The sequence below is a fragment of the Nannocystis pusilla genome (assembly GCF_026626665.1).
GTDB lineage: Bacteria > Myxococcota_A > Polyangia > Nannocystales > Nannocystaceae > Nannocystis > Nannocystis pusilla.
The window spans coordinates 2396159-2857531 of sequence record NZ_JAPNKE010000002.1 but is presented as its reverse complement, the minus strand read 5'-3'; the positions used below and the strand labels follow the sequence as shown (position 1 = coordinate 2857531).

The following is a 461373-nucleotide window of genomic DNA, read 5'->3' as shown; positions in this document are numbered from 1 at the left end:
GGGATGATCCGCGCCGACTCGTCGATCTGGGAGACGCACTGGCTCGGGCGCGAGCGCCGGTTCACGTACACCAGCATCACCGCGGCCCGCGGCCTGTGCGACGCGGCCGCGATCGCCGAGCGCCGCGGCGACGCTGTCCGTGCGGACATGTACCGAAAGACAGGTGAATCGATCCGCGCCGCCATCGCCGCGCGCGCGACCGACGGCGACGGGGCGCTGGCCGGCAGCGTCGAGGAACTGGCGACCGGCGAGGGCTACTTCGACGCGGCGGTGTGGGACGCGATCGCCATGGGCCTGTTCGACCCGCAGGGGCCGATCGCGCAGGCCACCTTCGCCGCGCTCGACGACCACCTGCGCGTCGACGCCGGGCCGGGCTGGTCGCGCAACGACGACCGCTGGGACCACGCGATGATGGAGGACGCGACACCCTGGGGCAGCGACTACGACAGCGCGGAGTGGGTGATCACCGACCTGCGCGGGTCGGTCGCCCTGCGGGCCGCCGGCGAGGCCGCGCGGGCCGACGCGCTGATCGACTGGGTGCGCGAGCAGGCGGCCACGAACTACTACATGACCGCCGAGACGTTCGACGAGAAGACGGGGGTGTACAAGTTCAACTCGCCGATGCTCGGCTTCGGCGCGGGTGCCTACGCGCTGGCGCTGGCCCACCGCGCGGGCGCGTTCGCCGATCCGGCCTGCGGCGCGTACTTCGTCGAGGACGAGGCGCCGAGCACCACCGGCACCGACACCGGCGACACGACCACGACCGGCGAGCCCGACACGACGACCGCGGTGCCGACCACCGGGGAGACGTCGACGGGCACGACGACCGACGCGCCGACCTCGACGACGGGCGTCACGAGCGCGGGCGGCGTCTCTGCGACCGCGGGGCTGACCGGCGGGTCGAGCGAGGAAGGCTGCGGATGCACGTCGGGCGGACCTGGAGCGCCGGCGGCGCTGCTGCTGCTGGCGCTGGCGCGAGGGCGTCGGCGACGGCGCGCTTGACCCAGCGGCGCGCGGCGCTCCACCATCGGCGAGGATGACCGCGCCGCCGCTGCTCGTCGCTTACTTCTCGATGGAGATCGCCCTGTCGAGCGAGCTCCCGACCTACGCCGGCGGGCTCGGGGTCCTCGCCGGTGACCACTTGCGGGCGGCGGCCGACACCGGCGTGGCGATGGTCGCGGTGACCTTGCTGTACCGCAAGGGTTACTTCCGCCAGGTCCTCGACGCGCAGGGCCACCAGCAGGAGCGCGACGTCCAGTGGCTCCCCGAGCACCACCTCGAGCGCGTGTCGACGCAGGTCGCGGTGACCATCGAGGGGCGAGAGGTGAAGGTCGGGACCTGGCGGACGTGGATCCACGGCGCCGGCGGCGGGCGCGTCCCGGTCTACATGCTCGACACCGACGTCGACGGCAACGGCGAGGAGGACCGCCGGATCACCGATCACCTGTACGGCGGCGAGGAGCGCTACCGGCTGCAGCAAGAGGCGGTGCTCGGGCTCGGCGGCCGGCGCCTGCTGGCCGCGCTCGAGCTGACGCCGACCCGTTACCACCTCAACGAGGGCCACTCGTCGCTGCTGGCGCTCGAGCTGCTGGCGCTCGAGCTGTCCGCGAGGACAGACGACCTCGAGGGCGCGGTCGCGGCGGTGCGCGAGCGCTGCGTGTTCACCACGCACACGCCGATCCCGGCCGGCCACGACCGCTTCCCCAAGGCGCTGGCGACCGCGGTGCTCGGGCCCGAGTTGGTCGAGCTGTACGCCCGGCTGCCGACGCCGCACAGCGCCGAGATCAACATGAGCGCGCTGGGCATCGAGCTCAGCGGCTTCGTCAACGCCGTGTCGAACCGCCACGCCGAGGTCTCGACCGGCATGTTCCCCGGGCGGACCATCCACGCCATCACCAACGGCGTCCACTCGCCGACCTGGACCGCCCCGGCCATGCGCGCGGTGTTCGACCGCTGGATCCCCGAGTGGCGGCGGCAGGCCCACGCCCTGCGGCAGGCGCAGAAGATCCCGACCGACGCCATCGTCGCCGCCCACCGCGAGGCCAAGCGCGCCCTCGTCGACGAGATCAACCGCCACGGCGATCACCACTTCGGCGAGGAGCGCTTCACGATCGGCTTCGCCCGCCGGGCCACCGCCTACAAGCGCATGTTGCTGGTCCTGCGCGACGTCCGGCGCCTGCGCGAGATCGCCAGCCGCTGGGGCGCGCTGCAGATCGTGTTCGCCGGCAAGGCCCACCCGCGCGACCTCGAGGGCAAGCGGATGATCGAGGCCGTGTTCCGCCAGCAGGAGGTGGTCCTGCCGTCGGTGCGGATCGCCTTCTTGCCGGGCTACGACATGCGGCTCGGCGGGCTCATCACCGCCGGCGTCGATCTGTGGCTCAACACGCCGATGGCGCCGCTCGAGGCCTCGGGCACCAGCGGCATGAAGGCGGCCCACAACGGCGTGCCCAACCTGAGCGTGCGCGACGGCTGGTGGTGCGAGGGCTACGTCGAGGGCCAGACCGGCTGGGTGCTCGCGCCCGGGCACCCGAGCGACGACGCCGACGCGGCCCAGCTGTACCGCGTGCTCGACGAGGAGATCCTGCCGCTGTACCTCGGCGCGCCCGAGCGCTGGGCCGAGCGCATGCGGGCCAGCATCGCCCTCGCGGCCAGCTACTTCAACGCGCACCGCATGCTCGGCGAGTACCTCGAGCGGGCCTACGCGCCGCGCTGGTAGGCTGTCCGGCAGGACATGCGCCCTGGAGCATGTCCTTGTGAGCATGCTCCGAGGGACATGGCCTCAGAGATAGCCGTTGGCGGCGAACCACTCGGCCGCGCGGCGCAGGGTCTCGTCGAGCGGGCGGACGGTGAAGCCGAGCTCCTCGCGGGCCTTGCGGTTGTCGAAGTGCAGCGCCTGGCTGGCGTAGGCGACCGAGCCGGCGGTGATGAGCGGCTCCTTGTGGGTGACGCGGTCGGCGAGCCGCTCGAGCGCCCAGCCGGCCGCTCTGGCGAGGGGGACGGGGGTGGTGAACATCGCGTGGCGCATGCCGAGCACGCGCCGCATCTCGGCGATGAGGTCGAAGATCGTGAGGTTGTGGCCGGTCAGCAGGTAGCACGCGCCCCGGCCCCCGCGCGCCTCGGCGAGCAGGTGGCCGCGCGCGACGTCCTCGACGTCGACGATGTTGAGCCCGCCGGCGAAGCACACGCGGATCCGGCCGCTGAGCGCGTCGACGAGGGTCTTGCCCGTGGGGGTGGGGCCGACGTCGCCGGGGCCGAGCGGCATGCCGGGGCCGACGACCGTGACGTCGACCAGCGGCGCGAACGCCAGCGCGACCTGCTGCCCGAGGTACTTCGAGCGCACGTAGTCGAAGCTGCCGGCCCACAGGTTGAACGGGGTGGCCTCGTCCGAGGGGACGCCGTCCTCGCGCACGCCGACGGCGGCGATCGAGCTGGTGTACACGACCTTGCGCACCCCGGCCTCGGCGGCGGCGGCGAGCACGTTGGCCGAGCCGGTCACGTTGACGTCGTAGATGACCTTCGGGTCAGGTACCCAGGTGCGGTAGACGGCGGCCAGGTGGTAGACGACGTCGCAGCCGCGGACCAGCGCGCGCATGCGGGCCGCGTCGAGGACGTCGCCCTCGACGCGCTCGAGCAGGGCAGGGTCGATGCCGGCGAGGTTGCGCGGATCCTCGCCCGGGCGCAGCACCGCCCGCACCGTGCGGCCCTGCTCGGTCAGCAGGCGGACGACGTGATGACCGATAAAGCCGGCTGCGCCGGTCACGAGCACGGGAGCTGCGGACATGCCGGCGATGAAACCGCAATCTCCGCGTGACGTGAAGCCCGGCGCGGCGTGGTAGGGTGGGCGGCATGTGGTCCCCCCGCCACGGCGGCGTCACGCGGACGCTCCTCCTCGCAGTCGCGCCGACCCTGCCGCTGGCCGCGGGCTGCTTCGTCGACGTGCCGCCGGCGCTGAGCGGGGGCGCGAGCACCGAGGGCGACGACCCCGGCGAGGGCACCGGCACGAGCACGACGACGGCCACCACCGGCGACGTCCACGACGACACCGACGAGAGCTCGAAGGGCTGCCCGACGACGGCCCCGCCGGGCAAGTGGTACCTCGACCAGGACGGCGACGACTGGGGCGTGGAGCCGGCCCAGATCGCGTGCGACAAGCCGCCGGGGACCTCGGCCGAGCGCGGCGACTGCGACGACCAAGACCCCGAGCGCTTCCCCGGCTCGCTCGAGGTGTGCGACGGCGAGGACGACGACTGCGACGAGATCGTCGACGAGTTCTCGCCGGTCAACCACGAGTGCCACGGCTGCGCCCTGGCCGAGCGCGACGGGGCGCCGCACTGGTTCTGCAAGGTCGACGCGATCGACTGGGTGGCCGCGCGGGCGGCCTGCTCCGCGCTCGGCTGGACCGTCGACCTGCTCAGCATCCACGGCGAGGCCGACGACCTGTGGGCGCGCGCGCAGGTCGAGGCGCTGTACGAGGGCGGCGATCCGCTGGGCACGTTCTGGATCGGCCTGCGCCGCGCCGACCCACACTGGACCGGCTGCGAGGCCGACCCGACGCAGTGGGAGTGGAGCGACGGCAGCCCGGTCGACTACTCCGCCTGGTCGATGGGACAGCCGGACTCGGCGAGCTGCGACCCGATGTGCGAGCCGGTCGACGCGCTCGACGAGGCCTGCCCGCGCGAGAACTGCGGCCAGATGTTCTACATGCTCGGCGGCTGGAACGACCGCGCCTGCTTCAGCCCGGGCGTCGGCTACGCCTGCCGCGCGGCCCCGCCGCCGTGAGCGCGGCGGGCGTTGCGGCGGCGATCCCGGTGTGGCATTCCTTGCCGACGATGACGACCCGGGCCGACCCGCGCCTCGACCTGTCCTGTGAGACATCCGGCCTGCAGCCGCGCCCGCCGGGCACCTTCGAGGTGCTGGCGCAGGCGCCGGGCTCGCCGGCGCGGGCCGGGCGGCTGTGGACGGCGCACGGCCCGATCGACACGCCGTGCTTCATGCCCGTGGGCACCTACGGCGCGGTCAAGGGCCTCGACGCCGACGACCTGCGCGAGGTCGGGGCGCAGATCATCCTCGGCAACTCGTACCACCTCGGCCACCGCCCCGGCGCCGCCCGCGTCGCCGCGCTCGGCGGCCTCCACCGCATGATGGCGTGGGACCGGCCGATCCTCACCGACAGCGGCGGCTTCCAGGTGTTCAGCCTGCGCGGCCTGCAGAAGATCGACGACGCCGGGGTCTCCTATCAGACCCACTTCGACGGCTCGCGCCACCGCATGACCCCCGAGAGCGTGCTCGCCACCCAGGCCGCGCTCGGCTCCGACATCTGCATGATCCTCGACCACTGCCCGCCGGCCGACGCGGAGCCCGCGCTGATCCGCGCGGCGGTCGACCGCAGCACCCGCTGGGCCGAGGAGGCGGCGCGCCGCCGCGGGGAGATCCTGCAGCCCGGCCAGCTGTGCTTCGGCATCGTCCAGGGCGGCACGAACGTGGCCCTGCGGCGCGAGCACCTCAAGGCGCTGGCCGACCTGCCGTTCGACGGCCTCGCGCTCGGCGGCCTCAGCGTCGGCGAGCCGATCCCCGAGATGCACGCCACGATGGCCGCAGTCGGCCCGGAGATGCCGCAGGACCGCCCGCGCTACGTGATGGGCATCGGCACCCCGCACGACCTGCTGGCCGCGGTGCGCTCCGGCATCGACATGTTCGACTGCGTCATGCCGACCCGCCACGCCCGCAACGGCCAGTTCTTCACGTTCTCGGGCCGGCTGAACATCCGCCAGTCGCGCTTCCGCGACGACGACGCCCCGGTCGACGCCGCCTGCCGCTGCCGCTGCTGCGCGCGCTACAGCCGGGCCTACCTGCGCCACCTCCACGAGCAGAACGAGCCGCTGTACGGCCGTCTGGCGACGATCCACAACCTGTACTTCTATCAACAATGGGTCGGCGCCCTCCGGCGCGCCTTGCGCTCGGGCCGCTTCGAGGCCCTTGAGAGCGAATTCTTGTCCATCATTTCGACCGTTTACGCCGAGGGCGCGGCGGGCGAGGGCAACGTCGACGAGGTCGCCGACGCCGCCGTCCCCGCGCCGGAACCGGCGTGACAGGCCCGGGGTTCTTTGGTACCCCCCTGCGACCGGTGACCGGCCTGCGTTTTTGCACGCGTCGGCCGCCCCTGGCGGCGTCAGAACGCAGGCGCCCCCGTGGATACTCCCGTCCGGACCATCGCCATGCTCGCCACCATCCTCGCCCAGGCCCCCGCCGCCGCCTCGAACCCGCTCAGCGGGTTCATCGTCCCGATTCTGATGTTCGCGGCGATCTACTTCATCTTGATCCGCCCGATGGGCAAGCAAGAGAAGGAGCGCAAGGCGAGGCTCGACAAGCTGGCCGCGGGCGACACCGTGCGGCTCACCGGCGGCATCATCGGCCGGATCAGCAGCATCGACGGACCGATCGCGATGGTCGAGGTCGCGGAGCGGGTCAAGCTCAAGGTCTTGCGCGCCGAGATCGGGGACCGCTTCGATCCCGAGGCGGCTGCGAGCAAGCCCGAGGCCGCCGCCGCGGCCCCCAAGTGAGGAATTCCCGGCAAGAAGCAAGGCGGACCGATGCGTAAGTTCCTCAAGACCAAGGCCCTGCTGCTGCTCCTCATGATCTCCACGGCGGTCATGATGGTGGTGCCGTCGATCGCCCAGATCCTCGGGACCGACAAAGAGCTGCCGGGCTGGCTCACCAGCACCTTCGACAATCGCTTCAAGCTCGGCCTCGACCTCCAGGGCGGCTTGCACCTCGAGTACTCGGTCGCCGTCGACGAGGCGCTCGAGAACAAGCTCGACCAGATCGCGGCCGAGCTCGAGGCCGGCTTCAAGGAGAAGAAGGGCGTCGCCGTCGACATCGAGCGGCAGGGCATCGACCGCCTCGACATCAAGTTCGCCGACCCGGCGCAGGTGGCCACCGCCGAGGACGACGTCATGGGCGTCGCGCTGACCGACATGGAGCGCGTCGACACCCAGGACGAGTCGTCCGGCGTCATCCACCTCAAGATGTCCGACGCGCGGCTCGGCGAGCACCGCTCGCACGCGGTCGCGCAGGCGCTCGAGACGGTGCGCCGCCGCATCGACGCGATGGGCATCGCCGAGCCCAACATCTACCCGAAGAACCGCCAGATCGTGATCGAGCTGCCGGGTCTGTCGGACACCACCACCGAGATCAAGGCCGCGCGGCGGGACACCGAGGACCGCCTGCGGCCGCTGCTGCTGCAGAGCGGCGCCAGCCAGGTCATCCTCGCCGACAGCGACGAGGATCCGGGCGCCTTCCGCGTCACGCTGACCGACAAGGTCGCGCGCGACCTGCTGGGCCAGGTGTTCGCCGGCAAGATGATCGAGCAGACGATCATCGACGAGCGGCTCGGCAGCGGCGTCGAGCTCGAGATCCTGCCCGACGATCCGGGCCGGCCCGCCGCGCCCGACACCGTCGAGGTCAAGCTGAGCGAGCGCTCGCGCGACAATATCCTCGAGGGCTCGTCCGACTTCCGCCGCCTGCTCAAGGTGGTCGAGCGCGCGGCCGTGCTCGAGATGCGCATGGTCGACGACGAGCTGCCGTTCGGCCCGGGCCAGCGCAACTACTTCCAGGCGCTGCTCGAGGGCGGCCAGGTCCGCCCGGGCATGGGCGTCAGCGTCAACAAGCTGTCCAACTACGGCAGCCCGAAGGGCCACAACGTCGAGAACGTGTGGGCCTTCTACGCCAAGGACCGCAAGACGCTCGAGGACTTCTTCAACCAGCTGCCGGCCAAGTGGCGCCTGCCGGCCTCGCACCTGGTCGCGTACGGGCCCGACTCGGTGGTCATCCGCGGCGAGCCGACCCGCGTGTGGCGCACGTACATCGTCAAGTCGCGCGCCGAGGTCACCGGCGAGAGCATCCTGGCGGCCAACGTCAGCCCCGACCCGCAGACCGGCCTCCCGGGCGTCGACCTCAAGCTCGACCGCCTCGGCGCCACCCGCTTCGAGCAGATGTCGGGCGACAACATCGGCCGCCGCATGGCGATCATGCTCGACGACGCGGTCATGTCCGACCCCGTCTTCAACGACCGGATCCCCGGCGGCAACGTGCGCATCACCGTCGGCGAGACGCCCGGGCAGAGCGTCCGCGACACCGCCAACGACCTGGTCAAGGTGTTGAAGTCGGGCAGCCTCCCGGCCCGCCTGGTCAAGGAGTTCGAGATCCGCGTCGGCGCCGACCTCGGCAAGGACGCGGTCGAGAGCGGCTTCTGGGCCTTCGTCGTCGGCCTCGGCGCCGTCGTCGTCTTCATGGCGGTCTACTACCGCGTGTCGGGCCTCATCGCCGTGTTCGGCCTGGTGCTCAACGTGCTGCTGATCCTGGCGGCGATGGCGTTCTTCCAGGCGACGCTGACCCTGCCGGGCATCGCCGGCGTCGTCCTCACGCTCGGCATGGCGGTCGACGCCAACGTCATCATCTACGAGCGCATCCGTGAGCTCATCCGCGAGGGTTACACCGCCCGCGCCGCCATCGAGGCCGGCTACGACCGCGCCTTCACCACGATCCTCGACTCGCAGCTCACCACGGCGATCGCCGGCGTCGTGCTGTGGCAGTACGGCTCGGGCCCGATCCGCGGCTTCGCCATCACCCTGCTGATCGGCATCGCCACCTCGATCTTCACCGCCGTGTTCTGCACGCGCCTCTTCTTCGACTTCCAGGCCAACCGCCGCGGCTTCGACCGCGTGTCCATCTGAGGCACACCACCATGGCGCAGAAGTTCTTCGAGCTCATTCCGCCAGGCACGCGGTTCCCCTTCGTCAAGTCGGCGAAGTACTTCATCGCGTTGTCGTTCGTGCTGCTCGTCGTCAGCATCGGGACGATGGTTTTCAACTACAGCTCGCGTGGGTCGGCGCTGAACTTCGGCATCGACTTCGCGGGCGGCTCCTCGGCCCGCCTGCAGCTCGCGCGGGAGGTCCCGATCCAGGACGTCCGCGAGGCCCTCGACGCCGCCGGCTTCGAGGGGGCCTCCGCAGTCACCGTCCCCGACGCGGACAACCAGATCATCGTCCACGTCAAGGACGTGGCCTCGATCGACATGGCCACCGCCAAGGGCTGCGAGGAGGCCGTCAACGCCTACCCCAAGGCCAAGCTCAAGCGCCCGATGTCGTATCAAGGGGGCGCGAGCAAGATGTTCTTCGTGTTCGAGTCGGCCCCGGTCTACAGCGAGCTCGAGGCGCTGCTCGCCAAGGCCGGCTGCGTCGGCAAGGTCGACAAGGGCACCGGCAAGCAGGACGAGTTCCCGGTCGAGCTCAGCCTGGTCGGCATGGGCGTCAAGATCCAGGACGAGCTGAACCAGGCGCTGGGGCAGGGCACGGTCACCGAGATCGTCTCCTCCGAGACCGTCGGCGCCAAGGTCGGCAGCCAGCTCAAGGCCGACGGCGTCAAGTCGCTGCTCTACGCGCTCGGCTTCATCTTCCTCTACGTGATGCTGCGCTTCGACCTGCGCTTCGCGCCGGGCGGCATCCTCGCCCTCGCGCACGACGCGTTCATCACGGTCGGCGCGTTCGCGCTGACGTGGAAGGAGTTCAACCTCCAGACCATCGCCGCGCTGCTGACGATCGTCGGCTACTCGATCAACGACACGATCGTCGTGTTCGACCGCATCCGCGAGCGCGTGGCGCTGAGCCGCGACACGCCGATCGAGGAGACCACCGACATCGCGCTGAACGAGACCCTGAGCCGCACGATCCTCACCTCCGGCACGACGCTGCTGGTGGTGCTGGCGACCTGGGCCCTCGGCACCGGCACGATCAAGGACTTCGCGTTCGCGCTGATGATCGGCATCGTCGTCGGCACGTACTCGTCGCTGTTCATCGCCTGCCCGGTGTTCTTGTGGGTCAACCGCCGCTTCTACGGCGGTGAGGGCCACCTGCTGACGCCAGACGACGCGGCGGCGACGGTCGAGCCGGGCACGGTGCTGGCGGCCGAGAACGCCGAGGTCGACGAGGCCACCGGTCGGGCGATCGGGGACCTGCGCGCCGAGGCGGCCGCCAAGGCGGCGTCGCAGGGCGAGGGCGAGGGCGACAAGGGGCAAGGCGTGGGTGCGGAGGACGGAGACGAACCGGCCAAGGCCAGCCGCCGCCGCCGCCGCCAGCGGCCGCAGAGCTGAGCTCCGCGAGCCTCACGCATGAGCTCGCGGCTCGCGCTGACGAAGCCCCGGCCGGCGCCCGTGGACGCGCCCCGGCCGACCCCGCCGCCGCTTGTCCTTCGGGGCATGTCCCTCGAGGCAGGTGAACTTCGGGACAGGGCAGGGGCGCTCGGGGTCGGGCCGCACGCGGTCGCGCTGATGCTGCGCCGCGGCGTCACCAGCCCCGAGGCGCAGACCCGGGTGCTGCGCCCGCGCCTGGCCGACTTGCGGGCGCCGACCGCCATGGCGGGGTTCGAGCCGGCGCTCGAGCTGCTGCAGACGGCGCAGCAGAAGCGCATGCGGATCGGGGTGTTCGGCGACTACGACGTCGACGGGGTGACGACGACGGCGATCCTCACCACCTACCTCGAGGCGCTCGGCATGGACGTGGTCGCGCGGGCGGCCTCGCGCGAGGGCGGCTACGGGTTCCAGCCGGCCGACGCGCGGGCGCTGCGCGAGGCCGGGGCCCAGGTCGTGCTGACCGGCGACTGCGGGACGTCCGATCACGAGGCGCTCGCCTGGCTCGAAGGACAGGGCGTCCCCACGGCGGTGATCGACCACCACCAGGTGCCCGAGCGCATGCCGCCGGCGCGCGCGCTGCTGAACCCGCACCAGCCCGGCTGCGGCTTCCCGTTCAAGGGCCTGTGCAGCGCCGGGGTGGCGTTCTACTTGTGCGCGTCGCTGCGCAGCGCGATGGCGAAGAAGACCGGGAGCGCGCTGCCCGACCCGCGCGCGTGGCTCGACCTCGTCGCGCTCGGCACGATCTGCGACATGGTCCCGCTGGTCGACGAGAACCGGATCCTCGTGCGCCACGGCCTCGGCGTGCTGGCGTCGCGGCGCCGGCCCGGGCTGCGGGCGCTGCTCGAGTCGGCCGGCGTCGGCGAGGACGACCCGATCGACGAGACCCACCTCGGCTTCCGCCTCGGCCCGCGGCTCAACGCGCCGGGGCGCCTCGGGCCGGCCGAGCCGTCGCTGCTGCTGTTGCGCGCGCGCAGCTCGGTCGAGGCGCGGGCGATGGCCGAGCGGGTCGAGCACTTCAACATCCACCGCCGCGAGCACCAGGACGCGATCGTCCGCGAGGCGCTGGCGATGCTGGCGGCCGATCCGCGGACGCCCGAGCGGCGCGGCATCGTGGTGGCCGGCGAGTCGTGGCTGCACGGCATCGTCGGCATCGCCGCGGCCGGGGTGGTGTCGCAGTACCGCCGGCCGGCGCTGGTGCTGGCCGTCGATCGCGCGCGGGGCGAGGCCCGCGGCTCGGCGCGCACCGCCGGCGACATCGACGTCCACGCGGCGCTGCGCGCCTGCGCCCCGTACCTGCGGCGTTACGGCGGTCACCGGGCGGCCGCGGGGGTGAGCGTCGATCCGGCCCAGATCCCCGCGCTCGTCGAGGCCTTCGACGCCGCGGTGGCCGAACAGATCCGCGAGCGCCAGCTGGGCGACCCGGCGGTCGAGCACGACGGCGTATTGCCGTTCGAGGCCATCGACGAGCCGCTCCTGGTCGATCTGGAGCAGCTCGCGCCCTACGGGGTCGGGTTCGCGCCGCCGCGCTTCCTGTGCGAGGACGCGGTCATCGAAAAGGTGCGGGTGCTGAAGGGCCGGCACCTGTCGATGGGCCTGCGGCAGGGCAAAGTCGGCTTCGAGGCCATCGCCTTCGGCCAGGCCGCCGCCCACCCGAACCTGGCGCCGGGCGAGCGCGTGGCCTTCCTGTTCGCCCCGCTGCGCTCCAGCTTTCGCGGCCGGGTGCGGCTCCAGCTGATGGTCGAATCGATGTGGCCTGCGCGCGGGTTTTGACGCCCCGATCCCCTCGGCGCTACACTCATGGGATGACGGTGTTTCGGTTGCGGTCCCGGCGCGTGACGGCCCCCGGCGTGACGGCTCTCGCGGTCAGCCTGATCCTCGCCTGCGGAGCTCGCAGCGGCCCCGTCGACGAGGACACCGACGGCGGCACCGGCGTGACGCCGATCGATCCGCGCGAGGGCGGCTGCGACAACCCGATCGTCCTGCCGCTCGCCAACATCGAGGTGCGCGGGCGAGTGCAGGGCCCGAGCCGCGTCGAGGGTTGGTGCGGCGACGGCATCAACGACGGCGGGGCCGAGGACACGTACCTCATCGCGCCCGCGGCCGACACCGACGTCCTGCTGCTCATGCAGCCGAGCACCGAGTTCACGCCGACGCTCCGGGTCACGCGCGACGGCTGCTACATGGACGACAACAACCTCCCGCGCGTGTGCGCGGCGCCCTACGGGGACGTCCCGTTCCGCCACTTCTTCGCCGAGGCCGGGCACGAGTACTTCGTCACGGTCGACTCGCCCGAGGGCACCGACGGCCACTACGCGATGCAGGTGGTGTACACGTCGCCGCCGATCGAGGGCTGCCCGGTCCACTCGACGCAGATCAACCAGGAGATCGGCGGCTTCTTCACGTGGAGTAACGAGCTCGGCGGGCGCGCCGGCACGGTCGACGGCCGCTGCGGCGGACCTGGCGCGGAGAACATGTTCCAGCTCAACGTGTTCACGCCGGGCGCGATCACCTTCACGGTCACCGCCGACGTCTCGTTCGCGCCGGTGCTCAGCATCCGCACCGGCTGCGGCGGCGCGACCGAGCTGACCTGCACCTCGATGGCGGAGCAGGGCACCTCGAACTTCTCGCTGACGTGGAACTTCGACCCCGGCACCTACTTCGTGGTCATCGACCAGAACGACGTGGTCGGCGGCTCCTACAAGCTCGACGTGGCCTCGTAGCGCGATCCGGGGTCCCTCGTGTTCATCCGCCTCCGCGCCGCCCGGCCCGAAGATTGGACCGGCAAGCTCAGCGACTTCCTCGTCGGCCTCGTGTTCCTGTCGGCCTCGGTCGCGGTGCTGCTGGCGCGCCTGCCCGACGCGTGGGTCGAGGCGGTCGACGGCCGGCGCTGGATCATCCGCGCCGGGCTGATCGTGCTGCTGCTGTGGCTGAACCAGTGGGTCGGCAACCTGATCCGCACCGTCCTGCCGCGCGCGCCGTACCTGTTCGGCCGCACCCTGACGGTCCGCGAGCGCGGCCGCCGGGTCCGCCTGCCGGTCCGCGAGATCGCCCGGATCTACGTCGAGCCGCGCCCGCCCGGCGAGCGCGACACCTTCGTCGTCGCGCTGAAGAACGGCGAGACCTACGACCTGTGCCCGATCGCCTGGCAGGGGGCGGCGCGCCTGTACGCTCGCCTGGCCCGCGCGCTGCCGCGGCCGCGTTGAGCCGACCCCGCGGGCAGGTCTCCAGCGACATGTCCGCCGGGGCATGTCCGGCGGGACAGGGCCGCGAGGGCAGGTCGAAGAGGGCAGGTGCGAACGGACAGGTCGCTCGGGACAGGCTCGGCGAGCGCCGCTCGTTCACGTCGGCATGCGCGAGACCTGCAGCGTGTACTCGCTGCACGACTGGTCGTTGGCGACGCGGATCACCCGGATGAACACCTTGGCCGGCCACGGCACGTTGTTGAGGTAGTTCGGGTTCGGGTTGGGGTTCGGGTTCGGCGGGGTGTGGGCGTCGAAGAACTCCCACTCGCGGGCGGGCGGCGTGCCGGGCCCGTAGGTCGCGTTCAGGCCCTCGAACGGCATCTTGTTGCAGGCCGTGTAGACCTCGAGGCGGTAGTCGGGGTTCATGGGGTCGCCCGGGTTGACCGCGAAGGTGGCGACGAGCTTGCCGGCGTTGGGCCGGTTGCCCATCGCCATCGCCTCGGGGAATTCGACCCAGAACCAGTCCTCTTGACCGTTGCCAGGGCCGTTGTCGATCCCGGTGATCGAGCCCTTGATCGGCGGCACGACCCCGCCCTCGGCGATCACGCCGAGGCTGCCCGCCATCGCCTCCGCGCAGGTGTCGGAGGCCTTTTCGGCGGGCGTGACCGCGCACTCGCAGTCCATCCCGTCGGAGGCGTCGGGGTTGGCGTCGTCGCAGTCGGGGCCGGGGTCGTCGGGGCCGTACTGGTCGCAGCCGACCCAGAAGCCGTCCATGTCCGCGTCCACGCAGGTGCCGCAGCTCTGCCAGGAGTTGTAGCTGGCGTCGTCGCAGTCGGGGCCGGCCTCGCAGCCCTCGCCGTGGAGATCGCCGTCGTCGTCGACGCAGTCCGGGTCGGGCAGGGTGGAGGTGCCGACGGTCGGGTCGCCGGTGGGATCGCCACCGGTCGGGTCGGACGTGGGTCCGGGGCCGGTCGGGGCGGTCGTCTCGGAGTCGGACATGCTGCCGCCGACCGTGGGGGTGGGGTCGGTGTCGCTCGAGGGCCCGGTCTCGGTCGCGGGCGTGCTGTTGCTGCCGTTGCCCTGACTGTCGAACGGGTTGCCCGACCCGGCCCCAGGATCTCCGCCGGCGCACGCGCCCAGGTGCGCAGCGGCGGCGAGCACGAGCGAGAACCTGACGAGGGTCGGGGTGGGCCTGGACGCTCCGAGCATCCTCCCCACAATACACAAGGAGCCGCCCGTCTTCGCACTTTGGCGCATGTGAGCTCGAGGGTGGGGCCGGCTCCGCGGGTCCCGCCGGCCGCTGCCGAGCGCCGGTTTCGCGGTCGCGATCCGGGAGACGCAATCTCGCCGACGACGCGCCGGAGGCGAGCGGCTTTGGTACGATGCCGCCCGACCTTGCCCGAGCTGTTCAAAGCGCTGGCGAGCTACATCCCGGCAATCGTCACGCGGCGGCTCTCGGTCGATCCGCGTCCGCTGCACCAACCGCAAGCCGAGATCGTAGCCGCCGCAGTCCTCTGCGCCGACGTCTCCGGCTTCACGGCCCTGACCGAGGCGCTCGCCAAGCAAGGGCCCGCCGGCGTCGAGAAGGTGGCGGCGGGCCTCAACACGTACTTCGGCCGGCTGATCGACATCACGGCGGCGCACGGCGGTGACGTCGTCAAGTTCGCCGGCGACGCGCTCACCGCCGTGTGGGTCGCCGAGGGCTCCTCGGCCCGCGCGGCGGAGGCCGCGGTCGCGTGCGGCCTGGCGATCCAGGCCGCTCTGCACGCGTGCCCGATCGACGACGGCATCGAGCTGTCGCTGCGGATCGGCGTGGCCGCCGGGCGGATCGCGCTGGTCCACGTCGGCGGCCTCGGCGGGCGCTGGGAGCTCGTGCTCGTCGGTCCCGCGATCGAGGCGGTGCGGCGCGCCCAGGCCTTGGCGCGGCCGGGCGAGGTGGTCGTCGATCGCCGCGTGTGGTCGATGCTGGGCGGCCGCGTCGACGGCGAGCCGCGCGGCGAGCACGGGGACGGCCGCGTCGCCGACCTGCGCGAGCCGGTGGTGCCGACGCCGCTGGTGCGCCCGCAGACGTCCGACGCCGCCGAGGCGGCCCTGCGCGGCTACGTGCCGCCGGCGGTGATCGCCCGCCTGTCGGCCGGGCAGAGCAGCTTCCTCGCCGAGCTGCGCCGGCTCAGCGTCCTGTTCATCAACTTCCCCGACCTCAAGCACCAGACGCCGCTGATGGAGGCGCAGGAGGTCATGATCGCGGTGCAGCAGATCGTCGAGGCGTGGGAGGGCACGATCGGCCACCTCAGCGTCGACGATCACGGGACCACGGTGCTGGTCGCGTTCGGCCTGCCGCCGCTGGCCCACGAGGACGATCCGGTGCGCGCCATCGAGGCCGCGCAGCAGGTCCGCGAGCTGCACAAGCGCCTCGGCTGGCGAGCCACCTGCGGCATCGCCTCGGGACGGGCCTTCTGCGGCACCGTCGGCAGCGCCGAACGTTGCGAGTACACGGTCCTCGGCGACGTGGTCAACCTGGCCGCGCGGCTCATGCAGGCCGGCGACGGCAAGGCCGTGCTGTGCGACCACTACACCTTCGTCGCCACCCGCGGGCAGTTCCTGTTCGAGAGCCTGCCGCCGATCTCGGTGAAGGGCAAGGAAGGCACGATCTCGATCTACACCCCGGCGAGCGCGCGGCTGCCGGGCCGCAGCCAGCAGCAGCGCGCCGTCTCGGGTCCGTTGCCGGTGGCGGGCGTCCCCAAGGCCACGCTGGTCGGCCGCATGCGCGAGCGCGGCGTGCTGATCAACGGCCTGCACGAGGTGCTGCGGGGCCGCAGCGCGACGATCGTGGTCGAGGGCGAGGCCGGGCTCGGCAAGACGCGCCTGGCCGACGACCTGCTCGATCAGGCCGAGGCCGCCGGGGCGATGCGCCTGCTCGGCGCGCGCGAGATCAGCGACGCGGCCGGCCCGTACCACGCGTGGCTGCCGATCTTCGCCAGCATCTTCGGCCTGAACCAAGGGACAGATCAGGGCTCCGACCCGTGGCAGCGGGTGATCTCGGGGCTGCGGCGGCTGGTGCCCGGGGCGGTGCCGCGGGCGCCGCTGCTCGGCGCGGTGCTGCCGATCGACGCGGTCGACAACGACCGCACCGCGTCGCTGCAGGGCCGCGCGCGCGCCGAGCAGACCCGCGTGCTGCTGGTCCAGATCCTGCTCGCGCACCTCAAGGGCAACCCGGCGGTGCTGCTGCTGGAGGACGCCCAGCGGTTCGACTCGGCCTCGTGGGCGCTGCTCGCCGACGTGCGCGAGGAGGTCCAGCCGCTGCTGTGCGTGATCGTCACCGGGCCGACCGACAACGACACCGCGGCGGCCGAGCTGCGCCAGATCCTCGCCGACCACGGCACCTATCACCTGCAGCTGCAGCCGCTGTCGCTGGTCGAGACGGAGAACCTGGTGTGCCGCCGCCTCGGCGTGTCGCGCCTGCCGCCCGAGGTCGCCAGCTTCATCTACGAGCGCGCCGAGGGCCACCCGTTCTTCTCCGAGGAGCTCGCCTCGGCGCTGCGCGACGCCGGCTTCATCACCATCTGGAACGGCGAGTGCCTGCTGTCCCATGAGGCAGGTGACCTGCGCACCGCCAAGTTCCCCGACAACCTCGAGGCGGTGATCACGAGCCGCATCGATCGCCTGCAGCAGCAGCATCAGCTGGTGCTCAAGGTCGGCGCGGTGCTCGGGCGCGTGTTCTCGCTGAGCCTCCTGCGCGCCATCTATCCGATCGAGGTCGACAAGGCCCAGCTGCCCGAGTACCTGCAGGCGCTCGAGCGCCGCGGCCTGCTCGTGCCCAAGCCGCACGCCGCCGAGGGCACCTTCCTGTTCAAGCACGCGCTGACGCAGGAGGTCGCCTACAACCTGCTGCCGTTCGCGCAGCGGCAGCAGCTGCACCAGGCGGTCGCCGAGCACTTCGAGCGCGCGCACGGCAGCAAGCTCGAGCTGTACTACCCGCTGCTCGCCCACCACTGGTACCGCGTGGTCGCCTCGTCGGCGCTGGTGCCGGGCGGCGGGCGGCCGAGCCCGGAGCTGATCGGCCGCGCGGTGCTCTACCTGCAGCGGGCCGGCGAGCAGGCGATCCGCAACGACGCCGGCCAGGAGGCCGTGCAGCACTACAGCCACGCGATCGAGCTGCTGCGCCACCTGCCCGAGAGCCCCGAGCGCGTCGAGCAGGAGATCGGGCTGCAGATCGGCCTCGGCAACGCCCAGGTCGCGACCCTGGGCTTCGGCTCGGACGAGGTCGAGCAGACGTTCGCGCGGGCCCGCGAGCTGTGCCGCGAGGTCGGCGACACGCGCCACCTGTTCCCGGTGCTGTTCGGCCTGTGGCAGCACTACGTCGTGCGCGCCCAGCTCGACGTGGCCCGCGAGCTCGCCGAGCAGATGCTGATGTTCGCCGAGCGCCGGCGCCAGCGCGTGCCGCTGCTGGTGTCGCACCGCGGGCTCGGCACGCAGCTGTTCCACCAGGGCGACTTCGAACGCTCGCGCGCCCACCTCGAGCGCTCGATCGTCCTGTACGCCCCCGACTTCGACCGCAACCTCGGCCACCTCTACATCCACGACCCGCGGATCGCCGCTCTGGCGATCCTGTCGCTGACGCTGTGGATGCTCGGCCGCACCGCCGAGGCGCTCGAGCGCAGCCGCGTGTCGATCGCCCTGGCCCGCGAGCTCGGTCACGGCTTCTCGACCACGTTCGCGCTGGTGGTCGCATCGATCCTGCGCCAGATCTTGCGCGACGTGGAGGGCGCGCGCACCCACGCCGACCAGGTCTATCAGCTCAAGGCCGAGGCCACGCTCGGCGCGTGGGTCAGCTTCGCCGACGCCATCCGCGCGTGGGCGATGGCCGAGCTCGGCCAGCACGACGAGGGCCTCGACCTGCTGCGCCAGGCGCTCATCGAGCTGCAGGCCGCCGGCATGGGCATGTTCATGCCGTGGACGTTCTCGGTGTTCGCCGACCTGTGCGTGCGAGCCGGTCGCGTCGACGAGGGCCTGAGCGTGATCGGCGAGGCGATGGAGTCGTCGCGGCTCAGCGGGGCCCGCTGGTGGGAGGCCGAGCTGATGCGCCAGCGCGCCGAGCTCGTGCATTCCATGGGCGAGACCGAGGAGGCGTCGTTGCTGCTGCACGAGGCCCTCGCGCTCGCGCGCGAGCAGGGGGCGCGCGCGCTCGAGCTGCGCGCCGGGCTCAGCATGGCGCGCCTGTTCCCCGAAGACCCCACCGCGCGAGCCCGCCTGAAGGCGCTGCACGACGACCTGGTCGACAAGGTCGACGACGTGCTGCTGGCGGCGCTGGCGGCCGCGGCTGCCGGCGGGTGAGGGCGGGGGCCGCGGCGGCGGCATCTGTTATGGTTGCCGCCGCATGTGGAAGAAGCTGGCGATCGTCCTGCTGGTCCTGCTGCTGCTCGCCGGCGGCGTGGTCACGTACTTGTGGCTGCAGGTGACCGCGCTGCCCGACTGGTACACGGAGCTGGCCCAGGAGGACGCGCCCGCGGCCGTCGAGGACGCCGGCGGCAAGCTGCAGTGGCAGCCGGCCGAGGGCAAGGCCGGGCGCCAGGAGCTGCGCAACTTCCACCGCAAGGCCGCTCGCTCGGCGCCGGAGGTCAAGGAGGTGATCAAGGCGTCGCGCGCGACCTTCGAGGACGGTCAGCTCGAGGCCGGGGTGGTCGCCGACCTGCGCAAGCTGCCGAAGGACAAGATGAGCGGCGACCAGCAGGGCCTGTTCGAGCGCGCCCGCGCGGCGTTCCCGTCGCTGACCGAGCGCGACGTGTACATCGGCGTCGAGGACCCGTCGCCGGTGCTGAAGAACGGCCGCGTGACGATGGGGCCCAGCGCGCGGGTCAAGATCGGCAAGTTCACGTACTCGCTCGACGGCGCGGCCCAGAAGCTCGGCATGACGCCCGACAAGCTGCGCGCCGAGCTCGAGAAGCACCTGCGCGAGCTCGGCGTCGAGGCGCCGAGCTGAGTCCGAGCGTCAGGAGCCCCGGCGATCGCCGCTCGACCGCGCGTCGGGGCGAGGCTCGGGCGACGTGAGCGTCAGGGCATGTCCGCATGGGCATGCCCGATACGGCATGTCCGCGAGACCATGCCCGATCGCGCATGTCCCCACAGACAGGCTGCGGGTCGCTCACAGGAGCGGGGAGAGCAGGCGGGCGAAGCCCTCGCCGAGCCGCCGCGGCAGCGACAGCTGCTTGCGCGCCTCGGGCCGCACCTCGAGCGCCTGGGCCAGCTCTTTGGTGAACACATCGGCGAGGTCGAGGGTGAGGCGGCGGTCGTAGAACAGCGCGGTGACCTCGTAGTTGAGGTAGAAGCTGCGCACGTCCATGTTGGCCGAGCCGATCGCGGCCACGCGGTCGTCGACGAGCAAGTACTTGGCGTGTAGCATGCCGGGCAGGTACTCGTAGATCCGGCAGCCGGCGGCCAGCAGCTCGTCGTAGTAGCTGGCGCCGGCGAGGCTGACGAGGGTCGAGTCGTTGTTGCGCGGCAGAGGCACGAGCAGCCGCAGGTCGCAGCCGCGCAGGGCCGCGGTCTTGAGCGCGAGCGACAGCGGCTCGTCGGGCACGAAGTAGGGCGTAGCGATCCAGCAGCGCTCCTGCGCCGAGGCGATCGCGGCGGTGAACTGGGCCGCGATCGCGTCGATGAACGGCAGGTCGGGGCCGCTCGGGACGACCTGCAGCATCGGCCCGCACGAGTGCCCCGGGGTCGCGCCAGCAAGTCGGCGAGCTGGCGCGCGAACTTCGGATCTTCGGCGTGATCGTCGGAGTGCGCGGCCAGCCAGTCCTCGAGGAAGATGGCCTGCAAGCCCACCACCGCGTCGCCGGTGATCCGCACCTGGAGGTCCGACCACGGCCGGGCCCCGAGCCCGCGCCCGAGGTACTCGTCGCCGACGTTGAGGCCGCCGGTGAAGCCGAGGTCGCCGTCGACGACGACGATCTTGCGGTGGTTGCGGAAGTTGATCATGAGCGGGCGGTAACGCAGCCGCACCGCGCCGAACGTCAGCACCTGCCCGCCGGCCGCGACCACGCGCTCGAACAGCTCGCGCGGGGTGCCGAGGCAGCCGAACTCGTCGTAGAGCAGCCGGACCTCGACGCCCGCGCGCGCGCGCTCGCACAGGAGATCGATCCAGCGCCGCCCGGTCTCGTCGTCGCGCCAGATGTACATGGCGATGTGGATCTGTCGCGCCGCGCCGGCGATCGCGGCCTCCATGGCGGCGAACGCCTGGGCCGGATCGGCCAGCAATTCGACCGCGCCGGCCCGCCGCAGCGGCGCGGCCGAGCTGTTGAGGGCCAGCGCGACGAGCCCGCGCAGCGGCTGCTCGAGCTCCTCCAGCGGCGTCTCGAGCGGCAACAGGCCGCGCGTGACGTCGGTCGGGTTGACGCTGCGCCGCGCTCGCAATCGCCGGCGCCGCCGCACGCCGGCGCGCCCGAGCAGGAAGTAGAGGCACAGCCCGAACAGGGGCAGGAAGATCAGCGCGAGCAGCCACGCGAGCGCGGCGCTCGGACGCCGCCGCTCCAGCAGCACCAGCGCCGTGATGCCGATCACGTAGAGGACGGTGACGAGCTGGATGAACCAGAGCTCGGTGAAGACTTCAGGCAACGGGCGACAAGTGTAGCGCGCCGGGCGGCAGCTATAGTTACGTCGATGTCCCCGGAGCGCCTCGTCCCGCACAATCCGGCCACCGGCCAGCCGCTCGAGCCGGTCGACTGCACCACGCCCGAGGGCGTCCGCGAGGCCGTGGCCCGCGCCCGCACGGCCCAACGCGCCTGGGCGAACACCGCCGCGGACGCGCGCGCGCGCCAGGTCCGTGCGCTCGCCCAGGCGATCGGCGACCACGCCGACGCGCTCGGCCGTTCGATCAGCGAGGAGATGGGCAAGCCGATCCGCGAGGCTCGGTCCGAGGCCCGCAGCATCGCCGCCCGCGTGGAGTCGTTCGTCCGCGCCGCCGATCAGGCGCTCGCCGACGACGATGGCGTCGAGAGCGGGATCCGCATGCGCGTGCGCTGGCGTCCGCTCGGCGTGGTGGGAGTGATCGCCCCCTGGAATTACCCGGTGGCCACGCCCAGTAACCTGCTGTTGTCGGCGCTGCTCACCGGCAACGCGGCGGTGTTCAAGCCGTCCGAGTACACGCCGCACACCGGCGCGCTGCTCCACCGCCTGTACGCCGAGACATTGCCCGAAGGACTGGTCGGCCTGGTCCAAGGGGCAGCCAAGGTCGGGGCCGCGCTGGTCGCCAGCGACGTCGACATGATCGCGTTCACCGGCTCGATCGCCACCGGCCAGGCGATCATGCGCGAGGCGGCGGCGACGATGAAGCGGCTGGTGCTCGAGCTCGGCGGCAAGGATCCGATGCTGGTGCTGCCCGGGGCCGACCTGCAGGCCGCGGCCCGCCACGCCGCCGACGAGGCGCTGCGCAACGCCGGGCAGGTGTGCGTCAGCGTCGAGCGCATCATCGTCCACGCCGACGTCGCCGCCGAGTTCACCCGCCGCGTCGCCGACCTCGTGCGCGCGGTGAAGCCCGGCGATCCGCGCGAGGAGTCGACGGCGTTCGGACCGATGGCGAGCGCCCGTCAGCGCGACCTGGTGCTCGAGCAGCTGGCCGACGCCCGCCGCCACGGCGCGACCTTCGTGGTCGAAGGGCAGGCGCAGGAGCCCGGCTACTACCTCACGCCCACCGTCGTCACCGACCTCAAGCCGGAGATGACTCTGGTGAAGGACGAGACCTTCGGCCCGGTGGTGGCGATCCAAGTCGCCCGCGACGTCGAGGAGGCGGTGCAACTCGCCAACGACACGCGCTACGGGCTCGGCGCGAGCGTGTGGGGCGCGCCGGGGCCCGAGCTCGACGCGGTCGCGGATCGCATCGAGGCCGGGATGGTGGGGGTCAACCGCGGCCTGTCCACCGCCGCGGGCGGACCATGGGTCGGCTGGAAGATGTCGGGTCTCGGCTACACGCGCAGCGTCGCCGGTATGCGTCACTTCCTGCAGCCGCAGTCACAGGCCCGTCGCGCCGAGTGACGGACGTGGTCGGGGACCACCGACGAGGCGGTCGCTGCGCAGCATGATCGAGGCCGCAGTGGCGGCCCGCGTCGGGCCGTCGATCTCGTGGCTCGCGGTCGCGGGCGATCGCCACGCTGCGGGCCGCGGCCTCGCGGGGAGGCTTCGTGGTTGTTGCGCGCGGCCTGTCGCACGCGCGAGCCTGCGGCCTCGCCGAGGCGGGCCACGCTGTCGGGCGCGTGAGGGGGATACGTCCCGGCTCGCCGGGCGGATCGACGGGCCCGACGTTTCGAGCCGCGTCGATGCCGATGCCCGCGGGTTGCCGGACCGCGGACTACCAGGTTGCCGCCGTCGCGCCGTGGCCGCCTGCGCGGGGCGCACCTGCGGTCGAGGCTCCTGGCGACGCGCGCATTTGTTATGGTTCAGACGTGGGTCTGCTCGCCAGCCTGCTCGCCGAGGCGGCCACCAGCCGTCCGGGCGAGGTCGTGATCGAGACCGACCAGCCGCTGCGCTTCGTGCATACGCAAGGTGGCGCGACGCTGGGGCGGGCGCTGTCGGGCGAGGTCGTGTTCGACGCGCTGGTCGAGGTGCTGTCGTGCGAGCAGCAGGCCGACCTCGCTCTGGGCGAGCCGGTGAAGTTCGATCTGGTGGTCGACCAGGTCATGTGGCACCTGGTCGGAGAGACAGCTCGAGAGATGACCTCGGTGCGCGCGCGCCCGGGCGCCGACGGGTTCGAGACCGGCGACAGCGTCAACATCGCGCTCGACGAGCCCGAGCCGTCGCGCGAGCCGCCGCGGCAGCTGCGGCGCCACCCGGGCGGCGACATCGACATCGACATCCAGATCGACGACGACGCGCTCGAGGAGCGCGCCGGAGTGCGCCTGGCTGCGCTGCGTCCGCTCGCGGTCGAGGCCGAGCCGCGCGTCGGATCGCCGGCTCCGGCTGGAACGGGCGCGCCGAATCGCCGCGCCGGCGCGGTCCTTCGCCCGCGATCCCGCGCGACGCGGGCCGCCGCGAGGACCTCGAGGCGATGGCGCTGGCGATCCCGGGCGGCACGCTGGCGTTCCTTCACCGCGCCGACGGCGGTGCCGAGGCGCTGGCGCGGGCGCTGGGCTGGCCGCTGCGGGCCATCGGCGAGCGCGACACGCCCGACCGCGTCTACGCCGAGTGCGCCGCGTTGCCCGACGGCGCGGCGCTGGTGGTCCGCCTCGAAGATCCGAGCGCGTGGCTGCCGTGGCTGCTCCGCCGGGTCGAGGAGGGCCGGCGCGTGCTGGTGGAGACGCACGCGACCTCGCCCGCAGGGGCGCGGCGGATCGCGCTCGGCGTCGCCGCCAGCGACCGCGCGGAGGCGTGGCTGTCGGCCATTCGAGTGGTCCACGCGGCGCTGCTCGGCGGCGAGTGGACCTTGCTGTCCTTCGAGACCTGACTCGAAGAGCAGGTCATTTCGATTGCATGGCGCCGAGTCACGGCTCGCTTCGTGCGAGTCTTCGAGCTCGGATCACGGCCTGGGACGCGCGGCAGTTGCCGAGGGGACGACGCGCGGGTGGCAGGCCGTCCCGACGGTCGCTGAAGACCGGCTGTCCTCGCGGACCTGTATCTAAGGGAAGCTCCGGCGCTCGCTCGTCGGCGCCGGCCGCGACTCACTCTTCGCCGTCTTGCGGCTCCTGGGCAGCGGCGAGGGTGCCCTTGACGCCCTCTTGCGCGATCTGCTGATAGAGCTCTTCGCGATAGACGGGGAGGCCTTGCGGGGCCGAGATACCGAGGCGGACCTGACGGCCGCGGATCTCTCGGACGACGATCTCGATGTTGTCCCCGATCCGGATCTTCTGCCCGACTTTTCTGGTTAGCGTCAACATGGAAACCCTCCGTGGCGGAGCGGGTGCACGCTCATGAGTATCACGACGAAGCGATCTTCGTATGGATAGCTATTGAGGAATCTCGGGTTTTCTGCAAGAGCTTCTTTCGCGCCTGGAAGGCTGATTCCGCTCGGTTGAGCCGACTTTCGCCGTGAAGCGCGGTTTTGAGCGGGCGTCGATCTGGCCCAAAGACCAGGTAGAAAACACGACCTCGAGCGGCTCGTGCCGCGGTGTCTTCGAGGTGCCTGCCGCGCGCGGCGATCATGCGTCGCCGTCACGCGCGGTCACTCGCGGCACAGACCTTGTTCGCGCTGCTGCTCGACGGGATCGGTGGCGACCTGCGCGAGGTCGCAGTGCAGCGCCGGGATGAACGGGTTCACGCGCAGCGCTCGCGCGAGCGCCAGGCGAGCGCCGGCGAGGTCGCCGACGAGTCGCAGCGCGCGCCCCTCGGCGGCGGCGAGGTTCGGCTGCTCGGGGTCGTCCTCGCCGGCGCGGCGCAGCAGGGGCACCGCGCGAGCGGCCTTGCCGAGCTGGAGATAGAGCTCGCCGAGGCGCCGCGCGAGCTTGGCATCGTCGCGCACGCGCGCGTCGGAGGTCCGCGCCTTCTCGTACTGCTTGGCGGCGGCGCCGAGGTGGCCGCGCAGCGTGAGCAGCACGCCGAGCCGCGCGTGCTGACGCGCCGCGCCGCCGCCGAGATGCGAGAACACGTCGCCGAGCAGCGAGAGATCTTCGCCCGCCTCGGCCGCGGCCTGCTGATCGGGCGCGAGGAACTGCAGCTTGCGCAGCGCGCCGCCGGGCTTGCCCGCGGTCCGCTTCTTCATCACGTCGCGCCAGTGGGCGTCGAAGCGCTCGAAGCTGTCGCCCCACGCGCTGGCCAGCGCGGCCTCGGCGTCCTCGCCGGCGGCGACCCGGCGCAGCAGCTCGTCGATGCCGGCGCCGCCGCGCTCCTCGTGGAGCACGCCGAGCATGGTCTGGACCTGCGCGTAGGCGAGGGCGGCCCGCTCCTGCGACGGCAGCATCGCCAGCGACGGGTACATCTCGGCGAAGGTGACGAGGTCGTCGGCCGCGAGCGCCTTGGCCAGCAGCTTGCGCGCGGGCGGCTCGAGCGGCAGCGGCTCGCGGCTGCGCCAGCGCGTCTCGAGCAGCTTGGCCAGGCCCTCCTGCAGCCACACCGGGGCGCGGTTGCGGGTCTTCAGGGTGACGAGGTAGTGGACGTACTCGTGGACCGCGGTGTCGATCCAGCCGTAGCCGTAGAGCATCACCCGCGGCGAGACCATGACGATCCGGCGGTACTTGGTGATGCCGACCGTGCCCGTCGTGTACACGTTCTCGCGGGTGAGCGGCGAGACGAGCGCGAGCTTGACCGCGTCGTCGAGGATCTCGAAGCGCACCGGGTGGTCGGGCTCGATGCCGAGGTCGGCGGCGAACGCCTGGCGGGCCTCGGCCATCGCCGCGAACAGGTAGGGCGCGATCAGCTCGTCCTTGGCGTTGGCGAACACGACCTCGACCTGTCCGTCGGGGCTGGTGAGCCGCGTGGCCGGGCCGAGCGCCCGCTGGGCCCCGCGCGCGAGGTCGAGGTAGTGCTGGGCCTCCTCGCGCAGCGCCCCGCCGGCGGCAGCTGCCCCGAGGCGACCGCGCCGGCCAGCAGCGACTCGGCCTCGGGGTAGGCCGCGCGGTGGAACGCCAGCACGCCCGCCTTGACGTCCCGGGCCGACCCGGGCGGCATGGCGGCGACGGCGTCGGCGGCGTCGCCGAGGTCCCAGGCGTTGATCGCCCCGTCGAAGCGCTCGGCGAGGTCCGACCAGGCGTCGACGTCGCTCGCGTCCGGGCCGGCGAGCGCGAGCGGGGCGCCTGTCGTTTGCGCCCTGGCGAGAAGGACAGGGTCTCGGGGACCTGTCGCATCGGCCATGTTGGAAAGAACGCGGTCTGTCGCTTCGGCCCTGGCGGAGAGGACATGGTCTCCAGGACCTGGCGATTCGGGCATGGCCGAAGCATCATGTCCCGGAGAACCGGGTGCATCGGACATGTCTGTGGAGACATGTCCTCGCGGACCCACGGAGTCGCAGCCGGCGAGGGCGAGGGCGAGGGCGACGCAGCGCCGCAGGGAGGGCCGGGACGTCATCGCAGGAGCTCCTCGTAGTAGCGCTCGACCGAGCCGCGGAAGCCCTCGGGAGCGCGCTCCTTCATGGCCTCCATCAGCTCGTCGCGGAGCGAGCGGTCGCGTTCGGTCTCGGTCGAGACCTCGTCGGGGTCGGGCGTGGTCTGCGGCGCGGACGAGCTGTCGCGCAGGCTGTCGAGCGCGCGCTGAAGGCCGCCGAGCGCGCCGCTCTGGCGCTCGACCGCAGGGCCGCCGCGGCGCTCGCCGAGGGCGCCGCTGCTGGAGTCCATCTCGGAGATCGCGCCGCGCATCGCCTGCTTGCCAGGGTCGGGCAAGTAGCGGGCGTTGGGACCGTCGAGCACCTGTCCGGCGCGGGCCCGCAGACCCTGCTGCTTCTGCGCCAGGGCGTCGAAGCGGGCCTGCGCGGCCTCGTCGAGGCCCTCGGTCGGGGCGGGGAGCGAGCCCTCGAGCAGCTTGCGCAGCGCATCGCCCCGCTCGCGCAGCGGCCCGAGCTGCCGCCGCTCCTGCGAGTCGTCGCCCGCGCCGGCGACCGCCCGCTCAAGCGCCTGCGCGGCGGACCGCGCGGCCTCGGCGGCGGCGAGGGCCTTGGGCTCGCTCGCCTGGGTCTCGGCGGCGACGCGCTGCAGCTGCTCGCGCGCGTCCTCGAGGGCGCGGCGACCGTCGCGGCCGAGACGCGCGTCGTTGATCCCGTCGAGCGCCTTGCCGATCGCGGCGGCCTGCTTGGCGGCCTGCTGCGCGGTCGCCGGATCGAGGGGGCGAGTCCCGGCCTGCTTGCGCCACTCCTCGTGGAGCGAGCGGCTCTCGCCGCGCAGGCCGGTCTCCTCGTCCTGGATCCGGCTGATCTCCCGCATCAACTCCATGCGGGCCCGCTCCTCGGGCGTCATCGCGGCACCTGGCCCCGAGGCCATGCGGTCCTGGACGCCGCTGCGCAGCTGCCGGAGCTCGTCGAGGACGCCGCGGGCCCGGTCGAGCGCGCCGTCGACGTCGCCCTGGCGCAGCTGCTCGCCGACGTCCTGCTGGCGCAGTTGCTCGGCCATCGCCTCGAAGGCGTCGGTGTTGAGGAATTCCTGGCCGAGCTCCTTGTCGAGCTTGGCCCGCGCCTCCGACAGCCGGCGCAGGTCCTCGCGGATCCGCTGCTGCAGCTGATCGACCTCGCCGCGCACGCTCTCGTCCCCGGCCTTGAGCCGCTCGAGCAGGTCGACCAGCTTCTGCTGCGAGGTCTGCAGGCGGGCCACGAGCTGCTCGACCTGCGCCAGCAGCTCGTTGTCGACCAGGTCATCGAGGCGGATGACCTCGTCTTCGAGCTGGGTCAGCTGCAGCCGATTGGTCGCCAGCAGCTTGCCGAGCGTGCGCCCGGCGGCGTCGGGGCGCTCGTCCTCGGCGCCGGGCGGGAGCTCCTCGTGCTCGGTCGACTCGCGGCGGTGCAGCTCCATCAAGCGCTTGTGGACGCCGACCAGGACCGCCACGTCGCGCGGCGGTGCGAGAGTGTCGACGGACAGCGCGTCGATGGCGGTGCTGATCGCGGAGAGCAGGCCGCCCGAGGCGGCGAGCAGCTCGCGCATGCCGCTCATGCGCCGCGCCGGATCGCCGTCCTCGGCGGGCGCTTGATCGTCGGCGCGGGACAGACCTGGCTCTTCGGTCAGCATGCGGCGGGCCAGCAGATCGACGGCGCTGTCGCGCAGCGCGGCGAGGTCGGCCAGGTTCTCGGCGTGCTCGGTCTCCTGGTCGCGGATCTGCAGGCTCAGCTTGGCCGAGCGCGCGACCTTGCCGGGCGGGTCGACCAGCGGCACGAGGCCGAGCCCCGGGTCGTTGTCGCGGACCTCGATCCAGTAGGTGAGCCGCCCGCGATCCTCGACGGGCAGGGTCGACAGGTCCCAGCTGTAGCGGTGCTGCCAGGTACGAGCGCGCGGCGGCGGGGCGCCGGCGTCGAGGCGCACGGGCTGGCCTTCGCCGCCCTCGAACACGAGCACCGCGCTGGCGATGCCGAAGTCGTCGCGGGCCTTGAAGCGCAGCTCCACGCTGTCGAGCTCGCTCGGGGCGCTCTGCGAGCGGGGCAGGGGCAAGAGCTCGATCTCGGGCGGCTCGTCGGCCTCGATCTCGAGCGGGGCAGGGGCCGAGCGGGCCGGCTCTTCGCCGCCCTCCGGGGTGACGACGACGTGCCAGCTGCCCGCGCCGCGCACGACGAAGCGGCCGCGCCACTTCCCGTCTGTCTCTTGGGACAGGTCGATGCGCTCGGGGGCCGGCGGCTCGGCCAGCGGGCCCTGGTCGTAGCTGAGGAGCACGTGCACGGCGCTGGCCGGCTTGCGCGTCTCGAGCTCGACCTCGGTCTCGGTGCCGGCGAGCGCTCGCACGGCCCCGCTGGGGTTGATGAGCTGCCGCGGCACGCGTCCGCTGTACTCGGGGTAGCGCAGGGTGAGGCTGAGCGCGGACCAGACCGGCTCGGGCGGGGCCGGCGGGCGCCCGTCCTCGGCCGCGAGCGTCAGCTCGAGCCCGCGCGCGAACTCGGGATAGCCGGCGAGCACGGCCCCGAGCAGGGCGAGGAGCGCGGTGGCGAGCGCGGGGACGCGGAGGTTGGCCGGCGGGGCCGCGAGCTCGGGCCGCGCTTCGGCGAGCGACCACTCGACCTGGCGCACGTAGGCGGCGGCGAGGTCCTGCGAGCCGAGGTGACCGCCCGGCCCGGCGAGCAGGAGCTCGGTGGCCCCGAGGATCTCGCGCCGCAGCGAGCCGTCCGAGCGGAGAAAAGGTGACGCCTCGCGGGGTCGGCGCGTGAGCGCCCCTCGGGATCGGGCTATGGTAAGCGCCGTCCGATGGGGAGTCCCAGTCAGTGCGAGGATCCGACGCCAGGCGCGTCCGAACAGGACCAGCAGCGTGACGACGGCGCCGGCGAGCCAGCCGGCGGCGGCGAGATCGCCGCGCAAGGTCCAGCCGGCGAGCCCGGCCGTGACCACGGCCAGGGCCGTCAGGAGGGCCGCGCTGTGGAGCGCCGCCGCCGCGAGCTCCCGCCGTCGCACGACCCGGCGAACGGCGGTCAGAAACTCGAGCAGAGACGGGGGACGGACGTTCATGAGGGCAGGCGGCAGCGTCGGTCGCTCTTCGGTATATCCCCCTTAAACCACTTCGTCACGGTCCGGATCCGCCAGGCGCTCCGGCAACTCCCCCGCGCGCCGGCCGCGCTCTGAATAGGGCGGCCGCGCGCTCGTAGAAGGACGCTCACGTGGTTCCTCCAGAAGCCGACGACCAAGCCCTGGTCGAAGCGTGTCGCCAGGGCGACCGGCAAGCTTTCCGCCTCCTGACGCAGCGCTACCAGCGCAAGGTCTACTCGATCGCGTACGGGTTCCTGCGCAACCCGGAAGACGCGCTCGACGTCGTGCAGGAGAGCTTCATCAAGGTTCACCGGTACCTCCACAATTTCGAGGGCAACTCGAGCTTCTACACGTGGCTGTACCGGATCGTCACCAACCTCTGCATCGACCACATCCGCAAGAACCGGCGCCACAAGGAGCTGGAGTTCGACGACGGGTTGCGTCACGACGACGACGGTGACACTGCGTACGTACCGCCGTCGCCGCTCGGCGATCCCGCCAGTCTGGTGCAGCGGCGGGAGATCCTGGAGGCCGTGCAGGACGGGCTCCAGCACCTCAGTGACAAGCACCGCGCCGTGATCGTGATGCGCGAGCTCCAGGGCATGTCCTACGAAGAGATGGCGCGCACGATGGGCTGCTCGAAGGGCACGATCATGAGCCGGCTCTTCCACGCCCGGCGCAACATGCAGCGCCTCCTCACCGAGCGGCTGGGCTACGTCCCGAGCGGGCCGCCCGGGACCGATGAAGATTCCGACGCTGAGCGCGTCCCAGCACCACAAGCCATGCTGCCATGACCGAGCCGCACTTCGACCCGCAGCAACTCAACGCCTTCCTCGACGACGAGCTTTCAGCGCCGGAGCGCGCCGAAGTCGAGCGGCTGCTCATGACCAACCCGGAGGCCAGCGCCTACCTCGCCGGGTTGAAGGCGCTTCAGGGCGCCGTGGTCGCCGGCTTCGAGGCCGAGGCGGCCAAGGTGCCGGAGGCGCGGTTCGAACAGATCTGGGACGAGATCGAGCGCACCCTCGACCGAGATCTCCGTTTGCAGAAGGCGCCTGAGCCGGCGCCGTCGCTGTGGGCGCGGCTGCGCGGGGCGTTGCGCCCCGTGTTCGTGCCGGTGGCGTCGGCGGCGGCGGTGGCCGGAGTGGTGGCAGTGCTGTGGAGCGGGCGCGGCGCCGTCGACGGTCCGGCGGACACGGCGCCGACTGTAGCGACGAAGGCGGCGCCCGAACAGCCTGTCCTTGCGGACAGCTCGAAGCCGGCGGCCGAGGAGCACGAGGTCGTGCTGCCCGAGCCGAACGGCGGGCCGGCGCACATTCAGCGGATCGATTGGGGCGTCAAGTCGGGACGCATCAGCGAGATCGAGGGCAAGCGCAACACGACCACGGTGATCTGGATCTCCGACGACGACCCTAGCAGCAGTGAGCGTTCCTTATGATGTACAAGTCGACCACGAAGCGGCTGTTGGCCACGTCCGTCGTTGCCGTCCTGCTCCCCGGCGTTGTCGGGAGCGCCTACCTCGTGCCGAACGTGGCGCACGCCGAGGTCAAGACCGTCGCGTGCAAGGTCACCGCGTTCCTGGTCCAGAAGGACGGCGACGGCATCATCCCCGCGGAGCTCAAGTTCCTCGAGGAGCAGCTGCACGACGACTCGTTCGCGGCGTTCAAGGGCTTCCGCCTGCTCGAGACCAAGGCGCTGCGCCTCGGCGTCGACAAGCCGGGGCTCGCGGCGCTCAAGTCGGGCTTCCAGCTCAAGCTCAGCCTGCTCGGCGAGGTCAACAGCAAGCTCAAGCTGCACGCCAACCTGCTCGCGCCCGGGCGCGACGCGCCGCTCGTCGACACCGATTACGCGATCGACGACAACGGCCTGCTCCTGGTCGGCGGCGTGCGCCACCTCGAGGGCAAGATCTTCTTCGCCATCCAGTGTGGCAAGCAGCCGAGCTGAAGCGACCGGCGCCGCGTGACCGCGCGAGTCCGCCTCCGAACAGGGGGCGTCACCGCGCTCCGCGGCGTCTGCTCGTTTGCTCGGAGCGCGGGCGGGCGGTACTCTGAGCCGCCTTTTCGCCGCCCCGGCGAGTCCGGCCATGACCCCCCTGAGCCCACGAAGAGCCCGAGGCCCCGCTGGCGCCGCGTCGCGCTCATCGGCGGCTCGCTCGGTGTGCTGGTCCTCGGCGGCCTCGCCGTCGCGGCGGCGACGTTCCCACGTTGGGGTGACGGCTGGGTGCACGAGCAGGCGCTCGAACGCCTGCAGAAGATCGCCGGGGTGCCCGTGACGATCTCGCGGCTCGACATGGTCGACTTCGACAGCGTCGTGGTCGAGGGCGTCACGCTGACGTTCGGGCCCGACGCGGCGCTCACCGTCGATCGCATCGACATCGGCATCGACGGCGATGCCCTGTGGTCGGGGCAGGTCGTCGTCGAACGCGTGCGGGCCGTGGGCGGGCGGCTCACGGGCGACGGGGGCACGCTCCGCGACTACGCCCGGGACCTGCGCGCGCGGCTGTCGACGCGCCGCGAAGGCGGCGAGGGCCGGGTCAAGCTGGTGCCGCCGAAGGCGACCCTCGAGCGGCTGCAGCTCGACCTCCGCGACGACCTCGGCGGCCGTGCGCTGACGCTGCGCGGCGTGGCCGCGGCCGAGGTGCAGCTGACCGATCGGGCAGCCGCGCTCAAGCTGGCGGACGTCGAGGTCTCGGTCGGCGAGCGGGCGCTGCGAGCGGCCGCGCTGGCGACGAACCTCGACCTGTCGCAAGGGACAGACAGCACGTTCCCCCTGACGATCGCGGTCGAGCGGGCCGCGACGGCGATCACTCCGCAGATCGCGGTCGCCGAGATCCGCGGCGACGTGACGCTCGCCGACGCCTCGGCGAGCCGGGTGCGGGTCGATCTGGCCGGCGGCTTCTCCGACGAGGTCACGGGTGACGAGGAGCACGATGCTTCGGCGCCGCTGTGGGCGCTCACGGGCGACGTGGCCCGCGACCTGTCGGACGGCACGGTGAACCTCAACATGGACGCGTTCAAGCTCGGGCGCGTCCCCGACGTGCTCGCGCGCCTGCCGGTCATCGAGTCGGAGTCGGCGACGATCGGCGGCGATCTCAAGGTCGCGTTCGCCGAGGGCAAGGCCAACGTCGTCGGCGATCTCGAGATCGCGGGGCTCAACGTCGACCACCCGCTGCTGGCGCGCCAGCCGGTCCGCGGCCTCGGGTTCTCGCTCGGGCTGGCGGCCGACGTGGATCCACGCGAGCGGGTGGTGAAGATCGAGCAGGCGACGTTGCAGCGCGGGCCGGTCAAGCTGACGCTGTCCGGCGAGTTCGTCCATGCCGACGATCCGGCCGCGCGTCACTACCGGGCCGACCTGACGATGCCGAAGGTCCGCTGTCAGGAGTTCCTGAACGCGATCCCGGCGGAGCTGGTGCCGAGCCTCCAGGGCTTCCAGCTCAAGGGCGACTTCGAGTTCGAGATCAGCGCCGACATCGACTTCCGCGACCTCGACGCGCTGGTGCTCACGGCCAAGCTCAAGCCGGAGACGTGCAGACCGGTCAAGGTGCCGAAGCTGGTGTCGGCGACGCGGCTCAACGGGCCGCTCCTGCACCGAGTCGTCATGCGCGACGGCACCGAGCGCTCGGTCGATGTCAGCGAGGGCTCGCCCGACTACACGCCGCTCGACCAGATCTCGCCGTACATGCTGGCGGCGGTGATGACGACCGAGGACGGCGGGTTCTGGAAGCACAAGGGCTTCATCACCTCGCAGTTCCGCGCCGCGCTGCGCAGCAACCTCGAGGCCGGCAGGGTCCGCCTGGGCGCGTCGACGATCACGATGCAGATGGTCAAGAACGTGCTGCTCAGCCACGAGCGCACGCTGTCGCGCAAGATGCAGGAGGTGTTCCTGACCTGGTACGTCGAGCAGTCGCTGACGAAGAACCGGATCCTGGAGCTCTACCTCAACGTGATCGAGTTCGGACCCGGGGTGTACGGCATCACCCGCGCGGCCTCGCACTACTTCGCCAAGGCGCCGGTCGACCTCACGCCGCCCGAGGCCGCCTACCTCGCGCTGATGCTTCCGAGCCCGGTGCGCCGCCACGTCCACTACTGCGAGGGCGCCCCTTCGCCGGCGTTTCAGGCCAAGCTGAAGCGGCTGCTGGCGATCATGCACGGCCGCGGGCGCCTCGACCCCGAGACGTTCGAACAGTGGAAGGACGAGGGGGTGGTGTTCGACGCGACCGAGCTGGCGAGCAAGAGGGAGTGCATGGCCGAGGTCGAGCGACTGCTGGCCGCGTCGGCCCAGCAGCGCTCGCTGACCGGTCTGCTCGACGACGGGCAGGACATCGTCGACCTGTCGATCGACGCCGAGCCGCTGGCCACCGCCACCGGCGGCAAGCCGAAGCCGCGCGGGCCGAAGGCCGGCTTCGAGGACGCCACGCTCGAGGTCATCGGCGGCCTGGACGAGGGCGACGAGGGCCGCCCGGCGAGGCGACAGCCATGATCCGTCGCGGCCTCAAACTAGCTGTCTTTGCAGGCATGTCCTTGTGGACAGCTCGTGCCTCGGCGCAGGAGGTGCTGATCGAGGCGGACGCGAGCCCGCGTCCGCCGGAGTACCAGGTGCGCAAGGTCCACGGCGACATCCGCTTCGGCGCCGGCTTCGGGTTCGTCGCCGAGGACCCGATCTTCAGCGCCGAGCCGTCGTTCGGCCTCGACCTCCGGGACATCGCGCCGGTGCAGCTGCGCCTCGGCGCGCCGGTCCACATCCGCATGTACGACCGCGATCCCGAGCAGGGGCCGGTGGTCCGCAACACCGAGTGGGACGAGGCGGGCGACTACCTGGCGATCCTGCAGCGGCTGCAGTACAGCGGCGACTACGTGTTCGGGCGCGAGGGTCGGGTGCTGATCGACCTGCGCGTCGGCGACCTCCAGCGCGTGCAGGTCGGGCACGGCAGCATGGTCCGCGGCTACGCCAACAGCCTCGACCTCGATCGTCGGCGCAGCGGCGTCGACCTCGACGCGCGCATCGAGGGCCTCTTGCTCGAGCACCCCGCGGGCGCCGAGATCGCGTTCGTCGCCGGCGACCTCGCGGGCCAGCAGATCTTCGGCACGCGCATCGCGGCCGACTGGGCCGGCGCGGCGCTCGGCTTCTCGGTGTTCGGCGATCCGTACGCGCCGCGCACTCTGGTGCCGTGGGACGGTCGCGCCGACGCGCTGACGGTCGACAGCAAGAACCGGCTGCAGACCTCGGGATCGCTCGGGGCAATGGCGATGGGCCTCGATCTCAGCTACCGCTGGACCGATCGCTGGCGCTTCCTCGTCACGCCGTACCTCGACCTCAACCTCATGCCTGGGCTCGGCAAGGGCATGCACCTCGGGCTCGACACCGAGTTCATCCTCGGCCGTCGCCGCCGCGCGCGCCTGGGCGTGGTCGCCGAGCTGACGGTGGGCGACCGCGGCTACGACCCGACCTACTTCGACGTCTTCTACACGATGCAGCGCATGCAGGCGCAGTTCGTCGCCTATCCGGGCGACCTGCCGCCCGACTTCGCGACCACCGCGCTGCCGAAGTACAGCTTCGTGTTGCAGAACGACCTCAGCGGCGTGGGCGGCTACGGCGCGATCCGCTTCGCGCACGACGACGGCGCCTTCTTCGAGACCGGCTACCGCTACCGGCCGGGCCCGCTCGGGCACACCTGGGAGACGCGGCTCGGCATCGACCTCGAGGTCGTGCAGCTGTCGCTGCTGCACGCGCACCGCGGCAAGCTCGGGTTCGACATCATCGATCCCGCGGGCAGCCTGGCCCGCTTCGACCTCAACGTCCCGGTGCTGCGCTGGCTCGACGTGTTCGCCCAGGCCGGGTTCCAGTACCAGGTCCGCCGCGCGCCCGGAGAGACGGCCGCGGCGCGTCAGCCCGCCGGCGGGTTCGTCGGGGGCGGGGGACTCATGCTCCTCGGAGTCGCGGGCAAGTTCGGCTGGTGATCATGACATGTCCCTTCGCTACTGACCCATCAGACAGGTACTCGCCTGCGCCCGGCCGGGGCGGGGCGCGCCGGGGCGCTGGCGGAGCCCACGCCGACGGGTGCGAATCGGCGTTGCGGAGGCGAACGCGCCGGGAGATTGACAGGGCGACGGGCGTCGTGTTTGGAACCTTGCCGAGTTCGATGTCCGGAATCAGGCGCCAGGGCGCAGGAGTACTAGGCGACAGGAGGAGTACGCCGTGAACGACGCGCCGCGGACAGGTCGCTCGCGCCTGCGAAAGATCGGGCTGTGGTGCCTCGGCCTGGCCGGGACCGGCATGGTCCTCGGGGCAGGCACGGTGGCCGGCGTGTTCTGGTACTACGGCCGCGGGATCGAGGGCATCGACGTCGCCGCGATCCGCGACTACCGGCCGCCGCAGGTCACCCGCATCGTCTCGCGCGACGGCGTGGTGATCGGCGAGATCTTCAGCGAGCGGCGCACGCTCGTCGGCTACGAGGACATCCCGGCCCACGTCGAGAACGCGTTCCTCGCCGCCGAGGACGCCGACTTCTACAACCACGAGGGCATGGACTACCTCGGCATGGTGCGGGCCATGCTGAGCAACATCGAGGCCGGCGAGATCCGCCAGGGCGCGTCGACGATCACGCAGCAGGTGGTGAAGAACTTCCTGCTGTCGCCCGAGCGGACCTTCGAGCGCAAGATCCAGGAGATCTTGCTGGCCCGTCGGCTCGAGCGCGCGCTCAGCAAGCGCGAGATCCTCGAGCTGTACCTCAACGAGATCTACTTCGGCCACGGCCGCTACGGCATCGAGGAGGCCAGCCGCTTCTACTTCGGCAAGAGCGTCCGCGACATCAACATCGGCCAGGCCGCGCTGCTGGCCTCGCTGCCGAAGGCGCCCGGCAAGTCGTCGCCGCTCAAGGACCCGCAGCGCTCGAAGGAGCGCCAGGTCTACGTGCTGAACCAGATGGTGCGGCACGGGTGGATTCAGCCGCTCGAGGCCGACAAGTTCATCCAGGGGCCGCTCGAGCTGAGCCCGCAGACGCAGGACGCGGTGGTGGTCGTCGGCGCGCAGGAGTTCGTCGACGCGGCGCGGGAGCGATTGATCGCCACGTACGGTCAGGAGCGGCTCGATCGCCTCGGCGCGACCGTGACGACCACGGTCGACCTCAAGCTGCAGGCCGAGGCCCACAAGGGGCTGATGGAGGGGCTCGTCGCGCTCGATCGCCGCCAGGGCTACGGCCACAAGATCAAGCCGACGCCGGAGAAGCAGCAGGCCAAGGTGCTCGAGAAGGGCAAGGTCCCGCTGCAGGTCGGCGCGGTGCTGCCCGGGCTGATCCAGCCGCGCGAGGCGAGCACTCCGGCCGACTCGTTCGTGGTGCTGGTCGGCGACAACCGCGTGCTGGTGCGGGTCCCGGAGGGCACGCGCTACGACGATCCGAAGCTGTCGATGGACGAGCAGTTCCCGCCCACCGGGGTGGCGATGGTGCGCATCGTGTCGCTGCCCACCGCCGACCAGCCGGCGCACGGCGAGATCGGCTCGGGCCCGCAAGCGGCCGTGCTGGTGGCCGCCGTCGACACCGGCGAGGTGCTGGCGATGGTCGGCGGCGAGAACTACCAGCGCGGCGACTTCAACCGCGCGACGGCGGCCAAGCGCCAGCCGGGCTCGTCGTTCAAGCCGTTCGTGTACGGCGCGGCGCTGGCGACCGAGAAGTACACGGCGGCGACGATCGTCAACGACTCGCCCGAGATCTACGAGAAGTGGCGGCCGACCAACTTCGAGGCCGACGAGTACCGCGGCGACATCCGCCTGCGCGTCGCGCTGACGCACTCGGTCAACACGATCGCGATCAAGCTGCTCGACGCGATCGGCTTCGAGGCCGCTCACACTTTCGCGCGAGCGGCGGGCATCCGCGGCGAGCTGGCGAGCAACCTCGCGCTCGCGCTCGGCGTCAGCGAGCTGACCCCGCTCGACGTGCTGTCCGGCTACCTCACGCTCGCGCGCGGCGGCTCGCAGCTCGAGCCGACGGTGATCCGCAAGATCGAGATCCCCGGAGAGCCGGCGTGGACGCCGGAGCGCGCGCCCCAGCAGGCGCTGCGCGACGACATCGTCTTCATCCTCACCTCGATGATGACGAGCGTGGTGGAGGAGGGCACCGCCAAGGCCGCGCGCGCGCTGGGTCGGCCCTCGGCCGGCAAGACGGGGACCTCGGCCGAGCACCGCGACGCGTGGTACGCGGGGTACACGCCGCGCCACGTCGCGGTCGCGTGGGTCGGCTTCGACGTGCCGAAGAAGATCGGCAAGGGCGAGACCGGCGGCAAGGCGGCGCTGCCGATCTGGATCGCGGCGATGAAGGCCGCCGAGGCCGACAAGCCGCCGCTGCCGTTCGTGCCGCCGGCGTCGGTGCAGGTGCGCACGATCGACCGTCGCACCGGCCTCCTCGCGCCCGCCGACGCCAAGCCCGAGGACGTGCTCGAGGAGTACTTCATCGCCGGGACCGAGCCGATCGAGACCGCGGAGCCCGCGGCCTTGCCGACCGGCGACGTGGTCCTCGATCTCTACGGGGACGGCGACGAGCACGCCGACGCCGCGCCTGCCGCCGAGGCGCCTGCGCCCGAAGAGCCCAAGAACGGGCTCCCGAGCGTCCATGACGACCCAGGTTGAAGTCTTGATGCTACTGTACGAAGCATGAGCGCGCAGAAGGTCGTCGACCTGGTCGTCGAGCACGGCCGGGTCCAGATCGTCCAGCCGGGGGTCGGGGTCGTGCCTCAGGTCGCGCCAGTGCCGCTCTCGACCGCCCTGGCGACGCGCAACGTGACCCAAGTGGCGACGCCGTGGAGCGTGCTGCTCGGTAGCGGCGCGGCGTGCATGGCTCTCGGCGCGATCACTCTCGGCCTGTTCCCGTTCTCGGTGCTCGGCCTCGTGCTGACCAACCTGTTGTTCTCGGCCGGGGCCGGGCTCGCCGTGCTGGCGTTCGCCAAGCGGACGAGCTCGCCGGGCTCGTCGGGGCCCGCGGCGCTGCCGGCCCGCGTCGATCCTTCGGTGATCGCCGAGCGCAGCCGGCGCGTGCGGGCGATCCTGCGCGGGACCGGCCCGACGACGTTCGAGCGCATCAAGAGTGAGCTCAAGTGGACTCAGGTGGCGCTGGTGTCGACGCTGGTACACATGAAAGAGCAGGGCGAGGTCGTCGAGGACCTCAGCCTCGACACCGGCGAGTGGGTGTACACCTTGGCAGACAATCCTGACGCAGTGCTGGCTCCCACGCTGGCGGAGCGACAAGCTCAAGTGGGCGAGGTGAAGGGGCAAGGATGAAGGACAAGAACATCGCGTCGATCCTGGCCTTCCCGCTGTTCGGCGGCTGGGGAGCGCACAAGTTCTACCTCGGTCAAGTAGGCGCGGGCATCGTCTACCTCGCGTTCGCGTGGACGCTGATCCCGGCGATCATCGCGTTCTTCGAGTTCATCATCCTCGCGCTGATGGACCGCGACGAGTTCAACCGGCGCTACAACGGCAACAACGCGCTGGGCGGCGCGCCCGTGGTCGTCAACATGCTGCCGCCGGCGCCGGCCTATTACCCGCCGAACTTCTCGCAGTACCCGCCCGGGTACCCGCACCCTGGCTATCCGCACCAGGGCCACGCGTACCCGGCGAACGTCTACCCGGGCGTCTACCCCCCGGGACCCAACCTCCCGGCCAGATGGCCCCGGGGACAGGTCCCTCGGGACAGGAGTCTCCGGCCCGCAGCGCCGCCGCGGTCGACGAGGTGATCGCCCGCATCGAGAAGCTGAACGAGCTGCGGATCGCCGGGCTGCTCACCGACGAGGAGTTCACGCAGCAGAAGGCGCGCGTGCTGCAGCACATGTGACGGGTCCGTGCTCGTCATCCTCGTCTACTGCGTGTTCGTGCTGATGATCGGCGTGTCGCTGCGGCGCCCGATCGGCTCGTTGATGGAGGCGCAGCGGCAGCGCGCCAACCTCTCGCGGGAGCTGCGAGCGCTGGAGAACGCGCCCGAGCTGCCGGCGTTGACGAGCGCTCATCTGTCGCCCGCGCTGGCCCGCCTGTTCGACGAGACCCGACTGCTGCGCACCGCGCTCGAGGAGCCGCTGCAGGCGGTGCGCGCGTGGCAGGCCGCCGATCGCAACCCGTGGCTGGCGCGCGTCGACGTCGGCGACGGCTCCGACCTCGATCGCCTCGAGGAGGTCGACGTGGCGCTCGTCAACGCCCGCCGCGGCGTGTGGGACTGGCTCGGGATGGTCGAGGGCCTGCCCGAGGCCGACCAGGAGACGCTGACGCGGCTCGGCCTGTCCGTCGGTGTCGTCCGCGGCGCGCTCGAGGAGCGAGACGCGTTCCGCCGCACCAGCGGGGAGGCCCGCAAGGAGTCGGCGCGCATCGAGCGGCTGGTGATGCACGTGCGCGCAGGCCTCGACCGCTTCGAGGGCGCGCTGTCTCGGGCCACCCGGGCCGGGCTGTACCGCTGAGGCGTCAGCGGACGGCGGAAACCGGCTCAGAGCGCCGATAGGCGGGCCCGCGCGCCGAGCCCTTCACGCGAGCTCGGTTCGAACCTGGTCCGAACGACCTGTCCGATCGCACCTGTCTTCAGGAGCATCCCCAAGGCGACCCTCGCGGTCTCGCAGGTCGACCCTGTCGTCGGCGGACCGGCGAGCTCAACCGCCCGAGTAGTGGAGGGCGAACTGTAGGAACTGGGACGGGGGAAGATCGCCGCGGAACGAGCCGACGAGGACCTGATAGCCGAGGCCGAGGCCGACCCCGTGGAACAGCTTGCGCGAGCGGTCCGGGCTGAGCAGGAGGCCGAGGTTGAGCTGGGCGCGCGGCCCGTGCGGCAGCATGGCGGGCAGGCGGGCGGCGCCGCCTTCGAGCAGGCGCTCGCGCGTGGGCGCGAAGAAGAAGTCGTAGCCGACGCGGAAGTCGAGGTAGCCGCGCTGCAGGAAGCCGAGGCGGCCCAGCGTCAGGGTGGGGCCGCCGCCGAGGAGCCCGGTCATCTGGCTGCGGCCGTTGGCGCCGAAGTCGATGGTGCCGCCCTCGCCGCGCAGCGTCAGCGCGTAGCCGATGAAGTTGAAGCTCTGCCCGATGTCGACCTGGGCGCCGCCTGTCCTTCCGGACAGAGAGCTGTTGCCGAAGCTGCTGCCGATGCTGTACTGCGCGCGGGCGACGATGTGAAATCGGCCGGGGTTGTGCTTGGGTCGGAACAGGTCGCGGTACACGGCGGCCACCGCCGCGTCCTCGGCCTCGGCGGCCTCGGCCTCGGTCTGCACCGGCTTGTTGGGCCGCTTCGTCGGGTGCTGGTTGACCGAGGGACCGAGCAATGACTCGGCGAGCCCTGGCGTTTGTGCACCCCCGTTTCGGCCGGCGTCGTGGGCTGCGCGACCGGCGCCGCGCCGGGATCGGCCGGTGACGGCTCCATCGAGGGCTGGGGCGGGTTCGCGCCGGCATCACTCGGCGGCGCTGGCACCCCTTCGCCCGAGGGCGCCGTGGCAGGGGCCGGTTCCACGGGAGCCGGGGCCGGGCTCGACGTTCCCGAAACCGTGTTCGTGGGCCGCTGGATGGGCGCAGCGGCCGGGGCAGCCGCGACTGTGGGCGGGAGGGCGGCGACGACGAGGGCGAGGCCGGTCGGGAGGGGCCTCCAGAGCGCGAGCATGCGACAAGGCTACTCGCGGCTCTCCGGTCGAGCGAGTCATTTCGTTGCACCGGCGATGACATGTGTTCAAAATGCCCCCGCGAAGACGCTCGGACGGCCTAAAAGCCCGTATTGGGCGGTTCTTTCGCTACCCATCGATCGGGAGACCCCTCATGATTTTCGCTCGCAACCCCCATCGCGGGAACTTCCGCCCAGCCACGTCAGGCCTGAAGTTCGCGCTCGTCGCCTCGTTCGCGCTCACGGCGACCGCTCCGCTCGCGGCCTGTGGCCCGACGATCTTCGAAGACGCGTCCGCCCTGTCCGTCGTCGGCGATCCGCCGCCGCCGCCGCCCAAGCCGAAAGTCGTGCAGGAGAAGCCGAAGCGGGTCGTGGTCGAAGAGAACCGGATCAAGATCAACGAGAAGATCGAGTTCGACTTCAACAAGGCGACCATCCGGCCCGAGTCCGACGGCCTGATGACCGAGATCATCTCGGTCATCAAGGAGAACCCCCACATCAAGAAGATCGCGATCGAGGGTCACACCTCGAGCGAGGGCAGCGACAAGTACAACCTCAAGCTGTCCGACAAGCGCGCCAAGGCCGTGATGGAGTACCTCGTCAAGAAGGGCGGGCTCCCGAAGGAGATGTTCACGGCCAAGGGCTTCGGCGAGAGCAAGCCGCTGTCGGACGAGTCGACGGAGGAGGGCAAGGAGAACAACCGCCGCGTCGAGTTCAACATCGTCGAGCAGGACGTGACCCGCAAGCGCGTGGCGATCGACCCCGAGTCGGGGGAGAAGACGGTCATCGAAGAGAAGACCAAGACGGAGGACGCCGGTGGCCCGCCGCCGCCGCCGCCGCCCGCGCCCGCCAAGTGAGTCACACCGCGAGATTGCGAAGATAAGGAGTTCGTGATGCCCAAGAGCACGATGTTGAGCCTTCTGTTCGTCGCTGCGTCCGCGGTCCTGCCGGGGTGCAGCTGCGTCGCCCGCGACGCCGAGACGTACAAGAACGACACCCGCAGCCTCCTCGAGACGCGCAACAAGGCCGTCAAGGACTGCTACGACGTGGCCCTCACCACCGACCCGAAGACCGACGGCGAGGTCGTGGTCAACTTCACGGTCGAGAAGAAGACCGGGAAGATCATCAACGTGGTCGCCGACAAGGAGCGCACCAAGGCGCCCGAGTCGCTGAGCAAGTGCATCGTCGACGCGATCGACGGTCTGATCCTCGACCCGGTCGACCAGCGCGACGGCCAGGCGACGTTCAGCTGGAAGTTCCGCGCCAACGAGCCCAAGCCGGCCGAGGAAGAGGCCGCCGCGCCGACCAGCGACGCCGGTCCGGAGCGAGGCCGTGGCGACCGCGAGCTTTGCGGTCCGCCCGGCGGCTCTCCATGCACTCACGAGCGTCCCCGTCGTGCAGGCCCAAAGGCTTGCCCGGTGGTGGACGCTCGTGGCGTTCGTGACGGTCGCCTGAACCCATGGGACGGCCGCCGTCGCGCGGGCAAGAGCTCGTAGCGAGGTCAAATCCTGAACCCACGGGACGGCCGCCGTCGCGCGGGCAGGAGCTCGTAGCGAGGTCATCGTGACCCCACGGGACGGCCGCCGTCGCGCGGGCAGGAGCTCGTAGCGAGGTCACCCCGGGGCCCTTCCGGAGGTCGTGCCGGAGCGGGGCGCGTGTCACAGGTCGCGGGCGCGGCGTTGTCGGTGGCGTCGTCGGCGGCCTACACTCGCGGCCGTGCGGCACACCATCGAGCACGTGTTCGACACCTCCCCCGAGCGCCTGTGGGAGGTGTTCTTCTTCGACGAGGACTACGCCCGCGGGCTCTACGAGCGCATGCGGCTGACGGTGGTGCGGCGCGACCTGCAGCGCGAAGGCGAGGGCCCGAGCCTGATCGTGCGGCGCAAGCTGCTGGCAGCCGACCGCGAGCTGCCGGGGGCGCTCAAGCGGCTGTTCCAGGGCACGTCGACCGTCACCGAGGTCGGCGAGTTCAACGCGGCGCTGCGCCGCTACAGCGTGACGATCCAGGTGCCCGTGATCGGCAACCTGGTCGACTACGGCGGCGAGTACACGTGGGAGACGCTGCCCAGCGGCCAGCTGCGCCGCGTGTGGCGCGGGCACTGCGATGCGCGGATCCCCCTGGTCGGCGGCAAGCTCGAGGCCTACCTGCTCGGCGAGATCGAGAAGAGCATGGCCGAGAACTTCGCGTACACCCGCGAGTGGCTGAAGGCGCACCCGGCGAGCTGAGGCGACGGGCGCGAATCGCCGCTGCGAACTCCGCGGAGGCTGGCTGTCGGGCGGCTGAGAGGCTGTCCTGAGAGACAGGCTGTCCTGAGATGCAGGATGTCCTGAGAGACAAGCTGTCCTGAGAGACAGGCTGTCCTGAGATGCAGGATGTTCTGAGAGACAGGCTGTCCTGAAAGACAAGCTGCCCTGAGAGATAGGCTGCCCTGAAAGAGAGGCTGTCCTGAGAGACAGGATGCCCTGAGAGACAGGCTGCCCCGAGAGGAAGACTGTACTGAGAGGCATGCTCCTTGGGAGACAGGTTGCTCTGAGAGACAGGTTGCCCTGAGAGACAGGTTGTCCTGTGAGATAGTTCGGCGGCGAGCAGGCGGGCGAGGAACACCTTCCTGGCCGCGCAATGCGAGCAAGTAGTCTGGCGAGCCCCGGAGGTAGGCACCGCCAGCCGCGCTGCTGCCGGGGACGCTCGTGATCTACGGGATGTCGGCCGCCGACAGCCGCCATGGGTTGCCGGGCGCTTGCGCGAAGTGGAGCGAGAGTTCGGGGGCTGCCCCCGAGAGACAGGCTGTCCTTCGAGACATGTCGGCATGCCGCCGTGCTCGCGCGAAGCGAAGGGGCGTGCGCTGTCTTGAAAGACAGGTGCGCCTATGCCGGGCGCGGCCGCGTTCAGAAAGTGAGACGGCCGGGGACGTCCTCCGCGAGGACCTTCCCCGGCCGGTGTGCGCTCGCGTCGCTCAGACGGCCGCGAGGGCGTGATCGAGGTCGGCGATCAGGTCGTCGACGTGCTCGATGCCGACGCTGATGCGGATGAACCCGTCGGCGATGCCGAGGCGGTCGCGGGTTTCCTTCGGGACAGACGCGTGGGTCATGATCGCCGGGTGCTCGATCAGGCTCTCGACGCCGCCGAGGCTCTCGGCCAGGGTGAACACGCGCACGGCCCTGAGGAAGCGGCGCGAGGCCTCGAGGTCGCCCTTGAGGTAGATCGAGATCATGCCGCCGAAGCCGCGCATCTGCTGGCGCGCGAGGCCGTGCTGGGGGTGGCTCTCGAGGCCGGGGTAGATCACGCGCTCGACCTTGGCGTGGCGCTCGAGGTGGGCGGCGACGGCGGCCGCGTTGGCGGCGTGCCGCTCCATGCGCAGCGCGAGGGTCTTGAGGCCGCGCAGGGTCAGGAAGCAGTCGTGCGGGCTGGGGACCGCGCCGACGGCGTTCTGCAGGAAGGCGAGGCGGTCGTAGAGGCCGGAGTCGCGGCAGACGACGGCGCCGCCGACGGTGTCGGAGTGGCCGCCGATGTACTTGGTGGTGCTGTGGACGACGATGTCGGCGCCGAGTTCGAGCGGGCGCTGGAAGGCCGGCGAGAGGAAGGTGTTGTCGACCGCCAGCAGCACGCCCTTGGCCCGGCAGATGGCCGCGATCGCGGCGACGTCGCCGAGCTTGAGCATGGGGTTGGTCGGCGTCTCGAGCCACGCCAGCTTCGTCTGCGGGGTGATCGCCGCGGCGAAGGTGTTGGGGTCGAGCGGGTCGGCGTAGCTGAAGCGCAGGCCCTGACGCTGCAGGACCTTGTCGAACAGGCGGAAGGTGCCGCCGTACATGTCGTCGCCGGCGACCACGTGATCGCCGGCGCTCAGCAGCTGCAGGACGGTGTTGGTGGCGGCCAGGCCCGAGGCGAAGGCGAGGCCGTAGGCGCCGCCCTCGAGCGAGGCGATCGCCCGCTCGAGCGCGTAGCGGGTCGGGTTGTGGGTGCGGCTGTACTCGAAGCCGCTGTGCTCGCCGGGGCCGCGCTGGGCGTAGGTCGAGGTCTGGAAGATGGGGGGCATCACCGCGCCGGTGACGGGCTCCGGGTGCTGGCCGCCGTGGATGGCCAGGGTCTCGAAGCGGGCGCCGGCGGGCACGTGATCGGAGGCGGGGTCGTAGACTGCCATGCGGACATGTCCCTTCGGGCTACTGCTGCGAGGCGAGGTAGTCGATGAGATCGATCTTGGTGAGGAGGCCGAGCAGGCGGTCGCCCTCGGTGACCAGCACGACCTTGGCGTCGTTGAAGATGCTGCGCAGCAGCTGGATCCGCGTGTGCGGGGTGACGGTGGCGTAGTCGCTGTTGACGAGGTCGGCCAGCGGCTCGTCGAGGCGGCCCTCGCTGCGCACGAGGAAGTTGAGCAGGTCGAGCTCGCTGACGATGCCGCAGTGGCGGCCGTGCTCGTCGAGGATCGGCAGCTGGCTGATGCTGTTCTCCTTGAGCGTCTGGATCGCCACGCGCACGGAGGTGTCGCGGGTGGCGGTGATCGTGCGGCCGGGCTTGCGCTTGAGGATGTGGGCGACGTAGCCGCTGGCCTCGTCCTCGTCGAGGAAGCCGTTCTGACGCATCCAGTCGTCGTTGAAGATCTTGCTGAGGTACTTGGTGCTGCTGTCGGGCAGCAGGACCAGCAGCCGCTTGGGCTGCTTGAGGGTGCGCGCGTACTTGATCGCGCCCAGCACCGCGGCGCCGCCCGAGCCGCCGACCGAGATGCCCTCGCGACGCACGAGCTCGCGCGTCATGATGAAGCACTCCTTGTCGTCGACCTGGACGATCTCGTCGAGGATGTTGAGGTTCATCGTCGACGGCAGGAAGTCCTCGCCGATGCCCTCGACGTAGTAGCTGAAGGGCTTGGTGAGCCGGCCGGTCTTGACGTACTCGTAGTAGAGCGAGCCGACCGGGTCGACGCCGACGATCTTGACCGCCGGGTTCTTCTCCTTGAAGTACCGGCCGCAGCCCGACAGCGTGCCGCCGGTGCCCATGCCCGAGACGAACACGTCGAACTCGCCGCCGGTCTGCTCCCACAGCTCGGGCGCGGTGCTGAGGTAGTGCGCCTCGGGGTTGGCGGGGTTGTGGTACTGGTTGGCGTAGAAGGCGCCCGGGGTCTCCTCGACGATCCGCCGCGAGACCGAGTAGTAGCTGCGCGGGTCGGAGGGGTCGACCGCCGTGGGGCACAGCACGACCTTGGCGCCGTACGACTTGAGGTTGTCGATCTTCTCGCGCGACATCTTGTCGGGCATGACGAAGATGCACTTGTAGCCGCGCGTGGAGGCGATCATCGCCAGGCCGGCGCCGGTGTTGCCGCTGGTCGCCTCGACGATGGTGCCGCCGGGCTGCAACATGCCGCGCGTCTCGGCGTCGCGGATGATGTTGAGCGCCACGCGGTCCTTCATCGAACCTGCCGGGTTCAACATCTCGAGCTTGACGTAGACCTCGGACGTGAGGCCCTCGGTGACGTGATTGAGACGGACGATCGGGGTGTTGCCGATCGCGGCGGTGACGTCGGCCCGGGCGCCCTTCATCAGCGCCCGCTCGGACCGGGACGAATTGTTGCTCATGAACCCTCCGCGGCGTCGTCGCGCGCGCGCGACGAAGATACGGGGGTTTGCGTCAGGTGGCGAGCGCAGGCGCGACGGTGCGCGTGGCCTTGCTCACGGTGATGCGGCCGCGCGCTCTCTCCTCCGCTTGCCGACCTCGAAATACCACCCGAGGCTGAAGGTGACGATCGGGTACCAGCGCTTGAGGTCGAGGTTGAGGTGGATGAGGTGCGTCTTCATGCCGCCGACGCGCAGGCCGAAGTTGAGCGCGCCGCGGTCGAGCCGGCTGGTCAGCGAGAGCTCGAGCTGCAGCGCGTGGTTGCCCCACAGCGCCGGCTGGGCCAGGCCCTGGTGGCCGTTGTCCTGGTTGGCCACGGTCGGGAACGGGAAGATGAAGCTCCAGCCGGCGGCGGCGCCGAACAGCTTGCCCTGATAGCCGGCGAACAGGCTCGGCTGCAGCACCGCGGGCATGGCGTTGCGCGAGTTGCCGACGTTGTAGCCGATGCCGATGCTCGGCCGGAACATGGCGTATTTGGCGAACTGCAGCTGATAGGCGAAGTCGAGGAGCAGCGGCGCGAAGTGGAAGCGCTCGCACCGCTTGGGGCTGTCGTCGCACGCCTGGCTGGCGCGCACCCAGTCGGCGACGATGGCGATCCGCAGGCGATGCCGCGCAGGCAGCTGGCGCTGGCGCGGATCGCTGAGACCCTCGTCGCCGATGCTGCGCGCGGGAGCGGCGGCCGCGGCGGTCGGCAGCGCGAGCGCGAGCGCGACCAGGACGAAAAGACAGCGCACGGCCGTCAGGATCAACCGAGCGCGGCGAGGTGTAAAGTCTCCGGCCGATCGCGGTCCGTGCCGGCAGCCGGGTCAGGCGCAGGACGCTGCGCACGAGCGGTCCGCGGGGCGCGCGGACGGATCGTGCAGGGGGCGGCCACTCGCCGCGGTGCAGGTGCTCGGGCGGCCGACGCTGGAGCCGCACGGCCGCCGGCTCGCCGGATCCGCGCCTTGTTTGTGGCGGGGTGATGGTGTCTCCGCCTGGCAGGAGGTCTGGCGGTGGGTCGCTCGGAACACGGCGCCTGGTGGGGGCATCACTCCTGCGGCGGCGCCTCGTTCGGGGTGTTGTTTGTCGGTTCGGTTGCGCCTCGTTCGTGGCGCGGCGAACTTGTGCATCAGGCCTGCGGCGCATCGCTCGGAGCGCGACGGGCTCGCGCATCACACTCGCGGGCGCGACCCGGCTCGCGAAAATCACTCCGGGTCGAGGCCGTCGCGTTCGCCGTGGATGACGATCGCTTCGCCGCTGAGCGCGCGCGCGGCCTGGAGCCCGGCCATGACCGCCCCCTCGGCGCAGGCGAGGTCGAGGCCGCCGCCGACCCAGTCGCCGGCGAGCCAGAGGTTGCGGAAGCCGCTGTCGCCGGCAGCGAGGCGGTGCCGCGGATCGCCGGGGAGGGTGACGATCTGGCGATCGCTGGCGTTCTGGGTGGCCCAGCAGTGCTGAGCGGCGAGGCGGTGCTCGGCGGCGCGGCCCTGCGGGTCGACCAGGAGCTCCCAGTTGAACTCGTCGGCGCCGGCGAGCGAGGCCTCGGGCCACAAGGCGCGCGGATGGCTCTTGAGCCAGGTCTCGGCGATGTCGCGCACCGGCTCGCGGCTGCCGTCGGCGGCGCGGTCGGGGCGCGGCCCGCTGAGCGAGGCGATCGCGCCCGGCCAGTGCTCGCGCGGCCAGCCCTCGTAGACGGCGGCGGTCGAGAGGTTGACCCACCGCGGCAATTCGGTGCGCACGATCCCGCCGGCGCCGGCCTGCGCCGGGGCGCCCATCAGCTGCGGCCAGGTCGGCGAGAGCCACAGCTGCGCGCCTATGGCGGCGATCGAGTGGGTGTGCTCGAGCATGCTCTGCCAGCGGGGGTCGCGGGCTGCGAGCTCGCGGGCGGCCCCGGCGAGCGCGGGCGGCGGGACGCCGAGGACGATTTCGTCGAAGTCGACGCCGGCGCGCAGGACGACCTCCTCGACCTCGGGCGACTCGTTGGCCTCGAAGTCGATGGCCTGGATCACCGGGTCGTCGCCGAGGACGATCTGCGAGTAGAGCGGGCGGCTCGGCCAGCACGGCAGACCCTTGACCTTGATCAGCGGCTCGTAGTCGTCGACGCCGGGCGCGAGCTCGATCTGGCGGCCGACGACCGCGGCCGACACCGCCGGTTGCTTCGGATCGGGGCAGAGGTGCTTGAGCTTGTGAAAGAAGCGGAAGCGGACGCCGCGGTCGCGCAGGAGGCGGTAGAGCGGGGCGAACAGGACCTCGCCGAGGCCGGCCGCGGGGGTGTAGTAGAGGGCGCCGGAGAAGGCGAGGTAGCGGCGCAGCGCGGCGCGCAGCAGGGCGCCGGCGGCGGCGGCGGGGCGCTCGACGTCGCCTGACTCATAGGACATGTGGTCGGCGTAGAGGGCGACGAGCACGGTGCTGGCGAGCGACTCCTCGGAGGCGCCGTGGCGGCGCAGCCAGGCGCGCAGGTCTTGATCGTCGATGGCGGAGAAGCCGGCGCGATCGAGGCCGTCGTGGAGGATCCCGCGCACGGTGGCGAGGGCGAGGTCGACCATGATCGTGAACTGCGGGTGGCTCTGGCGCGCGCCGAGGCCGACGAGGGCGCGCAGGCTGTGCTCGCCGCAGTGCGTGAGCGGCTGGGCCCAGGCGCGCCGCTGTCGCGAGGTCTTGGGGGCGTCCTCGCCGTGGACGGCCGCGGCGGCGCGGCGGAGCAGGCCGTCGTAGTCGGGGCTCTGCGGGTCGAAGCCGTCGTAGGCGCGCACGCCCTGGCCGCCGGCGCGGCGCATCAATGCCGGCCACAGCGAGCGCGAGGCGTCGGGCCAGCGGGGGACGATCGCGGACCATGTCGCGTACTGCGGGTGCAGGCGCGGGATGCAGTCGATGGCCCAGAGCAGCAAGGTCTGGGCGAAGTGCCACACGCTCGGCTGGGCGGCGCCGTCGCCGGGCAGGCTGTCGCTGCGCGGCAGGCTCATCTTCCACGGCGGGGTGCGATCCGAGCGGTCACCTGTCCCGAGGAGCAGGTGGTCGCACGGCTTGAACGCCTCCTTGAAGGTGGCGAGCGGGGCGCCGGGGGCCCGCCGCGTCTCGGCGTAGACGCGCCGCGCGAGGGCGAAGGCGTTGTCGTACCAGCCGAACCACACGTGGTGGCCGAGCGCCTCGCTGCGGGCGTGCGCGCGCAGGTTGCGGCCGCTGCGGGCCTTGCCGCCGAGGCGCCAGCCGATCTGGTAGACGGTGATGTCGTAGCGCTCGCGCCAGCCGGGCAGCTCGGTGAGCGCGAACACGGCGCTGAGCGAGCCGAGCCCGCCGCCGAACACGGCGAGCTTGCGGGGGCGAGTGGGAGGGCCGGCAGACATGGCGGCAGAGGTCGGCGATGGTAGCTCGGTCCCGCCCGGAGCGGTCCTCCTCGGATGTTCAGCCCCCTGGGTCCGATGCGTCATGTCGATGAAGTTGTGGATGAAGCCGCAGGTGGAGCAGGCGAGCGAATGGACCGGCGCCGAGTGGGTGAAGCCGCCGCTCGGAGAGGTGAACCGCAGGGTGCTCATGTGCAGCGGCAACGGAGCGCGCGTGTCGTGGCCGGCGAAGATGGCGACCGGCAGCAGCGTGACGCCGCCGCACATGACGCAGGTCTTGTGGGCGCCGGAGCGGCGGCGCTCGCGGGTGTCGTCGGCGACGCCGCGGGCGCGCGCGTCGGCGTCGGCCAGCTCGCGCCGCAGCCGCTCGTTGTCGTGCTCGAGCGCGGCGAGCTGCAAGAGCAGCGCCTCACGATCGTCGCGGTAGGCCACGTCGACGACACTCTAGCAGGTCGCCGGCAGACGCTGCTACCCTCGCGCCCGGTGACCCGCTTCATCGCCCGTCAATGCGAGCGCGCGAGCTGCCGCCTCCGCTTCCCGGTGGCCGAAGGCAGCCCGCTCGGCGAGTCGTGTCCGCACTGCGGCGGACCGACGGCCGTCGACCCCGAGCCGTACGAGACCCACGAGGCGCGCGCGCCGGCGCAGGCGAACGGCCCGAGGGTCCACGCGCTGCTCGACAACGTCCGCAGCCTGAAGAACGTCGGCTCGATGTTCCGCACCGCCGACGGGGCCGGGCTCGAGCACATGCACCTGGCCGGGTTCACGCCCACGCCCGATCACCCGGCGATGGCGAAGACCGCCCTCGGCGCGGAGAAGACGGTGCCGTGGACGCTGCACCGCGACGGCGCGGCGGCGGCCGCATGGTTGTGCGACGCGGGCCATCGCTTGTGGGCGCTCGAGGGCGGACCGCGGGCGACGCCGTGGTTCGCGGCGCTCGAGGAGCGCGCGGGGCCGCCGATCGTGCTGGTGGTCGGGCACGAGGTGTCGGGCGTCGACCCGCGGATCCTGGCCCGCTGCGAGCGCGTGCTGGCGCTGCCGATGCTCGGGCTCAAGGGGTCGCTCAACGTGAGCGTGGCGTTCGGCGTGGCGCTCTACAGCCTGCGCTTTGGGACAGGGACCGACTGATGCTCGCGCGGGCGCAAGACTGTGCGCCAGCGCAACCTGGTGCGCGCCAGGTGGGCGGCGAACGGTGATTGCAGGGGAGGCGGTGGCGCCGCCGCAGGCTGTGCGATCGAACAGGTGCGATGGGCCATGCGCCCCGATCGCCGCGCGCGTGGCCGCAAAGGCCGTGTCGCCGGATACGCGAGAATTCATGGTCGGCGGGCTTTTTATCGGGCGTGCGGATCCGCCACATCGAAGTTGCGACCCGTGCGTGACATATCGCGGACGAGGCGCCGGGGCTGGAGTTGTGTTACCGTGCCGGCCTCTCAGAGGAGAACCCGAAACGTGATGCTGCTTCGGAACTCTGGCTGTTCCTGTCCTGGTGCTCGGTCTGGCGGTGGCTGGCTGTGGCAAGAAGACCCCCGACGGCACGACTCCACCGGGCGAGACCGGCGCCGGCGGTGCATCCGCCGGAAGTGGTGATTCCGGCGGCGGTGAGGCGGGTGGTGAGTCCGGTGGTGAGGCCGGTGGTGATACGGGTGCCGCGGCCGGCGAGCCCGACGCGTCGCAGAAGGTCTGCGACGCCGAGGTGGGCGACACGCCGAAGGCCGTGTTCGCCGACAACGTCATCCTGCGCCTGCCGAAGGGCATGGACCTGGTCGAGGAGAACCCGTTCTTCGCCCGCATCGCCACCAAGGAGACCGTCTCCACGTGCGACGGCGTGATCAGCTTCGGCGCGCTCGGCTACTTCCAGGCCGACGCGGCCAAGACCGTCAAGCAGGTCCGCGACGAGACGATCCAGGCCGCGCGCGGCGTGCCGCCGAGCGAGGTCACCTGGGCCGACGAGACCGAGAAGGGCCGCGACTACTCCGGCTCGTACTCGATCCCGGAGGACTCGAAGGGCAACCCGCCGATCAAGGGCTGGTTCGTTCTCAAGGAGAAGGCCGGCTTCACGTTCTGGTACGCGCTCGAGACGCATCCGAACGCCTGGAACGCGCTCGCCAAGACCTTCCAGGAGTCGGGCAACCGCCTCCGCATCGGGCCGAACATCGCGCCGGCGCCGGCCCCGACGCCGCCGCCCGCAGGCAAGAAGAAGGGCAAGTGAGCTGAGCGCGTCGCAAGGCGCGTCCCCGCGGCTCCGCGCTCCGGCGCGGGGCCGCTGTCGTTTCTACGGGAGCGCATGCGAGAGCGTCGCTCGATGACGACGAGGTCGCAGCGAGCGATCGCAAGGGTCGAGGCCGCGGCGGCGAGGTCGACTGATTGTCGTGCTCGCCAGGAGTGGCCCGCCAGACATCGTTCTCGTCGCGGTCGTCGGGTTCGTCCGTGGATTGACTTCGCCGGCGGCACGCGGTCTGATCGCGCCACGTCGGGCCGCGGGCCCGTCACGCCAAGGAGATCTCGATGTCGCGCGTCGCCCTGTCTCTCGCTCTCGCGCTCGCGTGGGCCCCGCTCGCCGGCTGTGCCGTGAGCGCCAGCGCCAGCACTGGCTCGGGGGCCATGTCCTCCGGGACAGGTCCTCAGGGCAAGCCGGCGCGGCGGGTCGACGAGGCCGGCGGCGAATCCGGCGGCGGGGCCGGGGGCGCGCCGGCCGGTCCGCCGCCGTGCCAGCCCGCGCTGGCCGACAACCCGACGGCGCTGTTCGGCACGCGGATCCTGGTGCGGATGCCGAAGGGGGTCGAGCTGGCCGAGCAGAACCCGTTCTACGCCCAGGCGGTCGCGCCCGACCAGGCGACGAGCTGCGGGCAGCCGTTGGCCTACGCGGCGGTGGGCTTCTTCGAGTACCCGAGCGCGGCGGCCACGGCGGTGCGCGATCAGGTGCTCGAGCTGCGCGGGATCGCCAAGGGCACGGCGACGTGGGAGGACGAGGGGACGCGCGGCAAGGTGTACACCGGGGCCTACTCGGTGCCGGCCGACGCGGCCACGGGCGCGCCGGCGGTGCGCGGGTGGTTCGTGCTGCGCGACGCCAACGACAAGTACGGCTACTTCGCGCTGTACGAGACCGACCCGGCCCACTGGGACGCGCTGAAGAGCGTGCTGGTGGCGAGCGGCAAGTCGCTGCTGGTGAAGCCGCGATCGTCGGCGACGCCGGTAGAAGGGCAGGTGAGCGCCGCGCCGCCGCCGACGTCGGGCGGGACGTCGGGCGGGAGCGCGGCAGGCGGACTCACGGCCGAGCCGGCGGGCGCGAAGCCGGCGAAGCCCAAGAAGGACGTGAAGGCGAAATAAACGGCGGCGGGGCTAACGCACGCGGTTCTCGCGACGAGGCGCTTGCGGGTCGCATCACAGTCGAGTACAAGCCGCAGGTCCCAGCCGCGCGTGGCGCTCGTGACCCTGTCGTCCAGAGGCCTAGGACAGTGGCCTTTCACGCCACCAACACGGGTTCGAATCCCGTCAGGGTCGCTCTCTCGCGCGCGGCTGGGCCCCCTTGAGCTCGCCTCAGGGGCTCTGGGCCCGTAGCTCAGTTGGTAGAGCAACGGACTTTTAATCCGTGGGTCGTCGGTTCGATCCCGACCGGGCTCATTCGTTTCTCGGCCTTCCCGGGCCGGAGGGCCTCCGGGCCGAGGCCCCGCGGGGCGCTCGGAGCGGACGGCTCCTCGTGCGTCGCAAGGCCGGGAACTGGCCGCCCCGAGATCTTCTGTTATGGTGGCGCTGAGCTCGCCACCGGAGGTTTCGCCATGCGGATCGCACGAGGCCCGACTGTCGCCGTCAGCTTCCTCGTGGCCATGGGCGCGACGCTGGCCGCTGCGGCCCCCGCCGACTCCCTGTCGGCTTGTCTGGACCGGTGTGACCGGGCCCGGTTGTCGGAGACCAACCGGGCGACGTGTCGCCTCGACTGCGAACAGGATGCTGCGACGGATCCGAGGCGATCCGCTCCCAGATCGCGGCGCAGACGAAGACGGGGACGGGCGCGAAGTCCACGCCCTCGCCGCGACCGACGACGGCTTCGCCGACGCCGACGCCGACGCCGGCGGTGACCGGGCGGGCGGCGTGCAAGGCGGAGTGCGCGGCCGATCGCACGCTGTCGGCCGACGATCGCGCGACCTGTCAGCTCGAGTGTGACCAGCTCGAGGACTCGACCCGGACGGGGGGCGGGGCGGGCGTGACGACGACCGGGCCGGCGAGCCCGACCCCCGCGCCGAGCGGGCCGATCGCGGTGGCGACGGGTTCGCTGGCGCGGCCGAGCCTCGGCGTGGGACCGTCTAGCTTTTTGGCCATGTGCCTCGAGACATGTCGCAAGGGCCCGGTCAAGTTGAGCGCGACCGACCAGGCGACCTGCCGCTTGACCTGCGAGAACTCGGCGAGCGTGGTCGACGTGGCGCTCGACGCGGTGCCCAGCGGGTGGTTCGCGGTTGCACCTGCGCCGACGGTGATGACCGCGCCGCGGCCCGTCCCCGCGACGGTGACGGCGACGCCGACCCGCACGCCGCCGGCGCGGCCGAGCGCCGCGGGGACGCCTGGAGCGGCCGCCGGGGGCTCGTGCCAGGCGGCGCGAACGACCTGCGAGGGCGCGTGCGCGAAGGTGCAGGCGCTGTGCGAGCGCGGGTGCGGCAAACAGAAGGTCGAGACGGACCGCGAGACGTGCAAGCTCGACTGCGGCGAGAACCTCGGGCTCTGCACTGCCGATTGCACGGGCGCGCACGCGAGCTGCGTCAACCGCGGTAGCCGCTGAAGCGAATCGCCGTGGCGACGGCCACGCGGATCTGCGCCGGCGTTACGGCCAGTCGAGCTCGAGACCGCAGACCCGTGGACGTGGCGACGGCCGGGCCTGCATGGACGGTACGTGGTCGTGGCGACGAGGGCTCGGATCCAGGCCGACTGCAGGCTCGAGCTGCGTCGGCCGCGGGTCGGTGGCGCCATGACCCGCGTCGTCAACCGCGAGGGCTGGGCAGCGGATGGGCGGCGAGATCGAGGAAGGCGAGGCGCAGGGTCTCGCCGACGGCGCCGAGGCTGCGCGCGTCGAGCTTGTCGCGCGTGTCGGCGTGGGTGTGCCAGGCGGGGTAGTCGTAGTCGATGAGCAGGATCGAGGGCACCCCGGCCTCGTCGAGCGGGACGTGGTCGTCGAGCAACGGCACGGCCAGCGGCGCGGCGTCGAAGGCGGTGAAGCCGTGCGCCTGTCCGATCGACCAGATCCGTTCGATCAGCGCCGGGTGCTGGGCCAGGCTGGCGCGGTCGGGCTGGATCCGCAGGTCGCGGTCGCCGACCATGTCGAGGACGACGCCGAACTCGGCGCGGGCCACCAGCGGGAAGCGGCCGAGGAGGACCTCCGTGGCGAGCGCGCGCGAGCCGGCGAGGTAGGGGCCGACGTCGGGGCGGCCGAGCTCCTCGCCGTCGAACAGGATGACGGTGACGCCGATGTCCGGCGGGAGCTGGCGGACGAGCAGCGGCACGAGCTCGAGCACGACGGCGAGGCCGCTGGTGCCGTCGTTGGCGCCGGCGATCGGCTGGTCGCGCCGCGATGGGTCGGGGTCGGACTCGGCCCACGGGCGGGTGTCGAAGTGGGTGGCGAGGATGAACCGGCGCGGGGCCTCGGGGCGCACGTGGCCGACGAGGGTGGTCATGTCGAAGCTGACGCCGGTGAGCGGGTCGGCGCCGCGGTGCTCGAGGCGGTCGACCTGGGCGGCGCCGGCGGCCTGCAAGTCGGCCGCGAGGGCCTCGATCGCGCCAGTCCGCCGCGCGTCGCCGAGCGCTCGCGGGTAGCGCTCGAGCAGCTGGTCGACCCGCGCGAGCGCGGCCGCGCCGGAGAAGCGCTCGCCGGTGTCGCCGCTGGCCGCGAGGCCCGACGGGGGCGACCCCGCGGGACGACCGCAGGCCAGGACGAGACCGGCGCAGGCGAGGAGGCTGCGGAGGTGCATGGGTGGCCCTGGCATGCCCTGCCGCCCGGGCGCGCGCAAGGAGAAACGTCGACGTCGGCGCCGGACCGTGCGGGGTGGGCCGCGTGGCCTGGAGGGCTGGGACGCTCACTGAACTCGCCGTCCGTAGGCCATACGGGCCGCGCACGAGCTGGTCGGAGACCGACCGGGCGGGCGTCGGTGTGAAGGGCCGTCGCGGTGGCGAATGTATCTCAGGACATGTCCATTAGATAATGTCGATCAAGACATGGTTTAAAGAACATGTCTTTCGAAACTTCCGGACCGTCGGCGCGGTCAGGGCAGGCGTTCGAGGAGCTCGAGCGTGCGCTGGGCCTCGCGGGCGACCGAGGGGCGGGCGTCGGCGATGAAGGCGGCGACGGTCGGGATGTCGGGCCGACGGCCGAACTCCGAGAGGTTGGCGAGGGCGCCGACGAGGTCGGGGCGGCCGGCGTCCGGTTCGGCGAGGACCGCGAGGGCGCGGCCGCGGTAGTCGATGGCGCCGAACTTGCCGGCGAGGAGGATCCGCGCGTGGTGACGCACCAGGCCGTGCGGGTCGAAGGTGGCCCGCACGAGGGCGTCGCGGTCGTCGCGGGCAGCGAAGCCACGCACGCCGGCGACGCGGACGGCGGGGTTGCGATCGGCGGAGAGCTTCGGGGCGAGCTCCTGCAGGACGGACGACGGGGTGACGGCGGGGTCGAAGGCGAGCTGGGCGGCCCAGATCCGCAGCTGCTGATCGCGGCGACCCAGCGCGGCGGCGAGGACGTCGCGGATCTCCGGCTGGCCGCGATGGAGGCTGACGAGGATCCGCGCGGCGGCGCGCATGAGGGCGAGATCGCGGTCGCGGAGACTGTCCCAAAGGGCAGGTCGGGCGGCGGGGCTGCGCACCAGCTGCAGGGCGCGGCGCTGGTCGACGCCGGCGCGGACCCACTCGGACATGCGGTCGACGAGCGGGAGGCAGCCGACCACGAGCGCGGCGTGTCGCGCGGTCAGGCGCGGCTGCAGGCCGGCCCAGGCGAGGCCGCCGACCGGGCCGACATAGTCGTTGAGGCGGTTGATGAGGAAGGCGGTGGCGAGGCGATCGACGCGGGGGGCGAGGCGCACGACCGCGGCTTCGCGGGCGCGGCCGTCACGGACCAGGCTGGCGACGCCGAGAGCTCCGCTGGTGGCGGCGCCGAGGCGCTCGATCCGCTCGAGGTCGGGCGCGCGGAGGTCGAGGAAGGCGAGGCCGAGGTCGTGGTGGAGGCCGGCGTCGCGGAAGGCCCGGTCGAGCGCGGGCACGAAGGTGATCGACTGACCGGCGAGGATGTGGTCGAGGTCGGTGGCGGCCTCCTGCACCCGCGTGGAGCTGCGGTGCAGCAGGTCGGCGGCGCGCAGCAAGACCCGCGCGACCGGGGTGTGTCGTCGGAGCTCTCGCCGGTCCGCGGTCATGCGGACATGCTGCCTCGATCGCGGGCGCGAGCTCCAGCGCCGCCGGAGTGGCCGATGCCGCGCACGCGGTGTATGTCTCGGCCATGAGAGCAGACGCAGGACCGAAGGCGAATTCGTCGGGGTACACGCGGCGAGAGCTGCTGGGCGCGAGCGCGGGGGTGGTGAGCCTCGTGGTGATCGGCTGCGCCGGCAAGCTGCCGCCCGCGCACGAGGTGCAGGCCGACGGCGGCGAGGTGGTGATCGCGCTCGCGGACGCGCCCGAGCTGGCTCAGCCTGGCGGGGTGATGACGCTCGCGGTGGCGGGGGTCAAAAAGCCGGTGCTGGTGGTCCGCGACGGCGACGCCTACGAGGCGCTGCTGCTCAAGTGCACCCATATGGGCTGCACCCCCGGCTGGAACGCGACCGAGCGCAGCCTCGACTGCCCGTGCCACGGCTCGCGCTTCGACGCCCACGGCGCGGTGCTGAAGGGGCCGGCCAAGGCGCCGCTGGAGAAGTTCGCGGTGACGTCCGACGGGTCGACGCTGCGCTTCCGCGTGGCGTAGAGCAGGCGCGCGAGCCGGTCGCGCCGGCAGCGTCACGACGCGCGCCTGGCTGCGCCGCTGTCGCCGCATCGGCGGCTCGCTGTCCTTGGAGACCTGTCCTTCGAGGAATGCGCGAAAGGACATGCCCTGGAGGACATGTCCTTTCGTCAACTCACGGCGAGCGCCGCGCGGTCGGCCGCGGGCGGCTCACCAGACCTCGCAGGTGTCCTTGGCGCGCATGGCGGCGCCGGGCTGGCACTGGAACGTCTCGGCGAAGGCCGAGAAGTGGGCCAGGGGGACGTTGACGCGCTGCTTGGGCGGGCTGTGCGGGTCGACGGTGGCGCGCAGGCGCTGGCTCTCGGGGGTCTCGTGGGTGCACCAGCCCTGGGCGAAGCCGATGAAGAACAGCTGCTCGGAGGTGAGGCCCTGGATCAGCGGCTCTTCGGGCTTCTTGCTGGCGTGCAGCTTGTAGCCGGCGTAGGCGGCCTTGATCCCGCCGAAGTCGGCGATGTTCTCGCCGAGGGTGAGCTTGCCGTTGAGCTTGACCGCGGGCAGCACCTCGATGCCGCCGTAGGTGTTCTCGATGCACTTGGCGCGGGTCTCGAACTTGGAGGCGACGCTCGGGTCCCACCACTCGCGCAGGACGCCGTCCTTGTCGAACTTGCGGCCCTGGTCGTCGAAGCCGTGGCTGAGCTCGTGGCCCATGACCATGCCGATGCCGCCGAAGTTCATGGCCATCGGGAATTCGGCGCTGAAGTAGGGCGGCTGGAGGATGCCGGCCGGGAACACCATCTCATTGGCGCTCGGGTTGTAGTAGGCGTTGACCAGCGCGGGCGGCATGTGCCACTCGCCCTTGTCGACCGGCTTGCCGACCCGGTCGAAGTCCCGCTGCAGCAGGAACTTGCGGATCGCCTGGCCGTTGCCGGCGTGGCCGGTGCGCTGCAGCTTGAGCTTGCCGTAGTCGCGCCACTTGTCGGGGTAGCCGATCTTGTTGTGCAGCGCCTTGGCCTTCTCGAGCGCGCGCTGGCGGGTGGCGTCGTCCATCCACGCGAGCGCCGGGAGGCCGGCGGCGAACGCCTCCTCGATGGCGGCGATCATCTCGAGGGCGATGTCCTTGCTGGCGCCGGCGAACCGCTCCTTGATGAAGGCCTGACCGACGAGCTCGCCGAGGCCCATGTTGGCCCAGCCGACGCACCGCTCCCACCGCGGCGACAGCTCCTTGGCGCCGGTCAGCGCCGAGGTGAACTGGAAGTCGGCGTCGACGATGTCCTTGCTGAGGGCGGCCGCGCTGACGCGGAGGATGTGCCAGCGCAGGTAGGCCTGCAGGGTGTTCGGGTCGGTGCCGCGCAGCAACGCGCCGAGCTTCTCGAAGTAGCCGGGGACGGTGACGTTGAGGTCGGCGCCGAGCTTGGTGTAGCCGAACGACTTGAAGAAGCCGGCCCAGTTGAGCTCGGGGTCGAGCTTGCTCAGGCCCTCGACGCCGAGCAGGTTGTAGGTCTTGTCGGGGTCGCGCATCTGATCGCGCGGGGTCTGCAGCTCGGCCAGCGCGGTCTCGAAGGCGACGATCTTGGCGGCGAGGTCGGTCGCTACCTCGGGGGCGTCGCCGAGGAAGCCGAGCATGCGCGCGACGTGGGCCTGGTAGGCGGCCAGCAGCGCCTTGGTGCGCTCGTCGGTCTTGAGGTAGAAGTCGCGGTCGGGCAGGCCGGTGCCGCCCTGGTCGACGAAGGCGACGTAGACGTCGGGGCGCTTCGGATCGGGCTCGACGAACAGGTCGAACAGGGGGCCGTGGCCGCCGAACAGGTCGGCGTCCAGACCGCCGACGACGGTCATCAGGGTGTTGGCGTCCTTGACGCCCTTGACCTTGGCGAGCAGGGGCTTGATCGGGGCGATGCCGGCCTTGTCGATCGCGGGCTCGTCCATGCACGCGGCGTAGAAGGAGCCGAGCTTGCTCTCGATCGGGTCCTTCGACTTGGCGCCCGCCGAGCGCTCGAGGATGGCCTTGAGGACCTCGTTGTTGCGGTCGGTGACCTCGCCGAAGCCGCGGCCGTAGCGGGGCTTGTCGGCCGGCGGCGGGGTCTTCTTCAGCCAGCCGCCGCACGCGTACTGATAGAAGTCGGTGCAGGGATCCGTGTTGGTGTCGAGCGCCGCGAGCACGCCGGCGCCGACGGGCTCGCGCGCGACGAGGTTGGCCCGCTGCACCGGCGAGGGCTGCGGCGCGGCGACAGGCTCGGGGGCGGGCGCGGGCGGCTGCGTGTCGGCGGGTTTTTCGCAGGCGAGGGCGAGCAGGGCCAGGACGCAATGCGCGGGCGAGAGGCGTGACATCGGGCGGGACGATGCCACAGCGCGCTCACGCGCCGCGGGTTTCACGAAGTTAGACAACTCACCGCGGCGCGAACGCCCGCAGGGCCGGTGGGGCCGGGCGGCACCTGGCTGCAGCGCCTGGCGGGCCACGGCGCCGGTCGGCGCGCCGGCGAGCAGGGCTGGCTGAAGAGACAGGCGCGGAGCGAGGGGACTCGCGGCAGCGGGCTGGCGGAAGGGACAGCTCGCCGTGGGACCTGGCCGAAGGGGCAGGCGGCGCCGGTCGACGGCTTGCCGTTCATCGTGTCCTCGAGGATGCACGCGAACTTGTCGACGCCCTGCGTCCAATCGACGAACTCGCGCGAGACGGGACGGCCCGGGCGAGATCCCAGGGCCTGGCCGAAGGTCAGGCGGACTTTCCGGGGCGAGACGGATGTCGGAGCGCCCGTCGATCGGGCCGAAGCGACGACGCTGCAGCCTGTCCGGAGGGACAGGTCAGTCGGCCCAGCCCTCGGCGACGAGGCCGGCGATGATGGCCCGCGAGCGATGGCCCCAGATTGGGTGCGGCTCGGTGGCGAGGGCGTCGGCGAGGCGGTTGGCGGCGGCGGCGGAGGTGATGTTCTCGCGCTCGGCCAGCTCGAGGGCGCGGCGGGTGACGACGTAGACGGCGTTGTCCCAGTCGCGCCCGTAGTGGCGCTCGATGGCGGCGTCGTGCGGGACCTTGCCGTACTGCTCGTTCGCGCAGTAGACGATGCCCATGCGGTTGCACAGGAAGTCGGGCACGTAGGCGATGCCGCGCGCGCGCAGGGCTTCGCCGTCGCGCACGTCGTCGAGGAGCTGGTTGTTGGCGGCGCCGCAGACGATGCGGGCCTGGATGCCGGGGATCGTGTCGGGGTTGAGGACGCCGCCGAGAGCGTTGGGCGCGAGGATGTCGCACGGCTCGGCGAGGATCCGGTTGTCGCCCGGCTCGGCGGGGACGACGGTGAGCGGGGCGCCGGCGAACTCGCGCTCCAGCTGCTCGCGCCGCGCGGGCGACAGCTCGCTGGCGAGGATCGAGCCGACGCCGCGCTGCACGAGCTCGCCGATCATCGCCGCGCCGACGTTGCCGGTGCCCTGCATGACGATCTTCTTGCCGGCGAGGTCGCCGAGGCCGAGGTGGGCCAGGGCGCCCTCCATCGCGCACACGACCCCCTTGGCGGTCGCGGGCGAGGGTTGCCGGCGCCGCCGAGCGCGGGCGGGATGCAGGTGACGAAGCGAGTGCCGCGGTGCACGACGGCCATGTCCGCGGGGCCGGTACCGGCGTCCTCGGCGGTGATGTAGCAGCCGCGCAGGCTGGCGACGAAGCTGGCGTACTCGGTGTAGAGGCGCTCGCGGAAGCCGACGTCGTGGTAGGGGTGGTCGATGTGGCGGGCGATGAGGCCCTTGCCGCCGCCCCACCACAGGCCGGCGAGGGCGCTCTTGCGGGTCATGCCGTGCGACAGCCGCAGGCCGTCGCTGAGGAAGCCGGCGAGGTCGCCGTACGGCCAGTAACGCAGGCCGCCCTGGCCCTGGCCGCGGGTGGTGTTGTGGACGAAGGCGCCGAACAGCGCGCCGGTGGTGGCGCCGACCTCGAGGAAGACACCTTCGTGGCGGTGATAGTCGCGGGTGTCGCCGAGGAGGTGGGCCGCGATCTCGGCGAGCTCGGGGTGCGAGCTGCGGACGACGCCGTTGTCGTGCACGAAGGAGGCGCGGCGACGGCCGAGGAGGTGAGGTGCGCTGCGAATGCTTCGGGGCTGAGGTCGACGAGGCGCGTCATGACTGCGGCGACTTTAGCCGCCGCCTCGTGGACGGCGAGGATGGCGGGGCCGTGAGGGCTCGCACCGTCGCCGGACGCGCGCACGCGTCAGGTGAAGACGGGCACATCGACGTCGTGTGCCGCCGCGAAGAGCAGACGCGCGGCGCCGCGAGGCGAGGACGAGGCTGCAGGGAACGGGCCCCAGCGGGCCCGGCGCTAGCGATGCGCGAAGGTTTGCGCGCCCTCGGCGGGGCTGCGCGGGGCGAGGGCGATCAGGCTGAGGCCCTTGACGCCGGTGTCCTTGTTGAGGGTGCCGTCGATCTCGGCGTAGCGCAGCATGGGGTTGCGCGAGCGGTTCTTGCGGTCACCGAGGCGCGTCCGGTAGTCGGACAGCGGCTGGACCTGGTAGGCCCACAGCTGATCGGCGTGGACCCACTTCTTGCTGTAGATGGTGCGCAGGACCAGCGACTGCTCGTCGCCGGCGAGGGCCTCGACGTTGGCGACGAACTGCTTGTTGTAGTCGAAGTACTCCTCGGCGTTGCTGAAGTAGACGACGCGCACCGGCAGGCCCATCGCCTTGGCGGCGGCGCCGACCGACTGCAACGAGTTGGGGCCGGTGAGGTCGCCGGCCATCATGCGCACGCGATCGGCGAGGAACATGCCGCGGATGTACTGGTACATCTCGGGGTTCGACATCCACGCGGTCGGCTGATCGCCCTGACGCCGCCGATAGACGCGGTCGAGGTGGACGTAGACGGTCTCGCGCGCGGCCCGGTAGAGCCGGACGATGCGCTTGCGCTCGGCGTCGGGCAGGCCGGCGTAGGCGGTCTCGAGGATCTTGGCGCTGTCGCCTTCGGACTCGGCTTTCCAGCGGTCGAAGAGGGTCTTGGGATCGGGCGAGGCTTCGATCAGCGCCTCGTAACAGCGGTGGAGATCGACGACGCTCTGATCGATGTCGAGCAGGAAGATAAGCTCGCTGCCGGCCGCGGCCGCGAGGGTGTAGTTCTGATCGGAGCCGACGCCGACGTAGACGCCGCCCTTGCCGGCGACGTACGGGAAGAACACGTCGTGCCGGACCTCGTTGCTCTTCATGTAGTGGATCGGCGTCGCTATGAGGCTGTCCTCGGGGCCAGCCAACATCGTCGCTCGCTGCTCGGCGCTGAGCGGAGCGGTGCCGCCGGCGCCGGCAGGCGCGCTGGGCGGGGGATCCGCCGCCGGGGCGGCGGGCGCCGGCGCGGGGGCGGGCGCAGGCGCGGCAGGCGTCGGCTCCGGCGCGGGGCTCGTGCCCGCCGACAGCGATTGATGAGCGCTGGCCGACGACGCGGCTTCGATCGGGGGGCGGCCGCCGCACGCGAATGCGAGCGCGAGGCCGAGGACGCACGCGGGCGACGACCAGCGCTGAAATCCGCAGGGAGGCGAGGCAAATTCCGGGGCGCGGCGAGACCGGCATCGGCGAGAGCCTATGCCACAAGCCCGGCATGCTTGGGAAATTGGTGCTTGTCAGGTTGGGTCGGAAGGAATACACATGCTGGCGCGCGGGTAGGTCCCGCGCCGCCGCACGTGCCGCGGATCCGCGGATTGTCCCGGATCCACACGTGGAGCCACCGCGGAGCCCCGCGGAGCCCCGCTCCCTTGCAGACCGGCCGTCGCGTGCGACCCGAGCGGCCGCGCGCGGCCGCCCCCGCGAGCAGCACGCATGACCACGCCCGAATCGAATTCCAGTCGCAGCGTGACCATCCGCGCCGAGAACCTGTCGAAGATCTACGGCGACTTCGCGGCCCTGCACAGCGTCACCTTCGAGGTACGCAGGGCACCGTCGCCGCGTTCCTCGGCCCCAACGGCGCCGGCAAGTCGACGACGATGAAGATCCTGACCGGCTACCTCGCGCCGACGTCCGGCAGCGCCAGGGTCCTCGGCTTCGACCCGACGCACCCGGATCAGCGCATCGAGATGGCCCAGCGCCTCGGTTACCTGCCCGAGAACGGCCCGCTCTACGCCGACATGACGCCGCGCGAGACGCTCGAGTTCGTCGGCCGGGTCCGCGGGCTCGGCAACGGCCTCAAGTCGGCGATCGAGCGCGTGACCCGCCAGTGTGCCATCGCCGAAGTGTTCGACAAGCCGGTCGGCAAGCTGTCGAAGGGCTTCCGCCAGCGCGTCGGCATGGCCCAGGCGCTGCTGCACGACCCCGAGGTGCTGATCCTCGACGAGCCGACCAGCGGCCTCGATCCGCTGCAGATCCGCGACGTCCGCGAGCTCATCCGCGAGCTCGGGCGGACCAAGACGATCCTGCTGTCGACGCACATCCTGCAGGAGGTCGAGGCGGTGGCCAGCGAGGTCATCGTGGTCGGCGAGGGCCGGCTGGTGTTCTCCGGCACGCTCGACGAGCTGCGCGCCGGCAGCACGGTCGAGCAGCGCTTCTACGCGCTGATGGACAAGCGGCGCAAGGAGGCCGCGTAGTCATGGTCACCACGTCTTCGAAGGACGTGATCCTCGGCATCGCCGGCAAGGAGCTGCGCAGCTTCCTCGGCAACCCGACCGGTTACGTGTTCCTCACGTTGTTCATCGCGCTGTGCGCCGGGGCGGCGTTCTGGCCGCGCGAGTTCTTCGACCGCAACCTCGCGGACCTGGCGACGCTCAACCGGCAGATGCCGGTGATCCTGATGCTGTTCGTGCCGGCGATCACGATGACGCTGTGGGCCGACGAGCGGCGCGCGGGCACCGACGAGCTGCTGCTGACGCTGCCGGTGCGCGACACCGAGGTGGTGCTCGGCAAGTTCCTCGGCGCCGTCGGGGTGCTGTCGATCGGCCTGGCGTTCAGCCTGGCCAACGTGGGGGTGCTGGCCTACCTCGGCGAGCCCGACGTCGGCCTGATGTTCTCGACGTTCCTCGGCTACTGGCTGATGGGCACCCTGTTCGTGGCGGTCGGCATGATCGGCTCGCTGCTGACGACCAACGTCACGGTGGCGTTCGTGCTCGGGGTGCTCGGCTGCGCCGCGTTCGCGCTGGCACAGTCGGTGGCGATCGGCGGCGGCGTCATCGGCGTCGCGCTGCTCGCGGGCCTGGCCTCGCTCGGCTGGCTGGTCGCGTTCGGCTCGGGCATCCACGCCGGCTACGCGGCGCTGGTCGGCGCGTTCGTCGGCGTGGTGCTGTGGCTCGGCGACGTCGTGCCCGGCTTCACCGGCCTGTTCGGGGCCTTCGACGCGCCGTCGCACTTCGCCAGCTTCGGCGAGGGCGTGCTCCGCCTCGGCGACGTCGTGTTCTTCGCCGGCGGCACCGCCGTCGCGCTCTATCTCTGCGGTCTTCTGCTGTCCCGGAGGCACTGGTGATGCACCCGCGCGTCCATCGCTTCATCCGCTTCGCGTCGATCGCCGTCACGGCGGTCTCGCTGACCTACATGGCCCAGCGCGCCAACGTGCGCGCCGACGTCACCGCCGAGAAGCTCAACCAGGTCACCTCGGCGACCCGCGACCTCATCGACGCCGTCACGCCCGAGCGGCCGGTGGCGATCCACGCGTTCGTGTCGCGCGAGGTGCCGCGCGACTACGTGACCGTGCGCGCCCGCCTGCTGTCGGTGCTGCGCGAGATGGAGGCCCGCGGCAAGGAGGGCCTCACGGTGCGCATCGTCGAGCCGTCGTCGTTCTCCGACGAGGCGGTCGAGGCCGAGGAGAAGTACGGCATCCGCCCGCAGGTGGTCGCCAACCGCGACGGCGACCGCGTGCAGGAGATGCAGGTGTTCCTCGGCGTGGCCGTCACCAGCGGGCCGCACGAGCAGACGATCCCGTTCATCGACCGCGGCATGTCGCCCGAGTACAAGCTGGTCCGGGCGCTGCGCACCGTCACGCAGGAGAAGAAGAAGGTGGTCGGGGTGCTGCGCACCGACGCGACCATCATGGGCAACTTCGACCTGCAGGCGCGCAAGCAGCAGCCGGCCTGGCGCGTCATCGGCGAGCTCAAGAAGCAGTACGAGGTCCGCAGCCTCAACCCCGGCGCCGAGATCCCGAAGGACGTCGACGTGCTGCTGGTGCCGCAGATGAGCAGCATGACGACGGCGCAGCTCGAGCACCTGAAGAAGTACATCGACGAGGGCCGCCCGGCGCTGCTCACCGTCGACCCGATGCCGCTGTTCGACATGCGCCTGTCGCCGAGCGAGCCGATGCTGCCGCCCCCGGGCCAGAACCAGGGGATGATGTTCGGCATGCAGGACCAGGGCGGGGAGCCGAAGGGCGACTACCTCGGGTTCCTCGAGAAGATCGGCGTGAAGTGGGAGTCGGACAAGATCGTGTTCGACACCGACAACCCGCACCCGCGCTTCGCCGGCAGCCCGCCGCAGGTGGTGTTCGTGACCGAGCGGCCCGACGGCACCAAGCCGTTCAACGACCAGGATCCGGTGGTCGCGGGCATCAACGAGGTCGTGGTCCTGTTCGGCGGCGCGATCAAGCCGGCGGCCGGGTTCGAGGCGCAGTTCGTGCCGCTGCTGCAGACGGGCACGAGGGGCGGCTACAACAAGTTCGAGGAGATGACCGAGCGGCACATGCTGTTCGGGCTCCAGGGTCCGATCCTGCCGCGCCAGCGGACGATGTCGGGCGCGAGCGAGGTGATCGCCGCGCACATCACCGCCGGCGAGACGTCGGGCGAGGCCGCGAGCAAGGGCAAGAACGTGATCGTGGTCGCCGACCTCGACATCTTCGGCGACCAGTTCTTCGTCCTCAACGAGCGCGGCGGCGACCTCGACGGCGACGGCATCGACGACCTGCGGTTCGACAACGTCACGTTCCTTCTCAACGCCATCGACACGCTGACCGGCGACGCCGGCCTCGTCGCGCTGCGCGGGCGCAAGGCGCAGTACCGTCGCATGACGAAGATGGACGCGCTGACGAAGGAGGCCGACGACAAGCGCAACGCCGAGATCGAGGCCGCCAACGCCAAGGCCGAGGTCGAGCTCAAGGGCGCCCAGGAGGCGCTCGACGCCGCGGTCAAGAAGATCCAGGACGACGCGTCGCTCGACGAGACGACCAAGGCCGTCCTGCTGAAGAGCCGCGAGGAGGCCGAGAACCGGCGCCTGGCGGCCAAGCGCGAGACGATCGAGCGCGACAAGGCGCGCGCGCTCAAGGCCACCGAGAACGAGCGCGACAAGGCGGTCGAGTCGGTGCGCGCGAAGGTCCGCCTGCTGGCCAGCACGACGCCGCTGCTGCCGATCGTGCTGGGCTTCGGCGTGTGGCTGCGCAAGCGCGGCCGCGAGGCCGAGTCGATCCCGAGCTCCCGGAAGCGAGGTGCCGCATGAACCGCACGACCATCCTGACCGTCGTCGTCGCGCTCGCCAGCCTCGGCGGCGCCGTGGCGATGCGCCCCGGACCTGCCCCTCAGGTCAGCTACGAAGACACCGGCCAGCTGCTGTTCCCGAGCTTCACCGACCCGTCGCAGGCCGCGAGCCTCGAGGTGATCGGCTGGGACGAGACGGCCGCCCGCAACACGTCGTTCAAGGTCGAGCTCAAGGACGGCCGCTGGACCATCCCGAGCCACAACGACTACCCGGCCGACGGCACCGAGCGCATGGGCAAGGCGGCGGCGTCCTTCATCGACGTGAAGAAGGACATCTACCGCGGCGACCGCCCGGAGGACCAGTCGAGCTACGGCCTCGACGATCCGACCGACCCCAACGCGAAGGAGCGCGGGCAGCGGATCACGATCAAGGACGCGTCCGGCACGGTGCTGTCCGACGTCATCGTCGGCAAGAAGGTCGAGGACAAGGAGGGCTACCGCTACGTCCGCCTGCCCGACCAGAAGCGCGTGTACGCGGTCAAGATCGACGTCGACATCTCGACCAACTTCACCGACTGGATCGAGAAGGACCTGCTGCTGCTCGAGCAAGATCAGGTCGTGTCGTTCATGAGCGACACGTACAAGGTCGACGAGAGCCAGGGCAAGGTCACCGGCAGCGATCCGCTGTTGGTCAAGAAGGACGCGACCGACCCCGAGGGGACGTCGTGGCTGCTCGGCGAGGGCTCGACGCCGATCGCGGGCAAGGAGCTCGACCCGTTCAAGGTCAAGCAGGCGATCAGCGGGCTCGACCGCCTGCAGATCGTCGGCGTGCGCCCGCGCCCGGAGATGCTGACGCTGCAGGCGCTGCAGTCGAAGGGCTTCTTCGTCACCCGCGACGGCTCGCGCCTCTACGGCAACGAGGGCGAGGTCAAGGCCATCTGCGACGACGGCGTGGTCTACAACCTCTACTTCGGCGAGGTGACGTACGACTCCGGGCTGGCGCTCACGGCCGGCCAGGAGGGCGGCGAGGCGGCGCCCAAGCCCGAGGACGAGGCGGCGGCGAAGAAGGACGCCAACCGCTACATGTTCGTCGACGTGTTCTACGACCCGACGCTCGACACCAAGGCGACGGCCGGCGGCAACCCCGACGACGCCGCGGGCGCCAAGCGGGCCAAGCAGCTGTCGGCGCGCTTCGGCAAGTGGTTCTACGTGATCTCGGACGCGAGCTTCAAACAGATCCGCAAGGCCAAGGCGGAGTTCTTCAAGGACGCGCCCGCAGGCAGCGGCGCGACGCCGGCGAGCCCCGCGGCCCCGGCGAAGAAGGAGCCGGCGAAGAAGGAGCCGGCGAAGAAAGAACCGAAGCCGGCCGCGCCGTAGTCGAAATACTTCGGAGACGAGTCGCCGCCCGAGTCGGCGGAACTCGAGTTCGTGGCCCGGCGGGACGCCCGCAATCGGCCTCACACAGCCCGGCGGCGCCCGCTCCGGGCTGTGGGCATTTTCGCCCGCGGCGCCGGACCGGGCCTCGATCCGTGGCCTGGATCGGTTGTCATCGCCGGCCGGCGCGGGCATAAGTCGCATGGCGCCGCATGGGGAGCGAAGCAGACGAGGAGCCCTCCAGACCACGCCTCTCCTGGCGTGAGGGCTTCTATCTTGTCGGGCCGCAGCCGCTCAGCACGCCTTACTTCGTGTCGGGCTTCTTGCTGGCGGCGGGGGTCGGTTACGCGACGCCGGTCGTGCAGGTCGGCCTGTACGTGCTGCTGCTGCTGCTCGCGCCGCTGTACATCGAGGCGGTGCTGCTGACGCTGTCGAACGGCGGCACGTACATGATGACCCGCTACGCGCTCGGCCACCTCGGCAAGCTGGCGGTGGCGGTGTCGGCGTTCGTCGGCGTGATCATCTCGATCTCCTACGCGGTGTCGACGCTGGCGTGCCTGCTGGCCTACGGGGCTCACATCACGGCGCTCAGCCAGGTGGTCCTCGGGACAGGTACGATCGGCGTGGTGGCCCTGTCGGCGCTGCCGGCGATCGGCTTCGGGATCTGGGTGACCCCGCAGGAGTGGCGCTACGTGGCGCTGCGCCAGGGCCTCATCGCCTTCGTGGCGCTGCTGTTCTCGGCGGTGGTGCCGGACATGATCATCGCCACGTTCGCGCCCATCGGGCTGCTCCTGCGGCTCAACAACCTCGGGCTCAAGCCGAGCGTGCGGGTGTCGAAGGCGATCTTCCTCGTCAACCTGCTCATCATCGGCGCGACGATCGTGGCGGGGTACGTGTGCCTGGCGCTGCAGGGCGTCGACTGGACGTCGGTGTGGCAGGGCTACGGCCAGGCGGCCCCGGCGGTGCCGCTCGACGCGACGTTCGACATCGGCATCATCCCCGGTCTGGCGATGATCTCGGCGCCGATCCTGCTGGCCGGCGTCGGCAACGGGGTGCTCAGCGCGACCGGGGTCGAGACGGTGATGAACATCCCCGAGGAGCTCGAGAACCCGCAGCGCGACGTGCCGAAGATCTACTGGGCGATGCTGCTGACGCTGCTGGTGGTCGGCGGCTCGCTGGCGCTGCAGGTGTTCCTGCTGCTGCCGCCCGAGGTGCTGCTGTCGCGCAGCGGCGACCTCGTGGGCGCGCTGGGCTACCACGTCGGCACCTCGCTGACGGGGGTGTCGGGGGTCGGCGGGGCGTGGCAGGCGGCGCTGGTGGCGAGCGCGGCGCTGATGCTGATCGGGGCGGTCAACGCCGGGCTCGCCGGGTCGCGCGGGTTGTGGTTGGCGATGACGCGCGACAACCTGCTGCCGCGCGCGCTCATCACCCCGAACGAGCGCGGCGCGCTGGCGCGGCTGCACTGGCTGCTGCTGGCCGCGGCGCTGCTGCTCGGGACGCAGTCCGACTGGAACCCGCTGTCGCTCGACCGCTGGCACAAGGCGATGTTCGGGCTGGTGATGTTCTCGGGGATGGCGGCGTTCATCCTCCTGCGCAGGTTCAAGGGCGAGGAGCGGCGGGTCTACACGGCGCCGTGGAACATCTCGCTGCTCGGCACGCGCGTGCCGGTGGCGGCGTTCCTCGGGGTGTCGGCGCTGTCGTACGCGCTGCTCAGCCTGTGGGCGGCCAGCAGCTCGCACCTCGAGGAGCTGCGCACCCTGGTCTGGGTGGTGCTGGTGCTCGTCGGCACCGTGGTGCTGGTCTATAACCACCGGCCGCTGATCCGCGGCGGCTACCGCTACGTCCGCCGCGTGCTCGAGACGGTCGAGTCGACGGTGATCGACCCGCAGCAGCGCACGGTGGTGGTCGCCGTCGGCGGCGTCCGCGTCGGCCGCCTGGTGTCGAAGGCGATCGACCTGGCCCACCAGCAGAGCCGCACGACCGGGATCCCGTACCGCCAGGTGGTCGTGTTCCACATGACGAAGGGCGTGCGCAGCGAGTTCGTCTACCGCATCACGCAGGACTCGATCCGCCCCGAGGGCATCGAGGGCACGACGGTCCGGATCTTCACCGAGCTGACCGAGATCGCGCCCAAGGACCTCGACCTGTACCTGGCCCTGGTGCCGCACAAGCAGACGCCGCAGCACAAGAGCGTGCTGCACGCCGCGTTCGACGCGCTGGTCCGCTTCCACGAGGCCCACAGCTTCAAGGGCCACATGACGATGATCGGCACCTACGGGGTGAAGCCGGCCGACATCGAGGAGCTGCAGACCCGCCTGAAGGACACGACGCTGGTCCCGGTGCCGCTGTTCGACGACTGACCTTCGGGGCATGTCCGCACGGGCATGTCCGTACGGGCATGGTCCGAAGGGCATGCCCGATCGGGCAGGCGGGTCAGCGGGCGCTCGCGGGGTCGTAGCTCGGGTCGAGCTCGACCGGCGGGCCGGTGTCGGGGACGGCCATGTGGACCACCGCCTCGCCCTCGTAGCAGAGGACGCCGTGCGGGAGGGCGAGGACCCAGCCGTCGACGTCGGCCCGCACGTCGCCGCCGGCCGGCAGCGGGCGCCCGTGGATGTCGCTGAGGGTGGCGAGGCGGTCGCCGACGGACACGAGGTCGCCGGGCTCGACGTGGTAGTGGACGATGCCGGTCGCGCGCGCGCGGGACGAGGTCCCGCATGACCGGGAACTCGACCCGCGGGATCGGGATGCCGACCATCGGCTCGAGCTCGCCCGGCAACATGCCGGCGCCGCGCAGGACGTTGCGACAGGCGATGATGCCGGCCTGGCGCGCGGCCGGGTCGACCGCGCCGGTGAGGCCGAGCTCGACGGTGATGGCGGGGATCCGCGCCTGCAGCAGGGCGGTGCCGCTGACGGACCGGTGCAGCCGCGCCTGCAGGTAGCGGTCGCTCGGGATCTCGTTGACGACCGGGAGGCCGGTCCAGTTGCACAGGGCGTCGAGGCGATCGGCGAGCTCGCGCGCGGCCGGCAGATCCTCGGGACGGCGGTAGAGGACGCGGTCGCGGATGATGAAGCAGCAGGCCCGCAAGCCGTAGCAGTGCAGGTCGACGAGGTAGTCGGCGCGGCGCATCTCGGCGAACAGGCGCGCGTAGCCGGCCTCGAGCACCGCCGGATGATCGCTGCCCTGGCCGGGCTCGGGCGGGAAGTCGGGGAACAGGCGGTTGGGGTCGCGCCGGTCGAGGTAGGAGACGCGCTGGCGCGCGTGCAGGCCGGCCGGGTTGAGGCTGGGGATGGCGACGAGGGTGCCGCGCAACCGATCGGCGAGGTCCGCCTCGAGCAGGGCGTGGATGACCGAGAGGCCGGTGACCTCGTCGCCGTGGATGTTGGCGGTGACCCACACCGTCGGCCCGGGCTCGCGCCCGCGGACGAGGACGATCGGCAGTCGCTCGCGGTGGCCGGTGGGCAAGGTGGCGAGCTCGAACCAGCCGTGGACGAGCTCGCCAGGTGCGGCGACGACGTCGCCAAGCGCGAATGAGGTCGTCATGCCTCTAAAGTGTGCCTCAGCCGGGCTCGAGGACGAAGGGGTAGCGCACAGTGGCGACGTTGGGCGCGTCTCCGGGGAACCTCCAGCGGCGGGCGGCGGCGGCGATGCAGGCGGCGACGCTGTTCTCGGTGAGGGTGTCCTCGACCACACTGGCGCTGCTGACTTCGCCGCTCGTCTCGATGCGCAGGTCGAGCGTGACGCGGCCCTTGAGGTTGGGGTCACGCTGGAGGCCTTGCTCGTAGCAGGCGCGCACCTCTCCCACGTGGGCGCGCACGACCCGGCGGATGACCTCCTTGTCGAGCGAGCCCATGACCTCGGCCTTGGCCTGGCGCACGGTCGGCACCCGCGTGCCGCGGCCGCCGAAGCCCGCGCCGGCGCCGCGACCGTAGCCGCTGCCGGTGCCGCCACCGCCGCCTTTGCCGATGAGGCCGGTGGAGCCGAGCCCGATGCTGCCCTCGCCGGCGTTCATGTCGACGCCGAAAGGTGATTCGACGGGGATCTGCACGGTCCGCAGGGTGCCGTCGGGTTGCCGCTCGCGGCGCTCGTCGACGGCGACGAAGGCGGTGTAGGCGGTCAAGATCCGGTGGCGCAGGGCGAGGGCGACGACGGCTTCACGCGCGTCGCCGGTGAGCTCGCCGGGGCGCTGGTTGAACGGGTAGAGGCCGAGGTCGTCGATCCGCTTGCGCGCCCACATGCTGGCGAGACCGTCGTGCTCGCTGACCCGCGCCCCGGCGAGCTTGACCGGAGCTCGACGTCGGCGCCGCCGAGCTTGCCGCGGACCTTGACCTCGCCGGCGAGGGCGCCCTTGTAACGGCCGTGGACGACCAGCGGCTGGCCGGCGAACAGGTCGGGCAGGCGGACGGGGGCGATGTCCTCGACGTCGAGGCCGCCCCAGTCGATCGAGATGTCCGTGAGGACAGGTCGATCGATGCTCTCGTAGAACTCGTCGACGACGGCGGTCGGCTGCTCTCCGGGGCCGACGACGGTGGCGGCGCCGCGGCCGACCCGGGCGAGGCCCTCGACGAGGAAGCGGTTGACGCTGCTGCCGACGCCGAGCGCGAACACTCGGGCGTCGCGCCGCTTGGCCGCGAGCGACTCGAAGATCTGCTGCTCGTTGCCGATGTAGCCGTCGGTCATGAACAGCACCATGCGCAGGCGCTCGGGATCCTTGGGGGCGTCGAGCGCGGCGGCGACGCCGGTGAGCATCTCGGTGCCGCCGCCGGTGTTGCCCGCGCGGGTCAAGAAGTCGAGCGCGCGCTGGCGGTTGTCTGCGGTGTTGGTGACGCTGGCTGGCTCGAAGGACAGGGCGCTGCCGGCGAAGGTGATGAGGTTGAAGGTGTCGTCGCTGCGCATGCCGGCGAGGGCGCGCTCGATCGCCGCCCTGGCGGTGTCGAGCGGGACGCCCATCATCGAGCCGGACACGTCGACGACGAACACGAGCTCGCGGGGGCGCGAGCGGCCGGCGTCGAAGCCCTGCGGCGGCTGGACGGTGAGGGCGAAGTAGCCGCCGCCGTCGTCTGTCTTTTGGGCCATGATCTCGGCACGCGGCTGGGCGCCGGCGAGGCGCCAGCTCAGCTCGAAGTCGCGGTCGGCCCGCACGGGCCCGCGCGCGAGGGCGACCGCGACGCCCTGGGGATGCGGCGTGACGGTGACCGCGTGCAGCTTGGAGGTGACGTCGGCGACCGGCAGGGTGGTGTCGATGTCGACGGCGATCTCGACGGGGACGCAGGAGTCGACGCCGGTGGCGAGCACCGGCGGAGTGATGCGGTCCGCGTCGGCGACTGCGCCGGCCGGGGCGTAGCGCGGACCGACGACGGTCGGCAGCGCGAGCGAGTAACGGCCCGAGCGCTGACGCAGCGGCTGCACGAGGTGGATCTCGACCTCGACGGTCTGGCCGGGGCCGATGTTGGTGACGGCCTGGGTGAAGACGTTGGGCCGCTCCTGGGTGAGGAGCGCGGCGGTGCGACCGGCCTGGCGGGCCTCGTCGTAGGTGCGCTGGGCGTCCTCGCGGCGCTTGAGCAGGCCGTGGATCGAGCGCGAGCCGACGCGGATCCAGTAGTCGTCGACGGCAGCGTCGTCGGGCAGCGGGAAGCTGTAGATGGCCTCGAGACGCTCGCTGCGCGGGTTGACGAAGGTCTGGGTGACGGTGGTCTCGGCGAGGGTGCCGACGACGACGGTGTCGTAACGGATGGCCTGGAGCGGGAGGCCGAGCCAGTGACCGTTGGCGTCGGCGATCTTGAGCTGGGCCTGATCGGGCACGACCAGCGGATCGACGGGGACGAGCTCGGTGGGCCGTGGGCCGCTGCAGGTGGAGGACTCGGGGCCGGTTTGGAACACCGGGGTGGTCACATCGGCGCTGTCGTCCGGAGCGTCGAGCTCGGGGTCGTCACCGTCGGCGAGAGGGGTACAGGCGAGAGCGAGCAGCGACCACAAGGACGAGAGCGCGAGCGGACGGACCACGGTGAACCTCCACGAACAGCAGCGGGCCAGGAGACAGGGCCTCGCCGGGAAAGTTCCGCGGCCGCGGCGACGAGCCCCGCGCGCGCGGTCGGGATATACTGAAGATCGGTGACGACGACCGCCCCGATCGTTCGCAGCTCGCTCGCGCTCGCCTCGGCGCTGGTGATGTCCGGTTGCTTCCACGATCGGCCGCCGCAGCTCGGCTGCACGACGGAGGCGGCTTGCGCGACGACGTCGACGACCACCACCACCACGGGAGAGCCGACGACTTCGACGTCGACGACGGGCGCGTCGGCCGAGCCGCGGACCTTCCGCATCGACTCGCTGCGCCTCATCGATCCGCACCTGTTCTCCGACCTCTGCTTCGACGCGACCGGCCTCGTCAACATGTTCGGGCTGGCGCAGCAGATCGACGACGGGTCGCTGAACCTGGTGCTGCACTTCGCGGACTTCGATCCGGCGGCGCTGGCGGCCGTGCTCGGCGAGACGGAGTCGTGCGACCTGGCGGCGCAGACGTGCGTGCCGACCGACGGGGTGAGCCTGCAGCTGCCGGTCGAGGTCGTGACCGAGGCGCCGTGTCTGGGCGTCGATCCGACCGTGTTCGCGAGTAAGAACGCAGAGGCGCTCAACACCCCCGAGCCGACGTGCTTCCGCACCAGCGCGGTCGAGCTGGCGCTGCCGCTCGGGGCCGCCGATGCGCCGATCAACATGTTGCAGACGCAGATCGTGTTCAACTTCGACGACGCGGCCGATCCGCAGGCGATCCTGCACGGGGTGGTGTCGGGGTTTTGACCCGCGCGTCGGCCGAGACGGTCGACATCGAGGTGTCGGGGGCGAACTACAACCTGTGGGCGATGGTGGAGGGGCCCGAGGGCTGCGCAGAGAATCACTCCGAGCTGCTGCCGAGCGTGGATGAGCTCGCCGGTCCGGACGGGCCCATCGAGGGGGTCTGGCTGGCCTTCAACGCCACGGCCTCGCGCGTGGCGCTGGTGCCGCCGTGAGGGCGCGGGCGACCGGGAACTTCGCGGGCGGGGCGACGTCCAAGCGCCCGTGACCGAACGCGCCCGTCCGCTGGTGGTCGAGGTCGTCGCCCGACAGGGCGCGACGATCGTGGATGTGACAGTGGTGGGTGGTCGGGTCCGCGCGTACCGGGTGGGCGAGGGCCCGAAGGCGCAGGCGACCGTGGCAGTGGCCGGCGCGGACGCGGAGGGGTGCTGGACCCTGGTGGCGCTGCGCGGCGATTCGCCGCGGTTGTGCGTGCCGCCGGAGGCGACCGGCGAGCTGCGCACCGCCGAGGCGCGGCCGCTGGCCGCGGGCGAGACGCTGGAGCTGGCGCACGGGACATGTGCGATCGTTCATGTCGGGCCGCTGACGTTCGAGCTGCGGGCGGGGCCGGCCGAGCCGGCGGTGAAGTGGCGGCCGGTCGTCGAATGGCCGCTGTGGCTGGCGCAGGCGGCGTCGCTGGCGTTGTTCTTGACGCTGGCGCTGCTCGTCCGGCTCTACGGGCCGACGGCAGAGCCGCCGCGCTGGGACGATCCGGAGCTGCAGGAGCGGCTGATCCGCTACACGGCCGAACTGCCACCGACCCCGCCGAAAGTGTCCGAGCCGGGCGCGATCGCGGAGCGAGGGAGCGAGGGGCCGCGGCCGTCGATCGCCCGCGCGACCGCGCCGACGCCGGCGGAGGCGCCGACGCCCGCGACGCCGGACGCGCCGGCGGTGACCGGGTCGAGAGGACATGATTTCGAGGACAGGTCCCGAGAGGCAGGTTTCCTCGGCCTGGCGGAGTTCGACCGGATCTTGCGCGAGTACACGGCGTCGCTCGACGCGTCGATCCGCAACTATGCGCCGTCGCCCGAGAGCGACTCGGCGTGGGCGGCGGCGACCCGGACGGTGCCGCGGGCGATCGCGGGGCTGGGGCTCGGCGAGACGATCCGCGGCGGCGGCGGCGTGGCGGAGGCGGTGGTCGACCTCGACCTCGGCGAGCTGCTCGCGGGCCTCGCGGCCAAGCGCAAGCGCGGGCCTCCGGGCACGGGTCACAAGGAGGCGGCGTTCACGAAGAAGGCGGTGCCGGACGTCCGCGAGACACCGCGCCAGAGCGTGGAGTGGACGGCGGCGGTGGGGCAGGATCTGATCCGCGGCGTCATCCGCCGGCACACGCCCGAGGTGCGCAAGTGCTTCCGCGACGGCCCGGCCATCGGCAAGGTCGAGGTGGCGTTCACGATCGGCAGCGGCGGGAAGGTCCGCGCGGCGTCGATCGAGAACAGCACGGTCGACCACGCCGGGGTGCAGAGCTGCATCACCACGGCGGTGAAGTCGTGGACGTTCCCGACGATCGTGGCGGCGGCGGGCGACGTCGCGGTGCGCTATCCGTTCTCGGTCGGCTGAGAGCCGACGAGCTCACTTCTTGCCGAACAGGCCGCCGATGCTCGAGCCGATGTTGCCGAGATCGACGTTGCCGAGGGCGCCGCCGGCCGAGCCGAGCGCCGCGTCGACCTGCCCGGCGAGCGGGGCGGGGAGCTTGGTCTTGAGGAAGTTGGCGACCGTCTCGATCGCGCTGCGGGCGTTGCTCTCGGAGATGCCGGTCTTGGACACGATCTGCTGGATGAGCTCTTCCATGGATGGGCCTCGGTGACGGCAGTATGCGAGCCGCCGCGCGGCGGCGTCAACCGGGTCCGAGGACGATGGGGGCCTCGATGAGGCCGGGGCGCGTGTCGGGGTGCGGATCGTCGGGGACGCGCTTCGGCTGGCCCGGATCGGCGCCGATCATGGTTCGCCAGCGCCGCGGCACGCGCCGCAGGGCGATCGGATAGACGACGAGGGCGCCGTCGCGGCGGATGTGCAGGCGGAGGAAGTGCTTGAAGTCCTGGATCCGCAGCGACGAGAAGGCCTCGTTGCCGTGGCGGCGGAACAGGTTGACGGCGACGAGCAGGTAGACGCCGAAGATCGCGGCGCTGACCAGCCAGCCGAGGCCGAGCAGGAGGCCGAGGCTGAGGCCGAGCTCGCCAGGGCCGTTCCACTCGAGCGCGAGGGTGCGGCCGAGCTGTCCTCCGAGCCAGGCGAGGGCGAGCACCGCGAGCGCGTGGACGGCGGCGTGGCCGAGGCCGGCGAGCACGCGCAGGTGCAGGCGGCGGGCGTCGGCGAACCACACCAGCGCGCCGGCGATGGCGAGCAGCCACAGCGCCGCCCACGGCGAGCGCAGGGTGGCGCTCAACATGTCCGAAAGGGCAGGCAAGAACTCGGCCGGCGGCGGGCCGCCGAGCGCGGCGCGCATGTTCCAGCCGATCAGGAGGTAGAGGAGGCCGGTGACCGCGCCGAAGCTCGGGTTCTTCAGCGGGAAGGCGAGGTTGCGCCAGGCGAGGCGGCGCGAGGTCGCGTGATCGGGGAAGGCGCAGCGCAGGCCGTAACCGCCGACCAGCGGGTCGTCGTGGAGGACGTGGGTGGGATGGAGGAAGGCACCGCCGCCTCCGGCGGTGATCTTCTGGATCTGCCCGTCGGCGCTGGCGTGGCGGCGGTAGTGGTGGAGGTCGCCGGACAGGAACACGCGGATCCGCGGGCCGAACAGGCGCTCCAGGAAGGCGAGGTTGCCGTCGCGGACGCGGCGAGCCCGGGCCTGGCGGTCGCGTTGCTCGTGGGCGCGGACCCAGTGCGGCTCGGCGGTGCAGAGGATGATGCGGGCGCGCGGGCCCATGCGCTCGGCGAGGGCGCGGAAGTAGTCGACCTGGTTGGCGTCGATGTCGGAGCCGAGCTGGACGTCGACGCCGACCAGCCACCAGTCGTGCGGCAGGCGGGCGGCGAAGTAGCTGGCGCGTTGATGAACCTGCCAGCCGCAGAACCACTGCTTGTCGAGGAACAGCTTGGTGAAGGTGGCGAGGCTGTCGTACCAGTCGTGGTTGCCAGGCACCGCGAACAGCACGGGGTGCGGGGGGTCGCTGCGCTCGAAGGCGCACTCGTACGGGAGCACGAGGCGCTGCTCGTAGGCGGCGCGGCTCGGGGTCGGGTAGACCTGGTCGCCGCCGAACACGAGGACGCTGGCGCGCGGCAGCTCGTAGGCGCGGCCGTGCAGGCCCTGGACGCGAAGGATCGGCCGCGTGGCCCAGTAGGCGACCGCGTAGGTGGGGTTCCAGCCGTCGCCCGAGTCGGACACGAAGTCGAGCACGAGCTGATCGCGGTGCGAGAAGTCGGTGAGCTCGTGCGTCGGCGTGGGCCGCAAGATCCGGCGATCGAGCTGGTCGCCGAGGGCCGTCGACACGGCCACGCGTGAGGCCGTCTGCAACAGCTGAAGCGGCGCGTACCAGCGCACCATGTCCGCGGGGGCGTGGAGGTCGCGGGCGGTCGGGACGTCGGTCATGGCCGACATGGCAGTATTTGACCGGTCGCAGGGCGGTGCCAGGCGCGAGGCCGCGAGGTGTCCTTCAGGACAGGCGCGCGAGCCACCGGCGCAGCCGCGTCGGCTCGACGAACACGACGTAGAGGCTGATCATCTGCAAGCTGAAGTAGATGAGCTGATACATGGTGACGGCGACCACAACGTGGAGGCCGACGCCGAGCAAGAAGCCGAGGGGTCGCAGCCGGCGTGGGATCAGCACGAGCGGCGCGAACAGCTCGAAGCCGAGGGCGGCGTGTTGGAGGACCGTCCACGCGCCGGCGGGGAGGACGCGCAGCAGCCACGCGGCCGCCTCGGTGCAGTAGACGCCCTGGACCTGCACCCACAGCACGTCGTCGTAGGCCAGCCAGTCGCCCCGCAGCGCCTTGCACAGGCCGGAGGCGACGTAGTGGATCAGCAGCGAGACCTGCAGCACGCGGATCGGCCAGGCGGGGATGGTGGCGTCGGGGCCCTGTCCCGAAGGACCTGGCGCGAAGGCCAGGACGAGGAAGCCGAACACGTAGAGGCGGTTGATCGTGAACGCGCTGATCGGGTCGGCCAGGGAGACGTACAGCAGGCCGGCGAGCACGACCCAGGTGGCGGCGCGCCGGGCCCAGCCGAAGATGATGGCCAGCATGGCGCCGAAGTAGACGGCGAAGAACGGCCACGTCGTGGCGCCGGTGAGCAGCGGGACGTGCGGGGCGTAGTAGGCGTCGACGGCGGGCGAGGGGTGATAACCGACGGCGGTGAGCCACTCGCCGGCGTGCAAGGTCCAGGCGAAGGTGTAGAAGACCAGGGTGTAGGTGAAGGCCTGGCGGAAGGCGTCGAGGCGGACGACGTCGACCGGCTCGTACCAGAAGCGCTCCCAGCCGGCGCGCGCGCGCGAGGAGGCTCATGGCGCGCGCTCCGGGTAGTCGTGGACGGACAGGACGCGCCGCTCGTGCCGCGGCACCTGGGACAGCGGCGGCCGCTTCCAGGCGCCCTGGGCCATGTCGTCGGGCTTGGGGACGAAGCCGGTCCAGACGAACCGCAGGGCGACGATCGGCGGCAGCTCAGGGTGCCGCCCGCGATCGCTGGCGACGAGGTAGTCGGCGACCTCGCGCCGACCGGCGTCGCGGTTCACGCCCCAGGCGACGAGGAAGCGGTGCAGCCGCGTGCGGTGCCCGAACGGCTCCATGCCGAAGTCGAGGGTCTCGTCGAGCTGCTCCCAGTCGCGGCGCCCGGACCGCTGCACCTCGACGAAGTAGATGTTCCACACCTTGGGCCGGTTGGGGAACAGGCAGGCGACGTCGTGCCAGTCGTGCAGCAGCGCCGGCTCGCCCGGGAGCGGGGCCCGCCACAGGCCGTGGTAGGCGGTCGGCGCGATCCACAGAAGGATGAAGGCGGCGACACACAGCCGATCGCGGAGGCGGGGGCGGAGAGCGGTCATGCGCGCCGGAGCCTGGAGGACCCGCTTTTGCCACGCGGGTCCGGATCTTGTCGAGCCCTTCGCGGGCGCGGCATCATCGCCGCAGCACGGCGCCCGCGGAGGGCATCGTCGACGAGGTGCTCGCGGGCCTGGTGCGTCCGTTCGCCGGGCCGATCGCGTGCTCCCGCGAGCTGGTGAAGTGCGCGCTCGATGCCGACTCGAACGAGGTCGTCATCGCCGTCTTCGCCGACGGCATGCATCGCCGGGAGCCTCGATCCGGAGTCGACGCGGCGGTTCTCGTCGACGAAGGACGACGAGCGCCCGCAGGTCGCCTTCGGTGTTCGCGCTGGAGCCCGACGCGATCCGCGTCGACCTCCGGGGCGGTGCGGGTCCTGGTGATGCGGCTCCACGCTGCGCCGATCGAACCTCGACGTGGCACGGGCGATGCGGCGGATTCGGGCCGCAGTCGCTCGGGCCGCTGCGCGATCGCCTGCGACAGGCCGCCAGCGCCGAGCCCGAGCTGCCCGCGGCCGATCGCCCCCGACTTCCGACATGAACTCGCGGACATCTTCGCCGAGCTCGAAGCGCCGAGCCCCGCGCTCCTAAGGAGGCGATCCAGGTGCGCGACGGGGGTCCTACTGGAGGCAATTCGACCCGAGCTGCGAACCTTGCGAGCGCGACACGAACGATCGAACTTCGACCGCGAACACCTGAGGCTGGTGGCGGTCGGGCCGCCCGCCGATGCGGTGACGGTCGACGCGGAGGCTGTGGTATTGAACCGGAGTCATCCATGGATCGAGCGTGTCGCCGTCGAGTTCGACCGCGATCCGGATGGGTCCACGTCCTCGCGTCTCACGTGTGGCGCGAGGATCGTGGACGCCGACGAGCAAGCCTTCCCTCGCTCGCACCTGGAACGTGGGGTCCGCCGCGTCGTGACCGAGGGCTCCGCTCGAAGCTGTCCTTTCGGTCATATCGCAGGACGCATGTCCACGAGTCGTCGAATCCTGCGGCGCGCTCGACGTGTGGAAACGCGCTAGCAGTGGCGCGCGGGTCTCTGATAGAAGCGAGCTCGACCCACAAGGTCCCGACTTTTCTCGCGAAGGATCCGACGATGACGATGAACAGTGATTGGCGTGTGACGGGACTGAGCGTCCTGGTCCTGCTCGGCGCATGCGGTGACAGCGTGGATGGCGGCATCACCGCCAGCGCGGGCGAGACCGCGACTTCGACCGACACCGACGGGCCGGGGACGACCACCCAGGGTTCGAACTCCAACAGCGAAAGCGACACCCTGCCCACGTCGACGACCGCGGGCTCGAACTCCGACTCCGAGGGCGAGACCACCACCACGGGGCCGGGCACCACCACCGACGGGACCGAGGGCAACACCAGCACGTCGACCGAGCCCGGCACGTCGACCGAGCCCGGCACGACCACCGAGGCCACCTCGACCACGACCGAGGGCGTCGACACCACGACGACCACCACCGATACCAGCACCAGCACCACGAACGACACGAACGACACGAACGACACCAACGACACGTCGGACGAGGAGTGTCCGCTGGCGCAGATGCACCTGCCGTGTGACGCCGACTCGGACGACGCGCTGCACGCGATCGGCCTCAACTGCACGACGCTGGGCGGGCAGTGGACGAACAACCAGAACGCGGTGACGGTCGCCAACGCGACCTTCCAGGCCGCGCCGCCGATGCTGGGCATGAAGCCGTGGCAGGTCGCCAAGTCGTACGGCACCTTCATCGACCCGAACACCAACGCGCCGTTCTGGGGCTCGCGCGAGGGTGACAAGGTGCTGCTCATCAGCTCGGGCCTGCTGCCGGCGCCGAACCCCCAGGGCGCGGTGATCGTGCCCGACGGCGACGTGTTCAACGACGTCGCGTTCGGCGGCCAGTGGGACTCGGACACGATGCCCCCGCCGATGACCGCGGTGAACGGCAGCCCCGATCCGATGGGCTTCACCAACTGCGACGGCGTCAACGACTGCTCGAACACCATCGCGGATCAGTGGGCGCTCGGCGGCGGCGACGCCGAGGACAAGATGTGGTTCGGCTTCGAGGTGACCGCCCCGGCGATCTCCAACGGCCAGATCGCCGACGCCAACGGCTACACCTTCGACTTCGCCTACTTCTCGGCCGAGTTCCCGGAGTGGGTCAACACCGACTACAACGACATCTTCGTCGTGTGGCAGTCGTCGGAGGACTACACCGGCAACGTCACCTTCATCAACGGTCAGCCGCTCACCGTCACGGCGCTGTGGCCGATCGACTTCCAGGGCGAGTGCGAGTTCCTCGACCCGAACTGCCAGGGTAGCGACCCGCACCTGCAGGGCACCGGCTACATCTCCGACGGCGGCGCGACCGGCTGGTACAAGGCGACCGGCGGCGTGAAGCCCGGCGAGACCTTCTCGCTGACCTTCGCCATCTTCGACATGGGCGACTCGACCTACGACACCACCGCGATCCTCGACAACTGGTCGTGGGACTGCGAGGGGTGCATCCCCAACGAGGTCGACGACTGCGGGATCGCGCCGCAGTGAGTCACGACGGGTCGCGACGCGGCCCGAAATGAGATTCGAAGCACGGACCCCGGGGCATGTCTCCGGGGTCCGTCGCACCGCGCGCTCCCGTCCTCGCGCCGCGGAAGGGCTCTGCTACATACGGGGTGGGACCTCACGGTCGCATTACCCCTGACTTACCGAGGACGGACCATGCTTGGATTCAGCGGACGATGGACTCGGCTCGGCGCGCTCGCGCTGATCGGCGCCGCGTGCAACGGTTGGGGCGGGGTGGAGTCGGGCGGGGACGCGGACACCGGCGATACAGCCGGCAGCGACGCGACCGGCACGCACGGTGAGTCGGGCCACGGCGGTGCGACCGAGGGCGGCGAGCCGACCGGCGAGGTGACGGTCGCCACCACCGACGGCGAGACGGGCGGCGACACCGAGGGAGCCGTCTGTCCCTTGGCGCAGGTGCACCTGCCGTGCGACGCCGGCTCCGACGAGCCGCTGCACGCGCTCGGGCTCGACTATGGGTCGCGCGGCGAGCCGTGGTCGACGGGCAACGCGGTCCCGGCGGGCAACTTCGCCATGAACGCCGCGCCGGAGCTGCAGGGCAAGCGGGCCTGGCAGGTCGCGCGCTCGTACGGCAGCTTCGTCGACCCGGACACCGGCGGGCCGTTCTGGGGCGCGCGCGAGGGGGACAAGGTGCTGCTCATCAGCTCGGGCCTGTTGCCGCCGCCCGATCCGGACGGCGCGGTGATCGTCGAGGACGGCGACGTCTACAACGACGTCGCGTTCGGCGACCCGTGGGACAGCGACGCGATGCCGCCGCCGATGCAGCCGGCCAAGGGCAGCCCCGGGTCGGACGGCCACGTCGACTGCGACGGGGCGAACGACTGCTCGAACACGATCTTCGGCCAGTGGCAGAGCGGCGGGGGCGACGCCGAGGACAAGGTCTGGTTCGGCTTCGAGCTCACCGCGCCGGCCAAGGCCGCCGGGCAGATCGCCGACGCCCGCGGCTATCGCTTCGACTTCGCGTTCTTCTCGGCCGAGTTCCCCGAGTTCGTCGACACCGCGTACAACGACATCTTCGTCGTCTGGCAGGCCTCCGAGAGCTACACGGGCAACGTCGTGTTCGTCGCCGGCCAGCCGCTCACGGTGTCGTCGCTGTGGCCGGTCGACTTCGCCGGCGAGTGTGCCGCGGACGACCCCGCCTGCGACGGACAGGACGAGCACCTCGCGGGCACCGGCTACATCCGCGACGGCGGCGCGACCGGCTGGTACCGGGCCACCGGCGGCGTGAAGCCGGGCGAGACCTTCTCGCTGACCTTCGCGGTGTTCGACATGGGCGACTCGTTCTACGACACCACGGCGATCCTCGATAACTGGGCGTGGGACTGCGAGGGTTGCCGGCCGAACGAGGCCCTCGGCTGCGGGATCGCGCCGCAGTAGCGAGGCCCCGCGCCGGCTCGCGGTCGTCCGCGCGCGCGGATGCCGCTTTACGACCTGCGGGGTGTGACTGTACCGTGCGGGCGCATGCGTCGCGTCGCGGTCGTCTTTTTCCTGTCGTGCTCCACCTCGTCGCCTGCGCCCAGTTCGGGGCGCTGTTCGGGGCCAGCCGCAGCCGCAGGCCGAGACGCCGGAGCAGGCGGCGGCGCGCGAGCGGGCCTCCGCGGCCCAGCGGCAGAAGGACGAGCAGCAACAGCAGCAGGCGGCGGCCGAGGCCGAGCGGCGCGAGCAGGCGCTGCTGGCCGAGCTCGACGCCGCGCGCGGCGAGGTGTCCGCCGGGACAGGTGATCGCCAGGCCGCCGCGATCGCGTTCACCGACAAGGTCCGCGCGCTCGCGGGCTCGCAGGCGGCCGCGAGCGGCAAGGTCGACCTGGCGGTGCTGTCGCGCGAGGCGGCCGGCTACCTCGACGCGGCGATGCAGCAGGCGCCGAGCTTCGAGCTGCTGCGCGCGCTCGACTCACTCCAGGGGCCGGAGGCCGACGCCGCGTTCGTGGCCGCGTGTCCCAAGCTGCGGTCCAAGGTCCCGGGCGACGCCGCGATCGGCTTCACCGGCGACTGTCTCAAGCGCGCCGGCGGCGACGCCGCCCGCCTGAAGTGGCCCGGCGTGCAGAAAGATCTGGTCGCCTACCGCAAGCACGAGGAGGCGGAGCTCAAGCGCGCGCGCGAGGAGGAGGCCAGGCGCGCGCAGGAGGAGGCCGCGCGGGCCAAGGAAGAGGCGACCGTGGCCGCTCGCGGCGCCAGTTACGTCGCGGCCTCGGTGTTCGCGGCCGGGCGCTGCAACTTCGGCAGTCGTGCCAAGGACGGCTGGACCGTGAACACGCCCGACGGCGACGTGCGGGTCCGCTGCAACTTCGGCAATTGTCTCAAGGAAGGTTGGGTCGCCGACTTCCCCGGTGGCAAGAGCGCTCGCACGACCTGCAGCTTCGGCGACTGCTTCAAGGACGGCTGGCGCACCGAGCTGCCGGACGGCCAGAGCGCCAGCACGCGCTGCAGCTTCAACAATTGCCCCAAGGACGGCTGGAGCACCGACATCCCGGGCCTCGGGACGGCGACCACGCGTTGCAACTTTCAGGACTGTCTCAAAGACGGCTGGACCACCGACCTGCCGCAGGGCGGTCAGGTCCGCTGTCGCTGCAACTTCCAGGACTGTCTCAGCAATGGCGCCAGTTGTGATTAGTTCGGCCGGCCGGCTTTGCCCCGGGGACATGCGGCGCGGCCGCGCGGCGCGAATCTGGAGACGTCCGCCGATCGGAACTGTGACGCGACAGCGAGGGGCCGCGCGGATATAGTGAACCGTGAAGGCTGCGGCGGCGCTGCTGCGCCGGGCCCTTCGTGACAAGCGCTTTATGACGACCCGGCGACAGCCTCGCGCCACCCGTGAACCGGTCGATCCTCTCATCGGGGCGACCATCGCCGGCAAGTACCACATCACCCGATTGCTCGCGCGCGGCGGCATCGGCCTGGTGTACCTGGCGCGGCAGGTGGCGCTCGACGGCGGCGAGCGAGACGTCGTCGTCAAGGTGCTCGCGCCCAACTGGATCGACAACGCCGAGGCCATCGCCCGCTTCGAGCGCGAGGGCCAGCGGCTCGGCGAGCTGCAGCACGCCAACATCGTCGCGCTGCACGACTGCGGCCACGAGAACGGCGTCGCCTACCTGGTGATGGAGTACCTCGCGGGCGAGCTGCTCAGCGACTACCTCGCGCGCAAGGGTCGGCTGACGGTCGAGGAGTTCGTGCCGATCGCCGCCCAGATCTTGAAGGGCATCGGCTACGCCCACTCGCGCGGGCTGATGCACCGCGACCTCAAGCCCAGCAACATCATGCTGATGGTCCGCAAGGGCCGCGCCAACTACGTCAAGATCCTCGACTTCGGCATGGCCAAGCTGGTCGAGGGCGAGCGCGAGGTGACGGCCGAGCAGATCGTCGGCACCGCGAATTACATCGCGCCCGAGCAGATCCGCGGCGAGACGCTCGACGTGCGGGTCGACGTCTACGCGCTCGGCGTCCTGTTCTACTACATGCTCGCGGGGCGCCTGCCGTTCGAGGGCGAGGGCAACGCGGCGCTGTTGTACAAGCACGTCCACCAGGCCCCGCCGCTGCTCGGCGACGTCCTGCCGCCGAACCACGGCGTGCCCGAAGACCTCATCGCCCTGGTCCATCGCTGCCTGGCCAAGCAGGTCGACGAGCGCCCGGCCGACGCCAACGAGATGGTCGAGGCGATGATCGATTCGTGCCCGGCGTCGATGTTCCACCTGCCGGTGGCCGAGGGCGTGGCCGCGACGTCGCACTCGACCGGCAGCATCGTCGCCACGCCGACCTCCGACCTGCTGCGCACCGCGCCGTACCGGACCCGCGGCAGCGGGCGCACGCGGGCGCTGCCGATGCCGACGATCCCGCCGTCGCAGGCGAGCGGCGGCTTCGCCACCACCATCGTCGCGCCCGAGCCCGACTCGGGCGCGCGCAGCTGGGTGCTGATCGGCGGCGCGGTCGTGGCGGTGCTGCTCGGCGGCGTGGCCACGGCGGCGCTGTGGAACGGCGGGAGCACGACGACCCCGGTGGTCGGCACCGGCGTGACCGAAGAGAAGCGCATGGCCGCCCAGCTCGATCAGGTCGAGCGCGAGGTCCTCGGCGGCGAGTTCGACAAGGCTCGCCGCCACCTCGACGGCATGGCCCGCGACCTCGAGGCGTACCCGACGCTGAAGCGCCGCGCCGAGGCGAGCCTGACCCGGATCGCGGTCGCCAGCACGCTCGGGCTCGCCCAGCGGCTCGAGAAGGAGGGCAACGTCGAGGCGGCCCTCAGCGCCTACCGCGACATCCTCGCCATCGAGGCCGGCAACGCCGAGGCGAACAGCTCGATCGCCCGCCTGACCGCGGCGAGCGAGCCGCCGCCGCCGCCCGAGCCGGAGCCGAGCGGGCAGGGGCGGCCCGGCGCCGGCAAGACCCGCCCCGCCGGCGCCAGGCCGGGCAGCAAGGGTCCGGAGTCTGCCGGCACGCCCGCGCCCGCGCCGACGCCCGAGCCCGAGCCCGCGGGGGCGAAACAGCCCGCGCCGGCGCCGGCCAAGGACCCGTTCTTGCCGGTCGCGAAGAAGGACGACGGCGGTATCTTCCTACCTGTCGGAGGCAACAAGTGATGCGAGATCGCGCTCCAGTCCGTGGCGGTGCGCAACGTGGGGTCGCGGCGGCGCTGGCGGGCTCGCTGGTCGCCGGGGTCGTCCCGGAACGCAGGGACAGGTCCTCGCGGCCATGTCCTCTGCGACAGGTTCCAAGGAGCAGGCGGCGACCCAGCCGTCGGCGGCCGACCTGAGCGCGCAGGCGATCGAGCGCTTCAACGCCCGGGACTACGACGCGGCGGTGCGCCTGTTCGAGGAGGCGTACGCGATCGACAAGGTCCCGAACTACCTGTTCAACATCGGCCGCGTCTACGAGGAGAAGGGCGACATTCGCTCGGCGGTCGACTACTACCAGCGCTTCGTCAAGGAGCCGGGGGTCGAGATCGAGGCGCGCGACCTGGCGCTGCAGCGGCTGCGGGTGCTGAAGGGCATCCTGCAGGAGACCGACCCGGGCGAGAAGCCGGCCGAGGCCGCGCCGCCGCCCGCCCCGGTGGTCGAGGGGCCCAAGCCCGAGCCGGCGCCGGTGAAGCCCGCCGCGCCGGATCCGAAGTGGCGGAAGATGAAGCTGACCGGCGCCGGCCTGCTCGGGGTCGGCGGCGGGGCGCTGATCATCGGCGGCGTGCTCGGCGGCCTGACCCTGTCCAAGCAGAACCAGCTCGACGCCACCCACGACTACGCGGCGCGCCAGGACCTCGTGCAGGGCGGCCAGCGGCTGGCCGTCGCCACCGACGTGCTGATCATCGGCGGCGCCGTGCTCGCGCTCACCGGCGTGGCCCTGTTGGCCGTCGGCATCAGCAAGGGCAAGTCCTCGACCGTGGCCCAGCGCCGCGTCCTGCCGACCGGCGCCGGCCTGGTCGCCCGTTTCTGATCGCACCCACTCTTTCGCTTCGCCTACGCAGGAGGTCGCCCGTGTTCACCGCGCCTGTTTCGCTTCGCACGTTGCCGCTGGGGCTCGCCGGGCTCGCGTGCGGCCTGGCCCTCGGGGCATGTACCGCGATCACCGAGTTCGCCGACTGCAAGATCGACGACGACTGCGCCGGCGCGGGCAACGGCTACGTGTGCGGGCCGGGCAACAAGTGCGTGCCGGGCGGTGACGACACGACCAGCGGCGATCCGGGCACCAGCCCGACGACGTCGCTGCCGACCACCTCGACCACCGAGCCGTCCATCACCACGACCACCGGCGAGACTGAGACCGACGCGCTCACGGGCACGACCACGAGCACGACCACGACCAGCACGACGGCCGAGAGCGACACCGAGACGACGACGACCGGCGGGCAGGTGGCGTGCACGGTCCACAGCGAGTGCGTCGCGGCGCTCGGCGAGGAGCACGTGTGCGGCAAGGCCGGCGTGTGCGTGTCGGCGCTGACCGACGAGTGTCAGACCTTCCACTGGCCGAGCGACAAGCCGAGCGACAACGTCGTGTTCGTCGGCTCGATCATGGCGACCTCGCCGCCGTTCGACGCGCTGGTGGTGCCGCTGCAGAACGCGGTCCAGCTCGCGGTCGAGGACTTCAACGCCAACACCGACCTGCCCGGCGGGTTCAAGATCGCGTGGATCGGCTGCGACGACGCCGGCTCGGCGACCAAGGCGACCGCGTCGCTCACCCACCTCAGCGAGACGATCGGCGCGCCGGTGGTGGTCGGGCCGATCTTCAGCGAGCTGGTGCTGCACCTGGCCGACCAGGCCAAGGCCAGCGGGACGCTGCTCATCTCGCCGACGGCCTCGGCCAAGGAGATCACGGACCTCGCGGACGACGGCCTGGTGTGGCGCACGATCCCGAGCGACGTGTACCAGGCCAACGCGTTCGCCGACCGCATCCCGCAGCTCACGCCGGCGCCGCAGAAGGTCGCGCTGCTCTACAAGAGCGACGCCTACGGCACCTCGCTGCACGAGGACGCGACGCTCCGCCTCGAGATGAACGACCCGATGCTCGACATCTCGAACCACGAGTACCCGAACCCGGTCGGCCTGACGCAGACCGAGCTGCTGCAGATGTACGGGACCGTGATCGCCAACGCCTGGGGCGCGCCTGGCGAGCACCCGGACACGATCGGCATCATCGGCACGACCGAGGCGATCGACATCATCCTCGGCTTCATGAACGCGTGGTCGGCCGAGAACCCCGACCCGCCGCTGCCGCGCTTCGTCGTCTCGCACGGGGTCGTGGCGGCCTTGCCCGATCTCATCGCCAAGGCCCCGGGGCCGCTCAAGCCGGTGCTCACGCAGATCACCGAGGGCGTCGCGCCGATCATCTTCGATGAGGCCAACTTCAACAACTTCAACATCCGCTACAAGATCCGCTTCAACGACCAGGCCCCGATCACGGCCGCGTCGCTGAGCTACGACGGGGCGATGGTGCTGATGCTGGCGATGGCCGGCGTGCCCGAGGGCGAACCCATCACCGGCAAGAACGTGGCCGCGGCGATCGCCAAGCTGGCCGACAAAGACCAGGGCACGATGGTCAGCTTCGGCGAGGTGATGGGCCTGTCGCTCACCTTCATCAAGAAGGCCCGCGACATCCTCGTCGACGGCGGGACGGTGGACCTCAAGGGCGTCAGCGGTGCGCTCGACTTCGACCTGACGACGGGCGAGGTCCGCGTGAACCTGCTGGGTTGGGGGATCGACGAGGACATGGGCATGCCGGGCGTAGGGGTGCTGGACCCCAAACGCATGTACGTGTTGGATCCCGCGCCCAGCCATGAGGGCATGTGGGTGGATCTCCCGTAGAGCGCACCGCCGCTCCCCCTGTCGGGGTATAGTCGGAAGCTGAGGCTTCCGTGGTCGAACCCATTCGCTCGCGCACGACCCTCGATCCGGCTCCCGGGGCGCGGATCGGCGGCAAGTATGAGATCGATCGCCTGATCGCCCGCGGCGGTGTCGGCGTGGTCTATCTGGCCCACGACCTCGAGCAGCGCCGCGAGGTCGTGATCAAGTTCCTCGCCGGACATCTGGCCGGCGAGTCCGAGGCCAGCGCCCGCTTCGATCGCGAGGTCGAGCGCCTCAGTGCGATCCAGCATCCGAACATCGTCGAAGTCCTGGGGCACGGGCACGCGAACGGCGCGCCGTACCTCGTGATGGAGTACCTGTCGGGCGAGCCGCTGCTGAGCTTTTTGAACCGCAAGGGCTACCTGTCGCTGGCGGAGTTCGTGCCGATCGCGGCGCAGATCCTCAAGGCCCTCGGCTACGCGCACGGCCGCGGGCTGATGCACCGCGACATCAAGCCCGCGAACATCATGCTCATCACCCGCAAGGGCCGGGCCAACTTCGTCAAGCTGCTCGACTTCGGCATGGCCAAGCTGGTCGAGGGCGAACAACGCGACATCACCACCGAGCAGGTGCTCGGCACCGCCAACTACATGGCGCCGGAGCAGGTCCGCGGCGAGGCGCTCGACGAGCGCGTCGATGTGTACGCGTGCGGTCTGCTGTTCTATCGCATGCTGGCAGGCGCGCCGCCGTTCGTGGCCGACAACAATCAGGCGCTGCTTTACAAGCAAGTCCACGAGCAGCCGGCGCCGCTGGCGGTCAAGCTGCCGCCCGGCAACGAGGTGCCGCCCGAGCTGGCGCAGCTCATCGATCGCTGCATCGCCAAGGATCCCGAGGCGCGGCCGATCGACGCCAACGCGCTGACCGAGGCGCTGGTCGCCTGCGTGCCGTCGCACCTGTTCCGCCTGCCGCTCGCCGAGGGCGCCGACCCGAGCGCGACCGCGTCGACGCTGGCGATGGTCCCCGACGTGGCGCCGTCGTCGAGCCTGATCGGGCGCGAGCTGCCGTCGGGGTCGATGAAGCCGATGTCGCGCAAGCGCCGGCAGTCGGCGGTGGTGAGCCGCAGCGTCAGCGCGGCCGACCTGGCCCAGCAGGGCGGCGAGGCCGAGGGCCCGTCGATCACCGCGGCGATGCCGACCGAGCGGCGCGGCAGTTCGACGCGGTGGATCGTGATGGGAGCCGGCGCGCTGGCAGCGGTGGTGGCGGCGGTGTTGATGTTCGGCGGGGAGGCAAGGCCGCCAACGCCAGCGAGGAGGACGGCCTCGAGGCGGCGAGGGTGGCGGCGCGCCTCGATCAGGTCGACGCATTGATCCTCGACGGCGACTTCGGCAAGGCCCGCCAGGAGCTCGAGGCGGTCCGCTACCAGCTGCACACGGTGCCGAACGGCGAGAGCCGGGCGTCGGCGCAGGAGCGCAAGATCGCGGTGCTCATCGGCTTGCAGGTGGCGCGTCAGTTCGAGCAGGCGGGCGACAAGGGCGCGGCCGAGAAGGCCTACCGCGACGTGCTGGCGCTCGACGGCGGCAACGCGGAGGCGCGGGCGGCCCTCGCTCGCATCCAGGCCGGGCCGAAGGCGGGCGAGGCGGAGGTCGTCGAGGAGCCGCGCCCCAAGGCGAAGCCGCGGCCGAAGACCGGCGAGGGCAAGCCGGCCGCGAAGGCAGAGTCGAAGCCCGACGACAGGTTCAAGCTGCCCGCCAAGAACAGCGGGAGCTCGATCTTCCTGCCGACCAGCAAGAAGTGACAGCGCGCGTCAGCCGTGCAGGCTGAGCACGTAGACGTCGTAGAGGGCGTGCGTCCAGGCGGCCACGGCGAAGCCGCGCAATTGATAGACGAGGGCGAAGAACACGCCGGCGAGGGTGCGGTAGACGAACGCGGCGTAGGTGAAGGGCTCGCCGGCGGGGCCGACGTGGTGCGCGAGGCTGAAGATCAGCGACGACAGCACCAGCGCGCCGAGCCACGCGCGCCGCCGGCCGGTCAGACCCGACAGCAGGAAGCCGATGCCGCCCATGCCGAGGACGCGGAAGATGAGCTCCTCGTGGAGGCCCGCGCCGGCCGAGATGACGGCGATGTCGGCGACGCTGGTGCGGGCCGCGACCGCGAGGCCGGGCACGAGCTCGGCGAAGCGATGGATCACGAGCAGGATGAGGGTGCCCATGGTCGAGGCGTAAAAGCCGGACTCGACCAGCATCGGCACGAAGCGCTGCGGGCTGAAGCGGCCGTAGCTGCGCAGGATGACGAGGATCGCGGCGTAGCCGAGGAGGCCGGCCCCGAGCGCGGCCATGTAGTTGCCGAGGTCGCGGGCGCACAGCTCGATCAGCGCCTTGGTGACGAAGTCGACGCCGTTGAGGCCGAGGCCGCCGGAGCCGAGGATCCCGAGCTGATAGACGAGCAGCAGCGGGAACACGAGGACCGCGCTGGTGAACGGATCGATCCGCGCCGAGAAGTGCTCCCAGAAGGCGCTCCGCGCGCGAGGCGGCGGCGGCCGAGGCGGCTGTGCACGGGCCATGCGCTGCCAAGCCTGCGCGAGCCGGCGTCAGCCGCCAAGCAATCGGCCAAAACGACCCCATCGGAAGGGGAGGCCGGAGGGGGCCGCCGGGCGCGCCGCGAGGCCGTGAGGCGGCGAGGCGCGCCGGCGTGTGAGCCGCGGGGCGGGCGCAGGGGGCGTCGCTCGTGCGCGAGTCCGTGCCCGCTCGCCGAGATCCCCGTCGGGCGGGCGCCGCAGGTTTTGGGCGACGGTGAGGGGGAATCACGGCAGGACGAATCGGTCGATTCGAGACTGCGGTGATTCCCCGTTGTCGCGGGGCCAAATCGATCGCCGCGGTGAATCGAGGCTGCGCGATTGGGCGGCCGTCGATCCGATGAATCGGGCCTCATGCCACCAATCGCGGTCGCGCCGATGCAGCCCGAGAGTGGAGGCCGCAGCGACCAACGAAACGAGCCCCGGTGGTCGACCGGGGCTCGGAGTCGTGGGCGCGCAGCGGCTACTTGCGCTTGCCGGGCTTCTTCACCGGCTTTTTGGGCGCGGGCTTCTTGGCGGCCGGCTTCTTCGCCGCGGGCTTCTTGGCCAGGGGGCTTCTTTGCGGCCGGCTCTTGGCCAGGGGCTTCTTTGCGGCCGGCTTCTTCGCGGCCGGCTTCTTGGTGGCGGCCTTCTTGACGACCGGCTTCTTGGCGGCCGGCTTCTTGGCGGCGGGCTTCTTGGCGGCGGGCTTCTTGGCCAGGGGCTTCTTTGCCGCGGGCTTCTTGGCGACGGGCTTCTTCGCCGGGGCCTTCTGCTTCTTGGCCTTTTCGGCGTCCTTGGCCTTCTTCGCCTTCTCGGCGTCCTTGACCTTCTTCGCCTTCTCCTTGGCCTTTTCGGCGTCTTTGGCCTTCTTCGCCTTCTCGGCTTCCTTCGCCTTGCGGCCGGCTTCCTTCTCGAGGACCTTCTTGGCCTTCTCGGCCTCCTGGGCCTTCTTGCGCTCCTCGGCCTCGCGCTTGGCGGTCTCCTTGGCCGTGATCGCGTCTTGCTTCTTCTGCTCGGCGTCGAGGCGCTTCTGCTCGGCGGCCCGGGTGCGCTCCTCTTCCTTGCGGCGCTTCTCGTCTTCCTTGGCCTGCTTGGCGGCGTTGCGGGCCTGCTCCTTTTCGAGCTTCACGCGCTCGCGGTCCTCTTCCTTGCGGCGCTTCTCGTCTTCCTTCTCCTTGCGCTTGCGGTCGCGCTCGGACTCGCGGCGGAGGCGTTCTTCCTCGCGGCGCTGGGCCTCCAGGACCTTGCGTTGCTCGGCAGCGGCTCGCTTTTCGGCGTCTTCTTCGGCCTGGCGGCGCTCGCGCTGGGCGGCGATCTCCTCGGGCGAGGGGCCCATCTCGAGGCCGAGCAGTTGGCGGACTTCCTCCCCGGAGACCCGCTCGCCCCGGCGCTCGTCGGCGGACTCGCCGCGGCCGTGGACCAGGAGGCGCGTCAGATCGCTGCGGAACATCACCTCCGCCTTGTTATCGCCCATCAGCTCGCTGACGTAGCCGACGCCGAAGGTGGGGTGAACGACGATCTGATGGAGCTGGAGAAGCGCCTTGGGGCTGTACCGAACGGCGTTATTCACGTCGTACGTGTGGACCCCGTCGAGCCAGGACAATTTCTTCATACTCTTGCGCCGGGACACGCTCAGCGGCTCCGGGCTCTCGTCGTCCCGGCCCCGCGGAGGCTTGAAGGAGTGAATATCACCGCAGACGCCGCACTGAACGCGGCGGATTTCGTCGCCGTAGCTCTCGAGGATGACGTGCGTGGTATCGGCGCGACACTTGGGGCAGTAGGCCTCAGTTTCGCCGCCGTTCGAGCTCTGGTTGCCACCGAAATGGCTCTCGAAGATCTGGTCCATGGCTTATCTCCGGACCTGGGCCGCTGGGCCAGTGACGTAGCATGCCCGGATTTGGAAGTACAAGCCCAATTGGAGGATTTTGCCGGGCATGGCCCCGCCCGTGCGGGCCCGTCACGGCCGATGGTCGCAAGGCCGCCCGCTCGCAAGATGGGCTGAAAGGGCTGCGAGTGCCGTGAATTCTCCGGTTTGAACCGGGAGTCCTTTGGGCCCAGGCCCATGGGACAGGTCGTCCGGGTCACACGGAAAGCGGCGGATCGCCCTCGCTGGTGCCCGCAGCGCCGCTCCCCCGCGCTCGCCCGAACTCTTCGCCGTGGCCCTCGCCGGCCTCGAGGCCCATCGTCTGCATCAGCTTGCGAACGTCGGTGACGGTGCCCTTGGCCCGATCGGCGAGCGTCCCGAGCTCGCGGCAGACGACGCGGAACGCGCGGCCGTACTCGCCCGCCTGAGCGGCGATGATGTTGCCGTTGAGCGCCAGCAGTTGCAGCCTGCGCGCGACGTCGTCGAGGAAATGGATCACGCCTTCCATGCCGTCGGCGGCCTCCTCCTGGGCCGCCGTGCGCTGCTCGACGCCGATCCGCGCCGCCGCGACCAGCGACTCGTAGAAGGATTGCTCCGACTGGAAGGCCTCGATCATGCCGATCGGCGCCGTCTCGTCGGGCGAGGTGGTGGGGTAGAGCGGGCGGGCGGTGACGAGATAGACGAGGCCGTTGCGCTTCAGCGAGCCCTTGAAGATCTCGCGCTTGCGCAGCACGACGTCGACCAGCTTGGCGTCGGCGTAGCCGCCGATTTCGCCGGGCTTGCCGACGCCCAGGGCCGACGTCGAGGCGATCCGGCGGTTGCCGTGGTAGAGCGTGATGCCGAGGCTCGTGGCCCGGGCGAGCAGCGGCAGCAGCGTGTTGTCCTGGTCGAGGACGGTGTCGCCCGCGCGCAGGCGGCCCTCGACGCGGTGCAGGCGACCGAGCCGGCGAATCACGTTGTCGCACAGCTCGGTGGCCGAGACCCCCCGGTCGAGGATGCGGCGCCGAATCACCGACCACACCGCGTTGAAGATCTGGGTCTCCGTCGTCATTTCGCTCACGTGCCCGCAGTGTACTGGGCCCGGCGCCCCCGTGGTAGGAGCCGGTCATGACCGGACAAGACGGCGCGCGGCCGCCTGGGCGCCTGCCTCCGCGCGTGCGGATCGCCCCCAGTCCGACCGGCGACCCGCACGTCGGCACGGCCTACATCGCCCTGTTCAACTACGTGTTCGCCCGCAAGCACGGCGGGAAGTTCATCCTCCGGATCGAGGACACCGATCAGGAGCGCTACACCGCCGGCAGCGAAGCGGCCATCTTCGAGGCGCTGCGCTGGCTCGGCCTCGAGTGGGACGAGGGCCCCGACAAAGGCGGCCCGCACGGCCCCTACCGCCAGTCGGAGCGCCTGCCGCTGTACCGGCGGGAGATCCAGAAGCTGGTCGAGAAGGGCGAGGCGTACCCGTGCTTCTGCACGAAGGAGCGGCTCGACCAGCTGCGCCGCGACCAGATCGCGGCCAAGCAGTCGACGCTCGGCTACGACGGTCACTGCCGCTCGCTTTCGCCCGCGGAGGCCGCGGCGCGGATGGCGGCCGGCGAGGCGCACGTGGTCCGTTTGCGCGTGCCGGACGACGGCGAGACCGTGTTCGTCGACCACCTGCGCGGCGAGGTCCGGTTCGAGAACCGGCTGATCGACGACCAGGTGCTGTTCAAGTCGGACGGCTTCCCGACCTACCACCTGGCCAACGTGGTCGACGACCACGACATGGGCATCACCCACGTGATCCGCGGCGAGGAGTGGATCACGTCGACGCCCAAGCACGTGCTGCTCTACAAGGCCTTCGGCTGGGAGGCGCCCGAGTTCTTCCACCTCGGCCTCCTGCGCAACGAGGACAAGTCGAAGCTGTCGAAGCGCAAGAACCCGGTCTCGGTGTTCCACTACCGCGACCTCGGCTACCTGCCCGAGACCATGCTGAACTTCATGGCCAACCTCGGCTACAGCATGGGCGACGACCGCGAGCGCTTCACGGTCGACGAGATGATCGCGCACTTCGACTGGTCGCGCGTCAGCGCCGGCGGGCCGGTGTTCGACCAGAAGAAGCTCGAGGCGTTCGACGGCGCCGACATCCGCGCGATGGCGGTCGACACGCTCTACGACCGCCTGATGGAGCGCACGCTGTCGCGCGCGCGCCTGCTGCCGCTGCTCGCCCAGGCGCAGGAGCGGGTCAACCGGCTCGACGACTTCATCCCGTACCTGTCGTTCTTCTTCGGCGGCAGCCTCGACTACGGGCCGGTGCTCGACAAGCTCAAGGTCAAGGACCGCACGCCCGCCGAGGTCGCGACCACGCTCGAGGCGTTCGCCCAGGACATCGAGCGCGACCCCGAGGCCCGCGCCTTCACGGCGCCGGCCCTCGACGCGTTCGCCCGCGGCTTCTGCGAGCGCAACGGCTGGAAGAACAAGGACCTGTTCATGCTGCTGCGCGTGGCCGTCACCGGCCGCACCGCCTCCCCGTCGCTGTTCGACACGATGGCGCTGTGCGGCAAGGACCGCTGCCGCCTGCGGATCCGCGACGTCGTGGCGCTGCTGCGCACGCAGAAGGCCTGAGCGGGCCCGGCGGGCATGTCCCGAGGGGCATGTCCGCCGGAGCATGCGCGAAAGAGCATGGCTCTCGGGGCATGTGCCAAGGGGCATGCCCGTCGCGTTCGTCGAGCACGCCCATTCGCCCCTGCGCGCAGGAGCATGCCCGGGCCGCGTCGGCGGGACACGCTCGGCTCGGCGGCGCGCGGCTCAGGGCGTCAGCTCGACCGCGGGGACCTCGCCGAAGCCCTTGGCGTAGATCACGCGATGTTCGCATGATGACCCGAGGGACATGTTCTGAAGGAAGCCCGGCTGGGTCAGCAGGCGGCCCGGGGTGGCGGCGGCCTCGAGGCGGGCGGCGAGGTTGACCGTCTCGCCGATGACGGTGTGCTCGAGGCGGGCGGGCGAGCCCATGTTGCCGTGGACCAGCGGGCCGGCGGCGACGCCGATCCGCAGCTCGAGCGGGCGGCCGCCGTCGGCGACGATGGCGGCGTTGCAGGCCGGCAGCTCGGCGAGCATCGCCAGGCCGCAGCGCACGGCCGCGACCGCGAGCTCGCCGACCGGCCGGAGGCCGCGCGGGTCGATGAAGACGACCATGATGCCGTCGCCGAGCCGCTTGTCGATGATGCCGCCGTGGGCGAGGATGACGGCGTCCATGTGCTCGAAGTAGCGGTTGAGCTGGCGGACCACCTCGCCGGCCCCGAGCTCGCTGCAGCGGCGCGTGAAGTCCTTGACGTCGGCGAACAGCACCGCGCCCTCGGTGAGCCGCCCGCCGACCCGGACCTCCTCCTCGGGGTTGATGCGGATGGCCTCGATGACGTGGGCCGGCAAGTAGTTGGCGAGCTTGCGCTGGGTCAGCTCGGCGTCGCGGCGCTCGAGCGCGGAGGCGTCGAGGCGGCGCAGCAGGTCGGGCAGGGTGGCGCGCACGTAGGCGCGCAGGCGCTGCAGCTCGGCGGCAGGGTCGTCGACGACGCGCTCGTCGTAGTAGATGTCGTAGCAGCAGTGGCGCACCGCCGGGTCGAGGTGGATGCACTCGCGGTGCTCGACCTGCGCCGGCGGGAGGCTCCAGATGGTCGGGATGGCCGCGAAGAAGCCGCGGCGGCTCCAGCAGGCGCCGGGGCGGTCGGCGATCTCGTGGTCCATCACCGCGCGCACGCGGGCGGCCCCGTGGCGGCGGTCGACGAGCTGCATCCGGGTGATCCGGTTGCCGCGGGTGTACATGCGCTCGATGTCGCCGAAGAACTCGCCGGGGCCCTGCAGCGCCCACAGGAGCAGCCACATCGGGCCCATGTCCTGGCGCTGCATCATCGACGCCGAGGCGTCGCGCCAGTGCAGCCACAGCGGGTGGTCGTAGCCCGGCGACGTGTCGAGGCCGCACAGCAGGCGGGCGGCGGCATCGCAGAAGCGGCGGTCGAACTCGACCGAGGTCCACCGCTCGGGGTCCTGCAGATACTCGAGGCTGAGCCCGGCGCCCTCGACGATCCGGTCGGCGACGTCCTCGCCGAAGCGCTCGCAGAAGTAATGGACGAGGGTGAGCGCGAAGCGGTTGCTGAGGTGCGCCTTCGTCAACGCGGGGTCGTAGACGCGCTCCGGCACGCGTCCCAGACTACCGCGCCGGGGCGGGGCTGGCGAGGCTCAGTCCGCTGCGCGCGGCGCGGGTCACGAGATGTCCTCGGGGACATGTGCGTTCTTGCCCCGAATGTGGGCGTCAGGGGTTCTGCGCGGTCACCCAGGCGCCGATGAAGCCCTCGGGTGGGACGCCGCAATTGGTGCCGACGTAGTCGGGGCCGTTGAAGCCGACCTTGAACGTGACGCCCGACGGGTTCACCAGCTTGACGCGGTAGGAGCGGCCGGCGATGTAGGTCTTCTCCTTGGCGAAGGCGAGGGTGACGATGAAGCGCTTCGACTGGCCGGCGTTGACCTGCGAGAAGAAGCTGCCGGCGGCCGGGCCGAGCACGCCGTTGGCCGGGAACGAGAATGGGTTCGCGGTGAGGTGGACGAGCTGGTCGCCGCCGCTGTGCTCGGGGCTGCTGTCGTCCTGGTAGATCTTGGCCGACGAGACGTCGAACTGGCTGCCGCCCCCCATGAACTCGATCATGAGCGGGACCTTGTCGAGCCGCAGGGCGCTGGCGGTGTTGTTGTAGACGGTGAAGGCGAGGGTCGCGACCTCGCGGAAATTGACGTTGTCGGGCGGGAGGAACCGCTTGTCGACCGGCGGGTCGTCGGTCTGCTGGAACATCACGCCGGCGTTGCAGTTGCCGCCCTTGGTGGTGCCGCAGTTGCTGAGCGCGTTGAGCTCGCAGGTCTTGCTCGGGTTGCAGAACCATTGCTGGCAGCCCTGGAACACGCCGCACTCGCTGTTGCTGGCGCAGGGCATGAACAGCGGGCAGCGCTGGCCGGTGGCCGGATCGGCCGGGGCGGAGGCGCAGGCGGGCAGGGGGTCGACGCACTGGCCGTTCTCGCAGGCGCCGGTGTCGCAGTCGGCGTCGACCAGGCAGTCCTCGCCGGTCTGGCACTTGGGACAGGTGGGGCCGCCGCAGTCGACGTCGGTCTCCTGGCCGTTGTGGACGTTGTCGTTGCAGGTCGGCGGCTGGCAGACCTGGCCGGTGCAGACGCCGCTGTCGCAGTCGGTGCCGCTCTGGCAGCTGTCACCGTCCTGGCACTTGGGACAGGTGGGGCCGCCGCAGTCGACGTCGGTCTCCTGGCCGTTCTGTTCGGCGTCGTCGCAGGTCGGGGCCTGGCAGACCTGAAGGGTGCAGACCTGGCTCGCGCAGTCGAGGTCGTCGTCGCAGGCGTCGCCCGGGCCGCACGGCGGACAGTCGGCGCCGCCGCAGTCGACGTCGGACTCGCCGCCGTTCTCGACGCCGTCGTCGCAGGTCGCGGCCTGGCAGACGCCGCCGGTGCAGACGCCGCTCTGGCAGTCGCTGTCTTGCTCGCAGGCGCCCCCGGGGCTGCACGGGGCGCAGACGGGGCCGCCGCAGTCGACGTCGGTCTCCATGCCGTTCTCGGCTCCGTCGTCGCAGGTCGGCGGGACGCACTGCTGGGCGATGCAGAGCTGGCCCATGGGACAGTTTTCTTCGAGGACGCACTCGACGCAGGTGCCGTCGCCGTCGCACACGCCCGTCGCGCACGGCGCCCCGGGCAGCAGGGCGACCTCGTCGCAGACGCCCGCCTGGCAGGCAGGAGCGTGGCACTCGGACGCCTCGGCCGGGCAGTCCGCCACGTCCTCGCAGCCCGGCGTGCCGGTGGTCATGGTGGTGGTGTCGAGCGTGGTGTCGCCGGTGGTGGCGTCGGTGGTGGCGGTCGTGCTCGTGGCGTCGGTGGTGGCGGTGGCGTCGGTGGTGGTCTCGGTGGCGGTGGCCGGGCTGGTGGTGTCGCCGCCGGTGGTGGCGGTCGTGGTGTCGCCGCCGGTGGTGGGCGTGACGGTGTCGCCGGTGGTCGGGCCGGTGCCGCTCAGCGAGTCCGAGGCGCCGGTGCTCGGGTCGGCGGGGCTGCTGGTCGTGGGGACATGTCCGGAAGTGCTGGTCGAGGTGGTGCCCGAGCTGGTCGCGCTGCCGCCGTCGGTGGACGTGGAAGTGTTGTCGCCGCAGGCGGAGAGGAGGACGAGGACGAGGGCAGGAGCGAGCCGGGTCGACATCAGAGGCCGACGCTACTGCCTGGGCCGGCGAGCGCGGGAGACCAGGGCGCTTGCCCTGCGTCACGCGCCTGTCGGCCCCGCTCCGAGTCGCGCCTACCCGGGCCGGCCGGCCGGCCCTGCGAGCTCCGACGCGTCTCGCCGGAAGCCGCACGCTCGGCGGCGCTTGTTCGCGGGCGCGCTCCCGATCGGAGGGGTCTGTCCTCGGGGACATGTGAGGTGGCGCGCGGCGGTCGAGAGATCGGTCGTGCGAGTCGCGCTGACGGTGCGCGGGGCGCTCGTGAGGCAAGAGGGGGCCCGGCGAGCAACTGTTCCGGCACCCCGTCGACCTCGGCCCGCAGCTGCTCGAGGTCGAGGTGGAGCGCCCTGGGGATGCCCGCAGGAGTGTGAATCAGGCGGAAGCTGGCCGCGGAGCGCGAGCAGTGCGGCGAGCGTCGCGGGCACCAGCGAGAGGCGGGTCGGTCGTGGAACGAGAAATGGCCCTTGCAGGGCGTGAGCAGGCGCGAGCGTCGCAGGCCGCAGCGAGAGGCGGGTCTTGCAGGGCGTGAGCAGGCGCGAGCGTCGCGGGTAGCAGCGAGAGGCGGGTCGGTCGTGGAACTGAAATGGCCCTTGCAGGGCGTGAGCAGGCGCGAGCGTCGCAGGCCGAGCGAGAGGCGGGGCTGGGGGCAAAGGGATGACCTGGTGACGCGGGAGCAAGGCGCGAGGTTGCGGGCTGCAACGAGGGGGCGGGCATCGGACGACGCGGATGAAGCTAGTCAGGCGGCGCTCGCGTGTGTTCTTAAAGACATGTTCGAATGGACATGAATTGCCGCAGTCGTGAGGCCGTGACGGGCAGTGAAGTCTCGCCGCATGGGGCGTTGTGTGGTCTTTGAGACATGTCGTAAAAGACATCTCGAGGCTGATGGCGAGGGGGCGCCGCCGTGAGCGCGGACGGCAAAAATCATGGGCACAGGGCCACGCAGACGTCCGCGGCAGCTCCGAGGTGCGCCGCGGCCGCGAGGGCAGGGGCCGAACTTCGGGATGTCCTTCGGGACAGGTCTCATGCCGGACCGGCGAGGGACGCGAAACGCCGCGGCGGACGCGCAGCGCGGGACAGGCTGCGAGCGAGATCTGCAGGGGCGCCGTCGAGGGAGAGCGGAGCGCCCAGGACCGCGACGAGATCGCTACGACGGAAGCGGAGCCGCTGTCGCGTCGGCGCCGTGGGCTCGACGAGCTAGCGGAACGGGAGGCGCTGCGGGTCCTGCTCCGACCTGCGCCGACGCTGTCGGCGAGCCGCGCTGCGGGAGTCGGCGCCGCGAGCTCAGGGTGGCGGCGGGCATCGAAGCGGCTCGGCGCGTGCCAGGCGGGGAACTGCGAGTGCGGCTGCGACTTGTGACGACGGGTCGGCGGTCGATGCTGCGGGGGGTCGGCGCCGCGAACTCGCGGCAGCGAGCTGCGGGACCGACTCTGGCCTGGACGACGCTGCGGGCGCTGGGCACCAAGAGCTAGGCCAACGGCCCGGCTCCAGCCTGGGACGACGCCGCTGGCGCGGGGCGCCACGAGCTCAGGCAACGGGTCGCACACACCTATTCCGGCAAGCTGCGGGTCCGGCTCCGACCTGCGACGACCTGCGACGACTGGCGCGACCATCGACAGGATTCACGGCGCGGAGGCCAGCTGCGAGGAGCCGAGGTCGCGTGTACGAGGTCGCCGCGGTGAGCTCGAGCGGTCGGCGCTGGGGACGGCGAGCGCCGCCCCCGAGCGCGAGGGGTCCCGCAGGGCAGGCGCGACAGGCTCGCGCGAAGCGGGCTGGCCTGCTGGCCGGGAAATGGACAGGGCGGCGATGGCCTGCGGGTCTGGAAACGTGCAGGGCGGCGGTGGCTCGCGCCGCCTCGCGGGACGGCAGGAGGCGCTGCCGGCCTCAGACGCGTTCGGGCAGCGCCGGGCTGCCGCGCAGGGCCGAGACCGCCTGCAACAGCCACACGAGGGCGAAGCAGCTGACCAGGCCCAGGCCGACCGCGAAGGGGCCCAGGGGCAGGAGGACGGCCAGGATCGCGGCGGCGGCGATCCAGGCGTGGCGCAGCGCCCGCGCGGCGCGGGCGGTGCGGCCGAGGGCGCGGACCAGCGTCGCCAGCTGGGCCTCGTCTTCGGGCTGCAGCGGCCCCTGCATGCGCGCCGGCAGCAAGCGGTGGTTGTACCAGAGCAGACGGGTGGCGATCTGATGCAGGCGGGCCAGCTCGACCACCGGTTCGGCTTCGCTGGCGGCGATGACCGAGGGCGTGTGGCTGAAGACGCCGGGCACGAACACGCGGGCGCGGTTGAGCGCGTTGACGGCCTCGGCGAGGAAGCTGCGGGCCTGGGCCGCGGTGCGCTCCGGGTTTTCCTCGGCGTCCTGGCTCTCCAGGGTCAGCAGGGCGAGGTGGAGGGCGTCGCAGGCCTCCCCCAGCGGGCGCTGCGCGGCCGGAACCAGCGACTCCTCGTCGGGTTCGCAGCGGCGATACGCGCTCATCTGGGGGGAGCCATTACCTGCCAGCATAGCGGACGGCGAGGAGCGGGCCAGCGCGGGCGAGGGCGCGGCGGGCTCGGCTGTGATCGCGGCCGCGCGGACTCGGCTGTCCTTCGGGACATCCGGCCCGTCGGCTTCGCCGGCGCGCGCCCGCGCCTGGGACTCGTTCTACCGCCCGCTGGCCGCGACTACCGGCGACGACGCGCGGCGGGCCGATCGGTTCGCCGCGCTCCCGCGGTCGGCAGACTAGCTGTCCTTGGGGACATCTGACTTCGATCCGCCGGCGCGCGCCCGCGCCTTGGCCTCGTCCCACCAGCCGTCGAGTCGCTCGAGCCCCGCGGCCTCGGGCTCGATGCCGGCGGCGTGGCAGCGCTCCATCACGTAGGCGAAGCGCGCCTCGAACTTGGCGCAGGTGCCCCGCAGCGCGTCCTCGGCGGCGATGCCCATTTTTTGGCCGTAGCGCACCAGCACGAACAGCAGGTCGCCGAACTCCTCCTCGATCGCCTTGGGCTCGCCCTCGGCGCGCGCTCGCTCGAGCTCTTCCCACTCCTCGCGGATCTTGTCGACCGGGCCCTGGATCGTCGGCCAGTCGAAGCCGACGGCGGCCGCCTTGTCCTGCAGCCGCCACGCCCGCTGCAGCGCCGGCAACGAGCGCGGCACGCCGGCGAGCGGGCGGGCCGGGCCGCGCTCTGTCCCTTCAGACAGGTTCTCGGCGCGCTTGAGCTGGGACCACTGGCGAGCGACGTCGTCGGCGTCGCGCGGCGCGTCCTCCGCGGTCGGCGCGAACACGTGCGGGTGTCGGCGGATCATCTTGTCGCGGATGGCCGCGACCACGTCGCCGAGGTCGAAGGCGCCCTCGCGCTCGCGCAGGGCCGACTGGAAGACGATCTGGAACAGGAGATCGCCGAGCTCGCGGCGGTGCGCCTGCGGGTCGGAGAGCGCGTCGAGGACCTCGTAGGCCTCCTCGATGAGGTAGGGCCGCAGGGTGTCGAGCGTCTGCGCCTGGTCCCACGGGCAGCCGCCCGGGTCGGCGAGCAGGCGGTCCATGAGGTCGCGCAGGCCGTCGAGGCCGTCGCGCAGGCCGAGGGCGCGGTGGTCGGGTCCGGCGGGCTCGGCCGCGCCCGCCGGCGAGTCCGGCTTTGCCTCCGAAGGGTCGCGTGGTAGCTTCACGGGCAGCCCATTACCACGGGCGGCTCACGCCTGAACCCCCCAGTGACCATCCGACTCAGCTTCGAAGATCAGGTCCCCCTCCAGCTCGTCCTCGGCTCGGTCGGGGGGCAAGCGATGGAAGAACTGCAGCGGGCGGCGGGGGTGACGCTCCACGTCCGCGGCGGCGACGTCACGATCGAGGGCGACGACGGCGCGGCCGCCCTGGTCGAGCGCCTGCTCCGCCAGATGGTGGCGATGGCCCGCGCCGGCACGCCGATTCACCCCGGCGACCTGCCGCGCGCGCTCGAGGTGATGCGGAGCGAACCACGGGTCGACCTGCGCTCGCTGTTCGACGACACGATCATCCCGCGCAGCGGCAGCGGGCGCCCGATCGCGCCGCGCAGCCTGGCGCAGAAGCACTACGTCGATTGCCTGCGCCGCTTCGACCTGACCTTCGGCGTCGGGCCGGCCGGCACCGGCAAGACCTACCTCGCGGTGGCGATGGGCGTGCGCATGCTGCTCGACAAGCGAGTGCGGCGGATCATCCTCGCCCGCCCGGCGATCGAGGCCGGCGAGAGCCTGGGCTTCTTGCCAGGCACGATGGAGGAGAAGGTCAGCCCGTACATGCGCCCGCTCTACGACGCGCTGCACGACATGCTCGACGTGCAGAAGGTGATGCGGATGATGGAGCAGGGCATCATCGAGATCGCACCCCTGGCGTACATGCGCGGGCGGACGCTCAGCGAGACGTTCCTGATCCTCGACGAGGCGCAGAACACCACGCCCGAGCAGATGAAGATGTTCTTGACGCGCATCGGCGCCGGCACGCGCGCGGTCGTCACCGGCGACCCGACGCAGAACGACCTGCCGTACGGCAAGCGCAGCGGCCTCGGTCACGCGCTGCGAGTGCTCCGCGGGGTCGACGGCATCGCGTTCTGCAGCTTCACGCACACCGACGTGATGCGCCACCAGCTGGTCCAGCGCATCATCCTCGCCTACGACCGCGAGGATCAACGCCGCCGCACCACCTCCGGCAAGCCCGGGCGGCCGTCCGAAGGGCCCCGCGACGCCGAGGCCCCCCGCGACGCGGCCGAGGCCCCGGGCGACGACGAGGGCGCAGGCGAAGGCCGCTCCTGAGCGCCTGCGGATCCGCCGAGGCCTTCCGATTTCGCAGCGTCACGGTCGTCGTCTGCCGGCGCGCGTGTCGGCCTCGACACGCGGCGAGGGACGGCATGTCCCCTGATTCGCACCGTCGCGGGGGTTGTCTGCCGGCGCGCGTGTCGGCCTCGACACGCGGCGAGGGACGGCATGTCCCTGATTCGCACCGTCGCGGGTCATCGTCTGCCGGCGCGCGTGTCGGCCCTCGACACGCGGCGAGGGACGGCATGTCCCCTGATTCGCACCGTTGCGGGTGGTTGTCTGCCGGCGCGCGTGTCGGCCCCGACACGCGGCGAGGGGCGGCATGTGCCTGATTGCGCAGCGTCGCGGGTCGTCGTCTGCCGGCGCGCGTGTCGACCTCGACACGCAGCGCGAGGGACGGCATGTCCCCTGATTTCGCAGCGTCGCGGGTCGTCTGCCGGCGCGAGCGTCGAGCCTCGACACGTAGCGACGGCATGTCTCCTCATTTCGCAGCGTCGCGGGTCGTCGTCTGCCGGCGCGATTGTCGGGCTTCGACGCGCTGCGCGACGGACGGCATCTCGCGCTTCGCCTTCCTCGCTGCGCGGGTCGGGCTTCACTCGCCAGCGGCAGGACGTCGGAGCGCCGTCGTCCGGGGTTCGCGTGTCGGCCTCCGGCGTGGCGGCGAGCGTCGTCGTCCGCGGGTACGCGTGACGAGCTCCCCGCGAGCCCGGGGTGACCGCGACTCGAGGACGCCCTGCAACACGTGAGTGAAGTGGCATGCCTTGCTGCGGCGTCCGCATGACGTCCGCTTCATGCGAACCGTCGCGGGCTGCGGCGACGGGCTGCGTGGATGAAGGCGGGCGTGACAGGTGTCCTCGGGCTCCAGACCCCGGAGGGGGTCACGACCGCGTCGCGGTTTTGTGTGGATCGGCTCGCGGGCGTTCGAGTAGTGTGACGTGGTGAACTACGACTGTCGTCTCGCTGTCACATTGCCGCGGCCTGCGGGCCTCCTCGCCCTTCTTCTCGCCGTCGGCGCGCCGGCCTGCGGCGAGACCGAAGACGCCAGCGCGACCGCGCCGACCAGCGGGGACACCAGCAGCTCGACGGGCGAAGACACGCTCGGCACCAGCGGCCAGCTGCCGACCACCACCGACGGGCCGGTCACCGAGACGGGCGGCAGCGAGGGCGCGACCGACAGCGCGACCGACGGGACGACCACCGGCGACGCGACCACGAGCACGACCGGGACCACGAGCCCGGTGACCTCGACCGACGGCACGACCTCGACGACCTCGACGACCTCGACCTCGACGACCTCCGACACCACCGGCGACGAGACCACGGGCACCACCGGCGAGCCGTCCGACTCCGACTGTCTGCTCGAGGGCTTCGCCAACCCCGACACCGCGCTGAAGCTCGATTACGATCAGTTCGGCCCGATCATCGGCTCGCACTGCAAGGGCACCAACCACCAGGACATCACCGACATCGAGCGCGTGGTGTTCCTCGGCGACTCGGTCACCGTCGGCACCCCGCCGCAGCTCGGCGACGACTACTACCGCTCCAAGCTGGCCGACGTGCTGGTCGACCGCTTCGGCCTGACCCCGCCCAACGCGCTGTGGAAGCAGGCCAACCCGATCGACGGGGTCGCGCTGGTCAAGGAGTCGGGCGACTTCGTGTCGTGCTCGAAGTGGGGCGCGCGCACCGACGACTTCCTGCCGCCCGGCAACCAGGTCGACGACTGCTTCCCGCCGGACATGTTCGACAAGCGGACGCTCGTCATCACCACCATGGGCGGCAACGACATCGCCGCGATCGCCAAGGACGGGGCCAACGGCATGCCGCTCGACGAGGTCAAGGCCAACGCCGCCGAGGCGGCCGACCTGCTGCGCCAGACCGCCCACTGGTTCGTCGACGACCCGGCGAAGTTCCCGAACGGCGTGTTCCTGGTGTTCGCCAACGTCTACGAGTTCACCGACGGCACCGCAGACCTCATGGCCTGCCCGGCGGCGGGCCTCGGCGGGTTCGACAAGCCGTGGCAGAACCCGGCCGAGCTCATCGACGTGATGGTCGGCTTCAACGAGCAGTTCATGAGCGTCGCCGTCGAGACCGGCACCGACATGATCTTCATGCTCGAGAACTTCTGCGGCCACGGCTTCAAGGCCGGCGACCCGAGCGCGCCGTGCTACCGCGGCCCGGGCCAGCAGAACTGGTTCGACCTCACCTGCATCCACCCCACGGCGCAAGGCCACACCGTCATCGCCGACCTGTTCACCGCGGTCATCGACGAATAGCGCGTTCGCCGCGAAAGTGCGCGGCGGGCGACGCGCGAAGCCGCGCATTGCGCGTTTTCGCACCCGGCCCTTCGGACGCGTCCGGTCGGGCGTACCGGCGCGCATCGGTCGCCGCGGGCTGCCGGGAGGGTTTGCGGGGGGCCAGGCGGGGTTGCTTGCCTTGGGATCCGGGCACGGCTATGCGTGCAAGGCCCAGCCCCCCGGACACCCCAATGACCGCCGTATCGCGTCTTTCGCCGCCCTACAACCCAAATCAACCCCTCCCTGACCCCGAAGCCGTGCTCGAGGTGCTGCAGCGGGAGATCAAGCGGTCGATGGGGGCCTCGTGGTGCCCGGCTCGCCCCGGCCGTACTTCATGCAGTACTCGCTGCGTCGGGTCCACGCGCTGCGCCTGCGGGCGGCCCACGGGGCGCTGCTGCGCTCGCGCGAGTCGACGGTCGGCCAGCTCTGGGCCGATGTCCGGGTCGGCAGCCACAAGTTCGACAACGTCATCGACGGCGGCCTCGGCGACCGCTCGGAGGAGCGTGAGAGCAGCGACTGGGTCGACGCGCCCGACGACCTCAACCTCCAGGCGCTGCAGATCGGGCTGTGGAAGCTGACCCAGATCAAGTTCGACGAGGCGCTGGAGGACTACTACGAGCACCGCAAGGCGACCGTCAGCGAGTTCCTGCGCGACGAGATCAGCTCCTTTACGCGCGAGCGGCCGGTCGTCCACAAGGAAGAGCTGCACCACGACCCGTTCCCGCGGGCTCAGTGGGAGAAGACGCTGGTCGAGCTGTCGCGGCGGTTCCTCGACCACCCGGAGGTCTACGACCCGAGCATCAGCCTGTCGGCCGAGCGGGTCCACCGCTGGCTGGTCACCAGCGAGGGGACGAGCGTCATCACCGAGGACGTGTACATCCAGCTCGGCATCGAGGGCTGGGTGCTGACGGAGGACGGGGTGTACGTCGAGGGCTCGCGCCAGCTGTACCTGCGGGCGGTCGACGAGGTGCCCGAACGCGCGCACCTCGAGCGCCTGCTGGCCGACGTGCTCGAGGAGCTGGCGGCGCTGCGGGCGGCCGACAGCCCGGGGGCGTTCATCGGTCCGGCGCTGCTGTCCGGCCAGGCCGCGAGCACGCTGTTCCACGAGGCGCTCGGCCACCGCCTCGAGGGCGAGCGGCTGATCGCCCGCGGCGAGAGCAAGACGTTCGCCCGCATGCGTGGCGAGCGGATCCTGCCCCGCGGGATCCAGGTGTTCGACGACCCGACGCTGACGCACTGCGGCCGGGAGCCGCTGTGGGGCCACTACCGCGTCGACGACGAGGGCGTGGCGGCCCGGCGCACGCTGCTGGTCGACGACGGGGTGCTGAAGGGCTTCCTGCAGAGCCGCTGCCCGATCCCCGGCAGCGACCACTCGAACGGCCACGGCCGCCACGACGGGGTCGAGCGGCCGATGGCGCGCATGGGCACCTTCGTGGTCGAGGGGGCGCCGGGCTCGGGCGAGTCGTGGGACGCGCTGCGGACCCGCCTCATCGAGCTGGCGCGGGCCCAGGGCCGCCGTCACGGGGTCATCATCCAGCGCGTGCTGGCCGGCGAGACGTCGACCTCGGACTACGACTTCCAGGCCTTCAAGGGCAGCCTCGCGGAGGTCTATCTGGTCGACGCCCAGACCGGCAAGGTCCGCCGGATCCGCGACGTCGAGCTGATCGGCACCCCGCTGGCCGCGCTGCAGAAGATCACGGCGTTCGGCCGCGACCGCGAGACCGACCAGGGCTACTGCTACGCCGAGAGCGGCTCGATCCCGGTCAGCGGGATCGCGCCGCCGGTCCTGCTGTCGGAGCTCGAGCTGCAGCAGAGCAGCACGACCGGCTACCACGACCCGCTGCTGCCGCCGCCGTTCGCCGACGACGGGTCGCGCGGCCGCAAGGGCGGGCTGCGCGAGCGCGGCAAGCGGAAGAAGCCCCTCAACTGAGGGGCCGCGCGCGCGGTGCTGCTCGTCCGGGGGGCGTCGGGCGGCGAGGTCGGGCGTCGGGGAGCGATGGCCGGGCCCGGCCGGTCCGGGAGGACCCGTTGCCGCCGGCGGCCGCCTCTGCGAGCCTCGCAGGGATGTGGCCGCTCGTGTTCGCCGGGCTGTTCCTGGTCTGGAACCTCCAGACCTCGCTGCGGATCGCCGCCGGCGACGCGGGGCCGGGCAGTCCGGTCTTCGGCCACGTCATGGGCAACCTCGCCTTGCTGGCGGTCGTCACCGGCGTGGCCTTCGTGCGGGCGGACGCGTCGCGGGCGGCGACGCCGTGGTGGCTGCTGCTGGCGACGATCGGGCTGACGGTGGGGCATCTCGCCGCGCTCGCCTGGCTGGAGCGGCGGGGGACGACGCGGCGGGAGCGGAGCCGGGGCATGAGCGCCGGGCTCGTCAGGCTGGAGCGGCCGGGGACGACGCGGCGGGAACGGAGCTGGGGATGAGCGAGCTGTACAGCATCCAGGTCGAGTCGGCGGCGGGCCGCGAGGTCGTCCTGCGGGTCACCACGGTGCATCCGGACGCCGGGCCGCCGCCGGACACCGCCGGCTTCGCGGTCGCGGTGCTGCTCGACCTGTGGTCGCTGCTCGATCGCGGGCTCGCGGGCCTCGTCGAGGGTTGTCCGCTCGAGCGGGCGGAGGCGCAGGCCCTCGCGCAAGACCCCGCGTGGGCCTCGCGTTGCCGGCAGCTGCGCGAGCTGGGCTTCGGCCGCCAGGTCGCCTGCACGACCGAGGAGCACGCGGCGCTCGAGGCGGCGATGCGGGCCGGCGAGCCGCTGCTGTTCCGCGGCGAGCCGGTCGGCGGGCTGCTCGGCTACGCCAATCAGGCCTACGTGTTCATCCCCGGCGACCCGATGGTGTTCGCCACCGCGGTGGCGCCGCTGGTGGCGGGGCACGCGGTCGACGAGCGCGAGTTCGACGAGGGCTACGAGGACTGGCCCGACGACCCGGAGAAGCTCCCGCGGGCCCGCGTCCGCCTGCAGGTCCACGACGCGGGCTGGCTCGGCTTCGTCCGCCCGGGCTGGCGCTGGGACTCCGGGGCGCACTGAACTCCCCGCGGGAGGTGCTCCGGCGGTCGACGCGTGCTTCGCCCGCACTGGCGCGACGGCGCTGACTTTGTCCTTGCGCCGGCTCCCGGCGGCGCTCAGGGCTCCCCATGAGCACGCGCTCGGACGGCCCGGCAGTCCGGCCGACTCTCGCGTCGGGTGGGGTCTGGTCGGCCCGGATCGCTGGCCCCGCGGCTCCAGGCCGATCGCCGGCGGGCGTCGGGCTCAGCGATCGCGCGGCGGATTCCCGGTCACGATTTCCGAGTAATCCCGCGTACGTGCGTCATAAGTTTTGAACGTCCACTCGAAGCCGGATCGCGCTGCCACGTAGCTCGGGCCGAGCGGGATCTTGCCGTCGCCGCCCGGCAGGTCGAGCACGTAGTGGGGCAGGCACAGGCCGCTGATGTGGCCGCGCAGGGCGGTCATCAGCTCGAGCCCGCGGTCGATGGTGGTCCGGAAGTGCGACAGGCCGCGGGTCGAGTCGCAGTGGTGGAGGTAGTAGGGGCGGATCCCGAGAGCGTAGACCAGCTCGCGGAACAGCGTCCGCAGGGCCTCTGCGTCGTCGTTGACGCCCTTCAGCAGGACGGTCTGGTTGAGCAGCATGAAGCCGGCCTCGCGCAGGGTGCGGGCGGCGGCGACGGTGGCCTCGGTGATCTCGCGGGCGTGGTTGAAGTGGGTGACCACGCAGACCATCAGGCGGCCCTTGAGCGCGGCCACCAGGCCCGGATTGACGCGCTCGGGCAGGACCACCGGGATCCGGGTGTGGAGGCGCAGCAGGCGGACGTGGCCGATGGCCTCGATCCGCCGCCGCAGCTCCTCCAGGCGCTCGTTGGCGAGGATCAGCGGGTCGCCGCCGGTGAGGATGACCTCGCGGATCTCGGGGTGCTCGGCGATGTAGGCCAGGGCCGGCTCGAGGGCGTCGATCGTGTAGGTCGCGGCGTCGTCGTCGGCCAGCGACTCCTTGCGGAAGCAGTGGCGGCAGTACACCGCGCACTGATAGGTCGGGTACAGCAGGACGCGGTCGGGGTAGCGGTGGGTCAGCCGTGCGACCGGGCTGTGGGCGGCGTCGCCGATCGGGTCCTCGCGCTCGCGCGGGTCGTGGACCAACTCCTCGGCGCTCGGGATGACCTGGCGGCGGATCGGGTCGCGCTCGTCGGCCCAGTCGATGAGCTCGAGGTAGCGGCGCGGCGCCTTGACGTTGAAGCTGGCGGCGGCCTCGGCGTCGCGGGCCCGGTCGGCGGGGGCGAGCGGCAGGCCGGCCAGATCGGCGGCCCGCCGCAGCTCCAGCCGCTTGCGAGGCGCGGGCGGGGCGGCCGCTGGCGAGCCGACGGAGGGCCCGGCGGCGACGGCGGTGGGAAGACCCGGTTCGCCGGGCGGGGCGGCGATGACTGCCAGACGACTCGATTCGCCGGCGGCGACGGCAAGACTCGGGGTCGTGGCCCTCGATGCTGCGAGCGGCAGGCGCGAATCGCCGGGGCTGGCGGTGACGGCAGGACTCGCGGTCGTGGGCCCCGGTGCTGCGAGCGGCAGGCTCGAATCGCCGGGGGTGACGGTGACGGCGTGACCGGACGCGCGGGGTCCCGGCCCCGGGCAGCGTGACGGGGTCGGTTCGCCTGGGTCCGGGCGCCCGGAATCGCTGCGCTGCGCCGCCTCCGCGTCGTCGTCCCGGTCGGCCACGATCGCGCGCAGGCTAGCCGCGGCGTCCGGGTGCGTCAACACGCGGGGGCGAGCTTTCGCTACCCTCGGCGGGTGCCTGTCGTCGAGCAGACGGTGTGGGACGGCGAGGTCGACGAGCAGCGCCGGATCGGCGTGATGCTCGACAGGATCTTCGTCGCCACCGCGGCGGCGATCGGCGCGGCGACCGTCTTCCAGGCGGCGAGCCAGGCGATCGATCCGCTGATGAGCCTCAACCTGGTGGTCATCGCGCTGTTCCTCGGCCTGCGCGTCGTGGTCCGCCGCGGCCACGTGCGGGCCGTCAGCGTCGGCCTGGTGGTGACGCTGTGGATCCTCGTGACGGTCGCGGTGTGGTTCGACGGCGGGCTCAAGAGCCCGTCGCTGGCGGCGTACCTGACGATCTTGATGCTGGCGGCGCTGCTGCTGCGCGGGGGCGCTGTGGGTCTATCTGGCGCTGTCGGCGGCGGCGGCGCTGGGGTTTGTGCTGGCCGAGAGCGCGGGGTGCTGCCGCCGCGGCAGTCGGTGGACACGCTGGTGCGGCCGTTCTTCGTCCACCTGATCCATTTGCTGGCGTCGGCGCTGTTCCTCTACATGGCGGTGGACAGCCTCGAGCGGGCGCGGGAGCGGGCGCGGCGCAATCAGGAGCGGGCGGCGACGCTGCTGTCCCAGCTCGAGCAGGAGAAGGAGCGCGCCGACGAGCTGCTGCACAACATCCTGCCCGAGCGGGTGGCCGAGCAGCTCAAGCAGAAGATGCACCCGATCGCGGAGCGCTTCGAGGCGGCGACGGTGCTGTTCGCCGACATCGCCGAGTTCACGCGCTTCGCGTCGGAGCGGCCGCCCGACGTGGTGGTCGAGCTGCTCAACGACATCTTCTCGCGCTTCGACGCGCTGGCCGGGGAGCGCGGGCTCGAGAAGATCAAGACGATCGGCGACGCCTACATGGTGGTGGCGGGGATCCCGACGCCGCGGGCGGATCACGCGGCGGCGATGGCCGAGATGGCGCTGGCGATGCGGGACGAGTTCGCGCGCTTCGTGGCCGCGCGCGAGCTCGCGCTCGGGGTGCGCATCGGGCTCCACTGCGGGCCGGTGGTCGCGGGCGTGATCGGCCGGCGGAAGTTCATTTACGACCTCTGGGGCGACACCGTGAACACCGCCAGCCGCATGGAGTCGCTCGGCCAGGTCGGCGAGATCCAGGTGTCCGAGGCGGTCGCCACGGCGCTGCAGGGCCGGTTCACGTGCCTTCCGCGGGGCAGCATCGCGGTCAAGGGCAAGGGCGAGCTGCAGGTGTTCTGGCTGCAGGGGCCGGTACAAAAGCCGGCAGTCGTGGGGTCTTGAGTCCTCACGTCGGTGGGGCAGGCGAAGGTGTGCATGGCGCTGCGCCGCGCCGGTGTACGCTGAGCCGGATGGACGAGGGGCTGCTGCGTTACCCCGACGTGCTCGCCTATCTCCGGCAGTTGGCCAGAGATCCGGCGTTCGGTCGGGTGCAGTACGTCACGGACCTCGGCGGCACGCTGCGCGCCGCGGTGATCGGGCGCGGCCGGGCGCGGCTGGCGATCGTCGAGGCGCTCGGCTTCGTGCCGCCGGAGTTCGACGTGGTGCTGGTGGTCGGCCCCGAGCGCTCGCTGGCGGCGGCGCTGGGGCGGATGCCGGCCCACCGCGCGCACGCGCTGGCGCTGCCGACCTCGCCGGCGCGGCTGCGGCGGGCCATCGACGAGGCGCTGCTGGCGGTCGAGGCCATCCTGCAGAGCCGCGTGGCCGATCAGCTGGTCGACGTCGGCCTCGCGCTCAACCGCGAGCGCGACCCACGGCGCGTCCTCGAGCTGATCGTCCGCCACGCGCGGGCGATCACCGGCGCCGACGCGGGCTCGATCTACGTGGTCGAGGACGACGGGGCGACGGTGCGCTTCCGCGTGGCCCACAACGACTCGGTGGCCGCCGACCTGCGCGACCACACCCTGCCGGTGTCCGACGCGTCGGTGGTCGGGGCGTGCGTCCTGAGCGGGCAGATCATCAACCTCGAGGACATGTACTCGGAGACAGGTCGCACCGCGCTCGGCCGCACGTTCGCCCACGACCGCTCGTTCGACGAGCGCTTCGGCTACCAGACGCGCTCGCTGCTGACGGTGCCGATGCGCGCGCCGGAGGGCCAGGTGATCGGCGCGGTGCAGCTGATCAACGCCAAGGACGGGCGCCACCCGCTGGCCTGGCCGGCCGACTTCGGCCGCCGCACCCGGCCGTTCTCGGCCGCCGACGAGCGGGTCTGCCTGGCGCTGGCGACCCAGGGCGCGGTCGCGCTCGAGAACGCCAACCTGTACGCGGAGGTGCAGGCGCTGTTCGAGGGCTTCGTGCGCGCGAGCGTGACCGCGATCGAGCAGCGCGACCCGACCACGAGCGGCCACAGCCAACGCGTGGCCGACCTGACGGTGGCGCTGGCGAAGGCGGTCGACCGCTCCGACGGGCCGCTGGCGGCGGTGAAGTTCACGGCCGACGACCTGCGCGAGATCGAGGTCGCGGGGCTCCTGCACGACTTCGGCAAGGTCGGGGTCCGCGAGCACGTGCTGGTCAAGGCGAAGAAGCTGTTCGACTGGGAGCTGACGCTGGTCGAGGAGCGCCTCGACCACCTGCGCACCGCGGCGCGGCTGCGGCTGGCCGAGCGCGAGCTGATAGCGATGCGCGACGGCTCGATCGACGTCGAGGCGGCGCGGCGGGCGTTCACGGCGGAGCTGCTGCAGATCGAGCGCTGGCGCGAGGTGGTGCGCCGCGCCAACGAGCCGGCGCTGCTGCCCGAGGCGGTCGAGGCCGAGATCCACGAGGTCGCGGCGGCCCGCAGCCACACGCCCGACAAGGTGCTGCGGATCCTCGACGACGCGCACCTGACGGCGCTGCGAGTGGCCCGCGGCAGCCTCACCGAGACGGAGCGCTCGGAGGTGCAGAACCACGTGCGCCACACGTTCGAGTTCCTGCGCCAGATCCCGTGGGGCCAGCGGCTGAGGCGGGTGCCCGAGATCGCCGGGATGCACCACGAATACATGGACGGCAGCGGCTATCCCCGCGGCGCCGCGGCCGCGGCGATCCCGATCCAGGCCCGGATGATGACGGTGGCCGACATCTTCGACGCCTTGACCGCCGCCGACCGCCCGTACAAAAAAGCGGTTCCCGTGCAAATGGCGCTCGACATCCTCCACGCCGAAGCCCGCTCCGGCAAGCTCGACCCAGTGGTGCTCGAGGTGTTCGTCGGCGCGCGAGTCTACGACCGCCTCGACCTGTCCGGAGGCCGCAAGTGAGCACGCGAGGGCGACATATTTCGAGAGGGTCGCGAGGCGACGCGGTGACCGGCGAGAGGCAAATCGACGCCAGCGCAATCGAAGACGCGAGCGACGCGGAGGCAGCCCGCGACGAGGCGGATGGCGACGAGGCGTTCGCGGACGAGGCGGAGGCCAGCTCCGGCGAGGAGGACGGCTCGGGCGAGGATGCCGACGGCTCCGACGACGAGGATGACGACGGCGACGACGAGGACGACGCGTTCGACGGAGCTGACGACCTCTCCGACGAGGAGGACATGTCCGAAGAAACAGACGACAGGTCGGACGATGGGGATGATGCCCTCGATGACGAGGCCGGCGCTTCCGATGAAGGGGACGGCGACGGCGAGGACGAGAACGACGGGTCCGACGAAGGGGACGATGACGCGTACGCGGACGATGCGTCCGACGACGAGGACGACGATGCGTACGCGGACGACGCGTCCGACGACGAGGACGACGATGCGGACGCGGACGGCGGTTCCGACGACGAGGTCGACGATGCGCACGCGGACGCCGATGCGGACGCGGATGGCGAGGTCGACGATGCGGACGCGGACGACGCGGACGACGATGACGGCGATGCGGACGCAGGAGACCTCTCCGACGACGAGGACATCGATGCGTACGGGGACGACGCGTCCGACGCCGAGGACATCGATACAGACGCGGATGACCTCGCCGACGAGGACGACGACGATGCGGACGCTGACGAGATCGACGATGCGGACGCGGACGACAGCTTCGACGACGAGACGGGCGTAGCCGCGGACGGCACTTCGGACGCGAGCGATGCTTCCGATGACGAGATTGACGCGGACGCCGACGGATCCCTCGAGGATGAGGACGGCGACGAGCCCGCGGACGACGAGGCGGAGTTCGCAGACGCGGACGACGGGCCCGGCGCTGACGAGCTCTCCGAGGCTGATGACGAGGAAGCCGAGGCCGACGCCGACGACGCAGAGGGCGAGCTGGACGCCGATGACATGTCCTCCGCGCCAGGTCGCGGCCGGATCCGCTTCACCGTCGCACCGCGGCGCAAGGTCCCGCGATGGTTCGTGCAGGCGCTGGCGCGGCGGGTGGCTCGCGCCGCGCGGCGGCTCGGGATCGGCGCCGACGCGGCGGTGACCTGCCACCTCGTCGACGACCCGGCGATCGCCCGGCTCAACGCCGAGCACATGGGCAAGGTCGGGCCGACCGACGTGCTGTCGTTCCCCGCCGGGCCGCTCGGGCCGGACGAGGCTTTCGGGGGGTCGCGGGCGACGTCGTGATCAGCGTCGACGCGATCCGGCGCCAGGCGCGGGCTCGCCTGGGGATCTCCAGCATGACCGAACGGACAGGTGTCAAGCGACAGGTCCTTTGGGGCCTGGTCATCGAGACCGGTCCGAAGGAGCCTGTCCTCCCGGACATGCTCGAAAATCCGCCGAGGCCGCGGCCGCGATCGACGAGGCCACCGTGCTCGCGGTCCACGGCCTGTGCCACCTGCTCGGCCACGACCACGGCGGGCGGGGCGAGGCGCGGGCGATGCACCGGGCCGAGCGCCGCGCGCTGCAGGCAGCAGACACCCCGGACGTGCCCCGGCCGTACGGCATCGACGCGCGCCGGGAACGGCGCGGGAGGCGGGTGCGGTGACGACACCGCGGCCGTACGGCATCGACGCGCGCCGGGAGCGGCGCGGGAGGAGGACGCGGTGACGACACCGGTGATCGTGGTTCACGGCGGGGCGGGCACGGTGGCCGAAGACCTGCGCGCGTCGGCGGTGACCGGCACGCGCGCGGCCGCGGCGGCGGGGCAGGCCGTGTTGCTGGCGGGCGGCAGCGCCGAGGCGGCAGTGATCGCGGCCGTGCGCACGCTCGAGGACGACCCGGGCTTCAACGCCGGTCGCGGCGCGTGCATGAACGCCGACGGCGTGTTCGAGGCCGACGCCGCGATCATGCGCTCGCGCGACCTGCGGTCGGGCGCGGTCGCGGGGGTCCGCGAGGTCCGCGACACCATCCTGCTGGCGGCGCTGGTGATGAACGAGACCCGCCACTGCCTGCTGGTCGGCGACAACGCGGCCCGCTTCGCGCGCGAGCGCGGGGTCGGTCATTTCGGCCGCGAGGAGGTGTGGACCGCCAAGGCCGAGGCCCACTTCGCTGCCGTGCGCGCCGGCCAGCAGCTCGACAACCGCGCGGACACCGTCGGCGCGGTCGCCCTCGACGCTCGCGGCGAGCTGTGCGCGGCCGGCTCGACCGGCGGGGTGCTCTACAAGTTGCCCGGTCGCGTGGGCGACACGCCGATGGTCGGCTCGGGCCTCTACGCCCACCCCGAGCTCGGCGCCTGCGCGACGACCGGCCTGGGCGAGGCCATCTTGACCCACGTGCTCGCCTACGCGGCGCTGCAGCGGGTCCGCGGAGCCGCCGGCGAGGCGGTCACGCCGCTGGCCGCGGGCCTGGTGCGCGAGGTGTCGTCGCGCTGGGACGGGGCCGCCGTCGGCTTGATCCTGCTCCGTCCGGACGGCACCGCCGCGGTCGTCCACGCCAGCGAGCACATGAGCTGGGCGATCGCGCGAGGCGACGCAGCGGTCGACGCCGGCCTGTCCGTCTGACCCGGGTCGCATGGCCCGCTGCGAGGAGGTCGGGCGCTGCGCAGGTCCGGTGACGCGGCTGAACTCGTGGACAGGCGCCGGCAGGTGAGCTGCCCCAGGGGCGGCCTGCAGCCGGCGGGCGCCGATCTGGGCACTGGACGCCGGGGCAGGGGCCCGCCTATAACCGGCGGGTGCTCCGCTGCGCGTTGATCGTCGCCCTGGCCGCACCGCCGGCCGCCGGTCCGAGCGCGTCCGGGGTCCCGTGGGGCCCGCTGCCGGGGCAGCCGGCGCCGCCGGCCGGCGACGCCAAGGGACAGGTCCCCGGGGACATGTCGCCGGAGACAGGTGCATCGGAGCAGGTCCCCAAGGACAGCTCCGCCGCGCCGCCCGGCGAAGCCCCCGCGCCGACCGTCGCGCCGATGGGCCCGAGCGGCCCGGCGCCGGTGGTGGTGCCGCCGCCCGAGCCGGGCGAGGCCACGCTGGAGCTGTCGGGCGCGGGGCAGGGCGGGCAGGTCATCGTGACCTCGCCGCGCGGCAAGCTGCTCGGGTCGTACGCCGTGGGGCCCGGCCAGACGATCCTGCTGCGCGGGGCCCCGGGCGAGTACGTGGTCCGCAGCCCGACTGCGCCGCACGGCCTGGTGGTGCCGGTGGTCGACCGCACGCACGTGCAGGTCGGGCCGACGGGGCTGGCGGTGGTGCGCGACGAGGGGCCGTCGCCGGGTCCGGTGGTGCGCATCGGCCGATCCACCGCCGCGCGCGACGGCAACTGGCGCCGCCCGGTCGCGCCGATCCTGTCGGCGCTGGTGCCCGGCCTCGGCCAGATGGTCAACCGCGAGTACGCGCGCGGGGCCGGCTTCCTGCTCGGGACCCTGTCTCTCGGGGCAGGTGCCCTCGGCCTCGCGCTCACGCGCGACCCGTCCGACGCGGCCACGCCCGGCGCCCACGGCCGCACCTTCGCCGCCGACGTCGTCGGCGCGGCCGGCCTCGGGCTTTTGACCGGCGGCCTGCACCTCCTCTACATGGCGCAGGTGATGGACGCCTACGCCGGCGCGATCGGCAAGCGCACGCCGAAGCCGCACACCCGCCACAAGGTGTCGCTCGAGCTGCGACGAATGGCCACTGTGGGCATGCGCGCCGGCGATCCGGCGGCCCAGCTGTACGCCGACTGGAACGTCGGCGTGCTGGGCCAGGTCGCGCCGCGCTTCAGCGTGGGCCTGACCGACCTCGGCCTCAAGTTCGGCCCCGGCCGGGCGGCCCTGCAGGGCGGGCCGCGGCTGCAGTACCGTGTGCTCGAGCGCGGGCGCGTGTGGCTGTCGCTGGCGGCCGGGGCGATCGTCCAGGGCGCGTTCGCCAGCGGCGGGCCGGCGGCCGTGCCCGAGGGCGAGAAGCCGCCGCGCACCGCGGCGGTCGCCGCCATCCCGTACGGCCAGCTCGACCTGCGGCTGTTCATCCTCGACCGCTGGTCGATCGACATCGTCCCGCGGATCAGCGCCCCGCTCGGCGCCGCCCGCTACTACCGCGGAGACGGCGCGATCCCCAAGCACGCGATCACGCTCGAGCTCGGCACCGGGATGGGGGTGTACTTCTGATGCTGGCCTTGAGGACCTGGCTCTCGGGACAGTGGCTTTCAGGACATGTCCGCACGGTCATGTCGGCCGCGCTCGCGGCCAGCCTGGTCGGCTGCGTGTTCGGCTACCGCAGCGAGGCCGAGGTCGAGGCGACCTGGCCGCTCACCGACGTGCAGGCGGTGCGGGTGTCCCTGCCGGACACGCCGCTGACGGTGGTCGGCGACCCGATGGCCACCGGCCTCGAGCTGCGCGGCGAGTGGCGGGCCGCCGGCGGCAGCGAGAAGGTGGCGAAGGCCAACGCGCGCACGCCGCGGCTCGTGTTCGACGTGACCGGCGGGTTCGCGCGGCTCGGCGCGGTGGTGCCGCTGGCGGTCGACGACCAGGTCGACCTCGAGGTCGAGGAGATCCGGCTGCCGCCCACGCTCGACCTCGAGCTGCAGACGGGGCTCGGCGACGTCGACGTCGTCGGCGTGGTCGGCAACATCGGCGTCGACGTCGACATCGGCGACGTCGATATCGACGGCGGGGACGGCGGGGTCGCGGTGCGCACCGGCGACGGCCGGGTGCGCGTCGAGTCGGCCGGTAACATGGACCTCCGCACCCGCCACGGCACCGTCGAGGTGTGGCAGGCGGGCGCGGGCGGCAACGACGTGGTGGTCCGCGCCAGCGGCGACGTGCGCGTGTGGCTGCGCTCCGACGCCGACCTCGACCTCGACCTCAAGGGCGAACAGATCCGCGTCCAGACCGGCACCGTGTCGACGATCACCAGCGGCTCGTTCCGCCGCGCGGTCGGCGGCGGGCACGTGAAGATCTGGCTCGACGCCGGAGCGGGTCACGTCGAGGTCCGCCTCGGCGAGCCCGAGATGCCGTGAGGCGCCGCGAGGCGAGCGTCGGCGCGGTGATTCCGCAGGGCCCCGCACGAACGGGCAGGGCGGGCGAGCACGTCCTGGCGGCGAGGCTGCGTGAACCGCTCCCGGGCCCGCCTGGGCGGCCGCCGGCCGGGGGCGACGGCGGCGCAGCGTGACGCGTCGCCGGGCCCGGTGCGCTCAGGCTTGCGAGCAGGCCGGCGCCCGTGCTAAACGCTTCGCCGCTCCTCGCGCCAGAGTGGCGAAATCGGTAGACGCGGCGGACTCAAAATCCGTTGAGGTAGCCCCTCGTGTCGGTTCGAGTCCGACCTCTGGCACTCTCGCGGGCTTCGTGCCAAAACGATCCCGTGCCCATCGATGTCGTGCGACCGCCGGCTGAACGGTCCCCTGCTGGGTTGGCCGGCCTCTCGCGTCATCTGCTGTGCGCGGTGCCGCAGCTCGTCGATCCCAACTTCGTGCGCTCGGTGGTCCTCATCATCGACCACTCGGACAAGGGCGCGTTCGGCCTGGTGATCAACCACCGGCTGCCGACGACGATCGCCGAGTTCGCCGACGCGGTGACCCTGCGCTGGGAGGGGCCGGCCGATCAGGGGTTGCGCCTCGGCGGTCCGGTCGAGCCGGTGCGCGCGTTCCTCCTCCACGATCAGTCGCAGTGGGACCCGCTCGCCGAGGACGTCGCGCCCGGAGCGTTCCTCACCGCCTCGCTCGAGGGCGTGCGCCGCGTCAGCGACAACCGCTTCGGCGGGGCAGGCCGCAACTACCTGGTGTTCCTCGGCTACGCCGGCTGGGGCCCGGGCCAGCTCGAGTCGGAGATGGCCCAGGGCAGCTGGCTGGCGGTGCCCCTGCGCGAGCCCGCCAGTGACGCCCCCGGGGTCCCGGTGCCGTGGCTGTTCGACACCGCGCCCGAGGTCATGTGGCACGACGCGCTCACGACCATGGGCATCGACCCGGCGCGGCTGATCGGCGCAAGCGTCGGCTCGGGCCGCGCCCCGCAGGCGTGAGCAGGGGTACCCTCGCATGACATGTCTCGCAGGGCATGTCGATGGGTGCATGTCTGTTTGTTCATGTCAGAACAGACATGCTCATGAAGACATGTCCTTTCGAGCAGGGTCCCGTATGGGCAGCCCACACGCTCAGCGGTCGTGCAGGCGGGTGCCGAGCGGGCGGCGGTCCTCGTCGCGCAGGCCGACGAGCACGCTGTCGCCGGCCTCGGCGAGGGCGAGCTCGCCGTAGCGGGCCGCCTCGAGCGTGCGGCCCTCGCCTTCGGGGAACAGGAACGTCTCGGCGCCGAGGCTCACCTCGCTGCCGCGCTTGTGGTAGCGCAGGCGCAGCTCGCCGGGGGCCAGCGGGCGGCCGTCGTCGACGCGGACGAACTGGGCCACGCCGTCGAGGTCGCGGGTGACGATCAGCACCCCGCGCGGCGCCATGCTTTCGACGTCGTGCAGCTCCCGCACCAGCGCGTAGCGCAGCTCCATGTAGTCGCCCTGCATCAGCGAGCGCGGGTCGACCGGCGCGAGCCGCAGCAGCACCGTCTCGCCGGAGGCCAGCACCTGCTCCTTCTGCACCACGACGTAGCCGGGGATCGCCAGGCCCAGGCCGAGCGCCAGCGACAGCCAGCGCAGGTCGCCGATCCGCGCCGCCAGCGGGCGCGCCCGGCCCTCGCGCGGGCGGTCGGCGGTGCGGCGTAGCAGCCCCGCCAGCAGCAGGAACAGCGCGCCGTGGCTGACCGCCACGATCGACTTGTTCAGCAGCGTCGAGCCGTGCTCGTAGTACCAGAAGAACAGGAAGCTGCCGATCGCGGTCAGGCCGAGCAGGCGCAGGTTCAGGCTGGCGCGCAGCTGCCCGAGCAGCAGCAGCGTCAGTCCGGCGCTGAGGCCCGGGGTGTCGAGGCCGAGCAGGGCCGTCAGCCAGATGCCGGCATAAGCGGCTCGCTGGGCCCCGCCGCGCAGCTCCGGCCGCTCGCGCCCCGCCTGCACGATCAGCCAGGTCGACAGCGCCGCCCAGCCGGCCGACAGCAACATCGCGTCGGCCGCCCACGCCCCGAGGAACATCGGCAGCGCGTCCGCGTCGCCGCCATCGTGGCGGCCGCCGGACCCGATCGTGATCGGGGCCCACACCGCCAGCGGCAGCGCGTAGGCCAGCGGCTGCCACAGCCGCCCGAGCCGGGCCGTCAGCGGCGCCTGCAGCACCCACAGGGCGCAGATACATGCCCCGAAGAACAGGGCCAAAAGACCATGTCCGAACGCCTCGACGCGCACCTCGGCCGCCAGCACCAGCAGCGCTCCGGCGCCGACCAGGACCGAGACCACGCCGATGGCGAGGTCGCGCACCAGCCACACCGTCAGCGCCTGGAGCAGGAGCGTCGCCACGCACAGGCTCTCGTCGTCGCCGATGACCTCGCCCAGGCTGGCGAGGATCAGCACCTGGCCGCCGATGGTGGCGATCCAGCGCAGCTGCAGCTCGAGCAAGGTGGCCGAGCCGCGCGCGAGCACGGCCGCCAGGCCGAGGCCGGCCGCGCCGAGCGCGAGGCCGAGCGGCACGACCTCCGTGATGTCCATCTGCACGAGGAAGATCGCCAGGAGCAGCGCCCCGAGCCACACCGACACCGAGGCGCCGGCCTGCTGCAGCCGCAGGCCCTCGCCCGTGAGCCCGGCCAGCGCGTCGCGGGTCCGCTGCCCCAGCGGGGTGGCCGCGTCGAGCGCGGCGCGGTCGACCAGGCCCTCGTCGGCCAGCTGCTCGAGCAGCGCTCGCGTGCTCACGACGCGTCCTCCTCGCGCTGCCGGCGGGCCCGGAACCACTCGCCGCCGGCGTAACCCTGCGCGCTGAGCAGCAGGCCCATGATGAGGAGCCCGCCGATCTCGGCGTCGAGCACGTCGAACACCAGTTTGCCCTCCGCGACCGTGAGCAGGCCGAACAGCTGCGCCACCGCCAGGCGCTCGAGGCCGAAGTCACCCTGCTGCCGGCCGATCCTCAGCATCACCAGCGGCAGGCCCAGCGCCAGCAGCAGCGCCACCACATGTCCGAAGGGCCAGCCCTCCAGCACGATCGCCGCCGCCCCGTGGGCGAAGGCGATGCACCAGCCGAGGGTCAGCGCGACCAGGCCGATCGCGTCCCCCGGGCCCCGGCGCACCCGGCGGTCCAGCGCCAGCGCGGACAGGGCGGCGGCGCCGGCGAGGCTGGCCCAAAGACCCGGTGACTCGAACGGGTGGCTGCCGAGCGCCTGACCGATCCACAAGTAGTTCGTCACCACCCCCAGCAGCAGCGCCGTGATCCACGCGCCGGCGAAGCGGGTCGCCAGCGCGTAGCCGGCCAGCACCACCGACCAGGCGAGGAACAGCTCGAACGCGTCGGCGCCGGTCTGGTAGACCTGGCCGACCAGGGCCAGCATCGGCCCGAACAGCAGCCCGCCGGCCAGCGCCGCGGCCCGCCCGCTGAGCTTGTCGAGGCCGATCCAGCCGCCCGCCAGGGTGGCGGCGGCCATCGCCGCGGCGGCCAGGCCGATCCGCGCCTGCGGGGTGAACACGTCCCAGTTGGCGGCCACGAAGAAGATCGCGCCGGCGACCACCAGCACCGTGCCGAGGATGATCAGGTGGAAGCGCGCGAACCCGTACCACGCGTCGGCGGTGGGCTTGCGGCCGATCAGCTCGAGCGAGCGCTCGAGGGCCGCGGGGTCGAGCACGCCGGCCGCTGCGAGCGCGTGCAGGCGAACTGCGAGCGGCGGGCCGGCGAGCGGGTCAGTCACGCCGGCGACACTAGCACGGCGATCCGCGGGCCGCGACGGCCGCTCGCCCGGCCTGGGGCTCGGGAGCGGGGCGCGGAGGACGGCGTCACACCGGACGGGGACGGCCTCACAATCCGGGGAATAGATCGGCGGCTGCGGAGTCGCGCGAGCATGACCTGGCGCAAGAGACATGTCGTCTCGCTGGCCCCCGCGCGCGGAGGTCTGGCGCCCTCGCGCTCGCGCGCGAGCCGACGCGAACCCGTGCGCGCCGGCGGACGTCGGGCTCGGCTATCGTCGCCGCATGCGACCCGCGAAGATCGCGACCTTGTGGACCGCGCTGGCGCTCGTCGGGTGCGGCGGCGAGAAGGGCGAGACCCTCGCCACCGACACCGGCACGAGCGAGGCCTCCTCGACCACCGCGTCCTCCGGCGCGAGCGAGACGAGCACCTCGTCGGCCGATCCGACCGGGGCCCCGACGACCACCGCGACCTCGACCAGCGCGACCGCGACGAGCACCGATCCCGGCACGACCGCGACCACCGACGTGCCCGACACCGGCGATCCGGGCGTCCCGAGCTGCGGCAACCCGATGCACTTCGCCTTCGGCAAGGAGCCGACCACGCTGATCTACGTGGCGACGAGCGGCGCCGACGGGCCCGACTGCGGCGCCAAGGACAGCCCGTGCCAGACCGTCGAGGCCGCGGCCGCGAAGGCGACCCCGGGCACCGGCATCCGCCTGCTCGGCGAGACCTTCGGCCCCGACATCTTCGTCAGCGACCTCGCGGGCACCGCCGACGCGCCGATCTGGATCGGCGGCGAGTTCGGCCAGTTCCCGACCATCGCCGGCGGCGGCGAGGGCCTGCACCTGTCGCGCGTCCGGCACGTGGTCATCCACGACCTCGCGATCATGGACGCGACCGCCAACGGCATCAACGTCGACGACGGCGGCGCGGTCGACGATCCGGAGGCCACCCGCTTCGTCGCGTTCGAGCGCCTCTTCATCCACGACATCGGCGAGGGCGGCAACCAGGACTGCCTCAAGCTCTCGGGCGTCAACGACTTCTGGGTCCTCGACAGTCAGTTCGAGCGCTGCGGCGCCGGCGGCAGCGCCATCGATCACGTCGGCTGTCACCGCGGGCTCGTCCTCGGCAACCTGTTCGCCGACAACGGCGGCAACGCGGTGCAGACCAAGGGCGGCAGCGAGGACATCGAGATCCGCGGCAACACCATGCTCGACTGCGGCCAGCGGGCGGTGAACATGGGCGGCTCGACCGGCTTCGAGTTCTTCCGCCCGCCGCTGACGCAGGACGGCGACAACGCCGAGGCCCGCAACATCCGGGTGGTCTCCAACCTGATCCAGGGCGGGGAGACGCCGCTGGCGTTCGTCGGCTGCGTCGACTGCCTGGCGGCCCACAACACGATCATCCGCCCGCAGCACTGGCTCTTGCGGATCTTGCAAGAGACGGTGACCGATCAGCAGTTCACGTTCGCGCCGGCGAGCAACGGGCGGTTCGTCAACAACCTGGTGGTGTTCGACCGCGCCGACATCTCGACGTACGTCAACATCGGCGGCGACACTGCGCCCGAGACGTTCACCTTCACGACCAACCTCTGGTACGCCGCCGACGCGCCCGATCAGTCGAGCCCGGCGGGCGACCTGCCGGTCCCCGAGACCGGGGCGATCGCGGGCGAGGACCCGCTGCTCATCGACCTCACCGACAACTTCTATCCCACCCCCGCCAGCCCGGCGGTCGGCTCGGGCACGCCGCTGCCCGAGGTCGCGGCCGACCGCAACTACGGCTGCTGGAACGACCCCCCGAGCCGCGGCGCCTACGAGCTGATCCGGTGACGGGGCAGGGTGGACGCCGATCTGTCCCGAGAGGCAGCTGTCGCCGAGCTGTCCCGCGGGACAGGTTCACACGCAGGCCGCCGCCGTCTTGAGCAGCTCGCTGTAGGCCTCGGCGTCGAGCAGGGTGGTGAACTCGCTGAGGTCGGGCGGGCGCACCGCGATCATCCAGCCCTCGCCGTAGCAGTCGTCGCTGATCGTCGCGGGCGCGAGGTCGAGGCCCTCGTGGACGCGGACCACCGCGCCGGACAGCGGCGTAAACAGCTCGATCTCTGCCTTGGCGCTCTCGAGCACCGCGAAGCACTGGCCGGGCGCGAGCTCGTCGCCGGGCTGGACGCGGAGGGCGAAGTCGGTGATCTCGCCGAGCTGGTCGAGCGCGCGAGCGCTGATCCCGACGAGCACGCTGTCGCCGTCGAGTTCGGCCCAGACGTGGTTACGGGCGTAGCGACGGGGGTGGATGGGGGGCATCGGGACCGCGTTTATCCCACGCGAGCGTGGCGCCAGCAACGTCCGGCCGAGCCCGGTGGACGTCCAGCGGCGCGCGGTCGTGGCGAGCTGCACCGCGATCCCGAGCAGGGCCAGCGCGGCCCACGCGACGACCTCGGGGATGGCATCGGGCAGGGCGCCGGTCCAGGGCAGGGCGGTGAGGTCGGTGAGCCAGCGGACGGGGCTCTCGGCCATCACCTCGGCGCTGCGCACCACCAGGGCCGCGCCCGTGATCGCGGTGGCGACGATCAGCACCACCCGCGTCACCACCACGCTGGCGCTGCCGGCCACGCACGCGAGCAGCAGCTGGACCTGCCACGAGACCCCGCCGACCACCGGCGCGACGGCCCAGGTCAGCAGCAACGCCGCGACCGCGCCGATCACGAACACGCCGATCCGGAAGTACGCCAGCACCGCCCCCAGGCCGAGCAGGCCGGCGCCGACCTGCATCAGGCTGGCCGTGAGGACCTGTCCCGGAAACCAGATCTCGGCCAGCGCGGACCCGGCGCCGACGCCGAACACCAGGCCGTAGATGCCGAGCACCAGCGGGAACAACCTGTAACCGGCGATGCAGTGCACGAGCCCCACCAGGAGCGCGACGACGGGGGGCAGACCGAGCGGCACGCGTGGACCCTAGCGACCGCGGCCGTACAGGGCAAAATAACGGCCGGCCGCGGCCGGCCGTCGTGGCTTGCGATCCTCGCCTGCGGTCCTCCCGGAGGCCGTCGTGCGGGCGGCGAGCCCATCCGTGACGGGCGCCCTCACGAAGAGAGGTCGCGGGGTCGTGACCGGCTCGTCACCCGCCTGACCGGCAGGGCCGTTCGCCCCGGCCTCCCCGTCAGGATGTTTCACCGTTCGCTGCGAGGACGGACACATCGGGGTTGACCCCCGTCGCCTGCGGTCGTGGTATGGCTGGACGACAGCGCCATGCGCTCCATCCTCCTGATCGCACTCCTGGCCGTGGCACCGCTCGCCTGCGGCGGCGAGGCCGGAGCCGGCGGTCCCGGGGTCCGGGCGGCCCCGGCAAGGGTCGCCGCGGCGGCGAGGCCGAGGCGCTCGCGGTCGCCGTCACCACGCTGTCGCCGGCGACCATCGAGCGTCACTACCGCGGCGCCGGCACCCTGCGGGCCCTGCGAGCCGCCGACCTCGTCGCGCTGCAGCCCGGCGTGGTGCTCGACCTGCGGGCCGAGGAGGGCGACAGCGTCGCCGAGGGGCAGCTGCTGGCCCGCCTCGACGGCCGCGCCTATCAGCTGCAGGCCGCGCGCGACAAGCTCAGCGCCCAGAACGCGGCCAAGGAGCTGCAGCGGCTCGAGCAGCTGAGCGGCCTCTTGTCGCGCGAGGAGCTCGACAAGCAGCGCTACGCCGCCGAGTCGGCGCTCGCCAGCGCCCAGGTGTCGCGCCACCAGGCCTCGCAGACGACCGTCTCGGCCCCGTTCGCCGGCACCATCACCCGCCGCCACATCGACGTCGGCAACCTCGCCACCACCTCCAGGTCGCTCTACACGATCGCCGATCTCAGCGCCCTCGACCTCGAGCTGCACGTGCCCGAGCGCGAGGCGAGCGCGGTCCAGGCCGGAGCGCCGGCGATCGTCGAGCTGCAGGACGGCACCCGTTTCGAGGCGAAGGTCGAGCGGCGCGCGCCGGTCGTCGACCCGCTGACCGGCACCGTGAAGTTCATCGTCCGCGCCCGCAACTTCCCCGCCGGCGCGGTGCCCGGGGCGTTCGCGCGCGCGACCCTGCGCGTGGCCATCCGCGAGTCGGCCCCCAGCGTGCCGCGCAGCGCGATCGTCGAGGTCGAGGGCAAGCCGCACGTGTACGTGGTCGAGGACGGGCGGGCCCGCCGACGTCCGGTCGAGCTCGGGCTCGTCGGCGAGGAGCGGGCGGAGATCCGCGGCGGCGTGGCCGAGGGCGCCCAGATCGTCGTCGACGCCGGCACCGGCATCGCCGAGGGCATGCCCGTGCGGGCCGTCGGCGAGGGCGCGGGCAAGGCCGGCGCGGGCAAGGCCGAGGGCGGCGCGGGCAAGGCCGAGGGCGGCGCGGGCAAGGCCGACAGCGCCGCGCCGGGCGGTGCCGCGGGTCAGCCGGCGCAGGCCGAGGCGGGCCAGGCCGCGGCCGCCGGTGTGTCCGCGGGGGCAGGTCCTTCAGGCCAGGTCCCCGAGGCCAGGTCCGAAGAGTCAGGCGCCAAGGGCCAGGTCCCCGAGGCCAGGGTGCAAGAGACAGGTCCGAAAGGGCAGGCAGCCGCAGCGGCGCCAGGGGCCGGTGACGGGCGAGGCGCGGCCGCGCGGCATGGTCGCGGGCGCGGTCGGGCGGCCGGTCACGACCACGATGGTGCTGGTCGCGCTGGTCGTGTTCGGCCTGGTGGCGCTGACCCGGCTGCCGCTGGCGCTGCTGCCCGACCTCAGCTACCCGAGCGTCACCGTCCGCACCGAGATGCCGGACGCGGCCCCGCAGGAGGTCGAGGAGCTGCTGACGCGGCCGGTCGAGGAGCTGGTCAGCGCGGTGCCCGGGGTGGTGCAGGTCGAGTCGGTCTCGCGCGAGGGCGTCAGCGAGGTCGTGCTCGACTTCGGCTGGGGCACCGACATGGACCGCGGCCTCGACGACGTGCGCGAGAAGCTCGACCGCGTAAACCTGCCGACAGGCGTGCAGCGGCCGGTGGTGCTGCGCTACGACCCGGCGCAGGAGCCGATCCTGCGCCTGGCGCTGGTCTCGAGCGACAACATGCGCCCGGCCGAGCTGTGGAGCTGGCCGACCGCCGGGTCAAGCGCGCGCTCGAGAAGATCCCAGGGGTCGCGGCGGTGCAGATCCACGGCGGCGACAAGGAGGAGATCCGCGTCGAGATGGACCCGCAGCGGCTGGCGGCCCTGCGCGTGACCGCCGACGATGTGGCCCAGGCGATCCGCCGCGACAACGTCAACCGCCCGGGCGGCGCGCTGTCGGAGCAGAAGAGCCGCTACCTGCTGCGCACGGTCCACGAGGCCCGCGCGCCGGCCGAGCTCGAGGAGGTCGTGGTCCGCAGCCGCGACGGCGCCGAGCTGCGCCTGCGCGACGTCGCCGACATCGCCCGCGTGCCGGTCGAGCGCGAGAGCTGGCGCTGGTGGCCGGCCGCGAGGCGGTCGAGCTGGCCGTCTACCGCGAGGGCGACGCCAACACCGTGGCGGTGTCGCAGGCGGTCCAGGGCGCGCTGCCCGAGCTGTCCCTCGGGTCAGGTCAAAAGGTGCTGGTGCTCAGCGACCAGGCCGCCTTCATCGAGTCGGCGATCGCCGAGGTCCAGAGCAACACCCTGCTCGGCGGGGCCCTGGCGGTGCTGGTCCTGCTGTTCTTCCTCCGCGACCTGCGGGCCACCCTGGTCATCGCCGCGGCCATCCCGATCTCGCTGCTGGTCACCTTCGTGCCGCTGCAGATGCTGGGCGTCAGCCTCAACCTGATGAGCCTCGGCGGCCTGGCGCTCGGCGTCGGCATGCTGGTCGACAACAGCATCGTCGTGCTCGAGTCGATCGCCCGCGTGCGCGAGCGCGACCCGCACGGCGCCGCCGGCAGCACGGCGATCCGCGGCGCCACCGAGGTCGCGGCGTCGGTGATCGCGTCCACGCTGACGACCGTGGCCGTGTTCCTGCCGATGGCCTTCGTCGAGGGCGTGGCCGGCCGCCTGATCCGCGACCTGGCCTACACGGTGTCGCTCAGCATCGTGTCGTCGATGTTCGTCAGCCTGACCCTGGTGCCGGTGCTGCAGAGCCTGGGCGGCGGGGCAGGGGACGACGCCGGCGAGCCGGCCCCGCGCTCGCTGCTGGCCTGGCTGCTGGCCCCGTTCGCGCTGGTGTTCCGCGGCCTGCGCTTTGCGACATGGGCGATCGGACATGTCCTCAAGGTCCTGACCGCGCCGCTGTCGGCCGCCTACGCGGCGATCGAGCGCGCCTACCCGGTGGCGCTGAAGGCGGCGCTGCGCTGGCGCTTCACCGTGGTGGCGCTGGCGGTGGCGCTGTGCGTGCTGGCGTTCCAGCAGCTGCAGAGCCTCGGCAGCACGCTGCTGCCGGAGATCCAGCAGGGCGAGTTCTTCGTCCAGATCTCGCTGCCGCAGGGCAGCTCGCTCGAACGCACGGCCGACGTGGCCCGCCGGGTCGCGGCCGCGGTCGAGCACGACGAGGCGGTCGCGCAGGTGTTCGCCCGCGTCGGCAGCATGACCGCCGGCGACAGCGCCACCGGCACGGTCTCAGGCACCCACCTGGCCCAGGTCAACGTGCGCCTGCACCCGGGCCTGCCGGCGCCGGAGGAGGCCGCGCTCGAGGAGGCGCTGATGCTGGCGATGGCCGGCGCCGCGGCCGACCCCGAGGCCACGCTGCGGCTCGGCCGACCGGCGCTGTTCTCGTTCGATGCCCCGATCGAGGTCCGGATCTTCAGCGAGGAGCCCGAGCGCGCGATCGCCCACGCGCTGGCGCTGCTGCCCGATCTGCGGGCCATCGAGGGCCTCGCAGACGTCGCCCCCGACGACCTCGCCGGCCGCCCCGAGGTCCGCGTCGACTTCGACCGCGAGCGCCTCAGCCGCCTGGGCCTCGGCGTCGACGCGGCCGCGCTCGCGGTCCAGCGCGCGGTCCAGGGCGAGATCGCGACCAAGATGCACGCGGCCGACCGCCAGCTCGACGTCCGCGTGCAGCTGCCGCAGGTCGACCGCACCCGCGCCGCCGATGTCGGCAAGATCGCGGTCGCCGTGATCGGCGACGTCCCGGTCACCGTGGCCGCGGTCGCCGACCTGATCGAAGGGACAGGCCCCGCGGAGATCCGGCACCTCGACGGGCGCCGCGGCCTGCGGATCCGCGCCCGCCTCACCGGTGAGGACCTCGGCACGGTGGCGGCCCGCGTCGAGGACGTCCTCGCCGAGCACGACCCCGGCGACGGCCGCGTCCAGGCCGAGCTCGGCGGCCAGGCCGAGTCGCTCGGTGGGTCGATGAAAAGCATGATGTTTGCGGCACTTATCGCCGTATTCCTCATCTACGTGGTGATGGCTTCGAGCTTCGAGAGCCTGCACCACCCGCTGCTGATCATGGGCACCGTCCCGCTGGCGGTGGTCGGGGTCGCCTGGGCCTGCGTGCTGACCGGCACCCCGATCTCGGCGATGGTCGGGATGGGGGCGATCATCCTCGGCGGCATCGTCGTGAACAACGCGATCGTCCTCGTCAACACCGTCAACTACCGCCGCGGCCAGGGCATGGCGGTCGGGCCGGCGCTGCTCGAGGCCGGCCGACTGCGGCTGCGGCCGATCATCATGACCACCGCGACGACCGTGCTCGGTCTGTTGCCGATGGCGGCCGGCGTCGGCGACGGGGCGGCCCTGCGCCAGCCGCTCGCGGTCACGGTCATCGGCGGCCTGACCGGGGCGACCCTGCTGACCCTGGTCGTGATCCCGTGCCTGTACAGCCTGCTGCCCGGCAAGCGCCAGGACGCCTGGGCCGACATGGCGGGGGAGGACTGACGTGAGCGCGGACCGGCGGCCTGGCTCCGAGGACATGTCCCCGAACGCAGGTCCGATCGGCCCTGGCGCGGAGGACATGTCCGCCAAGGCAGGCCCTCAGATCGCCGGCCGCGCCAGCCTCAGCGACCTCGCGCTCGACCGCCCGGTGATGATCGGGATGCTGCTGCTGGCGATCCTGGTCCTCGGCGCGATCGCCACCGCCCGCCTGCCGCTGGCCTTCCTGCCAGCCGGCGGCACCGCGCGCGTGTCGCTGCGCATCAACCTCCAGCGCACCAGCCCCGAGCTGGTCGAGCGCGAGATCATCCGCCCGGTCGAGGAGGCGATGGCCGGCCTGCGCGGGCTGCAGCGGATCCAGGTCGGCAGCGGCGGCTGGGGCGTGCGCGTCAACCTCGAGTTCGTCGCCGGCACCGACATCGCCGCCCGCAAGGCCGAGATCCGCGAGCGCTTCGACCGCATCCGCGGCACCCTGCCGGACGCGATCACGCGCGTCACCCTCGACTCGTGGGGCCGCTCCGACGACGCGGTGGTCAAGCTGCGCCTCGCCAGCGACAGCGACCTGACGCGCTCGTACGATCTGATCGAGCGCCACGTGGTGCGGCCGATCGAGCGCATTCCCGGCGTCTCGCGCGTCGAGCTCGAGGGCGTCGAGCCGCGCGAGCTCGAGGTGGCCCTCGACCTCGAGGCCCTGCGCCGCGCCGGCGTGTCCGCGCAGGCCGTCAGCACCGCCGTGCGCGAGGCCCGGCAAGGCCGCAGCCTCGGCGTCCTGCGCGAGGACGCGACCCAGCCCGGCGTGCGCGCCCCGCCGGTCGACGCCGACCCACAGGCGTTCGCGGCCCTGCCGGTGGCCCGTAGCCGCGGGGCAGGGGCCGCGGCTGCCAGCGCGACGACCACGGCGCCGCGCACCCCTAATTCTTCGACCGCGACCACGGCTGCCTCTTCGAGCATGTCCTCCGGGACAGCTGCAACCGCGGCCGCGCCGGCGGTCTCGGCCACCGCGTCGCTGGCGGCTCAGGGCCCGCAGGGCGTCGGCGCGCGCAGCAACACCGCCAGCGTCGGCCCGGGCGTCTACACCAGCACGCCGGTGGGGGCGGGCGTCGCCCCGGCCACCGCGTCCGCGGTCGGCCAGACTGGCGCGACCCCGCCGGCGCGCGTCGGCGAGGTCGCGCGGGTCGAGGTCCACCCGCGAGAGAACCGCAACTTCCGCAGCCTCGACGGCCGCCTGGGCGTCGATCTCTCGGTCTACGCCGACGCCGGGGCCAGCCCGGTCGACGTCGCCCGCGCGGTGAACGGCGTGGTCGAGGAGCTGCAGGCCAGCCCGCGGCTCGGCGGCATCTCGGCGGTCGTCTATCACGACCAGGGCAAGATCATCCTCAAGACGCTGGCCGACCTGCGCGACACCGGCATCTACGGCGGCGTGCTCGGCGTGGCCATGCTGTGGCTGTTCCTGCGCCGCTGGGGCGTCACGCTGGTGGCGGCCCTGTGCATCCCGCTGACGATCCTGGCCACCTGCGGGGTGCTCCTCATCCGCGGCGAGGAGCTCAACTGCATCGTCCTGCTCGGCCTCGTGCTCGGCGTCGGCATGCTGGTCGACAACGCGGTCGTCATCACCGAGGCGATCGAGCTGCAGGCCCAGCGCGGGCTGCCGGCTCGCGCGGCCGTGCGCGCCGGCGGGCGCGAGGTCGGCCTGGCCACGGTGGCCTCGACGCTGTCGAGCGTGATCGTGTTCCTGCCGCTGGTGTTCGGCGACCCGGCCAACCCGATGAGCGCGCTGCTGGCCCCGCTCGGCCTCACCTTCGCCATCGTCCTGCTGTGCAGCCTGTTCGTCAGCCAGACGCTGGTGCCGCTGGTGATGCCGACGATCTTGAAGCGCGGCGGGGTGGCCCAAGGGACAGGTCGCAGCGGCCGCATCCTCGGCCCGCTGACCGCCGCCTACGGGCGCCTGATCGCGCTCACCTTGCGGTTCCGCCGGACCGCGCTGGTGCTCGGCCTGGGCGTCGCCGCCAGCGCAGTGGTCCCGGCGCGGCTGCTCACCTTCAACCTGTCCGACCTCGACCCGAAGCCCGACTGGGTCGAGGTCAGCATGCAGTTCGTCGGCAGCCCCGGCTACAAGGAGATCGGCGAGCGCGTGCGCGTGGTCGAGGAGGCGATCCTGGCCAAGAAGGACGCGCTCGCGGTCACCCACGTGTCGTGCGCCTACTCCGACTTCTGGGCCCGCTGCGACGTCCACCCGATCGCCCGCGCCGACTCCGAGGCCGACGCCGAGGCGTTCACCAAGACGGTCAAGCAGGCGCTGCCCGAGCAGGCCGGCGTGCGCTACCTGGTCGGCGAGAACAACCGCGGGCAGATGCGCGGCAACCCGGACCGCCACGAGATCGAGCTGGCGATCAAGGGCGAGGACATGGGTGTCCTCATGGACCTGGCCGAAAAGGCAGCCACGCACCTGCGCGCGACCCTGCCGCGCGGCAGCGCCGACAACCCCGAGTCGGGCGGCGTCGACACCGTGACCGGCCCCTACGACGAGGGCTCGCGCGAGCTCCACGTCCGACTCGACGGCGCCCTGCTGCGCCGCTACGGCCTGCGCGCCGACGACGTCGCCCGCCTGATCCAGACCGCGTTCCAGGGCACGCCGCTCGGCCAGGTGCGCAGCCCCGAGGGCCAGATCGAGCTGCGCCTGTCGGCCGGCAACCGCACGGGCGGGGCGGGGGACGGGCCCACGCTCGAGGAGCTGCGCGACCTGCCGATCCCGCTGGCCGACGGCGGCGAGGTCACCGTCGGCGGCATCGCCGCGCTCGCGCCGACCCGCAGCCCGTTCTTCATCCAGCGCCTCGACCGCGAGACCCAGGTCAAGGTCAAGGCCCGCTTCTTCACCCCCGAGCCGGAGAAGAACCGCGAGCTCGTCAAGAAGGCGATGGAGAGCTTCGTGTTCCCGGCCGGCTACAGCAGCGGCGAGTGGTCGCGCTGGGGTCGCACGCAGCGCTCGAACGTCGAGGTCCTGATCGACCTCGGCCTGTGCCTGCTGCTCGTCTACGCGGTGATGGCCTCGCTGTTCGAGAGCTTCCTGCAGCCGTTCGCGATCCTCGCCACCTGCCTGCTCGGCTGCGTCGGCGCGCCGTGGCTGATGTGGTGGACCGGCACGACCGTCGACACGACGGCGATGATCGGCCTCTTTATCCTCATCGGCATCGCCGTGAACAACGGCATCATGCTGATCGACCGCGCGATCCAGCTGCGGGCCGCGGGCATGACCCGCGACGCGGCGCTCGCCGCGGCCGGAGCCGATCGCCTGCGCCCCATTTTGATGACGGCGGGCACGACGGTGCTCGGCCTGGTGCCGATGCTGATCCACCACCCCACGCTTGCAGGCGTCTACTATCACGCCATTGCGCTGATCCTCGTAGGCGGACTGGCATCGAGTACGGTGATGACGCTGGTCTTCCTGCCAGCCACCTACAGTTTGATCGACGACATGGCCCGCGCGGGCCGTTCGGTGTGGCGACGCGTCGCGCGGTGAGCGAACTCGAACTTGCGCGCCGTGTGACCGCCAACGTCCGTCGGCGCGCAGAAAGACCACCTGACCGGGGGTTCGCGGGGATAGTTGTCGAGGCCCATGTCTGCCTCCAGCCCTGACTCCTCGCCCGAGCTCGCGGCGCTCCTCGCCGAGAACGCCGCGCTGCGCGAGCGCAACGAGCTGCTCACGGCCGTCATCAGGAACTGCCCCGCGGTGATCTTCGTGAAGGACACCGAGGGTCGGCTGACCGTGTGCAACCAGACCTACGAGCGCCTGGCGGGCGCCCAGCCCGGCGGCCTGCTCGGCAAGACCGATCACGACATCTTCGGCCCCGAGGCCGGCGAGCAGAACCGTCGCAACGACCTGCGGGTGTGCGAGAGCGGCGCGCCGCAGGAGGTCGAGGAGCTCATCCCGCAGGCCGACGGCATGCACGTCTACCTGTCGGTCAAGTTCCCGATCTACGACGCGCGCGGCCAGCTCTACGGCCTCGGCGGCATCGCCACCGACATCAGCGAGCGGCGCCGGGCCGAGGAGGAGCGCAACGCCCTGCAGCAGCAGATCATCGAGGTCCAGCGCTCGGTCCTCGACGAGCTGTCGACCCCGATCGTCCCGATCGCCGACAACGTGATCGCGCTGCCGCTGATCGGCAGCATCGACCGCGAACGCGGCCGCGCGATCATGCAGGCGCTGCTCGACGGCGTGGCCGAGTACCGGGCCCGCGCGGCCATCCTCGACGTCACCGGCGTGCGCTCGGTCGACGCCCAGGTCGCCGCCGGCCTGCTGCAGTCGGTCCGCGCCGCCCGCCTGCTCGGCACCCGCGTGCTCGTCACCGGCATCCGCCCGGAGGTCGCGCAGGCGATGGTCGGCCTCGACGCCGACTGGAGCGGCGTCGCCATCTTCGCCACCATGCGCGAGGCCGTCACCGAGGTGCTCGGCCGCGGCGCGACGCGCCGCTGAGCGAGGTGTCCTCGCAGACATGTGCTCAAGGGCATGCTTTCAAAGCATGCCCTGAAGGACATGTTCCGGGAAGCATGTCCCAGAGGTCATGCGGGCTCGCGCCCGAGGCGACCCGCCGGATCGCCGCGGGCGCTCGGCCTCGGCGTGCGCGAGCTCGTCGACAGACCGGGTCGCGCCCGCCAGCCGCGGGATCTGTCCCATGGGCCAGGACCGCGACGCACCGGCGCGCGCCCGCTCACGAGCGCGCGCGCGAGCGGGTGAACAGCCCGCCGAGGCCGAGCAGCAGCGACAGGCTGGGTCGCGCCCGCCACTAGCGAGACCTGTCCCGTAGGCCAGGACCGCGACGCGCCGGCGCGCGCCCGCTCACGAGCGCGCGCGCGAGCGGGTGAACAGCCCGCCGAGGCCGAGCAGCAGCGACAGGCCGCCGACCGCGAGACCTGTCCCGTAGGCCAGGCGTGTGCGGATCTCCGTCGCCGCGATCTCTGGCCGCTCGACGCTGGCGGTGAGGCGCGTCTGCAGCTCGGGGTCCTCCGGCGCCAGTTCGGCGGCGGTGGCCAGCAGCATGCGCCGACCCTCCTCGGTGCCCGCGAGGTCGGCCTCGGCCAGGAGCGCCCGCACCCGCAGCGCGTCGGCGCGGCCGGGCTCGACGTCTTCCAGCAGGGCGGCGCTCTTGCGCCACAGGCGGGCCCCGAGCGCCAGATCGCCGGCGGCGGCCGCCTCGGCGGCGGCCTGCTCGTAGGTCGGCACCAGCTCGGCGCGCGCTGAGGCCGGGATCGTCGGCGAGCAGGCGGTCGAGGATCGCGATCGCGGCCGCGCGATCGGGCTCGCGCAGCGCCGCCGCGATCTCGGCCCGCTCGCGCTCGCGTCGACCGTCGTCGAGGCGCTCGAAGTACGACCGCGCCAGCCGCTCCGGCTGGGCCTCGCAGGCCTCGGCGAACACGCTGTCCTTCGGCGCCGAGCGGCAGTCGGGCTCGGCGAGCTCGGGGTGATTGGAGGCGATCCGGCTCATGATCGCGATCCGGGCCAGATCGCGGTAGGTGAGCTGGGCCGCCGACTCGCCGGTGCCGCCGCCGACGAAGCGCAGCAGCTTGCGTTCGGCCCGCGGCGCCGGCCCGGACACGTACGCCAAGAACGCCTGGCGCGCGGCCTCGCGGACCGGCGGGATCGCGGCGTCGACGAAGTCGAGCAGCGGCCCGGCCGCGTCGCCCGAGCGGACCATGCCGTAGGCCGCGAGCAGCTCGGCGAGCCGCGCCGGATCGTCGCTGACCGCCTGCAGCGCCTTGCGCGGGTGGGCCCGGTCCATGCGATCGATCTGGTAGCCGGCGTACTCCGCGGTGCGGTAAGCGACCGAGTCCTTGACCACCTGCGCCTCGCCCTCGTCGGCGGGCAGGGGCGGACGGACCGAGCGCCGCAGCAGGCCGGGCAGGGCCGGATCGCCGAGGCGGCGGATCGCCCGCCCGACCTCGTCGCGGAACGTGCTCTCGTGCAGGTACGCGGCCGCCAGCAGCACCTCGACGACCTCGTCGGTGCGCGCCGGCTCGGCGCCGATCGACGACGCCGCGCGCAGCAGCGCCGCCTGGATCACGCAGTCGCGGTAGATCGGCCGCAGCACCTTCGACACCTGGCGCGACGGCAGGGCCAGCAGGTCGGTGAACCAGTCCTCCGACAGCTTGACCCCGTGGTGGCCGTGGGCCTTCTTCCACGCCAGCTCGAAGTGCCCGTAGCGGTTCGGCACGTCGCCGCCGATCACCGAGAGCATCGCCTTGTAGTCGGCCTTGCGGGCGGTCCGCGGCGCCAGCAGCTCGGCCCGCACGGCCGGCCACAGCGACGCCGGCGCGGCCGCCAGCGCGCGCCAGCGGCCCGAGGTCGCGGTGCGGCCCGTCGCGCAGCGCCGCGATCACCCGCGCGAGCTCGTCGGCGGTGGTCGGCGGCGCGACCGGCTGGCCCTCGATACCTGGCGCATCGACCCTGTCGGAAAGTTCCTGTTCCTCGGGACCTGCCCCATCGGACTCGCGCGGCGGCGCGGCCTTCTGCGCTTGGGCGCGCGGGCCAGCTCGGGCTCGTCGACGGGCAGCTCCGCGACGGCGGCGTCGAGCTCGCCGTCGGCGAGGGCCGCGGCCTGGGCGAACCACAGCTCGAAGCGGTCGGCCCAGGCCTGGGCCTGCAGCGTGTCGGCCGACGAGCGGGTCAGGACCTCGACCTGCGGCTCACCGGCGCAGGCGGCGACCAGGGTCGAAAGGAGCAGGGCGCGCCGTGGCATGCGGGCTGGGTACCAAGGGCAGGGAGATCCCCGATCTGTCACGCTGCCTGCCCACGGCTCAGTGCAGCCGGTCCTCGGGGACAGGCGCGCCGATCTCGGGGACGAAGCGGAGGAAGCGCAGCCCGGCGCCGGTCAGCGCGCGCAGGCCGTCGGTCCCGGCGTATTGGAGGTAGTAGTGGTTCTGGATGCGCGCGATCGCGCAGATCGCGGCCTCGTCGCCCGGCATCTGGAAGCGGATGATCACCTTCGTCCGCAGCGGCAGCGGCTCCGGCATCTCGATGAACATGCCGGTCTCGGAGATGTTGCGGGCGACGCACCACTGCTCCCCGACCTCCTCCGAAAAGACGAGCACTGGGAAGACCTTGTCGATCCGCGACGAGCCACGGCGTTCCTGGGCGACACGCATGGTCGGAGGATCGCCGGGTCGGTGCATGAACACAAATATCCTACATGTGCGCCGGGGTGTGTCAAGAACTACGGCGTGTCAGTGTGTTTTCTGCGCGCGTGCGCGAGGTCTGCCCGCCGGTCGCGCCGCGCGCTTGCGTCGGCTGTCGCCATCCCCCATAAAGCCCGGACTTTTGGCCATGGAAACCGATCGGACGCCAGAGTCCGCTGATGAGATGTCCTTTCGGGCAGGTACCGTCGCGCTGTGCGGGCGGCCGAACGTCGGCAAGTCGACCCTCTTGAACGCCCTGGTCGGCAGCGACCTCGCCGTCGCCACCCGCTTCCCCCAGACCACCCGCGAGCGCCTGCTCGGCGTGTGGTCCGAGCCGGGCTTTCAGGCCGTGCTGGTCGACACCCCCGGCATTCACCGCGCCAAGTCGGCGCTCAACAAGTTCATGGTCGACGAGGCGCTGCGCGGGGCGCAGGCGGTCGACCTGGTGCTCATGCTCGCCGAGGCGCCGCTGCTGGCCGACATCGCCGCGGCCGAGGCGTGGGAGCCGGGCCCGGCCGCCACGGCCGCGCTCACCTCGATCGCCGAGGCCGGGCGCCCGATCGCCCTCGTGCTGACCAAATGCGACCGCATCGAGGACAAGGCGCTGCTGCTGCCCATCCTCCACAAGTGGTCGACGCTGCACCCGTTCACCGCGCTCATCCCGATCAGCGCCACCGCGGGCGAGGGCCTGAAGCAGCTGCGCGAGCACGTCGTCGCCGCCCTGCCGGTCGCCGAGCCGCTGTTCCCCGAGGATCAGCTGAGCGACCGCGCCGTCCGCTGGCACGCCGGCGAGCGCGTGCGCGCGGCCCTGTTCGACCACCTGCGCGACGAGCTGCCGTACTGCTGCGCCGTCACCGTCGAGTCGTTCAAGGAGCAGCGCAAGCCGCCGCGGGACATCGTCCACGCCAGCGTCCACGTCGAGCGCGAGAGCCGAAGCCGATGGTCATCGGCCGCGGCGCCGAGACCATCAAGGCCATCTCGATGTCGGCCCGGCGGGCGATCGCCGAGCTGACCGGGCGGCCCTGTGAACTCTACCTCGAGGTCAAGGTGACCCCGAACTGGACCCGCGACCCGGCGCTGATGCAGCGCCTCGGCCTGCACGCGCCCGTGGGAGGCCTGTCATGAGCGAGCACGACGACGAGCTGGTCGAAGGGCCAGGCGAGGAATTCACCGAGGGCGAGCCGGCGCCGAGCGCCGACGCGGGCCGCCGCACCAGCGTGGTGGCGATCGTCGGCCGGCCGAACGTCGGCAAGTCGACGCTCTTCAACCGCCTCGTGGGCGCGCGCAGGGCCATCGTCGAGGATCGCCCGGGCGTCACGCGCGACCGCCTGTACGGCGTCGTCAACCACGACGGCAAGAGCTACGTCATCGTCGACACCGGCGGCCTCGACTTCGAGGACGAGTCGTTGGGCGGTCAGATCCGCGTCCAGGCCGAGATCGCGATCGAGGAGAGCGACCTCATCCTGTTCGTCGTCGACGCCATGGACGGTATCGTCGCCGACGACCGCGAGATCGCCGACATCCTGCGCCGCTCGGGCCGGCCGGTGCTGGTGGTCGTCAACAAGTGCGACAACCCGACGCTCGAGATCGCGGCCCAGGGCGCGCACGAGCTCGGCTTCCCGATCCTCGCCGTGTCCGCCGCGCACGGGCGCAACGCCGTCGAGCTGCACGACACGGTGCTCTCGCAGGTCCAGCAGCCGGCGCTCGAGGGCGCGATCGCCAGCACCCTGGTCGGCACGCGCGTGGCCTTCATGGGCCGCCCCAACGCCGGCAAGTCGAGCCTCATCAACGCGCTCCTCCGCGAGCCGCGGGTGATCGTCAACGCCGAGGCCGGCACCACCCGCGACCCGATCGACCTGCCGTTCGAGTTCAACAAGCAGCCGATCGTCCTCATCGACACCGCCGGGCTGCGGCGGCGCAAGCAGATCGAGCGGGCCATGGAGAAGCTGGCCGCGATCAAGGCGATCCGGACGATGGAGCGGACCCAGGTGGTCGCGCTGATCGTCGACGCCAGCGTGGGGGTCACCGACCAGGACCAGCGCCTGGCCCGCATGGCCCACGAGCGCGGCAAGGGCGTGGTCGTCTGCCTCAACAAGTGGGATCTCGTCGCGCGCGACAAGAAGGCCGCGCACGCCGTGCAGGTCCAGGCCGAGGAGGAGCTGCAGTTCCTCGAGCGGCCCTACATCATCAAGACCTCGATCACCGGCGCCGGGCGCGACGCGGGGCAGGGGCACGCGCGCGGCCTCGGCGAGCTCATGGAGGCCTGCCTGCTCACCGCGCGCGCGCTGGGCAAGCACATCTCCACCGCGGATCTCAACGCCGAGCTGGCCGCCGCCGTCGCCGAGCACTCGCCGCCGATGTTCGGGCCAAAACCGGTAAAACTGCTGTTCGCCACCCAGGCCGAGAGCGATCCCCCGCTCATCGTCATTTCGGCCAACCACGGGCGCTGCCTCCCGGCGTCCTACGAGCGCTACCTGCTGCGCCGCTTCCGGACCCGGTGGAACCTGCGCGGCATCCCCGTGCGGCTCGTGGTTCGCGCCCGCGGGCGCACCAACAGCGAGCGGGGCCGGGGCGCGAACAAGACCGCCGAGTGAGTCACGACAGGCGCTTCGAGCTCGGTGTCTCAAATGGGTGACGGCCGGACCCCATGTGAGAGCGCCGGGCGCTCGCGCGCAGACTGCCGCCGCTCGCGCCCCCATCCCCTGGAGTGTTCGCGGACTTTACAAGCCGGGGCCACCTTTGCGATGGTAGGGCACACCGTCCGCCCTCCGGCCTCCTGGAGAACCCTCATGTCGCGCGTTACTTCCCTGAGTCGTCTCTCGCTCACCGCCGGCGCTGCCCTGGCGCTCACCGCCTGCCTCGAGCACCCGATCAAGAAGGTGCTCTACGACAAGAGCTCCGAGGCGCAAGAGAACGTCGCCATCGCGATCAACAAGGACGTCGACATCCTGTTCGTCATCGACAACTCCGGGTCGATGGCCGACGAGCAGGCGCTGCTCGCCAAGAACTTCGCCGCGTTCATCAACGTGCTCGAGGCGGAGGACGTGAACGCCAACTACCGCATCGGCATCACGACGACCGACAGCGGCAACCCGCGCTGTCCGGCCGCCCAGACCAAGCCCGAGGGCGGCAAGCTGGTGCTGTCGAGCTGCGTCGATCGCGTGGCGCTCGGCGACTTCACGTTCAACATGGAGGACTCCAGCGCGGCCTGCACGGACGTCTGCGAGCTCACCGACGACCAACTGCAGATCAAGCCGACGGAGACGCAGTACTCCAACGGCGAGAAGGCGCCGCGCAGCTGGATCGAGCGCATCGAGGGTGAGACCAACCTCCCCGAGGGCGTCAGCACGATCCAGGCCTTCCAGTGCTTCGGGCCGCAGGGCGTGTCGGGCTGCGGCTTCGAGCAGCACCTCGAGTCGATGTACAAGGCGCTGGCCCTGGCCGGTCAGGAGACCTCGACCACCAACTACGGCTTCATCCGCGACGCCGCGATCCTCTCGATCGTGTTCATCACGGACGAGCTCGACTGCTCGCACGTCCCCGCATTCGACGCGATCTTCAAGGACAACAAGGTGTTCTGGGAGAACCCGGACCGCCCCGACGCCACCTCCGCCGTGTGCTTCAACGCCGGCGTGAAGTGCGAGGGCGCGGGCCCGCAGTACGACAGCTGCCGCTCGGCCAACTACGACATCGAAGGCAACGTCGACGTGGCCGACGACAAGGCCGTGCTGCAGCCGCTGTCGAAGTACGTCAACTTCGTGCAGAACCTCGAGGATCAGAAGCAGACCTTCGACCTCAACCAGGAGGTCCTGGTCGCGCTCATCGCCGGCGTGCCCCCGGGCTACGACAAGATGCAGGCCGGAAGCGACATCATCTACGAGGACGAGCCCGATCCGGCCGAGAACGAGCTGTTCGGCATCGGCAAGGGCTGCACCTTCACGCCGATGGGCGGCGAGACGCAGACCGCGATGCCGCCGGTGCGCGAGCGCGAGTTCGCCGAGGCGTTCCAGGTCGGCGGCGACCGCAACCTGTTCTCGATCTGCCAGGACGACTACTCGGGCGCCCTCGAGGCGATCGCCAACAAGATCCGCGACCAGATCAAGCCGGCGTGCATGACCAAGTGCGTCAAGGACACCGATCCGTCGGACCCCATCCTGCAGCCGAACTGCCAGATCTTCGAGGACAACGCCGCCACCATGTCGCGCAAGGAGATCGTGCCGTGCGACGAGGTCAACGGCGCGTGGACGGCCCCGGCCGGTGAGACCGCGTGCTTCGTCGAGCTCATCGATCCGGGCAACGAGACGCCGAGCGACATCGACAACCTGTCGGAGGAGTGCGTGGCCGAGGGCTACAACCTCGAGTTCTTGCTGATCCGCACCTCCGCGGCGCCGGCCGGCACGACCATCTCGGCGGCCTGCGAGCTGTCGCCGAACCCGGGCAACGACTGCCCGATGCTCTGAGCCTCGGCTCGCTCGACGATGGAGGCGCTCCCGCCGCGAGGCGAGGGCGCCTTCTCGCTTTTCGGGCGCAGGGACGGCCGGGGTTTGCGCCAACTTGGTTGTCGAAGCGCCTGCAACCTCGCAACCCCGTTGCCTCGGGCCCCCGGCGCAACTGCGCGAAACTCCAGCGCTTCCGCCGTGGCCTGGGAGACGCATCGAGAGCCGCGGAGGTTCCGATGTCGCTCCGCTCCGCCCTTATCGTCTCGCTCCCCCTCGTCACCGGTCTCCTCGCCGGCTGTCTCGAACACCCGGTCAAGCAGGTCACGTACGACAAGACCCAGGTCGACGACGAGACCGTCAACGTCCAGATCAACAAGGACGTCGACATCCTGTTCGTCATCGACAACTCGGGCTCGATGGCGGACGAGCAGGCCACGCTGTCGAAGAACTTCGAGGCGTTCATCGGCGTGCTCGAGCGCGAGGACGTCGACGCGAACTACCGGATCGGCATCACCACCACCGACTCGGGCAACCCGCTGTGCAAGTCGGCCCAGACCAAGCCCGAGGGCGGCAAGCTGGTGCTGTCGAGCTGCCTCGATCGCATGGCGCTCGGCGACTTCACCTTCAACATGGACGACTACGGTTACGCCTGCAGCGACTACTGCAAGCTCGACGACGCGGCCCTGACCGACCGGATCAAGCCGACCGAGACGCAGTACTCCGACGGCGAGGTGGCGCCGCGCCGGTGGATCGAGCGCATCGAGGGGCGCACGAACCTGCCCGACGACGTGAGCACGGTGGAGGCGTTCCAGTGCTTCGGCCCGCAGGGCGTCTCGGGTTGCGGCATGGAGTCGCACCTCGAGTCGATGTACCTCGCGCTGGCGCAGGCCAGCCACGAAGACTCGCCGACCAACTACGGCTTCCTGCGCGACCAGGCGATCCTCTCGGTGGTCTTCATCACCGACGAGCTCGACTGCTCCTACAACCCCGAGTTCGGCGAGATCTTCACCACCAACAAGACCTTCTGGTCGAACCCCGACGACCCGCAGGCGACCAGCGCGGTGTGCTTCAACGCCGGCGTGAAGTGTGACGGCGCCGGGCCGACGTACGCCGACTGCCACTCGGCGAACTTCGGCGTCGACGGCACCGAGGGCGTGCCCGACGACCAGGCCGTGCTGCAGCCGCTCGCGAAGTACGTCAACTTCCTGCAGAAGCTCGAGGACGACAAGAAGATGAAGCAGCCCGACCAGGAGGTGCTGGTCGCGCTGATCGCCGGCGTGCCGCCCGGCTACGAGGCGAGCGACACCGACATCGTCTACCAGGACTCGGACGATCCCGAGTTCCAGGACCTCTTCGGCATCGGCGCCGGCTGCACGCTGGCCAACCCGGTGGATCCCGACAAGCCGCAGACGGCCGTCCCGCCGGTGCGCGAGCGCGAGTTCGCCGAGGCGTTCCAGGTCGGCGAGGATCGCAACCTGTTCTCGATCTGCCAGGACGACTACTCCGAGGCGCTGCGTGAGATCGCCAAGAAGCTCGAGGAGCAGATCAAGCCGGCCTGCATGACGAAGTGCGTCAAGGACATCGACCCGAGCACGCCGGTGGTCGACCCCTCGTGCGTGCTGACCGAGATCAACGCCGCCGAGGACACCCGCCAGGAGATCCCGCACTGCGACGAGGTCGACGGCGAGTGGGTCGCCCCCGCCGGCGAGACGGCCTGCTTCGCCGAGCTGATCGACCGCGGCGGTCAGACCCCGAGCGAGCTCGACGACATGGACCCGTACTGCGTCGGCGAGGGCTTCAACCTCGAGTTCAAGCTCGTCCGCAGCGCGCCCGCGCCCGCCGGCACCACCATCCAGGCCACCTGCGAGCTGTCGCCGAAGCCCGGCCAGGACTGCCCGATGCTGTGAGCCGGGCGACGTCCGCGACGAGGCGCGCTCGCCGGTGCGAGGGCGCCTCGCGCGTCTCGGCGGGCGCGAGATGTCCCCGAGGACATGTCCTTCGCTCACGGGCCGTCGACGCGCAGCATGTGCCAGTCGACGAAGTCGGTCTCGGGGTCGGCGACGCAGCGCTGGGTCAGCGCGTCGAAGTAGCCCTTGGTGTGGGCGCGGATGACCGCGACCACGTAGCCCACGCCCTCGAGGTCGACGGCCGCGAGCTCGTCCGGCCCGAGGGTGCCGACCGGCTCGCCGTGGTCGGTGAAGCCGAGGCGCAGGCGCTCGGCCTGTCCTTCGAGACAGCAGTCGTCCGCCGCGCAGGCACACACCGTCCCGGCCTCGCGCTCGACGTCGAGGCGGACGGCCGAGTCGAGGAAGCCCGGCGCGTCGACCACCCGCGACGACGCGGCGTACAGCGGGAAGATGCTGGCGTCGTCGAAGAGGGCGATGGCGGTGGTCTTGCAGCCCGTGGGCGCCTCGGGGTCGCCCGGCGCCCACTGGCCCTGGTGCGCGACCCGCAGGCAGTCGCCGTCGTCGACGTAGAGCGCCAGGTCCGGGTCGAGCGGGACGCTGAGAGGGCACAGGGCGCAGAGGGCGTCGGCGCAGAGGGCGATGGTGCCGTCGTCGTCCGTCTTGGTGACCTTGCCGAAGTACTCGGTGACCGCGACGCACTGCGGCTCGGGCAGCGGCGGGTCGAGGATGAGGCGCTGCTCGGAGAACGGGCCGCAGGCCGGGTGCTCGTCGCCCGTGGTCGAGGAGAGGGTGGTGGTGGAGGGCTCGCCGGTGGTGAAGGGTTCGCCGGTGGTGCCGGTCGTCGGAGTCGACGTCGTCACCGCGGTGGTCGAGGGCGCCGTGGTGCCGATGTCCGTGGTCGAGGCGGCGGTGGTGGCCGGATCTGTCCCCGAAGACATGTCGCCGCTCGCGCCGCCGACGAAGAACAGCGGGTTGGGCCGCGAGCACGAGAGCAGCAGCAGGACCGGCCAGACGCGCACGCGATCATTGTCGGCGATCCGGCGGCGAGGAGGCGCCCCAGGTGCGCGCGCGTCCGCGCCGGCAAGATCTGCGCGGGGGCGATGCGAGCGGCTCCGCGCGCCCGAGCGTCCCGGGGCGCCGACGATTTCGCGCGCGGTCCGGGACGCCGTCCGACGACATGACCGAAGAGACAGGTCGGCGGGGGCCGCCTGTCCGAACGGACAGCTCAGTACGCCTTGGCCATCAGCACCCGGCGCGCGCTCGGGTTGCCGGAGAACACGCAGCGGCCCTCCTCGGGCGCGGGGCCGTAGCCGGGCAGGGGGATGCAGCGGATCGTGACCCGCGTCTGCTCCTTGATCTTGGCCTCGGTCTCGCGCGTGCCGTCCCAGTGGCACCAGGCGAACGTGCTCTTCTCGCCGGCGAACGCGGCCAGGAACTCGTCCCAGGTGTCGATGGTGCGCGAGCGCTCCTGCAGGCGATCGCGGGCGATCCGCAGCAGCTCGTCCTGGAAGCGGTCGAGCCGCTCCTTGATGGTGGCGACGAACTCGTTCTGGGCGATGAACTCCTTGCCGCGCCCGGCCGCGGTGTCGACCCGCATCTTGACGCAGACCTGGCCCTTGGCGAGGTCCTTCGGCCCGAGCTCGACGCGCACCGGCACGCCCTTGCGCTCCCACATGTAGAACTTGTTGCCGGGCCGCAGGTCGCGGTCGTCGATCACGACCTCGATGAAGTCGCGGTGGCGGCTGCGCGGCGGGGCGAGGTCGACGTCGGCCAGCTGGGCGCGGATCGACTCGGCGGCCGCCAGCACCTGCGAGCGCTCCTCGTCGTTCTTGTAGATCGGGACGATGACGACGTGGATCGGGGCGACGCGCGGCGGCAGCACCAGGCCGCTGTCGTCGGCGTGCGTCATGATGACCCCGCCGACCAGGCGCGTGCTGACGCCCCACGACGTCTGCCACACGTAGTCGCGGCCGCCGGCCTCGGTCTGGAACATGACGTTGAACGCCTTGCCGAAGTTCTGCCCGAGGTCGTGGCTGGTGCCGGCCTGCAGCGCCTTGCCGTCCTGCATCAGCGCCTCGATGCAGGTCGTCTGCACCGCGCCGGCGAACCGCTCGCTGTCGGTCTTGATGCCGCGGATCACCGGCATCGCCATGACCTGCTCGGCGAAGTCGCCGTAGACGTCGAGCATGCGCATGACCTCGGCCTGCGCCTCCTCGTGCGTCGAGTGGGCGGTGTGGCCCTCCTGCCACAGGAACTCGGTGGTGCGCAGGAACATCCGCGTGCGCTTCTCCCAGCGCATGACGTTGGCCCACTGGTTCACCAGCAGCGGCAGGTCGCGGTAGCTCTCGATCCAGCGCGAGAAGAAGTAGCCGATGATCGTCTCGCTGGTCGGGCGGATGATGTAGGGCTCCTCGAGCTTCTCACCGCCGGCGTGGGTGACGACCGCGAGCTCGGGCGAGAAGCCCTCGACGTGCTCGGCCTCCTTGGTGATGAAGCTCTGCGGCACGAGCAGCGGGAAGTAGGCGTTCTGGTGGCCCGTCGCCTTGAAGCGGCCGTCGAGGTCGCGCTGAATCTTCTCCCAGATGGCGTAGCCGTGCGGCTTGATGACCATGCAGCCCTTGACGACCTTGGCCGGCTCGGCCAGCTCCGCCTCGCGGATGACGTCCTGGTACCACTGCGGGTAGTCGGTCTCGCGCGGGGTGATCTTCCCGCCTGCCTTGCCGACCTGATCCTCTTGCTGCTCCGCTCGGGCGCCCTGTTTCATGCGCGGAGGATGCCGAGCGCGCGGCGAGGTGGCAAGCCCGCGACGTCACGCCCTCGCGCACACGGGCGCGGCGCCGGGGCCGGGGGACCTGAAGCGAGCGCCCGACCTCAGGGGCCGGTGAGCGGCGTGATCTGCTGGCGCAGGGCCACGATCTCGGCCCGCACCTGCTCCTTGAGCGCCGGCAGGTCCTCGAGCGTGAGGCCGCGGGTCGAGATCGGGGTCCCGACCGCCACATAGGCCCGGGCCTGGCCGAAACGCCAGTCGTGCTTGCGCAGCGCCGCGGCGGTGCCGGCGACCGCCATCGGCAGGACGTCGGCGCCGGTCTCGATGGCCAGGTGGAAGGCGCCGTCCTTGAACGGCCCCATCTCGTCGCCGAGCGCGCGCGTGCCCTCGGGGAAGATCATCACCGGCGTGTCGCGCATGAGGTACCGCCGGCACCGCGCCATCGCCCCCTTGGCCGACCCGCGGTCGCCTCGCACCACCGGGATGTCGCCGGCGAGGAACATCGCCCAGCCGAGGACCGGCACCTTGAACAGCGAGGCCTTGCCCAGCCACTTCATCTCCCACGGCAGGTGCGAGATGAGGAACGGGTCGGTCTGCGAGCAGTGATTGCTGACCACGACCGTGCGCCGCGGACGGTAGGGCGGCAGCGGCTGGAAGACGCGGAAGTCCCACAGCGGGTTGAGCTTGGTGACGCCGATGGCCGCCAGCCGGAACAGCCGCCCCGTGATCCTTCGGCCATGGTCGAAAGGCCAGGTGAGCGGGGCGAGCACGCACTGCAGACAGAAGGCGAGGCCGCCGAGGCCGAAGATCAGCAAGTACGTCCAGACGGACAGGATGATGGTGCGCGAAGCGGACATGCGCGGCATGCAGGCGGGCCCTGAAACGGGAGGTTGCCGTCATGCCACGAGCCTTTCGACGTGCCAAGCGCCGCGGGCCGCGCAGGCCGCCTTCGCGCCGCGGCGTTGCGAGCGGCGGGCGAGCACGCGCGGCGGGGGAAACCACCTGGCACCATCCGTGGCGCCGTCAACCCAAGCCGTTTTCAACGAGGGGTCGGTCGTGCGACCGCCGACCGCGTGGCCCATCTTCCCCGCGGGCCGGCACACGCACTCCCGACTCCCAATGGTGTCAGTGGCCGCAGCCCCCCGGTCCGTTGCTCGCGTGAGCATGAGCTGTCGCACGGGGACGTCGCGCGGCGAGCGAGACGGATCGAGCCACGTCCGCCACGCTCGCGCCCACGCGCGAAGTCGCAGCCCGCACGCGTCACTATGCGTCCGGTACTTCGGCGTCGCCCAGGAGCGGCCCGCCTCGCATCCTCGGCTCATGGCGCAGCTCGATGGCCGCCACTCGCATCTTCGCAAGATGCCGCGCGCGGCCCCGCATTCACGCCGCGCCCGGCCGCCCGCGCTCAATGCCGCAGCGCGGCCGCATCGAGCAGGGCGCCGCAGCGGCGGGCCGCGTCGTCGAGCGTGAACAGCCCGACGAGGTGGCCGCGATCGCTGATGACGACGGCCTCGGAGCGGTGGGTGAGCATCAGGCGCAGCACCGCGTCGACGCTGCGCCACGGCGGCGCGACGGGCGGGTCGCCGCGCATCACGTCGCGCACGAGCCGGCGGCCGAGCAGCTCGCCGCGGAGCCTGGCGAGGTCGCGCTCGTACACGAGGCCGAGCAGCTCGCCGTAGTCGAGCACGGGCAAGAGCGCGACACCTTCGCTGCGCATGCGCTGGAGCGCCGGAGCGGCTCCCTCGTCGGGCAGGACCGAGGAGGGCAGGACGCGCATGAGCTCGCAGACGGGCCGATCAGCCATCGCCGAACACTTTAGCCGAGACCGCGGCCGGATCCACCGCGGCCCGCCCACATCGGCGGTGCGGTGTGATGTCGCCCGGCCGGTTGACGTGACGTCATCGGTCGGGGCGCGGGCGCCCTTCGGGGCTCGCCTGGGCGTTCAGCAATTCGAGCGAGAACAGGATGGCAGCGACCCGCAGCGCCGTCCCGAGGCCGAGGTGCAGCACCTGCATCCAGCCGGGGGCGGACAGCATCACATTGAGGACGCCCGCCGCCAGCTGGGCGAACACCAGGATCATCACCCAGGCGCTCGCGCGGCGGACGGCCGGCGCCGCGGTGTTGCCGAGGTGATGAGCGATCACCGCGGTGAAGAACCCGAGGCCGCACGCCAGGACCGGGTGCATCAGCCGCAGGCGCTGGAGGAAGTGCGCGCCTGCTCCGAGGTCGCGCTGCAGTCGGTCGCTCAGGGCGCCGGCCTCGACGGGATAGAGCGTGTCGCCGAGCGCCGTGACGGCCCCGCTGATGCCGACGAGCATGAGGCCGCCGAGGCTGGCCCAGACCAGCCAGCGGACGCGAGGCGAGGCGCTGCGGACGGGCGGACCCGGCTCTCGGTTCGCAGCCCAGGCCGCGAGCGCGAGCGCGCCGGTCAGTAGCGACGTGTTGAGGAGGTGCGCGGCCATCACGAGCGCCCGCGCGACCGAGTCGTTGTCGCCGACCAGGCCGAAGCGCACCAGGCCGGCGCCGATCAGCGCCTCCGTGATCGTGAACACCAGCGCGAGCCAGGCCCCGAGTCGGGCCGCGTGCCCGCGCGGGAAGCCGCGCAGCGCCGCGACGAGCAGCGCGAGCACGATGATGCCGCACAGCCCCGAGGTGACGCGGTGCGAGAACTCGATGACGGTCTCGATGGTGGGGCTGATCGGCACCACCTCGCCGTGACAGGTCGGCCAGTGCTGCCCGCAGCCCGCCCCGGAGCCGGTGATCCGAACGACCGCGCCGAACAGGATCACGAGGACGGTGTACGCGAGCGTGCCCCAGGCGAGGCTGCGAAAACGTGCGCGAGCGGCGGCCACGGGCCCTCCATACTCGCTTTTTCGCCCGCCGAAAAGGCCCGCGACCGGCCGTCACGGGCCCGCCGTTCGTGCGACGTCGAGGCGGCGGCCGTCGCGTGCGCGAGCCGGCGCTCGCCCTGCGCGGACGGCGTCGGGTCGCCCGCGGGCCGCGCCGGCCGAAGGAGCGCCGTCGCTGACGAAACGCACCGCGGACACGCACACGGCGCGACTCGTCCGCGCTCGTCATCGCCGGCTGGCATGCGGGCGCAGCTTCGGCGGCATCACTCTGCGCGACGCGTCGGCGATCGCCATCACCGGCTCGCTCGCGGCGCAGCTTCGGCGGCATCACTCCGCGCGACGCGTCGGCGATGGCCATCACCGGCTCACTGGCGGCGCTCACGAAGCACGCCGCAAACATGCACGCGGGGCGACGCGTCGGCGGGCGCCACCATCGGCTCGCTGACGACGCCGTTTTGACGGCCTCGAGCCGCGTCCTCCCGAAGTGGCGCGCCTCGAGAGCGTGCGCCGCGGGCCCGGCCCGAAGCCGGCGAACCACCGTCAGCGCCGTCCAGAGCGCAGCCGGGTCCGGATGCCGCGCGCGACGAGCATGTCCTCATCGACATGTCCTGAATAACATGTCCTCTCCAACATGTCCGAGAGGCCTTGCGCGAAGCGCATGCCCGATCGGACATGCGCCTCCAAGAGCCCTACCGCTAGCCGCGGCGCCGTCGCAGGCGGCGCACCAGCCCGGCCGGCAGCCGCCACGGCTGCGCGCCGCCGGGGTACTTGCCCGCGCGGGCGATCGCGGCGAACACCACGAAGCCGAGCGCGATCACCACCCCCAGCGCCCCGGCGCCGAGCAGCGCGCGCAGGAGGCGGGGCAGGGCGGCGAGCGGACCCGCGAGCACGTGCGCGAGGCCGGTCCAGGCCGCCCACACGACCGCGCCGAGGCCGGCGTTGGCGGCCGCGAGCACCGCGAACTCGCGCCAGCGGCCCGGGCGGCTCAGGCCCCCGATCTCGCGGCGGTAGAACGCCCGCAGCAGGGTCAGGTTGACGAGCGCGCCGAGGGATGTCCCGAAGGCCAGGCCGGGCGCGCCGAGGCGCTCGTAGGTCAGGGCGTTGAAGCCGATGTTGACGGCCACCGACGCGACCGACGCGATCAGCGGCACGCGCGGGCGGTCGATCGAGTAGAACGCCGGCGCCACGATCTTGACCATGCTGTACGGCGCGAGCCCGAGCGCGTAGGCCTGCAGGATCACCGCCACCGCCGCCGACTCGGCCGCGCCGAAGCGGCCGCCCTCGTAGATCAGCGACACGATCGGGTGGGCCAGCAGCACCAGGCCGACGGTGCTCGCCGAGGTCAGCAGCCAGGCCGCCGACAGGCCCTCGCCGGTGCGCGCGATCAGGGCCGAGCGGTCGCCGCGGGCCGCCTCCTCCGACACCTGCGTGGCCGTCACCGTCGCCAGCGCCACCCCGAACACGCCGATGGGAAGGAAGAAGATCCGGAACGCGTACTCGATCTGCGCCACCGCCCCGTCGCCGAGGCTGGCGGCGAAGCGGGTGTTGACGAACACGTTGAGCTGCACCGCGGCCACGCCGACGATCGCCGGCAGCATCAGCGAGACGATCCGGCGCACGCCCGGGTGGTGCACGAGGCCGCGCAGCTGCGGGCGCACGCGGTAGCCGAGGCGGCGCAGGTAGGGCAGGAGCACGGCCGCCTGGGCGACGCTGGCGAGCAGGGTGCCGACGCTCCAGGCCATCACCGCGGCCTGGCCGCCGAGCCCGGCGAGCCACATCCCGAGGCCGGCGGCGATGCTGACGAGGTTGAACAGCACCGGCGCCAGGGCGAACGGCAGGAAGTTGCGCTGGGCGTTCAGGATCCCGCCCCACACCGCGCCGACGCTCACGAGCGCGAGGATCGGCATCATCACGCGCGTCAGCGCGGCGGTCTCGGCGATCTTCTCCGCGCTCCAGCCCGACGTGATGGCGACCACGAGCGGCTCGGCGAACACCACCCCGAGCAGCGTCAGCGCCCCGGTGACGAGCAGGATCCCGGCCAGGGCGAGGTTGGCGAGCTGGTACGCGCGCTCACGATCCTCCTGCACCAGGGACGCGGTGAAGGTGGGGACGAACGCGCTCGACAGGGCGCCCTCGGCGAGCAGGTCGCGCAGGAGGTTCGGGATCCGGAACGCCACCGAAAACGTGTCCGCGAGCGCTCCGGCGCCGATGAGGCGCGACTGCAGCGACATGCGCACGAGCCCGAGGACGCGCGACGCGGCGACCGCGGCGCTGATCGAACCGGACGACTGGAGGGCGGAGGGCACGTGGCGCGGCAGTAGAACACGCGGCGGCGCCGTGCGATAGTCCCGGCCCCGTGCTCCTCGCGCTCATCAAGACGCTCCGGCCGCGTCAGTGGATCAAGAACCTCTTCGTCGCCGTGCCGCTGATGTACGGCCAGCGGCTCACCGATCCCACGAGCCTGCTCGTCACCGCCGGCGCCGTCGCGCTGTTCTGCCTGATCTCCGGCTGCGTCTACATCCTCAACGACCTCGTCGACGTCGAGAAGGACCGCGCCCACCCGAAGAAGCGCAACCGGCCGATCCCCTCCGGCAAGCTGCCCGAGGCCGTCGCGCGCCGCTTCGCCGTGATCTGCGTCCCGGTCTGCCTCGCGCTCGGCTACTGGCTGCAGCCGCTCTACGCCGCCGCGCTCGGCGGCTACTTCCTGCTCAACCTGGCTTACAGCTTCAAGCTCAAGCAGATCGCCTACGTCGACGTGCTGTCGATCGCCGCCGGGTTCATCCTGCGCGTGCTGGCCGGCGCGCTCGCGCTGCAGATCCCGGCCTCGCCGTGGCTGTTGGCCTGCACTGGCCTTTTGGCCATGTTCCTCGGGTTCGGCAAGCGGGCCCACGAGCTCGCCGGCGCCGAAGATCCGCAGAAGCAGCGCGCCGCGCTGGCCGCCTACAACCTCGTCACCCTGCGCATCATCCTCTACGCGCTGGGCTTCGCCACCGTCGGCCTCTACGTCGCCTACACCCTCAGCGAGCACGTGCTCGAAATCTTCGGCACCAACCGCCTGGCCTACACGGCCGTGTTCGGGGTGGTGGGCATCGCCCGCTTCATCTACCTCTCGACCACCCGGCGCGAGGCCGAGTCGCCGACCGAGGAGATGCTCAAGGACCCGCTGTTCATGATCAACTTCGTCGTCTGGATCCTGCTGACCGCCGCGATCCTGTACGGGTGGATCTGAGGCGCGCGTGCTGACGGTCATTCAGCGGGTCTCGCGGGCGAGCGTGCGGGTCGACGGCGAGGTCGTCGGCGCGGTCGAGCGGGGCGCCATGTTGCTCGTCGCGGTCGAGCGCGGCGACGCCATTGCCGACGCGGTCGCCACCGCCAAGAAGATCGCCTCGCTGCGGTTCTTCCCCGGCGCCACGCCGATGGACCGCACCCTCGCCGAGGTCGGCGGCGGCGTCCTCGTCATCTCGCAGTTCACCCTGGCCGGCACCCTGCGCAAGGGCGGCGGCCCAGCTTCGACGGCGCCGAGCTGCCCGAGCGCGCCCGCGCGCTCTACGAGGCCGTGGCCGAGGCGCTGCGGGCCGAGGGCCTCACGGTGGCCACCGGGCGCTTCGCCGCGCACATGGAGGTCGAGCTCGTCAACGACGGCCCGGTCACCTTCCTGCTGCGCAGCGTCGCCGGCCAGGTCCAGTGAGCCCGTCGCTGGCGCGACCGCCCGCGGGGCGCTAACGTCGCCGCGTATGCGCACCGCCCTGTTCGTGCTCGTCGCTCTCGCCTCCTCGGCCTGCGCTTCGATGAGGGTCGGCGAGAGCCGCCGCAACGTCACGGCCTTCTGCGTCGGCGCCGACGGCAGCGCCTACGCCATCGCCACCCAGGTCAGCACCGGCGACCGCAAGAGCGACCGCGTGTGCCGCCGCGCCGTCGCCGGCATGGAGCACGACCCCCGCGCCGACCTGCCGTGTCGCATGATGGAGTTCACCGTCGTGCGCGACAAGTGAGGCCGGCGCCGGCGCGCGCCGCAGGAGTGAGGCCGGCCGACGCATGCGCCAGGGGGTGAGGCCGGCCCGCGCAACGTCATGCTCGTTCGGACATGTCCTATAGAGCATGTTAGTAAGAGCATGTTCCGCAGAGCATGCACCGACGAGCATGCCCCATGGCACAGGTCCTCAAAGCCAGCGGACGAACAGGAACGCCCCCAGCACCGTGGGCGGGGCCAGCAGCAACCCCTCGAGCCCGCGCAGGCGACCGGTGCGCTCGGGCGCGGGCAGGGGCAGGGCGGCCAGCAGCGCCGCGTTGCGCCGGCGCTCGCGCGCCAGCACCTGCAGCGGGCTCAACCTCAGAGCCGCCATTGCGCACCACAGGGCGATCCGCGGCGCGTCGGGCGGCAGGGCGCGGACCCCGAGCCAGCCGCTGACCAGCAACAAGGCCGCCAGGCGCACGCGCAGCAGGGGACAGAGCCGCAGCAGCTGCGTCATGCCGAGCTGCAGCACCGGGTTGTGCATGTGCGCGACGAAGGCCGGCCGCGGCACCGGCGCGCCGGTCCCGGCCAGGCGCCGCGTCGCCTCGCTGAGCCACGGCACCGCCTCCCACAGCCCCGCCGCGTACAGCCGGCCGGCCGTGAGCCGCACGACCCCTGCGGCGAGCATCGGCGCCGCCAGCAGCGTCCAGTGCTGCGAGCTCGCCGCCCCGCGCTCGGCCAGGCGGGCCAGCGTCAGCTGCCCCGGCATCGCCACCAGCGTCGCCAGCCCGATCCCGAGCGCCGGCGCGTACAGGTGGACCGCGGCCTCCTCGGCCGTCCAGCCGCCCGCGCCGAACTGCTGCGCCTCCGTGATCCAGTGCCCCGGGGAAACCGCCGCCCGGCGTAGGCCGCCACGCCGGCGATGCCCGGCTCGACGAGGATCGCCGCCAGCGCCAGCCACAGGAAGTCGGCGAGCAGCCACCCGCAGCGCGCGCCGTCGGGCAGCGTCGCCGCCGCGATCGCGCCGACGCCGGCCACGATGGTCAGCGCCAGGCCGCGGCGATGCGCCGGACCGGCCGAGCGGAAGTGACGCGCGGGCTCGATCGGCAGCGGCAGCAGGCGCTCGCGCTCCGGCGCGTGCAGGTAGCCGCCGAGCCGCGCGTGCAGCCCGGCCAGCAGCAAGAACGGGCCGCCGGCGAATACCAGCCCGCGTTGCGCCGCCAGCTCGGGCTCGTTGGCCAGCGCGATCGACCACGCGGCCGCCAGCACCAGCGGCGCGACCCACGCGCTCGGCCAGGTCGGAGGCCAGCGGGGCAGGGAGGCGTGCGCACGCGCCGACCATACCCGCACCGCGAGCATCACGCCACGAGGCCGCGCGAACGCAGTCCGTCGCGGTGCATCACGACGAGGCAGCGCTCGCCGTGCTGCGCCGCAGGGCTCGTCGTTCGGCGCTTCGCCCTGGCTCGAAGTCGGTGACCGCGACCAGGCCGTTTCGCAGCCGATGGCGAACAGCGCGAGGTGGATGACCACCCGCCGCGAAGCCTTCGAGCCGCGGCTCGTGAGCCGCTCGAAGTCGGTGACCGCGACCAGGCTCGGCGATCAGCTCTTCGCGCTATAGATCGTGAACAGCTCGACGTCGGTGACCGCGACCAGGCGGTACGCGTGTTCGCCCTCGGCGATGGCCACCGGCGTCGCCGGCAGCAGTTCCACGCGATCGACGTTGTCCTCGGCGCGGGTCTCGAGCAGGGCGCGGCCGCCTGTCAGCATCACCGTCATGTCACGGCGGCCCTTCGTCGAGATCGCCACCACCTCGCCGGCCCGGACGCGCAGCACCTTGGCCGTGTAGCCCTGGCCCTGGGCCCACACGAATTCGCCGCCGAAGCTGCGGCGCTCGAACGGTGGACCGTAGTCGTCGTCACCGGGGTCGACGGCGGTCTCGTCCAGAACGGCCTCTGGTTCCTCCGAACCTGCGCGATCCCTCTGCTCCATCGCCGCGATGATAGCTCGGAGCCTCGCAGCAAGCGAGGGGGAGGGGACCCACGTCGAGCGCCGACGCGAATACTGCCCACGCGCGGCTCCTCGTGGCATCGTCGGGCCGCACCGACGAACGACGTGCGGTGCCTGAATCAACCGCGCTTGTCGGTCGCAGGCGGCGCCGCGGGCGTCGACGATTTTTTGTCGGCCGGCTTGGGATCCTTCGCGCTCGCGGCCGGCTTGTCGGCGGGCTGCTTCGCCTCGCTCGGCTTCGCCTCGGTCTTGCCCGCGTCGGCCGGCTTGTCGTCGCTCTTCGGCGGCTTCGCGCTCGCGTCGGTCTTGCCCGCGTCGGTCGGCTTGTCGTCCTTCGCCTTCTTCGCGTCGGCCGGCTTGTCGTCCTTCGTCTTCTTCGCGTCGGTCTTGCCCGCCTCGGTCTTCGCGTCGGCCTTCTTGCCCTTGCCGCCCTTCTTGTCGGTCTCGGCGGCGGCGTCGGTCTTGGCCTCCTCGGCCTTCGGCGCGTCGACGAATTCTTCGCTGCCGAGCTCGCGGTCGGCCTTGCGGCGGCGATCGAGGGCCAGCTTCGCGCGGCGGGCGACGTCCTGGTCCCACGCGTCGACGTTGCCGTCGCCGTCGGTGTCGTAGCCGACGCGATCGATGTTGCCTTGCACGAAGAACGTGAACACGTCGGGCTTGCCGTCGCGGTCGCGGTCGGCGTCGATGCGGACCAGGCGGCCCTTGTCGTAGCGGCGCCAGGCGTCGACATAGCCGTCGTGGTCGGTGTCCTGCTCGTCGAGGGTCGGCTTGCCGTCTTCGTGGTGGCGCCCGAGGTCGATGCGGCCGTCGAAGTCCTGGTCGTACTGTTCACGGACCAGCTCGCCGGTCTCGTCGAAGTGGAGGAACGCGTCGAGGCGGCCGTCGAAGTTGAGGTCGGCCTGCTGGCAGCGGGTGCGGCCCTCGTCGGGCGCGCGGCCGCCGATCAGCGTGACGATGTCCGCGCGGCCGTCGTAGTTCGAGTCCTGCTGCTGCACGCGCTTGCCGGCCGCGTCGCAGTGCTGGCCGTCGATCGCCAGCGGGATCAGCGCGACCTGGCGCACTGGCAGGATCGGCTCGATCTTGTGCGGCGGCTCGTTGTCGGGGGTGGACTCGGCGGTGGGGGCGGCGGTGGCCTTGGCCTTGCCCGCGCAGCCGGCGAGCCCGAGGATCAGGAGCAGCGCGGCCGGGCGAGCGAGGAAGGGGATCACCGGACACACTTTAGGGGACGGCGGGCGCCTCTCGCAAGCCGAGGGCAAATGTGACCCCGCCCGCGGCGCCGGCGCAGGCGCGACGGCGCGTCTTGTGCTACTAGCCGCGGCTGACGATCGTCGCGGCCGACCACGGTTTCCTGGCCCGCGCCAGGGCGCTCCGCGCCGCTCCCCGAATTCACGGCCCCCGCGACCCCGGTTTCGCTCCACGACGTCCGCGCCGCACCCGTCACCGCTCCGCCACCTGACATGAGCAAGTCCGTTCCACGTATGGTCGATCCGACCGCTCCCGAGCGGCCCACGATCCGTAGCTTCTGCATCATCGCCCACATCGATCACGGCAAGAGCACGCTCGCCGATCGATTGATGGAGGCCACCGGTCTTTTGACCGAGCGCGACAAGACGGCGCAGTACCTCGATCGCATGGACATCGAGCGCGAGCGCGGCATCACGATCAAGGCCCAGGCCGTGCGCATGTCGTACAAGTACGACGGCGTCACGTACGCGCTGAACCTGATCGACACGCCCGGGCACGTCGACTTCGGCTACGAGGTCTCGCGCAGCCTGGCCGCCTGCGAGGGCGCGCTGCTGGTCGTCGACGCCACCCAGGGCGTCGAGGCGCAGACGCTGGCCAACGTCTACATGGCGCTCGACGCCAACCTCGAGATCATCCCGGTGATCAACAAGATCGACCTGCCGAGCGCCGACGTCGAGGGCGTGAAGAAGCAGATCGAGGAGGCGGTCGGGCTCGACGCCAGCGACGCGCTGCTGGTCTCGGCCAAGACCGGCCTCGGCGTGCCGGACCTGCTCGAGGCGATCATCCTCCGGATCCCCGCGCCGCACGGCGACGTCGAGCGGCCCGTCAGGGCGCTCATCATCGACTCGTGGTGGGACAGCTACAAGGGCGTCATCTCGATGGTGCGGGTGTTCTCCGGCCGCCTGCGCGCCGGCGACAAGATCCGCATGATGGCGACCGGCAAGGGCTACGACGTCATCGACGTCGGCGCCTACGCGCCCGAGATCACGAGCATGCCCGAGCTGTCGGCGGGCGAGGTCGGCTACCTCGTCGCCAACGTCAAGGAGGTCGTCGACTCCAAGGTCGGCGACACCGTGGCCGCCGCCGACGACCCCAAGGCCGAGCCGCTGCCGGGCTTCAAGGTCGTGCAGCCGATGGTGTTCGCCGGCGTGTTCCCGACCGACAACGCCGACTACTCCGAGCTGCGCGACGCGCTGGCCAAGCTCACCCTCAACGACGCCAGCGTCACCTGGGAGCCCGAGACCTCGGTCGCGCTGGGCTTCGGCTTCCGCCTCGGCTTCCTCGGCCTGCTGCACATGGAGATCATCCAGGAGCGGCTCGAGCGCGAGTACGACCTCGACATCATCACCACCGCGCCGAGCGTGAAGTACAACGTGTACCTCAAGGACGGCACCGAGTCGGTGATCGACAACCCGGCCAAGATGCCGGACATCGGCGACTACGAGGCGATCGAGGAGCCGATGATCACCGCGCGGATCCAGCTGCCGGAGGAGTACCTCGGCGCGATCATCAAGCTGTGCCAGGACCGCCGCGGGATCCAGCTCGACATCAAGTACCAGACGTCGAAGCGCGTCCAGCTGACCTACGAGATGCCGCTCGCCGAGGTCGTGTTCGGCTTCTACGACCAGCTCAAGAGCCTGTCGCGCGGCTACGCCAGCCTCGACTACGAGCAGGGCGAGTACCGCCGCGCCGAGCTGGTGCGCGTCGACCTGCTGGTCAACGGCGAGCGCGTCGACGCGCTCTCGCTCATCAGCCACCGCGACAACGCCTACAACCGCGGCCGCGACCTTTGCATCAAGATGAAGGACGAGATCCCGCAGCAGCAGTTCGAGGTCGCCATCCAGGCCGCGATCGGCAGCCGCGTCATCGCCCGCACCACGGTCAAGGCGCTGCGCAAGAACGTGCTCGCCAAGTGCTACGGCGGCGACATTTCCCGCAAGCGCAAGCTGCTGGAGAAGCAGAAGCGCGGCAAGCGGCGCCTAAAGGCGGTTGGGAACGTTGAAATCCCGCAAGGTGCCTTCCACGCCATCCTGAAGCTAGACTAGAGAGCCTCCGTGACCACGCCGCAGCAAGCGCAGGAGCCGCGCCCGGCCAAGCCCGAGGGGCGGCGCTCGACGGGCAGCGTCAAGGCCGCCGCCGGAATGTTGGTCAAGGAGGCCAACCGGATCCTCAAGAAGTACGCCGGCCGGATCGCCCCCGAGCCCGCGCAGGCGATCCGCGACAGCGCCGACGCGCTGGCCCGCTTCCGCGAGGCCAAGCAGTGGGACCGCGCCGAAGACGAGGCCGAGCGGCTCGACGAGCTGCTGCACCAACACGCGAGCTTCGCCCGCAAGAGCCCGCTGCGCGAGACGATCGAGAACGTCGGCGTGGCGGTCCTGGTGGCGCTCGGCCTGCGCTCGTGCCTCTACGAGCCGTTCAAGATCCCGAGCGGCAGCATGATGCCGACGCTCGTCGCCGGCGATCACATCTTCGTCAACAAGTTCATCTACGGCATCCAGATCCCGTTCACGACCACGGTCGTCGGCGAGCGCTGGGGCCACATCGCGCGCGGCGACGTCGTCGTCTTCCGCTACCCGATCGACGAGTCCGAAGACTTCATCAAGCGCGTCATCGGCCTGCCCGGCGACACCATCCGCGTCGACGGCAACAAGGTCAGCATCCGCCGCGAGGGCGACGCCGAGTTCGAGGAGCTGAAGCGCACCAAGCTGCCGGAGAAGTGCCGCGACGACAGCGGCACGCAGCAGGTCCCGCACTGCGAGCTGTTCGAGGAGACGGTCGACGGCCACACCTACGTGGTCCGCTACAAGACGAACCTCGATCCGCGCGCCGGAGCCCGCAGGGTGGGGAGTGGACCGTGCCCGAGGGCCACTTGCTGGTGATGGGCGACAACCGCAACGAGAGCCACGACAGCCTGGCCTGGACCCGTCAGGTCGAAGCCGTCGCGGCCGACGGTCTGCTCAGCGTCAAGGACCTGCGCGACCTGACCGACGAGAAGCTGTTCTCGCTGACGCGCCCCGACGACGTCTCGGCGCGCGGCGACGCCAGCTTCGATCACATCCTCTACATCGCCGACCACGCCAGCGACGCGCACGGCCTCGAGCTCGAGATCTGGCGCGAGCCGGTGCTCGGCGGCGAGGCGGTGTACCGCGCGTTGACGGCAGGCGAGGGGACCGAGGCGAGCTTCGCGTCCCTCATCGAGGGCGACGAGCGGATCGGCAGCAAGGGCAACACCAAGCTGCGCGAGCGCCTGCAGCGGATCGGCGGCGACGTCGTCACGCTGACGCTCAAGTCCGGCGACATCGCCCAGGACGTGGTGTTCCGCCTGAACGCCGCCGACGCGGTGATGCGCCTGCGCTGCGGCAACGCCATCTGCCGCTCGCCGGGCCGCGTGGCCGAGAAGGTCGCCGAGGTGGTCGAGCGCTGGAACCGCGACCGCAGCCAGGACGCGCGCCAGATCCTCGACGGCGACAACACGGCCCGTTACTCGCAGCACTGGACCAGCCGCAGCGCGACCGCCGAGACCTTCATCGAGCGCCGCTACAGCAAGACCGGCGCCGAGCCGGCGACCCCGGCCGGGCTGGTCCGTCTGCGCGTGGCGGGCCCCGGACGAGGGCGTCGACCTGGTCCGCGACGCCGCGCTGGCGTCGGTCGGCAGCTCGCGCACGCTCGCGCGCCAGGCCGTCAACGAGGCCGGCGAAGACGGCTGGCTGGTCGAGGACGAGCACAAGTTCACCTACGTGCGCGCCGATCCCAAGGGCCAGGTCGCGTTCAGCCTCGAGTGCGGTCGCCAGCGCTGCGCCAGCGACCGCGAGCTGCTGGCGCTGGTCCGCAGCGTCGAAGGACATGTCCCTTCGGTCATCAAGGACCGCACGCGCTTGCCCGAGCTGCTGCCGCCCGGCGACATCCCCGGCTACAAGGAGATGCCGATCAGCCCGGTCGCCGAGCGCTACGAGTACGACCGGATCCGCCTCGACGCGACGGTCCGCGACGTGGCCTACAGCCTCGGCGTGTGGGTGTGGCTGCGGCCGACCGAGGGCCTGGCCGAGAAGCTGGCCGCGCTGCAAGCCGAGATCCCGAACGCCCGCGTGGACGACAGCGTGGCCAGCGGCGCCATCGTCGGCGACGCGGCCTCGGGCAACGGCACGCAGTACGCGTTCGCGGTGCCGGCCACCGAGGTGGTCATCCGCATGCAGTGCAGCGCCGGCCTGTGCCCGACGCCCGAAGTGGCCCGGAGCTGGCCAAGCGCGCGTATCAGAAGGCCCACGACGCCAGCAACTTCGTCGACCCGGCCGCCGAACGCCCGCAGCCGTACGTGCCGCGCGGCAACGTCAAAGGCCGCGCAGAGCGAATCTGGTTGCCGCTGAGCCGCTTCTGGCTGCCGATCCGCTAGCGCGGCACGACGATAGCTTCGAGCCGCTTACGACGAACAGGACGGCAGCGCCGTACGACGGCCAGGAGCTCGCTGGCGCGCCGCGTCGGCGGCTGGTCCTGAGGAGTCGGCGGGAGTCACTGGCAGATTCAGCTCGAGAGCGAGAGCGTTTTGTTGGTGGATTCAAGCTGGTTGTCCGTGCTGGTAGTGGATTCGAGCTTGGTAGTGATTGGTTGTCCGAGCTCGACGAACACAACACGCTTCGATAAACACAACGCTTGGCGGCGGGTTATCGGAGGCTCGCTAACGGTGCGGCTCGCCGGGGACTCCGCAGCCAAGCCCCAGCTTGGCGGGCTATCGGAGGCTCGCCGGCCCCCCAGGCGGCCGTTCTCTTCAACTTAACATAATATCTATTATCGGCAAAACGCCGGGCGGCCGAGGGCCGTCGTGCTTGCTCGGACACGTTGGTGCGCTCGAGACGCTAAGCTCTGACGAGCACGCACGCGTACGAGACGCTGGCGACCTACGTGGCCCACGCCCCGGCGGCCGAAGCCATACCGTTCCTGATGGAGCGCGCGGCGGAGGACCCGCGGGAGACGATCCGCCATCACGCCGTGCATGCACTGATCAAGCTGCGCGCCGCGCGGGAGCTCGCGGGGCTATTGCCGCTGTTGGAAGCGTCGCCGCCGGTGACCTGGGCCGTGCACCTGGCGTTGCTGGAGGCTTGTCGTAAGCTCGGACTCGACGCGTCGCGCTTTCTGGAACGACTGCGTGAGGTGGACGACGTGTACGTGCAAGACGCGCTGTCGCTCGTGCCCTGAGCGAGCTCGGGTCGTCTTCCGAGGCGGCAAGGAAGGCGGCTCCTTGTCCGGCGGCCAGGGCGTCGGAAGACGGCGTGACCCGCACTCTGTCGAGACCGAGTCCGGCAAGAACCGCGGAGAGGACGATCAGGTCCAGCCGCCTGAGCGCGGAGTCCGACCGGCCGGCGGCCGGACGTCAGCCATGGGGTACGAACGGTCGGGGCGATCACCTCAGACGGTCCGAACGGTGCCGCCGTCGATGACGAGCTCGGCGCCATGAATCGCGGCGGCGCGATCCGAGGCAACGTAGGCGATGAGGTCGGCGACCTCACGGGGTTCGGCCGGACGCCCGATCGGGATACCGCCCAGGTTGTCGAGGACGACCTGCCGCGCCTCCTCGATCGTGCCGCCATTGGCGGCCTGCAGACGCTTCAGCAGGTCGACGGACGACTCGGTCATGATCCAGCCGGGGGAGACGACGTTGACCCGCACGCCCTTCGGCCCCAGCTCCTTGGAGAGGGACTTGCTATACGTCCTGAGCGCGGCCTTGGCGGCGGCGTAGGCGGTGGTCGACTCGGGAAGAGGCAGGACCGCCTGGATGGAGGTGACGTGCACAATCGCGCCGGCGCCCCGTTCGATCATCTGCGGAGCCAGGAGTCGATCGAGGCGCACCGTGGCCAGGAGGTTCAGGTTCAGCTCGGCGAGCCAGTGGTCGTCGGTCAGGGCGACGAAGCCGCCGCCCGGCGAGGACGAGCCGCCGATCACGTGGGCGAGGACGTCGACGCCGCCCATTCGCTCGAGCGCCGCCTTGGCAAGGATTTCCCCGCCCTCGGCCGTCGTCAGGTCCGCCTGGACGAACAGGACGCCGTCGATGGGCTCCGGGGCTCCACGGGCGGCGGTGATCACCCGGGCGCCGCCGGCCAGGAAGCGCTCGACGGTGGCGCGGCCCGCCCCCTTGGTGCCGCCGCTGACGAGCACGCGCTTTCCCGCGAATTCGGTCGGATCAATCTTGATGCTCATAGCGTGATCTCCAGGGCTTTGATGGCGTCGTTCTCGAGCGAGAAACGATAGGTGAAGCGGAGCGGGCTGCCCTTGAAGTCGCCATGTGCAGGGCCTTCGACCACGACCTGGCCCTTCTCGTGACGAACGGTGTCCGGCGTGAAAATAGCCTTGGCGCCGACCACCGCCTCTTCGAGCAAGGTTCGCAGCTCGGCGTGGCCCTCGTGACGGCCTCCGTTGTCCAGGACGAGGGCATCGGCCGCGAACGGCTTCAACATGCCGTCCACATCGAGTCGTGCGTTCGCTTCGACGTAGTCGGCGATGGGCTTGGGTAGTGCTGGTGTCATGGGTGTTCTCCTTTGCAGTGCTGCGCTGAAACCTAGACCCCTGGCGTCGACCGAACAAGTAGGACAATCTGGTATGAGACATCCCGATTTTCGGGACAATCGCCATGACCGACACCAGCCTGCTCGACCTGGATGCCGTCCTTACCATCGCGCGGCGTCGCTCCTTTCGCGCAGCCGCGCTCGAGCTCGGCAGATCGGCGACCGCCCTCAGCAGCGCCATCGCCAAGCTCGAAGCGAGCCTGGGCGTGCGCCTTTTCAACCGCACCACGCGGAGTGTTTCGCTGAGCGACGCGGGCCGGGCCTTCGTCGAGCAGGCGGGACCTGCGCTCGAGGTCATCCATCACGCGATGGAGGCCGCTCGGGCGCAACGAGCCACGCCCGCGGGTACGCTGCGCATCAACACGTTCGCCACCGCGGCGCGTGCGATCCTCTCGCCCCTCGTGCTCACGTTCGTGCGTCTGAACCCCGAGGTGCACGTCGACATCGTCACCGAGGGCAAGCTCGTCGACATCGTCGCTCAGGGGTTCGACCTCGGCGTGCGGCCAGCCGACCACGTGCCGGCTGACATGATCGCGGTGCCCCTTGGCCGTCCCGAACGCCACGTGATCGTGGGCTCGACCGCCTACCTAACCGCTCACCCTGCCCCGCGCACGCCCGCCGACCTCCTCGTCCACCGCTGCGTCCGCGGGCGCTTGCCCAACGGCGCGCTGTTGCGCTGGGAGCTGCGGCGGGGGCGAAAGGTCGTCCACGCAGACGTGCAGGGGCCGCTGACGTTGGACGAGGCGAGCGTCGCCAGGATGGCCGTCCTCGAGGGCGTCGGCCTGGGGTACTTCATGGAGGCCGACGTTCGCGCAGATATAGAAGCAGGGCGGCTCCTGCGCGTGCTGGAGAATTGGACGCCGGAGCTGCCGGGGCTCTGCCTGTACTACCCAAGTCGGCGCAACGCCTCGGCCGCGCTGCGGGCGTTCGTGGCGCTGGCACGGGAGCTCGCCGCGGAGCGGCCACACGGACGCGCCGCGCCACCGGCATCGGCCTAGCCTGCGCCTCGGTCGCTTTTGGCCCACGTAATCACGCCGTTCGCCGTCTCGCACGCGAGACCGTCGACCAGGGTGAACGTCTCGCCTTGGCCCTCCGGAAGCGCGACCCTGTATTGGCTCAGCGTGAACGAGACAGGTGGGTGGGTTGACGAAAGGACGAGTTGAGGGTGAGGTGACAGTTGGGGGGAGTCATGCGGCGACGCTGGCGTGGTCCAGTTCTCGGCGCTTGCGACGTATCCGTTCGACGAACACCGTCGTGACGCGCGCCAACGGCTCGGTCGCGGCGACCGAGAAGTACGGCGCGCTGCCTTCTTGTGCGGTCGAGGCGAACTGCCCGCGTCGGATTAGTTCGGACCGGCCGGCGCGGGCGGCGATATCACTGGCGCTGGATCGTCCGTGACCGGCGGTGCGGCCGGCAGCGGCGCCTGCTCGACGCCCGCGGCCGTCAGCAGCTGGTCGAAGCCGCGCTCCCACGAGATGAAGCCCCGCTTACCGATCGACAGGTTTTTGCAACCGAGCCCGAAGGCCGCGGTGTCTCCCTTGCTGGCGGCCACGGCCATCCTGTCGAGCTCCGACTTGAAGTCCTCCGCGTATCCGATGAGCACGCCGTGCAGGTTGGCGAACTCTTTCGCCGGGGCCACCTGGCGAGTCTCCTCGATGAACACGCGGAGCGTGGTGCTGATATGCATCAGCCGGGCGATGATGTCCGGCTTGGCGACATCGCGTTCGCTCAGGAGCGACATCGCGTGCATCGCGTCGGCGAGCCGCGCCATCGGCACCGCCATGTCCTGATTGACGTAGCGCTCGGCCTCCGCGTCGCGGCCCAGATTGCACGCCGAGAGGAGCACCGCCAGCGCCACGATCAGGCTTCGCATCGGGCGATGATAGCGGTTATGCCCCCGCACACAACACCTCGCCGGGCTCGGTGTTGCCCCCTGCTCGTGAAAGCCGCGCGGGCCGTCCTCGATCCCGATCGCGGGCACAATCCCCGGCGAGCCCGTGAGCGCAGCCCAGGCCGTCTTGGGCACGCGCCGCTGCGGAGCGCCGGCGGCGCCTCCTCGTCGCCGCGGGCGACCGCCGCAGCGCTACACGAAGCTCGATCTTGGTCGGCTCGCGGCCGAGTACTACCGAGCCAACCCGCGAACCTGAAGCTCCGCCTCGCCGCCCCCGCGATGCCTGAGCGCGAGGTCGACGGGCGGCTCCCCGCTGACCAGCAACCGACGGGTACTCGGTCGTTACTGGACGCCGATGAACGAGTAAGAGTTGTATTGGTTGCCTTCCGACGACTGCGAGTAGAAGTTGCTCCACAGCACCAGGGGATTACCGTCGCCGCCATTGCCGGTCGAGTCCTTGGCAACGACCCACTTCCCAAGGCCCCTGTGGAGCAGATGGCCGTCCACGAGCATGAAGGTGTTGAAGTCGTCGCCCATCGAGGTCTGCGAGTGGTAGTTGCTCCACAAGACCAATTGGTTTCCGTCTTCCTGGCCGCCCGTCGAATCCTGGGCCACGACCCATTTTCCGGTGCCCTCGTGGTAGAGATATCCATCGGACATAAACTGGAAAACGTTGAAGCGGTGGCCCTGTCCACTCTGCGAGTAATAGTTGCTCCACAGGACCAGCTTGGCCCTCGGGTTTCAGCCCTACACCTCCCTCCCCGGCGCGGTTTCAACCGCTGGCACGCGAGCTTGGCCTCGCCGGTCAGCAGCCGTTGCCGCGGCGACCGTAGCCGACGTAGGTGTCGGGGTCGGGGTGAAGTGATTCACCCGCATGAGGTACCCGGGCGCGCTGCCGGTCGAGTACAGGTGGACGCCGTCGAACTCTTCGAGGGTCGTCCCACCGATGAACGTGAAGGGGCTGGTCGGGCCGGGCGCGCCGTCGTTGACGTAATAGGCCACGGCCACGTCGTTCCACGCGGCGTTGCAGGCGGACAACGCCCGCCCCTGCAGGTCGCCGGCCACCAGGTAGCCGGCGATGCCGTCGGCAGTGTTGCGAGTGGTGGTCGAGTACGGCTCCGAGACGTTGATGCACGCGAAGCGCTCCAGCCAGTCGTCCTCCCAGTCGTCGAATTCGATCGGCTCGCCGCCGCCGGCGTGGCAGCCGAGGAGCTCGGGCTCGATGATGCGCGGCAGGACGTAGGCGAGCTGTCGCGGGACCGCCCCGACCTGCGGATCGCGAGCGGCCCGGGCGCGGTGTTCGGCGAGCAGCGCCTCAGGCACAGCGGCGCCGGGCTCTGCGAGCGCGAGGAACACCTCGGCCGGGCTGGCCTGCTGCGCGTCGATGAGCTGGATCAGCACGTCGTCGGCGACCCGGCCGCCCGAGACTTGATAGGCGAGGACGGAGCGGTCGGGGGTGCCCACGATGGTGATGCGGCCGCTGTCGGCCACCGTGAAGCTGGCGACGGTCGCCCTGGCCTGCAGCGCCGTCAGCTCCTCGGCGGTGAGCTCCGGCAGCTCGGGCAGCGATTCGTCGTCGGCCGCGGGCGGTTCGAGCGGGTCGGGCGCGTCGCAGGCGGGCAGCACGGCGGCGAGGGCCAGGGCAGCAGCGAGGCCCGGGAGGACGCGAATGAAGGATGTGCAAGGCTTGAAAGACGCGTGGTGCATGCCCGCCAGGTAGAAAGCCGCGGGAGAACAATTCACCGTCGATGCATTTTTTCCCGGCCCGTGCGACCTGTCGTGCTCACCCCTCGACGGCAGGCCGCTGCTCGTCTCGCGTCGCGCGCTCGTGGGCTCGTGGGTCGATCGCGCGGCCGTCGGGCAAGGCCCCGAAGTCCTCGAGCGAGAGCTGCTCGACGAGCGGTCCCGGGACCATGCCGTCCAGCGGGTCGTCGCTCGCGGGCACGAGGCGGCGGAACGGCGGCACGACATACCAGTCGTGCAGCGTGAACGAGTGATAGGGCTCGCTGGTCGGCCGGCCCGGGCCGGACGGCGTCTGATGGATCTCCGGCGACAGCGAGCCGACCACCTGCAAGGCATGGCCGCGGGTGAGCCCCAGGAAGGTCTCGGGTTTGAGCGCGTCGAGCTCGGCGAGCGCCTGCTGGTTCGAGGCGGGGTCCCAGGCGATGGTCACCGATTTGCCGTCCACGTCGACGGCGGTGGTAAGGCCGGTCGTCTCCATGTGGATCAGCGGATAGCTGCGCGGTTCGCCCCGGGGCGTGGACGCGGCGTCGCAGGCCGTAACGAGCAACCACACGCACACGGCCGTCGTTCGCGGTCGGCGAGGCCCCATGGAGCGACCCTATGCGAGTGCGGGACCCCCGTCAATCGCCCTCGAGCCGGCCGCGATGCTGATGGCCATGCAGTCAGAACCTGCACCGTCGACTGCTCGGGCGCTTCTCAGCGCGACCTCGTGACATGCGAGGGCGTGCAGAGCGATCGCCGAGTGTGTTGCGCTCGATGCTGACGAGCGCCGTTGGCACGGTGATGAGCTGACCATCCGGGTAGTGCGCGACAAGGAACGCCAGACGCAGCAGCGGTGCAGCAGGACCTCGTGGTGCGCCGTCAGTTGCTCAGCGCCCCACCCCGCCCCGCAATCAGTATTGTGCGCGAGGAAGCCGTCGGCGAAGTAGGTGTCCGGCGCGTCGACCGAGAGCTCCCAGACCTCGCTGGTGCCGTCGGGGACGATGCTCTCGATCGGGAGCGCGGCGCCGTCGCGCCCGAGCAGACGATCGCCGACCTGCAGGTCCCGCGCGGGCCGGAAGACGCCCACGCGCGGGAGCCACAGCGGGTGCTCGCCGGTGATTCGCAGCGCCCGCCCGTCGGCGAGCCGGAGCTGCAGGACCGGCCGCTCGCCGCGGGAGACGCGGCGCAGGACGTGGGCGACCTGCGCCTCGCCGCGGAGAACGTCGAAGGAAAGGACGGTCGCTCCGGGCGCGAGGGCCTCGATCGCGACAGGGCCGGCCGGCGTGTCGATCGGCGTGCCGGTGGCGAAGCAAGTCGCGCCCGAGTGACCCCAGCGCGCAGGGCCCGTGACCGGCGAGAGCGTCCCGTCGGCGGCGCGTCCGCACGCCAACAAGGCGACGTCGCTCGAGCAGCCGACGACGCCGGTGAAGCCCGGATCCTCGGCCCCCCACCCTTCCTCGCCGGCCTCGAGCGCGAGGGTCAGCGGTCGGCCCGCGGTCGCTGGAAGGGCGTGCCAGGCGTCCCACAGGGCCCGGGGGACGCTGGAGAACGCGCGCTCCGGGTCACACTGGAGCGTGACCCGGGCGCCCGGCGGGCCCGGGTGGCGCTCGGCGAGAAGGACGATCGACTCGGCGCCTGCAGGCCACTCGCGCACCGTGAGGGTCGTGTCGAGTGCGCAGTCGTAGCTCTCGCTCGCGGCCACGAGCTCGACGTCGGCGTGCAGCGTCGGGTCCTCGCTCGGGGCCAGCGGCGTGGGCTCGCCGCGGGTGGGCCGTCCGTCGCGCACGAGGAGGCGGTCGAGGAAGTAGGTGTCGGGCGCGCTGACGTCGGCGACGTCGACGCCGTAGGAGCGCTTGTTCGACTGCACCTCGCGGACCTCGAGCGGACCGTCGAGGCCGAACAGGCGATCGCCGGCCGCGACCTCCGACGCGCGGATCCACCTCCCTGCTCGACGCGCCAGAGCTCCTGTCGGGGCGGGAGATCGATCCGCTCGCCCGTCGTCAGCCGGAGCTCCACCATCGTGGTCGACCGCCGCTCTTGTCGAGACCGGAGATCGACGCGCACGCGGTTGCCCGTCGTCGGGTCGGCGCCGACGAGCTGGAGGCCGGGCCTCATGGCCAGGTAGTCGCCGCTCTCGCCCGAAGGGGTGAGGAGGCGCCGGCCGCTGTGCCACCGCTCTTCGGCCGGCACTTCGGGATGGGTCGAGTCGGGGGCGTTCGGGTTGCGCGAGGGATGGAGCGCGCCGCTCGTGTCGCGCAGGCAAACACCGAGCGCGTACTTCTTCTCGCAGGTGACGCGCGGCGGCTCGAGGCGCACGCGGAGCCTCGCCGGTTCGCGGGTCGTGGCGGGTGCTGCGACGGCCAGCAGTTCGCGCGGCAGCTCGAGCATCACGGGCGCGCTGCAGTCGGCCGAGTCGCGGTTGCCGGCCTCCGCCTCCCGGACCACGACGGCCAGCGACACGATCGGCGCTGCGAGCGGGACCAGGGGCACGTCGATGTCGAGCGCACAGCGGTCGACGGCGCCGCGGATCCACGGAAACGTGAGCATCGCGTCGTCCAGCGCCGGCGGTTCGGGGGGCGCCGGAGGTGGCGACGGCGGCGGGGGCTGCGGCGTCGGCTGGGGCGGCGGCGGGGTCTCGATCGGGACTTCGGGCGTGCTGCAACCCACGAGCGAGAAGAGGAGGACGGAGGCGGTCGCGCGACTCATCTGGCGCCCCAGGGACGGGGTCGAGCCCGTGATATTCGCGCGTTCGAATCGATCGTGCCCACGGTCGAGCGGCGCTTCATCGGAGCATCATGAAGGTTTGACCGTACACGGCGACCCCTCGACGGAGACGAGGGCGCCGGCTCGCGCCTCCAACCACGTCCACAAGTCTTGCCCCCGAGCGTGGCGTCGGAGTCGCGGAGCTCCGCCTCCTCGATCTCACCGTCGGCGTTCGCATCGCTGGCCGCGAAGGGGTCGAAGACGAGCTCTTCGTCGCCGAACAACCGGTCGCCGCGCACGCTGATCGTGACTTGCGGCTCCTCGTCCGCGAAGCTGGTCTGCGAGACACAGTCCCGGTACGCGTTTCCGGCGGTCAAACCCCAGGAGAAGCGCTTGGTCTCTTCACCGCGCTGCGCCGTGCCCTCCACGTAGATCGAGTACGAGCCGGTACGCATCCGTTCGACGTCCGAATCGTCGACGTTGCCGGCTACCGGGTCGGTCGCCGGCGCGATGCTGAAACCGATGCCATTGATCAGCGCGTGGGGGTGTTCGCTCGTCCGCTGGGCATGGCCGAGGACGAGAGGCTCGCCTGCCCGCACCAGATCGACGATGCGGTACTGCTGCGACTCGTCGTCGAGCGACGATCCCTCGAGCATCAGGTCGCCGATCGAGACCTGCAGGGCGGAGAAGGTGATCACCCAGTCATCCTTGATCGTGCTCGGGTGGATTCCGTCTTCGACGAACGACGCGTCCACGAGCGCCACCGTGATGTCGCGCTCCACCGACTCCTCGCCGGCGGCGCAGGCGCTCAAGAGCAAGAGAGAGGCGTGGAGACGGAGCATCGAAGGGGTCCAGGAGCCGAACACGCGGCCAGCAACCGTGGCGGTGAATGCCTTATTCCCCGCGTTCGTGCCCGTGCGTCGTGCTCCCGGCGCTGCAGCCGGCCGGCTCCTCGCCGAGAGCGCCGTCGTCGAACCGACCCGCACGACGATCTGTCTTCACGGACAGACGCCGTCGGCCTCACGAGGCCGCGTCTGCGCGCTGTTGTGACGGGAGCTCCCGGTCTTTCCAGTCTTCTCCCCCGGCTCCTCCTGCGGTGGCACCTCGGCCTCCGGCACGGCTTCGAGGTCGCTCGCGACAGTCAGGCCTCCTTCGACGCGTCCTGCCCGATCCACAGCCGGTTGCCGTCCGGGTCCTCGATGCGGAACTCGGTCATGCCGTAGAACGTCGTTTCCAGGTCCGGGATGACCAATCCGTTCCCGCGCACCTCTCGATGATACGCGACGATGTCGTCCGGATACAGGTAGAGCACGGAACCACGTGGCGCGTCGGGATGGACGTTGAGCGACTGGTCCACCATCAGCCGGCAATCACCGAAGCGCAGCATCGCCCAGCGCCAGTCGTCGTTCCTGTCCTCGACGGCGAAGCCGAGTTTCGATAGAACTCGACGCTCGCGGGCATGCTGCGCACCGGCAGCATCGGGATGATCTGGTTTAGCTTCATCGGTGCCCGGGAGGTACCGCAGGGTCGGGTGACGATGCAACAAGGACCCGTCGCGCGGCGATGGTCCCCTCCCCTGCGACCTCGAGCTCGCCGCGGGCGACGAGACGGCAGCGGATGGCACGGCGTCGCGCCGGTGTACGCGATCGCGGGGCTCCACTCGCCTGCGAGGCGCCCGTTTCAGCTCGGGTGGTTCAGCGCGCTGGATCGGGCGCCGCACTCGGTTCGCCGACGTCGTTTCAGAATATTCTCCCACTCACGAGCCCCGACCCGTCGAGGCACACATCCTTGCCCTCGCCGCAGCGCTCGTTGAAGCATACGACCTGCAGGACCCTCGCTACCGATCCCCATGCACCGCCGCGACCTGCTCCGCGCCCTGCCCCTGTTCGCCTGCACTCCGTCGCTTGCGACGCAATCGCGCGCCGCGGACCGGTTCGACGACGTGCTCGCCGGCTTCGACCACGACGAACACGCCGACCTGCGCGCCGTCAGCGTGCACCGCGGCCGGCGACGCGTCGCGTTGCGCACCTACAACGGCGCGCGTGCCGACGAGCTGCACGACGTGCGCTCCGCCGGCAAGAGCATCACCTCGCTGCTGGCCGGCGCGGCCTTCGATCGCGGCATGCTGCGCGATCCCGCCGATCCCGTGCAGCGCTACCTCCCGGCCGCGCGCGGCAGCGCTTTCGCCGATGTGCCGCTGCGCGACCTGCTCGACATGCGCAGCGGCGTCGACGCCTTCGACGAGGATCCCGCCTCTCCCGGCAGCGAGGATCTCATGGATGCCGCGCCCGATCCGGTGGCCTTCGCCTGGTCGGTGCCGCGGGCCACGGCGCCGGGCCTGCACTACCGCTACAACTCGTTGGCCGCCTACGTGGTCGGCCTCGTCGTGCAGCAGGCCTGCGGACAGGACCTCGAAACCTTCGCACGCGAGGTCCTGTTCGCACCGCTCGGCATCACCCGCTGGCATTGGGCACGCGACGCGGCGGGAAACGTGAAGGGCCAGGGCAACCTCTCGCTCGCCGTGGACGACATGCTGCGCATCGGCCGTCTGCTGCTGGACGGCGGCAAACACGGCCACACGCGCGTGATCGGCCGCGACTGGATCGACCGCACGCTGCAACCCGCCGTCGACATCGCCGACGCCGATCCCTACGCCTCGCACTACGGCCTGTACTGGTACCACACCACGCACGCGGCCCGCGGCGGGCCGGTGCGCGTAACCTTTGCCTCGGGCAACGGCGGCAACAAGATCTATGTGGTGCCGGCGCTGGACCTGGTGGTCGCCATCACGAGCCGCGCCTATGGCCGCGGCTACGGCCAGCGCCGCTCGCAGGCGATCCTGCAGGCCCTGCTCGCGGTGGCGTGACGCCGACTTGCCCGACGGCGCGCAGATCCGGATCGACGTCGCCCGACGCTCGGTCGTTTCGGGGATGGGCGCCTACGTGGCCGATATCGAGTTCGCCGCGGCGTACGTCGACGCGCCCGACCTCGGGATCGAATGCGCCACCGAGCCGACGGGTCCGGACGCGCTTCGGCTGTGGGTCGCGCGTCGACCCGGCCGCGCTGCGCTTCTGGATGGCGCCAGGGGCCGACTGTCCCGCCAGACATGCCGGGGCGGCCCGTACGCTCCTCCGCCCCGAATGCTGGCAGGGCGAGCTCGAGATGCTCGGCCGGCGGCTGCAGCTGCGCCACGGGTTCCTCGGCTCGAGCCGCGTGCCGGCCAGCTCGGTGTCGTGGATCGACGAGCACGAGCAGGGGCTGCTGGCGGCCGACTCGGCGCGCACTCACATGCCCCCGGCAGGATCCGGCCTCACGGCACGTACGCGCCGATCCGGGCCCTCCCGTTGGTCCCGGTCGACAGCGTCACGAGCTCGCCGCAGGCGTTGACCGTGCTCTCGAGGCTGTACAGGCTCTGCGGCAAGGTCGCCTCCCACAGCGGTGTCTCGTCGACCGGCGTCCCGTCGAGCGCGAGGCGGTGGGCCGCGACCGTGTGCGGCCCGTCCAGGTCCTCGAAGTCCAGCGTGCGGATCACCGGGACCGTCAAGCGATCGCCGATGAGGTGGACGCGGGACGCTCGCGGCGGGCCGTCCTCGTTCTCCGCCGCGATCTCGACGTCCCACAGCGTCGCCCCGTCAGCCTCCGCGATCGCCAGCAGCTGCACCGGGGTGCCCTGGGAGCTGTCGCGGAGGATCGCCCAGCCGCCCGGGATCGCGATCGCGTCCTTCACCACCCCGAAGTCCGGCGCGTCGAGCGTACGCGACCACACCGGCTCGCCGGCGCTGTCGACCACCTGCAGGTTGAACACGCCGGTGTGCACGAAGTCGGGCCCCGACACGAACAGGATCCGACCGCTCGCGTCGGCGGCGGACGCCAGGGGGATCGCCGCCGGCGCCGCGTCGAGCACCCTCGTCCACGTCGAACCGACGTCGTCGGGCTCGAGCTTGGTCGCGATCACCGTGCTGTCGTCCAACTCCCCGAACAGCACGGGCGTGTCCAGCATCGTCAGCTTGCCCTCCCAGCCCATCGACGGCTCGCCGAGCTCGACCTCTTCGACGAACGGACCGTCGCCGGCGAACCGCACCAGGAACGGCTTCATGGTCGGCTCGACGAGCCGGCTCCCGAACAGGACCAATCGCTCCGCGTCGTCGACCGCGAGCGCGAGATCGTTGGTGCCACCGGCGCTCGGCGGGGACACGTGTGTGCCGAGCAGCTCGCCGTCGTTCGCCAGCAGCATCACCCCGTAGCCGGACAGCTTGTCCTCGTTCCTGTACGACAGCGACGCCGCCACCCCGCCGTCCGGCAGCGGCGCCAGCCAGCCCGGGCCCCAGCCCCCGAGCTCCGGCTGGACGATCACCGTCGCCCAGCGGGCCGCGAACGGCGTCTGTCCTTTCGGACAGTCGACCGGAGGGCCGCCGGTCGTCTCGGGCGGCTCGCCCGTCGTCGGACTCGGCGGCGAACCGGTGGCGTCGGTGGGGTCGGTCTCGCCGGTCGTCGGCGTGCTCGCGGTCGGGCCCTGCGTGTCGGTCCCGGAGGTCGTCGTGGTGCCGGCGTGGTCGGTGGAGCTGCTGGTGTCGGTGCCCGTCTCGAGGATCGACGGACCGCACGCCAGCGATCCGACCACGACGAGGAGGCACCCGCGGGAGACAAGATGTGAAGGCATGCCCGTCAGTAAGTGCCGGCCCCCGGCGTCGGCCAAGGACCGCGATCGGACCCGGCTCCGCCTCCCCCTCCGCTGCCCGGACTCGCCGCGAACGCGACAATCGCCCCGATTCGCCGCTCCTCGCGGTCGCGCGGATTCCTGACAGGCCCCTCGCGCCGTACCGCCTCGCTCGAGCTCACGGCGAGCGGAGCACGCGGCCCGGCGAACCCGTATATGTCCTTTCGGACACGTTGTCTGGCCGGCGCTCGCGCCCCTGCGCGCGGCAGACCTCGCCGCGGCCTGCTCCGCGGCCGCGGAGTTCCTGACATGTCCATTCGGACAGCCCAAATGTCCCTCCCTCACACGCGCTGGCGAAGCCCGCTCGCGCCCGCGCGAGGCCGCCCTCCCCTTCGCCACGCGGCGCGCACACCGGCACTTGTCGGCGATAAATGTCCTCGCGGACATGTTCTATGCGTCATGTCGCAAAAGACATTCGCAAAGGCGGATCGAGACGCCGGCGCAGGCCGGCCCCTGGCGAAGAGCTGTGGAGCTGATCCAAGGGACGGGTCGTGTCCGGCCGCCGCATCCGGTATAAGGATCGCAAGACTTTCCCGCCCTCACTCCCATGCAAGTCGTCTTCATTCATGGCCCGGCCGCCTCCGGCAAGCACACCATCGGGACCCGTGTGGCCGAGGCGCTGGGCATCCCGCTGTTCCACAACCATCTGGCGGTGGACGCCGCGCTGGCCTTGTTCGAATTCGGCAGTTCCGGCTTCTGCCGCCTGCGCGCGGCGATCTGGAGCGCGGCGTTCGCCGAAGCCGCCGCGGCCGGACGCTCCTTCGTCTTCACCTTCCATCCCGAGGCGAGCGTCGATCCGGCGCTCATCGAGAGCTTGACCCGCTCGGTGCGCGCGCACGGCGGCGAGGTGGTGTTCGTCGAGCTGCTGTGTTCGCCCGAAGCCATCGTCCAGCGGCTCGACCAGCCCAGCCGGCATCGTTTCGGCAAGCTCACCGATGTCGCCCTGTACCGCTCGATCGAGCGCGCCGGCGGCTTCGCGTTTCCGCCGCTGCCGTCGTCGCTGCGCATCGACACCGAAGCGCACACGCCCGAGCAATCGGCGGCGCTGATCGTCGCCTCGCTCCGCGAGCCGCGCTGAGTCGCGCTGGTTCACCGCGAGTCCGCGCGTCGCAGCGACGTCCCCTCGACGCGAGCCCATGCCGGAGCCGCCTCGGAGGCTCGCATGCACGATGTCTCGAGCAGCCCTGTGCCCTCCCCGCTCGTCCTCCACTGCGACACCCGGCGCTCGCCGTGCCGTCGCTGCCATCACGGCATGCTGCGCGCTCGGCGAGGTCGAACCGGCCCCTCGCGAACACGCTCCGATTCACGGCCCTGCGTCGCGGGCGATGCGGAAGCCGACGTGGTTGGTGGCGCTGTCGGGGGTGGCCTTGCCGCGGGCGTCGGGGGTGTAGCGGCCGCAGTACTGGTCCGTGCAGAGGTAGGAGCCGCCACGCTGGACGCGCTTGGTGACGCCGGGTTCGGCCGGATCGAAGCTGTCCGGAGGGCCAGGCGGATCGACGGCTCGCGGGGAGCGGCGGGCGTAAGCGTCGGGGCGGTACCAGTCCGCGGTCCACTCCCAGACGTTCCCGGACATGTCGTAAAGGCCATATCCGTTGGCGGGGTAGCTGGCGACGGGGGCGGCCCCGGCGTGGCCGTCGGCGGCGGTGTCTTGGCCGGGGAAGCGGCCCTGGAAGGTGTTGGCGGGGTGCGCCTCGTCGCCGAGCGGCGCGTCGCCCCACACGTGGCGCTTGCGATCGAGGCCGCCGCGGGCCGCGTACTCCCACTCGGCCTCGGTCGGCAGGCGGCCGTTCGCCCAGCGGGCGTAGGCGACGGCGTCCGCGTGGGCGACGTGGACGACCGGGTGGTGCATGCGACCTTCGAGGTCGCTGGCGGGACCCTCGGGGTGCCGCCAGTCGGCGCCGGCGACGTAGCGCCACCACGCGTCGGCGCGCGCGAGCGAGGCGACGCTTTCGGGCGGGGTGAAGACGATCGAGCCGGCGATCCGGCGGTCGGGCGGGACGTCGGGATAGTCCTCGGCGCGCGGGGTCTGTTCGGCGAGCGTGACGTGGCCGGTCGCGCGCACGAAGGCGGCGAACTGGGCGTTGGTGACCTCGGTGGCGCCGAGCCAGAAGCCCGAGACTGCGACGCGGTGGCGCGGATGGGCGTCGGTGAACCGCGGATCGTCGGAGCCCATCCAGAACTCGCCGCCGGGGATCCACACCATCTCGGGGGACGTGGATTCACAGGCCGCCAGGCACGCGGCGAGCAGCGAACCGCACGCGACGAGGAAGCGGCGAGTCATTGCGTGAACTCGATCTGTTTGCGCGTCGGGAATTTCTTCAGCACCTCGCGGTAGCGCAGCAGCTCGGCCTCGAGCGCGAGGGTGACCGGCGCGTGGCGGATCGCGATCGAGTCGTCCTCCTGCGGGTTGGTGTAGAGGTTGAACATCAGCGCGCCGGCGCTCGGCGCGATCGCGCCGGTGAATCCGCCCTGTTGCCCGCGCTGGGTCACGAGCTGCGGCAGCTGGGCGATCGTGGTGAACTTGAACTCGTCGATGCGGGTGCCGACGGGGCGATCGTTCCAGAAGTAGAGGACGCTGCGGCGGTTCGACTCGCCGTCGTCGGCGACCAGGAAGGAGGTCTGGTCGACGCCGTCGACGTAGCGGTCCTCGGGCATGAGCGCGGCCAGCTCGCCTCCCGCCCGGCCGGCGAGGGCGAGCGCGGTGTTGAAGATGTCGGCCAGGTCGAACAGGCCGTCCGACCGGCGCGGGGTGATGGTGCCGCGCCACGAGGCGAAGGTCGGCACGCGGACCCCACCCTCCCAGGTCGAGCCCTTGCCGCCGCGGAACGGGGTGTGACCGTACGGCGCGACCTCCTGCTCGGGGCCGTTGTCGGAGGTGAACAGCACGAGGGTGTTGTCGACCTGGCCGGTCTGCTCGAGCGTGCGGTAGAGGCGGCCGAACACGTCGTCCATCTCGACCATGCAATCGGCGTAGGTGGTTCGGGCGGGCGAGCGGCCGCGGTAATGAGCGTTGGGGTAATTGTCGAAGTGGCAGCCGCGGGTGTTGTAATACAGGAAGAACGGGCGCGATTCGTCGGCCATGCGGCGCAGGAATCGCTCGCCGTAGGCGGCCCACTCCTGGTCGAGGTCCTGGATCGTCTCGAGATCGATCTCCTGGACCGCCTCGAGCGGGCCGCCGCGGACCGCGTGGACGTCGGCGCGGGAGAACGGCAGGCTCCGGATGAAGGCGGTGCGGGCGGGGCTCAGCGCGATCTCCGGGTTGAAGTGCGGGTCACGCCATTCGGTGTACATGTCCGAGACGCTGAGGAAGCCGCGGAAATCGTCGAAGCCCACGTTCTGCGGCTGAGACCCCTCGTTCTCGCCGAGGTGCCACTTGCCGATCGCCTGGGTGACGTAGCCGAGCTCCGAGAGCAGGCGAGCGAGGGTGACCGCGCCCTCGAGGCCGCCGGTCTGGCCGTACATCGGCGGGCGCAGGATGCCGTGATGGACCGGATACTGGCCGGTCATGATGGTGGCCCGGGTCGGCGAACAGCTCGGCTGCGAATAGGCCGAGGTCAAGACCAGGCTCTCGGCGGCGACGCGATCGATCTGCGGCGTCGGGTTGCCGACGCTGATGCCGCCGCCGTTGAAGCCGGGGTCCATCCAGCCGACGTCGTCCATCAGGAAGATCAGGACGTTGGGCCGCTTGCCCGCGCGTCGCTGCAGCGCGGCCAGCTTGTCGCGGGCGCTTCGAAGCTGCGTGGCGTGGGTGACCACGGGCTCCATGTTGGCGGCCGGGCGGCTGGTTCGGACGCTGAGGAATTGATCGGGGTGATCGTAGCCGGGGCCGGGAGGCCGGACGGCGGGCTCCGGCTCGGCGAGGCCTTCCGGGGCGATCGGCGGGGCGAGCTCGGGCGCCGTGACGGGCGGCTCCTGCCCTGTCGCGGGCCCTCCGCCGGGTCGCGGCGTACAAGCGAGCGCGAGGCTCAGCGCGGCCGCCCGCCGGAGCTGCGGCGTCGAGGTATGAACATTGCGCGAGGGCACGGGACCGTCCTTGTCGTCATCGTCGAGCGCGAGGAATGTGGGCACGTCCTTGGCCCCGGACGGCGCGCGGCGCAACGCGGTCGGGCACGTGCGGGCGTCTCTGCGAGGACGCGCGCCGGGACGGCCGCGGGCGCAAGGGTCGGTCGGTCGGTGCGGGCGGAGCTCGCGCTCGCGTCGATGGTGGTCGGCTCGACGACGGTCACGGACGCCAGAGCGAAGTCGCGTCCGGCCGAGCGGCCGAATCTCATACGTAGATCTGATGGTTCGTTGCTCAGCGGCGAGGCAGGCTCGACGCAGCTCGGGTCACTGCTCGAAGCAGAAGATCCGCTTGGTCTTGTCGCAGCCGTCGTTCGTGTTGGTGTTCGACCACCCGCCGTCGGTCCGGGTCCGATCGCCCTGGATCCCCTGCGCCAGGTTGCTCGAGCTGTCCCAACCTACGCAGTCCTGGATGCCGACGAAGCCCGCCCCGCTGGCGAGGGTATCGGTCCACACGAGCGTCTCGCCGCCCGCGTTCTGGCCGTTCTCGTAGACGTTGATGGGAGCGTCGAGGGTCCCATCGGTGAGGTCGGCCCAGTCGTCGGCGATCTTCGTCTGGGCCTGGTCGAGCAGGAGGTACGGCCCGGCGGCGTGGACAAAGCGAGCGGACGGCGAACTGTCCGCCCCCGCATCGGCGGTGAGCCACGCTTTCCAGGTCCCGCCCAGGTCGTTCGAGTCGGCCAGCCCCTGACAGAGCGCGTCGGCGCCGGCGATGCCGTCGAGGTCGCCCTTGTACTCCTTGCTGCTGACGAATACGCGCCGCGACTCCCTCGCGCACGAACTGCTGCAGCCGTCGCCGTCATTCAGGTTGTTGTCGTCGCATTCTTCCTGTCCGGCGTGCACGAAGCCGTCGCCGCACTTCGCGGCGTTGCAGGTGTCGAGGCACTCGTCGGCGTTGTCGCCATCGGCGTCGTCGCACTGCTCCACGCCATCCTGGACGACGCCGTCGCCGCAGGTCGCGGCCACGCACGTCGACAGGCACGCGTCGCCGTCGACCGCGTTGCCGTCGTCGCACGCCTCGACCCCGACCTGAACGAACCCGTCGCCGCACACCGCTTCCTTGCACTCCGTCGTGCAGGCGTCGCCGGCGTCGCGGTTGCCGTCGTCGCACGCCTCGTCGGGCCCGAGATCGGCGTCGCCGCAGACGTTGAGCTTGCAGATGCCAGTGCACGCCTGGCCGGGGCCGTTGCCCTCCCCTTCGTCGCACTCCTCGCCGGCGTCCGCCTGCACGACGCCGTCGCCGCACGACTCCGACACGCAGGTCGCCGAGCATCCGTCGCCTGCGAGGGCGTTGCCGTCGTCACAGGCCTCGCCGGGCCCGATCAGGCCGTCGCCGCACGAAGCCTGGGTGCAGCGGCTCGTGCAAGCGGCCGTGTCGGCGTTGCCGGGGCCATCGTCGCACTCCTCACCGGAGTCGACGACGCCGTCGCCGCAGGTCGGGCCGACCGTGCTCGCCGTCGACGCGTCCGACGTGGTCGGCGTCGACGTCGTCGGCTCGCTGGTCCCCGTGGTCATGCCGGACGCGGAAGCGGCCTCGTCCTGGTCGCCGAACCCCGAGCCGTCGAAGACGCAAGCGTCCAGCAGAAGGACGAGGATCCAGGGGGCGATCGGCCGGCGGAGGGACATCGTAGCTCCGCATCTTCGCACGTCGCGGGCCGCCGCGCAGCCGCGAAAAGGCGCGTCGGCGAGGGCCGAGAGCCTGTCTGATGAGACAGGCAGCGGGGCCGCGCAGGTCGATTCTGGGGAATCCCCGGCCCCTTTGTCACGCCTCGCGCTCTCGAACCGCCGTGAGGGCGTCGCCAGGACCATCGGCGTGTCGACCGTCGGCGGCGCGAGCTTGCGACCCTGGCGAGGACGAGGACGGCGACGGCCGCGGTGGTGTTCTCACCGTGGACCGACTGACCTTCAGCGGCGCCAGCATGCGGGCCGAACAGCTGGAAGGCGCCCGGCACGCGGCGGCGGCCTTCCTCGACGAGCACATGAAAGGCTAGCCACGTCTCGCGCATCCGGACCCGGATCGAGCAGACGATCAGAACGCGCCGTGCAGGCCGAGCACGGCGCCGGTCGCGGTCGGGGCCGCGAACGCCCGCACGCGTCGCAGGTTGGCGCCGTGGGCGGCGATCATCAGGGCGTCGAAGGCGAGCAAGAAGCCGCCCTGCACGAGGATCGAGGCGCCGTAGCCGACGAGGCGCGGGCGGTCGTGGACGCGCCCGAGCTCGAGCGTGGTGGCGCCGGCCATCAGGTAGAGGACGTCGAGCGCGACGTTGATCGAGTAGACGGCCTGGGTCTTTCGCGCCTGCTTCTGCTGCGCAGCGAACGACAGGCCGCGCTCGCGCACGCGGTCGCGGCGGGCGTTGTGCAGGCCGATCGCGCCGATGGTCAGGTTGACCGTGTTCCACAGCGCGTTCATCTGATAGAAGTACTTGACCTCGCCGCTCGTGGTGAAGTTGCCGGCGACGCCGGACACGATGTTGACGACCGCCCAGCCGGTGACGAGGCCCATGCCGGCGAGCTGGGTGCGCACGCGCTGCTCGTGGAACTGCACGCGCGCCGCCTCCTCCGGCCCCGGCGGAGCGGCGAGGCAGACGAGCAGCGCGAGGATCGGCACGGCCGCCACGGTAGCACGTGCGCGCGTCGGCCGACCCGTTCATGGCCGGCCGAGCGCGTCGGTCGAGCCGCGAGCCCGTGCGCGGCTGCCTCGAGCGGAACCTGTCCTTCGAGGAAGCCGGCCGACGGGCGCCTGGAGAAGCGCGGGAGCACGGAGCGAGGCCTCGCGCGAGGCCCCGCCCCTCTCGTGATCTCGGAGGATCAGCGCGTCGGCCGGCTCGTGGGCCCCGGAGCGGACTCCGACGGCGAGACGCTCTCGACCTTGAACAACACGTCGTATGCCGCCGTGTGCTGGTACCCCATCTGCGCCGTATACGAGTCCTTGTCCTTCACCGGGATGATGAACTTCTTGCCGTCGTCGTACGGCGTCCCCGGAGGCTTCGGTTCGCGAGCTGCGTGTAGGGCCCTGCGCCCGTGTCCGCGCCCGCCTTGGACTTCTTGACCTTGCCGTCGACCTCGGATTGCAGGTCCTTCGGCGGCCACGGGTGCGTCACTCCCCACTCCACCGTCGTCGCAGTGTGCGGGTAGAGCTCGGGGAGTTTCTGCAGCAGCTCGACCACCCAGCCCTGGGGGACGGCGTCGAGGCTGTTCCACACGACCCGGTTCCAGCACTGCCACGGCTGGTCCCGCAGGTCCACCGGCTTGAACTCCTGCGCGACGAATTTGAAGAGTTCGCCGTTGCCCGGGGTCGGACCGGCCGTCGGGTAGAAGTACACGTTCGCCCAGTCCGACTTGCTGAGCTGGCCGCCGTGCGAGTTGAACAGGGCGAGCGCGAGCGTCGGCGCGAGCGCGCCGCCGAGGCTGTGACCGCTGAAGACCAGCGTCGCGGACTTGCTGGTGGCGGACGCGAGATACTCCTGGAGCGTCTTCCCCGTCTTGCCGTCCGTCATGCCGAGCAAGTTGTTGACGCCGAGCGCGGTGCCGGCCGAGAGGAACGGCGTGAGCCCGGGCGGCGTGCTGTTGGACAGCGACGGGAAGGCCGCAGCCCACTCGACCGTCTTGTCGACCGCGTCGTCTTCCTGGGCGACGTCATAGAGGAGAGAGTTGAAGTTGGTGCCCGCGATGGCGACCACGAACATGGAGCGGTCGTGGTTCGCGGCCACGTACATGACGTTGTCCGCGATCTGAGCGGTCGCGTCGAGCCCGGTGTCGAACACGACCGGACCCCACACGGTCGACCAGGTGCCACCCATCTGCTCCTTGTAGGCGGTGTAGAAGTCGTCAGCTGCTCGCCGAGCCACTTCGCCAGGTTGTCGGTGGTGTCCTTGCGGTCTTGGTTACCGATCAAGTTGGACTGACGCGAGAGGCAGTACACCTGCTGCCACGGATCGAAGGTCGTAACGGAAGTCGCCATGAAGAACCTTTTCTTTCGAAGAGGAGTCACTCGGTACGCGGTGCGCGGGCGAGCCCGCCCTTGCCTGGCTTCGTCGCGAGGACGACCGGCCAGCGCGACCGCTCACGGGCATAGAGCGGCGACCCTCTCGTCCCGATCCAAAACTTCGCCGACGCGAAGCCCATCTCCGCGCACCCGTTCGACCGCCTCGCGCGCGAGCCTGCGTGAGCGCGCGACAGGCCCTCCGCACGAGCAGGTGTACGAGGCGGTGGGCACGTCGACGACTCGCGGGGCGTCGGCTTCCGCTTCAAGGACCTCGCCTCCATCGACTTCCAGCTCGGCCTGTCCGCGGCCGTCTGGGGCGGCTCTCTGTGGCTGATGACGAGGGTGGCCGTGCCCGCGCCGCGGACCGTGGTCTGGCGGATCGACGCCGGGTGAACGCGGCCAGTTTCACGTATCCTCGAGCGACGATGCTGCAAGACGACCTCCCCGCCGCGACCGTCGACGCCGTCGCCGCGCTCCTGCAAACCGCGAGGCGGATCCTCTTCATCACCGGCGCCGGCATGTCGGCAGACTCGGGTCTGCCGACGTACCGTGGGATCGGCGGCCTCTACGAGCGCAAGGACACCGACGAGGGCTTCCCGATCGAGGTCGCGTTGTCGGGGCGGATGTTGCAGTCGCGCCCGGAGGTGTGCTGGAAGTACATCGCCCAGATCGGGGCCGCGTGCGTCGGTGCGCGTCACAACCGCGGGCACGAGATCCTCGCCGCGATCGAGCGCGCGATCCCAGACACCTGGGTGCTCACGCAGAACGTCGACGGCTTTCACCGCGACGCCGGCTCGCGGCAGGTGATCGAGATTCACGGCAACGCGCGAAGCATCGTCTGCACCCGCTGCTCGCGCCGCGACACCGTCAGCGACTACCACGCCCTGGCGCTCCCGCCGATGTGCCCGGCCTGCGGCCACGTCCTGCGCCCCGAGGTGGTGCTGTTCGGCGAGATCCTGCCGCCCGAAGCGACCGAGGCGTACGAGCGCGAGACCCGGCTCGGCTTCGATCTGGTGGTGTCGATCGGCACCACCAGCGTGTTTCCGTACATCGCCGCGCCGGTCATCGAGGCGCACGAGCAGGGGATCCCGACCGTCGAGATCAACCCCGGCGACAGCGAGGTCTCGCGGTTCGTCGACCATCGTATCCGCTCCCGCGCCGCGGTCGCGCTCCAGGCCCTGTGGCAGCGCTTCGCGGCGTCCCGCGCCTGACGGCCGCGGATCGACTCGACGTCTCGCGCGACGCAGTCCGCCCTCGCTCGGGAAGCGCCGTCACCGTAGCGACCCGCATCCTGGTGGGTGAACGCGTCGAGCGACCGGACGCGGCACTTCCACGCGATACGAGCGCCGGCTATGCTTCGCAGACGCCATGGGCAGCGACTACCAGCGAATCAAGATCTCCGAGGTCGTCGACGACCTCATCGTCCTGGAAGTCACCGAGTGCCATCCGGACATGGCCGCCGTCGGCTGGCTGCTCAGTGGCAAGACACGCGACGTCGATCCTGCCACGCCGTTGACCGTCGGGCCCATTCCGGCGGCCATGGCATCGCTTGCTCGTACCTTCGCCGCCCAGCTGCTGACCGAATACGGCGACAGCGACTTCAAGGCTGCCGCCTGCCGGCAGTCCGACGAACATGAAGATGGCCATCAGGCCGACACGTTCATCGCCGATGTCGCCGTGCGTGCCCTGGAGCCGCTCGCCCGCGCCAACGACCGCGGCTGGCTGTATCGCGCCACGCTGGCGATCCGCCTCGCGGACCCGGCTCTGGCGCGCGGCTTTCAGCTCGGCGACGCGTACGTCGCCCGCGCGTGCCCCAACGGCGAGTGGTACCTCGATTGAAGCGCCTGGGCTCACCACGCATCTGCCGGGCGAGCCGCGCGCGTGGACGTGATCGCGCTTGCCCGCAAGTCCGTGCCCGGCGCGGGGCGGATGAGGCTACGTCGAGCGGGCGCAGCCGCGGTCGGTGGCGTCGTTCGCGGAAGCCGGCGAATGCGCCCCGTCGTAGTGGCGGTCGCGCAGGACGATGCTGCGTACCGGCCCGCTCCTGTCGTCCTCGATGACCTCGTCCCACGAGAAGAACACCAGCTCGGGCTGCGGCCGTCGCGGCACGACGAGCGCGCCGCTGCTGGACAGCATCGGCAGGTGTTCTTCCACCTGCGGAGCCAGGACGACCTGGATGCCGGTCGGGTCCTCGGAGGCCACGACGCCGCGTCGAAGCGCTGCTTGGCCTTTGTAGACGTTGACGGGGGCGCCGATGGATTGCATGGTGGTGCCGCCTGGGGTTGCGGGGTCATCCACACGCGGCGCAGCGCTGCCATCATGCACGCGGCGTCGCATGACAGTCATAGCGCGTCGAACGGCATCGGCCAGCCGGACTCCGATCGGACACGTCATTCTCCGCCTACGAGGAATATTCGGACGGCCGCGTGTGCCCGAGCTTGCTCGGCCGACGAAGCCGCGTTGACGCCGCCATGCCCTCGCGGACTGATTCAAAGCAGCCGCCGGATCCGGGCGCGAACGCGGTTTCGTCCGCGCAACGCCGGCTTGGCTCCACGCAAGCTCGGGATGGTTGCAGGTACACCTCCGACATCGCCGCGTGCGACCCGACGAGCGCACGCAGGCGCCCCGACATCGCCACGCGCCGCCGACGAGCTACGCAGGCACGCGAAACCTCTCGGAGCCTCTCCGCGCTCCTGCGAGCCTATGAAGTTTTGCAGGACCTTCCGGCGCTGCCTTCGAGCTCGACGAAGCGAAACTAGTACAGCCGCCCCGAAGTTCTTCGAGGGTTGTTAGGCCTGTGGCGTGAGGACCCACCCGAAGTCCGCGACGAGCGCCTCGAGCAGTGCGTCGCGGGGGGCGCGGAGGGGAGTCGGTTGCCAGCGGCCCGTGTGGGTGGCCATCTCAAGCTGCCAGATCTGGCCGGCCACGCGGCGCAGGCGAGCGTGCGGGATAGGGTCGTTTGAGGGACCGGACTCGAGGGTGATGAGCGCCCCGCGGTGGCGGACGCGGATGTGCGCGAGGTTTGGACGACGGCGAAAGAACTGTTCGACGGCGCGAAGGTCGTCGTCCGTGTCGGGGACGGCGCGGCGGGCGGTGGTTCGAGGGCGGCTCATGAGGCGAGTCGCCGCTCATTCTGGACGAAGTGGCCGCGGAAGGTCCAGTTGAACGGGTGGGCCTCCTTGCGGTTCCAGTGCCGGATGAAGCCCCTCACGGCGCGAAGCAACGCGTCGGCGTCGGGGAAGTCGGCGTGGCGCAGGACGCGACGCTGGAGCAGCGAGAACCAGATCTCGATCTGGTTGACCCACGACGCGTGCAGCGGCGTGTAGACGAAGTGGAACCGGCCGCCGTGACGCTTGTTGAAGCGGGCCCAGCGCTCCTCTCGACCATCGTAGTGGATGTTGAGGTTGTCCCAGACGACGTACACGTCGCCGGTCGGGTACTTGCGCGCCAGGCCCTCCATGAATGCGACGAGGTCCTTGGCTTCGCGCCCTGCCTTGCACTCGCCGAACAGCTCGCCGGTGCGAACATCGAAGGCGCCGAACAGGCACCACGTACCACGTCGGATGTACTCGAACTCGAAGCGACCGGCCCGTCCAGGGGCCGGAAGCTTGGTCGGAAACCGGCGTCCGAGTGCTTGCATGCCGGTCTTCTCGTCGACGCAGATGACATGAGCCTCGTCCGGCGGGTGATGATAGAGGTCGCAGATATGCTGTACTTTGGGACAGAACTCAGGATCGGGGCTGTGCAGCCACAACCTCATCTTGTGAGGTCTGAAGTCCTCGTTGCGGAGGATCCTGCCCACCTCGGACACGCTGAGCTTCACGCCCGTCTCGCGCAGCAGCACCTTCGCCAGGGCCCCGTAGGTCCACGTGGTCTGGTGCTTGACACCGTGGTTTTCCGGCTTGTCGCATGCGAGCTTGATGAGCTCGCACCGCGTTGCCGCGGAGACCCGCGCTGGACGGCCGCTGCGCGGCAGATCTGCGAGCGTGCTCACCCGGCCGTCCTCGGCGAAGCGCTGGCGCCACTGCCTCACGGTGTCGACGTGGCAGCCCACTCGCCGAGCAATCTCGGCGTTCGGAAGCCCTTGGGCCGCCAGCAGCACGATCCTGGCTCGCTGAACCAGGCGCGCCTCGACGCAACGACTCCGCGCCAGCGCCTCCAGCTCCTTGCGGACGGACGGCGCCAGGCGGAGTCGCTGCGCTCTCGGTCCCGGCACACCGATGAGATCGTTTTCGCGCGCTCTCTATTTCAAGGCCTACGGCCCCTTCAGCGATGGATCCAGGTGGATCCATGAACCGCCGCCGTCGATAAACCCCTGGAGAACTTCGGAGCGGCTGTACTAGTTTCACCGGACATCTGTCCGGGGCGCAGCGCCGTGCGATTCTGGGCCGTGTGCGAATATTCCAGGTCTCCTGGTGCCATCATTCGTCGCGCAACGCCCGCGAAGTGCCACTCGAGCTTGCGCCGGTCTTCGGGTCCACGGCCGGAGGGCTCGAGCTCGTGGGGCGGTCGCCGTGTACGCAGACGTGCCGACACTGCCTCGCTTGTCGACGGCTCGCACCCCACTGCTGGCTGCCGTCCGCCGCGTCGACCTGCCGGCGTCGTTCCGCTGTCCGTCGAGACAGCTCCTCATCGCGGCCCTTTGTATGTCTGGAAGAACATGTCATATGGGACATGTCCCAAGGACAAGGAACCTGTCGCCCCGTGGCGCGAATGAGGACGGGCGTGACGTCGCGCCCGATCGTCGCGAACGAACCGGGAACCTCTCGCCCGAGCCGCTGTCGATAGCCGGCCTGCGACGTTCCCCAGGAGCGTCGCGCCAAAGGGGTCGTCATGCGCCGGATCTTGTTCGCGGTGTCGTGCGCGTCGTTCGCGTACGGCGCGTCCTTGTCTACCAGCCATGCTGCGCAGTCGGTGGCCGAGTGCGTCCAGGTGGCGCCCGAAGCCAGCCCGCGCGGGATGTCGCTGCGGGTCCACAATCAATGTGAGGTCACGGTCCGCTGCGAGCTGCGCTGGAACGTGCAGTGCGAGGGCGACACCGCGGACACGCCTGCGCGGCCGATGAGCCTGGTGGTCCGCCTCGCCCCCGGCCACGCGCGTGATCTCCTCGCCTCCGGTGAGGCATGTGGCGAGCGGATCTGGGAGATCGCCGACGACGCGTGGGAGTGCGCGGAGGTGCGGTGAGCCGTTCGCCGCGTGGTGGCGGGCGCGCCGCGGTCGCGCTCAATCGAGCGAACAGTTGATGAAGCCCATCTCGAGCGGCCGGATCACGTCGAGCACCGTCGACGACAGCGAGTAAGCGTCGACCGCCGGCGAGTTCAGGCGCATGAACTCGAGCGTCAGCGCGCGGCCGTTGGCCGGCGCCGTCACCAGCCTCAAGCACAGGTCCAGCGCCGCGCGGGCCTCGGCGTTCATGGCGATCGACACCTTGAACGTCGGCGGCGAGAAGCTCCACTTGCCGCGCTCGCTGACGGTCACCCCGCTCGAACCCTCGATCTCGAGCACGTCCGAAGCGAACTTCGTCCCGAGCGCGAGCTGTTGAAGCTCGAGCGCAGCTTCAGCGCGCCCGCGTCCTTGAAGGTCACCAGCAGGTCGCGGAGGTCGTTGGCCACCACCTTCGGCGGCAGCGTCGTCGAGGGCGGCGGCGCTGCGGGCACCGGTCCGGGCGGCGACGTCAGCGCGTCCTTCTTGCCCGGCTCTTTCTGCTTCTGCGCCGCGGCCACGCTGTAGGACAACGCCGACGCTCCCGCGAGCGCGAGGGCGAGGCCGAGGAGCTTCGGGGCGGAGCGAGCGTGACGGGACCGCATGCTCGTTCGTTGTCCCAACTCCGGCCACCGCAATCAACGTGCGGATCCGCCCGATGTCTCCTGGACACCGCTGCGCGCCGACGCGCCGCCAACCAGGGTCCCGCTGAGTGCGCTGGGCGAGCGGCGTGCGTCGGCCGCACCGCGACGGCCAGCGTACACAGCCATGGCGACGCGGTCGTGCGCGTCGCGCCGAGGGGTTCGGCCTGGGCGTCGCGAGCTCAAGGCCCGACGTCCATGCGCTTGCGAGCTGCGCCGCAGACGCGTCCCTTTCGCTGTCGCCGGCGCCCGGCTCGCAAGCACACGCGCCGCCTGCGGTGACGCGGGCGCACGACAGAGCGATCCGCCCGAGGATCGCGTCGGGTCGACGAAATTCAGGTCTGTGCTCGGCGCGCCGGTGGCCGCGTCCCGCGCCGGCGAGCGGCGCGGCGAACGCATCGCGTTCGACGACATCGACGTGACTGTCTCGAAGAACATGCCGCATGAGACATGTCTTGAAGGACATTCAATCGATCTACGCGGCAGTGTTCGAAGGCGGCCGCGCGACTCATCGGCAGTCGTCCCTGCCTACTTCCGTCGCCGAACGCCACGCCTCGGACGTCGTATGCAGCACGGCCCGCTCGCAGTCGGTATCGAGGCCGAGGGCAGACGCCCTGTTCGTTGCACGTCGACCCGCTCGCCGACAATCCGAACATCCCTCCCCAGGTGCTCCGGCCTCGCGGCGGCCGTCAGCAGCGTCGCCACGCGCGAACCGTGCAGCGCCACCGTTCGCTCGCGCGTCGCCAGCGTGCAGCCGCAGCCGGCCCCATGCGGCGTCTGCGGGCTCGAGCTCCGCGAGGCGGCCGCGTCGGATCGGTCGCCGCTCTGCGACAGGACCACGTTAATCAAGTGTCCAGCCCCCTCGAGGGGGACTGGACCGTGGCGCCCACACCAGGAATCGAACCTGGGACCTACAGTTTAGGAAACTGTCGCTCTATCCAACTGAGCTATGCGAGCGAGACCGGGAGGGTGGCCGAAGTACACCCTCTCCGCAAGAGCCGAAAGCAGCGCGAGGGCCGCGGGGGCCCCCCGGCCGATCTTGGTCGCAGGGCCCGAGAGGCCGAGGAGGGCCGCGAGGGCGACCGGCCCGAGGGCCTTGACTGGGGCGCCATGCTGGGCGCCGCATGATCGTGCGGAAGCGCTCGTCCTGCTCCGCGTCTTTTGTGCCGCCCGGACCGCCCGAGACGGGGTCGGGGATCCAACGCCGGCCGCGCCTCGAACGACGCCGTCGGCGGCGCGGGGTGCGTCTGGATGCGGGTGGAGCGGGTGAGCGCCCGGACCTGGCGCTGCGCGACGAGCGAGCGCGCGCCGGGGTCCTGAACTGCTCGCTCGAGAGGCGCAATTCATTTCGCGGAACATCGCCGCGAGAACTTCCGAAGCGAGCCTGCGCTCTGCGACGGGACCGAGGGGAGCGCGGTCGGGCGCCTCTCGAGCGATTGCGAATCGTACGTGATGCCGCAGCTCGAGGGGCGCACGGCCGGGTCGTGCTGGACTGCGTGCACTTCGAGGCGACAGAGGGGCGCGGTCGAGCTGCGCGTGACGGCCCGGCGCGACATGCCCGGACGCGGGCGTGCTAGGATGAAAGTGTGACAGCGCCAGATTCACGTCGAAGACCAGTCATCTCGGCCGCACTGTCCGAAGCGGACCTGTCCGCCCTGCAGGCCCGTTTCGCGGCCGCGGCCGGAGCTGCGCCCGTCCTCGCCTCCGCTCCTTCGCCCGACCTTGCCGGCTCGCCCGTCATCGACGTCACCGACGCGACCTTCCAGGCCGAGGTCGTCGAGCGGTCGCTGCATGTGCCCGTGATCGTCGACCTGTGGGCCGCCTGGTGCGGGCCGTGCTCGGTGCTCTCGCCCTCTTTGGAGTGGCTGGCCGGCGAGGCGAACGGCGCCTGGGTCCTCGCCAAGTTGAACGCCGACGAGAACCCGCGCATCGGACAGATGCTCGGCCTCCAGTCGATCCCGATGGTCGTCGTCGTCAAGGGCGGCCAGCCCGTGGGTGCGTTCACGGGCGTTCCAAAGGAGCCGGCGATCAGGGAGTGGCTGTCCGGCCTGCTCGACGCGTCCGCGGCGTAGCCCGTCACGCGTACTCGCCGAGCACGCCGCCGCTCCCGCAGTGAGTCCTGTCCTCGCGGCTCGACCTCCGACTCGTCCTCGGCGGCGGTTTTCAGCGCGCTCGTCGTCCTCATCGCCCTGGCGCTCGCTCACCTGTCGCTGCGTGCATGGTTGCTGTCCGCGAAGTTCATGTCGGCCGGATCCAGGCCAGCGCGAATCGCACGACATGTCCCATGAGTCATTGACCATTCGAATCGAAGCATGAGAGGCCTCGAGCGCCGAGCTCCCCAGGCATGCTTCCGGACCTCGCTCTCGGCTGCCTTCTCGTCGCTCGGAGCGGGCCCGAGGCGGATCGGCCGTGCTGCTGCTGCCGCCAGGGGGCAGACCCGCGCCTGCGGATGACCTGCCGAGCGTGCCACCGCGACGAGACGAACTGCGCTGCGCTCGAGAAGCATCGGGTAGCATCGCGCGCATGGCCACGAAGCCGAGCACCGGCAAGAAGACCGCGGCAGCGAAAAAGCCCGCGACCAAGAAAGCGACGAAGCAAACCGCCGCGAAGAAAGCCGCGAAGAAATCGACGGCCAAGAAGCCCGCGACGAAATCGGCCGCCAAGAAGACCACGAAGAAACCGGCGGCCAACAAGACCACCACGAAGCGCCCCAAGGTCGATCCTCTGCGCGAGGTCGCCTGGGACGTCCACTGTGCTTTCGACGCCGAGGATGCCACACCCGCCGTCCAGATCGAGTTCGTCGAAGGCTACCTGGAGACCGCGAAGGACCGCGGAATCGCCGTCGACTTCGACACTGCCCTGCTCTACTGCGCCGAGGTCCTCGACCTCGAGGAGAGCGCGCTGCGGGCCACCTGCGAGGGCCACGCGCGCAAGCTCGCGGCTGTCCGCGGCGCCGCGAGTCCGGCTGGCGAGCTCGACGCCCTGATCGCGCTGTGCAGCGACGAGGGCCGCAACGGCGAGAGCTTCGAGGAGCACGGCGCCCGGGCCGTGCGCGACGCCTGGCCGCGCCTCGGTCCCGAGCTCGGCCGGCGCTTGCTCGCCGAGCGTCAGGACCTGCGGCTGCGCAACGCCGGGCCGTTCGCCACGCTCGTCGGCTTCGAGGCCGCCCGCGACGTGCGCTGGCTCGAGCTCGAGGTCACTCCCGACTGCGACCTCACCCCCCTCGCCAGCCTGACGCGCCTTGCGACCCTGCGCCTGGTCGGCAAGCTCGACGGGTTCGCGGTCCTGGCCCGGCTGCCCAAGTTGACGACGCTGCACACTCAGGCCAACGCCGCCGGCATCGCCGAACTGGCGAGCTTTCCCATCTTGCGGGTCCTCGACCTCGTCGTCGCCGCGGACGTCTCGATCGCCGGCCTCCTCGACCTCCAGCACTTGAACTTCCTGATTCTGCAGGCCGGCCTTCGGTCGCTCGACGACGTCACTGCCGCCACCATCGCCGCGCTCGCCAGGAAGAAGTCGCGCTTGCTCCGGCTCGCCGAACACGAGGGTTGGCCCCTGCAGCTCACGCTCCCGTATCGCCGCACGCCGGGCTACGTCGACCTCAATTTCCGCTGAGTCCCGGCGTCGCCCGCGGCCGTCTCGCCGCCAGAGCGGCCGCCGAAGTGCGGACTCCCGCGACGCGCGCCTCCGGGACCGCACGATGCGTCTGTCTCTTGGGCCATCTCCGCCCTCACCTGCTCCCCTGCCCCGGGAGCGCACGAGTGCGCAGCCTCCGCAGGGGCAGACCGACGTCGGATCTGGGCGCCGCCCTGCTAAAGATCGACGGGATGTCGATCAGCCGGATGGTCGTGTTCCTCGGGCTCGTCCTCACCGTGTCCGCGGGGATCCATTACTACCTGTGGGCTCGACTCGTGCGTGACATCGGCTGGCCCATGCCCTGGGGTCGCGTCCTCGGCTGGGCCATCGTCGCGCTCGCCCTCGCCTTCCCGCTGTTTCAGATGGCCTCGCGGTCGCTCCCGCGGGAGGTCGCCACCCCGATCTCCTGGGTCGTCTACGGCTGGCTCGGCCTGATGTTCCTCCTGTTCGTCCTCCTCATCCCGGCCGACCTCGTCCGCGGGCTCGCCTGGCTCATCGAGCGGCTCGCAGGCACTCCGGCCGACCCGGCGCGGCGGCAATTCCTGGCCCGGCTGTTCGGCGGTCTGGTCGGCGCCGGCGCGCTCGGGGCCGCCGGCTACGGCGTCTGGTCGGTGCTGCGGCCGATCGCGGTCAAGCCGGTCAAGGTCCCGCTCGCGGGCCTCCCCGACCCCTTCGCCGGCTTCGTCATCGCCCAGATCACCGATGTCCACGTCGGCCCCACCATCGGCCGCGCCTTCCTCGAGGAGCTCGTCGCCAAGACCAACGCCATGGAGCCCGACGTCGTCGCCATCACCGGCGACCTCGTCGACGGCACCGTGGCTCGCCTCGGGCCTCTGCTCGAGCCGCTCTCCCGGCTCAAGGCCCGGCACGGCGTCTACTTCGTCACCGGCAACCACGAGTACTTCTCGGGCGCCGCCGAATGGGTCGCGCACCTCGCCACGCTCGGCGTGCGGGTCCTGCGCAACGAGCGGGTCAGTATCGAGAGAGAAGGCGCCGCGCTCGATCTGGCCGGCATCGACGACCCGACCGGCGGCAACTTCCTGCCCGATCACGGCCCCGACCTCGCCGGGGCGCTCGCCGGCCGCGATCCGGCCCGCCCGCTCGTGCTCCTCGCCCACCAGCCGCGCCAGGTCCACGAGGCCGCCGAGCACGGCGTGTCCCTCCAGATCTCCGGGCACACCCACGGCGGCCAGATCTTCCCCTTCAACTTCCTCGTGCCGCTGCAGCAGCCGTTCGTCGCCGGTCTGCACCGCGTGCGGGACACCGCCATCTACGTCAGCCGTGGCACCGGCTACTGGGGTCCGCCGATGCGCGTCGGCGCGCCGGCCGAGCTGACCCGGATCGAACTCGCGCGCGCCTGATCGCGCGTGGGGTCTGCGAACCTCAAGGCCGAGCAGGCCGAGATCGCTTGTCGGAGATTGCGGCAACCGAGCCGGAGCCACTGATTCCCGGCGTCCTGAGCGATCTGGGTCCAAAGTGTAATGGGGAGGTAATTATCCGACATACGGGTGTGCGGCGGGTTTCGCACCCCCGGGTGATCCGGTCGACCCTGCTCGGCGGGTCGGAGTGGGACGTACGTGTGACCGGAGTCATACTGAAAGGCTGCTCCGCCCGATGTCCCTGCCCGCTCCGAGCCCGCGTGACTCGCTCAGCAGCGCCGATCTGCATCGGCTCGATCAAGCTGCGTGGTTGCTCGCGCAGAAGGAGCCATCGCCGGACCCTGACGCCTTGCTCAGCGTCGCGGCCGGGCACGCCCTGGCCCACGGTCGGACCGGGCGCAGCGACCTCGTCATCGCCCTCGTCGCGGCGATGATCGATCGGCCGCCGGCCAGCAGCGCCCGCAACCAGGCGCGGGAGGACTGCGCCGCGCGACGGCTGGCCAACCTCCTCTGCGAGCTCGCCGGCTCCGCCGAGGTCGGGCTCGTGCAGCGGGCGCTTCGCCGCGGCGGCCTCGACTTCACCCTCGCGTTGCCGGCCGCGCGGCGGATCCGTCGCGCCCTCAAGCGATCGCTGCGCGACGGCAAGGCCAGCGAGACCGAGGTCGAGAGCTTGCGCGGCCTGGCCACGGCCGGCTGGGAGTCCTTGCTCGACGCCCTCGCCCGCTCGCTCGCCCTCGACGGCGACGACGAGGTGCTCACCGACGTCGCCCTCGACGCCCCGCTCGACGGCTCCGGCGCCCGGCTCGCGCGCGTGCGGGCCCTGCTGCACCCGAGCGAGCCGATGCCGGAATTCGAGCCGTTCGCGCGCGCGGGCGAGGCCTCGGCGCTGAGCCGGCGAGTCGGTCGCTTCGTCCTCCTCCAGCGGATCGGCACCGGCGCCATGGGCGTCGTCTACGCCGCCTACGACGATCGCCTCGATCGCAAGGTCGCGATCAAGGTCCTGCGCCCGCAGGATCCCAAGCACAGCGCCCGCGCCCAGCTCCGCCTGCTGCGCGAGGCCCAGGCCATGGCCCGGCTGTCGCATCCCAACGTCGTCGTCGTCCACGAGGTCGGCACCGACGGCGCCGACGTGTACGTGGCGATGGAGTTCATCCGCGGCGTCACCGTCCAGGTGTGGCTGGCGAGCAAGTCGCGGACCTGGCAGGAGATCGTCGACGTGTTCGTGCAGGCCGGTCGCGGCCTGGCCGCCGCGCACGCCGTCGGCCTCGTCCACCGCGACTTCAAGCCGAGCAACGTCATGATCGGCGAGGACGGCCGGGCCCGCGTCCTCGACTTCGGCCTGTGTCAGACCGGCGAGGACGCCAGCGGCGAGCACACCCGCTCGACCGGCTCGCTGAGCCGCGATCGCAACGCCGTCTCCGAGAAAGTCACCCAGGGCGGCGAGGTCGTCGGCACGCCCGCGTACATGCCTCCGGAGCAGTTCAGCGGCCGCCTCGTCGGTCCTGCCTCCGATCAGTTCGCCTTCTGCGTCTCGCTGTACGAGGCGCTCTACAATCAATTGCCGTTCCCCGGCGACACCGTGCACGAGCTGGCCCACGCGGTCGCGCGCGGCGAGGTGCGCGACCCGCCGCGGCTGACGCGGGTGCCCGCGTGGGTCCACAGCGTCGTCCTGCGCGGCCTCCGGCCTGACTCGAAGGACAGGTTCTCCGGGCTCGACGCCTTGCTGCGCGCGCTCGACCGCAACCGCGCGATCGGCCGCCGCACCTATCTCGGCGGCCTCGCCTTCGCCGGCGTCGCCGCGCTCGCCGGCTTCTTCGCCGCCAAGACGCAGGAGCCGCGGATCGACCCGTGCAGCCACGGCACCGCCGAGATCCACGGCGTCTGGGACGGCGAGCGCCGGCGGGCCGCCGAGCAGGCGTTCGTCGCCGCCGGCCCGGCCTTCATCAACGAGATGTGGCCGCAGGTCACCGACCGGCTCGACCACTACATGGACGACTGGTCGCACGCCCACGCCGACGCCTGCGAGGCGCGGCGGCGGGGCGAGCAGTCGGACGAGCTCGTCGATCGACGCATGGCCTGCCTCGCCGAGCGCAAGGCCGCTCTGGCCGAGGCCGGCGCGCTGCTGGCCGAGCGCGACCCGAGCGTCGCAGTGCACGCGCTCGAGCTCACCTACAAGCTCCCCGCCATCGATCGCTGCAACGACCTCGTGGCCCTCCAGGCCGAGGTCGCTCCGCCCGACGACCCCGACGTGCGCCGCCGCGTCGCCGACGTCGAGGAGGGCCTGACCCGCGTCGTCAGCCTGGAGCACATCGGCCGCACCTCGCAGGCCATCGAGCTCGCCGATCAGCTGCTCGCCGACGCCGAGGGCATCGGCTACAAGCCGCTGCTGGCGCGCGCCCTGCTCTACCGCGGGCGCCTCTCGCTCAACCGCACCGCCATGGTCGAGCCGCAGTTCGAGATGCTGCAGGCCGCCATGCACACCGCGCTGTCCGCCGGCGTCGACTACGTCGCCGCCGAGGCCATGGCGCACATGTTGTTCGTGCGCGGCCGCCTGCCCGGCGGGGCCGCGCGCGCTCGAGGACCTCGGCCACTACAGCGCCTTCATCTCGCGCCTGTCGAAGCCCGGGCACCTGCAGGGCCTGCTGCTCAACAACGCCGCGGTCGTCACCTTCGCCAGCGGCGACGTCGAGGGCGCGCGCAAGCTCTACGCCGAGGCGCGGGCGGTCAAGCAGGCCAGCAACGACGCGCCGCTCGAGATCGCCTACAGCCTGATGAACCTCGCCATCCTCGAGGACGACGGCGAGCGCGCGCGCACGACATGACCGAGGCCGTGGGGATCTTCGAGCGCGAGCTGGGCCCGGCGCATCCGCAGACGATCGAGGCCCGACTCACCGCCAGCGCGTACATCCGCAGCCCCGAGGCCGCCCGCCGGATCTTGCGGCCCGGCTGCGACGCCCTGGTCCGCTTCTCGCCCGGCGATCCGGGGCCGCGCGCCCGCTGCCTGGCCATGCTCGGTTATCTCGGCAGCGAGGCCGGCGACGGCGACGAGTCGCGGCAGGTGCTGCGGCAGGCCGCCGCGCTCCTCGCCAGCGAGCAATTCGACGGCGACTTGATCCGCGGCGTCGACGTCGCCCTGATCCGGGGCTTCGCCGCGCTGGAGGGCGGCGATCACGAGGCCGCCGTCGACGAGCTGCGGCGGATCCTGGCCACCCGGCAGGGCGACTCGTGGTGGCGCCAGCGCGAAGCCGCCGAGCTCGAGCTGGTGCTCGGGCTGCACCTGCGAGCGCTCGGCGATCGCGACGGCGCCGCCGAGGCGCTGCGGGCCGCGGTCGACGGCTTGGTCGCCGCCAGGGCGACCGCCCGCGACGTCCTCCTCGATCAGCGCCTCGCTCGCGCCCGCGTCGTGCTCGCCGAGGTGTTGTTGGCCGCGCCGCGGCCCGCCGCCGACGACCTCGACCGCGCCGGCGTGTTGCTGACCGACGCGATGCGCTGGTACCTCGAGGGCGGCGACGAATACGCGTGGCGACTCGCCGAGATCCGCGCCCTCGACGGCGTGCTCTCGCAGCGTCGCAGCGACCGCCGCGCAGAGCCCTGAAAACATCGGCTCACGCGGCGAGTGTGGGCGCGGATCACATCCACCCTTCGTTCGGGCTTGAAAGCGGCCCGACACTGCATAGAGAGGGAGTGGAGGATTGTTGTGAAATCAAGAAACTGTCATGGAATCCGCGCTGCGACGGCCTTTTGCGGACTGCTCGCCGCCTGTGACATTGATAAGACATTGATAGGCGAAGACCCTGGTGTCACCAATCCCCGAATCGGCGAAAAGGGCTCCAGTTGCCCGATCTGGCAGTGCGGATTCAATGCCGCCGAGGTGTTCGGCAGCTCGATCCACGAGCTCCACCTCGGCGGGCAGGCCAACGCCGCCGGGCTGCGGATCGTGAAGGTCGCGCCCGGTCCCGCGGCCGCGGCCGGCGGCTTCGACCGGCTCGACGTCGTCGGCGACGCCTTCGTCCTCCGCGACGCCCGCGGCGCCGCGCTCGCCGGCCCGGCCCTGCTCGGCACGCGCATTTACCTCGGAGCCGGCGGGCAGACGTTCGCGACCGTGATGATCGCCTCGCACGCCCGCGTCGCCCGCTGGGCCGAGGGCGCCCCGGACGTCGACGCCTACGGCCTCGTCTATGTCGACGGTCATCACATCGAGCGGAATGTTTGCACCGGGTATCATGATTCAGAGCGGGCCCCGATCGCGCTGGTCCTCGGCGGCGAGACCTACGACATGGAGGCCAAGGAGGTCCGCCCCGACCCGGAGCAGCGGTGGTTCAGCATCGCCTGCGCCGGCTCGGCCGCGGCCAAGCTGTCGCTGCTCGGCTACGGCCCGCAGAGCAGCAAGACCACCCCCGCGCGGCGCCAGGCGACCCTCAAGATGATCACCGCCGACTATTGCGGCGACGGTCACAGCTACACCGCCGACGGCACGCCGATCCAGTGGGAGAACGTCGCGGGCACGGTGGAGCTCACCGCCGAGCCGGCCGCGATCGAGGCCGTGTGGACCGCGGACGGGGCCCTGTGCCTCGACGAGGCCCGGATCGCCGGCACCGAGATCGATTGCACGTTGCCGCGCTGCGGCAATACGACCTCGCCGACGGCGAGTGGATGACCTACGTCCCGATGGTGCAGTGACTTGCAACCGGGCCCGGGATTTGCGACACGCATCGAGGAGTGGACGCCCTCTTCCCCTGCCTCGCGCACCCCGACGGCCGAACGGTGCTCACCGTCGGCGACGCCACGTACACCGACCGCCAGCTCCTCGCCGCCGCGCGGCGCCACGCAGAGGCCCTCGTCCGCGCCGGCGTCCGCCCGGGCGACCGCGTCGGCGTGTGGACCCAGCCGCACCTCGGCACCGTCGTCGCCCTGGTCGGCGGCGCGCTCGCCGGCGTCGTCACCGTCCCGCTGAACCCCCGGCTCGGCGAGCGCGAGTGCTCCCACATCGCCGCCGACGCGGCCCCGCGCTGCTGCTTCGCCGCCCGCCCCGACGACGCCCCCGAGGGCCCGCTCGGTCGCGCTTTGCCTGTCGAAGAGGACATGTCCGAAAATCATGTCCTGAAGTTCAGGCCGACTTCACCGCGCCGACGATCGCCCCCTCCTCCTCATCTACACCTCGGGCACCACCGGCGCGCCCAAGGGGGCCGTCCTCACCGCCGCGGGCGTGGCCGCCAACCTCGACGGCCTCGCCCGCGCGTGGGCGTGGACGGCCGCCGACACGGTGGTCCACGCCCTGCCGCTGTTCCACGTCCACGGCCTCGTGCTCGGCCTGTTCGGCAGCCTGCGGATCGGCGGTCGCCTGCACTGGCAGCCGCGCTTCGAGCCCGCCCCGCTGGCCGTGGCCCTGCGCGGCGGCGGCATGCTGTTCGCGGTGCCGACCATGTACGTCCGCCTGGCCGATCTCGCCGAGCGCGATCCCTCGGTCGCCGCCGATCTCGGGGCCGCGCGCCTCTTGATCTCCGGCTCGGCCGCCCTGTCCGCGCGCGAGCACCGACGGATCGCCGCCCTCACCGGTCGCGGCGTCTACGAGCGCTACGGCCTCACCGAGACCCTCATCGTGTGCGCCGTCCCGACCTCGGGACCGCCGCGCCCCGGCCTCGTCGGTCCGCCTCTCCCCGGCGTCGAGGTCAAGCTCGTCGACGACGACCGGCGCCCGCTCGACGTCGCCGACGACACCACGCTCGGCGAGATCGCCGTACGTGGCCCCAGCGTGTTCGCCGGCTACCTCGGCCGGCCCGACGCCACCGCCGCGGTGCGCGACGCCGACGGGTGGTTTTACACCGGTGACCTCGCCACCCGCACCGAAGATGGCGCCTATCGGATCGTCGGTCGCCGGGCCACCGACCTGATCAAATGTGGCGGGTTCAAGATCGGCGCCGGCGAGATCGAGACCTGCCTGCTGGAGCACCCCGACGTCGCCGAGGTCGCGGTGGTCGGCGAGCCCGACGACGACCTCGGCGAGCGGATCGTCGCCTTCGTCGTCGCCCGCGATCCGGCGCGCCCTCCGCCCGCCGAGCAGCTCGTCGACCTCGTCGCGCGGGCGCTCGCCCCGCACAAGCGACCGCGCGACGTCCGGTTCGTCGAAGCCCTCCCGCGCAACGCCATGGGCAAGGTGATCAAGGCCCGGCTCAGCCGCCCCTGAGGCACCCGACCTCGCGGGCCACCGCCTCGACCACCGCCCCGTGCCTGTCGGCGATGTGGCGGTGCATCATCGCGTTGTAGCCGCGAGCGTGGCCGACCACCGCCGGGTCGATCCCGCAGGCGCCCACGTTGCGGTAGTCGATGTCGTATTGCATGCGCAGGCGCTCGGCCAGCCGCGCGTGACAGGCTCGCGGCTGCTCGTACGACTCGAGCGCCAGCACGCCTCGGGCGAGATCGAGCGCCGCGTCGAGCGCTCCTTCGTCCTCCGCGTCGACGCTGCTCAGCTGCGCCGAGGGCTGCCTTTCGGGGCAATCCGTCCGCCGGGAGCCCGTCCAGTCCGGCTGCGGCGCCGCTTCCATCTCGATTGTCTCGTGGCCGTGAGGGCGCAATTGATCCCCGTCGACGCCATCACCATACACACCACCGTCTGACCGATCCGTCGCCGCGCGCTCGCTCGCATCGCACTTCCTCCGAGCGCCGAGACAACCGATCCGCGCCGCGGTTCCGGCCCGTCTGCATGCGAGCGCGGCCTGCCGGTCGAGTCCGCCTGGTATCGTGTTCTCAATGCTTGGCCTGACATGGATGCATCGCAGCGCGTCGCTCGTCGCTCTCTTCGGTGTCGGCGGCTGTCAGATCTTGAACCCCGCCTTCGGCCTCGAGCGCGACACCGACGGCGAGAGCGACAGCGCCTCGAGCGCGTCGACCCAACCTGTCCTTACGACCAGCAGTGACTCGAGCACCGCCGACACCGACGCGCCGCCCGGCACCACTGCCACCAGCGAGCCGCCGCTCACCACCGGCATCGTCACCGACACCGGCGTCGACACCGAGCAGACCGGCGACACCGATGCCGTCCCCGCCAAGTGCGGCGACGGGGTGCTGGATCCCGGCGAGGCGTGCGACGACGGCGACGGCGTCGACGGCAACGACTGCACCAACCATTGCACCCTGGCCAAGTGCGGTGACGGCATCGTCCACGAGGGCCAGGAGGCTTGCGACGCCGGCGGCGCCGACGACCCGTCATGCACCCCCATGTGTACGCTCGCCGAGTGCGGTGACGGCATCAAGACCGGATCGGAGCAGTGCGACGACGGCAACACCGACGCGTTCGACGGCTGCACCGCCGATTGCGAGCTCTCGTGCAACGACGGCGTGTTCGAGCCCGACCGCGAGGAGTGCGACCCGAGCGACCCGGTGTTCGGCGACGTACTCGCGCTGTGCTCCGAGACCTGCGAGCTCAAGAGCTGCTTTCGCATGACCAACACCGAGGACAAGGACCTCGCCGGCCCCGATTGGTTCGACGCCTGCGCCACCGCTCCCGGCCAGCGGATCGCCGTCCTCCTGCGTGACCCGGACGGCGTGCAGTACCTGCGGTTCGGGCTGAAGCCGCCCTCCATGTTCCCCTGGACCCCCTCCGACATGACCTCCACCAAGCCGCCGGCCGATCAGTGGAAGTTCTCCTCTCACGATCGCAAGATCGAGCTCACCGACCTGCTCTTCGACAAGCCCGACCCGCTCGTCGACGTCCTCTACGCCTTCGGCGACGACAGCCAGCCCAAGGCCTCCGAGGCCGCCACCTGCCCTTCCAGCCTCGGCGACGGCTACGCCCTCGCGATCGCGCCCGAGGGCCAATCCACCCACGCGCGCCTCCTGCTGATGCCGTTCGCCGGCAAAACCATGCCGCGCAACCTCGGCGGCTGGCTCGCCACCGGCCCCGGCGTCGAGCTCGCCTTCAGCGGCGCCCCCATGCCGCTGTGCAGCGCCGACGACCCGCCGACCCCGTTCCTCGGCGCCGTGGCGATCGCCGTGTTCTGAAGGTCATGTCCTGGCGGTCATGTCCGAGAAGACATGGCCACAAGGACATGTCTCATGAACCATCATCGGCCGGGTGCGCGCCGAAGCGCAGGCGGATCGCCTGCGCCCGGTACTCGAAGATCTCGCGCAGGCGCGGGCGCACGAACAGCGCCTCGGCGATCCGGCCGATCGGCCCGAGCGGGGCGCGGAAGTAGACCGTGTCGTCCATCTCCGTCCCGCCGTCCTCGCGCGGCGCGAAGCGGTGCTCGTGCCACCAGGCCGCGAACGGCCCGCGCGTCTGCACGTCGATGAAGCGGCGGTCCGGCTCCCACAGCTCGAACTCGGTGGTCCAGCCCACCCGCACCGGGCCGACCTGCAGCTTGTAGTCGATCTGGCGCCCGGCCTCGACGATCAGCGGCCGCGGCGTCAGGATCTGCATCACCGCCGCGCGCGGCGTCATGATCCCGAGGTTCTCCGCGTGCGAGAAGAACGCGAACACCTCGGCGTTCGGCGCCGCCACCACCGTCGACTGGCGCAGCACCGTCGTCGGCGAGCGCCGGGCCAGGTACGGGCTCGGCGGCGCCATCTCGGCCGGCGCGAAGTGGGGCCGGTCGCGCCCGCCGAACAGGTCGTCGAGGGCCGCCGGCAGCGTCGCGAACTGGAACGCGAACCCGAGCGCCAGCGTGCGGGCCGGCACCGCGCGCTGGCTCGCGACCAGCGCGCCCGCGGCCTCGCCCTTGACGATCCGCAGGGCCAGGCGCGGCACCGGCAGGCGGGCCTTGCGACCGAGCGACTCGGCCAGCGCCTGCGAGAAGCACAGGTTCGTCACCGGCTGGGGCGCCACCGCCAGCACCGGCCCGCTGTAGCGCGCGTCGGTCACCGCCGTCGTCAGCAGCTCGACCAGATCGTGGAGGTGGATCCACGGGAACCACTGCTCGCCCGAGCCGAGCGGCCCGCCGAGCCCCGCGCGGAAGATCGGCAGCAGCTCGCCCAGCACCCCGCCGCCGTGCCCCAGCACCAGCCCGAGCCGCGGCGTGCACACCCGCACCCCGTGCGCCTCGGCCTCGCGGGCCGCCGCCTCCCACGCCTGGCACATCGCGCCGAGGAAGTCGTCGGCCGGCCGCGACGTCTCGTCGAGCTCCTCGTCGCCGCGGTCGCCGTAGTAACCGACCGCCGACGCCGAGATGAGCACCTTCGGCCGCGGCTCGGCCCTGGCGATCGCCCGCACCAACGTCTCCGTCAGCGTCACTCGGCTGTCCCAAAGTTCACGTTTGCGCGCCGCCGTCCACCGCCCGACCCCGACCGACTCGCCTGCCAGGTGGATCACCGCCTCGCAGCCCGTCAGCGCGCGGACCAGCGCAGCCTCGTCGCCCGCCGCGACCAGCTCGACCTCCGCGCCCAGCAGATCGGCCGCGCGCCGCGGCGAGCGCACCCAGGCCCGCACGTGGTGCCCGTCTCGCAGCAATCGGAGGACCAGCGCCCGTCCGACGAACCCCGTCGCGCCCGTGACCAGAATGTGCATGAGATCCCTGCTCGTCGGCCGGGACCATGACACACGCCGGCCGACCGTCAAGCGCGGCCGCGGCCGCAGGACGCAGCGCCGCCGCAGCGGCACCGTGCGACCCCGCGATCCCGAGCTGACGCCGCGGCCCTTATCGACGTCGCGGCCGCGCGAGTGGGGGCGAGCGACCGGCCGCGACCGCACGAACGCCCCCCAAGCCGCGGCGTGCGACCCACCTTCCGGGGAACCCCCCTGGACAGCGCGCCGGCGATCTCATCCACTGGCCTGGCGACGATGCCGCGCCTGACCGACCTCCTCCGCCCTGCCGCCGACGCCTCCGTCTTCTCCAACCATGGCCGCGGCTTCGCCGGTTCGGTCGACCGCACCGTCGTGCTGCTCGCCACCCTCGCCGGTCTCGCCTGTCCGCAAGGACCTGTCCTTTGGTACAAGTCCCTGTTGCTCGCCTTCGCCGCCGTCGGCGGCCTCGTGCTGCTCGGCGCCGGCGCGGCCACCCTGTTCTCCGTCGGCCGGGGTCAGCGGATCCAGGGCCCGCGGCGGCGCGCGGCGCTGATCGGCCGCAGCGCCGGCGACACCGCCCTGGCCGCCTGGATCGCCGCCTGCTTCGCCGCCTGGCCGATGGCCCGCGCCGACGCCGGTGAGCCGATCGGCCTGGTGTGGTCGCTGGCCGAGGCGGGCGGCCTGTCGGCGGTCGTCTGGCAGACCTTGCTCGGCGTCCTCGTCCTCGACGCCTGGCTGTACTGGAAGCACCGCCTGCTGCACACCCGCCTCCTCTTCCCGTTCCACCGCGGCCACCACGTCTACCGCGACCCCACCCCGTTCGCCGGCTTCGCCGTCGGCCCGGTCGAATCGGTCATGACCTTCTGGCCGATCCTCCTCGTCGCGTTCCCGTGGGCCACCCATTTCGGCCCGACCTACGTCGCCCTGGTCGTGGGATTCGTCCTGCTCAACTATTATTTGCACTGCGGCGTCACCTTCCGCGCGTTGGAGGCGACGCTACCGCGCCTGTTCGTCAACACCTCGGCGTTTCACAACCGCCACCACGCCAACGCCGAGGTCAACTTCGGCGAGGCGTTGACGCTGTGGGACCACATCTGCCGCACGCGGGCCGAGGACCGGCGGCGCTGAGCGGTCGCTCGCGGGCCCCGAGATAGCGACAGCAGCACCGGGGGCCGCGGGCGGCAGCCGCGGCGAGCGCCGGTCGCCGCGCCGCCTGCCCGTCGCGGTCCGCTTCCGATATCCTGCCCGCGCATGACGCCGCAGCACGAACCCGGCCAGGCCCGTCCGTTCCGCGTGATGAAGTTCGGCGGCAGCTCGGTCGGCGCCGCCGATCGCCTGTTCCAGGCCCTCGACCTCATCGCCCGCGAGCGCGACAACGGCCCCGTCGCCGTCGTCGTCTCGGCCATGGCCGACACCACCGATCGCCTGATCGCCGCCGTCGACGCCGCCGCCGCCGGCCTGCCCGGCGACCCGCACGTCGACGCGATCGAGGCGCTCGTCGTCAACGTCGCGCGTGACCTCACGGACAGGCTCGATCGGGCAGGTCTCTTGCGACATGTCCCCGAGGACCTGTCCCTCGGGATCGCCGAGCTGATGCGCCCGCTGCGGCAGCTCCTGCTCGGCGTCGGCCTCGTGCGCGAGCGGACCCTGCAGACCCGCGACCTCGCGCTGTCGTTCGGCGAGCGGGCCAGCGTCCTGGTGGTGCGCACCTTGCTGGCCGCGCGGGGCGTCCCGGCCGTCGGCGTCGACGCGCGCGACTGGACCGTCACCGACGACCGCTTCGGCCAGGCCACCCCCGACCTGGGCGCCTCGGCGCTGCAGCTCGGGGCCCTGTCGGCCGCGTGGAGCGGCGCCGTCAGCGTGCACACCGGCTTCCTCGGGCGCACCCGCGACGGCCGCACCACCACCCTCGGGCGCAACGGCTCCGACTACACCGCCGCCTTGCTGGCCCAGATCCTCGGCGCCGCCGAGCTGCAGATCTGGACCGACGTCTCCGGGGTCATGACCGCCGACCCCGAGCTCGTGCTCGAGGCCTACCCGGTCGCGCACCTCAGCCAGGCCGAGGCGCTCGAGCTCGGCGACCTCGGCATGATCCTCCACCCGCGCACCATGGCCCCGCTGATCGAGGCCCAGATCCCGCTGCGCGTCCGCAACACCGCCCGCCCCGACGATCCGGGCACCCTCATCGACGTCGTCGGCGCGCGCGACGAGCGACGTCCGGTGTGCGTCGTCTCGACCGAGGACCTCGCCCTCCTCGACCTCGAGACGCGGCGGCGCCTCGGTCACGAGCGGATCGGCGAGCGAGCCCTGCGCGCCCTCGCCAACGCCGGCGTGCCCGTGGGTCGCCACCTCCGCCCCGCGCGACCGGGCCGTCGCCGTCGCGGTCGCCCGCAGCGACGCCGCGCGGGCCGAGGCCGCCCTCGCCGCCGAGTTCGGGCGCAACGCCGACGGCGAGCCGATCGAGCTCGCCCCGATCCGCGTGCGCGAGCCCGTCACCCTCCTCACCCTCGTGGGCGAGGCCATGGGCCGCACGCCCAACGTCGCCGGCCGGTTCTTCGGCGCGCTCGGCCAGATCGGCGTGCTCGTCCGCGCCAGCGCCCAGGGGGCCGGCGAGCGCTCCATCTCCGCCGTCATCGACGGCGAGGACACCGCCACCGCCGTGCGCACCGTCCACGCCGCCTTCAACCTCGCCGCCCAGGAGGTCAACCTCCTCGTCCTCGGCAAGGGCACCGTCGGCCGCGAGCTCCTCTACCAGCTTGCCGCCCAGCAGCAGGCGCTGGCCGGCGACCAGGACGTCCTGATCAAGCTCGCCGGCCTCGCCGACAGCCGGCGCGCCGTGTTCGACCCCGCCGGCATCCCGCTCGCCCGCTGGGACGCTCGCCTGCAGGAGTCACATGTCCCTCCGGACATCCCCGCCTTACTCGACCGCCTGCGCCGGCTGCCCGTCCCGATCCTCGTCGACTGCACCGCCGAGGACACCACCGCCGTCTACGAGGCCGCCCTCGCGCGCGGGATCCACGTCGTCAGCGCCAACAAGCGCCCGCTCGCCGCCACCTGGCCCGTGAGACAGGGCCTCATGGACATGGCCCGAGCGCGGCACCGCCGGTGGGAGTACGAGACCACCGTCGGCGCCAGCCTCCCCGTCATCGACACCCTCAAGGGCCTCGTGCGCACCGGCGACACCATCCTGCGCATCGAGGGCAGCTTCTCCGGCACCCTCGGCTACCTCGCCGGCGAGCTGTCGCGCGGCGTCCCGCTGTCGCACGCCGTCCGCGACGCCCGCGCGCGCGGCTACACCGAGCCGCACCCGCGCGACGACCTGTCCGGCCTCGACGTCGCGCGCAAGGCCCTGATCCTCGCGCGCGAGCTCGGCATGCAGCTCGACCTCGACGCCGTCGCCATCGAGCCGTTCGCCCCCTCGGAGGCGCTCGGCCACGACGACCTCGAGCGCTTCTTCCTCGCCCTCGCCGAGCACGACGACGCCGTCGCCGCCCGCATCGAGCGCATGCGCCAGGCCGGCCGCGTCCTCCGCTACCTCGCCCAGATCGATCCGTCGGCCCCCGCCGGCGCCCCGGCCGTGCGCGTCGGCCCGGTCGAGGTCGAGCCCGATCACCCGGCCGCGCGCCTGCGCGGCACCGAGGCCTTCGTCGCCTTCACCACCGATCGCCACCGCGCCTATCCGCTGCTCGTCCAGGGCGCGGGGGCCGGTGGCGCGGTCACGGCCGCCGGTGTGCTCACCGACATCCTCAAGATCGCCATGTCGCTGCGTGGGCGCTGATGGCCAACCTCGGCTACATCCAGGTCGTCCGCCACTGCAACCACTTCTGCGGGTTCTGCAGCAACCCCGCCACCCCCTACGTCCACACCCTCGAGTCGATGCAGGCGCTGGTCGACGACCTCGTCGCCCGCGACTACTTCGGCGTCATCCTCACCGGCGGCGAGCCGACCCTCCACCCCGAGCTGCCGGCGATCGCCGCCTACGCCAGCGGCCGCGGCCTCGACGTCCGCCTGATCACCAACGGCACGCGGCTCGCCGACCCTGCCTTCGCGCGCGCCCTCGCCGACGCCGGCGTGCGGCGCGTCCACGTCTCGATCTACTCCGTCGTCCCCGAGGTCGAGGCTCGCCTGCGCGGCGCCCCCGGCACCCTCGACAAGGCCTTCGCCGCCCTCGAGCGCGCCCACGAGGTCGGCATCGACGTCCACGTCAACTGCGTCATCAACCGCCTCAACGCCGATCACCTCGATCGCAACATCCGCCACTTCCTCGCCCACCACCCGTACGTCCGCCACTTCGTGTGGAACAACCTCGACCCCTCGATGGGGCGGGCCGAGGTCAACCAGGCCGAGTTCGTCCCGCGGCTGGGGCAGTTCGAGCTCTCGCTCGCGCGGGCCATGCGGCTGCTGCACGCCAGCGGCCGCACCTTCCGCGTCGAGAAAGTCCCGCTGTGTTACATGGGCGAGTTCGCGTGGGCCAGCACCGAGACGCGCAAGATCGTCAAGGGCGAGGAGCGCGTCGTCCACTTCCTCGACGACAAGCAGACCGTGCGCCAGACCGCCTGGGGTCACCTCTACGCCCCCGCGTGCGGCGCCTGTCGCCTGCGCCCGATCTGCGGCGGCCTGTTCGATCGCGGCGCCGCCTACGATCCCGCCGAGCTCGCGCCGCAGTTCGTCGACCCCGAGCCGATCGTGCGCGCCATCCTCGACGACCCCAGCGACCCCACCGTCTCCGACCGCACCCTCTCCTCCTGGCGCGACGAGTTCCGCCGCCACGGCGCCGCCCGCACCGCCGTCTCGACCGAGCCCGCCGCCCCGCCGCCGCGCGCCCCCGACGCCCCGGCCGTCGGCCAGATCACCGTCGAGGGCGTGCGCCTCTACCAGGCCCGCCGCCGCGCCGAGGCGCGCAAGGCCGACGTCCTCGGCGTGCGCCAGGAGCCCGGCCGCGACGACGACGGCGCCTGACCTCGCGGACATGGCGACTCGGACATGGCCAGACGAGCATGGCGAAACGTCCATGCCCTTCAGGCCATGGCCAGGAAAGCATGGCGAAACGTCCATGCCTTTCAGGACATGGCCATGAAAGCATGGCGAAAAATCCATGCTTTTCAGGCCATGTCCCCGACGACATGTCCAAAAGGCCCGCGACCGGCTCAGCCGAGCGCCCGCCGGCGCCGGCGCGGCCGCAGCAGCCCGAGCCCGACCAGCATCAGCGCCCCGAGCGGGCTCGGCGTCGTGCTGTCGCACGCGCACCCGTGATCGACCAGCTCGCCCTGCCCGCCGGAGGCCGAGCCCTCGCTGCCCTCCGAGCCCTCGCTGCCCTCGCTCCCGTCCGAGCCCTCGCTGTCGGGTCCGCCGCTCGTCGGCCCCTCGGTCGGGTCGCCGCTGGTGTCGCTCGTCGTCGCCTCGTCCGCGGGCCACGGCGTGCATTGCGACGGGTCCCATTCCCACCCCTCCTCCGTGACCGCGCAGGTGTACGCCTCCCCGGCGCACTGATCCGCCAGGGCCGCCGACGGATCGACCGCGTGATCGCCGAGCTGCGCCGCCACGTCGGCGCCGAGACATGTCTCTTCGGACATGGCCATCTCGCCGGTGGCGAGGTTGCGCACCCGCGCCGCCACGCAGAACGGCTTCGAATCGGAGAAGCCGAGCGAGCTGTAGAACTGCGCCTGGATCGGCTGCCCGTCGACCACGAGCTCGCGCACCACCAGCGCGTCGGTCGCGGGCGGCAGCTCGACCTCGACGCTCACCTGCACCTGCAGCCTGCCGAACCCGCGCTGCGCCGCGCAGAAGCCCTCGGTCCACTCGACGTACGTGCCGGAGCCGCCGCAGTCGAACGCGTAGCTGTAGGGGAACGCCCCGTCGCAGCACACGAAGTCCTCGAGGTCGTCGCTCTCGGAGACGAGCAGGTTCTCCACGATCGAGGCCTTCGGGGCGCTCAGCGGCGCGGACGGATCGGCCTCGACCGTGAAGCCGAACCCGAGCTCGAGCAGATCCGGCGCGCAGCCCTCGTAGTAAGGGACTTCGGGGTTGTCGAGGCTGCCCTCGACCTTGTACTCCCCCGCCTCGAGGGCTTCCGCGGGCCGCCACAGCAGCACGTCGCGCACCCCGGACGCCTCGACCGCGCCCGCGATCGGCTGGCCGTCGCGCGTCACGGTCAGGTCGACCTTGTCGAGCCAGTCCTCCTCGGAGATGGAGCCGTGACGCACGCCTTGCAGCAGCAGCACGCCGTCGGTCGGGATCGCGGTGCTCACCACCTCGAGCGAGCTCCAGCCGTCGACGTAGGAGCAGTAGTCCGGCGAACACGCCTCGGCCTCGCTCGGGACCAGGGCCGCGCCGGCCAGGGCGAGGGACATCGCTTTGATCGCAGCAGATTGAAGCCATGGCGGGACTCGTTGCACGCCTCGTGCCACGCGCCGCGGAGGCGTGCGCCCGGCCTCGGCGGCCCGTCTGACCCGTCGGGGACACCGGCAACCCCACGACGCCGGTGTCAGGCCCATGACCGCTCGGTCCGGCGATCCGCCACGGGGACCTCCTCTCGTCTACCGGGCACCGCGAGCGCCCCGCCCCGCGCCCCCGTCTCGCGGGAGAGCGCGGCCGTTCACATGCGCAAAAAGCCATGTCCCCAAAGACATGGCCTTTCAAACCTGCGTCAAGAGACCTGTCCCAACGAACCGGGTCTTTCGTCCCTGCACGAAAGGCCCGGTCCGTCAGCGCCGGCTCAACCGCGCCGGCCCCGGCGGCGCAGCGGCAGGAGCCCCGCCAGCAGCAGCAGCCACGAGGCCCGCGGCCCGCCCTCCGTGCGGCAATTGCAGCCGTCCTCGCCGCCGCCGCCGTCGTCGCCCGTCAGGCCGCTGGCCCCGGTCGCGCCGGTGACCCCGCTCCCGCCGCTCGGATCGACCGGCCCGGTGTCGTCGCCCTCCGAGCTGCCGCCGCCGGTGGTCGGCGCGGGCCCGTCGGTCGTGTCGTCGCCGCCGCTGGTGTCGTCGCCGCCGGTCGTGCCCGGCTCGCCGGTGGTCGTCCCCTCCGCGGGCTGCACCGTGACCGTGATCGTCTCGCTGTCGCCGTTGCCGTACGCGTCCATCACCTCGATCTTGAAGGTGTACGTGCCGGCCGGCGGCTTGGTCAGCTGGATGAAGTCCCACGGGTCGTCGATGGGGCGCCACGCCGCGTACTTGTCGTTGCACACGTCGTTGGTGCAGCGCGAGTAGCCGGTGTCGACGAAGTCGGGCGGCAGGCCCTCGAGCCAGCTCCACTTGACCCCGAGCATGTTGTTGTCGTCGGTCACGTCGGCGGTCACCAGGAACGACTCGCCGACGGTGAAGGTCGTGCCGTCGGCCGGCGACACGCTCAGGATCTCCGGCGCCACGGTGTCGGCCGCGCGCGCCCCGAACACCCCGAGCAGCTCGCCGTGCGAGTTCTGCTGCTCGCCCTGGCCTTCCGGACAGTAGAGCTCGTGGACGTACGTGCACTGCGTGACCCCGCTGCCGGTCGCGTGCGAGATGTCCATGCACTCGTTGCGGAACGCGCTGCCGCCGGCGACGAACGGGTACATCAGGTCCTGCTGCACGTCGGTGTGCTCGAGGCCCCAGTTGTGGGCCGTCTCCTGGGCCGCGACCTCGGCGGTTACCCCGACGCAGCTGTCGGGGAACGACAGCGACACGTGGTTGCGCTTGGCCCCGTCGCACGCGACGTTGGCGATCCCGCACACGCCGTTGCCCTGGCCGGCGTTCTGCGACGTCCCGCCGATCACCGCCATCGTGTACGGCAGGTAGTCGGGCGGGCGGTTGGTCGTGATCACCAGGTTGAACGCCTCGTAGTAGTTCTGCAGCTTCTGCATCACCACGGCCTTGGTGTTCTCGCCGCCGGGCGGCTTGGGGAACACCGTCTCCTTGCCGACCAGCGGCGAGCAATTGAGCGCCGCGTTGGCCGTCTGCGGGTGGAACCCGTTGCACTTGGGCCGCAACGTGATCCCGTCCATCGCCAGGTAGAGGATCCCCGCCGTCGGTTCATGATCGAGCGCCGGCAGCGGCAGGCCCTGTTGGTCGAGCAAGCTCAGAGCCAGGCTCTCGCCGTCGTAGATCAGGTTGCCGTCGCGCAGCGGGGCCACCAGGGTCGGGTCGTAGCCCTCGCCGAACAGCGATTCCAGGTGGCTGCGCGGCCCGTCCGCGGGCGCCAGGGCCCACGGCGTGTGGGCCGAAAGCGGCGCTCCGGGCACGATACGAGGCAGCGGCGCCGCGGCCGCGTCCTCCAGCGACAGCGACGCGACCGCGATCGACAAACCAGCGACGAAAGTCAACATGGTCTCACGCTACCCGCGGCGGACGCGGCCGTAAAGCCCCGCCCGGGCCGTTCTTGGCCCGCGCGGCCGCGCCTCGACGCGGCGACTTCTCACCGCGATCGCGGGCGGGTACCCTGTCGCCACGACCGGCGCTCCGCAGCCGCAGCGCCTCGGGCCACCCCAGTGACAGCCGCCGATCCCCACGTCTCGCCCGCCGTCCTGGTCGTCACCCGCGACCCGGCCCTCTTCGACGACCTCCACAGCTTGCTCCGCGCCCGCGGCCGCCCCGTCGTGCATGTCACCGATCTCACGACCGGCTACGACCGCGCGCGGATCGGCCTCACGATCCTCGACACCTGCGACCTCGTCGGCGTGGAGGAGGCGCTGGCTCAGCTGCCGCGGCCGATCCTCGCCCTCACCGACGACGACGGGCGCGCCGAGGCCCTCATCGGCGCCGGCGCCAGCGACTTCGCGGTCCTCCCGTGCAGCCGCGCCGTCCTGTCGGCCCGGATCTCCGCCGCGCTCAAGCTGCGCGAGCGCGTCGTACCTGCGCTTTCGGACAGCCAGAGCTCCCTCCAGACCCTGCTCGCCAACCTCCCCGGGGTCGTCTACCGCTGCGCCAACGACCCCGAGTGGTCGATGCAGTTCATCAGCGAGGGCTGCTACGACCTCACCGGCTACGCCCCCGACGAGTTCATCTCCGGCCGCGTCCAGCTGATCGGGCTCGTGCATCACGAGGACCGCGACCGCATGCGCGAGCAGGTCCAGCAGGCCCTGAGCGACCGCCGCCCGTTCCGCGTCACCTACCGCCTGCACACCGCCTCCGGCGCCTGCAAGTGGCTGTGGGCCCAGGGCCAGGGCGTGCTCGACGCGAACGGCCAGCCGACCGCGATCGAGGGCGTCATCACCGACCTGTCCGAGCTGCGTCAGACCAAGCTCGAGCTCGAGGAGCGCGAGATCCTGCTCGAGACCCTGCTCGCCGTCACCGAGACCGCCTACATCCTGTGCGACGAGCACGGCGCCGTCGACTACGCCAACCTGGCCGCGCAGACATGGCTCAAGTTACCTGACAGCCGCCTCGTCGGCGCCCGCTTCGCCGACCTCCTGACCGGCCTGCCCAACGAGCTGCGCGAGGCCGTCGGCCGCGGCCGCGACTCGATCTTCACCGTCGACCACCAGGGCGGCGACTTCGAGGCCTACCACCTCGTCATGCGCAACGTGCAGATCAGCGGCCGGCCGCACACCGCCTACGCCTTCAAGCGCCTGACCCGCGAGCTCGCGCGCCAGGAGGTCGAGGTGTGGAAGAAGGTCATCCGCCTGATCGCCCACGAGATCAACAACACCCTCGCGCCGATCTCCTCGCTGCTCCACTCCGCCCGCCTGATCAACGCCGCCGAGGCCCGCGACGCCCGCCTCGATCGCATCATCGACACCATCTCCGAGCGCAGCAAGCACCTCGGCGAGTTCCTCAAGGGCTACACCCAGTTCGCTCGCCTGCCCCGCCCGCGGCTCGAGAGCACCAAGTGGCGCAGCCTCATCGACCGCCTCGACGAGCTGGTCCAGTTCAAGATCGACGCCGCGCCCGAGGACCTCAACACCGTCAACGCGGTCGACCGCAGCCAGATCGAGCAGGCCCTCATCAACCTGCTGAAGAACGCGGTCGAGGCCGGCGGCCCGCCCGAGGAGGTCACGCTCCGCCTCCGCGCCCACCGCGAGGGCGACGAGATCCAGGTCCTCGACCGCGGCCCCGGCATCCCGCCCGAGCTCCTGCCCAAGGTGCTGCTCCCGTTCTACTCGACCAAGCGCACCGGCACCGGCCTCGGCCTGCCCCTGTGCCGCGAGATCATCGACGCCCACGGCGGCAACCTCCGCATCGAGGCCCGCGAGGGCGGCGGCACCGCGGTCATCCTGTGGCTGCCGCGCCTCGCCGCCGCCTGACCTTTGGAGCATGCGCGAAGGGACATGCTCGCTCGAGCATGTCCCTTCGGACGTGTCCTCCTCGCCCTCGCGCGGACATGCGGGGCGCCGGAGAACGGACGTTCACCGACACGGCCCGTCGCCGGGCACGCGCATGGTCCAATTGGCGATCGCGGGGCTGTCGGCGGCGAGCGTGATCCGCAGCTCGGGCGCGGCGCGCTCGCAAGCGAGGGCGAACACGGCCCCGCGCGGCCCGGTCACCCGCCCCGCGCCGACGCGGCACTCGCCCCACAGCTCGCCGGCCTCCGCGAAGTTCGTGCGCAGCCGCGCCGCGGAGAAGCTCGGCGTGAACGCGGCCTTGAACTTACGCTCGTCCCAACGCGCCACCAAATCGGCCGTGACCTGCGCGGCTCGCTGCAGATCGGCGTTCACGTCGAGCCCCGCGGCCTCGTGGATCGTGAAGCTGGAGATCTGGGCCGGGGTCCACGGCGTGACGCGCAGCTCGATCTTGAGGGCGCCGCGCTCGCACGTCAGCTCGAAGGTCCCGGCGCGCGGGTCTTCCACCTCGAGGGCCCGCGGAGCCCGGCACGCCCCGATCAGCGCGTGCCACTGGTCGAACTGCTGACGCACCGTCTCGAGCGGATAGGCGTCGCGGTAGTCGGCCGACATCAAGGTCTCGTACCGGGTCTGGTCCCAGCGCCCCATCAACCTCGCGAGCTCGCCGGCCGCGGCGACCAGCGCCGGCGAGGCCGAGTGCTGCCGCGGCTGCAGAGCGTCGGTCGCCGCGAGGATGTCGAACACGCGGTTGGCGTCCTTCGGCAGCACCGTGCTCGAGATCGACGAGAGGTTGGTCATCAGGATCACGGCCACGCCGCGCGTCGGCAGCATCTGCAGCACGGCGCGGTAGTTCAACGTCTTGCCGTTGTGTCCGACGACGTGCTCGAACTGACAGCTCGCGCTCACGCCGAAGCCGAGCCCGTCGCCCTGCACGCCCCCGCGGGCGGGCCCGTCGCGCACCGACTCGGCGAAGAACCGGTTCACCGTCGTCATCGTCAGCGCCTCGCGCAGCGCGGCGCGCGGCAGGGGTCCGCGGTCCGGCTCGTCGCGCGGCGGAAAGGCGTCGAGGATCCACACGGCGTAGCGGGCGAGGTCCTCGACGCTCGAGTACATCCCGCCGGCCGCGTCGGCCGCCCCCGGCCGCCAGTGCGGGCGCGGCCGCGGCTGCTGTCCTGGCAGCCGCTCGTGGCCCACGGCGAGCCTGTCCCCGGGGACATCTTCGGGCGTCCACGCGCTGTGGTTCATGCCGAGCGGCGCGAACAGCTGCTCGCGCACGTACGTGTGATGATCGACGCCGCTCACGTCCTCGACGAGCGGCCCCAACAGCTGGACGCCCAGGTTCGAGTAGACGCGGCGCTCGCCCGGCGCTCGGTCGAGCCCGATGCCGTCGAGCGTCGCCAGGAAGTCCGCGCGACCGGGCGGCGACGCCGGGTACTCGGCGAAGTTGCCCATGCGCGGGAGCCCCGAGGTGTGGGTCAAGAGGTGCCGGATCGTGATGCGCGGGCTGTCGCGCGTGGGGTAAGCGATCGCGTCGAGCTCCGGCAGGTACGCCGACGCCGGGCGGTCGAGGTCGAGGCGGCCCTCGTGGCGCAGCTTGAGGACCGCGAGCGCGGTGAAGGTCTTGCTGATCGAGCCGACGCCGAACACGGTGTCGCGCTCGACCGGCAGCTCGCGCGCGGGGTCGCGATGGCCCCAGCCGCGAAACCACGCCAGCTCGTCGTCGATCACGATGCCGGCGGCGAGCCCGACGAGGTCGTCGCGCTTCACGGTCGACTCGAGGTAGGCCTCGACCGCCGGGAACGCCGCCTCGATCTTCTTCCGCCGCTCGGGGTCGCGGAACTGCGGCGGTGGGTCTGTCGGCTGCATGCGCCGCTGCTCACGCGGTCCGCGTTCGACCCGCGGCACCTCCGCGCGAGCGACCTGCGCGGGCGGGCGTGCCGGCGGCTTGGGGACGCACGCACTGGAGACGAGCGCACCCGCGATCCACAAGATCAAGTCACTGCGCATGGACCGAGCGTGCCACGCTTCGGGCCTGGCCGCCTCAGAACCCGATCTTGCGCATCACGAAGCGCGGCAGCCAGCGGATCACCAGCATCACCCAGCGCCAGATCGACGGCGTGTACACCACCGGCAGCCCGCCGTCGATCGCCCGCAGCACCTGCTGGGCCACCGCCTCGGGCTCCCCGGCGAACGGCGGCGGCTTCAGGCCGGCCGTCATCCCCGTCTTCACGAACCCCGGCTTGACCGTCACCGTGCGCAGCCCCTGGGCGCGGAACTTGTGGTCGAGCCCTTCGAGGTAGCGCGACAGCCCGGCCTTGGCCGCCCCGTAGAGCACGACCGGCTTGCGCCCGCGCTCGCCGGCCACCGACGAGAACACGCACAGCGTCCCGCCCCCGCGGGCCAGCAGGCGCTTGCGGGCGTGCTCGCAGAACACCACCGTGCCGGTGAAGTCGACCGCCAGCACCTGCTCCGCCAGCGCCACGTCGGCCTCCATCGCGTCCTGCGTGGCGAACAGCCCCGCGGTCACCACCACCGTGTCGAACCCGCCGAGCTCCGCCTCGGCCGCGTCGAGCGCCGCCGCGAAGGTCGCCGACGACGCCAGGTCGCACGCGTGCGTCCCGACCGGCGCATGCTGCGGGTGACGGGCCGCCAGGTCGGCCGCGCTGCGCTGCAGCCTCGCCCTCGCGCCCGAGCAGGAACAGCCGATCGCCGCGCTCGACCATGCGTCGCGCCAGCGCGCGGCCCATCCCCTTGGTGGCTCCGAGGAACACCACTCGCATGCCCGGGGAGGCTCGCAGGTGCCGCGCACGCGCGCAAGGGCCTTGCGTTCCGGCCCACGCGCGCTACCTGGGAAGGTCGTGAAGATCGCAGTCTGCGCCGACGAGACCTACCCCGTCCATGCCGCGCTCCTGCGGCTCCTCGAGATCCACGGCCACACCCCGGTGCGCTTCGGCGCCTTCACCGGCGGCGACGTCTCGTGGCCGGAGGCGGCCGAGGCCGCCGCGGAGGCCGTGGCCGCCGGCACCTGCGACGAGGGGATCTTCCTGTGCTGGACCGGCACGGGCACCTGCATCGCCGCCAACAAGGTCGCCACGATCCGCGCCGCCCTCTGCACCGACGCCACCACCGCCGCCGCCGCGCGGGTGTGGAACCACGCCAACGTGCTGTGCCTGTCGCACCGCCTGCTCACCGACGACCTCGCCGACGAGATCCTGCGCGCCTGGTTCACCACCGACCCCGGCGACCGCGGCCGCGACGGCGTCGCCCGCCTCGCCGCCGTCGACCGCCGCCACCGCCGTTGAACATGTCGCAAGGGCCATGTCGTGGACACCCTGTCGCAAGCGCCATGTACCTTTGAACACGCGAGCATGTCCCCGACGACATGCCCTTCACGACCTGCTCCAGGCACCATGCCTCGCGGGACATGCCCGAAAGGCCAGCCTCAGGGCGGGTCGCCGAACATGCGCACCGACTGGGCCGAGCGGATCGTCCGCTGCGGGTCGATGCGGTCGCGCACGGCCAGGAACTGCGGCAGGCGCGGGTCCATGGCCGCGTAGTGCTCCGGGCGGGTGAACGCGTCCTTCGACAGGTAGATGCGTCCGCCCTCGGCGATCACCAGCTCGTTGAGCGCGTCGACGAGCTTCTGGGTGTCGTCGCGGACGGCGAAGTCGACCGCGATCGAGATCCCCGGCCGGAGGAAGCTGAGCATCCCCTGCCCCTCGGCGGCCGCGTCCTTGATCACGCACAGGAACGAGGCCCCGCCGCGGCGCGTCAGCAGGTCGAGGAACCGCCGCGCCGCGCCGCGCCCGGCCTCGTCGGGCAGCACGCACTGGTACTGCGTGAAGCCGCGGCGGCCGTAGATGCGGTTCCACTGCAGGATCGCGTCGAGCGGGTAGAAGAAGCTGTCGGGGTGGCACAGCTTCTTCTTCACCCGCGGCACGTGGCGCCAGTACCACATCGTGTTGAACGCCTGCGTGGTCAGCCGCCAGCGCAGCACCCACTCGGGGAACATGAACGGCAGCGTCAGCCGGCGCGTGACCGGCAGCGGCCGCCCGCCCGTCTCCTCCGGCGTGGCCCAGCGCCCGCGATCGAGCAGCCCGCGGCCCATGTGCTTGCCGCGCGACAGGCAGTCGATCCACCCCACGGTGAACGGCCAGGTCTTGCCCGCCTCCTTGAGGCCGTCGATGAACTGGTCGATATCGTCGACCCGCTCGGACTCGCTCCAAATCCACGGCGACGGGATCGCCTGCGTCTGGCACTCGACCTCGAGGATGTGTCCCGTCAGACCCATCCCGCCGACCGTGGCCCAGAACAGCTCGGGGTCGCGCTCGGGTGAACATTCGACCAGCTCGCCGGAGGGCACGCGCATGCGCAGCGAGCGGACGTGACGCGAGCCGAAGCAGCCGTGGCTGTGGTGGCCCTTGCCGTGCACGTCGGAGGCCACCATGCCGCCGAGAGTCACGAACTGCGTGCCCGGCGTGGAGCCGATGAACCACCCGCGGCGCAGGAACAGGCGGTTGAATTCCCACAGCGAGAAGCCCGCTTCCGCGCGAAGCAGCCCGGTGTGGCCGTCCCAGCGGAGGATTCGGTCGGCCAGGCGCGTCCCCACCACTTCGCGGCGCGAGGGCGGCGGCAGCGACGAGTCGCCGTAGGAACGGCCGAGCCCGCGGCTCAAGACCGCCGCCCGCGTGGCGCGCTCGAGCTCTTCGCTCAGCACCTCGTGCCCGGGCACTGCGAGGTTGCCCCATCCCGCCACTGTCGGCTCGCCGCGGTCGCTCACGCGCTCGCAGTGTAGAGCAGCGTTCGCCGGTCCGCTATGCTCGCGCCGTGTCCGCGGGCAGCAGCGCCAAGATCACGATCGTAAGCGGCTCCAGCCGGCTCGAGAGCCGCGTCGGCGCCGTCGTCGGCATCGCCGCCGAGACCGTCGCGGCCGCCGGTGCCACCGTCGAGGTCGTCCCGCTCCACGAGCTCGCCCTCCCCGTCATGGTCTACGGCGACCGCAGCCAGGACGACCTGCCGGGGGTGCAGACGATCCGTCGCCACGCCGCGTGGGCCGACGGCTTCGTCATCTGCACGCCCGAGTACCACGGCAACATGTCGGGCTGCCTGAAGAACTGGTTCGACTTCCTCTACGAGGAGCTGGCCGGCAAGTTCGCGGGCGTCCTCGCGGTCACCGGCGGCGGCGGCGGCGACATGTCGATCACCGCGGTGAAGACCAGCTTCGCCTGGTGCCACGGCTTCACCCTCCCGTACCACGTGGCCGCGCGGACCGTCGACTTCGACGCCGCCGGCAACCTCGTCAACAACCTCGTCGCCGACCGCATCCGCCGCGTCGCCTACGACGTCGTCCGCTACGCCCCGGTCGTGCGCGGCGCCTTCGAAGCGGCCCGCCGCCTCGGCCCCGGCGTCGAGGCCGGCGTCGCCGGCGCCCACACGTAGCCGCGAACCGGCCCGTCCCGGCCCCGTTCGCCGCGTCGACGCAGCGCTCGCCCACGCCATCGGGTCGCCTCGCCCTCGCCTCGCGGGCCCACGCGCCCGCATCGGCGCAGCGCGCCAGACTCAGACCCGCCCTCGTCGCCTCGCGCTCGCCCGTCGACGCAGCGCCTCGGCCCGTCTCCTCGTCGGGAGCTCGCGCCGAGGTCAGCGCGGAGGTCGCCGCGATCTCGCCGTCAGCCCCGTGTCTCAACTCTCGCGGCCGCGCTCGTGACCGCGCGGCCGCGTGATATCGTGCCCGGCGTCATGACCACGTCCATCGAAGGCGCCCCTGCCGGGCTCGTCGTCGCCGACGAGCAGGCCGCCGCCGTCCACTTCCTCGTCGACGAGGAGCTCTACCCGCTCCCCGCGATCTACGGCGCCGCCTACGTCTTCATCGATCGCTGTTATGTCTTTTTGGACAGGCCCGAGCCCGCGCGCGTGCGCGTCGTCCTGACCGCCAAGACCGACGCGGCCGCGCCCGAGGCCCTGCGCGCGCTGATCGGCGAGTTCGCCAACGAGCTCTTGTCCTGCGCCTTCCGCCACCAGATCGCCCAGGACAACCGCGTCCTCGTCGAGACCGCCACCATGCAGGCGCTGGCCGGCGCCATGGGCCAGCCGAGCCTCGACGACCTCGCCAAGTTCGACTTCAGCGACCAGGGCTTCGACGACCCGCTCGGGATCGCCATGTCGTGGGAGGAGAAGCACGGCCGCAAGTCGCCCAAGCCCGAGAGCGAGGGCGCGCCGTGACCGACGTCCACGAGCTCCGCTTCTCCCGCCAGCTCTACAGCGGCGAGGCCGTCGACCAGGCCGTCAAGGCGTTCGCCCGCTTCGCCGCCTTCGACCTCGAGCAGACCGACGACCACTGGGTCGTGCGCATGCGCCCGGAGAACCCCGACCTCGCCCGGCGCCTGCGCGGCGAGCTCGGCAACCACGCCCTCGGCCTCACCGTCCAGCGCGGAGGCGCCAAGTGAACCTGTCTCTTCAGCCAGCTCCTCCCTCGTGCAGCTGCGCCCGCGCGCCGGCACCCAGGCCTACTTCCGCTGGCGCGCCGTCGGCGACCGCGTCCTCGTCACCAACCTCGAGGGCAACTGGCTGCTGCTGACCGCCCCCGAGTTCGCCCAGTTCGTCGAGGGACATGTCCCCGAGGACAGCGACCTCCACGCCCGCCTCAAGGCCGGCAACTTCCTGCGCGCCCACTACGACGTGCGCGCCGCGGCCGAGCGGATCCGGGCCCGCAAGAGCTTCCTGGCCGGCGGTCCCAACCTGCACATCCTCGTCGTCACCCTGCGCTGCAACGAGACCTGCGTCTACTGCCACGCCTCGCGGGCCAACATGGACCAGGTCCACACGGACATGACCCGTGAGACCGCCGAGCGCGCGATCGACCTGGTGTTCCGCAGTCCGAGCCCGTTCGTCACCATCGAGTTCCAGGGCGGCGAGCCGCTCGTCAACTTCGACGTCGTCAAGCACGCCATCGAGTACGCGGTCGACCAGAACCGCGCCCACGGCAAACGGCTGCAGTTCACGATGGTCTCGAACTTCGCCCTGCTCGACGACGCCAAGCTCGAGTACCTGATCGCGCACCGCGTGCAGCTGTGCACCAGCATCGACGGGCCGGAGAAGCTGCACAACGCCCAGCGCAAGCTGCCGACCCAGGACGCCCACCAGCGCGCGGTCCGCTGGATCAAGCGGGTCAACGAGGCCTACGCCGCCGCCGGCCTCGACCCGACGCTCTACCACGTCGAGGCGCTGCTCACGACCACGCGCGAGACCTTGCCGCTGTGGAAGGAGGTCGTCGACACCTACGTCGGCCTCGGCTGCAAGGCGCTGTTCCTGCGCGCCATCGACCCGTTCGGCTTCGCCGACCGCACCCGCCAGCGCCTCGAGTACCCGCGCGGCGACTACATGCAGTACTACCGCCGCGCGGTCGACTACATGATCGAGCTCAACAAGCAGGGCGTGCAGATCCTCGAGCGCTACGCCAGCATCTTCCTCACCAAGATCCTGCGCGGCGAGGACCCCAACTTCCTCGACCTGCGCAGCCCCTCCGGCGCGGGCATCGGCGCGCTGGCCTACAACTACGACGGCCAGGTGTTCACCTGCGACGAGGGCCGCATGCTGCACGAGATGGGCGACGACACGTTCCACCTCGGCGACGTGCGCACCAGCAGCTTCCGCGAGTTGGTCGGCCACGAGACGGTGCGGGCGATGACCATCGCCTCCAACCTCGACGGCCAGCCCGACTGCGTCCACTGCACCTACCAGCCCTACTGCGGCACGATCCCCAGCTTCAACCACAAGAGCCAGGGCTCGATCTTCGGCCGCATGCGCGAGAGCAACGTCTGCGCCGTCCACAAGGGCATCCAGGACTACCTGTTCGAGAAGCTGGCCGAGGCCGACGCCGAGACCCTGGCGATCTTCGACCGCTGGACCACCGTCCGCAGCCGCGACCACTTCGTCCAGCCGGCGCCGTGAGGCGCGAGTGCTCCTTCGGACATGCCTGAACGGGCATGTCCGTCAGGTCATGTCCGGCACGCGCGTCGCTCCGTGCTTCATTCGCACAGCGGCGCGAGCTCCGGGCACACCGGCCGGCCCAGGTCGTCGTTGCACGCCCACACCCCGCCCTCGCAGCAGCTCGCGCCCTCGATGCAGGGCGGGTCCGGCTCGGTTTCGGGCTCGCAGCACGCCTCGCTCCGACACAGCTCGCCCGGCGCCGCGCACGTCGACTGCCCGCCGTCGTCGTTGCAGGCCCACCCCCCGTCCTCGCAGCAGCTCGCGCCCTCGAAGCACGGCGGCTTGGCGGCCGGATCGCAGCACGCCGGCGGGCACACTTCACCCGGCGCGTCGCACTCGTCGCACGACCACTTGCCGCCGCCGCAGCAGGCCGCGTCGACGCAGGCCGGTCGCGTCCGCGGCAGGCAGCAGCCGAGCTCGCCGACGGTCTCGCCGGGAACCTCGTCGGGCCCGGTGCTGAAGACCGCCGTGGTCGACCCGGTCGTGGTGCTCGCCCCGGTCGTGACCTCCGTCGTCGCCCCGGTCGTGGTCGTCTCCGTGGTCGTGCTGGCCTCGCCGGTGGTCGGGCTCGCACCGGTCGTCGTGCTCGTACCGGTCGTGCTCGTGCCGGTCGTCGTGCTCGCGCCGGTCGTCGTGCTCGTGCCGGTCGTGCTGCCCGAGGCCGTCGTCTTGCCGTCGCCGCCGCAGCTCGCCAGCATCAGCGCCATCGCCGAGGTCCGAAGTCCAGACGCGTGCATACACCCACTTCGCACGCCGCGCCGCCCCGCGCAAGTCCGCCGCCCGTCTCGACCTGTCCTCGAGGCCAGACGCACCTCGCGCCGCCGTTCTCGTCGGCGACGCTGTCCTCCGGCGAGGATTGCTCCGCGCTGCAGCGTTCGAGTCGCAGGCCCTCACCCACGCGCCCGCGCGCTCGCGGGCGTCAGCGGCCGCACCGCCAGAGTCAGCGCCAGGCCGACCAGCAGCGCCACCGCCATGATCTGCAGCGTCGACGCGTACAGCTCGACCCGCGAGCCGCCCGGCGGCAACGCCCCCAGCCGGGCCTCGCGGATCGACGTGATGAGGATCGGCCCGGCCACGCCCGCGGCGCTCCAGGCGGTCAGGATCACCCCGTGGACCGCGCCGACGTTACGGGCGCCGAACATGTCGGCCAAAAACGCCGGGATAGTGGCGAAGCCGCCGCCGTACATCGTGAAGATCACCACCACCGCGAGCTGGAACAGCTGCCACTGCCCGCCGGCGGCCAGCTGTGGGATCGTCACGAACAGCGCCGCCTGGACCGCGAAGAAGATCGAGAACACCGCGCGCCGGCCGATCCGGTCCGACAGCGACGCCCAGAAGATGCGGCCGAACGCGTTGAAGCCGGCGATCACCGACACCATCGCGGCCGCCTGCTCGGGTGTCCTTTGGAACATGTCCTGCATCATCGGCGACGCCTGGGCCAGGATCGAGATGCCGGCGCTGATGTTGATGAACAGCATGCCCCACAGCAGCCAGAACTGGCGCGTGCGCACCGCCATCGGCATCGTCAGCTCCGGCTCGCCGGCCAGCTGGATGGCCTTCGGGACATATCCCTCCGGGCGCCAGCCGTCGGGCGGGCGAGCCAGCGACCGCGCCGCGCCCATCATCACGAAGAAGTACACGGCCGCGAGGATCCACAGCGTCGACGCCACCCCGACCGCCTGGATCAGCCGCTCCTTCACGGGCGCGGCGATCAGCGCCCCGCCGCCGAAGCCGAGCACCGCCATCCCGGTCGCCAGCCCGCGCCGGTCGGGGAACCACTTCACCAGCGCGCTGACGGGCGACACGTACGCCAGCCCCAGCCCCGCGCCGCCCACCACCCCGTAGCCGACGAACAGCAGCCACAACCAGCCGAGCCACACCCCGAGCCCGCCGAGCGCCAGGCCGCCGGCGAACAGGCAGGCCGCCAGCGTCGCCGCGCGCTTCGGGCCATGTCTCTCGAGCCAGGTCCCGCCGAACGCCGCCGACAGCCCGAGCAGCGCGATGGCGATCGAGAACGTGTACGCCGCCGCCCCCTTCGGCCACGTCGGGTGCAGCGCCTCGATCGGTTTATTGAAGACGCTCCAGGCGTAGACCGAGCCGACACACAGATGGATCGCCACGGCGGCGGGCGGGATCGTCCAGCGGCTGCGCACGCCTCCACGATGCCAGATCGCCAGCGCCTCGGCACCGCCGCCCGACGGCGTTCACGTCGCCCGCGGGGACACCCGCGCGTGGATCGCCGCGCTCAGCCGACGACCACCGTCAGCGTCACCGACTCGAGGGTGCCCTTGTCGGCGAACGCCGAGTCGCCGGCGCAGAAGCGCCACGTGCCCTCGGACGGCTCGCCGACGAAGTCGCCGAAGTCCTCGCCGGGCCCGGCGCCGGGGCTCGGCGCGTACTCGCAGACCCCGTCGTCGCGGCACACCGCCTGGTCGATGCCGATCGTGTGCCCCATCAGCTCGGCGTCGGTGCCACCGTCGCGGAACGCAACCGGCCACACCGGATCGATGTCCGAGTTCTCGGTGCTGTCGGACATCCCGTCGTCGGCCGCCTCCGCGCCGCCGGGCAGGCTCAGGAGCGTCAGCACCGTGCCCTTCGGGCTCCACAGCTTGAACACCAGGTCGCCGACGTGCGGGTGGTCGGCCCCGATCTTCATCCGCACGTCGTGGACCACCCCCACCTCGGCGATCGCCAGGTCGACGCACACCATCGAGCTCTGGCTGCCGTCATAGAGGTCGCTCGGGATCGTCAACGCCAGGTCTTCGAGCACCACCTCGGTGTCCTCGCCCTGGCTCTCGAACTGACACGCGGGGTCGCAGCCGTCGCCCGGCGCGAGGTTGCCGTCGTCGCACTGCTCGACGTCGTCGCGCACCAGCCCGTCGCCGCAGGCCGCCAGCTCGCAGCCCGCGGTGCAGGCGGCGTCGTCGGCGTTGGCGGCCCCGAGGTCGCACTCTTCCTCGCCCTCGACGATGCCGTTGCCGCACATGTCCGAAGGACCAGGTCCCGTCGAGGTCGACGTCACCTCGGACGTCGGCCCTGTCGTCGCGCCGGTGGTCGGCGCGCCGGTGGTCGTCGGCCCGTCCGTCTCGTCGCTCGCGGTCGTTTCCTCGCCCGTGCTCGTGCTCGTGCTCGTGCTCGCCGACGTCGCCCCGCTCGCCGACATGCCGACCGTCAACCCGGTGTCGGCCGGATCGCCGCCGCAGGCCGGCAACAACGACAGGAACGCCACGAAGCTCCGCACGTGCATGGCGCGGCCTATGGCACAGCCGCGCGCGCGTGCCAAGCGTGGCTGCCCTCGCGCGTGACAACCTTCACGCCAGGCCGCGCCGCGACCTCGCCTCGCGGTCCCGCCGACGTCACGCACGCTCGCGGCGCGCGGGGGAGCTCTCCGAAAGGACAGGTGCCGCTCGCGGTCGGCCGTCGCTCAGCGCCGGGGCGTGATCCGGAAGCACTTGTGGATCTTCGGGCTGCGCGCGAAGTCCTTGGGGATCGTCGACGCCGACAGGTCCTCGATGTCGAGGTCGGCCAGGCGCTCCTGGTCGAGGCGGAAGCGGCGGTAGTTGGTCGAGAAGATCAGCACCCCGTTGCGCTCGAGCAGGCGCACCGCCCCGCGGATCAGCTCCACGTGGTCGCGCTGCACGTCGAGCACCCCCTCCATCTTCTTCGAGTTGGAGAACGTCGGCGGGTCGAGGAAGATGGCCCCGTAGCGGCGCAGCTCGCGGGCCATGAACTCGCGGCACTCGGCCTCGACCACGCGGTGCTGCGGCCCACGCAGCCCGTTGAGCTCGAGGTTGCGGCGGGCCCACGCGCAGTACGTGCTCGACAGGTCGACCGACGTCGTCGACAGCGCCCCGGCCTTGCCGGCGTAGACCGACGCCGAGGCGGTGTACGCGAACAGGTTGAGGAACCGCTTGCCGCGGGCGGTCTGGCCGACCAGCGCGCGCGTGTCGCGATGGTCGAGGAACAGCCCGGTGTCGAGGTAATCGGTGAGGTTGACGAGGAACCGACCCGGCCCCTCGCGCACCTCGAGCATGTCACCCGCGTCGTCGCGGCGGCCGTACTGCCCGCCGCCCTTGGCCCGCTCGCGGCGCTTGCACACCACCTGCGTCGCCGGGATCTCGAGCGCGTCCGGGATCACGCGCAGCGCCTCGCGCAGGCGCGCGGCGGCCCGCACCGGGTCGATCTCGCTCGGCGCCGCGTACTCCTGGACCATGGCCCAGTCGCGGTAGAGGTCGACCGCGATCGCGTACTCGGGGATGTCGGAGTCGTAGATCCGGTAGGCCTCGAGCCCGTGCCGCGCGGCCCAGTTGCCGAGCTGCTTGCGGTTCTTCCGCAGCCGGTTGAACAGCGCCTCGCCGCCCTCGCTGCGGGTGTACTTGCGCGGCGGCGGGGCCTCGCGCGGCACGTCGAAGCGCAGCAGGTTGACCGCGATGGCCCCGTTGTAGAGCACGTGGCGCCGCTCGGCCCGCAGCCCGATCGCGTGCCCGAGCTCGAGGTCGGGCGCCAGGATCGCCGCCTTCCACCCGCCGAAGTGATCGCGCAGCCGCTCGCCGAGCAGCTCGTAGAGCGCCGGCATGTCGGCGCGGACCCCGAGCCGCTCGCCGTAGGGCGGGTTCGTGGCGACCAGCCCGATGGCCTCTCGTTCCTGTCCCGAAGGACCTGTCTCCGGGGCCACGAGCTCCGCGAGCTCGCGCCGCTCGACGCGGATCCGCCCGCCGAGCCCGGCCCGCGCCGCGTTGGCGACCGCCGCCTTGACCGCCGCCGCGTCGCCGTCGTAGCCGTAGATCGGCGGCACCTTGCTGAGCCCGATCGCCGCCCGCGCGCGCGCCTCGGTCAGCAGCTCGGTCCACAGCGCCGGCTGGTGGCCGCGCCAGCCGAGCAGGCCGAAGTACTCGCGCCCGAGCCCCGGCGCGCGGTCGCAGGCCATGTGCGCGGCCTCGATCAGCAGCGTGCCCGAGCCGCACATCGGGTCGACCAGCGGCGCGCCCGCGGCCGCCAGCGCCGGCCAGCCCGCGCGCATCAGCATCCCCGCCGCCAGGTTCTCCTTGATCGGCGCCTCGGCCCCCTCTTCGCGGTAGCCGCGGCGGTGCAGGGCCTCGCCGGCGAGGTCGATCGAGATCACGGCCTCGTCGTGGGATGTCTCTTGGAACATGCCCTTGATGCCAGACGACGCCGGCTTGCGCAGGTGGACGCTGACCCGCACGTCCGGGCGCCGCACCGCGACGTCGGGGCGGATCCCGGCCTTGGCGTTGAACTGGTCGACGATCGCGTCCTTGACCCGCTGCGCGCCGAAGCGGGTGTGGACGATCGCCGCGTTGGCGCCGGTGAAGTCGACCGCCATCGTCCCGCGCGCCGACATGTGCTGGCGCCAGTCGACCCGCTGCACCGTCGTGTACAGCTCGTCGGCGTCGCGCGCCGGCCCGACGCCGACCTCGAGCAGCACGCGCCCGGCCAGCCGCGACCACAGGCACGCGCGGTAGCCCACGAGCAGCGGCCCGCGGAAGTACACGCCGGCCGGCTGGAGCCGGATCGCCGTCGCACCGAGCGCGCGAAGCTCGTCGGCGAGCAGCTCGAGGAGGCCTTGCGGGGCGCTGGCGAAGAAGTTGTGCTCGTTCACGTGGCGCCCGGGCTATAGCGACTTTCGCGCGCGCACGCGAGTCCGCCGGCGTGTGCGTCGACTTGCGCCGCGCGTGCGAGCTGACCTCACGGACATCCGACGCGGTGCGCTATCTGCGGCGTGGGCCTCGCTCACGCCGGTCTGCGGCGCCGACGGGCGCCGGCGAGCGCGAGCAGGGCCAAGAGACCTGGCGCCAGGCCGCCCTGCCCCGCGCCGCCGATCCGGCAGCCGTCGTCCTGGCCGTAGCCCGGCGGCAGCGCGCCACCGCTGGCCGGGCCGGTCGCGTCGCCGCCGGTCGACGTCGGCTCACCGCCGCTGCCGGGGATCCCGTCGGTGGTCGGCACTTCGTTGCCGGTCTCGCCCCCGCCCGTCCCCGTGCCGCCCCCGGTGTCCCCGGTGGTCCCGCCCTCGACCGGGCACAGCGGATCCGACGGATCGCCGTCCTCCGGGCACTGCGGGTCGTCGAGCAGGTACACCGCCGAACCTGTCCCCTGGACCAGGAACGGCGCCGGCCACACATCTGTCCCTTGGGGCATGGCCATGAGGTCAGCCGCCTGGATCGTCTGCGCGGTCGCGGCGTCGAACTGCCACGCCGCCGCCACCTCGGCGCTGGCGATCCGGCGGCGGAAGCCGACGTCGACCAGCCACAGCGTCGGGTCGCCGGCGACCTGGACCAGCGCCGGCGCGCCGGCGATCGCCTGCCACTCGGGGATCGCGTTCAGCGTGGCGTCGTCGACCTTGGCCATCTGCCACAGCGTCGACAGCGACCACGCCTCCAGCGCGGCCGGATCGGGCACGTGGCGGCGCACCCCGGGCGGCAGCTCCGGCGGCGGGCAGGCGAACTGCAGCGGGCTGCCGTCGAGCTGCGTCGGCCCCTCGCCGCCGAGGTCGACCCCGTAGACGTAGACCGGGTGTGACGCGCCGTCGAGCAGACTGCGCGGAAGCCCCAGCGACAGCCCGTGCGCGCACGAGTCCAGCACCTGGCACAGGTCGTCGCGGTGCTGGTCCGCCTTCACCGTCACCTCGATCGCGTTGGGATCGCCGTGCGGCGCCATGAAGCTGACGATCGCGTCGACCGGCGTGTCCTTCTGATCCGGGTCCCACGCCCAGCCCTGGATCCCCGCCGCGCAGTCGGCCGCGTCGAGCGTGCCCTCGGCCGGCTTGTTCGGCGGCACCACGCAGGCTCCTTGCGCCTGCAAGATCTCGATGTCGTCGCCGTAGTAGAAGCGGAGGATGTCGGCGACCTCGTAGCCCTTCGTGTTCTCGAGGCAGCGCGCGCCCCACTGCGACATGCAGCCGCGGTTCTGCCCGTAGCCGCTCGAGTTGAGGTCCTCGGGGAACACGAACCCGAGCTCGGTCTGGTCGACGCTGTAGAGCGTCTTGCCCTCGTTGAAGGTCACCCACTTCTCGGTCGCCGACGCCGTCCCGTTGTCGGTGTCGACGCAGCTGGCCGGCTGCTGGCTGTCGCCGGCGACGTAGAAGGCGTACGTCAGCCAGTCGTTGTACGACAGGTACTGCCCCGCCGTCGCCGCCACCGCGTCGTACGCGACCTGCTTCGGCTCGGTCCCGCAGCCGTACACCTGGCAGCCCTGGCCGTCGCAGATCTGGCCGTCGTTGGCCATCGCGTAGTAGGCCACCGAGCGGGCCGCGATCGCCTGGGCCTTGAGCGCCTCGAGGTTGGCCCCGCCGTTCTCGCAGGTGATCACGTGCGGCAGGTAGTCGGTCTCGGTCGCGCGCGACACCCCCTCGACCACGATGTTGCAGTAGGCCTGGCCGATCGGCGTCGGCACGGCCGCCAGCGGCTCGGGCAGCGGCGAGCCCTTGTCCAGCGGCGGCGCCATGCCGCGCGGCGCACCTGGCTGATCCGACAGGTCCGAAAGGCCATCCACGACCTCGGCCCGCGCCACCTCCCCGTCCGGCTGCGCGGGATCACAGGCCGAGAGCGACAGCAGCACGACGAACGGGGCGCGGGTCATGACGGACACCTCCACCCGTCATCATGCCCGGGGCGCTTTCGCGCTACAAGAGAAGTCGAGGTGCGCTCAGGGGCGCGCCCGATGCCTCCAGGACCTCTCGCTCGTCGGCATCACGCGCTCCCCGCACTGGCCTGCGATTCGCGCATCGACCTGCTCCTGGCCGTCTTCCTCTTTCCCGACCTGCAGTTCAGGCGTCTGCCGCACTGGCCCGGCGCGTCGCAAAAGGCGGCGGGAATGCTCCGAGCGCGCTACGGTTTTCATCGTCGCTGACGTGATGGAAGCGGATCGACGCGCCCGACGCGGGATATCGCGGTGGACCCGGCTCGTGAGCGCGCTCGGGATCGGCGCGCTCGCTCTGGCCTGTCAGTCCGCCGATCCCTGCGGCCGCACGGGCGTCGGCGCGCTGTGCCTCGATCTCGCGGGCGCCCGCACCTACACCTGGGGCCTCGCCGCCAACGCCACCGTCGTCGCCGACCTCGACGCCGACGGTCGCCCCGACCTCGTCGCCGCCGGCGACGTCCGCGGCACCGTCGGCGTGTTCTGGGGCCGCGCCGACGCACGTGGCGTTCAGGACATGTTCGATGGGACAGCCACGAGCTGGTCGCTCGGCGGCTCCACGCAGGACCTCGCGGTCGCCGATCTCGACGGCGACGGCCGCCTCGACGTCGCCACCGCCCTGCCCGGCCGCGCCGAGATCGCCGTCCTCCGCGGCCAGGGCGGGCGATCGCTGGCCGAGCCCGAGCGGATCGCCGTCGGCGACGGCCCGCGCCGCCTCGTCGCCGCCGATCTCGACGCCGCCGGTCCCTCCGAGCTCGTGGTCGTCAGCGAGACCGCCGGCGCCGTGACGGTCGTCCGCGGGCTCGTCGCCGACCCGCCGCTCGGCGTCGGCGCCGGCGCGCGCGACCTGGCGATCGCCGACCTCGATCACGACGGCCACCTCGACGTCGCGGTCGCGGTCGCCGACGCCGGGGCGATCCAGGTGCTGCTCGGCGACGGCCACGGCGGCCTCGTGACCGGCCCGCGTCACGCAGTGGGCCTCGCGCCCACCGCGGTCGTCGCCGCCGATCTCGACCGCGACGGCGCGATCGATCTCGCGACCCTCGACGTGCTCGCCGACGACGTCACCATCCTGCACGGCGACGGCCAGGCCCGCGTGCGCGCGCAGCCGCTGGCCCGTCGATCCCGCGCCGCACGGCCTCACCGTCGCGCCCGACGACGACGGACAACCTGCTCTTTTCGTCCTGTCCGATCAGTCAGGCAACATCCAGCGCGTCGATCCGCGCCGCGGCGTCGTCCTCACCGGCACGCCGCCCGCGCAGCCGAACCACCTGCTGGTCGGCGACCTCGACGGCGACGGCCGCGACTCGCTCCTCTACGCCGGTTTCAGCGCCGGCCTCGGCGAGCTCGTGTCCGACCGCGGTCTGCGCGTCGAGCCGCTGTGGCAGCGCGAGCGCACCGGCGGCACCGTCCCGCTCGACATCGACGGCGACGGCGTCGACGAGCTGCTCATCGATCTCGAGGAGCAGCCCGAGCCCGATCCGTCGCTGCCGATCGATCCCGAGGACCCGCCGTCGCGCACCTTGCAAGTCGCGCGCGGGCCGGAGGCGCTCGACCTCGAGCTCGACTCGAACCTCGGCGGCGCGCTGCGGGCGGGGTCGCGGCCGACTTCGACGGCGACGACCGCAACGACCTCGTGCTGTGGGATGGCCGCGCGATCGCCGTCCTCCGCGGCCAGCCCGACGGCACCTTCCCCCCGGCGTGCCCGCGCCGCAGCCGAGCGAGCCGCGAGCGTACGCCGTCGTCCACGCCGCCGACCGCGACCGCCTCGTGTTCGCCGGCAACCTCTCGATCCAGGTCCTGCACCTCGGCTCCGACGGCGCTCTCGCGGTCGAGGACGAGGTCTCGCTCGACGACTTCCCGGTCGGCCTGTCCGCGATCGACCTCGCCGGCGACGGCCGCACCGACCTCGTCGTCCATCTGTCCGACTCGATGCTGCTGATCGAGGACCTGCAGTTCGACGCCCCGCGGCGGATCGACTCGCCGGCGTCCGCCCGCACCACGACCCTCCTGCTCGTCCCCGGCGAGCACCCGCGGCGCGACGCCCTCGTGTGCGCCAACCCGGGGCTCGTCCTCATGCCCGACCTGTTCGGGCCCTCGCCGGGCGATCCGGTCGTGCTCGACCCGCTCGGCTGCGAGCGCCTCGCCCTCTTCGATCTCGATGATGACGGTCGACGCACCGAGGTCGTCGCCCTGCGCCCCGACGGTCCGGCCAGCGGTGTCCAGCGCGTGGTCTTGACCCCGTGGCACCGCGACGACCACGCCTGGCGCTCGCTCGCCTCCCGGGCCGTCACCGACGCGTTCGGCGCTCCGCGTCTGATCCATCGAGGCGGCGGCCGCCTGGCCCTCCTGCGTCACGGCTCGAGATCCGAATTGGTCGCCGAGGACATGTCCCTCGGGCCAGCCATCGCTGCCCGCCCGCACACCCGGCTCAGCAGCGGATTCGGCGCCGAGCCCGGCGACTTCGACGGTGACGGCGCCCTCGACCTGTTCCTCCACTCCGGCCTGTTCTCCGGCCCCAGTCGTCACGGCTTCGCGTTCGGCGACGGCGACGGCGGCTTCGGGCCGACCGAGCTGCAGACCGACTTCCTCGCCCCCGACGTCACCAGCCAGCAGGTCCTGGCCTTCCAGCTTGACGACGATCCCGCCGACGAGCTCGTGCTCACCCTCCGCTCGCTCGCCGGGGACCGCACCGATCTGATCCGCCTCGACTTCGAGGACGACGGGCCCCGTCAGCAGCGGTTGCTCCGCTTCCCCACGCAGCGGTTCGTCAACTTCTTCCCCGGCGATCTCGACGGCGACGGCCGCCTCGACCTCCTCGTCGTCGGTCCTGTCGAAGCTCTCGCGGGCACACCCGCCGGCCCGGCCGGGAACACCGACAGCAGGACAGTCCGGCGCACCGCGTTCCTTCGCGGCGTCGAGGGCGGCTTCGCCGACGCTCGCTGGGACGAGCTCGATCTCGGCGCTTCCTTCAACGTCATCGGGCTCACCGAGCTCGACGGCGACGGCCGCCTCGATCTGCTGTCCTACGGCTTCGGGCTCGAGGTGTCCTCCGGGCTCGGCGACGGCCGCTTCCAAGCATCTCGCCGGTGGACCGACGTGAACCCGTACGACTTCGCCGTCGGCGACCTCGATCGCGACGGCCGGCCCGACATGGCCGCGGTCGTCCTCCTCTTCGACGCGCCCCCCGGGCTCCAGCAGCAGCTCCTGTGGCTTCGTGGCGGCGTGACTGCCGGGCCGCCGCGGGCCATCTTCAACGGCGCGCGCAGCGTCGACATCGCCGACATGGACGGCGACGGCGAGCTCGATCTGCTGGTCGCCGGCACCGACGACGCGGTGCACGTCGGCCGCTACCGCGACGGCGCCTTCCGCTTCGAGCGCTACCCCGTGCCCGGCGCCGCCCAGATGCTGCGGGTCCGCGACGTCGACGGCGACGGCCTGCGCGACCTCGTCGGCTGGGGCACCGGCTCCTCGACCATCGTGAGGCAACTGCCGTGACCGCCCGTATCCTCGCCCTGCTCGCGCTCCTGGCCGCCTGCGATCACCTGCCCGCGCCCAGCCTCGAGGGCGAGCACGTCCGGATCGCCGCGAGTCCGGGCCTCGAACCGTGCGCCGGCAACCTCGCCCACATGGACCTGTTCGTCGCGCGCATGGCCGCCGAGACCGGCGTCCCGGCGCCGACCGGCGACGATCGCTTCACCTACTACTGGCTGACCGCCGAGGACTTCGTCGACCTCTCGCCGTGTCCGCGCGAGGTCTCCGCCTGCACCGTCTTCGACACCATCTACTCGCGCGAGGCGGTGCTCGATCACGAGCTCGTCCACCTGTTCGGCTTCGACACCTCCAGCTTCTTCGCCGAGGGCTTCGCCGTCGCCTACGAGGGCCTCGGCGGCGGCGTCTACGATCTGCGGCCCACCATGATCACGAGCCGCGACATCTGGTCCTCGCTGCTCGCGGTCCTGTGGTTCGGCGTCAGCTACGACGACGCCGGGGCCTTCGTCGCCTACCTCCTCGATCGCCACGGCCCCGCCAAGTTCCAGGCGGCGATGCCCCACTTCCCCCTGCTCGCCTCGCGCTCCGGCATCGATCGCGTGTTCCGCGACCACTTCGGCGTCTCGCTGGCCGACAGCGTCGCCGAGTTCACCGCCGAGCGCGAGCGGTGCCCGCACCTCGCCTACGACCGCAAGATCATGGAGTGCGACGCCCCGCGGATCGCCTGGGACGGCCGGCGCCACGCCGAGTACCGTCGCATCGCCGCCGACGAACCCGACGCCCTCGGCCCGTTCGGGCGCGACGGCTTGGTGATCCTGCGCAGCATCGACATCCCGGCGGACGGCACGTACGAGCTCGAGATCGTCACCGACCCACGCGTCGGCCAGAGCGCCCTGTCCGCCGGCCAGACGCTGAGCGTGGTCGGCTGCGGCCGCTGCGACGACGAGCCGGTCGTCCACGAGACCACGGACATGGCCCGCCTCGAGCTGCGCGCCGGCCGGCACGCCTTGCGGCTCCACGGCCGCACGAACGTCGACACCCGCGTCGCCTGGTCGATCACCCGCGTCGACGACCCGACCCCGCGCTGACGCATGCCCGATCGAACGTGTTCGATGGAGCATGTCCGCTAGAGCATGTCCGAATGGACACCTAGTGACAGCCGCCCCGCGTGTCACATGTCCGATGGAGCAGGTCCTAAGCGACACCTCGCCCATCCGTCGCCGTACGGCCCCACATGTCCGATGGAGCAGGTCCGAACCCCCGCTCCCGAGCGCGAGGCCGACCCGCTCGCGCGACTCTGACGCTGCCACCGCGGCCGACGTGTCGTTCCAGACAGGTGTGACGGCCCCTGCGGCTCCGCCCTGTCCGGCGCGCCGCCGCGCACGGCTCCAGCGGCGCCGAACCTCGACCGCGTTCGCCTCGCCCGGCCTGCGGACGCGCCCGGACGCCGATCCGGCGAAGACCGCGACACCGCCGTCATGCCGCGGACCCCGAGCGGCGAGCCCCGCGCCGGCCCTCGCGGTCCGATGCTCGTCCGACGCGGCGCTTTACAACCCGCCCCCGGCAGTGCTCTCGTGATGCTCGGGTTGATGCGCCCCTCGGTCTTCGTGTGGTTCGGCCTCGCGGCGTGCGCCGGCGCGCTCGCCTGCGTCCGCGACGACGCCTGCGACGGCGGCCATCGCCTGTTCGGCGGCCGTTGCCTCGACCTCGGCGCCGCGGTGGCCTCGCGCTGGGGCTTCGCCCCCGAGGCCGTGGAGGTCGCCGACCTCGACGGCGACGGCCTCGCCGACCTCGTCGCCGCCAGCCCCGACGCCGGCGCAGTCACGGTCGTCTGGGGCGCCAAGGACATGTCCTCGGGGACAGCCACGACCTGGTCCGTGGCCGCCGCGATCGACGGCCTCGCGCTCGTCGACCTCGACGGCGACGGCCGCCTCGACGTCGTCACCGCCGCCCCCGACGACGACGCCGTCGCCGTCCTGCGCAACCGCGGCGCCCGCGAGCTCGCGCCGGCCCGGCTTTATCCCACCCTCGTGCCCGCGCCCACCGCCCCGCGCGCGGTCGACCTCGACGGCCGCGGCTCGCCGGAGATCGTCACCCTCCACCGCGACGCCCACAGCCTCGGCGTCCTGCTCGACCTCGAGCCGTTCGTCGCGCTCGAGGTCGGCCTCGGCCCCGTCGCGCTGGCCGACGGCGACTTCGACGGCGACGGCCGGCGCGACCTCGCGGTCGCCCTCTCGGAGGAGGCCGCGGTCCAGCTCGTCGTCGGCGACGGCGCCGGCGGCCTCTCGCTCGGCCCGCGGCACCCCGTCGGCGTCGCCCCGTTCGCCGTCGTCGCCGGCGACTTCGACGGCGACGGCGCCCAGGACCTCGCCACCGCCGACGCCCTCGCCGACGCCGTCAGCGTCCTCTACGGCGACGGCGCCGGCCGCCTGCGCGCGCGCGCCAGCTGGCCCACCGATCCGGACCCGCGGGCGCTGGCCGCCGTCGCCGACGGTACCGGAGGACATGTCCTTTACGTCCTGTCCTATCAGACATCGACGATGCAGCGCCTCGACCTGCGGCGCGGCGTCGATCAGGTCGGCGCCACGCGCGAGCGGGCCGCGGCGCTCGCCGCCGGCGACCTCGACGGCGACGGCCGGGCGGAGCTCGTCTACGCCAGCCGCTCGGGGCGCGAGCTCGGGCGGGTCGTCCCCGACGCCCCCGGCTTCTCGCTCGCGCCGCGGTGGGAGACCGCTCCGGCCCGGCGCGCCTTCCCGATCGACCTCGACGACGACGGCCACGACGAGATCGCCGTCGTCCCGGCCGCCGACGCCGACGCCGTCGTCGACCTCGATCGCACCGCCAACCTCCAGTTGTGGCGCGCCGGCGTCGACGAGGTCGTCGACATCGACCTCGCCCCGCTGCCTCGGGTCGACGGCGCGGTCGTCGGCGAGCTCGACGAGCGCCCCGGCCGCGAGCTCGTCGCCTGGTCTTACGGACAGCTCGTGATCGCCGGCGAGACCGCGGACGGGTGGGTCGCCGGCGAGCTTATCGAGGTCCCCGGCCTGACCGGCGTCGTCGTCGTCGATCGCGACGGCGACGGCCGCCAGGAGCTGCTGCTCAAGCGCGTCCTCGCGTCCGACAGCCGCCTCGATCACGTCGAGCTCGCCGAGGACGGCAGCCTGAGCGAGCTCGCCTCGCGCCCCCTCACCGGCTGGCTCGGCCCCGTCGCCGCCGTCGACCGCGCAGCCGGCGGCCCGCAGGACCTCCTGGTCATCGCCGGCGGCCAGTGCGGTTCGACGACGGCGGCGACGAGCCGCGCACCATCACCCTCGACGGCGTCGGCAGCGTCGTCGAGTTCGCGCTCCACGACTTCGACGCCGACGGCCGGCTCGACGCCATCCTCTGCACCAGCGTCGGCATGCTGCGCGTCGACGACCTGCTCGGCGAGGAGCCGGGCGAGCCGACCCGCATCGATCGCAGCGGCTGCAGCCAGCTCGACCTCCACGACTTCGACGGCGACGAGCGCCTCGACATCCTCGCCGAGCAGAGCGACAGCAGCGGCGGCGTCACCCGCAACCTCCTGAGCTTGTGGCTGCGGACCGAGACCGGCGGCTGGAACCGCCTGGCCAGCCAGAGCCTCCCGGGCAGCAGCGGGCGCACCCGCGTCGTGCGGCTCGACGACGACAGCTGGCTCGATCTGCTGGTCGACGAGATCGATCAGCCGGCCCGCGTTTACGACATGTCCTTCGGGACAGCCATCGCCGACGCCCCGGTCTTCACCGGCGACCTCGGCTACCGCTTCGCCGACCTCGACGGCGACGGCGCGCTCGACCTCCTCGGCGTCGGGCGCGGCCTCGCGGTGGCCCACGGCGACGGCCAGGGCGGCTTCTCGCCGGTGCAGCAGCGGGCGCTCGGCGACCTCCTGCCGGGGGCCGAGCGGATCTGGAGCGCCGCCGTCGAAGACCTCGATCACGACGGCGACGCCGAGGTGCTCGTCGTCGCCCAGCGCGCCGACGGCTGGCGCTCCGACCTCCGCCTGCTCGAGCCGGGGCGCGCCGCCCGGCCCGACGATCCCCCGTTGCTCGAGCTGCCCCGCGTGTTCACCCAGATCGCCCTCGCCGACTTCGACGGCGACCGCGTCCTCGACCTGCTCGCCTGGGCCGGCCTGCCCGATCCGCAGTACGCGGTGCTCCGCGGCGACGGTCGCGGCGGCTTCGCAGAGCCGTCCTGGGCTCCGATCGCGCTCGAGAGCACCGCCCCCAGCGTCCGCGCGATCGACCTCGACGGCGACGGTCGCCTCGACCTCCTCGCCAATCAGAGCGACGGCCTCGTCCTGCACTCCGGCCTCGGCGACGGTCGCTTCGCCGATCCGCGGCCGTGGCATCCGCTGTCCGGCGGCGGCTTCGTCGGCGCCGGCGACCTCGATCGCGACGGCCGGCCCGAGCTCGCCATGCTCGTCGCCGGTGGCCTCGTCGCAGTCGGTGGATCGCCGGGCGGCACGCGGCCCGACGTGTTGTTCGCCAAGGCCAGCGCCGGCGCGGTCGTCGATCTCGACGGCGACGGCCAGCTCGAGATCCTCGCCGGCACCGGCGACGCGCTCCACATCGGTCGCCGCGAGCTCGACGGCCGCACCCCCTTCGTGCGCCACGACCTCGAGCTCAAGGGGCTGTCGGGCATCGTCACCGCCGACTTCGACGGCGATGGCCTGCTCGACCTCGGCCTGCGCAGCGGCGCCGGCGTGGCGATCGTGAGGCAGCGGCCATGACCCGTCGCCTCTCCCTCCTCCTCGCCGCCCTCGGCCTCGCCTGCGACCCCTTGCCGCCGGTGCGTCACGAGGGCGTGCACGTGCGCGTCGCCCCCGATCCCGGCCTCGAGCTGTGCGGCGGCACCCTCGCGCACATGGACGACTTCGTCGCTCGCGTGTCCGCCGAGTTCGGCGTCGACCCGCCGCTCGGCGACGATCGCTTCACCTACTACTGGCTCGACCCCGAGGACTTCGGCAAGCGCACCCCGTGCCCCGACGCCGTCGCCGGCTGCGCCGTCTACGACGGCGTCTACTCCAAGGTCGCCCCGCTCGACCACGAGCTCGTCCACAGCGTCTCGTTCGCCTACGGCGTCGGCCCGCAGATCTTCGTCGAGGGCCTCGCCCGCGCCTACGAGGGCCTCGAGGCCTGGCGTTCGCCGCAGCCGCAGCGGCCGCGCGACGTGTGGAAGTTCGTCAGCGCCAACTGGATCGCCCCGCTCGACTACGACGTCGCCGGCGCCTTCACCAGCTACCTGATCGCCCGCTTCGGCCTCGACGTCTTCCTCTCGATGTACGCCGGCCTCGGCCTCGTCGCCCGCGAGGGCGCCATCGACCGGGCCTTTAAAAACACTTCGCGGTCGACCTCGCGCGCACCATCGACGACTTCACCGCCGACGGCGGCGACTGCCTGCACGAGCACGCCGACCCCAAGCTCAGCGAGTGCGGCGCCCCCGAGATCGCGTGGGACGGCGAGTACGCCGCCGAGTTCCGCCGCCTCGCCTGCGAGCAGGAGGACGCGGTAGGCCCGTACTACGGCGGCGACGTCGTCGTCATGCGCAGCCTCGTCGTCCCGGTCGAGGCCACCTACGACATCGCGGTCATCACCGACGAGCCCGCCCTGGCGCCCTCGCTGGCGATCTCGCTGTTCCCGTGCAGTCAGTGCGGCACCGACCTGGCCGTCACCGTCGGCGCCGGCGAGCGCGTCACCGCCCGGCTCGCGGCCGGCCGCTACTCGCTGCGCCTGCACGGCTCGGCGCGCCGCGAGGCCCGGATCGGCTGGGCGCTGACGCGGCGCCCCGACGACGGCGAGCGCTGACGCTTCACCGTCCGCTCTCCGACGCGACGACCCCCGGCGCCTCACAGTCCGAGCTCCGACGCGAAGACCCCCGGCGCACCTCTTCAGACATGTCTGTTTCGACATGCCCCGAGGGCACGGACTCATCGGACATGTCCTTTTCGACATGCCCCAAAGGGCAAGCCACCGGGGACATGTCCGGTTCGCCGCGCCTCGCACCGCGAGCGCCAAGCGCTCGCCACCCCACCCCTCAACCGTCACGACGGCCTCAGCGTCTTGCCGGCGCGCTCCGCTTCTTTCAGCTCCGCCCGCGTCGGCGCCCCCGTCTTCCGGGCGCAGGCGTCGATCAGCTCTTGCGCGCGCTCGCGGGCGACGCCCGGGGCCGCCTCGCGGAACGCGTGCGTCTGACAGGCCGCGAAGCGCAGGTTGTTCTGGGCCACGCAGAACTCCTGGGCCGGGTCGAGGTCGACGCCCTTCATCACCGCCCACTTCTCCGCCTCCGCCATGTCGCCGCCGAGGCGGTGGCCGACGAACGCGTCATAGGCCGCGCGCATCTCGGCGCAGGCGGTCTTGATGTCGGCCGGCAGCGACGCCGGCACCGTCGCCGCCTTGTCGATGTCGGCCTCGATCGCCTTCGCGCGGTCCGCCTCGACCTTCTCTTTCAGCCGTCGCATGTCCTCGCCGGCCTGCTTGGCGGACTCGGCCGGATCGCTCTGGGTCTCGAACGCAGCCGCGATGCTCTTCGATTGCGCCCCTGGCTTGCTTTCCCCGCAGGCGAACAGCAGCGGCGCACACAGCAGCGGCGCATACAGCAGCGCCGCCGACGGATGCAGTCGCACAGCTCCCATGGTGGTCCTCCTGACTCGTTGCAGGCGCAACCATGGCAGCGGTGGCTGCTCCCGGCCACTGCTCACGCGCAGGGCCGTGCCGAGGGCCTCACTGGCCCGTCGTGACCTGCAGCGTCGCCAGGGTCAGGTTGACGTAGTCGAGGTACAGCTTCAGCGCCCCGACCACCGCCAGGTTCTCGCGGCGTCCGTGCGTCCGGTACATCTGCTTCACGCGCTGGCCGTCGTAGGCGACGAAGCCGGCGAACACGACCGCCAGCAGCGCCTGCAGCAGCACGTGCAGGCCTGGCTGGCGCAGCGCCGCGGCGTCGAGGAACATCGCCACCAGCGCGCCGATGAGGCCGGTCGCCAGCGCGGCGCCCCACGGGCTGAGGTCGCGGCGGCTGTAGTAACCGACCAGAGATCCGCCGACGAACACCCCGGCGGCGACCCCGGCGGCGGTGGTCACCTGCTCGGCCGTCACGTGGGTCGCCGAGCCCAGCCACGCCAGCGCCGCCCCGAGCAGCACCGAGAACGTGAGGAACGCGACGCGGGCGATGGTCGGCGGCAGCCGGTGCAGCCGCGCGCCGATCACCAGCACCGCCACCGCCAGGCCCGGCCAGAACAGCACCCGCAGCTCGCTCGCCTCGGCCAGCGCCGGGCTGGGCTCGCCGGCCAGCGCGATCGCCGTGACGGCGCTGAGGCCCACCCCGGCGGCCATCCACGCGTAGACCGAATGCATGAATCGGCCCACGCCGGCGTGCAGGTCGATGCCCAGGGGATCGCGGAGGCGCTCCGACATCGGCCCATCTGGCCACAAGCCGCCCCTCCCCGTCAACGCTGCGCGACGGCCGACCTCGCCATGGCGCGCCCGCAGCGGCGCGGGCACACTGCGGTCATGTCGACCCGCCTCCGCGTGCTAGCGACCGGCCTCGGCCTGTCGCTGGTCGCCTGCAATTCCAACCGCGTCACCGTCGGCGGCGGGCCCAGCTATCGCTACCCGCACCAGGAGGCCTACGGCAGGACCATGACCTGTCCCGACGCTCGCCTGCCGCCGCTGCGCGACGGCGGCGTCTCGCCCGACGCGGCCCGCTGCTCGTTCGCCGACGCCCAGGGATCGCGCGTCGTCCACGTCGGCGGCAAGGTCCTGACCGAGGCCGAAGACACCTCCGAGCCCGGGATCGGCGTCGCCGACGTCGAGGTCGGCATCCACCGCCTCGCCGGCGTCTCGCTCAACCTCGACGACCCCGGCCCGAAGATCGCCCACGCGCGCACCGACGCCCAGGGCCGCTACAGCGTCTCCGGCACCTTCCCGCCCGGCAACTACGCCGCCATCGCCCGCCAGCCGGCGGACCAGCGCTTCCTCGCCTACCGCATGTTCGTCGTCGCCGAGGGCGCGATCGGCCGCATCGACGGCATCATGATCACCATCCCGCTCGACCAGCGCCTCGGCCCCTGACCCGGCTCGCGGGCCGAGCGGGCGGCGAGCCGGCCTGCCCCTTCGCCTGTCTCTCGGAACATGCCCCCAAGGCCAGGCGCGCCCGCCCCTGCGGTCACTCGCCGAGGCTCGACGCCGGCCGCCAGGCTCCGCCCGTCCTCGCAGCGCGCGACCCCGAGCTCGTAGCTGACCCTTGAGGCATGTCCGAAGTGCCAGACGCACCCCCGCCGCGTCGACCTCGCGCCAGCCCGCGAGCGCGCGGCCGAGCTCGAGCGAAGGGTCTCCGCTCGGCGGCTGAAGCCGCCGCAGGCCCGGCCGCGGCGCGCTCCGGTCGCGGTCACGGGTCGCTCGGCGCCGGTCCGCGGATCTCGCGCTGCAGCCACCCGCGGCAAAACAGGCCCGCTGGCGGCCAACTCCGCCTCTGCGGCCGCGCCGAGGGCGAATTGCCCGCGCGCCGTGACGAACACCATCCCGCTCGATCGGCAGTTCGCCCCTCGATCGGTGCTACAACCCCCACGTGACGGAACGCGGATCCGACCTCGCCAGCGCCGGCCTCGACTCGGGACGCGAGATCGAGCACCTCGCCGAGCAGTCCGCCGCGCTCGAGGGTCAGTCGCCCGAGGCCATCCTCGCCTGGGTGTTCGAGCGCTGGGCCGGGCGGCGGATCGGCCTCAGCTCCGCCTTCGGGCCCGAGGGTTGCGCCCTCATCCACCTCGCGCGGCGCGTCCGGCCCGACGTCCCCGTCTACACCATCGACACCGGCTACCTGTTCGCCGAGACCCTCGCGGTGCGCGAGGCCTTTCGGGCCCAGGGCGCCGACATCCGCGTCGTCGAGCCGCTCGTCACCATCCGCGCCCAGGCCGAGCGCCACGGCGCCGACCTGTTCGCCCGCGATCCCGACGCCTGCTGCGAGATCCGCAAGGTCGAGCCGATGCGGCGCGTCCTCGATCAGCTCGATGTGTGGATCACCGCCATCCGCCGCGATCAGGCGGCCACGCGGGCCGGCACCCCGATCCTCGGCACCGCCCGGCGCGGCGACGGCAGCCTCGTCATCAAGGTCGCGCCGCTGGTCGCCTGGACGCGCAAGGACACCTGGCGCTACCTCCTCGACCACGACGTCCCGTACAACGCCCTGCTCGACGCCGGCTACACCAGCATCGGCTGCGAGCCCTGCACCGCCCGCCCGCCGGGCGACGACGAGCGCGGCGGCCGGTGGTCCGGCACCGGCAAGACCGAGTGCGGGATCCACCACCTCTAGCCCTGTCCCTCGGGGCATGTCCCTTCGCACCTGTCCCCGCCGACCTGTCCTTATCGACCTGTCCTCACCAACCTCCCCCGAGCCGCCATGCCCCTGCGCTTCGTCCACTGCTCCGACATCCACCTGCTCGAGCTGGCGGGCAACTCCCCGCAGCGGTTCTTCAACAAGCGGCTGACCGGCGGCGTCAACCTGCTGTTCAACCGCAGCCGCAAGTACAACGGCGGCATGTTCCAGAAGATCGTCGCCGCGGCCCACGCGCACGGGGCCGAGCGGCTGGTGATCACCGGCGATCTGACCAACCTCGCGCTCGAGTCCGAGTTCGAGCACGTCAAGCGCCACCTCGAGGCGGTGGGCATGCCGGTCACCGTCATCCCGGGCAACCACGACGCCTACACCCGCGGGTCCGTGCGATCGCACCGGTTCGAGCACTACATGTCCGCGTTCATGGAGGGTGAGCGCGAGCCCGGCAGCGACTACCCGTTCGTCCAGCGCTTCGGCGACGTCGCCCTCGTCGGCCTGTCGACCGCGATCCCGTCGCTGCCGCTCTACGCCGTCGGCCGGGTCGGCGACGAGCAGCTCGCCCGCCTCGGCCGGTGTCTGGCCACGCTCGGCGCCGAGGGTCTGGCGCGGGTGATCCTCATCCATCACCCGGTGGTGCGCGGCGTGGCCAAGCCGCGCCACGATCTGCTCGACCTCGACGCCTTCGGGCGGGTGATCGCCGATCACGGCGCGGAGCTCGTCCTCCACGGCCACGAGCACCGGCGCCTCGAGGGCGCCCTGCCCGGCCCCGGCGGCGTCCCCGTCCCGGTGCACGGCGTCGGCTCCGGCACCTATCTGTCACAAAAGCCAGGTCGTCACGGCGCCTACTCCCTTTACACCGTTCGACCCGGCCGCGTGACCCGCACCTATCACCGCTGGGACGGCGGCGGGTTCGTGGCGGACGAGCCGGAGGGGCCGATCCTCACCGGAACCGGCTCGCACTGACCGCGAACATCGTCTACATTCCCGGGCCATGTCCACCTTGCTCGAACACGGCCGCACCCACGACTGCGGCAGTTTGCGCGCCGCCGACGTCGGCGCCACCGTGGTCCTCTTCGGATGGGTCCACCGCCGCCGCGACCTCGGCGCGCGGATCTTCGTCCAGCTCCGTGATCGCTTCGGCATCACCCAGGTCGTGTTCGGCAAGGATCTCGACGCCGCCGCCTACGAGGCCGCGAGCGGCCTGCGCGGCGAGTTCTGCGTCGCCGTCAAGGGCGAGGTGGTCGCCCGCGGCGACAACAGCAACGCCGCCATGGCCACCGGCGAGGTCGAGGTCAACGCCACCGAGCTGCAGGTGTTCTCGCCGGCCGACACCCTGCCGTTCAACGTCGCCGACGACGACAAGCTCGACGCCAGCGAGGCCCTGCGGCTCAAGCACCGCTACCTCGACCTGCGCCGGCCCAGCCTGCAGAAGAACTTCGTCCTCCGCTCGCGCCTGGCCACGCTCACGCGCATCACCCTCGCCGAGCAGGGCTTCCTCGAGCTCGAGACGCCCTACATGGTGAAGTACACCCCGGGCGGCGCGCGCAACTTCCTCGTCCCCAGCCGGCTCAACCCGGGGATGTTCTACGCGCTGGCCGAGTCGCCGCAGATCTTCAAGCAGCTGTTCATGGTCGCCGGCATGGACAAGTACTTCCAGATCTGCCGCTGCTTCCGCGACGAGGACCTGCGCAACGATCGTCAGCCCGAGTTCACCCAGATCGACGTCGAGATCAGCTTCGCCACGCCCGAGCGGGTGTTCGCGCCGATCGAGCGCCTGATCCGCCGCGCGTGGAGCGAGGTCCTCGGCGTCACCCTGCCCGACCCGTTCCCGCGCATGACCTGGGCCGAGGCGATGAACCGCTTCGGCAGCGACAAGCCCGACCTCCGCTTCGGCCTCGAGTTCGTCGACATCACCGACCTGGCCCACAAGTCAGGCGCCAAGATCTTCGAGGCGGCCAAGCTGGTGAAGGCGATCGTGGTGCCCGCGGCCCACAGCGAGTCGCTGTCGCGCGGCCGCATCGACAAGCTGACCGAGCTGGTGAAAAAGCGCGAGTCCGGCGGCGCCAAGGGCCTCGCGTGGGCCAAGGTGCAGGAGGGCGGGTCGTGGACCTCGCCGCTCACCAAGGCCATCTCCGCCGAGTTCCAGGCCGAGATCAGCGCCCGCGTCGGCGCCGAGCCGGGCAGCGTCGTCCTCGTCGTCGCCGACGAGCCGCACACCGTCCACGCCGCGCTCAACGCCCTCCGGCTCGAGCTGCGCGACAGCCTCGACCTCGTCAAGCACTCGGGCTCCGACCCGTGGCGGTTCCTCTGGGTCACCGACTTCCCGCTGTTCGAGAAGAGCGAACGCGGCTACGTCAGCTCCCACCACCCGTTCACCTCGCCGCGCCTCGACCAGCTCGCGCTGCTCGACTCGGACCCGAGCCAGGTGCTCGCGCAGGCCTACGACCTCGTGCTCAACGGCAACGAGGTCGGCGGCGGCTCGATTCGAATCCACCAGTCCGACGTGCAGGCCAAGATCTTCCAGGTGCTCGGCCTGTCCGAGGCGCAGATCCAGCAGAAGTTCGGCTTCCTGCTCGACGCCTTCCGCTACGGCCCGCCGCCCCACGGCGGCATCGCCCTCGGCCTCGACCGCCTCAGCATGCTGATGTGCGGCGCCCAGAGCCTGCGCGACGTCATCGCCTTCCCCAAGACGCAGAAGGGCACCGACCTCATGACCGGCTGCCCGAGCGGGGCCGACGACGCCCAGCTGGCCGAGCTCTACATCGGCCACCGCGACCTGCCCGCCACCCCCGAGAGCTGAGCCGATGTCCGAGGCCGACCCGACACTGCCGTCCGCGCCGTCGGCGTCGCTGCGCGCGGCGGTGGCGGTGTTGGAGGTCCCGAAGAACATGTCCCAGAAGACAGCTCTTCACGCCCGCCTGGGGCAGCTGCCGCCGCGGCAGCGCGGCCTCCTGCGCGTCGCCAGCGTCCTGCTGTGCGCCGCCTGCATGGTGCTCGGCTCGCCCGACTACAACGTGTGGTGGCTCGGCTTCGTCGGCTGGGTGTTCTGGCTGGCCGCGATCGAGGGCCTGGCGCCGAAGAAGGCGTTCTGGCTCGGGTGGCTGTGCGGCGTCGCCACCGTGTTCTTCGGCTTCTTCTGGCTCACCGAGTTGCTGATCCGCTTCGCCGACTTCCCCACGTGGGGCACCCTGCTGGTCCACTTCATCTTCGCCGCGTTCCAGGGCCTGCAGTGGGCCGTCCCCGCCGCGGCGCTCAACTGGCTGCGCCGGCGGACCGGCCGCGACGTGCTCCTGCTCGCGCCGCTGGTGTGGGTCGCCGGCGAGGCCGTGCTGCCGCACATCTTCCCGTCGTACCTGGCGCTGATGTGGTGCTGGCAGCCGCTGTGGCTGCAGGTCGCCGAGATCGGCGGCGTGACGACCGTCGGCCTGGTCCAACTGCTGATCAACGCCGGCCTCTACGCCGCCCTGCGCGACTGGCTGCTCGCGCGCACGGTCAACCGCCGCGCGCTCGTGGTCGCCGGCGCCACGCTGGTCGGCACCCCGCTGTACGGCGCGGTCCGCATGGCCCAGATCGACGCGATGATCGCCGAGTCGCCCAAGCTCAAGGTCGGCGTCGTCCAGGGCAACTTCGGCATCACCGAGTGGGGCAACCCGCGGATGAAGTTCCAGATCCTGCGCAAGGAGCAGCAGGAGTCGGCCCGCCTCGAGGCCGAGGGCGCCGAGGTCCTGCTGTGGGGCGAGACGGCCTACCCGTTCTCCTACGCGCTCCCCCGCGGCGACGGCTCCGACCTGCCGCAGCAGAACCCGCGCCGCGTCCGCCGCGACTTCACCATCCCGCTGGTGTTCGGGGTCGTCACCGCCGATCGCAAGGTCAGCGAGTTCGCGTGGAACACCGCCCGCGTGCTCGAGGCCGACGGCCGCCTCGGCGACAACTACGACAAGGTCTATCCGCTGTGGTTCGGCGAGTACACGCCGCTGGTCGACCCGCACTGGTTCAAGGAGATGGTCCCCTCGGCCTCGCACATCAACCCGGACCTGGCCCGAAGGCCCTGCGCGTCCATACAGGTCCCGAAGGCCAGCACGAGTGGCGGCTCGGCCCGCTGATCTGCTACGAGGACATCCTGCCGCGGTTCGCCCGCGGCGTCGCGGCCGAGGGCATCCACGCGTTCGTCAACCTCACCAACGACTCGTGGTTCGGCAAGTCCAAGGAGCAGGACCAGCACATGGGCCTCGCCGTCCTGCGGACGATCGAGAACCGCCGGGCCCTGCTGCGCAGCGTCAACGCCGGCATCAGCGTCTACGTCGACCCCGCCGGCCGCGTGCTCCAGCGCATCGACTCGACCAACCCCGACGAGGACGGCCCCTCCCCGCCGCCGGCTTCGTCGCCGAGGTGCCGATGATCGACCCCGACTACCGCACGCTCTACACCCGCACCGGCGAGCTGTTCAACGCGCTGGTGCTCCTCGGCCTGTGCGGGATCGGCCTCCGCGGCCGCCGACGCGAGTGAGCGCGGCTACCGGGCACATACAGGGCTCCAGCGTGCTGTTCCGCGCTGAGCGCGCCTACGTACGGGACCTCGTCTTCACGGGACGAATCTTCGTGCAGCAGGGGCAAACTAGCCCGGACTAGAGCATGAAGTTGCAACTTTACCACCCCGTGTAGGGTCAGTTTGCGGACGGTAAAAGGCGTTGGTTCAGTCTCCACATATTCCGGTCCAACCCCCCGTGCTGGTCTGGGCAAGGACGCGTGCAGGCTTGCAAGTGCATGAGTTAGAACGCGTTTTCCCTCATTACCGGGACTGGGAGGCAGGAACGAAGCAGCCGACGCTCCGCCAACTCGAGGAACTCGCTAAGAAGGTCCACGCACCTCTAGGTTACCTGTTCTTGCACGAACCCCCAGAAGGCGCGGACGAACTCCCAGTTGCAGACTTCCGTACGCTACCTGGGACTCGCCCGCAGCGTCCATCCCTCGAACTGCTTGCTACTGTGTTTGCGGTGCAGAGGAGGCAAGACGCCACGAGAGAACTGCTTCGGGATGCAGGAGCCGATCCCCTCCCTTTGTGGGCACAGCAAGTATTACTATGCCGAGCCAAAGCCTTGCGTTCCAAATGCGTGTCACATTGGGACTATCCCGTGGTTGGGCAAATAGGTGCGAGACCTGGGAGAGTGCTCTCCGGTACCTCCGTGGTCAATCTGAAGAAGTTGGGATCATGGTGATGACGAATGGGATTGTAGGCAATAATACCCACAGACCACTTCGGGTTGAGGAGTTTCGCGGATTTACTCTCGTGGACAAGTATGCACCTATCATTTTTCTGAATAGCGCCGATGCGAAATCGGCACAGATGTTTACCTTGCTTCACGAAGCAACCCATGTCTGGCTCGGCGTGGGCGGAATCTCCAACAGCGATATCCTCGCTCCAAGTGAAAGCAAGATAGAGCGCTTCTGTGATAGGGTGGCGGCCGAGTTTCTTGTGCCTGAGGATGAGTTCCTTGATGCATGGGATCTCGAGGATGATCTTCTAGACGAGATCCGTAGGCTCTCGCGGCATTTTAAGGTGAGTCCCCTTGTTATTGCCCGCAGAGCTTTGGATCTCGGTCTCCTACCTTCCCATGAGGTGCATTTTATCCGGACAGCGCTCTATCAAGGGAAAGCCGTAGCCGCGGGCGGAGGTGGCGATTTCTACCGAACGGCAGCCACTCGACTTGGTGAGCGATTCGCAAGATTAGTCTTCACGGCAGTGCATGAGGGCCGCCTCGGATTCACGGAGGCTTATGAACTCACAGACCTCCATGGCCGGGCATTCTCCAAGTTCGGCAAAGCTAAGGGGCTCTTGCCATGAGTGCGAGATTCTTGTTGGACGCGAATATTTTCATCGCGGCCAAGAACAAGTACTACAGCTTTGATCTTTGCCCGGGCTTCTGGGATGCGCTTGCAGATGGCCATGCCCGAGAACGCGTGTACAGCATCGACAGAGTACATGATGAGCTTCGTAGAGGCGACGATGATCTCGTCGAGTGGGTCAAGACACTGCCTGACACGTTTTTCGTACCTTGTGGAGATGCAGCTTCGCAATACGCCGCACTGCAGCAGCGAGTCGCAAGTTCAGAATCAATTTACGCAGGGCGCTAAGGAGGAATTTGCAAGAGTGGCTGACGGATGGCTGCTCGCCAAAGCGCAAGCGTCTGGTTTTACAGTTGTGACCGAAGAGGTATACAGCCAAGATGTCAAACGACGCGTTTTGATTCCAAATGTTTGCAGAGATCTTAGGCTTCATTATATTAACACGTTTTCTATGTTGCGCACTCTCGACACTGCGTTCGTTCTAAAAAGGTAACGACCAACGCTCCGAATGGCGTTTTATGCTTGTTGGGCTGACCGGATTCTCGCCTCGCGTGGCCGCCATTGACCAGATGTTGCTGAACGTCGACAACGTAGACGTCGAGAATATGGGGCGCACCAACACTCTCGAACATTTGCTTACGGCATACTTGGGACGCCAGCGCCACCCGTCTCAGAAGCGGTAGCGCAGCGCCTGGTGCATCCTGGCGATCCGCGGCCGCTTCGCGCACCACTGCAGCACCTTGCGCTGCATCCAGCCGAGCTTGACCACGTCGGGTGAGCCGACCAGGGGCCACTCGTCCGTCAGCTCGAGGCCGAACACGTGGCTCTCGAGCTCGTGCGGGTCGTCGAGGCCCCACTGCAGCCGCGCGCCGGTCTTGCGCAGGCTGCGGTGCAGGCCCTGGGCCCGCAGCGCGCGCGAGCTCAGGGCGTCGAACAGCACCTGGCCTTCGGGGAAGCGGACGACGATCCGGCGCAGCAGGTCCTCGACCTCGGCCGCGGTCAAGTACGGCAGGACGCCCTCGGCCACCACGAGCGTCGGCCTGTCGTCGGGGATCTGGCCGAGCCAGTCCGGGTCGGTGACGGAGGTGCCGATCATCTGCACGTTCGGCGGCTCGGGGTACAGGCGCCGCCGCACCGCGATCACGTCGGGCAGGTCGACCTCGAACCACCGCACCGTCGGCGGCGGCGCGACCCGGTCGATCCGGCTGTCGAGCCCGCAGCCGAGGTGCAGGACGGTCGCGTCGGGGTGCGCCGCCAGGTACTCGCGGGTCCAGGCGTCGAGCTGCTTGGCCCGCACCGACGTGGTGAAGCGGTCGCCCTGGGCCGACTTCAGGCGCGCGAAGTCGTACGCGATGGTGTCGACCAGTCGCTCGGCCGTCTCGTCGCGCAGGATCGGATCGGGCGAGCGGCTCTCGAGCGCGCGCGCGTGGAGCGTGATGAGCAGCGTCTCCTGCACCCCCGAGAGCTCGATCTTCTCGGCGTCGGGCTGCGTCGCGGCCGGCGGTATCATGGCCGGCGATGATAGCCTCAGCTTCCTCCTCGCGCCGCAAGGCGACGTTCACCATGCTTTGCATGGCGATTTCGCGAGGGGCGGCGGCCGCCCCTGACAGCGGACCCGAACCGAGCTGTACCGGACGACGGTGGCGGGGTCGCGCAGAGGGTCGAACTCGTCGACATCGACGCTGACGGCTTCGTCGATCTCGTGTTCGCCGACAGCCGCGGCGACGAGCTCGGCGGCGAGGCCGACGCCCGGCTGGCCGGCGTGTTCGAGGAGCCCGACAACGCCTGCTCGACCCGCGCTGGCGACCTCGACCGCGACCCGGGCCTCGCGGTCGGCGGCGCCCACTCGGGGGCGAGTCACATCCTGTTCAACCTCGGCCACGGCGTGTCCCTGCGCCAGGACATCCTTCGACGGCGCGCCCTTCCGCGTGGGCGACCTCGAGCTCGGCGACGGCTTCCTCGGTGTCCTCGGCGCCCCGAAGTACATGTTTTAAACGTCATGACCGTTCGGACATGTCATGGACGGCATCGTGGGCGCTGACGGTCGTGACGACGCGGCTGCCCTCGTTTCGTCGCCGGCTCTGGCCTGCGGGGCCCTGCGTCCTTGCCGATGGGAGCGGCCGGGCCGACGTGCTATGCCGGCGGCGATGCGCCTCACGCCAGCGATCTTCGGCTTGCTCGTGTACGGTTGCGGCCCCGAGGGTCCGGGCGCGACGGCGAGCGAGGGCGCGAGCGCGACGACCTCGACGAGCGCCGCGAGCAGCACGACCGGGCCGACCACGGGCGCGTCCACGGCGGCGACGGAGAGCACCGGCGACGCCCCGACCACCGGCGGCTCGATGAACTTCGTCCCTCCGCCCGATCTGCCGGGCGTCGCCTGCGATCCGTGGCAGGACACCTGTCCCGAGGGCCAGAAGTGCAAGCCGGCGGCGCTCATCCTCGGCCCCTGGGACACCGCGAGCTGCGTTCCCGTCGCCGAGCCGGCGACCCCCGTCGGCGGCGCGTGCGAGGCGGCCGAGTGGGACCCCACCGACACGTGCGAGCGCGGCGCGGTGTGTCACGGATTCCTCTCCGAGGACGAGGAGGGACGGCGCTGTCACGAGCTCTGTGGCGGCGCTCCGGAGGCGCCGACGTGCTCCGACGCCTGCTCGATCTGCTTCTCGAACGGCGGGTTCGCAGGCGTGTGTCTGTTCCCCTGCGATCCCCGGGGGCCCGCGTGCCCGACCGGCCAGCGCTGTCAGATCGCCGCCGATCGACCGCGCTTCGCCTGCGGCCCCGGCGGCGACCGGAGCCTGGCCGGCGAGCCGTGTGCATCGCCCGGCTCCTGCAGCGAAGGCGCGGCCTGCGTCGCGGCGGCGCTGGTGCTCGGCTGCGCCGGTGACCTCTGCTGCGCGCCCGTGTGCGACCTCGACGGCCCCGACACCTGCGGCGCGGCGCTGCCCGGTACGAGCTGCGCGCCGTGGACGGTGACCAGCCCCGAATTCGACGAGGCGTGCCTGCCCGCAGGCCTGGGCCTGTGCTCGGCGGTCTAGCGACCTGTCCTTTCAGTCAGACGAACCACGCTCCCCGCGTGCCCGCGGGCGGACCCGGTCGGCCACCCTGAGCGAGAGACATGTCCTTGTATCAGGGCTGCAGCTCGCGCTGATCTGAGAAGCGCCGCGAGCTCTTGGAGCGGCGAGCAGATTGAACATGTCCTTTCGGACATACGCACCTCGGCCCCGATCTCGTCCGGTCGGGAGCGGGCTCCCGCGACGATCCAGGCCCGCCGTCAGAACCGCACCACCAGCTGGCCTGCCCGCGCCTGCACGCGCGTGCGGCCGCGGATCGCCCCGGCGAGCAGCGCCGCCACGCTCGCGGTCAGCAGCGCCCCCGCCAAGATCCCCCCGACCAGCGCCATCCGGTTGGCGCGCAGCCCCTCGGCCACCAGCTCGGTCTTCTGCTGTTCGCGGGCGCTGTCGCTGCCGCATGGATCGAGCGGGTCGTCGCCCTGGCACGGGCGGGCCGTCACGCGCTTCAAGTCCTCGTCGACCGCGAGCCCGGTGAGCCCGCCGGCCAGCGCCACCACGCCGGCCACTACCGCCGCGCTGCCGAGCCCCGCCGCCGCCAGCCCCGCCTTGCGGTCGAACCCTCGGCGCACCGGCTCGATCTTCGGGGCCGGTCGCGGGCCCTCCGGCGCGGATGCGCTTCGGTACATGGCCCAAAGTTCAGCCCGTCTCCCCTCGACCCCGGCGCGGTTCTCGTCGTCGGTCGGGTCGAGCCCGCCGAGGTAAGCGTCGAGCGCCGCGATCGCGGCGTGGAGTCGGGCCGGGTCGCCGGTCTCGCGGTACCCCGCCTCCTGCGCGTCGGCGATCGCCAGCGCCGCGGTCGCCCGTCGCGGGGCGTAGCCGAACCCGCCGGGCAGGGCCCGGAACGCCCGCTGCCACAGCGCGATCGCCCCGTCGCGGTCGCCGGCCGCCAGCCGGGCCTGGGCCGCCGCCGACAGCTCCGCCGCCTCGTCGACCCCGTCCTGGCCCCCCACCTGCGCCGGTGCGGCCGCGGTGGCGTGTGTCTCTCCGGACATGCCCGATCGGCCATCTGCAGGCGCGGCCAGACTCGGCGCCGGCGCGGCGGCCAGCGCCAGTATGAGCCAGGTCGCCAGCGCGGCCCGCCACCGGCCCGCCGCGCGCTCCGCTCGCCCGTCCGACGACCCGTTCGTTCGGACCTCCCAGCGGTTCGTTCGTCCGTCCGAAGACCTGTCTTTTGGGCCATCCCGTTCGGACCCCTGGATCGCGCGCTCCGCCTGCCCGTCTCCCACTCTGTCCTTTCGGACATCCCGACCGGACGTCTCGTCCGCGCGATCCGCCGGCCCGTCCGCCGACCTGTCCTTTCGGACACCTCGCCCGGACGGGACCGTCACACGATCCGCCCGCCCGTCCGCCGACATGTCCTTTCGGACACCTCGCCCGGCCGGGGCCGCCACACCATCTGCCCGCCCGCTCCATGACCTGTCCGTTCGGGCAGCATGCCCCGGCACTTCCTGTCCGACCGGCGCCGTCTCCCCGCCCCCGGCTCCGGCGTCCCACGGCTCCCCGTTCGCGCTGGGGTCCGCCTCGCCCGCGAGGGTCTCGGCGGGCGCTCCGGCCCGGGCGGAGCCCGCGAGGGCGCGCGCGGGCGCCCGGACGACGGCGGCGGGGATCGCGGCAGGCACGTCGTTCGGATGGTAGACCACCCCTCTCTCCGGACAAGGCCTGCCGGACGACGGGGCGCGTTGAAGCTCGGGGCAGTTTCCGGGATCCTGGTCCTCGCGGTGGCAGGCGCAGAGTCCACGGCCCGTGCGGGTCGGCAGTCAGCGAGCTTCGAGCAGGCCGACACGGTCACGCCGCCGGAGTCCTCGCTCGCGCCGTCGCCCGACGACGCGCGCCACCTGAGCCGCCTGGCCAGCGAGGCGCGGCGCGGCGACGCGCTCGCCCCCGAACGGCTGGCGATGGAGGCGATCAAGGCCCGCCTGTTCCCCGGCGAGGCCGCGCCGGCCAAGATCGGCCGCTTCACCGTCCTGCGGCAGATCGGCGCCGGCGGCATGAGCGTCGTCTACGCCGCCTACGACGAGCGCCTCGACCGCCGGATCGCAGTCAAGCTGCTGCGTTCGGGCGAATCGACCGACAACCAGGCGCGGCTGCTGCGCGAGGCCCAGGCGATGGCCCGCCTGTCGCACCCCAACGTCGTCGCCGTCCACGAGGTCGGCGCCTGGGAGCAGCAGGTCTACGTCGCCATGGAGTTCGTGCGCGGGCCCAACCTGCGCGAGTGGTTGCAAGCTGTCCCGCGGGACATCCGCGAGATCCGCGAGGTGTTCGTGGCCGCCGGTCGGGGCCTCGCCGCCGCGCACCACGCCGGCCTGGTCCACCGCGACTTCAAGCCGGCCAACGTGTTGGTCGGCGACGACGGCCGCGTGCGCGTCGGCGACTTCGGCCTCGTGCGCCACGCCGGCGACGAGCCGCTCGACGGGCCCGCGCCCGCACCTGTCCTCGCGGCCAGCCTCGTCCAGGCCGGCGCGCCCGTCGAGCTGTCGACCACTCTCACCCAGACCGGCGCGATCCTCGGCACGCCGGCCTACATGTCCCCGGAGCAGCACCTGGGCCGGCCGGTCGACGCCCGCAGCGACCAGTTCTCGTTCTGCGTCGCCCTCTACGAGGCCCTCTACGGCGCCCCGCCGTTCGCCGGCCGCGACCTGTTCGAGCTGGTCCGGCGCGTGCTAGCGGGCGCGGTCTCACCTGTCCCCGAGGACAGCAAAGTGCCCGCCTGGCTGCGGCGCGCGATCCTCCGCGGCCTCGCCGTCGACCCCGCCGCGCGCTGGCCCGGCATGGACGACCTGCTCGACGAGCTCGAGCGCGACCCGGAGCGCGCCTGGCGGATCCGTCGCGGCGCCGCGCTGGTCGGCGTCGCGGTCGTCGGCGTGGTCGTCGGCCTCATCGCCGTCGCGCGCGAGCGGGCCGACGCCGCCGCGCAGGCCCAGCGGGCCGAGGCCGCCGCCGAGCGCCAGCGGCGGACCGCCGAGGACGAGCGGGCCGCCGCCGAGCAGGAGCGCGACCGGGCCTTCATCGACGCCAAGGCCCAGCTCGCCGAGGCCCAGCGGGCCCAGGCCGCGCTCAAGGACGCGCTCGCGGCCGCCGAGGCCCAGCGCCTCAACGCCGAGGCCCACGCCGCGCTCGCCGAGCACGCGCTGTCGGAGGCCGAACGGCGCCGGCGCGAGGCCGAGGGCCAGCGCAAGGAGGCCGAGCGCCAGACCGGCCGCGCCGTCCACGAGGCCGCGCGGGCCCGCGACGCCAACCGCCTGGCCCAGGCCCTCGCCGGCGCGCGCGGCGATCCGACCACGGTGCTGGCGCTCCTGCGCGAGGTCGAAGATCCGGCCGCCGCGTCCGGCTGGGTGCCCGCGGCCGTGTGGGCGCTGCAGCAGCCGGTCAGCGCCGCCGTCCTGCGCGGCCGCGGGGCCGCCCTCCTGACCGCCGCCTTCAGCCCCGACGGCGCCCGGGTCGCCGCCGCCGGCGAGGATCGTCAAGTGACCCTTTGGTCCTGGCCCGACGACCATGTCCTGAAGATCCACGAGCACCAGGGCCCGGTCCGCGCCGTCGCCTTCGCGCCCGCCGGCGAGCTGGTCAGCGGCGCCGAGAACGGGGCCGCGGTGTGGCGCGACCCGCCGGTGCGCCTGCCCGCCGGCGCCGGCGACGACCTGCGGGCCTTCGCCCTCGCGCCCGACGGCCGCACCCTCGTCACCGGCGGCGGCGACGGCCGCGTGCGCGCCTGGGACCTCGACGCCGCCCCGCCGCGCCCGCGCGAGCTCGCGCGCCACGAAGGACCTGTCCATGCGGTCCTGTTCGACAGGACAGGTCATCTCGTCGCCTCCGCCGGCGCCGACGGGGCCGCGCGGATCGTCGACCTGCGCGGCGGCCCTCCGCGTTCGCTGCCGCACCCGAGCGGCGCGGTGCGCAGCGCCGCCTTCAGCCCCGACGGCCGCAAGCTCGCCACCGGGGCCCAGGACGGCCTCGTGCGCGTGTGGGACGCCCTCGGCTCGGGTGCGCCGGCGCTGCTGCGCGGCCACGCCGACGAGGTCGTCGCCCTGGCCTGGAGCCCCGACGGCGATCGCCTCGCCTCCGCCTCGCTCGACCGCAGCGCTCGCCTGTGGAGCTCCGGCGGCGCCCTCCAGCGGACCCTGCGCGGCCACGACGGCCGGGTCTACGCCGTCGCCTGGAGCCCCGGCGGCGACCGCCTCGTCACCGCCTCGCAGGACGGCACCGCCCGCGTGTGGCCGGTCGGCGGCGGAGCTGTCCCCGGGGACATGCCGCTGATCCTCCGCGGCCACGGCGAGGCCGTGGTCGCCGCCGGCTTCAGCCCCGCCGGCGACCACGTCGTCACCGCCTCGCGCGACGGCACCGCCCGCGTGTGGCGCGTCCGCGGCGGCGACCCGCTCGTCCGCGCCGTCCCGCTCGGGGGGCCCGTCGATCACCTGCTGTGGACCGCAGCCGGCCTCCACGCCGTCCGCGCCGACGGCCGCGCCCTCCGCCTCGCGCTCGCCGCCCTGGCCGCTGCTGGCATGGCCTCCGCGCCAGGTCTGAAGAGCCATGCCCATGAGGACATGTCCTCGAGTACACCCTCTCCGAGCCTGTTCCTCGGCGCAGGTCCGAACGGACATGTCCTCACGGTCACCCGCGAGGGCGCCCTCCAGGGCTGGGACGAAGCCCGCCGGCCGCTCCCGCCCCGCCCGCTCGACCCCGGCGCCGCCGCTGCCGCGGTGTCCGCCGACCGCGCGCGCGGCCCTGGCGGTGCCCGACGGCGCGCGCCTGATCGACCTGGCCGACGGGACAGCTCGCCCCCTGACCGGCCACCGCGGCAGCGTCACCGCCCTCGCCTTCTCGCCCGACGGCCAGCTGCTCGCCACCGGCGCCGCCGACCGGACCGCCCGGCTCTACCGCACCGGCGATCCGTCCGCCACCGCGCGCGAGCTCGGGCCGCACTCGGGCAGCGTCACCGTGCTGGCGTTCGCGCCCGACGGCCAGCGGCTCGCCACCGGCTCGTGGGACCGTCGGGTCCGGATCTGGTCGCTCGAGGGCGGGGCCCCGAGGATCCTCGAGGAGCACAGCGGCCCGGTGCGCGCCCTCGCCTGGCGCCCCGACGGGGCCGCGCTGGCGACCGCCAGCGACGACGCGACCGTGCGCGTGTGGCCGCTCGACGGCCGCGACGAGCCCGTGGTGCTGACCGGCCATCAGGGCCCCGTGCGCGCGCTGGCCTGGTCGCCCGCCGGTCCACACCTCGCCTCGGCCGGCGACGACGGCCAGCTGCGCCTGTGGACCGCCGACTTCGCCCCCGCGACCTTGAAGGCCCGCCTGCGCGCCGCCTCGCCGGTGTGCTTCGGCGCGCCAGCGCGGCCAGCTCCTCGGCGAACCTCCGACGCTCGCCGAGGCCAACGCGACCGCGTGCCAGAGCGAGCGCGAATCAGTCGAGTGACTTCATCGAGCCCGGACGGCCGAAACGCGGAGCCGTCGTCGGCAACGCGAGCTCCATGGCCGCACGCGAGCCCGTCGCTCGCAGCACCCGCCGCGTGCGGCCCGGAACCCGCTCCCGCCGCGACCGCCCGATCCCGCAAACCAGGACGCGAGGCCGAGGTCGTGCATCCGACCGCGACCCGCCCGAGACGCCGACTCGCGAAGCACCGCCGGAACAAGAACCCCTCGCATCGAGTACCGGCACACCGATGGCTTGGAACGCGAGCGCGAACCCGTCCAGTGATGCATCCGGCCCCGGCGTGTTAGAACCCCGAGCCATGCCCCGCCGCGGCGCCGCCGTCGTCACCATCGTCGCGCTCGCGCTCACCGGAACCCCGGCGCCCGCCCGCGCGCAGCAGCCCGGCCCCGTCGCTCCCGTCGCCGTGCAGCAGCCCGGCCCCGTCGCTCCCGTCGCCGAGTCCGTCCGCGTGGTGGAGCCCGCGCCCGTGCCCGCGCAGGAGCCTCCGCCGCCGGCCGTCTACGACACGGTGATCCTGCGCGACGGCAGCGTCCTGCGCGGCACGATCCTCGAGCTCCACCAGGACCGCGAGGTCATCATCCAGCTCACTGGCGGCGCGCGGACCATCCCGTGGGCCGACATCGCCTCGACCACCTTCGCCGGCGCCACCACCATCGGTCCCGAAGGACAGGTCCCTCAGCCTTCGGGACATGTCCCCACGGACAGCATCGCCGCCGTCGCCGAGGACGAGGTGCCCCCGGGTCCGAGCCGCCCGCGCATCTACATCGAGCTCACGCGCCCGGGCGACGTCCACCTGCTCGAGGCCGTGGCCCCGATCGGCGCCGCCAACCCGCAGGCGGCCCGCGCCGGGCTCGCCGGGGCCCGCTCCGTCTGTCGCGCCCCGTGCGGCAAGGTCATCGACGGCCGCGCCGGTTTCCCGTTCTACTTCGGCGGCGATCGGATGATGCCGTCGCAGACCTTCTTCCTCAAGGACCTCGAGGGCGAGTACGTCGCCCGCGTCCGGCCCGGCCGGCGCGGCCTGTTGATCGGCGGCATGCTCCTGGCGGGCTACGGCGCCGGCGCCACGCTGGGCGGCACCATGCTCACCGCCATCGGCCGCGACGAGAAGCGCACCGTCGGCTCCGTGGTCCTCGGGGTCGGCCTGGCGATGCTGATCGGCGGCATCGTCATGGCCGTGCGCGGCTCGACCCGCTACCGCCTCGAACGCCGCCGCTGACCCGCGCCTCGCCTCGACCTCTGCCCGTGCGACGCGGCTCCGTCTCGCGGACCACCCCCAGAGTCTCCGTCAGCACCTGCCACACCGCCGCCACGCGCGGCAGCTCGCGCTGCGACTGGTGCCCGACCAGCCACAGATCGTCGACCGGCCAGCTCGCCGCGCTGGCCGCCAGCGTCGCGTCGTGGCGCACCTCCACCAGCTCGCGCACGCGCGCGTACGGGGTCGGCAGCAGGACCACGCCCATCCCCGCGGCCGCGCCCGCCAGCAGGCTCGCGTAGTGGCTCGTCCGCAGCACCACGCTGGAGCGCGCCACGTGGCGCGCGATCCACTGCGCCGCCGCCATGCTGGCCAGGTCGCGGTCGAAGGCCAGCCACGGCGCCGCGCTCCAGTCGTGCAGCACCCCGAGCGAGCGCGCCAGCGCCCGTGACGTCAGCGCCACCGAGCGCGCGTGCATCACCTTCGAGCACCAGCTCGGCCGAGGTCGGCTGCACCGAGCGCAGCGCCAGATCGGCCTCGCCGCGCGACAAATCGACCACCCGCACCGACGTCTCCAGCTCCACCACGATCCCCGGGAACCGCTGCCGCAGCACCACCAGCGCGGGGATCACGAACATGTCCGCGAAGCCAGGCGGCGCCGATAGCCGCACCACCCCCTCCGGCGCCGCCTCGACCGCCGACGCCTCGCGACCGAGGCGCGCGTGGGCCAGCTCCATCGATTCCGCCGCCACCAGCACCGCCTCGGCCGCGCGCGTCGGCGTCAGCCCGTGGCGCCCGCGGTCGAACAGCCGCGCCCCCACCGTCGCCTCGAACGCGGCCAGGCGGCGGCTCACCGTCGAGATGTCGACCCCGAGCCGCCGCGCGGCCGCCCCGAGGTTGCGCAGGCGATGCGCCGCCAGGAACACGCGCACGTCGTCCCAGCGGCCCTCCTCGCTCCCTTGCAACTTGCCGATCTCGCTTGCGCCGATGCCGATTTTCTTGCGCCCATGCAACGCCCATCCTAGCAGCATGCAAGCCACCTCCGCACCGCTCCACGTCGTCCTCGGCGCCGGCCAGATCGGCGGCCGCGTCGTCGAACTCCTGCGCGCCCGCGGCCTGCGCGTCCGACAGGTCCGTCGCACGGCGGTCGGCGTCGGCCCCGAGCTCGTCGCCGGCGACATCCGGGACCTCGACTTCGCCCGCCGCGCCACCGAGGGCGCCGCGGTCGTCTACGACTGCATGAACCCGGCCTATCACCGCTGGCCGCAGGAGCTGCTGCCGATGGCCCGCGGCGCCTTGCACGGTGCGCAGCACGCCGGCGCGCGCCTGGTCGCGCTCGACTGCCTCTACATGTACGGCCGGCCGAACGGGCCCATGCGCGAGGACTCGCCGCCGACCCCGTGCAGCAAGAAGGGCGAGCTGCGCGTGCAGCTGGCCGAGCTGCGCCTCGCCGCCGATCGCCGCGGCGACGTCCCGGTGGCGATCGCCCGCGCCAGCGACTTCTTCGGCGCCGACCTGGCCTACGCCGTGTGGAGCGATCGCTTCTTTCGCCGGATCCTCGCCGGGCGCAAGGGCCAGGTGTTCGGCGACCCCGATCTCCCGCACGCGTACACCGACGTCGAGGACGTCGCCCGCGCTCTCGTCACCCTCGGCACCAGCGACCGCGGCTTCGGCCAGGTCTGGCACATCCCCACGCCCCCGGCCGAGAGCACCCGCAGCCTCGCGAGGCGCCTCGGCCGCGCCCTCGACCGCGACGTCGATGTCGCCGTCGTCTCGCGCTGGCTCGTGCGCACGCTCGGCCTGGCCTCGCCGATGATGCGCGAGATGGCCGAGATGATTTACCAGTGGGAGGTCCCGTTCGAGCTCGACGACTCGAAGTTCCGCGCCGCCTTCGGCTGGTCGGCCACCCCCGTCGAGGCGTCGGTCGCCCGCGTCGCCGCCTGGGCCCGCGAGCGCTACGGTCTCGCTGCGCGGCCCGTCGCGCCTGCCAGCCGCGTGTGAGCCGGCCGCCTGCGGCGTCGACGTCCGACGGGGCACGGTCAATAGACATGCCCTTCGGGGCATGTCCGAAGGGACATGCCCAGCTCCTGCACGCTCGCCGCCGCGCGGCGGGCCGGGCTCCTCAGCCCGGCGTCACGCCCGGTTCGGCCGGGTCGAGCGACCACTCCCACGCGTCGAGCAGCACCAGCGAGTCGAAGATGTGGCCGCCGGTGTCCCAGATCGCCAGGCGGATCTCCATGATCTCGCCCGGCGAGACGTTGCCGGTCATCGTCAGCCAGCCGGTGCCGCCGCCGATCATCGTCTGCGCCGGATCGCAGGTCGAGAAGTCGTTCTGGTCGAAGCCGGTGCCGACCAGCTTCGACGTGTTCTTGCAGCCGTTGTAGTTGGACGTCGGCACGCCCTGCGCCGCGCAGCCGACCTCGCCGCCCTGGCACTGGGTGAACAGGCCCTGGGCGACCTTGACCAGGTTGACGCCGATCGGCCACAGCGTCTTGCCGTCGTCGTAGATCGCCACGTTCTTGTCGGCGGGGTTGCCGTCGGCGTCCGAGTCGACCAGCGCGACGAAGAAGTCGTTGTACTGGCTGCACACGTACTCGGGGTACTCGGCCGAGAAGAAGTACATCTTGGTCGAGAACGACTTGGCGTTGGTCGGCACCCGGATCCGCAGCTTGAGCATGATCGGGTCGTTGGCCGACGGCACCTGCGGCACGTTGCAGCCGGGCGGGTTGGGCAGCTTGCCGCCGATCGCCGTCCACCAGTCCTGCGGCGGCGGGCTCGTCGTGCCGAGGTTGGCGCCGCCCTCGAACTTCACGAAGGGCGGCTTGGTGTCGTTGGCGTCGGCCGCGTTGCCGCTCGACAGCACCATCAGGCGGCTGTGCTTCTGCGGCGCGATCTTGTCGCCGAAGCCGGGGCGGATCGAGCGCGACACGGCGGCCGGCAGACCGGACCCGTCGGCCAGGCTGAACTTGCCGCCGATCACGCCCCACGTCCTGTCCTTCGGGTCAGGCGGGTTCTCGACCGTCATCTGGCACAGGTCGAGCGCGCGCGCGTAGTCCAGCGGGTCGGCCGAGTCGCTGGCGAGGGCGGCGTCGCAGCTGGGCGCCTCCTCGTCGGTGTCGCCGTCGCAGTCGTCGTCGACCGTGTTGCCGACGTACTCGTACGCGCCGGGGTTGACCAGCTCGGGTCGGCGCAGGCGCCGCTGGCGACGTCGCAGCAGTCGCCGCTGCACACGCCCCAGCCGTCGCCGTCTTCGTCGGCGTCCTCGTCGGCGTCGCCGTCGCAGTCGTCGTCGATCGCGTTGCCGCACACCTCCGGCGTCGGCCACACCGCGCCCTCGCAGGCGCCGAACCCGACGCCGCTGTCGAGGCACGTCCGCACCCCGACACGCAGGCGCCGACGTCCTGGGTGCCGTCGGGCCCGCCGTAGCACGGCTCCTGCTCGCCCGGCTCGCACGGCCGCGTGCACACCCCGGCGTCGAGGTCGCACACCGGGCCGTCCGGGCTGTCTTTACATTCCTGGTCCGAAGAACATGGCGTTCCGGACATGGTCGTCGTCTCGGTGACGACGCCCTCGGTCGTGGTCGTCGTCGTCGTCACCGCCGTCGTCGGCTCCGGCCCGGTGGTCGGCTCGCCGGTGGACGTGTCGCCGGTCGACGACGAGGTGGTGCCGGGCGCCGTGGACGCGCTGCCCGTGGTGGTCTCGGTGGCCGAGGCGAACCCGTTGGTCGTGGCGCCTGAACCGCCCCCGCAAGCGAGGATTGCCCACAGCGGCAGCGTGGTGATCGCGGCCGCGGACGGCCCGGTGATTCGTGAAGAACGAGACATCGCGTGCTCCTCCGGGCTCGCGGGACGCGAGCGCGCAAGCTATGCCAAAAGCCCTTGCGCATGCACGCGGGCCCTTCTTCCGTCAACTCACGCGTGACCCGTCCGTGACTGCCGACCTGGGTGTCTCGTGAGGGCGTGACACCTCGCTGTCACTTGCTCCTGCAACGGACACTCGTTCATGACGGCGGCGTCATTGCGCTGCCGGGAACGAACCGGGTATCGTGCCGCCCGATGCACTTTGGGACCCGATCCAGCTTGGTGTTGCTGGTGAGCGCGATTTCGCTCCCGGCCTGCAACGACGATACGAGCACCCCCGTGACGGAGGGTGACACGGACACCTCGACCACCGGCACCACCGCCGGACCCGGCAGCGACACCGACGTCACGCCGACGACCACGGCCCCGACCACCACCGACACCACCAGCGATGTGACGGTCACCACGGTCCCGACCACCACCGAGGGGCCGACCACCGAGACCACCAGCACCACCGAGACCGGGACCACCACCGAGACCGGGACGGACACCGACGGCGAGACCGACACCGACGGCGAGACCGACACCGGCGGCCCGGTCGACGGCGTGGTCGAGTGCGACGCCCCGCCGCTGGTCCCGCCGGCCGAGGGCACCTGTGAGGTCCTGGCCCAAGGGCCAGGTGGCACCTTGATCCGCGGCACCGTCCTCGCCCCCGACGTCGTCTACGAGAACGGCGCCGTGCTCGTCGACGCCGGCGGCGTCATCGCCTGCGTCGGCTGCGACTGTCTCGACCTCCCCGAGGCCCAGAACGCCACTCAACTCGGCTGCGCCCAGGGCGTCATCTCGCCCGGCCTCATCAACGCCCACGACCACATCAGCTTCGCCGCCAACGCCCCGATCGGCGAGGGCGTCGATCGCTACGAGCACCGCCACGACTGGCGCGTCGGCAAGAACGGCCACCAGAAGCTCACCGTCCCCGGCGGCGCCTCCGCGCAGGAGATGCTGGCGGCCGAGTTCCGCTTCATCATGAGCGGCGCCACCTCGACGGCGGCCGCGGGCGGCCGCCCGGGCCTGCTGCGCAACCTCGACATGGGCCTGCTCGAGGGCCTGCCGATCCCGGTCGCCAACAGCGACACCTTCCCGCTCGGCGACACCAACGGCTACCAGAACGCGTCGATGTGCGGCGGCTACCCCGACATCACGCTGACCTCCGAGATCGCCGACGAGAACGCCTACCTGCCGCACATCGCCGAGGGCATCGACGACTACGCGCGCAACGAGTTCGTGTGCCTCAGCGAGGGCACCAGCGACATCGTCTCCGGCCAGACCGCGATCATCCACGCCATCGGCCTGACCGCCGAGGACAGCGCCACGATCCACCCCGACCGCGCGCGCGTCGTCTGGTCGCCGCGCTCCAACGTCGTCCTCTACGGCAACACCGCCCAGGTCACCGTCCTCGACAACCTCGGCGTCCCGCTCGCGCTCGGCACCGACTGGGTCGCCTCGGGCTCGATGAACATGCTCCGCGAGCTCCGCTGCGCCGACGAGCTCAACACCACCTACTACGACAACCACTTCAGCGACCGCGACCTATGGGCCATGGCGACGCTGAACAGCGCCCTGGCGACCGGCAGCGAGAGCGCGATCGGTCTGCTGCGGCCCGGCTACGCCGGCGACATCGCGGTGTTCGACGGCGCCGAGCTCGAGCGCCACGCCGCCGTGGTCCGCGGCGAGCTCCCGGGCGTCGTCCTCGTCATGCGCGGCGGCCTGCCGCTCTACGGCGACACCGCGGTGATGGCCGGCTTCAACGGCATGACCTGCGAGGACCTCGACGTGTGCGGCCGGGCCAAGACCGCCTGCGTCAGCGGCGACACCGGCGGCGTCACGTACGCGCAGATGAAGGCCGCGATCGAGACCACCTACCCGCTGTTCTTCTGCGGCACGCCCGACGACGAGCCGACCTGCGTGCCCTCGCGTCCGGGCGAGTACGACGGCCTCGCGGTCGCCGACGACCTCGACGGCGACGCGATCGCCGACGCCGACGACAACTGCCCGAGCGTGTTCAACCCGCCGCTCCTCATCGAGCCGGGCGTGCAGCCCAACGCCGACGGCGACGCCGCCGGCGACGCCTGCGACCCGTGCCCGCTCGACAACACCGACACCTGCACCTTCATCGACGCCGACGACATGGACGACGACGGCGTGCCCAACGGCGCCGACAACTGCATCCGCGTCGCCAACTCCGACCAGGCCGACGGCGACGACGACGGCAAGGGCGACGAGTGCGACACCTGCCCGACCGCCAACCCGGGCTACTCGCCGTGCCCGATCACGATCGAGGCCATCCGCGATCCCAACCACCCGCAGCACCCGCAGGACGGCGCGGTCGTCAAGATCGTCGACGCCTACGTCACCGGCATCCGCCCGCTGACGGGCACCTCGCGCGGCTTCCACATCGAGACCGGCACGCAGATGCCCTACACCGGCATCTTCGTGTTCACCGGCAACACCTCGCCGGCGGTCAAGGTCGGCGACAAGGTCGACGTCACCGGCACCTACGAGCAGTACTTCGGCCTCGACGAGATCTCGTACCCGCAGGTCTCGATCGTCGAGACCGGCAACGTCCTGCCGTTCGACCCGCTGCCGGTCGAGCCGGCCGACATCGCCACGAACGGCGCCGACGCCGTCACCCTGCAGTCGATGCTCGTCTCGGTCGACATGCTGACGATCACCGTCGTCAACCCCGACGCGCCGATGGACTTCGACGAGTTCGCGGTCACCGGCAACCTCCGCATCGACGACCAGCTGTCGGACGCCGTCAAGGACATGCAGCTCGCCAACGCCTGCCCCGCCGGCACCCAGTTCGAGTCGATCGCCGGCGTGCTCGGCTACAGCTTCAACAACAGCAAGCTGCAGCCGCGCGTGAAGAGCGACATCGTCCTCGGGCCCAACAACATGTGCAACCCGTGGCCGTAGCGCCGCCGGTCGCAAGCGCCTAGACTAGCGCCCGGTGTCCCCGGGCCGCCCTTCTCGCCGCGCCTCGGTCCGTCTCGGGCCGGGGCGTTTCGCGTCGCTGCGACGGGCTGCTCGGCGCTCGCGTCGCGCCGTCTCGCAGCGCGCCGCTCCGCCGCGTGCGCCCGGGCGGTCCTTCTTCACCGCCGTCCCGCTCGTCGTCGCCGCGACCGTCGCCGCATGCGCCGCGTGGCTGCGGCCCGTTCGTCGCTCCTTCGTCCTCGTCCTCGCCACGACCGTCGCTGCGCTCCTGGCCACCGACGCCTCCGCCGAGCCGGCGCGGCGCTGGCCGCTGTGGCCGACCGAGGTCTCGCGGGCGGCGGAGCCGCTGGTCGGCGCCCCGGAGAGCGAGCTGCGGCTCGTCCGCGACAGCCGGCGCGTCGCCGCGGTGCGCGACCTCGACGTGTTCGCCACCCCGCTGGTCGCCCCGATCCTCGTCGCCGCGCTCGAGGACCGCTCGAGCGCCGTCCGCCGCGAGGTCCTCCAGGCCTGTCTCGAGCGCCAGCTGCTCGCCTGCGCCCCGGCGGCGCGCAAGATCTGGCAGAGCGAGCTCGACGACGCCGCCCTCCGCGTCGCCGCCCTCCGCGTCGTCGTCCTCGTCCCCGACCCCGACCGCCTGCAGCTGTTCCTCACCGCCCTGCGCGACCCGGACGCCCTGATCCGCGCCGAGGCGATGCGCACCTTCGCGGCCGCGAGCTGGCCCAAAGACCAGCTGGCGATCGTCCGCACCAACCTGATCGCCAAGCTCTCCGATCCCGCCCCCGAGGTCCGACGCGCCGCGGCCCACGGCCTCGGCGTCCTCGGCCCCGACGATCCGCGCAGCGGCCGGTCCGACGGCGCCCTGCCGCTCACCCGCCTGCTCGTCGACCCCGACCCGCAGGTCCGCCAGGACACCGCCGACGCGCTCGCCCGCCTGCGCGACCCTCGGGCCGCCCCGGCCCTGCTGCGCGCGCTCCAGGTCGGCGACGAGACCTACGTCGGCCGCAGCCTCCTGCACGCCTTGGCGGCCCTGCCCGGCCCCGCCGCCGCTGCCGGCAAGCCCGGCGACGGCCCCGACGGCCTCGACGTCGACGCCGAGCTGCTGCGCCTGCTCGACGCCCCGCCGCGCAACCTGCTGCCGCGCCACGTCGCCGAGGCGATCGCGCGCCGGCGCACCCCGGGCGCCGCGCTCGCCGAGGGCCTGGTCGCCCGCCTGCGCGAGGATGCGCTGCGCCAGACCGAGGCGCACGCCCTCCGCCAGCCCGCGCTCGACGCCCTCCTCGGCCTCGGCGAGTCCGCCCGCCCCGCCTTGACCGCCGCGCTGGCCCGCGGCCTCGAACCGCCGCTCGAGCGCGAGGTCCGGCGCCTGCTCGCCGCGCTCGACCCGCCGCGCACCGCCGTGGTGTTCGCCCCGCCGTGGCCGGCCGACGCCGAGCGCGACGCCTGGCAGCGCGCCCTCGCCCAGCCCGACCCGGCAGGCCGTCTGCGCGCCGGCGCGGCCTCGGCGCGCGGGCCCCCGACTGGCTCGGCGGCGCTGCCGGCCTGCGCCTGGGGCTCGCCGGCAGCGCGGAGTGGCGCCGCCCGTGGCTGCTCGCGCTCGCCGGCGCCTCCGGCTGGACCGCCGTCGACGCCGCGCTGCCGGCCAGCCTCGGCCTCTGGGCCGCCGATCCGTCGCTCGCCAGCGCCGATCGCTGCCTCGCCGTCGTCGCCCTCGCGCGCCAGCGCCACGGCGGCGCCACCTTCCTGCGCGTCGCCGCCGAGCAGGCGGCCGCCGCCGACCCCGGCGTGCGCGCCTGCACGGCCGCCGCCCTCGCCTGGGCCTCGCCCCGCGCCGCCGATCCGCTGCTCGCCGGCCTCCTGCGCGACGCCTCCGCGCGCGTGCGCACCAGCGCCGCGCTCGCGCTGGCCTGCCGCGACCGTCCCGACCCCGAATTCGCGCCCCAGCTCGCGCTGATGGCCGCCCGCGACCCCGAACCCGCCGTCCTCCGCGCCGTCGAGCTCGCCCGCGCCCCCGAGCGCTGCGCCGCCTGGGGCCTCGTCCTCGCCCCGCCCGGCGAGACGGGCCCGTGGCTGGCCCTGCGCCTGCGCGGCCGAGAGTTCCTGGCCCCCGCCGAGACCCTCGGCCCGATCCGCCTCGCCTTCGGTCCCGGCCTCGCCGAAGCCACCGTCCGCGACGCCGCCGGCCCGCCCGCCGAGGCGACCAGCCCGCGCATCGTCTTCGACTAGCGCCCCGCGACCGCCTACCGGCTCCCGCAGCCGTTGGCGCCGAGCGGCCCGCGGAGGACCGCCGCTGCAATTGGCCCGCGCTCCCTTCGGCCGCGGGCCTCGTCGTCCGCGACTCCACCGGACCCGCGAATGGCTCCCGAGCGACCCGCCGGGCTCGCCGCTGCGATCGGGTTGCCCCGTTCACGGCTCGCCGGTGGGGCGATCTTCTTTAGTAAGGAAGAACCGCGCACCGCCGCCTCGCGCTCCTCGCCAATTCGCCAGCCATTCGGCGTTCAGCCTGCCTTTCCCTGCGATCGGTCGGCCGCCGGTCTCCGCACCTCGGCGCTGCGAATCGTGTATCGGAGTCGATGCAACCAACCGGCCGGCGGCCCGAAGTCATCAGAAGTTGCTTTTCGACGAGAAAGCAATCGCCCTCGCCGCCCCGATCCGCGCCTCGATCTCAACCTCTCGCAACCACAAGCTTTTCTGTCTGGACTCGGACTTGCTCATCAGGTCGGGCATGCGAGCCGTGACCCCTGCCGACGAGTTCCTGGCCCAGATCAACCCTCACCTGCCGCGCCTGACCAGCGTCGGCATGCGCCTCACCCGGCAGCGCAGCGAGGCTCAGGACCTGGTGCAGGAGGCCCTGACCAAGGCGTGGGCCAACTGGCACCGCTTCCGGCCGGGCGGCAGCCTGGGCGCCTGGCTGTCGCGGATCCTGGTCAACACCTTCATCTCGCGGCACCGCCACCAGCGCGTCGTCGACGTCACCGCCGAGCGCAGCGACATCGCCGAGCACCTGTTCGACGCCGCCCGGATCGACGCCTGCAGCGCGCCCGAGGCCGCGTGGCACGCCGAGGGCCTCTCCGACGAGGTGGCCGCCGCGCTCGCCGCTCTCCCCGAGCACTACCGCGAGGTCGTCGAGCTCGTCGATCTCCACGGCCTGGCCTACCGCGAGGCCTCCGAGCAGCTTGGCTGTCCGCTCGGCACCGTGATGAGCCGCCTGCACCGCGCGCGCCGCCTCCTCCGCGACCAGCCTCGGACTATGCTCAGCAGCACGGCCTCCACGCCGCCGCCGCCTGATGCTCGCCCCTCGTCCCCGCGCCCTCCTCACCTGTCTCTTGGGACTGGTGCTCGTCTCCGCCTGCGAGGGCAAGCCCGCCGCCGGGACCGCCGGAAAACCCGGCGCCGCCGCCCCGGTCCTCGCGCTCGGCGCTCCCGTCCCGCCCTTCGCCGGCACCACCTTGCGCGGCGAGCCGCTCAGCCTCGCCGACCTGCGCGGCCGCGTCGTCCTCCTCAACGTCTGGGCCACCTGGTGCGACCCCTGCCGCGAGGAGCTGCCCGACCTGCAGGCGCTCCACGTCCGCCACGAGCCCGAGGGCCTCACCGTCCTCGGCGTCAGCACCGACGCCGCCCGCGACGCCAAGACCCTGCGCACCATGGTGTCGGGCTTCGGCCTCACCTACCCGGTGATCCACGACGAGCGCAACGTGGTCAGCGGACCGTTCCAGGTCATCGGCTACCCCGCCAGCTACCTCATCGACCGCGCCGGCAACCTCCGCTGGCGCCGCGACGGCCTCATCCCCACCGGCGACCCCGAGCTGGCCGCGGCTCTGGCCGCCGCCCTGGCCGAGCCGGCGCCCTAGCGCTTCGGGACATGTCCAATCGGACCTGAACCGTCGCCTCCGGGGACATGTCCGTTTCGCCATGTCTTTTGTTCCCTGTCTCGATGGACAGGCTCTCCGAGACAGCCCCGCGCGAGCGCGCCGGCGAGGCCACGCGCCGAGCGGTTCGCCAGCTACCGGGCCCCGCTGCGATCGAGCTCGCGTGCGCCGGCGACCGCCGCAGCACGGGCGCCGAACCGCGATCCGCCTCAGAGCCCGAGAAGCTCGCGTGCGCCGGCGACCGCCGCGCTCAACTCAAGCGGCCCCGGGTAGCCGTCGCTCAGCAGCACGGGCGCCGAACCGCGATCCGCCTCAGACCCCGAGCAGCTCGCGCACGCTGCCCGCCACCGCCGCGGTGGGCAGGCACATGCGGGCCCCGGCGGCGCGGGCGGCCGCGCGGATCTCGTCGGTCGGCGCGTCGTGGACCGCGATGATCTGCGGGTTGCCTGGCCCGGCGGCCAGCTTGGCGATCACGTCGGTGCTCTTGAGGTCGGGCACCGTCATGCTGAGGATGACGTAGCGCGGCGGGGCCGCCTGGGCGACCAGAAGCGCGTCGGCCCCGGTCTGGGCGGTCTTGATCTCGAGCGGCGGCGTCGCGCGCTCGAGCTCCTCCTTCACCTTGGCGCGGAAGTCGGCGTTCTGGGTGACGAGCAGCACCTTCGAGTTCTCGCGCGGGTCGGACGAGGGCTCGATGCGGGGCTCGTCGCGGAGGTGGAACGCCTCGACCACGCGGCGGCGGACCTCGGTGACGTCGAGCGGCTTCTTGAGGCAGGCCGACGCGCCGGCGGCCAGGATCCGCTCCATGTTCGCCTCGGTGTAGTAGCCGGTGATGGCGATGATCTCGGTGTGCATCGTCGACGCGTCGCGCTTGAGGCGGGCGCACACCTCGAAGCCGTCGACGCCGGGCATCATCAGGTCGAGGAAGATGAGCTGCGGGCGGAACGTGGCCACCAGGCGGCCGGCGTCGAACGCGTCGCGGGCGACCTCGACGTCGAACTGATGGGACAGGTCCTTGAGGACATCTCGGACCAGGTCGAGCACGACCGGCTCGTCGTCGATCACGAGCAGGCGGCCGACCTCGTCGCCGGTCGGCACCGTGAACGGGATCCCGCGCTCCTGGCAGACGCGCTCGAGGTCTTCCCGGCGCACGCGGCGGTGGCCGCCGACCGTCTTGAACGCCGGGATCAGGCCGTCCTCGATCCAGCGGATCACGGTGGTCGGCGTGACGCAGCAGATCCGCGCGACGTCGTGGGTGGAGTAGGTGTCTTTGACTGGTGTGCGTCCGCGGCTCATACGCTGGTGGGCTGCCCTTCGGGGGCGTCCGGGAGGTGGATCGTGAAGGTCGTACCCAGCCCGGGCTGCGACCGCACGAGGATATCACCTCCGTGGTCCTTGATGATTCCGTAGGAGATCGCAAGCCCGAGGCCGGTGCCCTTGCCGATGTCCTTGGTGCTGAAGAACGGGTCGAAGATGCGGTCGAGGATCTCCGGGGCGATCCCGCAGCCCTCGTCGGCGATTTCGACGACCACGCGGCCGTCCTCACGATCGAGGCGGATCCGGATCCGGCCGCCGCGCGGCATGGCGTCGACCGCGTTCGAGAACAGGTTGAGGAGCACCTGCTCGAGCTGGTCGGCGTCGCCGACGATCATCGCCGCCTGCAGCCCGGAGCGCAGGATCCGGACGTTGTGCATCCGCCACTGGTACTCGCCGATGCCGATCACGCGGTCGATGAGGCCGCTCAGGTCGAGCGTCCGGCGCTTGCCGCCCTCGCGCTGGCGCGAGAACAGCAGCACGCCCTCGACGATCTTGCGGCAGCGCTCGCCGCTGGCCGCGATCTTCTCGACCTTCTCGCGCACGTTCGGGTCGAGCGGCTTCTCGAGCAGGAGCCGGCTGTAGCCGACCACGCCGCTGAGCGGGTTGTTGATCTCGTGGGCGATCCCCGCCGCGAGCAGGCCCACCGCCGCCAGCTTCGCGTGCGCAGCACCTGGTCTTCGAGCGCCCGGCGCCGCCGCAGGTCGAGCGCCACGAGCACCGCGCCGGCGCCCGGGTCGTCGGCCCCGCGCAACAGTCGGCCCTCGAGGTGCAGCGGGATCTCCTTCCCGCCCTCGGCCAGCACCGCGACCTCGGTGGCGATCGCGCCGGCCTTGCGCAGGCTCTCCCACAAGCTGTCCCATCGGGCAGGTTCGGCCAGGCGCGCGACCTCGACCCCGAACTTGCGCCCGCGCGCCGCCTCCGCCGAGACCCCGAGCAGCTGCTGGCTGGCGCGGTTCCACGTGACCACCCGCCCGTCCGCGTCGATCGAATTGATGAGTACGCTGGTCTGGTCGAGCAGCAGCGCCTGGTACGCCGCCAGCGCCTCCGTCTCGATCATCAGCCGGCCACCCTCGAGCCCGAGGGCCAGCTGCGGTGCGAGCAGCGCCAGCAGCCGCAGCGGCGGCGCGTCGCGCGGCCCGGCGCCCGCCAGCACGAAGAACCCGGCCACGCGGGGATTGGCGCCGAGCGCCAGGCGGAGCGCGTGGCGCCGGCCCTCGAGGTCGCCGAACCAACGCCTGTGCGTCGGCTCGGTCGCGTCGATCTCGACCACCGCCGGACCGCTGCCCCACGCCGCCGGCGGATCGCCTTCGGCCGGCAGCGTCGAGACCCGCGGCGCGCAGCCGGTCCGCAGCGTCCAGCGCTGCCAGCCCTCGCCCACCCGCGCCAGCACCACTCCGCGCGTGAACCCGAGCGAATCCATGATCGCCCCGCAGGCCGCGGCCACGTTGTCGTGCGGCCTCGCCGTCGACACCAGCAGGCGGTCGACCTGCGCCAGCAAACGATCTTCGAAGTCCTGCTGCCGGCGCTCGCGGAGGTCGCGGAGCAGCGCCACCGTCGGCGCCCCCTCCTCGCGCCCGCCCGCCAGCGACAGCTCGACCGGCAGCGGCGCCCCGTCGAGGCGGCGCAGCTCGATCTCGCCGTGCCAGTTGCCGACCCGCGCCTGCGTCAGCGCCTCGCTGAGCGCCCGCGCGACCGCCGGCTCCGCCAGCTCGAGCAGGCTGCGCCCGCCCAGGTGCGGCCCGCTCCTGGCCTCCGAGTCCTGTCCCGAAGGCAAGGGCCTTGCGGACATGTCCTCGGCGCCATGTCGAGGCCGCGCCGGCGAGGCGGCGCGTTCGGCCCCCGCGGTCCCGCGCTGGACGCCCTCGATCGGGGCGACGCCGTGACCCGCCGTCGCGTCCTCCGCGCCCTGCCGCGGCGCGGCGCGGTCGAGCCCTGCAGCCCCGCGCGGACCGCCCTCGCTGCGGGTGACGGTCTCCTGTCCCGCAGGCCAGGTCCGGGCGGACATGTCCTCGGCGCCCGGTCGTCCACCGCCCGGAAGCGTGGTCCTGCCGGCTCCGGCCGCCCGCGCCTCGACTCCTCCGCCCGCGATTCGGCCCGGCGCGCCCGCGGCCGAGCCAGGCGCCCGCGACGCCCCGTCGCGGCTCCGCTCTGCTCGCCCGTCCACGGGGCCCGCCGACCCCCGCCTCGACGGCTTCGCCGCCTGACGCTACCCCCTCCGAGGGCAATGTCCGTACGGACATGTCCTCTGCGCCAGGCCGCGCGCGCCCGCGGACGTCCCCGGCGAACAGCGCCCGCGCGGCCGGGTTGGCGTGGACGATCATCCCCGCGCCGTCGAGCAGCAACAGCCCCTGGTCGAGCGCCTCGAGGCAGCGGGCCAGCGCGCGGCCGACGTCGGCGTCTGCGACCGCTCGGGCGCGGTGAACGTCAGCAGCACGTTGTCGCTGGCGAGCTTGCTGGCCCGCACCGCGCACGGCCACGCCCGCCCGCGGCCCGGCACCAGCGTCAGCTCCAGCGAGAATGTGCCCCGCGGGTCGCCCGCGCAGCCCGGTGAAGGCCCGCCCGAACGCGCTGCGCTCGCTGGCGCGCGCGATGTAGGCCAGGAACGGCTCGCCGCTGAGGTCCGCCGCGGCGAGGCCCTCGGCGAGGCCGGGGTTGGCGGCCAGGATCAGGCCTGCGGGCGTCAGCACGGCCGCCGGCATGGCCAGGGCCGCGACGATCTCGCTGTAGGCGCCGAGCGCGCCATCGGTGCCGAGACGGACCGTCGCTTCGGCGTCGCCGAGGCGCGGCAGCGAGGTGGTTTTGGAGCCCTGGACCACGAGTGAGGCGGCATGCTTAGCAAGATCCCCGCCTGGTGCCCGGGGTCGAGATCGCGCGGCGCCGTCTCGCGCCCCTCGGTCACGCCTGCTAGTCTGCCGCGCCGATGACGCTCACCGACCCTGGCCGCCTCGCGGGAGTGCGGCTCGCCGCCACCGTCGTCCTCCTGCGCGAGCGCGCCGCCGGCGACCCCCAGGTCTTCATGCTCCGGCGCAGCGCCAAGAGCCCGTTCATGCCGGACACCCTGGTCTTCCCGGGCGGCGCGGTCGACCCCGGCGACGGCCCGGAGGGCAGCGACGCGGCCTTCGACGCCGCGGCCCGCCGCGAGTGCCGGGAGGAGGCCGGCGTGGTCCTCGACGTCCACGACCTCCACTGGTTCGACACCTGGCTCACCCCCACCGCCGAGCCGCGCCGCTACTGGGCCCGCTTCTACCTGGCCCGCCTGGCCGAGGGCGAGGCCGAGGACGCCGCCGCCGACGGCCACGAGACCCACGAGGGCCGCTGGGCCACCCCCGCCGAGATCCTCGCCGCCTGGGCCCGCGAGGAGGTCGACCTCCCGCCGCCGACGCTGTGCACCCTCATGCGCCTGGCCGACGAGCGCCGCGCCGGCCTGCTCGGCCTGCCTTCGGCCGCCGTCCACGAGCCGATCCTCCCCAAGGGCCTCCTGCAGCCCGACGCCAACGGCGAGGCCCAGCTTCGTCATCGTCCTGCCGCACGACCCCGCCTACCCCGACCTGCCCGGCGACGGCGCCCCCGCCCCCGCCCGCGTCGCCGACCTGCCGCACCGCCTCGTCCGCGCCGGGAGGACCTGGCGCCCGTGCTGACCCTCCGGTCATGGCTCCGGGGTCATGCTCGTTCGGGCATGTCCGAAGCCGCAGGTGCGAAGGGCCATGTCCCCAGCGACATGTCCCTCGATGCGCGCGCGCGAGGCTCTGTCTCGCGGGACATGTCCCCGGCGCCATCCAGTCCTGTCCATCCAGACATGTCGAAGCGGCCATCTGCCGCTGTCCCTCGCGACATGTCCCCGGCGCCATCCGTTCCTGTCCCCCGGACCATGTCCCAGCGGTCATCCACCGCTGTCCCTCGCGACATGTCCCCGGCGCCATCCGTTCCTGTCCCGCGGACCATGTCCCAGCGGTCATCCACCGCTGTCCCCCGCGACATGTCCCCGACGCCATCCATTGCTGTCCCGCGGACCATGTCCCAGCGGTCATCCACCGCTGTCCCCCGCGACTTGTTCCAAGAGGCATCCAATCCTGTCCCGCGGACCATGTCACGACTGCCCGCCGCCGCGGTCCCCCGCGGCAGGTCCGCCGCTCCTGTCCCCCGGACCATGTCACTGCGGCCATCCTCTCCTGTCCCTCACGACATGTCCTTCGCGCCATCCTCCCGACCCTCGCGGACCGTGTCCCTGCGCCCCGCGGCCTGGGCCCTCGCCCTCCTCGTCGCTTGCGGCCGCAGCGAGCCCGAGCGCCCTGCGCCCGCACCTGCGCCCGCGACCGAGCCGGCGCCGGCGACCTCCGCCGGGGCCGCCGAGCCGCCCGCGCCCGCCACTCCCGACGAGCGGCGCGTCCTCGCCTGGCTCGACCCCGACTCGCCCGCCGTCGCCTACATGCGCCTCCCGGCCGACCTCGAGCCCGAGGCGCTCGGCGAGCTGTTCGCCCTCCCGCCGCGCGCGCTGGCCCTCCTGCGCGCCCCGCTGAGCCTCGAGTCCGGCCTCGCCGCGCTGATCGGCCCGGCCGCGCCGCCGCCCGAGAAGTGGCTCGCGCGCGACCTCGTCGTCATGCAGCCGGTGCTCGCGCGCGGCCCCTACCTCGTGCGTCGACTGCTCGTCCCGCGGGCCGACGTCGAGGCCTGGCTGCGCAGCGGCGGCATGGAGGTCGAGACCGTCGAGGGCCTCGCCGTGTGGACGCCCGGGCCGACCGCGCCCGAGGCCGCCGTCGGCAGCGCCCCCGGCCTCGCCCCCGATCTGGTGTTCCCGTGGCGCCTGGTGTTCCTCGCCGACGACCTGCTCGGCGCTTCTCGCTCACCGAGATGGGCAACGGCCTCAGCCCGTTGACGGCCGCCCGCGACCTGCCGCCGTCCGAGCTCACGCGCACGATCGGCGAGGTCGTCGCCGCCGACCCGGCCCTCCTGCTCGAGCTGTACGTCCAGGGCGCCATGCTCCACTTCGATCTCAGCGACGACGTCGGGGTCGCCAAGCTGTCGCTGCGCCGCCTCGTCGAGGGCGACGCCGCCCGTTCGCTGCCCCGCCACGACGCCGCCGGCATCGACGGCGAGGTCATCCTCCAGCCGCTGGGCGACGTCGCCGAGGCCGCCGCCGCCCTCGAGGCCCGCAGCCCCGCCGGCGCCGCCACCGACGTGCTGCGCGACCTCTACAAGGCCGTCGCCTACACCCAGGACGGCCCCATCGTCCGCGGCCGCCTCCAACTCGCCGCCGACGACCTCGCGCCCCTGCGCCGCGGAGGCGGCGGGTGAGCGCCGCGCCCGGGCCCGCGCCAGCCTCCGCGAGCGAGCCGCGCATGCACGCTGCCGTCCCTTCGCCCTGCGTGAGCCAGCCGCGCGCCGAGGTCGGACCTTCGATCGTGCGCCGTCGCGCGAGCTCGCTCCGCAGGTCCCCCTGCTCCTGGCTCGCGCCATGCTCCTCGCCCTCGTCGCCTGCGGCGGCCCGCCCGTCGATCCTCGACCGGCGGCCCGACCATCGGACATGCCCCAAGCGGCAGGTCCGATCGTCCAGGCCCCCCAGGACATGTCCAAACAGACATGCCCCGAAGGCCAAGATCTCATCGGCGATCTCGAGTGGATCCCCGCCGACGCCCGCGTCGCCGGCCTGTTCGACCTCGGCGACCCCGGCGTCGACGAGGCCGCCGCCGAGCTCGCGCGCGCCAGCGCCACCACCCCGGGCATGCCGGTGGTCGCCGCGCTCGGCCTCGGCTTCCTCGGCACCCAGCTGCAGATCCTCCGCCGCCAGCTCCGCGACGCCGGGCTGACCCCGCGCGAGCTGCTCCTCCTTCACGATCCCGGCGGCGCCGTCGTGTGGATCGTCCGCGTCCGCTGCGACCTCGCCGTCCTGCAGGCCACCCTGGCGCGGGCCTGGGGCGTCACCAGCCGCACCACCGCCGCCGGACCGCTGGCCGAGCCGGACCCCGCGCGCGGCTTCCCCCACGACGTGGTGTTCCTCGCCGACGACCGCCTCGCCCTCGTCCCCGCCGGCGCCGGCGGCAAGCTGCGCCGCTGGCTCGAAGGCCAGGCCGGCCCGCCGGACCTCGGCGACCGCCGCCGCAGCGAGACCCCCGGTCAGGCGCTCGCGCGTCTCGAGCCCGCCCCCATCCGCGTCGTCCTCGCCGGCCGCGGCCTGCTCGCCGGCGACGCCGCCAGCGCCCCCCGGACCCTGCGCGCCTGGCCCGCTCGCGTCGCCCTCGACGCCACGCCTCCCTGAGCGCGAGGACGCGGAGCGCCCGCCAGCCGGCTCGAGGCCTCCGCAGCGAGCGAGCTGCCCGATCGGACAGCCCGCCGCTCCGCGCGCCGGCCGGCGGGAGTATCTCAGAACATGTCTCAAAAGGCATGTCCGAACGGACCTGCCCTCGAGAGCATGCCCGATCGATCCCGACATCGCGTGCCGCGCCCGTGACGCATCGCACCGGCGGCTCCGGGGCCGCTGCGCGCACTGGAGCTGCGGGCGCGGGCCCGCGGCCGGTGCGAGCGATGTGAACTTCGTTCGTCGGCCGTCCACCGCCCCCTGGCCCGCCGCGGCCCGTTTTCCGCCCGGGCGCGCCCACGTGGCCTGTGAGCCCCTTTGCGCGCGTCCTCGCTCAGGTATAGTGAAGAGTATGCCTGTCGATCCGGGCCCGAGTTCGTCCTCGTCCTCTGCTGTCATGTCCGTCGCCGCGGTGCTCGCGGCAGGCTCCGGTCCCTGGCCGAGCCACCCGCCCGCGCTGGCGGACGACGTCAACTCGATCGACGCCATCATCCGCGCCATGTACGCCTCGGTCTCCTTCAGCGAGGGCCGCGGCCCCGACGCCGAGCGTCTCGCCAGCCTGTGCGTCCCGCACGGCCGGCTGATCAAGGTCCACGCCAACAACATCGACGACATGAGCGTCCCCGAGTTCGTCGAGCGGGTGCAGACGCGGATCAGCGAGCAGGGCCTGCGCAGCTTCGTCGAGCGCGAGCTGTTCCGCCGCACCGAGGTGTTCGCCGGGATCGCCCACGTCTTCACCACCTACGAGAGCCGGACCGACGACGGCGGCGATCATCTGCTCTACCGCGGCATCAACAGCGTCCAGCTGCGGCACGACGGACGGCGCTGGTGGATCCTCACGATCCTCTGGACCGACGAGCGCGACGACTGCCCGATCCCCGCGGCGTATCTTCCTCGCTCATGAGCGCCGTCCGCGGCCGCTACGCCCCCAGCCCGACCGGACCGCTGCACCTCGGCAACGCGCGCACCGCCCTGCTCGCCTGGCTCGACGCCCGCGCGCGGCGGCGCCTTCGTCATGCGCGTCGAGGACGTCGACTTCACGCGCGCCCGCCCCGAGTTCGAGGCTCAGCTCTTGCTCGACCTGCGCTGGCTCGGGCTCGACTGGGACGAGGGCCCCGACGTGGGCGGTCCCTTCGCCCCTTACCGCCAGTCCGAGCGCGGCGACCGCTACGCCGGCGCGCTCGCGCGCCTCGACGTCTACCCGTGCACCTGCACCCGCCGCGAGCTGCGGGCCCTGCCGGTCACCAGCATGACCGGAGAGCCAGTGTACTCCGGGACATGTCGCAACGGACAGTCGCACCCCGGCCGTCCGGCCGCGATCCGCTGGCGCGTCCCCCCGGGCAGCGTCGGCTTCGTCGATCGCCTGTGCGGCCCGTACCACCAGGACATCGCCCGCGACGTCGGCGACTTCGTCCTGCGCCGCGGCGACGGGGCCTGGGCCTACCAGCTCGCGGTCGTCGTCGACGACGCCGACATGGGCATCACCGACATCGTCCGCGGCGCCGATCTGCTCGACAGCACCCCGCGCCAGCTCCACCTCCTGCGCGCCCTGGATCCCGGGCTGCCCGCGCCGCGCTTCGCCCACGTCCCGCTGATCCTCGGGGCCGGCGGCGCCAAGCTCAGCAAGCGCGACGGGGCCCCCGATCTCGGCGCCTTGCGCGAGGCGGGCGCCTCGCCGGCGCGCGTCCTCGCGGCGCTGGCCCGCAGCGTGGGCCTCGTGCCCTCGGGGATCCGCGAAGTGCGGCCGCACGAGCTCCTGACCGCCGTTTCGCCCGCCGATCCGCTCGCGGGCCTGGTGCCGCAGCCGCTCGATCTCGCCGCCGTGTGACCTCGCCGACCGCGTCCTCGGGCGCCTCGTGAGTCGCCCGACGTCGCCGCCGCGAAGCCTTGTCCGCGCTCTCGCGGGTCGATAAAAAACCCGAGCCCTCTCCGAGTCTCCAGCCGATGCATCGCCGCCCCTCGCCCCTCGCGTGGTTCACCGCCGCTCTCGCTCTCGCCGCCTGCAAGCCCGCAGCCTCGACCCCCGGGCCCGCCGACGCCCCGCCCGGTGGCGGCAGCGGCGGCGGCGAAGTGGCCGCCCAGTCGGCCTACGACTACCCGCTCACGCGCAAGGGCGACACCGTCGACACCTACCACGGCGCCCAGGTCGACGATCCGTACCGCTGGCTCGAGGAGCTCGACACCGACGAGACGCGCGCCTGGGTCGAGGCGCAGAACAAGCTGACCTTCGGCGTCCTCGGCGGCATCAAGCAGCGTGACGCCATCCGCACCCGCCTCACCGAGCTGTGGAACTACGAGCGCTACGGCGTCCCCTACAAGGAGGGCGGCAAGTACTTCTACAGCCGCAACGACGGCCTGCAGAACCAGAGCGTCCTCTACGTCGCCGACAGCCTCGCCGCCGAGCCGCGCGTCCTCATCGATCCCAACACCCTCTCGCAGGACGGCACCGTCGCCCTGTCGGGCACCGCGATCAGCCAGGACGGCAAGTACGTCGCCTACGGTCTCGCCGCTGCCGGCAGTGACTGGCAGGAGTACCGCGTCCGCGAGATCGCGACCGGCAAGGACCTCGACGATCACCTGCAGTGGATCAAGTTCAGCGGCGCCGCCTGGACGAAGGACGGCAAGGGCTTCTTCTACAGCCGCTACGACGCGCCCAAGGACGGCGAGGCGCTCAAGGGCAAGAACGAGTTCCAGAAGCTCTACTACCACAAGATCGGCACCCCGCAGGACAAGGACATCCTCGTCTACGAGCGCAAGGATCACCCGCAGTGGGGCTTCGGCGGCGAGGTCAGCGACGACGGCCGCTGGCTCGTCATCCGCGTGTGGGAGGGCTCGGCCGACAAGAACGCCCTGTTCGTGCACGACCTCTCGGGCGGCGTCGGCAAGAAGCCCGTCGTCGAGCTGCTGAACAAGTTCGACGCCGAGTACACCTTCGTCGGCAGCAAGGGCAGCAACCTCTACATCCAGACCACGCAGGGCGCCGCGCGCGGCAAGGTCGTCGCCATCGACGCCGCCAAGAAGGACGCCGGCGATCCGTCGGCCTGGAAGGTTTTGGTCCCCGAGGCGCCCGAGACCCTGCGCAGCGTCAGCCACGTCGGCGGCAAGCTGATCGCCTCCTACCTCAAGGACGCGCGCAGCGAGGTCCGCGTGTTCGACGAGAGCGGCAAGCCGGAGCGCGACATCACCTTGCCGGGCCTCGGCACCGCCGCCGGCTTCGGCGGCCGCGCCAAGGACGGCGAGACCTTCTACGCCTTCACCAGCTACACCTGGCCGACCACCATCTTCCGCTACGACCTCAAGACCGGCAAGAGCGAGGTCTTCCGCCAGCCCAAGGTCGCCTTCGATCCGAGCAAGTACGAGACCACCCAGGTCTTCTACACCAGCAAGGACGGCACCAAGGTGCCGATGTTCTTGACCCACAAGAAGGGCCTCGAGAAGAACGGCCAGAACCCGACCTACCTCTACGGCTACGGCGGCTTCAACGTCGCCATCACGCCGGGCTTCTCCGTCCCCGACCTGATGTGGCTCGAGCTCGGCGGCGTGCTGGCGGTCGCCAACCTGCGCGGCGGCGGCGAGTACGGCGAGGCGTGGCACGAGGCCGGCACCAAGCTGCACAAGCAGAACGTGTTCGACGACTTCATCGGCGCCGCCGAGTACCTCATCCACGAGAAGGTCACCTCGCCGGGCAAGCTCGCCATCGGCGGGCGCAGCAACGGCGGCCTGCTCGTCGGCGCCGCCATGACCCAGCGCCCCGACCTGTTCGCCGTCGCCCTGCCCGGCGTCGGCGTCATGGACATGCTCCGCTTCCACAAGTTCACGATCGGCTGGGCCTGGGTGTCCGACTACGGCTCCTCCGACGACGCCGAGCAGTTCAAGGCCCTGCGCGCCTACTCGCCGCTGCACAACCTCAAGGCCGGCACCAAGTACCCGGCCACCCTCGTCTACACCGCCGATCACGACGACCGCGTCGTCCCCGGCCACAGCTACAAGTTCGCCGCCGCCCTCCAGGCCGCCCAGGCCGGCGACAAGCCGGCCCTGATCCGCATCGACGTCCGCGCCGGCCACGGCGCCGGCAAGCCGACCAGCAAGCAGATCGAGGAGTGGACCGACCTCTGGGGCTTCGTCGTCCACAACCTCGGCATGACCCTCTGACCGCGGCTCGCCGCCTCGTGAGCCCCGCGACCTCGCCTGCGAAGTCGCGGGGCTTCGCGCGACATGCTCCTGAGGACATGCTCCAAACGGCATGCTCCAAACGACATGCCCTCATGGACATGTCCGAATCGACAGTATACGCGCCGCTCCGCCCCGGGCGTCTTCGCAGCCATCCAGGGTCGCCAGCCCCCGGCGGTCCGCATCCGCAGCCGCGGGGCCCGTGCGTTTCTCCGTAGACCTGCCGCCAGGCCCGCACGTTGGTGCGCGGGCCGTCATGCCGATCCGTCTGCGCTCCCTCGCCTGTCTCGCCGCGTTCACCCTCCTCACCACCGCCGCCGAGGCAGCGCCCGACAAGGAGCGCGAGCGCAGGGAGCCGCCCCATCGCATGAAGGCCTACGACTTCTCGGCCGAAGCGATGGCCCCGGCGCCCGCCGCCATGGGAGCCACGCCCGGCGGCGCCCAGGACATCCAGTACTTCCGCGATCGCGCCAAGGCCGGCGAGATCCCGCACCCCAACACCTTCACGCCCGAGGGTCTGTTCAGCGAGCACGACCTCCCGCTGGCGGCCGGGCGCGCCTGCGATCAGCTGCTCTGTACCGTCGGCGAGGCCACCGGCGCCGCCCTGCTGGCCCAGCCCGAGGTGCAGTACCTCGCCCAGCTCGGCTTCAGCTCGGGCCTCGATCCCAAGACCTTCAAGCGGGCCCCGCTCAACCTCGTCGCCGTCATCGACAAGTCGGGCTCGATGTCGGGCCAGCCGCTGGATCTCGTGCGCGAGAGCCTCTACCGGGTCCTCGATCAGCTCGGGCCCGACGACCAGCTCTCGATCGTCCTCTACGGCGACCGCGCCCACGTCCACATGGCGCCGACGGCGGCCAAGGACAAGCGCGCCATCGCGGCTCACATCGCCGGCATCGAGAGCGCCGGCTCGACCGCCATGGAAGAGGGCCTGCAGGTCGGCTACGACCTCGCGCGGCGCAGCGGCCACGGCTTCAAGGGCACCACGCGCGTCATGCTGTTCACCGACGAGCGGCCCAACGTCGGCGCCACCGACAAGCAGAGCTTCATGGGCATGGCGCGCGACGGCTCGCGCGGCGGGATCGGCCTGACCACCGTCGGCGTCGGCGTGCAGTTCGGGGCCGAGCTCGCCACCGCGATCAGCAGCGTGCGCGGCGGCAACCTGTTCTTCTTCCCCGACGCCGCCCGCATGACGAAGGTCTTCCGCGAGGACTTCGACACCATGGTCACGGAGCTCGCCCACGACCTCAAGCTCGAGGTCAAGCCGGCCGCGGGGCTCAAGATCGCCGGCGTCTACGGCATCCCCGGCAAGGCGATCGAGTGGGCGCCCGGCGGCGCGATCCGCCTCAGCGTCGAGACCATCTTCCTCAGCCGCAAGAAGGGCGCCATCTTCGTCGGCTTCGGCCCCGCCGATCGCAACCTGCCGACGCCCAAGGCCGTCGCCGATCGCCCGCTCGGCCAGGTCAGCCTGGCGTACACCGAGGCCGCCGTCGGCAAGCCGCGCAGCTCCGCGGTCGACCTGGTCTACAAGCCAGGTTCGAACGCCAGCGTGGGCCTCGTCCGCGGCGCGCGGCTCGTCGATCAGGCCACGGCGCTGGCCCGGGCCGCCGCGCTGCACCACGAGCAGAACGATCAGGAGGGCGCCTACCAGCTCGTCCACGCCCTCGCCTCGCTCTACCGCCAGGATCGCGACCCCGATCTCGCCGAGGAGCGCACGCTCGTGTTCGCCCTCGAGCGCTCCCTCGCCAAGCTCTCGGGTCACGCCGGCGAGCCGACGCCCGCCGCGCCGGCCGTCGATCGCGTGAGCGGCCTGCCCCCCGCCTCCGCGCCGCGGCGTTCGCCGGTCGTCACCACCGGCCCGCGCCACGACCTCCTCGATCGCATCGACCAGCCGTGAGCCGGCGCGTCGCGGCCTCCTCGGTCGTCACGACCGACTCGCGCCATCGCCTCGCCCGGCGCGTCGCGGCCTCGTCGCTCGTCACGACCGCCCCGCGCCATCGCCTCGCGCGCGCCATCGACCCGCCCCGCAAGCTTGCGCGTCGCGGCCTCGTCGCTCGTGACGACGCCGCGCGCCATGGACTTGCCCGCGAGCCCGCGCGTCGCGGCCTCGTCGCTCGTCACGGCCGACTCGCGCCAGCACCCAGCCGGCGCCCGCGAGCGGTCGCCGGTCGTCACACCCGAACGGGCCGCATCGACCCGTCGTGAGCCGCGCCTTCGTCGTCACCGCCCCTCGCAACGACCTCGACAGCCTCAACCGCGCCTCCCGTGCCGTCCGGGCCGCGTTTGCCTCGCGTCACGCGCGGCGCTACCCTCCGGCGGTGTCGTCGCGCGCAGCGCTCTTCTCCCTGTCGCTGGCGGCCTCGGCGGTGATCGGTTGCACCGGCGCCGGCGAGGCACCTTCTCCATCGGACATGTCCACAAAGACATCTCCCTCCCCGACCGCCGACGGCGCCGCCCTCGCGGGCTTCCCGCTGTCGCGCCTGCGCTTCGACCACAACCCGGTCGAGCCGCTCGTTCTGCCGACCCCGCTGTCCGAGGCCGACCTCAAGGCCCGGGGCGTGCAGAGCCACCGGGTGTTTTCGGCCACCAGCCCGCGCGTGTGGCTGTTCGTGTTCGAGTTCGCCGATCAGAACGCGATGTTCGCCGCGCTCCAGGATCCGCGCCTGCTCCTCCCCGCCGAGCCGCCGTACTACCCGGCCTCGGCGTTCACCGGCCGCTGGCTGCTGGTCACCGGCTTCCCCTCGGAGAAGCCCGTCTCGCCGGAGATGGAGGCCGCGCGCACCGTGTTCCTCGAGCGCTGGGCCGGCGAGGAGTGAGCGCGGCGCAGCGGTGATTCCGGCGCGCTCCATCGCGTCGACCCGGCCGCGCCTCCCCGATGGACCGCGGCAGCCGAGCAGCCTGGAGCCTGTCCTTCCGAGCATGCGCTTCAGAACATGTCTTTCCGAACACATGCTTCGGAACATGTCCGCGCGAGCATGCGCTGGTGAGCATGTCCGTTCGGCCAGGCGGTGCGCCACCGCCCGGGACGAAGCAGGTAGCGCGAGATCACCCGAGGACCACGCGCACCGAGCTGACCAGCCCGCGAAGCGCGTTCACCACCTCTTCGGTCGTCTCGCCCTTCACGAGCGCGTAGCCCTCGCCCTCGTAGCCGGACGCGCGCGGCTGGCCGACCTTCGGCAGCTTGCGGTCGACCACCCACGCCCCGGCGAGCTCCTGCGCCTCGGCCAGGCCCTCGACCGCGCGGACCACTTGCCCCGGGCCTTGCCCGCGGAAGAACGCCGCCCCGGCCGCGAACTGGCGCGGCGGCGCCTCGAAGCGCTCGAACACCATCAGCTCGGCCCACTTCTGCCACATGTCCACGCCATGGCAGAGGCCCATCATCGGCATCAGGTGCACGCCGGGCGGTCGGGCTGCCACCTCGCTGATCACCATCGACCCGTCGGCGCGGAGGAACCACTCCATGTGCGTGAGGGCCGTGCCGATCCCGAGGGCCTGCAGCGCGCGCACGTTGAGCGCGCGGAACGTCTGCGCGTGGGGCTGCAGCTGCTCGCGGGGCAGCATGACGCAGTACTGGATCCACGGGTTCTCGAGCACCTGCAGCGGCCCCGGCAGGTAGTAGCTCGACGAGTGCCACACGGGCTTGCCCTGGATCGTGACCGTCTCGAACGTGTGCTCCTCGCCGCGCACGAACTCCTCGGCCTGGGCCGGGTTCGACGGCGTCACGAACAGCTCGGCCAGCGCCGAGGCCAGCGACTCGTCGTCGGTCGCGCGGACCGTCGCGCGCGAGCCCAGGCCGGCCGGCGGCTTGAGCACGATCGGATACCCGACCTCGCGGACGAAGCTGCGCGCGTCCTCGGCCGAACCGATCAGCGCCTGGCGAGCCACCGGCAGCCCGGCCTCGCGCAGCTTCGCCTTCATGCGGTTCTTCTCGCGGAAGTTGCGGGCGACCGCCTCGGTCATGCCCGGGATCCCGAGCTTGTCGCGCGCGATCGACAGCGGGGTCTGCATCTGCTCGAGGAACCCGATCAGCCGGTCGACCCGGCCCCACCCGGCCTGGAACGCCTTGCCCGCGGCGATCAGCTGCTCGGCGTCGAGGCAGTCGCGGACCTGGTAGTGGCCCACCACGCGGCCGCGGTAGCGCTCGGGCAGCGTCGTCTCGGGCTCATGGGTGATGAGGCCGATCCGGACATCGGGCAAGGACGCCAGCGCGTCGAGGCACTGCAGGATGTTGGCGCTGTAGTACGGGGCGACGTAAAGGACGTGGACGGGCATGCGCGGCCGCGATCATGCCAGATCCGCGGCCGCGCGGCGACGCGCTCGCCTGCGGGATCCTCCGTCGGGCCCCGTCGGGCCCACGCCCGCGGACCGGCCGCGCTCGCGCCGGCGAGGCTGCGGAACCATGTCCCGGCTCGAAGTCGCGAGCGCGTCACCGGCGAGGCGATCCGCGGCCGACGGACCTGCCTCGACAGACAGGAGCGATCCAGGGCGACCCGCGCGCCGAGGCGGGCCCGGGCGCGACCTCCGAAGCAGCGTGAGGGCGGCGCGCCAGACATGTCCTCCGGGACAGCTCATCGGCGCGACGGGCTCGATCTCTCCTCGTCTGGGACATGTCCCGCAGGACATGACTCTTCGACAATGTCACAAAGAGCATGTCCATAAGGACATGCCGTATCTCCGGGCCCATCGCTGCGACGAGCATGTCCCGAAGGACAGCCTCCGACCAGCCGTCACCCGAGCTCGCCGCGATCGATCCGCTCGAGCGCCGCCTCGGCCGCCGTCGACTCGGCCGCGCGCAGGTTGGGGCCCTCGCCCTCGGCCAGCACCACGATCTGTCCGTCGGGGCAGGTCACCTCCGCGCGCACCCGCCACGGCGAGCGCTCGGTCGCCGGGCGGTCGCCGAGCGGCACGTAGATCGGCGGCCGGCGCCAGCGCGCCTGGGCCCACTCCTGCAGGCGGGCCTTCGCCGGCTTGCCGTCGTCGGGGCGCAGGCCGGCGAGGCGGGGCCCCAGCAGCGCCTGGAACACCGCGCCGGCGCACGCCAGCGGATCGCGGCCGGCCGCGCGGGCGTCGAGGAACGCCGCCCCGAGCACCGCCTCGGCCGCGTCGGCCAGCGACCCGTCGTGTTCGCGCAGCTCGGCCTGACGGTGGGCCACCCACAGCAGCGGACCGAGCTCGATGCGCCGCGCCGCCTCGGCCAGCGCCGGCGCCGACACCAGGCTCGCGCGCAGGCGGGTGAGCACGCCCTCCGACAGATCGGGGAAGCGGCGCCACAGCGCCTCGGTGGACAGCAGCGCCAGCACCGAGTCGCCGAAGAACTCGAGGCACGCGTTGCTCGGCCAGCCCGAGCGCCCGTGTTCGTTGACCCACGTCGGGTGGGTCAGCGCCACGCGCAGCAGCGCCGGGCGGGCGAACGCGTAGCCGAGGCGCTCCTGCAGCGGCGCCAGGCGGGCCTGGTTGTCGGGCCAGGTCGGCGCCCCGCGGCGATCGGGCAGGTCCTCGAGCAGCTCGGTCATCCTGCGGTCTCCGCGATCCAGCCGCCGCCGAGCACGCGCTCGCCGGCGTAGACCACCGCCGCCTGGCCCGGAGCGGCCGCCTGGACCGGCTCGTCGAAGATCACGGTCGCGCGGTCGCCCGCCAGCTCGAGGCGCGCGGGCGAAGGTCGGCCGCGGTGACGGATCTGCACCTCCGCGCGCAGCGCCTCGTGCTCGCCGAGCGGCGCCAGCCGACGGAATTCGGCCAGCGTCAGCGCGTGCGTCTGCAACGACGCCGCGTCGCCGACCACCACCTGGCGCTGCTCCGGCAGCACGCGCAGCACGTAGCGGGGCGACGTGCCCGGGATCCGCAGCCCGCGGCGCTGGCCGATCGTCACCCGGTGGATCCCGCCGTGGGCCCCGAGCACGCGGCCCTCCGCGTCGACCACTTCACCGGGCGCCAGATCGGCCGTGCCGAGGCCCAGCGCAGCCGCGCGCGCCTCGACCACCTCGCCGTGGTCGCGGCCGCCGACGAAGCACAGCTCCTGGCTGTCCGGCGTGTCGGCGCTCGGCAGCCCGAGCGCGCGGGCCTTCGCGCGGACCTGGTCTTTGTGCCATGTCCCGAGAGGAAACCGCACCCCCGACAGCAGCGCCGGCGGCACCGCGAACAGGAAGTAGCTCTGGTCCTTCGTCGCATCGACCGCGCGCAGCAGCGCCCCCTCTTCGAGGCGCGCGTAGTGGCCGGTCGCCAGCGCCTCGGCCCCGAGCGCGCGGGCGCGGGCCACCAGCGGCCCGAACTTCACGTGCTCGTTGCAGCGGACGCACGGGTTGGGCGTGCGGCCGCGGGCGTACTCGCGGGCGAAGTCGTCGATCACGTGGGCCGTGAAGCGCTCCTGCTCGTCGACCGTGTAGTGCGGGATCCCCAGCAGCGCGCACACGTCTCGCGCCTGATCGATCTCCGCGGGCGAGCAGCACGACCCGCCGCGGCCCTCGCGTTCGTGGCCGCTCGCGTCGTACAGGCGCATCGTCAGGCCGACCACCTCGTGGCCCGCCTCGACCAGCAGCGCCGCCGCCACCGATGAGTCGACCCCGCCGGACATCGCGCACACGATCCTCATGACGGCGTCACCTCGCGCCAGTCGCCGCCGCCCTCGGCCCCGCGGACGCGCGCGATCGCCTCGGGCAGCGCCGCCAGCAGCGCGTCGATGTCGTCCTCGGTGTTGCCCGCGCCGAGCGAGATCCGCAGCGCCGAGCGGGCCGCGGCCGGCGTCAGCCCGAGCGCCAGCAGCACCGGTGACGGCTCCGGCGTGCCCGAGCTGCAGGCCGCCCCGTACGACACCGCGATCCCGGCGAGGTCGAGGTTCATCGCCAGCAGCTGGCCGTCGCAACCTTCGAACCCGACGCTGACCGTGTTGCCGACCCGGCGCTCGCGGTCGCCGTGGACTGTCGCATCGGACATGTTCGCAAGGCCAGCCCGCAACCGATCCGCGAGCGCGACCACGTGGGCGTGGCGGGCCGGCAGCTCGGCCGCGGCGAGCTGAGCCGCGAGGCCGAAGCCGGCGAGGTTGGCGACCGGCTCGGTGCCGGCTCGGCGCCCGCGCTCTTGCTGTCCGCCGAGGAGCAGCGGGTCGAGCGCCAGCCGGCGGCGGTGGACCAGCGCGCCGACCCCCTTCGGGCCGTAGATTTTGTGGCTGCTGACGCTGAGCAGGTCGAGATCCCAGGCACGGAAGTCGACGGGCAGCTTGCCGAAGGCCTGAACGGCGTCGCAGTGGACCAGCGCGGTCGGCGCGACTTCGCGCACGACCCGGACCAGCCCCGGGATGTCGTAGGCGTTGCCGAGCACGTGATTTGCGGCTGCGAGCGAGACAACTCCGGTCTCCGGGTTCGCCCGAAGGGCGGCGCGCAGCGCGTCGGCCTCGATTCGGCCCTGGGCGTCGACCGCGACCAGCGCCAGCGGGTGCCCCTCACGCTGCAGGCGGCCCGCCGCGGCCAGCACCGCCGGGTGTTCGAGCGGCGACGTGAGCAGTCCGCAGGGGCGTCCGGCGGCCCGCAGCGCCCTGGCAGCGCCGATCAGGGCCAGGTTGTCGGCCTCGGTGCCGCCCGACGTGAACGTCACCTCGAGGGCCTCGGCCCCGAGGGCCCGGGCGACCGCGCGGCGCGCCTGTTCGACGGCCGCCCGGGCGCGCTGCCCGGTGCTGTGGACGCTGGCGGGGTTCCCTTGAAGGAGGGGATCCGCCAGCGCGGCGATAACAGCGTCCCGAACCCGGGGATCGAGGGGGGTCGTCGCGTTGTGGTCGAGGTAGCGCACCCACGGCGGCTATAGCACGAGGCCCGGCGCGTGGAGCCCCGGTTACGCCGGCTTGTTGACGTGATGGGCTCCGGCGTTGAATCATCACAGCGCGTGAGTCTCCTCGGGACCATGATGGTGAGAGCGGGCCTGCTCTCCGACGAGCAGTTAGCCGCGGTACAGGCCACGAGCGCCGAGCGCAAGCTCTCCTTCGTCGAAGCTCTGCTGACGCACAGCTTCGCCGATGAAGACAGCGTCGTCGGCTTTCTTCACAGCAAGCTGATGATCCCCAAGGTGGGCGCCAGCATCCTCGACGGCGTCGACCGATCCGCGCTCGATCGGATCCCCGGAGAGCTGGCCGCGCGCCACGCCGTGCTCCCGATCTCGAGCGACGAGACCGGCAACCTCACGCTGGCGATGGTCGACCCGACCGACATGAAAGCGGTCGACGCCATCTCGGCGCACACCGGCGCGTACCTGGTCCGCGCCGTCGCGCCGCTGCGGGTCATCCGCTCCTCGATCGCGCATCACTACGGCATCCCGGCGCCCACCCTGCCCTCGCTGCAGGCGACCAAGCCGGCCACCGCCGCGACCCCGGCCGCGGTCATCCCCGCCAGCGGATCCGCACCTGTCCCTGGGGCCAGCCAGAGCCGCGCCGCTCCGGCCGCGGTGATCAACGTGCCGACGGTGACTCCGCCCACGGTCGGCGCGCCCTCGAACGGAGCGCCGGTGGTGCCGACTCCGCCGGTCGTCGAGCCGCCGGCCGTCGGGGTCGTCGCCGGCCCGAACGCCGCGCGTCCCTCCGCGCCCAGCGGCGCCGCGATCCGCCCCGCCGCCGTGCTTCAACCGTCGGCCGTCCTCATGCCCGGCGCCCCGCGCCCCGCCGCGGTCCTGCCGGCGGCAGCCTTCGCGCCCTCGCCGTACGGCATCCCGCCGCAGCCGGCCGCGACCGCGGCGGCGCCCACCGTCACCGCGCCCGCGAGCGCACCTGTCCCTTCGGTCAGCCCGCCCGCGAGCGCGCCTGCCCCTTCGGTCAGCCCGCCCGCGAGCGCACCTGCCCCTTCGGTCAGCCCACCCGGCAACGTCACCCAGCAGGCCGGCTCCTCGAGCCTCGCCGCGGCGCTCGCCGCCACCCCGGCCTCCGCCACCCCGCCCGCGGGCAACGTCACCCAGCCGGTCGGCGCGTCCAACCTGACCGCGCCGCCGGCCGCCGCGGCCACACCTGTCTCTTCGGCCAGCCCTGCTCCGGGCAACGTCACCCAGCCGTTCGCCTCCTCGAGCATCACCGGGCCGAACCCCGCCGCGCCGGTGCCCGCCACGCAGAGCTCCACGTCCAGGTCGATCTCGGGCAGCATCCCGCGCGAGCCCGACTCCGTGAGCCCCGTGTCCGCGGCGCCCACGCTACCTGTCCCTTCGGCCAGCCCTGAATCGACCGCCGCCGAGCCGGCCGACGGCAAGACCGTCCCGGTGTTCTCCGGCGCGATGGCGACCTTGCGCCCCGCCGAGGAGGTCGACACCTCGCGCGGTCGCACCGAGCCCGGCACCGAGAGCGCCGCCGAGACGCTGTCCGGCGCCGCCCGTAACGCCGACGATCTCGACATCCCGCTCGACGACCTCGAGTCCGACCGCGGCGGCGCCTCCGAGTCCACGACCGGCGAGGCGACCTTCGACGCCGCCAAGACCCAGACCTGGATCCCGCCGAGCTTCACCGCCGCCAACGAGATCATCCCGCTGTCGCCGGAGGCGTTTCACCGCCTGCTGCCGCGCTTCGCCACCGTCAAGTCGCGCGACGAGGTCACCGACCTGCTGCTCGACTTCCTCGCCGAGGGCTTCTCGCGGGTCATCATGTTCGTCCACGTCAAGGGCGAGATCCGCGGCCGCGACGCCCGCGGCGAGGACCTGCTCGTCGAGGCCGTGCGCCAGATCCGGATCCCCGCCGGCGGCCCCTCGGTGTTCTCCGGCGTGATCGAGCGCCGCTCCCCCTACTTCGGCTCGATGCGGACCGACACCCCGATCGACGCCGCCTTCTTCTCGGCGCTCGGCGGCGTCGAGGGCGTCATCCTCGTCCTCCCCGTCCTCCTGCGCGAGAAGGTCCCGCTGATCGTGTTCGCCTCGGGCTCGAGCAACCCCGTCGACCCGCGCAGCCTGCACGAGCTGACCCACGAGGTCGCCGCCGCCCTCGAGCGCATCATCGTGATCGAGAAGGCCCGCGGGAAGTAATCCGCCTGTCCCGGGCGCCATGCTCGAACGAGCATGTCCGAACGCGCCTGAGCGATCGGACATGCTCGAAAGCACATGTCCCGAAGCTTTCGCCGCCAGGGACCTGCGTCACCGAGACTCGCGGTCGCCGACGCTGCCCTTCGAGCGCGGTCGTCGGCGTTCGTGATCACGCCGAGTACACCCGCGGCGCGCTCATGAGCCGCGTCGAGCGCCCGTCACCGATGCTGCCCTTCGAGCGCGGTCGTCGGCGTTCGTGATCACGTCGAGTACACCCGCGAGGCGCTCATGAGCCGCGTCGAGCGCCCGTCGCCGACGCTCTCACGAACCGCTACGAGCGTGCCGCGACGAGGCCGCGTCGAGCGCCCGTCGCCGACGCTCTCACGAACCGCTACGAGCGGGCCGCGTCGCGGCTGCGTCGAGCACCCTGCGACAGCGCTTGCCCGCCTCACGCGAGCGGCTTGCCGACGCGCGCGCAGTGGCCGAGGTGGGCCTTGAGGTACTTGCTGGGCAGCTCGCGGGCCAGATGGCCGCCGAGGCGGGCGCTGATGGCGACCAGGCGATCGAGGTCGATGCCGGTGCGGCAGCCCATCCCGTGCAGCATGTACACCACGTCCTCGGTCGACACGTTGCCCGACGCGCCGGGCGCGTAGGGGCAGCCGCCGAGGCCGCCGATCGCCGAGTCGACCGTGCGGATCCCGAGCTGCAGCGCCACCGTGATGTTGGCCAGCGCCGTGCCGCGCGTGTCGTGGAAGTGGACCGCCAACTGGTCGAGCCGGATGTCCGCGTGCAGCAGGCCGTCGAGGATGTACTCGACCTGGCGCGGCGTACCGACCCCGATCGTGTCGCCGAGGCTCAGCTCGTAGCAGCCCATGTCGAGCAGGCTCTTGCCAACCCGCAGCACCTGTTCGAACGGCACCTCGCCCTCGTAGGGGCAGCCGTACACCGTGCTGACGTAGCCGCGCACCGTCATCCCGCGCGACCGCGCCTCGGTGACCACCTCGCGGTAGGTCGCCAGCGCCTCTTCCGTGGTCTTGTTGATGTTCTTGCGGTTGTGCGTCTGCGACGCCGCCATGAACACCGCGATCTCCTGCATGCCCGCGCGCGACGCCGCGTCGAGGCCGCGGAGGTTCGGCACCAGCGCGCTGTAGGTGACGCCGGGCTTGCGACGGATACGGGTCGCGACCTCCATGTGGTCGGCGAGCGCCGGGATCCAGCGCGGGTTGACGAAGCTCGTCACCTCGATGCGCTTCACGCCCGCGTCGACCAGCCCCTCGATCATCTCGATCTTGCGGTCGGCCGACAGGATCGTCGCCTCGTTCTGCAGCCCGTCGCGCGGTCCGACCTCGTAGATCGAGACCTCCGCCGGCATCGACCCGAACAGGCGCGTGGGCTCGACGGTATCGGTTCCGGAGGGTCGTACGGACGAATCAGTCACTGGCCTTGCTCCCGGGCGCCTCGGGGCGCAAAAGCTCGAAGCGATCCGTCGTGCGAGTGTACGCGATCCCGCCGAGGCGGCCGATCGACTGCATTGCCCCGCGTCGATGGGCAGCAGGCGGCCGCGCGCGTCGCGACGGAGCAGCTCGCTGGCGACGGCGAAATGAACCACTTCGGCCACGACCAGCGTGGCCGACGGTTTGCCGGGGGCGCCGCCCCCCAGCGGAAGCGCGTGGACGAGCTTGCACTCGAGACAGGCCAGAGCCCCGGCCACTCGCGGAGGCGCAACGACCGCAGCCGACTCGGCCGCGATTCCGCACGCGTCCCACTCGGAGGTCTCGGGCGGAAACGCCGCCGACGTCGCGTTCATCGCCTCCGCGTGCGCGTCGGTGACGTGGTTTATCACCATCTCACGGGTCGCCAGCACGTTGGCCAGCGTGTCCTTCATGCGCCCGTCGGGCCACCACGCCACGCTGAACACCACCATCGGCGGCCGCGAGCAGACCGCCTGGTAGTAGCTGAACGGCGCCAGGTTGCGGCGGCCCTCGTCGCTCACGCTCGACACCCACGCGATCGGCCGCGGCGCGACCAGGTCGGTCATCAACCGGTACGTCTCGGCGGCGCCGATGCTCGGCGCGGGGATCTCGGTGTGGACGGGGATGCTCCTGTGATTAGCAGAAAAGCCGCTCGACCTTCCGCGCGAGCCCCGTCTGGACCCTCACATCCGCGCCCCAGACTTCACCTGACCGAAGGGACAGACTCCGCCGCGCCGCGCACGAAGCCTCGCGCGTCGTCCTCGACCGTGCGGAACACCACCAGCATCCCCCGGTTCGACATCGTGTAGAAGCGGCCCAGTTCGCCGTCGTACACCGGCGGACCGGAGATCCCGCTGCCGGTGTTGAGGTTGGCGAGGAACTCGCCGGTCTCGACGTCGTAGGCGAGCAGGCCGTCGTCGGAGTGAGCGATGAACGCGATGTCACCGACGATCAGCGGCGTCTGCACGAACCCCGGGTTCAGCTGCTGACGCCAGCGCACGCGGCCGCCGTGCTCGAGCGCGAAGACCCCTTCGAGCGCCGAGGCCACGATCATGAGCCCGCGCGGACCGGCGGCCACCGAGCCCGCCCCGCGCAGCGGCCGGTACCACCGCTGCAGCCCGTCGCTCAGCGCCAGCCCGTACACGCCCGTGCTCTGCCCGGTGACTACCAGCTCGCCGCGGTCGGTGAGGATCAGCGGCGTGCCGTCTGCGTCGACGAAGTCCCCGCCCGCCGGCGGCGCCACGTTCGCCAGCCACATCGGCTCGCCCGACTGAGCCCCGATCGCCGCGACCTTGCCGTTGCTGAAGCCCGTGAAGATCGTCCCGCTCGGCGGACTCGACGGACCGCCGGTCGAACCGTTCCCGGCCGCCTCGCCGCTCTTGCCGCTGGGTGCCCCTGCAGCCGGTGCAGCCGCACCGCTCGCAGGCGTCGCGCCCGTCCCAGCCGCACCGCTCGCAGGCGTCGCGCCCGTCGCAGCCGCACCACCCGCAGCCGCAGCGCCCGTCGCCGTCGCACCACCCGCAGCCGCAGCGCCCGTCGCCGGCGCAGCCCCGCTCGGTGCACCGCTGCCCGCGACGGCCGCATCGTCGCCCTCTGCGGGAGCGTCGCCGCTGGTCTCCGCCTCTTCGTCCTCGGCGGCGCCGCCCTCGCCGAGCACCGCCTCCGCCGAGATCCCGCTGGCGCTCGCGGCCTGGTCCGGCGCCTGCGTCACCTCGGCTTCGAGGAACGACAGGCCCGCGTGCCCGTGGACCGTGAACTCGGTCGGATACGGCTGCTCGTACTGCCAGCGCCACGCCCCCGTGGTCAGCTCGAGCGCGAACACCTGGTCGCGCGAGTTGACGACGAACACCGTGCCCCCGCGGACCAACGGCTCGTTGCGGATCGTCCCGAGCGTCGAGTAGCTCCACCGCGTCTTGCGGGTGTCGAGCTCGATCGCCAGCAGGTCGCCGTTGTCGGTCCCGAGCAGCATCAGTTCGCCGTCGGCCGCCAGCTTGGGCACGCTCGAGATGGCCCCGGGGAACTGCTGCTCCCACACCACCTCGCCGGTCTCCATCGACAGCGCCAGCAGCGTGCCCGCGCGCGTGCCGACGTAGATCAAGCGGCGGCCCGGATCCGGCGCAACGCCGGCGAACTCGTCGGGGTTGAGCACGCCGTAGTCGTGCAGCGCGATCTGCTGCACCCGCGCCAGCTCGAGGTTCGCGCGCGCGCCGGGCGTCAGCTCCGGGTGCGGCATGACCGTGCGGGTCTCGCCCGCGCATGCCCCGAGGGACATGGCGAGAGCGACATGTCCCCAGAGACAGTGGGCACGGGCCGCGCGCGTCACGGGGTCGGCGCTCCCGGTGCGTCCATCATCTGGATCGGCGACTCGGGCGCCGGCTGACCGGCGAGCGCCTGCGGATCGAGCTCTTCCAGCCGCTTGCGCACCTCGTTCTGGGCGATCGACGGCTGCTGCAGCGGGTACTCGGCGATGTACTGACGATAGACCTCGAGCGCGGCCTCGGTCTTGCCCTGGCGCTCGAGGATGCGGCCCTTCTGCCACAGCGCCATGTCGCGGTAGAACGCGCCCTTCTGCCCGGCCAGCGTCTCGAGCTCGGCGAGCGCTCCGTCGAGGTCGTTCTGGGCCTCGCGCGCGAATGCCAGCCCCTCGCGGGCGGCGTACAGCAGCGGGTGACCGGCGCCGGCCTTGCCGAGGAACTCGCGGTACAGGGCCTCCGCGCCGGCCGGATCACCCGCGCGCAGCAGCCCCGACGCCCGCACCAGCGCGCCGACCTGCGCCGCGTCCGTGCCGGCCGCCGACGCGTCGAGCTCGTCGAGCGCCTTGTTGACCGCCGCCGTCCGCTCGGCCTCGTCCTTGACGATGGGCGCCACCGGCTTGCCCTTGTTGGCCCCGAGCAGCAGCGCCGGGTCGCCGACCTCGGCCTCCGACTCGTAGCGAGCCGCCGTCGCCAACTGGCGCGTCGCCGTCGCCGACGCCGTCTGCCGGCTGTTGAAGATCACGATGATGCCGACCAGCACCGCCAGCGCCGCGATCACGCCGCCGATCACGAGGCCGCTGCGCGCCTTGGCGGTGCGCCCTGCTTCCTTCACGCCGGTGACGAACGCGTCCTCCGTCGGGCCCACGTCGCCGCCGCGGCGCTTGCTGCGGCTGTGGTCCCACGTCGGCAGCTCCATGCGCACGCCCTGCCCGGTCGCCGGCGCCTTGTCGTCTTCGCTCACCGGGGCTGTCTACCGGGCCGTGACCGCTTTGTCCACCATCGCCGCCCAGGCCGGCCCCGGGCCCGCGCCTGACCTCTCTCGCAGCCCCCGCCGCGCCCCGCGCAGGCGCCTGCGACCCCTCCGGAGGCCCCTGCCGCCCCCTGCGCCAACGGCGCAGTCCGCGACCGTCCGTCCCCGACTCCTCCGGTGCTGCCGGCCCGTCGACCGCGCGGGCGTGTCTGTCCCGCTCTCATCCGGCCCCGCCGGCGGCACTGGCGGACATGTCCCAAGATACATGTCCTCCTAGCTGTCCCGTCTGCGCTCGTCACCCTGGCCGCGCAGGCGCGCCTCTTTGCCGCCCACGTCGCAGCCCCTCCCCTCGCCCCATGCGCCCACGCCGCCGACATGCTAACGTGATCTCGTGGCGGACCCCGACATCCGCAGCCAGGACCCCGACGCCTCCTCAGGGGTGCCGATCGGCATCCTGCTGGTGACGTTCAGCGTGCCCATACTGATCGCTGCCGCCCTGGAACCGCAGTTCCGCGCGTTGTTCGACGAGCTGCAGTCCGGCCTGCTGTTCGGGCTCTGCGCCGCCGGAGTGGGCATCGCCTTCCTCGCCGTCGGCCTCGCCACCCCCGAGTTCGTCCGTCGACCGCAGGAGGACGGCAGCCTGCACCTCTCGACGCGCGGCACCACTGGATCCGCGGTGCTGTTCCTCTGCTTCACCACCGCGCTGTTCGTGGCCACGCTCGCATGGACAGGCGTCACGCACGCGAGCTGGCCGCTCGTCTTGCTCGCTGTCGCCACGTTCGTCGGCTTCACCCGGGAGGCGTGGTCGTACTTCACCTGCGTCGAGCTGGAGCTCCGCCCCGGCGAGCCACGGCCGGGTCAAGCGGTCGTCGTGCGCTGGCACGTCTCGAGCCCCGCGAGCACGTCGAACCCTCGCGCCGCGCTGATCGCCGAGGCTCGCGCCGAGCAACCCCACGGTCGACACCCCCGGATCGAACGCCGCCACGTATTTACGCGCCACTTCGACGCGAACGGCGAGCTGGCCCTCCCCGCCAAGGTCGTCCCGTCGCACTTCGGGCGCGCCTACGCGATCGCATGGCGCCTCGAGCTGGCAGCCGACATGTCCTTTGGACCAGGTTTCTCCTTCTCCCTCCCGGTGCGGGTCCGCGGCGCCGCGCCCGGCGACCTGCCCGCGCGCGACGACGCCTTGCAGTCGCCCACGGGCGCCTGCGAGCCGGTCATCACGCTCCGAGGCGGTCACCACACGTTCGCGCCCCACGAACCGATCACCGGCGAGATCACCTGGGAGCGGCCCACGGCCCCGCGTCGCGCCGTGCTGCGCCTGCTCTGGCGCGTCCACGATGAGCACGGGATCGCCTGCCGGATCGCCGTCGCCCGCCTGCCGCGGGTCGTGGTCCAGGGTGATGACGATCCTTACCGCGGCGCCCGTGAGACCGAAGAGAGCGGCGTCCCGCTGGCCGCGAGCGAGCGCCGGCGCTTCCATTTCCTCGCCCCCGAATCCCTCCCACCTACGTCGGCTCACTGTTCCGCATCGACTGGTGCCTCGAGCTCGAAGTCGACGACGAGACCTGCCGCATCGACCTCGTCCTCGGCCCCGGCCGTGCGGCTCTGGGAGACCCTGGCGCCCGCGAATCGACGATTCACCCCCGCTCGTCGTCCCCCCTCGACGCCTGACCGTCGATGAGCTGTCTCGACGGTCAGCCCGACGGGACGGCCCCCCCAGCACCGCATCGGGCTGTCTCGAAGACAGCTCTCCTCCGGCCCGCCGGACGTGCCGTTCGCCCGCCCCTGACGCGAGCGACCTCGCGATCAGCTGGACGCCGAGGTGTACCCGCGCACCGATCGCACCCACGCCAGGCGGGCCAGCACCAGCAGCGTCGCGCTCACGGCGGCCAGCTCCGCGACTGTCCCCCAGGACAGGCGGCCGAGCAGCGCCTCGGCCGGGTAGCTCGTCATCACCAGCAGCGGGATCACGAACGTGAACAGCAGCCGCAGCGCCGGCGGGAACACCTGCGCCGGCCAGCGACCGAAGTCCATCAGCGCCTCCATCACGTGCGTCAGCGCCTGCAGCTGCAGCGCCCGGAACGACGCGCACAGCACCAGCACCCCGAACGCGTACAGCGCCATCAACCCCGCCGCCCCGGTCGCCAGCCCGGCCAGCAGCCCCGTCGCGGTCACCTCCACCTCCCCGAGCCACAGCCCCGCGATCACCAGCACGAGCCCGCCCAGCACCTCCACCAGGTGCCACGGATGGAACGCGCACGTCAGGCACAGCACCAGCCCGTCGGCCGGCCGCAGCAGCACGTAGTCGAGCGTCCCCTTGAGGATGTGCGTCATGCTCTCGCGCAGGGCCGGCTGCAGCAGCGCCGTGAACAGCCCCGACAGGATCGTGAAGCAGCCCGTCAGCACCACCAGCTTCCACCGACCCCAGCCCTCGACCGCGCCCAGGTGATCGACCGCCACGAACAGCGGCGCGATCCCGATCACGCTCCAGAGCAGCCCCAGCAGCCCCTCCGTCCAGAACCCGAGCCGGTACTGCAGCGCCGTCAGCGTGCTCATCTCGAGCTGGGCCGCCACCAGCCGCCCGTAGAACAGCAGCCGCGGGACCTGCCGCGCCGACGCTCCGGCGCTCACGCCCGCCCCCTCGGCGGATCGAACGGACATGTCCTCGAGGGCATGTCCGTTCCGCCTGTTCCGCCCTCTGCGGCGGCGCGCCCCAGTATGTCCGCGGGGACATGTCCTTTCGCGCTCACGTCCCGACCCCCTCGTACGCTCGCACCCCGCGGCGCCACAGCACGGCGGCCAGCGAGCCGAACGCCGCCACCCACAGCGCCTGCAGCAGCAGCCCGTGCGTCGCCGCGGCCCCGGTCGCGCGACCGATCGCCAGCTCGACCGGGAACCCGAGCGACGCGTGGAACGGCAGCGCGCGCACCACCTCCGCCAGGCCTGCCGGGTACAGGCTGGTCGGCACGGAGGCCCCCGACAGCACCAGGTACAGCCCCAGCCACACCTCGAACAGCGCCGTCGACTCGGTGACCCAGAACGCCAGGCAGCCGATCGCCACGTGGACCGCCAGGTTCAGCAGCCAGGCCAGCGCCAGCGACAGCCCCAGCAGCGCCAGCGAGCCCGGGCTCGGCCACACCAGCCCGCCGGCCAGCACCAGCACCACGACCCCGATCGGCAGCGCCAGGGCGCAGCGGATCGGCAGCGCCGCCAGGTTCTGGATCGCGTGGTACAACATCGGCGACATCGGCCGCATCAGCAGCGTGTTCAGGCCGCCGTCGCGGATCTGCCCCGACAGCTCCCACACCACCCAGCTCGCCGTGAACTGGCGGAGCAGGAACGCCGCGACGAAGTACGCCACGAAGTCCGGGCGGGCGTAGTCGCCGATCGGGCCCCCCGCCGCCAGCCCCGACCACAGCGCCAGCGACACCAGCGGGAACGTCGTCGTCAGCACCCACATCAGCATCGACACCCGGTAGGCGATCGCCTCCGCCAGGCTGATCCGCCACACCGCCGCGATCACGCGCCCCAGTTGGCCTGCTCGCTCGGACATGCTCCTTCGCACATGTCCTTCTGTACCTGGCGCTTCGCGCATGCCCGATCGCTCAGCCGATCTCGGCCGCCTCCTCGCGCCCGAACAGCGCGCGCATCACCTCTTCGAGCGGCGCGTCCTGGACCGCCAGGTCCTGCGCCTCCGGCAGCGCCACCAGGGCGCCGACCACCTCCGGCACCCGCTCGGGCGCGACGTCGAGGACCAGCCGTCCGCCCTCGCGCAGCACTACGCGCCCCATCGCCGTCGGGTCGTCCGGCAGCGCCGCCGCCCGCACCGAGACCCGCCGCAGCGGCCGGATCTGCCGCCGCAGCGCCTCGATGCTGCCGTCGAAGCGCAGGCGGCCGCCGTCGATCACCAGGATCCGCGGGCACAGGGCCGCGACGTCCTCCATGTAGTGCGACGTCAGAATCACCGTCGCCCCGTGCTCCGCGTTGTAGCGGCGGATGAACTCGCGGATCCCGAGCTGCATCGACACGTCGAGCCCGATCGTCGGCTCGTCGAGGAACAGCACCTGCGGCCCGTGCAGCAGCGCGGCCACCAGCTCGCACTTCATGCGCTCGCCGAGGCTGAGCTGGCGCACCGGCCGGCGCATCACCTCGCCGACGTCGAGCAGCGCGGTCAGCTCTTCGAGCCGGCGCTTGTAGTGGGCCGGATCGATCTCGTAGACCACGCGGTTGAACTCGAAGTTGTCGATCGCCGGCAGGTCCCAGCTCAGCTGCCGCTTCTGGCCCATCACCAGGCTGACGCGGCGCAAGAACTCCGGCCGGCGCTCGCTCGGCGTGAAGCCTGCGACCTCGACTTGCCCCGCCGACGGAACGATGAGGCCCGCCAGCATCTTCAGCGTCGTCGTCTTGCCGGCGCCGTTGGGCCCGAGGAAGCCGACGCGCTCGCCCGGCGCCAGCGAGAACTCGAGGTCGCGCACCGCCTCGACCACGCGGTACTCCCGCCGCACCAGCGCCCGCAGCGCGGCGCGCAGCCCGGCCTCGCGCCGCGGCACCGAGAACCGCTTGCACAGCCCCTCGACGCGCACCATCGCCGCCGTCATGCCTTGCCTCGCCGCGCCACCTGTTGCAGCGGCACGAAGGTTCCGACCTTCGTGCACGCGTTGAGGCCGAAGCTGCGGCACACGTCGGGCCGCGCCACGTGCACCGTGCAACCCGCCGCGAAGAAGCGGCACGGCCGATCGCCCAGCGTGAGGTAGCCGGCGACGTCGTCCGCCTCGTCCTCGCCACCTTGCCGCGGATACAGCTTCAGCCCGGGGATCGTCGTCCCGACGTGGCGCGCCAGGCGGCGCGCGTCGGTGCGGGTGATCGGCACGCGCAGGCTGGTGCAACACGTGCCTGCGCAGCTGTGACACAGCGTCAACGCCCGGGTGACGGCGCCCGTTTCCGGATCCACCGAGCTCTGCTCGGTGAGCGCGGTGACCGGGATCTTCGCCGCGCGCATGCGATTGGCCAGGCGCTGCAGCGCGACCAGGGGCACGTGGCCGACGTTCAGGTTCATCAGGGGCCCGAGGGGGTCGCGCGGCGGCATCGTGGGGGCTGTAGCGCACCTTGGAGCGCGACGCGAGCCTCGCCGCCGCCCGCCCCCGTCCCGGCTCGCGGACGCGCGCGGACTTGCTCCGATGGGAGTCCCTGGCTAATCTCCTCCTCCGATCGCATTTCTCAGGTACCGTGAGACCCGCTCTCACGGTCGAGGAGGCCGCCCCCGTGTCATTCAACCAGCAACAGCAGCCGTATTACGCCGACACCGCCACCCCCCAGGCCGCCCTCGCGGGCCGCGCCAAGTTCATCGAGCGCACGTACATCCACCTCGCCGGCGCGATCGCCCTGTTCGTCGCCCTCGAGTTCGTGCTGCTCCGGACCCCGGCGACCCTGAAGCTGGCGATCCAGATGACCGGCAGCCCGACCAGCTGGCTCGTGGTCCTCGGCCTCTTCATGCTGGTCGGCACCGTCGCCACCCACCTGGCCCAGTCGGCCCGCTCGAAGCCGATGCAGTACCTCGGCCTCGGCCTCTACGTGGTCCTCGAGGCGGTCATCTTCCTGCCCCTGCTGCTCGTCGCGCAGATCTACAGCGGCCCCGAGAACAACATCATCCTCACCGCCGGCGTGACCACCCTGGCCACGTTCGCCGCGCTGACCGGCATCGTCCTCGCCACCAAGCGCGACTTCTCGTGGATGCGCTCGGCCCTGATGATCGTCAGCTTCGGCGTCCTCGGCCTGATCGTCGCCAGCCTGCTGTTCGGGTTCACTCTCGGGCTCGGCTTCACGATCGGCATGATCATCCTGGCCGCCTGCTACATCCTCTACGACACCTCCAACGTGGTGCATCACTACGAGGAGGATCAGTACATCTCCGCCGCGCTGGCCCTGTTCGCCTCCGTCGCGCTGATGTTCTGGTACGTCCTCCGCCTGCTCATCTCGCTCAACCGCGAGTGAGCCCCGCGCATCGCAGCGCCCAAGCGGGCGCGGGTTCCCCCCGCGCCCGTTTCGCTTTCTCCGCCCGCCTGCGGTCGGTTCGCCGTCTGCGCCGCGATCGGTAGCCACGTGCACCACGATCGCGGTCCCGACGCGCCGCGCATCGCCTCGCTCCGCGAGGCCACGTGCGCCCCGATCGCGGCGCCGACTCACTTCTTCGCGCTTAGGCCGTCCTCGTCGAACCGCTACAATACGTCGTCTTGTCCCGTCTCCTCGTCGCCCTCGCCGCGCTCACCGTCACGGCCTGCTCCGGGCCTCCGCCGGCGACGCCGACCGTCACTCCGCCGGCCACAGTCGTGCAGCTCCCCGCAGTCCCCCAGCCCGGCCGCGATCCGCACTCGTTCGCCCGCCCCGACGAGGTCCGCGTCGACGCCGTCGAGCTCGACCTCACCGTCGACTTCGACGCCCACGTCCTCCGCGGCAGCGCCACCCTCGCGCTCACCCGCACCGTCGCCGACGCCCCGCTGGTGCTCGACACCCGCGATCTGACCATCGAGCGGGTCGAGGCGCGCCTGCCCGATCGGACAGACTGGGTAACCACCACCCACGCGCTCGCCGGGCCGCACCCGATCCTCGGCCAGGCCCTCACCATCGACCTCCCGCCCGGCGCCGACCGGGTGCGCGTCCACTACCGCACGAGCCCTGCAAGCACCGGCCTGCAGTGGCTCGCGCCCGAACAGACCAGCGATCGCGCCGGCCAGTTCCTCTACACCCAGTCGCAGGCGATCCACGCCCGCTCGTGGGTGCCCTGCCAGGACAGCCCGGGGATCCGCGTCACCGTCGCCGCCAGGATCGCCGCGCCCGCGCCGTACCGCGCGGTCATGGCCGCCGAGGAACTGGCTCACGAGACAGGTCCGAACGGACATGTCCTTCGGACCTTCAAGCTCGACCAGCCGATCCCCGCCTACCTGCTCGCCCTCGCCGTCGGTCGGCTCGAGTCGGTCCAGATCGGCCCGCGCACGGCCGTGTGGGCCGAGCCCGGCGTGCTCCCGCGCGCCCGCGCCGAGTTCGCCGACCTCGAGGCGATGCTGACGGCCGCCGAGGCGGCGGTGGGCCCGTACCGCTGGGGCCGTTACGAGGTCCTCGTGCTGCCGGCCGCCTTCCCGTTCGGCGGCATGGAGAACCCGCGCGTCACCTTCGTCACCCCCACGATCCTCGCCGGCGATCGCTCCCTGGTGTCCCTGATCGCCCACGAGCTCGCCCACTCGTGGTCCGGCAATCTGGTCACCAACGCGACGTGGCGCGACTTCTGGCTCAACGAGGGTTTCACCGTCTACGTCGAGCGGCGGATCCTCGAGGCCATCTACGGCAGCGAGCGCGCCGAGGTCGAGGCCGTGCTCGGGCGCGAGCACCTCGAGATCGAGCTCGCGGACATGGCCGATCGGCCAGGCGACCAGATCCTCCACCTCGACCTCGCGGGCCGCGATCCGGACGACGCCGTCACCGACGTCGCCTACGAGAAGGGCGCCCTGTTCCTGCGCCGCCTCGAGCAGGCCTACGGCCGCGACGCCTTCGATCCCTTCGTCCGCGCCTGGTTCGATCGCCACGCCTTCACCGGCCAGACCACCGAGGCCTTCCGCGCCTTCCTGGGCGCCGAGCTCAAGGCTCCGCTGCTCCCCGGCCAGACCCCCCGACATCGATCTCTGGCTCGAAGCGCCCGGTTTACCGGAAGACGCGCCGCGTCCGCAGGCAGCCGCGCTCACGCTGGCCGCCGACGCCGCGCGGGAATTCGCCGCCGGCCGCAAGGTCGACGCGCGCGCCTTCTCGCCTCTGCAGTGGATCCACTTCCTCCGCGCCTTGCCGCTGACCGACGGCCCGCGTCCGGCCGCGGCGCTCCTCGCGGAGCTCGACGCCGCCTACCACTTCACCGCCACGGGCAACGCCGAGCTCCTGTCCGAGTGGCTGATCCTCGCCGCTCGCCACGGCCATCGCCCCGCCGACGCGCGGATCCGCGAGTTTCTCACCGGCGTCGGCCGCCGCAAGTACGTCCTGCCGATCTACGACGCCCTGCTGGCGACCCCCGAGGGCGCCGCGCTGGCCCGTGAGATCTTCGCGGTCGCTCGTCCGGGGTACCACGCGATCACCCGCGGCAGCCTCGACGCCCTGCTCGGCGCGCCCTGATCTTCGACATGTCCTTCGGGACATGTCATTTTCGTCGCAAAAAAAGCGCGCGTCAGTTGTCTGACGCGCGCCGCGGCGGAGCACCCCCCAGTGCTCCGACGCACCACTACACAAGAATGTCCGAGACTCGACGAGACCCCCGCGGACTCCAGGGCGCGACGACGACGTGCGCCCGACGATGTGAGCGGTGTTCGGACCCCCCATACAACCCCCGCCGTGATCGGGAAGCGCGGGGCTCGGCGAGTTCGGACTGTGGACCGCGGCACCCCGCGCCGCCGTTCGGGCAGACGCGGAGAGGAAGGGCGCTCCGGGTGGACCCGAGGCGCGAGCTTCGTGCGTGGCTCACGTCTCTTCATGTCCGGAGCCTCGACCGTCCTTCACGGTCGCGAGATTTTTTTTCGATTGCCGCGAAGTCGAGCTCAGACGCTCGAAGGCGGGGGGCGCACAGCCAGCGGACCCCGTCGAGGAGCACCGCGCTGTCGACGATGGGGTCACCGACGTCGAACAGCGCGAACACGACCTCGATCGACTCGCCGGGGTTGATCCCGACCTCCCCCTCGTACCAGGCGGTTCCGGCGTGCCCCTCGAAGGCGAACTCCCGCAGCGGGATGTCGACGCAATCGTCGTCGCAGGCGACCGGCATCGGGTCGAGCTTGATCTCGTACGGAAGCGTCTCGGCTGCGATCGGGTTGCCGTCGGGGTCGAGGGCGATGTTGCCGGTGTAGCGCTCGCTCGCCACCCAGGCGACGAACATGTCGTTGTGGCCGCCGGGGAAGCGCGGCGGGTACTCCGACGTCAGGAACGCGAAGTCGAACGCGAACCCGGCCGTGTACGACGGCGCCACCGCCTTGAAGCGCAGCTCCGTGTAGTCGTACGCGACCAGAGGTTCGCCGCCCAGGCCCCACTGGGTCAGGATCGTCTCGCTGCAGTCGCCGGGGCCCGGCGGTTGCTTGTTGGCCTCGCACTGCAGCGGCATCGTCTCGATCGGGGGCGGCAGCTCCGACAGGTCGTTGCCCGGCCAGTCGGTCGACGGGCAAGTCTGCGAGATCGGACAGTCGCCCAGGCTCGGCATCTGCGCCAGCGACAGCAGCACGTGGCTGGCGTCGCCGGTCGACAGCACCACGCGGCGTGCGCCCTCGGTCGGCGCGAACACGTCCGTGATGCCGAGCTGCTCCGACAGCACCCGACGCGAGCCGTCAGGACCCGACCACGTCAGCGCCCCGTCGGTCTGCAGCCCGCCCTCGCAATTGAGGCCGAGCGCGTGGTCGATGTCCTCGTTGTCCGCGTCGCACGGCACCAGCACCGAGGCGCAGAACTCCCACGGGTCCGGCTCGCCGACGTCGAAGCCCACGTCCGTCGTCAACAGCGGGTCGGTGGTCGTCAGCTCGCCCGTGGTGGTCGAGGTGTCGCCCACACCTGGCTCTTGGGTCATCTGGTCGTTGGCCGAGGACCCGGTGCCCCCACCTGTCGCGTCTTGTTCGTCCCCCGCGTCCTTGACGAAGACCGTGATGAGACAGCCGCTCTCGAGCAGGCATGCCGCGGCCACGATCAGCGCAGAGTGGGGGGAGCGCACTTTGGCGAGCATGCCACCGGAGTCAACTCACGGCACCGGCCCAGCGGCGGCCTGGCATGTGAGATCTGTGGCGAACGCGGACGATTCCGCCCGCCGGCGCTCACGGTCGGTCCAGCGCCTCGCGCACCTGGGCCGCGTAGGGCCCGTTGGGGAACCGCTTCAAGAACGCCGCTGCACGCCGTTCTGCCTCGCTTTTGCGGTTCAGGTCGAACAGGGCCAGCACCGCCACGCCCTCCCATTCCTGGGCGAACTGCCCGGCCTTGAACTCGGCCGCCCCCGCCTCGGCGCGGGCCAGCGCCTCGGCCGGATCGCGCCCGAGGAAATTGCGGGCCGCCTGCAGGCCCCGGGCCTCGCGAAGGTAATCGGCCCCGCCGTCGCCGGCCCGGGTCGCCTTGCGCGCTGCCTCGGCGCGCGTCGACTTGCCCGCCCGCGACCTCTTCGCCTCGCCGCGGGCCGACGCCGCAGCTGGCTTTTCGGACATGTCCTCGACGACCTCTTCGGGCGCGCCGGCCGGAGACTGAGCTGGCTCGGGAGACATGTCCTGAACGACAGCTTCCGGCGCCGGCGTCGGAGCTGGCGTTGCGGACATGTCCTCGACGACAGCTTCGAACTGCCGCGCGTCCCCTGCCCCGGTCGCCGGGGTCGTCGGCGCCGGCTGAGACAGCCACAAGCCGCCGCCGATCAGCCCGCCGAGGATGAGCGCCCCGATCCCGAACGTCCCGGCGCCCCAGCTCGAAGAGGCCGCGCCGGCGCCCTTGGCCAGCGACGCTTCGAAGCGGGCCGCGCCGGCGCCGGCGTCGTAGGGCACGCGGTGGCGGGCAGCGGCCACGAGGTCGCGGCGAAGCCCGGCGGAGGCCGTCATGTCGTCGAGGAGGCGGGTGGGCTCTTGGGTCATGACGTCACCGTTTGCGAGCGAGCGAGCGGTCGAGGCGGCGCCGCGACGAGGCGGGCGTGGGCCTCCATGAATAGCTTGCGGGCCTTGTGCAGCCGCGAATACACCGTTCCGATGGGGATCCCCAGGCCCGCGGCGATCGCCTCGCAGCTCTCGCCCTCGAGCTCGAAGAGGATGAACACGGCGCGCTTGCCCTCTTCCAGGGTGTCGAGGGCCTGCTGCACGCGGCGCAGCGCCTCGCTGGCCTCGGCCTGCTCGCCGGAGAGCTGCCGGCCTGCGCCGACGCGGCGGCGACGGCCTCGGTGTCGGCGTCCTCCCACGATCGTCGGCGCTTGCGGCGGCCCGCAGACACCACCCGCAGCGTGATCTCGGCCAGCCAGGTCGTGGGCCGCGCGGGCCCTGGCACGAACCCGCCGCGGCGGTGCGCGACCAGGAACACCTCCTGGACCACGTCATCGACCTCGGGGCGGCCGACCCCGAGGCGGACCGCGAAATTGGCGACGAACTCCGCGTGCTCGCGGAACAGGCGCGCCGCATCGAGGACCTGAGAGCCGTCACGCTTGGCTGTATGTCGCGTGTCCGTCAAATCCTTCACCGGATCGTGAACGCTATGCCCAGGCTCACCACGGCGCCCACGGGCGGCACCGGCAGCGATTCACCGACCATACCTTGTTTGCTCGGATCGCGCTCGGCGAGCACCGGCCGGACCACCGGGACCACGAGGTCGACCGCGAAGTCGATGGCGAACCGCTTGGTGGCCCAGATCCGCAGCTCCGGCGCCACCATCAACGCCACCCACGGCGCCACCACGGCTTGCACGCCGGGCGTCTTCGCGCCGCTCTGCAGCGCACCGCCGGCTGCTCCGAAGCACAGGCGGGGCCGCACACGCGGACGCGCAAGCGCAGCACACGTCGAGCCGACCGCCCACCAGACTCGGCTTCACCACGGTGTCAGCGTCGATCGCGCGAGGACCCCCGTAGCCGCCGAACAGCCCTGCACGCAGGTCGACCCACCTGCGCCACCCGAGCTCGAGCTGCGCCCCGCCTCCGCCGGCGAGCCCCGGCAACACCCCGAGCCACGCCCCTCCGCGCACCGCCGCGACCACCGACACCGACGCCCGCCGCGCCGGTCCCTCGCTCGCCTCGCCGCGTCGCGAGCGGCGCTGCAGCGGCGGTCGCTCCGGGTCTTGCGCCTGCGGCACGCTCCCCTCGCCCGGCTCGATCACTTCATAGCCGAGGCCTTCGAGTACCGCCGCGTCGACGGCGATGGCGATCGCCAGGCCGACGAGCGCATGCAGGTCGCTGCACGTCGGCCGCGGCGGATCGAGCGTGCGCTCGACGAGCTCGCCGCGGATCTCGAGCGCGATGGCCACCGAGTGCGGCCGCGCCGGATCGCCGCGGACATCGATGCGCGCGACCGATGGATCGATCGTGTCGCGTCCGAGCCAGGTCGTCGCCGCGTCGGCGAGCGCGTCCGCCGTCAAGCACGTCGCGCCCGGCTCGACCCGCAGCGCCTCCCGCAGCGGCCGCGGAGACGGAGGCGCGGGCGCGGGCGCAAGCAGCAGGCCGGCGATGATCAGGGTGACGAGCACCGCCCCCAGGATGCGTCGCCTGGGCCGCGCCTGGCCAGTCGCATCTCGTGGTAAGGTCCCCGCGATGCAGCAAAAACGCGTCGGAGTCGTGCTGGCCGGCTGCGGCTACCTCGACGGAGCCGAGATCACCGAGGCCGTCCTCACCCTCTACTTCCTCGAGCGCGCCGGTCTGGAGCCTCGCTGCTTCGCCCCCGATCGTCCGCAGATGCACGTCGTCAACCACCTCACGGGCGAGCCCACGGGCGAGGCGCGCAACATCCTCGTCGAGTCGGCGCGGATCGCCCGCGGCAAGGTCGAGCCGCTCGATCGCGCGCGCATGGAGGAGCTCGACGCGCTGGTCCTCCCGGGCGGTTTCGGCGTCGCCAAGAACCTCAGCGACTTCGCAGTCCGCGGCCCCGAGGCCGACGTCGACACCGAGCTGGTGCGCCTGGTCGGCGAGGCGCTCTCGCGCGGCAAGCCGCTGGTGGCCATCTGCATCAGCCCCGCCATCCTCGCCGCCGTCCTGCACAAGCTCGGCATCGGCGGCGCTCGCGTCACGATCGGCGACGACGCCGGCACCGCCGCGGCCGTCACCGCGCTGGGCGCCCGCCACGAGGTCTGCACCGTCGATCGCGCGGTCGTCGACGAGCGCCACCGCATCGTCTCCACGCCCGCCTACATGCTCGGCCCTGGCCCGCGCGACGTCGGCGCCGGCATCGAGCAAGCGATTGCGACCCTCGCCGGTTGGCTGCACGGCGCGACCGGGCCCGTGTAACACTCGCCCGGACGCACCGTTGCCGAGGAGTTCTCGATGTCGCGCCGCTTCCCCCGTGCTCTCGTCCTACTCGTCGTCCTCGCCTCCGCGTGTGGCGGCGGCGAGCCAGTCAAGTTGGCGCCCAAGGCCGAGAAGCTCGAGGTCAAGCCGCCGCCGCCGGCCCCGACCACGATGCACCTCGCCATCGACGGCACGAGCGGCAAGCTGGGCTTCGACATGGAGGCCCCGATCGAGAAGATCCGCGGCAAGGTCCCGGCCTCGGCCCTCAGCGGCGAGGTCTGGCTCGAGCCGTCCGACCTCGCCAAGTCACGCGGCCTCGTGCGCGTCGATCTCCGCGACCTCGAGCTCTACCAGCGCACCGCGCCCGAGGCGGGCAAGGAGTTCGGCGAGGAGGTCAAGAACGACACCCAGAACGAGCACGCCCGCCAGTGGCTCGAGATCTCGCCCGACACGCCCGCCGAAGAGCTGGCCAAGAACACGGTCATCGAGTTCGCGCTGACGCGGATCACCGACGCCTCCGTCACGGACCTGTCCAAAGTGACAGGTCCCGAACGCACCGTCACCTTCACCGCCAGCGGCGACTTCCTGCTCCACCAGCGCAAGGCCGAGAAGTCGGTCAAGCTCGAGGCCGTCTTCCGCTACGACGGCGACGCCCTGCGCGAGGTCCACGTCAAGAGCGTCGAGCCGCTGACGATCGGCCTCGACGAGTACGATGTCCGCCCGCGCACCGGCTTCAGCAAGCTGGCCGCCAAGACGCTCGAGCAGCTCTCGCCCAAGGTCGCCAAGGAGGCCGCGGTCTCGCTCGAGTTCGTCGCCCGCCCCGACGGCAAGGCGACGAGCTCCGGCACCCCGACGTCCGGCGCGCCCGGCCCGTCGACGGACCCCAGCCCCGCCGGCTCGACCGCCGCCCCTGCGACCCCATCCCCGCCCGCTGCCGAGCCCGCGCCCGCGCCCGCAGCCAAGTGACCGACGCGCAGCGATCCGACGCGCGTCCATCCCCGTAACGAACGCACAGGAGCACTCAATCATGGATATTCGCACGATCTCCGCCACCCTCGCCCTGCTCGGCTCTGGCCTCACTCTCGGCGGCTGCAACAAGACCCAGACCGACGCCACCGAAGTGCCGGGCAACGCCGGCGCCGCGGGCGAGAAGTCGTGCAAGGGCCACGGGGACAGCGACAAGAGCTGCGGTGGCCACGCCGAGGGCGAGAAGAGCTGCGGCGGCGAGAAGGGCTGCGGCGGCGAGAAGGGCTGCAGCGGCGTGAAGGGCGACACCACCTGCGCCGCCTCGAAGCCGACCGAGACCGCGGCCACCGAGCCCGCGGCCGCCGACCCGGCGACCACCGCCACCGCGACCGCCCCGGCCACGGCCGAAGCGACACCGACCACCACCAAGACCGAGAAGAAGAAGAAGCCGGCCGCCAAGAAGACCAAGGGCGAGGCCGCCTGCGGCGAGGGCACCTGCGGCTGATCGCCGATCTCGCAGGCTGTCCCTTCGACCCGCCCGGGCCCGCACCCGGGCGGTCGTCCGCGTCCGTTCCCTCTGTAGCCTGTCCCTTCGACCAGTCCGCGCGCGCTCCCTGAGTGGTAGCCCGCATCAGTCCGGTCCGTGACCTGTCCCTTCGACCAGCCCGTGCGCGCCCCCCGGCGGTCGTCCACGTCAATCCTGCCAGCGACCTGTCCTTTCGACCAGACTGTCGCACCCGTCCGGTCGTCCGCGTCAGTCCGGCCTGTGACCTGTCCCTTCGACCAGCCCGTGCGCGCCCCCGTCCGGTCGTCCGCGTCAGTTTGGCCTGTGGCCTGTCCCTTCGACCAGCCCGTGCGCGCACCCGTCCGGTCGTTCGCGTCAGTCCGGCCTGTGACCGGTCTCTTCGACCCGATCGTGCACGCACCCCAGCCGTCGTCTGTGACCTGTCCCTTCGACCCGATCGCATGAGGCGACGATGAACCGTCCGACCGGCATCGGCCTCGGCTTGCGCTGGGCGTTCCTCGACGAGGCCTTGGCCGCGCCCGTCGACCCCGCGATCGCGTTCTTCGAGATCTCGCCCGAGAACTACATGCGCCGCGGCGGCTACTTCCCGGCCGCTCTGGCGACCATCGCCGAGCGCCGCCCGCTGCTCACGCACGGCCTCATGCTCAACGTCGGGGCCGCGACCGGCCTCGACGACGCTTACCTCGCCGAGCTGCGCGCCTTCCTCGACGCGCTCGGCGTCGCCGAGCACACCGATCACCTGTGCTGGACGGGCCGCGACGGCGTGTGCCTGCACGACCTCCTGCCGCTGCCGTTCTCCAGGCGCGCGGCTCAGCAGGTCGCCGACCAGATCCGCCGGGCCCAGGACGCTCTGGCGCGGCCGCTCGCGCTCGAGAACATCAGCTACTACGCGGCAGCCGGCGCCCAGCCCGGGGCCGATCGCGGCGCCGCTCTGGCGGCCCGCGAGCTCGAGTTCCTCCACGAGGTGCTCGAGCGCGCCGACGCCGGCCTGCTGCTCGACGTCAACAACGTCGTCGTCAACGCCACCAACCACGGCTTCGACGCCGACGCCTTCGTCGCCGACCTGCCGCTCGATCGCGTCGTCCGCCTCCACGTCGCCGGCGGCGAGGTCCGCCCGCACCTCGGCGGCCTCGTCATCGACACCCACGGCGCCCCGGTGCCCCCAGCGGTGCGGACCCTGATGGGCCGCGTCGTCACCCGCCTCGGCCCCCTGCCCGTCCTCTACGAGCGCGACCACAACATCCCGCAATACGCCGAGCTGGTGGCAGAGGTCCGCGAGCTGGCGGCGATCTACGACGCCGCGCTGGCCGAACGAGCGACCGGGTCGCACGAACATGTCCAGGAGGACTCCACGGCGAGTCAAGCGGAACATGTCCTCAAAGACATGCGGTCGGGTCCTCCCTCGGCAGCCGGGCATGTCACGCTCGAGCTCGCCACGGCAGGTCGTACCGAGCATGTCCTCAGGGACATGTGGCCCGCTCCTCCCTCCGAGGCCGAGCAGGTCGCGCTCGAGCTCGCCACGGCACGTCAAACGGAACACGCCCGCGGGGACATGCGTCCAAAATATCCCGCGGCTGCCATGCAACCCGTGCTCGAAGATTGCACGGCGAGTCACTCGGCACATGTCCCCGAGGACATGCATACCGCCGGCCTCCCGCAGACCGCCGGCACCTCACCGGGGCTTGAAACCTTCGAGCCCGACGCGAGCCCCGACCTCGACGACATTCAGCGCGCGCTCTCCCGGCTGATCGTCGACCTCGACCTCGATCCGGGCACGGGCGCCGAGCTGTCCGAGTTCTTGCGCGAGCGGGGCGTCGGTCCGGCGGCCATCGCTTCGCTGGCCGGGGTCGACCCCGAGCGATTGCTGGTCTACCGCCAGCTCATTCGCCGCCAGGTGCGGGGCGTGCTCGCCGACCTGTTGCCGCGCACCGCTGCGGCCCGCGGCCAGGCCGTCTTCGACGCCGACGCCGACGCCTGGCTCGCCGAGCTCGGCCCGCGCTCTCGCCTCCTCCGCGACCTGCCCGGCGAGTTCGCCACCTGGGCAGCACCTCGCTGGTCGATCGAACATGTCCCCGCGGGCATGCCCCAAGCGCCAGCCTGGCTCGGCGACCTCGCGCGCCAAGAGCTCCTGACCCACGAGGTCGGAGCTGCGCCGCTGCGCCCGCCTGCAGACCCGCGCCCCTTCGCCCTCGACGCTCGCCTCGAGTTCGATCCGAGCGCACGTCTGGGTCGATTCGACTTTGCCGTTCACGAGCTGACGGACGAACCCGACGCCGCCCCCCGCCGGGAGCCGACCGCCCTGCTGCTCTACCGCGACCGCGAGCACGCGGTCCGCACCCTGCACCTGAGCCCGCTGGCCGAGGCCTTGCTCGACGCGCTGCTGGTCCGCGGCACCACCGTCGAGCAGGCCGTCCGCGAGGCTGCTGCGGCCACCGGCAGCGCGCTCGACGGCGAACTCCTCGGCCGCGTCAGCGTGCTGTTGGCCGACCTCGGCGAACGCGGGGCCGTCCTCGGCGCTCGCTGAATTTTTGCAGAGGCGCCGTCGTTCGTCCGCGCCCCGGAGCCGCTGGCGAGGACCGCCGCAGCCAGGCTCCCGGGCTACCAGTGAAGTCCGAGCTGCAGCGCGCCCTGCAGCGCGTGGCCGACTTCCCAGTGCGCCGGGGTGATGCCGTCCTTCGGCATGTTGAGCGCGATCATCCGGTACACGGTCGTGAAGCCGATCGTCACCTGGCTCGACACCCACGCGTCGAAGCCGAGGCCGGCGCGGATCTGGGCCCCGTGAAGGACGTCGCCGAGCGGCATCTTGGCGCGGGCGTAGCCGACGCCGAACTCGAGCAGCGGCTGGAAGCGCTTCTTCAGGAAGTATACCCGGACGAACACCGGGTCGAAGAAGAACATCCCGCCGTTCTTGATGGTCTTGTCGGTGGTGCCGGGCAGCGTCGTGCGGATGCTGGTGTGCGTCTGACCCGACAGGCCCATGCCGAAGCCGAGGCGGTTGTTGAGGCGCACGCCGAAGTCGAAGCCGCCGCCGATCGTCAGCAGCGTCGGCCGGGCCGGCTTGTCGCCGCCGATAGGTCCCGTGATGAGGAGCCGCGGCGCGATCCAGAAGCGGCCGCGCCAGGAGTCGCGCCGGATCTTCGCTGGATCGGCCGGGGCCGGCGGCGCCGGCAGAGGCTCGACCTGACGCCCGCCCCAGTCGAACGAGGGCGCGGCGCCCGGCGCCGACGGAGTCGCGGCCGCTCCGGTCGAGGGCGCGGGGGTCGGCGGCGCAGAGACTGGCGGGGCGACTGGCGGGGGCGTCGCGGACGGCGGCGGCACCGGCACACCGGCCTCCGGCGTCGCGCTCGGGGTCGCCACGGTCTCGGGAGCAGCGGGCGCGGGAGCAGCAGGCGCGGGAGCCGAAGCTGCAGCCGGTGCGGGTGCTGGTGAGGGCTCCTGCGCCCGGGCCGGCGTCGCGGCCAGCACGCCGGTGAGACAGATCAGGACCGCACGGATGTGAGCGAGCGTCATTGCCGGTGCCCTCGCGCTAACTTCGGAAGATCTACACCACGCGGGACCTCCGCGGCACTCGGCGGCTTTCCGGACAGCGCCGATGAAAGCGCACGCTCCGCCTCCGCGCGCAGCTCGGGATCATCCTCGTTGGCCGCCGCGAATCGCAGGAAACCGACGGCATCGGTCCCGCCGAGGCGCGCCAGGGCCCGATAGGCCTCGCGCGTGGCCCCTGGGTCCAGACGATGCACCTCGCGCACGATCGCCGCAGCGTGGTCGAAAGTCCCCACCGTGCCGAGGACGTCGAGCACCGCCATGCGCACGCGTGTGTCCTCGCTGCGCAGGAGCGGCAACAGCCGGCCGGCGTGTTCCCTCGCTTCGCGGTCGCTCACGTAGCGGAGCGCCACCAGGATCTGCGACGGCTCGCCGGACGACAGCAGCACCTCGAGCCCGCTGGCGTCGCCGCGGGCCAGCCGACACTGCGCCTCGAGCCCCGTGATCGCCCGTCGCGCCGCCTCCGCCAGCGCCTCGGGTGACGGGCGGAACGCGTCGGTGCCGGCCGAGGCCGAGCTCGTGATCGCCGACACCGCGAACTTCGAGCGCAGGTCGTCGGGCACTGCCATGCCCACGTGGAGGATCCACGGCGCCTCGGCGGCCTCACGGGTCAGCGTCGCCTCGCCGTGGACCGTGGAGCCGGACGCGCCGTCCGGGGCGAAGATCGCGCTGTCGCGCAACGCGACCTGCAACGCCTCCGACACCGGGCTCTCGAGGTCTGCGGCCTCCCCCGGCAGCGCCAGGCTCAGCCGTACCGGGTAGCGGCCGCCGTCCGATTCACCGCACGCCGAGGCGAACAGGACGAGGGCGAGCGCCGCGCGGAGTCGGATCATCGTCGATCGCTACCATACCCCTCCACGCCCTCCCAGACCAGCGGCAGGCCCAACTGCGCCGCGTAGACGGCCGCGAAGCGGCGTGCGGCCGCCTCGATGGAGGTCGCTCGCCCGCCGACCGCGACCGCGCTGGTCACGGTCACGCCGTGCAGCCCGCACGACACCAGCGCGCCGAACAGCTCGGGGTCGACCGCGAGGTTGATCGAGATCCCCTGGACCGCCACGCCACGGCTCACGTGGATCCCGATCGACGCCAGCTTCTCGGATCCGCGCCACACGCCTGGGTGCTCCATGCGGAACTCGCAGCCGTCGACCCCGAGCTCGCCGAGGACCGCGATCGCCACGTCTCCGAGGCGCACGATGTGCTCGCGGATCCGCCGGCCCACCGCCACGATCGGATAGGCCACCAGCTGCCCCGGCCCGTGCAGCGTCACTTCGCCGCCGCGCGGCGCCTCGCAGACCGTCACGCCCGCGGCCGCGCGCTGCTCCTCCGACCACAGGATGTCCTCGCGTCGGCCGCGGCGGCCCAGCGTCAGCACCGGCGGGTGCTCGACCAGGAACAGCACCCCGGGCTCGCCCGCGATCACGCGCTCGCGCGCAGCCAGCTGCAGCGCCAGCGCCTCTTCGAAGCCCATGCGGCCGAGCCACACGGCGCGCAGTGATTCAGGTGTCGAGGCCACTGATCGACTCGAGCACGGTCGGATCGAGCGCGCCGATCGCCACCGGCAACGGGCTGATGCCGACGCCCTGGGTGCGCAGCCACGCGGCGAGTTCGCTGGCCGTGACGACTCGGGCGTCGCCCCACGGCGCCTCCGCCGGAGCGTCCCCCATGCAGAAAACCAGGCAGCCGCTCGCCTGCGTCCGCTCGAGATCGCCCGCCCACGCCGACGCGTCGATCCCCGCGCGACGCGGCAGGATCAGCGCCAGCAGCTTCGGATTCGTCTCCTCCTCCTCGGACTCCGAGTCGGGCTCGCCCTCGACATCGCCGATCACGAGCTTGGCGATCCCGCGGCTCGGGGGCAGCGTCGCCAGTACCGGGTAGCCCTCGCGGGTCAGCCAGATCCGTGCGACGGCCTCGAGGCCTCGCGGCCCAAGCGTCTGCAACCACTGCACGAACGCGTTGGCGATCTCGTTGTTGAGCGCGGCGATGGCGGCGTGCAGCGCCTGCTCGGCGGCGGTGACCGCCGGGGGCACGCGGCTCGCGTGCAGTTGATAGCGCGCGTCGCCGCGGGCGATAAACCGCGACGCGCGGCCGCCGTGGCGGATGTCGAGCAGGATCGCGGCCGTCACGGCGCGCTCGATCTCCGAGATCTCGCCGCCGAGCACGCCCATGCCGGCGAGGGTCTCGGCGATCTGGCGGATGTGCAGCGAGCGCGGCCCGGCGTCGGTCATCACCTGCGCGACCTGCTGCAGCAGCGACTCCGAGGCCTCGTCGCGGACCGTGCGGAGCTCGTTCAGCCCGCCCTCATTGCGGCGACCACGGCGGCGACGACGGCGACGGCGGCGACCCGGGCGATCCTCGTCGTCGCTCGCGGCTTGCGGCGGGGGCTGCGTCTGCTGCTGTTGCTGTTGCTGCCGCGGCGGCGGGGCGCCGATCGGGCCCGGGCGCCGCAGGCTGCGGTGCTCGACCGCCGGCGGGCTCGCGGGCGGCGGCGGCGGAGGAGGACGCTGCATGCTCTCCAGCTCGGTGCGCAGCTCGGGACGCTCCTCGGCGAGCCGCGACATCGCGTTCGCCATCACCACCGCCACGTCCGTGACGCCGTCGAGGCCCGCGCCCTTGGGCGCCTCGAACTCGAGGTTAGGGGTCACGCGCTGCAGCACCTCGGCGCGCTTGCCGGTGTCGACCCCGCGGCGGCTCGGCTTGATCGCCACCTGTTGCGGGGCCGGAGCTTCGCCGCGGACGCCGAATCGATCTCGCCGCCGGCGACGGCGTCGACCGCCGCCCTCCTCGGTCGTCCCTTCCTCGGCGCCCTCGCTCGTCTCTTCCTCGTCACGGGAGTCTTCGGTCAGCATCGGATTCGCTTCAACTTTTGGCTGCAGAGCTTCGACATCGTTCGACTTCTTCGCGGGAGGCGGCGGCGCCTCGAAGGGCAGCTCGAGGGTCGGCGGAGGGGCCGGTGGAGGGGCCGGCGGAGGGGCCGGGGCCGGCGGCGGTTCGGCCGCGGGCGGCGGCGTGGCGCCGGGGCGCAGCTGAAGTAGCCCGGCTTGCTGCGCACGAGCAGCGCGCTGTCTCCGCGGACGGCCGCGTTGAGGCTCGCCTGCATCGCTGCGACCGGATCACGACCCACGTGCGAGAGCAGATTGCGATCGACGGCTCGCTTCACGATCTCGGAGAAGTGCAGTGGTTCGGGCTCGTGGCGGAGGACTTCGATCGCAGCTTCAAGGAAGGTCATGTGTACGACTGCGGCGCGCCGGGCGACGGCGACGGAGAGTTGTGCAGAAGATTGCGTGACGAGGTCGGAGTCTGCTAGCCGCGGACGACATGCGTGCGCACAACGTCGGCGTCCTGATCTCGACCGCCACCGCTCGCTCGGTGGGCGCGGACAATGATAGCCAAATCGACCGCGAAAGTGGCAGCGATCTTGCGGAAGCGCTGGGCCGGCTCGGCCTCGTGCCCGTCTCGCTGACCGCCGACGACGCGCTCGACGTCACCCTGCGGCGGACCCGCCTGCGCGCCTGCTTGCTCGCCGCCCACGGCCTCGCCGGCGGGCTCGGCCGGATCCAGGCCCTGCTCGAGCTGCGCAAGATCCCGTTCGTCGGCCCCTCGGCGCAGACCACCGGCCTCGCCTACGACAAGCTGCGGGCGCGCCAGATCTTGGCCTATCACAGCCTCCCGGTCCCCACCACGCTGGCCCTCGGCGGCGCACAGCCCCCCAGCCGTCACGACCTCGGCCTGCTCGGCTGGCCCTGCGTCCTCAAGCCCCGTCGCGGCAGTCACGCGGCCGGGGTGCGCCTGTTGACCGACGCCGACGCCGTCGCCGGTGCCACCGAGGTTGCAGATGGCGAGGGCGAATTCCTGCTGGAGCGGGCGGTCCTGGGCCGCGAAGTCCAGGTCGTGCTGCTGCACGGCAAGGTCCTGGGCGCGATGGAGGTCGTGCGCGAGGCCGACGACCTGGCGCAGATCCGCGCCATGACCTGCCCGCCCGGCCTCACCCGCAGCCAGCTCAAGGGCATCGGCAACCTCGCCGAGCACGCCACTCGCGCGCTCGGCCTGGTTCGCGGGGCCGCGCGCGTCGACATCCTGGTCCACCCGCGCCACAACGAGGTCATCCTCGAGGCCGAGCCCTGCCCCGACCTGCGCCGCGCCGGCGTGGTCGCCCGGGTCGCCCGCGCCGCCGGCCTGCGCTACGAGGCCCTGGTCCAGGAGCTCCTGCGCGGGCTCGTGGACGTGCCCGAGCGCGTCGCCCCCGCCCGCAGCGTCCGCCGCGCCCCGGCCCCGGTCGTCGAGGCCTCGCCGGCCGCGCTGCAGTGACCTGTCCCGCGGGACCTGCTCCCGCGGACCTGTTCTTTCACGCCTGTCGCAACGAACCTGCCCCCGAAGACCTGTCTGAAAGGTCTTGCGGGGGCTCGCTCGTGTCTGCCCCGCGAGCCGCGACTTGCTCGTCCTCCCGCGGCTCCCGACGACACCCCACGAGCACCGGCGACACGCTCATCGCGCGGCGCCATCGATGGCATCGGAACGCGACTCGGCCGCCCTCCCGCGGCTCCCGACGACACCCCACGAGCACCGGCGACACGCTCATCGCGCGGCGCCGTCGGAACGCAAGCCGTGGGAGCCTTGGACTTGCGGGGCTGTCTCCGCCCTTCGTCGGGCGAGACTCCGCGCGCACCGGCTCGTCCCCTCGGCTCATCGGGCCCAGGGCGCACGACCGGCAGTGACTGCGGCGCTCGCTCGACCTGACTCCTGCTCGTGTCAGCCCATCGAATTCCTCGGCCGAGGCGCAGGACGGGAAGCATCGAGGTCTTCGACCGAGCGGCGCGCGACGAGCCGCTCGATCCCGTCGAGTCGAGCTGCGTTGCCGAGCGAGAGCCGCGGCCGCACCCCGAAGCAAAGAGACCGCGGCGAGTCGCCTCGCGCGCGGTCTCTGCGTTCGCCTCGCTACCCTTCAGGGCTGGGTCGCGCGGATCTGGGCCTCGAGCCAACCTTGCTCGGTGACCAGCTTGCGGTGCTCGGCCGCGTCGATCGAGCCGAGGTCGTGCGACAGCTCGGCCTGGACGCGCTTGAGGTCCTCGCGGGCCTTGTTCGCGTCGATCTCGGACACCTCGAGCGCGCGCTCGACGAGGATGACCACGCGGTTGTCGCGGGTGACCTCGAGGAAGCCGGCGCCGACGGCGATCCGGACCGACTCACCGCCGTCGCGGAAGCGGACCACGCCGGGGACGACGGGCGTGATGAACGGGACGTGCTCGGGCAGGACGCCGAGCTCGCCGAGGAGGCCGGGGACTTCGACCCCGGGGACCACCACGCCGTGGCGCTTGGGGCCCAGCGGCGTGAGGATGTCGAGCTGAATCGTGGTCTCGGCCATGGTGGTGGGTTACTCCCGGCTCAGCCGGCGGCCTTGGCCTTCTTGGCCTCTTCGTCCGCCAGGCGCTTGGCCTTGGCGATCGCGTCGGCGATGCCGCCGACCATGTAGAACGCGTCCTCGGGCAGGTTGTCGTGCTTGCCCTCGACGATCTCGCGGAAGCTCTGGATCGTGTCGGCGAGCTCGACCTGGACGCCGTCGTTGCCGGTGAACACCTTGGCGACGTCGAACTGCTGGCTGAGGAACTTCTGGATCTTGCGCGCGCGGGCGACGGTGAGCTTGTCCTCTTCCGAGAGCTCGTCCATGCCGAGGATCTTGATGATGTCCTGCAGCTCCTTGTACTTCTGGAGGATCTGCTGGACCTTGCGCGCGGTCTCGTAGTGCTCCTTGCCGACGACCTCGGGGGTGAGGATCGTGCTCGTCGAGTCGAGCGGGTCGACGGCCGGGTAGATGCCGATCTCGGTCAGCGCGCGGCTGAGCACCGTGGTCGCGTCGAGGTGGATGAACGCGGTCGCGGGCGCCGGGTCGGTGAGGTCGTCGGCGGGCACGTAGATCGCCTGCACCGAGGTGATCGAGCCCTTGCTGGTGGTCGTGATGCGCTCCTGGAGGCCGCCCATCTCGGTCGCCAGGGTCGGCTGGTAACCGACCGCGCTGGGGATACGACCGAGGAGCGCCGACACCTCGGAGCCCGCCTGCGTGAAGCGGAAGATGTTGTCGATGAAGAGCATCAGGTCCTGGCCCATCTCGTCGCGGAAGTACTCCGCCTGGGCCAGGGCGCTCAGCGCCACGCGGGCGCGTGCGCCCGGGGGCTCGTTCATCTGGCCGTAGACCAGCGCGACCTTGCTGTGCTCGCTGTCGACCTTGTGGACCTTGCGGGTCTTGTGGTCCCAGTCGGCCTTGATGACGTCGGACTCCATCATCTCGAAGTACAGGTCGTTGCCCTCGCGGGTGCGCTCGCCGACGCCGGCGAACACCGAGTAGCCGCCGAACTTCTTGCCGACGTTGTTGATGAGCTCCATCAGGAGCACCGTCTTGCCGACGCCGGCGCCGCCGAACAGGCCGATCTTGCCGCCGCGGCGGTAGGGCGCGAGCAGGTCGATGACCTTGATGCCGGTGACCAGGACCTCGGCCTTGGTGCTCTGCTCGGTGAACGGCGGGGCGTGGCGGTGGATCGGGCGGAACTCGCTCGCCTCGATCGGGCCCTGCTCGTCGACCGGGTCGCCGGTGACGTTCATGATGCGGCCCAGCACGCCCTTGCCGACCGGCATCATGATCGGCTTGCCGGTGTCGCGGACGTCCATGCCGCGGACGAGGCCGTCGGTGGTGTCCATGGCGATCGTACGCACCGTGCGCTCGCCGAGGTGCTGCGCGACCTCGAGGGTCAGGTTGTCGACCCCGTCGTTGATGCGCGGGTTGGTCACCTTCAGCGCGGTGAACACCTCGGGCAGCACGCCGGAGAACTCGACGTCGACCACGGGGCCGATGACCTGCGTGATCTTGCCGGTGTTGACGCCGGGCGTCGCGCTCTGCGGCGGGGTGCCGCTCGCCGGCTTGGCGCCGCCGAGGAAGGACGCGGGGGTGTTGAAGATGCTGCCCTTACCCAGGGGGTTGGACGGCGGGTTGGACGGCGGAGGCGGCAGATTCGACATGGTGCTCCGAGGCGGCCCGGCGGGCCGAGAAGACTGGCGGAATTTCGAGAGGCGCTCGGGCCTGCTGGCCCGTCTAGCCCTTGAGGGCCTCGGCGCCGCCGATGATCTCCATGAGTTCCTTGGTGATCGCGGCCTGGCGCTCGCGGTTGTAGAACAGCGTCAGCTCGCGGATGAGCTGGGTCGCGTTGTCGGACGCCGCGTCCATCGCGGTGCGACGGGCGGCGATCTCGCCGGCGATCGAGTTGAAGAACGCCTGCTGCAGCCGCGACTCGACGGCGATCGGCAGCAAGTGCCCGAGCAGCGCGTCGCGCCCGGGCTCGAGCACCGGCAGCACGCGCTCGTCGTTGACGACCTCGCGCGACTCGAACGGCAGCAGCACCTCGATCTTCGGCTGCTGCGTCAGCACGTTCTTGAAGTAGTTGTACGCGAAGTACACCCGGTCGACCTGCGGCAGCTCGGTGTCGCCGCCCTCCTTGCCGCCGGTGAACATGGCCATGACCTCGGCCGCGACCATCTTCGCCTTGACGACCAGGTCGCCGAGCGTCGGCGCGTCGTGGTGCCGGACCGTCCTCTGCCCGCTGTGCTGGAAGAAGCTGCGGCCCTTCTTGCCGACCGTCAGTAGCACGACGTCGTTGCCGGCCTCGCGCTCCTTGCGGATGAAGTTGCCGACCGCGCGGTTGAGGTTGGCGTTGAAGCCGCCCGCCAGGCCGCGGTCCGCGGTGATGTGGACGATCACCACGCGACCGTTGCCGCTGCGCTTCAGCAGCAGCGGGTGCGCCGCGTCCGCCTCGCCGGCCTCGCCCTCGCCTTCCCCGCTGCCGAGGCTGGCGACCAGCGAGCCGACCACCTGATCGAGACGCTCGCCGTACGGCCGCGCCCCCATCGCCGCCTGCTGCGCCTTCACCAGGCGCGCCGCGGCGATTCGGCTCATCGCCGAGGTGATCTTGCGCGTGTTCTTGACCGACGTGATCCGGTTCCGGATCTCCTTCAGGTTGGCCATGTCATGCCTTCTGCTTGCGCGCGGGGTCGCGGAGGTACTCGGCCTTGAAGGTCTTGATCGTCGTCTCGAGCAGGTTGTCGAGCTCGACCAGCTCCGTCTTGCTCGAGGCCTTGTTGGCCTGGTCGAGCACGTCGGCGCGGTTGTCCTTGATCCACGCGTGGAGCTTGCGCTCGAAGTCGCGGACCTCGGACAGCTCGAGCTCGTCGAGGTGCCCGCGGGTGCCGGCGAAGATCGAGATGACCTGCTGGGCGACCGAGAGCGGCTGGTACTGGTCCTGCTTGAGCAGCTCGGTGAGCCGCTGGCCGCGGGCCAGGGTGTCGCGCGTGGCCTTGTCGAGGTCGGACGCGAACTGCGAGAACGCGGCCAGCTCGCGGTACTGCGCGAGGTAGAGGCGCAGCGGACCGGCGTAGCGGCGCATCGCCGCGACCTGGGCCGCACCACCGACGCGCGACACCGAGATGCCGACGTTCACCGCGGGACGGATGCCCTGATAGAAGAGGTTCGACTCGAGGAAGATCTGGCCGTCGGTGATCGAGATGACGTTGGTCGGGATGTACGCCGACACGTCGCCGGCCTGCGTCTCGATGATCGGCAGCGCCGTCAACGAGCCCGCGCCCTCGGCCTCGGACAGCTTGCACGCGCGCTCGAGCAGGCGGCTGTGGAGGTAGAACACGTCGCCCGGGTACGCCTCGCGGCCCGGCGGGCGGCGCAGCAGCAGCGACAGCTGGCGGTACGCGACGGCCTGCTTCGACAGGTCGTCGTACACCAGCAGCGCGTGGCCGCCGCGGTCGCGGAAGAACTCGCCCATGGTCACGCCGGTGTACGGCGCGAGGAACTGCAGCGGCGCCGACTCGGACGCGGTCGCGGCGACGACGATGGTGTAGTCCATCGCGCCCTCGCGGCGCAGACGGTCGACCACCATGGCGACGGTCGACTGCTTCTGACCGATCGCCACGTACACGCAGACCATGTTCTGGCCCTTCTGGTTGATGATCGTGTCGATCGCGATCGCGGTCTTGCCGGTCTGGCGGTCGCCGATGATGAGCTCGCGCTGGCCGCGGCCGATCGGGATCATCGAGTCGATGGCCTTGAGGCCGGTCTGCATCGGCTCGTGCACCGACTTGCGGGTGATGATGCCGGGGGCCTTGACCTCGACGACCTTCATCTCGACGCCGGTGAGCGGCGCGCCGCCGTCGATCGGCTCGCCGATCGCGTTCACCACGCGGCCGATCAGCGCCTCGCCGACCGGCACGCTCATGATCTGCTTGGTGCGCTTGACGGCGTCGCCCTCTTTGATGAGCTGGTCGTTGCCGAGCAGCGCGACGCCGACGTTGCCCTCCTCGAGGTTCAGGATCATGCCCTTCACGCCGTGGGGGAACTCGAGCAGCTCGCCGGCCATCGCCTGGTCGAGGCCGTACACGCGGGCGATGCCGTCGCCCACCGTCAGGACGGTGCCGGTCTCCTCGACGGAGACCTTGGTCTCGTAGCCCTGGATCTGCTCCTTGATGATGCGGCTGATCTCGTCGGCTCTGATATCCATGGTGCGCTCGCGCGGTCCGCCGGGCGGCTGGACCTGAAATTGGGATCGATGGGGTGACGGTGTCGCGGAGAAGCCGGAGGCTAGCCGCGGAGAGAGGTACGAAGGTTGCCGAGCTGGGTCTTCAGGCTGCCGTCGTAGACGACGCTGCCGACCTGGGTGACGACGCCGCCGATGAGCTCGGGGTCGACGGCGGACTCGAGGAGGATGGTCTTGCCGGTGGCGCGCTCGAGCGCCGCCTTGATCTTGTTGACCGCGTCGGTCGGGAGCGGCCGCGCCGAGGTCAGCTTGGCGTGCACGCGGCCCGACAGCGCGTCCGACATCTCGGCGTACTGGCGGGCGATCTGCGAGGCGCCGGAGATCCGGCCGCGCTCGAACACGAACAGCAGGAACTTGCTGACGGTCGCGTCGAGCGACATGCGCTCGAGCACCTTCTGCAGCACCGCGCGGCGCTCGGGCACCGGGTACGCGCCCGACTCGAGCACCGTCAGCAACGACGGCTTGTCGAGCTCGTTGACCGCGGCGACACGGACGAAGCTGGCGATGTCGCGGCCGAAGATCTCGCGCTGGATCGGCGTGTCCGCGAGCTGGAGGAGCGCGCGGGCGTAACGACGGGCAAGGCTGCCGGGGATCATGAGGGCTCGTCCTGGAGTGGTTTCGGTGTCGGGGCCCGGAGGCCGAGAAATGGGCCGGTCACGCCGCCGGGCGGCCGTTCACGACCTCGACCGCGTAGTCGTCGACCAGTCGGGCCTGGTCGGCGTCGGTGAAGCGGGTGCGCAGAATCTCCTCGGCCCGGGCGATCGCGCGGTCGAGGACCTCGTTCTCGACCGCCTGCTTGCGCACCGCGACCTCGCGCTGCGCCGCCGCGATCGCCTGCGCCTTGAAGCGCTCGACCTCGGCGCGCGCCTCGGTCATCAGCCGCTGGCGGTCGGCCTCGGCGCCGACGCGGGCCTGCTCGAGGATCTCGCGCGTCTCCTGGTCGAGGCGGTCGACCCGCCGCTTGTACTCGGAGAGCACCGACTCGGCCTCGGACATCGCCTGCTGCGCCGCCGTGACCTGGGCCTTGATCGCGTCGTGACGCGCCGCGTTGTCGGCCACCAGCTTGCGAATGATCAAGCGGTGCAGCAGGAACGCCAGCACCAGGAAGTTGATCAGCAGGTAGACCAGGCCGATCCGGTGATCCGCGGGGTTGGGCCAGTTGAACCAGGTGATCCCCGCGTGGTGGGCCCCGTGCTCGACGGCGTGGACGGCCCCGGCGGCGGCCTCGGCGGCCTCGTGACCGACCGGCTCGTGGCCGGCGGGCGACGCCGACGCCACCTGCCCGATCAGACAGATGAACGAACCGACGGCGAGGCTGGTGAGCGCATGAATTGGATGAAGCGCGCGACGCACGGTCACACCGTCCTCCCGAGCAACTTGGTGGCGATATCCTGGGCGAGCTCCTCGACCCGCGTCGCCAGCGTGGCGCGGGCCTCCTCGGCCTCGCGGTTCAGGCGCTCGCGCAGGGCCTCGGACTCGCCGCCCGCGGCGGCGCGCGCCTCGGCGAGCTGACGCTGACGCTCCCCCTCGCTGCCCTTCACGGCCTCGGAGCGGATCCCGGCGGCGCGGGCGCGGGCCTCGGCCAGGCGGCTGTCGTAGCGGCGCCCCTCCTCGTCGGCGCGGGCCCGGAGATCCGTCGCCGCCGCCGTCGTACCGGTGATCGCCTGCTCGCGCCGCGCCTGCGTGGCGAGCCACGGCTTGAACAGCAACGGGTAGAGGATCGCCATCAACAGGAGAAGATGCCCGCCTGGATGAAGAACGTGCCGTCGATGTCGACGACGGGAGCGGCTGCTGCGGCGAAGAGAGGTGCGTGCATGGGGCCGTGAGCTTGTTCGGGGTGCCGCCCGCGGCCCGTGAGGCTGGCGGAGCGGTGCGTTGCGCTGGCACTGGCGCGGTCGGGGCCACCGGGGGGCCGCAAGTCCTTCGGCCCGAGAGAATCCGGCGGCTTTGACGAGCGCGCTGGCAGATCCGAGAAGCGGCGGGCATCTACCACGCGAAATGCGGGTGGTCAACGGACGCGAGCTCACATGCGAGCGCCGTGTCGCAGCGCCTTGCACACCGCCCTGAGGCCATCGCCAGACCTCTCGAGCGTCCCTTGGGACAGGTCTGGACGGCGCTCCTGAATCGGGCGCATAAACCGTCGCGGGACGTGAGAATTGTGGGGCCACGGGCGTCGGAGCCGGCGCACCTCGGACCCTCGTCGCGGGCCTCGCCCGCTCGGCTGTTTCCGCCCCCGGCCCGCGCTGCCAGGCGCCCTGAGCCGCCCGGCGGCGACAGTTGCATAGCGCTCGCGGCCACCGTCGCTTACGCTGCTGGTCCGTGAGCAGCAAACGGCCCGACCCGTACGACCGCGCGATGAGCCCCCTGGCCGCGGACGACGACGAGAGTGATCGCGACATCGACGCCGATCTGCGCGGCGACACGCGGCCGATCGACCTCATCGACGTGTTCGGGCGGGCTCGCGGGGTGGTCGCCGAGATGGTCCGCAGCACGCCGACCGGTGACACCCTGGTGGTCGTCACCAACGAGCTCGGCTTCCCGGTCGGCCAACGCGCGATCCGCCGGCCCGAGAGCCTACCCTACGCCCTCGTGTTCGGCCGTCACAACCGCTGTACCCTGTCGATCCCGCACGACTCACGCGTCAGCCTCCGCCACATCCTGCTCACCGCGTGGCCGGGCCAGGGCGCTCTGCGTCTGCGGGGCTACGACCTCGGCGGCCGCGCCGGCATCGTCCTCGCCGACGGCAAGCGCGTGCCCGGCTTCTCCGCGCTGGGGCACGTCGCGCTGTCGTTCGGACGCACCGGCCTGGTCGTGCTTCCCGGCGGCCCTGCGGGGCTGTCGCTGCTCGAGGGCACCACCGATCAGGCCTTCCAGCGCCTCACCGGCATCGACCGCGACGGCGGCGGCATCCGTCTCGCCATCTCGGCGATGGCCGAGCCCAGCGTCGCCCAGCTCGGCGGCTACCGTCCGATCGACGTCGAGGCCCGTCCGCAGCCGCGTGGCATCCTGCGCCTGCGCTCGCTGAAGTCGAAGTCCCAGCGCGGCGCCGAGGCCTCGCGCGAGCTCGAGGTCGACAGCGAGCAGCTGCAGCGCGGCCTCTTGATCGGTCGCTACAGCGACCGCTGTTCGCTCGCGGGCTCGGGCCGCAACCTGTCCCGCGTCCATGCGCTCGTCACCGAGGAGGGCCCCAACTCCCTCCTCGTCTACGACCTCGCCAGCACCAACGGCGTGCGCCCGGGCCACGAGACCGAGGGCCCGTCGCACAGCGTCGTCCGGCTCCGCCACAACGAGCCGGTCATGCTCGGCCACTTCGAGCTGAGCTGGACCCCGGCCGAGCGCATCCGCGTCCACTGACTGCGGACGCCTCCGGTGCCCGCCGAGTCGCGAGGCTGCATGTCCTCGCGCGGAGTCGGCCAATTTTCGCCGCTGCGCGCCCGTTTTGCGCGAGGGGCACGTCCGCGGCTGCGGCCGGCCGCGGCGACCGTCGTCGGCGGTCCGCGCGGTGCGCTGGCGCTTGCGCATGCACACGACCGCGGACCGCGCTTTGACGGAGCCAACGCCGTGCGACTGTGCTATCTGCCCCATTGCGTCCAGGCCCGGAACGGCCTTCCGCCGCGCTAGCTCCCGCGTCCTGCGGGTAGCGACTCGCGGCACCCCGCGCCTCCGTCCTGGTCGCCCAGCTGGCCCCAACCGGACAATCCCATGACAGACGCGAAGCGGCCCGGACGCCTGAGCACCCTCGCCCGATCCTCGATCGGCGCCAAGATCGTCATGGCGACGACCGGCGTGATCCTCGTCGGGTTCCTCGTCGTGCACATGCTCGGCAACCTGCAGATTTATCTCGGGCCCGACACCATGAATCACTACGCGCAGACGCTCAAAGGCACGCCTGCGCTGCTCTGGGGCGTGCGCGCCGTCCTGCTCGTCAGCCTCGTGCTGCACGTGCTGGCCGCCGTGCGGCTCAAGGGGCTCAACAACGCCGCGCGCCCGCAGGCGTACGCGGTGCCGCGGCGCTACCGCGTCACCAGCAGCGCCGCCCGCTTCATGCTGCTGAGCGGCCTCGTGGTCCTGGCGTTCATCGTCTACCACCTGCTGCACTTCACCGTCGGCGCCACCAACCCGGCCGACTTCAACCTGCACGAGGTCCTCGACGTCGCCACCCAGACCTGGGTGCGCAACGACAACGAGCAGCTGATCGCCAAGCTCCCGCCCGAGCTGGTCCGCCACGACGTCTACAGCATGTTCGTGCGCGGCTTCCAGAACCCGCTGATCGCCGGCACGTACATCGTCGCCCAGCTGCTGCTGGCGATGCACCTCAGCCACGCGGTCGCCAGCATGCTGCACACCCTCGGCCTGTCCAAGGGGACAGCCGAGCGCGAGCGCAACATCAACATCGGCCGGGCCGTCGCCGCCGTCATCGTGCTCGGCAACCTCTCCTTCCCGATCGCCGTCCAGGCCGGCCTCGTCCACCTCTAACGCCCCTCGCTCCACCGCACCGCCATGGATCTCAACGCCAAAATCCCGGACGGCCCGATCGAGGGCAAGTGGGACCGTCACCGCTTCGAGATGAAGCTGGTGAACCCCGCCAACAAGCGCAAGTACAACATCCTCGTCGTCGGCACCGGCCTCGCGGGCGCGTCGGCGGCGGCCAGCCTGGCCGAGCTCGGCTACAACGTCGACTGCTTCTGCTTCCAGGACAGCCCGCGTCGGGCCCACAGCATCGCCGCGCAGGGCGGCATCAACGCCGCCAAGAACTACCAGAACGACGGCGACAGCATCTACCGCCTGTTCTACGACACGGTGAAGGGCGGTGACTTCCGCGCGCGCGAGGCCAACGTCTACCGCCTGGCGCAGATCAGCGTGAACATCATCGACCAGTGCGTCGCCCAGGGCGTCCCGTTCGCCCGCGAGTACGGCGGCCTGCTGTCCAACCGCTCGTTCGGCGGCGCCCAGGTCTCGCGCACCTTCTACGCCCGCGGCCAGACCGGCCAGCAGCTGCTGCTCGGCGCCTACCAGGCGCTCGAGCGCCAGATCGGCCTCGGCAAGGTCAAGATGTACGCCCGCCACGAGATGCTCGACCTGGTCGTCATCGACGGCGTGGCCCGCGGCATCATCACCCGCAACCTCGTCACCGGCGAGACCCGCGGGTGGGTCGGCGACGCGGTCGTGCTGGCCACCGGCGGCTACGGCAACGTCTTCTACCTGTCGACGAACGCCAAGGGCAGCAACGTCACCGCGAGCTACCGCGCCCACAAGCGCGGCGCCGGGTTCGCCAACCCCTGCTTCACGCAGATCCACCCGACCTGCATCCCGGTCAGCGGCGACTACCAGTCGAAGCTCACCCTGATGTCCGAGTCGCTGCGCAACGACGGCCGCGTGTGGGTGCCCAAGCAGAAGGGCGACGTCCGCCGCCCCGAGCAGATTCCCGAAGACGAGCGCGACTACTACCTCGAGCGCCGCTACCCGAGCTTCGGCAACCTCGTCCCGCGCGACGTCGCCTCGCGCGCGGCCAAGGCCGTGTGCGACGAGGGCCGCGGCGTCGGCCCGAGCAAGATGGCCGTGTTCCTCGACTTCGGCGACGCCGTCCGCCGCCTCGGTCAGAACGTCGTCGCCGACCGCTACGGCAACCTGTTCGAGATGTACGAGCGCATCACCGGCGAAGATCCTTACAAGACGCCGATGCGGATCTTCCCCGCCGTCCACTACACGATGGGCGGCTTGTGGGTCGACTACAACCTGATGAGCACGATCCCCGGCCTGCACGTGCTCGGCGAGGCCAACTTCTCCGACCACGGCGCCAACCGCCTCGGCGCCAGCGCGCTGATGCAGGGCCTGGCCGACGGCTACTTCATCATCCCGTACACCATCGGCAACTACCTCGCGCAGGCCAAGCTGCCGAAGATCACGGTCGACCACCCCGAGGTGCAGCGCAGCCTCGCCGGCGTGCGCGCGCAGACGAGTCGCCTGCTCGGCATCAAGGGCCGCACCACCGTCGACGAGTTCCACCGCGAGCTCGGCCTCGTCATGTGGGACTACTGCGGCATGGGCCGCACCGCCGAGGGCCTCAAGGTCGCGCTGCAGAAGATCCCCGAGATCCGGGCCCGCTTCTGGTCCGACGTCGCGGTCCCCGGCGCCAACGAGGAGCTCAACCCGTGGCTCGAGAAGGCCGGCCGCGTCGCCGACTTCCTCGAGTTCGGCGAGCTGATGTGCCTCGACGCGCTCGAGCGCAACGAGTCGTGCGGCGGCCACTTCCGCGAGGAGTTCCAGACCCCCGACGGCGAGGCGCTGCGCGACGACGCCAACTACTCGTACGCCGCGGTGTGGGAGTACACCGGCGAGGGCAGCGCGCCGCGGCTCAACAAAGAGCCGCTCGAGTTCAAGAACGTCAAGCTCGCGACCCGGAGCTACGCCTGATATGTCGAAGACGATGACCCTCACCCTGCAGATCTGGCGCCAGCGGAGCGCCGACACGCCCGGGTCGATGCAGACCTACAAGCTCGAGGGTGTGAACGAGCACATGTCGTTCCTCGAGATGCTCGACGTGCTCAACGCCAAGCTGACGAAGGACGGCCAGGACCCGGTCGCGTTCGACCACGACTGCCGCGAGGGCATCTGCGGCTCGTGCTCGATGGTGATCGACGGCCGCCCGCACGGCCCGCGCAAGGGCACGACGGCCTGTCAGCTGCACATGCGCACCTACAAGGACGGCGACACCATCACGATCGAGCCGTGGCGCGCCAAGGCGTTCCCGGTGATCAAGGACCTGGTGGTCGACCGCGGCTCGTTCGACCGCATCGTCGCCTCCGGCGGCTTCGTGTCGGTCAACACCGGCGTCACCGTCGACGCCAACGCCACCCCGATCGGCAAGAAGAACGCCGACGAGGCGATGGACTACGCCGCCTGCATCGGCTGCGGCGCCTGCGTGGCCGCCTGCCCCAACGCCTCGGCGATGCTGTTCACCGGCGCCAAGGTCGGCCACCTCGTCAAGCTGCCGCAGGGCCAGGTCGAGCGCCGGGGCCGCGTGCTCCGCATGGTCGAGCAGATGGACCGCGAGGGCTTCGGCGCCTGCACCAACCACCGCGAGTGCTCCGAGGCCTGCCCCAAGGAGATCAGCTTCGACGCGATCGAGCTGCTCAACCGCGAGTACATGCGCGCCCAGGTCACGAACGACTGACCCTCGCCGGTGCCTTCTGCAACGCGGCCGACGGACCTCCGCCGGCCGCGTTCGCGTTTGCGGCCCGGATTTTCAGCAGCTCGGGTAGCCGTCCATGCCCGGGTCGGGCGGCGGATCGCAGGCCTCGAAGCTGCCCGGGAAGCAACCGCTGGGCAGCTGGTAGATGTTCTGCCCCTTGCACACGGTCGTGATCGCGTCGTCGCAGCCCATCTGCGGCAGACAGCCGAGGAAGCTCAGCGGGTCGTTGAGGCACCAGATCGCCCCGTCGAACTCGAACGCCTGGCCCTCGATCGGCAGGCAGCCGAGCATGACGCACTCGTCCTTGCTCATCGCCGCCTCGCAGTCGACCGGCTCGGCGGTGGTGCCGGGCACCTCGCCGGTCGACGTCGAAGTCGACCCGCCCGAGCCGCCCTGGCTCTCCTGACCTGTCCCCGAGGACATGCCGTCGGTCTCGTTGCCGGAGCCGCCGCCGCCCTGCGTCTCGCTGTCGCTGCCGCTGCCGCTAGGGTCGGTCGTCCCGGTCCCCGACGCGCTCATGCCCGAGTCGGTCGGCTCCGAGTCCGACATCGTGCCCGACAGCGATCCCTCGCTCGTCGGCTCCGATCCCTCGCTCGAGCCCTGGCTCTGGCTGTTGCCGGCCGAGGCGGAGTTCGAGTCGCCCCCGCTGTCTCCGCACGCCGCCAGCGCCGCCGTCAGCACGACCGCACTCGCGACCACCCCATGTCTAAGCCACGTCTTGCGCACGAACGCAGGCTACGCGACAGCCTCCGGGCCCGTCAAACGCCCACGGCTGCGGCCGCTGTTGTCGTCCGCGCGCCTCTCGGGTCACACTCGCGCGGGTGACGATCTTCTATTGGGACTACTACGGCCCGGACGCCGAGGGCACCGCGCGTCACTTCCTCGTCCACCTCGGCGAGTACATCGTCCGCGCCGGTGTGCCCGACTGCGAGCGGGGCGTCGAGTCGGCGGGTGCCGGTCACTGCGCCGTGTGGTGCAAGGCTCCCGACGACGCGCGCGAGGCCATGTTGCGCCTGCGTCCGCGCCGCGCCGCTCCCGCGCCTTGAAGCGCCGCAACAATTTTTCGCGCGCGCTGCAAAACTCGGCCGGCTCGCAGCGACCTACTCGTGTGCAAGCGTCCTCCGAAGCCACCACTCTCCACCTTCATCCGCGCCAGTCCGACCCGGCCCGCGACCTCGCCCTCGCCCTCGACCTCGACCGCGCCGGCGGCCCCGTGGCGCTCGACCCGGCGCGCATCATCCTCGTCGGCAGCGCCCCCTCGGCCGACCTGCGGATCGGCGATCCCACCGTCTCGGCCAGGCACGCGCGGATCGGCGGCGACGGCCGCGGCATGGTCGTCGAGGACCTCGGCTCGACCAACGGCACCTACGTCGACGGCGTCCGGGTCCAGCGCGCCTGGCTGGCGCCGGGCGTGCGCCTCGGCCTCGGCGGTTTTCAAGCCACCGTCGTCGCCCAGAGCGCCGCGCCGCGTCCGCGCCTTTCCAACCCGCCCGGCATGATCGGCAGCTCGGCTGTCTTTCAGGACATGCTCGCCCGCCTGCGCAAGTTCGCCGGCCTCGCCCAGGCGGTGCTCCTCCGCGGCGAGACCGGCACCGGCAAGGAGCTGGCCGCCCGCGCCCTGCACGCCGAGGGGCCGCGCGCCGGCGGTCCGTTCGTCGCCGTCAACTGCGGCGCCATCCCCGAGGGCCTGTTCGAGAGCGAGCTGTTCGGCCACGTGCGCGGGGCCTTCACCGGCGCCGCGCGGGCCCACGTCGGCGCGTTCGCCCGGGCCCACCGCGGCACGCTCTTCCTCGACGAGATCGCCGAGCTGCCGCTGGGCCTGCAGGCCAAGCTGCTGCGCGTGCTCGAGACGCGGCGCGTCGTCCCCGTCGGTGGCGAGCAGGAGCAGGCGATCGACGTCCGCGTCGTCTCGGCCACGCACCAGCCGATGGAGCGCCTGGTCGCCGAGGGCCGGTTCCGCAGCGACCTCTACCACCGCCTCGGCGTGCTCGCCGTCGACATCCCCGGCCTGTCCGATCGCCCCGGCGACATCCCCGAGCTCGTCGCCCACTTCGCCGCCGAGCTGGCCGCCGAGTTCGGCCGACCGGTCCGCGTCACCGAGCAGGGCCTCCGCGCCGCCGCCCTCCGCCGCTTCCCCGGCAACATCCGCGAGCTCCGCAACCTCCTCCTGCGCGCCGCCGCCGTCCACGACGGTCCGCTCGGCCCGCACGAGCTGTTCCCGGCCGGCCCCGCCGCGCCCGCCGCCGTCGACGCGCTCGCGGTGCCGCGGGGCACCTACGCCGCCATGCACCGGCGCATGCTCGAGCTGGTCGTGCGCGAGGCCGGCTCGATCCGCAAGGCCGCCGCCCAGCTCGACGTCCCGCGCTCGACCCTGTGCGCCTGGCTCAAGGACGAGGCCGCATGAGATGTCCCTCTGGACATGTCCCATGCGACCTTCTCTAAAAGACAGCCCGTGCAGAGGCCCACACCCTGTGTGCGGGTCGCTACCTTGTGATCGGATCCTCCCACATGTCGTGAGGCCGGTCACCTCGTATCCCAGGTTTTTCCCAGAGGTGTACCCAGCTCGCGGTGAATACCGGCCAAACGGCGCTTTGGCGCAATCTGGCGCCTGGGGGCGATGGCCAACGCCCGGGACGCCCCGGCGGCGAGGCGCAGCGGCCGCCGGATTTGACTATTGGCGCCTCGGACGACCCGGGTACCGTGGCGTCATGCGGAAATTGAGCCTCAACGTTGTTCTCGCGGGCCTCACGGGGATCGGCGGCCTCGCCGCCTGTGAGAGCAAGGATGCTGAAGATTCGGCGACCACGTTACCGGGCAATCCGGGATCCTCACGCTGCCCACGACCCTGCCGAGCGGCGGGGAGAGCGACAGCGACGGCGCGACGGGGACCGGGGGGACGGAGGGCACGACCGACGGGGTCACGAGCGAGCCCGTCACCACCACCAGCCCCGGCACCGCCGGGCCCAAGTTCGACCTCGCGGCCTCGCCTGACGGCGGCATGGCCGACACCGGGGTCGAGCCGTGCGACAACCCCAACGACCCCGGTTGCATGTGCAGCATTCCTGACCACGTGCCGTGCGACAACGGGACCCAGGATCCCTTCCTCGCCATGGGCCTCAACTGTCCGGGCGAACTGCAAGTCACGGCCACGAAGTCGGGTTCCCCGGGGGCGATCGGCGTCCGCTACGTGTTCGGTCAGGGCGGCACCTTCAACCCGCGCGAAGGAGCCTCCTACGCGGTCATCGGCAGCGGCCTGGTCTCGGACCTCAACAACCAGACCCCGCCCGGCGACTTCAACCTCGAGCCCACCCACTGCAACGACGACGTCGGCGCCTTCGACCCCGGCAACAACTTGCCGCCGCCGCTGCGCACCAACGACGTCGGCGGCGACTGCACGCAGAACGCCGGCCTGCTCGGCAGCGGCGACTGCTCGAACACCATCCAGGGCCAGTTCCAGAACTTCGGCGCCAACGACTACACCGAGCTGCGCTTCGTCATGCAGGTCCCGCCGGACGTGACCTCGTTCAGCTACGACTTCGCGTTCTTCTCGGTCGAGTACCCCGACTACTACCAGTCGGCCTTCAACGACATGTACATCGGCTGGCTCGAGTCGGAGAAGTGGACCGGCAACATCTCGTTCGACCAGCAGGGCAACCCGATCTCGCTGAACGCCGGCTTCCTCGAGTTCAAGGACGACCCGAGCGGCCAGAACCCGATCCCGCAGTTCCAGAACACCTGCATGCGCCAGCACGCGGGCACCAACTGGCTGCAGACCACCGCCGGCGTCAGCCCCGGCGAGACCATCACGGTCGTGTTCGCCATCATGGACATCAGCGACTCGATCCTCGACAGCTACGTGTTCCTCGACAACTTCAAGTGGGGCTGCGAGCCGACCGGCAAGCCCAGCACCATGCCGCCCGGCTGAGCGGCGTCCGCATCGCCGTCACCGCCTCCGCTCCGGCCGGCTCAGCCGGGCGCTCGCTCGCGCCCCGGGGAGCCGGCCGGATCCACTGACAAGCAGCGGGCCCCTGGTAGCGTCCCTGGCGCATGTCCGTCACGCCCAGCGACAACGAAGACGCGTACTTCCAGCAGCGCGAGCGAGAGCTCCGCGAGCAGCTCCGCGAGCAGCTCGACAAGGCGGCCGGCGAGCTCCGCGACGACCGCAAGAACGACACCCTCTCGCTGTCCGACCGGATCGCCGCCCTCGGCTTCACCGGCGAGAAGCTCAAGGTGTTCGACCTCCTGCCGCTCGTCCACGTCGCGTGGGCCGACGGTTCGGTCAGCCGCAAGGAGCGGACCGCCATCCTCGACGTCCTCCGCGGCCGCGGGATCCAGCCCGGCACCGAGGCGTTCCGCACCGTCGAGAGCCTGCTGGAGGAGCGCCCGTCGCAGGCCTTCCTCGACCAGACCCTCGCCGTGCTCAAGGAGGCCGTCGGCGGCGCCCGGGCCGCCAACATCGTCGACCTCTGCGTCCAGGTCGCCGGCGCCAGCGGCGGCTTTCTGAACATGGGCACAGTCTCCGACGAGGAGCGCGCCCTGATCGAGCAGATCGCCAACCAGCTCGGCGGCCCCGCGCTCGCCGAGTTCAACAAGCAGCTCGGCTGAAGCCGGCCCCCTCCCCTCCGCGACCCGCGGCGCAGCTCCCGAGTGGGGCCGCTCCGCGGGTCTCGCACGTGCGGCGGGCGGCGCCTCTCTGTCCTCACGGGCAGGTCTTCGAGGACAGGACCGAAAGGAAATGTCGATAGGGACATGTCCTGCGGTGCATGTCTCCACCGGCGGCCGCGGCAGGTCGCCGCACGCGGAGGCGACGAGCTCGCGCGAGCGGTTCGTCGCGCTCTGATCCACACCCACGCTGCGGTCGCTCGCCGCCCGCGGAGGCGACGAGCTCCCGTCGCGCTCTGAACCTCTGCCCCGCTGCGGCACCTCGCCGCCGGTGAAGACGACGAGTTCGCCCGCCGCTCAGCGATACAGCAGCCGCTGCGGCCGATCGCCGCCCGTGGAGGCGACGAGCTCGCGCGAAGCTCAGCTGCGCAGCAGCCGCTGCGGCACTTCGCCGCCCTGGTTGATCATCTTGCGAAGCACCTGCTGCAGCGCCGGCGTGTCCTTGAACTCGGTCGCGCCGTCCTCGGACTTGCCGGTGACGAACAGCTGGCGGTACTCGATGCTGCTGTCGGCGCGGGTGTCGGGCTCGATGATCTCGATCACCTGCATCGACTCGAGGTTGACCCCGCTGTTGAGGCGGATGACCACGTCGATCGCGTGCGCCAGCGACAGCGTCAGGCCCTGGACCGCGCCGCCGGACGCGGTGCCGAGGGCGGCCAGGCGCGACAGCGCGTGGGCGGTGTTGATGCCCCACAGCGACACCACCGCGCCGCGGCTCGCCCCGGCCAGCGCGTCGATCACCCCGGCGGCGTCCTGGTGGCCGCACTGCTGCGAGATGAGCAGGTCGAGCCCGCCGCGCAGCAGGACCCCGAGCACCGGGCCGAGCTCGATCTTGTCGTTGGCCTCGGTCAGGCGGCGCACCGGGATCCAGCCCTTGCGGGCGCTGCCCAGCCGGCCCGAGTCGGAGATGCAGGCCACGCGCAGCGACTCCGGGATCTCGCCGACCAGCGCGCGCATGAAGCGGTCGAGGTTGACGCCGCCCGAGGCGCACACCAGCACGCGCCGGCACGACTTCAGCGCCGCCACCAGGAACTCGCGCATGTCGGCCGACAGCACGCCCTCCTGCACCAGCGCGGTCAGGTTGTTGGCGTCGGTGCGCATGCGCCGGAGGCTGATCACGTACTGCCGCGCCGGGTGCGGGGCAGCAGCGCGTAGAGGTAGAAGCCGTGATCGACGATGCCCTCGATGACGTGGGCGCCCTCGACCCACAGCCCCGCTTCTTGCACATCCGCTGCATCGCCATCAGCAGCGCGCGCTCGCCGGTGAAGCGCAGCTCGAGCCGCTCGCCGTTGCCGTCGTCGCGGACGACGTGGATCGGCGCGGTGCCGACGACCTGGATCTCGCGCACCGAGTCGTCGCGCATCAGGTCGCCGAGCGGGCCCCACTCGAGCATCTCTCGTAGGATCCGCTCGCGGAACGGCCCGACGTCGACCGTCGCCTCGATCTGCTGCGAGTCGCGGAAGTCGGCGAGGATCCCGTCGACCAGCTCGATGACCTCCTTGCGCTCCTCTTCGCCGACCTCGCCCGAGGTCATCGGATCGATCCGCGGCACCGCCTTCAGCAGCGTCTGGTGGATCTGCGCCGCCAGGCCGTCGAGGTACGTGCTCTCGACCCCGGCCGCGGCCACGCGCTGGGCCGACGTCACGAGGCCGGTGTCGTCCTGCTCCTCGCGGCGGCGCTTGTCGTCGGCCGACGACGGGACGATTGCACCGTCTTCGCCGTCGAGCATCAGGATGTAGTCGCCGACGTAGACGCGATCGGTACGGCGGACCGTCCGCGGGTTCTGGACCTTGCGACCGTTGAGATAGGTGCCGTTGGTGCTCTCGAGGTCGACCACCTCGATGCGGCCCTCGATCTTGCGGAAGCACAGGTGATGCTTCGACACGTTGACGCGGTCGAGCACGAGGTCGTTGTCGTCCTCGCGACCGATCGTGAACTCTTCGCCTGCGAACGCGAAACGCTGGGTCTGGCCGCCCTTTTCGTGGACTACTACCGTCAGCACAGACCGCTCTTACCGCGGAGCCCTCGCATGCTCAAGACCTGCACCCGGGACAGTCGGCCCCGGCGGGCGCAGGCCGGCGTGCTAGAACTCGTCGACGCGGTCGAGCGCGTCGTCGAGAGCATCGATTTCGCGCTGCGACGGCCCGCCAGGGCTCCCGGTCGGCGCCGAGGCGCTGCGGGCCGCGCCGGGCCGCGCCAGGGCGGCCGCGTCCGGCGAGGCCGCCGCCGCCGCCGTGCGCTGCGTGCCACGCACCCAGCGACGGGCGACGAAGAACAGCAGCGTCAACGCCACCAACGCCGCCACCGCCGTGCCCCACACCAGCTCGGGGCGGCCGATATAGCCGCGGATGTCGGGGAAGCGCGCCACGAGGGTGTTCTCGATGGTCTCGCGCGACTGGCCGCTGCGCGCCTGGTCGAGGATCTGCGCCTCGAGCTTGCGCGCGTTCGGCGACGGGCAGGTGGCGATCGTGCGGCCCGGGCAGTAGGGCGACATCAGATCGTGGCTGAGCTCGAGCATCAGCGCCTCGGCCTCGGCCTCGGGGCGGACGCTGGTGGCCGCTTCAGGCGCCGCAGGGCCGAAGCCGGCGCCGGGGCGGGCGCGGCAGCCATGGCTCAGTCCTCGCTGCCCATGTTCAGCTTCTTGGGGCCGCGTCCGCCGCCGCCGACGTGCTTCACCTTGGCCTTGCCCGTGTTCTTCGGCGGGTTCAGGGCCGCCAGGCAGAACTTGTCGTGGGCTTCCTTCTGCTTCGGGTCGTTGAGATCCGGCTTCGGCAGCGGCTCGTCGGTGATGTTCTTCAGGTACTTGGTGATCTTGTTCTCGATGATGAGCCAGTGGGCGTCGGCCTGGGCGACCGCGTTCTGGTCGTTGTTGTTGAACGCGTCGGGGTAGCCGTGCATCACCAGTTCGTGGGCCTCGAGGAAGTGGCCGATGAGCTTCGACTTCTCGAGGATCCGCGGCTCGTTGGAGAACAGGCGTTGCTGCCACGTGTTCACCAGCGGGATGAAGTTCTGCTTGAACTGGTACCACTGTTCTTCGGTCGGGCTGCCCGGCTCCGCACCTGCGCCCTTGGCGCCCTCTTTCTTCATCTCGTCGCGGAAGCACTCGAGCTCGCCGAAGTAGTTGAGCATCTTCTTCAAGTTCGCCTTGTCGAACTTGTGCAGGTGCTTCTCGCCCTCCGGGTCCTTGCGGTCCCAGGCCTTGAACTCCTCGTCGGACGGCGGGGGAGACCCGCGGGCGGCCGCTTGATCTCCTTCTTCACGTAGCCCGCCTCCTCCAGCATCTTCTTCTCGGGGTCTTCGGCCAGCTTGTCGGCCAGGGTCTTCCCGTCGCCCCCGCAGCCGGAGGACAGCAGCGACAGGGGGACGATCAGGCTGACCAGAACACCGAGGGACGATCGCAGTGCGGACATATCGAAGATCCTGAGCTCGGTCGCCACTTTAGCCGGCCGCCTGCGCCCGTGTAAAGCGCGGCGCCGGCGGTCCGCGCGGCCAGCGGCGGGAGCGGCCGCCAGGCCCCGCCGCGGCGCGTCTGCAGGCGGGCGCGTCTTCGACTCGAGCCCGCTCTGCGCCGCCCCGGCTCGGGTCCGCGGCCCGGCTCCTCGCTACCGGCCATCCGGGAGGAGGCTTGCGTCCGCTCGGCGGCCCCGACTCGCCGCGGCTCGCTGCCGGATCTCTCCTGCCTCGATCACGCGTCGTCGGCTGCTCGACCGTCGGAGCCGGGCCTCGCCGATCGCCGCGCCGGCTGGCGCCGCGTCGCCGCGACGCGGATCGATCCCTGCCTCGATCCACGAGATATCGCCTCGATCACCATCCGCACGCGACCTGTCCGATCGGACGGGACCTGCGCACGAGCGCGTGTTGGTGGCGACATTTCAGCGTTGCGACGGTCGGGCCGACAGCCGCCTCGACGGCGCCGCGACATCGTCGCCGCTGGTTGTTCTTTGATGCTGTGTCTGTAGACTCGCCGTGGCTGAACATTTCAACGCCACGGAGAGCCATGCCACCTCGCACTACCAGCGCGACCAGCAAGAAGACCGCAAGCAAGAAAGCCCCGGCCAAGAAGGCCGCCAAGAAGGCCGCCCCGGCCGCCCAGGCCGCTCCGGCCAAGAAGGCTGCCAAGAAGAAGGCCGCCAAGAAGAAGGCCGCCAAGGCCGCTCCGGCCAAGAAGGCTGCCAAGGCCGCTCCGGCCAAGAAGGCCGCCAAGGCCGCCCCGGCCAAGAAGGCCGCCAAGAAGACCGCCGCCAAGAAGACCGCCGCCAAGAAGACCGCCGCCAAGAAGGCTGCCAAGGCCGCTCCGGCCAAGAAGGCCGCCAAGCGGGCCCCGGCCAAGAAGGCAGCGCCCAGCCGCTCCGAAGAGGAGGAAGAAATAGGCCCTGGGCTGAAGCCTGGCGACCCCGCGCCGCCCTTCTCGCTCGCAGCGGACGACGGCAAGACCTACGCCCTGCGCGACCTCGCCGGGCGCCGGGTCGTCCTCTACTTCTACCCCCGCGACAACACCCCCGGCTGCACCACGCAGGCCTGTGACTTCCGCGACCGCCAGACACGCTTCGCCTCTTCGGGCGTGACCGTGCTCGGCGTCAGCGGCGACAGCCTCGCCTCGCACGCCAAGTTCCGGGCCAAGTTCGGCCTGAACTTCCCGCTGTTGTCCGACCCGGGGAACCAGGTCGCCACTGCATACGGCGCCTACGGTGAGAAGCAGATGTACGGGCGCAAGGTCCAGGGCGTCATCCGCAGCACCTTCGTGATCGGCCCCGACGGCCGTTTGGAAGCCGTCCACAGCCCCGTCAAGGTCGCCGGCCACGCCGACGCCCTGCTCGCGGCTCTGCCCGCCTGACACGCCCGCCCTCGGCGCATCTCCAATCCGGAGCGCGTCGCGCCGCCGAGGGCCGGCGTGTTTTTCTTTGGTTCGGACGCGCTTCGTCGCTTGTCGCGGGAGACGCCGCACGGCCGAGCCCGTTTCGTCGGCAGGTCTCGTCGCGGCCCCTGACGAGCTCTTTGCGCTGCCTGGAAGTCGATTGCCGTCCTCGACGCGGGACCCCATCCCCGCGCCGGATCGGCGCGCGACGAGGACGGGCTTGGCCATGCTGACGCCTGCGCACGGCCCAGCCCGCTTCGTCGCGTGAACGGGCTGTTCTTCGGCTACCGGGAGCGGCCCTCACCGCGAGAATCCGTACCGCGGTCGCCTCATGGGCCTTCTTCGTCCGTGCCACGCCCCTCGCGCAGGGCACTCGCTGCGCCCGTCGCGTCCGCCGCCTTCGCGGACGCCGGCGACCCCTGCCCGCCGCGCCCGGGATCCTCCACACCCGTCGCCCCCTTGTCCTCCAGCCGCGCCCGTGCCGCAGGGAAAAGAAAGACCGGCCCCCGGCAGATCCCGCTCGCCAGGGCTTTGCGGTACCCTCCGCTCGTCATGAGCGCGCCGTCCCGCCCGGTCCTGCGCCGCCTGTCCTCGAGGACCTGGCCGATCGTGCCTGTCCTTTGCGCCCTGGTCTGTACGACAGCCGCCGCGGAGCCGCCCGCGCCCCCCGCGCCCGCCGCACCCACCAGCGGCGGCTACTGGCTCGGCGCGCACCTGCTCGGTCCTGGGCCCGGCGTGCTCGCGGCCACCGAGGCCATGTCGCTCGGCACCTCGGTCGAGGGCGCGCCGACCTCGGTGGGGGCCGTCGTCGGCCAGGTCGGCACCATTCACGACGCCATGCGCTTCGTCGCCCGCTGGGCCTTCGCCGCGGTCGTCGGTTCGCCGCGCGACCGGACCCTGCGCCTGGCGCCCGCGCCGATCCCCGGCGGCGATCTGTTGCCGACGCACGGCGCGGTCCTCGTCGCGCTCACCGTCCAGGGACGCAGCCCTGACGGCGGCACCCGCACCGTGCAGTGGCCCAAGGACCAGGCCGAGCTGCTGCCGCCCGAGCTCGCGTGGGTCCCCGCCGCGCTGATCCCCGATCGCGCCCCGCTGTTCGCCGCCCCGGCCGCTCGCGTCCCGCCGACCAGCGAGCGCTTCGCCCTGGCGCGCCGATCCGGCAGCCTGTTCGTGCTCGGCGCCCTCGACCGCTGCGACGACCGCTCGCCCCTGCCGGGCGCTGCCGGCGAGCCCCAGCGCGTCTGCCTGCGCTGGTACCAGGTCGTCGCCCGCGACGGCGAGCGGTTCCAGGCCGGCTACTTGCCCGCCTTTCAGGTCGCCCTCGTCGAGGACTGGCGCCGGGGCCAAGGCGCCCTCCCGCGGGCCCAGCTGATCGCCAGCGGCACCCGCGGCGACGCGGCCCAGTTCGTCCTCGTCGCCCGCGCGCGCGACAACACCATGCACCGCCTCACCCTCGAGGCCCCGCTGGCCGGCGACGTCTTCCCCGAGGCCACCCTCAGCGTCGACGGCGACTGGGCCGAGGTCCGCTTCGCCGGCGCCGCCCCGCGCCGGATCGCCCTCGACGCGACCATGGACGCTCGCCCGCGCTGACGCGAGGGACATGCTCCGGAGGACAGTTCTTTCGCATGTCCTCGGAGACATGCATCGAAAGACAGGCCGCAAGCTCGGCGGGCGACGCACATGTCCTCGGCGACATGCCGTGAAAGACAGGCGAAACAACCCGGCGCAGCAGGTACGTCTGTCCGCGGGGCATGTTGTGACGGACGGGCGAAACATCCCGACGCAGCAGGGGCACCTCGCCCCGGCGACGAACCAACCCGACGCAGCGGGCGCGCTCATTCTCGGCGACACGCACGAAAGCCATACTCGGGCATATATCTGGCGCGCCTTTCCTCTGTCCCCGGCGACATGCCTTGAAAGACAGACGGCACACCCCGGCGCAGCAACCGGACCTGTCCTCGACGACATGCGCGAAAGACGGGCGATACTCGGGCGTATCTCTGGCGCGCCTGTCCTCGACGGCATGCCGTGAAAGACAGAGGCACACCCCGGCGCCGCAACCGGACCTGTCCCCGATGCGTGCGCGAAGGCCATACCTGGGCGCATCTCTGGATCGCCTGTCCTCGGCGACATGCCTTCAAAGACAGTCAGCACACCCCGCAGCAGCACCGGACCTGTCCCCGACGACATGCCGTGAACGACCGGCCACACTCGGGCACATATCTGGCGCACCTGTCCCCGGCGACATCCTTGAAACCAGGCGGCACACTCCGGCGCCGCGACCAGAACCTGTCCCCGACGACATGCCGTGAACGACCGGCAGAGTCGCCTCGCCGCCTCGCGCGGACCGCGATCCCGGCGATTCTGTCGGGCAGCGCGGCTCGCCCACGTTCGGCCCCACCGGCCCCCGTCGCGCGCGTTTCGGCCCGTCCCTGTGCCGCCCCGCGGCCGCGCTCGCGCTCGTGCGGGCGACGTGCTATCGGTGAGCGCATGCGTGTCCTCGCGGGCGACATCGGCGGCACCAAGACCCTGCTCGCGGTGCTCGAGCAGCGGGCGGACGGTCGGCTTTACGTCCTCGAGCGTCAGCGCTACGTCAGCGCCGAGCACCCCGGCCTGGCGCCGATCGTGCGCGACTTCCTGGCCCGCACGAACGTCCCCGACATCACCCGCGCCGGCTTCGGCGTCGCCGGCCCGGTCGTCGACCGGCGCAGCCGCGTCACCAACCTCCCGTGGCAGATCGACGCCGACGTCCTGGCCGGCGAGCTCGGCCTTCACTCGGTCGCGCTGGTCAACGACTTCGCCGCGGTCGCGCTCGGCCTGCGCGTCCTCGGCCCCGACGACCTCGAGGTCTTGCAGGCGGGCGAGCGCGATCCGGCGGGCCCGATCGCCCTGATCGGCGCCGGCACCGGCCTCGGCGAGGCGGCGCTCGTGCCGACCCCCGCAGGTCCGCGCTTCCTCGCCAGCGAGGGCGGCCACTGCGACCTCGCCCCGCGCAACGAGCTGGAGATCGCCCTGCTCCGCTTCCTGCTGCAGCGACACCACCGCGTCTCCTACGAGCGGATCGTGTCCGGCCCCGGCCTCGTCACCGCCTACCAGTTCGTCGTCGCCGAGGGCCTCGAACCTGAACTTTCGGACACCCGGGCGCGCATGGCCGCCGAGGACCCCGGCGCGGTCATCGGCGAGCGCGCCCTCGCGGGCGACGACCCGGCCTGCGTGCGCGCCGTCGACATCTTCCTCGACCTCTACGGCGCCGAGGCCGGCAACCTCGCGCTCAAGGTCCTGCCGACCGGCGGCCTCTACGTCGCCGGCGGGATCGCCGGCAAGCTGCTGCCGCGCCTGCGTCAGGGCCGGTTCCTCGCCGCCTTCGGCGACAAGGGCCGCATGAGCCCGCTGCTCCGCGACATGCACGTGGCCGTGGTCAAGAACACCGACGTCGGCCTGCTCGGGGCCGGCATCGCCGGTCTCGGCTGAGGCGCCATGGCCACGCGCGTCGACGCCCTGGTGGCCGGTTACCGCGCCGAGGTGCGCAACCGCTGGCTCCTCACCTGGGGCGGCCGCCTCGTCTCGCTCTACCTCGCCGGCCTCTACATCTACCTGTTGATGGTCCTGGGCCTCGACGACCCGTTCTACATCAGCCTCAACCTGGTCGCGATGGTCACCGGTCTGTCGGGCTTCGTCACCGCCTTCTACTACGAGGTCCCCGGCGTGGTGCGGGCGCTCCACGACCCGGACCCCGCGCTCGCCGAGGATGCCTGGGAGGCCGTCGAGCGCCTGCGCCCCGAGCTCATGCCGCGTCTGCTCGTCGACCTCAACCTCCCGCCCGACGAGCGGCCCGAGCTCGCCCGCAGCCTCGATCGCGCCGGCGTCGTCCGCCTCACCGAGGCGCGGGCCCGCGACCGCTGGCGCACGATCGGCCCGATCTACCTCGTCGGCTTCACGCTCGCCCTCGCCGGCTACATGTGGCTCGTCCACACCTGGGAGCCGGCGACCATCCGCTGAAGCCGCCTCAAGGTACCGCCGCGAGGCGCGACGGCTTCACGCTCGCCTCGCCCTCCTGGCCTGGGTGGGCCGGGCTCATCCGCCTCGCCGCCTCGCGCTCCGCGAGAGCGCCGAGGCTTCACGAGAACCTCGCCGGCGGCTCCTGGCTCGTCGGGAGCTGCGCAGCCTTGCACATCGTACATGTCCTAAACGGCATGCTCCAATGAACATGTCTCATTGACCATGCTATTTCCAGCATGTTCTAACAAGCATGCTCCGTGCGAGCGCCTCTCGCGTGCACCCGGCGCGCTCGCCTCGGACGCCGGCCCACCTGTCCCGCGGTACAGTGGGCCGCCTGCCGCGCACGGGCTGCCGCCTCACCCCGCGTCGCCGGCTTCCGGTCGCGCGTGGCGTTCGACCCGCGCGCGCAGCTCTGCGTGGCCGTGGAGCGCCGGGTCGCGCGCCAGCAGCTCGCTCGCCGCCGTGCGAGCCGCCTCGAGCAGCGCCACGCCCTCGCCGGCGAGCCCGGCCCAGGCCACGCGACCGGCCTGACGCAGCCCGAACAGCTCGCCGGGGCCGCGCTCCGCCAGGTCGCGCTCCGCCACGACGAAGCCGTCGTGCGTGTCGGCGAGCACCTGCAGGCGGCGCGCCGCGGCGCTGCCGGCTTCGGCCCCGGTGTGCAGCAGGCACCACGACGTCGCCGTCCCGCGGCCGATCCGTCCGCGCAGCTGGTGCAGCTGCGACAGGCCGAAGTGCTCGGCGTGCTCGATCAGCATGAACCTGGCCTCGGGGACATCCACCCCGACTTCGATCACCGTCGTCGCCACCAGCACGTCGATCGCCCCGGCGCGGAACTCGGCCATCGCCGCCGCCCGGCGGGCCGGGTCGACGCGGCCGTGGACCACCTCGATCCGCTTGCCCGGCAGCAGCGTCCGCAGCTCCGCCGCCGCCTCGTCGACGTCGCTGGCCTCGCGCGCGCCGGCCTCGATCTGCGGGCACACCACGAAGCCCTGCAACATGTCCCGGCGGACATGTTCCGCCAGGCGGAAGCGCGCCCGCGCCACCGGCCCCGCCATCAGCGTCGTGTCGGGCGGGCGCCGGCCCGGCGGCGCCTCGCGCAGCGTCGACACGTCGAGCTCGCCGACCAGCGACAGCGCCAGCGTGCGCGGGATCGGCGTCGCGGTCAGCACCAGCAGGTGCGGCGCCCGGCCCTTGTCGCGCAGCGTCGCCCGCTGGCGCACCCCGAAGCGGTGCTGCTCGTCGACGACGACCAGCCCGAGACGGCGGAGCTGCACGTCCTCGGTCAGCAGCGCGTGGGTCCCGACGACCAGGTCCACCGTGCCCGCGGCCGCCGCCTGGATCACCGCCGTCCGCTCGCCGCGGGTCATCGAGCCGGTGAGCAGCGCCAGGCGGATCCCCGCCGCCAGGCACCACGGCCGCAGCGTCGCCGTGTGCTGCTGCGCCAGGATCTCGGTCGGCGCCATCCACACCGCCTGCCCGCCCGCGGCCACGATCCCCGCGCTGGCCGCGAACGCCACCAGAGTCTTGCCCGAGCCGACGTCGCCCTGCAGCAGCCGCAGCATGGGCCGCGGGCGCGCCAGATCGGCCTCGATCTCGTCGATCGCCGCCCACTGCGCCGGCGTCGGCTCGAACGGCACGCACGCCCGCAGCTGCTCACGGCGGGCGCCCTCGTCCGGCAGCAGCGTCACGGTCACCGGCAGCGCCTGCGCGGCCGCGCGACGGCGCTGCAGCGCCAGCTGGGCCACCAGCAGCTCCTCGAACAGCATGCGGCGATGCGCCGGCGAGCGCCCGGCCTGCAGCGCCGCGATGGCCTCGGCCGGCAGCGCCTCGTCGGGCGCGTGCAGCAGCGCCAGCGCCGGCGCGAGCGGCATCAGGCCGAGGCGCGCGCACAGCTCGGGCGGCAGGGGATCGACCAGCGACGAGCCGAGCCGCTCGATCGCCGCCCGGCACAGCTTGGCCAGAGTCGCCTCGCCGACGCCCTCGACCTCCGGGTAGCGCACCGAGATCGCCGGTCCGGGCGCCTCGGGGTCGCGGATCTCGGGGTGGATCAGCGCCAGCTTGCCCTTCTTGCGGCTGACGCGGCCGACCAGCAGCACCCGCTTGCCGGCCTGCGCGCGCTCGGCCAGGCCGCCGACGCGGTGGAACCACTGGCACTGCAGGCCGATCTCGCGGCCCCCCTCCTCGACCACGCAGTCGAGCCCGGCGAAGAAGCGGCCGCGGAAGAACCGCTGCGAGAACTTGCGGATCGTCGCCACCACCGCCGCCTCGGCCCCGTCGGCCGCCTGGCTCAGCGGCGTGCGGTGGCGGCGGTCGCGGTAGCCCGTGGGCACCACGCGGGCCAGGTCGGCCAGCGTGTGGAGCCCGTGGGCGGCCAACTTGGCGGCGGTCTTGGGGCCGACGCCCGGCAGGGAACCGAGCTCGCCGGCCTCGCTGTCGCGCGGCGGCACGATGACCGATCGTTCAGGTCGCAGAGACAGGTCTCTCAGGTCAGCTCGGGTTCGGCGGCGTGAACGTGAACCGCAGCTCGTGGTCGCACAGGAAGTACACGCTGCCGTCGTTGACCTTGTGGTTGTCGACGCGCTGGCCCTCGAACTCGATGCCGTTGGTGCTGCCGAGGTCCTTGATGAAGTAGTCGTGGCCGCGGCGGACCACCGACGCGTGGCGGCGCGAGATGTTGGCGTCCTTGATCGCCAGGTCGGAGAACTTCTGACCGCGGCCGATCACGAACTCCTCCTTGTCGATCTCGTACCACTGGCCCTCGAACAGCACGTACAGCGGGCGCGGCTTGCTGACCGGCGCGCCCGTCGGGGGCGGCAGGCGCGAGGCCCCGTCGGCGGGCGCGGCAGCGTCGGCGCCACCTTGGCGGGGCTCGGCGCGCCGAGGGTCGGCGGGGCCGCGGGGATGGACGCCGGAGGCGGCACCGGCGTCGACGGGGCCGTCGCCGGCTTGGGCAGACGCGGCTGCGGCAGCGCGCTCGGGGCGCGATTCTGGCTCGAGCTGATGCTCGCAGGCGGCGCTGCGGGGCCAGGCGGCGGCGAGGTCATCGGACCCGACGGAGGGGGCCGCACACCGGGCGGACGCGGCACCGGGGCCGCGCTGGGCAGCGGGGCCGAGCCCGGACGAGCGGCGCCGGGGTGCCCGGGTTGGGTCGACAGCACCGAGCGCGGCGGCGTGTTGGGGCCGGCCGGCGGCGGGGCCGTCATCCCCGAGCTCTCGTCCTTCTTGCCCTTGGCCGCGCCCTTGAACAGCTGCAGCAGCGCCGCCTGGACGACATCGTCGGTGGCGATCCCACGGCGTTTGGCGAGGGCCTCGACCCGGGCCCAGAGGTCATCACGACATTGGAACTGGCGCAGCGTCTTGCTCATGCACGTCCCCCCGAGGTGCTCGCCGGGGTGGCGCGAGCGTGGTCCTCGGTACGCCCCGGCATCCTAAGAAGTTGATGCCGCGCGGGTCAACTGCGGCCGTCGCGGTCAAACCGGGTTATCCTGCCCCCCGGGATGCGCTCTCGGCGACGAACGCGGCGAACCTCGGACGGACCACGAGTCCTCCGATCGGTCCGCGGGCGTGTGCGCGAAATCGCGCAAAGCCTCCTGTGCGGCCTCGTCGCGGCCGGCCTCCTGGGCGTGCCGGCGCTCGCGCGAGCCGCCCCCGGCCAGGCGCAGCGACTCGGCGGCGCGGAGCCGCAGGGCCCCGCCAGCCGCTCGTTGACGGCCCTTCACCATAACCCGGCGATGCTCGCCGGAATGAAGGGCTTTCGCTTCCAGTTCAGCGGCACCGGGGGCCTCGATCAGCGGTGGATCCGGCGCGAGGCCGTCGCCCCCGACGGCACCCCGACCGGCGAGCTGGGCCCGCGCATCAACCTCAACAACCCGCTGGGCGGCTACTTCGTCGGGGGCAGCCTCTACTTCGAGCCGTTCGCCGTCGGGATCGGCGCCTACGATCTCGGCAGCGAGATCCACTACACCAGCGACGATCGCCTGCGCTGGCACCTCGCGCCCGAGGAAGACGGCCGCCCCCGCTCTTCTGCCGCCGCGACGATCCCAACTGCAAGCTCAACGGCGGCGCCGCCACGCAGCGCACCGACATCACGATCGCCGTCGCGTGGAACATCCTCGCCAGCCTGCGGATCGGCATCGGCATTCATCTGCCGCGGCTGCGCCAGCGGTTCTCCTACGACAACAGCACCGTCCTGTCCGAGCACCGCGACGACGGCCCGCGCTGCAACCGGGTCGAGAACCCGCTGTGCGCCGAGCGGGTCGGCTTCAACGGGCGCACGCGGTGGTTGCCCGACCGCGACAACAGGCCGGCCGGCTTCGATGTCGCCCTCACCTTCGGCCTCGCCGTCGACGTCAGCGATCGCGTCACGCTCGGCCTGCGCTACCGCACGCGCCCGCTCGTGCGCGGCGGCGACCTGACGCTCGCGGGCGACGCCCTCGTGTGCCGGCCCGACACCACCGAGGGCACCGACTCGGACGTGCTGCCGTGCAGCGTCGCCAGCCCGATCGACGCCACGCTGACCGAGCGAGTCAGCCGCGAGGCCGCGATCGGGGCCGCCTTCGTCCTCGATCGCGGCCGGTTCTGGCACATCGACACCAACCTCTACTGGATCGACCTCTGCAACGACGTCGTCGGCCGCGGCGCCGGCGTGCGAAGTTGCGCCGATCCGGCAGCCAGCAGATAAGCCTCGTCGGCCTCGACCGCAACAGCGTGCTCTTGCCCGAGAGCACGCGCTATCGCGGCCGCCAGGACCTGTTCGGCTTCGACATCTACACCACCTACCAGGCCCGCTCGAACCTCGCCGCGGTGCTGGGCGGGCACTTCTCGTCGCCGGTGGTCCGCAGGACCGCGCGCGAGCCCGGCAACAACGACGGCTGGCGCGCGGGCATCACCGTCGGCGTGCCGCTGCGGGTCGGCTCGAGCAACCTGCAGATCGTGCCCGGCTACGGCTTCGACCTCTACTTGCCGAGCAGCACCGGCCGGCCCGGCGACTTCGATCCCGCGGCCGCGACCCGGTTCGCCGCGGCCGGGGGCGACATCAACAGCGACGACGCCGCGCTCGTGCTCGCCGGGCGCGGACGGCCGAGCAACGCCGGCCGCTACACCGGCGCGGTGCACACCTTCATGCTGACCCTGCGGTGGGCGGAGCGCACGCCCGGCCGCGAATAGCGGCCCGCGCGCCCCTCCTGGGTGGCCGCGGACCGAGGGTCTGCGTACACTCAACATCGTGCGCCTCTTTCTCTCCGGCACCTCGCCTCTCACGGGCTGGCTCGCGCTCGTGCTCGCCGCCGCCCCGCTGCTGCCCGCCTGCGCCCGGGCCCCGCGCGGCGAGCTGCAGGCGCCCGAGGCGCCCAAGTCGATCCCCGACCTCGACCACTTCGCGCTCGCGCTCAACCAGTTCGCGCTGCTGCCCGAGAACAGCCCCAAGCGCGCCGAGTTCCGCCGCGTCCTGCTCGACTTCCTGGTCCGCTACATCGACAAGACCCTCGACGACGAGCGCCCCGAAGAAGCGGTCGAGGCGCTGCAGTTCGCCGCCGGGCTGTGGCGGCCGAGCGAGCTCCGCGGGACGCGAGAGATCGAGCCTGGCCTGTGCGCCGCGGCCCACCGGATCTACGTCGCCGCGGCCCGCCGCGGCAACGAGTCGCCGGCGCTGTTCGCCGCCGCCATCGAGCAGCAGTTCGGCGACGACGCCGTGCGCAAGCGGGCGATCGCCAGCTGGACCGAGATCGAGGGCTGGGTGGTGCGCAACAGCCCGTTCTCCGACGAGCCGGTGCTGCGCCACGAGGAGCTCGAGGAGTCGCTCGAGGAGATCGCCGCCGACTTCCCGGCCCCGTTCGTGGTCCAGCGCCTGACCGACCTCTACGTCGCCCGCTACGAGGCCGCGATCGAGGTCGCCAGCAGCAGCGAGAACCTCGAGCTCGGGCTCGCCGCGCGCCACCGGGCCGAGGTCACCGGCTACCTGGTCACCCGCCTCTACCTGCGCGCCGACGACTTCGACGGCGCCGGCCAGGCGCTGGCCCGCGTCGAGCTCGACATGCCGACGCGCAAGCTGATGGAGTACCTCGACAGCGCGCGCAACGCCAAGAAGAGCGCGCGCCCGCTGCTCGAGCTGGCGCGTCAGTTCCTACCTGACGACGAGGACATGTCCGAAAGGATACCTCCGGCCTTCCTCACCCAGGGCTGGGGCATCGTCGAGAACCTGGCGCGGCGGGCCGTCCAGCGCTTCCCCGACGATCCGTTCGCGCACCTGCTGCTGGCCCGTGCGCTGCGCAAGCAGGGCCTCGTCGACGCCGCGATCGCCCACCTGCGGCGCACCGTCGAGCTCAAGGAGGACATCTTCGACGCCTGGCAGGACCTGGCCTCGATGCAGCAGACCAGCCTCGAGCGGATCGCCGCCATCGACCTCGACGCCGCGCTCGCGCGCATGCCCCAGCTCGAGAAGTTCCACGCGCGGGCGGTCGAGCTGTGGCGCGATCGCCCGATCCGCCCCGGCCTCGCCGAGGCCCAGTACACCCTCGCCGAGGCGCTCTACGAGCAAGGCAGCGTCGACCGGGCCAAGGACCTGCTGCAGCGCAGCGTCCGCGGCGAGCCGCAGCCGGCCGCGCTCGACCTGCTCGGCACCATCGAGTTCAAGGACGGCAAGGTCGCCGAGGCTCGCCGCCACTACGAGACCTTGCTCGGCCTGCCGTTCGACAACCAGCTGCTGCGCCTGCGCTGGGAGACGCAGGGCCGCGCGCAGCTGGCCGCGATCGCCCGCCGCGAGGGCAAGGCCGACGAGGCCAAGCAGGAGATGCAGACGGCCCTGCGCCAGCTCAACAAGCTGATCGCGTTCCCCAGCATCCCGCCGGGCGAGCGGGCCTCGCGGCTCATCGATCGCGGCAAGCTGCTGTTCCACATGGGCGACGTGGAGCAGGCGGTGGCCGACTTCCGCCAGGCCCGCGACACCGCCGACGGCCGCGCCGAGGCCTACGCCGAGCCGATGATCTTCCTCGTCAGCCACGGCTACTACGAGGAGGCCCTGGCGATCTTCCGCGCCGCGGTCCCCCGCGAGGACCTGCGCGGCAGCCTCAAGCTGTACTTCGCGCTGTGGCTGCACGAGATGGCCGCGCGGCAGGACCGGCCGCAGGACCCGGGCGTCATCGCGTTCCTCGAGGCCTACAAGGGCGAGCGCTGGCCGACCCGCCTGGCCGAGCACGCCCGGGGCAAGCTCAGCTTCGACGACCTCCTGCGCGGCGCCTCCGACTCCGGCGAGCGCGCCGAGGCCTACTTCTACGAGGCCCTCCGCCGCTGGCGCAGCGGCAACACGGCCGGCGCGAAGGAGCTGATGCGCAAGGTCCTCGACACCCGCCGCATGGCCTTCTTCGAGTACGACATGGCCCAGAGCTACCTCGAGTGGGACGACCTGCCCGCCAAGGCCCGCGCGCCGCGCTGAACTTTGGGGCATGCCCTCGGGGACATGCCCTCGCAGACATGTCCTTCAAGACATGTCCTTCAAGAGCACGTGAGTCGACGGTGGAGCTCGCCCGCGGGCCGGAGATCGAGCCGCGCGAGCGGATGCCGAAGAGGCGCGGCGACGATCCGGCGCCCGTGCACCGGGGCGCGTCGCTGCGAGCCGCCGGAGCGCGGCCCCTGCCCTACGGCGCCAGCTCGACCAGCAGGTTCGGCAGCGACGAGATCGTGAAGCCCGTCGGGGCCGTCGCGCAGCTCACCGCCGCGTCGACTTCGGTCGCCCCGCCGGTGAACGCCACCGACACGTTGCAGGGCGGCGTGTTGGCCAGGCCGTCGTCGAACACGTAGTCGAGGTCGAGCGCGCCGTCGAGGGTGTAGACCCCGAACGACGGGCTCTGCACCTGCTGGACCGTGACCTGCACCTGCTGGGCCACCGCGTCGTAGTTCCAGGTCGTCTTCAGCCGCGGCCAGCCGCGCTGGTGGACCCACTCCGCGAAGAACTGCGTGAAGTCGACCCCCGCGCTGGCGTTGAGCGCCGCCAGAGCTGCATCGGTGTCGTACGGCGCGAACCGATGGGCGAGGAAGAAGTCGGCCAAAAACTGCCACATCTTGGCCGTCCCGATCTGCTGGCGCACCATGTGCCAGACCAGCGCCCCCTTGTTGTACGGCGCGTAGAACGACGCCGACGTGACCTGGCCCGGGAAGTCCTGCGGCACCTGGAAGTGCAGCGAGTCGTCGCTGTAGCTGTTCGGCGCGGCGAAGAGCTTGGTGCGCAGCGTGTTCAGGTAGTCGTTGTAGGCGGCCTGACCGCCGAGCACGCGCAGCGCCTCCAGCGTCAGGAACTCGGCCAGGCTCTCGTTGAGCCAGAACGCCTGCCACTCGCCGAGGTGGGCCGAGTCGCCGGCCCAGTGGTGCGTGAGCTCGTGGATCGCCACGCGCCGCGCGTTGGCGCTGCCGGCGACCATCAAGGTGTCGGCGAGCGAGATGATCGACGCGTGCTCCATCCCGCCGAACGAACTCGGCACCGAGACCATCGCGTAGCGCGAGAACGGGTAGTCGAACATCAGCTGGTCGAAGAACGTCAGCGCGCCGACGGTGGCGCCCAGCAGCTCGACCGCCAGCGGCACCTCGGCCGCGTGCAGCGCCGCGTCGATCGGCACGCCCTTGACCACCCCGAGGCGCACGACCTCGAACTCCGACGCGATGACCTGCATGACGTTGGTCGGGACCGGCTGCTGCAGGACGAACGCCGACCGCTGCAGGCCGTCGACCATGCCGCTGCGCACCGGCGCGCCGTTGGCCAGCACCACGTAGTCGTTGTCGATGCCGACGTCGACGCTGAAGGACGCGGTGTCGCGCGGGTGATCGTGGCTCGGCAGCCAGTTGCGGGCATACACCGGCCAGCCGAACGTCTGCACGTAGAGGTCGCCGTTCTTGCCCGCGCGCTGCATGATGCCGGTGTAGTAGAGCGCGTCGTTGTCGTCGGTGATCGGGTTGAACGGCCCGGCGTAGCGCACCTTGACCACGGCGGTCTCGTCCTGGGCCAGCGGCGCCGCGAGCTGCACCGTCAGCGCGCCGCCGCTGTCCTGCTCGAACTGCAGCGGCTGATCCTGGGCGTCGAGGACGGCCTCCACCTCGTACGGCAGGTACGGCGCGCCGTTCACGATCGTCTCCGCGCCGACGTCGAGCACGACCTCGCTCGTGCCGTCGACCGTGGCCGCCAGCAAGATCGCCACCTCGCCGCTGAAGGTCTGGTCGGCGGTGAGCAGGTCGAGGCGCAGGTCGTAGTGCTGGACGTCGTACGCGAGCTCGAGGTCGAGCGTGCCGGCGCGGCAGTAGCCGCTCGCGTCACAGGACTGATCCTCCCAGCACAGGCCCGGCACCGCCGCGCAGTCGACCGCCGCCACGGCCTCGCACACGCCGGTCTGGCGGTTGCACAGCGCCTGGCCGGCGCACACGTCGAGCAAGTTGCTGCGGCAGTCGACCACGCACACCAGGTCGGGCCCGCACACCGTGCCGGCGCCGCAGTTGTCCTCGCCGTCGGAGCAGTCGGGCTTGCACATGCCGTCCATGCAGATCGTCCCCGGGCCGCACAGCTCGTCGCCCTGGGAGCAGTCGGCCACGCAGGTCTGGCTGCCCGGATCGCACACGGTGCCGCTGCCGCACAGCGACGGCTCGTCGACGCAGGTCACCGGGTCGGGGCCGGTGGTGCCGGTGGTGCCGGTGGTGCTCTCGGTGGTTTCGTCCGTCGTGACCGCGGTGGTCGTGACCTCGGCGGTCGTGCTGGACGTCGGCTCGCCCGTGGTCGGCTCGAGGGTCCCCGTGCTGGTGGTCAGCCCCGGCTCGTCGATGACGGTGTCGCTCTCCGAGCCGCTGCTCGAGGTCGCGTCGGTGGTGGCCTCGGTGAGGGCTTCGCTCGAGTGAGTGACATCGTCGCTGCAAGCGGCGACGAGCGATGCGCTGAAGAGCGTGGAAACGGCAAGAGAACGACGTTGCATGCGCCGCGCCCTGCAGCCGACGTGCCACGGGGCGGTCCTTGGCAGCGCAGGGCTTGTCCGCGACGCCGGTGGCCTGGACGTCCACCCGCCGGCGCGCTTGTGGCTCGCCAGGCCACCCGCGCACGTGCGCTCGCCCGCGCGCTCCGCCCCGGGCGCAGCGGCGCCGCGCATCGCGGCCGCGTGAACATGGCGCTCCAGACATGGCTGGAGCGCCATGTCCTTCAGGACATCTCGACGCTCCTGCTCGTGGGCACGAGCGGGCCAGGCCCCGCGACCGTCGGCCCGTTCCATCGCCGCGGTCGCCCGCGAGACGCAGCCGCGCTCAGAACGAGCAGGAGATCGTGACCTCCTCCAGGACGTGGTGCTTCACCCCGTTCTCGTCGTACTCGAGCACCAGGTCGTAGAACTCGTCGCAGTGTTCGCAGGCGCTGTGGGCCATCCCGGGCAGCTTGGCCATCTCGACGCTGATGTACTCGCCGGCGGGCAGCGGCGGGCTCTCGATCGGCGAGACCTGGATCGGCTCGATCACCTGCGGGTCGGCGTCCGCGAGCGACAGCGAGGCGCCGGTGAGGATGGCGGCGGTGTCGCTCGGGTTGTCGGTGTTATCGAACTCGACGTACCAGGTACCCTGGACCGGATCGGGCTCGGACACCGGCATGCAGTCGGCGTAGAGGTAAGCGTCGACGATGGCGATCACGAGAGGCGAGGTCCCCTCGGTGTCGCCGGTCGTGTCGGTCGTCTCGCCGGTCGTCTCGGTCGTGGTCTCGCCGGTCGTCTCCGTCGTGGTCTCGCCGGTCGTCTCCGTCGTCGTGTCCACCGCGGTCGTGTCCGCGGTCGTCGCCTCGGTGGTCTCGCCGGTCGTCACGCTGGTCGTGTCGCCCGTCGTGGTGCCCGTCTCGCTCGCGCCCTCGGTGCCGGACGTCGGCTCGCTCGCCGTCGTCGGCTCGCTCGCCGTCGAGTCGGTCTCGCTCGCGGTGGTCGTGTCGTCACCGGCAGTGACGACGGTCCCGGTCGTCGTCGTGGTGTCGCCGGTCTCACCGCAGGCGAGCAGCGAAGTCATCAAGAAGGTCAAGGTCATGCGTCGCATCGGCGGGCGTGTAGCGCGGCGGACTCGCGGTCGCAAGCCCATCCGTGACGTCGCCGCTGCATCGGGCCCGATCCGCCGAACCGCTGCGCTCGCGCTGCCGCGCCCGCGTGGGACCGCCCGTCGCGGTGAACCCGCGACGCGGGGAGGCCGCGAGAGGATGTCTCTCGGGACATGTTTGAAACGCCATCGTCACCCGGTCGTGAAGCTCTGCCGGCCCGCTCGTCGGCACGAGCGCGAGCTGAACAGTCGGAGCCGAGGGTGCTCCGAGGAGCGACTGCGACTCGTTCTTCCCGCGGCGTCGCGCTCGCGGAAGACCGCGCCGCGACGACCGATGCAGCGCGGGGCCGAGAACGCGCCGCGACCCGATCCGAAGAACAGGGCCGCGAAGACACGGCGCCGCGACGACCGATGCAGCGCGGGGCCGAGAAGCGCCGCGGCCCTGCTCCGAAGAACAGGGCCGCGAGGACATGGCCGTCAGGACAGGCGCCCCAATCGGCGCCGGGCGCTCACTTGGCCGGGTTCTTGCCCTCGATGATGTTGCCCTTCTCGTCGTAGGCGACATCGGAGGTGCCGAGCACGTCGCCGACGGTGTCGGTGAACTTGTCGTCGCCCTTGATGTTGGGCAGGCGCTCGCCGATGCTGGTCTCCTGCACGCCGTCGACGACGGCGACCACGACGACGCCGTGGACCTCGGTCATGTCGAACGAGCGGACCTTCTCGTTCTTCTCACCGGTCCACTCGTTGTAGCGGAGCAGCACCGCGGCGGTCTTCGGGTCCTGCTTGACCTTGGCGGCCGGGTTGACGCCGAACCACTTCTTGAAGGAGCCGTCGACCACGCCGGCGTAGTCCTTGTCCGGCCACTTCTCCTTGTTGAACGCGTAGACGATCTTCCACAGCTGGCCGTCCTTGAAGAAGTAGAACTTGCGCAGCTTCGAGCCTTCCTTGACCCAGATCATCTCCTCGTTGTTGTCGTCGGCGAACTCGTACTGGATGAGCGAGACGCCCCACTTGTGCTTGGACGACGACGCGAACTTGATGTGACCCTTCTTGAGCTCGTTGAGCTGATCGTTCCGCTCCTTGCGGATCCGATCCTGGTCCATCGGGTTCTTGGTCTCCTTGAGCTGGTCGTCGAAGTACTTGTTGATCGACTCACCCAGCTTGGCGAGCACCTGCTCGGGGCTCATGCCCCACTCGAAGCCCTTGATCAGCGAGTTCACGCCGATCGACGCGCTGAGCTTCGGGTTGCTGTCGACCATCTCGCAGGTGGTCTCCTTCTTCTTCGCCTTGCCCTTGCCGACGGTCTTGGTCTTGCAGACCTCCTTGACCTCCGGCTTCTTGACCTTGGCGTCTTCTTTGGCGACCGCGGCGTCCATGTCGGTGGTCGCGGGCGGAGCCTCGCCCTCACCCTCGCTCGAAGACGGTCCGGCGGCGACCATGCTGTCCTCGTTGTCCTCGCTCACCCCTTCTTCTTCGGGGTGCTTTCGGCGACCTCGTCGGGTGCCGTCGACTCCTCCTGCTTCTTGCATCCGGCGTCGGCGACCACGAACAGGCCAAAAGCCGCGGCGATGAACAACGAGCGCTTCAACATGCTGCCTCCTGGGGACGGGAAGCTATCACAAAGCGGCGCCGTCGCGGCAGCGACGCGCACCCGCGGGCCCGCACGCGCGTGTGGGCGAACTCGCCCTGACGGCCCTGCCCGCGAGCGACGGCGTCGGCGCCGCCTGGCTCGCGCCGCCCCGGCGGCGTTTTACGGGTCGAGCTGAAGCTGAACCCGAGCTGCGGCTGTCCGTCGACCTCGTGGGCGTAGATCTCCAGCCTCGCGCGGCTCTTCAGCACGTCGAGCATCGCCCGACACGCCCCGTAGAACACGCAGAGGAAGCCGCGGCTGTGCAAGATCTCAGGGGCCATGTCGTGGCTGCGCAGCTTGAGCCCCGCGGCGTCGTCGATGACCTCCAGGGTCCCGCACGCCTGACTCGAGAGCAGCCACGCCCGCGGCGCAGTCTTGACGAGCCCCGACATCGCCGACTTGCCGAGCCCGAAGCCGGCGAGCATCGTCAGCGGCTTCAGGATCCCGTGGTCGTAGCTGTCACGCATGAGGTCGGTCCAGAACCCACGCGCGGCCTCCTCGCCCAGCACCTCGAGGATGGCGTCGCACAGCGCGACGACCGTCGCCGCCGGCACCCAGTCGAGGCTCGCCGCGTCGCGGATCGCCGCCAGGCGCTCGCTGCCGACGCGCTCACGGATCCCGCTGCCCTTGCCCTCGGGGTAGGCACGCAGGCGCTTGAGCGCCAGCTTGGCGTAATGGGCGCGGATCGCGGGCGTCTCGTCGGACATGGGGCGAACGCCCCATCATAGCGGTCCCGCAGGGGGATTGCTCGCGTGGATCACGGCTTGCGCAGGCGCGCGAACGGGTTGTTGCTGAAGGTCTGCTGGGCCCGCGGCGCCTCCGAGGGCTTCGGACCCCGCCCCTTGTTCATCGGCGTGCGTTCCTGCACCTTGGGCTGCGGGGCCTGTCCGCGCGGCCCCTCGCTCTTGGCGGTCAGGGCGATGCGCTTCCGCTCGAGATCGACCTCGAGCACGCGCACCTTGAGGCGGTCGCCGGCCTTCACGACCTCGTGCGGGTCCTTCACGAAGCGGTCGGAGAGCTGCGAGATGTGGACGAGGCCGTCCTGATGGACGCCGACGTCGACGAAGGCGCCGAAGGCAGTCACGTTGGTGACGACGCCCTCGAGCGTCATGCCGACCTTGAGGTCGTTCATGGTCGTGACGTCTTCGCGGAATTTCGGCGGGTCGAAGCGATCGCGCGGGTCCCGGCCGGGCTTGCCGAGCTCGGCGACGATGTCGCGCAGGGTCGGCTCGCCGACGCTGTCGGTGGCGTAACGCGCCACCGGGATCTTGGCGGCCAACGCGGCGTCGCCGACCAGCTTCGCCAGCGGCACGCCGAGGTCGGCCGCGATCGCCTCGACCAGCGGGTAGCGCTCGGGGTGGACGGCCGACGCGTCGAGCGGGTGCTCGCCGCCGCGGATCCGCAGGAAGCCGGCCGCCTGCTCGAAGGTCTTGGGCCCGAGGCCCGGGACCGTCAGCAGCGCCTGCCGGCTGGCGAAGGCGCCGTTGCGGGCGCGGTGCTCGACCACGCTCTTGGCCACGGTCGGCCGCAGGCCGGCCACCCGCGCCAAGAGCGGCGCGCTCGCGGTGTTGAGGTCGACGCCGACGCCGTTGACGCAGCTCTCGACCACCTGATCGAGCTTCTTCGCCAGCAGCGGCTGGAACACGTCGTGCTGGTACTGGCCGACGCCGATCGCCTTGGGATCGATCTTCACCAGCTCGGCCAGCGGGTCCTGCAGGCGGCGCGCGATCGAGACGGCGCCGCGGATCGTCACGTCGAGATCGGGCAGCTCCTCGCGCGCGACCTCGGAGGCGCTGTAGACGCTCGCGCCGGCCTCGCTGACGGGCACGACGATGATGTCCTTGAGGCCAGCCGAGGCCAGCGCCGCGCGCACGAACGCCTCGGCCTCGCGCCCGCCGGTGCCGTTGCCGACGGCGATCGCGTCGGGCTTGTGCGTCTTGACGAAGGCGACCAGCTCCTGCTCGGCCCGCGCCGCCGCGGCCGCGCCCTGGCTGGTGTAGAGGGTGACCTGGCCCAGGTAGGTGCCGGTCTCGTCGAGCGCGGCGCACTTGCAGCCGGTGCGCAGGCCGGGGTCGACGCCGATGGCGCGGCGCCCCTCGAACGGGGCCGCCAGCAGCAGCGCGCGCAGGTTGTCGCCGAACACCTGCACGGCCTCGCGGTCGGCCTTCATCTTCAGCTCGATGCGCACGTCGGTCTCGATCGTCGGCGCCAGCAGGCGCACGAACGCGTCGCGCGAGGCGGCCACCATCTCCGCGTGGAACGGAGTGCCGGCGCGAGCCTTGGCCAGCGCCTCGATCCGCGGCGTGACGGCTTCGGCGCCGACGCCGATCTTGACGCGCAGGACGCCCTCCTGCTCGCCGCGACGGACGGCCAGGAACCGGTGCGACGGCATGTTCGCGGCCGGCTCCTCGTGGTCGTAGTACTGCTCGAACTTGGTCGGCTGCCCGGCCTTGTCGGCCATCACCTCGGAGCGCACGGTGCCCTCCTTGGCGAAGGCCTCGCGGACCATGGCCCGCACCTCGGGCGACTCGGCCAGGACCTCGGCGACGATGTCCCGCGCGCCGGCCAGGGCGGTCTTGACGTCGGGCACCTCGAGCTCGGTCTTGACGAACTTGACGGCCTCGGCCTGCGGATCGCCGTCGTCGGGCTGAGCGAGGATCCGATCGGCCAGCGGCTGCGGCCCGCGCTCGCGCGCCACCATCGCCCGCGTGCGCCGCTTGGGCTTGAACGGGAGGTACAGGTCCTCGAGCGCGGCCTTGGTGTCGCAGGCGAGGATCTTGGCCCGCAGCTCGTCGGTCAAAAGGCCCTGGGCGGCGATCGTGTCGAGCACGGCGCGTCGGCGATCCTCGAGCTCGAGCACGTAGGTACGGCGCTCCTCGATGGCCCGGATCTGGACCTCGTCGAGCCCGCCGGTGGCCTCCTTGCGGTAGCGGGCGATGAACGGCACCGTGGCGCCCTCGGCGAGCAGTCGGACCACCGCAGCGACGCCCCGCTCGGGCAGCTGCAGGTCGCGGGCGAGCACGGGGACGGGATCGAATTCGGCCGGGGTGGTCATCGCGGGCGGGGAACCTGGCACACGGAGCCGGCCGATGTCGACCCCCGTGCGGGTCGCGCCGGCGGACGCCGATCCTCCCCTCGGCCCGGCCAGACGGACGATCCGCGGCCTGGAAGATCTCGCCGGGCGTGATCTCGACGACGCCGAGCGACCGGCTGGGAGGCACCGACTCGCCTCGCAGACGCGACGTGCCAAACCTGTCCTTCAGGACAGTTTACAGAAAGCACCCATGACCTGACGAACATGTCCTCGGGGACATGCCATGGTTCACCATCGCCTGTCCTCACGGACAGGCGATGTGCGGGTGCCCTGCCCTCGCGGGTCAGCGCGGGCGCACCGTCGGCGCCGAGGCCCGCAGCGACTCGCAGGCCGCGGCGACGATGGCGTTGTGCAGCGCCTGCGCCTCGTCGTCGGTGACCGAGCGCTGCTCGGCCGCGTAGTGCAGGCGCAGGAGCAGCGCGCGGTGGCCGACCGGCACGCCGGCGCCGCGGTAGTCCTCGAGGACCTCGACGGCCGGCTCGCCGAACGAGTCGGTGGCCAGGCGGACCTCGCCGGCGCTCGTCTTGCCGCTCGCGCGCTCGCTCGCCTCGATGGCGGTGCGATGCACTTGGCCGGCCGCGGCGGTCAGCGCCGCGACCACCCGCGCCGCGCTCAGGGTCAGCGGCATCTCGAGCGAGAGATCGCGGGCCGTCGACGGGAAGCGCGGCAGATCGCGCGCCGTCGCGGTCACGCGCGGCGGGACCGCCTCGATGTCGATCTCGGCGTAGTACACACGTGTCCCTTCGGGCAGGTCCCACGCGCGCACCAGGTCCGGATGGACCTCGCCGGCCTCGCCGATCACCACGCCGTCGACCGCCAGCGCCGCCTGCACACCCGGGTGCAGGTGGGCGGCGGGCGCGGGCGGATCGACGGGCCGCGCCCGCAGGCCCACGCGCGCGAGCGCCTGCACGGCTGCGCCGGTGATCTCGCGCGCGCTCGCCCCGCCCTTCGCGCCGCCGTAGATCAGCGCCGCCGCGACCGCGCGCTCGCGCGGCAGCAGGACGTCGATCGCCGCAGTCGGCCCGACCTTCGGGACATGTCGTTCGGGCCAGGCATACGTGCGACCGACCTCGAACAGGCGGACCGGGCGGGTGTGGCGGGCGACGTTGTGCGCCAGCGCGTCGAGCAGCCCCGGCAGCATGTGCGTCCGCATCACGCCGGCCGCGCGCATCGGGTTCTCGACGCGGACGCGTCGCTCGGGCGGCACGGTGAAGAACTCGATCTTCGACTCGGCGACGAACGCCATCGCCACGTGCTCGTGCAGGCCGGCGTCGCGCAGGCCCTCGGCCAGGCGGTCGCCGAGCTCGGTGATCGGATCGCTGTGAGCCGCCGCGCGCCTCGGCCGGCACCGTCAGCCGCGCCGGCACCTTGTCGAGCCCGTGGAAGCGCATCAGCTCCTCGATCAGGTCGACCTCGCGGCGAAGGTCCGGGCGGTGCGTCGGCGCCACGCAGGTCCACGCCTCGGGGCTGTCCTCGCGCACCTGCAACTCGAGGCCGCCGAGCACCGCGCGGGCGGTGTCGGCCGGGACCTCGACGCCGAGCAGCGCGGTGACCCGCGGCAGGCGCAGCGGGATGGTCGGCTGCTGCGGCCGTTCGCCGGCCGCGTCGGTCCAGGCCGTGCAGCGGCCGCCGGCCAGCTCGAGCAGCAGCCCGAGCGCGCGCAGGGCCGCCCGCTCGAGCCCGACCCCGTGGTCGACGCCGCGCTCGAAGCGGTAGCTCGAGTCGGTGGCGTAGCCGTGGCGACGGGCGGTCGCGCGGATCCCCGGCGGCGCGAACCAGGCCGCCTCGAGCAGCAGGTGGTGCGTGCCCGCGTGCACCATCGACTGCGCGCCGCCCATCACGCCGGCGAGGGCCTGCGGCGCGCCGGCGTCGGCGATCACCAGGTCGTCGGTCGTCAGCAGCTTCTGCGTGCCGTCGAGCGTGGTCATCGGCTCGTCGCGCTCGGCCCGGCGGACCACCACCCGGCCCTCGGCCAGGCGATCGCGGTCGAACGCGTGCAGCGGCTGGCCGCACTCCATCAGCACGAAGTTGGTCACGTCGACGACGTTGCTGATCGCCCGCAGGCCGACGCGGTGCAGGCGGACCCGCATCCACAGCGGAGATGGCTGAACGGACATGCCCTCGAGGACATACCCGAGATAGCGCCCGCACAGCTCCGGCGCCGCGATCGTCACCAGCCCCGGGGTGTTCGCCGCCTCGGGCCGGTGGACGTGCGGCGGCCGCAGCGGCAGCCCGAGCTTGGTGCCGACGTCGCGGGCCACGCCGATGTGCCCGAGCGCGTCGGGACGGTTCGGCGTCACGCCCAGCTCGAGGATCGTGTCGACGATCCCGGGCACGCGGTCGACCAGGCGGTCGCCCGCGCGCCAGTCCTCCGGCAGCACGAGGATCCCGCTGTCGTCGGCGCCGATCTCGAGCTCGGCCTCGGAGCAGATCATGCCCTGCGACGGCACGCCGCGCAGCTCGCGGGCCGCGATCGCCAGGCCGCCCGGGAGGACCGCGCCGACCGGCGCGAACGCCACCTTGCCGCCGAGCGGCGGGAGGTTGCTGGCGCCGCACACGACCTGGACGACACCTGTCCCATCGAACAGCTCGACGACCGTCAGCTTGTCGGCCTTCGGGTGCGGCGACTTGCCGCGGATCTCGCCGACCACGATCGAGCGCACGCCCTCGCCCACGGCGTGGACGGCCTCGACCTCGAGGCCCAGGCCGGTGAGCAGGCGGGTGTAAGCCGCGGCCTTGCCCTCGGCCGACCAGGCCGCGAGCGCCGCTTCGAGCGCGCCCTCGGCGAACATTTCACTGAGCCACTGGTGCGAGATCTTCACGGGAACTGCTCCAGAAACCGAACATCACCTTCGAACATGTGCCGCAGGTGCGGCACCGCGTGCTGCGACATCGTCATGCGATCGACGCCGAAGCCGAACGCCCAGCCGGTGTAGACCTCGGGGTCGATCCCGCAGGCCTCGAACACCGCCGGGTGGACCATGCCGCACCCGCCGATCTCGATGTAACCTGTCCTCTTGCACAGGTTGCACCCCTCGCCGCCACAGAACGGGCAGCCGATGTCGAACTCGGCGCCCGGCTCGACGAACGGGAAGAAGCTGGGCCGGAAGCGGACGTCGAGGCGACGGCCGTAGAAGTCGCGGGTGAAGTCCATCAGCGTGGCCTTGAGGTCGGCCATGGTCACCCCGCGGTCGACGTAGAGGCCCTCGATCTGGTGGAACATCGGGCTGTGCGTCGCGTCGTCGTCGCAGCGGAAGGTCGTGCCGAGCGCGACGATCCGGATCGGCGGCTTCTGCGTCAGCATCGTCCGCACCTGCACGGGCGACGTGTGCGTGCGCAGGACCAGCTCGCCGGCGCGCAGGCGCATCGCCGCGTCGTTGTCGGAGTGGTCGTCGAAGCCGGGGTGGCGGTGCGGGCGGACGAAGAAGGTGTCCGCCATGTCGCGCGCCGGGTGGTCCTTCGGCACGTTGAGGTCGTCGAAGTTGTACTTGCTGTGCTCGACGTGCGGGCCGACGGCCAGCGAGAAGCCGAGCCGCTGGAAGCTCTCGCTCAGGCGCCGGCGCGTCTGCGACAGCGGGTGCAGCGTGCCGGCCGGCGGACGCAGCGGCGGCAGCGTCAAATCCTCGACGCGCGCGAGGTCGAGGCGGCGCGCCTGGTCTTTGAGATAGGTGCGGCGCTCCTCGAGCGCGGCCTCGATGGCGTCGCGGACCCGGTTCCACTCGGCGCCGAAGCCCTTGCGCTCCTCCGGCGGGAGCTTGCCCATCTCGCCGCGGAGCGCGGTGACGGTGCCCTTCTTGCCGAGGTAGGCGACCTGGAGCTCGTAGAGCGCGGCCTCCGAGTCGACGCCGGCGAGCGCCTCCTGGAAGGCCGCGAGCTGCGTGGCCAAACGTGCTGGCATGGCGAGAGTGTGCCTCTTTTCCGCCGGCCTCGCCGCCCGCTTGAACGGCGACGAGCCGGGAGCGCGGCTCGAACGATGTCTCAGGGGTGAGGTCGGCGGGGCGCGCCCGGATCGCGGTCGCGACTCGGGCCCGACGCGCACCTGGCACGACGGGCCCGAGGAGGAGGGTTCGCTACGCCAGGGCGCCGCGAGCCTCGGCGACGACCTTGCCGAACGCCGCGTTGTCGAACACCGCGAGGTCGGACAGCACCTTGCGGTCGAGGACGATCCCGGCCTTGCCGAGGCCCTCGATCAGGCGGCTGTAGCTGAGGCCGTGCAGGCGAGCGGCGGCGTTGAGGCGGACGATCCAGAGCCGACGCATGACGCGCTTCTGGCCCTTGCGGCTCGTGTACATGTGCATCCACGCGTGATGCACGGCCTCGAGCGCGCGGCGGAACATCCGCGAGCGGCCGCCACGGAAGCCCTTCGCGGCCTTGAGAATACGATTGCGGCGGCGCCGCGCCTTAAATCCACGTTTTGCGCGAGGCATGGTTCAGGTCCTCCCATTCGGAAGCATGATCTCGATCCGCTTCTGGTCGGGCTCGGAGACGATCGTCATGCCCTTGAGCTTGCGAATGCGGTCGCTGTGCTTCTTGGTGAGGATGTGGTTCTTGTGCGAGTGCTTTCGCTTCGCCTTGCCGGAGGCGGTGAAGCGGAAGCGCTTCTTCGCGCCGGAGTGGGACTTCATCTTGGGCATGATGGCGTCTTCTAGAGAGCGAGGGCCAGTTCAGGCGCGAGGCGCCTTGAAGCGTGACGGGGGGCTGGAGATACCCCAGCTCGCCCACGGACGCGAGGTCCGGGGCTGGCCGCTGGTTTTGTGTTGACTCACGGATTCGAGCAGGCGGACGGCCCCGCCGTGCTCCGGATTAGTTGGCGGCGTCAGCGTCCGGGTCGTCGAGACCCGTCGTGTCGTCGTCGAAGTCGTCGTCGTAGCCCTCGTCGTCGTCCTCGCCGTCAGTGGACGGCGGCGGCGGCGGCGGAGCGGCAGGACGAGCGATCGGCCCCTCGGGCGGCTTGGGCTTCACCACGCCCGGGCGCTGCGGCTTGGGGGCGAGCACCATGTTCATGCGGTTGCCCTCCATCTGCGCCAGCTGGAGCACCGTGGCGACGTCGACGAGCTCGCGGATCACCTTCTCGAGGATCGCACGACCTGTCTCGGGGTGGGTGATCTCGCGACCGCGGAACTGGACGACGAGCTTGACCTTGTCGCCTTCGTCCAAGAAGCGGCGGATGTGCCGCGTCTTGAAGTCGAAGTCGTGGTCATGGGTCTTCGGGCGGAACTTGACCTCTTTGAGCTCCGTCGTCTTCTGGTTCTTCTTCGCCTCGCGGTCGCGCTTGGCGGTCTCGTACTTGAACTTCCCGTAGTCCATGATCTTGCACACGGGAGGGCTGGCCTTCGGGTTGACTTCAACCAACTGAAGGTTCGCTTCCTCCGCGCGCGCCATGGCATCCTGGGTGAGCATGATCCCAAGCTGTTCGCCATTGGCGTCGATCACCCGGACTTCCTTGACGCGGATCCGGCGACCTACGCGATGGGTCTCGACGCGGGGCTTGGGCTTCTGTTGTCTGCGGCCGATGGCGGTACTCCTTCAAGAGAAAAGCGGCGAGTAGAGGCGAGCTTCGCGCACCTCCCCAGCCGGGGCGCCATTTTGTGTGCAATTCTGGACGCGCCGTCAAGCCCCTTCGACGCGCAGCAGCCAAGGCCCCGCGTAACCGGCCACGACGGCTTCCGGGACGATGCGCGCGGCGGGCCCCAGCCGGCCGCGCCTCGCCCGTGACTGTGCCCGCGCCGTCACATTCGTGACCGCGCCATCACGACTTCAGGACGGGATCCGGGCCTCTTCGGCCATGCGCTCGACGAAGCCGGCCAGGGGCTCGAGGGCGCCCGTCTGACCGTCGCGGGTGCGCGGCGCGACCCCCTGCCCTCGACCTCCTTGTCGCCGAGGACCAGCATCGTCGGCACGCGCAGCAGCGTGGCCTCGCGGATCTTGAGCCCGAGCTTCTCGTTGCGCAGGTCGGTGTGGACCCGCAGGCCGCGGGCGACCAGCGCCGCCTCGACCTCGCCGGCCCACGCGTGGTGCGCCGCGGTGATCGGCAAGATCGCCACCTGCACCGGCGCGAGCCAGGTCGGGAAGCGACCGGCCACGTGCTCGAGGTAGACGCCGAAGAAGCGCTCGAGGCTGCCGAGCATGGCGCGGTGGATCATCACCGGCCGGCCGCGCGAGTCGTCGGGCGCGACGTACTCGAGGCCGAACCGCTCGGGCAGCTGGAAGTCGAGCTGGACGGTGCCGAGCTGCCACTGCGGCGCAGCGCGTCGCGGACCTTGAAGTCGATCTTCGGCCCGTAGAAGGCGCCGTCGCCGTGATTGATGGTGTACGGCAGGCCGGCGCCGTCGAGCGCGGCCATCAGCGCCGCCTCGGCGCGGTTCCACGTCTCGAGCTCGCCGAGGAACGACGCCGGGCGGGTGCTCACCTCGATCTCCGGCCGGTCGAAGCCGAAGGTCTTGTAGCACTCGAGGATCATCGCCGTGACGTTGGCGATCTCCTGCCCGACCTGGTCGGTGGTGCAGAAGATGTGGGCGTCGTCCTGGCAGAAGCTGCGCACGCGGGTGAGCCCGTGGACCACGCCGGCGCGCTCGTAGCGGTGCAGGCGCCCGAAGTCGGCCAGGCGCTGCGGGAGATCGCGGTAGCTGTGGTGCGACTGGCGGAACAGCACGCAGTGGCCGGGGCAGTTCATCGGCTTCACCCCGAACTCGCGCTCGTCCACCGTGCAGGCGAACATGTTCTCTTTGTAGTGATCGTAGTGGCCCGAGGTGCGGAACAGATCCATGTCGAAGATCTGCGGCGTGATCACCTCTTGGTAGCCGTGCCGGCGGTACAGCCCGCGCACGTAGGCCTGCAGCAGGTTGTAGATCGTGGCCCCGCGGCCGGTGAAGAACGGGCTCGCCGGCGCGATCGGGTCGAAGTAGAACAGCCCGAGCTCCTTGCCGAGCTTGCGGTGGTCGCGGGCCTTGGCCTCCTCGAGCAGGCGCAGGTGCTCCTTGAGCTCCTTGCGGTCGGCGAACGCGGTGCCGTACACGCGCTGCAGCTGCGGCCGCTTCTCGTCGCCGCGCCAGTAGGCCCCGGCGATGCTCATCACCTTGAAGGCGCGCACGTCGGCGGTGCTCTTGACGTGGGGGCCGCGGCACAGGTCGACGAAGTCGCCGCTGCGGTAGAGCGTGAGGGTGGCGCCGGCGGGGATCGAGCCGATCGCCTCGACCTTGTAGGTCTCGTTCAGGCCGCGGAACAGCTCGATGGCGGCGTCGCGGGCGATCTCCTCGCGCACGAACGGGTGGCGCGCCTCGACCTCCTTCTGCATCTCGGCCTCGATCGCCGCGAAGTCCTCGGGCACGAGGCGGTGCGGCATGTCGATGTCGTAGTAGAAGCCGTCTTCGGTGTGCGGCCCGAACGCCAGCTTGGCCTCGGGCCACAGCCGCTTGATCGCCGAAGCCATCACGTGGGCCGCGCTGTGCCGCAAAGTCTCGACCGGCGACAGATTCGGCACCGAAGGGTCGATCATGTGCTCGATCTCTTGCGCGTGTTCGTCCGCCATGGGGCGCGAAGCGTACACAAGGCGAGCCGCAGGAGCGAGCGAGAAACAAGAAAAACGCCGCTGAGGCGAGCCTCAGCGGCGTTCCATAGGACCGGACGGATTCGAGACCGTCGACCTCTACCGTGTCAAGGTAGCGCTCTAACCAACTGAGCTACGGCCCTGTTTTTCGTGCTGCTCGCCGGTGCCGGCGAGGGGCTGCCTAGGTAGCGCAACCGCCCGGGGACGTCAAGCACAAAGCGAATCGTTCACCGATGGCCGGTGCCCCGGGCTTGCGGCGACCGCGCCGACTCACCCGGCCACCGCCCGTTGCCCGGAGTCCGGGTAGAGCGCGGCGATCTGGGCCGCGTAGCGGTCCTGGACCTCGCGGCGGCGCAGCTTGCCGGTCGGGGTGAGCTCGCCGCCGGTGATCGTCAGCGGCGTGGTCACCACCGAGAAGCGGCGGATCGCCTCGTAGCTGGCGAGATCGGCGTTCAGCGCGTCGATGTGGCCCTGGATGATCTGCAAGATCCGCGGGTGCCGCACGAGATCGGCCAGGCGGCGCGCCCCCAGCCCTTCCTGGCGCGAGCGGGCCAGCATCGCCTCCTCGTCGAGGGCGATCAGCGCCGCCAGGTACGGCCGCCCGTCGCCGACCACCAGCGCGTGGGCGATCCCCTCGGCCAGCTCGAGCCGCCGCTCGAGCGGCTGCGGCGCGATCGTCTTGCCGGTCGAGGTGATGATGAGGTCCTTCTTGCGATCGGTGATCGTCAGGAACCCGTCGTGCAGCTCGCCGATGTCGCCGGTGTGCAGCCAGCCCTGGGCGTCGATCGCCGCCGCGGTCTCTTCGGGCAGGTCGTGGTAGCCGCGCATCACCCCCGGCCCGCGCACCAGCACCTCGCCGTCGTCGGCGATCCGCAGCTCGCAGCCCGGCATGGTCGGGCCGACGGTGCCGAAGCGGAACCGGTCGGGGCGATTGACCGTGCACGCGCCGGTCGTCTCCGACAGCCCGTAGCCCTCGAGGATCAGGACCCCGAGCGCGTGGAAGAACTCGGCCACTTCGCGGGCCAGCGGCGCCCCGCCCGACACGAAGAAGCGCAGGCGACCACCGAGGCGCTGGCGGATGCGGGCGAAGAACAGCTTGTCGGCCACGCTCGCCTTGACCGCCAGCGCGCCCGGGACCGCCTGGCCGCGCTGGCGGCACATGCTGACCTTGCGGCCCACTTGCAGGCACCAGGCGAAGCTGGCCTCGGCGAGCTTGCCGGCGGCGGCGACTTCCGCGCGGATCTGCGCGTAGAGGCGCTCGTAGATCTGCGGCACCGCGCCCATGAACGTCGGCGCGACCGCGACGAGATCCAGCTCCAGCTCGGCCGGGTCGGCGGCGAACGCGGAGACCGCCCCCTGCTCCACCGCGCCCCACAGGAGGTGGCGGCCGAACACGTGGGCCAGCGGCAGGACCATCAGCTGCTCGTCGGCGTGATCGGCCGCGATCACACTCTTGATGGCCCAAGCCTCGTAAACAACGTTCCGATGGGTGAGCACCGCGCCTTTCGGGCGGCCCGTGGTGCCCGACGTGTACACCCACGTGAAGTCGTCGGTCAGCGACAGCTCCTCGGCGATCGCCTCGAGCGCCGCCTCGGTCCCCGGCAGCGCGCCCTCACCGGCGGTCTGGAGCGCCTCGAACGAGCTCCAGTCGGCCGCCAGCGGTCCGGCCTCGTCGAAGCAGAACGTGTGCCGCAGCGCGTGGTCGCGCCCGCGCAGCCGCTCGGGCCAGCCGGGGCTGTCGGCGAACGCCAGCTGCGCCCCGCAGTCGCGCAGGATGTACGCCGCCTGCTCGGGCGTCACGCTGGGGTAGATGGGCACGCTGACGGCGCCGGTCATGGCGATGGCCAGATCGACGAGCGCCCACTCGACGCGCGTGCGCGCCAGGATGGCGATCCGGTCGCCGGGCTGGACCCCGTGGATGCGCACCAGCGCGGCCGCGATGGCCCGGCTGGCCTGGTGCCAATCACGCCACTGAAGCGTGTGCCAGCTCCCACGCAGCTTGTAGCGCAGCGCCGTGGCCGCCGGTGTGCGTCGCACGCGCGCGGCGAACATGTCCAGGGCGTTGGGAAAGGTCAGCCCCTCGGCGGGCTGGGGCACGAAACCGGAGCGGGGCATGGAACGCTGCTTTCCCCTACCACGGATCGGCCCGGCGCGCGGAGCCCGGGCGCACCTTCGCGCCGGAGAGGTGCGCGGACGCGGTGTCTAAGGGCCGGTCCGTCCCCGTCCGGCCGCGTTCGGCGCCCGGACATCGGCCTCTCCGGGGCCGAGAAATCGCCCGCTGGAGCCGATCTGCCCGCAGCGCGGAACCGGCCTTTGCCCCTCCGGGGTCGATCTGTAGTACACGGACGGAGTCCTCTTCCCGCGATGCCCACCCTGGTCGGAACCAAGCTCGACAAGTACGAGATCCAGAGCGAGGTCGGGCATGGGGGCATGGCCGTGGTTTACCGCGGCATCGACACGGTCCTGAGCCGCGAGGTCGCGATCAAGGTCCTCCACCCGCACATGGCCGGGCGCGAGGAGTCGCGGGCCCGCCTGCGGCGCGAGGCGATCACGGTCGCCAAGCTGCGGCACGAGAACATCCTCGAGATCTACGACTACTCGGGCGAGAGCGAGGCGGAGAGCTACCTCGTCACCGAATTCATCCACGGCATGACCTTGCGCGAGTGGCTCGACACGCGCTGGCGGCCGCGGCCCGCCCTCGCCGCGCTGATCATCCACCGCCTGTGCGCCGCTCTCGGCCACGCGCACAAGTCGGGCATCGTCCACCGCGACATCAAGCCCGAGAACGTCATGATCCGCAGCGACGGCTGCCTCAAGCTGATGGACTTCGGGATCGCCCAGATCATCGACCATCAGAAGCTGACCATGACGGGCCAGCTGCTCGGCAGCCCGGCCTACATGGCGCCGGAGCTGATCAACGGCAAGCCGATCGACTCGCGCACCGACCTGTTCGCCGTCGGCGTCATGCTCTACCAGTGGCCACCGGCGAGCTGCCGTTCTCCGGCCGCAACCCGCACGAGGTGCTCGCGCGGATCGCCGAGGCCGAGTACACGCGGCCCAGTATCATCTGTTCGCTGGTCGACGACGAGCTCGAGGCGATCATCGACCGCGCCCTCGCGCGCGAGCCGGAGCAGCGCTACCAGACCGCCGACGACCTCGTCCGCGACCTCGAGCGCTACCTCGAGGAGGTCGGCGTCACCGCCACCCAGGAAGAGGTCACCACCTACTTCACCGATCCGGACCGGTACGTCGACCAGCTCGACAAGCGCGTCTGCAACGCGCTGATGACCCGGGCCGAGGGCGCGACCCGGGCCGGCCACAGCGCCCGGGCGATCCGCCTGCTCGGCCGCGTCCTCGAGCTCGAGCGCGACCAGAAGCAGGCCAAGCTGATGCTCTCGCGCCTGCGGACCCGCGAGCGCACCGTCAAGCGGCTGATGGCCGGCGGCGCCGCGCTGCTGACCACGGCGGCGGTCAGCGGCGGAGCTGTCCTTTGTACATGACCCCGCCGACAGAAGAGAACTTCCGCCCCGGCGACGAGGGTCCGGGCGGCAGCATCGTCCCGTCGACGGCGGTCCGGCCCGAGCACAAGAGCGCCAAGCCGAGCGACGCGCCGCGCGAGGAGCCCAAGGCGGTCGTCGAGCTCCCGACCCCGCGCAAGACCGCCGGCGTGCGCCCCGTGGAGCCGACAAAGGCCACGCCGAAGGCCGCGTCCTCCACCACGCCGTGCTCCGTGCGGATCGTCGGCATGCCGGTGGTGCTGCTGCAAGGCGGCCTGCACTCGCTGCAGATCGGCAAGCTCAAGCAGCCGCTGCGCAACGAGGTCGTCGAGTTCGACCTGCCCGGCGAGCGCGCGCTCGTCCACGTCGCCGGGCCCAAGTACAGGGGCCACGTCACCGTCGAGCGCGGCGACTGTCGCCCCGGCACGCCGATCGAGCTGCCGGTCAAGCCGCTCAAGGCGATCCTCGACTTCACCGGCAACCCGCAGCAGACCACCGTCGTGTGCGTCAGCGGCCCCTGCCCCGACACCCGCCCGCACCTCCTCGACGTCGAGCGCTTCCCCGACATCGACCTCGGCGTCCAGCTCGAGGCCGAGATCGTCATCGAGGTGCGCGCGCAGGGTTACGCCAGCAAGACCCTCAAGCAGCGGATCGGCCCCGGCCGCATTCGTTCCCCATCGCCCTCACGCCGCTCTAGCGCCGCGTCCCACCGATCCCGCATGCGCCTCCTCGCTTGCTCGCTCGCTCTCGGTGTCGCCGTCGCGTCGCCGGTCCACGCGCGACCGCCCACCACCCCCGCGCCGCCGCTCGTGCCGACGACCGAGGTCGACAAGGTCAACGCCGCCATCCAGGCATGGACGCAGGGCAACTGGGCCCGCGTGCGCGCGCTGCTCGAGCCGATGCTGGTGGACGGGCGCAAGCTCGGCGACCCGCTGCTCGAGGAGGCCGCGCTGCGCTACCTCTCCGACGCGACCCTGCAGGACCCGGACATCGCGCCCGTCAGCCAGGAGTGGGCCACCGGCTACATCAAGCGCCTGCTGGCCTCCTCGCCCGACTGGCGGCCCCCGGCCGACACCCACAGCAAGGCGTTCTACGACCTCTACAACAGCCTCCGCGAGGAGCGCGACCGGTCCAGCTTCAACATGTGCAAGGGCGAGCGGGCCGCCTGCATCGCCGACCTCGACGAGCTCAAGGTCCGCCAGCGCGCTCGGCCGCGATCACGAGCAGCTGCGCAAGGCCTACGAGCGGCAGGAGGTCGAGGTCGTCGAGAAGGTCGCCCGCAACCGCGCCGTCGCGCTGGTGCCGTTCGGCGTCGGCCACTTCTACAACGGCCGCAAGGGCCTGGGCGCCGCGTTTCTGGCCGGCGAGCTGGCGATCGGGGCGGCCGCGCTCGGCCTCTTCATCACCCGCGTGACCTCGTGCCAGCGCTCGAACGGCTACCAACCCGGCTCGCTGACCTGCGACCTCCCGGAGAGCTCGGGCCTGGCGCTGCGCAACGCCGAGCAGGCGATGGGCACGATCTTCCTCGGCGCCATGGCCCTCGACATCGTCCTCGCGCAGATCCTGTTCCGCCCGTTCACCACCGCCAAGCGGGTCCGAGTGCCGCGCAGCGAGCTCAAGGGCGACGACGACGAAGTCGGCGGCAAAAAGCCCGGCAAGGCGCCCGCGGGCAAGCCCGGCCCCCGGTCGAGCGAGCTGCGCAGAAGTGATATCCTGCAGGTGGCGCCGGCTCCCACGTTCGTCCCGGGCGGCGGGGGTCTCGGCGTCAAGATCCGCTTCTGAGAACCGCATGCCCCACCTGCAATACACCGGCCCTGACGGCGTCACCCAGCGCTTCCTGTTGCGCCACCGGATCACGCAGATCGGCTCCTCGCGCGACTGCCACCTCGTCTTGCAGGGCCCCGACATCGCTCCCTCGCACTGCACGCTCGAGCACACCGCGGGCAGCTTCAAGGTCGAGTCGTCGAGCCGCAGCGCCGTGTTCTTCGTCGCCGGCAAGAAGCTGCGCGAGCACGTGCTGCGCCACGGCGACGTCCTGCTCATCGGCAACGTCGAGGTCACCTTCTCGGCCGTCGACCCGCCGGCCCCCGCGGCCGACCCCGAGAGCGCCGCGCGCCTGCAGATCGACGCCATGCGCAACCTGCAGCGCTTCTCCGAGCTGCTCGCGCGGGCCGAGAGCAGCCTCGACGGCCTGCTGTCCGAGCTCATCGATCAGGTCGTCTCGCTGACCGGCGCGAGCAAGGGCTTCCTCGTGCTGATCGAGGGCGAGCGCTACGCCATCCGCGTCGCCCGCGGCCTCGATCGCCAGCCGGTCGACGACCCCGAGCAGCTGCTGAGCGACAAGATCCTGCGCGAGGTCATCACCTCGCGCGAGCCGCAGATCATCTCCGACGCGCTGAACGACGGCCGCTTCCAAAACAGCATGTCGGTCATCAACCTCAAGCTGTGCTCGGTGATGTGCGCGCCGATGATCGTGCGCGGCGAGCTCATCGGCCTCATCTACGTCGGCAACAACTCGGTGGTGAACCTGTTCAAGCCGAGCCAGCTCGAGATGCTGCGGGTCTACGCCACCCAGGCCGCGCTCTCGATCAAGAACGCCCAGACCCTCGGCGAGCTGCGCGACGAGAGCGCCGGCCTGCAGAAGCGCCTCGACCAGGTCAAGTTCGGCCAGATCATCGGCGCCTGTCCGCAGATGATCGAGGTGTTCAAGCGGGTCGACAAGGTCGCCGGCACCGACATCAACGTCCTCGTCACCGGCGAGACCGGCACCGGCAAGGAGCTCATCGCCCAGGAGCTCCACAACCGCTCGCCGCGGGCCAAGGGGCCGCTCGTCACCGTCAACTGCGGCGCCATCCCCGAGAACTTGATCGAGTCCGAGCTGTTCGGCCACATCAAGGGCGCCTTCACCGGCGCGATCACCAACCAGGTCGGCAAGTTCCAGGCGGCCGACAAGGGCACCATCTTCCTCGACGAGATCGGCGAGATGCCGATGCAGCTGCAGGTCAAGCTGCTGCGCGTGCTGCAGGAGCGCCAGATCCAGCGCGTCGGCGACACCCGCACCCAGCCGATCGACGTCCGCGTCGTCGCGGCCACCAACCGCGACCTCGCCAAGGAGGTCCAGGCCGGCCGTTTCCGCGAGGACCTGTTCCACCGCCTCAACGTCATCGACATCCACCTGCCGGCCCTGCGCGAGCGTGGCAACGACATCCTCCTCATCGCCCGCTACTTCGTCACCCGCTACGCCCGCGAGTACGGGTCGAAGATCGACCCCGCGCGGCCGTTCGACGCCAGCGCCGAGCGCGGCCTGCTCCGCTTCGCCTGGCCCGGCAACATCCGTCAGCTCGAGAACCACATCAAGAAGGCGCTGGTGCTGGCCGACGGCCCGTCGCTGACCGCCCGCGACCTCGACCTCGAGATCGAGGTGCCCGGCCAGCCGGGCCCCGTCGAGATCGCCAACCCCGAGCAGATCCTCCCGCTCGCCGAGGCGCGCGAGCTGTGGCAGCGCGACTACATCAACCGCGTGCTCGCGCTCAACTCCGGCAACCGCACCAAGACCGCCCGCGACCTCGGCGTCGACCCGCGCACGATCTTCCGCCACCTCGAGAAAGAAGGCGACAAGGGAGCCGCCCCGCGATGAACCGCCCCGTCCCCGAACCTGTCCTTGTCGCCCTGTCCCTTGCGACAGGCGCGCTCTCGTGCGTGCTGCCCGACATCGACATCGAGTTCGAGGAGACGGCGATCACGAACCGCAACGCGGTCCGCATCATCGAGCCCGTGCTGCTGTCGATCGACGCCGAGATCTCGTGCGACCCGAACACCAAGGACATGATCCCGGTCGCGTGCCCGCAGCCGAACGACTCCGACCCGCAGAAGGCCGTGCCGCACTTCCTCGACCCGACGTACACCGAGGACGTGGACGACGACATCCTCTCGTACGCGCCCTACGCCTACTGCACCTGCCCTGACGAGCAGAAGGACAGCAAGTCGTTCGACCTCACGCTGTTCGTGGAGGATCAGGACGAGAAGCCGCGCGAGCGCGCGCCGAAGGACAACATCTACGCCGCGCTCCTGCTCGACGTGCCGCGGGACACCATCCGGCCGTACAACTACGTCGACTACCTGCGCTACTACGACCCGGAGCGCCCGCTCGACCTCACCGGCGACACGTACAAGCCGGCCGGTCGCCGCGATCCGCACCTCCGTCAGCTCCTGCTCGGCGACGACCAGGGCGGCATCGACCAGGGCGGCATCGACCTGTGCAACGGCGGCAGGGAGCGGCTGTCGCGGGGCTTTCACACGTTGACGGTGATGGTCACCGACCGCGCGTGGTTCATGCCCAGCGAGGGCGCGCGGCAGTACGGCGTCCCGGACATCGACAACGGGGCCACGTACGACAGCACTCACTACGTGTTCGTGTGCGACGAGGCCAATCTCGACGACGAGAAGCCGCCCTGCCTCACCAGCTGCGTCCCGGAGAAGGAGACGCTGTGACTCGGGCCGCGCTGGCCGTCGCTCTCCTCGGCGCGGCTTGTTCGACCGCGGCGCCCGACGAGCAGGGCCGTTCGTGCATGGACGACACAGACTGTCTCATGGGACAGGTCTGCGACAACAACATCTGCCTCGAGAACGACCTGCCGCCGCCCGAGGGCATCGCCATCGACGTGCAGACGGCGGTCCCGCCGTTCCGGATCGAGCTGCGCGGCAACGACGCGGCGCTCCAGCGGATCCTCGATCGCCTGCCCAACCGATATTACGTCGACCGCGCGCAGGTCCGCGACCGCCTGCAGATCGAGGTGCTGGAGAAGCAGCTCGACGACCTCGAGGAGGGCACCGGCCCCGAGGTCCCGGTCGCCGCCAGCATCGAGCTGCAGCAGCCGTCGCGGTTCGCCCGCTCGCCGTTCGTCGTCACCGACCTCAGCTTCCCGCCGCCGACCCCCGACGGATCGGTCGATGAGTCTCCGGTGCTGTTCAAGTCCTGGCCGCGCTACGACGCCGCCGACATCGGCGCCGACCAGCCGCTCTACGCCAAGCTGACCTACCAGGACGACGTCGCCGGCGACCAGCCGTTCCAGTGGGGTCGCGGCATCGTCGCGCGCCAGTTGATGCGCCGGAAGAACGACGAGCCGGCCGACGACGAGTTCGAGCTCCGCACCGTCCGCGAGTGTCACCGGCGCGTGCTCGGCAACATCCGTTTCCCCGACGGCCCGCTGGCCAACGAGCCGCCGCTCGAGACACCGGCGACCGTCACCGTCAATATGCGCCACGCCGGGCGAGCCGACGACGGCGATCCCGAGACGCCGATATGCGACCCGAACCCGGTCGGCGAGACCCCGGCGACCTGCTCGATCGAGACGGTCGTGAAGCCGGCCTATCCGACCTGCACCACCAGCGGCCAGTGCCCCGAGCCGTTCCAGTGCTACGACGACCCCGACGGGAACGGCAAGCGGTGCGGCTGCAAGCGCGACTCGGAGTGTCCCCAAGGACAGGTGTGCCGCGTCGACCTGCAGCAGTGCGCGCTCGACCTCACCGACCGGCCCGCCATCAAGCAGGTCACCGCCGAGGCCGTGGACGACGCGGCCGTGTCGGCCTGGATCTACACCTACTGCGACGAGGACCCGACGGCCGATCGGACCATGGAGTTCGTCGTCAGCACCGCCGCGGACGCCCGGCTCGGGCTGCCCCGCCTCAACTACCGCGTCGTCCTGACGTTCCTCGTCGGCGACCTCATGGGCAGCACCCCGCTCGGGCGGATCTGCCTGCCCACGTGGCAGCGCGCGCGAGGTCCAGGTCCCGCTGAAGGGCCGGCCGGCGCGCCTGTTCAAGAACGCGGCCGGACAGGAGTGGACGTGCTGCGACACCTCCTGCCTGGCCGAGGCGGCGACCAAACCGCCCCCTGCCGCGCCGGAGACCTGCGAGGTCAAGCCTCCGATCACCGTCGTCGGCACCTTCGCCATCCCCGACCCGGCCAACTGGGCGGCCGCCGCCTGCATGCCGCTGAGCGGCGCCGACGAGCAGGGCCACGTCCGCGTCACTTACGGCCCGGCCGACTGCAACGTCGAGAGCAGCGAACCTTGCAGCGTCAACCTCAGCCCCGGTCCGGTCGGCGGCAACGGCCAGCCTTACGTCTTGCGGATCGAGCCGCCGGTCGGCTCGCTGTTCCGCTCGACGCTCCTGCCGGTCACCATCACCTCCGACTCCAGCGTTCTGCCGACGGCGGACCAGGATCTCCAGCCGCGCGTCCTGCTGCGCGGGTCGGTCGAGCACAAGGATTGCTCGGGCTCCACGTGTGTGCCCGCCGAGGTCCTCGTCGAGCGCGTCATCCGCGGCGAAGACCCGACGACCCTGCTCGGCCCCTACTTCTACAACACCACCACGATCTACAACGCCGCCGCGAAGGGCTATGAGTTCGTGATCCCGGTGAACCCCGGCGTCTACCTCGTCACCGCGCTGCCGACGGTGACGCCGCAGAACAGCGCCACGGGCCCGGCGCAGATCGTCGTCGTCGATCTCCGCGAGGACAACCCCGATCTCGTCCAGGAGGACGGGCTTCGGGTCCTCGACCTGGAGGACCCGCTCGTCTTGACCGACGGCGCGGTCTACACCGTGGAGCTCGAGGACTTCGTCAGCAACAGCCGGGTGATCCCGCTCGACCTCACGGGCGGCGAGGGTCTCCTCGATCCCGACGGCGAGCCGCTGGACCTCAACGCCCCCGGAACCTGTCTTCCCGGAGAGGGTTGCCAGATCCGCCGGATCCGTCCAGTCTCCAGCCCGCTGCGCGTGCCACAGAATCAGATCGTCCGCTTCGTCGCCCGGGCGGCGGACGCCGCGGCCGAGTAGCGACCTGGCACAAAAGACAGCTTCGGAGCCGGCGTGAGTTGTGAGCCAGCCTGGTGCCCGGGCGCCTCACCCGAAGCGGCCTCACCCGAGGTTTCGTGGCAGGGCGGGCGCCTCGGGCGCCGCTCGGCCGCTTGACCCCTTGGGGGAACCTGGGAGACTTGCCGCGCACTGACCCAAGCCGCCCCAGGACGTCTTACTCGTGATCGGCAACTCATTGTGTTGTGGGTGGTGGCCGCCGTTGTCGCCATCCTCTACGCACTGGTTGGGATCTACGCGGGGCTCGCGCAACAAGACATCGTGGCCCGACCGGCCACGGTCGAGTGCGGGTATCGCATCGATCTTCTCCGTGATCGCTTGGTCGCGTTGTTCGACCAGAGGCCCCAGCGATGGGCCGAGGCCGAGGAAGACGCGAATGCTGCGGCGGATCTCTCCAACCTCCTCCGCGAGACCCAGGCGCTATGCGCCGGCTCGGATACCGATCTCGGACGACGAATCGATCGGCTCATCGCGCTTCATCGCGAGTTTGCCGAACGGGGTCGACGACACGCCGACGCACGCCGGGAGCTCCTTGCGCTCTAGGATTCCTCACCATGTCCCAAAATCCCTCGTCCGGCGACCAGCCGGACCGAGCCCCGATCGCTTCCCCGTCCGCTGAGGACGCCGGGTCCGACGCTTCGCCCGCCCAGGCCGCCGAGCAGTCCCCGCCTTCCAGCGACTCCGTTCCCCCCGAAATCTCGCCCCCGGCTGCCGAAGCCGCTGCTGACGAGGCCATCGCGCCCGCTGAGGCCGTTGCGCCGAGCGTCGCCGCGGATGCGCCCGACGCTCTCGCAGCGGCGGTCGCCGACGCCAGCGGCGATGCCCCGTCCGAGGCGGTCGTGGTCGCAGCCGACGAGGCGGCCCCCGAGCAGCCCGTCGTCGCCGACGCGCCGAGTGAAGCGGCCGCCACCGACGAGGCCCCGGCTGTCGACGCGATCGCTGCCGAGGAGACCCCGGCTGCAGCCGACGCGCCCGGCGACGAAGCGGTCGCGGCCGAATCGGCGCCCGCGACCGACGCTCCGGTCGAGGCCGTGGCCGAGCCCGAGCCGCCGAAGCTGCCCGAGTCGTTCGACGAGCTCGAGCTGCCCGATGCGCTGCGGCGGGCGATCGCTCGCATGGGCTGGACCCGCCCCACGCCCGTGCAGGCGCTGAGCTTCCCGCCCCTGCACGCCGGCCACGACGTCCTGGTCCAGTCGCACACCGGCAGCGGCAAGACCGGCGCCTTCTGCATGCCCTGGCTCGCCGGTCGCTTCGACCCGCGTCCCGCCCAGCAGACGGGCGTCCAGCTGCTGGTCCTGCTGCCGACCCGCGAGCTCGCCAAGCAGGTCTGCGACGAGCTGCGGCGCCTGGCCGTCGAGACCCCGGTCGAGGTGCTGCCGATCTACGGCGGCACGCCGATGCAGCCGCAGCTGGCCGCGCTCAAGGCCGGCGTCCACGCGGTCGTCGGCACCCCGGGCCGCGTCCTCGACCACATCCGTCGCCGCTCGCTCGATCTCTCGAAGGTCGCCACGGTCGTGCTCGACGAGTGCGACGAGATGCTGTCGATGGGCTTCCTCGAGGACATCCGCGCGATCCTCGACGCCTGCACCGGCAAGCACATCACCGCGCTGTTCTCGGCCACGATCCCGAGCGACATCCAGCGGATCGCCAAGCGCTACATGAAGTCGCCGGTCGAGGTCCAGCTGTCCGGCGATCAGGTCGCCGCGGCGGAGATCGATCACGCCTACTACATCGTCAGCGGCGCCATCAAGACCCGCGACCTGCTCGACGTCATCGTCGTCGAGGAGCCGGCGCGGGCGATCGTGTTCTGCAACACGCGCGAGGAGACCAAGCTGGTCGCCTCGGTGCTGCGGCGCGAGGGCTACCAGGCCGAGGAGCTGTCGAGCGACCTGACCCAGGCGGCGCGCGAGAAGGTCATGGGGATGATGCGCGAGCACAAGCTGCGCTTCCTCGTCGCCACCGACGTCGCGGCCCGTGGCATCGACATCAGCCACGTCACCCACGTCATCAACTACTCGTTCCCCGAGGCCGCCGAGGTGTACATCCACCGCACCGGCCGCACCGGCCGCGCCGGCCGCACCGGGACCGCGATCTCGCTGATCCACGCGCGCGAGCTCGGCAACTTCTACTACCTCAAGCTGCAGTACGACACGATCGTGTTCCGCGAGCGCTTCCTGCCGCCCGCCGATCAGCTGGCGGCGCAGCGCATGGAGGTCAAGCTCGACGGGATCAGCAAGCGCTTCCCCGAGCTGGTCTCGCCGGAGTGGGTCCTCTTGGCCCGCAACCTCATGGCCGATCCCCGCGGCGAGCGCGTCATCGGCCTCCTGCTCGAGCGGGCGATGAAGCAGCCGCCGCCGCAGGTCCAGGCCGAGGACGGCGAGCGCCCGGCCGCCGAGGCGGCCCCCGTCGACGGCGAGGCGCCCCGCGCCGACCTGTCCCCGCGGACATACGAGTCCCGCGAGGGCGACGAGCGCCAGGCCGGTCGTCCCGAGTACCGCGAGCGCCGCGACCGCGACGATCGCTTCGGCCGCCGCCGCGACCGCGACGATCGTCGCGACCGCCGCGATCGCCGGCCCGAACGCGATGAACGGTTCGGCCGCCGCCGCGACGAGGAGCGCCTGCGCAGCGACGAGGAGCGCCCGCGCCTCGACGAGCAGCAGCAGCAGCCCCGCGGGGACGACGAGCGCCGCGCCGACGAACGCCCCCGCGACGAGGAGCGTCCCCGCCGTGACGACGAGCGTCCCCGCCGTGACGACGAGCGTCCCCGCCGTGACGACGAGCGTCCCCGCCGCGCCGACGACGAGCGCCCACGCCGCGCCGATGACGATCGACCGCGCCGTGACGACGAGCGTCCCCGCCGTGACGACGATCGCCCGCGCCGTGACGATGACCGCCCGCGCCGCGCCGACGACGATCGCCCGCGCCGCGCCGACGACGAGCGCCCCCGCCGTGACGACGATCGCCCGCGCCGCGACGACGATCGCCGCCCCCGCCGCGACGACGACCGCCGCCCGCGCCGTGACGACGACCGTCGCTCGCGCCGCGACGACGATCGCCGCCCGCGCCGCGACGACGACCGTCGCCCGCGCCGCGACGACGACCGCCGCCCGCGCCGCGACGCCGAAGCGCCGCTCGCCGCGGGAGCCGAGGGTTTGCCCGCCGAGGTCGCGCCCGCCGTGCACGCGGCCGCGCCCGTGGCCGCGCCCTCCGTCGACCTGGTCCAGAGCACCGGCGAGACCGGCGTCCGCAGGATTCCCCTCGGCCTCCGCGGCCGTCGCGGCGATCGCGGCCGCTTCGTCCAGTTCCCCCCGTTCAGCCGGGCGTTCGCGCCGCGGTTCCGGGCGCGAGCGAGGTCGACGCCAGCAGTCAGCCCGCGCCTGTCCCTGCGGACATGGTCGCAACGCCAGGTGGCGCCGGCGATCTGATCGGCACCGCGACGCCCGGCCAGTCGTTCGACGAGGCCAGCGAGCGGCGCAAGCGGCGGCGCAAGCGGCGTCGGCGGCGTGGCGGTCCGGGTGAAGAGACCGCCCCGGCCGTCGAGGCTGGTGGCGTCGTCGGCGAGGACGAGGGTGACGACGAGTCCGACGAGGTCGAGACCGCCGCCGGCGAGACTGGCCCCGAGCCCCGGAACGGCGACCTCGCCCTGGCGCCCGGCGGCCGCAAGCGCCGGCGCAAGCGGCGAGGCCGTCCGGGCCTCGATGGCCCCCGTCCTGCGGCTCCGCCCGTGGTGGCCGCGCCCGAGCCCGTGCCTGCCCCGATCCCGCGGCGGCCCTCGCAGGAGGAGATCGTCATCGACATCGACGAGGCCGAGCTCGAGGTCGTCACCAGCGAGTTCGGCGAGCTCGACAACATCGACGAGTTCGCGCTGCTCGACCGTCGCCAGGCGGTGATCGAGACCTTGCAGGAAGAGGGCGAGGTCGAGCTCGAGGACGTGTCGCGGCGCGACGCCGAGGCCGAGTCGGCCGAGGCCGAGACCGAGGAGGACGACGAGACGGAGTCCGAGACCGAGGCCGAGTCGGAGACCGAGGCCGAGGCCGAGGCCGAAGTCGCCGCGGGTCCGACCGCCGAACCCGGCGAGACCGAGGCCGACGCGAAGAAGCGTCGCCGCCGTCGTCGCCGCAAGAAGGCCGCCCCTGCCGCCCCGCCGGAGCTGACCGCGCCGCCGCACAAGGACTTCTGGGAGGTCTGGTCGAGCAAGTACTCCGCGCGCGACTTCGACGACAGCAAGTTCGGCGCGACCAACGTCGAGCCCGAGCCGGTGGCCCCGCCGGCGGCCCCCGTCGCCGCGCCCGTCGCTGCGACGCCGAGCCCCGCGCCCACGCGTCCGCCGCGGCAGCACACGCCGGTCAGCGCACCGGCCCGGCCGGCCGCCTCGGCCACCGCCGACGCCGACGACCGCGAGTACACCAAGGTTCAGCTGAACCTCGGGCGCGTCCACGGCCACAAGTCGTCCAGCATCCGCAACCTGCTGCGCGACTACCTCGGCCTCGAGGGCCGGTCGATCCGCGACCTCACCGTGCGCGACGCCAGCACGCTGTTCCGGATCCACGACTCCGAGGTCGAGCGCTGCCACTCGGTCCTCACCTCCGTCGTCGTCGACGGCATCGGCCTCGCGCTCGAGCGGGCCGAGAACACGCGCGAGGACCTGCGGGCGCCGCTGCCCGAGGACTTCGAGGACGCGCCGCGCGGCGAGGCCACCGAGATCCGGCTCGACCCGCTCGAGTTCGAGTCGGTGCTCCCGCTGGCCGAAGAGCCGGGCACGTGAACCCCGCCGACGAGCTCGCTCCCTACCCCAGCCCCGAGGGCCGCGCGACCGAGGTCGCCGCCCTCGCGGCCCGCGTCGAGGGCGAGCTCGTCGAGTACGGCGCCAGCGTCGAGGGCCGACCGCTGGTCGCCGTACGTGTCCCTTCGACCCTGTCCGATCGGCCACGTATTTTTTGCGGCGCCAACATCCATGGCGTCGAGTTCATCGCCGGCAGGGTCGCCATCGGCCTGCTGCGCGCGCTCGCCGACGGCGATCCGCGCCTCGCCTCGTTGCGCTCGCAGGCCGAGCTGTGGGTGGTGCCGAGCATCAACCCCGACGGCTACGCCCGCACCTTCGCCGCCGGCGGCCACGGACGCTTGCCGCACCTGCGGGGCAACGCCCACGGCGTCGATCTCAACCGCAATTATCCGCGCCCCGGAGGCGCCGGTCCGAGCTGGCTGCCCGGTGCCGGCTCCGATCGCCCGGGCGACGCCACCTATCGCGGCCCGCATCCGCTCAGCGAGCCCGAGACGGCCGCCCTCGATCGCCTGTTCGGCGCGCAGAGGTTCGTCGCGGCCGCCAATTTCCACTCCTTCATGGGCACGTTGATCCCGGCGCGCGTCACCGATCGGCGCGCCTACGCCACGTATCGCGAGCTGTGCCGGACCTTTCGCCGGGCTCAGCCGCACCACCGCTACTTCCGCCTCGCCAGCCGGATCTTCGACACCTTCACCGGCGAGCAGGAGGACCACCAGCACCACGTCCACGGCACCTGGGCGGTGTGCGTCGAGACGTTCACGATCCTCGCCATGGCGGCAGCACTGGCGCGCGCCGAGCGTGTTCTGGCGCTTCAATCCGCGCGATCCGGCGCCGTGGGTCGAGAACGACGTGTCCGGCGTGTGCGCCTACTTCACCGCCGCCTTGCAGCTCGAGCGCCCGCCCGCCTACGATCGCGGCGCATGAGCGAAGACACCACGCGCTACAAAGTCGTCGTCAACCACGAAGAGCAGTACTCGATCTGGCCCGAGGATCGCGAGCTCCCGCTCGGTTGGCGCGAAGCCGGCAAGTCCGGGCTCAAGGACGAGTGCCTGGCCTACATCAACGAGGTCTGGACCGACATGCGCCCGCTGAGCCTGCGCAAGCGCATGGAAGAGTCGAAGGAGTAGCGCCGCCCGGATGACGCCGGGCCCTGGACGCCCGCGGACGGAGTTTTGCGGTCTTTCCAGGAGAGACGGGCGCGGCCTCTCGGGGCCGCGTACTCGGGAGCGCGCTCGACCGGCGGCTAGCTACACGACGAAGCGACCGGGGTCCTTGTCGTCCTCCGCGTCGTCCTCTTCTTCGTCGTCGTCATCCTCGTCGCCGTCCTCGTCGTCGTACTCCTCGTCGTCCTCGTACTCCTCGTCGTCCTCGTACTCGTCCTCTTCTTCGTCGTCCTCTTCTTCGTCGTCCTCGTCCTCGTCGTCCTCGTCCTCGTCGTCCTCGTCCTCGTCGTCCTCGTCCTCGTCGTCCTCGTCGTCCTCGTCGTCCTCGTCGTCCTCGTCCTCGTCTCCCTCGCCCTCTTCGTCGTCCTCGTACTCGTCCTCGTCCTCGTCGTACTCTTCGTCGGGGGCTTCCTCGTCGGGGGCGTTGTCTTCGTCACCGGCGGCGCGGAGCCAGGGGGCATGCACGTGGAGGTTCATGGGCGTGCGCAGGATAGCACAAGCCTCGCGGGGGCCCGTCTCGGCCGCTCGTCCGCTACACCCGTACGCCGGCCGAGAAGCGACCGCGACGCGCCTCGTGGCGCGCCAGCAGGGGCGCGAGGAACTCGGCCAGGAACTCGTCGACTTGCTCGGGCGCCCGTCCACGTAGCGCGCCGGCGCCGTGAGGTCCGCGTCGACGAACGGTCCCAGCACCGGGTCCGCCTGCATGCGCGCCATCAGGTCGTTGGCTTCGCCGCGCTTCATCCCCGCCACCGCCTCGAGGCTGTGGGCGCGGACCAGGCGGTGCAGCTCCTGTCGGCTGTGGCCGGCGCTGGTACCCCGCATCAGCACGTTCTCGGTCGCCATGAACGGCAGCTCGTCGCGCATGTTGGCCGCGATCACCGGCGGGTGGACCACCAGCCCCGAGGTGATGTCGACCAGCAGGTTGAGGATCGCGTCGGTCGCGAGGAACGCCTCCGTGATGGTCAGCCGGCGGTTCGCGCTGTCATCGAGGGTGCGCTCGAACCACTGGTTCGCGTGCGTCTCTCGCGGGCTCGTCGCCAGCGAGTGGACGAAGCGGGCGAGCCCGCAGATCCGCTCGCTCCGCATCGGGTTGCGCTTGTAGGCCATCGCCGACGACCCGACCTGATCGGCCTCGAACGGCTCGTCGATCTCTCGCTTGTGCGCGAGCAGCCGCAGGTCGACCGCGATCTTGGCTGCCGAGCCGGCGACGTCGGCCAGCGCCGAGACCACCCACGTGTCGATCTTGCGGGTGTACGTCTGCCCGCTGACCGCGATCGAGCCGGCGAAGCCCATCGCCTCCGCCACCGCCCGATCGAGCGCCCGCACCTTCGCGTGGTCGCCGTGGAACAGCGCCAAAAACGACGCCTGCGTCCCCGTGGTGCCCTTCACCCCGCGGAACGGCAGGCGGGCGCGCAGCTGCTCGAGCGTCTCGAGGTCGAGCCCGAGATCCTGAGCCCACAGGCAGGCCCGCTTGCCGACCGTGGTCAGCTGCGCCGGCTGGAAGTGCGTGTACGCCAGCGTCGCCAGCGACCGGTGCTGCCCGGCGAACCGGGCCAGGGCGTCGAGCGCCGCCACCAGCCGGTCCATCAGCATCTCGAGCCCGTCGCGGATCATCACCAGCTTCGCGTTGTCGGCCACGTAGCAGCTCGTCGCGCCGAGGTGGATCACCTTGCCCGCGTCGGCCCCGGCGACCTCGCCGAAGTGCTCGATGTGGGCCATCACGTCGTGCCGCAGCCGCGCCTCGTGCTCGGCCACCCGGGCGAAGTCGACGCGCTCGCGGGCCGCCCGCAGCGCCGCCACCTGCGCCTCCGAGATCGGCACCCCGAGCGCCCGCTCCGCCTCGGCCAGGGCGATCCACAGGTCGCGCCAGAGCAGCGCCCGGCGCCGGTCGCTGAAGTTGGCGACCATCGCTGGTGTGGCATAACGGGTGGCGAGGGGGCTGTCGTAGCGATCCACGGCTTCCATGGGCGGCGAGAGCTTAACCGCGCGCTTGTCGCACCCCCGCCTCCCGAAGCCCCGGGCGCGACGAGAAAGCGCACGATTTCGACCACTTCCCGCGCAGCCGCCGCAGGCCCATCCAGGTTTTACGCCCCGATTTCACGGACCGGTGTTCCGGCCGGAAATAACTTCCAACCCCTCCGGTACCCCGAACGCATGGACGCCACCGCTCGCAGGGCCTTCGAGTCCACCGTGCTGGGCCACGTCGACAGCCTCTTCGGCGCGGCCTTGCGGCTCACCCGCAGCCGCGCCGAAGCCGAAGATCTGGTGCAGGAGACCCTCGTCCGCGCCTATCGCTTCTGGGCCAGCTTTCGCCCGGGATCGAGCGTCCGGGCGTGGGTCTTCACGATCCTGCGCAACACCTTCATCACGCGCTACCACCGCCAGGGCCGCGAGCGCGCGCTCGCCGAGGGCCTGGAGCAGGAGTTCGCGGCCGTCGGCGAGGGGCCCATCGCGGCGCCGCCGAGCCGGAGGCCGCCACCTCGCAGCTCCATCTGCGCGAGGAGATCGACGCCGCGCTGCAGCGCTTGCCGCCCGACTACCGCATGGCGGTGGTGCTCGCCGACATCGAGGGCCTCTCCTACAAGGAGATCGCCGAGGCGATGGAGTGCCCGATCGGCACCGTGATGAGCCGGATCCACCGCGGACGCCGGCAACTGCACAGCCTACTCTATCGTCACGCCGTCGACGCCGGCCTCGCCGAAGAACCCGAGGCCCCCGTATCCCTTGACGCTTACCGCAACCGCGCCGCTTCTGCCCGCTCATGAGCCACGATCTTCACACGCTCCAGCCCTTCATCGACGGCGAGCTCACCGAAGCCGAGCGCGCCGAAGTCGAGGCCCAGCTCGCCCGCGATCCTGCCATGCGTGAGGTCGCCGAAGAGCAGCTGCGGATCCGCCAGCTCCTGCGCGACTTGCCGCGAGCGACCGCCCCGCAGGCGCTGCGAGCCCGCGTCCTGCTCGAGCTCGACGCCATCGACCGCGAGACGGCGCCCAAGCCGGCCGCAGCGCCGCAGCGGTCGCGGTGGCGCAACTTCCTCCGCGGCGGCGCCTTGATGCTCCCCGCCGGCGCCGCCGCCTTCGGCCTGTTCCTGGTCGCGCGCACCGTGCCCGGCCCGGCCGCCCCGACTCGCGACGCCGGCCCGCGCGACCTCGCGGTGCGGCTCGTGGATGTCCCCGAGGACAGCAGCCCGCTGCAACCGGTCGCGCTGCCCACCGGCGACGACGTCATCTACGAGGTCGGCCCGCGCCGCGTCATCGACCACCGCGACCAGGCCACCGCCGACGCGCTCCCCGAGCGTGTGCAGCTGTACCGCGGCTCCCGTTACCACCTCGGCCGCGGCGCCGACGGCCGCCCGCAGGTCGTGTTCGACGTGGGCGGCGTGCGCCACACCCTGCGCGAGGACCCGGACCGCGTCGGCGAGGTCAGCCTCGAGCAGAGCCTCGAGGCCCTGCTCGAGCTCGGCCACCTGGTCCGCACCAGCGCCAACGCCCCGCGCGCTCGCTGACCTCCGGGACATGTCCGTTCGGGCATGCCCCCGAGCGCATGTCTCGTCGGCCAGCCCGGCGTCCCGCGACGCGCTGCAGACCGCCGGGTGAACGCACTCGGGCCGGAAGCAGCGAGGCTCGACGTCCGTGTGCGCAGCCGGAGAGCGCCTCGCCCATCCGTCCCGCGCAGCGCCTGGTGCGGCGGCACCCTCCCCGCGCGCATCGCCCCTGTCGTCCGTGCGCATCTGCTGTGGCGCACCCGCTCTCGTGTGCCTCGCCTTCGTCCGCGCACGCCTGGTGCGGCGGCACCCGCTCTCGCGTGCCTCGCCTTCGTCCGCGCACGCCTGACGTGGCGGCACCCGCTCTCGCGTGCCTCGCCCTTCCTCCGCGCACGGCTGGTGCGGCGGCACCCCTCCCGCGCGCATCGCCCCTGTCGTCCGTGCACATCTGCTGTGGCGCACCCGCTCTCGCGTGCCTCGCCCTTCCTCCGCTGGTGCGGCGGCACCTGCTCTCGCGGGCCTCGCACTCCGTCCGCGCACGCCTCGTGCGGCGGCACCCGCGCTTGCGCGTCGGCGCAAGGCCGGCGATTTTATGTCTCTTCGGCCAGCTCGGCCGCGTCCGCCCGCAGGCGCCGGGCGACCGCCTCGGCCAGCCCGCCGTCGGTGAATCCGAGCCCGCTGGTCGCGCTGGTCACCAGCACTTGCCCGCGCGGCAGCTCCAGCGCGCGGGCGATGCCGGTGGTCACGAGCCCGCGCTCGCTCTTGCTGAGCTTGTCGGCCTTCGTGATGGCGACGATGGTCCACAGCGCGCGGTCGGCCATGAAGTCGAGCAGCGCGTGGTCGTACTCGCTGACCTCGCGGCGCGCGTCGATCAGCAGCACCAGCCCCTTGAGCGCCTCGCGCTTGCGCAGGTAGCCCTCGATCATCGGCCCGAACGACGCCCGCACCGCGTGCGGCGCGGCCGCGTAGCCGTAGCCGGGCAGGTCGACCCAGCGCAGCCCCATGTCGCCGTGGCGCGGGTGCCGGAGCGTGGCGCGGAAGAAGTTGAGCAGCTGCGTGCGTCCCGGCGTCGAGCTCACGCGAGCCAGCGCGCTGGCCTGCGAACGCGTTGAGCAGGCTCGACTTGCCGACGTTCGAACGGCCGGTGATGGCGATCTCGGGCAGATCCCCGGGCGGCGCCGCGCCCAGCTTGTCGGCGCTGCGCTCGAACGTCGCTGACGTCACGCGCCAGCCGCCTGTGCTGCTCTTCTCGGGTTTGGACGGCTGGGTCATGGGCGCGGACTATACCAAGCGCGCCGCCCCCTAAGCTCCGAGGTCATGGACGTCTCACGGCCTCACCGGCGGGATCGGCAGCGGCAAGTCCGCCGCCGCCGAGATCTTCGAGGATTGCGGGATCCCGGTCGTCTCGGCCGACGAGCTGTCCCGGGTCGTCGTCACCCCCGGCAGCGAGGGTCTCGGCGCGGTAGTCGCGGCCTTCGGCGAGGGCGTGCTCGACGACAACGGCGAGCTCAACCGCCGCAAGCTCGGCGCCGTCGTCTTCAAAGATCCCTCGCTGCGCCAGAAGCTCGAGTCGATCCTGCACCCCCGGATCCGCGAGCGCTTCCAGGACGTCCTCGCCACCCTGTCTGCCGCCGGCCACAAGCTGGTCGTCTACGAGGTCCCGCTGCTGTTCGAGACCGGCCTCGACAAGCAGGTCAAGGCCGTGATCCTCGTCTCGGCCCCCGAGGCGCAGCGGATCGCCCGCGTCGTCACCCGCGACCGGCTCACCGAGTCCGAGGTGCGCGCCCGCCTGGCCGCCCAGCTCGACGACGCCTCCCGCCGCGCCCGCGCCCACTTCATCCTCGAGAACGACAAGGACCTCGGGCACCTCAAGCAGCAGGTCCTGGACCTCCTGCCGGCCCTGCGCAGCGGCACGATCCCGCGGCCCGCCGGCGAGGCCAAGGACGGCGGCCCCGCCCGGCCGGCCGTCCCGCCGCCCCCGCCCCGTCCGGCCGCCGGCGGCCCCCCGCGCCCGCCGCCGCTGCCCAAGCCTTGAGCTTGGCGAAGCTGTCCTGAAGGGCCTGTCCCGCCGGACATGCCCGTTCAAGCATGTCTTGAAGCGCATGTCGTCCGGAGCATGTCCGCTCGGACATGTCCCGAGGATCTCCGTAAGACAGCGAGGCCGCCGGCGAGCGGGTTCGAGGGCGAACGGCCCTGCGAGCGAGGCCGGCGGAGGCTCGTGGCTGTCGCCACACCTCTGCTCGCCAACCACCTGCGCTCGCCGCATCGCCGCTCGCCGCTCGCCGCTCGCCGCCCACCCGCATCGCCGCTCGCGCTTCGCCACCCCGCCGCATCGCCGCTCGCGCTTCGCCGCCCTCCGCTCGCTGCTCGCGCCTCGCCGCCTCCGTACATCGCTGCTCATTCACGCCGCTCGCCGCCTCATCGCACCTCGCCCGCGTCATCGTTCGCCTGCATCGCCGCTCGTCTCGGCCGCTCGTGGTATAGCCGGAGCCGATGACGAGCGACTCTCCCTCTCGCCGGCACCGTGGTCGTCGACGTCTCGCGGATGTTGCCCGGGGCCGTGCTCGCGCGCAGTCTGCTCGACCTCGGCGCGCGCGTGATCAAGGTCGAAGATCCGGCCACGGGCGACCTCATGCGTCACGCCCCGCCGCTGATCGACGGCGTCGGCGCCGGCTTCATCGCCTTCTTTCGCGGGGCCGAGTCGGTCGGCCTCGACCTGCGCACCCCGGCGGGCGCGGCCGCCCTGCGCAGCCTCGCCGCCGGCGCCGACGTCCTGATCGAGAGCTTCCGCCCCGGCACCATGGCGCGCTTCGGCCTGCCCGAGACCGAGCTCCTGGCCGACAACCCCGGCCTCGTGCTCTGCTCGCTACCTGGCTTTTCGGTCAGCTCGGCGGTCGGCCACGACCTCAACTTCACCGGCCTCACCGGCCTGCTGCGGGCGCTGCGGACCGACGGTATCGTCGGGCTCCAGCTCGCCGACGTCACCAGCGGCCTGCTCGCCTGCAGCAGCGTGCTCGCGGCCCTGTTGCGGCGCGCTCGCACCGGTCGCGGCGGCCTCGTCCAGCAGCCGCTGCTCTCGGGCCCGCTGCCGTTCGTCACCTGGGCCTGGGCCGAGCGGGCGGGCGGCGGCGGCGGCATGTCCGAGGCCGTCCTGGGCGGTCGCGCTCCGGCCTACCGCGCCTACCGCTGCGGCGACGGCCGCGAGCTGTCGGTCGGCTGCCTCGAGCCCAAGTTCTGGTTCGCCTTCGCTCAGGTCGTCGGTCGCCCCGACCTCGCCGGCCTCGGCCTCGACACCGGGCCCGCCGGGCAGGAGGCCGCCGCCGCGATGGAGCAGCACCTCGCCGGCCACCCGCGCGACCACTGGCTGGCCCTGCTCGCGTCCCACGACCTGCCGGTCTGGCCGGTCCACGACCTCGACGCCGCCCCGCACGAGCCCCGCCTCGACGACCTCACCGAGGCGACGCCGACCCCCGCCGGCTCCTTCCGCGGCGTCGGCCCCTTCTTCCCCTCGCTCGGCCGCACCCCGGAGCGCAGCGCCCCCGCGCTCGGCCAGCACACCGACGCCGTCCTCGCCGAGTTCGCCCGCCGCTGACCTGTCCCGAAGACCAGCCACAATCCTTCGCCCGACCGGCTCGCGCTCGCCCTGTCCGAGGCGCACGCGTGCGCGAACTCGACCGCAAACACGCGACCTGTCCCCAGGGACACGCGCCCCGCCGAACGCCGCTCACTCCACGGGCGCACCGTTGGCCCCCAGTTCGGCAGCACGGCCCCGTGCTATCGTCGCCCTCCCATGGCCGACAGCCTGCTCCTCTACGAGACCGTCCACGGCTCGCAAGCCTACGGCCTCCAGACGCCCACCTCCGACGTCGACCTCAAGGGCATCCTCGTCGGGCCGGCGGCCTGGTACCACGGCTTCATCGGCGGCCCGGAGCAGCTCGAGCTGTCGGCCGACCACGTCCGCTTCGAGATCCGCAAGTACTTCCGCCTCGCCGCCGCCGCCAACCCCACGGTGCTCGAGCTGCTGTGGACGCCGCCCGACTGTCACACCGTGTGCACGCCGCTGGGCGAACGCCTGCTGGCCGAGCGCGACAGGTTCCTGTCGCTGCGGGTCAAGGACAGCTTCTCCGGCTACGCGATGAGCCAGCTCGCGCGGATCAAGACCCACCGCAAGTGGGTCATGCACCCGCCCACGCACGAGCCCACCCGCGCCGAGTTCGACCTGCCGGAGACACGCCTGATCTCGCGCGACCAGATGGGCGCCGTCGAGGCCATGCTCGCCGACGGGCGCATGGCCGAGGCCGACCTCACCACCAACTTCCTCGGCGTCCTCGACCGCGAGCGCCGCTACAAGGCCGCGCGCAAGGAGTGGGAGGCCTACCAGAGCTGGCTCAAGACGCGGAACCCCAGGCGCAGCGCGCTCGAGGCCGAGTTCGGCTACGACACCAAACACGGCATGCACCTGATCCGCCTGCTGCGCATGGGCGCCGAGATCGTCGAGACCGGCACCCTCAAGGTCCGCCGCGACGACCGCGACGAGCTGCTGTCGATCCGCGGCGGCGCGTGGAGCTACGAGCGCCTCATGGAGGCCGCCGACGCCCTCCACCAGCGCACCCAGGCGGCGGTCGACGGCTCGCCGCTGCCGCCCGCGCCCGACGAGGCCGCCCTCGACGCCCTGTGCGCCGACCTGGTCGGCCGCGCCCTCGCGCAGGTGTCCGCGCGCGGCGCCGCCTGACTGTCTTCCCCAAGGGACATGCGCTTCAAAACATGTCCATAAGGCCATCATGACCGACGACCTGCCGCCCAACGCCCTGCCCGACCTCGACCTCGGGCGCCGCTTCATCCTCACCTGCGCCGTGCCCGGCGACGTGTTCCAGTGCGGCGTCACCGGCAGCCACGACTACGGCTTCAGCTCGCCCGACAGCGACCTCGACCTCAAGGGCGTGTTCATCGCCCCGACGCGCGCGCTGCTGGGCCTGCGCCGGCCCAACGACGCGGTCGAGCGGCTCACCGTGTTCGAGGGCCTCGAGTGCGACCTCAGCCTCACCGAGGTCGGCCGCGCGCTGTCCCTGCTGCTCGCCGGCAACGGCAACATGATCGAGCGCCTGCTCACGCCGTTTCAGCTCTACGAGTCGCCGGAGATCGAGGAGCTGCAGGCGCTGGCGCGCGGGGCCGTGTCGCGCCGGTTCATCCGCCACTATCAGGGCTTCTTCCGCGGCATGTGTCGCGAGCACGACCGCGAGCCGGTGCCGCGGGCGAAGAGCCTCCTCTACGCCTACCGCGTCGCGCTCACCGGGGTCCACCTGCTCCGCACCGGCGAGCTCGAGGCCGACCTGCGGCGCCTCGCCCCGCTCTACGGCTACGACGACGCGCTCTCGCTGATCCGGATCAAGGTCGAGGGCGCCGAAAAGGGCGCCGTATCCCAGGAAATCGACGCCTTGCACCGCGCCGCCTGGCCGAGGCTCGAGGCCGACCTCCAGGCGGCCCTGGAGCACAGCCCGCTGCCGGACGATCCCCCGAACGAGGTCGCGTGCGAGGCGTGGTTGGTCGAATTGCGGCGTCGACGCCTGTGAACGCCGCGCCGCTGCGCACCCTCTCGTATACGGCCCGACCCTGCCGGGCCCGTCGCACGCACCACGGCCCGCCGGGCCTGCTTGCCCGAGCTTGCGCCGACCCCAAGCCGGCCCGCGGTCGGCTCCGCGCCGCCGCGCGCCCGCCCCCGGACTCTGCTACAACAGCTTCACGCCGTGGCCCACATCGTCCTCGATAGCTGTGCAGGTCGCGACGGCGGGCGCGAGGCGCTCGAGGCCGCCGCGATCGCCAGCCTGCAGCTCGATCACCAGATCACCGTCGTCGGCGACGAATCCGACATCACGACGGCGCTGGCGAAGATCGCCCATGACGCCGAGCGCCTGCGCGTCGCCCACGCCCGCGACCGCTGCGAGCCCGACATGGACGCCGCCGAGGTGCTGCGCCAGGCCCCGCGCAACAGCGTCGTCGTCGGCCTCGAGATCGCCGCCCGCGACCCGAGCGCCGTGTTCGTCTCGGCCGGCGCGCCGGGCCTCATCGTCGCCGGCGCGCAGCAGATCCTGGGCCGGATCCCCGGCGTCCCCCACGCCGCCCTCGCGGCCGTCTACCCCACCCTGCGCCCGCACGGCCCGGTGTCCGACCTGTTCGCGCTGCTGCTCGACGTCGGCGCGACCGTCGAGTGCAGCGGCGACGACCTCGTCACCTTCGCCGCGATGGGCGCCGCCTATGCCGCCAAGATCTCGCGCATCGATCGCCCGCGCGTGGCGCTCCTGTGCAACGGCCACGGCATCTCCAACGCGCCCGCCCGCGCGCGCGAGGCCCATCGCCGCCTGCTCGCCGCCCGGCCGGCCTTCGAGTACGTCGGCTGCATCCGCGCCGACAGCGTGACCTCGGGCGACGCCGACGTCATCGTCACCGACGGCTTCTCCGGCGACGTCCTGCTGCGCACCCTCGAGGGCGTCGCCGCCACCGGCGAGAGCCTGCTGCGGCGCGCGGCCGAGAAGTTCCAGTGGCGGGTCGGCGTGCAGATGCTGAGCGACGGCATCTCGGCGATCCGCGAGTTCACCGACTGGGAGAACTACGGCGGCGCGCCCCTGCTCGGCTTCGATCGCGCGGTGATGGTCACTCAGGCCGACTCCGGCCGGCGCGCCTTCCTCAACGCGATCCGCCTCGGCGCCAAGATCGATCGCCTGCAAGTCATCGCCGCCATCAGCGCCGGCGTGGCCGAGTTCCACGGCCTCGGCGCGCCGCCGGCGAGCCCGCCCGACCCGGAGGCGACATGACGACCGAGCCCACCGACCCGTCCGAGCCCACCAGTCCCGAAGGACAGGCGCTGCAGCCGCGCCGCTTCATGCACCTGCGCTGGGACCTCGACAAGACCTACCTGCGCACCGAGTTCGACACGGTCAAGGACCTCATCCGGACCTTCCGCCAGAAGGCCGAGGACAAGGTCGCGGTGGCCGGCGCCAGCGCCCTGTTGCGCGCGCTGCTCGACCCGCGCGAGCGCAGCCACCGGCGCGTCACCTTCATCAGCGGCTCGCCCCGGCAGATGCGCAAGGTCTTGACCGCCAAGCTCGCGCTCGACGGCGTCGAGCCCGACATGTTCATCCTCAAGCCCAACCTCGAGAACCTGCTGCGCGGCCGCTTCCGGGCCATCCGCGGCCAGGTCGGCTACAAGCTCAAGGCCCTGCTGCTCAGCCACATGGCCGCCGAGCACGTCGACGAGTACCTGTTCGGCGACGACGCCGAGCAGGACGCGTTCATCTACAGCGTCTACGCCGACATCCTCGCCGGCCGCATCGACGCCGTCGCCCTGGCGGCGATCCTCAGCACCTGCAAGGTCTACCGCGGCGACGTCGACGAGATCATGGCGTACCACCGCCAGCTGTTCGGCTCCGGCGAGGTGGTGCGCCGGATCTTCATCCACCTCGAGCGCCGCTCGCCGCTCGATCGCTTCGCCGGCTACGGCGCGCGCGTGGTCGCCATCTACAACTACTTCCAGGGCGCCGCCGTGCTGTTCGAGGCCGGCGCGCTCGAGCCGCGCGGCCTGCTCGCGGTCACCGCGGCGATGGAGTCCGACGGCTACACCCCCGAGCGCCTGGCCAACTCGCTGCAAGACCTGATGCGCCGCGGCGTCCTCCACTTCGGCACGATCGAGCGGATGTCGCGCGAGCTGGCGGCCGCCGAGTCGACGATGGGCCGCCCGGTGCCGCGCTTCCTCCACGCCTTCGAGGACGCGATCGGCTCGCTCGAGAACCTGCAGCGGCCGGGCCCGCGCTGGGAGTCCGAGATCAACTACCTCGGCATCTACCACGAGGCCCGCTTCCGCCGGCAGCAGCACCGCTTCCTCGGCATCCGCCTGCTCGACTGACGCGACCGGCCGAGGCGCGTGTGGGGCACGGTTCGGCGATCTCGGAAGCAGCCTGCTGCCGACCGCCCCACTCGCGGGACCGTCGACATGCCACTGAGGACGGCGATCGGGGGAGTCGTGGCGCTGGTAGCAGCTTGCGGCGGCTGCCACGCCGAACCTTCGACTTCAGAGACGGGCGACACGACGGCCGTGCCGGCGATCGAAGAGCGCGCGGGCATGGTTCGCGTACCGGCGGGCACGTTCTGGCGCGGCTGCAACGTCGAGGGCGGTGATTACTGCGAAGACGATCCCGACGCGCACCTCGCCCTGAACGTGCCCTATCGAGAGCACGAGCTGTCCGGGTTCTGGATCGACAAGTTCGAAGTCACCGCCGAGCAGTACGGCGAATGCGGCCAGGCGGGCGCATGTTCGGCCCCCGACGGCGTGCCGTGGTCGGAGGTCGAACCGCCGGCCGTCACCGGCCTCCCCGTCACTGGCGTCACCTGGTCGCAGGCCGACGCCTACTGCGTCTGGAGAGGCAAGCGGTTGCCCACCGAGGCCGAGTGGGAGAAGGCCGCGCGCGGCACCGACGGGCGCCGCTGGCCGTGGGGCAACGAGCATCCGAAGTGCGGCCAGGCCCACCTCTTGCTCGGCGACGATTGTCCGCGTGAGCGTCATCCGCTCCCCGTCGACGCGTTTCCTGACGACCTGTCGCCGTACGGCGCCGTCGGCATGCTCGGCAACGTCCAGGAGTGGGTCCACGATTGGCGCGGAAAGACCTACTACGCGAACGCGCCGGCTCGCGATCCGCAGGGGCCCGAGATGTCGGACGGCTACCCCGACCTCAAGATCGTCCGCGGCGGCTACTGGGACGCGTACACGCTGCCCGGAAACACCATGACCTCGCTGTCTTTGCGCCGCTGGGGCCGGCTCGGGGTCGGCACCGAGGGGGTGACGGGCTTCCGCTGCGCGAGCAGCGAAGGACCGCCTTGATCGCCGGTGCCGCAAGATGGGACATGTCTTTATAGACATTTCATATCGAACATGTCCCCATAGACATATCGCCGCGCCGGAGGCCAGGGCCGGCGCGGCGACGGTCGAAGATCACTTGCGACCGGCGCGCGGCGGCTTCGAGGCCTGGATCGTCTTGACCGGCTTGGCCTCCAGTCGCACTCCCGGGCTCGGCTTCGCTTGCGGCTGGATCGGCTGCTTGCCGACCAGCTTGGCCTCCGGCGCGCGCACCTCGTAGAAGCCCTTCGGAGCCGAGCGGGCCGCCGAGGCCCCACCACCGAGCTTGCTGGCGAGGATCTGGCACTCCTGCGCGGTGGCCTCCGACTCGAGCAGCAGGATCTGGGCCTGGCGCACCGTCGACTCCCCGCGGAACGTGCCCGCGATCTCGAAGGTGCGATCGGCGAGCTCGGGCAGCAGCGCGGTGACGTCCTGGACCACCCCGTTGTCGATCACCGACTGCGGCACCAGGTAGCCGGCGATGCCCTCGCGCTTGTAGCCGTGACGACCTTCGCCGAGCTCGTTGAAGTCGGTGGTGTAGAAGTGGTCCTCGTCGTTCCAGTCGCGGTACAGCGGCACCGCGCCGTTCTGGGCAGACGCGTACACGTAGCCGGCGATCCCCTCCTTGTTCCACCCGTGGGCGCCCTCGCGGAGCTCGTTGTAGTCGGTGGTGTAGAAGTGGTCGGTGCCGTTCCAGTAGCGGTACAGCGGCACCGTACCGGCGACCTGCGTGCGGAACAGGTACCCGGGCGACGCCTCCTCCTGGTAGCCGTGGTCCTCGGGGTGCTCGACGTCGGCGGTGTAGAAGTGGTCGGTGCCGTTGTACCAGCGGGTCAGCATGTTCGCCCGCACCGCCGACCTCCGCGCCAGCCTGCGCGCGCTCGGGTCGCAGACACGAGATGTCCCTCGCAGCATGCTCTGAACGCCCTGTCCTTATCGCCATGTTCTGAAGAACATGCCTTCAAGGCCATGTCCATCCGAGCGCCACGACGCGACCCGCCCGCCGTCGCCCGGGAGACCTCCAGCGACTCCTGCTCCTGCCGCAGCCGCCCGCGCTCACCCGGCGTCCGCGTCGCCGCAGCCCGCCACGATCTCGCGCCCCCTCGCACCCGGCGCCCCGCGGCAACGCTCTCCCGCCAGGGCCTCGCCGCGGAACATTGTTCTCGGCGACATTCGAGGTATCATCGCGGGCGATGACGCACCCCGCCGATCTCGCGCGCGACACCGCCGTCGTCCGCAGCCCCGAGGGCCCTGGCCGCTACCTCCTCGACCTCCCGCCGCACTGGAACTACTTCATGCCCTCGGGCGGCGTGCTCATGACGGCGGCCTTGCGGGCGATCGCCGCCGAGATCGACGACCCCACGCTGAAGCCGCTGTCGGCCACCGCCATCTTCTGCGTGCCCGTCGGCGAGGGTCCGCTCGTCATCGACGTCGTCGTCCTGCGCCGCGGCCAGCTCGCCACCCAGGTCCGCGCCGCGCTGTCGGCGGCGGGCGGTCCGTCCCCCGGCCTCGAGGTCGTCGCCACTTTCGGCCGCGAGCGCCCCGGCCCCGAGCTCGGCCTCGTCCGCGCGCCCGCCCTGCCCGGCCCGCACGAGCTGCCGACGATCGACGCGCGCAGTGAGGGCGGCGGCTCCCCGCCGTTCTTCCGCAACTACGACTGCCGGCGCGCGCTCGGCCAGCCGTGGTGGCGCGAGGATCGCTGGGCCCCCGGTCTCGACCGCGCCGCCTACTGGTACCGCCACCTGGTCCCGCAGACCTCGCCCGACGGCCAGCTCGATCCGCTGGCCCTGCCGCCGCTCGTCGATACCATGCCGCCGGCGATGTTCCAGATCGGCGGACCCGTCCTCGCCGACACCGTCGCCCCCAGCCTCGATCTCACCGTCCACTGGCTCGAGGACACCCGCCGCGAGTGGCTCTTGACGCACGCGCACTGCCGCCGCGCGCGGGCCGGCTACGCCACCGCGGACATCGAGCTCTGGGACGACGAGGGCCGGCTGGTCGCCTGGGGCAACCAGCGCATGGTGCTGCGCCGCCGCCCGGCCCTCCCGCCGTCGCGCTGATCGCTGCGCCTTCGGACATGCCCTCCTGGACATGTCTCCTCGAACCTATGCATTCGGACATGTCTACGGCGACATGTCCCATTGTTCACCCGCCTCAGATCGCCCGCGCCCGCAGCGTCGACACCGGGTAGAACTGGCGGGCCCACTTGCGGAACAGCCCGATCGGCCCGTCGCCCTCGCACAGCAGCGGGCGGGCCAAAAAACGCTTGTGCTCCCACACCGCGATGTCCTGCTCGAGCTGGTGGCAGGCGTCCTCCATGAACTGCTGGGCCACGAACGCGGTGGCCGCCTCGTCGGGCACGCGCTTGACGGTGAAGGTGAAGCGGACGTCGACGAACTCGTCGTCGATGGGCGTCAGCGAGGCGATGATGAGCCCCTCGATGAGCCCGCGGTAGCGCGCGGTGAACAAGCCGAAGCCGTACGTATCGATGTCGATGTCGCCCTCCATCACCCCGGCCGGGGTGTCGAAGGCGGTGTGCGAGTTGACCTGGAACAGCGGCCCGTTCATCGTCACCTTCGACTCGGGCAGGCGGATCGCGCCGTGGACGAAGCAGAAGTGGGCCACGTCGAACGCATTCTCGACGATCTCGTGGACGTTGGTGCGGACGCGCCAGCGCCGGCGCGCGTAGCCGGTCCACGCCTGCGACTCGTGCTCGGCCAGCGCAGGCACCTCCCAGGTCGGCGCGTACGACTCGTCGGGCGCGTGGTGGACGAAGATCATCCCGTTCTTCTCGCTCACCGGCCAGCGCCGGAGCATCGCGGCGGGCGGGATCTTCTTCGCATAGGGGATCCCGACGCAGCTCCCCGACCCGTCGAAGCGCCAGCCGTGGAACGGACAGGTGATGTTGTTCTCGATGACGCAGCCGCCGTGCCCGAGGTGCGCGCCGAGGTGGGGGCAATGGGCGTCGAGCACGCGGGCGACCCCGTCCTGCCCGCGGAACAGCACCAGCTTGCGCCCGAAGTAGTGCAGCGGCATCACGCCGGCCGGCTTCAGTTCGTCGGAGTAGGCGACCATGAACCAACCTATCGGGTTGGCGGTGAACGGAAAGCGACTGCTCATCTCGGAGCCCCCTTGTGCGGGCAAACGTGGGCAGCCCCCGCACCGCGGGAGTGTGACGGGCGCCGCTCTCGCGGGTCGTCGGCGGCCCACCGCCCCGCGAACCATGTTCACCGGCAGCCGACCCGCTCGCCCTCACGAGCGGCCTCGGCGATGCGCACGCGGCGACCTAATCGCAGCCGACGTCGCCCGGCTCGTGGCGGCGGAGGAAGTCGACCAGCCGCCGATTGACCTCGTCCGGCCGCTCCTGGTGGAGGAAGTGCCCGGCCCCCGCGATCCGCTGCACCGACAGGCCGTGGGGGAAGTCCTCGCTCCGCATCAGATCGAACAGCCGGGTGTCGAGGCAGCCGTCGTCGGCCCCGGTCAGCGCCAGCGTCGGCACCGACACCGTCGCCCGCATCAGCGCCCGCGAGGTCGCGGCCGCGCGCGTGATCGGGTCGAACATGTCGCGGTAGTACCCGAGCGCCGCCGCGGCCACCCCCGGCTGGCGGAACGTGCGCTTGAGCAGCCGCATCTCCTCGGCCGGCGGCGTGAACCCGGGCGACCAGTCGCGCCACAGCTTGTCGACCAGCGCGAAGTCGTTGCGCCGCAGCGCCGCGTCGGACAGAAGCCGCAGCTGAAAGAAGAACATGTACCAGGAGTTGCGCAGCTGCCGGGGCAGCAGCCGCAGCGCCGCCACCGAGGCCAGCCGCTTCGGGTGCGGCACCGCCATCGCCGTCAGCGACGACAGCCGCTCCGGCGCCCGCGCCGCCACCTGGTAGCCGATGACCGCCCCCCAGTCGTGCCCGACCAGGTGGACGCGCAGGCACCCGAGGTACTCGATGAACCCGAGCACGTCCTCGACCATCCGGATCGTGTGGTAGTCGTCGTCGATCGGCTGGGACGACGGCTCGTAGCCGCGGAGCAGCGGCGCCACCACGCGGAAGCCCGCCTCCTCCAGCGCCGGGATCTGCAGCCGCCAGGTCCGGTGATGGTCGGGAAAGCCGTGCAGACACAGCACCAGCGGCCGCCGGCGGTCCCGCGCCGACGAGCGGGATCCCTCCAGCGCGGTGAACTGTAGTCCGCCCACGGACAAAGTAGTCGTCGGGAAGCTCGCTTCCATGCCGTCCAAGAGGTACCACCGGGGCCGCCCAGGCGCGAGGACCGCCGGGCGGAAGCGGGCGAAACCGGTGTGGGCTCGCGCTCGCCGCGAAATACCCGCAGCGCGTCAAGGAAGGGTAAAACCCTGGTCATGCAGCAGGTGCTCATCGTCGACGACAACCCCTCGGTCTGCACGGCCCTCGAGATCCTGTTCGACGTCCACGGGATGAGCACGCAGGTCGCCCACACCCCGCAGGCCGCGCTCGAGATCATCGCCCGGGGCGACGTCGGGGCTGTCGTTCAGGACATGAACTTTCAGACAGACTCGACCTCGGGCCAGGAGGGCGCCGCGCTGTTCCGCGAGATCAAGCGCCTCGACGCCGACCTGCCGGTCCTGCTCATGACCGCCTGGACCTCGCTCGAGACCGCGGTGCAACTGGTCAAGGAGGGCGCCGCCGACTACCTCGGCAAGCCGTGGGACGACGCCAAGGTCGTCACCACCGTCAAGAACATGCTGCGCATGCGCGAGCTCGGGCTCGAGAACCACCGCCTGCGCGCCCAGTCGGCCCGCGCGCGCAACGAGCTGCAGCGCCACTACGACCTGTGCGGCCTGGTCTACGCCAGCGAGGCGATGCACCGCGTCGTCTCGCTCGCTACCTCGGTCGCCCGCGCCGACGCCCCGGTGCTCATCACCGGCCCGAACGGCTCCGGCAAGGAGAAGCTGGCCGAGATCGTCCACGCCAACAGCCCGCGCAAGCAGCAGCCGTTCGTCAAGGTCAACGCCGGCGGCCTGCCCGACGAGCTGCTCGAGGCCGAGCTGTTCGGCGCCGAGATCGGCGCCTTCACCGGCGCGACCAAGCGCCGGATCGGCCGCTTCGAGGCCGCCGACGGCGGCACCCTGTTCCTCGACGAGATCGGCAACCTGTCGCAGAAGGGCCAGATGAAGCTCCTGCGCGTGCTGCAGACCGGCGAGTTCGAGCGGCTCGGCAGCACCAGCACCAAGAAGGTCGACGTCCGCATCGTCTCGGCCACCAACGCCAACCTGCGGCAGATGATCGCCCAGGGCATCTTCCGCGAGGACCTGCTGTTCCGCCTCAACGTCATCGAGATCCGGATCCCCCCGCTGCGCGAGCGCAGCGAGGACGTCCTGCCGCTGGCGGAGACCTTCCTGCAGTCTCAGGTCGGCCCCGGCCGCGACCCGCTGCGGCTCGGCGACGAGGCCATGCGCGCGCTGCTCGGCCACGACTGGCCCGGCAACGTGCGCGAGTTGCAGAACCGGATCCAGCGCGCCACCTTGCTGTGTCAGAGCGGCGAGGTCACCCCCGCCGACCTCGGGCTCGACGACAAGGCGCCGGCCAGCGACGGCACCGTCACGCCGCGCAGCCACCCCACCTCGGACGCCAAGCCGGCGGCCGTCGGCAACAACGAGGAGATCGAGGCCGAGCGGCGCTCGATCATCGCCGCCATCGAGACCCACGGCGGCGTCATCGCCCGCGCCGCCGCCGAACTGGGGCTGTCGCGCCAGGCCCTCTACCGCCGCATGGACCGGCTCGGGATCAGCCTCGAGCGGCAGCTCAAGCAGAGCTGAATCGTTGCGCCCGCTCGGGCGCCCTGATACCCATCGAGGCGGAGCTTTCGCATGAACATCCTGCTCTTGTCCCCCGGCTATCCCGGCGAGATGCCCAGCTTTACCCGCGGCCTCGCCGACGTGGGCGCGCACGTCTACGGCGTCGGCGACCAGCACCCCGGCGCCTTGCCCGAGTCGGTGCGCGAGCGCCTCGCCGGTTATCTTCAGGTGCGCTCGCTGTGGGACGAGGCCGCCGTGGTCGAGGCCGTGCGCCGCTGGCCCGAGGCGCGCCGGATCGACAAGGTCGAGTGCTTGTGGGAGCCCGGCATGCTCCTGGCCGCGCGCCTGCGCGAGGGCCTCGGCGTCGACGGCCTCGGCGTCGCCCAGACCCTGCCGTTCCGCGACAAGGAGCGGATGAAGCAGGTCCTCGACGCCGCCGGCCTGCGCACCCCGAAGCACGTCCGCTGCAACACCACCGCCGAGTGTTGGGACGCCGCCGAGCAGATCGGCTTCCCGATCATCATCAAGCCGATCGCCGGGGCCGGCTCGGCCGACACCTACCGCGTCGACTCGGCCGACGAGCTGCGGGCCGTGCTGCCGCGCCTCGGACATGTCCCCGAGGTCAGCGTCGAGGAGTTCGTCGACGGCTCGGAGTTCACCTTCGACACCGTCTGCATCGAGGGCCAGGTCGCCTACTTCAACGTCGCCTGGTACCGCCCGCGGCCGCTCGTCGCGCGCAGCAACGAGTGGGTCAGCCCGCAGGTGATCGCCCTGCGCAACGTCGACCAGCCCGCGCTCGCGGGCGGCGTCAAGCTCGGGCACGACGTCATCCGCGCCCTCGGCTTCCGGTCCGGCTTCACCCACATGGAGTGGTACCTGAAGGCCGACGGCGAGGTGGTGTTCGGCGAGATCGGCGCCCGTCCGCCCGGCGCCCACCAGGTCGACCAGATGAACTACGCGTGCGACTTCGACGTGTTCCGCGAATGGGGTCGGGCCGTCGCCTGGGGGCGCTTCGACGTCGACATCGAGCGCAAGTACAACGTCAGCACCATCTACAAGCGGGCCGTCGGTCAGGGGCGGATCCAGCGGGTGGTCGGGCTCGACCGGATCCGCAAGCTCTACGGCGAGCACATCGTCTGGGACAATTTGCTGCCGATCGGCGCCCCGCGCCGTAACTGGCGCAACACGCTCGTATCCGATGGTTTCTTGATGCTGCGCCACCCCGAGCTGCAGTCGCTCGTGTCGATCAGCGACGACATCGGCGAAAACCTGCAGATCTTCGCCGGATGAGCCGCGACCCGGCGGCTGACCCGAGGGACAGCCGCGGGCGCAGAGGGCCGGGGATCATCCCCGCGCTTTCTGCGCGATTCGATGTACTGACACGCATTCCAGTCGCAGTCACACCTGCATCACCCCCGTGGTCGCGGCTCCGCAGGTGGGTGCCTCGGCGTGGCGGATGCGGCTCGCGGATGCCGGCCGCGGCGGGTGCAGAGCCGCGTGCACACTACCCCACCCATTGTCGCCAAAGTGCGGTCCACACGCGGATCCGGTATAGCTTGGAGTGGCGTGGTCGTCGGAGTGCCCACAAAGCAGCGGAGGCAGGTGCAGGCGTGCGCCAGCTTGTTGCGACGAGTGATCCGACGCAGGATCACAGACGCTGACCGAAAGAGCCCCATGCCTCCCCAGCTCGCAGCCAGCCCGTTCAGCATCCGCCTCGAGTCGATCGCGACGTCGTCGGCGCTGAACCGGACCGGGCCCGCGCTGGTGGCCATCGCCGGGCAGCAGGTCGAGATGCACCGCTTCGCGTCCGCCTCGGTACCGCGACCGCGGGCCATGCAGCGCCCCACGCTCGAGTGTCCCTATCAGCCGTCGGTCCACCCCGCGGCCGACAAGATCCACGAGCGCACCGTCGAGTGGGCCCAGGCGATGGGCTTCGCGCGCAGCCAGAAGCACATCGACGCCCTGCGCGACAGCCGGATCGGCCACCTGCTCGCCCGCACCTTCCCGGCCACCGCCGACATGGTCGCGCTGCAGGTCGCGGTCGACTGGACCACCCTGTTCTGCTGCCTCGACGATCGCCTCGAGCAGATCCACGGCGCCGTCCTGGTCGCCGCCTACCTCCGTACCCTGCTCGGCGTGTTCCGCGACGGCGCCCGCCCGCAGCTCGTCGACCCGATCGCCCAGGCCTTCGGCGACCTGCGCGAGCGCATGCTCGAGCTGCGGGTGCCCAACTGGATCCCCCGGTTCTCCGCCTGCGTCGAGCGCCTCTTCAAGGCCTTCATCGACGAGGCCAAGTACCGCGCCGCCGGCGTCGTGCCGGCCTTCGCCAGCCACAGCAAGATCCGCCAGATCACCGTCGGCCTCCACACCGGCTTCCTCCTCGGCGAGCTGACCGAGCGCATCTTCCTCCCGCCGGACGTGCTCGAGCACGAGGGGGTGCGGGCGCTCGAGCGCAGCGCCAGCACCATCGTCGGCTTCGCCAACGACATCTACACCGTCGAGAAGGAGCGCGCGAAGGGCGAGGTCAACAACACCGTGCTGGTGCTCATGCACGAGGACGGCCTCAGCTTCGACGCCGCGATCGCGCGCACCGTCCAGCTTCACAACATCGAGATGCGGGAGTTCGAGCGGCTGGTCGCCGACCTGCCGAGCTTCGACGAGGACATCGACGAGCAGCTGCGCCGCTACGTCCAGGTGCTCATCCACTTCATCGCCGGGCACGACGACTGGGCGCGCAACAACGGCCGCTACCACGCCGGGGAAGACGGCGCCGTGCGTTGACGCGATCGCACCGGCCGCGGTCCGCGAGGCGCGCCGCCCGGGACCCTGCCTGCGCCGTGTTTGCGCCCGTGCGCGGGCCCTGGTCGCGGCGGTCTTCTCAACGGCGGCAAACCGTCTCACACTCCGCCTGCCCATGACCGCACCCAGCCTGTCCCGCCGCGGGCTCGACGCCCCCGCGTCCCCGATCCGCCGCCTCACCCCCTACGCCGATCAGGCGCGGGCGCGCGGGGTCACCGTGCATCACCTCAACATCGGCCAGCCCGACCTCGCCACCGTGCAGCCGATGCTCGCCGCCTACCGGGCCTACGACGAGAGCGTCGTCGCCTACAGCCCGTCCGAGGGCTACCTGGCCTATCGGACAGCTCTGGCCGAGCACTACAACGGCCTCGACGCCGCGCGCGGCGGCGGCCCCGTCACCCCGAGCCAGATCCTCGTCACCGTCGGCGGCAGCGAGGCGCTCCTGTTCGCCATCGCCGCCGCCTGCGACGTCGGCGATCAGATCCTCGTCGCCGAGCCCTACTACACCAACTACCGCGGCTTCTCGCACCTCCTCGGCGTCGACGTCGTGCCCGTCTCCACCCACGCGCGCGAGAGCTTCGCGGTCCCGCCCGAGCGCGTGCGGGCGGCCATCACCCCGAAGACCCGCGCCTTCATCATCCCCTCGCCGGGCAACCCGACCGGCATGGTGCTGAGCGCCGCCGACCTCGCCGCGCTCGGCGAGGTGTGCGTGCAGGCCGGCATCTTCTTCGTCGTCGACGAGGTCTACCGCGAGTTCGTCTACCCCGAGGAACCCACGGCCGCGGACGCTCCGGCGCCGCGCGCCCCCTCGGTGCTCGCCGTGCCCGGCCTCGCCGATCACGCGGTGATGATCGACTCCGTCTCGAAGCGCTACTCGGCCTGCGGCGCGCGTCGGCTGCCTCGTCACCCGCAACGCCGCGCTGTACTCCGCCTGCCTGCGCTTCGGCCAGGCGCGCCTGTCCCCGCCGACCGTCGATCAATACGCCGCGCTGGCCGCCCTGCGCACGCCCGCCGCCGACATGCGCGCCATGGTCGACGAGTACCGCGCCCGCCGCGACGTCATCGTCGCCGGCCTCAACGCGATCCCCGGCGTCTCCTGCCCCACGCCGACCGGCGCCTTCTACCTCATCACCGATCTGCCGGTCGCCGACGCCGAAGACTTCTGCATCTTCATGCTCCGCGACTTCGACCTCGGCGGCGAGACGGTGATGATGGCGCCCGCCGAGGGCTTCTACGCCACGCCCGGCCTCGGCAAGAACCAGGTGCGGATCGCCTACGTCCTCGGCCGCGACAAGCTCGCGCGCTGCCTCGAGATCCTGCGCGCCGGCCTCGAGGCCTACAACCGGACCTCGCGCTGACGCGCCGGCGACGCAAGCCTCCTGCCTCGCCGCGATCTCGGCCACGACGATCGCTCGTCGACAGCGCGTCGTGCTCTCCGGTCCCCGCGATCGCCCGCCGCACCGCCCGCCGCGCCGCTGCGCCACGCGGAGCTCGCTGCCCGGGCGAGGTCGCGCCGAACCGCGGGGCCACGCCGGACGCAAGGCCGGTTACACTCCCGGCATGAGCCTCGTGGCCCCCACGCCGCTCGGCTTCGAGCGCAGCCCCGTCGCCGGCACCAGCGTCGACGACCTCGACCTCGCCGCGCTCGAGGCCTACGTCCGCCGCCGCGTCCCTGGCCTCGGCACCGAGCCGGGCGTCCATGAGCGGGCCGCGCAGCGCCTGGGCCTCATCGGCGTCACCGCCGGTCAGCCCACGCCCACCGTCGTCGGCCTCATGTCCTTTGGGACAGCCCCGCAGGTCGCCCGCCCCGAGTGGGGCGTCTCGATCGTGCGGATCCGCGGCGCCGCGCTGGCCGACCCGGTCGCGGCGCGGCTCGACGCCGAGGGCAACCTCGCCGAGCTCGTCCGCCTCGGCCTCGACTTCGTGCGCGCCAACACCCGCGCCGCGCCCAACCTGCTCGTCCCGTCCGACCTCGCGCCGGAGTACCCCGAGGAGGCCGTGCGCGAGGCGCTGGTCAACGCCCTCGTCCACCGCGACTACCGCCTCAGCGGCCGCGTGTCCCTGCGGATCTTCAACGACCGCCTCGAGATCTGGAGCCCCGGCGGCCTCGCCCTCCCGATCTCGCTCGACGAGCTGGCCCAGCACGGCGGCGCCTCGTTCCCGCGCAACCCGCTGCTGGCGGCCACCGCCCGCCACCTCGGCCTGCTCGAGCAGATCGGCCGCGGGATCCCGGCGATCCGCCGCAGCATCGCCGGCGCCACCGCCCTGCCCGTCCAGTTCCACACCTCGCAGACCGAGGTCCGCGTGATCCTGCCGTCGTACATCAACGCCTCGATGGGCAACGTCTCCGGCAACTGACCCGGCGGACATGTCCTTCGGGGCATGCCCATCCGGACATGCCCTCGGGCGCATGTCCCCACAGCCAGGCCCATGCGCCCGCCGTGGGGCGACAAGGTCCGGCCGACCGGAGGCGGGGCCGCGTGTACGCTCGCGGCAGAGAGCGATCCGCCTCCGGCCAGCCGGAAATTCGAGCTTAAAACACTCCGCCTGGCACGACGCCGACGCGCAGGCGCTGAGCGCGTGGTAGAGCGCGTGGCCGTCGGGGTCGCCGTGGCACACCGCGTCGTCGTGGACGGTGAAGCAGCCGGTCCAGCACACCGTGTTGCCGTGGCAACCCGCGACCTCGTCGCAGCAGCTCGCGCCCAGGCACGTCGTGCAGTCGTCCTGCGCCAGCTCGGCCAGCGCGTCCTCGCAGGAGCCCGCCGGCGCGCCGATGCACTCGGCTTGGCACGCGCCGCCCTTGCACTCGAGGTACGCGTCGACGCGCGCGTGCGTCTCGGGCGTCGACTCGCACGCGTCGCCGTCCTCGCCGGCCACGCACGCCACGCACGCCCGGTCGCCCTGGCAGTCCGCCAGCGCCTCGCAGCAGGCCTCGCGCATGCAGCCCGTACACTCGTCGGTGGCCTCGCCCGCGCAGGCCTCGGTGGTGGTCGAGGGCTCGCCCGTCGCCGTCGTCGCGCTCGCCGCAGTGGTCGCGTCGGTGGTGGGCCCGTGCGTGGTCGCCGTGCTCGTCGTCGCCATGGACGTACCTGCCTCGGAGCTCTCGGCGCCCGTCGTCGCCGACCCACTCGTCGTCGTCGCAGCCTCGGTGCCCGACACGGACGTCTCCGTCGTGGTCGTCGGCTCCGCGCCGCAAGCGAGCGCGGCCGCGAGGAGGAGGCACAGCGGAGATCGGGCAAAAATTCGCGTGGTCATGTCGGCAACGATGTCGCCATGTAATGATATTCATTTTCAAAAACTAATTCAATCCATTACCTGCTGGCGAAAAGTGGACTTTCTCGTTTACGATCTTGATTCTAATTTTCAATAAACCGCCAATTCTCGTTGCCAATTTTCCCCGTCGTCGGCCAACGCGCGCGCGACCCCGGGGACCTCGAGCTCCCCACGGGACGCCGTGCGGCGCATGTCGACGCTCGCGTGTCTCCGCCTCCCGCGAATGCTCCGAGCGCGCGTGCGGTGCCGTCGCGCGCGCGAAGTGAGGTCGAGCCGGCGACGCCCGCCGAGTTACGGCCGTCGCGCCGGCCCGTGCGGCCGCCGCGTCCGCCGGCCTGCGGTACACTGACCTTCGGCATGCAGCCCGACGAAGAGCTCTACGTCGCCTGGCGGGGCGGCGACAGCAAGGCCGGCGTCCAGCTGTTCGAGCGCCACTACCCCGCGATCGCCCGCTTCTTCCGCAACAAGGTCGACGACGACGCCGGCGACCTCGTGCAGAAGACCTTCCTCGCCTGTCTCGAGAGCAAGGAGCGGATCCGCGGCGACTCCAGCTTCCGCACCTTCCTGTTCGCGGTCGCTCACAACGTCCTCTACAAGCACCTGCGCGGCAAGCTGCGCGAGGGGGCGCGCCTCGACTTCGGCCTCACCAGCGTGCACGACCTGCGGCCCACGCCGGCCACCTTGCTCGCGCGCCGGCGAGAGGAGCGGCTGCTCCTGCTCGGGCTGCGGCGGATCCCGCTCGATCACCAGGTCCTGCTCGAGCTCTACTTCTGGGAGAAGCTCGGCGCGCGCGAGATCGCCGACATCCTGGGGGTTCCCGAAGGCACCATCCGCACCCGTCTGCGCCGGGCCAAACAGCTGCTCGAGGCGGCGATGACCGCGCTGGAGGACGGCGCGGCCGAGCTGCGCGACAGCCTCGGCGACCTCGACGCCTGGGCTGCGGCCGTCCGCGGCCAGATCGGCTAAGAACCACTGCGAGCCCGCCGCGATGTCGATCCACGCCGCCGTCCGTCGACACTTCACCGCACCGGTCCTGCGCAGGCGGTGGTTCGTCCTCCTCTTCACCCTCGGGCTCACCACCCAGCCGCTGTTCGGCGCGCTCGGCTACGAGGGCGCGCTCGTCCTCACCCCGCTGATCAGCCTGTTCGCCCTCGCCGTCGGCGTCGACGCGGTGCGCGACACCCGGCAGGCCCACGCCGCCGACCCGCACGCCCTGTCCCTTCAGACATCCGGTGAGCGCCTGCGCCTGCTGTTCCTGCGCGGCCTCGGCGACCTGTGCAGCCTGCTGACGCTCTCGCTCGGCGCCTTCATCCTCGCCAACTTCTGGCAGGTCAACTGCGACCTCCCGGGCGGCCTGCTGTGGTTCCTCGTCCTGCCCACCGCCTCGGGCCTGCTCGGCCTCGTCGCCGGCCTGTGGGGCGGCGTGCTGGCCGATCGCCGCGGCGTCCAGCTGCTGCTCGCCGGCGTGCCGCTGCTGTTCACGCTGGTGCTCGGCCTGTGGCGGATCTACGTCGACCCGGTCGTCTACGCCATCGACCCGTTCTGGGGCTACTTCGCCGGCCCGCTGTACGACGAGGCCATCCCGATCACCGCCCGCCTGTGGTGGTTCCGCGCCTACAACTTCCTCATCGCCGGCGCCGCGCTCGCGCTGCTCAGCCTGACCTTGGGGCCAGGTCTCAAGTTACAGCTGCGCGGCGTCAGCCTGCGCCGCTCGCCGTTCACCGTCGCCACCTTGTTCGCCTGCCTCCTGCCCGGCACGTTGCTCGGGGTGTTCGCCGCCGAGAACGGCTTCCACGCCACCGAGGCCAGCCTGGCCAACGCGCTGCCGCGCACCCGCGTCACCGACCACTTCGTCATCCACTACGCCGCCAACTCGGCCGCCGCCCGCGACATCGACCTGCTCGCCGCCGAGCACGAGTTCGCCTGGCGCCGGCTCGCCGCGCAGATCGGCCGCGAACCGCGGGCTCCGGTCCACAGCTTCGTGTTCCCCACCCCCGAGCTCAAGCGGGCCTGGATCGGCGCCGGCAACACCGAGGTCGCCCCGCCGTGGCGCGGCCACATCTACCTCAACGAGCAGACCTTCCCGCACCGCGTGCTCCACCACGAGCTCGCCCACGTGTTCTCGTACACCGTCGGCGAGCCGCTGTTCGGCACCTCTTCGGCCGTCTCGTGGCGCGGCCTGCGGGTCAACCTCGCGCTGATCGAGGGCTTCGCCACCGCGTTCGCCCCGCGCAGCGAGTCGGGCCTCGACCTCCACGACCAGGCGGCGATCCTCGACCGGCTCGAGCTACGACCTGTCCTCGGGGACATCATGGGCCTGGGCTTCTGGGGCAAGTCTTCGCGGCGGGCCTACACCGCGGCCGGCTCGTTCTGCCGCTGGCTCATCGACACCCGCGGCGTCGACCCCTTCCTCCGCCTCTACGGCACCGCCGGCGACTTCGAGCTGGCCTACGGCACCTCGCTCGACTCGCTCGAGGTCGAGTGGCTGGCCTTCCTGCGCGCGCGCCCGCTGCGAGCCCGCGACATCGAGGCGTTGCGCCAGCGCTTCAAGCAGCGGCCGATCTTCCAGCGCCCGTGCGCCCACCGGGCCGCCGACCTGCTGGCCGAGGCCAACCTCGCCCACCACCGCGGCCTCGAGACCGAGCGCATCGACGTCCTGCGCGACCTCTGCAGCATCGAGCCCGAGCAGCCCGAGCACCGCCTGCTGCTGGCCCAGGCCGAGGCGCAGGCCGGCATGCAGGACGCCGCCGCGGCCACCCTCGCCGAGCTCTCGCGCGTCACCGACCTCACCGACACGATCGCCGCCCTGGTCGACGAGCGCCTCGGCGACCTCGCGCTGGCCCGCTTCGATCTCCCGGTCGCGCTCACCTACTACGACCGCGCGCTCACCCGCGGCCTCGGCGACAACCAGGTCCGTCAGCTGCAGATCAAGCGCATGGGCGCCGCCGACCCGGCCCTCGCGCCGCGCGTCCTGGCCTACTTCGATCCGTTCGAGCCCAACCCCGAGCACCCGAGCGAGGCCGTGCTGCGCCTCTACGCGGCCGAGCAGATCGCCGCGCTGCCGCGCTACGCCCCGCTCGGCGGCTACCTCCTCGGCCGCCAGCTGCTCAACGTCCAGCAGGGCGCCGCCGCCATCGAGCCGCTGCAGCGCGCGCTCCACCCCGAAGACGACGAGCACCCGCTAGCGACCTCCGAGCTGCGCCGCGGCGCGATGTTGATGCTGCTCGAGGCCCAGGCCCGCGCGCGCAACTACGACGCCGCCGCCCGCGTCCTCGCCGAGCTGCAGGAGGACCCCGACGCCGACAGCGGCCTGCGCCTCGACGCCACGCTGTGGACCGAGCGGCTCGAGTTCCTGCGCACCTACCTGCCCTGAGGCCGAGAACAGCCGGCGTCCTGCGTGCCCGAAACCGACCCGGACGGCGATCGGACATTTGGCTAATTGCACCATTTATTCTTCAAAAACTACCTTTCGTTTTATTTCTTTTGCCGCTGATCCGGGTCACAATGCAGGCGAGATGTCAGTTTCCCGCCGCACGCGCACCGCCAGCATCGCGCGACTTTGTGTCTGGACCGGCCTGCTCGTCGCTGCCGCGACGCGCCTGTCGGTCGAGCCGAGCCGCGTATCCGCCCACCCGGCTCCGACCGCCCGCGTCGAGCCCTTGAAGCGCCCGCTCGGGCCTGCCGAAGAGGACATGTCCTTACGGACAGCCTTTGCAGCCGCCGGCGCGATCGCCCTATCCACCCGCCCCAATCCGACATGTCCCTTCGACCAGGGGTGCCCCTCGTCCGACGAGGTCGCCCCCTGATCGCCGGACCGTTCGGACATGTCCCGCGGGCCATCCATCCCCTTGCTGACAGCCGCCTGCGCCGGGGCCCCGACCCTGCGGGCGCGGGCGCCAGCGACGGCTCGACCGCCGTGGTCCCCATGACCTTCTCCGCCTCGACGACCGGGACCTCGGCCGAGCCCCGACCTCCGCGAGCTCGAGCGACGGCGCCGACGGCGACGCGACACCTCGTCGCCTCGCCCTGCGCGACGCCGCCCCCGCTGCCCCTCGCCTGTTGCCTTTTCGGACATGTCCATCGTGACATGACTCTTCAGACACCTATCCATCTTCACCAGGTATCACCGCTTATGTCTCGCCGCCCGCTCGTCCTCCTCTCGCTCGCCCTCGCCGCCTGCGTCGCCCGGCCCACCGGGGACACCGACGACCAATCGACCGGCGAGCCCGCGACCACCACCGGTCCTACTCCCGACACCACCGGCGGCACCACGACTGCGCCGACCACCACGCCGGCGACCACCCTGCCCGCGCCGACCACCACCGAGCCCACCGGCGGCGACCCGACCACCGACGCGCCCGAGCCGACCACCGACGACGCTCTCACCACCAACCCCTTCATCCCCCAGCCTGACGGCGGCCCGCAGATCGAGTGCGACCCGTGGGTCGAGGACTGTCCCGAGGGACAGAAGTGTATGCCGTGGGCCAATGACGGCGGGAGCAGCTGGAACGCCCTCAAGTGCGTCGACATCGTCCCGGACCCTGACGGCCTCGGCGAGCCGTGCAGCGCCATCGGCTCGGGGGTCAGCGGCGAGGACACCTGCGACAAGCACATGCAGTGCTTCGACGTCGACCCCGTCACGCTCCAGGGCACCTGCCTCGCCATGTGCACGGGCTCGCCCGACAAGCCCGGCTGCGACCAGCCCGACGCCATCTGCAGCCTCTCCGGCGAGGGCGTGCTCATCCTCTGCATCCCCACCTGCGACCCCCTCGCGCCCGACTGCGAGCCCGGCGACGCCTGCATCCCCCACCCGAACGGCTCGGGCTTCATCTGCGTTATCGATGCCGGCGGCGACGAGGGCCAGCTGTTCGGCGCGTGCGAGTACGTCAACTTCTGCGACCCCGGCCTCCTCTGCATCGAGTCCAGGTTTGCCGCCGAGTGCGACCAGGACGCGATCGGCTGCTGCCTGCCGTACTGCGACCTGACCGCCCCGCCGAGCTGCCCCGGCGCGGGCCAGGAGTGCGTCCCGTTCTTCGAACAGGGCCAGGCCCCGGCCGGCCACGAAGACCTCGGCGTGTGCGCCCTGCCCCAGCCCTAGCTTTTCGGACAGGTCTCATCCGCCATGTCCGATGCGACATTCTCTGAATTTCATGTCCTCCAGGCCATGTCCTGAAGACCAGTCTTAATCCCATTAGGAAGTTACCGTTATGTCCCGCCGTCCCCTCTTCCTCTTGCTCACCCTCCTGCTCGCCTGCGACTTCCCCATCATCGACTTCGACTCGACCGGCTCCGGCGACGAGTCCACCGACAGCCAGACGAGCGCCGGCGAGACCGACTCCGGCGCCTCGACGAGCGCGGGTACCGGCGACGACCCCTCCGTCGGCACTACCGGCGAGCCGCCCGTCCCCAGCACCGGCGAGACCACGGTCGTCCCCGTCCCGACCGACGTCGGCGGGATCGAGTGCGATCCGTACGACGACCAGTGCCCCACCGGCGAGAAGTGCGTCGCCTACGGCGACCCCGGCGGCTTCGAGTGGTCGCTGTTCAAGTGCGCGCCGATCGCTCCGGCGCCTGGTCAGGCCGGCGATCCCTGCACCGTCGTCGGCGAGGTGAACTCCGGCATCGACTCGTGCGACAGGGGCCTCATGTGCTTCTGGATCGAGGCCGACCTCACGGGCACCTGCGTGCCCTGGTGCGGCGGCAGCCCGCAGAACCCGACCTGCGCCGATCCGGACAGCTACTGCGCCGTGGTCAACGGCGGGCTGAGCCTGTGCCTCCCGACCTGCGACCCGCTGGGCTCGGACTGCGCCGCCGGCGAGGTGTGCGTGCGCTCCCCGACCGAAGACTCGTTCACCTGCATCCCCGACGACAGCGGCGCGGAGGGCCAGGAGTTCGATCCGTGCGAGTACATCAACGTCTGCGACCCCGGCCTCGCGTGCGTGCCCTCCGACGCCGCGGTCGAGTGCGACCCGCTGCAGATCGGCTGCTGCTCGCCGCTCTGCGACCTCACCCAGCCGAACACCTGCCCCGGCGTCGGGCAGGAGTGCGTGCCGGTGTTCCAGGACCCGGCGCCGAAGTACGCGGACGTCGGGGTCTGCGCGCTGCCCGGGTGATGGAGCGTCGCGCCGCCGCGGCGCGGTGACTCGATCCCGCCGCGGCCTTTCAGCTCGCCGAGAGCGGCGTCGCGAGCGAGCTCGCCGGCGCCCTCGCCCTGCCCTCGACCAGGCGCGCTACACTCGCGGTCGTGCGCACCTCGGCCGTCCTCCTCCTGCTCGCCTGCGCGTGCGCGGGCGCTCCCGTCGGCCCCGCGGGCACCACCGCCGACGCCGGCTCGACCACGAGCGGCGGTCAGCGCTGGACCACCGAGGTGCAAGATCCGACCACCGGCACCACCGGCACCACCGGCACCACCGCGGCCGGCACCACCGTCAGCGAGCCGGAGCTGCCGAGCGACGGCTTTCACTGCGACCCGCGGGTGCAGGACTGCCCGGCCGGCCACAAGTGCACCCCGTTCGCCGCCGACATGGGCGACGACTGGAACGGCGCGCGCTGTGTCCCGCTCGCCGTCGATCCGGCGGGGCTCGGCGAGCCGTGCGAGACCGAGGGCTACCCGCACAGCGGCATCGACGACTGCGGCCCCGGGCTGATGTGCTGGTACTTCGAGAGCAACACCGATCTGCACGGTCGCTGCCTCGGCCTGTGTGACCAGGACGACGGCTGCGTCGACCCCGACGCGCGCTGCTACGTGCAGCAGTCGGTCAGCTACCTCTGCTATCCGCTGTGCGATCCGCTGGCGCAGGACTGCCCGCCGCCGGCGACCCTGTGCGTGCGCTCGAGCAGCGTCGACGGCTTCATCTGTCGCTACGCGCCCGCGGGCGAGCCGGCGGGTGCGGGGATGCCCTGCGCCGGCGAGACCGAGTGCGCGCCCGGGCACGTGTGTGATCCGGCCGACCTCGTGAGTGGCTGCGCGGGAGAGCGCTGCTGCGCTCCGCTCTGTTCTTTGAGCCAGCCGAGCTGCCCGGCCGAGCTGCCGCAGTGCCAGGCCTACGACCCCGCGCCGCCGCCCGAGTACGCCGACCTGGGGGTCTGTCGCGCCGCGTGAGGTCGGCGCCGCGCCGCCCGCCGCGCGCGGCTGCGGGCCTGTCGATCTGTCTCTTCGGCCAGCCGTGCCGCGCGGCCCCCGCGCCGCGATCGTGTTAAACTGCGGCCGCAATGATCGCCGGCATGTCGCCCATGGCCCTGCTCCTGAACGCCATCCTCGCGGCGCTGGCGGGCTTTTTGCTGGGCAACCTGTGGTACCGCCACCGCCGCGCCCTCGACCGCGACCGGGCCCGCTGGTCCGGCCTCGCCGAGCGGCGCGGCTGGCACCTCGTCGAGCGCGCCGGCGGCTTCGCGGTCATCGGCAACGCCGACCAGGTCGCCTTTCACCTCAGCCAGGGCGCCCTGGCCCACGGCGACCTCGGCGTGTTCCTCGAGGCTCGCATCGACCGCAGCCCGTGGGTCGTGATCGAGGTGTTCGCCCTCAGCTCGCCGATCGCCTACACCGCGCGGCGACCCGGCGACCGCGTGCGCACCGGCGACGACGCCTTCGACGCCCGCTTCGCCACCCACGCCTCGCCGCCGCGGCGGGCCGCCGCCCTGTGCGACGCGCCGCTGCGGGCCGCGCTCGAGGGCCTGCCGCGCCCCTACCTGATGGTCCAAAACGGCATCGTCGTGCTGATCTGGCCGTGGGACAAGCTGCCGACCGACGCCCAGCTCGACGCGGCGCTGGCCGTCCTGCGGGCCCTGGCCGCCCACGCCGCGCCGGCCGCCAGCTGAACCCGCGGGCATGTCTCCACGGGCATGTCCCCGGAGACATGCCCTTCGAACATGTCCCTCGGCACCTGCTCGAGGCGCCAGCCTCAGAACGGCTGCTCGGCGCTGAGCATCAGCCGCTGCGACAGCTGGTACAGCTCGCTGTCGCGGGTGACGAGGCGGGGCGAGCAGTCGATCACCTCGTCGAGGGAGGTCAGGATCGTCCGCGGCCCGCGGCAGCCGACCATCACGTCGCCCTCGGCCGCCGGCTGACCGTCGAGGCCGCCGATCTGGGCCACGTCGGCGGCGCCCGAGCCGAGCAGGCCGGCCAGGGTGTTGTCGAGCGCGGTCGGGCTGCCGCCGCGGGCGATGTGGCCGACCGAGTTGATGCGCACCTCCATCGGGTGGCCGAGGTGCGACTCGATGGCCCGGTCGGACTCGAGCTTGTGCTTCAGGCCCTCGCACCAGTCCTCGCCGGCGCGGCGGCGCACGCCCTCCGCGACGACGATGATGAAGTAGCGGTAGTCGCGGCGGACGCCGGCGTCGAGCGAGCGGACGATGCGGTCGTGGTCCCAGGTCTCCTCGACCTCGGGGATGGCGACCACCGCCGCGCCGCCGGCGATGGCCGACTGCAGGGCCAGCCAGCCCGACGTGTTGCCCATGACCTCGAGGATGATCGCGCGGCGGTGCGACTCGATCGTGTCGCGCAGCTTGCGGATGGCGTCGACCACGTTGTTGAGCGCGGTGTCGTAGCCGATCGAGTACTCGGTGCCGTGGAGGTCGTTGTCGATGGTGCCGGGGATGCCGATCACGCGGAACGGCCGGCGCGGGAAGTGCTGGCGGAACGCCTCGCCGATGATGCGGGCGCCGCGGAACGAGCCGTCGCCGCCGATCACGATCAGGTTGTCGACCCGCATCTGGTAGAGGTTGATCGCCGCGACCTTGAGGAAGTCGTCGCGGGCCGCCACGCGCTCGGCGTAGCTCGCGTGGCCCTCGGGCGGCAGCAGCAGCTCGGGCACGCGACCGGTGCCGATGAAGGTGCCGCCGCGGTGGATGATGTCGCGGACCGCCCGGCGGTCGACGTTGCGATCCGACGACGAGTCGAGCCGGCGCGCGAGGCCGCGGAAGCCGTCGCGGAAGAACACGATCTCGCAGTCCGGGTCGCGCATCTTGAGGCAGCGAAAAGCGGCGCGAACGGCCGCGTTCATCCCCGGGGCGTCGCCCCCGCTCGTCAGAATTCCGATGCTCATTGGCTGCTCGTGGGCTGTCCGCCGCGCGGAGGCCGGAGTATACCGGAGCGGTGAGCGTCGCCCAGCGTGCCTTCGCCGTGGCCCTCGCCCTCGCGGCGTGCCGACCCGCCTACACCGTCCAGACGCCCGCAGCCGGCGCCCCGTGCCCGGAATCGGCCCCGGCGGCCTCTGCCGCCGCGCCCGCCCCGCCCGCGAGCCAGGGTCAGGCCGTGTCCGCCTACCTGGCCGAGCACTACACCAAGCGCGAGGTGCGAATCCCGATGCGCGACGGGGTGCATCTGCACACGGCGATCTACATCCCCAAGGACACCTCGAAGACCTACCCGATCCTGCTGAAGCGCACCCCCTACAGCTGCAGCCCCTACGGCGCGGACAAGTTCCCCGAGCGGATCGGCCCGAGCCCGATCTTCCTGCGCGCCGGCTACATCTTCGTCGACCAGGACGTCCGCGGCGCGTTCATGTCCGAGGGCGAGTTCGTCGACATGACGCCGCACCTGGCCCAAAAGTCAGGTCCGAAGGACGTCGACCAGAGCACCGACACTTACGACACGATCGCCTGGCTGGTCGCTCACGTCGCCGCTAACAACGGCAAGGTCGGCCTCTACGGCATCTCCTACCCCGGCTTCTACGCGGCCGCCGGCATGATCGACCCGCACCCGGCGCTGGCGGCGGTCAGCCCGCAGGCGCCGATCGCCGACTGGTGGTACGACGACTTCCACCACCACGGCGCGTTCTTCCTGCCGCACACGTTCAACTTCTTCTCCTCGTTCGGCAAGCCGCGACCGCAGCCGACCACCGAGTGGAACCGGCGCTTCGACCACGGCACCGGCGACGGCTACCAGTTCTTCCTCGACGCCGGTCCGCTGAAGAACCTGCAGGAGCGCCACCTGCACGGCGAGATCGCGTTCTGGAACGAGATGCTCGAGCACCCGAACCGCGACGAGTTCTGGCAAAAGCGCGATCTGCTGCCGCACCTGCGCAAGGTCGCCCCCGCGGTCATGGTCGTGGGCGGCCTGTTCGACGCCGAGGACCTGTACGGTCCGCTCAACATCTACCGCACCGTCGAGCACGACAACCCCGGCGTCTACAACATCCTCGTCATGGGCCCGTGGGGCCACGGCGGCTGGTCGCGCACCGAGGGCGAGCGCCTCGGCGACATCGAGTTCGGCGCCAAGACCTCGCTGGAGTACCAGGAGCGGCTCGAGCTGCCGTTCTTCGAGCACTTCCTCAAGGGCGTCGGCGCCCCGCCGAGCGGCGAGGCCCACCTGTTCGACACCGGGGCGAACGGCTGGCACAGCTTCCCCGCCTGGCCACCGCAGGCTGGCGCGAAGGACATGTACTTCGGGAAGGCGGATCGCTGACCGCGGATGTCCCGAAGACCAGGTCAGGCTTCGACGCGTTCGACAGCGACCCGGCCCGCCCGGTCCCCTTCACCCAGGAGATCGCCGGCGGGATGACGAAGGAGTACATGACCGAGGACCAGCGGTTCGCCGCCCGCCGGCCCGACGTGCTGGTCTACGAGACCCCGCCGCTGGCCGAGGACATGACCGTCGCCGGCCCGGTCGAGGCCGAGCTGTGGGTGTCGACCACCGGCACCGACGCCGACTGGATCGTCAAGCTCATCGACGTGCTCCCGGGCAACACCGGGGCCACCCGGGGCGAGCGCGACGAGGTCAAGTACGGCAAGCTCGGCGGCTACCAGATGATGGTCCGCAGCGAGGTCGTGCGCGGCCGCTTCCGCGACAGCGCGGAGAAGCCGGCCCCGTTCGTCCCCGGCAAGGTGACGAAGGTGCGCGTGCCGCTGCTCGACGTCCTCCACACCTTCAAAAAGGGGCACCGCGTGATGATCCAGGTCCAGAGCACCTGGTTCCCGCTGGTCGACCGCAACCCGCAGACCTTCGTGCCCAACATCTTCAAGGCCGCGGCCGGCGACTTCAAAAAGCGACGCACAAGGTCCACCGCGCGGCCGCCCACGCGAGCCGCGTGCGCCTGCCGGTGCTCGCCGCGGTGCCGGCCGCGAAGTAGCTCGTACGCCCCGCGCGCCTCGTCGTGGACCAGGCGGACGGCCCCTCTGGGGTCTGCCGCTTGGTGCGCGGCGGCGATCGAGCCTCGCGGGCCCGGAGCTGGTTTCGCCCCGGCAGACGCGTCATGCCCTCATCGACATGTTCGTTCGAGCATGACCGATCGCGCACGCTCCAATCAACATGTCCATTCGCGGGCGCTCAGGCACGGCTGTCCCTTGCGTCATGCCCGTTAGGACATGACCGAATGCACATGGCCATGCGAACCTGCCCCTCCAGACATCCCGCGCTCACGCCCGCTTCTTGAGCACGAAGGTGGTCTGGCACCACTCCGGCTGCGGCGCCGCCAGCGGGGCCGCGACGCGGGGCCGCTGGTTGCGGGCGATCGTCTTGGTCGTCAGGTCCATGAAGCAGGTGGTCACCGCGATCCCGCCGGCGTCGGCGGGCGCCAGCTTCAAAAAGGCGACGGTGTTGCTGATCTCGGTGCCGAAGTGGTACGCGCGCAGGTTCGGCGGGCCCGACGGGCCGCCGGGATAGGCCAGCGGGAACGTCAGGATCCCCTTGTCCTGCACGTCGAACGCCTGGGCGCCGATCGACTCCATCGTCGGGATCATGCACGCCGGCGAGCTGACGAGCTCCCACACCTTGCGGTCCTTGGCGGTGTCGAGCTCGAGCAGGCGGCTGTGGTGGACATCGCCCGAGAGCACCAGCACGTCGTACGGCGCGTTCGTCAGGGCGCGCCAGATCCGCGTGTACTCCTCCGAGAAGTCGGGCGGCTGGAAGTCCATCCAGTTGCCGCGCGCGATCCACAGCGGCTGGCCGAACATGGCGATCCCCGGGGCCTGGAGGTCGGCCGCCCAGCGCTCGAACGCCACCAGCTTCGCCTCGCTGGTCATGCGCGGGCTGGCGGTCTTCATGACGGTGCGGCCGGCTCGCAGGTCGAGCGCGAAGCACGACACCGGCGGGATGTCGAAGCGATACGACAGGCCCGAGCGCGCCGCCGGCGGCGGGTTCAGCACCGACTGGAACAGCTTGAGCGAGCCGAGGGCCGCCGCGGTGTAGTCGGCGCGCGCGTTCGCCATGCTGCGCGCCAGGTGGATCTGCCACTCGGGGTAGTTGTTCCACAGCTCGTGGTCGTCCCACAGGCAGAACGTCGGCAGGTACGACAGCACGTCGGCGTAGCCGCTGCGCCAGTAGTACTGCAAGTAGCGCCCGACGGTCTCCTCGGCGCCGCTGCGGGCCTGCCCGGGCGCGGCGCCGACGTCGACGTAGATGTTGTCGCCCACCAGCAGCTTGGCCGCCAGCGGCCCGTAGCTCGGCGCCGACTGCAGCGTTTGCAGGTAGTCCTTGTGGCGCCCGAACGCCTCGTAGTAGCAGCTCGCCAGCGCCAGCGAGATGCCGGCCTTCGGCAGCTGCGCGGGGAACGTCTTGACGTGGACCGGCCGCTCGCTGCCGGCGCGCAGGTGATAATCGGCGCCGGGCCGCAGGCCCTCGGCCTCGCACACCCACAGCGACAGCCCCGCCTTGCGGATGTGTTGATCGATGCGCGAGTCGCCGGCCGCGTGCGCGCGGATCTTCAGCGCCGGCGCGGGACCGCCCTGCAGCGCCTCGATCGTCAGGGCGGGCTGCGCCTCGCCGCTGGCGATCACGAGCGCGCGCAGGCGGTCGGTGCTGACGGCGCCTGGGATGATGCGGACCGGCACGGAGGGCTCCTCACCCCACGGTAACGCAGGCAACGCGACGGCTCAAGCCGCGGACTTGCCGGCTCACGCGACGTCGTGGCAAACGAGGGATCATGCCGGCGATCGTCCGCGAGGGTCAGCGCGTGGTCTTCGACGAGCTCGGCCGCAGCGGGGCCCGCGTCGTCGTGCTCGCCCACAACTTGCTCGCCCACCGCGGCAGCTTCGCGGCCGTCGCCGCGCGGCTCGCCACGCGCGCGCGCGTCGTCAACGTCGACCTGCGCGGCCACGGCGACAGCCGCGGCACCGCCCGCGCGTTCTCGACCGCCGACTTGGCCGCCGACCTCGCCGCGGTGCTCGGCACGCTCGCTGTCCGCGACGCGATCGTCGTCGGCACCTCGCTCGGCGCCGCCGCGGCCGTCGAGCTGGCCCGCGCGCGCCCCGAGCTGGTCGGCGCTCTCGTGCTCGTCGCCGCCAACCCGTACGCCGCGAGCGCGCGCGACCGCCTGACCTTCGGCGCGCTGGCGACGATCCTGCGCACGCTCGGCCCGCGCCCTGTCCTCACGAGCATCCTCGCCGGGCTGCACGCGCCCGACGCCGCGGCCGACGTGCGCGGCGCGACCACGGCCCACCTGCAGGCGATGGACCGGCCCGACATGGCCCGCGCGGTCCATGCCTGGGCCTCGCGCCCCGCCCTGCTCGACGACCTCGGCGGCCTCCGCCTGCCCGCGCGCGTGGTCGTCGGCGGCGCCGACTCGCCGGCGCTCGCTACCGCGGGGCGCGTGCTGGCCGACAAGCTCGGCGCCGAGCTGCGCACGATCGCCGGCGCCGGCCACACGGTCCAGGCCGAGCGCCCGGCCGAGGTCGCGGCGATGGTCGAGGAGCTGCTCGCCGAGACAGGTCCTTGAAGGCATGTCCGGTGAGAAATGTTTTGAAGGACATGCTCTTCACGACATGTCCTCAAGCACATCGGCGCCCTCGCCGAGCAGCGCGGCCCGGGGCGCGTGGCCCCGCAGCCGGGGCTCACCAGGTGGGCGGAGGCAGCGGCGCGCCGACCTGGAAGCGCGGGGCCCCGGTCGCCTGATCGAGGGCGAGCAGCATCCCGGGCTTGAACACGTACAAGGTCTGCGACGGCGAGCCGGGGTGCGAGGCGAGCAGCAGCGACCGCGCGTAGTACCATCTTTCGGCGAAATCGGGCGACACGTTGGGCAGGTCGCCGCGCCCGATGGTGCGCGCCCACTGCAGCTCCCCGGTGCGGGAGATCGAGGTCACGATCTCGGTCACCTCGGTGCGCGCCTCGACCTTCTTCGCCTCGAACGAGGTCGACGACGGGTTGTTCTGGACGGTGACGTTGCGGTACGCGGTCCCGTCGAAGAACGCCCGCGGCCACGACAGCTCGAAGCCGGTGATGCTGGGGGCGAAGTCGACGGCGTCCGCCGAGTTCGGCCGACGCACCAGCAACCAGTCCTCCTCCTGGCGGAACACGATGTCGCTGATGTGCAGCATCACCGCGCGCTTGGGATCGCCGTCGGTGGTCCGCAAGTCGGAGCACCAGGCGTTGCCGGTCCGCATCCGCTGCGACTTGCTGTACTTGCCGCAGACCTCGGGCGGATAGCCGCGCACGCGATCGTCGGCGGCGTACGGCGTGGGATCGGCGTGAGCGTTCTGCAGCGGGCTGATGACCCTCAGCTCGCTGGTGGGGTCGCCCGCGTGCAGGCACCCCGCCGGCCGATCGCTGCGGACGTCGGCCAGCACGCCGGCGGCGCTGAGCATGATGCCGCCGTCGCGCTCGTCGGCGATGCCGATCCAGAAGTTGCCGTCGACGAGGCACGCGGCGCCCGTGGCCGGCGGGACCTGCGGCGGGAACTCGCCGGACTTGACCGAGCCGCCGCCCTCGGCGACGAGCATCCACGTGCGGTTCCCGGCCACGAGGAAAGCGCCGGCACCGGCGAGCGTCACCGCCACCGCCGGCACGCGCTCGTTGACCCGCCAGCCGTCCTTGCGCACGAGGTCGGCCGGCACGGGGCCGGTCGAGGCCTGCCACAGCACGCGGCCCGTGGCCTCCTCGAGCGCGACGAACTTGCCCTCGGCGCCCTCGTGAACCCAACCGGCCACCTTGCCGTCGGCGGTGCGCGCGGGGACCGAGGCCCAGATCGCGCCGGGCAGCACGACCGTCGCCGGCTCGAGGGCGGGCACCGACCAGGTGTCGACGATCGGGCCCTTCAGCGCGGTCTCGCTGTAGCTCTCCCGGAACAGCAGCGGAATCAATACGGCCCAGGTCGCACAGAGGATGCCGCCGCCGATCAACAAGTTGCGCGAGCTTCGCTTCACGGCCGCGAGTATAGCGGCGACGCGCGCGCGAGAGGGCGCAGCGGCGAACGCGGCGCGGCTTCGCGGCCCTCATCGCCATGTCCGCTCGGTCAGGTCGTCAACGAGCGGCGCGCAGAATGTCCGTTCGGTCAGGTCGAGACCGCGCGCGAGCCGGCGACCTCGACGACTTCCATCATGTCCGTTCGGACAGGTGACGACCGATCGGGCGGACGCATCGATCTCGGCGACTTCCATCATGTCCGTTCGGACAGGTGACGACCGATCGGGCGGACGCATCGATCTCGGCGACTTCCATCATGTCCGTTCGGCGAGACACGCCCGTTCGGCCAGGGCGGGTCGCGCGTCGGCGCCCGTCCGCGTCGCGTGTCCTTCCGGACCGGCGCGTGGCGACCGGCGGAGCGCGCTCACCGACGAGCGCGGCCCGTCGGCATCACCTGTCCTTCAAGACATGCAGCCGGCGAGCCCACGTCAGGCCGCGCGCGCGAGCCGCTGGATCAGCATGCGCCGCTCGGCGCTCACGGTCGGCCGGCGGAGGAATTGACCATGTCGTCGAGGCCGCCCAGCGTCAGCTGGAACATCGGGAACACCCGCGCGATCTCGGCGATCGTGCCCGAGCGCCACAGGCTCGGCTGCTCCGGGTTGAGCCACACCGAGCGCGGGAAGCGATCGGCGATGCGGGCCAACCACGTCAGGCCCGAGGGGCCGCGGTTCGACTCCCACCAGTCGCCGCTCGTCATCGTCAGCTCGCCCGGGTGCATGTACGCGTCGCCGACGACGATCACCGTCCACTTGTGGTCGAGCTCGCGCAGCAGGTTGCTCGTGAGCACCGGCTTGCGGAACTGGGCGTCCTCGTAGACGCGGCCGTACACGCAGTTGTGGAAGTAGTACGAGCGCAGCTCCTTGAAGCCGCCGCCCTGGTGGGCCGCGCTGAACAGGCGCGACACCAGGTGCGCGTGCGGGTCCATGCTGCCGCCGACGTCGAGCAGCAGCAGCGTCCGCACCTGGCTGTGGCGCTCGGGGGTCAGCACGACCTCGATGTCGCCGCAGTTGCGGGCGGTGGCGTCGATCGTCTCGTCGAGGTCGAGCTCGAGCTTGCCGTCCTCGCGCGACAGCCGACGCAGGCGCCGCAGGGCCGCGGCGATCTGGCGGGTGTCGAGGACGACGTCCTTGCGGAACTCCTGGAACCTGCGCGCGTCGGCGACGGCCAGCGCCGAGCGGCCTCCGCCCTGCCCGCCCACGCGGATCCCGGCCGGGTTCTGCCCGCCCTGGCCGAACGGCGAGGTGCCGCCGGTGCCGACCCACGTGTTGCCGCCGTCGTGGCGCTCCTTCTGCCGCTTGAGCCGATCGAGCAGCTCCTGCCGCAACGTCTCGAGGTCGAGGGCCTTGAGCGCAACGAGGGTCGCCTCGTCGAGCTCGGCCAGCGCCTTCGGGTCCTGCAGCCACGCCTCGACGCCGGCGAGGAGCCCGCGCAGGTCGGCCTCGACGCCGCGGAAGACCTGGCCGAACACGCGGTCGAACTCGTCGTAGTGGACCTCCGACGAGACCAGCAGGCAGCGCGCGACCTGGTAGAAGCCGTCGAGCGAGTTCTGGTGGAGGCCGCGCGACAGCGCGTCGAGCAGCGCCAGCCAGTTGTGGGTGCTGACCGGCACGCCGCGCGAGCGCAGCGCGTAGAAGAACTCGAGGAACAGGGCCCCGCCGGGCGATTCGTATGGCGTTGCGAACATGTCCTTACGAACCTGTCCTCGCCTTCAGGCGGCGGCCGACGTTGTCGATGTCCTGCTCCTTCTTGAGCAGGGTGCCGAGGAAGGGGATCTTGGCCCCCAGCAGCTTGGCCGGGTCGATCCCCGACAAGCGGAGCGCCGACAGCCAGTCGATGAGCTCGCTGGTGCTCGGCGGCTTGCGCAGGCCCTCGACCGCCCGCAGGGTGTAGAACGCCTCGAGCGCGCCGGCGAGCAGCTTGTCCTCGACGTCCGGGTGGTGGACGCGGACGATCCGCGCCATGAGCGCCTTGTCGGGGAATTCGATCCAGTGGAACACGCAGCGGCGCAAGAAGGCGTCGGGCATCTCCTTCTCGTTGTTGCTGGTGATGATCACGATCGGCCGCTGACGGGCCGCGACGATGGCGCCGGTCTCGGGACGGTGAACTCCATCGCGTCGAGCTCATGGAGCAGGTCGTTCGGAAACTCGAGGTCGGCCTTGTCGATCTCGTCGATGAGGACCACGACCCGCCGCTCGCTGGCGAACGCGCGGCCGAGCGGCCCCATGCTGATGTAGCGAGAGATGTCGCGCACGTCGCCGTCGCCGAACCGCGAGTCGTGCAGGCGCCGCACCGCGTCGTACTGATACAGTCCGTCGACCGCTTTCGTCGTCGATTTGACATGCCAACGCTCCAGTGGACACTCGAAGAAATTGGCGATATCTCGCGCCAGAAGCGTCTTCCCGGTGCCGGGCTCGCCCTTGACGAGCAGCGGCCGGCCGAGTGCGACCGCGACGTCGACGGCGCGCGACAGTTCGGGAGAGACGATGTACTCGGAAGTCCCTGAGAAGCTCTGCACTTCCGAAGAGCTTGGCACAACCCCCGCCCCGATCATGTCCGCCCCCCCGTACGAACCTCACGCCCCGCCTGGCTGGCCGCCCTCGCCGGCCTCGCGCTGCCCATCGGTCCCACCGCCGCCCTGCTGACGCTCGGGCCCAGCTGCGACGAGGAGGATGTCGAGGACGCGTACGTGGCGGTCGCCCGTCCGGAGGCCGTCCGCGAGGCCGCGCACGCGGACGACGAGCCCTGGGCCGAACCCGGCGACGCCCCGCCGGAGCCGCCGCGCCCGGCCGCCGCGCCCGGCGAGGGGCCGAAGGTGGCGGCGCCCGAGGTCGTGACGCGACCGCTCCCGATCGGCATCCGCGGGGCCGCGCGGACCATCGTCGTCTACGCCGCCCCGCGCCACGGCAGCGACATGCGCGGCCGCATCGACGGCGGCAGCACCTTCGCCGTGTACGAGCTGGTCTCGGGGACAGATTGCCCCGGCGAGGGCTGGGCCCGCGTCGACCACGACAGCTACGCCTGCCTCAAGAACGCGGTGGCCGACGACCGCGAGCCGGTGCTGCAGCCGCTGATCCCGGAGGGCCTGCTGGTGCCCTTCATCTACGCCAAGCCGCGGGCCGATCGCCAGGGCAACCTGCTGGTCGAGGTGCCGCGCTACAAGAGCAAGTTCGCCCTGACGCAGGGGGCCGAGCCGCTCGAGATCCTGGCGGCCAATCACCAGTACGCGTTCGTCGAGGAGCTCCAGATCCCGGGCCACGGCAAGGTGATGCTCGACGGGGCCGAGCAGGTCGTGCCGCTCGAGGGGCTGAAGTTCGAGAAGCCGAGCGAGTTCTTCGGCCGCGAGCTGACCGTGCGCCCGATCTCGGCCGGGCTCGCGGCCGCGTGGGCGGTCTCCCGCGAGGCGGTGCTGCGGCGCCAGCCGAGCCTCAAGGCCGCGCCGGGCGGTCAGCTCGAGTACCACCAGGCGCTCGACGTGAAGCCCGAGCCGCTGCGCGGCGGCGGGGCGCGGTGGTTCGAGATCCCCGACCACTTCGGCCCCGGCGTGTCCGCCTACGTCGAGGCCGACAAGCTGCGGCTATGGGTCGACGGCCCGGCCCTCGACGACATCCGCGACGACGAGACGTGGGTCGACGTCGACCTCGGTCAGCAGACGCTGGCGGTGATGCGCGGCCAGCAGCCGATCTTCGTGACCCTGGTGTCGAGCGGCACCGGCCACAAGCCCAACACCGCCACGCCGCGCGGGGTCTACCGGATCCGCAACAAGCTCGCCTACGGGCCGATGCGCAACCGCGCCGAGGACGCCGAGGACTCGCCGTACCACGTCGAGGCCGTGCCGTGGGTGCAGTACTTCTGGCGCCGCTTCGCCCTCCACGGCGCGTACTGGCACGACGGCTTCGGCCACCGCAAGAGCCACGGCTGCGTCAACCTGTCGCCGCGCGACGCCCGCTACGTGTTCGAGCGCACCGGCCCGCAGCTGCCCCCCGGCTGGATGACCGCCTACGAGCACGGCGATCGACCCGGCAGCGTGGTGCGCGTGCGCAAGGGCCTGGAGCCGTCGCCCGACCGCCGGACCGAGGTCGAGCCCGCCGGCGAGGACGAGGTCCTGGTCGCCCGCGCCGATCCGCCGGGTGTTTGATCGGGCAGGTCCTTCAGGACAGGTCTGAAACGACAGGGCCTCCGGGGCATGTCTCCGGGGGCATGGCGCGAAGGACAGGTGTCTCCCTGCGCTGAACGATGGCGATCACGGGACGCGCGGCGGCGATGACCGCGGCCTCGCGCCGTCACCCGGCGAGATGTCTCTTGCGACATGCACAAAGAGCCCTGTCCGTGGGGACAGAGCTCTTTCGGCGCCTCACGATGGCCGAGTGACGCTCACTTCGGGGGCGGCGGCAGGTCGCCCAGACCTCGCGCGGCGGCTTGCTCGGCTTGATGGTCTTCTTGGGCTCTTCCTTCGGCGGCTCCGGCTTCGGCGTCGTCTTCTTCGGCGTCGTCGTCTTCTTCGGCGTCGTCTTGGCCGGCTCCGGCGTGGGCGTGGTCGCGGGCGGCGTGGTCGCGGGCGGCGTGGTCGCGGGCGGCGTGGTCGCGGGCGGCGTGCCCGCGACAGGCGGCGTGCCCGCGGCGGGCGGCGTCCCGGCGACCGGAGGCACGCCCGCGGCGGGCGGCGTCCCGGCAGCGGCGGGATCGACCGCGGCGGGCGGGGTCGCGGCGGGCGGCGGCGTCTCGGCGGGCGCGGCGTTGGCGGTCTCTTCGCTGGCCTGGCCGCCGAGGAACGCGGCATAGGCCACGCCGCCGCCGACCACCAGCAAGCCGACGAGCACGATCAGCCACGAGGGCATGCCCGGGCTGAGGTTGCTGGCCATGCGCTCGGGTCGCTCGCGCGACAGGTCGGGCATGCTGTCGAGGCTGCCGACGAAGGTGCGGCCGCCGGTCTCGGACTTGGCGTGGGTGCCCGTGAACTCGAACACCGTGCGCGAGCCACCGGTCTGCAGCTCGTCCATGCGCGCGTTGCCGGGCGGCGGCGGCACCGGGCCCGACTGCGGGTGGTGGTGGGCCTGCTGCACCGGCTGCTGCGGCACCTGTCCCTGGGGATAGGCGCCCTGCGGGTACTGCCCCGGCGGCGGGTACTGGCCGGGCGGATATTGTCCCGGCGGGTATTGACCCGGCGGGTACTGCCCCGGCGGATACTGGCCCGGGTGCTGCTGGGCGGCCATCGGCGCCTGTCCCTGGGGATAGGCGCCCGGCGGCGGATGCTGCGCCTGCGGGTACGGCTGTTGCCCCGGCATCGGCGCCGCGCCCGGGTGGGGCTGCGAGGACCCGGGGAGCTGCACTGCCACGCCGAGCTGTGCGGGCACGTACTGCGGCTGGGCGGGGTTTTGCGAGCTGCCCAGCGGTACAGTGGAGGACGGCGGGTGCTGATTCACAGGCGAAGACTCCTTGGGCCGGAGCGAGTGTGCCACGCGGGCGCTCCCTGAGCGAGGAATCCGCGACCGAGCCCGGACGCGCCAAGGCGCGCGCGACTTTTGCTAGGCTCGCGCGATGCGTGAGTCAGGCGGACGTTTCATCGCCATCGAGGGGATCGACGGGAGCGGCACGACGCTGCAGACGCGCGCGCTGGCGCATTGGCTCCGACAGCGCGGCCACGAGGTGCACGAGACCCGCGAGCCCAGCGGCGGCGCGATCGGCCGGCTTATCCGCGAGCGCCTCCACGTCGACGCCGAGCCCATCGATCCGGCCGCGCTGGCCCTCCTGTTCGCCGCCGATCGCCTCGAGCACATCGCGCACGAGATCGATCCGGCCCGCCGCCGCGGCTGCGTCGTCGTCTCCGATCGCTACCTCCTGTCCTCGCTCGCGTACCAGTCCCTCGACTGCGATCTCGACTGGGTCCGCGCGATCAACCACGCGGCCCCGGCGCCCGACCTCTACGTGTTCCTCCGCGTGCCCGCCGAGGTGGCGTTCGCCCGCGTCCAGCGCCGCGCCGCCGAGGGCGCCGCCGTCAGCGAGCGGTTCGACGCGCTCGAGTTGCAGCGCCGCGTCGCCCGCCTCTACGACGCGGCCCGCGAGCGCGGAGACCTCGGCGAGATCGTAGTTTTGGACGGCACCCTGCCCCCCGATCAGGTCACGGCTCAGATCGGCGAGGTCTGCGCTCAGCGCGGGCTGTAGGCGGCCCGGCCCGTCAGCAGCGGCCCCGACGGCGGCGCCTCCCGCCCGTTTGCCGGCGAGGCCGCCGGTCCCCGCGAACCCGCGGATCGCCGGCGCGTGGGCCGGTGGACCAGGTTGCGCGGCGCCACGCCCGCGGACTACCATGCCGCCGATGATCGACTACGCCGTGCTGTGCAGAGCCATCGAGGACTGGAAGGCGGGCAACGCCCTCAACATCCCTGTGTCGAGCCCCACGCCGGTCGCCACCGAGATGGTGGTCGACAATTACGAGGGGGTCGAGGCCGAGGCCGAGGCGGACGAGGAGATCGTCGACACCGACGTCGACGCCGGCGAGGGTGAAGGCGAGAGCGAGGGCGAGGTCGAGGCCGTCGAGGGCCAGCAGCAGGACCGCACGATCGTGTACCAGCTGCCGGAGATCGACGAGGAAGAGCAGGCCTGAGCACGCGCCTGGCCGAATGAGCATGTCCGTGGGGACATGTCCACGGGGACATGTCGGAACGGACCTGGGATGAAGGGCCTGTCCGTGAGGACAGGCCCTTCGCGCTCGCGGCGAGCTGCGGATCGACCGGCGCGCTCGGGTCTCGGGGCCGGCATGCGCAGCTGACACGGTCCGAAAATTGAGCGCGGGCAGAGCGACCCGCCCCGCCACGAACGCGAGCGTCGAACGGCACGGCGAATTCGCGCCGCCGCGAACGCGAAGAGGCGCCCGGCACGGCCTGCCGGACGCCCCTGCCCTGGCCTCGTGCGGGCCTCAGGAGCTCGTCAGCGCCATCACGGCGACCGCGGCGATCACCAGCACCACGATGACGATGATCAGCACCTTCGAGCCGCCGCCCGCGCCTTCGGCCGCCTCGGCGGTGGCGAACACCGACTCGGGCGGGGTGGAAGGCTGCGCGGCCGACACCGTCGGCTTGGCCGGCTCGGGCTGCGGCTTGGCCGGAGGCGTGAGGCCGCCGAAGTCGAAGCTCGAGTTGCCGGCGAAGCTCGGCAGGTCGGGCGGCGGCTGCGGGGCCGCCTCGGCGGGCGCCGGCGCCTCGGCCTCGGCGCCGCGGAAGCGCGAGCCGAACGAGGTCATCTCCTCTGTCCCTGGGGCCAGGTCTGCCGGCGCCTCGCTGGCGCGCGGGCGGGCCTGCGGGGCCCCTGCGCTCGGGGCGAAGGCGACGACGGTGCCCGAGTCGGTGGTGACCTGGCCGTCGTAGAACTCGGGATCGGCCGCCGGAGGCTCGGCCTTCGGCTCCTCCTTGCCCTGCAGCTCGGCCTCCATGAACATGGTCCAGCCGCGCGAGCTCGGCGCGCCGCCGGCCGCAGCCGCAGCCGCGGGGGCCGGATCGGCCTTGTCGGGCGTGGGCGCGGCCGCAGGCGCAGCGGCCGGCGGGGGCACGCCCGGCAGCGAGTCGTTGAGCTCCTCGAGCATCGTCCAGCCGCGCACCGTCGGGCTGGCGGGCGCCGGGGCGCTGGCAGCCGCGGGCGTGGTGACCGCGAGCGTGGCCGGGTCGGCCTCGGGCTCGTCCATCAGCATCGTCCAGCCGCGCGTGCTCGGCTTGACCTCGCCGCTCGCACCCGCGGGCGCAGCCGGGGCCGCCTGGACGGGCGCGGGCGCGGGCGCAGCCACGGGAGCCGGCGCAGCCACGGGCGTCGCCACCGGCAACGGCCCGCCGACCGGCACGCCGGGCGCCGGGGCGCCGCCGGACTCGCCGTCGGTGGCCTCCATGAACATGGTCCAGCCGCGCGTGCGGGGCTTGGCGCTCTGCGTCCCCGCGGCGGCGCTGGGGGCCGCGGCGGGCGGCGCCGACAGGTTGGGCGCCGACAGGGTCGGCGGCGTCACGCTCGGCGGCGCGAACGTCGGCGCGGCCACGCTGGGCGGCGCGACGCCCGGCGGCTTGCCGATCGTCGGCGGCCCGAGCAGCGGCGGCGCGCCGATCTTGGGCCCGACCGAGGGCGGCGCGCCGAGCACCGGCTTGGCGGCTGGCGGCGGCGCGGCCGACGGGGCCGCGGCGGGTTCAGGGGTGGGCGTGGCAGCCCCGCTGGGGGCCGCGCGATCCGGATTGAGCGCGTCGGGGTCGTTCATAGGGTCGTCCTGCTCGCGAGGGTCGCGCGGGAAGTCGCGGACGATGTCGCCGAGATCGCCGAGGAACTTGGACAACGCCGGCCGCGCCTTGGGATCCTTCGCCAGGCCCGCGAACAGCGGCGCCGGCATCGAGCTCTCGGGCGGGAGACTGGCAGCGTGCTGCAGCAGCGCGGTGCCGGTGTCCTCCGTCGTGAACAGCGACTGGCCCGCGAGCAGGCGGTACGTCAGCGCCGCGAGGTTGTACACCAGCGTGCGTTCGTCGATGTTCTTGCCCTCGACCTGCTCGGGCGCGATGCAATCGATGGCGCCGAAGCTGACGCCGCCTTGCGGATCGCCGACGGCGAAGTTGAACAGGCGAATGTCGCTGCCCTCGCGCAGGATCGAGTCGGCCCCGAGGTTGCGGTGGACCACCCCGACCTTCTGCGCGGCCGCCAGCGCGGCGGCGACGTCGTGGACGACCTGCGCGACCTCGGCCGGCGGCAGGCTGCCCGCGCTGGACAGCGGCACGCCGGTGAGGCGCTCGTGGACCTCGTAGATGCCGCCCTGCGACATCTTGCCGGTGTCGATCACCCGCACGATGAGGGGCGACTGGACCTTCTCGAGCTGGCGCAGCTCGCGGAGGCTCCGCTCGAGCGCCACCGGCGAGACGAAGCAGCCGGCCGCGTACACGCTGACCTCCACCTGACCACCGCTGAGGTCCGTGGCCTCGTAGGTCACGCTGCCGCCGCGCTCTCGCACCACCGCGCCGAGGGTGTACGTCCCGTCGATCACTGTTCCCGGTGAGAGAGTTGGCGCGCCGGTCGTCGCTGTCGTCATGGGTTCTCCAGCAGGAGGGAAGTCGCGCTCCGAGACTATGCGCTGCTAGGTAGTTGATCAAGCGCACAGCGGGCCCGGCGCCCGGCGCCACGGCGACCTTCGCATGGTTCACTCGCGACGAAAACCACGAGGCCGTGCGACCCCGCCCGTGCATCCCCACGAAACGCGTCTCGTTCGCGGTTCCGCACCCGATCGGCCCGCTCGGGGAGATCGGGCGACGGACGCGAAGAGCCGTGAACGGCCGTGGAAACGCACCGGCGGCGTCGCCGCGGCGATCTCGCGCGCGCAGGCGGGCGCCTGGGTTCTGCAGGGCGAGCGGCGAGCTCAACCCTTCGCCGGCGCGGCGCTCTTGGGCGCCGCCTTGCCGGGCTCGCCGAGAGCCGCGAACAGCTCCGTGGCGGACAGCGTGCTGTGCTTGCCCAGCTTCATCTTGCGGGCATGGCCAGCGTTCTTGTTACGACGAGCGCGCTTGCGCTTGGTGACTGCAGTGAAGGAAGCCATCGCGGAGGTCCTGTTTGCGGGAGGGCGGAGGGATAACCGGGCTTATCGGGCTTGTCAACCGCGCGGACGGGGCCTGCGCCCGCCGGCCCCCTGCCCACCCGGTGCTTTGGGTCAATCGGCGCGTGAGAACACCCGCTCGACCGCCAGCACGCCGGTGATGTCCCGCAGCGTCGCCATCAGCGACGACAGCTGCTTGAGGCTGCGGACGGTGGTCTGGAAGGTGTTGATGGCGCGCCGACCGCTGTCGTAGGCGCGACAGTTGGCCTGCTTGATGTTGATCCCGTGGTGCGAGAAGGCCCGGCTCATCTCGGCGAGCAAGCCGACGGTGTCGGTGGTGCGGACCTCCAGGGTGACCGGGCCGTCGATCTCCAGGCCCGACTCCCACGCGAGGTGGAGGCGGCGCTCGGCGATCCGTCCGAGCGCCTCGGGACAGCCCTCGACGTGGGCCGCGATGCCCTTGCCCGGGACGAAGTAGCCGATCAGCGGATCGCCCGGCAGCGGCGAGCAGCACGGCGCGAGCTGGATCATCGGCGCCCCGCTGGTGCCGGCCTCGATGCGCTCGCGCGTGACCAGCAGCGGCGAGCCCGGAGCGCCTTGCCCGGGGGCCAGGCGGCCGAAGCCCGGCAGCTTGGGCCCCGGCTTTTTGCCGGACATCCGCCGCAGCACGCGCTTGAACAGGTTGTCGTCCTCGTCGGCGACCGGCGCCAGCGCGTCGGCGACCACCGCCGGCGTGACCTGCCCGGCGCCCAGCGCCTCGTACAGGCCGTCCTCGCTGCGCAGATCCTTCGGCAGATCGAGGTCGGCGATCCGGCTAGCGATCTGCCCCTGGGCCTCGAAGTCGGCCAGCTTGCGCCCGCGCCCGGCCAGCTCCGTGTCGAGCAGGCTGCGGCCCAGAGCGCGCAGCCGGCCGCGCTCCTGCTGCCGCAGGTACTGCTTGATCCGCGCCTGCGCGCGCGAGGTCTGGCACATCTTGAGCCACTCCTTGCGCACCGCCGGGTTCGGCGTGGTGATGATCTCGATCGTGTCGCCCTGCCGCAGCTGATAGCGGAGCGGCACCATGTGGCCGTTGATCCGCGCGGCCGAGCAGTGGTTGCCGAGGTCGGTGTGGATCGCGAACGCGAAGTCGATCGGCGTGGCGCCGCGCGGGAAGGTGTGGATGTCGCCCTGCGGGGTGAACACGAACACCTCGTCGGCGAACAGGTCGGCCTTGACCGCGGCGATGAACTCGTGCGGGTCGGACACCTCGCCCTGCCAGTCCATCAGGCTCTTGAGCCAGGTCAGGTTCTGCCAGCCCTTCGAGCCCGCGCGGTCGCGGCGCCACTCGGAGACGATGCCCTTCTCGGCCACGTCGTCCATGCTCTCGCTGCGGATCTGCAGCGTCAGCCGGACGCCGTGGGCCATCACCGCGGTGTGCAGCGCCTGGTAGTGGTTCTGCCGCGGCAGCGCGATGTAGTCGCGGAAGCGGCCCGGCACCGGCGTGAAGCGGCCGTGGACCACCCCGAGCGCGGCGTAGCAGCCGGCGCGGTCGCGGGTGATGATGTGGAAGGTGACGAGGTCCGAGACCTGGTCGACGCCCTCGTCTTGCTCTTCGGACAGGCGGTAGACCTGGTACGGCCGGCGCACGCTGGCCCGCACGCTGGCCCGGCCGAACAGCCCCTCCGGCCACTCGACGCGCTCGTCCTCCGGCTGGTCGCTCGGCGCCGGCGCGACCTGTCCGGCCGGGGGCAGGAACGCGGCCTGCAACTCGGCCAGGCCGCGGGCCACGAACTCGGGCGCGCCGGCGAACAGGCCGTCGATCTTGCTCTGCACGCCGTCGTAGATGGCGGGCTCGAGGTAGCGGAAGGACAGGTCCTGCAGCTCGGTGCGGATCCACTGGATCCCGAGCCGGTTGGCCAGCGGCGCGTAGATCTCCATGGTCTCGCGCGCGATCCGCTGGCGCTTGTCGCCCGGCATGTGCTCGAGCGTCCGCATGTTGTCGAGCCGGTCGGCGAGCTTGACCAGCAGGACGCGGATGTCCTGGCTCATCGCCAGCAGCATCTTGCGGAAGCTCTCCGCCTGCTGCTCCTGGCGCGACAGGTACGGCACCTTGCCGAGCTTGGTCACGCCGTCGACGATGCCGGCGATCTCGCCGCCGAACTGCTCGGTCAGATCGAACACCGAGAGGTCGCTGTCCTCGACCGCGTCGTGCAGCAGCGCCGCGACCACGCTGCTGGTGTCGAGGCCGAGGCGAGCGATCGTCTCCGCGACCCGCAGCGGGTGCGTCAGGTACGGCTCGCCGCTCTTGCGCACCTGGCCGGCGTGGCACTTCTCCGCCAGCGCGAATGCCTTCTCGACCGCGCTCGTGTCGGTCACGCCGTGGACGCGCAGCTCGGCCAACAGGGTCGTCACGCTCGGCTCCGACGGCCGCTCACAGGCAGTCTCGCTCACGCGCCCTCCTTGCCGCCGCCGCGGGCGATGCCCAGCACCTGTTGCCCCGACAGCACGGCCTCGGCGGCGCTGCGCTGGCGCGCGCAGCGGTGGCCCTCGGCGATATAGATCGCCCGCAGCGCGGCGTAGGCGCGATCGAGGTCGTCGTTGACGATCACGTAGTCGTACTCGCCGTAGTGGCTGAGCTCGTCGCGGGCGACCCGCAGGCGGCGCTCGATGACCTCGGGCGCGTCGGTGTTGCGGCCCTGAAGTCGCCGCTGCAGCTCGCCGAGCGACGGCGGCAGGATGAACACCAGCACCACGTCGCCGGGGAAGCAGCGCCGCAGCTGGCGCCCGCCCTGGAAGTCGATGTCGAACAGCAGATCAGTGCCGCTGGCTAGCGCCTCGCGCACCAGCGAGGCCGACGTCCCGTAGTTGTTGCCGTGGACCAGCGCGTACTCGGCGAACTCGTCGCGCGCGGCCATCGCCGTGAAGGCGTCGCGGTCGACGAAGAAGTACTCGCGCCCGTGCAGCTCGCCGGCGCGCGGCGACCGCGTGGTGTACGAGACGCTGAACTGGATCTGCGCGAACTCGTCCCGCAGGCGCCGGCAGAGGGTCGTCTTGCCGGCTCCAGAAGGACTTGAAACAACGAGCAACAAACCTTTGTAATCACTCGACATTCTGAACCTGTTCACGAATGCGCTCCACGTCCCCCTTGGCGGCGATGACGAGCGCGGAGCCGGCGTGGCTCGTGATCTTGCTGCCGATCGTGGTCAGCTCCCGGAACAGCTCTTGCGCCAGAAAATCCAGGACCTTGCCCTGCCCGCCCTGGGCCGGGGCGTCGAGGGTCGAGCGCAGCTGACCGAGGTGGCTGTCGATGCGCGCGAGCTCCTCTTCAATGTCCCCGCGCTGGACCAGCGCGGCAACCTCCTGGGCCAGGCGCTCCGGCGGCGGCGGACTCACGCCGGCCTTCTCGCACAGCGCCGCGACCCGCTCGCGCAGGCGCGTCAGCAGCCGCTCCGACTCGCCGGCGCGGGCGGTCTGCAGCGCCTCGGTGTGGCCTCGCAGCGCCCCGGCGAGCTCGCGCAGCGCCGCCTCAAGGGCCGCGCCCTCCTGCTCGCGCATGGCGCACAGCGCATCGAGGGCCAGATCGACGAGGCCGTCGAGTTCGGCGGGCGCGGCGGACGGGGCCTCGCCCGCGCCGCTGCTGCGGGCCGCGAGCAGGCGCAGGACATCGAGCGCGGTGAACGGCGCCAGCGCGCCCGAGCCGATGGTCTGCGCGTGGACCTCGATCTGCCGCGCCTGCGCCAGCACCTCGGCGACCCGCTCGAGCTCCGCGGGCCCGAGCGCCGCGGCCCCGAGCGCGGCCTGCAGGTGGACGTAGACGTCGACGCGACCGCGACGCAGCCGGGCCTCGACCTTGCGCCGCAGCGCGTGTTCGGCCGCCGCGCCGAACGGCTGGCGGATCTTCACCTCGAGGAAGCGCTGGTTGACGGAGCGGAGCTCGACCCCGAGCCGCATCGGTTGTCCGGCGATCTCGGTGACGCAGCTCGTCGCGCCGAACCCTGTCATGCTGCGAAGCGGCACCTCTGCTCACTATCGCCTCCGCGGCCCCCGCCGCAAGTTGTGGAGGAAGCCGGGCCCGTCGCACCGACGCGTCGGTGCCGTGAGGATCGCCTGCAGGGCCCTCCAGGGGGCTACCGCGGGGGGCGCCCGAGCGCCTATGCTCCTGCCGGCGCATGGTCCGAGCTCGCGAGATCCCCGCCCGCGGACCGTGGGCCCTGTCGGCCGTCCTCGCCCTCGGCCTCGCCGTCCCGGCCCGCGCGGCCGGACCCTCCGCCTCGCCCGACCCCGGCGGTCCTGCCCCGGGCCCCGTCGTCGGCGCCGCGGCCCCCGCCGCCCTCACGACTGTCCCGGCGCGACCGGCTCACCCGCGCCTCAGCGAGCGGGTGCCCGTGCGGCGCTGGGCGATCGGCGTCGAGGGGGTCGGCCTGCAGATCCCGCCCCTGCGTCCGCGGGTCGTCGACCTCGACGCGCGCTACCTCGGCAACTCGGTCGCGGCGGGCGGAGTGGGCGCGCTGGGCCGCGTCCGGATCCGCCCGCCGATCGCCCTCGAGGTGGCGGTGCGCTCGGGCTCGGTGCGCTACCGCAGCGACAACGACCTGATCTCGCAGGACCTGCTGCTGGCCGAGTTCGGCGCCCTGCTCTTCCTCGCGCGCGGCGACATCGGCCACTTCGCCCTCGACGCCGGCGTCGGCGGCCTCGCGCACGCGATCCGCTACGAGCTGGAGGGCGGCCGCGCGGGCGCCCAGATCGTCGGCGCGTTCACCGTCCGGGTCGGCGCCGACCTCGAGCTGCTGCTCGGCCGCATCGCCCTGACCTTCTCGCTCCGCGGCTACGGGGTCATCACCGACCTGGCCCGCACTCGCGCGTCCGGCCCGCTGTTCGCCGGCGAGAGCGCCGCGCTGCGCCAGGCCCCGCTGCCGCGCCACCAGACCCACCTGCTGGGCTCGGCTGGCGTCTTGTACAGGTTCTAAAGGACATTCCCCAGCGGACATGCTCCCACGAGCATGTCGCAAAGGCCATCAGCCTTCGTCGCCCTGCTCGGCCTCGGCGTCGAAGCGGGCGAACATCTGCTCGAGCCCGCGGTAGCGCAGACCGGCCTCGTCGTCGTGGTCGGCGGCACCGGCGGCCGGCGCGGTCGGGAACAGGAGGTGAAGGAACAGGATCCAGGTCGCCATTTGCTTGCGCTCCTCGTGTTGACCCGCTAGTAGCAGCGTGTCGCACCCGCCTCAACAATTCGGCAATTCGGCGATTCGCGGCCGCAGGGAGCCGATTCAGCCGCGAATTCGCCGACCGGCCGCGATCCGCTCGATCCACATTCGCCGATCTCGCACCACGCCCGCGAGCGAGGGCCGCCGCGTCGAATTATTGACGCACGCGCCGTCCGCCCCGCGACGGGCCTCGCGTGACGCTCACGAGCGTCCCCCTCACGCGAGCGTTCACGTCACGCTTCCCCGCTCACGGCTCGCGGATCCACGAGTCGTCGGTGCGGCCCGGCGCGAAGCCGAGGCGATCGAGGCGCGGCAGGTCGTCGACGAACTGCACCCCGGTCAGCGTGCGCGACAGCAGCGTCACTGCCAGCGGCGCGTGCAGCACGATCGCGGGGCGCAGATCGGCGAGGCGCGCCGCGATCGCCTGCTTCGCGCGGTCGCGGTCGATCCGGGTCAGCGCGGACCGGTACGTGTCGATCGCCGCGTCGAGCGTCTGGTCGGCCACGCCGGTCAGGTTGTGCGCGCCGCGGCTGTGAAACCACGGGTACAGATCGACATCGGTGCCCGACGCCAGCCGCGCCAGCGCCACGCTGAACTTGCCGGCGCGCAGCAGGTTCGCCTGTACGTAAGGCCAGCGGCAGTCACGCTCGGCGCCTGCACTCCGAGCTGTTTCCACGCCCCACGCAGCGCGCGGGCGACCCCCGTCGCCAGCCCCGGGCTCGCGTCCCACGTCAGCGGCAGACGCAGCACCGCGCTCTGGCGCCGCCGAACCCCGCGCTCGTGGATCCACCCGAGCTCGGTCAGAATCGCGTCCGCCGCCGCGCGTCCGTCGGCGTCGGCCGTCGCGGTCGGCGGCGTCATCAGCGGCCCGAGCCCGGCCTCGCCGTCGCGGCCCTCCGCGAGCGCCACCAGGTCGATCGGCGCGGGCGCGTGGAGATCGACCGGCGCCGTCACCGGCAGCCCGGGCAGCCCGTAGACCTGCAGCGCCAGCTCCCCGCGCGGCGCCGCGAGGTCGAGCGCCGCGCGCATCCGCGGCCCCGACTGCGGCCCCTCGCGCAGGTTAAAGAGGAGCAGATCGAAGCGGGCCGGGCTGACCAGGTATGCGGCGAAGCGCGTCGCCATCGCCGGCTTCGCCAGCTCCTTGGGCACGTGGATCGGCGCCACCTCGGCGAGCACGTGGACCTCCGCACGGCGCAGGGCCGTCAGCGCCGCCGCGCCGTCGTCGATCGCTCGCAGCACGATCCGCCCCGCCAGCCCCGGCGCCTTGCTCGTGCGCTCGAGCATCAGGTGGACGTCGTCGCCGGCCACGAAGCGGAACGGCCCCGAGCCGATCGGCTGATCGGCCTGGGCCACGCGGCCGCGCGGCACGATCTTGATCGCCGCGATCTTCTCGAGCACCAGCGGGTCGTCGTGTTCGAACACCAGGCGCAGCCACCGGCCTGAGCTGTCCTTCGGGCCAGATGGCGGTCCCTCGGCCGCCACCGCCGCGCGCAGCCCGTCGAGGCCGTGGCGCTGGCGCAGCCCCTGCCCGCGCGGGCCCAACCATTGATTGACGCTGAGGAGCGCGTCCTCGCGCGTCACCGGCGAGCCGTCGTGGAACTGCGCGCCCTCGCGGAGGTGGCACACCACCCCGCGGCCGGCCGGGTCGTGGTCGACCTCGCAGCGGTCCGCGAGCGCCATCTCGATCCAGGGGGCGCTGTCCCCCTGGCGTCGCACGAGGCCCTCGAACAGCAGGTCGTCGACCACGCGCTGGCCCCACGGGTCGAGCTCCGTGAACGGGTCAAGGGTGGCGGGCAGGCGGCGCACCGCCACGACCACCGTGTCTTCGGCGGAAGGCGAGATCACCGGGGTCTGCGGACGGACTTCGCTCGGACCCTCTGCGGGGGCCGGCTCCGCGGGCGGACTGCCGCAGGCGCCCGTGAGCGCGAGGCACGCCGCCGTCAGAGATCGCAGGAGGGCCTGCTTGCCCCGCTCTCGGTCTTCGGCGGCGGACCGGGAGTGGGGCCGCCACCTGCGCGCGTGGGGCCCGGGCGTCGCTCGGCGATTGCACCCCCATCGTCTACCAAACGGCCCGAGCACTTGAAACTCCGCGCGTGCGCGTGATACAGCCAGGATTGTCGGCCTTCCCCCGCGGGAGGGCTCGGAGGACGACGCTCCCGATGATGCGCTCTGCTTCTACGCTCCTGATCACGACCGCACTCTGCATGGCTCCATGGGGCTGCGGAGGCGAGCCGGCCCCCAAGGTCAAAAAGTCCCAGGAGGACGAGGGACCGTCGGCGGCGGACAACGTCAAGTTTGAACTCCCGCCCCCGCCCGACTTCGACGAGGGCAAGGTCGCCGAGAAGTGGGAGGACGGCGCCTGGTCGATCTACGGGCTGCGCAAGGAGCTCGAGGAGAACGTCAAGATCGGCGACGCCGGCCAGGAGATCGAGCTCAAGGGCTTCGTCCAGGACATCTACGAGCCGCCGGTCTGTCCGGAGGGCGAGAAGTGCCCGGTCGGCAAGCAGCCCCACATCTGGATCACGGACAAGGCCGACGAGAAGGGCAAGAAGCGGGCGATGATGGTCGTCGGCTACCGCTTCACGATCCCCGACTACGACGCCAAGCGGTGGGAGAAGGTCCCCGACGTGGTGTTCGAGAAGGGCAAGCAGTACACCTTCAAGGGCAAGTTCAAGCGCTTCTCCGACCAGGGGTTCGCCGACGCCCGCGGCCTGCTCGACTTCACGTACTACAAGGCCATCGACCCGACCACGGGCACCGAGGGTTGGATCGCGCCGAAGGCTGCGGCCTGGCACCCGATCGAGCTGCTCCGCGTCGAGGAAGAGCAGCGCAAGTTGGTCGAGAAGGTCAACAAGGGCAACAAGAAGGGCAAGTGAGGCTCGCCGTGCACAAGATCTTCCTGGGCTCGCTCCTCAGCTTCTCTCTCGCCGTCACGGTCGGCGCCTGTCGGGCGCCCGAGGCCGGGTCGTGCGAGGAATCCGGGAGGTCCGCGGCAGCTGCGACGGCAACAACGCCTTCGCGTACGAGCCGGTCAACTACGACCTGTGCAACAACGTCGACCCGGAGTGCAAGGAGTTCTACGACTGCGCCGCCGCGTTGGCGTGCGTGCCCGATCCGGACTTCACGTGGATCCTCGGGCGGGAGAACGTCGACGCCAAGGTCGGCGGCAAGGCGTGCATCCCTCGCAGCCAGGACCCCGAGTGCGGCAAGAAGTGCTGCCCGATCGAGTCCTACCGCACGCTGTGCCCGCAGCCGGAGGACAAGGAGTGCACGGACGACGACCTCCGGGTCCCCCAAGAGGAAGACGAGGACGAGTAGTCCCGCAGCCTCCGCGACGCGCCTGAGGGCGGCCCCGGCATTCCCGCTGCGGCCGCCCTCGCCGTTTGGCGGCCCCGGCATTCCCGCTGCGGCCGCCCTCGCCGTTTGGCGGCCCCGGCATTTTCGCTGCGGCCGCCCCCGCCGTTTCCCGGCCCCGGCATTTCGCTGCGGCCGCCCTCGCCGTTTCGCCCTCAGCTCGCGGCGACCATGTCTTTTCGGCGCTCGTCTTCTCGTTCTGCGATGACCCGGGCGGCAGCCATCGCTCGCTTGTCGGTCACGCCTCCTGGCGCTCATGACCTCTCGGTCTGCGATGGCGCCTCGTGGCGACCATGCCCCCTCGCTCTGCGACGGCGTCCGCGTGGCGACCATGCCCCCTCGCTCTGCGCCGGCGCCCTCATGGCGACCATGACCTCTCGCTCTGCGACGACGCCCTCGTGGCGCTCATGCCCTCTCGCTCTGCGACGGCGCCCTCATGGCGACCATGACCTCTCCGCGCTGCGGTCGATGCTCCGACCGCCTCGCTAGCCCTTCGTCGCCTCGCGTCCCGACCGCTTCACGCCTCGCTTCAGCGCGCGCTGCGACGACGCTTCGCCGGCGCGACCGTGGCGTTGCGACCACGACTGCGAGCGCCCGCGGCCTGCTCGACTTCACCCCTCGCGCGGAGCGGTTGCCCCGCGGCCGCGAGACGTGCAACGCTCGCAGGGACCGGTCCAGTGAGGCTCACCGTGCACAGATTCTTCCTCGTCACCGCGTTCGCGTTCGCCGCTGCCTTCACCTTCGGAGCCTGCACCGCGCCGGAGGTCGAGTCGTGCGAGGAGTTCAAGGATGCACGCGCCGCGTGCGACGCCAAGAACGGCAGCGACACGAGCGGTGAGGACAAGGACGCCAACCTCTGCGACTCCGTCGACGCCGAGTGCAAGGAGTTCTACGACTGCGCCCGGCAGCAGGAGTGCGTCGAGGTCGGCGGCGTGTTCCGCCTCGACTACGCCAAGATCTGCACCATGCCCGAAGGCAAGGAGTGCACCGAGATCGCCGCCGGCGGGTGACGACTCGCGCGTGCTGCCCCCCCGCGGGCTGAGACGGTCACCTCGCTCCAGACAGCGACGGCTCACGCAGCGAGCCGCCCTCGGCAGCGAGTGACTCACAAGCCCGCCGCGAACCGACGCGCGCCGGCTTCCCCGCCGCTCAGCGACGTTCGGCCGCCTCGGCCGCGTAGTACCAGTCGGCCCCGCGCAGGCGCACCCACGCGGGCGTCTCCTCGATCGTCGGGCCGACCTCGATCGTCACCGTCGCCGCTCCGGGCCGGAGGATCTTCGCCGTCGTCGGCTCACCGCGCGGCTCGCCCTGGACCAGGCGCACCGCCCGGAACGACTCCCAGCCCGGCAGCCCCGCCAGCAGCGTCGGATCGCCGGACGTCGACCACGTCGCCTCCTCGACCCCCTCGCGCGTGGCCGTCGCCGAGCCTGTCCCTGAGGACAGCTCCACGCGGCGCGCCTGTCCCAGCCAGAAGCGCAGCGGGTCCGAGTACAGCAGATCGTCCGACAGCGCCGAGCAGGTCGACTTCGGCAGCAGCGCCGCGCGCGGCTGGCCTGGCACGTGGGCCACGCAGTCCGGGTGCAGCTCCAGCGTCGCCGCCTCGCTGCCCGTCCGCTCGACGCGGATCGTCCGCAGCGGCGCCGTCAGCGGGCGATCCGTCCACACCTCGGCGCGGGCCGCCTGCAGCCCCGCCAGCATCGCCTCGAGCCGGACCTCGTCGAGCGCAGCCGCTCCGTCGGGGTGGACCGGCGCGTCGAGTCGCCACACCCCGAGGTCGAGGCGCACGCTCTGGCGCACCGCATCGCTCCCGCGCCCGGGCAGGATCTCGAGCTCGCGCACCTCACCTGTCCCGAAGGACAACAGCCTGCGCTCCGCGAACGTCTCCCGGGTGAACGCCAGCGCCAGCGGCTCCTCGCGGGCCACCACCAGCGGCGGCGCCTCGTCGCGCCGGCAAGCCAGCGGCACCCCCTCGGCCGGCCCGCAGCGCAGCCGCAGTCGCTGACTGCTGTCCGACTCGATCGTCAGATCCACCTCGGGCAAAAACCCCGTGAGCGGCCGCGCCGGCAGCTCGACCGGCGCCTGCTGCAACGTCGTCCACCAGCGGAACACCTCCGGCTCCGCGACCTCGTGCAGCGCCCCGTCCTCCTCGACCACCCAGCCGCCGCCCAGGCGACGCAGCCGGCGACGCTCCGGCGCCTCCATCTGCACCGCCAGCACCCGCCCGTAGGCGTACGGCGCCAGCTGAGGCTCGACCAGCCCACCATCGGGATCGTCGATCGGCCACGGCGCGTCGATCTCCGCCTCCACGCAGCCGCGCGTCCCCGCTCCGCGGTCCACCACGACGCGCCCCGGCTGCCCCGGACACGGCGGCCCCAGCCGCACCTCCCAGCGCCTGCCCGATCGGTCCTGTACTTCCAGCCAGGGCGAAACGGGCAGCTCGGCGGCCTCCGCCGGCGCCGGCTCGAACTCCGCCGCGACGATGCGATCGAGGCGCAGGGCCACCGCCGGCTCCGCCAGGATCTGCGGCGACGCGCCCGTCACCACGCGCCACAGCGAGTCCGCCCCGCGCGCCAGCTCCAGCGGCCCCACGCGCACCGCCGCCGCCTCGCTGGCCTCGATCGGCACCAGCCGCCGCGACAGCCACGCCGACGCCGGCTGGGCCAGCGCCGCCGCCAGCTCCGGCTCGACCACCCACGACCCTGCGCCCGCGATCGTCCCGTAGTCCCCGACCCCGTCGCTGGCCGCCCCGTGCAGCGTCAACGCCGCGCGCCGGCCGTCGACCTCGACCGCGATCTCCCCGCGCACAGGCCCCAGCGCGCTGTCCTCGGCCACTGCGCGCAAGGTCGTCGCCATCCGCAGCGAGCTCCACAGCCCGGCCAGCCCCTCCGCGTCGGCCGGCCCCAGCGGCGCCTCGCCGACGATCACCGCGTGCTGCCCGTTGTCCGCCGGCGTCAGCGTCACCGGCGGCTGCCCGGCCTGCGCCAAGGTGATCGTCGCTCGCGCCAGCTCCGATTCGCCCAGCTCCGGGAACACCCGCCGGGCCGCCGACTGGGCGCTGTAGATCGTCGGCGCCGCCGGCCCCCCGGCCCACGGATCGAAGCGGAGCAGCGCCGCGCTGGCGATCGCCGTCGCAGTCAGCGCCATCGTCAACGGCCGCGGCCGCCACGAAGCTGCCCGCAAGAACATGTCTTTTAAAACATGTCCCTTCATACACGCCGCCTCCACGACGCCGGCTGGCGGCGAACATCTGCCCGAGCGGACATGTTCTTTACAGCATGTCCCTTCATGCCCGCCGTCTCCCCAGCGTCGGCAAGCGCCGCACACCTGCCCCAGCGGACATGTTTTCTACAGCATGTCCCCTCACGCCCGCCTCCAGCACCAGCCGCGCACCCGAGGCTGTCCATGAGGACATGTCTTTACAGCATGTCCCTGCACGCCCGCCTCCAGCACCATCGGCGCTCCCGTGGCTGTCCATGAGGACATGTCTTTTAAAACATGTCCCTTCATACCCGCCGCCTCCACAGCACCCACAGCCCGAGCACCGCCCCGAAGCCCGGCAGGCCGACCAGGCACATCCACACCATCTGCGCCAGCTGGTCCTCCTGCAGCACCAGCTTGACGTGCTCGCGCGGCCGCGGCCGCAGCCCGAGCAGCGCGTCGCGTTCGCTGAGCCAGCCGACCGCGTTGAGCAAGAAGTCGCGCCCGCGGTCGTACACCACGTCTTCGCGGAGCAGCGCGTTGAGGGCGAAGTCGGCCGAACCGACCACGATCATGCGCGACCCGCCGAGCTCCGCCGCCGCCGCGATCGGCACCGGCCCCTCGCGGTCGACCGCCGGATCGAAGCGCGGCGCCTCGCCGCGGGTGAACGCCAGGATGTCCGCCTCCGCCCAGCCGCGCTCGCTCGTCTGGATCAGCGTCGTCGCCGGCGGCTCCACCGTCAGCTCGCGCACCTGCAGCAGCGAGATCGGCTGCCCCACCAGCCGCGCCGTCGCCGGATGGTCGCCCCACCCCTCCTGCAGCGTGAACGCCAGGAACGGCGTCGCCCCGGCCATCGGCGACGGATCGACCACCACCCGCTCGCCGAAGCGGATCCCCCGCTGCGCCGTCAGCTCCTCGAGCCCGTTCGGCGCCAGCCCGCTGCTCCCGCGCAGGATCACCGCGCCCGCCAGCAGCAGCACATCGCCGCCGCCCGCCACGAAGCGCTCGACCTCCTTCACGTGCTCCGGCGGCAGCGGCCCCTGCGGCCCGCCCACCAGCAGCACGTCGCAGCCCGTCAGCCCCTCCGGCCCCGACAGGTCGGCGATCCGCACCGTCAGCCCCGCGTCGGTCAGCAGGTCGCGCAGGTGCGCGTAGCCGCTGTACGGCTCGAGGCTGTCGAGCGCCGGCTCGCCGTGCCCCTGCGTCGCGCACACCACCACCCGGCGCGCGTCGGTGACCGCGAGGAACTTGCCGAGCAGCGCCTCCTCGCCGCGGAACTCCTTCACCCGCGGCCCCGTCACCTGTACGTCGGGACCTGTCGCGAAGGACACCAGATCGGTCGGCAGCAGATGCGCCTTGCGCAGCCCCGCCCCCTGGCCCGAGCGGATCAGCACCACCCCGTCGGCCAGCTCGCGGCCGGTCAGCGCGTAGTCGCCGATCGCCGCGCTCGCCTCCTGATGATCGCGGTCGGGGTCGACGAAGCGCACCCGCAGGCGCTCCGGCGCCGCCGTCGTCATGCGGGCCAGCACCTCGCGCAGCTCCGCCTGCAGCGGGTTCGGCCGACCGCCGCCGATCGTCGAAGGCACGATCACCGTCACCTCGACCGCCGCCGGCAGCCCCGCCAGCACCTCGCGCGCGCGCTCGCTGAGCGAGTACACGTGCCCACCCGTCCAGTCGCCGCGCTCCGCGTGCCGGCTCGCCAGCACCGCCGAGTTCGCCAGCGTGAACGCGGCCAACCCGACCTGCACCGCGTGCTCGAAGCGCCGGCGCGGGCTCACTGCCACCACCGCCGCCAGCAGCAGCGACGCCGTCGCCGCCAGGTGGAGGTACAGCCAGCGCGGATCGACGATCCCCTGCGCCAGCTCCTGCATCATCGTCAGCAGGCTGGTCGCCTGGATCGCCCGGCTCGCCGCCTCGGACTGCACCTGTCCTTCGAGGAGGCCGCTCATCACCGCGATCGTGCACACCACGAACGTCATCACCGCCGCCGCCAGCTGGCTGCGGGCGATCGCGCTGGCCAGCAGCCCCACCGCCAAGAAGCTCGCGCCGACCAGCCCGACCCCGAGGTACCCCGCCAGCACCGGCCCCGCCTCCGGCCGCGCCCCCGCGCCCATCAGCAGCACGTAGAACGCCGCCGTCGGCAGCCACAGCGCCGCGTAGAACGCGTACGCCCCGACGAACTTGCCGGCCACCAGCTGCCCCGGCGACAGCGGCGCCGTCAGCAGCGCCTCGAGCGTCCCCAGCCGCCGCTCCTCCGCCACCAGGCGCATGCTCAGCGCCGCGCAGATGAAGATCACCGGCAGCCAGAACAAAAAGAAGCTGCCGCCGAAGTAGAACTGCATCACCGGCCCCGGCGCCGCCAGCGGGTCGTTGAGCACGCGCAGCAGCAGCGCGAAGTTGTAGCCCTGGTTGAGCAGGAACAGCGTCGCCACCAGGTACGCCAGCGGCGTCACGAACAGCGACAGCAGCTCCTTGCGCGCCACGTGCCACGCCCCGCGCGCCCACCAGCCGAGCCCGCTCACGCCTCACCTCGCCCTTCGGACATGTCCTTCAGGCCATCCGATTCGCCGCTCGTCAGGCGGTAGAACCGCTCCTCGAGGCTGCGCCGGCCGATCTCGAGCTGCACCGGCGGCACCCCGACCTGCAGGCTCGCCCGCCCGAGCGCCGCCGCCAGCGCCTCCGCCTCGCCCGCGTCGGCGCAGCGGACCCGGGCGCGCGAGCCGGCGCCGTCGGCCACCGGCCCCTCGACCTGCGGACCGCCGGCTCCGGCCAGCGCCAGCACCTCCGCCGCGCGCCCGGGCGGCCCGTCCCAGCGCACCAGCACCTCGCTCGCCCGCAGCGCCTCGGCCACCGACTCGTCGGCCACGCAGCGGCCCTGGGCCAGCACCACCACGCGGTCGCACAGCGCCTCGACCTCCGCGAGGATGTGCGACGAGAAGATCAGCGTCTGCCCGCCGCCGAGCGACTTGAGCATCGCCCGGATCTCGAGCACCTGGTTCGGATCGAGCCCCACGGTGGGCTCGTCGAGCACCACCAGCGGCGGCGCGCCGAGCAGCGCGTCGGCGATCCCGACCCGCTGGCGATAACCGCGGGAGAGGTGCGCGATCGGCCGCTCCAGCATCTCGCCCAGGCCCGTCTGCTCGGCCACCCGGCGGATCTCCGCCGCCCGCGCGCCTCGGCACCCGCTTGATCGCCGCCCGGAAGTCCAGGTGCTCGCGCACCCGCAGCTCGACGTACAGCGGCACCTGCTCGGGCAGGTAGCCGACCTGCTCGCGCACCTGCAGCGACTGCGACGACGCGTCGAGCCCGGCCACCGACACCTTCGTGTCCGGGCCCGCCTGCACCGGCAAGAACCCGCACACGATCCGCATCAGCGTCGACTTCCCGGCCCCGTTCGGCCCCAGGAGCCCCACGCGCTGGCCCGGCGCCACGCGGAACGACACGTCGCGCAGCGCCGGCGCGGCCGCCCCCGGGTAGCGGTGCGACAGGTGGTCGACCGCGAGCGACGCCGGCGCGCGGGTCATCGCTTCGTCGCCGGCGCCCCTGCGCCCTGCTGGCCCTTGCCCGCGCTGGCTCCGGCGCCGGACTCGGCCGAACCGCCGCTCGCCCCTGCGCCCGCGCCCGACTCGCGCTTGCCGTCGCCCGCGCTGGGCCCGGCGCCGGACTCGGCCGAACCGCCGCTCGCCCCTGCGCCCGCACCCGACTCGCGCTTGCCGTCGCCCGCGCCCGCCGCACCTGCCCCTTGAGCGCTGTCCTTCAGGTCCTGTCCCTTCGCACCTGCCCCCTGGGCAATGTCCTTGGGGTCCTGTCCCTTCGCACTTGCCCCCTGGGCAATGTCCTTGGGGTCCTGTCCCTTCGCACCTGCCCCCTGAGCCACATCACCCGCGGCCGTCCCCTCGGCCGGCGCCGGCCAGGCCGCGACTCGAGCGGGTCGCGCTCGATCTCCTGGACCGCCCACAGCATCGCCGCCTTCGCCTCCGGGTGCGCCTCCTTGGCTGCGGCTTCGGTCAGCGCCGCCTTGTAGCCGGTCAGCCGCTGGCTGCCCATCGCCTCCGCCAGCGCCTGGCGCACGACCGGGTCCGGCTCGCGCGAGAGCGCGTAGAGCAGCGCCAGCCCCGTCCCGTTGTCGCGGGCCGGGATCAGCGCCCGCGCGCACGCGGCCCGCTGATCGACCGGCATCACGTACGTGCCGTCCTTGTTCTGCAGCGTCAGCCCGTCGATGAGCCCGCGGCGCCGCATCTCGTAGGCCGCGTAGGCCTTCGTCGCCTCCTCCGTGCGCCCCGCCTTGACGTTCACCTCACCGAGCAGCAGCCACGCCTCGAGGTCGTCGGGGTCGTCCTTCACCACCGCCTCCTGCTCGGGGATCGCCGCCTCGAACTGCCCGTCGGCCGCCAGCGCCAGCGCCAGCACTCGCCGCGGCTCGATCTCGTTCGGCAGCAGCGCCAGAGTCTGGCGGTAGAACGAAATGGCCGTCCGCCGATCGCCCGCGCGCTCGTGCAGCGTCCCCAGCAGCAGGCTCGCGTTGGCCCGCAGCGGCGCGTCGCTCGCGTTGTCGGCGATCTCGCGCAGCCCCGGCCCGAGCTCGGTCACGATCCGCTGCGGCCCGTCCTTGTCCTCGGGCAGCAGCGCCGCCATCCGCTCCTTCGCCTGCAGGTACAGCTCGGCGCGCGACTCGTCGGTCGGCCCCGCCTTCACCTCCGGGGCGGCCTTCCCCTCGGCGCGCGGCTTCGGCGGGGGCGCCGGCGGCAGCCCCTCCCCGCAAGCACCGAGTCCCAGGAGCACCGCCGCGCACAACCACGCCGAAACTGTTCGCATGGCCACGGGACAACGCCCTCGCCGACTCGGTTCCCGCGCGCCCGTTCGCTGCTGCACGCCGGAAAGGTGCCACAGGTCCCGCCCCTTGAACACCCGCCCGCGCATCGCCCCCTCGACTCCGGCGACCGTCCCTCGCGCCAGCGAAGGCCGCAGCGACTCGCCGATCTCGACCGCGAACCTGCCGAGCGACCGGCGACCTCGAAGCAGCATCGACCTCGGCGGCCGCAGTGAGAACCGCCGAGCTCGCGTTCAGCCGAGCACGCGCCGCGGAACCGCGGGTGCGTCTCCTCGGGCGCAGCCAGCACCGCCGCGATCGCGTCGGCGATGTCCAGCGCCACCGCCCCCACCACCAACCGTTCGCCCGCCACCCCGTGCACATGCACCCCCGCCGTCGCGGCGGCCCACGGCGACAGCCCGCGGCCGAGCAGCGCCGCGATCGCTCCGGCCAGACAGTCGCCGCTGCCCGCGGTCGCCAGGGCCGGCCCGCCGCTCACGCACACGCCCAGGCGCGAGCCCTCGGCCACCAGCGTCCCTTCGCCCTTCAGCACCACCACCGCGCCCGTCACCGTCGCCAGCGACCGCGCCGCCAGCGGTCGATCGGCCTGCACCCGCGCCGCGGTCCACGTCTCACCTGTCCTCGCGGACAGCAAGCGAGCCGCCTCCGCCGGGTGCGGCGTGATCACCCGCGGCATCGCCGATCGCGCCCCGATCTCGGCCAGCGCCGACGCATCCCACACCGCCGCCCGCCGGTCTTCCAACCATAATTCCGCCAGCCCCGCCCGGTCCGCCTCGCGCACCAAGCCTGGCCCGACCACCAGCACCTTCGCCGCCGGCACCGGCTCGGCGCCGCGGGGCTGCACCATCAACTCCGGCCGGTGCGCCAGCAGCTGCGCCTGCGCCGCGATCGTCGGTGGCGATCGTCACCAGCCCCGCTCCGGCCCGCAGCGCCGCCGCTCCGGCCAGCACCGCCGCCCCCGGCGTCCCCGCCGAGCCGCCGACGATGCCGACGTGCCCGCGCTCCCCCTTGTGCGAACCCGGTTTCAGCCCCGCGATGCTCCTGGCCACTTCGCACGGATCGATCAGACATGTCTCATCCGACATGTCCTGAGAGACAATCCCGATGTCGGCCACCACCACCTCGCCGGAGGCCGCGCGTCCCGGCGTCACGTGCAGCCCCGGCTTCGAGCGGACGAACGTCACCGTGCGGTCGGCCGCGAACACCGGCCCGGGCGCGGCCCCCGTGTCGGCGTCGAGCCCGGTCGGGATGTCGATCGAAAGCTTCGGCCCCGAGCGCGCGTTGGCCCACGTCACCGCCGCCACGAACGGCTGGCGCAGCGGCGGCGCGGCCCCCGTCCCGAGCATCGCGTCGACGATCAGCGCCTCCGCCTGCCCCTGCGGCAGCCCGCGCTCGATCGGCACCCCCAGCTTCTCGGCCAGGGCCACCTGCTCGGCCAGCTCCGGGCTCATGCGTTCGCTCAGCAGGAACGCCCGCGCCGGCACCCCCCACCCGTGGAGGATCCGCGCCACCGCCACCCCGTCGCCGCCGTTGTTGCCCGGCCCGCACAGCGCCCACACCGGCAGGTCCCCGCGCATCGCCAGCGCCTCGCGGGCGCAGCACAGCGCCGCCCGCTCCATCAACACCGGCGACGGCGCCCCCAGCTCCACGATCGTGTGGCGATCGGCCGCCGCCGCCTGACTCCTCGTCCACAGCGTCGCCCAGGCGCGCGTCATACCCGGCAGGATAACCCGTCTGCCCCGCGCGGGCGAGCGCTGGCCGCCGTGCAGGCGAATCACATGTCTCGAAGGTCATGTCCTTGCGAGCGCGCTCCTCGGCCACGGGCGCCGTCCTGGCCGACCGGGGCCCGTTCTCCTCGGCCCCGCGGGGTCTCTGTCCTCGCTGCCCGAGCCCTTCTACATCGTTCGCGTGGCGGGTCCCATCCTTGCCGACCGGGCCCGTTCCTGCCATTCTCGGCCGCGATGGGCGTGGACTCTCGTCGGACCGCGAGCGCGATCGTTCGGCTGCCCGCGCTCGCCGTGCTGCTCGTCTGCCCGGCTTGCATGTCCTACGGCCCGCCCGTGCGCAGCCCCGGCTACGGCGCTCCCGGCCGGATCCGCCAGGGTCAGCTCGAGCTCGGCGGCGCCGTCGCGCACCCGGGTCGCCCCGGCAGCGGCGGCCCGTTCATCGGCTACGGCGTACGCGACTGGGCCAGCGTCGAGGTCGGCGCCGACTTCTCGTTCCGCCAGTGGGCTCTCGGCTACCTCGGCGGTCGCTTCACCTACGCGCCCCGTCGCGACCGCAAGCTCCACGGCGCCCTCGACGGCAAGCTCGGCGTCGGCGGCGGCGTCGGCGGCCGCTTCTACTGCCCTGACTCTCCGTGCGCCGACACCCGCGGCTGGACCGAGCGCGCCGCTCTCGGCGGCTACGTCGGCGGCGGCGCCGGCTACCACTTCAGCTTCTTCGCCCTCTACGCCCGCGGCCGCCTGCAGGCCACCGCCGCCGAGGGCCTGCCCTCCACCCTGTTCGGCTCCCTCCACGGCGGCATGCAATTCCGGATCGCCCGCCACGTCGACATCTTCGCCAGCGGCGGCCTGTTCGGCCTCCACAACCGCGAGGGCCGCGAAATCAGCCCCTACTGGGACGTCGGCCTCTCGGTCTACTTCGACGTCGCCCGCCGCAAGCAGCGGCCCGCCGCGCGCTCGCCGTTCCGCATGTCCTTCTAAACATGTCCGAAAGGACATACATGCCTCCAGCCCGCCGGACGCCCCGCGCGGCCGCTACCTGCCCGGCTCGACCTCTGCTACGCTGATCGTGGCATGGGCGAACCGCGGCGCCAGCCCCCCGACCCGCTGACGGTCGACGAGTTCCTGGCCATCCCCTGGCCGGAAGGCGCCCGCCACGAGCTCCACGACGGCCACGTCGTAGCATCGCCCCCGGCGATGCGCGCGCACCAGAGTCTCGTCACGGCCCTCGCTCATGCCATCGGCCGCATGCTCGCGGACGGTTCCGACCTCCTCACCAGCGCTGGCCTCGTCCCAGCCGCCGGCCGCGACACCTGCTACCAGGTCGACCTGCTCGTCACCTGCGAGCCGCCCGAGCCCCGCCAGCGCACGATCCACGCCCCGATCCTGCTCGTCGAGGTGCTGTCTGCAAGCACGCAGGCGATCGATCGCAACCGCAAGCTGCCCGACTACCGCCAGCTCGCCAGCGTCCAGGAGGTCGTGCTCGTCGACAGCGAGGCCATGCACGTCGAGCTCTACCGCCGCTTCGAGGGCACGCGCTGGCTCAGCGAGATCTTGCGCGACCCGACCGACATCCTCCACCTCGACAGCGTCGGCCTCGATCTCGCGCTCGCGGACCTCTACCGCCGCGTCGTCTTCCCCGCCGAAGAAGCCGCCGGCTGACCTGTCCCGAACACCAGGTCGACACGCCATGGGTCACCCACAGCCGAAATCTTCCACGCTCGTCACTCTGGCCGATTTCTACGCGCTCACGTGGCCCGACGACCTCCGCCGCGAGCTGCACGACGGCCAGATCGTCGCCATGGCCCCGCCGAAGAACGCCCACGGGACCCTCGTGATCAACCTCGGCGCCGCCCTCAAGGCGGCTCTCCGCGGTCGTCGTCCCTGCCGCGTCCAGACCGAGGCCGGCATCCTCCCGCCCACGCGCGAGCACTCCTACTACCAGGCCGACCTGCTCGTCACCTGCGAACCCTCGCGCCCGGGCGAGCGCGACGTCGCCGCGCCGCTGTTCGTGTGCGAGGTCCTGTCGGAGAGCACCGAGCTCTTCGATCGCCGGTGCAAGGTCCCCGAGTACCGGGCCATCGCCAGCGTGCGCGAGGTCTTGCTCGTCGACAGCGAGCGCATGTTCGTCGAGTTGCACCGTCGCCTCGACGAGCGTCGCTGGCTCACCGAGATCTTGCAGCGCCCGCACGACGAGCTCGCTCTCGAGACCGCCGGCGTCAAGCTCGCGCTCGTCGACCTCTACGAGGACGTCGCGCTGCCCGCCGCCAACCTCGAGCTCCCCCTCTGACCTGTCCTCAAGGCCAGCCCCTCCCCCCTGGCCGCCCCTGCGAGCAAGCGCACGCGCCTCGCCGCTCGCCTTCCTTTCTCGTACAATCCGCCCGCCATGCCCGCCCCATTGCGCGCCTGTGCGGTCTCGTTCCTCAACGCCTGGCCGCTCGTCCAGCCGCTCGTCGGCCAGCACCTCTCCGCCGACAAGATTCCGCGCCACCCGGACGGCACCCCGCTGTTCGACCTCAGCCTCGTGCTCCCCAGCGAGTGCGCGCGGCGCTGGAGACCGGCGAGTGTGACGTCGCCCTCGTCCCGGTCGCCGCTTGCGCCGCGCACCCCGAGTGGGAGGTCGTGCCCGAGGTCGGCATCGGCTGTCGCGGGCCGGTGCACTCGGTCCTGTTGGTCTCCGCCGTCCCCTTGCCGCAGATCGAGCGGATCTACCTGGACGCCGCCTCGCGGACCTCCGTCGTCCTCGTGCAGCTGCTCCTGCGCGCCCAGGGCATAAGCCCCGAGTGCGTCCACGCCCCGCACCGCGAGGGCGCCGGCCTCGTCCGGGGCACCCACGCCGCCCTCGTGATCGGCGACGCCGCCATGGCGCTGCACGACCGCTTCCCGCACGTCTTCGACCTCGGCGCCATGTGGCTGGCCCAGACCGGCCTCCCGTTCGTGTTCGCCGTCTGGGCCGCGCGCCCCGGCCTCCTCACGCCCGCCCACGTCACTGCCCTGCAGGACGCCCGCGCCTACGGCCTCAAGCACGCCGAGGAGCTCGCCCACGCCTTCCGCGAGCAGCAGCTGCAGGCCGGCCTGCCCGCGCGCGACCTCCTCAGCGACAACGCCTACGCCAACTACCTCCGGCGGGCGATCCGCTACGGCCTCTCCACCAAGGAGCGCGAGGGCGTCGTCGAGTTCCTCTCGCGGGCCACCGCCGCCGGGCTCCTCACGATCCCCGGCCACGACCCCGAGGATCCGGTCCACATCCGCTTCGCCGGCGGCGCCGCGCCCGAAGCGCTGGTCGCCGCCCGCCGACCGCGGCCGCCGCTCGCGGCCGACGAGTTGCTCGCGCGTGCCGCCGCCGGCGGTCGCCTCGACCTCGCCGAGGGCATCTTCCTCTACGAGCACGCCGACCTCATGGCGCTCGGCGCCGCCGCCGACGCGCGTCGCGCCGCGCTCCATCCCGAGGGCGTCGTCACCTACATCATCGACCGTAATGTAAACTATACAAACGTGTGCGTAACGCGTTGTAAGTTCTGCAATTTTACACCCCGCCCGGCGGCCGCGGCGGCTACGTCCTGAGCCGCGAAGAGCTCGCCCGCAATTCCGCGAGACCGAGGAATGGGCGGCGTCCAGATCCTCCTGCAGGGCGGCCTCAACCCCGAGCTCGGGCTCGAGTGGTACGAGGACTTCTTCCGCTGGACCAAGGCCAACTTCCGCCTCGCGTTGCACGCGCTGTCGCCGACCGAGATCATCCACATCGCCCAGCTCGAGGACTTGCCGATCCGGGACGTCCTCGTCCGGCTGCGCGCGGCCGGCATGGACTCGTTGCCGGGCGGCGGCGCCGAGATCCTGGACGACGAGATCCGCGCCCGGATCTCGCCCTTCAAGAACACCGCGGACGAGTGGCTTGCGGTCATGCGCGAGGCCCACGCCCTCGGCATGAAAACCACCGCCACCATGGTGTTCGGCTTTCAGGAGACCGCCGAGCAGCTCGTCCACCACATGGACCGGGTGCGCAGCCTGCAGGACGAGACCGGGGGATTCACCGCCTTCATCACCTGGCCGTTCCAGGCCGACGGCACCCGGCTCAAGCTGCGCGACGACACCAGCCCGCTGCGGTACTTGCGAGTACAAGCGCTGGCGCGGCTCTACCTCGACAACGTCCCCAACCTGCAGGTCAGCTGGCCGACTCTCGGGCCCGAGATCGGCGAGGTCGCCCTGCGCTTCGGCGCAAACGACTTCGGGTCTGTCATGATCGAGGAGAACGTCGTCTCGCAGGCCGGCGCGCGGTTCATGATGAGCGCCGCCGAGATCGAGGCCCACATCCGGCTCGCCGGCTTCGTCCCCGCGCGCCGGAACATGCGTTACGACCGCCTGCCCGGCGTTCCGTCGGCCGGCGCGCCGGTCGCCGCATCGGCCGCCGCGCGCGGCGATCTCGAGGTCTTGTGACCCCTCGCACGTCCGCGGACGGCCGGCCGCACTCCGAAAAACCCGCGAACATAGTAAACGCCCCCCAGGGCGTTCCGAGCGGTCTTTCGGACCGGTTCGGGCCGCCTCACTCCACGAGCCTCCGGGCTCCGAACTTCACGCACCGGATCTGCCCCAGCGAAAGCCTTCAGGCCCGACTCGGTCCGCGCAAGAACCCGCACCATGACAGTACATCGGATCAAGGGACTCGACCTCCCGATCACCGGCACGCCGCAGCAGGTGATCGAGGCCGGAACGCCCGTACGTCACGTCGCCCTCCTGGGCGCCGATTACGTGGGCATGAAGCCGAAGATGGAGGTCAAGGTCGGCGACGCCGTCAAGCGCGGACAACTCCTGTTCGAGGATCGCAAGACCCCGGGCGTCCGCTTCACCGCCCCGGGCGCCGGCTCGGTCGTCGCCGTTCACCGCGGCGAGAAGCGGGCCTTCGTCTCGCTGGTCATCGCCCTCAACGAGCGCGAGGTCGCCGGTCAACCTGGCCCCGAGGACAGGGTCACGTTCGCCAGCTACACGCGCAAGCCGGTCGAGCAGCTCGGCGCCGACGAGGTCAAGGCGCTGCTGGTCGAATCGGGCCTGTGGACGGCCCTGCGCCAGCGCCCGTTCTCGCGCGTCCCGAGCCCCGAGTCGACCCCGCGCGCGCTGTTCGTCACCGCCATCGACACCAGCCCGCTGACGGCCGACGTCGCGGTGGTGCTCAAGGGCCACGAGGCCGACTTCCAGCGCGGCCTGGCCGTCCTCAGCAAGCTCGCGCCGAAGACCTACGTGTGCAAGGGCCCCGGCCTCTCCCTCGACGCCGGCGCCGCCGCCGGCGCGCGCGTCGAGACCTTCGAGGGTCCCCACCCGGCCGGCCTGGTCGGCACGCACATCCACGTGCTCGAGCCGGTCAACCGCGAGCGCGTCGTCTGGCACATCGGCTACCAGGACGTGGTCGCCGTCGGCCGCCTGTTCGCCACCGGCGAGCTCGACTTCACCCGCGTCGTCGCCCTCGGCGGCCCGACCGTCCAGCGGCCGCGCCTGCTCAGCACCCGCAGCGGCGCCAGCCTCGACGAGCTGACCGCCGGCGAGCTCAAGACCTCCCCCGCCGGCGAGAACCGCGTCGTCAGCGGCTCGGTGTTCGGCGGGCGCAAGGCAGTCGGCGACGTCGACGGCTACCTCGGCCGCTACGTCAACCAGGTCACCGCCCTCGCCGAGGGCCGGCAGCGCAAGCTGCTCGGCTGGCTCGCCCCGGGCGGCCGCAAGTACAGCACCATCCCGGTCTACTTCGGCTACCTGGCCAAGCTGTTCGGCAAGAAGTTCGACCTCACCACCACGACCAACGGCTCACCGCGGGCCATGGTCCCGATCGGCATGTACGAGCGCGTCATGCCGCTCGACATCCTGCCGACCTTCCTGCTCCGCTCGCTCCTCGTCGGCGACACCGATCGGGCCGTCCAGCTCGGCGCGCTCGAGCTCGACGAGGAGGACCTGGCGCTGTGCACCTTCGTCGACCCGGGTAAGTCCGACTTCGGCGCCGTGCTCCGGCACAACCTCAACGAGATCGAGAAAGAGGGCTGACGCAGATGTTGCGAAAGATGCTCGACAAGCTCGCCCACTCCTTCGAGAAGGGCGGCAAGCACGAGAAGCTGTACCCCCTCTACGAGGCGGCGGACACCTTCCTCTACACGCCCCCGGACGTCGCCAAGCGCGACTCCCACGTCCGCGACGCCCTCGATCTCAAGCGCATGATGACCACCGTCGTCATCGCGCTGCTCCCGTGCGTGTTGTTCGCGATGTACAACACCGGCCTGCAGGCGCACCTGATGATCGCCAAGGGCGCCGCGCCGCTCGACAACTGGCAGACCGCGCTCTACCAGATGTTCGGCCTCGGCTTCGACCCGGCCAGCATCCTCGCCTGCTTCCTCCACGGCGCCATCTACTTCCTCCCGGTCTACGCCATCACGATGGCGATCGGCGGCAACTGCGAGGCGATCTTCTCGGTCGTCCGCAAGCACGAGATCAACGAGGGCTTCCTCGTCACCGGCCTGCTGTTCCCGCTGACCTTGCCGCCGACCATCCCGCTGTGGCAGGTCGCGCTCGGCATCGCCTTCGGCGTCGTCATCGGCAAGGAGGTCTTCGGTGGCACCGGCATGAACGTGCTGAACCCGGCGCTGACCGCCCGCGCGTTCCTGTTCTTCGCCTACCCGGCCCAGATCTCGGGCGACCAGCCGTGGGTGGCCGCCAACCTCACTGCTCTGCCGCAAGGCGTCTCCGGCGCCACCGCGCTGGCGCGCGCCGCGGTCGACCCCGGCGTGGTGATGAACCAGACCGGCGGCTGGACCGCGACCTGGTGGGACAGCTTCCTCGGCTTCATCCCCGGATCGATGGGTGAGACCTCGACGCTGGCCTGTCTGATCGGGGCCGCGATCCTCATCCTCACCCGGGTCGGCTCATGGCGCACCATGCTCGGCGTCGTGCTCGGCACGCTCGCCATGTCGAGCCTGTTCAACGCCATCGGCAGCCAGACCAACGCCATGTTCAACCTGCCGTTCGAGTGGCACGTCGTGCTCGGCGGCTGGGCCTTCGGCATGGTGTTCATGGCCACCGACCCGGTCTCGTCGGCCTTCACCGACATCGGCAAGCTGATCTACGGCTTCGGCATCGGCGTCCTCGTCGTCCTGGTGCGGGTCGTGAACCCCGCCTACCCCGAGGGCATGATGCTGGCGATCCTGTTCATGAACATGTTCGCCCCGCTCATCGACCACTTCTTCGTCCAGGCCAACATCAAGGAGGCTCGCTCGTCATGGCGCAGCATAGTACCGGCTACACCATCGGCTTCGCCGCATTGGTCTGCGTCGTCTGCGGGGTCGGCATCGCCAGCGCCGCGGTCGCGCTGGCCGACCGCCAGGCCGAGAACAAGAAGCTCGACCAGCAGAAGCAGGTCCTCGCGGTCGCCGGCCTGATGCAGGAAGGCGAGACGCTCAAGCCTGACGAGGTCAAGAAGCGCTTCGCCGACAACATCAAGCCCGAGGTCGTCGACCTCAAGGGCGGCGTCGCGGCTCAGGGCGTCGACCCGGCCGGCTTCGACCAGCGCAAGGCCCAGAAGGACCCGGCGCAGAGCCACGAGGCCCCGGCGAACGCCGCCAAGGTCCTGCGCCTGCCCAACAACGCGCTGGTCTACAAGGTCGTCAAGGGCGGCGCCGTCGACACTCTGATCTTCCCGATCGAGGGCTACGGCCTGTGGTCGACGCTGTACGGCTTCATCGCCGTCGACGCCAAGGACGCCAACACCGTCAAGGGCATCACCTTCTACCAGCACGGCGAGACCCCCGGCCTCGGCGGCGAGGTCGACAACCCCAAGTGGAAGGCCCTGTGGCCCGGCCGCAAGATCTACGGCGACAAGGGCGAGCCGCAGATCGCTATCGTCAAGGGCAAGGCCGGCCCGGCGGCCAGCGACCCGTACCGCGTCGACGGCCTGTCCGGCGCGACCATCACCAGCAACGGCGTCTCGAACCTCGTCAAGTTCTGGTTCGGCCCCGACGGCTTCGGTCCCTACATCCAACACTTCAAGGCGGCGGGGGGCAAGTAAGTCATGGACAAGCAGACCAAGGGCGTCCTCTTCGACCCGCTGTTCAACAACAACCCGATCGCCCTGCAGGTGCTCGGCATCTGCTCGGCGCTGGCGGTCACGACCAAGCTCGAGACGGCCTTCGTCATGTCGATCGCGCTGACCACCGTCACCGCGTTCAGCAACCTGGCGATCAGCTCGATCCGGAACTACATCCCGTCGAGCATCCGCATCATCGTCCAGCTGACGATCATCGCCTCGCTCGTCATCATCACCGACCAGGTGCTCAAGGCCTTCGTCTACGACGTGAGCAAGCAGCTCAGCGTGTTCGTCGGCCTGATCATCACCAACTGCATCGTCATGGGCCGCGCCGAGGCCTACGCGATGGCCAACAAGCCGGGCATCAGCTTCCTCGACGGCATCGGCAACGGCCTCGGGTACAGCATGGTGCTGCTCGTCATCGGCTTCATCCGCGAGCTGTTCGGCTCGGGCAAGCTGTTCGGCGTCGAGATCTTCAAGACCGTCAACGACGGCGGCTGGTACACTACCAACGGCCTGATGGTCATGGCGCCTTCGGCGTTCTTCCTGATCGGCTGCATGATCTGGATCATCCGCACCGTCAAGCCGGCGCAGATGGAGAAGGAGTGACCCCATGCTCGAGCACTACTTGAGCCTCCTGACGAAGTCGATCTTCGTCGAGAACATGGCCCTGGCGTTCTTCCTGGGCATGTGCTCGTTCCTCGCCGTGTCGAAGAAGGTCGAGACGGCGATCGGCCTCGGCGCCGCGGTCATCTTCGTGCTCGCCGTGTGCGTGCCGCTCAACCAGATCATCATCGTGTCCCTCCTCAGGAGGGCGCGCTGGTGTGGATCAGCCCCGAGTTCGCCACCGTCGACCTCAGCTTCCTGAGCTTCCTGGTCCAGATCGGCACCATCGCGGCCGTCGTCCAGGTCGTCGAGATGGCGGTCGACCGCTACGCCCCGGCCCTCTACAACGCGCTGGGCGTGTTCCTGCCGCTCATCGCGGTCAACTGCGCCATCCTCGGCGCCTCGCTGTTCATGGAGCAGCGCGAGTACAGCCTCGGCGAGGCCGCCGTGTTCGGCATCGGCTCGGGCATCGGCTGGGCGATGGCGATCGTCGCGCTCGCCGCCCTGCGCGAGAAGATGCGCTACAGCAACGTCCCCGAGGGTCTGCGCGGCCTCGGCATCGCGTTCATCCTCACCGGCCTGATGGCGATCGGCTTCCTCGCCTTCTCGGGCATCCAGCTCTGACCCGCGGAGGAGCACCCACCTTATGACCACCATCATCATCCTCGGCGTGGCCATGTTCACGTTCGTGATCCTGGCCCTGGTGTTCATCCTGCTCGCCGCCAAGGCGAAGCTGGTCAACACCGAGGCCGTCACGATCGGCATCAACGGCGACCCCACCCTGGCGATGCGGGTCCCCGCCGGCAGCACGCTGCTCAACACCCTCGCCAACCAGAAGATCTTCATCCCCTCGGCCTGCGGCGGCAAGGCAGCTGCGGCGTGTGCAAGGTGAAGGTCCACAGCGGCGGCGGCTCCATGGTCCCGACCGAGGCCGGTCACATCAGCAAGGGCGAGGCTCGCGAGGGCTGCCGGCTGTCGTGTCAGGTCAAGGTCAAGGGCGACATGGAGATCGAGCTGCCGCACGAGATCTTCGAGATCAAGAAGTGGACCTGCAAGGTCCGCTCGAACAACGGCGTCGCCACCTTCATCAAGGAGTTCGTCATCGAGCTCCCGCCCGGTGAGGTCGTCCCGTTCCGCGCCGGCGGCTACATCCAGATCGAGTGCCCGCCGCACGTCGCGAACTACAAGGACATGATCATCGAGGAGAAGTACCGGGACGAGTGGGACAAGTACAACTTGTGGCGCTACGTCTCGAACTGCACCGAGACGGTCGAGCGCGCCTACTCGATGGCGAACTATCCGGAGGAGTACGGCATCATCATGCTGAACATCCGGATCGCAACCCCGCCGCCGAAGGTCCCCGACGCCCCTCCGGGCATCATGAGCTCGTTCATCTTCAGCCGGAAGCCGGGCGACCCTGTCGTCATCTCCGGCCCGTACGGCGAGTTCTTCGCCCGCGAGACCAAGAACGAGATGGTCTTCATCGGCGGCGGCGCCGGCATGGCGCCGATGCGCTCGCACATCTTCGACCAGTTCAAGCGCCTCAAGACCGACCGCAAGGTCTCGTTCTGGTACGGCGCCCGCAGCCTCCGCGAGGCCTTCTACGTCGAGG

366 protein-coding genes, 5 tRNA genes and 31 pseudogenes (2 of these 402 only partly in view) are annotated in these 461373 nt (G+C 71.9%); 225 read left to right on the top strand and 177 right to left on the bottom strand.

All coding sequences use genetic code 11. The features are described 5' to 3' along the window. On the top strand, positions 1-1002 hold the 3' end of the coding sequence (locus OV079_RS12400) for a glycoside hydrolase family 15 protein (RefSeq protein ID WP_267768493.1). It extends 1353 nt beyond the left edge of the window; only the last 1002 of its 2355 coding nucleotides appear in the window; its start codon lies off the left edge, out of view; its stop codon occupies positions 1000-1002. A 34-nt stretch (positions 1003-1036) separates the two neighbouring features. Next, a complete protein-coding gene (glgP, locus tag OV079_RS12395; protein WP_267768491.1) occupies positions 1037-2716 on the top strand; it encodes an alpha-glucan family phosphorylase in 1680 nt (559 codons plus the stop codon). 63 nt (positions 2717-2779) lie between these two features. Here glgP and OV079_RS12390 read toward each other — a convergent pair whose 3' ends face one another. Beyond that, entirely contained in the window at positions 2780-3781 is a 1002-nt protein-coding gene (locus OV079_RS12390; RefSeq protein WP_267768490.1) for an NAD-dependent epimerase/dehydratase family protein, read from the bottom strand. A gap of 65 nt (positions 3782-3846) precedes the next feature. Here OV079_RS12390 and OV079_RS12385 point away from each other — a divergent pair, with 65 nt between their 5' ends. The 8 genes from OV079_RS12385 to OV079_RS12350 all read left to right on the top strand — a co-directional run bounded on the left by OV079_RS12385 (position 3847) and on the right by OV079_RS12350 (position 13389). Then, entirely contained in the window at positions 3847-4779 is a 933-nt protein-coding gene (locus OV079_RS12385) for a C-type lectin domain-containing protein (RefSeq protein WP_267768489.1), read from the top strand. A gap of 50 nt (positions 4780-4829) precedes the next feature. Continuing rightward, entirely contained in the window at positions 4830-6089 is a 1260-nt protein-coding gene (gene tgt / locus OV079_RS12380; protein WP_267768487.1) for a tRNA guanosine(34) transglycosylase Tgt, read from the top strand. Positions 6090-6188: 99 nt separating this feature from the next. After that, on the top strand, positions 6189-6560 hold the full coding sequence (gene yajC, locus OV079_RS12375) for a preprotein translocase subunit YajC (protein ID WP_267768485.1): 372 nt from the start codon (positions 6189-6191) through the stop codon (positions 6558-6560). 30 nt (positions 6561-6590) lie between these two features. Continuing rightward, entirely contained in the window at positions 6591-8732 is a 2142-nt protein-coding gene (gene secD / locus OV079_RS12370; protein WP_267768484.1) for a protein translocase subunit SecD, read from the top strand. An 11-nt stretch (positions 8733-8743) separates the two neighbouring features. Beyond that, the gene (secF, locus tag OV079_RS12365) at positions 8744-10147 is read left to right on the top strand and encodes a protein translocase subunit SecF (protein ID WP_267768482.1); all 1404 of its coding nucleotides are present in this window, start codon (positions 8744-8746) and stop codon (positions 10145-10147) included. Positions 10148-10252: 105 nt separating this feature from the next. After that, positions 10253-11956 (top strand): single-stranded-DNA-specific exonuclease RecJ, encoded by a 1704-nt coding sequence (recJ, locus tag OV079_RS12360; RefSeq protein ID WP_267768481.1) that lies wholly within the window; start codon positions 10253-10255, stop codon positions 11954-11956. Positions 11957-11988: 32 nt separating this feature from the next. Beyond that, positions 11989-12906, top strand: coding sequence for a hypothetical protein (locus OV079_RS12355; RefSeq protein WP_267768479.1), 918 nt, complete (start codon positions 11989-11991; stop codon positions 12904-12906). A gap of 18 nt (positions 12907-12924) precedes the next feature. Further along, the gene (locus OV079_RS12350) at positions 12925-13389 is read left to right on the top strand and encodes a hypothetical protein (RefSeq protein ID WP_267768478.1); all 465 of its coding nucleotides are present in this window, start codon (positions 12925-12927) and stop codon (positions 13387-13389) included. A gap of 135 nt (positions 13390-13524) precedes the next feature. Here the strand turns inward: OV079_RS12350 and OV079_RS12345 are convergent, their stop codons facing one another. Next, positions 13525-14529: a hypothetical protein gene (locus tag OV079_RS12345; RefSeq protein ID WP_267768477.1), complete on the bottom strand. Its 1005-nt coding sequence runs from the start codon at positions 14527-14529 to the stop codon at positions 13525-13527. Between the two features lie 234 nt (positions 14530-14763). Here OV079_RS12345 and OV079_RS12340 point away from each other — a divergent pair, with 234 nt between their 5' ends. Beyond that, on the top strand, positions 14764-18702 hold the full coding sequence (locus OV079_RS12340; protein ID WP_267768475.1) for an adenylate/guanylate cyclase domain-containing protein: 3939 nt from the start codon (positions 14764-14766) through the stop codon (positions 18700-18702). Positions 18703-18745: 43 nt separating this feature from the next. Continuing rightward, positions 18746-19348, top strand: coding sequence for a hypothetical protein (locus tag OV079_RS12335; RefSeq protein WP_267768474.1), 603 nt, complete (start codon positions 18746-18748; stop codon positions 19346-19348). Positions 19349-19510: 162 nt separating this feature from the next. Here OV079_RS12335 and OV079_RS12330 read toward each other — a convergent pair whose 3' ends face one another. Both OV079_RS12330 and OV079_RS57745 read right to left on the bottom strand, forming a co-directional pair. Continuing rightward, positions 19511-20062: a phospholipase D-like domain-containing protein gene (locus OV079_RS12330; RefSeq protein WP_267768472.1), complete on the bottom strand. Its 552-nt coding sequence runs from the start codon at positions 20060-20062 to the stop codon at positions 19511-19513. A gap of 206 nt (positions 20063-20268) precedes the next feature. After that, positions 20269-20925, bottom strand: a pseudogene (locus OV079_RS57745) (PLDc N-terminal domain-containing protein); the annotation flags it as partial. Between the two features lie 99 nt (positions 20926-21024). Here OV079_RS57745 and OV079_RS12325 point away from each other — a divergent pair. After that, entirely contained in the window at positions 21025-22395 is a 1371-nt protein-coding gene (locus tag OV079_RS12325) for an aldehyde dehydrogenase family protein (RefSeq protein ID WP_267768471.1), read from the top strand. 401 nt (positions 22396-22796) lie between these two features. On the opposite strand, the gene OV079_RS12320 is transcribed toward OV079_RS12325, so the two are convergent. After that, the gene (locus tag OV079_RS12320) at positions 22797-23186 is read right to left on the bottom strand and encodes a hypothetical protein (RefSeq protein WP_267768470.1); all 390 of its coding nucleotides are present in this window, start codon (positions 23184-23186) and stop codon (positions 22797-22799) included. Positions 23187-23404: 218 nt separating this feature from the next. On the opposite strand from OV079_RS12320, the gene OV079_RS12315 reads away from it, so the two are divergent. After that, a complete protein-coding gene (locus OV079_RS12315; RefSeq protein ID WP_267768468.1) occupies positions 23405-23800 on the top strand; it encodes a hypothetical protein in 396 nt (131 codons plus the stop codon). Positions 23801-24014: 214 nt separating this feature from the next. Here the strand turns inward: OV079_RS12315 and csrA are convergent, their stop codons facing one another. The 4 genes from csrA to OV079_RS12295 form a co-directional block, all read right to left on the bottom strand. After that, a complete protein-coding gene (gene csrA, locus OV079_RS12310) occupies positions 24015-24230 on the bottom strand; it encodes a carbon storage regulator CsrA (RefSeq protein ID WP_267707621.1) in 216 nt (71 codons plus the stop codon). Between the two features lie 284 nt (positions 24231-24514). Continuing rightward, the gene (locus OV079_RS12305) at positions 24515-25729 is read right to left on the bottom strand and encodes a peptidase MA family metallohydrolase (protein ID WP_267768466.1); all 1215 of its coding nucleotides are present in this window, start codon (positions 25727-25729) and stop codon (positions 24515-24517) included. Further along, positions 25702-26139 carry a hypothetical protein gene (locus OV079_RS12300; protein ID WP_267768464.1) on the bottom strand — a complete coding sequence of 146 codons (438 nt, stop codon included), beginning with the start codon at positions 26137-26139 and terminating at the stop codon, positions 25702-25704. The genes OV079_RS12305 and OV079_RS12300 overlap by 28 nt, the downstream gene beginning before the upstream one ends. Before the next feature lie 209 nt (positions 26140-26348). Further along, positions 26349-29414, bottom strand: coding sequence for a DUF4175 family protein (locus OV079_RS12295; RefSeq protein WP_267768462.1), 3066 nt, complete (start codon positions 29412-29414; stop codon positions 26349-26351). A 149-nt stretch (positions 29415-29563) separates the two neighbouring features. On the opposite strand from OV079_RS12295, the gene OV079_RS12290 reads away from it, so the two are divergent. From OV079_RS12290 to OV079_RS12245, 10 genes are all read left to right on the top strand, one after another. Further along, complete coding sequence (locus tag OV079_RS12290; protein WP_267768460.1) at positions 29564-30226, top strand: RNA polymerase sigma factor; 663 nt, start codon at positions 29564-29566, stop codon at positions 30224-30226. After that, positions 30223-30867 (top strand): anti-sigma factor family protein, encoded by a 645-nt coding sequence (locus OV079_RS12285; protein ID WP_267768459.1) that lies wholly within the window; start codon positions 30223-30225, stop codon positions 30865-30867. The genes OV079_RS12290 and OV079_RS12285 overlap by 4 nt, the downstream gene beginning before the upstream one ends. Positions 30868-30959: 92 nt before the next feature. Then, the gene (locus tag OV079_RS12280) at positions 30960-31373 is read left to right on the top strand and encodes a hypothetical protein (protein WP_267768458.1); all 414 of its coding nucleotides are present in this window, start codon (positions 30960-30962) and stop codon (positions 31371-31373) included. Positions 31374-31586: 213 nt separating this feature from the next. Then, positions 31587-33908 carry a transglycosylase domain-containing protein gene (locus OV079_RS12275; RefSeq protein ID WP_267768457.1) on the top strand — a complete coding sequence of 774 codons (2322 nt, stop codon included), beginning with the start codon at positions 31587-31589 and terminating at the stop codon, positions 33906-33908. A 35-nt stretch (positions 33909-33943) separates the two neighbouring features. After that, the gene (locus tag OV079_RS12270; protein ID WP_267768455.1) at positions 33944-35386 is read left to right on the top strand and encodes a hypothetical protein; all 1443 of its coding nucleotides are present in this window, start codon (positions 33944-33946) and stop codon (positions 35384-35386) included. A gap of 238 nt (positions 35387-35624) precedes the next feature. Continuing rightward, positions 35625-38048, top strand: a complete 2424-nt coding sequence (locus OV079_RS12265; RefSeq protein WP_267768454.1) for a penicillin-binding protein 1A — start codon at positions 35625-35627, stop codon at positions 38046-38048. Between the two features lie 24 nt (positions 38049-38072). After that, positions 38073-38696 carry a hypothetical protein gene (locus OV079_RS12260; RefSeq protein ID WP_267768453.1) on the top strand — a complete coding sequence of 208 codons (624 nt, stop codon included), beginning with the start codon at positions 38073-38075 and terminating at the stop codon, positions 38694-38696. Further along, on the top strand, positions 38693-39151 hold the full coding sequence (locus OV079_RS12255) for a TM2 domain-containing protein (RefSeq protein ID WP_267768451.1): 459 nt from the start codon (positions 38693-38695) through the stop codon (positions 39149-39151). Before OV079_RS12260 ends, OV079_RS12255 begins: the two co-directional genes overlap by 4 nt. Beyond that, entirely contained in the window at positions 39148-39249 is a 102-nt protein-coding gene (locus tag OV079_RS55800) for an SHOCT domain-containing protein (RefSeq protein WP_267768450.1), read from the top strand. The genes OV079_RS12255 and OV079_RS55800 overlap by 4 nt, the downstream gene beginning before the upstream one ends. A gap of 7 nt (positions 39250-39256) precedes the next feature. Next, entirely contained in the window at positions 39257-39862 is a 606-nt protein-coding gene (locus OV079_RS12245; protein WP_267768449.1) for a hypothetical protein, read from the top strand. A 186-nt stretch (positions 39863-40048) separates the two neighbouring features. On the opposite strand, the gene OV079_RS12240 is transcribed toward OV079_RS12245, so the two are convergent. Beyond that, positions 40049-40708 (bottom strand): hypothetical protein, encoded by a 660-nt coding sequence (locus OV079_RS12240; protein ID WP_267768447.1) that lies wholly within the window; start codon positions 40706-40708, stop codon positions 40049-40051. 484 nt (positions 40709-41192) lie between these two features. Here OV079_RS12240 and OV079_RS12235 point away from each other — a divergent pair, with 484 nt between their 5' ends. The 3 genes from OV079_RS12235 (at position 41193) to OV079_RS12225 (ending at position 43263) form a co-directional block, all read left to right on the top strand. Beyond that, positions 41193-41894: an OmpA family protein gene (locus OV079_RS12235; RefSeq protein ID WP_267768445.1), complete on the top strand. Its 702-nt coding sequence runs from the start codon at positions 41193-41195 to the stop codon at positions 41892-41894. A gap of 36 nt (positions 41895-41930) precedes the next feature. Beyond that, positions 41931-42533: a hypothetical protein gene (locus OV079_RS12230; protein WP_267768443.1), complete on the top strand. Its 603-nt coding sequence runs from the start codon at positions 41931-41933 to the stop codon at positions 42531-42533. 220 nt (positions 42534-42753) lie between these two features. Further along, positions 42754-43263, top strand: coding sequence for a DUF2505 domain-containing protein (locus OV079_RS12225; RefSeq protein ID WP_267768442.1), 510 nt, complete (start codon positions 42754-42756; stop codon positions 43261-43263). 728 nt (positions 43264-43991) lie between these two features. On the opposite strand, the gene OV079_RS12220 is transcribed toward OV079_RS12225, so the two are convergent. The 4 genes from OV079_RS12220 to OV079_RS12205 form a co-directional block, all read right to left on the bottom strand. Next, complete coding sequence (locus OV079_RS12220; RefSeq protein WP_267768440.1) at positions 43992-45176, bottom strand: cystathionine gamma-synthase; 1185 nt, start codon at positions 45174-45176, stop codon at positions 43992-43994. A gap of 19 nt (positions 45177-45195) precedes the next feature. After that, positions 45196-46602, bottom strand: a complete 1407-nt coding sequence (locus OV079_RS12215) for a pyridoxal-phosphate dependent enzyme (protein WP_267768438.1) — start codon at positions 46600-46602, stop codon at positions 45196-45198. Between the two features lie 93 nt (positions 46603-46695). Continuing rightward, entirely contained in the window at positions 46696-47373 is a 678-nt protein-coding gene (locus OV079_RS12210) for a hypothetical protein (protein WP_267768437.1), read from the bottom strand. Positions 47374-47823: 450 nt separating this feature from the next. After that, positions 47824-50388, bottom strand: coding sequence for an NAD(P)-binding protein (locus OV079_RS12205; RefSeq protein ID WP_267768435.1), 2565 nt, complete (start codon positions 50386-50388; stop codon positions 47824-47826). Positions 50389-50439: 51 nt separating this feature from the next. Here OV079_RS12205 and OV079_RS55795 point away from each other — a divergent pair, with 51 nt between their 5' ends. From OV079_RS55795 to OV079_RS12175, 6 genes are all read left to right on the top strand, one after another. Beyond that, entirely contained in the window at positions 50440-51081 is a 642-nt protein-coding gene (locus tag OV079_RS55795; RefSeq protein ID WP_267768432.1) for a TrmH family RNA methyltransferase, read from the top strand. Positions 51082-51439: 358 nt separating this feature from the next. Next, positions 51440-52162: a hypothetical protein gene (locus OV079_RS12195; protein ID WP_267768431.1), complete on the top strand. Its 723-nt coding sequence runs from the start codon at positions 51440-51442 to the stop codon at positions 52160-52162. A 296-nt stretch (positions 52163-52458) separates the two neighbouring features. Continuing rightward, entirely contained in the window at positions 52459-53280 is an 822-nt protein-coding gene (locus OV079_RS12190; protein WP_267768429.1) for a hypothetical protein, read from the top strand. 101 nt (positions 53281-53381) lie between these two features. After that, a tRNA-Glu gene (locus OV079_RS12185) sits at positions 53382-53454 on the top strand. 47 nt (positions 53455-53501) lie between these two features. Further along, positions 53502-53574: transfer RNA gene (locus tag OV079_RS12180), tRNA-Lys, on the top strand. Positions 53575-54025: 451 nt separating this feature from the next. Next, a complete protein-coding gene (locus tag OV079_RS12175; protein WP_267768427.1) occupies positions 54026-54724 on the top strand; it encodes a hypothetical protein in 699 nt (232 codons plus the stop codon). Between the two features lie 199 nt (positions 54725-54923). Here OV079_RS12175 and OV079_RS12170 read toward each other — a convergent pair whose 3' ends face one another. Together OV079_RS12170 and OV079_RS12165 are read right to left on the bottom strand one after the other, a co-directional pair. After that, a complete protein-coding gene (locus OV079_RS12170) occupies positions 54924-55907 on the bottom strand; it encodes a M28 family peptidase (protein ID WP_267768424.1) in 984 nt (327 codons plus the stop codon). Positions 55908-56198: 291 nt separating this feature from the next. Further along, positions 56199-57332: a hypothetical protein gene (locus tag OV079_RS12165; RefSeq protein WP_267768422.1), complete on the bottom strand. Its 1134-nt coding sequence runs from the start codon at positions 57330-57332 to the stop codon at positions 56199-56201. Between the two features lie 83 nt (positions 57333-57415). Between OV079_RS12165 and OV079_RS12160 the strand changes: the two genes are divergently transcribed. Continuing rightward, positions 57416-57874 carry a QcrA and Rieske domain-containing protein gene (locus OV079_RS12160; protein ID WP_267768421.1) on the top strand — a complete coding sequence of 153 codons (459 nt, stop codon included), beginning with the start codon at positions 57416-57418 and terminating at the stop codon, positions 57872-57874. Between the two features lie 186 nt (positions 57875-58060). Here the strand turns inward: OV079_RS12160 and OV079_RS12155 are convergent, their stop codons facing one another. The 4 genes from OV079_RS12155 to OV079_RS12140 form a co-directional block, all read right to left on the bottom strand. Then, on the bottom strand, positions 58061-60175 hold the full coding sequence (locus OV079_RS12155; protein WP_267768420.1) for a M13 family metallopeptidase: 2115 nt from the start codon (positions 60173-60175) through the stop codon (positions 58061-58063). Positions 60176-60646: 471 nt separating this feature from the next. After that, positions 60647-61327 (bottom strand): Rossmann-fold NAD(P)-binding domain-containing protein, encoded by a 681-nt coding sequence (locus tag OV079_RS12150; protein ID WP_267768418.1) that lies wholly within the window; start codon positions 61325-61327, stop codon positions 60647-60649. Further along, entirely contained in the window at positions 61237-61869 is a 633-nt protein-coding gene (locus OV079_RS12145; RefSeq protein WP_267768417.1) for a Glu/Leu/Phe/Val dehydrogenase dimerization domain-containing protein, read from the bottom strand. Before OV079_RS12145 ends, OV079_RS12150 begins: the two co-directional genes overlap by 91 nt. Before the next feature lie 272 nt (positions 61870-62141). Continuing rightward, on the bottom strand, positions 62142-63065 hold the full coding sequence (locus tag OV079_RS12140; RefSeq protein WP_267768416.1) for an LIC_10091 family protein: 924 nt from the start codon (positions 63063-63065) through the stop codon (positions 62142-62144). A 556-nt stretch (positions 63066-63621) separates the two neighbouring features. Here OV079_RS12140 and OV079_RS12135 point away from each other — a divergent pair. The 6 genes from OV079_RS12135 to OV079_RS12110 all read left to right on the top strand — a co-directional run bounded on the left by OV079_RS12135 (position 63622) and on the right by OV079_RS12110 (position 70918). Continuing rightward, positions 63622-63789 (top strand): hypothetical protein, encoded by a 168-nt coding sequence (locus OV079_RS12135; RefSeq protein ID WP_267768415.1) that lies wholly within the window; start codon positions 63622-63624, stop codon positions 63787-63789. Further along, a complete protein-coding gene (locus OV079_RS12130; protein WP_267768414.1) occupies positions 63786-64382 on the top strand; it encodes an ABC transporter ATP-binding protein in 597 nt (198 codons plus the stop codon). Before OV079_RS12135 ends, OV079_RS12130 begins: the two co-directional genes overlap by 4 nt. Before the next feature lie 2 nt (positions 64383-64384). Next, positions 64385-65251: an ABC transporter permease gene (locus OV079_RS12125; protein WP_267768413.1), complete on the top strand. Its 867-nt coding sequence runs from the start codon at positions 64385-64387 to the stop codon at positions 65249-65251. Then, a complete protein-coding gene (locus OV079_RS12120) occupies positions 65251-67206 on the top strand; it encodes a GldG family protein (protein ID WP_267778524.1) in 1956 nt (651 codons plus the stop codon). The genes OV079_RS12125 and OV079_RS12120 overlap by 1 nt, the downstream gene beginning before the upstream one ends. Further along, entirely contained in the window at positions 67203-68561 is a 1359-nt protein-coding gene (locus OV079_RS12115) for a DUF4340 domain-containing protein (protein WP_267768410.1), read from the top strand. The genes OV079_RS12120 and OV079_RS12115 overlap by 4 nt, the downstream gene beginning before the upstream one ends. Positions 68562-68770: 209 nt before the next feature. Beyond that, the gene (locus OV079_RS12110; protein WP_267768408.1) at positions 68771-70918 is read left to right on the top strand and encodes an APC family permease; all 2148 of its coding nucleotides are present in this window, start codon (positions 68771-68773) and stop codon (positions 70916-70918) included. On the opposite strand, the gene OV079_RS12105 is transcribed toward OV079_RS12110, so the two are convergent. The 3 genes from OV079_RS12105 to OV079_RS12095 form a co-directional block, all read right to left on the bottom strand. After that, entirely contained in the window at positions 70831-72099 is a 1269-nt protein-coding gene (locus OV079_RS12105) for a M14 family metallopeptidase (protein WP_267768407.1), read from the bottom strand. The two genes, OV079_RS12110 and OV079_RS12105, sit on opposite strands and share 88 nt — an antisense overlap. A gap of 16 nt (positions 72100-72115) precedes the next feature. Next, positions 72116-72409 (bottom strand): AgmX/PglI C-terminal domain-containing protein, encoded by a 294-nt coding sequence (locus tag OV079_RS55790; protein WP_267778522.1) that lies wholly within the window; start codon positions 72407-72409, stop codon positions 72116-72118. 263 nt (positions 72410-72672) lie between these two features. After that, positions 72673-74559, bottom strand: a complete 1887-nt coding sequence (locus tag OV079_RS12095; RefSeq protein WP_267768406.1) for a VIT and vWA domain-containing protein — start codon at positions 74557-74559, stop codon at positions 72673-72675. A gap of 108 nt (positions 74560-74667) precedes the next feature. Between OV079_RS12095 and OV079_RS12090 the strand changes: the two genes are divergently transcribed. The 3 genes from OV079_RS12090 to OV079_RS12080 are packed head-to-tail and all read left to right on the top strand — an operon-like array spanning position 74668 to position 76944. Further along, positions 74668-75351, top strand: a complete 684-nt coding sequence (locus tag OV079_RS12090) for a hypothetical protein (RefSeq protein WP_267768404.1) — start codon at positions 74668-74670, stop codon at positions 75349-75351. Further along, on the top strand, positions 75348-75560 hold the full coding sequence (locus tag OV079_RS12085) for a hypothetical protein (protein WP_267768403.1): 213 nt from the start codon (positions 75348-75350) through the stop codon (positions 75558-75560). The genes OV079_RS12090 and OV079_RS12085 overlap by 4 nt, the downstream gene beginning before the upstream one ends. A gap of 49 nt (positions 75561-75609) precedes the next feature. Continuing rightward, positions 75610-76944: an AgmX/PglI C-terminal domain-containing protein gene (locus OV079_RS12080; RefSeq protein ID WP_267768402.1), complete on the top strand. Its 1335-nt coding sequence runs from the start codon at positions 75610-75612 to the stop codon at positions 76942-76944. A 12-nt stretch (positions 76945-76956) separates the two neighbouring features. Here the strand turns inward: OV079_RS12080 and OV079_RS12075 are convergent, their stop codons facing one another. The 4 genes and pseudogenes from OV079_RS12075 to OV079_RS12060 form a co-directional block, all read right to left on the bottom strand. Continuing rightward, positions 76957-77175 (bottom strand): hypothetical protein, encoded by a 219-nt coding sequence (locus OV079_RS12075; RefSeq protein ID WP_267768401.1) that lies wholly within the window; start codon positions 77173-77175, stop codon positions 76957-76959. Between the two features lie 46 nt (positions 77176-77221). Continuing rightward, entirely contained in the window at positions 77222-78907 is a 1686-nt protein-coding gene (locus tag OV079_RS12070) for a hypothetical protein (protein WP_267768400.1), read from the bottom strand. 64 nt (positions 78908-78971) lie between these two features. After that, positions 78972-79763, bottom strand: a pseudogene (locus tag OV079_RS12065) (hypothetical protein); the annotation flags it as partial. A gap of 51 nt (positions 79764-79814) precedes the next feature. Then, complete coding sequence (locus OV079_RS12060; RefSeq protein WP_267768396.1) at positions 79815-80351, bottom strand: hypothetical protein; 537 nt, start codon at positions 80349-80351, stop codon at positions 79815-79817. A gap of 1114 nt (positions 80352-81465) precedes the next feature. On the opposite strand from OV079_RS12060, the gene OV079_RS12055 reads away from it, so the two are divergent. From OV079_RS12055 to OV079_RS12020, 8 genes are all read left to right on the top strand, one after another. Then, complete coding sequence (locus tag OV079_RS12055) at positions 81466-82887, top strand: choice-of-anchor L domain-containing protein (protein WP_267768394.1); 1422 nt, start codon at positions 81466-81468, stop codon at positions 82885-82887. 171 nt (positions 82888-83058) lie between these two features. Then, the gene (locus OV079_RS12050) at positions 83059-84300 is read left to right on the top strand and encodes a choice-of-anchor L domain-containing protein (RefSeq protein ID WP_267768392.1); all 1242 of its coding nucleotides are present in this window, start codon (positions 83059-83061) and stop codon (positions 84298-84300) included. A 325-nt stretch (positions 84301-84625) separates the two neighbouring features. Beyond that, positions 84626-85534, top strand: coding sequence for a hypothetical protein (locus OV079_RS12045; protein WP_267768390.1), 909 nt, complete (start codon positions 84626-84628; stop codon positions 85532-85534). Positions 85535-85703: 169 nt separating this feature from the next. Beyond that, a complete protein-coding gene (locus OV079_RS12040) occupies positions 85704-87488 on the top strand; it encodes a serine/threonine-protein kinase (protein WP_267768388.1) in 1785 nt (594 codons plus the stop codon). A 112-nt stretch (positions 87489-87600) separates the two neighbouring features. Continuing rightward, complete coding sequence (locus tag OV079_RS12035; RefSeq protein ID WP_267768386.1) at positions 87601-88335, top strand: tetratricopeptide repeat protein; 735 nt, start codon at positions 87601-87603, stop codon at positions 88333-88335. A 41-nt stretch (positions 88336-88376) separates the two neighbouring features. After that, on the top strand, positions 88377-90200 hold the full coding sequence (locus tag OV079_RS12030) for an ABC transporter substrate-binding protein (protein WP_267768384.1): 1824 nt from the start codon (positions 88377-88379) through the stop codon (positions 90198-90200). A 50-nt stretch (positions 90201-90250) separates the two neighbouring features. Continuing rightward, positions 90251-91546, top strand: a complete 1296-nt coding sequence (locus OV079_RS12025) for a serine/threonine-protein kinase (protein ID WP_267768381.1) — start codon at positions 90251-90253, stop codon at positions 91544-91546. Beyond that, complete coding sequence (locus OV079_RS12020) at positions 91513-91974, top strand: hypothetical protein (RefSeq protein WP_267768379.1); 462 nt, start codon at positions 91513-91515, stop codon at positions 91972-91974. The genes OV079_RS12025 and OV079_RS12020 overlap by 34 nt, the downstream gene beginning before the upstream one ends. A 9-nt stretch (positions 91975-91983) precedes the next feature. Here OV079_RS12020 and OV079_RS12015 read toward each other — a convergent pair whose 3' ends face one another. The 3 genes from OV079_RS12015 to OV079_RS12005 form a co-directional block, all read right to left on the bottom strand. After that, on the bottom strand, positions 91984-92739 hold the full coding sequence (locus tag OV079_RS12015; RefSeq protein ID WP_267707571.1) for a CPBP family intramembrane glutamic endopeptidase: 756 nt from the start codon (positions 92737-92739) through the stop codon (positions 91984-91986). A 475-nt stretch (positions 92740-93214) separates the two neighbouring features. Further along, positions 93215-94579 carry a hypothetical protein gene (locus tag OV079_RS12010; protein WP_267768377.1) on the bottom strand — a complete coding sequence of 455 codons (1365 nt, stop codon included), beginning with the start codon at positions 94577-94579 and terminating at the stop codon, positions 93215-93217. 235 nt (positions 94580-94814) lie between these two features. Further along, on the bottom strand, positions 94815-95648 hold the full coding sequence (locus OV079_RS12005) for a methyl-accepting chemotaxis protein (RefSeq protein ID WP_267778520.1): 834 nt from the start codon (positions 95646-95648) through the stop codon (positions 94815-94817). 56 nt (positions 95649-95704) lie between these two features. On the opposite strand from OV079_RS12005, the gene gltX reads away from it, so the two are divergent. Further along, positions 95705-97195 carry a glutamate--tRNA ligase gene (gene gltX / locus OV079_RS12000; RefSeq protein ID WP_267768375.1) on the top strand — a complete coding sequence of 497 codons (1491 nt, stop codon included), beginning with the start codon at positions 95705-95707 and terminating at the stop codon, positions 97193-97195. 183 nt (positions 97196-97378) lie between these two features. Here the strand turns inward: gltX and OV079_RS11995 are convergent, their stop codons facing one another. From OV079_RS11995 to mazG, 4 genes are all read right to left on the bottom strand, one after another. Further along, on the bottom strand, positions 97379-98764 hold the full coding sequence (locus tag OV079_RS11995; RefSeq protein ID WP_267768372.1) for an adenylate/guanylate cyclase domain-containing protein: 1386 nt from the start codon (positions 98762-98764) through the stop codon (positions 97379-97381). Between the two features lie 112 nt (positions 98765-98876). Continuing rightward, on the bottom strand, positions 98877-100805 hold the full coding sequence (locus tag OV079_RS11990) for a hypothetical protein (protein ID WP_267768370.1): 1929 nt from the start codon (positions 100803-100805) through the stop codon (positions 98877-98879). 1897 nt (positions 100806-102702) lie between these two features. Further along, positions 102703-103290: a hypothetical protein gene (locus OV079_RS11985; RefSeq protein WP_267768368.1), complete on the bottom strand. Its 588-nt coding sequence runs from the start codon at positions 103288-103290 to the stop codon at positions 102703-102705. Positions 103291-103533: 243 nt separating this feature from the next. Beyond that, positions 103534-104457: a nucleoside triphosphate pyrophosphohydrolase gene (gene mazG, locus OV079_RS11980; RefSeq protein WP_267768366.1), complete on the bottom strand. Its 924-nt coding sequence runs from the start codon at positions 104455-104457 to the stop codon at positions 103534-103536. Positions 104458-104499: 42 nt separating this feature from the next. On the opposite strand from mazG, the gene OV079_RS11975 reads away from it, so the two are divergent. The 5 genes from OV079_RS11975 (at position 104500) to OV079_RS11955 (ending at position 110890) form a co-directional block, all read left to right on the top strand. Continuing rightward, positions 104500-105573, top strand: a complete 1074-nt coding sequence (locus OV079_RS11975; RefSeq protein ID WP_267768365.1) for a PhoH family protein — start codon at positions 104500-104502, stop codon at positions 105571-105573. 941 nt (positions 105574-106514) lie between these two features. Continuing rightward, positions 106515-107849 carry an SGNH/GDSL hydrolase family protein gene (locus tag OV079_RS11970; RefSeq protein ID WP_267768364.1) on the top strand — a complete coding sequence of 445 codons (1335 nt, stop codon included), beginning with the start codon at positions 106515-106517 and terminating at the stop codon, positions 107847-107849. 328 nt (positions 107850-108177) lie between these two features. Next, a complete protein-coding gene (locus OV079_RS11965; protein WP_267768363.1) occupies positions 108178-109800 on the top strand; it encodes a TldD/PmbA family protein in 1623 nt (540 codons plus the stop codon). A gap of 134 nt (positions 109801-109934) precedes the next feature. Beyond that, entirely contained in the window at positions 109935-110288 is a 354-nt protein-coding gene (locus OV079_RS11960; protein WP_267768361.1) for a hypothetical protein, read from the top strand. Beyond that, the gene (locus OV079_RS11955; RefSeq protein WP_267768359.1) at positions 110285-110890 is read left to right on the top strand and encodes a hypothetical protein; all 606 of its coding nucleotides are present in this window, start codon (positions 110285-110287) and stop codon (positions 110888-110890) included. The genes OV079_RS11960 and OV079_RS11955 overlap by 4 nt, the downstream gene beginning before the upstream one ends. Positions 110891-111112: 222 nt before the next feature. Here the strand turns inward: OV079_RS11955 and OV079_RS11950 are convergent, their stop codons facing one another. Further along, complete coding sequence (locus tag OV079_RS11950; protein WP_267768357.1) at positions 111113-112606, bottom strand: KamA family radical SAM protein; 1494 nt, start codon at positions 112604-112606, stop codon at positions 111113-111115. Positions 112607-112636: 30 nt separating this feature from the next. Between OV079_RS11950 and OV079_RS55785 the strand changes: the two genes are divergently transcribed. The 9 genes from OV079_RS55785 (at position 112637) to OV079_RS11905 (ending at position 121864) form a co-directional block, all read left to right on the top strand. After that, positions 112637-113896, top strand: coding sequence for an adenylate/guanylate cyclase domain-containing protein (locus OV079_RS55785; protein ID WP_267768355.1), 1260 nt, complete (start codon positions 112637-112639; stop codon positions 113894-113896). A gap of 68 nt (positions 113897-113964) precedes the next feature. Beyond that, complete coding sequence (locus tag OV079_RS11940) at positions 113965-115845, top strand: HD family phosphohydrolase (protein WP_267768354.1); 1881 nt, start codon at positions 113965-113967, stop codon at positions 115843-115845. Between the two features lie 44 nt (positions 115846-115889). Continuing rightward, entirely contained in the window at positions 115890-117134 is a 1245-nt protein-coding gene (locus OV079_RS55780) for an rRNA maturation RNAse YbeY (protein ID WP_267768352.1), read from the top strand. A gap of 88 nt (positions 117135-117222) precedes the next feature. After that, positions 117223-117495 carry an rRNA maturation RNAse YbeY gene (locus OV079_RS11930; protein ID WP_267768349.1) on the top strand — a complete coding sequence of 91 codons (273 nt, stop codon included), beginning with the start codon at positions 117223-117225 and terminating at the stop codon, positions 117493-117495. Positions 117496-117553: 58 nt separating this feature from the next. Continuing rightward, positions 117554-118450 (top strand): isoaspartyl peptidase/L-asparaginase, encoded by an 897-nt coding sequence (locus OV079_RS11925; RefSeq protein WP_267768347.1) that lies wholly within the window; start codon positions 117554-117556, stop codon positions 118448-118450. Positions 118451-118620: 170 nt separating this feature from the next. Further along, a complete protein-coding gene (locus OV079_RS11920; protein ID WP_267768345.1) occupies positions 118621-120018 on the top strand; it encodes a hypothetical protein in 1398 nt (465 codons plus the stop codon). An 8-nt stretch (positions 120019-120026) separates the two neighbouring features. Beyond that, positions 120027-120869, top strand: coding sequence for a DUF4097 family beta strand repeat-containing protein (locus OV079_RS11915; RefSeq protein WP_267768342.1), 843 nt, complete (start codon positions 120027-120029; stop codon positions 120867-120869). Between the two features lie 226 nt (positions 120870-121095). Continuing rightward, positions 121096-121180: transfer RNA gene (locus tag OV079_RS11910), tRNA-Leu, on the top strand. Positions 121181-121210: 30 nt separating this feature from the next. Further along, positions 121211-121864 carry a YqgE/AlgH family protein gene (locus OV079_RS11905; RefSeq protein ID WP_267768341.1) on the top strand — a complete coding sequence of 218 codons (654 nt, stop codon included), beginning with the start codon at positions 121211-121213 and terminating at the stop codon, positions 121862-121864. A gap of 132 nt (positions 121865-121996) precedes the next feature. Here the strand turns inward: OV079_RS11905 and OV079_RS11900 are convergent, their stop codons facing one another. Then, the gene (locus tag OV079_RS11900; protein ID WP_267768339.1) at positions 121997-123622 is read right to left on the bottom strand and encodes a GDYXXLXY domain-containing protein; all 1626 of its coding nucleotides are present in this window, start codon (positions 123620-123622) and stop codon (positions 121997-121999) included. Next, complete coding sequence (locus OV079_RS11895) at positions 123619-124605, bottom strand: DUF2157 domain-containing protein (protein ID WP_267768337.1); 987 nt, start codon at positions 124603-124605, stop codon at positions 123619-123621. Before OV079_RS11895 ends, OV079_RS11900 begins: the two co-directional genes overlap by 4 nt. A 280-nt stretch (positions 124606-124885) precedes the next feature. On the opposite strand from OV079_RS11895, the gene OV079_RS11890 reads away from it, so the two are divergent. After that, a complete protein-coding gene (locus OV079_RS11890) occupies positions 124886-126433 on the top strand; it encodes a right-handed parallel beta-helix repeat-containing protein (protein WP_267768335.1) in 1548 nt (515 codons plus the stop codon). 66 nt (positions 126434-126499) lie between these two features. Here the strand turns inward: OV079_RS11890 and OV079_RS11885 are convergent, their stop codons facing one another. Then, positions 126500-127540 carry a TM7S3/TM198-like domain-containing protein gene (locus OV079_RS11885; RefSeq protein WP_267768334.1) on the bottom strand — a complete coding sequence of 347 codons (1041 nt, stop codon included), beginning with the start codon at positions 127538-127540 and terminating at the stop codon, positions 126500-126502. A 284-nt stretch (positions 127541-127824) separates the two neighbouring features. Between OV079_RS11885 and OV079_RS57740 the strand changes: the two are divergent. The 6 genes and pseudogenes from OV079_RS57740 to OV079_RS11865 all read left to right on the top strand — a co-directional run. After that, positions 127825-128871: pseudogene (locus OV079_RS57740) on the top strand (efflux RND transporter periplasmic adaptor subunit); the annotation flags it as partial. 331 nt (positions 128872-129202) lie between these two features. After that, positions 129203-129577 (top strand): annotated as a pseudogene (locus tag OV079_RS57735) (efflux RND transporter permease subunit); the annotation flags it as partial. A gap of 74 nt (positions 129578-129651) precedes the next feature. Then, positions 129652-129966: pseudogene (locus OV079_RS57730) on the top strand (efflux RND transporter permease subunit); the annotation flags it as partial. Between the two features lie 44 nt (positions 129967-130010). Next, positions 130011-132380, top strand: a complete 2370-nt coding sequence (locus tag OV079_RS11875) for an efflux RND transporter permease subunit (protein ID WP_267768333.1) — start codon at positions 130011-130013, stop codon at positions 132378-132380. A 76-nt stretch (positions 132381-132456) separates the two neighbouring features. Continuing rightward, positions 132457-135891, top strand: coding sequence for an efflux RND transporter permease subunit (locus OV079_RS11870; RefSeq protein WP_267768331.1), 3435 nt, complete (start codon positions 132457-132459; stop codon positions 135889-135891). A 96-nt stretch (positions 135892-135987) separates the two neighbouring features. Further along, positions 135988-136845, top strand: a complete 858-nt coding sequence (locus OV079_RS11865) for a PAS domain-containing protein (RefSeq protein ID WP_267768330.1) — start codon at positions 135988-135990, stop codon at positions 136843-136845. Positions 136846-137155: 310 nt separating this feature from the next. Here the strand turns inward: OV079_RS11865 and OV079_RS11860 are convergent, their stop codons facing one another. From OV079_RS11860 to OV079_RS11850, 3 genes are all read right to left on the bottom strand, one after another. Next, positions 137156-138658, bottom strand: a complete 1503-nt coding sequence (locus OV079_RS11860) for a hypothetical protein (RefSeq protein WP_267768328.1) — start codon at positions 138656-138658, stop codon at positions 137156-137158. Positions 138659-138742: 84 nt separating this feature from the next. Next, complete coding sequence (locus tag OV079_RS11855; RefSeq protein WP_267768326.1) at positions 138743-139105, bottom strand: hypothetical protein; 363 nt, start codon at positions 139103-139105, stop codon at positions 138743-138745. A gap of 58 nt (positions 139106-139163) precedes the next feature. Beyond that, positions 139164-139511 carry a PilZ domain-containing protein gene (locus tag OV079_RS11850; RefSeq protein ID WP_267707539.1) on the bottom strand — a complete coding sequence of 116 codons (348 nt, stop codon included), beginning with the start codon at positions 139509-139511 and terminating at the stop codon, positions 139164-139166. Positions 139512-139725: 214 nt separating this feature from the next. On the opposite strand from OV079_RS11850, the gene era reads away from it, so the two are divergent. From era to OV079_RS11825, 5 genes are all read left to right on the top strand, one after another. Then, complete coding sequence (gene era / locus OV079_RS11845) at positions 139726-140553, top strand: GTPase Era (RefSeq protein WP_267768323.1); 828 nt, start codon at positions 139726-139728, stop codon at positions 140551-140553. Beyond that, positions 140523-140666 carry a hypothetical protein gene (locus OV079_RS11840; protein ID WP_267768321.1) on the top strand — a complete coding sequence of 48 codons (144 nt, stop codon included), beginning with the start codon at positions 140523-140525 and terminating at the stop codon, positions 140664-140666. Before era ends, OV079_RS11840 begins: the two co-directional genes overlap by 31 nt. Next, positions 140663-142135 carry a ribosome biogenesis GTPase Der gene (der, locus tag OV079_RS11835; RefSeq protein ID WP_267768319.1) on the top strand — a complete coding sequence of 491 codons (1473 nt, stop codon included), beginning with the start codon at positions 140663-140665 and terminating at the stop codon, positions 142133-142135. Before OV079_RS11840 ends, der begins: the two co-directional genes overlap by 4 nt. A 195-nt stretch (positions 142136-142330) precedes the next feature. Beyond that, positions 142331-144001 carry a vWA domain-containing protein gene (locus tag OV079_RS11830; RefSeq protein ID WP_267768317.1) on the top strand — a complete coding sequence of 557 codons (1671 nt, stop codon included), beginning with the start codon at positions 142331-142333 and terminating at the stop codon, positions 143999-144001. 215 nt (positions 144002-144216) lie between these two features. Beyond that, on the top strand, positions 144217-145887 hold the full coding sequence (locus tag OV079_RS11825) for a vWA domain-containing protein (RefSeq protein ID WP_267768316.1): 1671 nt from the start codon (positions 144217-144219) through the stop codon (positions 145885-145887). A 95-nt stretch (positions 145888-145982) separates the two neighbouring features. On the opposite strand, the gene OV079_RS11820 is transcribed toward OV079_RS11825, so the two are convergent. The 6 genes from OV079_RS11820 to murJ all read right to left on the bottom strand — a co-directional run bounded on the left by OV079_RS11820 (position 145983) and on the right by murJ (position 153809). Continuing rightward, complete coding sequence (locus tag OV079_RS11820; protein ID WP_267768315.1) at positions 145983-146906, bottom strand: hypothetical protein; 924 nt, start codon at positions 146904-146906, stop codon at positions 145983-145985. A gap of 206 nt (positions 146907-147112) precedes the next feature. Further along, on the bottom strand, positions 147113-148651 hold the full coding sequence (gene proS, locus OV079_RS11815) for a proline--tRNA ligase (RefSeq protein WP_267768313.1): 1539 nt from the start codon (positions 148649-148651) through the stop codon (positions 147113-147115). Between the two features lie 107 nt (positions 148652-148758). Continuing rightward, positions 148759-149511 carry a lysophospholipid acyltransferase family protein gene (locus OV079_RS11810; RefSeq protein WP_267768312.1) on the bottom strand — a complete coding sequence of 251 codons (753 nt, stop codon included), beginning with the start codon at positions 149509-149511 and terminating at the stop codon, positions 148759-148761. A 548-nt stretch (positions 149512-150059) separates the two neighbouring features. Further along, positions 150060-150458, bottom strand: a complete 399-nt coding sequence (locus OV079_RS11805) for a CBS domain-containing protein (RefSeq protein WP_267768311.1) — start codon at positions 150456-150458, stop codon at positions 150060-150062. A gap of 94 nt (positions 150459-150552) precedes the next feature. Then, the gene (locus OV079_RS11800; protein WP_267768309.1) at positions 150553-151506 is read right to left on the bottom strand and encodes a COX15/CtaA family protein; all 954 of its coding nucleotides are present in this window, start codon (positions 151504-151506) and stop codon (positions 150553-150555) included. Between the two features lie 692 nt (positions 151507-152198). Continuing rightward, on the bottom strand, positions 152199-153809 hold the full coding sequence (murJ, locus tag OV079_RS11795) for a murein biosynthesis integral membrane protein MurJ (protein ID WP_267768306.1): 1611 nt from the start codon (positions 153807-153809) through the stop codon (positions 152199-152201). Positions 153810-153859: 50 nt separating this feature from the next. Here murJ and OV079_RS11790 point away from each other — a divergent pair, with 50 nt between their 5' ends. From OV079_RS11790 to OV079_RS11780, 3 genes and pseudogenes are all read left to right on the top strand, one after another. After that, entirely contained in the window at positions 153860-154732 is an 873-nt protein-coding gene (locus OV079_RS11790) for a UbiA prenyltransferase family protein (protein ID WP_267768305.1), read from the top strand. A gap of 7 nt (positions 154733-154739) precedes the next feature. Next, positions 154740-155191 (top strand): annotated as a pseudogene (gene dtd / locus OV079_RS57725) (D-aminoacyl-tRNA deacylase). Positions 155192-155237: 46 nt separating this feature from the next. Beyond that, positions 155238-155495 carry a hypothetical protein gene (locus OV079_RS11780; RefSeq protein ID WP_267768304.1) on the top strand — a complete coding sequence of 86 codons (258 nt, stop codon included), beginning with the start codon at positions 155238-155240 and terminating at the stop codon, positions 155493-155495. Positions 155496-155663: 168 nt separating this feature from the next. Here the strand turns inward: OV079_RS11780 and OV079_RS11775 are convergent, their stop codons facing one another. From OV079_RS11775 to OV079_RS11760, 4 genes are all read right to left on the bottom strand, one after another. Next, positions 155664-156224 carry a hypothetical protein gene (locus tag OV079_RS11775; protein WP_267768303.1) on the bottom strand — a complete coding sequence of 187 codons (561 nt, stop codon included), beginning with the start codon at positions 156222-156224 and terminating at the stop codon, positions 155664-155666. Then, positions 156209-156814 (bottom strand): hypothetical protein, encoded by a 606-nt coding sequence (locus tag OV079_RS11770; RefSeq protein ID WP_267768302.1) that lies wholly within the window; start codon positions 156812-156814, stop codon positions 156209-156211. Before OV079_RS11770 ends, OV079_RS11775 begins: the two co-directional genes overlap by 16 nt. Before the next feature lie 240 nt (positions 156815-157054). After that, positions 157055-157444, bottom strand: a complete 390-nt coding sequence (locus OV079_RS11765) for a hypothetical protein (RefSeq protein ID WP_267768301.1) — start codon at positions 157442-157444, stop codon at positions 157055-157057. A gap of 137 nt (positions 157445-157581) precedes the next feature. Further along, positions 157582-158670, bottom strand: a complete 1089-nt coding sequence (locus OV079_RS11760) for a hypothetical protein (RefSeq protein ID WP_267768300.1) — start codon at positions 158668-158670, stop codon at positions 157582-157584. Positions 158671-158940: 270 nt separating this feature from the next. Between OV079_RS11760 and lepA the strand changes: the two genes are divergently transcribed. The 4 genes from lepA to OV079_RS11735 all read left to right on the top strand — a co-directional run bounded on the left by lepA (position 158941) and on the right by OV079_RS11735 (position 163897). Next, positions 158941-160752 (top strand): translation elongation factor 4, encoded by a 1812-nt coding sequence (gene lepA, locus OV079_RS11755; protein ID WP_267778518.1) that lies wholly within the window; start codon positions 158941-158943, stop codon positions 160750-160752. Positions 160753-160761: 9 nt separating this feature from the next. Beyond that, complete coding sequence (gene lepB / locus OV079_RS11750) at positions 160762-161586, top strand: signal peptidase I (protein ID WP_267768298.1); 825 nt, start codon at positions 160762-160764, stop codon at positions 161584-161586. Positions 161587-162444: 858 nt separating this feature from the next. Further along, entirely contained in the window at positions 162445-163071 is a 627-nt protein-coding gene (locus tag OV079_RS11740) for a hypothetical protein (RefSeq protein ID WP_267768296.1), read from the top strand. A gap of 532 nt (positions 163072-163603) precedes the next feature. Then, positions 163604-163897: a hypothetical protein gene (locus OV079_RS11735; RefSeq protein ID WP_267768294.1), complete on the top strand. Its 294-nt coding sequence runs from the start codon at positions 163604-163606 to the stop codon at positions 163895-163897. Between the two features lie 210 nt (positions 163898-164107). Here the strand turns inward: OV079_RS11735 and OV079_RS11730 are convergent, their stop codons facing one another. Both OV079_RS11730 and OV079_RS11725 read right to left on the bottom strand, forming a co-directional pair. Beyond that, the gene (locus OV079_RS11730) at positions 164108-164896 is read right to left on the bottom strand and encodes an SDR family oxidoreductase (RefSeq protein ID WP_267768293.1); all 789 of its coding nucleotides are present in this window, start codon (positions 164894-164896) and stop codon (positions 164108-164110) included. Next, positions 164893-165222, bottom strand: a complete 330-nt coding sequence (locus OV079_RS11725; protein ID WP_267768291.1) for a nuclear transport factor 2 family protein — start codon at positions 165220-165222, stop codon at positions 164893-164895. The genes OV079_RS11730 and OV079_RS11725 overlap by 4 nt, the downstream gene beginning before the upstream one ends. 104 nt (positions 165223-165326) lie before the next feature. Between OV079_RS11725 and OV079_RS11720 the strand changes: the two genes are divergently transcribed. Next, on the top strand, positions 165327-166259 hold the full coding sequence (locus OV079_RS11720; protein ID WP_267768290.1) for a LysR substrate-binding domain-containing protein: 933 nt from the start codon (positions 165327-165329) through the stop codon (positions 166257-166259). A gap of 344 nt (positions 166260-166603) precedes the next feature. On the opposite strand, the gene OV079_RS11715 is transcribed toward OV079_RS11720, so the two are convergent. The 7 genes from OV079_RS11715 to OV079_RS11685 all read right to left on the bottom strand — a co-directional run bounded on the left by OV079_RS11715 (position 166604) and on the right by OV079_RS11685 (position 173123). After that, positions 166604-167287: a hypothetical protein gene (locus OV079_RS11715; protein ID WP_267768288.1), complete on the bottom strand. Its 684-nt coding sequence runs from the start codon at positions 167285-167287 to the stop codon at positions 166604-166606. Positions 167288-167494: 207 nt separating this feature from the next. Beyond that, positions 167495-167812, bottom strand: coding sequence for a hypothetical protein (locus OV079_RS11710; RefSeq protein ID WP_267768284.1), 318 nt, complete (start codon positions 167810-167812; stop codon positions 167495-167497). An 87-nt stretch (positions 167813-167899) separates the two neighbouring features. Further along, positions 167900-168859 carry a hypothetical protein gene (locus OV079_RS11705; protein ID WP_267768281.1) on the bottom strand — a complete coding sequence of 320 codons (960 nt, stop codon included), beginning with the start codon at positions 168857-168859 and terminating at the stop codon, positions 167900-167902. 76 nt (positions 168860-168935) lie between these two features. Next, positions 168936-169373, bottom strand: coding sequence for a hypothetical protein (locus OV079_RS11700; RefSeq protein WP_267768279.1), 438 nt, complete (start codon positions 169371-169373; stop codon positions 168936-168938). A gap of 120 nt (positions 169374-169493) precedes the next feature. Beyond that, positions 169494-170744 (bottom strand): Hint domain-containing protein, encoded by a 1251-nt coding sequence (locus OV079_RS55775; protein ID WP_267768278.1) that lies wholly within the window; start codon positions 170742-170744, stop codon positions 169494-169496. An 835-nt stretch (positions 170745-171579) separates the two neighbouring features. After that, positions 171580-172398: a hypothetical protein gene (locus OV079_RS11690; RefSeq protein ID WP_267768276.1), complete on the bottom strand. Its 819-nt coding sequence runs from the start codon at positions 172396-172398 to the stop codon at positions 171580-171582. Positions 172399-172721: 323 nt separating this feature from the next. Next, positions 172722-173123 carry a VOC family protein gene (locus OV079_RS11685; RefSeq protein WP_267768274.1) on the bottom strand — a complete coding sequence of 134 codons (402 nt, stop codon included), beginning with the start codon at positions 173121-173123 and terminating at the stop codon, positions 172722-172724. Between the two features lie 306 nt (positions 173124-173429). On the opposite strand from OV079_RS11685, the gene OV079_RS11680 reads away from it, so the two are divergent. Next, the gene (locus tag OV079_RS11680; protein WP_267768272.1) at positions 173430-174446 is read left to right on the top strand and encodes a serine hydrolase domain-containing protein; all 1017 of its coding nucleotides are present in this window, start codon (positions 173430-173432) and stop codon (positions 174444-174446) included. A 444-nt stretch (positions 174447-174890) separates the two neighbouring features. Here OV079_RS11680 and OV079_RS11675 read toward each other — a convergent pair whose 3' ends face one another. Next, entirely contained in the window at positions 174891-176240 is a 1350-nt protein-coding gene (locus tag OV079_RS11675) for a hypothetical protein (RefSeq protein WP_267768270.1), read from the bottom strand. Positions 176241-176844: 604 nt separating this feature from the next. Between OV079_RS11675 and OV079_RS11670 the strand changes: the two genes are divergently transcribed. After that, positions 176845-177375, top strand: a complete 531-nt coding sequence (locus OV079_RS11670; RefSeq protein WP_267768268.1) for a nucleoside/nucleotide kinase family protein — start codon at positions 176845-176847, stop codon at positions 177373-177375. Between the two features lie 225 nt (positions 177376-177600). Here OV079_RS11670 and OV079_RS11665 read toward each other — a convergent pair whose 3' ends face one another. The 6 genes from OV079_RS11665 to OV079_RS55770 all read right to left on the bottom strand — a co-directional run bounded on the left by OV079_RS11665 (position 177601) and on the right by OV079_RS55770 (position 184204). Next, positions 177601-178578 carry a formylglycine-generating enzyme family protein gene (locus tag OV079_RS11665; RefSeq protein ID WP_267768266.1) on the bottom strand — a complete coding sequence of 326 codons (978 nt, stop codon included), beginning with the start codon at positions 178576-178578 and terminating at the stop codon, positions 177601-177603. Continuing rightward, on the bottom strand, positions 178575-180173 hold the full coding sequence (locus tag OV079_RS11660) for a sulfatase-like hydrolase/transferase (protein WP_420829515.1): 1599 nt from the start codon (positions 180171-180173) through the stop codon (positions 178575-178577). Before OV079_RS11660 ends, OV079_RS11665 begins: the two co-directional genes overlap by 4 nt. Before the next feature lie 450 nt (positions 180174-180623). Beyond that, positions 180624-181982 carry a DUF4215 domain-containing protein gene (locus OV079_RS11655; RefSeq protein WP_267768264.1) on the bottom strand — a complete coding sequence of 453 codons (1359 nt, stop codon included), beginning with the start codon at positions 181980-181982 and terminating at the stop codon, positions 180624-180626. 403 nt (positions 181983-182385) lie between these two features. Further along, a complete protein-coding gene (locus OV079_RS11650; protein WP_267768262.1) occupies positions 182386-182964 on the bottom strand; it encodes a DUF6992 family protein in 579 nt (192 codons plus the stop codon). A 200-nt stretch (positions 182965-183164) separates the two neighbouring features. Continuing rightward, positions 183165-183296, bottom strand: a complete 132-nt coding sequence (locus OV079_RS11645) for a hypothetical protein (RefSeq protein WP_267768261.1) — start codon at positions 183294-183296, stop codon at positions 183165-183167. After that, positions 183293-184204 (bottom strand): lipase family protein, encoded by a 912-nt coding sequence (locus tag OV079_RS55770; RefSeq protein ID WP_267768259.1) that lies wholly within the window; start codon positions 184202-184204, stop codon positions 183293-183295. Before OV079_RS55770 ends, OV079_RS11645 begins: the two co-directional genes overlap by 4 nt. A gap of 562 nt (positions 184205-184766) precedes the next feature. Here OV079_RS55770 and OV079_RS11635 point away from each other — a divergent pair. Together OV079_RS11635 and OV079_RS11630 are read left to right on the top strand one after the other, a co-directional pair. Continuing rightward, positions 184767-185552 carry an NAD-dependent protein deacylase gene (locus tag OV079_RS11635; protein ID WP_267768258.1) on the top strand — a complete coding sequence of 262 codons (786 nt, stop codon included), beginning with the start codon at positions 184767-184769 and terminating at the stop codon, positions 185550-185552. A gap of 157 nt (positions 185553-185709) precedes the next feature. Further along, complete coding sequence (locus OV079_RS11630; RefSeq protein WP_267768257.1) at positions 185710-186180, top strand: hypothetical protein; 471 nt, start codon at positions 185710-185712, stop codon at positions 186178-186180. A gap of 96 nt (positions 186181-186276) precedes the next feature. On the opposite strand, the gene OV079_RS11625 is transcribed toward OV079_RS11630, so the two are convergent. From OV079_RS11625 to OV079_RS11615, 3 genes are all read right to left on the bottom strand, one after another. Beyond that, entirely contained in the window at positions 186277-186606 is a 330-nt protein-coding gene (locus tag OV079_RS11625; protein WP_267768256.1) for a hypothetical protein, read from the bottom strand. 524 nt (positions 186607-187130) lie between these two features. Further along, entirely contained in the window at positions 187131-187454 is a 324-nt protein-coding gene (locus OV079_RS11620; protein ID WP_267768255.1) for a hypothetical protein, read from the bottom strand. Next, entirely contained in the window at positions 187451-188557 is a 1107-nt protein-coding gene (locus tag OV079_RS11615) for an IS630 family transposase (RefSeq protein WP_267768253.1), read from the bottom strand. The genes OV079_RS11620 and OV079_RS11615 overlap by 4 nt, the downstream gene beginning before the upstream one ends. Positions 188558-189174: 617 nt before the next feature. Between OV079_RS11615 and OV079_RS11610 the strand changes: the two genes are divergently transcribed. Next, positions 189175-189525: a hypothetical protein gene (locus tag OV079_RS11610; protein WP_267768251.1), complete on the top strand. Its 351-nt coding sequence runs from the start codon at positions 189175-189177 to the stop codon at positions 189523-189525. Positions 189526-189564: 39 nt separating this feature from the next. Here OV079_RS11610 and OV079_RS11605 read toward each other — a convergent pair whose 3' ends face one another. The 3 genes from OV079_RS11605 to OV079_RS11595 all read right to left on the bottom strand — a co-directional run bounded on the left by OV079_RS11605 (position 189565) and on the right by OV079_RS11595 (position 191141). After that, positions 189565-189846 (bottom strand): hypothetical protein, encoded by a 282-nt coding sequence (locus OV079_RS11605; RefSeq protein WP_267768249.1) that lies wholly within the window; start codon positions 189844-189846, stop codon positions 189565-189567. Beyond that, positions 189816-190148: a hypothetical protein gene (locus OV079_RS11600; RefSeq protein ID WP_267768248.1), complete on the bottom strand. Its 333-nt coding sequence runs from the start codon at positions 190146-190148 to the stop codon at positions 189816-189818. The genes OV079_RS11605 and OV079_RS11600 overlap by 31 nt, the downstream gene beginning before the upstream one ends. Positions 190149-191064: 916 nt before the next feature. Beyond that, a tRNA-Arg gene (locus tag OV079_RS11595) sits at positions 191065-191141 on the bottom strand. 629 nt (positions 191142-191770) lie between these two features. Here OV079_RS11595 and OV079_RS11590 point away from each other — a divergent pair. The 6 genes and pseudogenes from OV079_RS11590 (at position 191771) to OV079_RS57720 (ending at position 201383) form a co-directional block, all read left to right on the top strand. Continuing rightward, positions 191771-192256, top strand: coding sequence for a thioredoxin family protein (locus OV079_RS11590; protein WP_267768246.1), 486 nt, complete (start codon positions 191771-191773; stop codon positions 192254-192256). Positions 192257-192707: 451 nt separating this feature from the next. Then, on the top strand, positions 192708-193799 hold the full coding sequence (locus OV079_RS11585; RefSeq protein ID WP_267768245.1) for a hypothetical protein: 1092 nt from the start codon (positions 192708-192710) through the stop codon (positions 193797-193799). A 212-nt stretch (positions 193800-194011) separates the two neighbouring features. Next, complete coding sequence (locus OV079_RS11580) at positions 194012-195181, top strand: metallophosphoesterase (protein ID WP_267768243.1); 1170 nt, start codon at positions 194012-194014, stop codon at positions 195179-195181. Between the two features lie 253 nt (positions 195182-195434). Further along, positions 195435-198794 (top strand): serine/threonine-protein kinase, encoded by a 3360-nt coding sequence (locus OV079_RS11575; RefSeq protein ID WP_267768241.1) that lies wholly within the window; start codon positions 195435-195437, stop codon positions 198792-198794. A 276-nt stretch (positions 198795-199070) separates the two neighbouring features. Then, complete coding sequence (locus OV079_RS11570; protein WP_267768239.1) at positions 199071-199856, top strand: ADYC domain-containing protein; 786 nt, start codon at positions 199071-199073, stop codon at positions 199854-199856. A 62-nt stretch (positions 199857-199918) separates the two neighbouring features. Next, positions 199919-201383, top strand: a pseudogene (locus tag OV079_RS57720) (AMP-binding protein). Here the strand turns inward: OV079_RS57720 and OV079_RS11555 are convergent. Next, a complete protein-coding gene (locus tag OV079_RS11555) occupies positions 201370-201741 on the bottom strand; it encodes a hypothetical protein (RefSeq protein ID WP_267768237.1) in 372 nt (123 codons plus the stop codon). The pseudogene OV079_RS57720 and the gene OV079_RS11555 sit on opposite strands and share 14 nt — an antisense overlap. Before the next feature lie 205 nt (positions 201742-201946). Here OV079_RS11555 and OV079_RS11550 point away from each other — a divergent pair, with 205 nt between their 5' ends. Then, positions 201947-203197 carry a DUF4215 domain-containing protein gene (locus OV079_RS11550; protein WP_267768235.1) on the top strand — a complete coding sequence of 417 codons (1251 nt, stop codon included), beginning with the start codon at positions 201947-201949 and terminating at the stop codon, positions 203195-203197. 52 nt (positions 203198-203249) lie between these two features. Here the strand turns inward: OV079_RS11550 and OV079_RS11545 are convergent, their stop codons facing one another. Then, the gene (locus tag OV079_RS11545; protein WP_267768234.1) at positions 203250-204698 is read right to left on the bottom strand and encodes a TIGR01777 family oxidoreductase; all 1449 of its coding nucleotides are present in this window, start codon (positions 204696-204698) and stop codon (positions 203250-203252) included. 273 nt (positions 204699-204971) lie between these two features. Between OV079_RS11545 and OV079_RS11540 the strand changes: the two genes are divergently transcribed. The 4 genes and pseudogenes from OV079_RS11540 (at position 204972) to OV079_RS11525 (ending at position 209654) form a co-directional block, all read left to right on the top strand. Continuing rightward, positions 204972-205823, top strand: coding sequence for a sterol desaturase family protein (locus tag OV079_RS11540; RefSeq protein ID WP_267768232.1), 852 nt, complete (start codon positions 204972-204974; stop codon positions 205821-205823). 123 nt (positions 205824-205946) lie between these two features. After that, positions 205947-206879: pseudogene (locus OV079_RS57715) on the top strand (aspartate kinase); the annotation flags it as partial. A 295-nt stretch (positions 206880-207174) separates the two neighbouring features. Then, the gene (locus OV079_RS11530) at positions 207175-208473 is read left to right on the top strand and encodes an ACT domain-containing protein (protein ID WP_267768230.1); all 1299 of its coding nucleotides are present in this window, start codon (positions 207175-207177) and stop codon (positions 208471-208473) included. Then, a complete protein-coding gene (locus OV079_RS11525; RefSeq protein WP_267778514.1) occupies positions 208473-209654 on the top strand; it encodes a radical SAM protein in 1182 nt (393 codons plus the stop codon). Before OV079_RS11530 ends, OV079_RS11525 begins: the two co-directional genes overlap by 1 nt. A 188-nt stretch (positions 209655-209842) precedes the next feature. On the opposite strand, the gene OV079_RS11520 is transcribed toward OV079_RS11525, so the two are convergent. Continuing rightward, positions 209843-211045, bottom strand: coding sequence for an MYXO-CTERM sorting domain-containing protein (locus tag OV079_RS11520; RefSeq protein ID WP_267768229.1), 1203 nt, complete (start codon positions 211043-211045; stop codon positions 209843-209845). A 365-nt stretch (positions 211046-211410) separates the two neighbouring features. Then, positions 211411-212991, bottom strand: coding sequence for a hypothetical protein (locus tag OV079_RS11515; RefSeq protein WP_267768228.1), 1581 nt, complete (start codon positions 212989-212991; stop codon positions 211411-211413). Positions 212992-213153: 162 nt separating this feature from the next. On the opposite strand from OV079_RS11515, the gene OV079_RS11510 reads away from it, so the two are divergent. Then, entirely contained in the window at positions 213154-214908 is a 1755-nt protein-coding gene (locus tag OV079_RS11510) for an ATP-binding protein (RefSeq protein ID WP_267768226.1), read from the top strand. Positions 214909-215010: 102 nt separating this feature from the next. On the opposite strand, the gene OV079_RS11505 is transcribed toward OV079_RS11510, so the two are convergent. Next, positions 215011-216810: a serine hydrolase domain-containing protein gene (locus OV079_RS11505; protein WP_267768225.1), complete on the bottom strand. Its 1800-nt coding sequence runs from the start codon at positions 216808-216810 to the stop codon at positions 215011-215013. A gap of 175 nt (positions 216811-216985) precedes the next feature. Then, complete coding sequence (locus tag OV079_RS11500) at positions 216986-217753, bottom strand: SDR family NAD(P)-dependent oxidoreductase (RefSeq protein ID WP_267768224.1); 768 nt, start codon at positions 217751-217753, stop codon at positions 216986-216988. Positions 217754-217802: 49 nt separating this feature from the next. Between OV079_RS11500 and OV079_RS11495 the strand changes: the two genes are divergently transcribed. Then, the gene (locus OV079_RS11495; RefSeq protein WP_267768223.1) at positions 217803-218246 is read left to right on the top strand and encodes an RpiB/LacA/LacB family sugar-phosphate isomerase; all 444 of its coding nucleotides are present in this window, start codon (positions 217803-217805) and stop codon (positions 218244-218246) included. A 140-nt stretch (positions 218247-218386) separates the two neighbouring features. On the opposite strand, the gene OV079_RS11490 is transcribed toward OV079_RS11495, so the two are convergent. Further along, the gene (locus OV079_RS11490; RefSeq protein WP_267768222.1) at positions 218387-219724 is read right to left on the bottom strand and encodes an FAD-binding protein; all 1338 of its coding nucleotides are present in this window, start codon (positions 219722-219724) and stop codon (positions 218387-218389) included. 47 nt (positions 219725-219771) lie between these two features. Here OV079_RS11490 and OV079_RS11485 point away from each other — a divergent pair, with 47 nt between their 5' ends. The 4 genes from OV079_RS11485 (at position 219772) to hxsB (ending at position 222894) form a co-directional block, all read left to right on the top strand. After that, positions 219772-220383: an NADPH-dependent FMN reductase gene (locus tag OV079_RS11485; protein WP_267768220.1), complete on the top strand. Its 612-nt coding sequence runs from the start codon at positions 219772-219774 to the stop codon at positions 220381-220383. A 300-nt stretch (positions 220384-220683) separates the two neighbouring features. Beyond that, entirely contained in the window at positions 220684-221166 is a 483-nt protein-coding gene (gene hxsD, locus OV079_RS11480; protein ID WP_267768219.1) for a His-Xaa-Ser system protein HxsD, read from the top strand. After that, a complete protein-coding gene (locus OV079_RS11475) occupies positions 221163-221390 on the top strand; it encodes an HxsD-like protein (RefSeq protein ID WP_267768218.1) in 228 nt (75 codons plus the stop codon). The genes hxsD and OV079_RS11475 overlap by 4 nt, the downstream gene beginning before the upstream one ends. A gap of 28 nt (positions 221391-221418) precedes the next feature. Continuing rightward, positions 221419-222894: a His-Xaa-Ser system radical SAM maturase HxsB gene (gene hxsB, locus OV079_RS11470; protein WP_267768216.1), complete on the top strand. Its 1476-nt coding sequence runs from the start codon at positions 221419-221421 to the stop codon at positions 222892-222894. A gap of 77 nt (positions 222895-222971) precedes the next feature. Here hxsB and OV079_RS11465 read toward each other — a convergent pair whose 3' ends face one another. From OV079_RS11465 to OV079_RS11445, 5 genes are all read right to left on the bottom strand, one after another. After that, positions 222972-223640 (bottom strand): hypothetical protein, encoded by a 669-nt coding sequence (locus OV079_RS11465; RefSeq protein WP_267768214.1) that lies wholly within the window; start codon positions 223638-223640, stop codon positions 222972-222974. A 183-nt stretch (positions 223641-223823) separates the two neighbouring features. Then, positions 223824-225086 (bottom strand): L-lactate MFS transporter, encoded by a 1263-nt coding sequence (locus OV079_RS11460; RefSeq protein ID WP_267768213.1) that lies wholly within the window; start codon positions 225084-225086, stop codon positions 223824-223826. Between the two features lie 92 nt (positions 225087-225178). Further along, positions 225179-226180 carry a DUF4215 domain-containing protein gene (locus OV079_RS11455; RefSeq protein WP_267768212.1) on the bottom strand — a complete coding sequence of 334 codons (1002 nt, stop codon included), beginning with the start codon at positions 226178-226180 and terminating at the stop codon, positions 225179-225181. A gap of 177 nt (positions 226181-226357) precedes the next feature. Beyond that, positions 226358-228550, bottom strand: a complete 2193-nt coding sequence (rlmKL, locus tag OV079_RS11450) for a bifunctional 23S rRNA (guanine(2069)-N(7))-methyltransferase RlmK/23S rRNA (guanine(2445)-N(2))-methyltransferase RlmL (RefSeq protein WP_267768210.1) — start codon at positions 228548-228550, stop codon at positions 226358-226360. Positions 228551-228681: 131 nt separating this feature from the next. Beyond that, entirely contained in the window at positions 228682-230526 is a 1845-nt protein-coding gene (locus tag OV079_RS11445) for a SpoIID/LytB domain-containing protein (protein ID WP_267768208.1), read from the bottom strand. Here OV079_RS11445 and OV079_RS57710 point away from each other — a divergent pair. After that, a pseudogene (locus OV079_RS57710) lies at positions 230525-231562 on the top strand (FG-GAP repeat domain-containing protein); the annotation flags it as partial. The gene OV079_RS11445 and the pseudogene OV079_RS57710 sit on opposite strands and share 2 nt — an antisense overlap. Positions 231563-231779: 217 nt before the next feature. Here OV079_RS57710 and OV079_RS11435 read toward each other — a convergent pair. After that, complete coding sequence (locus OV079_RS11435) at positions 231780-232112, bottom strand: hypothetical protein (protein WP_267768205.1); 333 nt, start codon at positions 232110-232112, stop codon at positions 231780-231782. Positions 232113-232284: 172 nt separating this feature from the next. Between OV079_RS11435 and OV079_RS55765 the strand changes: the two genes are divergently transcribed. The 6 genes from OV079_RS55765 (at position 232285) to OV079_RS11405 (ending at position 239897) form a co-directional block, all read left to right on the top strand. Next, positions 232285-234081 carry an FG-GAP-like repeat-containing protein gene (locus OV079_RS55765; RefSeq protein ID WP_267768203.1) on the top strand — a complete coding sequence of 599 codons (1797 nt, stop codon included), beginning with the start codon at positions 232285-232287 and terminating at the stop codon, positions 234079-234081. After that, a complete protein-coding gene (locus OV079_RS11425; protein ID WP_267768202.1) occupies positions 234078-235163 on the top strand; it encodes a hypothetical protein in 1086 nt (361 codons plus the stop codon). The genes OV079_RS55765 and OV079_RS11425 overlap by 4 nt, the downstream gene beginning before the upstream one ends. Positions 235164-235664: 501 nt before the next feature. Then, positions 235665-237641 carry an FG-GAP repeat domain-containing protein gene (locus OV079_RS11420; protein WP_267768200.1) on the top strand — a complete coding sequence of 659 codons (1977 nt, stop codon included), beginning with the start codon at positions 235665-235667 and terminating at the stop codon, positions 237639-237641. Between the two features lie 155 nt (positions 237642-237796). Next, on the top strand, positions 237797-238822 hold the full coding sequence (locus OV079_RS11415) for an FG-GAP repeat domain-containing protein (protein ID WP_267778513.1): 1026 nt from the start codon (positions 237797-237799) through the stop codon (positions 238820-238822). Then, entirely contained in the window at positions 238819-239604 is a 786-nt protein-coding gene (locus OV079_RS11410; protein WP_267768198.1) for a hypothetical protein, read from the top strand. The genes OV079_RS11415 and OV079_RS11410 overlap by 4 nt, the downstream gene beginning before the upstream one ends. Positions 239605-239633: 29 nt before the next feature. Then, complete coding sequence (locus tag OV079_RS11405; protein ID WP_267768197.1) at positions 239634-239897, top strand: hypothetical protein; 264 nt, start codon at positions 239634-239636, stop codon at positions 239895-239897. Between the two features lie 236 nt (positions 239898-240133). Here OV079_RS11405 and OV079_RS11400 read toward each other — a convergent pair whose 3' ends face one another. Both OV079_RS11400 and OV079_RS11395 read right to left on the bottom strand, forming a co-directional pair. Further along, entirely contained in the window at positions 240134-240724 is a 591-nt protein-coding gene (locus OV079_RS11400) for a hypothetical protein (RefSeq protein ID WP_267768196.1), read from the bottom strand. Between the two features lie 88 nt (positions 240725-240812). After that, positions 240813-241502, bottom strand: a complete 690-nt coding sequence (locus OV079_RS11395) for a Bax inhibitor-1/YccA family protein (protein ID WP_267768194.1) — start codon at positions 241500-241502, stop codon at positions 240813-240815. A 96-nt stretch (positions 241503-241598) separates the two neighbouring features. Here OV079_RS11395 and OV079_RS11390 point away from each other — a divergent pair, with 96 nt between their 5' ends. From OV079_RS11390 to OV079_RS57700, 9 genes are all read left to right on the top strand, one after another. Continuing rightward, on the top strand, positions 241599-242159 hold the full coding sequence (locus OV079_RS11390) for a hypothetical protein (RefSeq protein WP_267768192.1): 561 nt from the start codon (positions 241599-241601) through the stop codon (positions 242157-242159). Between the two features lie 496 nt (positions 242160-242655). After that, positions 242656-243396, top strand: coding sequence for a phosphoadenylyl-sulfate reductase (locus OV079_RS11385; RefSeq protein WP_267768190.1), 741 nt, complete (start codon positions 242656-242658; stop codon positions 243394-243396). An 87-nt stretch (positions 243397-243483) separates the two neighbouring features. Continuing rightward, positions 243484-244380 (top strand): metallophosphoesterase family protein, encoded by an 897-nt coding sequence (locus OV079_RS11380; protein ID WP_267768188.1) that lies wholly within the window; start codon positions 243484-243486, stop codon positions 244378-244380. 28 nt (positions 244381-244408) lie between these two features. After that, positions 244409-246217 (top strand): aspartate--tRNA ligase, encoded by a 1809-nt coding sequence (aspS, locus tag OV079_RS11375; RefSeq protein WP_267768186.1) that lies wholly within the window; start codon positions 244409-244411, stop codon positions 246215-246217. A 4-nt stretch (positions 246218-246221) separates the two neighbouring features. Then, positions 246222-247520, top strand: a complete 1299-nt coding sequence (locus tag OV079_RS11370) for an apolipoprotein N-acyltransferase (protein ID WP_267768184.1) — start codon at positions 246222-246224, stop codon at positions 247518-247520. Beyond that, the gene (locus OV079_RS11365; protein WP_267778511.1) at positions 247406-247816 is read left to right on the top strand and encodes a nitrilase-related carbon-nitrogen hydrolase; all 411 of its coding nucleotides are present in this window, start codon (positions 247406-247408) and stop codon (positions 247814-247816) included. The genes OV079_RS11370 and OV079_RS11365 overlap by 115 nt, the downstream gene beginning before the upstream one ends. An 809-nt stretch (positions 247817-248625) precedes the next feature. Then, positions 248626-249258, top strand: coding sequence for an ImmA/IrrE family metallo-endopeptidase (locus OV079_RS11360; RefSeq protein WP_267768182.1), 633 nt, complete (start codon positions 248626-248628; stop codon positions 249256-249258). After that, complete coding sequence (locus OV079_RS57705) at positions 249255-249548, top strand: DUF4411 family protein (RefSeq protein WP_420829404.1); 294 nt, start codon at positions 249255-249257, stop codon at positions 249546-249548. The genes OV079_RS11360 and OV079_RS57705 overlap by 4 nt, the downstream gene beginning before the upstream one ends. Continuing rightward, positions 249478-249753: a DUF4411 family protein gene (locus OV079_RS57700; RefSeq protein ID WP_420829403.1), complete on the top strand. Its 276-nt coding sequence runs from the start codon at positions 249478-249480 to the stop codon at positions 249751-249753. The genes OV079_RS57705 and OV079_RS57700 overlap by 71 nt, the downstream gene beginning before the upstream one ends. 177 nt (positions 249754-249930) lie before the next feature. Here the strand turns inward: OV079_RS57700 and OV079_RS11355 are convergent, their stop codons facing one another. Beyond that, entirely contained in the window at positions 249931-250770 is an 840-nt protein-coding gene (locus OV079_RS11355; protein ID WP_267768181.1) for a class I SAM-dependent methyltransferase, read from the bottom strand. 192 nt (positions 250771-250962) lie between these two features. Between OV079_RS11355 and OV079_RS11350 the strand changes: the two genes are divergently transcribed. After that, positions 250963-251301, top strand: a complete 339-nt coding sequence (locus OV079_RS11350; protein ID WP_267768180.1) for a hypothetical protein — start codon at positions 250963-250965, stop codon at positions 251299-251301. Between the two features lie 106 nt (positions 251302-251407). Continuing rightward, positions 251408-252292, top strand: a complete 885-nt coding sequence (locus tag OV079_RS11345; protein WP_267768179.1) for a hypothetical protein — start codon at positions 251408-251410, stop codon at positions 252290-252292. A 236-nt stretch (positions 252293-252528) separates the two neighbouring features. Here the strand turns inward: OV079_RS11345 and OV079_RS11340 are convergent, their stop codons facing one another. Beyond that, complete coding sequence (locus OV079_RS11340) at positions 252529-253320, bottom strand: hypothetical protein (protein ID WP_267768177.1); 792 nt, start codon at positions 253318-253320, stop codon at positions 252529-252531. Between the two features lie 441 nt (positions 253321-253761). Here OV079_RS11340 and OV079_RS57695 point away from each other — a divergent pair. Beyond that, positions 253762-256665: pseudogene (locus OV079_RS57695) on the top strand (WD40 repeat domain-containing serine/threonine protein kinase); the annotation flags it as partial. Positions 256666-256852: 187 nt separating this feature from the next. Continuing rightward, complete coding sequence (locus OV079_RS57690; RefSeq protein WP_420829514.1) at positions 256853-258040, top strand: WD40 repeat domain-containing protein; 1188 nt, start codon at positions 256853-256855, stop codon at positions 258038-258040. Between the two features lie 879 nt (positions 258041-258919). Here the strand turns inward: OV079_RS57690 and OV079_RS57685 are convergent. Further along, positions 258920-259976: pseudogene (locus OV079_RS57685) on the bottom strand (LysR family transcriptional regulator). Here OV079_RS57685 and OV079_RS11325 point away from each other — a divergent pair. Then, entirely contained in the window at positions 259975-260946 is a 972-nt protein-coding gene (locus OV079_RS11325; protein ID WP_267768170.1) for an NAD-dependent epimerase/dehydratase family protein, read from the top strand. The pseudogene OV079_RS57685 and the gene OV079_RS11325 overlap by 2 nt on opposite strands. Positions 260947-261067: 121 nt before the next feature. On the opposite strand, the gene OV079_RS11320 is transcribed toward OV079_RS11325, so the two are convergent. After that, the gene (locus tag OV079_RS11320; RefSeq protein WP_267768169.1) at positions 261068-262174 is read right to left on the bottom strand and encodes a choice-of-anchor L domain-containing protein; all 1107 of its coding nucleotides are present in this window, start codon (positions 262172-262174) and stop codon (positions 261068-261070) included. 314 nt (positions 262175-262488) lie between these two features. Here OV079_RS11320 and OV079_RS11315 point away from each other — a divergent pair, with 314 nt between their 5' ends. The 6 genes and pseudogenes from OV079_RS11315 to OV079_RS11290 all read left to right on the top strand — a co-directional run bounded on the left by OV079_RS11315 (position 262489) and on the right by OV079_RS11290 (position 269587). Beyond that, complete coding sequence (locus OV079_RS11315; protein WP_267768168.1) at positions 262489-262866, top strand: hypothetical protein; 378 nt, start codon at positions 262489-262491, stop codon at positions 262864-262866. A 170-nt stretch (positions 262867-263036) separates the two neighbouring features. Next, positions 263037-265721 (top strand): amidohydrolase family protein, encoded by a 2685-nt coding sequence (locus OV079_RS11310; protein WP_267768167.1) that lies wholly within the window; start codon positions 263037-263039, stop codon positions 265719-265721. A 34-nt stretch (positions 265722-265755) separates the two neighbouring features. Then, positions 265756-267690: a HEAT repeat domain-containing protein gene (locus tag OV079_RS11305; RefSeq protein WP_267768166.1), complete on the top strand. Its 1935-nt coding sequence runs from the start codon at positions 265756-265758 to the stop codon at positions 267688-267690. Next, positions 267690-267962 (top strand): hypothetical protein, encoded by a 273-nt coding sequence (locus tag OV079_RS11300; RefSeq protein ID WP_267768165.1) that lies wholly within the window; start codon positions 267690-267692, stop codon positions 267960-267962. The genes OV079_RS11305 and OV079_RS11300 overlap by 1 nt, the downstream gene beginning before the upstream one ends. Before the next feature lie 499 nt (positions 267963-268461). Further along, positions 268462-268914 (top strand): annotated as a pseudogene (locus OV079_RS57680) (sigma-70 family RNA polymerase sigma factor); the annotation flags it as partial. Positions 268915-269023: 109 nt separating this feature from the next. Beyond that, complete coding sequence (locus tag OV079_RS11290; RefSeq protein ID WP_267768163.1) at positions 269024-269587, top strand: TlpA disulfide reductase family protein; 564 nt, start codon at positions 269024-269026, stop codon at positions 269585-269587. A 330-nt stretch (positions 269588-269917) separates the two neighbouring features. On the opposite strand, the gene OV079_RS11285 is transcribed toward OV079_RS11290, so the two are convergent. The 3 genes and pseudogenes from OV079_RS11285 to OV079_RS11275 all read right to left on the bottom strand — a co-directional run. Further along, positions 269918-270898, bottom strand: coding sequence for a response regulator (locus OV079_RS11285; RefSeq protein WP_267768162.1), 981 nt, complete (start codon positions 270896-270898; stop codon positions 269918-269920). Then, positions 270895-271509, bottom strand: coding sequence for a sensor histidine kinase (locus OV079_RS11280; RefSeq protein WP_267768161.1), 615 nt, complete (start codon positions 271507-271509; stop codon positions 270895-270897). The genes OV079_RS11285 and OV079_RS11280 overlap by 4 nt, the downstream gene beginning before the upstream one ends. Before the next feature lie 98 nt (positions 271510-271607). After that, positions 271608-271976 (bottom strand): annotated as a pseudogene (locus OV079_RS11275) (PAS domain-containing protein); the annotation flags it as partial. Positions 271977-273228: 1252 nt separating this feature from the next. On the opposite strand from OV079_RS11275, the gene OV079_RS11270 reads away from it, so the two are divergent. The 9 genes and pseudogenes from OV079_RS11270 to OV079_RS11230 all read left to right on the top strand — a co-directional run bounded on the left by OV079_RS11270 (position 273229) and on the right by OV079_RS11230 (position 284194). Continuing rightward, positions 273229-273741 (top strand): hypothetical protein, encoded by a 513-nt coding sequence (locus tag OV079_RS11270; RefSeq protein WP_267768160.1) that lies wholly within the window; start codon positions 273229-273231, stop codon positions 273739-273741. Positions 273742-273839: 98 nt separating this feature from the next. Continuing rightward, a complete protein-coding gene (locus tag OV079_RS11265; RefSeq protein ID WP_267768159.1) occupies positions 273840-275792 on the top strand; it encodes an NUDIX domain-containing protein in 1953 nt (650 codons plus the stop codon). Continuing rightward, positions 275768-276211, top strand: a complete 444-nt coding sequence (locus OV079_RS11260) for a hypothetical protein (RefSeq protein ID WP_267768158.1) — start codon at positions 275768-275770, stop codon at positions 276209-276211. Before OV079_RS11265 ends, OV079_RS11260 begins: the two co-directional genes overlap by 25 nt. 160 nt (positions 276212-276371) lie before the next feature. Next, entirely contained in the window at positions 276372-277172 is an 801-nt protein-coding gene (locus OV079_RS11255; protein ID WP_267768157.1) for a hypothetical protein, read from the top strand. 436 nt (positions 277173-277608) lie between these two features. Further along, positions 277609-278115: a hypothetical protein gene (locus OV079_RS11250; RefSeq protein WP_267768156.1), complete on the top strand. Its 507-nt coding sequence runs from the start codon at positions 277609-277611 to the stop codon at positions 278113-278115. Beyond that, positions 278112-279039: pseudogene (gene gluQRS / locus OV079_RS11245) on the top strand (tRNA glutamyl-Q(34) synthetase GluQRS). Before OV079_RS11250 ends, gluQRS begins: the two are co-directional and overlap by 4 nt. A gap of 116 nt (positions 279040-279155) precedes the next feature. Then, positions 279156-281363, top strand: a complete 2208-nt coding sequence (locus tag OV079_RS11240) for a prolyl oligopeptidase family serine peptidase (RefSeq protein WP_267768155.1) — start codon at positions 279156-279158, stop codon at positions 281361-281363. A gap of 274 nt (positions 281364-281637) precedes the next feature. Beyond that, complete coding sequence (locus OV079_RS11235; protein WP_267768143.1) at positions 281638-283275, top strand: vWA domain-containing protein; 1638 nt, start codon at positions 281638-281640, stop codon at positions 283273-283275. Positions 283276-283696: 421 nt separating this feature from the next. Next, complete coding sequence (locus OV079_RS11230; protein WP_267768142.1) at positions 283697-284194, top strand: hypothetical protein; 498 nt, start codon at positions 283697-283699, stop codon at positions 284192-284194. A 229-nt stretch (positions 284195-284423) separates the two neighbouring features. Here OV079_RS11230 and OV079_RS11225 read toward each other — a convergent pair whose 3' ends face one another. From OV079_RS11225 to OV079_RS11210, 4 genes are all read right to left on the bottom strand, one after another. Further along, positions 284424-285650 carry an ATP-grasp domain-containing protein gene (locus OV079_RS11225; protein ID WP_267768141.1) on the bottom strand — a complete coding sequence of 409 codons (1227 nt, stop codon included), beginning with the start codon at positions 285648-285650 and terminating at the stop codon, positions 284424-284426. Between the two features lie 455 nt (positions 285651-286105). After that, a complete protein-coding gene (locus tag OV079_RS11220; protein WP_267768140.1) occupies positions 286106-286891 on the bottom strand; it encodes a ribonuclease III family protein in 786 nt (261 codons plus the stop codon). Then, on the bottom strand, positions 286888-287967 hold the full coding sequence (gene mnmA / locus OV079_RS11215; RefSeq protein ID WP_267768139.1) for a tRNA 2-thiouridine(34) synthase MnmA: 1080 nt from the start codon (positions 287965-287967) through the stop codon (positions 286888-286890). The genes OV079_RS11220 and mnmA overlap by 4 nt, the downstream gene beginning before the upstream one ends. Beyond that, entirely contained in the window at positions 287964-289157 is a 1194-nt protein-coding gene (locus tag OV079_RS11210; RefSeq protein WP_267768137.1) for a cysteine desulfurase family protein, read from the bottom strand. Before OV079_RS11210 ends, mnmA begins: the two co-directional genes overlap by 4 nt. A 93-nt stretch (positions 289158-289250) precedes the next feature. Between OV079_RS11210 and OV079_RS11205 the strand changes: the two genes are divergently transcribed. Then, entirely contained in the window at positions 289251-291356 is a 2106-nt protein-coding gene (locus OV079_RS11205) for a GspE/PulE/PilB domain-containing protein (RefSeq protein WP_267768135.1), read from the top strand. Between the two features lie 445 nt (positions 291357-291801). On the opposite strand, the gene OV079_RS57675 is transcribed toward OV079_RS11205, so the two are convergent. From OV079_RS57675 to OV079_RS11185, 4 genes and pseudogenes are all read right to left on the bottom strand, one after another. Then, the gene (locus tag OV079_RS57675) at positions 291802-292725 is read right to left on the bottom strand and encodes a hydroxymethylglutaryl-CoA lyase (RefSeq protein ID WP_267778509.1); all 924 of its coding nucleotides are present in this window, start codon (positions 292723-292725) and stop codon (positions 291802-291804) included. Positions 292726-292941: 216 nt separating this feature from the next. Beyond that, a pseudogene (locus OV079_RS57670) lies at positions 292942-293391 on the bottom strand (flavin reductase family protein); the annotation flags it as partial. Positions 293392-293528: 137 nt separating this feature from the next. Beyond that, positions 293529-295097, bottom strand: coding sequence for an outer membrane protein assembly factor BamB family protein (locus OV079_RS11190; RefSeq protein WP_267768133.1), 1569 nt, complete (start codon positions 295095-295097; stop codon positions 293529-293531). A 47-nt stretch (positions 295098-295144) separates the two neighbouring features. After that, positions 295145-296041, bottom strand: a complete 897-nt coding sequence (locus OV079_RS11185) for a tetratricopeptide repeat protein (RefSeq protein WP_267768131.1) — start codon at positions 296039-296041, stop codon at positions 295145-295147. Positions 296042-296441: 400 nt separating this feature from the next. Here OV079_RS11185 and OV079_RS11180 point away from each other — a divergent pair, with 400 nt between their 5' ends. Continuing rightward, entirely contained in the window at positions 296442-297734 is a 1293-nt protein-coding gene (locus tag OV079_RS11180) for a hypothetical protein (RefSeq protein WP_267768129.1), read from the top strand. Between the two features lie 125 nt (positions 297735-297859). Here OV079_RS11180 and OV079_RS11175 read toward each other — a convergent pair whose 3' ends face one another. The 4 genes from OV079_RS11175 to OV079_RS11160 all read right to left on the bottom strand — a co-directional run bounded on the left by OV079_RS11175 (position 297860) and on the right by OV079_RS11160 (position 301139). Beyond that, a complete protein-coding gene (locus OV079_RS11175) occupies positions 297860-298684 on the bottom strand; it encodes an ABC transporter permease (RefSeq protein ID WP_267768128.1) in 825 nt (274 codons plus the stop codon). A gap of 115 nt (positions 298685-298799) precedes the next feature. Then, positions 298800-299606: an ABC transporter permease gene (locus tag OV079_RS11170; RefSeq protein WP_267768126.1), complete on the bottom strand. Its 807-nt coding sequence runs from the start codon at positions 299604-299606 to the stop codon at positions 298800-298802. 52 nt (positions 299607-299658) lie between these two features. After that, a complete protein-coding gene (locus OV079_RS11165) occupies positions 299659-300639 on the bottom strand; it encodes an ABC transporter ATP-binding protein (RefSeq protein ID WP_420829513.1) in 981 nt (326 codons plus the stop codon). Between the two features lie 8 nt (positions 300640-300647). Beyond that, complete coding sequence (locus OV079_RS11160; protein WP_267768123.1) at positions 300648-301139, bottom strand: YkgJ family cysteine cluster protein; 492 nt, start codon at positions 301137-301139, stop codon at positions 300648-300650. Between the two features lie 176 nt (positions 301140-301315). On the opposite strand from OV079_RS11160, the gene OV079_RS11155 reads away from it, so the two are divergent. The 3 genes and pseudogenes from OV079_RS11155 to OV079_RS57665 all read left to right on the top strand — a co-directional run bounded on the left by OV079_RS11155 (position 301316) and on the right by OV079_RS57665 (position 304204). Continuing rightward, on the top strand, positions 301316-302044 hold the full coding sequence (locus OV079_RS11155; protein ID WP_267768122.1) for a Bax inhibitor-1/YccA family protein: 729 nt from the start codon (positions 301316-301318) through the stop codon (positions 302042-302044). A 335-nt stretch (positions 302045-302379) separates the two neighbouring features. Further along, positions 302380-303618, top strand: a pseudogene (locus OV079_RS11150) (M1 family aminopeptidase/hydrolase); the annotation flags it as partial. A 262-nt stretch (positions 303619-303880) separates the two neighbouring features. Beyond that, positions 303881-304204 carry a leukotriene A4 hydrolase C-terminal domain-containing protein gene (locus tag OV079_RS57665; protein ID WP_420829402.1) on the top strand — a complete coding sequence of 108 codons (324 nt, stop codon included), beginning with the start codon at positions 303881-303883 and terminating at the stop codon, positions 304202-304204. A 352-nt stretch (positions 304205-304556) separates the two neighbouring features. On the opposite strand, the gene OV079_RS55760 is transcribed toward OV079_RS57665, so the two are convergent. From OV079_RS55760 to OV079_RS11130, 5 genes and pseudogenes are all read right to left on the bottom strand, one after another. Further along, a complete protein-coding gene (locus OV079_RS55760; protein ID WP_267768118.1) occupies positions 304557-305750 on the bottom strand; it encodes a choice-of-anchor L domain-containing protein in 1194 nt (397 codons plus the stop codon). 127 nt (positions 305751-305877) lie between these two features. Then, positions 305878-306672, bottom strand: coding sequence for a hypothetical protein (locus OV079_RS11140; RefSeq protein ID WP_267768116.1), 795 nt, complete (start codon positions 306670-306672; stop codon positions 305878-305880). Continuing rightward, complete coding sequence (locus OV079_RS11135; RefSeq protein ID WP_267768114.1) at positions 306669-306989, bottom strand: RNA polymerase sigma factor; 321 nt, start codon at positions 306987-306989, stop codon at positions 306669-306671. Before OV079_RS11135 ends, OV079_RS11140 begins: the two co-directional genes overlap by 4 nt. Before the next feature lie 14 nt (positions 306990-307003). Then, a pseudogene (locus OV079_RS57660) lies at positions 307004-307264 on the bottom strand (RNA polymerase sigma factor); the annotation flags it as partial. Then, positions 307261-307488 (bottom strand): hypothetical protein, encoded by a 228-nt coding sequence (locus OV079_RS11130; protein WP_267768113.1) that lies wholly within the window; start codon positions 307486-307488, stop codon positions 307261-307263. The gene OV079_RS11130 and the pseudogene OV079_RS57660, both read right to left, overlap by 4 nt. A gap of 836 nt (positions 307489-308324) precedes the next feature. Here OV079_RS11130 and elbB point away from each other — a divergent pair. The 4 genes from elbB to OV079_RS11110 all read left to right on the top strand — a co-directional run bounded on the left by elbB (position 308325) and on the right by OV079_RS11110 (position 313030). Further along, positions 308325-309014, top strand: a complete 690-nt coding sequence (gene elbB, locus OV079_RS11125) for an isoprenoid biosynthesis glyoxalase ElbB (RefSeq protein WP_267768112.1) — start codon at positions 308325-308327, stop codon at positions 309012-309014. A 36-nt stretch (positions 309015-309050) separates the two neighbouring features. Then, on the top strand, positions 309051-309980 hold the full coding sequence (locus OV079_RS11120) for a hypothetical protein (protein WP_267768111.1): 930 nt from the start codon (positions 309051-309053) through the stop codon (positions 309978-309980). A 61-nt stretch (positions 309981-310041) separates the two neighbouring features. Further along, positions 310042-310485, top strand: coding sequence for a hypothetical protein (locus OV079_RS11115; protein WP_267768110.1), 444 nt, complete (start codon positions 310042-310044; stop codon positions 310483-310485). A gap of 472 nt (positions 310486-310957) precedes the next feature. Next, the gene (locus OV079_RS11110; protein WP_267768108.1) at positions 310958-313030 is read left to right on the top strand and encodes an MbnB/TglH/ChrH family RiPP precursor modification enzyme; all 2073 of its coding nucleotides are present in this window, start codon (positions 310958-310960) and stop codon (positions 313028-313030) included. Positions 313031-313104: 74 nt separating this feature from the next. On the opposite strand, the gene OV079_RS11105 is transcribed toward OV079_RS11110, so the two are convergent. The 5 genes from OV079_RS11105 to OV079_RS57655 are packed head-to-tail and all read right to left on the bottom strand — an operon-like array spanning position 313105 to position 317224. Then, entirely contained in the window at positions 313105-314016 is a 912-nt protein-coding gene (locus tag OV079_RS11105; protein WP_267768107.1) for a hypothetical protein, read from the bottom strand. After that, the gene (locus OV079_RS11100) at positions 314013-314882 is read right to left on the bottom strand and encodes a HEAT repeat domain-containing protein (protein WP_267707387.1); all 870 of its coding nucleotides are present in this window, start codon (positions 314880-314882) and stop codon (positions 314013-314015) included. Before OV079_RS11100 ends, OV079_RS11105 begins: the two co-directional genes overlap by 4 nt. Continuing rightward, the gene (gene lipB / locus OV079_RS11095; RefSeq protein WP_267768106.1) at positions 314879-315532 is read right to left on the bottom strand and encodes a lipoyl(octanoyl) transferase LipB; all 654 of its coding nucleotides are present in this window, start codon (positions 315530-315532) and stop codon (positions 314879-314881) included. Before lipB ends, OV079_RS11100 begins: the two co-directional genes overlap by 4 nt. Positions 315533-315545: 13 nt before the next feature. Further along, positions 315546-316895 carry a hypothetical protein gene (locus OV079_RS11090; protein ID WP_267768105.1) on the bottom strand — a complete coding sequence of 450 codons (1350 nt, stop codon included), beginning with the start codon at positions 316893-316895 and terminating at the stop codon, positions 315546-315548. Further along, positions 316889-317224 carry an HTH domain-containing protein gene (locus tag OV079_RS57655; protein WP_267778508.1) on the bottom strand — a complete coding sequence of 112 codons (336 nt, stop codon included), beginning with the start codon at positions 317222-317224 and terminating at the stop codon, positions 316889-316891. The genes OV079_RS11090 and OV079_RS57655 overlap by 7 nt, the downstream gene beginning before the upstream one ends. On the opposite strand from OV079_RS57655, the gene OV079_RS11080 reads away from it, so the two are divergent. Then, the gene (locus OV079_RS11080) at positions 317171-317353 is read left to right on the top strand and encodes a hypothetical protein (protein WP_267778872.1); all 183 of its coding nucleotides are present in this window, start codon (positions 317171-317173) and stop codon (positions 317351-317353) included. The genes OV079_RS57655 and OV079_RS11080 overlap by 54 nt on opposite strands. A gap of 11 nt (positions 317354-317364) precedes the next feature. Beyond that, positions 317365-318354 (top strand): D-alanine--D-alanine ligase family protein, encoded by a 990-nt coding sequence (locus OV079_RS11075; RefSeq protein ID WP_267768104.1) that lies wholly within the window; start codon positions 317365-317367, stop codon positions 318352-318354. A gap of 634 nt (positions 318355-318988) precedes the next feature. Here OV079_RS11075 and atpC read toward each other — a convergent pair. The 7 genes from atpC to OV079_RS11040 form a co-directional block, all read right to left on the bottom strand. Further along, positions 318989-319408 carry an ATP synthase F1 subunit epsilon gene (atpC, locus tag OV079_RS11070; RefSeq protein ID WP_267768102.1) on the bottom strand — a complete coding sequence of 140 codons (420 nt, stop codon included), beginning with the start codon at positions 319406-319408 and terminating at the stop codon, positions 318989-318991. 20 nt (positions 319409-319428) lie between these two features. Further along, positions 319429-321054 carry a F0F1 ATP synthase subunit beta gene (gene atpD / locus OV079_RS11065; RefSeq protein ID WP_267768100.1) on the bottom strand — a complete coding sequence of 542 codons (1626 nt, stop codon included), beginning with the start codon at positions 321052-321054 and terminating at the stop codon, positions 319429-319431. Positions 321055-321127: 73 nt separating this feature from the next. After that, entirely contained in the window at positions 321128-322054 is a 927-nt protein-coding gene (atpG, locus tag OV079_RS11060) for an ATP synthase F1 subunit gamma (RefSeq protein WP_267768098.1), read from the bottom strand. Position 322055: 1 nt separating this feature from the next. Further along, on the bottom strand, positions 322056-323594 hold the full coding sequence (atpA, locus tag OV079_RS11055; protein WP_267768096.1) for a F0F1 ATP synthase subunit alpha: 1539 nt from the start codon (positions 323592-323594) through the stop codon (positions 322056-322058). A gap of 80 nt (positions 323595-323674) precedes the next feature. After that, on the bottom strand, positions 323675-324226 hold the full coding sequence (atpH, locus tag OV079_RS11050) for an ATP synthase F1 subunit delta (RefSeq protein WP_267768095.1): 552 nt from the start codon (positions 324224-324226) through the stop codon (positions 323675-323677). A gap of 58 nt (positions 324227-324284) precedes the next feature. Next, positions 324285-324908 carry an ATP synthase F0 subunit B gene (locus OV079_RS11045; RefSeq protein ID WP_267768093.1) on the bottom strand — a complete coding sequence of 208 codons (624 nt, stop codon included), beginning with the start codon at positions 324906-324908 and terminating at the stop codon, positions 324285-324287. A 77-nt stretch (positions 324909-324985) separates the two neighbouring features. Continuing rightward, entirely contained in the window at positions 324986-325357 is a 372-nt protein-coding gene (locus tag OV079_RS11040) for a F0F1 ATP synthase subunit B family protein (RefSeq protein WP_267768091.1), read from the bottom strand. Between the two features lie 592 nt (positions 325358-325949). On the opposite strand from OV079_RS11040, the gene OV079_RS55755 reads away from it, so the two are divergent. The 4 genes from OV079_RS55755 (at position 325950) to OV079_RS11020 (ending at position 330804) form a co-directional block, all read left to right on the top strand. Next, on the top strand, positions 325950-326984 hold the full coding sequence (locus OV079_RS55755; protein WP_224192706.1) for an FHA domain-containing protein: 1035 nt from the start codon (positions 325950-325952) through the stop codon (positions 326982-326984). 348 nt (positions 326985-327332) lie between these two features. Beyond that, positions 327333-328106, top strand: a complete 774-nt coding sequence (locus OV079_RS11030) for a succinate dehydrogenase cytochrome b subunit (protein WP_267768089.1) — start codon at positions 327333-327335, stop codon at positions 328104-328106. 24 nt (positions 328107-328130) lie between these two features. Then, positions 328131-330044 (top strand): fumarate reductase/succinate dehydrogenase flavoprotein subunit, encoded by a 1914-nt coding sequence (locus OV079_RS11025; RefSeq protein WP_267768088.1) that lies wholly within the window; start codon positions 328131-328133, stop codon positions 330042-330044. Positions 330045-330057: 13 nt separating this feature from the next. After that, positions 330058-330804, top strand: a complete 747-nt coding sequence (locus tag OV079_RS11020) for a succinate dehydrogenase/fumarate reductase iron-sulfur subunit (protein WP_267768087.1) — start codon at positions 330058-330060, stop codon at positions 330802-330804. A gap of 72 nt (positions 330805-330876) precedes the next feature. Here the strand turns inward: OV079_RS11020 and OV079_RS11015 are convergent, their stop codons facing one another. After that, positions 330877-331548 (bottom strand): hypothetical protein, encoded by a 672-nt coding sequence (locus OV079_RS11015; protein ID WP_267768085.1) that lies wholly within the window; start codon positions 331546-331548, stop codon positions 330877-330879. 95 nt (positions 331549-331643) lie between these two features. On the opposite strand from OV079_RS11015, the gene OV079_RS11010 reads away from it, so the two are divergent. From OV079_RS11010 to OV079_RS10995, 4 genes are all read left to right on the top strand, one after another. After that, the gene (locus tag OV079_RS11010) at positions 331644-331868 is read left to right on the top strand and encodes a hypothetical protein (RefSeq protein ID WP_267768083.1); all 225 of its coding nucleotides are present in this window, start codon (positions 331644-331646) and stop codon (positions 331866-331868) included. Then, entirely contained in the window at positions 331865-333226 is a 1362-nt protein-coding gene (locus OV079_RS11005; protein WP_267768081.1) for a sigma 54-interacting transcriptional regulator, read from the top strand. Before OV079_RS11010 ends, OV079_RS11005 begins: the two co-directional genes overlap by 4 nt. Positions 333227-333820: 594 nt before the next feature. Then, the gene (locus tag OV079_RS11000; protein WP_267768079.1) at positions 333821-334747 is read left to right on the top strand and encodes a choice-of-anchor L domain-containing protein; all 927 of its coding nucleotides are present in this window, start codon (positions 333821-333823) and stop codon (positions 334745-334747) included. Between the two features lie 122 nt (positions 334748-334869). Next, positions 334870-335427 carry a tellurite resistance TerB family protein gene (locus OV079_RS10995; protein ID WP_267768077.1) on the top strand — a complete coding sequence of 186 codons (558 nt, stop codon included), beginning with the start codon at positions 334870-334872 and terminating at the stop codon, positions 335425-335427. Between the two features lie 417 nt (positions 335428-335844). Here OV079_RS10995 and OV079_RS10990 read toward each other — a convergent pair whose 3' ends face one another. The 5 genes and pseudogenes from OV079_RS10990 to OV079_RS10975 all read right to left on the bottom strand — a co-directional run bounded on the left by OV079_RS10990 (position 335845) and on the right by OV079_RS10975 (position 338894). Next, a complete protein-coding gene (locus OV079_RS10990) occupies positions 335845-336585 on the bottom strand; it encodes a P-loop NTPase family protein (protein WP_267768074.1) in 741 nt (246 codons plus the stop codon). 631 nt (positions 336586-337216) lie between these two features. Then, positions 337217-337486 (bottom strand): annotated as a pseudogene (locus OV079_RS57650) (FHA domain-containing protein); the annotation flags it as partial. A gap of 81 nt (positions 337487-337567) precedes the next feature. Then, the gene (locus OV079_RS10985) at positions 337568-338101 is read right to left on the bottom strand and encodes a cytochrome c-type biogenesis protein (RefSeq protein ID WP_267778507.1); all 534 of its coding nucleotides are present in this window, start codon (positions 338099-338101) and stop codon (positions 337568-337570) included. Continuing rightward, positions 338098-338622, bottom strand: coding sequence for a hypothetical protein (locus tag OV079_RS10980; RefSeq protein ID WP_267768073.1), 525 nt, complete (start codon positions 338620-338622; stop codon positions 338098-338100). The genes OV079_RS10985 and OV079_RS10980 overlap by 4 nt, the downstream gene beginning before the upstream one ends. Further along, a complete protein-coding gene (locus tag OV079_RS10975) occupies positions 338619-338894 on the bottom strand; it encodes a hypothetical protein (RefSeq protein ID WP_267768072.1) in 276 nt (91 codons plus the stop codon). Before OV079_RS10975 ends, OV079_RS10980 begins: the two co-directional genes overlap by 4 nt. Before the next feature lie 587 nt (positions 338895-339481). Here OV079_RS10975 and bcp point away from each other — a divergent pair. From bcp to OV079_RS10955, 4 genes are all read left to right on the top strand, one after another. Then, on the top strand, positions 339482-340318 hold the full coding sequence (bcp, locus tag OV079_RS10970; protein ID WP_267768071.1) for a thioredoxin-dependent thiol peroxidase: 837 nt from the start codon (positions 339482-339484) through the stop codon (positions 340316-340318). A 573-nt stretch (positions 340319-340891) separates the two neighbouring features. Next, positions 340892-341929: a hypothetical protein gene (locus OV079_RS10965; RefSeq protein WP_267768069.1), complete on the top strand. Its 1038-nt coding sequence runs from the start codon at positions 340892-340894 to the stop codon at positions 341927-341929. Positions 341930-342829: 900 nt separating this feature from the next. After that, on the top strand, positions 342830-343810 hold the full coding sequence (locus OV079_RS10960; protein WP_267768068.1) for a glucokinase: 981 nt from the start codon (positions 342830-342832) through the stop codon (positions 343808-343810). Between the two features lie 6 nt (positions 343811-343816). After that, the gene (locus OV079_RS10955; protein ID WP_267768065.1) at positions 343817-344338 is read left to right on the top strand and encodes a hypothetical protein; all 522 of its coding nucleotides are present in this window, start codon (positions 343817-343819) and stop codon (positions 344336-344338) included. Positions 344339-344694: 356 nt separating this feature from the next. On the opposite strand, the gene OV079_RS10950 is transcribed toward OV079_RS10955, so the two are convergent. The 3 genes from OV079_RS10950 to OV079_RS10940 are packed head-to-tail and all read right to left on the bottom strand — an operon-like array spanning position 344695 to position 347703. Beyond that, complete coding sequence (locus OV079_RS10950) at positions 344695-346785, bottom strand: ATP-dependent DNA helicase RecG (RefSeq protein WP_267768063.1); 2091 nt, start codon at positions 346783-346785, stop codon at positions 344695-344697. Between the two features lie 40 nt (positions 346786-346825). Next, complete coding sequence (locus OV079_RS10945) at positions 346826-347107, bottom strand: FHA domain-containing protein (protein ID WP_267768062.1); 282 nt, start codon at positions 347105-347107, stop codon at positions 346826-346828. Then, positions 347059-347703 carry a hypothetical protein gene (locus OV079_RS10940; protein ID WP_267768060.1) on the bottom strand — a complete coding sequence of 215 codons (645 nt, stop codon included), beginning with the start codon at positions 347701-347703 and terminating at the stop codon, positions 347059-347061. Before OV079_RS10940 ends, OV079_RS10945 begins: the two co-directional genes overlap by 49 nt. Before the next feature lie 428 nt (positions 347704-348131). Between OV079_RS10940 and OV079_RS10935 the strand changes: the two genes are divergently transcribed. The 3 genes from OV079_RS10935 to OV079_RS55750 are packed head-to-tail and all read left to right on the top strand — an operon-like array spanning position 348132 to position 351767. Next, the gene (locus OV079_RS10935; RefSeq protein WP_267768059.1) at positions 348132-349019 is read left to right on the top strand and encodes a hypothetical protein; all 888 of its coding nucleotides are present in this window, start codon (positions 348132-348134) and stop codon (positions 349017-349019) included. After that, positions 348992-349504 carry a hypothetical protein gene (locus tag OV079_RS10930; RefSeq protein ID WP_267768058.1) on the top strand — a complete coding sequence of 171 codons (513 nt, stop codon included), beginning with the start codon at positions 348992-348994 and terminating at the stop codon, positions 349502-349504. The genes OV079_RS10935 and OV079_RS10930 overlap by 28 nt, the downstream gene beginning before the upstream one ends. 58 nt (positions 349505-349562) lie before the next feature. Next, positions 349563-351767: a tetratricopeptide repeat protein gene (locus tag OV079_RS55750; RefSeq protein ID WP_267768056.1), complete on the top strand. Its 2205-nt coding sequence runs from the start codon at positions 349563-349565 to the stop codon at positions 351765-351767. 202 nt (positions 351768-351969) lie between these two features. Here OV079_RS55750 and OV079_RS10920 read toward each other — a convergent pair whose 3' ends face one another. The 16 genes and pseudogenes from OV079_RS10920 to OV079_RS10845 all read right to left on the bottom strand — a co-directional run bounded on the left by OV079_RS10920 (position 351970) and on the right by OV079_RS10845 (position 369751). After that, the gene (locus OV079_RS10920; protein WP_267768055.1) at positions 351970-354282 is read right to left on the bottom strand and encodes a M1 family aminopeptidase; all 2313 of its coding nucleotides are present in this window, start codon (positions 354280-354282) and stop codon (positions 351970-351972) included. Between the two features lie 322 nt (positions 354283-354604). Beyond that, complete coding sequence (locus OV079_RS10915; RefSeq protein ID WP_267768053.1) at positions 354605-355360, bottom strand: hypothetical protein; 756 nt, start codon at positions 355358-355360, stop codon at positions 354605-354607. Between the two features lie 515 nt (positions 355361-355875). Further along, on the bottom strand, positions 355876-356829 hold the full coding sequence (locus OV079_RS10910) for a hypothetical protein (RefSeq protein WP_267768051.1): 954 nt from the start codon (positions 356827-356829) through the stop codon (positions 355876-355878). Beyond that, positions 356826-356957, bottom strand: a complete 132-nt coding sequence (locus OV079_RS10905) for a hypothetical protein (RefSeq protein ID WP_267768050.1) — start codon at positions 356955-356957, stop codon at positions 356826-356828. The genes OV079_RS10910 and OV079_RS10905 overlap by 4 nt, the downstream gene beginning before the upstream one ends. Further along, entirely contained in the window at positions 356951-357703 is a 753-nt protein-coding gene (locus OV079_RS10900; protein WP_267768048.1) for a hypothetical protein, read from the bottom strand. Before OV079_RS10900 ends, OV079_RS10905 begins: the two co-directional genes overlap by 7 nt. A gap of 50 nt (positions 357704-357753) precedes the next feature. Beyond that, positions 357754-360051 carry a Tex family protein gene (locus OV079_RS10895; protein ID WP_267768046.1) on the bottom strand — a complete coding sequence of 766 codons (2298 nt, stop codon included), beginning with the start codon at positions 360049-360051 and terminating at the stop codon, positions 357754-357756. Positions 360052-360373: 322 nt separating this feature from the next. Continuing rightward, positions 360374-361402, bottom strand: coding sequence for a hypothetical protein (locus tag OV079_RS10890; protein ID WP_267778506.1), 1029 nt, complete (start codon positions 361400-361402; stop codon positions 360374-360376). A 94-nt stretch (positions 361403-361496) separates the two neighbouring features. Then, positions 361497-362882: pseudogene (pheT, locus tag OV079_RS57645) on the bottom strand (phenylalanine--tRNA ligase subunit beta); the annotation flags it as partial. Between the two features lie 26 nt (positions 362883-362908). Next, positions 362909-363988 carry a phenylalanine--tRNA ligase subunit alpha gene (pheS, locus tag OV079_RS10880; RefSeq protein WP_267740998.1) on the bottom strand — a complete coding sequence of 360 codons (1080 nt, stop codon included), beginning with the start codon at positions 363986-363988 and terminating at the stop codon, positions 362909-362911. A gap of 172 nt (positions 363989-364160) precedes the next feature. After that, on the bottom strand, positions 364161-364517 hold the full coding sequence (gene rplT / locus OV079_RS10875; RefSeq protein ID WP_096333202.1) for a 50S ribosomal protein L20: 357 nt from the start codon (positions 364515-364517) through the stop codon (positions 364161-364163). Between the two features lie 3 nt (positions 364518-364520). Then, the gene (rpmI, locus tag OV079_RS10870) at positions 364521-364724 is read right to left on the bottom strand and encodes a 50S ribosomal protein L35 (protein WP_224197824.1); all 204 of its coding nucleotides are present in this window, start codon (positions 364722-364724) and stop codon (positions 364521-364523) included. A gap of 169 nt (positions 364725-364893) precedes the next feature. Continuing rightward, complete coding sequence (gene infC, locus OV079_RS10865; RefSeq protein ID WP_267778505.1) at positions 364894-365604, bottom strand: translation initiation factor IF-3; 711 nt, start codon at positions 365602-365604, stop codon at positions 364894-364896. 215 nt (positions 365605-365819) lie between these two features. Continuing rightward, positions 365820-366218: a His/Gly/Thr/Pro-type tRNA ligase C-terminal domain-containing protein gene (locus OV079_RS10860; RefSeq protein WP_267768044.1), complete on the bottom strand. Its 399-nt coding sequence runs from the start codon at positions 366216-366218 to the stop codon at positions 365820-365822. 15 nt (positions 366219-366233) lie between these two features. Further along, positions 366234-367519: pseudogene (gene thrS, locus OV079_RS10855) on the bottom strand (threonine--tRNA ligase); the annotation flags it as partial. A 185-nt stretch (positions 367520-367704) separates the two neighbouring features. Further along, positions 367705-367779, bottom strand: a tRNA-Val gene (locus OV079_RS10850). Positions 367780-367906: 127 nt separating this feature from the next. Next, positions 367907-369751: an AMP-dependent synthetase/ligase gene (locus OV079_RS10845; RefSeq protein ID WP_267768040.1), complete on the bottom strand. Its 1845-nt coding sequence runs from the start codon at positions 369749-369751 to the stop codon at positions 367907-367909. Between the two features lie 249 nt (positions 369752-370000). Between OV079_RS10845 and OV079_RS10840 the strand changes: the two genes are divergently transcribed. The 12 genes and pseudogenes from OV079_RS10840 (at position 370001) to OV079_RS57635 (ending at position 383916) form a co-directional block, all read left to right on the top strand. Further along, a complete protein-coding gene (locus tag OV079_RS10840; protein WP_267768037.1) occupies positions 370001-370921 on the top strand; it encodes a serine/threonine-protein kinase in 921 nt (306 codons plus the stop codon). Then, a complete protein-coding gene (locus OV079_RS10835) occupies positions 370921-371136 on the top strand; it encodes a hypothetical protein (RefSeq protein WP_267768036.1) in 216 nt (71 codons plus the stop codon). The genes OV079_RS10840 and OV079_RS10835 overlap by 1 nt, the downstream gene beginning before the upstream one ends. Continuing rightward, a complete protein-coding gene (locus tag OV079_RS10830) occupies positions 371133-372842 on the top strand; it encodes a hypothetical protein (protein ID WP_267768034.1) in 1710 nt (569 codons plus the stop codon). The genes OV079_RS10835 and OV079_RS10830 overlap by 4 nt, the downstream gene beginning before the upstream one ends. Positions 372843-372922: 80 nt before the next feature. Beyond that, entirely contained in the window at positions 372923-374770 is a 1848-nt protein-coding gene (locus OV079_RS10825; protein WP_267768032.1) for a sigma 54-interacting transcriptional regulator, read from the top strand. Next, positions 374767-375624: a hypothetical protein gene (locus OV079_RS10820; RefSeq protein WP_267768030.1), complete on the top strand. Its 858-nt coding sequence runs from the start codon at positions 374767-374769 to the stop codon at positions 375622-375624. Before OV079_RS10825 ends, OV079_RS10820 begins: the two co-directional genes overlap by 4 nt. Beyond that, entirely contained in the window at positions 375621-377537 is a 1917-nt protein-coding gene (locus tag OV079_RS10815; RefSeq protein WP_267768029.1) for a hypothetical protein, read from the top strand. The genes OV079_RS10820 and OV079_RS10815 overlap by 4 nt, the downstream gene beginning before the upstream one ends. Then, positions 377422-377970: a hypothetical protein gene (locus OV079_RS10810; protein WP_267768027.1), complete on the top strand. Its 549-nt coding sequence runs from the start codon at positions 377422-377424 to the stop codon at positions 377968-377970. The genes OV079_RS10815 and OV079_RS10810 overlap by 116 nt, the downstream gene beginning before the upstream one ends. Before the next feature lie 219 nt (positions 377971-378189). Continuing rightward, entirely contained in the window at positions 378190-378549 is a 360-nt protein-coding gene (locus OV079_RS10805) for a hypothetical protein (protein ID WP_267768026.1), read from the top strand. Positions 378550-378845: 296 nt separating this feature from the next. Then, on the top strand, positions 378846-381431 hold the full coding sequence (locus tag OV079_RS10800) for a DEAD/DEAH box helicase (protein WP_267768024.1): 2586 nt from the start codon (positions 378846-378848) through the stop codon (positions 381429-381431). Beyond that, positions 381398-382771, top strand: coding sequence for a hypothetical protein (locus OV079_RS10795; RefSeq protein WP_267768022.1), 1374 nt, complete (start codon positions 381398-381400; stop codon positions 382769-382771). Before OV079_RS10800 ends, OV079_RS10795 begins: the two co-directional genes overlap by 34 nt. After that, positions 382768-383436, top strand: a pseudogene (locus tag OV079_RS57640) (M14 family metallopeptidase); the annotation flags it as partial. The gene OV079_RS10795 and the pseudogene OV079_RS57640, both read left to right, overlap by 4 nt. A gap of 273 nt (positions 383437-383709) precedes the next feature. Next, a complete protein-coding gene (locus OV079_RS57635; protein WP_267778503.1) occupies positions 383710-383916 on the top strand; it encodes an MbtH family protein in 207 nt (68 codons plus the stop codon). Between the two features lie 120 nt (positions 383917-384036). Here OV079_RS57635 and purB read toward each other — a convergent pair whose 3' ends face one another. Further along, on the bottom strand, positions 384037-385917 hold the full coding sequence (purB, locus tag OV079_RS10780) for an adenylosuccinate lyase (RefSeq protein ID WP_267768019.1): 1881 nt from the start codon (positions 385915-385917) through the stop codon (positions 384037-384039). A gap of 189 nt (positions 385918-386106) precedes the next feature. On the opposite strand from purB, the pseudogene OV079_RS10775 reads away from it, so the two are divergent. The 3 genes and pseudogenes from OV079_RS10775 to OV079_RS10765 all read left to right on the top strand — a co-directional run. Continuing rightward, positions 386107-386331, top strand: a pseudogene (locus OV079_RS10775) (sigma factor); the annotation flags it as partial. Beyond that, positions 386286-386717, top strand: coding sequence for a sigma-70 family RNA polymerase sigma factor (locus OV079_RS55740; RefSeq protein ID WP_338088888.1), 432 nt, complete (start codon positions 386286-386288; stop codon positions 386715-386717). The pseudogene OV079_RS10775 and the gene OV079_RS55740, both read left to right, overlap by 46 nt. Continuing rightward, entirely contained in the window at positions 386714-387457 is a 744-nt protein-coding gene (locus OV079_RS10765) for an anti-sigma factor family protein (protein ID WP_267768017.1), read from the top strand. The genes OV079_RS55740 and OV079_RS10765 overlap by 4 nt, the downstream gene beginning before the upstream one ends. A gap of 569 nt (positions 387458-388026) precedes the next feature. Here OV079_RS10765 and OV079_RS10760 read toward each other — a convergent pair. After that, positions 388027-388515, bottom strand: coding sequence for a GTP-binding protein (locus OV079_RS10760; RefSeq protein ID WP_267768015.1), 489 nt, complete (start codon positions 388513-388515; stop codon positions 388027-388029). Positions 388516-388558: 43 nt separating this feature from the next. After that, a pseudogene (locus OV079_RS57630) lies at positions 388559-388708 on the bottom strand (hypothetical protein); the annotation flags it as partial. Between the two features lie 73 nt (positions 388709-388781). On the opposite strand from OV079_RS57630, the gene coaE reads away from it, so the two are divergent. From coaE to OV079_RS10720, 7 genes are all read left to right on the top strand, one after another. Continuing rightward, positions 388782-389471, top strand: a complete 690-nt coding sequence (gene coaE, locus OV079_RS10750) for a dephospho-CoA kinase (protein WP_338089064.1) — start codon at positions 388782-388784, stop codon at positions 389469-389471. Between the two features lie 489 nt (positions 389472-389960). Beyond that, positions 389961-391028, top strand: coding sequence for a CaiB/BaiF CoA transferase family protein (locus tag OV079_RS10745; RefSeq protein ID WP_267768010.1), 1068 nt, complete (start codon positions 389961-389963; stop codon positions 391026-391028). 198 nt (positions 391029-391226) lie between these two features. After that, a complete protein-coding gene (locus tag OV079_RS10740; protein ID WP_267768009.1) occupies positions 391227-392168 on the top strand; it encodes a nucleotidyltransferase domain-containing protein in 942 nt (313 codons plus the stop codon). A 49-nt stretch (positions 392169-392217) separates the two neighbouring features. Further along, a complete protein-coding gene (locus tag OV079_RS10735; protein ID WP_267768007.1) occupies positions 392218-393006 on the top strand; it encodes a nucleotidyltransferase domain-containing protein in 789 nt (262 codons plus the stop codon). Between the two features lie 174 nt (positions 393007-393180). Next, positions 393181-394245, top strand: a complete 1065-nt coding sequence (locus OV079_RS10730) for a phosphate acyltransferase PlsX (RefSeq protein ID WP_267768006.1) — start codon at positions 393181-393183, stop codon at positions 394243-394245. Continuing rightward, complete coding sequence (locus OV079_RS10725; RefSeq protein ID WP_267768004.1) at positions 394242-395333, top strand: phosphatase domain-containing protein; 1092 nt, start codon at positions 394242-394244, stop codon at positions 395331-395333. Before OV079_RS10730 ends, OV079_RS10725 begins: the two co-directional genes overlap by 4 nt. 216 nt (positions 395334-395549) lie before the next feature. Continuing rightward, complete coding sequence (locus OV079_RS10720) at positions 395550-396305, top strand: formylglycine-generating enzyme family protein (RefSeq protein WP_267768002.1); 756 nt, start codon at positions 395550-395552, stop codon at positions 396303-396305. 111 nt (positions 396306-396416) lie between these two features. On the opposite strand, the gene OV079_RS10715 is transcribed toward OV079_RS10720, so the two are convergent. Further along, entirely contained in the window at positions 396417-397172 is a 756-nt protein-coding gene (locus OV079_RS10715) for a hypothetical protein (RefSeq protein ID WP_267768001.1), read from the bottom strand. Positions 397173-397513: 341 nt separating this feature from the next. Here OV079_RS10715 and OV079_RS10710 point away from each other — a divergent pair, with 341 nt between their 5' ends. Then, positions 397514-398380 (top strand): acyl-CoA thioesterase, encoded by an 867-nt coding sequence (locus OV079_RS10710; protein WP_267767999.1) that lies wholly within the window; start codon positions 397514-397516, stop codon positions 398378-398380. 94 nt (positions 398381-398474) lie between these two features. Here OV079_RS10710 and OV079_RS10705 read toward each other — a convergent pair whose 3' ends face one another. Both OV079_RS10705 and OV079_RS10700 read right to left on the bottom strand, forming a co-directional pair. Further along, positions 398475-399440 carry an aromatic ring-hydroxylating oxygenase subunit alpha gene (locus tag OV079_RS10705; RefSeq protein WP_267767997.1) on the bottom strand — a complete coding sequence of 322 codons (966 nt, stop codon included), beginning with the start codon at positions 399438-399440 and terminating at the stop codon, positions 398475-398477. 166 nt (positions 399441-399606) lie between these two features. Then, positions 399607-400539 (bottom strand): alpha/beta fold hydrolase, encoded by a 933-nt coding sequence (locus OV079_RS10700; RefSeq protein ID WP_267767996.1) that lies wholly within the window; start codon positions 400537-400539, stop codon positions 399607-399609. A gap of 129 nt (positions 400540-400668) precedes the next feature. Here OV079_RS10700 and OV079_RS10695 point away from each other — a divergent pair, with 129 nt between their 5' ends. The 12 genes and pseudogenes from OV079_RS10695 to OV079_RS10635 all read left to right on the top strand — a co-directional run bounded on the left by OV079_RS10695 (position 400669) and on the right by OV079_RS10635 (position 415974). Continuing rightward, positions 400669-402105 (top strand): sigma-54-dependent transcriptional regulator, encoded by a 1437-nt coding sequence (locus OV079_RS10695; RefSeq protein WP_267767994.1) that lies wholly within the window; start codon positions 400669-400671, stop codon positions 402103-402105. A 51-nt stretch (positions 402106-402156) separates the two neighbouring features. Continuing rightward, the gene (locus tag OV079_RS10690; RefSeq protein WP_267767992.1) at positions 402157-403374 is read left to right on the top strand and encodes an ATP-grasp domain-containing protein; all 1218 of its coding nucleotides are present in this window, start codon (positions 402157-402159) and stop codon (positions 403372-403374) included. A 384-nt stretch (positions 403375-403758) separates the two neighbouring features. After that, positions 403759-404865 carry a terpene synthase family protein gene (locus OV079_RS10685; protein WP_267767991.1) on the top strand — a complete coding sequence of 369 codons (1107 nt, stop codon included), beginning with the start codon at positions 403759-403761 and terminating at the stop codon, positions 404863-404865. A 133-nt stretch (positions 404866-404998) separates the two neighbouring features. Continuing rightward, a pseudogene (locus OV079_RS57625) lies at positions 404999-406241 on the top strand (pyridoxal phosphate-dependent aminotransferase). A 202-nt stretch (positions 406242-406443) separates the two neighbouring features. Next, complete coding sequence (locus OV079_RS10670) at positions 406444-407241, top strand: ATP-binding protein (protein WP_267767987.1); 798 nt, start codon at positions 406444-406446, stop codon at positions 407239-407241. 277 nt (positions 407242-407518) lie between these two features. Next, positions 407519-408253: a hypothetical protein gene (locus OV079_RS10665; protein WP_267767985.1), complete on the top strand. Its 735-nt coding sequence runs from the start codon at positions 407519-407521 to the stop codon at positions 408251-408253. A gap of 260 nt (positions 408254-408513) precedes the next feature. Continuing rightward, positions 408514-409122 carry an RNA polymerase sigma factor gene (locus OV079_RS10660; protein WP_267707315.1) on the top strand — a complete coding sequence of 203 codons (609 nt, stop codon included), beginning with the start codon at positions 408514-408516 and terminating at the stop codon, positions 409120-409122. Between the two features lie 22 nt (positions 409123-409144). Beyond that, entirely contained in the window at positions 409145-411529 is a 2385-nt protein-coding gene (locus OV079_RS10655; protein ID WP_267767984.1) for a hypothetical protein, read from the top strand. 759 nt (positions 411530-412288) lie between these two features. Continuing rightward, positions 412289-413254 carry a hypothetical protein gene (locus OV079_RS10650; RefSeq protein WP_267767983.1) on the top strand — a complete coding sequence of 322 codons (966 nt, stop codon included), beginning with the start codon at positions 412289-412291 and terminating at the stop codon, positions 413252-413254. Between the two features lie 109 nt (positions 413255-413363). Next, complete coding sequence (locus OV079_RS10645; RefSeq protein WP_267767981.1) at positions 413364-414269, top strand: ribulose phosphate epimerase; 906 nt, start codon at positions 413364-413366, stop codon at positions 414267-414269. A 131-nt stretch (positions 414270-414400) separates the two neighbouring features. After that, on the top strand, positions 414401-415258 hold the full coding sequence (locus OV079_RS10640; protein ID WP_267767980.1) for a hypothetical protein: 858 nt from the start codon (positions 414401-414403) through the stop codon (positions 415256-415258). A gap of 131 nt (positions 415259-415389) precedes the next feature. Next, positions 415390-415974 (top strand): hypothetical protein, encoded by a 585-nt coding sequence (locus OV079_RS10635; protein WP_267767977.1) that lies wholly within the window; start codon positions 415390-415392, stop codon positions 415972-415974. 83 nt (positions 415975-416057) lie between these two features. Here OV079_RS10635 and OV079_RS10630 read toward each other — a convergent pair whose 3' ends face one another. Beyond that, complete coding sequence (locus OV079_RS10630; protein ID WP_267767976.1) at positions 416058-417200, bottom strand: 6-phosphofructokinase; 1143 nt, start codon at positions 417198-417200, stop codon at positions 416058-416060. A 260-nt stretch (positions 417201-417460) separates the two neighbouring features. Between OV079_RS10630 and OV079_RS10625 the strand changes: the two are divergent. Next, a pseudogene (locus tag OV079_RS10625) lies at positions 417461-419457 on the top strand (CocE/NonD family hydrolase). 54 nt (positions 419458-419511) lie between these two features. Here the strand turns inward: OV079_RS10625 and OV079_RS10620 are convergent. Then, the gene (locus tag OV079_RS10620; protein WP_267767975.1) at positions 419512-420924 is read right to left on the bottom strand and encodes a metallophosphoesterase family protein; all 1413 of its coding nucleotides are present in this window, start codon (positions 420922-420924) and stop codon (positions 419512-419514) included. 92 nt (positions 420925-421016) lie between these two features. Here OV079_RS10620 and OV079_RS10615 point away from each other — a divergent pair, with 92 nt between their 5' ends. Then, positions 421017-421808 (top strand): alpha/beta fold hydrolase, encoded by a 792-nt coding sequence (locus tag OV079_RS10615; protein ID WP_267767974.1) that lies wholly within the window; start codon positions 421017-421019, stop codon positions 421806-421808. Positions 421809-421923: 115 nt separating this feature from the next. On the opposite strand, the gene OV079_RS10610 is transcribed toward OV079_RS10615, so the two are convergent. From OV079_RS10610 to OV079_RS57620, 4 genes and pseudogenes are all read right to left on the bottom strand, one after another. Beyond that, a complete protein-coding gene (locus tag OV079_RS10610; protein WP_267767972.1) occupies positions 421924-423231 on the bottom strand; it encodes a hypothetical protein in 1308 nt (435 codons plus the stop codon). Between the two features lie 69 nt (positions 423232-423300). Further along, positions 423301-423468 (bottom strand): hypothetical protein, encoded by a 168-nt coding sequence (locus OV079_RS10605; protein WP_267767971.1) that lies wholly within the window; start codon positions 423466-423468, stop codon positions 423301-423303. Between the two features lie 278 nt (positions 423469-423746). Next, positions 423747-424955: a VWA domain-containing protein gene (locus OV079_RS10600; protein WP_276602662.1), complete on the bottom strand. Its 1209-nt coding sequence runs from the start codon at positions 424953-424955 to the stop codon at positions 423747-423749. 4 nt (positions 424956-424959) lie between these two features. Beyond that, positions 424960-425822 (bottom strand): annotated as a pseudogene (locus OV079_RS57620) (AAA family ATPase). A 135-nt stretch (positions 425823-425957) separates the two neighbouring features. Between OV079_RS57620 and OV079_RS55735 the strand changes: the two are divergent. Beyond that, positions 425958-427406: a L,D-transpeptidase gene (locus OV079_RS55735; RefSeq protein ID WP_267767970.1), complete on the top strand. Its 1449-nt coding sequence runs from the start codon at positions 425958-425960 to the stop codon at positions 427404-427406. A gap of 145 nt (positions 427407-427551) precedes the next feature. Here OV079_RS55735 and OV079_RS10585 read toward each other — a convergent pair whose 3' ends face one another. Next, positions 427552-428691 carry a hypothetical protein gene (locus OV079_RS10585; RefSeq protein ID WP_267767969.1) on the bottom strand — a complete coding sequence of 380 codons (1140 nt, stop codon included), beginning with the start codon at positions 428689-428691 and terminating at the stop codon, positions 427552-427554. A 115-nt stretch (positions 428692-428806) separates the two neighbouring features. Between OV079_RS10585 and tmk the strand changes: the two genes are divergently transcribed. Both tmk and OV079_RS10575 read left to right on the top strand, forming a co-directional pair. Then, positions 428807-429430 carry a dTMP kinase gene (gene tmk / locus OV079_RS10580; protein ID WP_267767968.1) on the top strand — a complete coding sequence of 208 codons (624 nt, stop codon included), beginning with the start codon at positions 428807-428809 and terminating at the stop codon, positions 429428-429430. A 151-nt stretch (positions 429431-429581) separates the two neighbouring features. Beyond that, on the top strand, positions 429582-429869 hold the full coding sequence (locus OV079_RS10575; RefSeq protein ID WP_267767967.1) for a hypothetical protein: 288 nt from the start codon (positions 429582-429584) through the stop codon (positions 429867-429869). A 312-nt stretch (positions 429870-430181) separates the two neighbouring features. Here the strand turns inward: OV079_RS10575 and OV079_RS10570 are convergent, their stop codons facing one another. The 5 genes from OV079_RS10570 to OV079_RS10550 form a co-directional block, all read right to left on the bottom strand. After that, the gene (locus OV079_RS10570; RefSeq protein ID WP_267767966.1) at positions 430182-432269 is read right to left on the bottom strand and encodes a serine/threonine protein kinase; all 2088 of its coding nucleotides are present in this window, start codon (positions 432267-432269) and stop codon (positions 430182-430184) included. A gap of 369 nt (positions 432270-432638) precedes the next feature. Continuing rightward, a complete protein-coding gene (locus tag OV079_RS10565; protein WP_267767963.1) occupies positions 432639-432815 on the bottom strand; it encodes a hypothetical protein in 177 nt (58 codons plus the stop codon). Between the two features lie 111 nt (positions 432816-432926). After that, positions 432927-435242, bottom strand: coding sequence for a RelA/SpoT family protein (locus OV079_RS10560; RefSeq protein ID WP_267767962.1), 2316 nt, complete (start codon positions 435240-435242; stop codon positions 432927-432929). After that, positions 435239-435901, bottom strand: coding sequence for a guanylate kinase (gene gmk, locus OV079_RS10555; RefSeq protein WP_267767960.1), 663 nt, complete (start codon positions 435899-435901; stop codon positions 435239-435241). Before gmk ends, OV079_RS10560 begins: the two co-directional genes overlap by 4 nt. Next, on the bottom strand, positions 435891-436793 hold the full coding sequence (locus OV079_RS10550) for a YicC family protein (RefSeq protein ID WP_267767958.1): 903 nt from the start codon (positions 436791-436793) through the stop codon (positions 435891-435893). The genes gmk and OV079_RS10550 overlap by 11 nt, the downstream gene beginning before the upstream one ends. A 167-nt stretch (positions 436794-436960) precedes the next feature. Here OV079_RS10550 and OV079_RS10545 point away from each other — a divergent pair, with 167 nt between their 5' ends. Further along, positions 436961-437758, top strand: a complete 798-nt coding sequence (locus OV079_RS10545; protein WP_267767957.1) for a hypothetical protein — start codon at positions 436961-436963, stop codon at positions 437756-437758. Positions 437759-437806: 48 nt separating this feature from the next. On the opposite strand, the gene OV079_RS10540 is transcribed toward OV079_RS10545, so the two are convergent. The 3 genes from OV079_RS10540 to OV079_RS10530 all read right to left on the bottom strand — a co-directional run bounded on the left by OV079_RS10540 (position 437807) and on the right by OV079_RS10530 (position 439840). Next, positions 437807-437962, bottom strand: coding sequence for a hypothetical protein (locus OV079_RS10540; protein WP_267767955.1), 156 nt, complete (start codon positions 437960-437962; stop codon positions 437807-437809). Positions 437963-438242: 280 nt separating this feature from the next. After that, positions 438243-438500: a hypothetical protein gene (locus OV079_RS10535; RefSeq protein WP_267767954.1), complete on the bottom strand. Its 258-nt coding sequence runs from the start codon at positions 438498-438500 to the stop codon at positions 438243-438245. A gap of 5 nt (positions 438501-438505) precedes the next feature. After that, positions 438506-439840 carry an ABC transporter substrate-binding protein gene (locus OV079_RS10530; RefSeq protein WP_267767953.1) on the bottom strand — a complete coding sequence of 445 codons (1335 nt, stop codon included), beginning with the start codon at positions 439838-439840 and terminating at the stop codon, positions 438506-438508. A gap of 359 nt (positions 439841-440199) precedes the next feature. Between OV079_RS10530 and OV079_RS10525 the strand changes: the two genes are divergently transcribed. The 3 genes from OV079_RS10525 (at position 440200) to OV079_RS10515 (ending at position 442359) form a co-directional block, all read left to right on the top strand. Beyond that, positions 440200-440871, top strand: coding sequence for a hypothetical protein (locus OV079_RS10525; RefSeq protein WP_267767951.1), 672 nt, complete (start codon positions 440200-440202; stop codon positions 440869-440871). Positions 440872-440962: 91 nt separating this feature from the next. Next, positions 440963-441313: a hypothetical protein gene (locus OV079_RS10520; protein ID WP_267767949.1), complete on the top strand. Its 351-nt coding sequence runs from the start codon at positions 440963-440965 to the stop codon at positions 441311-441313. A 725-nt stretch (positions 441314-442038) separates the two neighbouring features. Then, a complete protein-coding gene (locus OV079_RS10515; protein WP_267767948.1) occupies positions 442039-442359 on the top strand; it encodes a hypothetical protein in 321 nt (106 codons plus the stop codon). A 139-nt stretch (positions 442360-442498) separates the two neighbouring features. On the opposite strand, the gene OV079_RS10510 is transcribed toward OV079_RS10515, so the two are convergent. From OV079_RS10510 to OV079_RS57605, 7 genes and pseudogenes are all read right to left on the bottom strand, one after another. Beyond that, entirely contained in the window at positions 442499-444574 is a 2076-nt protein-coding gene (locus OV079_RS10510) for a hypothetical protein (protein WP_267767947.1), read from the bottom strand. 278 nt (positions 444575-444852) lie between these two features. Further along, positions 444853-447069: a Gldg family protein gene (locus OV079_RS10505; protein WP_267767945.1), complete on the bottom strand. Its 2217-nt coding sequence runs from the start codon at positions 447067-447069 to the stop codon at positions 444853-444855. Then, positions 447066-447725 (bottom strand): annotated as a pseudogene (locus OV079_RS55730) (ATP-binding cassette domain-containing protein); the annotation flags it as partial. The gene OV079_RS10505 and the pseudogene OV079_RS55730, both read right to left, overlap by 4 nt. Before the next feature lie 91 nt (positions 447726-447816). Then, a pseudogene (locus tag OV079_RS57615) lies at positions 447817-448071 on the bottom strand (ATP-binding cassette domain-containing protein); the annotation flags it as partial. 232 nt (positions 448072-448303) lie between these two features. Continuing rightward, positions 448304-449329 (bottom strand): tetratricopeptide repeat protein, encoded by a 1026-nt coding sequence (locus OV079_RS10495; protein WP_267767944.1) that lies wholly within the window; start codon positions 449327-449329, stop codon positions 448304-448306. Next, complete coding sequence (locus OV079_RS57610) at positions 449239-450225, bottom strand: ADP-dependent NAD(P)H-hydrate dehydratase (RefSeq protein ID WP_420829401.1); 987 nt, start codon at positions 450223-450225, stop codon at positions 449239-449241. The genes OV079_RS10495 and OV079_RS57610 overlap by 91 nt, the downstream gene beginning before the upstream one ends. Positions 450226-450484: 259 nt before the next feature. Further along, positions 450485-451093 (bottom strand): annotated as a pseudogene (locus OV079_RS57605) (NAD(P)H-hydrate epimerase); the annotation flags it as partial. A 303-nt stretch (positions 451094-451396) separates the two neighbouring features. On the opposite strand from OV079_RS57605, the gene OV079_RS10485 reads away from it, so the two are divergent. The 11 genes and pseudogenes from OV079_RS10485 to nqrF all read left to right on the top strand — a co-directional run. Further along, positions 451397-452083 carry a hypothetical protein gene (locus OV079_RS10485; protein ID WP_267767942.1) on the top strand — a complete coding sequence of 229 codons (687 nt, stop codon included), beginning with the start codon at positions 451397-451399 and terminating at the stop codon, positions 452081-452083. Between the two features lie 93 nt (positions 452084-452176). Then, positions 452177-452764, top strand: coding sequence for a Uma2 family endonuclease (locus OV079_RS10480; RefSeq protein ID WP_267767941.1), 588 nt, complete (start codon positions 452177-452179; stop codon positions 452762-452764). Between the two features lie 28 nt (positions 452765-452792). Beyond that, positions 452793-453392 carry a Uma2 family endonuclease gene (locus OV079_RS10475; RefSeq protein WP_267767939.1) on the top strand — a complete coding sequence of 200 codons (600 nt, stop codon included), beginning with the start codon at positions 452793-452795 and terminating at the stop codon, positions 453390-453392. Between the two features lie 248 nt (positions 453393-453640). Continuing rightward, entirely contained in the window at positions 453641-454666 is a 1026-nt protein-coding gene (locus tag OV079_RS10470) for a menaquinone biosynthetic enzyme MqnA/MqnD family protein (protein ID WP_420829400.1), read from the top strand. A gap of 39 nt (positions 454667-454705) precedes the next feature. Then, positions 454706-455536: a radical SAM protein gene (locus OV079_RS10465; RefSeq protein WP_267767937.1), complete on the top strand. Its 831-nt coding sequence runs from the start codon at positions 454706-454708 to the stop codon at positions 455534-455536. A 201-nt stretch (positions 455537-455737) separates the two neighbouring features. Continuing rightward, positions 455738-457126 carry a Na(+)-translocating NADH-quinone reductase subunit A gene (locus tag OV079_RS10460; protein WP_267767935.1) on the top strand — a complete coding sequence of 463 codons (1389 nt, stop codon included), beginning with the start codon at positions 455738-455740 and terminating at the stop codon, positions 457124-457126. 17 nt (positions 457127-457143) lie between these two features. Then, entirely contained in the window at positions 457144-458511 is a 1368-nt protein-coding gene (locus tag OV079_RS10455) for an NADH:ubiquinone reductase (Na(+)-transporting) subunit B (RefSeq protein WP_267767933.1), read from the top strand. Beyond that, positions 458394-459137, top strand: coding sequence for a Na(+)-translocating NADH-quinone reductase subunit C (locus tag OV079_RS10450; RefSeq protein ID WP_267778497.1), 744 nt, complete (start codon positions 458394-458396; stop codon positions 459135-459137). The genes OV079_RS10455 and OV079_RS10450 overlap by 118 nt, the downstream gene beginning before the upstream one ends. 3 nt (positions 459138-459140) lie before the next feature. Then, the gene (locus OV079_RS10445; protein ID WP_267767932.1) at positions 459141-459764 is read left to right on the top strand and encodes an NADH:ubiquinone reductase (Na(+)-transporting) subunit D; all 624 of its coding nucleotides are present in this window, start codon (positions 459141-459143) and stop codon (positions 459762-459764) included. Positions 459765-459768: 4 nt separating this feature from the next. Beyond that, a pseudogene (gene nqrE, locus OV079_RS10435) lies at positions 459769-460385 on the top strand (NADH:ubiquinone reductase (Na(+)-transporting) subunit E). A 22-nt stretch (positions 460386-460407) separates the two neighbouring features. Next, positions 460408-461373, top strand: a pseudogene (gene nqrF, locus OV079_RS57600) (NADH:ubiquinone reductase (Na(+)-transporting) subunit F); it runs 262 nt beyond the window's last position.

Coding starts and splice junctions, on each gene's coding strand:
- OV079_RS11370 (WP_267768184.1), top strand. CDS start 246,222: ATGTCCGAGGCCGACCCGACACTGCCGTCCGCGCCGTCGGCGTCGCTG.
- OV079_RS10685 (WP_267767991.1), top strand. CDS start 403,759: ATGCCTCCCCAGCTCGCAGCCAGCCCGTTCAGCATCCGCCTCGAGTCG.
- elbB (WP_267768112.1), top strand. CDS start 308,325: ATGCAGCAAAAACGCGTCGGAGTCGTGCTGGCCGGCTGCGGCTACCTC.
- OV079_RS10840 (WP_267768037.1), top strand. CDS start 370,001: ATGCCCACCCTGGTCGGAACCAAGCTCGACAAGTACGAGATCCAGAGC.
- OV079_RS10860 (WP_267768044.1), bottom strand. CDS start 366,218: ATGCTCGGCAGCCTCGAGCGCTTCTTCGGCGTCTACCTCGAGCACGTG.
- atpG (WP_267768098.1), bottom strand. CDS start 322,054: ATGGCCAACCTGAAGGAGATCCGGAACCGGATCACGTCGGTCAAGAAC.
- OV079_RS12165 (WP_267768422.1), bottom strand. CDS start 57,332: ATGACCGCGGACCGGCGAGAGCTCCGACGACACACCCCGGTCGCGCGG.
- OV079_RS57635 (WP_267778503.1), top strand. CDS start 383,710: ATGAGCGAAGACACCACGCGCTACAAAGTCGTCGTCAACCACGAAGAG.
- OV079_RS10900 (WP_267768048.1), bottom strand. CDS start 357,703: ATGTCCGACGAGACGCCCGCGATCCGCGCCCATTACGCCAAGCTGGCG.
- OV079_RS11465 (WP_267768214.1), bottom strand. CDS start 223,640: ATGGCGCTGATGCTGGCGAGCTGCGGCGGCGACGGCAAGACGACGGCC.
- OV079_RS11990 (WP_267768370.1), bottom strand. CDS start 100,805: ATGTCGACCCGGCTCGCTCCTGCCCTCGTCCTCGTCCTCCTCTCCGCC.
- OV079_RS11600 (WP_267768248.1), bottom strand. CDS start 190,148: ATGCGGTCCCGTCACGCTCGCTCCGCCCCGAAGCTCCTCGGCCTCGCC.
- OV079_RS11140 (WP_267768116.1), bottom strand. CDS start 306,672: ATGACCCAAGAGCCCACCCGCCTCCTCGACGACATGACGGCCTCCGCC.
- lepA (WP_267778518.1), top strand. CDS start 158,941: ATGGTCGATCCGACCGCTCCCGAGCGGCCCACGATCCGTAGCTTCTGC.
- gltX (WP_267768375.1), top strand. CDS start 95,705: ATGACCGGACAAGACGGCGCGCGGCCGCCTGGGCGCCTGCCTCCGCGC.
- OV079_RS10615 (WP_267767974.1), top strand. CDS start 421,017: ATGCCGGCGATCGTCCGCGAGGGTCAGCGCGTGGTCTTCGACGAGCTC.
- OV079_RS11540 (WP_267768232.1), top strand. CDS start 204,972: ATGCCGCGCCTGACCGACCTCCTCCGCCCTGCCGCCGACGCCTCCGTC.
- OV079_RS11100 (WP_267707387.1), bottom strand. CDS start 314,882: ATGATCCGACTCCGCGCGGCGCTCGCCCTCGTCCTGTTCGCCTCGGCG.
- OV079_RS10960 (WP_267768068.1), top strand. CDS start 342,830: ATGCGTGTCCTCGCGGGCGACATCGGCGGCACCAAGACCCTGCTCGCG.
- OV079_RS11380 (WP_267768188.1), top strand. CDS start 243,484: ATGCCCCTGCGCTTCGTCCACTGCTCCGACATCCACCTGCTCGAGCTG.
- OV079_RS10725 (WP_267768004.1), top strand. CDS start 394,242: ATGACGACCGAGCCCACCGACCCGTCCGAGCCCACCAGTCCCGAAGGA.
- OV079_RS11525 (WP_267778514.1), top strand. CDS start 208,473: ATGGCCAACCTCGGCTACATCCAGGTCGTCCGCCACTGCAACCACTTC.
- OV079_RS11360 (WP_267768182.1), top strand. CDS start 248,626: ATGGTGATGACGAATGGGATTGTAGGCAATAATACCCACAGACCACTT.
- OV079_RS11805 (WP_267768311.1), bottom strand. CDS start 150,458: ATGGCTGATCGGCCCGTCTGCGAGCTCATGCGCGTCCTGCCCTCCTCG.
- OV079_RS11020 (WP_267768087.1), top strand. CDS start 330,058: ATGACCCTCACCCTGCAGATCTGGCGCCAGCGGAGCGCCGACACGCCC.
- csrA (WP_267707621.1), bottom strand. CDS start 24,230: ATGTTGACGCTAACCAGAAAAGTCGGGCAGAAGATCCGGATCGGGGAC.
- OV079_RS10835 (WP_267768036.1), top strand. CDS start 370,921: ATGACCCGGGCCGAGGGCGCGACCCGGGCCGGCCACAGCGCCCGGGCG.
- OV079_RS11415 (WP_267778513.1), top strand. CDS start 237,797: ATGTCCTTCGGGACAGCCATCGCCGACGCCCCGGTCTTCACCGGCGAC.
- glgP (WP_267768491.1), top strand. CDS start 1,037: ATGACCGCGCCGCCGCTGCTCGTCGCTTACTTCTCGATGGAGATCGCC.
- OV079_RS11725 (WP_267768291.1), bottom strand. CDS start 165,222: ATGACACCAGCACTACCCAAGCCCATCGCCGACTACGTCGAAGCGAAC.
- OV079_RS10460 (WP_267767935.1), top strand. CDS start 455,738: ATGACAGTACATCGGATCAAGGGACTCGACCTCCCGATCACCGGCACG.
- OV079_RS11870 (WP_267768331.1), top strand. CDS start 132,457: ATGTCCGCCAAGGCAGGCCCTCAGATCGCCGGCCGCGCCAGCCTCAGC.
- tmk (WP_267767968.1), top strand. CDS start 428,807: ATGCGTGAGTCAGGCGGACGTTTCATCGCCATCGAGGGGATCGACGGG.
- OV079_RS11340 (WP_267768177.1), bottom strand. CDS start 253,320: ATGTCCGGAGAGACACACGCCACCGCGGCCGCACCGGCGCAGGTGGGG.
- hxsD (WP_267768219.1), top strand. CDS start 220,684: ATGACCACGTCCATCGAAGGCGCCCCTGCCGGGCTCGTCGTCGCCGAC.
- OV079_RS11160 (WP_267768123.1), bottom strand. CDS start 301,139: ATGCCGCCGCGCGACCCCCTCGGGCCCCTGATGAACCTGAACGTCGGC.
- OV079_RS10480 (WP_267767941.1), top strand. CDS start 452,177: ATGGGCGAACCGCGGCGCCAGCCCCCCGACCCGCTGACGGTCGACGAG.
- OV079_RS11025 (WP_267768088.1), top strand. CDS start 328,131: ATGGATCTCAACGCCAAAATCCCGGACGGCCCGATCGAGGGCAAGTGG.
- OV079_RS10475 (WP_267767939.1), top strand. CDS start 452,793: ATGGGTCACCCACAGCCGAAATCTTCCACGCTCGTCACTCTGGCCGAT.
- OV079_RS11620 (WP_267768255.1), bottom strand. CDS start 187,454: ATGAGCCGCCCTCGAACCACCGCCCGCCGCGCCGTCCCCGACACGGAC.
- OV079_RS10690 (WP_267767992.1), top strand. CDS start 402,157: ATGAACATCCTGCTCTTGTCCCCCGGCTATCCCGGCGAGATGCCCAGC.
- OV079_RS11030 (WP_267768089.1), top strand. CDS start 327,333: ATGACAGACGCGAAGCGGCCCGGACGCCTGAGCACCCTCGCCCGATCC.
- OV079_RS10655 (WP_267767984.1), top strand. CDS start 409,145: ATGTCGATCCACGCCGCCGTCCGTCGACACTTCACCGCACCGGTCCTG.
- OV079_RS10895 (WP_267768046.1), bottom strand. CDS start 360,051: ATGACCACCCCGGCCGAATTCGATCCCGTCCCCGTGCTCGCCCGCGAC.
- OV079_RS12300 (WP_267768464.1), bottom strand. CDS start 26,139: ATGGCCGATGCGACAGGTCCCCGAGACCCTGTCCTTCTCGCCAGGGCG.
- OV079_RS11505 (WP_267768225.1), bottom strand. CDS start 216,810: ATGCAGCCGACAGACCCACCGCCGCAGTTCCGCGACCCCGAGCGGCGG.
- OV079_RS12035 (WP_267768386.1), top strand. CDS start 87,601: ATGTCCTCTGCGACAGGTTCCAAGGAGCAGGCGGCGACCCAGCCGTCG.
- OV079_RS11580 (WP_267768243.1), top strand. CDS start 194,012: ATGTCGATCAGCCGGATGGTCGTGTTCCTCGGGCTCGTCCTCACCGTG.
- OV079_RS10660 (WP_267707315.1), top strand. CDS start 408,514: ATGCAGCCCGACGAAGAGCTCTACGTCGCCTGGCGGGGCGGCGACAGC.
- OV079_RS10525 (WP_267767951.1), top strand. CDS start 440,200: ATGGCTCCATGGGGCTGCGGAGGCGAGCCGGCCCCCAAGGTCAAAAAG.
- OV079_RS11090 (WP_267768105.1), bottom strand. CDS start 316,895: ATGCTGACCGAAGACTCCCGTGACGAGGAAGAGACGAGCGAGGGCGCC.
- OV079_RS10605 (WP_267767971.1), bottom strand. CDS start 423,468: ATGATGGAAGTCGCCGAGATCGATGCGTCCGCCCGATCGGTCGTCACC.
- OV079_RS11865 (WP_267768330.1), top strand. CDS start 135,988: ATGTCTGCCTCCAGCCCTGACTCCTCGCCCGAGCTCGCGGCGCTCCTC.
- secF (WP_267768482.1), top strand. CDS start 8,744: ATGGCGCAGAAGTTCTTCGAGCTCATTCCGCCAGGCACGCGGTTCCCC.
- OV079_RS12220 (WP_267768440.1), bottom strand. CDS start 45,176: ATGGCAGTCTACGACCCCGCCTCCGATCACGTGCCCGCCGGCGCCCGC.
- OV079_RS11960 (WP_267768361.1), top strand. CDS start 109,935: ATGTGGCCGCTCGTGTTCGCCGGGCTGTTCCTGGTCTGGAACCTCCAG.
- OV079_RS12150 (WP_267768418.1), bottom strand. CDS start 61,327: ATGGAGGGCGCCCTGGCCCACCTCGGCCTCGGCGACCTCGCCGGCAAG.
- OV079_RS11325 (WP_267768170.1), top strand. CDS start 259,975: ATGCAAGCCACCTCCGCACCGCTCCACGTCGTCCTCGGCGCCGGCCAG.
- OV079_RS10825 (WP_267768032.1), top strand. CDS start 372,923: ATGCCCCACCTGCAATACACCGGCCCTGACGGCGTCACCCAGCGCTTC.
- atpH (WP_267768095.1), bottom strand. CDS start 324,226: ATGATCCCCGGCAGCCTTGCCCGTCGTTACGCCCGCGCGCTCCTCCAG.
- OV079_RS12190 (WP_267768429.1), top strand. CDS start 52,459: ATGTCGCGCGTCGCCCTGTCTCTCGCTCTCGCGCTCGCGTGGGCCCCG.
- OV079_RS10630 (WP_267767976.1), bottom strand. CDS start 417,200: ATGAGCATCGGAATTCTGACGAGCGGGGGCGACGCCCCGGGGATGAAC.
- OV079_RS12015 (WP_267707571.1), bottom strand. CDS start 92,739: ATGGCCCGTGCACAGCCGCCTCGGCCGCCGCCGCCTCGCGCGCGGAGC.
- tgt (WP_267768487.1), top strand. CDS start 4,830: ATGACGACCCGGGCCGACCCGCGCCTCGACCTGTCCTGTGAGACATCC.
- OV079_RS10720 (WP_267768002.1), top strand. CDS start 395,550: ATGGTTCGCGTACCGGCGGGCACGTTCTGGCGCGGCTGCAACGTCGAG.
- OV079_RS10995 (WP_267768077.1), top strand. CDS start 334,870: ATGTCCGTCACGCCCAGCGACAACGAAGACGCGTACTTCCAGCAGCGC.
- secD (WP_267768484.1), top strand. CDS start 6,591: ATGCGTAAGTTCCTCAAGACCAAGGCCCTGCTGCTGCTCCTCATGATC.
- OV079_RS11250 (WP_267768156.1), top strand. CDS start 277,609: ATGTCCGTCGCCGCGGTGCTCGCGGCAGGCTCCGGTCCCTGGCCGAGC.
- OV079_RS10455 (WP_267767933.1), top strand. CDS start 457,144: ATGCTCGACAAGCTCGCCCACTCCTTCGAGAAGGGCGGCAAGCACGAG.
- atpA (WP_267768096.1), bottom strand. CDS start 323,594: ATGGATATCAGAGCCGACGAGATCAGCCGCATCATCAAGGAGCAGATC.
- OV079_RS11240 (WP_267768155.1), top strand. CDS start 279,156: ATGCATCGCCGCCCCTCGCCCCTCGCGTGGTTCACCGCCGCTCTCGCT.
- OV079_RS10820 (WP_267768030.1), top strand. CDS start 374,767: ATGAACCGCCCCGTCCCCGAACCTGTCCTTGTCGCCCTGTCCCTTGCG.
- OV079_RS11840 (WP_267768321.1), top strand. CDS start 140,523: ATGTCGGCCCGGCGGGCGATCGCCGAGCTGACCGGGCGGCCCTGTGAA.
- recJ (WP_267768481.1), top strand. CDS start 10,253: ATGTCCCTCGAGGCAGGTGAACTTCGGGACAGGGCAGGGGCGCTCGGG.
- OV079_RS12135 (WP_267768415.1), top strand. CDS start 63,622: ATGACCACGCCCGAATCGAATTCCAGTCGCAGCGTGACCATCCGCGCC.
- OV079_RS10905 (WP_267768050.1), bottom strand. CDS start 356,957: ATGTTGAAGCGCTCGTTGTTCATCGCCGCGGCTTTTGGCCTGTTCGTG.
- OV079_RS11190 (WP_267768133.1), bottom strand. CDS start 295,097: ATGTCCCTCGGGGCATGCGCGGGCGAGACCCGCACGGTCATGCCGCAC.
- OV079_RS12170 (WP_267768424.1), bottom strand. CDS start 55,907: ATGCACCTCCGCAGCCTCCTCGCCTGCGCCGGTCTCGTCCTGGCCTGC.
- OV079_RS10550 (WP_267767958.1), bottom strand. CDS start 436,793: ATGACAGGGTTCGGCGCGACGAGCTGCGTCACCGAGATCGCCGGACAA.
- OV079_RS11355 (WP_267768181.1), bottom strand. CDS start 250,770: ATGATACCGCCGGCCGCGACGCAGCCCGACGCCGAGAAGATCGAGCTC.
- OV079_RS11315 (WP_267768168.1), top strand. CDS start 262,489: ATGGTCGTCGTCTCGGTGACGACGCCCTCGGTCGTGGTCGTCGTCGTC.
- OV079_RS11445 (WP_267768208.1), bottom strand. CDS start 230,526: ATGACCCGCGCCCCGTTCGTCGTGCTGCTGTCGCTCTCGGCCTGTGAT.
- pheS (WP_267740998.1), bottom strand. CDS start 363,988: ATGCCAGCACGTTTGGCCACGCAGCTCGCGGCCTTCCAGGAGGCGCTC.
- OV079_RS57705 (WP_420829404.1), top strand. CDS start 249,255: ATGAGTGCGAGATTCTTGTTGGACGCGAATATTTTCATCGCGGCCAAG.
- OV079_RS11420 (WP_267768200.1), top strand. CDS start 235,665: ATGCGCCCCTCGGTCTTCGTGTGGTTCGGCCTCGCGGCGTGCGCCGGC.
- OV079_RS11390 (WP_267768192.1), top strand. CDS start 241,599: ATGTCGACCCGCCTCCGCGTGCTAGCGACCGGCCTCGGCCTGTCGCTG.
- OV079_RS12075 (WP_267768401.1), bottom strand. CDS start 77,175: ATGGAAGAGCTCATCCAGCAGATCGTGTCCAAGACCGGCATCTCCGAG.
- OV079_RS12105 (WP_267768407.1), bottom strand. CDS start 72,099: ATGACGACCTCATTCGCGCTTGGCGACGTCGTCGCCGCACCTGGCGAG.
- OV079_RS12160 (WP_267768421.1), top strand. CDS start 57,416: ATGAGAGCAGACGCAGGACCGAAGGCGAATTCGTCGGGGTACACGCGG.
- OV079_RS12390 (WP_267768490.1), bottom strand. CDS start 3,781: ATGTCCGCAGCTCCCGTGCTCGTGACCGGCGCAGCCGGCTTTATCGGT.
- OV079_RS10695 (WP_267767994.1), top strand. CDS start 400,669: ATGCAGCAGGTGCTCATCGTCGACGACAACCCCTCGGTCTGCACGGCC.
- OV079_RS10975 (WP_267768072.1), bottom strand. CDS start 338,894: ATGTCCGCACTGCGATCGTCCCTCGGTGTTCTGGTCAGCCTGATCGTC.
- aspS (WP_267768186.1), top strand. CDS start 244,409: ATGTCCACCTTGCTCGAACACGGCCGCACCCACGACTGCGGCAGTTTG.
- gmk (WP_267767960.1), bottom strand. CDS start 435,901: ATGTCGAGTGATTACAAAGGTTTGTTGCTCGTTGTTTCAAGTCCTTCT.
- OV079_RS12155 (WP_267768420.1), bottom strand. CDS start 60,175: ATGTCACGCCTCTCGCCCGCGCATTGCGTCCTGGCCCTGCTCGCCCTC.
- OV079_RS12070 (WP_267768400.1), bottom strand. CDS start 78,907: ATGACCGACGTCCCGACCGCCCGCGACCTCCACGCCCCCGCGGACATG.
- OV079_RS12115 (WP_267768410.1), top strand. CDS start 67,203: ATGAACCGCACGACCATCCTGACCGTCGTCGTCGCGCTCGCCAGCCTC.
- OV079_RS12255 (WP_267768451.1), top strand. CDS start 38,693: ATGAAGGACAAGAACATCGCGTCGATCCTGGCCTTCCCGCTGTTCGGC.
- OV079_RS11670 (WP_267768268.1), top strand. CDS start 176,845: ATGCAAGTCGTCTTCATTCATGGCCCGGCCGCCTCCGGCAAGCACACC.
- OV079_RS11545 (WP_267768234.1), bottom strand. CDS start 204,698: ATGCACATTCTGGTCACGGGCGCGACGGGGTTCGTCGGACGGGCGCTG.
- OV079_RS11890 (WP_267768335.1), top strand. CDS start 124,886: ATGCGACCCGCGAAGATCGCGACCTTGTGGACCGCGCTGGCGCTCGTC.
- OV079_RS10920 (WP_267768055.1), bottom strand. CDS start 354,282: ATGCAACGTCGTTCTCTTGCCGTTTCCACGCTCTTCAGCGCATCGCTC.
- OV079_RS11810 (WP_267768312.1), bottom strand. CDS start 149,511: ATGTCCGCTTCGCGCACCATCATCCTGTCCGTCTGGACGTACTTGCTG.
- OV079_RS12315 (WP_267768468.1), top strand. CDS start 23,405: ATGGCGCTGGCGATCCCGGGCGGCACGCTGGCGTTCCTTCACCGCGCC.
- OV079_RS57690 (WP_420829514.1), top strand. CDS start 256,853: ATGCCCATGAGGACATGTCCTCGAGTACACCCTCTCCGAGCCTGTTCC.
- OV079_RS11675 (WP_267768270.1), bottom strand. CDS start 176,240: ATGCCTTCACATCTTGTCTCCCGCGGGTGCCTCCTCGTCGTGGTCGGA.
- OV079_RS10830 (WP_267768034.1), top strand. CDS start 371,133: ATGACCCCGCCGACAGAAGAGAACTTCCGCCCCGGCGACGAGGGTCCG.
- bcp (WP_267768071.1), top strand. CDS start 339,482: ATGCCACCTCGCACTACCAGCGCGACCAGCAAGAAGACCGCAAGCAAG.
- OV079_RS12270 (WP_267768455.1), top strand. CDS start 33,944: ATGTCCTTGTGGACAGCTCGTGCCTCGGCGCAGGAGGTGCTGATCGAG.
- OV079_RS11575 (WP_267768241.1), top strand. CDS start 195,435: ATGTCCCTGCCCGCTCCGAGCCCGCGTGACTCGCTCAGCAGCGCCGAT.
- proS (WP_267768313.1), bottom strand. CDS start 148,651: ATGAAACAGGGCGCCCGAGCGGAGCAGCAAGAGGATCAGGTCGGCAAG.
- rpmI (WP_224197824.1), bottom strand. CDS start 364,724: ATGCCCAAGATGAAGTCCCACTCCGGCGCGAAGAAGCGCTTCCGCTTC.
- OV079_RS11720 (WP_267768290.1), top strand. CDS start 165,327: ATGACCGACACCAGCCTGCTCGACCTGGATGCCGTCCTTACCATCGCG.
- OV079_RS12010 (WP_267768377.1), bottom strand. CDS start 94,579: ATGGACCAGATCTTCGAGAGCCATTTCGGTGGCAACCAGAGCTCGAAC.
- OV079_RS12330 (WP_267768472.1), bottom strand. CDS start 20,062: ATGCTGCAGGTCGTCCCGAGCGGCCCCGACCTGCCGTTCATCGACGCG.
- OV079_RS11000 (WP_267768079.1), top strand. CDS start 333,821: ATGGCCGACACCGGGGTCGAGCCGTGCGACAACCCCAACGACCCCGGT.
- OV079_RS10670 (WP_267767987.1), top strand. CDS start 406,444: ATGAGCCTCGTGGCCCCCACGCCGCTCGGCTTCGAGCGCAGCCCCGTC.
- OV079_RS11220 (WP_267768140.1), bottom strand. CDS start 286,891: ATGACCGAGCTGCTCGAGGACCTGCCCGATCGCCGCGGGGCGCCGACC.
- OV079_RS12130 (WP_267768414.1), top strand. CDS start 63,786: ATGAAGATCCTGACCGGCTACCTCGCGCCGACGTCCGGCAGCGCCAGG.
- OV079_RS11285 (WP_267768162.1), bottom strand. CDS start 270,898: ATGAGCCGCGGACGCACACCAGTCAAAGACACCTACTCCACCCACGAC.
- OV079_RS10565 (WP_267767963.1), bottom strand. CDS start 432,815: ATGGCTTCCTTCACTGCAGTCACCAAGCGCAAGCGCGCTCGTCGTAAC.
- OV079_RS11110 (WP_267768108.1), top strand. CDS start 310,958: ATGAACCGTCCGACCGGCATCGGCCTCGGCTTGCGCTGGGCGTTCCTC.
- OV079_RS12040 (WP_267768388.1), top strand. CDS start 85,704: ATGACGACCCGGCGACAGCCTCGCGCCACCCGTGAACCGGTCGATCCT.
- OV079_RS12125 (WP_267768413.1), top strand. CDS start 64,385: ATGGTCACCACGTCTTCGAAGGACGTGATCCTCGGCATCGCCGGCAAG.
- OV079_RS11300 (WP_267768165.1), top strand. CDS start 267,690: ATGGCCGCCCGCGACCCCGAACCCGCCGTCCTCCGCGCCGTCGAGCTC.
- OV079_RS12295 (WP_267768462.1), bottom strand. CDS start 29,414: ATGAACGTCCGTCCCCCGTCTCTGCTCGAGTTTCTGACCGCCGTTCGC.
- OV079_RS11705 (WP_267768281.1), bottom strand. CDS start 168,859: ATGCACCACGCGTCTTTCAAGCCTTGCACATCCTTCATTCGCGTCCTC.
- OV079_RS11120 (WP_267768111.1), top strand. CDS start 309,051: ATGTCGCGCCGCTTCCCCCGTGCTCTCGTCCTACTCGTCGTCCTCGCC.
- OV079_RS11105 (WP_267768107.1), bottom strand. CDS start 314,016: ATGACGCTCGCTCACATCCGTGCGGTCCTGATCTGTCTCACCGGCGTG.
- atpD (WP_267768100.1), bottom strand. CDS start 321,054: ATGTCGAATCTGCCGCCTCCGCCGTCCAACCCGCCGTCCAACCCCCTG.
- OV079_RS11075 (WP_267768104.1), top strand. CDS start 317,365: ATGCGTGCGCACAACGTCGGCGTCCTGATCTCGACCGCCACCGCTCGC.
- OV079_RS10700 (WP_267767996.1), bottom strand. CDS start 400,539: ATGGAAGCGAGCTTCCCGACGACTACTTTGTCCGTGGGCGGACTACAG.
- OV079_RS10735 (WP_267768007.1), top strand. CDS start 392,218: ATGACCGACGACCTGCCGCCCAACGCCCTGCCCGACCTCGACCTCGGG.
- OV079_RS10705 (WP_267767997.1), bottom strand. CDS start 399,440: ATGAGCAGTCGCTTTCCGTTCACCGCCAACCCGATAGGTTGGTTCATG.
- OV079_RS12215 (WP_267768438.1), bottom strand. CDS start 46,602: ATGAGCAACAATTCGTCCCGGTCCGAGCGGGCGCTGATGAAGGGCGCC.
- OV079_RS11855 (WP_267768326.1), bottom strand. CDS start 139,105: ATGCCACGGCGCGCCCTGCTCCTTTCGACCCTGGTCGCCGCCTGCGCC.
- OV079_RS11550 (WP_267768235.1), top strand. CDS start 201,947: ATGCTTGGCCTGACATGGATGCATCGCAGCGCGTCGCTCGTCGCTCTC.
- mnmA (WP_267768139.1), bottom strand. CDS start 287,967: ATGAGGATCGTGTGCGCGATGTCCGGCGGGGTCGACTCATCGGTGGCG.
- OV079_RS10545 (WP_267767957.1), top strand. CDS start 436,961: ATGGTCCGAGCTCGCGAGATCCCCGCCCGCGGACCGTGGGCCCTGTCG.
- OV079_RS11985 (WP_267768368.1), bottom strand. CDS start 103,290: ATGAGCGCGTATCGCCGCTGCGAACCCGACGAGGAGTCGCTGGTTCCG.
- OV079_RS10765 (WP_267768017.1), top strand. CDS start 386,714: ATGAGCCACGATCTTCACACGCTCCAGCCCTTCATCGACGGCGAGCTC.
- OV079_RS11405 (WP_267768197.1), top strand. CDS start 239,634: ATGCGCAGCCTCGTCGTCCCGGTCGAGGCCACCTACGACATCGCGGTC.
- OV079_RS11710 (WP_267768284.1), bottom strand. CDS start 167,812: ATGTCCGATGGATATCTCTACCACGAGGGCACCGGAAAATGGGTCGTG.
- OV079_RS10940 (WP_267768060.1), bottom strand. CDS start 347,703: ATGAGCAAGACGCTGCGCCAGTTCCAATGTCGTGATGACCTCTGGGCC.
- OV079_RS10965 (WP_267768069.1), top strand. CDS start 340,892: ATGAGCGCGCCGTCCCGCCCGGTCCTGCGCCGCCTGTCCTCGAGGACC.
- OV079_RS11700 (WP_267768279.1), bottom strand. CDS start 169,373: ATGGAGACGACCGGCCTTACCACCGCCGTCGACGTGGACGGCAAATCG.
- OV079_RS12120 (WP_267778524.1), top strand. CDS start 65,251: ATGCACCCGCGCGTCCATCGCTTCATCCGCTTCGCGTCGATCGCCGTC.
- OV079_RS11765 (WP_267768301.1), bottom strand. CDS start 157,444: ATGGAGCAGAGGGATCGCGCAGGTTCGGAGGAACCAGAGGCCGTTCTG.
- OV079_RS57675 (WP_267778509.1), bottom strand. CDS start 292,725: ATGCCGGCGGAGGTCTCGATCTACGAGGTCGGACCGCGCGACGGGCTG.
- OV079_RS11555 (WP_267768237.1), bottom strand. CDS start 201,741: ATGGAAGCGGCGCCGCAGCCGGACTGGACGGGCTCCCGGCGGACGGAT.
- OV079_RS10955 (WP_267768065.1), top strand. CDS start 343,817: ATGGCCACGCGCGTCGACGCCCTGGTGGCCGGTTACCGCGCCGAGGTG.
- rplT (WP_096333202.1), bottom strand. CDS start 364,517: ATGCCTCGCGCAAAACGTGGATTTAAGGCGCGGCGCCGCCGCAATCGT.
- OV079_RS10540 (WP_267767955.1), bottom strand. CDS start 437,962: ATGGCGACCTGGATCCTGTTCCTTCACCTCCTGTTCCCGACCGCGCCG.
- OV079_RS10445 (WP_267767932.1), top strand. CDS start 459,141: ATGGACAAGCAGACCAAGGGCGTCCTCTTCGACCCGCTGTTCAACAAC.
- OV079_RS57610 (WP_420829401.1), bottom strand. CDS start 450,225: ATGGTGCAGCCCCGCGGCGCCGAGCCGGTGCCGGCGGCGAAGGTGCTG.
- OV079_RS10915 (WP_267768053.1), bottom strand. CDS start 355,360: ATGACCTTGACCTTCTTGATGACTTCGCTGCTCGCCTGCGGTGAGACC.
- OV079_RS12230 (WP_267768443.1), top strand. CDS start 41,931: ATGCCCAAGAGCACGATGTTGAGCCTTCTGTTCGTCGCTGCGTCCGCG.
- OV079_RS11290 (WP_267768163.1), top strand. CDS start 269,024: ATGCTCGCCCCTCGTCCCCGCGCCCTCCTCACCTGTCTCTTGGGACTG.
- der (WP_267768319.1), top strand. CDS start 140,663: ATGAGCGAGCACGACGACGAGCTGGTCGAAGGGCCAGGCGAGGAATTC.
- OV079_RS12005 (WP_267778520.1), bottom strand. CDS start 95,648: ATGACGACGGAGACCCAGATCTTCAACGCGGTGTGGTCGGTGATTCGG.
- OV079_RS11850 (WP_267707539.1), bottom strand. CDS start 139,511: ATGCGTGTCGCCCAGGAACGCCGTGGCTCGTCGCGGATCGACAAGGTC.
- OV079_RS57700 (WP_420829403.1), top strand. CDS start 249,478: ATGCAGCTTCGCAATACGCCGCACTGCAGCAGCGAGTCGCAAGTTCAG.
- OV079_RS11940 (WP_267768354.1), top strand. CDS start 113,965: ATGGACGAGGGGCTGCTGCGTTACCCCGACGTGCTCGCCTATCTCCGG.
- OV079_RS11955 (WP_267768359.1), top strand. CDS start 110,285: ATGAGCGAGCTGTACAGCATCCAGGTCGAGTCGGCGGCGGGCCGCGAG.
- OV079_RS11410 (WP_267768198.1), top strand. CDS start 238,819: ATGACCCGTCGCCTCTCCCTCCTCCTCGCCGCCCTCGGCCTCGCCTGC.
- OV079_RS11775 (WP_267768303.1), bottom strand. CDS start 156,224: ATGCCGGGGCAGCTGACGCTGGCCCGCCTGGCCGAGCGCGGGGCGGCG.
- OV079_RS11770 (WP_267768302.1), bottom strand. CDS start 156,814: ATGCTCGCGGTGCGGGTATGGTCGGCGCGTGCGCACGCCTCCCTGCCC.
- OV079_RS11165 (WP_420829513.1), bottom strand. CDS start 300,639: ATGGTGCGCGTCGAGGGGCTGTGCAAGCGGTTCTCGGTGCCGCGGCGC.
- OV079_RS11345 (WP_267768179.1), top strand. CDS start 251,408: ATGCGCCTCACGCCAGCGATCTTCGGCTTGCTCGTGTACGGTTGCGGC.
- OV079_RS11625 (WP_267768256.1), bottom strand. CDS start 186,606: ATGCAATCCATCGGCGCCCCCGTCAACGTCTACAAAGGCCAAGCAGCG.
- OV079_RS10575 (WP_267767967.1), top strand. CDS start 429,582: ATGATCGACTACGCCGTGCTGTGCAGAGCCATCGAGGACTGGAAGGCG.
- OV079_RS12060 (WP_267768396.1), bottom strand. CDS start 80,351: ATGACCGCTCTCCGCCCCCGCCTCCGCGATCGGCTGTGTGTCGCCGCC.
- OV079_RS12285 (WP_267768459.1), top strand. CDS start 30,223: ATGACCGAGCCGCACTTCGACCCGCAGCAACTCAACGCCTTCCTCGAC.
- OV079_RS10600 (WP_276602662.1), bottom strand. CDS start 424,955: ATGTTCGCAACGCCATACGAATCGCCCGGCGGGGCCCTGTTCCTCGAG.
- OV079_RS11630 (WP_267768257.1), top strand. CDS start 185,710: ATGGGCAGCGACTACCAGCGAATCAAGATCTCCGAGGTCGTCGACGAC.
- OV079_RS11400 (WP_267768196.1), bottom strand. CDS start 240,724: ATGGGAGCTGTGCGACTGCATCCGTCGGCGGCGCTGCTGTATGCGCCG.
- OV079_RS12235 (WP_267768445.1), top strand. CDS start 41,193: ATGATTTTCGCTCGCAACCCCCATCGCGGGAACTTCCGCCCAGCCACG.
- OV079_RS11655 (WP_267768264.1), bottom strand. CDS start 181,982: ATGTCCCTCCGCCGGCCGATCGCCCCCTGGATCCTCGTCCTTCTGCTG.
- OV079_RS11730 (WP_267768293.1), bottom strand. CDS start 164,896: ATGAGCATCAAGATTGATCCGACCGAATTCGCGGGAAAGCGCGTGCTC.
- OV079_RS12355 (WP_267768479.1), top strand. CDS start 11,989: ATGACGGTGTTTCGGTTGCGGTCCCGGCGCGTGACGGCCCCCGGCGTG.
- era (WP_267768323.1), top strand. CDS start 139,726: ATGTCCTTTCGGGCAGGTACCGTCGCGCTGTGCGGGCGGCCGAACGTC.
- OV079_RS10990 (WP_267768074.1), bottom strand. CDS start 336,585: ATGCGCACCGACGCCAACAACCTGACCGCGCTGGTGCAGGAGGGCGTG.
- OV079_RS12140 (WP_267768416.1), bottom strand. CDS start 63,065: ATGTTGGCTGGCCCCGAGGACAGCCTCATAGCGACGCCGATCCACTAC.
- OV079_RS55790 (WP_267778522.1), bottom strand. CDS start 72,409: ATGGGCTCGCTCGACAAGGAGGTCATCCGCCGGGTCGTGCGCGCCCAC.
- OV079_RS11610 (WP_267768251.1), top strand. CDS start 189,175: ATGCGCCGGATCTTGTTCGCGGTGTCGTGCGCGTCGTTCGCGTACGGC.
- OV079_RS11235 (WP_267768143.1), top strand. CDS start 281,638: ATGCCGATCCGTCTGCGCTCCCTCGCCTGTCTCGCCGCGTTCACCCTC.
- OV079_RS12325 (WP_267768471.1), top strand. CDS start 21,025: ATGTCCCCGGAGCGCCTCGTCCCGCACAATCCGGCCACCGGCCAGCCG.
- OV079_RS11825 (WP_267768316.1), top strand. CDS start 144,217: ATGTCGCTCCGCTCCGCCCTTATCGTCTCGCTCCCCCTCGTCACCGGT.
- OV079_RS11455 (WP_267768212.1), bottom strand. CDS start 226,180: ATGCACGTGCGGAGCTTCGTGGCGTTCCTGTCGTTGTTGCCGGCCTGC.
- OV079_RS11265 (WP_267768159.1), top strand. CDS start 273,840: ATGACGCTCACCGACCCTGGCCGCCTCGCGGGAGTGCGGCTCGCCGCC.
- atpC (WP_267768102.1), bottom strand. CDS start 319,408: ATGGCCGAGACCACGATTCAGCTCGACATCCTCACGCCGCTGGGCCCC.
- OV079_RS10740 (WP_267768009.1), top strand. CDS start 391,227: ATGGCCGACAGCCTGCTCCTCTACGAGACCGTCCACGGCTCGCAAGCC.
- OV079_RS10650 (WP_267767983.1), top strand. CDS start 412,289: ATGTCTCGCCGCCCGCTCGTCCTCCTCTCGCTCGCCCTCGCCGCCTGC.
- OV079_RS11585 (WP_267768245.1), top strand. CDS start 192,708: ATGGCCACGAAGCCGAGCACCGGCAAGAAGACCGCGGCAGCGAAAAAG.
- OV079_RS11395 (WP_267768194.1), bottom strand. CDS start 241,502: ATGTCGGAGCGCCTCCGCGATCCCCTGGGCATCGACCTGCACGCCGGC.
- OV079_RS11665 (WP_267768266.1), bottom strand. CDS start 178,578: ATGACTCGCCGCTTCCTCGTCGCGTGCGGTTCGCTGCTCGCCGCGTGC.
- OV079_RS11170 (WP_267768126.1), bottom strand. CDS start 299,606: ATGTCCGAGCGAGCAGGCCAACTGGGGCGCGTGATCGCGGCGGTGTGG.
- OV079_RS11260 (WP_267768158.1), top strand. CDS start 275,768: ATGGGCAACGGCCTCAGCCCGTTGACGGCCGCCCGCGACCTGCCGCCG.
- OV079_RS11255 (WP_267768157.1), top strand. CDS start 276,372: ATGCTCCTCGCCCTCGTCGCCTGCGGCGGCCCGCCCGTCGATCCTCGA.
- OV079_RS11635 (WP_267768258.1), top strand. CDS start 184,767: ATGCTGCAAGACGACCTCCCCGCCGCGACCGTCGACGCCGTCGCCGCG.
- OV079_RS12050 (WP_267768392.1), top strand. CDS start 83,059: ATGCTTGGATTCAGCGGACGATGGACTCGGCTCGGCGCGCTCGCGCTG.
- OV079_RS11225 (WP_267768141.1), bottom strand. CDS start 285,650: ATGCCCGTCCACGTCCTTTACGTCGCCCCGTACTACAGCGCCAACATC.
- OV079_RS12335 (WP_267768474.1), top strand. CDS start 18,746: ATGTGGAAGAAGCTGGCGATCGTCCTGCTGGTCCTGCTGCTGCTCGCC.
- OV079_RS11515 (WP_267768228.1), bottom strand. CDS start 212,991: ATGTTGACTTTCGTCGCTGGTTTGTCGATCGCGGTCGCGTCGCTGTCG.
- OV079_RS10710 (WP_267767999.1), top strand. CDS start 397,514: ATGACGCACCCCGCCGATCTCGCGCGCGACACCGCCGTCGTCCGCAGC.
- OV079_RS11520 (WP_267768229.1), bottom strand. CDS start 211,045: ATGTCCCTCGCCCTGGCCGGCGCGGCCCTGGTCCCGAGCGAGGCCGAG.
- purB (WP_267768019.1), bottom strand. CDS start 385,917: ATGGAAGCCGTGGATCGCTACGACAGCCCCCTCGCCACCCGTTATGCC.
- OV079_RS11115 (WP_267768110.1), top strand. CDS start 310,042: ATGGATATTCGCACGATCTCCGCCACCCTCGCCCTGCTCGGCTCTGGC.
- OV079_RS10845 (WP_267768040.1), bottom strand. CDS start 369,751: ATGCCCCGCTCCGGTTTCGTGCCCCAGCCCGCCGAGGGGCTGACCTTT.
- OV079_RS11040 (WP_267768091.1), bottom strand. CDS start 325,357: ATGGCGATCCTCTACCCGTTGCTGTTCAAGCCGTGGCTCGCCACGCAG.
- OV079_RS12260 (WP_267768453.1), top strand. CDS start 38,073: ATGAGCGCGCAGAAGGTCGTCGACCTGGTCGTCGAGCACGGCCGGGTC.
- OV079_RS12110 (WP_267768408.1), top strand. CDS start 68,771: ATGGGGAGCGAAGCAGACGAGGAGCCCTCCAGACCACGCCTCTCCTGG.
- OV079_RS11680 (WP_267768272.1), top strand. CDS start 173,430: ATGCACCGCCGCGACCTGCTCCGCGCCCTGCCCCTGTTCGCCTGCACT.
- OV079_RS10635 (WP_267767977.1), top strand. CDS start 415,390: ATGGCCCTGCTCCTGAACGCCATCCTCGCGGCGCTGGCGGGCTTTTTG.
- OV079_RS12385 (WP_267768489.1), top strand. CDS start 3,847: ATGTGGTCCCCCCGCCACGGCGGCGTCACGCGGACGCTCCTCCTCGCA.
- OV079_RS10645 (WP_267767981.1), top strand. CDS start 413,364: ATGTCCCGCCGTCCCCTCTTCCTCTTGCTCACCCTCCTGCTCGCCTGC.
- OV079_RS11830 (WP_267768317.1), top strand. CDS start 142,331: ATGTCGCGCGTTACTTCCCTGAGTCGTCTCTCGCTCACCGCCGGCGCT.
- OV079_RS10465 (WP_267767937.1), top strand. CDS start 454,706: ATGGGCGGCGTCCAGATCCTCCTGCAGGGCGGCCTCAACCCCGAGCTC.
- OV079_RS11780 (WP_267768304.1), top strand. CDS start 155,238: ATGCGCACCGCCCTGTTCGTGCTCGTCGCTCTCGCCTCCTCGGCCTGC.
- OV079_RS10795 (WP_267768022.1), top strand. CDS start 381,398: ATGGTCGCAACGCCAGGTGGCGCCGGCGATCTGATCGGCACCGCGACG.